The following is a 456086-nucleotide window of genomic DNA, read 5'->3' on the forward strand; positions in this document are numbered from 1 at the left end:
GGGCCGCTGCGCAAGATCGGGTTGGGGTGCTTGGGGCCTTCGCCGCTGCGCAGCCAACGGCGATGCACGCAGAACAAGTCGGCCATTTCATCGAGGCGAGCCAACGGAACACCCCGTCTGAACCAGTTGTTGACGTGCTGGGGTGTGACGCTGCGTTGGGCAGCGAAATCGGAAGGGGTCAAGCCACATTCGTGCAGCAGGGCTTTGAGGCGGTCACCGGATGTGTTCATGGCCGCGAGTGTAGCGGCCGGGTGCCAGCTGGCATATGAACCGGATGTTGATGCGGCTTGTGCGAAATGTGCTTGGTTGTAGGGCGCTGGAGTAGGGCGATGTAGGAATTTTTACTGGAAGGGTGTTCCCTCGCGCATAAAAAACCCCGCCGAGGCGGGGTTTTTCAGCAATCGGTATCAGCCTTTGTAGGCAGCGACCGATTTGGTGATCGCAGCACGGGCGGCATCGGCGCCGTCCCAGCCTTCGATCTTGACCCACTTGCCCTTCTCGAGATCTTTGTAGTTCGCGAAGAAGTGCTCGATCTGCTGGATCAGCAGGGCTGGCAGGTCGGTGTATTCCTTGACGTCGACATACAGCTGCGACAGCTTGTCGTGCGGCACAGCGATGACTTTGGCGTCGCCGCCGCCGTCGTCGGTCATGTTCAGGATGCCAACCGGGCGGGCACGGATGACCGAGCCTGGGGCAACTGGGTATGGGGTCACGACCAGCACGTCGAGCGGATCACCGTCGTCGGCCAGGGTGTTCGGGATGAAGCCATAGTTGGCTGGGTAGAACATCGGGGTAGCCATGAAACGGTCGACGAACAGGGTGTCGCTGTCCTTGTCGATCTCGTATTTGATCGGCGCGTGGTTGGCCGGGATCTCGATGGCGACGTAGATGTCGTTCGGCAGGTCTTTGCCCGCCGGAATCTTGCTGTAGCTCATTGGGCAGTGCCCCCGTAGTTGACCAAAAAGTGGCGGCGATTATAGGCACATTCCGCATGGGCATGCCACGCCTGGCCTGATGTGCGGCCGCGTCAGGCGTGGCCTTCGCGGTAATCGGGGTGTTCGGCCTGCAACTGGCTCAGGCGCGCCAGTGGGTCTTGGCGGTAGAACAGCGACAGTTGCTGGTAAACCTGCGGATACGCCTGCTGCAACAGGTCGGGGGCGCTGAAGAAGTATTCGCTGGTGACGGCGAAGAATTCTGCAGGGTTTTCTGCCGCGTATGGGTCGATGGGCGTTTCGGCGTCGGGGTTCAGGTCCAGCTGGCGGTTGAGGTCGTCATAGGCCTGTTGCATGGCCGTCGCCCACTCATCCACGGGCATGCCACTGTGCAGCGGCGGCAGGCCGTTGGCGTCGCCATTGAGCATGTCGAGCTTGTGTGCCAACTCATGGATGACCAGGTTGTAGGCCTCCCAACCACCACTGGCCAGCACCCCGTTCCAGGCCAGGATCACCGGCCCCTGTTGCCAGGCTTCACCGCTGTGTTCGCCGTCCCACACATGCTCCACACCACTGGCATCGCGGTGGCGCTGAGGGCTTTTGAAGTCGTCGGGGTAGAGGATGATTTCGTGGAAACCCTGGTACCAGTTCAGGTCACCCAGGTGCAGCAGTGGCAGCTGCGCCTGGGCAGCGAGGAACAGGCGCTGCTCATCGTTCAACTCGACACCGGGCAGGGTGGTCAGGTGCTTTTCAAGCAGAAACAGGATGCAGGCTTCGCGCAGCCAGCGATCTTCTTCATCGCTGATACCGTCGAGCAACGGCAGGTGTTGGCGAACTGCCTGCCATTGCTCGGCTGTGATCGGGTAGCGCTTCAGGGTGCGCCGACGCCGCCAGGCGCTGAAAGACCACATGGCTGGGGTCAGTGAGCCTTGGCGGCACGGCCCAGGCGACCGCGCAGCAGGCCGAGCACCATCGGCACCAGCGACAGGAAGATGATACCCACCACCATCAGCGACAGGTGCTGCTTGATGAACGGTACATTGCCAAAGAAGTAGCCCAGCGTCACCAGGCCACCAACCCACAGCAACGAGCCGGCGACGCTGAAGCCCAGGAAGCGCGGGTAGTGCATGTGGGCAATACCGGCGACGAACGGCGCGAAGGTACGCAGAATCGGCAGGAAGCGCGCCAGGGTCACGGTCTTGCCGCCATGGCGTTCATAGAATTCGTGCGTGCGCTGCAAGTAGTCGCGGCGGAAGATCTTCGAATTGGGGTTGTTGAACAACCGCTCGCCGGCCGTTCGGCCAATCACGTAGTTGGTACTGTCGCCCAGGATCGCCGCCGCCATCAGCAGGCCCGCCAGCAGGACTGGGTCCATGCCGCCACCGGCCGCCACGGCGCCAGCGATGAACAGCAGCGAATCACCTGGCAGGAACGGCATCACCACCAGGCCGGTTTCGCAGAAGATCACGGTGAACAGGATGGCGTAGATCCAGGGACCGTAATTGGTGACCAGCAGATCGAGGTAGGCATCGAGATGCAGGATAAGGTCCAGCGGGTTGAAATCCATGTACAGCACCTGTGTTCTGGGGCGTAGGCTCGGTTACCAGGGGATGGGTAAATTTTCACACATGACAAGTGGGGCATTATACGGCGAAGTGAGGATCATGCCCGTGGAGTTTGTAGCGGCGGGTTACGGAAGGGGAAGATTCATACTGCCTGTACCGGCCTCGCTGCCGGCAGGCCCACCCATACCTCTGGCCATGCGCAATCCTTGTAGGAGCAGCCTTGTGCTGCGAAGAGGCCGGCGCCAGCACTGTTAATCTCCACTGCTGGCGCCGGCCTCTTCGCAGCACAAGGCTGCTCCTACAGGTACAGGCGATAAGGCCTGCGCAGGTCAATCCTGATGGATCGGCAGGATGTAGCTCTCGAACTCGGTGTCCTTGCGAAAGCCGATGGACTCGTAGGTCTTTTGCGCTGCCTCATTGTTGGCGCTGGTCGACACCCGCATCCGCACGGCATTGGTCTCTTTCGCCATCTTCTTGGCCTCGCGCATCAGGTGGTCGGCCACCAGCATGCGTCGCGAGTCTTCGGCCACATAGATGTCGTTGAGAATCCACACGCGTTTGAGCGACAGCGACGAAAAGCTTGGATACAGCTGGCAGAAACCGAGCAATTTGTTGGCATCGTCATCCGCCAGTGCCAGGTAAATCACCGACTCGTCCCGCTTCAGGCGCTTTTCCAGAAAGCTGCGTGAGCTGTCCGGGTAGGGCAATTGCCCATAGAACTCGCGGTATTTGACGAACAGGGGGGTCAGCAGGTCGAGGTGTTCCAGGGTTGCCTTGATGATACGCATGTGCGGCCCTCAGGATCCATTTGGGGAAACAGCGGATTGCCAGCCGCTCTCAACAGCATGCTGCCTAATGCGTGCGAGAAGCGCAATCCGCCTTCCGTGACATGATTTTTACCCTTTTCCGAGCAGAAAGTTTCCTTTTTGGCTGGCGGGGGTACCGCTCTCCAGGCTATGGACCTCGGCTTCGTCCTTCAGATTCACCCCAGAAAGCTGCCGGCGACACGCTTCTCGCATCAGGTACAGCAAGCGGTGGGCCGCCATGCCATAGCTCAGGCCCTCAAGGCGCACGTTGGAGATGCAGTTGCGGTAGGCGTCAGTCAGGCCGACCCGCGGCGCGTAGGTGAAATACAGGCCGAGGCTGTCGGGCGAGCTCAAGCCCGGGCGCTCGCCGATCAGCATCACAGTCATCCGTGCGCCGAGCAGTTCGCCAACTTCGTCGGCCACGGCCACGCGGCCCTGTTCCACCAGCACCACCGGGGCGCTGGTCCAGCCGTCGGCGGCGGCCTGTTCCTCGAAACGGGTCAGAAACGGCAGGGTATGGCGGTGCACGGCGAGGGCTGAGAGGCCGTCGGCGACGACGATGGCCAGGTCGACACCGCCCGGGTTGGCCTGGGCATGCTGGCGCAGGGTTTCGATCGAGTCTTCGTTCAGCCGCCGACCCAGGTCCGGGCGCTGCAGGTATTGGTCGCGGTCGTGGGCGGCGCTGTGCAACACCAGGCTGTCGCGCCCGCGGTCACTGAGCTGGGCGGTCAGCCCGGCATGGTCGAAGGGCAGGTGCACGGCATCACGGGCCTGGGCATGCGCGAACTGGAAGTCCAGTTGTGCGCCGGTCGGCAGGCTGGTGCCGGTGCGGCCCAGGGCGATACGCGCCGGGGTCAGGGTACGCAGGGCCAGCCAGGGGTTGTCGGGGGTTACGGTGCGAGGGTCCATGGTCATCCCTATGCAAGCTGTGCCAACGCCTGGCGGAACGCCGGCGGCAGGTTGTCACCAAAGCGCACCCGGCCATCGGCCTGGGTAAAAATGCCGGTGCGCGCCAGCCATGCTTCAAATTCGGGGCCGGGCTTCAGGCCCAGGGTCTGGCGCGCATACAGCGCGTCATGGAACGACGTGGTCTGGTAGTTGAGCATGATGTCGTCGGAGCCGGGGATGCCCATGATGAAGTTGATCCCGGCCACACCCAGCAAGGTCAACAGGGTGTCCATGTCGTCCTGGTCGGCTTCGGCGTGGTTGGTGTAGCAGATGTCGCAACCCATCGGCACGCCCAGCAGCTTGCCGCAAAAGTGGTCCTCGAGGCCGGCACGGATGATCTGCTTGCCGTTGTACAGGTACTCCGGGCCGATGAAACCGACCACGGTGTTGACCAGAAACGGTTTGAAGTGCCGGGCCACGGCGTAGGCACGGGTTTCACAGGTCTGCTGGTCGACGCCGTGGTGGGCGTTGGCCGACAGGGCGCTGCCCTGGCCGGTCTCGAAATACATGAGGTTTTGCCCAAGGGTGCCGCGCTTGAGCGACAGGCCCGCTTCGTAACCCTCCTGCAGCACGTTGAGGTTGATGCCAAAGCCTGCGTTGGCAGCTTCGGTGCCGGCGATCGACTGGAACACCAGATCCAGCGGCACGCCACGGTTGATCGCTTCGATCGAGGTGGTGACGTGGGTCAGCACGCAGGCCTGGGTGGGGATGTCGTAGCGCTGGATGATTGCATCGAGCATTTCCAGCAGCGCACAGATCGAGGCGATGCTGTCGGTGGCCGGGTTGATGCCGATCATGGCGTCGCCGTTGCCGTACAGCAGGCCGTCGAGGATGCTGGCGGCGATGCCAGCGGGTTCGTCGGTCGGGTGGTTGGGTTGCAGGCGGGTCGACAGGCGCCCGCGCAGGCCCATGGTGCCGCGGAAGCGGGTGACCACGCGGATTTTTTGCGCCACCAGGATCAGGTCCTGCACGCGCATGATCTTCGACACCGCCGCCGCCATTTCCGGTGTCAGGCCCGGCGCCAGCGCGCGCAGGCTGTCTTCGTCGGCTTCTTCGCTGAGCAGCCAGTCGCGCAGGCCGCCCACGGTGAGGTGGCTGACCGGTGCGAAGGCCTGGGCGTCGTGAGTGTCGATGATCAGGCGGGTGACCTCGTCCTCTTCATAGGGGATCAGCGCCTCGGTCAAAAAGTGCGTCAGCGGGATGTTGGCCAAGGCCATCTGTGCGGCGACCCGCTCACCGTCGTTGCTGGCGGCGACACCGGCCAGGAAATCCCCAGAACGCGCGGGGCTGGCCTTGGCCATCACGTCCTTGAGGCTGTCGAAGCGGTAGACCAGGTGGCCTACCGTGTGTACGAAACTTGCCATACAGATTCTCCAGAGCGCCGCGGGGCTGGCCCGCGGCGGGTGTCGGCGATCAGTGCAAGGCCTCTTCGGCCTTCTGGATCGCGGCGAATTCCTCTTCCGGTGTGCCCGCTACCAGGTGGTGGCGGCTGTAGAACGCAAAGTAGGCAATTAATACTCCATAGATCACCGCCGCGCCAATCACAACCCGCGGGTCGACCAGGAAGCCCGCCACCACGGCGATGCACGCCAGTACCAGGGCTACGCCCGAGGTGAAGATGCCGCCCGGGGTGCGATACGGGCGTTCCATTTTCGGACGGCGGATGCGCAGGGTGATGTGTGCAGCCATCATCAGCACGTAGGACAGCGTGGCGCCGAACACTGCGACCAGAATCAGCAGGTCGCCCTGGCCGGTCAACGACAGCCCGAAACCGATGAGGCCGGGGATGATCAGGGCCAGGACCGGCGCCTTGCTTTTGTTGGTCTCGGAGAGTTTGCGCGGCAGGTAGCCGGCCCGGGACAGCGCGAAGATCTGCCGCGAGTAGGCATAGATGATCGAGAAGAAGCTGGCAATCAGGCCAGCCAGGCCGACCAGGTTGACGAAGCTGCCCATCCAGGTGGAGCCGCCATAGGCTTTGGACAGTGCCTCGACCAGTGGGTTACCGGAGGCCTTGAGCGCTTCGGAGCCCGCCGCGCCAGGGCCGATCACCAGAATCAGCAGGGCGAAGGCCAGCAGCACCAGCATCGCGCCGATCAGGCCGCGGGGCAGGTCGCGTTTCGGGTTTTTGGTTTCTTCGGCGGCCAGCGGCACGCCTTCGACGGCGAGGAAGAACCAGATGGCGTACGGGATTGCGGCCCACACGCCGACATAGCCGAACGGCAGGAAACTGCTGGCGCCGGCGGCGTCGGTCTTGGCGATGTCGAACAGGTTGGCTGCATCAAAATGGGGCACCATGCTCACCAGGAACACGCCCAAGGCAATGGCGGCAATGGCGGTGATGATGAACATCAGCTTCAGCGCTTCGCCGACGCCGAAGATGTGGATGCCGATGAACACGATGTAGAACGCCAGGTAGATGACCCAGCCGCCGATGCCGAACAGTGACTCACAATAGGCACCGATGAACACGGCGATGGCCGCCGGGGCAATGGCATATTCGATGAGGATGGCCGTGCCGGTAAGAAAACCGCCCCATGGGCCAAAGGCGCTGCGGGCAAAGCCGTAGCCGCCGCCTGCAGTGGGGATCATCGACGACAGCTCGGCCAACGAGAAGCACATGCACAGGTACATGGTGGCCATCAGCAGGGTGGCGAGGAACATGCCGCCCCAGCCGCCTTGGGCCAGGCCGAAGTTCCACCCGGCGTAGTCGCCGGAGATCACATAGGCGACCCCGAGGCCAACCAACAGCACCCAGCCGGCTGCGCCTTTTTTCAGTTCACGTTGCTGGAAATAGTCCGAACCGACTTTTTCGAAGTCGACAGAAGAGCCTGCCGGCACATTACCGGAATGATCGCTTGGCATAGTTTCACCTGTTGTTTTTCTTGGTGGCCGGAGGGACTTCCAGCCCATGGTGATAGGTACTGCAGGAAGCGAGCCAGAGCGGTTCGTGCACGGGAATCGCACTGGCTTGTAGTGGCGATGAACCGCTGCGGTGGGCTGCAAAGCAGCCCCCGCAGTTATCCCAGGTTTAGAAGAAGCCCAACGGATTGATGTCGTAACTCACCAGCAGGTTCTTGGTCTGCTGGTAGTGATCGAGCATCATCTTGTGGGTCTCACGCCCAACGCCGGACTTTTTGTAACCGCCAAACGCGGCATGCGCCGGGTACAGGTGGTAGCAGTTGGTCCACACGCGGCCAGCCTTGATGCCGCGGCCCATGCGATAGGCGCGGTTGATGTCGCGGGTCCACACACCGGCACCCAGGCCGAACTCGGTGTCGTTGGCAATCGCCAGGGCTTCGGCTTCGTCCTTGAAGGTGGTGACGCTGACCACCGGGCCGAAGATTTCTTCCTGGAACACGCGCATCTTGTTGTTGCCCTTGAGCAGGGTCGGCTGGATGTAATAACCGGTCGAAAGCGCGCCTTCGAGTTTTTCCACCTTGCCGCCGGTCAGCAGCTCGGCGCCTTCTTCCTTGGCAATTTCCAGGTACGATAGGATCTTCTCGAACTGCTGTTGCGACGCCTGGGCGCCGACCATGGTGTCGGTGTCCAGCGGATCGCCACGCTTGATCTGCAGGACCTTCTTCATCACCACTTCCATGAACTGCGGGTAGATCGACTCCTGCACCAAGGCACGCGACGGGCAGGTGCACACTTCGCCCTGGTTGAAGAATGCCAGCACCATGCCTTCGGCGGCCTTCTCGATGAAGCTTGGCTCGGCCTGCATGATGTCTTCGAAGTACACGTTAGGCGACTTGCCGCCCAGCTCGACGGTGGACGGGATGATGTTTTCGGCGGCGCATTTCATGATGTGCGAGCCGACCGGGGTCGAACCGGTGAAGGCGATTTTGGCGATACGTTTGCTGGTGGCCAGCGCTTCGCCCGCTTCGCGGCCGTACCCTTGGACGACGTTGAGCACGCCTTTGGGCAGCAGGTCACCGATCAGCTCCAGCAGTACGGTGATGCCCAGCGGGGTCTGCTCGGCGGGTTTGAGGACCACGCAGTTGCCTGCGGCCAGGGCCGGGGCGAGTTTCCACGCGGCCATCAGCAGCGGGAAGTTCCATGGGATGATCTGCCCGACCACGCCCAGAGGCTCGTGAATGTGATAGGCGACGGTGCCTTCGTTGATTTCGGCGGCGCCGCCCTCTTGGGCGCGGATGCAACCGGCGAAGTAACGGAAGTGATCGACCGCCAGCGGGATGTCGGCGTTGAGGGTTTCGCGGATGGGCTTGCCGTTGTCCCAGGTTTCGGTAATGGCCAGGACTTCAAGGTTCTGCTCGATGCGGTCGGCGATTTTCAGCAGCACGTTGGAGCGGTCCTGAACGGACGTGCGGCCCCAGGCATCGGCGGCGGCGTGGGCGGCATCCAGGGCTTTGTCGATGTCTTCGGCAGTGGAGCGGGGAAACTCTGCGATCAGCTTGCCATTCACCGGGGAGGTGTTTTCGAAGTACTGCCCCTTGACCGGAGCTACGAATTCACCACCGATGTAGTTGCCGTAGCGGCTCTTGAAGGTAACCTTCGCGCCTTCGGTACCGGGATGTGCGTAACGCATGGTGTATCTCCTGGCTATTGTGTTTGTTAGGGAGTTGAAAAGCGTAGAGCAAAGGTTGGGCCAGTGTTTTGAGGTTCAGCTAAATCAAGCACTTAGGGTAATTTTCAGGGGCTTTGAAGCGCCGCTGTGCCAGCTGTGGTACGGCCTGTGTGACACTTTGTGCCATTTGCGACACGCTGCCGGCAGGTGCATTGCAAAGGCCTGCCGGGTGGAGGATGCTGGCTGAACGCTCGATCTGCGGAGAACCACAACACATGCAGAGCAATCACTTGAGTCGCCATGCCCAGCAAGTGCATACCGTTGCCCACGGTGAAGCCGGGGCGGGCGGCAGTGACCCGGCGATCGCCCGGTCCTGGCTGCGCTGCCTCGAGGATTACCACCTCGACCCGACGCTGATCGAGGCCCCCGTGGTGCTTGAACACGGGCGCTTGCTGGAAACCCGCGAGCGCCTGCACCAGGTGCTGAAAATTGCCGACGCCGAGATGAACAGCCTGCATCAGCAGCTCTCTGGCGCTGGCCATGCGGTGCTGCTGACCGATGCCCGCGGGGTGATCCTCAACTGTGTCAGCGCCCCCAGCGAGCGGCGCATCTTCGAACGGGCAGGGCTGTGGCTGGGCGCCGACTGGAGCGAAGCGCGCGAAGGCACCAACGGTATCGGCACCTGCCTGGTCGAGCGCCAGGCCCTGACCATTCATCAGCACGAACACTTTCGTGGCCGCCACACCGGCCTGACCTGCTCGGCAAGCCCGGTGTTCGACCCGCATGGCGAACTGCTGGCGGTACTCGACGTGTCGTCGGCGCGGCCCGATGTGTCGCGGCAGAGCCAGTTCCACACCATGGCCTTGGTCAACCTCTCGGCGAAGATGATCGAGAGCTGTTATTTCCTGCGTCATTTTCAGCAGCAGTGGCTGCTGCGCTTTCATTTGCAGGCCGAATCGGTCGGCTTGTTCAGCGAGGGCTTGCTGGCCTTTGGGAGTGACGGGCGGATTTGCGCCGCCAACCAGAGCGCGCTCAACCTGTTGGGCACTGTTCGCGGCGGCGTACTGGGGCAACCGGTGGAGCGGTTTTTTGCCTGCAGCCACGACGAACTGTTCAGCCGCGCCGTGCCGGGCGGCAGTACCGTCTGGCCGTTGCAGACACGCGACGGCCGCCAGGTGTTTGCCAGCCTGCGAGGCCAGGCGCGTACGCCGGTCTGGTCAGTACCGCTCAGCCAGCCCCAGCCCCAGCGTGCTGAAGCGCCAGGCATCTGCCTGCTCGACCCGGCGTTGCAAAACGACTTCCGCCGCTGCGTGCGGGTATTCGAGCGTGATGTGCCGCTGCTGTTGCGTGGCGAGACCGGTTGCGGCAAGGAAGCATTCGCGCAGGCCGTGCACCAGGCCAGCCAGCGTCGCGGCAAGCCGTTCGTGGCGATCAACTGCGCCTCGATCCCAGAGAGCCTGATCGAAAGCGAGCTGTTCGGTTATCGCGGTGGCAGCTTTACCGGCGCGCGCAAGGAAGGCATGCGCGGCAAGCTGCTGCAGGCCGACGGCGGCACGTTGTTGCTGGACGAGATTGGTGACATGCCGCTGGCCTTGCAGACGCGGCTGTTGCGGGTACTGGAAGAGCGCCAGGTGGTGCCGATTGGCGGCGAGCCCCAGGCCGTGGACGTGCGCGTCGTCAGTGCCACCCACCGTGACCTGCTGGAGCGGGTGGCGCAGGGCAGCTTCCGCGAAGACCTGTATTACCGGCTGAACGGGCTGGAGGTGGCCTTGCCCTCGGTGCGTGAGCGCAGTGACAAGGGCCAGTTGCTGGACTTTTTGCTGCGTCAGGAGGCCCAGGGGCTCGTGATCGATATCGAGCCACGCGCACGCCAGGCGCTGCTGGAATTCGCCTGGCCCGGCAACGTGCGGCAGATGCGCAATGTGCTGCGCACTTTGGTGGCGCTATGCGATAACGGCTGCATTGAAGTTTCTGACCTGCCTGCCATGTTCAGTGTAGGGGCGGCCTTGTGTCGCGAAAGTGCCGCAGAGCGGCCCCAAGCTCTCAGCAGTATTAGCGGTACCACCTCACAGCTCGATCTCGACCCCAGGCCGCTCCTGCAAGATGCCGAGCGCCAGGCACTTTTAATGGTACTGGAGGCAAACCGCTGGCACTTGACCCGCGTTGCCGAGCACCTGGGCATCAGCCGAAATACCTTGTATCGAAAACTGCGCAAACACGGCATCGCCCGGGTCGGCTGAGCGAAACAGCGGGTGCGATTTCCCGCGCCCTGGGCTACCCTGCCTCGATGTTTTGCGAGGTCGACCATGCATATTCACATTCTCGGTATTTGCGGCACGTTCATGGGTTCCCTGGCGGTCCTGGCGAAAGAGCTTGGCCACCGCGTCACCGGCTCAGATGCCAATGTCTATCCACCGATGAGCACCCAGCTCGAAGCCCAGGGCATCGAGCTGACCCAGGGCTATGACCCGGCTCAGCTAGACCCGGCACCTGACTTGGTGGTGGTCGGCAACGCCATGTCGCGGGGCAACCCGGCGGTGGAATACGTGTTGAACAAGGGCCTGCCCTATGTCTCTGGCCCACAGTGGCTGGCTGACCATGTGCTGCAGGGCCGCTGGGTATTGGCCGTTGCCGGTACCCATGGCAAGACCACCACCAGCAGCATGCTGGCCTGGGTGCTGGAGCATGCCGGCATGAGCCCTGGGTTCTTGATCGGCGGCGTGCCGCAGAACTTCTCGGTGTCCGCGCGCTTGGGCGACACCCCGTTCTTCGTGGTCGAGGCCGACGAGTACGACAGTGCGTTCTTCGATAAACGCTCTAAGTTCGTCCACTACCACCCGCGCACCGCGATTCTCAACAACCTAGAGTTCGATCACGCGGACATCTTCCCCGATCTGGCCTCCATCGAGCGCCAGTTCCACCACTTGGTGCGCACGATTCCGAGCGAAGGCCTGGTGATCCATCCGACCACAGAACACGCGCTGGAGCGGGTCATCGGCATGGGTTGCTGGACCCCGGTGCAAACCACCGGTGAAGGCGGCCAATGGCAGGCACGCCTGCTCAGCCCCGATGGGTCGCGCTTCGAAGTGCTGTTCGAGGGCGAGGCACAGGGCGTGGTCGATTGGGCGCTGACCGGTCAGCACAACGTCGCCAATGCCTTGGCAACCCTGGCTGCGGCCCGCCATGTCGGTGTAGTGCCGGCCATGGGTATCGCCGGGTTGAGCGCCTTCAAGAGCGTCAAGCGGCGCATGGAGAAGGTCGCTGAAGTGCAGGGCGTGACCATCTACGATGACTTCGCTCACCACCCGACTGCCATCGCCACTACCCTCGACGGCCTGCGCAAGCGCGTAGGTGAAGCGCCGGTGATTGCGGTGATCGAGCCGCGCTCCAACTCGATGAAGCTGGGTGCCCACCGTGATGGCCTGCCGGAAAGCGTCAACGATGCCGACCAGGTCATCTGGTACGCACCGGCTAACCTGGGCTGGGACCTGGCCGCCACGGCAGCCCAGTGCACCGTGCCGAGCGTGGTTGCCGACAGCCTTGAAGCGATCATCGAGCGCATCAAGGGCCAGGCACGGCCGGGCACCCATGTGGTGATCATGAGCAACGGCGGCTTCGGCGGCCTGCACGGCAAATTGGCCGAGGCGCTCAAGTGAGCGGGCCGGAGCGCATCACCCTGGCCATGACGGGCGCCTCTGGCGCTCAATATGGCCTGCGCCTGCTCGATTGCCTGGTGCGTGAGGACCGCGAGGTGCATTTCCTCATTTCCAAGGCCGCGCAGCTGGTGATGTCCACCGAAACCGATGTGCTGCTGCCGCCCAAGCCCCAGGCGATGCAGGCGTTTCTGACCGAATACACCGGCGCTGCCGCCGGCCAGATCCGCGTGTATGGCAAGGAAGACTGGATGTCGCCGGTGGCCTCGGGCTCTGGCGCACCGGCGGCGATGGTGGTGGTGCCGTGTTCCACGGGTACCTTGTCGGCGATTGCCACCGGTGCGTGCAACAACTTGATCGAGCGGGCCGCCGACGTCACGTTGAAGGAGCGCCGCCAGTTGATCCTGGTACCGCGTGAAGCCCCGTTCTCGACGATCCACCTGGAGAACATGCTCAAGCTGTCGCAGATGGGCGCCGTGATCTTGCCAGCAGCGCCGGGCTTCTACCATCAGCCGCAGACCATCGACGACCTGATCGATTTCGTCGTTGCGCGCATTCTCAACCTGCTGGACATCCCTCAGGACATGCTGCCGCGTTGGGGTGAACATCACTTTGGGGCGGATGATTGAAGCGAGCACTGTCGGGGTTGGTGGCGCTGGCGCTGCTCAGTGGCTGCGCCACAGTACGCACGCTGGATGCCAACAAGCCAGGCGCGCCGGTGGTGTATGCCGGTACGCGGCTGGACCTGTATGTGATGAACGGCGGATGCTGCCCTAAAGATCATTTCGGTGCGCTGGCGCCGGCCTACCCAGGTCTGGATCTGCCCGGTAGCCTGTTGCTGGATACGTTGCTGCTGCCGTTGTCGTTGCTGACGGCAGCAGGCGTCGGCTTCCAGGCCACCGGCGGGCTTTGATTACGGTATTAACGCGTAATCCGTGCGGCACGTGCGACGCTAGTTTTTGCCCAGGCGGCGCAGCTCATCCGACTCGATCACCCGCACCCCGTCTTCTTCCTCCAGCGCCAGGCGCCACAGCGCCCGTGCCAGGGTGCACGCCTCGATACCCCGATACTTCCCAGGTATCAGCTTGGAAAGCGGCGAAATCAGTTGTTCGCCAAAGCGCGGCTCAATGCGATCGCCCAGCAGCACCGACGGGCGGACGATGGTCAGTTGTGGCCAGTCCTGGGCCTTCAGCGCTTCCTCCATTTCACCCTTGACGCGGTTGTAGAAGATCGATGATTTAGGGTCGGCGCCGACTGCGCTGACAACCAGCAAATGGCGCGCACCGAGTTCCCGGGCGCGCTTGCTGAAGGCCACGACCATGTCCAGGTCGACGGCGCGGAAAGCCGATTCGGAGCCGGCCTGTTTGAGCGTGGTGCCCAGGCAGCAATAGGCAATATCGACACGCCCGGCCAGCTGCGGGAGAAACACCGCCGGGTCGCCCACTGGGTTTTCCAGGTGCGGGTGTTCGGCCAGCGGCCGGCGCGTAGGGGCCAGCACCCGGCTGATGGTCGGTTCGTTGAGTAGGCGGTCGAGCAGGTGTTCACCCGTCAGACCCGTGGCACCGGCAAGCAGGACATGCTGAGGCGTCAAATACATGATGTCTCTCCCTTGTTACACACAAGCTTAGTGGTTGCCGGGCTTTTTTGCCTGCTGCTCCACCGTTGCTTGTGCAGCATTACGTAGCGCTTCCTCGGCCTGTTGCCGGCGTAGGTGCTTCCAGTGTGCCAGTACTGCTGGCGGCGCCCAAAGCTGCGGTTCAGAGGCTTCGAAACCTTCCTTTCGTTCTCTTTCGGCAACGCTGGCGCGTGCCAGTTCAAACGCCTGTTTCAGGTCGTCGGTCTGGTTCAGCGCCTCGGCGAACAGGGCATCGCCAAAGTAGGTGAAATCGGCTTCTTCCGAGCAACCGAACGACACCCGATCGGCGCGGGCGGCGGTCATGATCACCGTGCGATCGTCTTTGAGCGGCGCGATATAGCCCCCTGAATAGCACGCCGAGATGACGATTACCTTGTCGCGCTCTTTCAGCGGTACCAGGGCACTGGCCAGCTCGTCGGCGGACAGGTCGGCCAGTTGCAGACGGGGTTGGTCGAGCACCAGTTGGTGGTCGTGGCTGCCGTGGCTGGTGAGGTAGATGAACACCAGGTCCTCGGGGCCGCTGCGTTCGGCCAGGGTACGGGCGGCGCGGGTGAGGTTCTCGCGGGTGGCCATGGGGCGGCTGGCCATGTGGTCCCGATGGTTGACCAGGGTGACCTGGCCGCGGGCGCCAAAACGGACCTTGAGCATGTTGCTGACATAGTCGGCTTCGCGCAGGAACACGCTTTGCTGGCCATCGCCGGCCACGACCAGGCTGTATAACTGGATGGCCGGCGCAGTAGGCGGTACCCGAGCCAGCGCGTCCTCTAGCAGGCGGCCCTGGTTGAGCAGGGCCAGGTCCAGCGGGTCGGGCAACAGCGTGCCCTTTTCGTCGCGCACGCGTACGCCATTGACCCAGGTGCCACCCTCGACCTTGCCGTTGCTCAGGGTCAGCCGGCCTTTGCCATGGTAGGCATCGTTTTCGAAGGCGCCGATGTACTGGCTGCCGTCGGCCAGTTGCAGGTTGCCTTGGCCAGAAAAGTGCCAGTCAACGAAACCGCCTTTGTAATGGCTGCCGTCGCTGCCGAGCAGTTCACCTTCGCCCACCAGTGAGCCATCTTTGAATTCGCCGATCCACACGTCACCTTCGGCGCTTTCATAGCGGCCGCGGCCTTCCAGGCGGTTGTCCTTGAACTCCCCGATGTACTGCTCGCCGTCGACGCTGTCGTAGGTGCCGCTGCCTTGCAGCAGGCCATCGACGAAACGGCCGCTGAACTGGTTGCCGCTGGCGTCGCTGCGCACGCCGGCACCGTTCGGTTTGCCTTTGGCGAACAGGCCCTGGTAGCGGCTGCCGTCGGCCAGCTCCAGCTCGCCTGCGCCTTCGTACTGGTCGTCCTTGAACTGGCCGCGGTAGGTCTGGTCGGCTTGCTTGAGGGTGCCTTCACCGTCACGTCGGCCGTGGCTGAAGGTGCCGGCATAGTGGCTGCCCGGTGTAGTCAGGTCACCGAGGCCCTGGAACAGGCCTTCGGCGAACTGGCCCCGGTAGACCTCACCGTTTTGGCCGTGCCACTCGCCCTGACCATGCCATTGGCCGTCTTTGAAACTGCCGGCGTACCAGCTGCCATTGGGGTAGTCGATGCGGCCCTCGCCTTGCAGCAGGCCATTGACCACCTCGCCCCGGTAACGCCCGCCGTCGGGCAGGCGCGCGTCCGGAGGCAGTAGCGATTCGCCATCTCCGCACGCGGCGAGCAACAGGATCAGGGTGACAGGGAGCAGTGGACGCATGGTGGAGACCGGGCAATAGGTCTGCCGAGTATGACGCAGAATGGGGGGCTGAGACAGACACGTGCATGCCTTGTGGGGTGTGTTGCCTGTGAGATCGAGCGCCGCCCGCGCGGCGCTTCGCAGCACAAGGCTGCTCCTACATCAGTTTCGGGCCAATTATTCCTGTGGCATCGGCGCGCGGTCCCTTGGCGCCTGACACGATTTCGAGTCGAACCGACTAGGCGGTCGCGCGCCAATATCACAGGCCTCACTGGCCCGAAACAGATGTAGGAGCAGCCTTGTGCTGCGAAGCGCCGCGCGGGCGGCGCTCAATCTCACCGGCACCCCCCCCCTCAAGGCATGCACCTACCAGCACCACCTATCCCTAAAGCCCATAAAAAAACCCCGGAACAGGTCCGGGGTTTTGGTACATCACACTACACGATCACTCCTGGCTGGCCAGTTTGTGCTCGAGGTAGTGAATGTTGACGCCGCCTTTGCAGAAACCTTCATCTCGCACCAGGTCGCGGTGCAGTGGGATGTTGGTCTTGATACCGTCGACGACGATCTCGTCCAGGGCATTGCGCATGCGCGCCATGGCTTCTTCGCGGTCCTTGCCGTAGGTGATCAGCTTGCCGATCAGCGAGTCGTAGTTCGGCGGAACCGAATAACCGCTGTACAGGTGCGAATCGACGCGAACGCCGTTGCCACCTGGGGCGTGGAAGTGCTTGACCTTGCCTGGGCTCGGGATGAACTTCTTCGGGTCTTCGGCGTTGATCCGGCACTCCAGCGAGTGACCACGAATCACCACGTCTTCCTGACGGAACGACAGCTTGTTGCCAGCGGCGATGCTCAGCATCTCCTTGACGATGTCGATGCCAGTGACCATTTCCGACACCGGATGCTCAACCTGTACGCGGGTGTTCATCTCGATGAAGTAGAAGCTGCCGTTCTCGTACAGGAACTCGAAAGTACCTGCACCGCGGTAGCCGATTTCGATGCACGCATCGACGCAACGCTTGAAGACTTCCTGACGGGCCTTCTCGTCGATGCCCGGTGCTGGCGCTTCTTCCAGAACCTTCTGGTGACGGCGCTGCAGCGAGCAGTCACGGTCGCCCAGGTGGATGGCGTTGCCTTGGCCGTCGGACAGTACCTGAACTTCCACGTGGCGTGGGTTGGTCAGGAACTTCTCCAGGTAGACCATCGGGTTGCCGAACGCAGCACCGGCTTCGGTACGGGTCAGCTTGGCCGAGGAGATCAGGTCCTCTTCCTTGTGCACCACACGCATGCCGCGACCGCCACCGCCACCGGCGGCCTTGATGATCACCGGGTAGCCGACGTCACGGGCGATCGCCAGGGCGACTTCTTCGTCTTCAGGCAGTGGGCCGTCAGAGCCTGGTACAGTCGGTACGCCCGACTTGATCATCGCGTCCTTGGCCGAAACCTTGTCGCCCATCAGGCGAATGGTGTCGGCTTTCGGGCCGATGAAGGCGAAACCGGATTTCTCTACCTGCTCGGCAAAGTCGGCGTTTTCGGCCAGGAAGCCGTAGCCCGGGTGGATCGCGGTGGCGCCAGTCACTTCGGCGGCAGCGATGATCGCCGGGATGTGCAGGTACGAATCCTTGGATGACGCGGGACCGATGCAGACCGACTCGTCTGCCAGGCCCAGGTGCATCAGTTCGCGGTCAGCCGTGGAGTGCACGGCGACGGTCTTGATGCCCAGCTCTTTGCAGGCACGCAGGATCCGCAGGGCAATTTCCCCGCGGTTGGCGATCAGGACTTTTTCGAGCTTCGCAGACATCGTTGGCTCTCCGCGGTTCAAACGATGGTGAACAGCGGCTGGTCGAACTCAACCGGCTGGCCGTCTTCTACCAGGATGGCGTCGATGACACCGCCGATCTCGGCTTCGATGTGGTTCATCATCTTCATCGCTTCGACGATGCACAGGGTGTCGCCTTTTTTCACCGACTGGCCAACTTCAGCGAAGTTAGGCGAGGTCGGCGATGGCTTGCGGTAGAAGGTACCGACCATTGGCGAGCGAACCACGGTGCCTTTCAGCGCCGGGGCAGCAGCTTCGGCGACAGGGGCAGCAGCAGCGGCAGCCGGGGCAGCTACAGGGGCAGCAGCCATTGGGGCCGGTGCGTAGAACTGCTGGGCAGCTGGGGTCTTGCTGTGACGGCTGATACGGACCGACTCTTCGCCTTCCTTGATCTCCAGTTCGTCGATGCCAGACTCTTCCAGCAGTTCGATCAGTTTCTTGACTTTACGGATATCCATTAATCATCAACTCCCAAAGGTTCGGTCAGGGGGCGTAATTGAAAACGTGTCTAAAACGTTTCTCTCAAACCCCGGCCCACTTAGGCCAGGGTCTCTGTCATCAGGGCTGTGCGTTGGCAGCCAGTTGTTCCAGTGCGGACTCCAGGGCCAGGCGATAACCGCTGGCGCCCAGGCCGCAAATCACCCCTACGGCCACATCGGAAAAGTAGGAGTGGTGACGGAACGGTTCGCGTTTGTGCACGTTGGACAGGTGCACTTCGATGAATGGGATGCTCACCGCAAGCAATGCGTCACGTAATGCGACACTTGTGTGGGTGAAAGCAGCCGGATTGATCAGGATGAAGTCCACACCCTCGTTGCGTGCGGCGTGAATACGGTCGATCAGTTCGTATTCGGCATTGCTCTGCAGGTACTGCAGATGGTGGCCCGCGGCGCGGGCACGTTGCTCCAGGTCCTGGTTGATCTGGGCCAGGGTCACGGCGCCGTAGTGGCCCGGCTCGCGGGTACCGAGCAGGTTGAGGTTGGGGCCGTGAAGCACCAGTAGCGTAGCCATCTGCGGATTCCTTGGATTTGTAGGGCAATTCGACACAGCGCGGCGAGTGTGCCGTAAAGCGACGGCAAGTGTCCAGTTCCCGGCAATAGCCAGCACGATGTCCGAGATTCGCGCGAAGTATGTGACCGGATAATTAAATCTGGTCACTGTCTCGAGGATTTTTCGCAGCTCGCCGGAAGTTATAGACCGAGTTTGCCGCGCACGCGCGTCAGAACCTCAGCGAAATCGCCGGCGTTTATCTCGCCTATGACCCGATCAGCGTTCATTTCGCTGCCGTTCGCCGCAAAGAACAGCAGCGCAGGCGGGCCGAACAGCTGGTAGCGGTCGAGCAGCGTGCGTTGCTCGGCGTTGCTCTCGGTGATGTCGAAACGCAGCAATTTGAAGGCGCTCAACTGCGATTGCACCTGCGGCGCATTGAGCACTTCGTGCTCGATCACCTTGCAGCTAATGCACCAGTCGGCGTACCAGTCCAGCAACACCGGCTGGCCAGCGGCCTTGGCTTGGGCCAGGGCCGCGTCGAGCGCGGCGGGGGTGGTGAGGGTCTGCCAGGCATCGGTCTTGACGGCAGGGCTGGCGCTGCCCGTGGCCACGGCGGGGGCAGGCAAGGGGCGCAGGGGGTCGCCCTGACCGTTCAGTGCCCCGTACCAGCAGGCCAGGGCGTAAACCAGCAACGCCAGGCCGAGCAATTGCGCCAGGCGCTGGCGCGGGGTTTTGATGACGAATTCCAGGGCGCCGAGGAACAGCGCTACGCCGGCAGCCAGGAAGCCGACCAGCAGCAACGTCACCTGGCCAGGCAGCACGCGGCTGAGCAAGCCGATGGCCAGCCCCAGCAACAGCACACCGATGGCGTTTTTCACCGTGTTCAGCCAAGGGCCGCTCTTCGGCAACCAGGCTGCGCCACCGGTAGCCACCAACAGCAACGGCGCACCCATGCCCAGGCCGAGGGCGAACAGTTTCAGTGCACCCCCCAGGGCATCGCCGCTGGCGCTGATATAAAGCAGGGCGCCGGCCAGTGGCGCCGACACGCAGGGCGAAACCAGCAAGCTGGAAAGCACGCCCAGCACTGCCGCGCCAACTAGCGAGCCCCCTTTGGTGCGGTGGGCGAGCGAGTCCAGGCGATTGTTCAAGGCCTGTGGCAGCTTCAATTCGAACAGGCCAAACATGGCCAGGGCGAACACCACGAAGAACAACGCGAAAGGCACCAGCACCCAGGCTGACTGCAGCCGTGCCTGCAGGTTCAAGCCCGCGCCGAACAGGCCCATCAGCGCGCCCAGCACGGCGAAGCTGGCGGCCATCGATACCACGTAAGCAAGCGACAGCGCGAGGCCGCGCAAGCCGTTAGCCTGGCCACGCAGCACTACGCCCGAGAGGATGGGCAGCATCGGCAGCACGCAAGGGGTGAAGGTCAGGCCGACGCCGGCGAGGAAGAACAGCAACAGGGATTTCCAGCTCCAGGCCTGTTCACCTGTGGCCGGTGCCGCACTGGGGGTGCCACCTTCGCCGTCGATGCTCAGGCGCGCGGTTTCCGGGGGGTAGCACAGGCCTTTGTCGGCGCAGCCCTGGTAGCCCACCAGCAGGGTGAACGCGCGAGGGTCGGTGCGGGGCAGCTCGATGTCGAGCACGCCGTGGTACACCTCGACGTCACCGAAGAATTCATCGTGCTTGGCTTCGCCTTTAGGGATGTTGGGCGTGCCCACGGCCACGTCGGCCGGCTCTGTGCGGAAATTGAAGCGGTGGCGGTAGAGGTAGTAGCCGTCGGTGGCGACGAAACGCAGCTTGATGCTCTGGGCATCGGCCTGGATCAGGCTGAGCTTGAACGCTTCGTGCACGGGCAGGAAATCGGCAGCGTTGGACAGCGAAGCGGCGCCGAGGGTGGCGCTGGGGCGGTTGTCGAGCAGGCCCGTGGCGAAGGCAGGGCTGGCCAGCAGCAGGAACAGCAGGAGAAACAGGCGGCGCATGGCGGACTCGCGAGGTGGAACGTGCTGGGCATGATAGCGGAGTTGGTAGGGGTTGGGGCCAGTGGTGCTCGTCAGGCAATTTTCTGCGCCTGTGAGATCGAGCGCCGCCCGCGCGGCGCATCGCGAGCAACGCTCGCTCCTACGTTTGTTTTCGGCCAATAACGTCTGTGACAGGCGCGCGCGACCGCCCTGTTTGTTCGACGCGATATCGCGTCATGCGCCAAGGCGGTCGCGCGCGTTTGCCCCAGGAATAATTGGCCCGAAACAAACGTAGGAGCGAGCGTTGCTCGCGATGCGCCGCGCGGGCGGCGCTCGATCTCACAGGCGCAGAAAGTGCACGCTCACACCCTGAACGCCCGCACCGCCGTGCTCAACTCGCTGCCCAGGCTCAGCAATTGCTCCCCTTGCTCACGCCCCTCGCCAATGCGCTGCAAATTGTCCTCGCCCAGCTCATGAATCCGTTCGCTATGGTCACGAATCTCGCTCACCGCACCGCTCTGTTGGGCCGTGACATCGGCAATCCGCACCGCCGTATCGGCAATGGTACGAATGGCGCGGACGATTTCGTCCAGCGCGCCATCTGCGGCCTGGGCTTGGTCGGCGGTGGCTTCAGCATGTTCCAGCTGCGCCCGCATGCCGGCCACCGAGCCTCTGGCGGCTTGTTGCAAGCGGTCGATCAGTGTCTGGATCTCGCCGGTTGCGCCTGTGGTGCGCTGGGCCAGGGAGCGCACTTCGTCAGCCACCACGGCAAAGCCACGGCCCATTTCGCCCGCGCGGGCGGCTTCGATCGCGGCGTTGAGGGCCAACAGGTTGGTCTGCTCGGCAATCGAGCGGATCACCGTCAACACGCCGCCAATGGTGGCGGACTCTTCAGCCAGTTGTTCGATCATGCGGGCGTTACCCTGCACTTCGTCCACCAGTTCGCGTAACCCCGACAAGCTCTGGCCGATCACCGCCTGGCCGTGCTCCACTGCCCGGCCTGCATCGCGGCTGGCGTCGGCGGCGGCGCTGGCATCGCCGGCCACTTGCTGGATGGTCGCTTCCAGTTCACCGAGCGCGTCGCGAATCTGCCCGGTGTCGCCCGCCTGGCGCTCGGCACCGTCGTGCAAGGCGGCGCTCATGCCGGCCAGCGCGTGGCTGCTGCCGGCCACCTGCTCGGCGTTGTGGCGGATGGTGCCGACCAGTTCCACCAGGTAGTGGCGCAGGCGGTTGAGCGATTCCTGAATGTCGTGCAGCTCACGGTTGGTCTTGCCCAGGGCGATCGGCTCGGCGAAGTCGCCCTCGGCCCAGTGCGACAGGGCCGGCGCCAGGCTGGTCAAGGTACGCGCCAAGCGCCGCTGCAGGGTGTCGATGAGCAGCGCGATCAGCAGGATCAGGCCGATCATCAGGCCTTGGCTGATACGCACTTCGGCGGCGATCTTGGCGTGCAGCCCGCGGACTTCCGGCTCCAGGCCGGCGATGGCCTGTTGCACCGCTTCAAGGCGCTGGCCCGTGCTAGCGGCCAGGGCGGCGCGGCGTTCGATTTGCTCGCGGGTACGTTGCAGTTCGGCCGGGTAGCGCGTGAGCAGGCTTTGCAGTTCGCGCTTGAGGGCGACGGCAATGTCTTCCTGCTGCGCGCTGGTTTGGGTTTCCAGGCCCATCAGGGCGGCGAAATCATCGGCATTGGACTCGGCTGCACGGGTAACACCCAGCAACGGCAAACCGTCGAGGGCCTGGGCCTGGGCGCGGATCAGTTGCAGCTCGCGCTCCACTTCGTCGGCCAGTTCAGGGCGGCCGCTGCTGACCAGTTTGTCCCGTGCCAGCGACAGGCGCCCCAGGTGCACGGTGGCGTCGAGCAAAGGCAGCAGATAGCGGTTGGCCTCGGCGCTGCCGCTGTCACGGGCGTAATTGGCCAGTTGTTCGAAGTTGGCCCCCAGTTCGCGCTCGGCTTGCAATAACAGCGCTTGCGGGTCGCCGGCCAGCTTGCCGGCCGCCAGCAGTTCTTCGGCGGTAAAGGCCTGCAGGCTGTCGAGGCTGGGGTGCAGTTTGTCGGCCAGCGCGTCGGGCCATTCGGCCAATGCTGTCTGCAACTGCTGGTTGGCCTCCATGGCGGCGGCATGGCGCAAGGCATCACCACTGGCCAGGTAGGCCTGGATGTTGTGCGCTGCCTGGTTCTGGAACTGTTGGGACAGGCCCAGGTAGCGCTCCATCATCTGATAGGGGCGTTCCAGGGCACGCTGTGACCACCACAAGGTCACGGCCAGTGCGATACAGACGGTCACCAGCAACAGGGTGTTGAAATTGGTCAGCCACTTCAGGCGCATAGCCGCGAACTTCCTGCGGGGAGTGGGAGAGGTAAGCGCCTGAAGTTATTGCGATTTTGTTACGCAGTGATGACGTCTGTGTCCTGATGTAAAAAAAGATGGCACTTTGCCTTGTTAGGGCTCCACCCGAACCACGCAGTTACGCCCCGCGTGCTTGGCCCGGTACAACGCCTCGTCCGCGGCACTGGCCATGGTCAGCGCATCCAGCTCATCGTCCAGTTGCACCACCCCCGCGCTGAACGTGCAGTTCAGGTCCCGTGGCTGCGCCGGATAGAGGATCTCGGCAAAGCGCCGGCGGATTTCGTCCAGGACCTTGTGCGCGGCATCCAGGGCGGTGTTGGGCATGACGATGGCGAACTCTTCGCCGCCGTAACGCCCGATGAAGTCGGTCTTGCGCAGCCGTTGCTTGAGGAACAGCGCCAGGCTCTTGATCACCCGGTCGCCCATGGGATGGCCGTGGCGGTCGTTGATCTTCTTGAAACGGTCGATGTCGAGCATGGCGAAGCTCAAGGGCTGCTGCTCGCGCCGGGCGCGGAAGCTGCAATCTTCAAGTAGTTGCAGGATATGGGTGTGGTTGTACAGCCCGGTGAGGCTGTCGCGCACCATGCGTGCCTTGAGGTGGCGGGCGCGGGCGGCGCGGTTGCGCACGGTGGTGATCAGGTGGCGCGAACGGAATGGCTTAGTCAGGAAGTCATCGCCACCTTCGCTCATGGCATCGAGCTGCTTGTCGAGGTCGTCCTCGGCCGACAGGTAAATGATTGGCACACTGACATAGCGGTCGTTGTGGCGGATTACCTTGGCCAGCTCCGGGCCGGTACAGGCGGGCATGTACAGGTCGAGGATGATCAGGTCCGGCTGGAAGTCGGCCAGTTCCGCCATGGTGCGGATCGGGTCGGTCAGGCTGCGGGTAATCATGCCCGCGCTGCTCAACACCCGTTCGGTGTGCAGGGCCTGGGTGCGCGAATCGTCGATGATCAACACCCGCAGCGGGTCGAGCGGGGTCGTGCTGGTGAGCAGCTCGACCTTCTCCAGCAGGCTGGAGGCTTCCAGGGTGCCGGTCAGAAACTCTTTGCCGCCCGCGCGCACGGCGGCAAGGCGGGTCGGCGTATCGGTTTCGTGGTGGCTGAAGAACAGCAGCGGAATCGTTTGCGGCACACCTTGCTGAGCTTGGGCGGCCAAGCGCAGGCCTTGGCCGCTGCCGGTGAAGTCGACATCCATCACCACCGCCGCAGGCGGGCATTCACTGAGCGAAGCCCGAAACGCATCCGCACTGAACAAGGCCTGCACACCGAGGCCGAAAAACTCCAACTGCTGGGCCAGGCGTTGTGCGCGCTCGTGGTCCTGCAAAAGGATGTACACAGGCTTGCGCAGCGGCGGCAGGGGCACCGGGTTGAGCGGGTCATCCTTGCGCAGGCCGGTACGCGACAGAGGCTGGGCGGGGCACTGGTGGCTCGGATCGACTGCTTGGCTCATGTCCTGGCTACTTTTGGGTGGGTGGTGTGCAGGTGCGATGATGGCTCTATGCTAGCAGCTCTTTTCCATTGGGTGAGTGCCCTCCATCAACAAAGCGTTTAGAACGAATATTCAGTTACTGACCCGCTGGTCGCTTATGCGTACGGCAGTGTCTGCTTTATAGTGCAGCGATGCGGGCTTGCCGTGGCACCCTGGCGAAGGCCTGGGGTCCAAGCCTCTGAACCGTCTTGACTGATTAAGGACAATGCCATGCTGGACTGGAAAAACCGCGAGGCCAAAGCCGAACCCCGCGAGCGTGTTGATGGCCGTGGCGCCGCCGCCCGTAGCTACCTGGGCGGCCTCTGGAGCCGTGCCCTGGGTACCCTGATCGGCCTGTACCTGCTGGTCTGTATCGGCCTGGGCTGGTACTGGAGCCAGGAGCCGGAGCTGTTCCCGGTACAGCAGAACGCCCAGGCTGCGGCCGAGCGTAATGGCCAGCAGATGGTCATCGGCTATACCACCATCGAAACCCTCAAGACCGTCGCCGGTACCTTGCTGAACAAGCCGGGCGGTTACATTTCCAACGACCGCTTCCCGCCGGGGCTGTGGATGGACAACATGCCGAGCTGGGAATACGGCGTGCTGGTCCAGGTCCGCGATTTGTCCCGCGCGTTGCGCAAAGACTTCGCCCGCTCGCAGTCGCAGTCCACTGAAGACGCCGACCTGGCCAAGGCCGAGCCGCGCTTCAACTTCGACAACAAGAGCTGGATTTTGCCGTCGAGCGAGTCTGAGTTCGAAGAAGGCATCAAGTCGCTGAACCGCTACCAGACCCGCCTGGCCGCTGGCGACAAGGGCGCGATCTTCTACACCCGTGCCGACAACCTGAACAACTGGCTGGGCGATGTGGCTACCCGCCTGGGTTCGCTGTCGCAGCGCCTGTCGGCCAGCGTTGGCCGGGTCAAGCTCAACACCACGCTGAAGACTGAGTCGGTACAACCTGGCCAGGCACCGCAGGTTGACGAAGAGCTGGTCGAAACCCCATGGCTGCAGATCGACAACGTGTTCTACGAAGCCCGTGGCCAGGCCTGGGCGCTGTCGCACCTGCTGCGCGCGATTGAGGTCGACTTCGCCGATGTGCTGGCGAAAAAGAATGCCACGGTCAGCGTGCGCCAGATCATCCGTGAGCTGGAAGCCTCGCAGGAAGCGCTGTGGAGCCCGATGGTGCTCAATGGCAGCGGCTTCGGCATGTGGGCCAACCACTCGCTGGTCATGGCCAACTACATCTCCCGGGCCAACGCTGCGGTCATCGACCTGCGTCAGCTGCTGTCGCAGGGTTGATCGTGGCCATCAGCACCCAGGAAGCCGCCCATCGGGCGGCTTCCGACCGTGAGCTGGTTGCCTGGGTCGACGAAGCCGACCAGGTGCTCGGCGCCTTGCCCAGGGCAGAGTTGCGCGAGCGCGGGCTGATTGGCCGTTGCACGTTCATCTTGCTGTTCAATAGCGCCGGGGAGTTGTGCGTGCACCGGCGTACCTTGAGCAAGGCGCTGTACCCAGGCTTTTGGGATGTGGCGGCGGGCGGCATGGTGACGGCGGGCGAGGGCTACGCCGAGTCGGCTGCGCGGGAGTTGGCCGAAGAACTGGGTATCGACGGCGTCGCGTTGCGCTTTCATGAACGGTTCTACTTCGACCAACCCGATAACCGCTTGTGGTGTGCGGTGTATTCGGCGGTGTCCGATGCACCGTTGCGCTTGCAGCCGGAAGAGGTGAGCGAGGCGCGGTTCATCAGCCTGGTGCAGGCGGAAGAAGAAAGCCACACCAAGCCGTATTGCCCGGACTCGTTGGCGGCGTTGCAGCGGTACAAAGCCAGCTTGCCCTAGTTGCATGGCGTTGCGGCCTATTCGCGGGCAAGCCCGCTCCCACAGGTTTACTGGAGCCTTTAAGAACGGTGCAGTACCTGTAGGAGCGGGCTTGCCCGCGAAGGGTCGCAAAACATTCGCAAAATGGCGCATTCCAGTACTTAGCAATCCCCTGATTTATCGTTACACTGCGCGCCCTTTTCGGGCTGTCGCAAGATCTTGCGGCAGTAGCGCCGCCCCTGCCAGAGTGGGGCTTCGCGGTCGGCTCCCGCCGACCAGTTTTTGTCCTCAGCACAGAGGAACAAAAGTGGCCAAGAAAGCTTCTTCCTTTTCCGCCCTTGGCGGTCTCGTGTTCTCCACCGATGCCGGTCGGCACTGCCCTGACTGTAGCCAGCCGGTGGATGCCTGCACCTGCAAGCAGCAAATCATCCCCGAAGGTGACGGCATTGCCCGCGTACGCCGGGAAAGCAAAGGCCGCGGTGGCAAGACCGTCACCACCGTCACCGGTGTGCCGCTGCCCCTCGATCAGCTCAAGGAGCTGGCCACCACGCTCAAGCGCCGCTGCGGTACCGGTGGCGCCTTGAAGGACGGGGTTATCGAGATTCAGGGCGACCATGTCGAGCTGTTGATCGGCGAGCTGACCAAACAGGGTTTCAAGGCGAAAAAGTCGGGCGGCTGAGGCCGTCGCGCGTTTTTTTGCCCAGTGCTTTCTAAACTCGTTCCTGTTGGAAGGGTCTACCCCTGAACCGGACGAATCGTCATTTTCAGCTTCTACACTGCGCCGGCCCTTTTCGTTGGGGCAGTGTTTTCGACTTATCTATAGGGGACTTGAATGTCCGTACGACGCACACGCAAAGACGATGGTAGCCAATGGACCGTGGCCGACAGCCGCAGTGTTTACGGCATCCGCCATTGGGGCGCTGGTTATTTCGCCATCAATGAAGCCGGGCGCGTCGAAGTACGCCCTAATGGCCCCAATAGCGCGCCGATCGACCTGTTCGAGCAGGTCGACGAACTGCGCCAGAGCGGCCTGTCGTTGCCGTTGCTGGTGCGCTTCCCCGACATCCTGCAAGACCGTGTACGCCAGCTGACAGGTGCCTTCGACGCCAACATCGCGCGCCTCGAGTACCAGAGCCAGTACACCGCGCTGTACCCGATCAAGGTCAACCAGCAGGAAGCGGTGGTGGAAAACATCATCGCCACGCAGAACGTCTCGATTGGCCTTGAGGCCGGCTCCAAGCCCGAGCTGCTGGCAGTACTGGCGCTGGCGCCAAAGGGCGGCACCATCGTCTGCAACGGTTACAAGGACCGCGAGTTCATCCGCCTGGCGCTGATGGGCCAGAAGCTGGGCCACAACGTGTTCATCGTCATCGAGAAGGAATCCGAGGTCGCCTTGGTGATCGAGGAGGCCGCCGAGCTCAAGGTCAAGCCGCAGGTCGGCTTGCGCGTGCGCCTGTCGTCGCTGGCGTCGAGCAAGTGGGCCGACACCGGTGGCGAGAAGTCCAAGTTCGGTTTGTCGGCTGCGCAGCTGATTTCGGTGGTGCAGCGCTTCCGCGATGCAGGCCTGGACCAGGGCATCCGCCTGTTGCACTTCCACATGGGTTCGCAGATCGCCAACCTGGCGGACTACCAGCACGGCTTCAAGGAAGCCATCCGCTACTACGGCGAGCTGCGTGCACTGGGCCTGCCGGTCGACCACATCGACGTCGGCGGTGGCCTGGGTGTGGACTACGACGGTACTCACTCGCGCAATGCCAGCTCGATCAACTACGACATGGATGACTATGCCGGCGTGGTGGTGGGCATGCTCAAGGAGTTCTGCGACGCGCAGGGCCTGCCGCACCCGCACATCTTCTCCGAGAGCGGCCGTTCGCTGACCGCGCACCATGCCATGCTGGTGATCCAGGTGACCGACGTCGAAAAACACAACGACGACGTGCCGACCATCGAAAACAAGGAAGCCCTGCCCGAGACCGTGCAGTGGCTGGCCGACCTGCTGGGCCCGACCGACATCGAGATGGTCACCGAGACCTACTGGCGCGCTACCCACTACATGGGTGACGTGGCGGCGCAGTACGCCGATGGCAAGATCAGCCTGGCCGAGAAAGCCCTGGCCGAGCAGTGCTATTTCGCTGTCTGCCGTCGCCTGCACAACTCGCTGAAGGCGCGCCAGCGTTCGCACCGCCAGGTGCTGGACGAGCTCAATGACAAGCTGGCCGACAAGTACATCTGCAATTTCTCGGTGTTCCAGAGCCTGCCGGATACCTGGGCCATCGGCCAGGTACTGCCGATCATCCCGCTGCATCGTCTGAATGAAGAGCCGATGCGCCGCGCGGTGCTGCAAGACCTGACCTGTGACTCCGACGGCAAGATCAACCAGTACGTCGACGAGCAGAGCATCGAGACCAGCATGCCGGTGCATGCGCTCAATGAGGGCGAGGACTACCTGCTGGGCGTGTTCCTGGTTGGCGCCTACCAGGAAATTCTGGGTGACATGCACAACCTGTTCGGTGATACCGACTCGGTGAACATCTACCAGAATGCCGATGGCAGCGTGTACCACGCCGGTATCGAGACCCACGACACCATCGAAGACATGCTGCGTTACGTGCACCTGTCGCCGGAGGAGTTGATGACCCACTACCGCGACAAGGTCGCCAGCGCGAAGATCACTGCTCGTGAGCGGACGCAGTTCCTCGATGCCTTGCGCCTCGGGCTGACCCGCTCTTCGTACTTGTCTTCGTAATCGCCGGGGCCGCTTTGCGGCCCATCGCCGGCAAGCCAGCTCCTACAGGTATTGCACGTGGCTCGGGCCATGCAGTGATTCTGTGGGAACTGGCTTGCCGGCGATGGGCTGCAAAGCAGCCCCAAAATCACTGAACCCACAGCCCCTTTTGCTGCAACCGCCACCCAACCCACCCCAACGTCACCGCCCGCAAGGCCATGAACCCGAGAAACGCCAACCACAAGCCGTGGTTGCCAAACCCATTCATGGCCCACGCCACCGGCAGCGCAATCACCACCGACGCGAGCATCGCATTGCGCATCTCCCGCGCACGCGTCGCGCCGATGAACAATCCGTCGAGCAGGTAGCTCCACACCGCAATCAACGGCAGTACCGCCAAGTACGGCAGGTACGGATAAGCCGCCGCCCGCACACTGTCGATATCGGTCTGCAGGTCGATGAACAGGTGACCACCCAGCAGGAACAGCCCAGCAAAGCCAACGCTGGTGATCAGCGACCAACCGCACGCTACTACCAGCGAGCGGCGGAGCGTATGGCGGTCGCGGGCGCCGATGGCATGGCCGCACAAGGCCTCGACTGCATGGGCGAGCCCGTCGAGCGCGTAGGCGGTCAGCAGCAGGCCATTGAGCAGCAGGGCGTTGGCTGCCACCGTCGCTTCACCCAGCCGGGCGCCCTGCACGGTGATCAGCAGGAACACCAGTTGCAATGCCAGGCTGCGGAGGAAGATGTCGCGGTTGACGGCCAGCAGCGGCCTCCAGGCCTGCCAGCGCTTGAGCGCCGCCCAGGCGATGTGCCCGGGGTAGGCGCGCAAGGCCGGGCGGGTCAGGGCCATGCCCAGCATTGCGGCGCTCCACTCGGCAATCACCGAGGCCCGCGCCGAACCCAGCACCCCCCAGTCCAGGCCGAGCACGAACCACAGGTTGAGGATGATGTTCAGCAGGTTGGTGGTCAGCAGGATGGCCAACGGCGCCCTGGCGTTCTGGGTGCCAAGGAACCAGCCGACCAGCGCGTAGCTGGCCAGTGCCGCAGGCAGCCCGATCAGCCGGGTGTGGAAGAAGTCCTCGGTGGATTGCTGCAACGCCGCGCTGGGCTGCATCGCGTGCAGCGCCAACTGGCTGAAGGGCAACGCCAACAGGCCGATGACCACCGCAAAGCCCAGGGCCAGCAGCAGCCCTTGCACCAACACCTGGCGCAACGCTGCGCCGTCACCGCGCCCAGCAGCCTGGGCCGCGAAGCCGGTCGAGCCCATGCGCAGAAAGCCCATCAGGCCAACCATGAAGGTGAATAGCGTGGCGCCCACGGCAACGGCGCCCAGCTGGTGGGCGTGGGGCAGGTGGCCGATGACGGTGCTGTCGACCAGCGCCACCAGGGGTACGGAGATGTTGGAGAGGATCATCGGTGCGGCCAGGCCCCAGACCTTGCGGTGGGTAGGGCGGTCGCGCCAGTCGGTGGTCAGTTGAGACATTTCAAATCCTGGCATAAGCAGTGCCACAGTGTACCGGCCAGGCAACCAATTCGCGCGAACGCGGTCTCACCTGGCGCTACACGGCGGGTGACGCGCCCGTCGTTGCGCTATAGTTGCTGCCCTCACGTACACGCTGCCTAAGAGTTCCTACTCCATGTTCAACAAAGGATTGTTGCTGGCCTGCGCGCTGGCTTTGCTCAGTGCTTGTGACTCCTCCGCGCCGGACAAACCCGCGCCGGCCGAGAAACCGGCAGCCACCGCGCCCGCCGAGGCCCCAGCGGCCAAGCGCGAAGACCCTGCCGTACTCGCCAAGCGCTACGAGGGCCGGGCGCTCACGGTGCTGGACGTCTCGGAAGTGCAACTGGACGGCGCCAGCGCGCTGTCGATCAGCTTCTCCGCGCCGCTGGATGCCACACAGGACTTCGCCGGCAAATTGCACTTGGTCGACACCGTCAAAGGCAAGGTCGACGGGGCCTGGGAACTCTCCGACAACCAGATGGAGCTGCGCCTGCGCCACCTGGAGCCGCAGCGCAAGCTGGTGCTCACGGTCGACAAAGGCCTGCTGGCGGTCAATGGCAAGGCGCTCGACAGCGAGTCGGTCACCCGCCTGGAAACCCGCGACATGCAGCCGACCATCGGCTTTGCCAGCCGCGGTTCGTTGCTGCCCACGCGCCTGGCCGAAGGCTTGCCGGTGATTGCCCTGAACGTCGACAAGGTCGATGTTGAGTTCTTCCGCGTGAAGCCCGAGATGCTCTCGACCTTCCTGGTCAACTGGGGGCGCAACAGCAGCCTGTACTACTACCAGTCCAAAGAAACCCTGGACATGGCCGAGCTGGTCTACAGCGGCCGCTTCGATCTCAACCCCGCGCGCAACACCCGCGAGACCGTGCTGCTGCCGATCGCCGGGATCAAGCCGCTGCAGGAACCGGGCGTGTACCTGGCAGTGATGCGTGCCTCGGGCACCTACGATTACTCGCAGCCGGCAACCCTGTTCAGCCTCAGTGACATCGGCGTCTCTGCGCACCGCTACCGCGACCGTCTCGACGTGTTCGCCCAAGCCCTGGAAGGCGGCAAGGCGATGAAAGACGTCAACCTCGAGGTGCATGACGAGAAAGGCAAGTTGCTGGCCCAGGCCAAGACCGATGGCGACGGCCACGCCGAACTGCCGATCACGCCCAAGGCCGATACCCTGATTGCCACGCAAGGCGTGCACACCACGTTGCTGCGCCTGAACACTGCGGCCCTGGACCTGGCCGAATTCGATATCACCGGCCCTCAAGCCAACCCTTTGCAGTTGTTCATCTTCGGCCCGCGTGACCTGTATCGCCCGGGTGAGACCGTGCTGCTCAACGGCCTGCTGCGCGACCAGGATGGCAAGCCGGTCAAGGCCCAGCCCGTCAGTGTGGAAGTGCGTCGCCCCGATGAGCAGGTCAGCCGCAAGTTTGTTTGGGAGGCGGATGGCAGTGGCCTCTACCAGTACCAACTGCAACTGGCCAGCGAGGCGCCGACCGGTCGCTGGCAATTGCTGCTCGACCTGGGTGGCGGGCGCAAGCAGGTCTACGAGTTTCTGGTCGAAGACTTCCTCCCCGAACGTTTGGCGTTGGAGCTCAAAGGCAGCAGCGCACCGCTTACGCCTGATCAGGACGCCCAGATCCAGGTCAATGGCCGCTACCTTTACGGCGCGCCGGCTGCGGGTAACCGGCTGAGTGGCCAAGCTTACGTGCGCCCGTTGCGCGAAGCGGTGCCGGCGCTGCCGGGTTACCAGTTCGGTTCGGTCACCGAAACCGAGTTGAACCAGGACCTGGAGCTGGACGAAGTCACCCTCGACCAGGCCGGCAAGGCAGTGGTCGATATCGAAAGCCGCTGGGCCGAAGCCCGTTCGCCACTGCAACTGACCGTGCAGGCCAGCCTGCAGGAGTCTGGTGGCCGGCCGATCACCCGTCGTCTGGAACAGCCGATCTGGCCTGCCGAACGCTTGCCGGGCCTGCGCGGCCTGTTCGAAGGCGAGGAAACCGACAGTGACGGCCCGGTGGAATTCGAGTTCCTGGTGGCCGACCGTGATGGCAAGAAGCTGGCGGCCAACGACCTCAAGGTGCGGTTGATTCGCGAGCGCCGTGACTACTACTGGAACTACTCGCAGAGCGACGGCTGGAGCTACAACTACAACGAGAAATTCCTCACCCAGAGCGAAGAGACCGTCAGCGTCAAGGCCGGCTCGACCGCCAAGTTGTCGTTCCAAGTCGAGTGGGGCCCTTACCGGGTCGAGGTCGAAGACCCAGAGACTGGCCTGGTGTCCAGCGAGCGCTTCTGGGCGGGTTATCGCGCCCAGGACAACGCCGAAGGCGGCGCAGTTCGCCCGGACCAGGTCAAGCTGGCCCTGGACAAACCGTCCTACGCCGATGGCGCCACCGCCAAGGTCACGGTGACCCCGCCTGCCGCTGGCAGCGGCTACCTGATGATCGAGTCCAGCGACGGCCCTTTGTGGTGGCAGGAGATCGAGGTGCCAGCCGAAGGCAAGACCTTCGACGTGCAACTGGACAAGAAGTGGGCACGCCACGACCTGTATATCAGCGCCCTGGTGATTCGCCCCGGCGAGCGCAAGGCCAATGCCACACCGAAACGCGCGGTGGGCGTGCTGCACCTGCCACTCGACCGGGCCGAGCGTAAGCTGGCGGTCAGCTTGCAGGCGCCGGAGAAGATGCGGCCCAAGCAGCCGTTGACAGTCAAGTTCAAGGTGGCCAATGCCGATGGCAGCCCAGCGGCTGCGGGGCAGCAGGTGCATGTACTGCTGTCGGCAGTTGATGTCGGCATCCTCAACATCACCGACTTCAAGACCCCCGACCCGTTCACCAGCCTGTTCGGCCGCAAAGCGTATGGCGCCGACCAGTTGGACATCTACGGCCAGTTGATCGAGGCCGGCCAGGGCCGCCTTGCCAGCCTGGCCTTTGGCGGTGACGCGGCCATGGCCAAGGGTGGCAAGCGCCCCAACACCACGGTGACCATCGTCGCGCAGCAGAGCCAGCCGGCGACCCTGGACGAGAAGGGCGAGGGCCAGGCCTCCGTCGACATCCCCGACTTCAATGGCGAACTGCGGCTGATGGCGCAGGCCTGGACCGATGATCACTTCGGCGTGGCCGAGGGCAAGACCGTGGTGGCTGCGCCGCTGATCGCCGAGCTGTCGGCACCGCGCTTCCTGGCCGGTGGCGACCGCACCAGCCTGGCGCTGGACCTGGCCAACTTGTCGGGCCGCGCCCAGCAACTGAATGTCGAGATCAGCACCGAAGGCCAGTTGAGCCTGGCGGCGAGCGCGGTGCAAAGCGTCGCGCTGGACGAAGGCCAACGCCGCACGCTGATGATTCCGGTGCAGGCCCAAGGCGGCCTGGGGCAGGGCAAGGTGCGCGTGCGGGTTAATGGCCTGCAACTGCCAAACGAGCCGGCCACGGCCTTCGAGCGTGAATGGACCTTGGGTGTGCGCCCGGCTTATCCGGCGATGCTCAAGCACTACCGGGTTGCCTTGAAGGACCAGCCATGGGCGTTGCCCGAGGCGGACCTGGCTGCCTTCGAACCGGCGGGCCTTGAAGCCAGCCTGGTCTTGTCGAGCCGACCGCCGCTGAACCTGGCCGAACAGATTCGTGCCCTCGAAGCCTACCCCTATGGGTGCCTGGAGCAGACCACCAGTGGCCTTTATCCGTCGCTCTACGCCGATGCCGAAAGCCTCAAACGCTTGGGGATCAAGGGCGAACCGGCCGACGTGCGCAAGCGCAAGATCGAAATGGGCATCGAGCACCTGCTGGGCATGCAGCGTTACAACGGCAGCTTCGGCCTGTGGAGTTCGGACAGCGAAGAAGAGTACTGGCTGACCGCCTACGTCACCGACTTCTTGCTGCGCGCCCGTGACCAGGGCTACGGCGTGCCCGCCGAGGCGCTGAAGAAGGCCAACGAGCGCTTGCTGCGCTACCTGCAGGAACGCAACCTGATCGAGGTCGACTACAGCGAGAACGCCGACCATACCCGCTTTGCCGTACAGGCTTATGCTGCCCTGGTTCTGTCGCGTAGCCAGCAGGCGCCGTTGGGTGCCTTGCGCGGGCTGTTCGAGCGCCGTGCCGATGCCCGCTCCGGCTTGCCGCTGGTGCAACTGGCGGTAGCGCTGGAGAAGATGGGCGACAAGCCGCGTTCCGAGCAGGCCCTGCAAGCCGGCCTGGGTATTGGCCGCAGCAAAGGCTGGATGGCTGACTACGGCAGCAGCCTGCGTGACCAGGCGCTGATTCTGGCGCTGTTGCAGGAGAGCAACCTGGCCAGCAAGCAGGTCGACCAACGCCTGTTCGCACTGTCGGACGAGTTGGCGGCCAACCGCTGGCTGTCTACCCAGGAACGTAACGCGCTGTTCCTCGCTGGCCGTGGTTTGCTCGGCAAGCCGGAAGGCAAGTGGCAGGCGCGTCTGGACAGCGCGGGCGAGATCCGCGAGTTCAACAATGCCGAAACCGGCCTCAAGCTCGAAGGCCCGCTGCTGGCGTCGCCGCTGACGGTGCAAAACGAAGGCAGCGAGACGCTTTACCAGCAGCTGACGCTGTCTGGCTACCCGCGCCAAGCGCCAGCAGCCGGTGGCAATGGTCTGCAGATTCGCCGTGAGTACCTGGGCATGAATGGCCAGGCGTTGGACCTGCACAACCTGCGCAGCGGCGACTTGGTGCTGGTGCACCTGGCCCTCAAGGCCGAAGACCGTGTGCCGGATGCGCTGGTGGTGGACTTACTGCCAGCCGGGCTTGAGCTGGAAAACCAGAACCTGGCACAGAGTGCGGCCAGCCTGGAGAATGCCAGCAGTGCCGTGAAGGCGTGGCGTGAGTCGATGCAGAACGCCAGCGTGCTGCACCAGGAGTACCGCGATGACCGTTACGTCGCAGCGCTCAAGCTGGACAGCTATGGCACCACGCACCTGCTGTACCTGGCGCGGGCAGTAACCCCGGGCACCTACCGTGTGCCGCCGCCGCAGGTCGAGTCGATGTACCGCCCGAACCTGCAGGCAGTGGGCGATGGGCAAGGCGAGATGACCGTCAAAGCCCGTTAAAAGCCTGCCTCTTGTAGGAGCAGCCTTGTGCTGCGAAGAGGCCGGTACAGGCAACAGGATTTTCGTTGCTCATACCGGCCTCTTCGCAGCACAAGGCTGCTCCTACACACACACACACCGCGAGGTGCGGCGATGGCCTTTAGTGAATCACCCAGCTCATCACCCACAACCCCAGCACCAACCAGATGATCCCGAGGATGATCGAAGCGCGCATGAAGGCGCGGATTGCCGAGTACAGCAGCATCAGGCCGACGACCAGGGCAAGGATGCTGACCAGCGAGGTGTCCATGCCCAGGGTGCGTGCCAGGCCATCGATGAAATTGCCGCCGGCATTGGCCAGCAGGTTGAACAGCCCGCTCAATGCGTCGACGATAAAGCGGATCAACGACCCGAGTGCGTGGCCCAGCCACCCGAAAAAATCTTCTACATGCATAGTTGCTTCCTGATCAACACACCGGCGAGGTTGCCGTTCCCAAGCCTTGGGCCATCAGTTGGCCAAGTCGGTTCCCGATGCCAAGCTTAGCGCGGCCGCGCACGTGTGCGGGCAGGATTGTGCGTGGTAGCGCCATCACCCTGGTCCTGGCCGTGGGCCTGGTGTGGCTGGCCGACCGTATCTGGCCGTTGCCCATGCCCGGCGACGACCTGGCGCGGGTGGTGCTGGCCGAAGACGGCACGCCGTTGTGGCGCTTTGCCGACGCCGATGGCGTGTGGCGCTACCCGGTCAGCCCGGAAGAGGTCTCGCCGTTGTACCTGCAGGCGCTGCTGACCTACGAGGACCGCTGGTTCTATCGCCACCCTGGGGTCAACCCGCTGGCCCTGGCCCGTGCGGCCTGGCTGAACCTGCGCGGAGGGCGCGTGGTGTCGGGGGGCAGTACGCTGTCGATGCAGGTGGCGCGCCTGCTCGATCCGCATGACCGGACGTTGGCCGGCAAGCTGCGCCAGTTATGGCGTACAGCGCAGCTGGAGTGGCACCTGTCGAAGCGCGAAATCCTGCAGATCTACCTCGACCGTGCACCTTTCGGCGGCACCCTGCAGGGCGTGGCAGCCGCCAGCTGGGCGTACTTGGGCAAATCGCCCAAACACCTGACACCTGCCGAGGCGGCGCTGCTTGCGGTGCTGCCCCAGGCACCCAGCCGCTTGCGCCCGGACCGCCACCCCGAGCGTGCCCAGCGTGCACGCGACAAAGTGCTGCAGCGCCTGGAGGAATACCAAGTATGGCCAGCCCAGCAGCTCAAGGAAGCTGCCGAGGAGCCCTTGCTGCTGGCGCCACGTCAGGAGCCGGCCCTGGCACCGTTGCTGGCGCGGCGGCTGAACACGGCGAATAGCCCACCGCTGATTCGCACCACCCTAGACGCAGCCTTGCAAAGGCGCCTCGAAGACCTGCTGCTGGGCTGGCGCGCACGCCTGCCGGAGCGCACATCGGCGGCGATCCTGGTGGTGGAGGCGCAGACCATGGCAGTGCGCGCTTACCTGGGTTCGATCGACCTTAGCGACGCACGCCGCTTCGGCCACGTCGACATGGTGCGCTCATTGCGCTCGCCCGGTTCCACGCTTAAACCCTTCCTCTATGGCATGGCATTGGATGACGGCCTGATCCACTCCGAATCGCTGCTGCAGGATGTGCCCAGGCGCTACGGCGACTATCGGCCCGGCAACTTCTCGATGGGGTTCAGCGGGCCGGTGTCGGCCAGCTCGGCACTGGCGCTGTCGCTCAACCTGCCGGCCGTTCAGTTGCTGGAAGCGTATGGCCCGAAACGCTTCGCCGCGCAATTGCGCATGGCCGGCATGCCGCTGATGCTGCCACCTTTGGCCGAGCCCAACTTGTCGTTGATCCTCGGGGGGGCGGGCAGCCGCCTGGAAGACCTGGTCGGCGGTTATGCGGCGCTGGCCCGGGCCGGCAACAGTGCGCGCATCCGCCTGCAGCCGCAGGACCCGTTGGTAGAGCGACGCTTGCTGTCGCCAGGGGCGGCGTGGATTATCCGGCGTATTCTGAGCGGCCAGGCACGCCCCGACCGGGACCCGCACGCCGAATTGGTGCAGCGCCCGCAACTGGCCTGGAAGACCGGTACCAGCTATGGCTTTCGTGACGCCTGGTCGATTGGGGTCGGCCCGCGCTACTTGATTGGTGTATGGATCGGCCGCCCCGACGGCACACCGGTACCCGGGCAGTTCGGCCTGGCCTCGGCGGCGCCGTTGATGCTTCAGGTGCATGACCTGCTAAGCAACCGCGATGCCCAGCGCGGTATCAGCGTGCCGGTCGAGCAGGTGCCCCCTACCATCGGCGTGGCAGCCATCTGCTGGCCGCTGGGCCAGCCGATGAATCGGCAAGACCCCAACTGCCGCCGCCAGCGCTTTGCCTGGACCCTCGACGGCACCACACCGCCGACCTTGCAGGCGGCCGATCAGCCGCTCGGGCTGGGCCTGCGTGAGCGCGTCTGGGTCAATGCGCAAGGGCTGCGGGTCGACGGCAGTTGCCCGGGGGCCAAGGTACGCGACATTGCGCTCTGGCCCGCCCCGCTGGAGCCTTGGCTGCCCAGGGTCGAACGGCGTGCAGCGCGCCTGCCGGCAGTAGACCCGGCCTGCCCACCGCAGGCGCCCGCCAGCGCACCCCCGCTGTCGATTGTCGGCGTGCGCCCGGGGGACAACCTGCGCCGCCCGGCAACCAGCAGCGAACCGTTGCAATTGCACGTTTCCGCCTTGGGCGGCGGCGGGCGGCGCTGGTGGTTCCTCAACGGTCAGCCGTTGGGCGAGACCCAAGGCCAGGACAGCCTGCTGGTACGTTTCGAACGGCCCGGGCAGATCGAGCTCAGCGCGCTGGATGAAAGTGGCGAGACCGCGCGGGTGGCGTTTCAGGTCAGCGAGTAGCCGTTCGACGATTGCCGGGCCAGCACCTACGCTTTGCACAAGACGGGTGTGACCGGCTGGCGCCCCGGTGCACGAGGGATCATGGAGCGTCCTATGCGTCCTCTGGTCATACCTCTTTTGTTGCTGCCCTGGGCCTTGATGGCCCGCGCGGAGCCGTTGCCGGGCTTTCTCGACAGCCACGAAAACGAGCGTCGCCTGCCCGCCACCAACCTGCCGCTGGATACCTACCGCCCACTTGCCCCACGCCTGCGGCTGGCGCTGCCGAACGCCAGCGCGGCAGGCTGGGCGCCGCTGGAGACCCGGCTGGTGTTGCACAAGGTGCGCTTCGAAGGGGGGACGGTGTTCCCCTTGAGTGACCTGCGTGACCACTACCAGCCGTTGATCGGGCGTGAAACCACGCTGGGCGAGTTGCAGCAGTTCACCGCGCGCCTTACTCAACGTTACCGGCAGGAAGGCTACCTGCTGTCGTACGCTTACCTCCCGCCGCAGGATGTCGCTGACGGCCGTGTTGAGGTGGTGTTGGTCGAGGGCTATGTCCACGGGTACCGGCTGGAAGGTGATATCGGCTCGGCCCGCACCTACCTGCAACAGTTGCTGCAGCGCTTGCAGGCGGAACGCCCGCTGACGCGGGAAACACTCGATCACTACCTGGGCCTCGCCGAGCGCCTCCCCGGCGTGGTGGTGGACGCTGAATTGGCTGCGGCGCAGTCGCCCGAGGGCGCCGCTCAGCTGACGGTCCACGCGCGGCGTACGCCGTTCGCCGCTGGCGTTACCGTAAGCGATGGCAGCCGAGAGGACGCCCAGGCGCTGTTCACCGTCACCAGCAACGCCCAGACCCGCTATGCCGAGCAGTTTCAGGCAAGCGTGTTGTTGCCGCCCGGCGATGACCAGGCGCATTACCAGCGGTTGGACTACAGCCAGTACCTGGATGCTGAAGGCAGCCAGTTGCTGGTGTCTGCTTCGCGCTATCGCAGCACGCCGGGCACCCGAATTAGGCTGGAGGACGGCCGCGATTTGACTCAGCAGCGTGAAAGCGAGCGTTATTCGGTTGGCCTTGGCCAGCCGCTGATCGTCAAAGCCGATGAGTGGATGACGGTGGCGGGGCGTTTCTACGCGATCAGTGAGCACCTCGAAGATCGGCCTGCGGGGCTATTGCCGTCTCACCAGTACGACAGCTACGTACGCGCGGTGTCATTTGAAGGCAATTGGCGCAAGGTCGACGGTCGTCGCTTGCGTATTGTCAGTGCCGGTGTCTATCAAGGCCTGGATTACCTGGGGGCGCGCAGCGACGCCGACTATGACCTGGACTTTCTGCGTTTTCGCCTCTCGGGTTTGCAGCGCGACGCGTTGTTCAATGATTGGCAGGGGGTGGCTTCTGGTGCCCTGTACTGGAGCGACGACACGCTGCCCGACAGCGAGCGGGCGGTGTTTGGCGGGCAAACTTTCGGCCGCGGTTATCCACGCGACCAGGCAGCGGGGGACAAGGGTTGGGGTGTGGCGTACGAGCTTGGCTACAGTGTTCGGCCCAACGGCAACTGGCTGAAGGTGCTGCAACCCTATGCGGTACTCGATGCTGCCCAGGCCTGGTACAACCGCAGCAATGTCGAGGACGCCCACATGGCGTCCGCTGCGCTGGGGCTGCGGTTGGGGGATGGGCGCTACTTCAATTTGGCGGTGGAAGTCGCGAGACCCTTGGCCGATGTTGCCCTGGATAGCCTGAGCCGCGGGCCACGCGTGACGCTAAGCCTTACCTACCAAGTGGAATGAGCCCTGGGGCTAATGGCCTATCAACGGCAACTCGGATGCCGCTGACAGGCCAGTCTTTCAATGAGCGGTAAAGCGCTGATGCACCGGTGAAGAACTCGGCGTCAGCGCGAGCGCCAGCTGTGTGCGGTTGTGCATGTGGGTCAGGCGCAGCACCTGGGAAACGTAGAGTTTCACGGTGTTCTCGGTAATGCCCAGTTCACAGGCAATTTGGTAGTTGGTCTTGCCTTTGCTCACCAGGCGGGCCACTTCCAGTTGACGCGGCGACAGCTTCTCGAAGACGGCGGGCAGCTCGTTTTCGCTTTCCTCGACATCGCTGGCACGGCGGTGCACGCCTTGGCCGCGGGCCTTTTCAAGGTCGTGGTAGAGCTCGTCGACCGACTCTGCCAGGTCCTGCAGGCGCTGGTTGAGGCCGCCGAGGTCTTTCATGTTGCGCTGACGCTCCAGCAGAGCCTCTTCCTGACGGCGCAGACCTTCGAGCAGCTCGTTAAAATCTACCGGTTTTTGGTAATAGTCGACAAAGCCCGCGCGCAAGGCGCGGATCACGTCCTGCTTGTCGGCACGACCGGTAAGCATGATGGCTTCGAACATACGCTTGTTGCCGGCCAGTTCCTTCAAGGCGTGGACCAAGTCGATGCCATCACGCTCGGGCATGTGCAGGTCGCACAGCACCAGGCCAATCTTCTGGTCAGCCGAGTAGCGTTCGATGGCTTGGGCGGTGGAATGGGCTGGGACACACACGTGGCCCTGGCTTTCGAGGTACTCACACAGTTGTTCGACGATCAATGGCTGGTCATCGACCACCAGCACCTTCACTTCACTGGACGGCTTGTTCACGATCAACTCCCTGTTCGTAATCGGCCCTGCTCCCGGGCTAGACACTCCGGCAGCTTAAAAGTAGTCGCACTTGGCGATTCTGTACAAGGTCCGTACAAGTTATAGGACAACAGGGATGATTATTGGATCCATACCGCTGTCAGCATAAAGCCCGCCAGGACGTACGGTACGAAGGCTTGTTTGTCGCCCATTTGCTCCGTCAGGGCCTGCAAGCGCTTCTTGACCTTAGGGTTGAGCAAGGTCCACAGGCGGCGACGCGACAGCAGCCAGAGCACGACGGTGATACCCGCGCCAATGAACGTGCCGAGCACATATTGAGGACTGGTGGCGAGCGCCAGGGCGCCCATCAACTTGACGTCATCGGCGCCGAAACGCCCGAGCATGTAGCCGGGCAGCGTCAGCAGCATGACGATGGCCAACGCCCAACCGGCGTCGCTGGCGTCGGCACCGATCCAGCTGTGGCCGGTGGCGAATAGCCAGGCCAGGGCGCAGGCAGCGACGCCCAGGGTCAGCGCGTTGGAGATCTGCCGTTGACGCACATCCTGTTCGGAGCACAAGGCAAGCCACATCAGAAGAACAATGCTTTGCATTGGCAGGTCGCCTTCCCTAATTGTTGAACACTTCTACCCGGTCAGTCAGGTTTCCTTGAATTCAGGGTAGACGCGAAGTTGCAAGCGGGCGCGGCGGGAAGGGAAAAAGGCGTGACGGGCTCAGAAGATGTCGCAACTGACGGGGCCTGTGTTGGCCCATCGCCGGCATGCCGACGATGGGCCTCGACGCATTACTTCTTGCTGCCGGGTGGGTAGTTGCTCAGCACATTGGTCACCGTATTCTGGATCGCGCTGTTACGTTCTTCCGGGCTTGGCGGGTAATTGTTCATGATCTGCTCAGCGCTGCCACGCCAGACCAGCTTGTCGTCCCGCCCATCGAACATGTCGACCTGGATGGTGGCGACCTTGTAGTCGACGCTGCGGGTTTCGTTGTACATCGGCCCGCCCCAGTAGCCTCCCCAGTAGCCACCCCAGCCACCGCCATAGTTGGTGGTGATCTGCTGCTGACGCTGCTCGACGATGAGGTAGGCGCGCACTTTCAGGTCAGGCCGCGCATTGCCCGGTGCCGGGCGCAGGCCGCGTTGGTCGAGCTGATCGGCCACGGCCTGGCGAATGCGCTGCTCGGTCAGGTCGCTTTTGATGCGAGGGTCGTCCGGGCGGTATTGCAAGCCGGGCTCCTGCCATGCCCAGCTGCGATAGGCGGCAAAATCGCGGCTGGCGTCGAAATCCTGCTGGACGTTGTTGCTCGAGCAGGCCGTGAGCACCAGCGCGAATGACAGTAGAACGAGACGGCGCAACATGATGGTTCTCCGTTAAACGTTAACTGGGAGGATAGCCGCTGAGCGCCTTGTGCACCGAATCACGCAAGGCGCTTTCGCGATCACGCGGCGAGTCCTTGTCGCTGTTGCTTTCAGCACTGGCGCTCCACACCGGCTGGCCGCTGCGAGCGTCGTACAGGTCGATGCGGACCACCATCACCTCCACCTCGTAGGTGCGCACGATCGGTGTGCTGGCATAGGCACCGTAGCCATTGCGGTAGCCGCCGTAACCCACACTGCCGTAGGGGTAGGGGCCGTAGTAGGGGTCGTAGGTGTCGTAGTCACGTACTTGGCGCAGGCGTTTTTCCAGGCGCATGTCGGCGCTTACCAGCAAATCGCCGGCGCTGCCCCGGGCAGGGCGCAGGCCATGCTGGTCGAGTGCGCCGCTGATGGCATCGGCCAGTTGTGCCGGGTCGGCATTGGCTGAGCCGCTGGGCAGCTGGCCGTCACGCCAGCTCCAGCTGCGATAGTGCCCGTAGTCGCGGGCGGGTGCCGGGTAGGCGCTGGCATCGAAGGTGGTGGCCGCCTGCGCAGGGGCGGGCGGTAAGGGGCGGCTACTGGCGACATACGGGTTGCTGCCCTGGCAGGCAGCCAGGGCAAGGGGCAGCAGGGCCAGGCACAACAGACGGTACGGCATGTATTCCTCCCGGCGGGCGGGGTCAGCGGGGGCGGCAGATCCAGTGCAGGTAGCGACCGAGCCCGGCAAAGCTTGGGTGTCGGCGGTGGGCCAGTTCCATTTCCAGCAGGTCGAGCATTTCGGCCTTGGCTTGGAATTCCTTGGGCATGTAGTCGTGGAACACCCTGACGCCACTCTCGCTTTCGACCTGCCACATAGGTTCAAGTTGCGCCTTGAGCTCACGCGGATCAAGGGGTTTCTGCGGGGTCAGGCTCTGCTTTTCACCTTCCAGGCGGTTGCTGCGCAGTTTGCGGAAATGGCCCTTGAGCAGGTTGCGGTAGACCAGTGCGTCGCGGTTGTAGAACGCCAGCGAAAGCCACCCGGTGGGCGCTGTGAGCTGGTGCAGCACGGGCAGGATGCTTTCGGGTTCGGCCAGCCATTCGAGCACGGCGTGGCACAGCACCAGGTCGTAGGGTTCGGTCAGCTGGCCAAGCAGGTCCTGCCATGGCGCCTGGATGAAGGTGGCCGTCTGGCCTGCCTCGGCAAAGCGCGCGCGGGCACCGTCGAGCATGGGCGCGGCGGGCTCGGCGAGGGTCAGGTGATGGCCGCGTTGTGCCAGCCACAGGGCCATGTGGCCCAGGCCTGCACCGATGTCAAGTATGCGCAGCGGGCGATCGGGCAAGGTTTCTGCCAGGTCGGCCTGCAGCACGGCCAGGCGAATGGCACCCTTGGCACCGCCGTAGATTTTCTCGGCGAAGCGGGTGGCCAGTTCATCGAAGTGACGGTCGTTCATCGGGCGAAGCGCCTTTCACTGTCAGCCAGCTTGGCCCTGACCACCTGGTCCATGTCCAGGCCCAGCTCGCTGCACAGCAGCAACAGGTAGAGCACCACATCGCCCACCTCTTGGCCGGCGTGGGCGAGTGTGTCAGCAGGCAGCTGGCGGGATTGGTCCTCGCTCAGCCACTGGAAGATTTCGACCAGTTCGGCCATTTCAACGCTGGCGGCCATGGCCAGGTTCTTCGGGCTGTGGAAGCCGCGCCAATCGTTGTTGTCGCGGATCCGGTGCAGGCGTTCGGTGAGTTCTTGCAGGTTCATCGGGGGTCTCCTAATGCCGCATAGCTTCGGCGCAGGCCCGATGCAAAGCAAGAGGCGTGCGCCTACAGGCCACCCCAACGGCCAACCATGTGCAGCAACTCACCCTGCCCATCCAGCCGTAATTCACCTTCTGGCCCGGCTTCGCTGGCACTGAGCACCACCTCTGAAGGCAATCGCACCGGTTTGCGGAACTCCACCTCGAAGCTGTAGCCGCTGTTCGGCAGGTGCCCGCGCAGGGCCGCCAGTGCCATGGCTTTGCTCCACATGCCATGGGCAATGGCCTTGGGGAACCCGAACAGTCGCGCACTGGCGGCGCTCAGGTGAATCGGGTTGTAGTCGCCGCAAACCTTGGCGTAACGCCGGCCGATATCGCTGTCGGCATACCAGCGGCTTGCCTCTGCCAGCGATTCAGGCGCGCTGTCTGCTTGCTCACTCGCCTGGCCCTCCAAGCGTAACCCGCGTACCAGCGTGCGGCTGCATTCGCGCCAGAGCAGGCCCAGGCCATCTTCGGCTTCCGTAATGAGGTCGAAGGTGGCGCCCTTGGCATGGGGTTGCAGGTTGTCGGCGTAGACGGCGAAACGTAATGCATCGATGCCGCCCAGTGGCCGCAACACCTCGATGCGGTTCTGCAGATGTACCAGCCCGAGCAAGGGGAAGGGGAAGCTGTGCGCCGTCAGCAGCTGCAATTGCAGGGGGAAGGCCATCACATGGGGATATGTAGCGGGCAGGCGGCCATCGTCGGTGAAGTGGCAGAGTCGGCGGTAGGCTGCCAGGTTGTCGGGCTGAACCCGCATCACGCAGCGCAGGCCTTCGTCGGGCAGCTTGTCGCCGCTGATCTTGCGCTTGCTGGCCGCACGCAGGTAAAGGCTGGCGCGTGAGTCTGGGGCGTGCAGGTCGTGCCAGTGTCGGGTCATGGTCAGGCCCCCATCAGCGCTTGGCCACAGACCCGCAGCACCTGGCCATTGACCGCGCCAGAGCCTGGCTGGCTGAGCCAGGCAATGGCCTCGGCGACGTCTTGTGGCCGCCCGCCTTGGCCGAGTGAACTCAAGCGGCGCCCGGCCTCGCGCAGCCCCATAGGCATGGCGGCAGTCATGTGCGTTTCGATGAAGCCGGGGGCCACGGCATTGATGCTGGCACCCTGCGCTGCGAGTTTTGCCGCCCAGGCCTGGGCGAAGCCAATCAAGCCGGCCTTGCTCGCCGCATAGTTGGCCTGCCCGCGGTTACCGGCAATGCCGCTGACCGACGCCAGCAGCGTGATGCGCGCGTTCTCGCCGAGCGCGCCTGCGTCATACAGTGCCTGGGTGAGTACCTGCGGTGCCTTGAGGTTCACGGCCATCACCGCATCCCAATATTCGGGGGTCATGTTGGCCAGGGTTTTGTCGCGGGTGATGCCGGCGTTGTGCACCACGATGTCGATACCCCCGGGCAGCGCTTCGAGCAACTGCGTTGCGGCGTCATTGGCGCAGATGTCCAGCGCCAGTGCTTTGCCGCCCAGCCGCGCAGCGAGGGCTTCGAGGTCTTGCCGGGCTTGTGGCACATCCAGCAGCAGCACCTCGGCGCCGTCTCGCGCCAGGGTTTCGGCAATCGCCGCGCCGATACCGCGTGCAGCGCCGGTCACCAGGGCGCGTCGTCCGCCAAGCGGGCGGGTCCAGTCCTCGACCTGGCTGGCGCAGGCTTCCAGACGCAGCACCTGGCCAGAAATGAACGCGCTCTTGGGCGAAAGGAAGAAGCGCAGGGCACCTTCCAACTGGTCTTCGGCGCCTTGGCCGATATACAGCAACTGTGCGGTCGCGCCGTTGCGCAGCTCTTTGCCCAGCGAGCGGTTGAACCCTTCGAGCGCCCGTTGCGTGACACTGGCCAGTGGGTCGTCGAGGCCTTCGGGCGCGCGCCCGAGGATCACCACGTGGGCGCAGGGTGCGAGGCTGCGCAGCAACGGCTGGAAAAATTCGCGCAACTGCTTCAATTCATCGCTGTCGGACAGGTGAGTGGCATCGAACACCACGGCTTTAAGCTTCGGCCCAAGCCCTGCAACCCAGGCCGGCGCCTGTAACCCTTCGGCATTGAAGCTGTAGAGTTCGTCGGTGAGGCGTGGGGCGATGGCCTCGACCTGGCGCGTCAGTGGCCCGCCACCCAGTACCAGGGCACCCTCTACCGGGCGCAGGCGGCCTGCCTGCCAGCGCTCCAGCGGGGCCGGGTGTGGCAGGCCAAGGGCATCCACAAGGCGGCGGCCGAGGTTGGAGTTGGCAAAGCCGAGGTAGCGATCGCTCATGAGTGGGTCTCCCTGAAGGCAAGCTTGAAAGTGTGGACCAACTTTGTGGCAAGGTCGTTCGAATGCGGTAAAAACACCTAGGCTGTACGGTTTAAATTGTTTCAGGAGGAACATGCGCATGCGTTCACCTCGCCGGGTCGCGATCATTGGCGGCAACCGAATCCCGTTCGCCCGTTCCAATGGTGCCTACGCCACCGCCAGCAACCAGGCGATGCTGACCGTCACCCTGGAGGGCCTGATCGAGCGTTACCGCTTGCATGGGCTGCAGCTGGGCGAAGTGGTGGCGGGCGCGGTGCTGAAGCACTCCCGTGACATGAACCTGACCCGCGAATGCGTGCTCGGTTCGCGTTTGTCGCCGCGCACGCCGGCCTACGACATCCAGCAGGCCTGCGGCACGGGGCTGGAGGCGGCCTTGCTGGTGGCCAACAAGATTGCCCTTGGGCAGATCGAAAGCGGCATCGCGGGCGGTGTCGACACCACCTCCGATGCGCCGATTGCCGTTAACGAAGGGTTGCGCCACATACTGCTGGAGGCCAACCGCGGCAAAAACCTGGGTGAACGGCTGAAGCCGTTCCTGAAGTTGCGCCCCGGCCACCTGAAGCCTGAGTTGCCGCGAAATGGGGAGCCGCGCACAGGCCTGTCGATGGGCGAGCATTGCGAGCGCATGGCGCAGGCCTGGCGGATCGACCGCGCCGAGCAGGATGCACTGACCTTGCTTAGCCATCAGCGGCTGGCGGCCTCCTATGCCGAAGGCTGGCAGGATGATCTGCTCACGCCCTTCCTGGCACTTAGCCGTGACAACAACCTGCGGCCGGACCTGACCTTGGAGCAACTGGCCAAGCTCAAACCGGCATTCGACCGCAGCGGACAGGGCACCCTCACCGCAGGCAATTCCACTCCGTTGACCGATGGCGCATCGCTGGTGCTGTTGGGCACGGAGGAGTGGGCGCAGGCACAGGGGCTTGCGGTGTTGGCCTACCTGGTTGACGGCGAGACCGCAGCGGTTGATTTCGTCACGGGCCGTGAGGGGCTGTTGATGGCGCCGGTGTATGCAGTGCCGCGCCTGTTGGCGCGCAATGGGTTGAGCCTGCAGGATTTTGACTACTACGAGATTCACGAAGCCTTCGCCGCCCAGGTGTTGTGCACACTCAAGGCTTGGGAGGACGCGGACTACTGCCGTGATCGCCTGGGGCTGGACGCACCGCTTGGGGCAATCGACCGCAGCAAGCTCAACGTCAAAGGCAGCTCTCTGGCGGCGGGGCATCCGTTTGCCGCGACCGGGGGACGAATATTGGCCCACCTGGCGAAGCTGCTGGCCACGGCGGGGAAGGGCCGCGGTTTGATTTCGATTTGCGCGGCAGGTGGGCAAGGGGTGACGGTCATCGTCGAACGGTGATCAGTCGGGGCAGATGTCACAGTCATGTCGCGCAACTGGTAGGCTTGTCCGATCAGAACTATAAGAAACCGCCATGCCGATCATCGGACATCCCCGGGCCATCCCGGCGCTCGACCACCTGCCCAGGCCCCTTTATGCCCGTGCCGAAAGCCTCGGCGCCGGCTCCTGGACCACTCGCCATCAGCACGATTGGGTGCAGTTTTCCTACGCCATCAGCGGCGTTCTTGGCGTTTACACCCGCGATGGCAGCTATTTCGCGCCCCCTCAGTGGGGCGTGTGGATCCCGGCGGACGCCGAACATGAGGTGGTGACGTCGATGCAGGCCGAAATGCGCAGCCTGTACGTGCGCCGCGATGCCTGCCCATGGGCGCCGGAGCACTGCCGGGTGCTGGAGGTGACGCCGCTGGCGCGGGAGTTGATCAAGCAGTTCTGCCTGTTCCCGGCGGATTACCCGGAAGCCGACAGCGCCGAATCGCGATTGGTCGCGGTGCTGCTCGACCAGTTGCGCACGTTGCCGGAAGTCGGGTTCTCGTTGCCACTCCCGCGTCATCCGAGGTTGCTGGCGTTGTGTAATGGCCTGATCGCCGCGCCGGATACACCCCAGACCTTGCAGCAATGGGCGCTGCAACTGGAGTGTTCGGAGAAGACGCTGATGCGGCTGTTTCAGCGTGAGACTGGGTTGAGCTTTCGCAATTGGCGTCAGCGCATGCGGCTGCTGTCATCGCTGGCGTTGCTGGAGGCGGGGGAGAATGTAACGGAAGCCGCGTTGGGGTGTGGGTATGACTCGACCTCGGCTTACATCGCGGCGTTCAAGCAGTTGTTTGGGGCGACCCCTGGGGAGCTGAAACTGTAGGAGCAGCCTTGTGCTGCGAAGAGGCCAGTAATAACAGCGAAAAACTATGCTGTTGTCACCGGCCGCTTCGCAGCGCAAGGCTGCTCCTACACGTCGCTTGCTTTAGCCGTGAAGTGGCTGTCAGGTGCGGAAGCGTCGGACCAGCGAATCCAGCTCGTTGGACAACCCTGCCAGGCTTTCCGAGTCCTGGCGCGCAGCCTGGGCCAGTTCGGCCACCAGTTGCGCATCGCCATGGATCTGGCTGATGTGCCGGTTGATGTCCTCGGCCACCTGATGCTGCTCTTCCGCTGCCGTGGCGATCTGCGTGTTCATGTCGCGAATCACGTCCACCGACTCACGGATCTGGCCAAAGCTGTCGCGGGCTAGGCCAATGCGGCTGACCGACTGCTGCGACACTTCCAGGCTGGCGTGCATCTGTTCGGCAACCTCGGCGGTGCGGCTGGCCAGGTTGCCCAGCAGGCCATCGATCTCGGCGGTGGAGTCGGCGGTACGCTTGGCCAGCGCCCGCACTTCATCGGCGACGACGGCGAAGCCACGGCCCTGTTCACCGGCGCGGGCGGCCTCGATCGCGGCATTGAGGGCCAGCAGGTTGGTCTGCTCGGCAATCGAGCGAATGGTGCCGAGGATCGACTGGATGGCGTTGCTGTCGCGTTCCAGCTGCTGAATCGACTGGGCCGATTGCTCGATCTCCTGGCTCAGGCGGTCGACGCTGTTCACGGCTGCATCGATCTGCTGCTGGCCTTCACGGGCTTGCTGCTGGCCGCTGTCGGCCGACTGCGCCGCCTGGCTGCAAGAGCGGGCGACTTCGTTGGCGGTGGCGACCATTTCGTGGAAGGCGGTAGAGACCATGTCCACGGCTTCGCGCTGGCGCCCGGCCGCCTCGGCCATGTCACTGGACACCCGGGTCGAGCTGGTGGAGGTGCTGAGGATCTTGCTGGCGGCAGAGCCGATGTGCTGGATCAGGCTGCGGATCGCGCCGAGGAACTGGTTGAACCAGCTGGCCAGTTGGGCGGTTTCGTCGCGCCCGCGCACTTCCAGGTTGCGGGTCAGGTCGCCTTCGCCCTGGGCGATGTCTTCCAGGCCGCTGGTGACGCTGTTGATCGGGCGCACGATCAGCTTGGCGAACGCCGCACCGACCACGGCGAACAGCGCGGCCAGCACCAGTGCGATGGTGCCGATCAACCACGTCAGGCGGGTGGTGGTCTGCATCACTTCGCTTTGCTCGATCAGGCCGATGAAGGTCCAGCCCAGTTGCTCGTCGGGGTAGATGTTGGCCATGTAGCGCACGCCATTGAGTTCGACTTCGACCAGCCCTTTACCAGCCTTGGCCAGGTCGGCATAGCCGTTACCGAAGCTGCCCAGCTGCTTGAAGTTGTGGCTGGCGTCTCGCGGGTCGACCATCACGTTGCCGTTACTTTCCACCAGCATCAGGTAGCCGCTTTCGCCCAGCTTGATCTGCTGGACGATCTGGGTCAGGCCCTTGAGCGACACATCGATGTTGACCACGCCACCCGGGTTACCCAGCTGGTTGGCCACGGCGCGCACGGTGCTGACCAGCACGGCGTCGTCGGCGGCCCAGTAATAGGCGCCGGTACGCAGGGTTTTGCCAGGGTTGGCCATGGCCAACTGGTACCACGGGCGAGGGCGGGGGTCGTAGTTGACGAACTTCTGCCCTGCGGGCCAGCCGACATAGCCGCCGTCGCTGACACCGTAGGAAAGGTAGGCATAGCCTGGGTGGGAATCGGCCAGGCGGGTGAAGAACTCGAGCACCTGCTTGTCCTGCTCGCCCAGCTCATACGATGGGTTGGCACTCATGAACTTGTTCAGGTTGTTGCCCGTGGCCGCAATCATGGGTTGCGAGGCCAGGTATTCGACGTTCTGGTTGATGCCCTGGAAGAAGATGTTCATCGCGTTGCTGACCTGGCGAATTTCCCGGCTGCTACTGTCGAGGAATCCGTCGCGGGCTTCGCCGCGCAGGTTGAGGACCACCAAGGTGGCCACGAGGACGATGGGCAAGCCGGCGATGACCGCGAATGCCCAGGTCAGTTTCTGTTTGATGCTCATCGACGCTCCCGGAATTTTTTTGTTGTCGACACACGAGGCAGGTAGTTACTGCATCGGCAGCGTCCGGGATTAGATGAAGGCAAATGCCCGTATTTATTAGGGAATGTCGCACTAGGCGATGATTCGGTCGTGTTTAGGCGAATATGGCATACCAAAGCGTCGTGGCGAGCCTCAGCGGCAACATCCGCCAACGTTTCCGTTTGCCAAATCCTTCAGGATCGGACAATCCGGCCGCTCGTCTCCCTGGCAGTGGGAGACCAGGTCGCTGAGGGTGTCGCGCAGGCTCACCAGCTCTTCGATACGCCGGTTCAGCTCATCGATATGTTGCATGGCCAGCGCCTTGACGTCGGCACTGGCCCGTTGCCGGTCTTGCCAGAGGGTCAGCAACTTGCCGACCTCTTCCAGAGAAAAGCCCAGGTCGCGGGAGCGCTTGATGAAGGCCAGGCTGTGCAGGTCGTCCGGCTGGTAAAGGCGGTAGCCGCTGTCACTGCGGGTGGCTGGCCTGAGCAGGCCGATGGACTCGTAGTAGCGGATCATCTTGGTGCTGAGCCCGCTGCGGCGGGCGGCCTGGCCGATGTTCATGGGGCCTCCTGGGAGCTGCTGGTGGGTTTCCAGGTCTTGAGCCACAGCGCATTGCTGACCACGCTGACGCTGGACAGGGCCATGGCGGCGCCGGCGAGTACCGGGTTGAGGTAACCCAGCGCGGCCAGGGGGATACCGACCAGGTTATAGATGAACGCCCAAAACAGGTTCTGGCGGATTTTCGCGTAGGTCTTGCGGCTGATCTCCAGGGCTGCGGGTACCAGGCGTGGGTCGCCGCGCATCAGGGTGATGCCGGCGGCCTGCATGGCCACGTCGGTGCCACCGCCCATGGCGATGCCGATGTCGGCAGCGGCCAGGGCCGGGGCATCGTTGATGCCGTCGCCAACCATCGCCACCACGCCGTCCTGTTTCAGTGCCGTCACGGTGGCGGCCTTGTCGGCAGGCAGCACTTCGGCATGCACGTCGTCGATCCCGAGGGCGTCGGCAACCACCTTGGCGCTGCCGCGGTTGTCGCCGGTCAGCAGGTGGCTGCTGATGTGTTGTGCGTGCAGGCTATCGATAGCCTGCTTTGCGCCCGGCTTGAGGCTGTCGCCGAAGGCGAACAGGCCCAGCACGCGAGGTTGAACGCCGCGCTCGATCAGCCAGGACAGCGTACGCCCTTCAGTCTCCCAGGCGTGGGCCTTGGCGGCCAGGCCGCCGGGTTGCAGCGTGCTCTCGTCGAGCAGGCGCCGATTGCCCAGGGCCAGGTCACGGCCATCAACCCGCCCGGCGATGCCACGCCCGGTCAGCGACTGGCTGTCGACGACACTTGGCACATCCAGTTGCTGCTCAGCGCACGCCTCCAGCACGGCCTTGGCCAATGGGTGCTCACTGCCGCGCTGCAGGGCGCCGGCCAAGCGGTGCAGCTCGGCGGTGGTGCCGACCAGTGCCTGGCTGTGGACCACGCGTGGGCTGCCGGACGTCAGGGTGCCGGTCTTGTCGAACACGACCCGGTTTACCGCATGGGCACGCTCCAGGGCTTCGGCGTCCTTGATCAGGATGCCGTGGCGGGCGGCGACACCCGTGCCGGCCATGATCGCCGCTGGCGTTGCCAGGCCGAGTGCACAGGGGCAGGCAATCACCAGCACGGCGACCGCATTGATCAGCGCTGTTTCCAGCGGAGCACCGGCCAGCCACCAGCCGATCAGTGTGATCAGCGCGATCACCAGTACGGCGGGGACGAATACCTGGCTGACCCGGTCCACCAGCTTCTGGATGGGCGCCTTTGCCGCCTGGGCATCTTCGACCAGGCGGATGATCCGGGCCAGCACGGTTTCGGTACCCAATGCCTGGGTGCGCACCAGCAGCCGTCCTTCACCATTGATGGCGCCCCCGGTGACGGCATCGCCAGGCTGCTTGGGCACTGGCAGGCTCTCGCCGCTGATCAAGGCCTCGTCGGCATGGCTGCTGCCTTCCTCGATTTCGCCATCGACTGGGAAGCGTTTGCCGGGTTTGACCACGACCAGGTCACCCACACGCAGTTGGGCGATGGCCACGTCTTCTTCGCGGCCATCGACCACGCGCATCGCGCGTTCGGGGCGTAGTGCTTCAAGGGCCCGAATGGCGCTGGCGGTCTGGCGCTTGGCGCGGCTCTCCAGGTACTTGCCCAGCAAGACCAAGGCAATGACCACGGCCGAGGCTTCGAAATACAGGTGCGGGGCCATGCCGGCTGGGGCTTGTGCCCATTGGTACAGGCTCAGGCCGTAACCGGCGCTGGTGCCAAGGGCCACCAGAAGGTCCATGTTGCCGGCGCCGGCACGCACGGCCTTATAGGCGGCCACGTAAAAGCGTGCACCGAGAATGAACTGTACGGGCGTAGCCAGCAGGAACTGCGCCCAGGCGGGCAGCATCCAGTGCAGGCCGAAGGGTTGCACCAACATGGGCAAGACGAGTGGCAGGGCCAGCAGCAAGGCGGCACCGACCGCCAGGCGTTCGTTGCGCAGGCGGCGCTGGGCATCGCGCTGATCATCGTGGCCTGCGTGCGGCAGGCTGGCGCTGTAGCCGGCCTTTTGCACGGCGTCGATCAGCAGGCTGTCGTCGAGGGCCGCGAGCACCTCGAGGTGCGCGCGTTCGCTGGCCAGGTTAACGCTGACCTGCTCGACCCCAGGCAGTTTGCCGAGTGCGCGTTCGACGCGGCCGACGCAACTGGCGCAGGTCATGCCGCCAATCTGCAACTCGACAGTACGGGTGGGCACGCCATAGCCGGCTTCACGCACGGCGTCGAGCAAGGCCGGCAGGCTGCTGGCCGGGGCCTGGACCCGGGCCTGTTCGGTGGCGAGGTTGACGCTGACCTGTTCAGCGCCGTCGACCTTGCGCAGGGCGCGCTCGACCCGGCCAGCACAGCTGGCGCAGGTCATGCCGGAAATCGGCAGGTCGAAGGTGGTGGATGCGGGCATGGCTGTCCTCCTTGGATTGGCCTCCAGCATCAACCTTGCCACGTAGGCAAGGTCAATAGCCTAGGCCGGCGCGCTTCAATTCCAGCCCATTTTGGCCCATGGCAATCCGGTATTTGTTGATCTGGCCCGCCTGCAGGTTCAAACGTGTGCTGCGCTGGTCTTCGATACCGGGGCGCAACCGGGGGTCTGCCCTGGCAGTAGGCGCAGGCGTATATCCACAGGGCCTGGTGGCAGGTTGAAGGCGGTCGATTGCTCCTGGAATACGCGCCCGGAGAGCTGATCGTTGAGGTACACGCCGATTTCGCAACTGGTGGCCACTTCCAGGCGTTCCCGCGAAATGATCAGTACGCTGTAGTCCGAGTTGCCCTCGGCGCTGGCCGGTGGCACCGCAGCCAGCGCGCTCAAAAGCCCGACGACGCCCAATGCTGCCCTGAACATGAAGTATCTCCTGCTTGCCTGATCGTCAAAGGCGCAGCTTGGCCGACGTGAGCGCGGATTTCCAGCCCAGACGCGTGCCGGGGCTTGACCTTGCCCCGATGGCAAGCTTGAAACTGCGTGAAAACCTGAAGGAGGCAACCCTATGCAAGTGTTCAATGTACAAGGCATGACCTGTGGCCATTGCGTCAAAGCGGTGACCCGTGCGGTGCAGGGGCAGGACGCCGACGCCAAGGTCGAAGTCGACCTGGCGGGCAAGCAGGTGCGGGTGCAGAGTGCCATGGCGGTGGAGCAGATCCTCACCGCGATTCGTGACGAGGGCTACCAGGCCGAGGTGGCGTGAAGCCCTGCGCCGGGGGCATATGACGCCCCCGGTTTGTTGCAAATCTTTTCATGCTGGTCGAGTCCTTAGCAGGTAGACTTACACACTTGCTTAGCCTGCTATGGATTCCTGATGAACCTGCGAATGGTGCTCATCCTGGGCGCATTGAGTGCGTTCGGGCCTTTGGCGATCGACTTTTACCTGCCCGCCTTCCCGGCCATGGCGCAGGCCTTCGCCACCGATGAAAAACACGTCCAGGCCACCTTGGCCGCCTACTTCCTTGGCCTGTCCATCGGCCAGTTGGCCTATGGACCGGTAGCCGACCGATTCGGGCGGCGCAAGCCGCTGTTGTTCGGTGTGGCGCTGTTTACCCTGGCGTCGCTGGCCTGTGCCTATGCCCCCAACCTCGACACCCTGGTCCTGGCGCGGTTCGTCCAGGCCTTGGGCGGATGTGCCGGGATGGTGCTGTCGCGGGCGATTGTCAGTGACAAGTGCGACCCGGTGGTTTCGGCCAAGGTGTTCTCGCAGTTGATGCTGGTGATGGGCCTGGCGCCGATCCTGGCGCCAATGCTTGGCGGGGTGTTGGTGAACCTGGCAGGTTGGCAGTCGATCTTCCTCGCCCTGAGCCTGTTCAGCGCGGCCTGCCTGCTGGCGGTCAGCCTGGGCCTGCCGGAAAGCCTGCCGGCGGACATGCCGCGCCAGCCGCTGTCCGGGGCGCTGCGCCAGTACCTGCGTTTGTTCAATGACCGGGTGTTTCTTGGCCATGCCTTGACCGGTGGTATTGCCATTGCCGGTATGTTTGCTTACATCGCGGGGTCGCCATTCGTCTTCATCAAGTTATATGGCGTACCTGCCGAGCACTATGGCTGGTTGTTCGGCACCAACGCGGCGGGCTTTATCCTCGTGGCGCAGGTCAATGCCCGTTTGCTGGCCAAGCGCGGCCCAGCCTTCCTGCTGGTGCGTGCTGTGTGGATGTACCTGGCTGCAGGTTTGGTATTGCTGGGCGTCGCCGCACTGCGGCCGAGCCAGTTGTGGCCGCTGTTGGTGCCATTGTTCGTGTGTATCGCCAGCCTGGGTTGCATCATCCCGAATGCGTCGGCCTACGCCATGAGCGGGCAGGGCGCACGCGCAGGCAGCGCCTCGGCGCTGATGGGCTGCCTGCAGTTCAGCGTCGCCGCAGGCGCGGCGGCGTTGGTCGGGCTGTTGCACGATGGCAGTGCGGTGCCGATGACACTGGTGATCAGCCTGTGCGGGGCGTTGGTGGTCAGTGTCGCGCTGCTGACCCGGCGTTTGCAGGCCAGGCGTCCCGCATAAGCGGGTGAGGCGCCTGCAGGCGGGTTTCCAATGTGGCGACGAAGGCACGCGCCTCGGCCTCGCTGCGGAAACTCACCATGTGTTGGTCGAGCTGAACCTGCCAAGGGCAGACGGGGTTGCGGCTCGACGCACTGACGACAATTTTCATCGCGGCATACCTCCAATGGGGTGTGAGCGGAAGAAGTGTAGCGCTGTGCCCTGTGCCTGCCATGACCGGCATCTGCGTTCTGACTGACGGTCATGTTCCCCTGTTCGTCCCTCCTGACCCTCATGCGCCGGGTGTAATGCCTGGAAGCATGTAGAAGCTTCGCTTTTGTTTGCGCTATTTATGGAAGCTGCTTGTCGGTCGTGTCCGAACCTGCGCAGGGCGAATAGTGCTCATGACCTGCCTCTGTCCCGCTGAGTTATGGGGCACTGCTCAACTGCGCGGTATTGGGCGGGCTCATTGCTCAGAGACATCATCTCTCATGGGTAGGTGTACCCAGTGGACTTCTGACAGGCGGGCTGAATCGGCTAGCGCCCTGAGAGGGGTTTTGTGCGGCTTATACTGGCGACCAGCGCCGATGCCAGCGAGCAGGGTTTCCCCCTCGGGGCCGGCGACTGTCAGGCAGGCGATCCCAGTGCCAGGGTTGGCCATTGCATCCACATAAAAACGTGCAGGGAGTTACAGGGACATGAACGCAGTCAGCAGTATCAGCCAGATCGCCAGCCTGATGGCCGACCCCAAGCGCAGCGCCATGTTGTGGGCGCTGATCGACGGCACGCCGCGGCTGGCGAACGAGCTCGCGATGATGACCGGCCTGACCTCATCTTCCGCCTGTGCCCACCTCTCGTTGCTGTCTTCGGCGGGTTTGCTGCGGCACGAGGCACGGGGCCGCAAACGCTACTTCCGCCTGGCCACGCCTCAGGTAGGGGCAGCGGTGGAAGCACTGGCCAGCGTGCAGTTGGGCAGCGCCAGAGATGATCAGCCCGAGGCGGCAGCCTTGCAGTTGCCGATGTCGATACGCAGGGCGCGGCGCTGCGGTGACCACCTCGGCGGTGAGCTGGCCGGGGAGTTGTATCACCGTCTGGTGGTGGCGGGCTGGTTGGAGGGCACGGACCGGCAACTGGTGGTCAGTGAGCAAGGGCGGGCAGAGCTGGCGCTGGTCGGCGTCTATATAGATGCCTTGGCGCCGCACCAGCAGCGGGGGTGTGTGATCTGCCGTTGCACTGACTGGAACAATCAGGGGCCACACTTGGGTGGCGTTCTGGGGCAGGCCTTGTTCAGGCTGTTTCTGCAGTCGGGTTGGATGCGCGAATCGGAGGACACGCGGGCTTTGCATATCTCGGCGCTGGGCATCCAGCAGATCAATCGCATTGCCCGCGTGCAGACGTTGCAGGTTGGGTAACCGCAACGCCAACCGCTGATCAGACCAGTCGCGCGTCCAGGCTGTTTTGCGCCAGGCGGCGAGCTTGGTCTTCGGTCATGCCCAGGTGGGTATGCAAGGCATGGAAGTTTTCGGTGACGTAGCCGCCGAAGTAGGCCGGGTCGTCAGAGTTGACGGTGACCTTCACCCCGCGCTCGAGCATGTCCAGGATGTTGTGCTGGCTCATGTGGTCGAACACGCAGAGCTTGGTGTTCGACAGCGGGCAGACAGTCAGTGGGATCTGCTCGTCGATGATGCGTTGCATCAGGCGCTCGTCTTCGATGGCGCGTACGCCGTGGTCGATACGCTTGATGTGCAACAGGTCGAGGGCTTCCCAGATGTATTCGGGCGGGCCTTCCTCACCGGCGTGAGCAACGGCGACGAAGCCTTCGCTGCGGGCGCGGTCGAACACGCGCTGGAACTTGCTCGGCGGGTGGCCCATTTCGGAGCTGTCCAGGCCTACGGCAATGAAGGCATCGCGGAACGGCAGTGCCTGGTCCAAGGTCTTGTGCGCTTCGTCTTCGCTGAGGTGGCGCAGGAAGCTCAGGATCAAGCCACTGCTGATGCCCAGTTGGTCCCGGCCATCCTTGAGCGCCTGGTTGATGCCGTTGAGCACCACCTCGAAGGGGATACCGCGGTCTGTGTGGGTTTGCGGGTCGAAGAAGGGTTCGGTGTGGATGACGTTCTGCGCCTTGCACCGTTGCAGGTAAGCCCAGGTCAGGTCGTAGAAGTCTTGCTCGGTACGCAAGACATCCGCGCCTTGGTAATAAAGGTCGAGGAATTCCTGCAGGTTGTTGAAGGCGTAGGCGCTTCGCAAGGTTTCGACATCGTCCCAGGGCAGGGCGATCTTGTTGCGCGCAGCCAGGGCAAACAGCAGCTCGGGCTCCAGCGAACCCTCCAGGTGCAGGTGCAGTTCGGCCTTGGGCAGGGCGTTCAACCAGTCATACATAGTTGGTTATCTCGATCAGGTACGGTTGCCGCCATTCTACAGGGCCTGGCCAGGCATTGCGCCCGGCCAGGCCCTGTGTTGCCTCAACCGGCGATGAGCTGCGCGGCCGCTTGGCGGTGATCGGCGATCAGGCCCTGGATATCCAGGCCTTCGATTTGCCCATCAATGACCCGCCACTGGCCACCGACCATGACTCGGTCGGCTCGGTCGGCGCCGCACAGCAGCAATGCCGACAGCGGGTCATGGCTGCCAGAGAAGCGCAGTTCGTCGAGTTTGAACAACGCCAAGTCGGCTTGCATGCCGACGGCCAGTTCGCCGATGTCTTGGCGCCCCAGCAGGCGCGCCGAGCCGCGCGTGGCCCAACCCAGGGCACGCTCCGGGGTGATCTGCTCGGCGCCATAGCGCAAGCGCTGCAGGTACAACGCCTGGCGGGCTTCGAGGATCATGTTGGAGGCATCGTTGGAGGCCGAGCCGTCTACGCCCAGGCCCACGGGGGCACCGGCGGCTTCAAGGTCGACGGTTGGGCAGATACCCGAGGCCAGGCGCATGTTCGAGCTCGGGCAGTGGCAAATACCGGTGCCCGCCGCGCCCAGACGGGCGATTTCGTCGCCATTGAAGTGGATGCCGTGAGCCAGCCAGGTGCGTGGGCCGAGCCAGCCGACGCTGTCCAGGTAGTCCACGGTGCGCAGGCCGAAACGCTGCAGGCAGAAGTCTTCCTCATCAAGGGTCTCTGCCAAGTGGGTGTGCAGCCGCACGTCCAATTCTTCGGCCAGCGCGGCACTGGCCCGCATGATTTCGGGCGTGACCGAGAAGGGCGAGCAGGGTGCCAGGGCAATCTGGATCTGCGCACCTTCGCCGCGCTCGTGGTAGCTGTGGATAAGCCGCTGGCTGTCGGCCAGGATCACTTCACCCTGTTGCACCGTTTGCTGGGGTGGCAGACCGCCGTCGTCTTCGCCAAGGCTCATAGAGCCGCGGGTCAGCATCGCGCGCATGCCCAGCTTGCGCACCACTTCGACTTGCACGTCGATGGCGTTGTCCAGGCCTTGCGGGAACAGGTAATGGTGATCGGCTGCGGTCGTGCAACCCGACAGCAGCAGTTCAGCCAGTGCCACCTGGCTGGCCAGCGCCAGCTTCGCGGGGGTGAGGCGTGCCCATACCGGGTACAGCGTCTTCAGCCAGGGGAACAGTGGTTGGTTGACCACCGGTGCCCAGGCGCGGGTCAGCGTCTGGTAGAAGTGGTGATGGGTGTTGATCAGGCCGGGGGTTACCACATGTTCGCGGGCATCGAACACTTGGTCGCACGGTTGGCTGGGGGTTTCGCCAAGGGCCAGGAGTTGTGTGATACGGCCGTCTTCGATGACCAGCCCGCCACGGGCGTCGGCGCCGTTGGCAGTGAAGATGGCAAGGGGGGATTTCAACCAGATACGGGTCGCAGGCATGGTGCCGGCTCCTCTGAAAGTGGGTTCAGGTTAGCCAGCTCAGTGTTGCCCTGTCTGCTGATCCAGGTCCGCCAGGGGGCGAGGCATCGAGTCTACTGCCTCGCCACGCGGCTTTCAATTCACCAGATCAGCGGCTCACCTTTGTAGTTGATGAAGCGCAGGCCGCCTTTACCGCTTTGCGCCTTGATCTGCTCGAGCATGCCGCGGGTGCTGGTCAGCACGTCGATTTCGGCATTTTCGCCGCCCATGTCGGTCTTCACCCAGCCGGGGTGCATGGCCAGCACGCAGAGGCCGGGGCGCTGTTGTTCGACGACGAAGCTGTTGATCATCGAGTTCAGGGCCGCCTTGCTGGCTTTGTACAGGCAGACTTCACCGCCGTCCGGGATCGTCACGCTGCCCAGGATTGAGCTCATGAAGGCCAGCACGCCGCTGCCTTCGCGTACCTGGCCGACCAGGCGGCGGGCGACGCGGATGGGGGCCACGGCGTTGGTCATGAACAGGTCGCCGATGTCCTGGTTGCGGACGGTTTCCAGGTCTTGTGGCAGGGGCCCCATGACGCCCGCGTTGACGAACACCAAGTCGAACACTTCGCCTTGCAGGCGTTGCTTCAAACCATCGAGCTGAGCGGTGTCGTTCATCTCCAGCTGTTCGATGCGCACACCGGGAACGTTGGCCAGGGCGCCGGCCTTGTGCGGGTCACGCACAGTGGCGATGACGTTCCAGCCATCTTCTTGCAGGCGTTGCACCAGCCCCAGGCCAAGGCCGCGTGAGGCGCCGATGATGAGGGCAGTTCTTGAGTTAGCCATAGGAACATTCCTTTATCGGTGTAGGAAAAAGGATTTGAGCATACTGCAGAGTGGCTAACTGTGCCTGCGCTGCAGCTGGTCAAAAAATGATCGATGGCGCCAGGCCGCTTGTAGACGGGCGCTTCGCCTGTTGGCTAACGGGTTATCCACAGGCTGTTCCACAGTTATTGTGTGCAAGCCAAGCGGAATGGCCAGTGCGTAACCCCTCCAGGGTTTGGGGATAACTCTCGAGCTTTCAGTAATTTGCGACTGTCATCAAATAGTGATCAAAATATGATCAAGGCTCTGCGGGCCTTGAAACCAATGGGCTGCAAGAGAGTGCCCCAAGCTTATCCACAGGCAGGCCCACAGTTCTTGTGAGCAATGTTCAGCGCGTGTGAACAGTTATTCAGCGCGCTTCCAGCAGAATGCGCCCACGGCTCAGGTCGGCCAGTTGCTGGCGCAAGGCGGCCAGGTGGGCTTCACCGACCGCGATGTGCAGGTCAACGCCATTGGCGGTGAACTGTTCATCCAGCACCAGGCCATCGACGTCCGCCAGGCGCAGCTTCACCAGGGCCAGTTCGCTGAAGCTGCAACTGCAGGTGTATTCGCTGCGCTGCACCAGCACCCGCTTGGGCGCCTGTTGCAGGCATTTGTTGGCGCCACCGCCATAGGCCCTGGCCAGGCCACCGGTACCCAGCTGGATGCCGCCATACCAGCGGATCACCAGCACTACCACCTGATCGCAGTCTTGCGCTTCGATGGCGGCCAGAATAGGGCGCCCGGCGGTGCCGCCCGGTTCGCCGTCATCATTGCTGCGGTATTGCCCGCCAAGCTTCCACGCCCAGCAGTTGTGGGTGGCCGCCAGGTCGCTGTGGCGTTCGATGAAGCTCATCGCCTCGGCAGCACTGGTGATTGGGCCGGCGAGGGTGATGAAGCGGCTTTTGCGGATTTCTTCACGAAACTCGCAGAGGTCGAGCAGGGTAGAAGGCATAAATGGCTGTCAGGCACTCGGCTTGATGCCGCACCCCTTGAGAATGATGTGGATAAGGTTGCTGCTCGCGTCTTCCATGTCTTGCTTGGTCAGGCGGCTGCGGCCGGTGACCTGGCAGATCTGCGTGGCGAAGTCGGCATAGTGCTGGGTGCTGCCCCAGAGCAGAAAAATCAGGTGCACCGGGTCGACCGGGTCCATCTTGCCTGCTTCGATCCAGGCCTGGAACACTGCGGCCCGGCCACGGAACCACTCGCGGTAGTCAGCGCTGAAGTATTCGTTCAGGCAATTGCCGCCGCTGATCACTTCCATGGCAAAAATGCGCGAGGCTTGCGGGTTGCGCCGCGAGAACTCCATCTTGGTCCGAATGTACTGGCTCAGTGCCTCGCCCGGGTCGTCCTCGACGCTCAAGGCGTTGAAGGTGCTGTCCCACAACTCGATGATGTTGCTGAGCACGGCAATGTACAGGCCCAACTTGTTGGTGAAGTAATAATGCAGGTTGGCCTTGGGCAACCCTGCCTTCAGCGCGATGGTGTTCATGCTGGTGCCCTTGAAACCATGGCGGGCGAATTCGTCTTCGGCGGCCTGGATGATGGCCTGTTCGTTTTTCTGGCGGATGCGGCCGGCGGGCTTGCCCGAGGCGGAGAGGCGATGCGCTGGGACTTCAAGGGTCATGGACGATTCCGTACGGGTCAGTGGCAGCGGCTGTCGGACAAGATTACCTGCCTACGCCGAAGTGACAAGCGTTTGCGTCAGAGACAGGCATCAGCGTGTCGCAGCCAGGCTATCCAGGAAGCTCTCGAGCACCAGGTTCGGCCGCCGCCCTTTGCGCGTCACCCAGCTCAGGCTCAGGTCATAGAAGCGCTGCCGAGGCTTGAGGGCACGCAGCCGGCCTTGCTGCACCCAGAAGCTTGCGTAGTGGTCGGGCAGGTAGCCGATGTAGCGCCCCGTCAGGATGAGGAATGCCATGCCTTCGCGGTCCGACGCGCTGGCCGTGCAATAAAGCGCCTGGTAATGGGCCTGGATATCGGCGGGCAAGCGGAAGGTGGGGGTGATGGCCTCTTGGCTGTTGAGCCGGTCGTCGTCTATCTGTTGGTCGTCGGCATAGAACAGCGGGTGGCCTACTGCGCAATAGAGCAGCGAACGCTCGCTATACAGCGGTTGGTATTCAAGGCCTGAAAGGGCGATGGTCTGCGGCACAACGCCGACATGCAGGCTGCCGTCGAGAACACCGTGCTCGACTTGGCTGGGCGCGATCATGCGGATGTTGATACGCACATCAGGGCCGCGGTCCTTGAGCTCGGCAAGCGCGTGGGTGATGCGCATGTGCGGCAAGGTCACCAGGTTGTCGGTCAGGCCGATGTTCAACTCGCCACGCAAGTGCTGGTGCAGCCCGTTGACCTCAGTGCGGAAGCTTTCCAGGGCACTGAGCAACTGCAAGGCCGAATGGTAGACCTCGCGGCCTTCCTCGGTCAGTGAGAAACCGGCTCGGCCACGCTGGCACAGGCGCAGGCCGAGGCGTTGCTCCAGGTCGTTCATCTGTTGGCTGATGGCCGAGCGGCCGATCCCGAGCACATTTTCGGCTGCCGAGAAGCCGCCGCACTCGACGACGCTGCGGTAGATCTTCAACAGGCGAATGTCAAAATCGCTGACTTGGGCGAGTGGGTCGGGGCGTCGGCTCATTAGTTTAGTGTTGCCCTATCTGAAGATTAGAAAAGCAGGCTTTTTCAGACTTTATCGCCGTGCCAATTTAGCCGCAACAAGATCCATCGTTGCCTAATCGTCTTTCGAGGAACCGCCGATGAACATGCCGGAAACCGCTCCCACCGATATCGCCAGCCAGCTTAAGCTGGATGCCCACTGGATGCCTTACACCGCCAACCGCAATTTCCATCGCGACCCACGCCTGATCGTGGCGGCGGAAGGTAACTACCTTGTGGATGACAAGGGGCGCAGGATCTTCGACGCCCTGTCTGGCTTGTGGACCTGCGGCGCCGGGCATACCCGTAAGGAAATCACCGAGGCGGTAGCCCGTCAGGTTGGTACCCTGGATTACTCCCCGGCCTTCCAGTTCGGCCACCCGCTGTCGTTCCAGCTGGCCGAAAAGATCACCGCGCTGACGCCGGGCGATCTGAACCACGTCTTCTATACCAACTCCGGTTCTGAGTGCGCCGATACCGCGCTGAAGATGGTCCGTGCTTACTGGCGCTTGAAAGGCCAGGCGACCAAGACCAAGATCATCGGCCGTGCCCGTGGCTACCATGGCGTGAACATCGCCGGCACCAGCCTGGGTGGCGTGAACGGTAACCGCAAGATGTTCGGCCAGCTGCTGGACGTCGACCACCTGCCTCACACCGTGCTGCCGGTGAACGCGTTCTCCAAGGGCATGCCAGAGGAGGGCGGCATTGCCCTGGCCGACGAAATGCTCAAGCTGATCGAGCTGCACGACGCCTCGAACATCGCCGCAGTGATTGTCGAACCGCTGGCGGGCTCGGCGGGTGTTCTTCCGCCACCGAAGGGCTACCTCAAGCGCCTGCGCGAGATCTGCACCCAGCACAACATCCTGCTGATCTTCGACGAAGTGATCACCGGCTTCGGCCGTATGGGCGCGATGACCGGGGCTGAGGCCTTCGGCGTGACGCCAGACCTGATGTGCATCGCCAAGCAGGTCACCAACGGCGCCATCCCGATGGGTGCGGTCATTGCCAGTACCGAGATCTATCAAACCTTCATGAATCAGCCGACGCCGGAATACGCGGTGGAGTTCCCCCACGGCTACACCTACTCGGCCCACCCAGTGGCCTGTGCCGCCGGCATCGCCGCACTGGACCTGCTGCAGAAGGAAAGCCTGGTGCAGGCTGCGGCCGAACTGTCGCCGCACTTCGAGAAACTGCTGCACGGGGTTAAAGGCACGAAGAACGTCGTCGATATCCGCAACTATGGCCTGGCCGGCGCGATCCAGATTGCTGCCCGCGACGGCGATGCGATCGTGCGCCCTTATGAAGTGGCGATGAAGTTGTGGAAGGCCGGCTTCTATGTGCGCTTCGGTGGCGACACCTTGCAGTTTGGCCCTACCTTCAATACCCAACCGCAGGAACTGGACCGCCTGTTCGACGCGGTGGGCGAGACCCTGAACCAGATCGATTGATCGTTGCGATTTTGATGGCAAGCGCGTGAAGTGATCACGCGCTTGTGTCACCCCTCTTTATCTGGAGTTTTGCATGAGCATTGTTCAACACCTGATCAACGGCGAGCTGGTTACCAAGGGTGAGCGCACCGCCGATGTCTTCAATCCGTCCACTGGCCAGGCCGTACGCAAGGTCGAACTGGCCAGCCGTGCGACCGTTCAGGAAGCCATCGATTCGGCCAAGGCTGCCTTCCCAGCCTGGCGCAACACGCCGCCGGCCAAACGTGCCCAGGTGATGTTCCGCTTCAAGCAACTGCTGGAGCAGAACGAGGCCCGCATCTCGCAGATGATCAGCGAAGAGCATGGCAAGACCCTGGAAGACGCTGCAGGCGAGCTGAAGCGTGGTATCGAGAACGTCGAGTTCGCCTGTGCGGCACCTGAAGTGCTCAAGGGCGAGTACAGCCGTAATGTTGGCCCGAACATCGACGCCTGGTCCGATTTCCAGCCGCTGGGTGTGGTCGCCGGTATTACCCCATTCAACTTCCCGGCCATGGTCCCGCTGTGGATGTACCCACTGGCCATTGCCTGCGGTAACGCCTTTATCCTGAAACCCTCCGAGCGTGACCCGAGTTCGACCTTGTACATTGCCCAGCTGCTGCTGGAAGCCGGCCTGCCTAAAGGCATCCTCAACGTGGTGCATGGCGACAAGGAAGCTGTGGACGCGCTGATCGAAGCTCCGGAAGTGAAAGCGCTGAGCTTCGTCGGCTCGACCCCGATTGCTGAGTACATCTACGCCGAGGGCACTAAGCGCGGCAAACGCGTACAGGCGCTGGGTGGTGCGAAGAACCATGCCGTGCTGATGCCCGATGCCGACCTTGACAACGCTGTCAGCGCGCTGATGGGTGCAGCTTATGGTTCGTGCGGTGAGCGCTGCATGGCGATTTCGGTGGCGGTGTGCGTGGGTGACCAGGTTGCCGATGCACTGATCGCCAAGCTGGAGCCGCAGATCAAGGCGCTGAAGATTGGTGCCGGTACCTCGTGTGGCCTGGACATGGGCCCGCTGGTCACCGCTGCTGCCCGCGACAAGGTGGTTGGCTACATTGACGACGGTGTGGCTGCTGGCGCCAAGCTGGTGGTAGATGGCCGTGGCTTGCGCGTTGCAGGTAATGAAGATGGTTACTTCGTGGGTGGCACCCTGTTCGACAAGGTGACCCCGCAGATGCGCATCTATAAAGAAGAGATCTTCGGCCCCGTGCTGTGCGTGGTCCGGGTTAACAGCCTGGAGCAGGCCATGCAGCTGATCAACGATCACGAATATGGCAACGGCACCTGCATCTTTACCCGTGATGGCGAGGCGGCGCGCCTGTTCTGTGACGAGATCGAAGTGGGCATGGTCGGTGTTAACGTGCCGCTGCCGGTACCGGTGGCGTATCACAGCTTCGGCGGTTGGAAGCGTTCGCTGTTCGGTGACCTGCATGCTTATGGCCCGGATGGGGTGCGTTTCTATACCCGTCGCAAGGCGATCACTCAGCGTTGGCCGCAGCGGGCCAGCCATGAGGCATCGCAATTTGCGTTCCCTAGCCTATAAAGCATGAACAAAAGCGGGGAGGCCGGAAGGCCTCCCCGCTTTGTTTTTCAGCTTTATTAAGGTTTCTTGGAATTAAAGGTTGACGGGGTTTCGAATCCCCTTATAATGCGCCCCACTTCCAGCGTGATTGGAACGAGAAACTCCTTGAATATCAACGAGTTAATCGATTCAGGTAGTGTTGAAAGGGCTCCGATCGAAAGATCGTCAGCGGTTGAAAAGGTGGTTGACAGCGCTTCTAAACGCTGTATGATTCGCCTCCCGCTACGAGAGATCGCAGCGAGCCAAGTGTTTGAAGCTAAACGAGTTTCTCGCGAAAAACTTCAAAATAAACGCTTGACAGGCTCTGAGGAAAGCGTAGAATGCGCGCCTCGGTTGAGACGAAAAGCTCTTAACCAAACGCTCTTTAACAAATTGAATCAAGCAATTCGTGTGGGAGCTTGTGAGTATGGACTGATAGTCACAAAGATTATCAGCATCACAAGTGACCATGCGAGAAATCACATAGTCATTTGAGATTGCTGAGCCAAGTTTAGGGTTTCTTAAAAACCCAAGCAGTATTGAACTGAAGAGTTTGATCATGGCTCAGATTGAACGCTGGCGGCAGGCCTAACACATGCAAGTCGAGCGGATGAGAAGAGCTTGCTCTTCGATTCAGCGGCGGACGGGTGAGTAATGCCTAGGAATCTGCCTGGTAGTGGGGGACAACGTTTCGAAAGGAACGCTAATACCGCATACGTCCTACGGGAGAAAGCAGGGGACCTTCGGGCCTTGCGCTATCAGATGAGCCTAGGTCGGATTAGCTAGTTGGTGGGGTAATGGCTCACCAAGGCGACGATCCGTAACTGGTCTGAGAGGATGATCAGTCACACTGGAACTGAGACACGGTCCAGACTCCTACGGGAGGCAGCAGTGGGGAATATTGGACAATGGGCGAAAGCCTGATCCAGCCATGCCGCGTGTGTGAAGAAGGTCTTCGGATTGTAAAGCACTTTAAGTTGGGAGGAAGGGCAGTAAGCGAATACCTTGCTGTTTTGACGTTACCGACAGAATAAGCACCGGCTAACTCTGTGCCAGCAGCCGCGGTAATACAGAGGGTGCAAGCGTTAATCGGAATTACTGGGCGTAAAGCGCGCGTAGGTGGTTTGTTAAGTTGGATGTGAAAGCCCCGGGCTCAACCTGGGAACTGCATCCAAAACTGGCAAGCTAGAGTACGGTAGAGGGTGGTGGAATTTCCTGTGTAGCGGTGAAATGCGTAGATATAGGAAGGAACACCAGTGGCGAAGGCGACCACCTGGACTGATACTGACACTGAGGTGCGAAAGCGTGGGGAGCAAACAGGATTAGATACCCTGGTAGTCCACGCCGTAAACGATGTCAACTAGCCGTTGGAATCCTTGAGATTTTAGTGGCGCAGCTAACGCATTAAGTTGACCGCCTGGGGAGTACGGCCGCAAGGTTAAAACTCAAATGAATTGACGGGGGCCCGCACAAGCGGTGGAGCATGTGGTTTAATTCGAAGCAACGCGAAGAACCTTACCAGGCCTTGACATGCAGAGAACTTTCCAGAGATGGATTGGTGCCTTCGGGAACTCTGACACAGGTGCTGCATGGCTGTCGTCAGCTCGTGTCGTGAGATGTTGGGTTAAGTCCCGTAACGAGCGCAACCCTTGTCCTTAGTTACCAGCACGTTATGGTGGGCACTCTAAGGAGACTGCCGGTGACAAACCGGAGGAAGGTGGGGATGACGTCAAGTCATCATGGCCCTTACGGCCTGGGCTACACACGTGCTACAATGGTCGGTACAGAGGGTTGCCAAGCCGCGAGGTGGAGCTAATCTCACAAAACCGATCGTAGTCCGGATCGCAGTCTGCAACTCGACTGCGTGAAGTCGGAATCGCTAGTAATCGCGAATCAGAATGTCGCGGTGAATACGTTCCCGGGCCTTGTACACACCGCCCGTCACACCATGGGAGTGGGTTGCACCAGAAGTAGCTAGTCTAACCTTCGGGAGGACGGTTACCACGGTGTGATTCATGACTGGGGTGAAGTCGTAACAAGGTAGCCGTAGGGGAACCTGCGGCTGGATCACCTCCTTAATCGACGACATCAGCCTGCTGATGAGCTCCCACACGAATTGCTTGATTCACTTGTATAAAGACGATGCTGTAACGCGACCCTGTTATAGGTCTGTAGCTCAGTTGGTTAGAGCGCACCCCTGATAAGGGTGAGGTCGGCAGTTCAAATCTGCCCAGACCTACCATTACATGGTTCAGCCGTAGAATACGGGGCCATAGCTCAGCTGGGAGAGCGCCTGCCTTGCACGCAGGAGGTCAGCGGTTCGATCCCGCTTGGCTCCACCAATTTTCGCAGTACGCAGTAACGTGTCAGAACTTAGAAATGAACATTCGTTGATGAATGTTGATTTCTGACTTTTGTCAGATCGTTCTTTAAAAATTCGGATATGTGATAGAAATAGACTGAACACTACTTTCACTGGTAGTGGATCAGGCTAAGGTAAAATTTGTGGGCTCGAAAGAGCAAAACGAATTTTCGGCGAATGTCGTCTTCACAGTATAACCAGATTGCTTGGGGTTATATGGTCAAGTGAAGAAGCGCATACGGTGGATGCCTTGGCAGTCAGAGGCGATGAAAGACGTGGTAGCCTGCGATAAGCTTTGGGGAGTCGGCAAACAGACTGTGATCCAGAGATCTCTGAATGGGGGAACCCACTCAGCATAAGCTGAGTATCTTGTACTGAATACATAGGTGCAAGAGGCGAACCAGGGGAACTGAAACATCTAAGTACCCTGAGGAAAAGAAATCAACCGAGATTCCCTTAGTAGTGGCGAGCGAAAGGGGACCAGCCCTTAAGTTGGTTTGAGATTAGTGGAACGCTCTGGAAAGTGCGGCCATAGTGGGTGATAGCCCCGTACACGAAAATCTCTTATCAATGAAATCGAGTAGGACGGAGCACGAGAAACTTTGTCTGAATATGGGGGGACCATCCTCCAAGGCTAAATACTACTGACTGACCGATAGTGAACTAGTACCGTGAGGGAAAGGCGAAAAGAACCCCGGAGAGGGGAGTGAAATAGATCCTGAAACCGTATGCGTACAAGCAGTGGGAGCCTACTTTGTTAGGTGACTGCGTACCTTTTGTATAATGGGTCAGCGACTTATATTCAGTGGCGAGCTTAACCGAATAGGGGAGGCGTAGCGAAAGCGAGTCTTAATAGGGCGTTTAGTCGCTGGGTATAGACCCGAAACCGGGCGATCTATCCATGGGCAGGTTGAAGGTTAGGTAACACTGACTGGAGGACCGAACCGACTACCGTTGAAAAGTTAGCGGATGACCTGTGGATCGGAGTGAAAGGCTAATCAAGCTCGGAGATAGCTGGTTCTCCTCGAAAGCTATTTAGGTAGCGCCTCATGTATCACTGTAGGGGGTAGAGCACTGTTTCGGCTAGGGGGTCATCCCGACTTACCAAACCGATGCAAACTCCGAATACCTACAAGTGCCGAGCATGGGAGACACACGGCGGGTGCTAACGTCCGTCGTGAAAAGGGAAACAACCCAGACCGTCAGCTAAGGTCCCAAAGTCATGGTTAAGTGGGAAACGATGTGGGAAGGCTTAGACAGCTAGGAGGTTGGCTTAGAAGCAGCCACCCTTTAAAGAAAGCGTAATAGCTCACTAGTCGAGTCGGCCTGCGCGGAAGATGTAACGGGGCTCAAACCATGCACCGAAGCTACGGGTATCACCTTTTGGTGATGCGGTAGAGGAGCGTTCTGTAAGCCTGTGAAGGTGAGTTGAGAAGCTTGCTGGAGGTATCAGAAGTGCGAATGCTGACATGAGTAACGACAATGGGAGTGAAAAACTCCCACGCCGAAAGACCAAGGTTTCCTGCGCAACGTTAATCGACGCAGGGTTAGTCGGTCCCTAAGGCGAGGCTGAAAAGCGTAGTCGATGGAAAACAGGTTAATATTCCTGTACTTCCAGTTATTGCGATGGAGGGACGGAGAAGGCTAGGCCAGCTTGGCGTTGGTTGTCCAAGTTTAAGGTGGTAGGCTGAGATCTTAGGCAAATCCGGGATCTCAAGGCCGAGAGCTGATGACGAGTTGCCTTTAGGCGACGAAGTGGTTGATGCCATGCTTCCAAGAAAAGCTCCTAAGCTTCAGATAACTGGGAACCGTACCCCAAACCGACACAGGTGGTTAGGTAGAGAATACCAAGGCGCTTGAGAGAACTCGGGTGAAGGAACTAGGCAAAATGGCACCGTAACTTCGGGAGAAGGTGCGCCGGCGAGGGTTAAGGACTTGCTCCGTAAGCCCATGCCGGTCGAAGATACCAGGCCGCTGCGACTGTTTATTAAAAACACAGCACTCTGCAAACACGAAAGTGGACGTATAGGGTGTGACGCCTGCCCGGTGCCGGAAGGTTAATTGATGGGGTTAGCGCAAGCGAAGCTCTTGATCGAAGCCCCGGTAAACGGCGGCCGTAACTATAACGGTCCTAAGGTAGCGAAATTCCTTGTCGGGTAAGTTCCGACCTGCACGAATGGCGTAACGATGGCGGCGCTGTCTCCACCCGAGACTCAGTGAAATTGAAATCGCTGTGAAGATGCAGTGTATCCGCGGCTAGACGGAAAGACCCCGTGAACCTTTACTATAGCTTTGCACTGGACTTTGAATTTGCTTGTGTAGGATAGGTGGGAGGCTTTGAAGTGGGGACGCCAGTTCTCATGGAGCCATCCTTGAAATACCACCCTGGCAACTTTGAGGTTCTAACTCAGGTCCGTTATCCGGATCGAGGACAGTGTATGGTGGGTAGTTTGACTGGGGCGGTCTCCTCCCAAAGAGTAACGGAGGAGTACGAAGGTGCGCTCAGACCGGTCGGAAATCGGTCGTAGAGTATAAAGGCAAAAGCGCGCTTGACTGCGAGACAAACACGTCGAGCAGGTACGAAAGTAGGTCTTAGTGATCCGGTGGTTCTGTATGGAAGGGCCATCGCTCAACGGATAAAAGGTACTCCGGGGATAACAGGCTGATACCGCCCAAGAGTTCATATCGACGGCGGTGTTTGGCACCTCGATGTCGGCTCATCACATCCTGGGGCTGAAGCCGGTCCCAAGGGTATGGCTGTTCGCCATTTAAAGTGGTACGCGAGCTGGGTTTAGAACGTCGTGAGACAGTTCGGTCCCTATCTGCCGTGGACGTTTGAGATTTGAGAGGGGCTGCTCCTAGTACGAGAGGACCGGAGTGGACGAACCTCTGGTGTTCCGGTTGTCACGCCAGTGGCATTGCCGGGTAGCTATGTTCGGAAGAGATAACCGCTGAAAGCATCTAAGCGGGAAACTTGCCTCAAGATGAGATCTCACTGGGATCTTGAATCCCCTAAAGGGCCGTCGAAGACTACGACGTTGATAGGTTGGGTGTGTAAGCGCTGTGAGGCGTTGAGCTAACCAATACTAATTGCCCGTGAGGCTTGACCATATAACACCCAAGCAATTTGCTAGCGCGAATTGCGGTGGTGAAGACGAAAGACCCGAAAGTTCGTAACCACAAAATCGCATATCCGAATTCGCTGGGCTGTCCATCTGGACATTCTGGCTACAGAATTTCTTGACGACCATAGAGCATTGGAACCACCTGATCCCATCCCGAACTCAGTAGTGAAACGATGCATCGCCGATGGTAGTGTGGGGTTTCCCCATGTGAGAGTAGGTCATCGTCAAGATTCATTTCGCAAAACCCCTATCTGCGCAAGCAGGTAGGGGTTTTGTCTTTTCCGGGCCTCAACACCGGCGGGAACCTGCTGTTGCACACCGGTCAATAGTCGCCTCCCACATTTTGAGCCAGATCACTAGAATAGAGCCCACGCATCCATTCAGAAGCTCGATATGCCCAACCCTGTCGAACCCGAAGCACTGGCCCAATTGCCGCTGGAAGAACTCGTTGCTTGCCACGAATGCGACCTGTTGATGCGCAAACCTGTGCTGCAGCATGACGAAAAGGCCCAGTGCCCGCGCTGCGGCTATGAGCTTTACGCCCACCGGCACAACGTGGTCAACCGTAGCCTAGCCCTGGTCCTCACAGCCCTCTTGCTGTTCGTGCCGGCGAATTTCCTGCCGATCATGCAACTGCACCTGCTTGGCCAGACGTCCGACGATACGGTATGGAGTGGCGTCTTAGGCCTGTACAACTCCGAAATGCGTGGCGTTGCCGTCGTGGTTTTCCTGTGCAGCATGGCCATTCCCCTGGCAAAACTGCTGTGCCAGCTGGCGGTGCTGCTAAGCATTCGCCTGGATGTAGGGCGCAGCTATGGCTTGTTGTGCTATCGCATCTATCACCATCTGCGCGACTGGGGCATGCTCGAGGTCTACTTCATGGGCGTGCTGGTTGCGATCGTCAAATTGGTGGACCTGGCTGAGTTGACCATCGGGTTGGGCCTATTCTGCTTCATCAGTTTGTTATTGATTCAGGTGTGGCTTGAAGTGGTGATGTCACCGCATCAGATCTGGAGTGCGCTTTCCGGGGAGGATCTCCATGCGGGCGATTGATGCAGGCATCCTTGTCTGCAATGAGTGTCACGAACTGAACAGGCAGGAGGCCGACAGCGCCTCGCAGACATGCACGCGCTGTGGCGCCATCGTGCATGGCCGTCGACCCAACAGTATTGTGCGTACCTGGGCGTTGTTGATTGCGGCTTCCATTCTGTACATCCCTGCCAATCTGTTGCCGATCATGACCGTCAGCACGCTCGGCCAAGGCAGCCCCGATACCATCATGTCGGGCGTCATCACCCTGCTCAAGCACGGCATGGTGCCCATTGCGGCGGTGGTTTTCATTGCCAGTATTCTGGTGCCCACCTTCAAGCTGGTAGGCATCGGCTTGCTGTTGTACTCCGTTCAACGCCGACAGCCGCTTTCTGCGCGCCAGCGGATCCTGATGTACCGCTTCATCGAATTCATTGGACGCTGGTCCATGCTCGATATTTTCGTCATCGCCATTCTGGTGGCGGTAGTGAATTTCGGCCGAATAGCCAGTGTCGAAGCAAACCTGGGTGCTGTCGCCTTTGCCACTGTGGTGATCCTGACGATGCTCGCTGCTTTAACTTTTGATCCCCGACTGATTTGGGATAACACGGAGTCGGATGACGACCATGAGTGACCTGCCTACGGCAAAAACCCGCCCAGCCTCGAACTGGTCGGCCATCTGGATTCTGCCGCTGATTGCGTTGATGATCGGCGGCTGGTTGGCATGGCAGGCTTATCGGGATGCGGGTGTAGAAATCGAAGTACGTTTCACCACCGGTGAAGGGATCGTCGCCAACAAGACCGAAGTTATCTACAAAGGCATGCCGGTCGGTAAGGTGACGTCCCTGGTGCTGGACGCCAAAGGCGACAACCAGGGGGTGATCGCCACCATTGAGATGAACAAGGCGGCAGAACCACACCTGACAACCGGTACGCGCTTCTGGCTGGTCAAGCCAAGTGTCAGCCTGGCGGGTATCTCCGGCCTGGAAACCCTGGTCTCGGGTAACTACATCGCCGTCAGCCCTGGCGAAGGGGAGAAGGCCAAGCGCTTTACCGCCTTGTCCACGGCGCCGCCCTTGTCCGACAGTGAGCCCGGCTTGCACCTGACGCTCAAGGCCGATCGATTGGGGTCGCTCAACCGTGACAGCCCGGTGTTCTACAAGCAGATTCAGGTCGGCAGGGTCAAGAGCTACCGGCTTTCCGATGATCAGGATACGGTCGAGGTCAAGGTATTCATCCAGCCGGCCTACGCCAGCCTGGTGCGCAAGCACACGCGTTTCTGGAACGCCAGCGGCATCAGTATCGATGCCAGCCTGTCGGGCGTGAAAGTGCGCAGCGAGTCGCTCTCGAGCATCGTCGCCGGCGGTATTGCTTTTGCGACCCCGGAATACCGCAAGGACAGCCCACCAACCGACCCCAGCCTGCCGTTTCGCCTGTACGAAGACTTCGATGCTGCCCAGGCCGGCATCCGCATCAAGGTCAAGCTGAGTGACTACGAAGGCCTGCAGGCCGGTCGTACGCCGGTGATGTACAAGGGGATTCAGGTCGGCTCGCTGAAAGCGCTGAAGATGGAGGATAACCTCGGCAGCGCCATGGCCGAGCTCACCCTCGATCCGCTGACCGAGGACTACCTGGTCGAAGGGACACAGTTCTGGGTGGTCAAGCCGTCCATCTCGCTGGCGGGCATCACTGGCCTGGAGGCCCTGGTAAAAGGTAACTACATTGCCATTCGCCCCGGCGAGAAGGGTGCCAAGCCGCTGCGTGAGTTCGAGGCTCGGCCCAAGGCGCCGCCGCTGGACCTCAAGGCGCCGGGTCTGCACATGGTGCTGTTCGCCGACACCTTGGGTTCGTTGGAAGTCGGTAGCCCGGTGATGTATCGCCAGGTGAAAGTGGGTAGCGTGCAGAGCTACCAGTTCGCCCGCAACAGCAACCGCATCCTGATCGGTGTGCATATCGAGAAGGAGTACGAGAAACTGGTAAACGGCTCGTCGCGCTTCTGGAATGTCAGTGGTATTACCCTCACCGGTGGGTTGTCGGGCATCAAGATCAAAAGTGAATCACTGCAAACGCTGATGGCGGGCGGTATCGCCTTCGACACGCCAAGGCCTGATGTGGCGCTCAAGCGTCATATTCCACGCTTCCGCCTGCATGACAGCGAGGAGGCAGTCAATCGTGCGGGTACCTTGATCACTATTCGTGTCGACCGCGCCGATGGCTTGAAGCCAGGTACACCGATCCGCTTCCGTGGTCTAGACGTTGGCAGTATCGAAAGCGTCGACCTGACCGCAGACTTGCAGGCGGTGCTGTTGCGTGCACGTATTACCGAGGCGGCGGAGCGTATTGCTCGGGTCGGTACCCAGTTCTGGGTGGTCAAGCCTGCGTTGGGCCTGGTGCGCACTGAAAACCTCGACACCTTGATTGGTGGGCAATACCTGGAAGTGCAGCCGGCTGCCAAGGACAGAGGCACGCAGCGTGATTTCATTGCCTTGGCAGACGCCCCAGAGGTAGCTGGCCCTGAGGTCGGTTTGCCGTTGACGCTCAGTGCACCGCGGCGTGGCTCGATCAAGCCAGGTGTGCCGGTGACCTACCGTGAAGTCGCAGTCGGCAAAGTGACAGGCTTCGAGCTGGGCCAGAGCGCCGACCGCGTGCTGATCCATATCCTGATCGAGCCGCGCTATGCCGCATTGGTGCGCAGCGGCAGCCGCTTTTGGAACAGCAGTGGCTTTGGCTTCGATTGGGGGCTGTTGAAGGGGGCTACGGTGCGTACCGAGTCGCTGGAGACGCTGATCGATGGCGGTATTGCCTTTGCCACGCCGGATGGCGAGCAGATGGGCAACCCGGCGCGGCCGCAACAAACCTTTGCCCTGTTCGACAAGGCAGAGGATCAATGGCTGCAGTGGGCGCCGAAGATCCAGATAGCCAAGTGATGGATGCCAGGGCCGCCTAATGCGGCCCTGGCTTTGTGTAGGAGCAGCCTTGTGCTGCGAAGAGGCCGGTGCAGGCACCCTTAATGTCAGGTGCTTGCATCGGCCTCTTCGCAGCACAAGGCTGCTCCTACACAAAGCCCATGTAATTAAAAATCGCAGGCAACAAAAAACCGACCCTAGGGTCGGTTTTTTGACAAGCATGTCGCTTAGGCAGCTGCAGCTTCTTTCAGCGCCTTGATGTGGCCATTCAGACGGCCTTTGTGGCGAGCAGCTTTGTTCTTGTGGATGATGCCTTTATCGGCCATACGGTCGATTACAGGCACAGCCAGAACGTAAGCGGCTTGCGCTTTTTCAGCGTCTTTTGCGTCGATGGCTTTAACTACATTCTTGATGTAGGTGCGGACCATGGAACGCAGGCTGGCGTTGTGGCTGCGACGCTTCTCAGCCTGTTTTGCACGTTTCTTGGCGGAAGGTGTGTTGGCCACCGTCGAGCTCCTCGAAAGACTTTAGGTAAATAGCAAACAAAATAGGCCGCGAATCATGCCGATCAGTCGAACGGATGTCAAGGCCACCTGCAAGGTTCCGCCGAGCGGTGCGCCAACAAGAGGGAAAGATTCCTTTCTGCTGCGCGACCTGTAAACTCGGGAATTTTTGGCTCCCCTGCGAAGGCGCGGGAGTATCGCACATTCGAACGCTGTCTGCAGCGTCCTCTGTCTCTGACGTGAATCTTTTCGATGAATCTGCTCAAATCCCTGGCCGCAGTCAGCTCAATCACCATGATTTCCAGGGTGTTGGGCTTTGTACGCGACACCATCCTGGCGCGTGTATTTGGTGCCGGCATCGCCACTGATGCCTTTTTCATCGCGTTCAAGCTGCCCAACCTGCTGCGGCGGATTTTTGCCGAGGGGGCGTTTTCGCAAGCGTTCGTGCCGATTCTGGCCGAATACAAGACCCAGCAGGGCGAGGAAGCGACCCGTACCTTTATTGCCTATGTCAGCGGCCTGCTGACCCTGGTCCTGGCCCTGGTCACGGCCGTTGGCATCCTCGCGGCGCCCTGGGTGGTGTGGGCGACAGCGCCTGGGTTTGTCGACAGCGCTGAAAAATACGCGCTCACCACCGACCTGTTGCGGGTGACCTTTCCTTATATATTGCTGATTTCGCTGTCGTCGCTGGCGGGGGCGATCCTCAATACCTGGAACCGATTCTCGGTCCCGGCATTTACCCCGACCCTGCTGAACGTGGCGATGATCTTCTTCGCCGTGGTGCTCACGCCGTATTTCGACCCGCCAATCATGGCGTTGGCCTGGGGTGTACTGGCCGGCGGCCTGGCGCAACTGCTGTATCAGCTGCCCGCACTGAAGAAGATCGGCATGCTCGTGCTGCCACGCCTGAACCTGCGCGACACCGGCGTATGGCGCGTGCTCAAGCAGATGCTGCCGGCGATCCTCGGCGTTTCGGTCAGCCAGATATCGCTGATCATCAACACCATCTTCGCCTCGTTCCTGGTGGCCGGCTCGGTGTCGTGGATGTATTACGCCGATCGCCTGATGGAGCTGCCGTCCGGCGTGCTCGGCGTGGCCCTGGGCACCATCCTGCTGCCGACGTTAGCCAAGACCTACGCCAACAAGGACCGCGAAGAATACTCGCGCATCCTCGACTGGGGCCTGCGCCTGTGCTTCCTGCTGGTGTTGCCTTGCACACTGGCCATGGCCATTCTCGCCGAGCCGCTGACTGTGGCGCTGTTTCAGTACGGCAAGTTCAGCGCGTTCGATGCGGCCATGACCCAGCGTGCGTTGATGGCCTATTCTGTGGGCCTGTTGGCGATCATTCTGGTCAAGGTACTGGCACCAGGCTTCTATGCGCAGCAGAATATCCGGACACCCGTGAAGATCGCGGTGTTCACGCTGGTCTGCACTCAGCTGTTGAACCTGGTCCTGGTTGGCCCGCTTGCGCATGCTGGCCTGGCCCTGGCGATCAGCCTGGGTGCCTGCCTCAATGCTGGCTTGCTGTTCTGGAAGCTGCGCAGCCAAGGGCTGTTCGAGCCGCAAGCGGGCTGGGTACGCTTCCTGTTCAAGCTGGTATTGGCAGTTACATTGATGTCGGCGGTTTTGCTGGCGGGCATGCACGTCATGCCAGCCTGGGAGCAGGGCGGCATGCTCGAGCGCTTCGTGCGTCTCGGGGCGCTGATCCTGGCGGGCATCGTGACGTATTTCGGCTGCCTTTACCTGTGCGGCTTCCGGCCTCGGCATTTTGCCCGCAAGGCCCTGCACTGAGGCCTAGCGCACGTCAGGCGTCGGTTTTTCGCATTCCACGCCACCCCTGGGCGCTGCTGCCTGTCACCGGCGCCCGGGTGTGGTTATAATCGGCCACTTTATGAGCAAGAAGCGCGTTATGCAGCTGGTTCGAGGTCTTCACAACCTGCGCCCCGAGCACCGGGGCTGTGTCGCCACCATTGGCAACTTCGACGGGGTTCACCGCGGCCACCAGGCAATCCTGGCGCGTCTGCGCGAGCGCGGCCAAGCACTTGGCCTGCCGACCTGCGTGGTGATCTTCGAGCCACAGCCGCGCGAATACTTTGCCCCCGATACTGCCCCGGCGCGTCTGGCTCGGCTGCGCGACAAGGTCGAGCTGCTGGCCGCCGAAGGCATCGACCGCGTGCTGTGCCTGGCATTCAACCAGCGCCTGAGCAAGCTCAGCGCCGATGAGTTCGTCAAGGCCATCCTGGTCGACGGCCTGGGCGTGCGTCACCTTGAAGTGGGCGACGACTTCCGCTTTGGCTGCGACCGCGCAGGCGATTTTGCCTTCTTGGTCGAGGCCGGCGACAAGTACGGGTTCACCGTCGAAGCCGCCAACACGGTTATCCAGGATGGTTTGCGGGTCAGCAGCACCGAAGTGCGCAAGGCGTTGTCCGAAGGCGACTTCGAACTGGCCGAGCACCTGCTGGGCCGCCCGTACCGCATCACTGGCCGGGTCTTGCACGGCCAAAAACTCGCGCGCCAACTTGGCACGCCCACCGCCAACATCCAGCTCAAGCGCCGCCGCGTGCCGTTGTCCGGGGTTTACCTGGCCAGCATCGAAATCGACGGCAAGGCCTGGCCGGGTGTCGGCAATATCGGCGTGCGCCCCACCGTTGCCGGTGATGGGCGCCCGCACCTGGAGATTCATCTTCTGGATTATGCCGGCGACCTGTATGGCCGGCGTCTGACGGTGGAGTTCCACCACAAGCTGCGTGAAGAGCAGCGATTCGCCTCCCTTGAGGCGCTGAAGTCGGCGATCGACGCGGACATCGCCGCCGCACGTGCACATTGGCACGCTCAACCGCTAACGAAGAGCCTGAAATGACCGACTACAAAGCCACGCTAAACCTTCCGGACACCGCCTTCCCGATGAAGGCCGGCCTGCCTCAGCGCGAACCGCAGATTCTGCAGCGCTGGGACAGCATTGGCCTGTACCAGAAGCTGCGCGAAATTGGCAAGGATCGTCCGAAGTTCGTCCTGCACGACGGCCCGCCCTATGCCAACGGCAAGATCCACATCGGTCATGCGCTGAACAAGATCCTCAAGGACATGATCGTCCGTTCCAAGACCCTGGCGGGCTTTGACGCGCCCTACGTGCCGGGCTGGGACTGCCATGGCCTGCCGATCGAACACAAGGTCGAAGTCACCCACGGTAAGCACCTGTCCGCCGACCGCACCCGCGAGCTGTGCCGCGAGTACGCCGCCGAGCAGATCGAAGGGCAGAAGACCGAGTTCATCCGCCTGGGTGTGCTGGGCGACTGGGACAACCCTTACAAGACCATGAACTTCGCCAACGAGGCCGGTGAAATCCGTGCCCTGGCCGAGATGGTCAAGCAAGGTTTCGTGTTCAAGGGCCTCAAGCCTGTGAACTGGTGTTTTGATTGCGGTTCAGCACTGGCTGAAGCCGAAGTCGAATACGCCGACAAGAAGTCGCAGACCATCGACGTGGCCTTCCCGGTCGCCGACGCCGACAAGCTGGCCGCCGCCTTTGGCCTGGCCTCGCTGGCCAAGCCTGCCGCCATCGTGATCTGGACCACCACCCCGTGGACCATCCCTGCCAACCAGGCGCTGAACATCCACCCGGAGTTCAAGTACGCCCTGGTCGACACTGGCGAGCGCTTGCTGGTGCTGGCTGAAGAGCTGGTCGAGTCGTGCCTCAAGCGTTACAACCTAGAAGGCTCGGTGGTTGCGACCGCCCAAGGCTCGGCGCTGGAACTGATCAACTTCCGCCACCCGTTCTACGACCGCCTGTCGCCACTCTACCTGGCCGACTACGTCGAGCTGGGCGCCGGTACTGGTGTGGTCCACTCCGCACCTGCCTACGGTGAAGACGACTTCGTCACCTGCAAGCGCTATGGCATGGTCAACGATGACATCCTCACGCCGGTGCAAAGCAACGGCGTGTATGTCGAGTCGCTGGAGTTCTTTGGCGGCCAGTTCATCTGGAAGGCCAACCCGGCCATCGTCGAGAAGCTGGGCGAAGTCGGCGCGCTGATGCACTCCGAAACCATCAGCCATAGCTACATGCACTGCTGGCGCCACAAAACCCCGCTGATCTACCGCGCCACCGCGCAGTGGTTCGTCGGCATGGACAAGCAGCCAACCACCGGCGAGCCGCTGCGTGAGCGCGCCCTCAAGGCCATCGAAGAAACCAAGTTCGTCCCGGCCTGGGGCCAGGCGCGCTTGCACTCGATGATCGCCAACCGCCCAGACTGGTGCATCTCGCGTCAGCGCAACTGGGGTGTGCCGATCCCGTTCTTCCTGCACAAGCAGACCGGCGAGCTGCACCCGCGTACCGTCGAGCTGATGGAAGCCGTGGCCAAGCGCGTCGAGCAAGAAGGCATCGAGGCCTGGTTCAAGCTGGACGCCGCCGAGCTGCTCGGTGACGAAGCTGGCCAGTACGACAAGATCACCGACACCCTGGACGTGTGGTTCGACTCCGGCACCACCCACTGGCACGTGCTGCGTGGCTCGCACGACATCGGCCACGCTACCGGCCCGGTCGCCGACCTGTACCTGGAAGGCTCCGACCAGCACCGCGGCTGGTTCCACTCGTCCTTGCTGACCGGTTGCGCCATCGACAACCATGCGCCGTACCGCGAGTTGCTGACCCACGGCTTCACCGTGGACGAGAACGGCCGCAAGATGTCCAAGTCGCTAGGCAACACCATCGAGCCGGAAAAGGTCAACAACACCCTGGGTGCCGACATCCTGCGCCTGTGGGTCTCGGCCACCGACTACTCCGGTGAGATGGCGGTTTCCGAGCAGATCCTGCAGCGTAGCGCCGACGCCTACCGGCGTATCCGCAACACCGCACGCTTCCTGCTGTCCAATCTGTCGGGCTTCGACCCGTCCCGCGACCTGCTGGCCCCAGAGGACATGCTGGCCCTGGACCGTTGGGCAGTGGACCGCACGCTGCTGCTGCAGCGCGAGCTGGAAGAGCACTACAGCGAGTACCGCTTCTGGAACGTCTACTCGAAGATCCACAACTTCTGCGTGCAGGAGCTGGGTGGCTTCTACCTCGACATCATCAAGGACCGCCAGTACACCACCGGCGCCAACAGTGTCGCGCGCCGTTCGTGCCAGTCTGCGCTGTACCACATCAGCGAAGCACTGGTGCGCTGGATCGCGCCGATCCTGGCCTTCACCGCCGACGAAATCTGGCAATACCTGCCGGGCGAGCGCAACGAGTCGGTGATGCTCAACGGCTGGTACCAGGGCCTGAGCGAGCTGCCGGAAGGCACCGAGCTGGACCGTGCTTACTGGGACCGCGTCATGGCGGTCAAGGCATCGGTAAACAAGGAGCTGGAAAACCAGCGTACCGCCAAGGTCATCGGTGGCAACCTGCAAGCCGAAGTTACCCTGTACGCCGATGATGGCCTGAGCGGCGACCTGAGCAAGCTGGGCGACGAGCTGCGCTTCGTGCTGATCACCTCGGCTGCCAGCGTGGTGCCGTTCGTGCAGGCACCGGCGGATGCCGTGGCGACCGAAGTCGAAGGCCTCAAGTTGAAAGTAGTCAAGTCCGGCCACGCCAAGTGCGGCCGCTGCTGGCACTTCCGCGCCGACGTTGGCAGCCACCCGGAACACCCGGAAATCTGCAGCCGTTGCGTCGACAACCTGAGCGGTTCGGGTGAGGTGCGCCACTATGCCTAACCCTGTTGCGGGGCGCTTCGGGCGCCTTGCCTGGCTCTGGCTGAGCCTGGTGGTCCTGGTCCTTGACCAGGTCACCAAGGTCTACTTTGAAGGCAAGTTGAGCCTGTACCAGCAGATCGTGGTCATTCCTGACTACTTCAGCTGGACCTTGGCCTACAACACCGGGGCGGCGTTCAGCTTCCTGGCCGACAGCTCCGGCTGGCAGCGTTGGCTGTTCGCCCTGATCGCCCTGGTGGTCAGTGCGGTGCTGGTGGTTTGGCTCAAGCGCCTGGGGCGCAGCGAGACCTGGCTGGCCGTCGCCTTGGCATTGGTGCTGGGTGGTGCGCTGGGTAACCTGTATGACCGCATCGTGCTTGGCCATGTGGTCGACTTCATCCTGGTGCACTGGCAGAACCGCCATTATTTCCCGGCCTTCAACCTGGCCGACAGTGCCATCACCGTTGGTGCGGTGATGCTGGCGCTGGATATGTTCAAGAGCAAGAAGTCCGAGGAGCCTGTCCATGACTGACACCCGTATTGGCCAGAACACCGAAGTCACCTTGCACTTCGCCCTGCACCTTGAAAACGGCGACACGGTCGACAGCACGTTCGACAAGTCGCCCGCCATGTTCAAGGTCGGTGACGGTAACCTGCTGCCCGGTTTCGAAGCCGCGCTGTTCGGCTTCAAGGCCGGCGACAAGCGCACCGTCACTGTGGCCCCGGAGAACGCCTTCGGCCAACCGAACCCGCAGAATGTGCAAGTGATGCCGCGTTCGCAGTTCACCGACATGGAGTTGTCCGAAGGCCTGCTGGTGATCTTCAACGACGCCGCCAACGCCGAGCTGCCGGGCGTGGTCAAAGCCTTCGATGACGCGCAGGTGACCATCGACTTCAATCACCCACTGGCTGGCAAGACCCTGAGCTTCGAGGTGGAGATCCTCGATGTGAAGGCCTTGTAAGCCTGGAGCCGAGCATGCAAATCAAACTCGCCAACCCTCGCGGCTTTTGCGCGGGGGTCGACCGGGCGATCGAGATCGTCAACCGTGCCCTGGAAGTCTTCGGCCCGCCGATTTACGTACGCCACGAAGTGGTGCACAACAAGTTCGTGGTCGAAGACCTGCGCAACCGCGGTGCCATCTTCGTCGAAGAGCTGGAGCAGGTGCCTGACGACGTCATCGTCATCTTCAGCGCCCATGGCGTTTCCCAGGCCGTGCGCCAGGAAGCGGCCGGGCGTGGCCTGAAGGTGTTCGATGCCACGTGCCCGCTGGTCACCAAGGTGCACATCGAAGTGGCCAAGTACAGCCGCGACGGCCGTGAGTGCATTCTCATCGGCCACGCCGGGCACCCGGAAGTGGAAGGCACCATGGGGCAATACGACGCCAGCAACGGCGGCGCCATCTACCTCGTCGAAGACGAGCAGGATGTTGCCAAGCTGCAGGTGCGCGACCCGGACCACCTGGCCTTCGTGACCCAGACCACGCTGTCGATGGATGACACCAGCCGTGTCATCGATGCCCTGCGTGCGCGCTTCCCGAACATCGGTGGCCCGCGCAAGGATGACATCTGCTACGCCACCCAAAACCGCCAGGATGCAGTCAAGCAACTGGCCGGCGAATGTGACGTGGTGCTGGTGGTCGGCAGCCCGAACAGCTCCAACTCCAACCGCCTGCGTGAGCTGGCCGAGCGCATGGGCACCCCGGCCTACCTGATCGATGGTGCCGAGGACCTGCAGCGTGGCTGGTTTGGCGACGCCGCCCGCATCGGCATCACGGCGGGTGCTTCTGCCCCAGAGGTGCTGGTCCGTGGTGTGATCGAGCAGCTCAAGGCGTGGGGCGCTTCTGGCGCCGAAGAGCTCGATGGGCGTGAAGAGAACATCACGTTCTCGATGCCCAAAGAGCTGCGGGTTCGTTCGCTGATCTGATCAAGAGCGTGCGCACAGTGAGCCCCTCTCGGGCTCACCTGTGCGCACGCTGATTCTGCCGCTGGTTGACAGCACGACGTGATGCTGGCCGGTGGGGGAGGCACGCTCGCAGATCTCCAGTGTTGAATTGCTACGCCCCAGCGGAATACCTACTGCACTGAACCTCACCTGCCCCGTGGTGTTGTGGGCAATTCTCAGCGGCCGCGACAAGCGGTGTTCACGCAGCACTTGCTGATTGTGTTCAAGCAGCACACGCCAACCCTTACCCCAATCGCCTTCCATCGGCTGCACCCGCACTGTCTGGCCTTGCAGCAAGGCGTGGCTGCGCGCGCTGCGCAGTGCCTGCGCCAGGTCCCGCGCTGCGGCTGCGCTATGTAAGTCATCAGAAAGCCGGGTGTAGGCCGGCATCCCCAGCTGTGTCAGAACGGCCGCCATGGCCAGCGCCAACATCATTTGTATCAGTGTTGCACCCTGTTGCCGCACCGTGCATTTCTCCCTGGACGTGCTTCGCTTCAGCTTCAACGTCGCAGGGCAATTGATCCAGTCGCCCAGCGAGTAAACAGCTGCAGGAAAAGTCGCAGGGGGCGCAGGGATGCGATCAATGGAAGGGGGCATGACGCTCCTCGAGGTACTGCTGGCCATGGTGGTCGTGGCAGTGGGCCTGTTTGCCGCTGCTGCGCTGCAGGTGCGCGCACTGCAGGCAACCGACGGCGCACGGCATGACGCGCAGGCCGCCTTGTTGAAACACACGCAGCTAGAGCGGAGCAGGGCAGCAGACGCGCGGAAGGTGCAGCGGTGAAGCGCGCACAAGGCGGCTTCAGCCTGCTTGAAGGGGTGCTGGCGCTCGCCATCGGTTTGGGGCTGCTGGCGGCGGCTAGCCAGCTGCTCGTGTCTGCCCATGAAACCTGGCGGCTGCAAGGTGTGGCCGCACGCCTGCAGGATGATGCCCGGCTGGCCTTGCAGCGCATGGCCCAGGATATTCGCATGGCCGGCATGTTCGGTTGCCTGCGCTTGCAGCCCGGCGATTTCAAAGACCCGGAAACATCTCAGGCCTTCGCCCGACCGCTGCACGTGAGCCCCACCAGCCTGAGCCTGGTGGTCGCCGAGCTGCCAGGGCATAGCGGTGCTCCAGGCTGGACGCTGCTGACCAACTGCACCGACGAGGCCCATGTGTACAAGGGGCGAGCTGAAAGCAGCGGTCAGCTGTTGGCGTTCCCTATCAGCCGGCACGTGTATGCGCTGGAGGACGGTACGTTGAAGTTCCGGCGACGAGGTACTCCGCAACCGTTGGTCGACCATGTGCGCGAGATGCGCGTGGCGTTCGTCGAAACACCGCAGGGCGGGCGGGTAGATGTGCACCTGTCCCTTTACGAGCCCACCTTGCGCATCGAACAGCAGCATGCGCTGAGTGTGGCGTTGCGTAACCCGGTGCCCGGGCCATGAAGCGCCAACGCGGCGTGGTGTTGCTGTTGGCGCTGGTGCTGAGCTTGCTGCTTGGCCTGATCGCGGCCTCGGCGCTGCGTGATGCGCTGGTTGAAACACGCATGACCGGCTACTGGCGTGATGGGCTCACGGCACTTGAGCAAGCCGAACAGACATTGCTGCTGGCGGCTGACCCGCTACGGCTGGTTGCGCCCCCGGTGTGCCAGCCCTGCCAGCCCCCACAACGCCCGCACGACTTGCAAGGCAGCTGGCAGGGCATCGAAAGCGGCTTCTTCCAGGTGCAAAACCTTGGCACAAGCGACCGCGTCGCACATTTGCCCGAGGGCCAACAGGCCACCTTGTTCAGGGTGACTGCCGTCAGCCGACAGGCCGAGTCGCGCCATGTACTTGAAGCGGTGTATGCCCTGTCAGGCGATGAGGTGCGGCGCATCCTCTGGCGACAACGATTGAGGGAACCCTGACATGCAGCAAGGCCTGACCCTGATCGAATTGTTGATTGTCGTGGCCGTGACCGGCATTCTGGCAGCCATTGCCTACCCCAGTTACAGCGACCAGCTTCGGCGAGCCGCACGCAGCGAAGTGGTTGGCCTGCTGCATGACGCTGCCTTGCGCCTGGAGCGCCACCGCGTGCGCACGGGCCAATACGCCGAAGGCGAGCTGGCCTTGCCCACTGCCAACCGTCATTACAGCCTGCAGGCCCAACGCAGCAGCGATACCTTTACGCTGAGCGCAAGGCGGCTGCCGAATGGCCTGATGGCCGATGACCGCTGTGGTGATTTTCAGCTCGACCAAAGCGGCGTGCAGAGCAACCCGGGCAGCCTGGAAGGCCGCGAGCGATGCTGGGGAAGCTGAAGAATGAATGATGCCCGGCGCATCGCGGTTTTACTTCAGGTGTTTGGATCGACAGATGAGCAAGCAAGTAGTGGTGGTCGGCGGCGGGGTAATCGGCCTGCTGACGGCATTCAACCTGGCGGCGAGCGTCGGGCAGGTCGTGGTCTGCGATCAGGGGGAGGTCGGCCGCGAGTCGTCCTGGGCCGGCGGCGGTATCGTCTCGCCGTTGTACCCATGGCGCTACAGCCCGGCGGTTACCGCTTTGGCGCATTGGTCCCAGGATTTTTATCCACAGCTGGGCGAGCACCTGTTCGCTACCACGGGCATTGATCCTCAGGTGCATACCACCGGGTTGTATTGGTTGGACCTGGATGATGAAGCCGAGGCATTGGCCTGGGCCGAGCGCGAGCGACGCCCGCTCAGTGCTGTGGATATCTCGGCGGCCTATGACGCCGTACCGGTGCTGGGCCCTGGCTTCAAGCGCGCCATCTACATGGCGGGTGTGGCCAACGTGCGTAATCCACGCTTGGTGAAGTCGCTCAAGGCGGCATTGCTGGCGCTACCAAACGTGAGCTTGCGTGAGCACTGTCAGGTGACAGGCTTCCGGCATGAAGGGGAGCGCGTTACCGGTGTGCAGACGGCGGACGGCGTGATCGATGCCGATGAAGTGGTACTGAGCGCAGGCGCCTGGAGTGGCGACTTGCTGAGCACGCTGGGCCTGGAACTGCCGGTGGAGCCGGTGAAGGGCCAGATGATTCTGTTCAAGTGTGCCGAGGACTTCTTGCCGAGCATGGTGCTGGCCAAGGGGCGTTACGCCATTCCGCGCCGTGACGGGCATATTCTGGTGGGCAGTACGCTGGAGCATGCTGGATACGACAAGACCCCGACCGAGCAGGCGCTGGAAAGCCTCAAGGCTTCGGCGGTCGAGTTGCTGCCGGAACTGGCAGAGGCCACGGTGGTGGGGCATTGGGCAGGGCTGCGGCCGGGGTCGCCGGAAGGTATCCCGTATATTGGGCCGGTGCCTGGGCATGATGGGTTGTGGCTCAATTGCGGGCATTACCGCAATGGGCTGGTGCTGGCGCCCGCGTCTTGCCAGCTGTTCGTCGATTTGCTGAGCGGGGCTGAGCCGATCATCGACCCGGCGCCGTATGCGCCGGCAGGGCGCTTGGGCTGAGACTGCCGGGCCCGCTTTGCGGGCCTATCGCTGGCAAGCCAGCTCCCACAGGTACCGCGCTGGCCTTGAGCGCTGCGCAGTCCCTGTGGGAGCCGGCTTGCCGGCGATGGGGCCTATGGGGTTTGAGGCTTATCCCTGCCGCCCAGGCCCCTGCTCAAGGTGCGCCTGGCTGCAATACCACTCCTTGCCCAACAGCAGCGCCCGGTCATTAGGCAGGTGCACGCCGCAATGGGCGCAGCGCACCATCTTCAGCGGGTCGTCGAGCTTCGGCTCAGGGTGGGATTGCTGGCTGATCTTGAACTTGCGCCACAGCCAGAACGCGGCGGCGATCAGGGCGATCCAGAAAAGTAGGCGAACCATGGTGTCCAGCTTGTCGAATGAAGAAGCCGACAGTCTAGGACGCAGCCAATAAAAAAGGGAGGCCCAAGGCCTCCCTTTCTTGTGTTGCGATCAATCAGTCGAACAGACCAAAGGTCATGTAGCTGAACCACGAACGGTCCTGTTCGGCTTCTTTCGGGCCTGGCGGCAGAATCACGTCGCCATTTTCGTCTTTAGGCAGCAGCTCTTGCGGCATCTCGGAGCGCGCGTCCTGGAACTGCTTGACCACGTCCTGGTTGGCGCGGGTTTCGCCCGGCGGCAGCGGGGCGTCGGTTTCGATCAGGCCCAGGGTTGCCTTGGACAGCCAGCCACGGCCGTCAGACTCGGTCTGCTTGGGCTGGAACTCGCCGTCGACCAGGCTCGGGTGGTCAGGGTAGTTGAGCTTGAGGGTTTCCAGGCTGGTGGCAGCCAGTTCGTCCAGGTGCATCTTCTGGTACGCCTCGACCATGATTGCCAGGCCGTCACCGACCGATGGCGTTTCCTGGAAGTTCTCGACCACGTAGCGGCCACGGTTGGCGGCAGCCACATAAGCCTGGCGGCCCAGGTAGTAGTCGGCCACGTGGATCTCGTATGAGGCCAGCAGGTTGCGCAGGTAGATCATGCGCTGCTTGGCGTCCGGCGCGTAGCGGCTGTTCGGGAAGCGGCTGGTCAGCTGGGCGAACTCGTTGTACGAGTCGCGGGCGGCACCCGGGTCACGCTTGGTCATGTCCAGCGGCAGGAAGCGCGCCAGCAGGCCACGGTCCTGGTCGAACGACGTCAGGCCCTTGAGGTAGTAGGCGTAGTCGACGTTCGGGTGCTGCGGGTGCAGGCGGATGAAACGCTCGGCGGCAGACTTGGCGGCCTCCGGCTCGGTGTTCTTGTAGTTGGCGTAGATCAGTTCGAGCTGCGCCTGGTCGGCATAACGGCCGAACGGGTAACGCGACTCCAGGGCCTTGAGCTTGTTCACAGCGCTGGTGTAGCTGGAATTGTCCAGGTCAGCCTGGGCCTGCTGGTACAGCTCGGCTTCGCTGAGGTTCTCGTCAATGACTTCCTTGTTAGAGGAACAGGCCGCGGTAAGCCCGAGGATGGCGATCAGCAGCAGGTGTTTCACTTGCATGGCGGCTTGCGTCCCTTTGACGGCCGCTGTCTTGGGCGGTGCCGTCCTGTTATGATGAGCGCCCCGGCCAACCCCGGGACAAAAGAAGCCGTATTTAACCACAAGCTCGCAGCCGAAACCAAAGGCTGTGCGCCCGCCGAATCGAGCATGTCCGAGATCATTCAACTTAGCGCAGAGGTACCGTCCGATCTGGGCGGTCAACGCCTCGACCAGGTCGCCGCCCAATTGTTCGCCGAGTACTCGCGTTCGCGGCTTACTACGTGGATCAAAGAGGGCCGCCTGACGGTCGATGGTGCCGTCGTGCGCCCTCGAGACACCGTCTATGGTGGCTCTGTGCTTGTCCTGGAGGCCGAACAAGAGGCCCAGGGCGAGTGGATCGCAGAAGACATCGAGCTGGATATCGTCTACGAAGACGACCATATCATGGTGATCAACAAGCCTGCCGGGCTGGTTGTGCACCCGGCCGCCGGCCATGCCAGCGGTACCCTGCTCAATGCCTTGCTGCACCACGTGCCAGACATCATCAACGTGCCGCGCGCCGGTATCGTCCACCGTCTGGACAAGGACACCACCGGTCTGATGGTGGTGGCCAAGACCCTGCAGGCGCAGACCCGGCTGGTCGAGCAAATGCAAAGCCGCAAGGTCAGCCGCATCTATGAGTGCATCGTGATTGGTGTGGTGACCTCCGGCGGCAAGATCGACGCCCCGATCGGTCGCCACGGCGGCATGCGCCAGCGCATGGCGGTAACCGACGGCGGCAAGCCGGCGGTCAGCCACTACCGTGTGCTCAAGCGCTTCCGCTCCCACACACACGTGCGGGTCAAGCTGGAAACCGGCCGGACCCACCAGATCCGTGTGCACATGGCCCATGTGGGCTTCCCACTGGTCGGCGACCAGACGTACGGTGGGCGCTTCCGCATTCCGCCGGCTGCCAGCCCAACCATGGTCGAGGCGGTCAAGACCTTCCCGCGTCAGGCGCTGCATGCGCGTTTCCTCGCGTTGGCCCACCCGATTACCGGTGAAGTCATGAAGTGGGAATCGCCGTTGCCGGATGATTTCCTCTGGTTGCTGACACTGCTGAACGAAGACCGCGAGAGCTTTATCGGATGAACGGTCTGACGCAGGCGCTGCTATTTCCTGACTGGCCGGCCCCGGCCTCGGTCCGCGCTTGTGTCACTACGCGTCAGGGCGGCGTCAGCCTGCCGCCCTATGAAGCCTTCAACCTGGGTGATCACGTGGGTGATGACCCTGCCGCAGTCGCCGAAAACCGCCGCCGTCTGAGCGATGAATTTGCTATCCAGCCTGCCTGGCTCAAGCAAGTGCATGGCTTGATGGTGGCGGATGCCGACCCGGCCGTGGTGGCCGAGGCCGACGCCAGCTGGACTGATCAACCCGGTATCGCCTGCACCGTAATGACTGCCGATTGCCTGCCCGCACTGTTCTGTGACCGTGCGGGTACCCGCGTGGCTGCAGCCCATGCTGGCTGGCGCGGGTTGGCGGGCGGGGTACTGGAAGCGACCCTCGACCGTTTGGCCCTGCCGCCTGAGGACGTGCTGGTGTGGCTGGGCCCGGCCATTGGCCCGCAGGCGTTCGAAGTGGGGCTGGAAGTGCGTGATGCCTTTACTGCTGTGCACCCAGAGGCCGCCAAGGCCTTTGTCGACGGTGAGCGGCCGGGCAAGCTGATGGCCGACATTTATGCGCTGGCGCGTATTCGCCTGGCGGCGCGTGGCGTGACGGCGGTGTATGGCGGTGGTTTCTGCACGGTCAGCGACTCACGGTTCTTCTCGTATCGCCGCACGCCTCAAGGTGGGCGGTTTGCCTCGTTGGTCTGGCTAGCCCCTCGCTGAGTTATCAAGCCTCTACGCGGGCAAGCCCGCAACGCAGCCACCACTAATCCATCAGGTTGACCTCGGTCAACCCCGCTACGCTTGAATCTTCCAGAATCACCCATATCTATTGGTCATCTCTGGCAGGTTTCTTCATTAAAGGCGCTGTCCATCGCTCCGACCTGCCCTAACAGGAAGGTACTCCCATGCGAATAGACCGATTGACCAGCAAGCTTCAATTAGCAATATCCGACGCTCAGTCCCTCGCCGTAGGCATGGACCACCCTGCCATCGAGCCCCTGCACCTGGTGCAGGCCCTGATCGAACAGCAGGGCGGGTCGATCAAGCCGCTGCTGATGCAAGTCGGCTTCGACATCAACAGCCTGCGTCAGGCACTGGTGAAAGAACTCGACCAACTGCCGAAAATCCAGAACCCCACGGGCGACGTGAACATGTCCCAGGACCTGGCGCGCCTGCTCAACCAGGCCGACCGCCTGGCCCAGCAGAAGGGCGACCAGTTCATCTCCAGCGAGCTGGTGTTGTTGGCCGCCATGGACGAGAACAGCAAGCTCGGCAAGCTGCTGTTGAGCCAGGGCGTGACCAAGAAGGCCCTGGAGAACGCCATCAATAACCTGCGCGGCGGCGCGGCAGTCAACGACGCCAACGCCGAAGAGTCGCGCCAGGCTCTGGACAAGTACACGGTCGACCTGACCAAGCGTGCCGAAGAGGGCAAGCTGGACCCGGTGATCGGCCGCGACGACGAAATCCGCCGCACCGTGCAGGTGCTGCAACGGCGTACCAAGAACAACCCGGTGCTGATTGGTGAGCCTGGCGTGGGTAAAACCGCTATTGCCGAAGGCCTGGCCCAGCGCATCATCAACGGCGAAGTGCCCGATGGCCTCAAAGGCAAGCGCCTGCTGGCGCTGGACATGGGGGCGCTGATCGCCGGTGCCAAGTACCGCGGCGAGTTCGAAGAGCGCCTGAAGTCGCTGCTTAACGAGCTGTCCAAACAGGAAGGCCAGATCATCCTGTTCATCGACGAACTGCACACCATGGTCGGCGCCGGTAAGGGCGAGGGCGCCATGGACGCGGGCAACATGCTCAAACCGGCCCTGGCCCGTGGCGAGCTGCACTGCGTTGGCGCCACCACGCTAAACGAGTACCGCCAGTTCATCGAAAAGGATGCCGCCCTGGAGCGTCGCTTCCAGAAGGTACTGGTAGAAGAGCCGAGCGAGGAAGACACCATTGCCATCCTGCGCGGCCTGAAAGAACGCTACGAAGTGCACCACAAGGTGGCCATCACCGACGGCGCGATCATTGCGGCGGCCAAGCTCAGCCATCGCTACATCACTGACCGCCAGCTGCCGGACAAAGCCATCGACCTGATCGACGAAGCGGCCAGCCGCATTCGCATGGAGATCGACTCCAAGCCTGAAGTGCTCGACCGTCTGGACCGTCGTCTGATTCAGCTGAAGGTGGAATCCCAGGCGCTGAAGAAAGAAGAAGACGAAGCCGCGAAAAAACGCCTGGAAAAACTGCACGAGGAAATCGAGCGGCTGGAGCGTGAGTATTCCGACCTCGAAGAGATCTGGGCCTCCGAGAAAGCTGAGGTGCAGGGCTCGGCGCAGATCCAGCAAAAGATCGAGCAGGCCCGCCAAGAGCTCGAAAGCGCACGCCGTAAAGGCGATCTTAGCCGCATGGCCGAGCTGCAGTACGGGGTGATCCCAGACCTGGAGCGCAGCCTGCAGATGGTCGACCAGCACGGCAAGTCGGAAAACCAGCTGCTGCGCAACAAGGTCACCGAGGAAGAGATTGCCGAAGTGGTGTCCAAGTGGACCGGCATTCCGGTTGCCAAGATGCTCGAAGGCGAGCGCGAAAAGCTGCTGAAGATGGAAGAACTGCTGCACCAGCGCGTGATCGGTCAGCACGAAGCCGTTACCGCCGTGGCCAACGCAGTACGCCGCTCCCGCGCCGGGTTGTCCGACCCGAACCGGCCAAGTGGGTCGTTCATGTTCCTTGGCCCGACCGGTGTGGGTAAGACCGAGCTGTGCAAGGCCCTGGCCGAGTTCCTGTTCGACACGGAAGAGGCGATGGTGCGTATCGACATGTCCGAGTTCATGGAGAAACATTCCGTGGCTCGCCTGATCGGCGCTCCACCAGGCTATGTAGGGTACGAGGAGGGCGGTTACCTGACCGAAGCGGTACGGCGCAAGCCTTATTCGGTGGTGCTGCTCGACGAGGTGGAGAAGGCGCACCCGGACGTGTTCAACGTGTTGCTGCAGGTGCTGGAGGATGGCCGACTGACGGACAGCCACGGCCGTACTGTGGACTTCCGCAACACCGTGATCGTGATGACCTCCAACCTGGGCTCTGCGCAGATCCAGGAACTGGTCGGTGACCGTGAGGCGCAGCGTGCTGCGGTGATGGATGCGGTGGGTTCGCACTTCCGTCCGGAGTTCATCAACCGGATCGACGAAGTGGTGGTATTCGAGCCCCTGGGTCGCGACCAGATCGCCGGCATTACCGAAATTCAGCTCGGCCGCCTGCGCAGCCGTCTGTTGGAACGTGAACTGTCGCTCAGCCTGAGCCCTGAGGCGTTGGACAAGCTGATCGCAGTGGGTTACGACCCGGTGTATGGCGCACGGCCACTGAAGCGTGCGATCCAGCGCTGGATCGAAAACCCGCTGGCGCAGTTGATCCTCTCTGGCAAATTCCTGCCAGGGTCGGCGATTACCGCCAAGGTGGAAGGCGACGAAATCGTCTTTGCCTGATCCAGCTGAAAAAAAAGCCCCGCACCTGCGGGGCTTTTTTATGCCCCTGATGCCACTGCAGGAGCGGGCTTACCCGCGAATAGGCCTGGCAAACACCGTAAAATCGGGGCCTCGCAGCTTTTTTTGATAACTTGCTGAAAATTTTGAAATTTCTGCTTGCATCTAAAATCGAGTGCCCCTAATATACGCCGCGTTGTCAGGCACTAAGCGAATCACCAGGAACATCGGTGTTAGCAAAACAACTTAGAAATCAGTAAGTTGAATGAAAAAAAGTGGTTGACAAGCAAAACGAAGAATGTAGAATAGCCGGCCTCAGCAGCGACAAAGCGAAAGCAGAGAAGCTGAAGAGATCGAAGCTAACACAGACTTCGAAGTAGTAAAGATGTACCGAAGTTCAGTTCCGCGATAGCTCAGTCGGTAGAGCAAATGACTGTTAATCATTGGGTCCCTGGTTCGAGTCCAGGTCGCGGAGCCAATCTCGGGGTGTAGCGCAGTCCGGTAGCGCGCCTGCTTTGGGAGCAGGATGTCAGGAGTTCGAATCCCCTCACCCCGACCATTTTCAGGGTCGTTAGCTCAGTTGGTAGAGCAGTTGGCTTTTAACCAATTGGTCGTAGGTTCGAATCCTACACGACCCACCATGTAAAAAGGGCATCTCGACTGAGATGCCCTTTTTCTTTTGCCTCGAATTTAACCCACGAAAAAAGCACCCGTTAAGGTTTCTGTTTAAGCGGAGCCCTTTGGGAGCAACTGTCTTGCGCAATTTCTAAACATTGACGCATTGTGGGAGCGGGCTTGCCCCGCGAACACCGGCGAAGCCGGTGCCATGCACCGCGGCGCCTGCATCGCCGGCAAGCCGGCTCCCACAGGTTTTGGTACCGCTTGCCGCAGCCCAAAGGGCTGGGTGATCTGCCACAAAAAAGCCCAGCCTGAGGGGCTGGGCTTAGCTGTCAGTGCAGCTTCAACCGCGGCTCTGTCCCACGCCCAATCTTGCTACCCAACATCATCATCGCTGTACGGAAGAACCCGTACAGCGCCATCTGGTGCATGCGGTACAGCGACACATAGAACATCCGCGCCAGCCAGCCCTCCAGCTTCACGCTGCCCATCAGGTTGCCCATCAGGTTACCCACCGCCGAGAAGCGCGACAGCGATACCAACGAACCGTAGTCCTTGTACGCATAAGTCGGCAGCGGCTTGTTCTCCAACCGTGCCTTCAGGCTTTGCGCCAGCATCGAAGCCTGCTGGTGTGCGGCCTGGGCTCGTGGCGGCACATTGCGGTCGCTACCCGGTTGCGGGCACGCGGCGCAGTCACCGAAGGCGAAGATGTTGTCATCGCGCGTGGTCTGCAGGGTAGGGCGTACCACCAGCTGGTTGATGCGGTTGGTTTCCAGCCCATCGATGTCCTTGAGGAACCCCGGCGCACGGATACCTGCCGCCCACACCTTGAGGCTGGCCTGGATCACTTCGCCGTCCTTGGTTTTCAGGCCATCCGCGGTCACTTCGCTGACCGCGGCATTGGTCATCACCTTCACCCCCAGTTTTTCCAGGGTCTTGTGCACCGGCACGCTGATGCGCTCAGGCAACGCAGGCAAAACCCGTGGGCCAGCCTCGATCAAAGTGATGTGCATGTCCTTGGGCTGGATGCGGTCCAGGCCATAGGCTGCCAGCTCGTGCGCCGCGTGGTGCAGCTCGGCCGCCAGCTCTACGCCAGTGGCACCGGCGCCGACGATGGCCACGCTGATTTGTTCGCTGGCCACATCACCGGCGTGGGCGCGCAGGTAGTGGTTGAGCAGTTGCTGGTGGAAACGCTCGGCCTGCTTGCGGGTGTCCAGGAACAGGCAGTGCTGCGCCGCGCCCAAGGTGCCGAAGTCGTTGGTGTTGCTGCCCACGGCGATGACCAACGTGTCGTAGCTCAGCGTGCGCGCAGGCACCAGCTCGCGGCCCTCTTCATCGAGCGTGGCGGCCAGTTGGATCTGCTTGCCTTCACGGTCCAGGCCGCTCATGCGCCCCAGCTGGAAGTTGAAGTGGTTCCACTTGGCCTGGGCCACGTAGTTCAGTTCATCTTCCGAGGAGTTCAGCGAGCCGGCTGCCACTTCGTGCAGCAGCGGCTTCCAGATGTGCGTCAGGTTGGCGTCGACCAGGGTGATGTCGGCTTGCTTGCGCTTGCCCAGGCTTTTACCCAGGCGGGTCGCCAGTTCCAGGCCGCCGGCGCCGCCGCCGACAATCACGATGCGATGAGTCATGGGGATATCTCATAAGGTTTACGGAATTCGTGGCCCGGGGGCCGGCCGCAAACTGCACGAGGGGAGGGCGAGCGCGAGGCAGCTCATAGCACCAGTCCACTCAACAGGCGGCTTATGAGGCCCAGACCAATGGTCACGGCCACCACCAGTACAAGGAGCAACCACGGCCGGAAGGGCCTGCGCTCGACTTGGTGCTGGGGGCGCATAGATACTCATCGACACGACGCTGATCTTCTGGATTCAGGCGGCTGGTCATGGTGGGCCTCGTCAGATAGACGTTTGTGACTGCGCAAACGCTACAGCGTTCAGGCAAGCGCTTGAAACAAATGATAATGCTTTCTATCTCTGGCGCCGAGTGTACGCCATCGCAAAGACTCTCGGCACTGGATCAAAGACTGATGCCCACATCGAACACAATGCTGCGCCCCAGGTTGCCGCGCAAAAAGTCTGGCGCATCCGGGTGGGCGAACAGCACACGGGCGAACGTCGGCCCGACCAGTGACAACGAGCGCCAACCCTGGCGCAGGTATTCGGTGGGCGGCGGGAAGTGAGTGTTGAGGTCGAGCACTTCGCGCTTGAGGCTGGCGAAGGCGATGATGTCCAGCTCGTTCAGCTCCAGCCCACGTTCACGGTAGTTGTGCGCCTTCTTGCGCAAGGTCGGGGCCAGCCGCCCCAGCAGCTCGGTGGCGCTGATACGCCGCGGACGTGCTTCACGGCGCACCAATTGCGCCAGGGAAAACGCACTGCGCCGGCGTTGCAGTTCTTCGCGCCACTCATCGTTGAGGCGGCGGCCTTCGTCCAGCACGAAAAACACCTCGAATGCCGCATCGCGGAACAGCACATCTGGCGGCTCCTGGCCGGCCGGGGTGAAGTCCTCGCTGCGGTAGGGAATGTTCAACCCTTGCAGCAGGCGTTGGCATACCCAACGCTCACGCTCCCATTTGCGTGCATTGGAGAGAAAAGCATTGGCTTGTTCGGCCTGGATGGTAAGCAGGCGCAGGTAGTCTGAGTCATCCATGCAGACAAGCTTAGACGCTAATCGATGACGGTAAGATGCTGTTTGTGCGTAGAAATCAGCTCAGCACCGGCCACTGCTGCACGATACCCAGAAGATGCACCAAGCCAAACCCCAGGCAGATCAGCGAGCTGACCACGATAAACCGCCGCGTGCGCCCGGTCCCGGCCAACAGCCACGGGCCAAGCAGCCCCCGCGCCAAGTAGACCAGGGTGATCAGGCACATGGCTGGAAGCAGCAAGGGCAGGCGCCCAATCAAGCCGGCTGCGGACAACGCATAAGCCGACCAGATCAGCAGTACCCCCGCGATGGCCGCTGTAATCAGCGCCGGATACCAACGCCCTTTCTCCGCCGCCACCGCCATGCGCTCACCCGCGCCGAACAACCGGTACCCGCGTGGGCCGACCCCGATAATGGCCAAGTGCAAAAGGCCGATCACAGCATTGAGCACCGCTGCCAACAGCAGCGCGAGATTGATTCCTTCCAGCATTTTGAATGCGTCCTGCATTGCGTGGAGGCGCCAGCCTACAGCAGCCGGAGGAAACGGAGAATGGGTGTAGACTCACCTTTATCCACAAGGGAGAGAGGGGTATTCGTCCAGTGATCAGTGCACAGGTGTTGTCGGGCACCAGCCTCACGTTGGGCTGGCTGGGTTACGTGCCACTGTTGCTCTGGGCCGCCAGCCGCGCCCGCTGGGTGGAGCTGTTCACCGACAGGCGTCGCCAACACCTGTTGTTTGGCACGGTGTTCAGCCTGTTTGCCCTGTGGCTGGTCAGGCGCGATTTCGATACGGGCGTGTCGTATCACTTCATTGGCATGACGGCTGTGACCCTGCTGCTGGACTGGCCATTGGCTGTGCTGGGAGGCTTTTTAGCGCAGTTGGGGTTGCTGGCGTTGGGGCGTCAGGACCTGGCGGCACTAGGTGTGAACGGCCTGCTGTTGATTGGCTTGCCGGTGCTGATTACCGAGCTATGCGCCATCGCGGTCGAACGCGCGCAACCGCGCAACTTGTTTGTGTATATCTTTTGTTCAGGGTTCTTTCCGGCGGCGCTGACGGTGCTGGTGTGCCTGTTGGCCGGGCTGGGCATCTTGTGGCTGGACGGGCGTTTTGCCATGCCGGAGTGGCTGAGTGACTTTGTGGGCTACCTGTGGCTGATGATGTTCCCCGAGGCGTTCATCAACGGCATGGTGATCAGTGCGCTGGTGGTGTTTTGCCCGGAGTGGCTGGAAACGTTCAACCGCACGCGGTACCTGCAGGCGCCGTGGAAGGATGACCAGTGAGTGGTGGTGAGGCCCCTGTGGCAGTAACTGGCTTCTGTTGCTTGTTCCGGCCTCATCGCCGGCAAGCCAGCTCCCACTGGTGTGGCGCTAACTTTTGAGTCTGCGCAAATCATGTGGGAGCGGGCTTGCCCGCGAAAGGGCCTCACAGCAACCCAGGGATCAGCTTAGTGCCGCGGTTCCAGGTCCCCGGAATACAGCTCATCTTCGGACTCTTCCGAACCCGCGATCTTGTGCTCCTCAGCCGCCCAAGCCCCCAGGTCGATCAGCTTGCAACGGTCAGAGCAAAACGGCCGGAACGCGCTTTTCTCGCTCCATTCCACAGGTGCGCCACAGGTCGGGCAATCGACGGTCAATGGCTGGCTCATGGCTGGCCTCCTCGTAAAGTCAGGTAAAAGTGGTGCAGACGGTCGATCTGCTCGTGCAGCGCCGCGAGGTCGCGGTCATTGACCACCACATCGTCGGCATGGCGCAGGCGCTCTTCGCGGGCCAGCTGGGCCTGCAAAATGGCCTGCACCTGCTCGGGGCTAGTGTTGTCCCGCTGCAGGGTGCGTTGCACCTGCAACGCCTGCGGGGCATCGATCACCAACACGCGTTGGGTCTTGCGATGCTGGCCAGATTCGATCAGCAAGGGGGACACATACACCGCATACGGCGATTGCGCCTTGGCCAGGTAGCTGAAAATCTCCTGCCCAATCAGCGGATGCAGCAGGGCCTCCAGCCATTGGCGCTGGGCCGGGTCGGCGAAAATCAGCTGGCGCAAGGCGCCGCGGTCGAGCTGGCCGTCGTCCAGCAGCACGCCTGGGCCGAAGCGCTCGACGATACTGGCCAGCGCCGGGCGACCAGGCTCAACCACCCAGCGCGCGGCCTGGTCGGCATCGACCAGGTGCACGCCAAGCTCGATGAAGCGCTCGGCGGCGGCACTCTTGCCGCTGCCGATACCACCGGTCAGGCCGAGAATCCAGGGGGTGAAAGCTGCAGTGGTCATCAGAATCCAAGCAGTTGCAGGTAAGAGGCGTATATTTCATCACCCCAGAGCACAGCAATCCACCCCGCAATTGCCAGATAGGGGCCAAACGGCATGGCCATGCCGATGGAATGCTTGCGCATCCGCAGCAGGAACACGCCCACCAACGCCCCCACCACCGACGACAGCAGCAAGGTCAGCGGCAGCACCTGCCACCCACCCCAGGCACCGATCAGTGCCAGCAGCTTGAAGTCGCCATAGCCCATGCCTTCCTTGCCGGTCACCAGTTTGAACAGCCAGTACACCGTCCACAGGGTGAGGTACCCGACCACGGCGCCGCACACCGCATCGGGCAAGGGCACCAATACGCCGAAGTAATTGACGATCAACCCAAGCCACAGCCCCGGCAGCACGATGGCGTCAGGCAGCAATTGTTGGTCATGGTCGATCAAGCTCAGGGCCAGCAAACCCCACGTCAGCGGCAAAAGCGCCATTGCCTCGACACTGGCCCCGCACCGCCAGGCCACCGCCATCGACAGCAGCGCACAGCTCAGCTCCACCAACGGATAACGCACGCTGATGCGCTGCTTGCAGGCAGAGCAACGCCCACGCAACGCCAGGTAACTGAAGATGGGGACGTTTTCCCACGCCCGAATCCGATGCCCACACTGGGTGCACTGCGAGGCCGGCAGGCACAGGTCGAAACGCGCATGCTCGGCCACCGGCAACCCCAGCACCTCCTGTGCCTCACGCTGCCATTGGCGGTCCAGCATGATCGGCAAGCGGTACACCACCACATTGATAAAACTGCCCACCAACAACCCCAGCACGGTCGCCAAGGTGATGAAGTAAGCCGGCTGCATCGCCAGGAAGGTCCATAAAGTCATGTTCAGATCAAGCTACCCAGCTGGAAGATCGGCAAGTACATCGCCACCACCAGGCCGCCAACCAGCAGGCCCAGGACCAGCACGATGGCGGGCTCCAGCAGGCTGGTCAACTGCTCCAGCGCCTGGCTGACCTGTTCCTCGTAGTGGCTGGCGGCTTTTTCCAGCATCGTGTCCAGCGTGCCACTGGATTCACCAATGGCCACCAGCTGCACCAGCAGGGGCGGGAACAGCGGCTCGGTGGCCATTGCCTGGTTCAGCCCCTGGCCATTGGCCATGCCCTGGCGTAACCGCAAAATCGCGTGTTCATGCAACTCACCACCACTCACCTTGGCCACCGTCCCCATGGCATCCAGCAGCGGCACCCCAGCGGCGTACGACGTTGCCAGGCTACGCGCAAAACGGGCCATCGCCGCCTGCCTTAACAGCGCACCGAACACCGGCAGGCCCAGCACCCGCTGAGATATCCACAGGCGAGCTGGCGCATGCTGCCGGTAAAGCTGGCGCCCAGCCAAACCCAACATCGCCACACCGACCAGCAACAGCGGCGCATAACGCCCCAGCCCTGTGGACAAGTCGATCACCCACTGCGTAAAAGCCGGCAGCGCAGTATCAAAACCCGCAAACAGGCTCTGAAACTGCGGGATCACTTCCAGCAACAAAACCGCCGACACCCCCAACCCCGTCAGCAGCAGCAACAGCGGGTAAATCATCGCCTTGCGCACCTTCTTGTGCAGGGCCAGGCGCTGTTCCAGCATGCCCGCCAGTTGCTCAAGCTGCCGGTCCAGCGTGCCCGACTGCTCACCCACCCGCACCAGGTTGCAGTACAACGTATCGAACCACCCCGGGTGGCGCTGCAGCGCATCCGCCAGGCCTAGCCCCGACGCCACATCCTGTTTCAATCGCACCAGCAACGCCGCCTGCGCCGCATCACACCCACTGCGCCCCATCACCTCGAACGCCTGCAGCAGCGGCACCCCGGCTTTCAGCAAGGTCGCCAACTGCCGGCTGAAGCCCGCTGGGTCGGTCTTCTCCGGCCGCTTCGGCCACCGCCACGCCAGCCCACCGGCCGGCCGCAAACTGGCCACCAAAATGCCCTGGCGCAGCAACCCCGCGCGCACATAAGCCGGGCTGCGCCCAGGTGTTTGCCCGCTAACAGCCAGGCCATTGGCGTCGGTGCCCTGCCAAGCGTAGAGGCGTATCGAATGGTTCATGCAAAGGTCCTTTTTTGCCCGAGCGACAAGCTTGGAAACAGCTTGCCGTGTCCATGAGAGGGCGTGCTCCCCTGATGCTCACTAGAGTAGTTCAGCGAAGGTGACGCCCAGGCGGGCAGGGGTGACAAAAGGTGTCTGTTCAGGCCTACTGCGCCGCTGCCAGCCTGGGGTCGAGAGTGACCCCAAATGTGTATGCGTATAAACAAGGAAAACGTTCATGAAAGGGCAACGCGGTATCACCCTGATCGAACTGATGATCGTCGTCGCGATCATCGGCATTCTGGCGACCATCGCCATCCCGATGTACACCAACTACCAGTCCCGCGCCAAGGCGGCGGTCGGGCTGTTGGAAATCACGTCACTCAAGCCCCCCATGGACCTGCGCTTGAACGAAGGCAAGGACGTGCTGGATGTAGGGTCGCTAGGCGGCCAGCCAGCGACGGCGCATTGCGCGATCAAAGCTGAAGGCAAGGCTGCTGACGGCACCGGGATCATCGAATGCACCCTGGTCGATGCCCCGGCCACAGTGGTTGGCAAGGCCATCACCCTGACCCGCTCCGCGACCGGATGGACCTGCACCACCAATATCGAGGCAGACCTGGCGCCGAAGGGTTGCAAAGGGGCGTGAGGGTAGTGCAATAAACGAAGGGAAACAGGGGTTTGCGTAACGGCTGCGGCAGTGGTACGTTGCGCTACACGCCGGTGTAGCTCAGTCGGTAGAGCAGCGCACTCGTAACGCGAAGGTCGCAGGTTCGATTCCTGTCTCCGGCACCAGAGACCAGTTTCCAGCAGTCTATGACTGTCTACGAACACCCAACAAAGCCCGCCTAGTGCGGGCTTTGTTGTTTCTGCCTGTCTCGTTTTGTCTCTGGGCATCTACGCCGTTTAGGGATATGGTTAGGGATATCTCGGTTCGACAAGGAAACGTATCCCTATGGCGCGCACAGTGGTGCCTCTCACCGATCCCAAATGTGATGCGGCCAAGCCTCGGGAGAAGGATTACAAGCTGTTCGATGGCAAAGGCCTCTACCTGCTGGTGAAGCCGTCAGGGGTCAAGACTTGGCGTATGAAATACACCAAACCTGATGGCCGTGATGGTTTAGCTACGTTTGGCAACTATCCGGCGCTCGGCTTGAAAGCGGCCAGGGAGCGACGCGCTCATGCGCTTGAGCTTCTTGCTGCTGGGAAAGACCCAATCGAGCAGGCGCGCTTGGACAAACAGGAAGCGGTAAACGCCCGGTCGAATACTTTCCGTTTGCTTGCACAGGAATGGCATGCGGCGTGCGCTCGTAAGTGGACAACTGGTCATGCCTCCACCGTATGGCGACGCATTGAATCTCACCTGTTGCCCACTCTCGGTGATCGTCCGGTCGCGGAACTGAAAACTCGGGATCTGCTTGTTCCGCTGAAAGCGGCAGAAAAGCGGGATACCTTGGATACGGCTGCACGCCTACGGCAGTACATGACGGGCATCCTCCGCATGGCGGTTCAGCATGGCCATCTGGAGTTCAACCCTGCGATTGATCTGCAAGGCGCTACGGCTACCCGCAAAACATCGCACCGGCCTGCTTTGCCATTCGAGCGCTTACCTGAGCTTCTCCAGCGGATAGATGCCGACAGCGGGCGCGGCCTGACCAAGCTCGCGGTGCAACTGACCTTGCTGGTGTTTATCCGCTCCAGTGAGCTCCGGTTCGCTCGCTGGGGGGAGATCGACATGGGAAGGTTGATGTGGGAAATCCCTGGTGAGCGAGCTCCTATCGAGGGAGTAAAGAACTCCCATCGCGGTTCGAAGATGAGCACGCCACACTTGGTACCGCTCAGCCGCCAATCAGTTGGTGTCTTGGAGCGAATCCGCGATCTCACCGGCCGATTCGACTTGGTATTTGCAGGTGATCACCATCACTGGAAACCCATGAGCGAAAACACCGTCAACAAGGCCCTTCGACGCATGGGGTATGACACGAAGTCAGAGGTTTGCGGCCACGGTTTCAGGACAATGGCTTGTTCAGCACTCGTTGAGTCGGGGCTGTGGAGTAGAGACGCCGTCGAACGACAGATGAGCCATCAGGAGCGAAACACGGTGCGCGCAGCGTATATCCACAAAGCAGAACACATTCAGGAGCGAAGGCTCATGGTGCAGTGGTGGGCAGATTATTTGGACGCCAATCGAGTGGAAGCGATCACCCCGTACGACTTTGCCCACCGAGATGCTGTAGCGAGCGACGTTTGAGACTTCAAGAAACGTACGAGGCATCGGGACCCGGCGATGCGTTACGGTCGTCAGTGCTCGTGGATCACAGCCATCATCGGGGTGTTTCATGTGTAACTCGTGTTTCGGGGGCAGTGGAACCGTTGAAAATCCTAGCCTCCGGACTGGAAACACGTTGCTGGTCCACGCGGACAAGCGGGTGTATCAACGCTATATGGTGTTTCGCACCATTGTTGCCTCTCGGCCCTGTCGGCAACTTTGCGATCATCTATCGCGCAGGCTCAGTTTTCGATCAAGGGGGCGTGGGGTGTGATCTGGTCCGAGAATGAGGTGGAGCAATTCACGTTCGAGCTTGCGAATACTGATATCAGTAGCCTGGTCGATGAGATCCATTTGATGGAGGCTGCTGTCGCGGAGGCTACACTTTTCCCTGCGTTTCGTGAGCACTTTCGCCAGGCATTCGATGTGATAAACGAGGCAGCTTCATATTGGCTCGAAGAAGACTCGGGGTATTCCAGTCAAGCAAGGTGGGTAATCCATGAGACGTTCAGGCAGCGAGACCTCATTTACGAGCGTTTGTGCTATGCCCAGTCTTTTTCGCTGCCGGATGTTGTGCGTGAGGTGCTAGGTCAAGTTGAAGTTATTCTTGGCTCTCGGATGGCCGCGAGCTATGCCTTCGCGCAAGCGCTGGACGCGGTTCAGAGGTTGGCTGATTGGATGGTGAACGTTGAGTCCGATGTGTACGACATCAACCCTGACTTAGCCGAATGCCTAAGGCTGAATGATCCCGAGTTTTTCCAGACCTTGGTTGAGCGCCAACGTCATACTCAACCGGGCAGGGAAGCTGAGGTGAGAGAGACTTTTGCACAGTGGGTGGCTGAGTCGGAAAAGGTGTTGATGCTTGCTGACCTTTATCGCCAGTCTGAAGTCGCGTTGAGCTCTGGGATGCTTCAACCAGGTAGTGTTTTTCCAGCGATGATCGATAAAATCTACACCGTGAAAAGTTCCGAAAGGGCTCGCTTGGCAGGCAAGGGGAACAGTCGGCCAGGTACTGCTACTCAAGATGGTAAGGCGAAGAAGCGGGAGCTCACCCAAGCCGCCGTTGAGAGGATTAAGAAGTCCTATCCTGAAATTGAACCTAAGGCACTGCTGTCCAGGTTGGTCGGCATAGAGGGAATCGGAACGCGGGACACGATTAGGGAAAATCTCAGAGAGCTGGGAGAGTACGGTCCTAGAAAAAAAAGAAAAAAGAGCGGACCGTGTTGATTCGTTTTTGAGTTTTTAGTCTGTGCCTGTCTCTGTAGATATAGGCACGACTATGACCACTTTCTCAGCAGCAACACCCCTCCATTCTGGGCGCGACCCACAGACCACTCTGATACGCATCACTGAAGTGATGGCCATAGTAGGGTTGGCCCGTCCCACAATCTACAAACTGATGCAGCAGGCCGAGAGTGGCTTCCCGCTGCCCGTGAAGCTGAGCAACAGCACCGCCCGGGGCGCCCCGGTAGCCTGGGTTCTTTCCGAGGTTCAAGCATGGACGCGTAGCCGCATTCAGGCTCGTGATCGGGTGGTTGCATGAGCGTGCGCCGCTATCACTTCACTGGCCCATTCCATGATCCATACGGCGCTGCGTTCTGCCTCTACAAGCATGGGGATATCAACTGGCGCCACAGGATCATTGCTGGCCTGAGTTGGAACGGCCGAACGCAGGAGGCGTTTTTCTTCAACCCTGATGGGCTGACCATCCCGCTACGTGCGAATCCATGGGAAATGCCCGCCTTCATGCGAAAGCACGGGATCCGTCGTGAGTTCTCCGCCATTGTTGGAGAAGGGCCGTTCGCAATGGATAAACAGCGCCGCTCTGGCCTCACAGCAAGTCAGCTGGCCGAATGGGTTACCTACTGGTTCACCGATGAGAGCTATCCCTATTCGAATGATTCAAAGGTTTGGGACGTCTGGGTAGCGAACGACCTGGAGCAAGAGCAAGCCACCAGCGAACAAAGCCATGCGTTCGGACGAGATCAGACAGACCTGGATACCTTCGTGGCTGAATGCGTTGCAAAACGTGAAGAGTGGCTTACTGAGGAGTACCGCCGCCGGTGCAAGGAAGACGCGAGGATCTTCGCCTGGCTGAAAGGCGAAGCGCACCCACTGATATCCGGCAACTGACAGCACCGGCTCGCACTGCTCAAACGAAAACGCCCCCGGCGGCTACCGAGGGCGTTGAGGTAATTCTTCATGCCTGCTCAATTTAATCTTCCATTCACGCTTGTGCAAGTAAGCGCACCTGTTGCGCTTCTGCTCGCTCGCGATTACTCTGTGACCGTCGCTGCAAATTCAGCGACCGACCTTGGCCGGTCGAACAACTCAAGGCGCACAAGCGCCCACCATACGATTGCAGGCGCTTTTTTTGTGCCCGCAGTTTCGTGTTATGGCGGCTGTGCGTGGGACACCTTCGGGTGTGCCGGGTGCCTTGAGTCCCGGTCGGCCAACCCGCGTACAGCCGTCACCATTCCTTGCTTGGCCGCAAGCGGTGATGGCTCCTCAACTCAAGGAGCAACACCCGATGCATGCCCTCAATCCGTCCAAAATTCGCGCCGCTGCTCACAGAGCAATGGCTCTCGCCGCTCTGCACGCCGACTCCAGCCTTCGTACCCGCCTCGCTCGCTACAACGACCATATTGCCAAGGCTCGCGCCCTGGAGAATACCGGGGGTGCGCAATGAGCGCTTCGCTGAGCATGGCCCTTCCTGAAGACCTCCTCTGTGTTCCAACTCAAGCCGATGCGGGCATTCCCATCGACGCCATCACCTGTGCAGTTGAACGCGCCAACGCCGTTCTGTTGTTGCTAGAGGACCAGTTTGAATGTGACACACCCCGCTTGGCGAACCACGTCATTGCCGCTGCCCTGTGGGACGTCCGCGGGACCCTGGGCCTGATCCGCACCCTCGCGATCCATGGTGACCAATCGACCCGACATTCGATGTCCGGAGGTGCGCAATGAAGACAACCTTTCAGATCAATACTGCCGGTGGCGCCACCTTCGCTCAGTGTAATTCGCAGAATGCGCCACTGTTTCGTGTGAATGCCGGCATTTCCTGCGAGGAGGCGTTGGAACAGGCCTCGTTGCTGATGGATTGCATCAACAAGCTCACATTTCGGGGTGGCATGGAAGATGACAATGAAAGCGTGGTGTGGGCTGCTCACTACCTCGGTGAGATGACGAAGGCAATAATTGATGACGTCGCCACCGGGCTGCAACTTGCCCAAGGCGGTGGCGCATGAGTGGAGTCAAGAGCAATACCCGTCGCCCCACCTTCGCCCAAGTAAAAGCTGAAGCGCTGCGACAGATCGATAAGGTGCTCTCGCATTGGCTACCCAGCGGCAAGCGCGTGGACGGTGGGAAGGAATACACCGCACCCAACCCAACGCGAAATGACAAGCACGCCGGCTCGTTGAAAATCAGCCTGAACAAAGGTACTTGGGCGGACTTTGCCACGGGCGATAAAGGTGGCGATCTAATCGACTTGGTGCGCTACCTCGACGGTGGCACCGATGTGGATGCTTGCCAGAAGCTCGTGGACTTTCTGCGCGTTGATGCCGGCGTGACCATGCCACCTCAGCCAGCCCAAAAAACAGCTGCTGCTGAATGGCAGGCCGTGCTGCCGATTCCTGCCGATGCTATGACGAAGTGCCCCAGCAGGCATCGACAACATGGTGCGCCGTCCAAGGTCTGGTGTTACCGCAACGCCGAGGGCGAGCCGTTGATGGTGCTCTATCGCTTCGATGAAGAGCGCGTTGAAGGTGAACCCAGCAAGAAGGTCTTTGCGCCATTGACCTGGTGCAGGCGTGGCGATCGTGGGCCGGGCCAATGGCGCTGGCAGGGGCTCGCGGAGCCTCGTCCTTTGCTACGGCTGGAAGAGCTGAGTGAGCGTCCTGATGCGCCGGTAGTGGTGTGTGAGGGCGAAAAGGCCGCCGATGCGGCAGCCTTACTTCTGCCCAGGCATGTGGCCACCTGCTGGCCGAACGGCTCCAATTCCTGGCACAAGGCGGACTTCACGCCGCTGCAAGGGCGTGGGGTTCTGCTGTGGCCGGACAACGATAACAGTGGCGCGAAATGCATGCAGGCCGTGGCGGCCAGGCTGGCTGATTTGGGGTGCACGGTGCAGACCGTCGACCTTGCAGCTTTCAAGCGCAAACCCGTTCTCAAAGGTGGCGCTCCCCACTTCGCTAAAGGTGGACGCTGGCTCGATGGTGATGACGCTGCCGATGCACTGGAAAAGGGGTGGACTGCCGAACACCTGGTATTGCTGGCTGAGAGCGGTGAACTGTTCTCAGCTGTAATTCAGAGCGATCAGCCTACGGTCGAGCCAGCCGATACGAAGTCCGGCAAGTCAGCCAAACCTAAGTCTCGCCCCAACCGTGACCTGCTTCCGACCGGTTTCCGCCTCACAGAAGACGGTGTGTTCTATGCGACCGAGGATGGTGAGGCACGCCCGGTGTGCTCGCCGTTGGAAATCCTTGCACGGACCCGTGACGAGAAGGGTCACAACTGGGGGCTGCTCGTTGAATTCGATGACCCCGATGGCGAGAAGAAGCGCTGGAACATTCCGGCACGCACCATGACGGGCGACTTCGGCAAAGATGTGTTGGGCCCATTGGTCGACATGGGTTTGCGCTTGGCAGGTTCGAGGTCGGGCCGGCATGCGCGCAATGATCTGCAGAGTTACCTGCAGGGCTTCGACAGTACCCAGCGGGCGCGACTAGTCACCCGTCTGGGCTGGCATAACAACGCCTTTCTACTGCCGGATCGTCAGGTTGGCCAGCACGGTGAACACCTGCACTTTTATGACGCTGGCGCTCAGCTTCCTCCGATCAACGAGTCGGGCACGCTGGCGCAGTGGCAAAGCCAGATCGGTGCCTTGTGCATCGGCAATCATCGATTGGCGTTTGTGGTCAGTACGGCCTTTGCTGGTCCATTGCTTCACCTACTGGGGCACGAATCAGGAGGTTTTCACCTCTACGGCGACAGCTCTGGTGGTAAGACCACGCACCTGCAGGTGGCCGCGTCGGTATACGGCGGGCCGCGATTGGTACGTTCCTGGCGATCGACCGATAACGCCCTGGAGTCGATCGCGGCAGCGCACTCCGATGGACTGCTGATCCTCGACGAGATCGGTATGTGCGACGCCCGCATCATCGGCGAGACGGTCTATATGCTTGGCAACGGCACCGGCAAAGCCCGGGCGAATGATCGCGGGCAAGCAGGCCGGTCGGTACAGGAATGGCGCCTGCTGTTTCTTTCGACTGGAGAGAAAACCCTGGCGCAGCACATGGCCGAGGCCAACAAGGAGCTCAAGGCCGGTATGGAAGTGCGCATGCTGGCGGTGCCGGCGAACGCCAGCAAAGGGTTAGGCATGTTCGACACGCTGTGCGGATTTGAGGATGCAGCAGCACTCTCCGACGCACTTAAGCTGCGAGTGAGCAAGTTTTACGGGACGCCGCTCACGGCCTTCCTGGAGGCCTTGTGCGCTCCTGGCAAGCTTCCCGGTTGGGTCAGCATCATGCGCCGCAGCGTCGAACAATTCATCGCACAGAACCTCCCCGCTTCGGCGAGTGGACAGGTGCAGCGTGCAGCGTTGCGTTTCGGCCTGGCTGGTGCCGCTGGCGAGCTGGCCACCGCCCTGGGCGTAACAGGCTGGCCGGATGGCGTGGCACTCACTGCGGCACGCGTTTGTCTGCATGCCTGGCTGGCTGAACGCGGCGGTGCAGGAAACATGGAAGGCGAAGCCATCATGGCGCGCTTGCGCCAAGTCATCGAGCGCTTTGGTGAAAGCCGATTCACGCGGTGGGAGTCCACCGCCGCGAAGATCGATGAACACGGTCCACGCACAATTGACCGCTTGGGCTTCCGCAAAACCATGGAGCACGGCATGGGCGACACCATGCACACCACCATCACCTACTACGTACTCCCAGAAGCGTGGCGATCGGAGGTGTTCCGTGGAATGAACATCACCGCCGTGAACCGCGAGTTGATAGAGCGAGGCGTTCTTCAGAGCGGCAAGGACGGAAAAGCGTCCTGCACCGTACGCCTTCCCGGTATGGGCATGCAGCGCTGTTATGTAGTGCTGAGCGAACCCAACACCGAGGCCCCGCTGGCAGAGGCTGTGGCGGCCTGACGGCTGCCAGCCCACATGAGGCACGCGCCGGCGCGTCCGGCCTCGCCAGCCGCTCAACTCACACCTCACTTCTATGGATGACTAAGCAATGCAGAGCCTTGAAAAACTGAACACCGAACGCACCCAATACCAAGCAGAACTTGAGGAACTCAATGGGCAAATCGCCCAATACGAAGACCACCTCAGTGACGAAAACTATGCTGAAACGCCAGCAGGTAAGGAGCTTCAGATCCGCCTGCGGGAAGTGAAATCGAAGGTCGGAACCATCGAGCACTGAATCGCCCCTGATTTCCTAGACACTCTCCAAGCTCAGAAAATAGCGTTTCTCATACTCTACTGGAGACAGCTGCATAGCACTGCTGTGTCGACGCTTTGGGTTATAGAACATCTCGATGTAATCGAAAATATCACTTCGGGCTTCGTCACGCGTTGCGTAGATTTTTCGTCGGATTCGCTCCCGCTTCAAAAGCTGGAAAAAGCTCTCGGCTACGGCATTGTCGTGGCAGTTTCCCCGTCGGCTCATGCTGCTGATCACATTATTGGCCTTAAGGAAGCTTTGCCAATCTGAGCTACTGAACTGACTGCCTTGGTCTGAGTGAATCATCACTTGCTGCTGTGGCTTACGTCGCCAAACGGCCATCAGCATCGCGTCGATAGCAAGGTCGCTGCACATCCTTGGCTTCATTGACCAACCAATTACTTGGCGTGAGAAGAGATCCAGCACTACCGCCAGATAAAGCCATCCTTCATAGGTGCGGATGTAAGTGATATCTGTCACCCAGACCTTGTTCGGCTCGCTGACCTTGAACTGCCGGGCAAGGTGGTTAGGCGAGGCCACTGTTGGTTTTCCGCCATAAAACGCAGGACGACGGCGATAGCCCGTTTGCGAACGCAACCCCTCTACCTGCATCAAACGACCGACTCGATTTCGCCCGCATGTCTCTCCCAGCTCACGCAGGTCATCATGAATTTTGCGATAGCCGTACACACCTCCGCTTTCGAGCCAAGCATGTTTGATCAAGCCAAGAAGACGGTTATCTTCTTTTGCTCGGGCAGATTGAGGCTCGGCCAGCCAGGCGTAGTAGCCGCTGGGATGCACCTTGAGGGTTTGGCAAAGGCGCCGCACCGGGTAATCCGTCGAGTGCTTCTTGATGAAGGCGTACTTCAGTTGCACTCCTTGGCAAAGTACGCGGCGGCCTTTTTTAAGATGTCTCGCTCTTCAGTCACGCGCTTGAGTTCTGCGCGAAGCTTGCGCAGTTCGGCTTGCTGCTCATCGTCTTGCTGACGCTGCTCTTGGGGTTTGCTGTAGAGCTTGATCCAGGCGTAGAGGCTGTGAACAGACATGCCCAGGCGCTGGGCAACATCGGCGACAGGATTGCCTTTCTCGGTCACTTGCTTGACCGCTTCGATCTTGAATTCTTCAGGGTAACGCTGACGGCTCATGGCTCCTCCTATTTGGGCCTCATTATGAGGCTTGGAGGTGTCTACGAAACCAGGGGCGATTCACACAAAGCCTCCATTATTGATCGAGACATTGCATGGTGGGACCGAAAAGCCAATAGCTCCGAGCTGATGGCAGAGTACAAAGTAACCATGAATAACTGGGCAACTGACAAAGTAGACCTAGAGGGCAAGCGCAGGGTGCTGAGTGCGAGGTTGGCGGAAACTAGAAGCCAGTCCGAAAAGGTGATTGCTGATGCTCGACAGGCTGAGGAGGAGGCCGCGCGGGCCTACGCCCAGGCGGTTGCCTGGAGCGACGTAGAGGGCGAGAAAAAAGCTGCCGATGATGCGCAAAAAGCGGCGAAGGCTTTGAGCTCAGCGATGGAGCATCAGCGCCGCCAGGGCTTGATGATCGCTGCCATGGAGCAGGAAATTGAAACGATCGACGCGCATATCGATGAGGCTGCTAAGGAGATTCTCAAGGCCGAACGCTCCGCTGTAATAGTAGCCCTTGAGCGCCTAGAGGAGCAGTGGGATACGTCGGTAAAAGCACTTCTTGATCTGGGGGCTAAGCTGTATGCAGCTAAGCGCTACATGGGGCGCGAAGGGATGGCTTTTCACCGCTTCCACGTGAGTAGTCAAACGGAGAGTTACACCAATTGGAATGATGGAGATTTAGCTCAGATGAGTCACAAATACTCCCCGTCGCAGATTATCGATATCGAGATTCCTGCGTAACATCAGGAAAATAAATCAGTCGGACTAATCGTCGAGTGCATTACTTTTACTTTGAAAGGTGATGCACTCGCTGTAAGGTTGTCCTTCAGAGTATATGTGGAGTCAATGCTTAAGATTTTGAGTTTAAACTATAATGTCCGTCGTCTAGTTTTTGATTCAGTATGCATAGATATGTATCGTGAAGTAGCAAAAAAAGCGTAGATCTCTTCGTTGAAAAATAAAATATAGAATAGAGATAGGTAATGTGTGAATACAATCTATGTGAATGTGAGTTCCGCAAACAGACCCGCGGTGTTGATAGTGAGGGATTCTGAAAAATTCTTGTTGAGATTCGAGATCGACTTATGGCAGATACTATTACCCAACTGAACGCTGGAGCAGCCATATTTCATGGGCATCACGCGTATGCTTGGCCAATGCGTAGAGGACAGCCATCCTATGATGCCCTTCTAAAAGGTCGTAAGGGGTTGAGTAGTGAAGCCCCCAAGGCGAAACAAATCCACCTTTTGGATTGTCAAACAGAATTGGTGGCGCTGGCCATGTTCCGTGTGCCTTTATGTATAGAGCCAAGCGCTTCATACGAGGACTCTCGGTGCCCTCTAAAAAATAATCTCGATACTGCACAACCGTTTCATTCTCGCATAGGCATGGCAGGTTTAGAGTATCGGGTCCTACCGTCGCGAGCTTGAAAGTTAGCGAGTGATACTCAAGCCATGAGTATTCTTCGACGCAATGGTGATGATCGTAAAATAGCTGTGTGATTACCGACTCAGGGAAGTTCGGTAGTTCTCTTTTAACTCTCTGTGCGTAGTCAGAAGCTAGCTCGGTCGGTTCGTCCAATTCGTTAAGTATTGGCAGTAGCTGGGAGGTTTCAAATTTAGAAATGGTCATTTGGTTATCTGCCAAGCTTGAGATGAATTTAGCAATTCAGGGGCGTGTCGACGATAAGAGTAAGCCATGACCCCACGAAATATGATGGATGCTTAGTTGTGGTGGTGGATGTTTCTGTGAGTATTTGTTTGTGGTCTCATAATTGATTCTAGGTATTTTGGTTGTGAAATGGTTGTTGACTGATAGATTTTTCGCAAATGTGTTGGTGGAGCTCATATCGCTGATAGGGCCGTTAGGCCCCACCAGTCTCTGTGAAATTTACTGCTGACGTAAATCTAGAAAAATCGTGAAACAATAGCTGTATTAAGTAAAGCGGGTCAGAAAACTATCGTACGATCCTTGTGCTGAAGCGAGGTGCATGCTTAGCGTCTGCAGCGGCTTGTTTAATCGGAATCGTCTTTGATTTCCTGAGCCACGATTATCGATTTCTTCTAAAATTTCGCTATGAATTAAATCTGGAAGCACGTAGTCGATAAAGTACTGGCCTCGGTCGCCGAGTTTGATCTTAATCACGGATTCGCTGATGTGCGTGCTGCGCATAAAATAACGCAAGAGTTTTTCTACGAGTCCAAGATTTTCATCAAGCGTAAGTGTTTTTTCGTCTGCGGTTTGATCAGATTCGTGCTCGAATTTGCAGCCGGCTTTTATTAATTGGATTTCGATTTGAGACGGCTCCCAGACTTCAACCCCGGCTTGCTCAAGGCGTAATGAATCAAAGGAGCAGTTTTTGAAGTGTACTCCGTCGAACTCGGTCGTGTCGTGAATTACAATTTTCCCAAAATTACAGTTTTCAAAGCTGCATTCGAAGAGCTTCGTGTTTTCGTAACTTCCGGGGGCGAAGTAGCAATCTTTGAATCGGATATTGTGGAGTTTGCAGTCGCGAAGACAATCGATGCCGAAAGAAATTTCCTCAAGTAAAAGCTCGTTCGCCAAGATTCCACTTAGCAGGCGGGAAATAAGGTTGCCACAGTTCTCTCTCGTATATGATGCTTGGCCATCCATCTTGCTGATTCTTGAAAGGAGGGCTGCAGCGGAGAGTCTCGACTCCGCTCCTTGGCGAGTAATAGACCGCACAAGCGCGATTTGAGTGTGCTCTGGCAAAATTCCGCGGCGAAGAATATTCAACGTTTCTGATACTGATGTTTTGTTGTCTGGGCTCATTATTGATCCCAAACCATCACCCAAGAAGAATTGTCTGAACTCGTCATGGTCGAATTCTACTGAGCGGTTGTTATCGGGTGAGGAAACTAGGAGCGCGTGCCCCTTTATCCGGTCTCGAATTTGCTGGAATTGAAGTGATGACTTTTTCTTAGATTCGCAGAAGTATTCTGCGACCATGTCCAGGTGGTCCTGCTTTAGGTAATCAGTTCGCGCTTCCCACATGCTAACGGCAATTAATGAAAGAAGTTCGCAGTGTTCTTCTACGGTTAGCAAGTTAGAGCCGATGTCTCCTGAGCGATCAATCCACTTCTCCATGGCTTCGCGCTCGATTATACTTTTTACAAAGACTGAGAAGAAGTCGGATCCCGATGAGTGAATTTTGTCGAGGAACTCTTCTAGCGGATGTGCTTCAGCAATATCTACTAGTCGGCGTACAAGTACTGGTCTCGTGATTAAAGAATGATCCTCACCCAAGCGCTCAGATACTTTTTCATAAATGTTTTCACTGTTTCTGATGGAGCGGTTCTCACAATATTGTAGGAACTGCTTCTTGCTCCATCTGTTTATTTCCAGTTTTGAAAAGCCGACAGAATAGCTGGAAATTGTGTCGTAAAGCTTTTCCTGTGATTTTAAATTTTCAAACTCGAAGTATGCCTTTCGTGCTGCAACTACTACTGATCCAGTTGAGTTCAAAGCCCCTACCAGTATACCCATTGCAGAAAGAGCCTCACCTGAGCTGTTCTCTACAAACATCTCCTCGAAGCCGTCAAATGCCGGTACAATTACCCCCATTCTAACCAGGGCGAGAAAAGAGTTATAGTATAGGAAGGGGAACCTGTACTTATTCTGTAAGGCACCTACAGTGATGTCATCAAACCGGAGGAAGTGTCTGCCACCTAGCATAATAGGTACTAGAAGCCAGTCTGACTTGCCGGAGGAGAAATTCCTCGCTTGTTCACGAGCTGCGCGGTTAATAAGGGACGTTTTACCCTCGCCCGCATCGCTCGTAATATAGAGAACGTTCGTCTCAAAGGGTGAACGTTCGTTTAGCGCGTTGAGAGTTGCTCTCAACGCATCATCTACTTTGGTCGTAGCCTCATCTGGCTGGGACTCAAGGGATGGTAGAAAATCAGCAGCGGGTGATACAAAGTTTTTGTGTTCCTGAATTTGCTCTAAAATTCGATTGCAAAGAAGTGGAAGATTAGCAAGCCTTTGTACGATCCATCTGCTCGCAGGTAAGCGGAGACCTGACTCTTCGATATAAATATCTCCTGAATCAGATACAATAATTGCGTCAATCAAGTTTCCGTTTATCGAAAACATAATTCTTTGCTTGTCGTAGAGAATTTCTTCTCCCGGGTCGGCAAAAGTCTTAATAATTGATTTGAAAGTATCGATCTGCATTTTTAGAGTACCATTTCTAGAAGTGTCTTGCCCGCCGCGATGATCGGCTGATTGGCTGCACTCTGCTTTGGATGCATACGGATTACTTTAGATCCGCGTAAAAGTAGTGTTCTCAAAGGAGGTAAAAAGTCGTCGTCTGCACTTATAAGCATCACATGGTGATAATCCTGAGTGCCTAGATACATCAAATCGCATGTTAACATTGTGTCGACAATTTTCTGCTCGTGTCGATAGATTAGAGAGTTGTCTTCAGTGCTACACCCTACCGCAGGACAGCTACCTTTCTGCAAAAGTTTTCGAGCTAACGGAAGTAAACATGTTTCCGATTTACATCCTGCGTCATCTTTGGAAGTGACCCGTATATTGCTGGGTTTGCCTTTCTTTCTATACGTGTTGAATAGATAGTGCGCTGGTTCTTCCAGTAGCGAGAAGGCAAGTTCCGCTGTGGTGACGATTTTAGATACCTCGCCGTTTCTCAGTTGAGCTCTGATTACAGCGGGGAAATCATTAAGAAGGTTGGCTGCCAAATCTTCAGAAAGCTTACTTCGAGCCTCTCCTTCATACCATCCACCATAGAGGCGAATCTCACAGTTACGAATGGGGGAGTCGATTATTTCTGATAGCTTTATCAGGCTTTTAGTGGCAACGGACAGTATCCCTTCCATTTTGTGTATTTTTTCAAGATTGTCGTAATCGATGCAGATTGCAACCTTCATGGTTCTGATGCCCTAAGTTTTTCTAGCCGAAAGCTTAAAGTTTTGGTTTGTTATGATTGTTTTTTTTGTGTATAGAGTAGTTGTTGATACTTGTATCGAAAGTTTACTTCTTCAATACCAGCCTTCAGAGTATTTACTAGGGTCATAGTCTCTCCTGAAGGTCTTGATTTGAAGCCAAAAGGCTGTTGGTTAGGGCACGATGCTACTGTCCATCCAACGATCAGTCTAGGCTCTCTTTCCTCACCCTGAAGCTCGATGGGCTTTGGGGCCTGAACGGAGCTTGCAACTACATGTGACGCCATCGACTGAAACCCTGCTCAACAGACGATTCGGCCATCTCGACAGGTGCTGGCTTAGCTCCGTCAATACTGCCAGACCTGTGATACTCGATGGCTCTACAAGAGACGGCTTCAGGGCATCCTGAGGTCGGTGTCAGAGTGTCCCTTGTCTCCAGTCGAGGTCAACCTGCGTAGCCGCATAGCCCATTCAATGAGTAAAAGCGGATTTTCCCCCCGACTAATATGATCTTACTGGTGGTGTGCATGGCGCTGGCATAAGAAGGAGTTGCAACACACAGTTACACCTAAAAACGCCGGCGTTACACGAGGATGAGTTCATCCGCCTGCATGTATTTTTCCAATGAATTCAATAGGTTGCTGTTAATGCTACACCCGAAACACATGAAACACATTGAATTCGCTCATACCCTCGCCCCATTGCCTACTGAACCTTCAGCGATGAAGATCGCTCAGGATTTTTTTGAGTGATGTATGCGGGAAACGGGCGGGGGACCCTAGAGAAAATCATGAGATACGGGGACGGGAACCCGCGGCTCTTCGTTAGCGAATGTCCTCCCAGCTTAGTGAACCGGTGAACGCGGTGAACTCCAGTGAATTGTGCAAATTTTCGAACGTCAACCGCGATCCTTACGGTGCTGGTAAGGATCGCGGTCGTGGCCGGCTTGCCTGGTAAGCCTTGGCAAGGGGAGATCTGCTGTCAGTCTCTACCCAAGTCAAAGGCGAGCAAGGAGATAGTCACTTTACGTCCACTGTCTTGGGGGAGGGAAAATACATAGCGGTCGCTCGTTTCATCTAAGCTGACCGGTCCGCTGAGATAGAGGGGATGACTTTTCACTAGGTCCCGCATTTTCTGGACCACTGCTGTGAAGTCGGCATTTCGGTTAAACATGACGATGGCCGTCTTTGTATCACGCCAGGTTAAGTAACTGAGTAATTGGTCAATGGTGGCTAAAAAGCGTTTATCTCCACCCCATATCTTGAACTCAGCTACAAAGAGGTTGCCCTCTTCATGGCGTATGAGGACGTCCGTTTTACCTTGATAGTTGAACGCCTCCCCTGTCGCTGTGCCGAAATGGGCGTTAAGCGGTACCAGGAATAGGTCCCGGAGCGATTCTTCGTCAAGCTTCCTCGTTCGCGATGAGCTTTGCTCAATGCTCCGACCAGCTCCACGAACCAGGCCAAGAATTGTTTCATACTGCTTCATATCAAGCGTGGGTTCGGGTGGACTCGCTGGAGTCATCGGCGGTAGCTGGGGCACGACTTTTTGTTTGACCGTTGGCGGGATATAGCTGCGTGCATCCCCAACCTTTTCTTTCAAACGAATGCCCAGCCCAGAGAGCTTTGAAGCATTTTCCTTTTGGGCGAGTAGCTTAGTGCGGCGGGCGTCTATCTCTGCTCTTACGGCATTCTCGATTTGCTGCTTGAATCCAGACCACTGGCGGCGATGCGATTCTAAGTATTTTTCAATGGACGCAAGCGTCGAATCGAGCTGTGCCTTGATGGTCTCAGGGGTTAGCGAGCGATCGGCTATGGTGAAGGCCAAATGTTGCTTGCGAACCTGGGCGCGAGGAGGATTGAAATCGAACGAGCTGGGACGCAGCTTAAAGATATCTGCCTCTCCTTGAAAAGGGACTTCGAAGTCGTACGCTTCACCAGGAACAGTTCTCATCTGCCTGTCCCAGTGATCCCAGACCTCCACCTGCCGCTCATGCTGGGATGCAACGATCTCATCTCGAAGGAGAGTGGGAATCTCAACGTCGTATTTTTCCACAAAATACTGGACTAAAGACTCGACATCAGTCTCCAAGAGCCTGCGTTCCGGCAGCTGGCTAACCTCAGTGGATGCGGCGTTTATCTGGGCTGAGATTGAGTGCGAACCATCACCGTCGCTAAAAAGGTAATCCCTCACTTCCCTACGGTTCATCAGCGTACCTACTGGTGTTGTCAAAGTGCCATCGAAGGTAGTCGCGATTCTGACGCGAATCAACGGTGGATCGGGAAGGGGGGAGCAAAGCTTCTGAATCCAATTTTGAGTCGCCACATCTCAAGGTGAATTTTCTTTTAGGGATACGTTTAGGGATACATTGCGATTGTTAAACTAGGCTTGTCCATGTTTCACAAGTTGAAATGGTCACATTTCGATTCCTGTCTCCGCACCATTAAAGCATTTGGTATCAGTCCATGACTGTTACGAAATACCCTCAGCAAAGCCCGCCTATCGCGGGCTTTGCTGTTTCTGCTTGTCTCATTCTGTCCCAGCACTTAGAGCGTAGGTACTGGGGTTGAGGCAATAGGAAGCGGATGATTCACTCATCCCTTTCAAGAAAAGGAAAACACCATGGCCAAACCACACGACTGGAACGACTGGGCTGGCGGACTGACACTGGTCCTTCAGACAATCGTTTACGTTCCACTGTTTTACGTCATCCTCATGCCATGGCTTTGCCTTGTGCTCGTGAAGCTTGGTAAGACGCCACTCTTCCCTGGTTTTTTCCACGCGATGGCCTCGACGGGCTGGTTGGTGACCTCTGGAGTTGTGGGCTTGGTAGTGCTGTTTGTTGTGATTCGTAGCTTGCTCCGCTGAAAAGCGCCTGGACGTACGGGGGTGTCAGAAATTTTGTGTTCGGGCATAACATGAGTAAGAGGTGCATGTATGCCAACCAAAAAGAAACCCCTTCGTGACCTACCAAAAATCCCCAAGGAGCTGCTCGAACAGTTCGGTGAGGGGCTGATGACCGCAGAGGCTATCGAAGACGCTTCTGCGGCCTTCAAGAAGGCCTTGATCGAGCGAGCATTGAGTGCCGAGCTCGGTCACCACCTGGGGTATCCGCCGGGCGCGCAGCGCCCAGAGGATGAAACCAACCAGCGCAATGGTAAAACGGGCAAGACGGTTTTGACGGGGGATGGCCCGCTGCGGCTGGAGATTCCCCGTGATCGGGATGGCAGTTTTGCCCCCATTCTGATCCCCAAGCATGAGCGGCGTTACACCGGTTTTGATGACAAGATCATCGCCATGTATGCCCGAGGCATGACCGTTCGAGAAATCCGCGCTTTCCTCTCTGAGCAATACGGGACGGATGTTTCCCATGACTTCATCAGCTCAGTCACAGACGAGGTGATGGAGGAAATTGGTGCGTGGCAACAGCGACCGCTTGAGCCGATGTACCCAGTCATTTTCTTCGATGCGCTGCGGGTCAAGATCCGAGAAGAAGGCCTTGTCCGCAACAAGGCGATTTACTTGGCGCTGGGTGTTTTACCCGATGGAACGCGCGATATTCTTGGTATCTGGATCGAAAACACCGAGGGTGCGAAGTTTTGGATGAAGGTCTTCAACGACCTCAAGACCCGCGGCGTAGAGGACGTGCTGATCGCCGTGACCGACGGTCTCAAAGGCATGCCAGAGGCGCTAAGCGCAGTATTTCCGGCAACAACGCTGCAAACATGCATCGTCCACTTGATCCGCAACAGCCTCGATTACGCGGCGTGGGACAAGCGCCGTGAGCTGGCCAAGGCGCTAAAACCGATCTATCAGGCCATCAACGCAGAAGCGGCTGAGCAAGCACTGGATGCCTTTGAAAATGGCCCTTGGGGTAAGCAATACCCAACGGTGGTGGCGGCCTGGAGACGAGCCTGGGATCGAGTGATTCCATTCTTTGTCTTCCCGCCTGCGATTCGAAAAGTGATGTATACGACCAACGCTATCGAAAGCATCAACGCTCAGCTACGCAAGATCATCAAGACCCGAGGCCACTTCCCGACGGATGACGCAGCGACCAAGCTGATCTGGCTTGGGCTGCGTAACATCACGGCAAACTGGGGCTCGGCGGCTCATGACTGGAAGAGTGCGATGAATCAATTTGCGATTCTGTACGGAGATCGATTTATCAGGCCGACCTGGTAAAAGCATGGCCTGCCTGACGGCAGGCCGTTATCGGCCCGCACACAAAAAAACTGACACTCTCGGACGTACTGGAAACTAGATGCGCCACGCTGCCCAGAATTGATCGTTCAGCCTCGACAGTAGAGTCCTTGGCCAGCGCCGAGAAACCTACGCTTCTCGGCGAATATTCACACACCCCCGAACCTTGCAATACAAAGCCCACCCAGATAACTTGCTCAAGTCGCGGACCATTCCGCGACCGGGTTTGGCGACCCGTACGAAAAGGCGCAACGGCGCCCCGATCACGATTGCAGGCGCTTTTTTTGCGTCCGCAGTTTCGTGTAATGGCGGCTGTGCGTGGGAGACCTTCGGGTCTGCCGGGTTCCTTTTCCTCGGTTCGCCAACCCGCGTACAGCTGCCACCCTAATCGTTTGGCGACGGTCAGCGTGGTGCTTCAACCGAAAAGGACCTCATGCATGCTCACTTTAAGTCCGTTAAGGATCCTCGCATCCGCTCTCCGCCGCCCTTCGCCGGCCGCCACCCCCCACCGTTTCTACCCCCTCAACACCCAATCCCACCCCACCTCCAAACCCCAGGAGGCCCCCCATGACTGACCACGAACGCCTCTCCACCATTCAAAGCTACGCCTGGACCCTAGAACTGCTCGGCGAAGCCTTGGTCCAGCACGACGAAATGCTGGAATGCGAACACAACCCGCGCCTGAGCTTCCGCAACACGGCTGGCATCCATCAAGCGATCCAGATCATCAGCCGCCTGGCCAGTGAGCAGTGCGGGAAGGTGATGTCACAGCGCGAGCAGAGCCCGGCCGATTAACCGGCGTGGTGCCTGGAAGCCAACGCTCCCCCCTCTAAAACGACCACTGGCCACCTCAGGGTGGCCTTTGGGCATTAGCAGGCAATACTTCTCTCTATACGCAGGCGTGTTCCTGGTGGCACGCGCCGCTGGGAGGTGTCAGGTGAACAAACTATCAATCGTGGGTGCCGGGATGGTGGGCGAGGCGGCGGCTCAGATCATCGCCCGGGATGAATTCTGCCGTGAGCTGGCGTTGATCGATGTGCAGGGTGAGTTGGCGCAGGGTAAGGCGCTGGATGTGTGGCAGGCGGCGGTCGAGGCTGGGTCCGATACGCGGGTTTACGGCGGGGCCAAGGCCGACATGCTGGAGGGGTCTGAACTGGTGGTGATCACGGCAGGCGTGCCGCGCAAGCCGGGGCAGTCGCGGCAGGATGTGCTGAGTATCAACCTGCCGATTCTCGATGGCGTCATGCGGGATATCAAACGCCATGCGCCAGCGGCGACGGTGCTGGTGGTGTCGAACCCTGTCGACGTGCTGACCTATCGTGCCTGGTCGCTCAGCGGGCAGGGCCGTAACAAGGTGTTCGGGCAGGCGGGGGTGCTGGATACCGCGCGCATGAAGTGCTTCATTGCCGAGGAGACGGGGTTTTCTGCTCGGGATATCACGGCGCTGGTGCTGGGCGGGCATGGCGATAGCATGGTGCCGCTGATGCGCTACTGCCAGGTGGGATCTGTGCCGTTGTCGCACTTCCTGTCCAGCGAGCAGATAGAGCGGATTGTGGAACGCACGCGCAAGGGGGGCGGTGAGATTTTGGGGTTGAAGAGAATGGGCAGTGCCTGTGATGCGCCGGGTGTAGCGATTGCGCAGATGGTGGATGCGATCGCCAATGGGCGAAACCGCATTTTGCCGGCGGTGGTGGTGCTGGAGGGCGAATACGGGCGAACCGATATCGCCATGGGGGTGCCCTGTGTGCTGGCGGAAGAGGGGATTGTGCGAGTGATCGAATTGCCGCTGGATGGGCAGGAGCAGGCGATGTTTGACCACTCTGCGGATCAGGTGGCGCGGGATATTGCTGAGATGAATGCGTTGTAATCAGTGGGTTATGAGGGGCCGGGAGGGGAGTGTAGTGCCGGCCCTCACTCATCGTGAGAACGACAGATACATCGTGTGTCAACATGAATTTGACCACCCCTCTTGACTTGTGCAGAATCGCCCCTCAGTTTTGATAAACACCCACCCAGATTCAGGAGGCCGAATGGAGTACCGCACTGCAAACGACGTCCTGCAAGCGCATTGGGATGGTCGACTGCCGGTAAACCCGCTCGCCATCGCTCAGGCCATGGGTATTGAGGTCAAGCCGCTCACCCCATTCGATCAGGAGTGCTGGCGTCCGAACGAGAGCGGCCACTATTCCTATCGGAATGGCAAACCGTTGATTACCTACAACGTCACGGATGCGCCTGTACGTCAGCGCTTCACCATCGCTCACGAAATTGGCCACCATGTGCATGGTGATCTGGATGCTCCGCGGGATACCTTCGAGCAATTCAGTGCAAGAGCACGAGACCCCAAAGAAGTTGCTGCCAATAGGTTCGCTGCGGCTTTGTTGATGCCTGCGGCCTTGGTCAAACATATGGTTATGGAGCAGAGGGTCACTGACCTTGCTCGGTTGGCGAGAGCCTTCGGCGTATCGACGGCAGCCATGGAGTTCAGGCTGAAAGCGATTGGGTTCTTATGACAGACACGAGTGATGATCTGTCTCTTGGAGAAGCGGAAAATACCGGCTTGGTCAGCGACTATCTGAGGCGTGAATCCTGGCGTTTCAGATGGGAAAAGCGGTTGACCACTGTCACCGTGGCGTTGGTCATCATTTTTTACCTCGCACTGCTAGGTTGCGTGTTCCTCGGCAATATTCGTATTTCCGCAGGCGCTTGGTACTTTTTCACTTCCGTCAAACCTCATTCGACGGGTGATATTCCCATCATCGTGGCTTTATCGACTGTCCCAACCTTGCTACTGATTGCGTTGCTACGTTACTTCCATCATCGGCCAAAGCCTGAGCAGGATGATTCACAGGCTCCCTTGCCGATCAGCGTTGAAGCAGCGAAAGAGATTATCAAGGCAACGACTGATGCGATGAAGGCGCCTTAGCGTCGCCGCTCAAACCACACCCAACACGCGCGGCCAAAGGGCCCGCAATGCGTGGGCCCTTTTTATAACGACTAGAAGCTATACCGCGCAGTCAGTTTCACGTTCCGTGGGTCGCCATAAATGTCATACGGGCTCCACCCACCATTGGCCACGCTGCTGTAGTAGGTGCGGTCGAACAGGTTGTTGACGTTGACCTGCAGGTCCAGCTGTTCGCTGGCTTGGTAGCCTGCCACCAACCCCACCACGGTGTATGAGCCTTGCTGGTTTTCCCATGCTGTAGAACCGGCGCCCCCCGAAGTGCGGATGCGGCTTTGTTGGTAGATATCACCACCCACGCGCCAGCGCTGCAGTTCACCGGGCAGGGTGTAGATCGTCGACAGCTTGAACAGCTGGCGCGGTTTGGCGCGGTCGAAGTCTTCGCCTTCGCGGGCTTTGTTGGCGTCGCTGACATACTTGGTCTGGGTGTAGGTGTAGCCGGCAGCCAGTTGCCAGTTGTCGGTGAGGGCACCCTGGATTTCGAGGTCGATGCCTTTGCTGCGCACCAGGCCGGCCGCCTCGTAGCAGGCACTGGCGGCGCCTGAACCGCACCCTTTGACATCAGGCAGCTCTTGGGCGCGGTTCTTTTGGTCGATCTGGAAAACCGCCAGGCTGGCGTTCAGCGCGCCACCCAAGTACTCGCCCTTGATGCCCACTTCGTAGTTTTCGCCCACCACAGGGTCGAGCACTTTGCTGTCCAGGCCTTTGCTGGTCTGCGGCTTGAAGATATCGGTGTAGCTGACGTAGACCGAGTGGTTGGTGTCCAGGTCGTAGACCAGGCCGGCATAGCGGGTCAGGTTGCGCGTGATCTTGTAGTTGTTTTCGCTGCTTTCGCTGTCGTCGAATTCGTACCAGTCGAGACGGCCACCCAGAATCAGCGACAGCGGGTCGGTCAAACGCAGGCGGCTGCTGGCATAGACGCTGTCCTGGGTGGTGGTTTCGGGGAGGCCGTTGGGGCCCGTGACGTAATCCGGCTTGGCATGGCCGCGGGGGTTCCACTCGAAGAGGTTGCTGCCGGCGTCGATGAAATCGCTCCAGGCCTTGCCAGACCGATAATCCAGCTGGCGCTTGCTGACGCCAACGGTCAGGTCATGGGTTTGACCGAGCAACTGGAAGGGGCCGCTGACGGCCAGGTCGTAGCCTTTTTCCTTCTGCTCCATGGCTTCGGTCCAGAGATAGTGGCGGTCGTATTCCCATATCGAAGAGGCCAGCACGTCGGTGTCGGTCTTGGTCTGCATGGCCGCCAGGCGCAGTGTCCAGTCGTTGGCGAAGCCTTGCTCGAGGGTGGCGAAATAGCCGGTGGTGCGGTTGTCGGAATATTCCCAGTCATGGCCGAGGAAGGTGTCGCGTGGCAGCCCGAGGTGGCCGCCGCCACGGGCCATCGGCAAACCGCCCCAAATGTAGTTGGTGTGGTTTTTCTGTCGGTAGGCGCCGAGGGTGAGGGTGGTGCTTTCGCTCAAATCGGCGTCGACCACGCCGTAGAACAGGTCATGGTCACTTTCCACAGAGTCGCGGAAGCTTTTGGCGTCTTGCTTGGAGACCACGGTACGGGCGCGCAGGGTGCCTGTTTCATTCAGTGGGCCGCCGATGTCCAGCGTGCCGGTGTAATCGTCCCAACTGCCGGCACTGCCGGTGAGGGTGCCCTGGAATTCATGGGTCGGGCGCTTGCGCACCAGGTTGATGGCACCCCCGGGGTTGCCGGCGCCCTGGGCCAGCCCGGTGGCGCCGCGCACGATCTCGACCCGGTCGTACATGGCCAGGTTGGCTTCGCCGCTGGGCAGGTAAGTCAGGAAGCTGGTGGGGAAGCCGTCGTACATGATGTTGTCGACGTCAAAACCGCGGGCACTGAAAGAGGGCCGACCGGCACCGCCGGAGTTGCTGAGGAAGATACCTGGCGCACTTTTGACCACATCGCTGATGGTGGTCATGGCCTTGTCGTCCATCCGCTTGCGCGTGACCACGCTGACGGCCTGCGGGGTTTCGCGCAGGCTCAAGGGCAGCTTGGTGGCCGTCTGCATCGTGCCGGTGGTGTACGACCCGCTGTTTTCGGTGGTCGCCGCTAGGCCTTGGCCGGTAATGCTGGTAGCGCCCAGCTCCAGGCCAGTGCCCGCGGCCTGTGGTGTCAGCAGGTAAAGGCCATTGCCCTGCGGTGACGCTTGCAGGCCGGTGCCTTGCAGCAGTTGCTGCAGGCCGCCTTCCACACTGGTGGCGGCGTTCAGGCCTGGGCTGCGCAAACCTTCGACCAGGCCTGGTTCGATGGGCAGGGTGATACCGGCTTGGCTGGCGAAATCGGAAAGGGCGCTGCTCAGGTTGCCGGCGGGCACCTGAAAGGTCCGGCCCTGCTGCGCGCTGTGCTCGGCGGCTTGCGACACGGTTGCAGTCAGGCCGCCACCGGTGATGATCAGGCCCAATGCAGCAGCGTGTACTGCGCGCGCCAATGGTTGCATGCCCTGCGTCGTCGCCATGTGTTCGTCCCGCCCTGTAAAAGTGATGTGCTTACGGAAGGGACACGCAACCTGAGCAAAACACGACAATGATTCTTGTTACGTATTTACGCGCGCCGTGACGGTGACCCAGTAGGGCGTGCGGAAGTGGATGTCCACCGGCAGCGTCTGGCTCAAGGCGCGCAGAATCTGATCGGTGTCGCGCAGCTGGAAGGTGCCAGAGATCAACAGCCGGGCCACGGCGGGGTCGCAACGCAGCAAGCCAGGCCGATAGCGCCCCAGCTCGCTGATGAAGTCATCCAGGCGCGTCTTTTCGACCCGCAGCACATGGTTGAGCCAGTCGAGGCGCTGCTCGGCCAGCGGCATGGGGGGCTGTACAGCCTGGAGGCTGACCTGGGTTTGCTGGCCGGCCGCCAGGCGCACCAGGCCGTCGTCACCCCGTGCCAGGCGCGGGCGCACTTCGACAGCGCCCTCTAGCGCGGCGAGGAACGTGCTGCCTGGGTACTGACGCACCAGCAAGCGGCTGCCGAGCGGGCTGAGGTGCGCTTCGGCGGTATCGACGATAAACGGGCGCCTGGCAGGCTCAAGGGGCACCTCGACCAGCATCTCACCGGCGATCAGGCGCACGCGGCGAACGCTGTCGTCGTAGGCGATATCGACGGCGCTGCCGGTGTTCAGGCGTAGTTGCCCGCCATCCGGCAAGGGCACGCTGCGCTGCTCCCCGGTGGCCGTGCGCACGTCCGCCTGCCACTCGCGCCACGGCAGCCCCCGGTAGGCTGCGAGACCAAGCGGGGCGGTGGCAATCAGCAATGCAAGGGTCTTGAGTGCCTGCCTGCGCTCCAGGCTGCGCGGGCGCTCCAGCGCCGCGCGGGTGGGTTCCCCGCTAAGTTGCTGGGCACGGCTGCTGAAGCGCTCGGCCAGTTGCCAGGCGCGTTCGTGGTCAGCGTGCCGCGCTCGCCATTCGGCGCCGGCGGCATGTTCGGCGGCGCCGGCGCTGCTGTTCTGCAAACGCACGAACCAGCTGGCGGCTTCGCGGGCAATGCGCCGGTCGATGGGGGTATTACTCATCGTGCGTACTGGCGAGCACGATGCATTCTTCAAACGCCCGCGCCAGGTGGCGTTGCACGGTACGGACGCTGAGCTTGAGCCGGCTGGCGATTTCTTCTTGGGTATAGCCTTCCAGTTGCGCCATCAGAAACGCCTGTCGGCTTTGGGCGGGCAGGAGGGCGAGTACCTGGTCGATCTCATCGAGGGCTTCGAGCACCAGCGCCTGATGTTCCAGCGACGGTGCCAACTCTTCTGGCGTTTCCGCCAGCGCAGCCAGGTAGGCTTGCTCCAGCGAGCGGCGGCGATAGAAGTTGAGGGCCAGGCGATTGGCAATGGTGGCCAGATAGGCGCGCGGGGCCGTGTAATTCAGCGCCTCGCCGGTTGCACTGCTGAGCAGCCGCACGAAGGTGTCCTGGGCCAGGTCCGCAGCATCGGCGGCACTGCCCAAGCGCTTGCGCAGCCAGTTCTGCAGCCAGCCGTGGTGGTGGCTGTAGAGCTGATCGATGGCCTGATGCGGGTGATGATTTGCCGATGAGGTGGAGTGCACGGGATACGATAGATGTTAATGAGAATTCATCGCATTCTATCAGCATCCGTTCGGTCAGGTGCAAGCAAAAGGTTCAGCGCTTGCTGAACCCTCATAGCCTCATCTGTCTCGCACCCATGCGGGCACGACGCGCACATAAATTAACTCGCTCACCAACTCCATCAGCGTTTGGGTAATCACCGCCGCCGCCGCCAACCCGCGCAGGTCTTCCGGCAACGCCAACGCCAACGGCAACACCACTAGCGAATTGCGCGTCGAAGCGCTGAACGTCACCGACCTCACCTCGGCCACCGGCAAACGCATCAGCCGCGCGGTGGCAAAGCCGATCACCGGCGCCAGCAGCATGAAGCCGAGGTACACCGGGATCACTGGCAGCAAGCGCTCGAAATCGCGCAGCACGGCGGCGATCTGCGAGCCGATCACCACCACCAGCACGCATGCCATCGCCGGCACCGGCATCCACGCCCAGGCGTCGTTCCACTTCGATGCCACGAGGGAGCGGCGGGCGCTGGCGCTGGTCAGCACGGCCAGAATCATCGGCAACACGATCAACAGGGCAAAGGCTTCCACGAAGGGTGCGATGGAAATTGCCACGGCGTTGTCGTCACCCAGCATCAACGCCAGGTACACCGGCAGCAGGACCAATTGCACCAACAGCAGCAGCGGCGTGGCAGCGAGGGTCTGGCGTGAGTCGCCTTTGCCGATGTGGGTGAACACCACCACGTAGTCGATGCAGGGGGTTAGCAACACCAGCAGGGCGCCGATCAGGATGGCCGGGTGCGCGACCAAGCCGCGGGTGATGGCCCAGACCAGCAGTGGGATGAGGACGAAGTTGGCCAGTAGCAGTGCACTGATGAAGCGGCGGTTGCCCAGGCCTTGGCGCAGGTCGAGGAAGGGGATCTGCAGGAACATCGCGTACATCAGCACGGCAATGGCGGGTGTGATCAGGGCTTGCAGGTGGTGTGCGGTGTCGGTGGCCAGCAGGCCGAAGGCAAGGGCTGCGAGCACGGCCGCGAAGTAGACCGGGATTTGATGGGTTTCGAGTTGCTCTCTGGTCAAGGCCGGGTCCTGTGCGCGCTCGGGTTTTGAAGCGGCACAGGGTAATACGTGAAGGCCCATGCAGGCGACATCAGCTGTTCAGCCAATCCACCCCGCGTTGCGTGATCAACAGGCTTAGGGTGCACTGCTGGGCGGCGGGGTAGCACGCCAGAAAGCCGCCCACCGGGTAGAGGTTGTGGATCTCCATGGGGTGGCCGTTGCTGGCGATCATCTGGATTTCTCGCCGGTCATCTTCAAGTTCTGCCAGGGCGAACGGGGCGCCGGTTTGCGCATCGACCAAGTTCCACAGGCTGGGGTCTTGCGCCTCAATGGCCTGGGCGGCCACCAGCCCTTCAGCAGTGGTGAAAATGCCTTTGCCGAAATGAGGCCCACTGCGCACATACAGTCGATAACCCGCGTCGCTGTAGCGAAAATACAGCAGCATCGCGCACTGATCGCCTTTGTCGAACGGGACCAGCCCAAAGTCCTGGCCGTGCTGCCAATCTTCGTCCGTGCCGCTGAGCATGCCGAGTGCGTGGGCGCCTTCAATGGCGTACCCCGGCACTTCAGTGGGTGTGACCAGGCTCACGGGGCCTGTGCACAGGCAGTCCAGGCTGTTCACCGGTGATTCGGCGATCTGCAGGGTGGCTGTAAAGGAACGTGTTTTGTTATCTGCCATGGGTGCCTCCGGTTTGGCGTGGGGGAGGCTGCAGGCTAGGGTGTCTTGCGCAGGGGGCCCATTTGGAACAGGTTCCGCGAAGCGGGCAAACACAAAAAAGCCCGGCGCAAGGCCGGGCTTTTTCACATCAGGCTGGCGCTAATCAGTTGCCGTAAACCGGCAGCTTTTTGCAGATGGCCTTGACCTTCTCACGCACGGCATCGATCACCGCTTCGTTGTTCAGGTCAGCCAGGATGTCGCAGATCCAGCCGGCCAGTTCCTTGCACTCTGCTTCTTTGAAGCCACGGGTGGTCACGGCTGGGGTGCCGAAACGCAGGCCCGAGGTGACGAACGGGGAACGTGGGTCGTTCGGTACCGAGTTCTTGTTGACGGTGATGAAGGCTTTGCCCAGTGCGGCGTCAGCGTCCTTACCGGAGATTTCCTGCTTGATCAGCGACAGCAGGAACAGGTGGTTTTGGGTGCCGCCGGAAACGACGTCGAAACCACGCTCGATGAACACGCTGGCCATGGCCTGGGCGTTCTTCACCACTTGCTGCTGGTAAGCCTTGAACTCAGGCTGCAGGGCTTCTTTGAAGCAGATCGCCTTGGCCGCGATGACGTGCTCCAGCGGGCCGCCTTGGGCGCCTGGGAAGACAGCGGAGTTCAGCTTCTTCTCGATGTCGGCGTTGGCACGGGCCAGGATCAGGCCGCCACGTGGACCGCGCAGGGTTTTGTGGGTGGTGGTGGTGACCACGTCGGCGAACGGCACAGGGTTCGGGTAGACGCCCGCGGCAACCAGGCCAGCAACGTGGGCCATGTCGACGAACAGGTAGGCACCGACCTTGTCGGCAATGGCGCGGAAGCGTGGGAAGTCCAGCACCTGCGAGTAAGCCGAGAAGCCGGCAACGATCATCTTCGGCTTGTGCTCTACAGCCAGGCGCTCGACTTCGTCGTAGTCGATCAGGCCGTTGCCGTCGATGCCGTACTGGATGGCGTTGTACAGCTTGCCCGAAGAGCTGACGCTGGCGCCGTGGGTCAGGTGACCACCGTGGGCCAGGCTCATGCCCAGGATGGTGTCACCGGCCGACAGCAGCGCCAGGTAAACGGCGGCGTTGGCCTGGGAGCCAGCGTGCGGCTGGACGTTGGCGTAGTCGGCGCCGAACAGCTCTTTGGCGCGGTCGATGGCCAGTTGCTCGACCACGTCGACGTATTCGCAACCACCGTAGTAACGCTTGCCTGGGTAGCCTTCAGCGTACTTGTTGGTCAGAACCGAACCCTGGGCTTCCATGACAGCCGGGCTGGTGTAGTTTTCCGAAGCGATCAGCTCGATATGCTCTTCCTGGCGCAGAGCTTCTTGCTGCATGGCTTCGAAGAGCTCGGCGTCGTACTTGGCAATGGTCAAATCACGGCTGAACATGGCGGTCCTCAAGGATCGGGCTGAATTGGGGGGGCATTCTAACCGATTGCTTCGGGCCTGGCATATGAAGTGACGTCAAGTCGCGGACCAAAGGCCTTCATGTTGCATCCCGCGGCCTGTCTGGGCTGGAGTTGACTTCAAGGTCCGTTTTTTGCGACGCGAATTCCAGCGTTGGCGCTGTGCCTGTAGGAGCAGCCTTGTGCTGCGAAGAGGCCGGTGACAGCAGCAAAGATTCAGGGCGCGGGCGCCGGCCTCTTCGCAGCACAAGGCTGCTCCTACAAAAAGACGGCAGTGGCATTCTACTGGAACATGAACAGCGTCTCGTTGGCGAACTGCGCCTCGAACTGATGCGCCGGCATCGGCCGCCCGAACAGGTAACCCTGCACCTCGTCGCAACCATGTTCACGCAAGAACTCCAACTGCTCATGGGTTTCCACGCCCTCGGCGATCACCGCCAGGTTCAGGCTGTGGGCCATGGCAATGATCGCCCGGGCAATCTGCGCGTCCTGCTCGCCCTCGGGCAAGCCGTCGACGAAGGTGCGGTCGATCTTCAGCACGTCGATGGGGAACTGCTTGAGGTAGTTGAGCGAGGAGTACCCGGTGCCAAAGTCGTCCACCGCAATGCTCAGCCCGAGATTCTTCAGGCTGGCGAGAATCTGCAAGGCCTCATTCACCTCGCGCATCAGGATGCTTTCGGTCAGCTCCAGTTCCAGGCACGCCGGCGGCAGCCCGATGTCCTCCAGGATGGTGGCAATGCGCGTGCCCAGCTGGCCGTCGGAGAACTGCCGCGCCGAGATGTTTACCGACACCTTCGGCACCCGCACCTTCGCTTTGTGCCAGGCCTTGAGTTGGCGGCTGGCCTCACGCAGTACCCAGTCGCCGACATCCACCACCAGGCCCAGCTCTTCGATCACCGGGATGAAGTCGCCCGGCGGCACCAGGCCGCGGGTGGGGTGGCGCCAGCGCAGCAAGGCTTCGGCGCCGGTCAGACGTTTGCCATCGCCACTGAACTGCGGCTGGTAGTAGAGGATGAACTCGTTCTGCTCCATGGCATGGCGCAGGTCGCTTTCCAGCTCCAGGCGTTCCAGGGCACTGGCGTTCATCTCGGCCTGGTAGAACTGGAAGTTGTTCTTGCCGCGCTCCTTGGCGTGGTACATCGCGGTGTCGGCGTTTTTCATCAGCTGGCTCAGCTCGCTGCCATCTTGCGGGCTGAGGGCGATGCCGATACTGGCCGTAACGAAAAACTCGCGGTTCTCCAGCACGAAGGGCCGTACCAGGCTGGCGAGGATGTTTTCGGCCACATGGATGGCGCGGTTCAGCGCCATCTCGCGGGTCGCACGCGGTTGCAGCAGCAAAGTGAACTCGTCGCCGCCCATGCGCGCCACGGTGTCGTCGTCATCCACACAGGCCAGCAGGCGGAGGGCCATGTCTTTGAGCATGCGATCGCCTGCGGCATGGCCGAGGGAGTCGTTGATCGGCTTGAAACGGTCCAGGTCGAGGAACATCAGCACCACCCAGGCCTTTTGCCGTTCGGCTTGTTGCAGGGCCGTGTGCAGGCGGTCCTGGAACAGCGTGCGGTTGGGCAGGTGGGTGAGGGCGTCGTAGTAGGCCAGGCGGTGGATGCGCTGTTCGCTGGCCTTGCGCTCGCTGATGTCGGTGAAGAAGCACACGTAGCTGGCCAGGTCGCCTTCGTCGTCCAGCACTGCGGTGATGCCGACCCAGGCCGGGTAGTGGTCGCCGTCGCGGCGCTTTAGCCACACTTCGCCTTCCCAACTGCCGCGCTGGTGCAACTGCTTGACCACATAGCGCAGGTGGCCTTCCTGCTGTTGCTCGACCGTGAGCATGCCAGGCAGTTGGTCGAGCACGTCGCTGACGGCATAGCCGCTGACCCGGCTGAACGCCTCGTTGGCCTGGACGATATAGCCGGCCGGGTCGGTGATGAGGATGGCCGAGGTCGAGTGCTCGAATACCGTGGCGGCCATGCGCAGGTCTTTTTCGGCGCGCCGTTGCTGGCTGATGTCGCGGCCAACCCCAAGCACGCCTTCGAAGCGCTCCTGGTCGTCCCACACTAACACCAGGCGCAGCTCGATTGGGATCTTGCGGCCATCGGCGCGCAGGCAGTCGAACAGGAACAGTTGGGTGGGCAACTGGCCACGCAACTGGGCCAGTTGCTCGCCGTCGCCCATGGCATTGCTGACGCGCTCCATCAGGCTGTAGATGCCAGTCAGCTGGGCGGGGTTGGCAATGATCGATTGCCAGCCGTTGTCGAAGATCCACTCAGCCTGATAACCCAGTACTGCTTTGACCGAGGGGCTGACGTAGTTGAGCTGCAGTTGGCTGTCGGTGGAGAAAATCACGTCGCTGATGCTTTCGGCCAGCATGCGGTAGCGCTGTTCGCTGTCGCGCAGCGACTGGCTGGCCTCGATCTGTACGGTAACGTCCTTGCCCACGCCGATAATGCGCATCACCTGGCCGTCGTGGTCGCGGGTCAGCACCTGTTCGCGAATGTCGTAGCAGCGCCAGCCACCGTCGTGGTGACGGAAGCGCAGTTGGCAGTGCAGTGGCTGGCTGTGGCCGGTAGCGCGTTGATGCTGGCGCAGGGCCTGGAAGTGCGTGGCGTCTTCGGGGTGCAGCAGCAGCTCCCAGAAGCGGTCGCCCATCTGCGCCAGCTCGGTGCGGTCGTAGCCCAGGGTTTGGCCGAGGTGGCGGTTGCTGAAGATCATGCGCTGGCTGGGCACGTCCTGTACGTAGAGTTGGTCGGGCACGGTACGGACCACGTCCGACCAGAAACTCTCGCGTTCGAGCAGGGACAGCTCCACTTGTTTGCGGCTGGTGATGTCGCTGATGCTGAGGATCACCGCCTGGTAGTCGCGGCGTTGCAGCGGCAGGCGGGCCATCAGCCACAGGTGCAGTTCGCCGCCCAGTGGCGCCGGCAGGCGCACTTCCAGTTCCAGCAGCGAGCGCTGTTCGATCAGTGCATCGATCAATTGCATGCCGATGCTGTCACGGCCATCGCCGCTGCCGTCGATCAGGCGCTGCCAGGCACCTTCGTGGCATTCGACGTTGAGCAACTGGCGCGCCACCTGGTTGATCTCGGTGATCTTCAACTCCTGCAACAGCGAGCGGCGCAGGTTAGGGTCCAGGGCCAGACTGTGCTTGAGTGCAGCATGGTTGCGCAGGTGGTAGCGGTCGAGCTGGCCGGGCAGGCTGGAAAGGTCGAGCACGCACAAGGCGACGCCAGTGCCTTCGAATATTTCCTGATAGCGCCGGCGGTCTTCCTGCAGCGCGCGCTGGCGGCGGCGCATGTTGATCAACGCCAGCACTGGCAGCAGGGCACAGAACAGCACCAGCAGGCACTTGCCGATCAGTGCCGGCAGCAGCTTCTGCTGGGCCCGCTGGGCGTCAAACAGGCCGCGCAGTTGCCAGGTACTGTTGTCGATGAACGCCAGCATCACGCTCTGCAGCGGCGCTGGGCTGGTCTGCGCGATGGCGTGGAGGTCCAGCACCGCGCCGTTGCGGCTGTTTTCCAGCAGCCACAAGGGGTGGCCTGGGCTGTCCAGGTGCACGGTGAGGGTGCGGTAATACGCGTCGGACAGGCGCAGCAGCCAGTAGCCGCGGTCCTGCTCGGTGGACTGGCGCAGCAACAGGTAAATGGTGCGGTTGTCCGCCGAGTTGGCAAAGAAATACGGGCGACCCTGGTTCAGCGTCAGCAGCTCGCCAATCAATTGGCGGTCAGGGCTGCCGGCCAGGCTGTCGGCGCGGACCTGGCCGCTGGTGTCTAGCCAGGCCAGCTCACGCAGGGCGGGCAGGCGCGTGCGCAGGGTGTCGAGCAGGCTGGGCAGGGCTGCCGGCGTCGGTGCATTGACGTAGGGCTGTACCACATTCACGGCCTGCTGGGCCTTCAACGCCATGTTCAGGCTGAGGTGGTCGGCAAGCTCCGCGGTGGCCTCCAGGCTTTGCTTGCGCAGGTCGGCTTGGGTGTGGCGGAACTGGGCGAACAGCTGCCACAGCAACAGGCCCAGCAGAATCAGGGCCAACAGGGCCAGCGCACCCTTGATTGACCCGCGCAGGGAAGCGACGGGGGCCATTGGCGCGGGACGCAGCGACGACGGTTGAGAGAGATTGGTCAAGCGTTGGTCCTGCGATTGGGCTGGCGATGGCAGGGATTGATCATGCACGGTTGGTGCCGGTGTCTGGTTGCCAGACCGCGGTGGCGCACTATAAGGCCGGACACCCTAAACGGGCTAGCATGCCTAGGATTGTGGCAAAGTGCCAGCCCCGTTGTCCGCTGGCGGTCGCCCTGCCGACGGTCGTGGTGGCGCCCTGTGGTTCGGCAAGCCCCTGCAACCTGTGCGAGAATGCCGCCCGCTTCAATGACAACGCTTCGGAGATGTTCGGTTTTGGTTACTCACTTTTCCTCCAATGGCCTCGATTCCGCCTGTGGGCGCAGCAGTCAGACCCTTGTCAGCACTGCCGTGACCGCGGACGTATCCTGCAAGTCGTGCCAGCGTTCGCTGGTCAAACCGGAGGCGGCCGCCGCCTCGAAAAGCAAGGCCCCGTCGCTGGCCGAACTGCGCAAGACCGCCAAGGCGGCAGCAGCACCGGCAGCCGTGGCAGCACCGGCAGTGCCGGCGGTCGCGGCCAAGCCTGCGGCCAAGCCTGCGGCCAAGCCTGCGGCCAAGGTCGTTAGCGTGCCTGCTGCGCAGCCGGCCAAGGCCGTTGAGCAGCCTGCCCGCAGTGGCGGGTTCAGCGTCAAGTCTGCCTGGGCCGCGCGCCTGGCCGAGCAGGGCGACCGTTGCCGGTTGCCGCGGGGCAAGGTCAAGCAGCGTCACGTCTGAGCTTTTCAAGGTCAGCTCTGGCCTCTTCGCGGGCAAGCCCGCTCCCACAGGTATTGCCAAACTTACGGACCTGTGGGAGCGGGCTTGCCCGCGAATGGGCCGCACAGCGGCCCCTGTTCATCCCCCATCCGACCCTCCTATGCAACGCCGCGCGTTGGCGTAGAATGGTCGACTTTGTTCAATGACACCCCGTAAACACATCCCCCTGGCCCACTGCCGGGGCGTTGGTCGATGTCTTTACCTATTTAGAGGGCTTGGTTTTGGCTCAATACGTCTACACCATGCATCGGCTGAGCAAGGTCGTGCCGCCGAAGCGCGAAATTCTCAAGAACATCTCCCTGTCGTTCTTCCCAGGCGCCAAGATCGGCGTACTCGGCCTGAACGGCGCGGGTAAATCGACCCTGCTGCGCATCATGGCGGGCGTCGACAAGGAATTCGACGGCGAAGCCCGTCCGATGCCCGACATCAACGTCGGCTACCTGCCGCAGGAACCACAACTCGACCCCGCCAAGACCGTGCGTGAAGTGGTCGAGGAAGCGGTCAGCGTGATCAAGGACGCCCAGGCTCGCCTGGACGAGGTCTACGCCGCCTACGCCGAACCCGACGCCGACTTTGACAAACTGGCCGCCGAACAGGCCAAGCTCGAGTCGATCCTGCAGGCAGCCGACGGCCACAACCTCGAGCGCCAGCTGGACGTCGCCGCCGACGCCCTGCGCCTGCCGGCCTGGGACGCGAAAATCGAACACCTGTCCGGTGGTGAAAAGCGCCGTGTGGCCCTGTGCCGCCTGCTGCTGTCGGCCCCCGACATGCTGCTGCTCGACGAACCAACCAACCACCTGGACGCCGACTCGGTGGCCTGGCTGGAGCGCTTCCTGCACGACTTCCCGGGCACCGTGGTAGCGATTACCCACGACCGTTACTTCCTCGACAACGTCGCCGGCTGGATCCTCGAACTGGACCGCGGTGCCGGCATCCCGTACGAAGGTAACTACTCGGGCTGGCTGGAAGCCAAGTCGGACCGTCTGGCGCAGGAATCCAAGCAGCAGAGCGCCCACGAAAAGGCCATGAAAGAGGAACTGGAGTGGGTGCGTAAAGGCGCCAAGGCCCGCCAGTCCAAATCCAAGGCACGTCTGCAGCGCTTTGAAGAAATGCAGTCGCAAGAGTTCCAGAAGCGCAGCGAGACCAACGAGATCTACATCCCGGCCGGCCCGCGCCTGGGTGACAAGGTCATCGAGTTCAAGAACGTTTCCAAAGGCTATGGCGATCGCGTGCTGATCGACAACCTGTCGTTTGCCATGCCGAAGGGCGCGATTGTCGGCGTGATCGGCGGTAACGGCGCCGGTAAGTCGACCCTGTTCCGCATGCTGATGGGCAAGGAGCAGCCGGACTCGGGCAGCATCGAAATCGGCGAAACCGTGCAACTGGCCTGCGTCGACCAAAGCCGCGAAGACCTGGACGGTTCCAAGACCGTGTTCCAGCAGATCTCCGACGGTTCCGACCAGATCCGCATCGGTAACTACGAGATCCCGTCGCGCACCTACGTGGGCCGCTTCAACTTCAAGGGTGGCGACCAGCAGAAGTTCGTCAAGGACCTGTCCGGTGGTGAGCGTGGCCGTCTGCACCTGGCCCTGACCCTGAAGGAGGGCGGTAACGTCCTGCTGCTCGACGAACCGTCCAACGACCTCGACGTCGAAACCCTGCGTTCCCTGGAAGAAGCCCTGCTGGACTTCCCGGGCGCCGCCATTGTGATTTCCCACGACCGTTGGTTCCTGGACCGCGTGGCGACTCACATCCTGGCGTACGAAGACGACTCGAACGTGATGTTCTTCGAAGGCAACTACACCGAGTACGAAGCCGACCGCAAGAAGCGCCTGGGCGATGCTGCTGCCCAGCCGCACCGTGTACGGCACAAGAAGCTGGCCCAGTAAGCCGGTTTTAGCTGCACTAGAATGGGGCCCTTCGGGGCCCCATTTTTGTGCCTGGCAGGCATCGGCGTTGGCCCCTTCGCGGGGCAAGCCCGCTCCCACACAATCACCCGCAATCTCAGTCTTGCACAGGCCTCTGTGGGAGCGGGCTTGCCCGCGACGAGGCCGATCCTGCTAACAATACTTATACTGATTTGTATACATTTATATAAAACGCACCAAATAATTTCAAAAAAACGACATTACGCCCTGTTCTCGTGCGATTGCTTCTTGGTACATTCGAAAAAAAACCAATAAGTCCAATCCCTCTTGGTGAGATGTCTACCATGATCGAATCTGTCGACAATTTCCTCGCGCGCCTCAAGCAACGCGATCCTGCCCAGCCTGAATTCCACCAGGCGGTGGAAGAAGTCTTGCGTACCCTGTGGCCGTTCCTCGAAGCCAACCCTCATTACCTGCAGGCCGGTATTCTGGAGCGCATGGTCGAACCCGAGCGTGCCGTGCTGTTCCGTGTTTCGTGGGTCGATGACCAGGGCAAGGTCCAGGTCAACCGCGGCTACCGCATCCAAATGAGCAGCGCCATCGGCCCGTACAAGGGCGGCCTGCGCTTCCACCCGTCGGTGAACCTGAGCGTGCTCAAGTTCCTGGCCTTTGAGCAGGTGTTCAAGAACTCCCTGACCTCGCTGCCCATGGGTGGCGGTAAAGGCGGCTCGGACTTCGACCCCAAAGGCAAGAGCGATGCGGAAGTGATGCGCTTCTGCCAGGCGTTCATGAGCGAGCTGTACCGCCACATCGGCGCCGACCTCGACGTACCAGCCGGTGACATCGGTGTGGGCGCGCGCGAGATCGGCTTCATGTTCGGCCAGTACAAGCGCCTGGCCAACCAGTTCACCTCGGTGCTGACCGGCAAGGGCATGACCTATGGCGGCAGCCTGATTCGCCCGGAAGCCACCGGCTACGGCTGCGTTTACTTCGCTGAAGAAATGCTCAAGCGCCGTGACCTGCGCATCGATGGCCGTCGCGTGGCCATTTCTGGGTCCGGCAACGTGGCCCAGTATGCTGCGCGCAAGGTCATGGACCTGGGCGGCAAGGTCATCTCGCTGTCTGATTCCGAAGGCACCCTGTACGCCGAAGCCGGCCTCAGCGACGCCCAGTGGGACGCCGTGATGGAGCTGAAAAACGTCAAGCGTGGCCGCCTCAGCACATTGGCCGGTGAATTTGGCCTTGAGTTCCGCAAGGGCCAGACCCCGTGGAGCTTGCCGTGCGACATCGCCCTGCCGTGCGCCACGCAAAACGAGCTGGACACCGAAGACGCCCGCACCCTGCTGCGCAATGGCTGCTTCTGCGTCGCCGAAGGCGCCAACATGCCGACCACCCTTGAGGCGGTGGATATCTTCCTCGAGGCAGGCATCCTGTACGCCCCGGGCAAGGCATCCAACGCCGGTGGTGTGGCCGTGTCGGGCCTGGAGATGTCGCAGAACGCCATGCGCCTGCTGTGGACGGCCGGTGAAGTGGACAGCAAGCTGCACAACATCATGCAGTCGATCCACCATGCCTGTGTTCACTATGGTGAAGAGGCGGATGGCACGATCAACTACGTCAAGGGCGCGAACATCGCCGGCTTTGTGAAAGTGGCTGATGCCATGCTGGCGCAGGGCGTGGTCTGATCAGTCAGTAAGGGGCCGCTTTGCGGCCCAATCGCTGGCAAGCCAGCTCCCACAGGTCAAGTACAAGCCTCAAGGCAGCGCTGTACCTGTGGGAGCAACTGTCTTGTGGTGCTTGTTCTGGCCTCATCGCTGGCAAGCCAGCTCCCACAGGTCGGCGCTCGCCTTGGAGGCTACACGGTTCGGGTGGGAGCCGGCTTGCCGGCGATTGGCCCTCAAGCCTCACCCGCGATAGCGACCACCTCGATCATCTGATCCCCCACCGGCCGCCGCCACATCACTTCATCCCCAGGCCCAGCGCCCAGCAACGCCCGCCCCAACGGCGAGCCCCAGTTGATCAACCCGCGGCCCGCATCGGCCTGATCTTCCCCCACCAGCTGCACCTCATGCGCCTGGCCCTGCTCATCCACAAAGCTTACCCGGCTACCGATCTGCACCTTGTCCCGCGAGGTAGCGGCTGGCACCACCTGGGCACTCTGCACCCGTGCGCTGAAGTAGCGCAGGTCGCGCTCGGCATCGGCCAGGCGCTGCTTGTCGGCACGCTCGCCCTGGGCCTGCAACTCGCTGCGCAATGTGTTGAGTTCGGCTACCCGCTGCTGCAATTGCGCCAGGCCACTGGCCGTGACGTAGTTGGGCTGCTCGCTCACCCGTCGCTCAACCGGCTGGTCGGCCTGGGCGGCAGCTTGGTCTTCGTTGACGAACGCTCGGCTCATGCTGGCCTCCTTGTGCAGGAGACCATGATGGCAGGCCGCCGGTTTCAAGGGATGTCAGTTTGCGACCTAGTCGTGGCGATAAGCCCGTGCGGCGTCGCGGTCCTTCTCGTGCTCCCAGTCACGGTCGCGTTGGTCCCAGTAGCGGTCACGGTATTGACGCTGCTCTTCGCTGTTCTGCAGGGCGTGGCATTGGCGAAAGCCATCGTCCCAACCGCTTTCGTACTGGCGATTGTGCAGGTAGCGCGGCACGTCCTTGCGGAAGTCGCCGGCCATCACCCCGGCCGCCTGCCGGCCGCTGCTGCAGCCATCCTGGAAGCCATCGGCGTAGGCGGGGGGGTATCCGTGGTCGAGCATCTGTTCGTGGGTGGTTTCGCACCCTGACAGCAAAAAGGCAACGCACAGGCCTAACCAGTACCGCGACATGAACACTAGACCCTCCAATTGATGCTGGAGAGTCTAGGGGGCGATTTGTCGGCGAGCTGTCAAAACAGTGTCAAAGAGTCAGTAGTGGTACCACTTCAGCTCCAGCATCACTTCGTTCTGCGCCGTCGCCAGGTGGCTGAATTCGCGCGAGGCACTTAACCGCAGGCCCAGGTTGCGGCTGATTTCCCATTGCTGATTCAGGCTCACGCTGCGCCGCACTTCGCCGTTGGTGAAGAAGTCACCCTTCGCCTCCAGCGTCATGTTGCCCAGCCCGTTGCGCCAGAGCAGGCCGCCGTTGAACCCGGCTGCCGGGGAGATGAACTCGGCAAAATCATTGTGGTGTTCAACGCGCACCGTGCCCAGGGCGAAGCCCAGCAGTTCGTCGGCCAGTTGCCAGGTGCCGCCAGCGCCGCCATTCACATGGCTGACCAGCACTTCGTCGTCATGCTTGCCCGGCACCCGTTCCAGGCCACCGGTCACCTGCCATGACCACGGTTTGAGCAGCGCATTGCGGGGTGTCAGCGAGCGGATGGTGGCAAGGTCCAGGCGCTGCACCTGCCAGTCGTTGCCTTCGTACTGGCGGACTTTCAGCTGCAGAATCTCGATTTGCGCGCCCAGTGGGAAGCCGTAGGCGTTGTCGTTGAGGTCGTGATACGCCATGCGCAGGCCGTACTCGGCGTAGGCGCGGTCTTCTCGCGTGCCGACACCCAGCTGCCAGGTGCGTGAATCATGGCCATCCTCAGGCAACCCCGGGCGCTCGATTTGCAGCGCCGGCGGCGGGTTGCGGTTGATTGCGCGCAGCAGCTCGAAGCTGCGCGTGGCCTGGCCTGGGTCGCGTTGCTGGCCATTGGCGCGGTAACGCTCCAGGCGGTAGGCGGCGTCCTGTACCAGCGCCTGGCGCTCGCGGGGCAGGGCAGTGAACTCAGGGCTTTGCAGCTGTGCGGTATCGGCGCTGACAGCCAGCACTTGCTGCTTTTCGTGAGGGTCAAGCGGCTCGGCGCGGGCCAGCAGTTCGCGCTCGCGCGAAGGCCGGTAGTTGACGCTGGACACCAGGCCAGACTGGCGCACTGCCTTGACCGTGTCGGTAGGGATGGCGGTCAGCGGGAACTGCGACGTCAAATCCAGGCCTGGCCGCGCCACCTGCAGCAGTTCGAGCAGGCGGTACGAGCAGTTCTCGTCGAAGAAGAAATAGTCGAACTGGATCTGCTTCAGCTCCCACACATGCTCGACCATACGCCCGGTCTCTTGCGGGGTGAGGTCCAGCTGGTACTCCCACAGGTCGCGGTTTTCCAGGCTGCGGTACTCGGACAGCTTCTCTTGGTAGGGCATCAGCGCGAACAGGCCTGGGTAGCCGCCCATCAGGCCTTTCCAGGCATACAGGATGCTGTTGTCGCTGCCTTCGATGTAGGCGCCGAAGTTGATCGCGTAGCTCAGCAGCGTGGTGTCGTCGCTGTGGGTGTTGGACTGGTCGATGCGCAGCAAGGTGTGGCCGAACATCGACGAAGGGCTGTTCAGGTAGGCCGCCGGGAAGATCAGGGCGGCGCTGTGCGGGTCGATCGAGGTGTACCAGTTCTTGAATTCCTGGCAGTCGGGCTGTGGCAGGTCGGTCAGCCCCAGTTGCTCCTTGAGCCAGCGGGTACGCGCTGGGAAAACGCACTGGGCATGCTTGTCGCCCAAGCTGGCGGGCGCATACAGGGACTGCACCGTGGCCCGCAGCTCTTGGTCCGGGTGGTGCGCGCCATCGTCGGCGAGAAAGAACTGGGTATCGTCCACATAGCTGCGCCAACCCCCCAGCTTGGCGGTTTCGTAATGGCCCAGGGCGATCCAGTAGGGGTTATTGGCCAATTGCTGAAGACGGCCTTCATCCAGCGCAGGGGCAGCATGAACAGGGGCGCAGGCACACAGCGCCAGGTAAGCGAGGCGTTTGAGCATATCGGGCAACTACTTCTTCACGATGCCGAAAGAAAGGGCGAAACCCGCCCCGACACGGGGCGGGGATGCTGCGCTTAAGCCTCGGTGGCGTATTTGGCCAGGCGTGGGTCGTTCTTCAGAACAGCCAGGGTATTGCTGTGCACGGTTTCGGCCGTCACGTCGGCGCTGCTGAAGATCTGGCTGAAGTGCTGGTGGGTGACCGACTCGAAGTAGCTACGGTCTTCCGGCGCTACGCCCAGAACCACGGCATAGGTGGTCAGCGCCTCGCCTTTGCCCATGGCCATGTCTTCGGACAGTTCGTTCATCATGCCATTCATGGCAAACCACGACTTGCCGCCATAGGTCAGCGAAGCCTTGGTGGAGCAGCCATTGGTGCCGGAGGTCATGCCGAAGGTGGCGTTACCGGAGGTGCCGTTGGTGGTGGAAGCCAGGAAGTGAGCCGGCGTACCGCGTTGGCCTTCGAACAGCATGTTGCCCCAGCCGCAGTTCGGGCCGCCTGGCGCTTCAGCCATGGCATTGAGGGAGACCACGGTGAACAGAGTACCCAGAAGAATCCGTTTCATAGCATTTGTTCTCTATTTGTCTTAAACCAAGGGTCAGGGTTTCTGGCAACTCGGTTGCCAGGTCGGGAAAGCTTTTCACCCACCCGCGCAGCTTGGAGTTTAGGCACGATCTAAAGGTTGCGTTGTTGATTGCGAAAAATTTGCCTGGAGGCCTGCGTTATCGCGACTGCGACATAAAGTCCCGGTGAGCCTTGCAAGGCGCGCGCGGGCAGCGCCAGAATGCTCCGTATCCGCCCCGCCGAAGTAAGGAAACCCAATGCCCGATCCTGTCGCTGCGCGCCTGCGTCTTGCGCCTGAAGCCCTGACCCGGCGTTTTTCCCCCGAGCAGTTTGCTTTTACCCATACCGACGATCTGGAGCCGTTTCGAGGCGTTCTGGGCCAGGAGCGAGCAGTCGAGGCCCTGCAATTCGGCGTGGCCATGCCTCGCCCTGGTTACAACGTGTATGTGATGGGCGAGCCCGGCACGGGCCGCTTCTCGTTCGTCAAGCGCTACCTCAAGGCCGAGGGCAAGCGCCAGCACACCCCAGCCGACTGGGTTTACGTCAACCACTTCGAGGAAACCCGCGAGCCGCGTGCCCTGGAGCTGCCCTCGGGCAGTGCCGGTGAATTCATCGCCGACATGGGTGGGCTGATCGACAACCTGTTGTCGACCTTCCCGGCAGTGTTCGAGCACCCGTCGTACCAGCAGAAGAAGGGCGCCATCGACCGTGCCTTCAACCAGCGCTACGACCGCGCCCTGGATGTGATCGAGCGGGCCTCGCTAGAAAAAGACGTGGCCCTGTACCGCGACGCCAGCAACGTTGCCTTCACCCCGATGGCCGACGGCAAGGCGCTGGACGAAGCCGAGTTCGCACAGCTGCCTGAAGCGGTGCGCGAGCAGTTCCACGAGGACATCGCCCTGCTCGAAGAGCGCCTCAACGAAGAACTGGCCAGCCTGCCGCAGTGGAAGCGTGAGTCGAACAACCAGCTGCGTCAGCTCAACGAAGAAACCATCACCCTGTCCCTGCAGCCGCTGCTGGCGCCGCTGTCGGAAAAGTACGCCGAAAACGCTGCGGTGTGCGCCTACCTACAGTCGGTGCAACTGAACCTGTTGCGCACCGTGGTCGAGCAGTTGGTCGATGACAGCAAGACCGACGCCGTGGCGCGCAAGATGCTCGAAGAGCAATACGCCCCCAGCCTGGTGGTCGGCCATCACCACGATGGCGGCGCGCCGGTGGTGTTCGAGCCGCACCCGACCTACGACAACCTGTTCGGCCGGATCGAATACAGCACCGACCAAGGCGCGCTGTACACCTCCTATCGCCAATTGCGCCCAGGCGCCTTGCACCGGGCCAACGGCGGCTTCCTGATTCTTGAAGCCGAGAAGATGCTTGGCGAGCCCTTCGTCTGGGATGCGCTCAAGCGTGCGCTGCAGTCGCGCAAGCTGAAGATGGAGTCGCCGCTGGGTGAACTGGGCCGGGTGGCGAGCGTCAGCCTGACGCCGCAGATGATCCCGCTCAACGTCAAGCTGGTGATCATTGGCTCGCGCCAGCTTTACTACGCGCTGCAAGACCATGATCCGGACTTCCAGGAAATGTTCCGGGTGCTGGTGGACTTCGACGAAGACATGCCCATGGTCGACGAGAACCTGGAGCAGTTCGCCCAGCTCTTGCGGACCCGCACCAACGAAGAAGGCATGGCGCCGCTGACCAGCGACGCCGTGGCGCGCCTGGCCACCTACAGTGCCCGGCTGGCAGAGAACCAGTCGCGCCTGTCGGCGCGCATCGGTGACCTGTTCCAGCTGGTCAGCGAGGCGGACTTCATTCGCCAACTGGCCAGCGACGAGATGACCGATGCCGGCCACATCGAACGCGCACTCAAGGCCAAGGCCACCCGTACCGGGCGTGTGTCGCAGCGGGTGCTGGACGACATGCTCGCCGGCATCATCCTGATCGACACCGAAGGCGCGGCCATCGGCAAGTGCAACGGCCTGACGGTGCTGGAAGTGGGCGATTCGGCGTTCGGCATGCCGGCGCGTATCTCTGCCAGCGTTTACCCCGGTGGCAGCGGCATTGTCGACATCGAGCGTGAGGTCAACCTGGGCCAGCCGATCCACTCCAAGGGGGTGATGATTCTGACCGGCTACCTGGGCAGTCGCTACGCCCAGGAGTTCCCGCTGGCCATCTCGGCGAGCATCGCCCTGGAGCAGTCCTACGGCTACGTCGACGGTGACAGCGCCTCGCTGGGTGAGGTCTGCACACTGATCTCGGCCTTGTCGCGCACGCCGCTCAAGCAATGCTTTGCCATCACCGGCTCGATCAACCAGTTCGGTGAAGTGCAGGCGGTGGGCGGGGTCAACGAGAAGATCGAGGGCTTCTTCCGGCTCTGCGATGCACGTGGCCTGACCGGCGACCAAGGGGTGATCATTCCACGGGCCAACGTGGCCACCTTGATGCTCGACGAGCGCGTGCTGCAGGCGGTCGAAGCCGGGCAGTTCCACGTTTACGCGGTCAGCCAGGCCGACGAGGCGCTGAGCCTGCTGGTAGGCGAGGAGGCCGGTGTGGCGGATGACAAGGGCGAGTTCACCGAGGGCAGCGTCAATGCCCGCGTGGTGGAGCGCCTGCGTGAAATCGCCGAAATGATCAGCGAAGAAGACATCAAAGAGGCGGAAAAGGAACGCCTGGAAGAGGTGATTGCGCAGGCTAAACCCGCCTGAGTCAATAAATCGGCGCTGGCGGCGATGTGCTACCGTTCAGCGCCGGTTTTCCAACTTTCTGTGTTGTTCTTCTATGCTGGAACTTAGGGAGCAATCAGGGTTCAGGATGGAAACAGCCTGAGGGTTTCAGGCTGAACAGGGCTCATTGGAGGGGACGCGGCCATGCGCAACCTCAGCCTTACTCGCCAGTGCCTGGGCCTGGTGACCCGCATTGAATGCAGCATTCGCCCACTCGCCGGTGACAATGGCATGTGGACGCTGCTGTTCGCCGCCGGCATGGCCGGTGAGCAACCCTCGGCCATCAAGGCTCAGGGGCCGTTCCACGGGCCATTGGTTGCCGAATCGGTGCTCAATGCCATCGTCGACAGCCTCACGCTGCATGGCTATCAAGTGACCGAAGACCCGCAGATCTGGTGCCTGCACCTGCAAGCGCAGTTGCGTCGCATCAACGGTGAGCGTTGCCGCAACCTGGGGGATTATCAGTTTCATCCTGAAAGCTGAGTGAGCTGGGGCCGCTTTGCGGCCATTCGCAGCACAAGGCTGCTCCTACCGGTAGGGGCAGCCTTGTGCTGCGAATGGGCCAACTCGATTCAGCTTTTGCTGTAACAGGTGGCTGGCTATACTCGCCGTCGCTTTTTTAGTCACCTGACGAGTCCCTTACCCTCCATGGAACGTATTCTCGAAAACGCGATGTATGCCTCGCGCTGGCTACTCGCCCCTATCTACTTCGGCCTGTCGCTCGGCCTATTGGCCCTGGCGCTGAAATTCTTCCAGGAAGTCGTCCACGTCCTGCCCAACGTATTTGCCCTGAGCGAAGCTGACCTCATCCTGGTGATCCTGTCGTTGATCGACATGTCGCTGGTGGGTGGCCTGCTGGTGATGGTGATGATTTCCGGCTACGAGAACTTCGTCTCGCAACTGGACATCGACGACAGCAAAGAAAAGCTCAACTGGCTCGGCAAAATGGACTCTTCGTCGCTGAAGATGAAGGTTGCTGCGTCGATCGTGGCCATTTCCTCCATTCACCTGCTGCGGGTGTTCATGGATGCGCAGAACATCTCCACCGACTACCTGATGTGGTACGTGATCATCCACATGACCTTTGTGGTGTCGGCCTTCTGCATGGGCTACCTGGACAAGCTCACCAAGCACTGAGCCCACGCGGCTTGAGGGTAAAACTGACCAGTGGCGTCAGTTTTACCTTGTGTATTCGCAAACCTTGTACAAAAAATGAGCACTCACGCGGTTCCCGCTGCGAGGTGCTCTCATGAACCTGCATCAGCTCAATACCGAAGCCAGGGTCGGCCATGTCGACGAACTCAACCTGATTGCCATCGAAGGTGGCGATTATCTGCTTGAGGCCCGGATCAAGGGCCGTGCGCATCCGCTTTCCGACAGCCGTGGGCAACGCTTGCGCGTGCACTCCGTGGAAGAGGCACGGGGCCTGCTCAAGGACCTTCCATTGCTCTCGCTGAACCTGTTGCACTGGTCTGTGCAGGACGAAATGTGTGGCATGGGCACGCACCCGGAAGAAGACCTGAAAGTGCCGATTTCCCAGCGTTCGGCCTGGTAGCTGCTCGCAGCGCCCCAGTGTGCTAGGCTGCTCGCCCTTTTCATCAAGGGCGCGGCTGCACTGCGCCCTGCAGTGGAGCACGACAATGTCCGAACTCAACCTGTCTACCGACGAAACCCGCGTCAGCTACGGCATCGGCCGTCAGCTGGGTGGTCAACTGCGTGACAACCCGCCACCAGGCGTCAGCCTGGACGCCATCCTGGCTGGCCTGACCGACGCCTTCAACGGCGCCGACAGCCGCGTCAGCGAAGCCGACCTGTCGGCCAGCTTCAAAGTCATCCGCGACATCATGCAAGCCGAAGCTGCAGCCAAGGCTGAAGCCGCTGCTGGCGCTGGCAAGGCATTCCTCGCCGAAAACGCCAAGCGCGAAGGCATCACCACCCTGGCTTCGGGCCTGCAGTTCGAAGTGCTGACCGCAGGTGAAGGCGCCAAGCCGACCCGCGAAAGCAACGTGCGTACTCACTACCACGGCACCCTGATCGACGGCACCGTGTTCGACAGCTCGTACGACCGTGGTCAGCCGGCTGAATTCCCGGTTGGCGGCGTGATCGCTGGCTGGACCGAAGCCCTGCAGCTGATGAACGCTGGCAGCAAATGGCGCCTGTACGTGCCGAGCGAGCTGGCCTACGGCGCCCAAGGCGTTGGCAGCATCCCGCCGCACAGCGTCCTGGTGTTCGACGTCGAGCTGCTCGACGTACTGTAAGACCGCTGGGGCCGCTTTGCGGCCCATTCGCGGGGCAAGCCCGCTCCCACAGAGATACTCAAGATGAGCAGAGGGGTCTTTGTGGGAGCGGGCTTGCCCCGCGAAGAGGCCGGGCCTGCAAACATCAATTCCAGTCTGTCCCCCCAGGGCGCAACGCCCGCGCATAGCAGAACAGAAACAAATTCCGCACCAGCTCCTTGAGCACCCCAGGCTCACTCGAATTCAGCCCACTCATGTCCAGGTCACCCTGGTCTCGCAGTTCATCGAGCGCTTCTTCTTCGAGCACGGCACAGACTTCGCCAGTCTCACGATGCAGGATGCGCAGGTAAGGGTGGGGGCGTTCGAGCCAGGCGTCGATCAGATAAGTCATGGCTATTCTCCTTGGACAGCAATTCCAATGAGAATAATTCTTATTATCAAAATAGCAAGGGGCTATTGGCGTATTTTTGCCGGACGGTGCAGTGACCCTGTTGCAGGATCTGTCAGGGCCGCCTGAAAGGCAGCCCCGTCGCACAGCGTTATCAGACCTTGCGTACGAACTCGGACTTCAGCTTCATGGCGCCGATGCCGTCGATCTTGCAGTCGATGTCATGGTCGCCGTCGCACAGGCGGATGTTCTTGACCTTGGTGCCTACTTTGACCACCAGGGACGAGCCCTTGACCTTGAGGTCCTTGATCACGGTGACGGTATCGCCGTCCTGCAGGACGTTGCCGACCGAATCTTTCTTCACCACGTCATCGCTGGCGGCTTCGGCTTCGCCGTTGGCCGACCACTCGTGGGCGCATTCGGGGCAGATCAGCTGGCTGCCATCCTCATAGGTGTATTCGGAATTGCATTTGGGGCAGGGCGGCAGAGTGCTCACTTCGGTTCCTTAAACAGACAGGCGGTTAAAGGCCCATATTGTATAAGGTTTTAAGCGGGAAGTGTTTTTGTCCGTACAAAAGCATTCGCGGGACAAGGCCGCTCCCACAGGTTCTCCACCCAGCTCAAGGGCAGTGATGTACCTGTGGGAGCGGGCTTGTCCCGCGAAGAGGGCGACGCTGTCTTAGTGCGTACGCGCTACCGCAAACTCGCTCAGCTCGATCAATGCATCGCGATATTCGCTGGCCGGCAGCACTTCCAGGCACTCGATGGCCTTGGCCACATAGTCGCGTGCCATCTGCGCGGTGTAGTCCAACGCGCCCGAGGCTTCGACCGCTACGCGGATCTGCTCGAGGTCTTCCAGGCCGCCCTTCTGGATGGCTTTGCGCACCAATGCAGCCTGTTCAGGCGTGCCTTCGCGCATGGTGTAGATCAGCGGCAGGGTCGGCTTGCCTTCGGCGAGGTCATCACCGACGTTTTTGCCGAGGGTCTGCGAATCGCCCTTGTAGTCCAGTAGGTCGTCGACCAGCTGGAAGGCCACGCCCAGGTGGTCACCGAAGGTGCGCAGGGCCTCGCGCTGTGCTTCGCTGGCGCCGGCCAGCGCGGCGGCGCTGTGGGTCGAGGCTTCGAACAGCATGGCGGTCTTGCCGCGGATGACCTCCATGTACACCGCTTCCGTGGTGCTGGCATCGCGAACACGCGACAGCTGCAGCACTTCACCCTCGGCGATGACGCGGGTGGCCTTGGAGAGGATCTGCATGACCGGCATCGAACCCAGTTCGACCATCATTTCGAACGAGCGCGAATAAAGGAAGTCACCTACCAGCACGCTTGGCGCGTTGCCCCACAGCGCATTGGCGGTGGAACGGCCACGGCGCATGCCCGACATGTCGACGACGTCGTCGTGCAGCAGGGTAGCGGTGTGCAGGAATTCGATGGTCGCTGCCAGCAGGCGCAGGTCGTCGCCTTCGCGGCCCAGGGCCTTGCCGCAGAGCAGGACCAGCAGGGGACGCAGGCGCTTGCCACCGGCCGACGTGATATAGTCGCCGATCTTCGATACCAGCGGCACGCGCGAGGTCAGCTGCTTCTTGATGATCTCGTCGACGGCGCTGAAATCATCAGCCACCGCGCGGTAGAAGGTTTGGGGTTGCATCGGCTGCTCCATTGACGTTGCGCGGCATGCTAGGTCGCGGGTCCCGGTGTGTCAAGGCGCGGTGCCAGCGCCACCGGGGCGGTACTTGCAAGCAAAACCGGGGTTGCGTACAATCGCGCACCCTAACTTCCTGGGCAGCACCTGCCTTACGCAATTGCACCGGGCCGTTCCAGCCCCATGCAGCCATGCCAGCCAATACTCAATATATAAAGCGCTGGGTGAGCAGGATTATCGGAGAAATACCATGTCTTACGCAGTAATCGTTACCGGCGGCAAGCAGTACAAAGTCGCTGAAGGTGAATTCCTCAAGATCGAAAAACTGGAAGTCGCCACTGGCGAATCCGTGACTTTCGATCGCGTTCTGCTGGTTGCCAACGGTGAAGAAGTCACCATCGGCGCACCAGTCGTCGCTGGCGCTAAAGTTGTTGCAGAAGTCGTTTCGCAAGGCCGTCACGATAAAGTCCGCATCATCAAGTTCCGTCGCCGTAAGCACCACATGAAGCGTATGGGCCACCGCCAGTGGTTCACCGAGATCAAAATCACCGGCATCCAGGCTTAATCCCCTAGATCCCCTGAATTTATTTGGAGAATTGAACCATGGCTCACAAGAAGGCTGGTGGTAGTACCCGTAACGGTCGCGACTCAGAATCGAAACGCCTTGGCGTGAAGATGTATGGCAGCCAGGTCGTCAAGGCCGGCAACATCATCGTCCGTCAGCGCGGCACCCAGTTCCACGCCGGTTACGGCGTTGGCATGGGCAAGGATCACACCCTGTTCGCCAAGATCGAAGGCGTGATCAAGTTCGAGAAGAAAGGCGAGTTCAACCGCCGTTACGTGAGCATCGTCGCCGCTTAATCGCGACGTCGCTCCAGAAGCCCCGTCATGCGACGGGGCTTTTTCGTTTGTGGTGAGCCTCTTGCAAAGCTGTTTGTATGGGCTGCCGGCGTGGGTTTCTACGGTCGTACGGGGCCGCCGCGCTCATTTTTGCAAGAGCCTCAGGTTTTTTAAGTATTCAGCTCGTCTGCCGACGAGAGGCGGTTTTAATGAAGTTTGTTGACGAAGTATCGATTCGAGTCAAAGCCGGTGACGGCGGTAACGGTTGCATGAGCTTCCGTCGCGAAAAATTCATCGAAAACGGTGGCCCTAACGGGGGTGACGGCGGTGACGGCGGTTCGGTCTACATGGTCGCCGACGAAAACCTCAACACCCTGGTCGACTACCGCTACACCCGTCACCACGAGGCCCAGCGTGGCGCCAACGGTGGCAGCACCGACTGCACCGGCAAGAAGGGTGAAGACCTGTTCTTGCGCGTGCCCGTCGGCACTACGGTGATCGACGCCACCACCCAGGAAGTGATCGGTGACCTGATCACCCCTGGCCAGAAACTGATGGTCGCCCAAGGCGGCTGGCACGGCCTGGGCAACACCCGTTTCAAGTCCAGCACCAACCGTGCGCCGCGCCAGACCACCCCAGGCAAGCCGGGTGATCAGCGCGACCTGAAAATGGAAATGAAGGTACTGGCCGACGTCGGCCTGCTCGGCCTGCCGAACGCTGGCAAGAGCACCTTCATCCGTTCGGTGTCGGCCGCCAAGCCGAAAGTCGCCGACTACCCGTTCACCACCCTGGTGCCGAACCTGGGTGTGGTCAGCGTCGACCGCTGGAAGAGCTTCGTCATCGCCGACATCCCTGGCCTGATCGAAGGTGCTTCCGACGGTGCAGGCCTGGGTATCCGCTTCCTCAAGCACCTGGCACGTACCCGTGTGCTGCTGCACCTGGTCGACATGGCGCCGCTGGACGAAAGCAGCCCGGCCGATGCCGCCGAAGTGATCGTCAACGAGCTGACCCGCTTCAGCCCGTCGCTGGCCGAGCGTGAGCGCTGGCTGGTGCTGAACAAGGCCGACATGGTCATGGAAAACGAGCGCGACGAGCGGGTCAAGGAAGTGGTCGAGCGTCTGCAGTGGGAAGGCCCGGTCTACGTGATCTCGGCGATCTCCAAGCAGGGCACCGACAAGCTCAGCCACGACCTGATGCGCTACCTCGAAGACCGCGCCGATCGCCTGGCCAACGACCCGGCCTACGCCGAAGAGCTGGCCGACCTCGATCAGCGCATCGAAGACGAAGCCCGTGCTCAGCTGCAGGCCCTGGACGACGCCCGCACCCTGCGTCGCACTGGCGTCAAGAGCGTCCACGACATCGGCGACGATGACGGTTGGGACGATGATTTCGAGGACGACGAAGACGGCCCAGAAATCATTTACGTGCGCGACTGACCGCTTGCAGTACACTAAACGCCGCTCTCTGGAGCGGCGTTTTTGTATCTACGGTCTCTACAGATTCGACATAGGTTGGAAGAAGATGCGAAGCAAGGTGACGGGCGCCAAGCGCTGGGTCGTGAAGATTGGCAGTGCGCTGCTGACCGCCGATGGCAAGGGCCTCGACCGCGGCGCAATGGCCGTTTGGGTCGAGCAGATGGTCGCGCTGCGTGAAGCAGGCGTGGAGTTGGTGCTGGTCTCTTCGGGGGCCGTGGCAGCTGGCATGAGCCAGTTGGGCTGGACCTCGCGACCGAGCGCGATGAACGAGCTGCAGGCGGCCGCGTCGATCGGCCAGATGCGCCTGGTGCAGGCCTGGGAGTCGAGCTTCGGCGAGCACGGCAAGCACACCGCGCAAATTCTGCTGACCCATGACGACCTGTCTGACCGCAAGCGTTACCTCAACGCCCGCAGCACCCTGCGCACGCTGGTCGACCTGGGCGTGGTGCCGGTGATCAACGAGAACGACACTGTGGTCACCGACGAGATCCGCTTCGGTGACAACGACACCCTGGCTGCGCTGGTGGCCAACCTGGTGGAAGCCGACCTGCTGGTGATTCTCACCGACCGCGACGGCATGTTCGACGCCGACCCGCGCAACAACCCTGAAGCCCAGCTGATCTACGAAGCCCGCGCCGACGACCCGTCGCTCGACGCAGTGGCCGGTGGCACCGGCGGTGCCCTGGGCCGTGGCGGCATGCAAACCAAGCTGCGCGCGGCACGCCTGGCGGCACGTTCCGGTGCCCACACCATCATCATCGGTGGCCGTATCGAGCGCGTGCTCGACCGCCTCAAGACGGGTGAGCGCCTGGGGACTTTGCTGTCGCCTGAGCGCGGCATGCTTGCAGCGCGCAAACAGTGGCTGGCCGGGCACCTGCAAACCCGCGGCACGCTGGTGCTGGACGCCGGTGCCGTGCAGGCGCTGCGCCAGGCCAACAAGAGCCTGTTGCCGGTGGGCGTGAAGACCGTGCAGGGCAGTTTCCGTCGTGGCGAGATGGTGGTGTGCGTCGGCCCTGATGGCCTGGAAGTGGCCCGCGGTTTGGCCAACTACAGCGCCCTTGAGGCGCAAAAAATCATTGGCCAGCCGTCCGATGCCATCGAAAGCATCTTGGGCTACAGCGCGGAGCCCGAGCTGGTGCACCGTGACAACCTGGTTCTGGTCTGAGGGCGTGGGCATGTTGAAAAGGATGATCGCCGTGGCAGCGTTGGCGTTGCCGATGCTGGCCGGTGCCGAGGAGGTCGGCCAGGTGTCGACCGTGTTCAAGTTCGTCGGGCCAAACGACCGCATCGTGGTCGAGGCATTCGATGACCCCAAGGTCGAGGGCGTGACCTGTTACCTGTCGCGGGCTAAGACCGGCGGCGTGAAGGGTGGCTTGGGCCTGGCCGAGGACCGGGCAGAGGCGTCGATCGCCTGCCGTCAGGTGGGGCCGATCAACTTCAAGGGCGAATTGAAAGATGGCGAGGAAGTGTTCAAGGAACGCACCTCGTTGGTGTTCAAAACCATGCAGGTGGTGCGTTTTCTCGACAAGAAGCGCAATACCCTGGTGTACCTGGTGTACAGCGACCGCATGATCGAAGGCAGCCCGCAGAATGCGGTGACGGCGATTCCGATCTTGCCTTGGGCTCACTGATAGCCCAGTAAAAGCAGGGAGGCCTTTGGCCTCCATTCGCAGCACAAGGCTGCTCCTACAGAGATCTGAGCTGCGTCCCCTTGTAGGAGCAGCCTTGTGCTGCGAAAGGGCCGCAAAGCGGCCCCCGTTCACAACAATCAGGCCAACGCCTCAGCCTGATCCTCGTGCACGTCCGCCTTCACCTCATCCAGCCGGCTGATGAACTTCCAGTCCGCCTCGTCGATGTAGATGCCATTCGGCCCGCTGCCACCTTCCAGGTCGATCGCCACCTTGGCCGACACCTGCGGCTTCACGCTCGCCAGAATCGGCACGAAGCCCAGCTGCAAGCTGGTCTCCAGCAGTGCCGCCTGGTTGCGTTCGTCGATGTCTGCCGCCTCGTCGAGGTAGTACGGCAGGCGAATGCGCCCGGCCAGGTCGCGGTCCATCAGGTGCAGCAACAAGTACATGTTGGTCAGCGCCTTAATGGTCATGGTGGTGCCGTTGGACGCGGCGCCGTCAATGTCGGCGTGGATCACCGGCTGGCCATTGACCTTGGTGATCTCGAACGCCAGCTCGAACAGGTCCTTGAGGCCAAGCTGGTTGTGGTTGGCCGCCACCAGCCGTGCCAGGTACTCCTTGGCTTCTTCGTTCTTGTGGTCCTGGTCCGAGCTTTGGGTCAGGTCGAACACCGACAGGGTCTCGCCTTCCTCGTACTGCCCGGCGCTGTGGATGATCTGATCGATGTGCTTGAGCGCCTCTTTGTTCGGCGCCAGCACCACGCGGAAGCTCTCCAGGTTGGACACCTGGCGCTTGTTGATCTCGCGGTTGAACAGGGCCAGCTGGTGCTCAAGGCTGTCGTAGTCGCTGCGGATGTTGCGCAGGGTCCGGGCGATGTCGGTGACGGCCGCGCGGCGTGCCTTGGCCAGGGTCAGGGCCTCGTCGGTGCGGTGCGCATAGGCGTTGACCAGCAGTTGTAGACGGCGCTCCATGTCGTCTTCGCTGTCGAACTTGGCCACGCCCTTGAGGCGCACCTGGGCGTACAGCGCCTCGATCTGGTTATCCACCCGCTGCAGGCTCTGCCAGCTGTCTTGGTAGTCATTGAGCATCGGCAGCAGGTTGTCCATGGAGTCGTCGATCGCTTCCATGAACGGCGTGCCGTAGGGCAGGTCGGCCGGCAACAGCTGGCGGCGACGCAGGGCGTCTTCCAGGGTGCGTTGCTTGGACTCGAGGTCGCCGATCTGCCGGCCGACCAGTTGCAGCTTGGCCGACAGTTGCTGGACACGTTCGGTGAAGGCGTCGCTGGAGCGCTTGAGCTCGTCCTGGGCGGCTTCCAGTTGCGACAGCTGTTCCAGTTTCTCGGGCTCTTCGGCGGCCAGGGTTTCGCTGCGGCGGAAGTCTTCCAGGGCTTTTTGCGCGTCCAGTACCGCTTGGTACAGGGTTTCGGTCTGCGCCTTGGAGGCGGAGCGGTCGGCGGCTACGGCCTGCTGGGTCTTGAGCTGCTTGAGTTCTTTTTCCAGGCGCTCTTTTTGGTCGCGAAGGGCGGCACGGTCGGCCAGGGCCTGAAGGGCCGGTGGGTCGATGTGCGACAGGTCGATGGACAGGCCGGGCGCTTCGAAACGCTCGCCCTTGAACCCGTCGAGCACGGCTTCCAGCGACTTTACCCACAGGTCGCTGTCGTCCAGTTCGATGCCACGCTCGCCCAGCGGCAGGCTGAACAGGGCGCCGTTGAACAGGCGCATGAGGCGGTCGACATCCTGCTGCGAGAACTCTTCGCGCAGGCGGGCGTAGCTGTTGTTGTCGGCGTGGTCGAGCTGCTGGCGAACCTGCTTGAGGCGTTTTTCCAGGTCGCGTACGCGCTCATCCAGGTCTTCGGCCGAGAACTGCCGCGATTGGGCCAGCGCGCCGGCCAGTTCGTCGTGGGCGTCTTTGGCGGCCAGCAACTGCTGCTCCAGCACCTTGACGTCATCGACCAGGGCGAAGCGGTGCTTGAGCACCGACAGCTCGCCAAGCCAGCGCTGGATGCCGGTGATTTCACGCTCCAGGCGCATCAGCTCCTGGGTGCCGCCACGTTGGTCGTTCTGCAACCGGTCCTGTTCGCCGCGATAATGCTCGGACTGGATGACCAGCTCTTCCTTGCGCGCCATGGCGTATTCCTGCCAGGTGCCCAGCAGGTTGTCGAGCAGTGGCGAAAGGCGGTGCAGCTTGCCGCGCAGGATGTCGCGTTGGGCCACGCCACCGGCCAGGGCTTCGACCAGTGGGCCGGCGGCGACCAGGGCGTTGTAGTCCTGCTCCATGCGGCGCACGTCGCGGAAGGCTTCTTCACAGGCTGCGATGTAATCGACGCTGCCCGAGCGCAGGCTGTGCTCGAAGGCGTCGAGGAACAGCTGCTTGAGCTTGGCGGCGGTGATTTCGCGCATGTGCAGCAGGTTGATGAACAGCGCGCGGAAGGTTTTCAGGCTTTGCTCGCTGGTCGAGCGCAGCGGGATCATGGTCAGGTCCAGCGGCACCGAGGTGTGGCCGCCGACCAGCAGCCGGCGCAGTTCGTCGGGCTTGAGCTCGTAGGCCTTCAGGCCCAGGCGCTCCAGGTTGGTGAACAGCTCCTTCTGGCGCAGGCAGGTGTCGTTCTTCTGGTAGTGGGCCAGGTCCAGTTCGCCTTTGTAGGCGAAGAACTGGTGGCCGAAACCGCCACCCGGGCCGCGACCGACCACACCGATCACGTGCGGGCCGTGGGGCAGGTTCAGTTCGCAGAGAATGTACGAGGTATCGCTGGCGAAGTAGAAACGACGCGACTGCTCCAGGCTGTACTTGCCGAAGCTCATGTCGGACATGCGCGCCAAAATCGGGAACTGCAGGGCGTTGATCGACGCCGATTTACCCAGGTTGTTGGCGCCGTACACCGACAGCGGGTGTTCCAGCGGGAACAGGCCGAGGCTGTAACCGGCGGTGTTGAGCAATGCAAAGCGGCGGATGCCGTAGCGTTCCTGGCTCATGCGTCAATCTCCTGTTGCTCTTCGCGGATGGCCCGGGCCAGGGCGTCCTCTTCGCTCTCGTCGCCTTCGAACGGCGACAGGTCGAGTGGGTCGTCGGTGCGGTTGAGTTGTTCCGGGCTTTCTTCCTCGACCAGTACCGGTGTCGGCAAGGGCAGGTCGCTGTGCAGGGTGGCAGCCAGGTCGCGGTCCTGCTGGACCGACAGGCACACATCGAGGAAGCGGTGCATCGGCGGCAGAAAGCGGTAGATGCCGCCTTCCTCGTGGGCGAAGCCGAGCTGGGTCATGCGCCGGAGGATTTTCTCTTCGAGCTCTTCAACGGTTTGCACCTCGGCCTGCAGGAACAGGTCGCGGTACTTGTCCAGCAGCGAGGGCAGCTCGTCGCGGCCGATGCTGCCGCCGTCGAGCACGGCCATCGGGTCGCGGCCCTGGTCGGCGAGGTGCTCGACCAGGATGAAGGTGAACAACGACAGGCGCTGTGCGGTCTTGTTGACCTGGGCGGCGGCAAGCTCGGGCACGAAGTAATAGAAGCCACGGGTGTCGCACACCAGCTCGAAGCCCAGGGCCTTGAACAGGGTGCGGTACTGGTCCTGGAAGTTCGACAGCTGAGCGTACAGCTCCGGGTCACGGCGGCTCACGTGGAAACCTTTGAACAGCTCGCGGAAGATCGGCGCGAGCTGGGACAGTTCGGAAAGATCAAGATGCATTGGCTGGGCTCGCGTTGGATTCGGCAGTCGTTCGGGCGACGTCTTCACGGCTGGACGTCAGGGCGAACGAGCGCAGGCTGACCAGGTGTTCGTGGGTGGTGTAGTCGCGGCGCTCGAGGCGCTCGCGCTTGAAGCGCTTTTCTCGGGACAGGCGCGAGAACCAGTACAGCAGTTCGTCGGTCGCGCCTTCGGGCTCCTGGTCCAGCAGCCAGACCATCAGGTCGGGCAGCGGCAGGGCCTGCTCGCAGCGTTCGAGCATTTCCTTGACCGTACGTGGCGCGCGCGGCAGCGGGTCTTTGTCGGTCTTGTGCGCCTTGGGGAAGCGCGCAGGCTTGGGCTCGAAACGGGCCAGAGCGTAAACATAGGCCTCGACCTGGCTGGCACTGCCGAGGAAGGTGCTCTGCGGCCGGGTGAACATCGGCATGGCCGCTTGCGGCACGGCATCGATGCCCTTGCGGCGGATCACCGACAGGGCCAACGCAGCGCCACGGGTTACGGCGTTGTGCCGGCGCGCTTCTTCGCGCAGGGGCAGCAGCAGTTCACGGGCGTGGCGCAGGGTCAGCTGGGCGCTGGTCTGCATTTCCAGAATGCGCGCGTGGGTGCGCAGCAGCATGTCGTCGTCGACCAGGTGGCCGAGGCGCGCCTGTTCGCCCAGCAGGCGCAGCAGCACGGTCTCGACCTTGCGCACGCCTTGTTCGAAGGCGCCGTCGGCGTTGACCAGCTGGATCATCGGCTCGACGTATTCGTCCCAGGTCGCGAGGACTTCGGCGTAGCGCTGGCGCAGCGGAATCTGCCGGTTGCTGGTCTTGGCCCGTTCGGCCACGGCCACCAGCGCCTGCTCGTCGTTGTCGAGCTTTTTGAGCACATCGCGCACGCGCATGTCGAGCAGGCGCAGCTGGCGCGCCAGGTCGTCGCTGTCGCGGTTGTCGAAGGCGTCCTGGATATGCCCGGCGAGGCGCTCCAGGTGGCGCAGGTAGGCTTCGATCTCCAGGCACAGGCCCAAGCGGTGTTCGCGGCGCAGGTAGGCGAGGAAGTCGTGGATCTGGGCGTTGAGCTCGAAGCGGTTCGGGCTCTTGGCCACCGGGACCAGGATATCCAGGCGGATCCACACGTCGAGCAGCTGGGTGATGTCCTGCGGGGTGCTTTCGACCTGCTGGCGGGCCACATGCTGGCGCAGTTCGACCAGGCTCAGGGTGCCCTGGTCGAAACGTTCGCACAGCGGCTCGATCAGGGCCCAGTGTTCGGCTAGGGCGCGCAGGACGCGCTTGGGTTCGATCATTGGCTTCGACTCGTTGCCAAGAAAAAGGGGGCGATTGTACTGCATCCAAGGGGGAGGATTTCACCCCTTGGTCTGTAATGAGAGATGTCCCTTTGCTTTGCGTGTGTATGGCGTTGCTTTTGTGGCGGTGTTGAGACCGAGCGCCGCGCGGGCGGCGCTCGGTCTCAACAACACTGCAAAACCCAAGGCGTACGCGTTAGAATGCCCGATTGATTCAACCCTCCGGATACCCGCCCCGTGCTGACCGAACCCCGTCGCCGCGCCTACCTCTCCGCCATGCAAGTGGTGCACTGGCTGCCGCGCGCCGAACTGCCGTTCGCCGCACCGTCGCGCCCCGAACTGTTATTGCCGGTGGCGCCGGTCGAAGACATCGACTTCGAGGTCAGGCCTGCACCAGCGGCCAACCAGCCGGCGCCAGCCGCCCCTCAGGCGCGATCTGGCGAACGCCCGAAAATCGAAATTCCGCGCCCTGGCAGCACCGCAAAGCCCGCCGCCAAGCCAGCCGAAGCGGAACCAGAAGCACCCGCACCGCGCCCGGCTCCGGTGCCGCCGCCACGCTTCTCGCTGCAGTTGCTGCGCGCCGGCAGTTGCTTGCTGTTGGTGGAACTGGCCACCGGCCAGCCGTTCCAAAGCCGCGACCCGTCCTACCTGCTGCTCAAGGACATGCTGCGCGCCGCCGGCCTGCCCGACGCCCCGCAGATCATCGGCGAGCCGGTACGCTGGCCGTTGCTGGTGCGCGGCAACATGGACCAGGGCCCGGACGCAGCACGCGATTTTGTCCAGGGGTTCATTCAGGCACGCCTGGAAGAAGCCCCATGCAACTGCTTGTGGCTGATCGGCCTGCCCGCGCTGCGCTTCGCCGGCAATGCCGACGCGCACACCTACTACCAAGTACTGAAGCTCGAGGGCCTGGGCGACGCCTGGGCCTTGCCGGGCCTTGAACTGTTGATGGACGAGCCGCAGCGCAAGGCGGACGTCTGGAAAGCCATGCGCCAGCTGATGGCGCGCTGGAAGAGCGTTGAATGAGTGAATCGATCAGTTTCCGCCCGATGACCGAGGCGGATCTGGATGCCGTGCTTAAGATCGAATATGCCGCGTTCAGTCATCCCTGGACCCGCGGAATCTTTCAGGATGCGCTCAAGTCCTACGAAGTGTGGCTGATGTTCGATGGCCAGCAGCAGGTCGGCCACGGCGTGATCAACGTGATCATCGACGAGGCGCACCTGCTGAACATCACCGTCAAACCCGAGAACCAGGGGTGTGGCCTGGGCCTGCGGCTGCTCGAGCACCTGATGGCGCGAGCTTACCAGCTCAATGGGCGCGAGTGTTTCCTGGAGGTGCGCGCCAGCAACCAGTCGGCCTATCGGTTGTACGAGCGCTACGGGTTCAACGAAATCGGCCGCCGCCGTGACTACTACCCGGTCGCAGGTGGCCGTGAAGATGCCCTGGTGATGGCCTGCACCCTGTTCGAGGAGTGACCCCTCAGGCGCAGGTCCAGTCACACAGGTACAACCTGATGAGGCAAGACCATGCACGACCTGCAGGAACTGATCGATAACAATGCGCGCTGGGCCGATGCCATCACCCAGCGTGACCCCGATTTCTTTGCCAAACTGGCCCGTCAGCAAACCCCGGAATTCCTCTGGATCGGCTGCTCCGATGCGCGTGTGCCGGCCAACGAGATCGTCGGCATGTTGCCCGGCGACCTGTTCGTCCACCGCAATGTCGCCAACGTCGTGCTGCACACCGACCTTAACTGCCTGTCGGTGATCCAGTACGCCGTCGAAGTGCTCAAGGTCAAACACATTCTGGTCACCGGCCACTACGGCTGCGGCGGCGTGCGCGCCGCCATGCAGGACCGCCAGTTAGGCTTGATCGACGGCTGGCTGCGTTCGATTCGCGACTTGTACTACGAAAAGCGCGGTGAGCTGGCCAAGCTTGAAACCGAAGAGGCGCAGGTCGATCGCCTGTGTGAGCTGAACGTGATCCAGCAGGTCGCCAATGTGGCCCACACCAGCATCGTGCAGAACGCCTGGCACCGTGGGCAGGAGCTGTCGGTGCATGGCTGCATCTACGGCATCAAGGACGGGCGTTGGAAGAGCCTGGACACCACCATCAGCGGGTTCGCCCAACTGCCGCCGCAGTATCGATTGCGGGCGTTGGACTAACGGCAAAAACCATAGGAGCTCCCACAGGTGTGGGAGCCTCTCTATAACTGCGCTATACCTGAGGTATTGTCGTGGTGACCAGTCGCGGCGATGGGCTGCCAAGCGGCCCCAATTACAGGCCATGAGGCTTGAGCCGGGAGTAGGGATGACAGGGACGAAGTGGCTACTGCTGGTGGCGGGGATGTGGGCGGTCAATGCGGCGCAGGCCGATGACCGCGACGTGTGGATGTTCGCCCAATGGGCTGGCGATCATCAGACTCGCCCGTTCCGCGAGATGCTGGTAGACGCCCGCTTGTACGGGGTGGTGCCTATTCACCAACTGCTTCGCTCGGCCTCGGACTGGAAGCTGTGCCGGGCGTCGCCGTTTGCGGTGCCGCCGGCCAGCCAATGGCCGGCGGTGCGCTCGACGCTGTCGCTGCTCAGAACCCTCGGCGATCAAGGCATCCTGCGCCAGTTCGAGGTGGTTTCGGCCTACCGTGACCCGCGCCTGAACGTCTGCGCCGGTGGCGCCGCCAACAGCGCCCACACCCGCGCCTTCGCCGTCGATATGTTGTTGCCGGCTTGGGCCGACCCCAACCCGTTGTGCCGTTTCTGGCAACAGCATGGCCAAGCCTGGAACATGGGCCTGGGCCGCTACCCGTCAGGTCGTATTCATGTCGACACGGCCGGCTACCGCACTTGGGGTGGCGATGGCAGCGCCGGGTCGTCGTTCTGTATCAAACCCAAGTGAGCCAGGCAGGCCTGGCATTCGTCGATCACCCATTCGGCGAAGCGCTGGCGCTTGCCTCCCTCGTCCAGCGGCTGCGGGCTGAGCAGGTGGTAGGCCGAGCCGTCGCGCAGGAAGCCGAAAGGGGCCTGCAGTTGGCCGCTGTCGAGCTCGTCGCGCACCATCAAGGCTGACCCCATGGCCAGGCCCAGGCCCGCACTGGCGGCCTGGATCGACAAGTAGAAATGCTCATAGTCGCTGCGCTCGGTGTGCGCGGCCCTTTGTTCGCTCAGGCGTAGCCAGGTGGGCCAGGCGCTGGGCCGTGTGCGGCTGTGCAACAGGCGCTGGCCGTCCAGGCCGGTGGTGGCGCCGGGGCGGCAGACTGGGCCGATCCATTCGTCGCAGATCTTGCGGTGATGCAGTTGACGGTCCCAGTGGAAGTCATCGCGGCGCAGCGCCAGGTCGACGCCGCTGCGCGCGAAGTCCAGCGGCCCACCGGCGGCTACCAGATGCAGTTGCAGGTCGGGGTGGGCGCTGTGGAAGCGGGGCAGGCGCGGGATCAGCCAGCGCATGGCGATGGTGGGCTCGCAGGAGAGCACCAGCACGTTGTCGCGCTCCTGCTGTTGCAGGCGCTGCACGGCGCCTTCGAGCTGTTCGAACATGGCCTGGGTGGTGCCATGCAGCGCTCGGCCGGCGGCGGTGAGGAAGATGGCCCGGTTGCGGCGCTCGAACAGTTCGATGCCGAGGCTTTCCTCAAGTAGCCGTACCTGCCGGCTGACCGCGCCGTGGGTGACATGCAAGCGCTCGGCGGCGCGCACGAAGCTTTCGGTTTCGGCGGCAATGTCGAAGTAGCGGAAGGCGTTGAGAGGGGGCAGTTTCATGGTTTTGTGGTGCCTGTTCCGGCCTCTTCGCGGGCAAGCCCGCTCCCACAAGGATCGCGCACTCATGAAGTGTGCACAGCACCTGTAGGAGCGGGCTTGCCCGCGAAGAGGCCAGTACAAGCACTTCACCTCTGTGAGAAAAACTATCGAATATCCGCCACTATAAATCGATTTTTAGCGGCCCATAAGCCCAGGATAATCGGCGCGTCTGTGCATTTTCATCGCCAATCGAGACCTGCCAATGACCGAACTCATCGCTGTAGCCCTGTTCACCATCCTTGCCGTCATCAGCCCGGGGGCCGACTTCGCCATGGTCACCCGCAGCAGTTATGCGCAGGGCCGTAAAGCCGGACTGGCGGCTGCCGTGGGGATCGCCTTGGGTGTGCAGGTGCATGTGCTGTATACGGTGCTGGGCATCGCTGTGATCATCAGTCAGAGCCCATCCCTGTTCCTGTTCATGAAGGTCGTGGGGGCGGGGTATCTGATCTACCTAGGCTACAAATCGCTGACCAACACCACGCGTATCCGCCTCGACGGCATTGGCCAAGACACCGGCGCCAGCCTGTGGGCGGCACTGCGCACGGGGTTTTTAACCAATGCCCTGAACCCCAAGACCATGCTCTTCGTCATCAGCGCCTACACCCAGGTGGTGCAGCCGGGCAGCCCGCTGGCGCTGGACTTCGCTTACGGCGCGTTCATGTCGTTTGCCCATTGGGTGTGGTTCAGTTTGGTGGCGGTGTTCTTCTCCAGCACGGCGTTGCGCAAGGCGATGATCGAGCGGCAAGTCATGATGGACCGAGTGATTGGCCTGGCGCTGATCGGCCTTGGTCTGGCAGTTGTAATGGCGAGTGTGCGCTGACAGGGCAGGGTGGGCACCTGGTATTTCTATCAGTTGTAGCGATGTGATCGCATCAGGCAGGATCCTTCGGACAGGCAAGTGAAAACCTGCGTCAAGCCGGTGATTGCATGTCGGGTAGTGGCAATTTAGAATAGAATCATTCCCATTTGCGAAGCCTCGCGATGAAAATACCTCCATTTCCCGCCGCAGACTGCCTGGATGACTGGTTCAGGGGCTGTCACCAGTGGCTGCTGGTGTGGTTGCGCCAATGCCTCAATGGGGTGCAGCCATGAGCCCAGAAATCCTACACGAAGCCGTCGAATGGCTGGCGCGCCTCGACGGCCAGCCCAGTGGCCGCGAGCGCAAGGCTTTTCGTGTCTGGCTGGCACAAGATGAAGAGCACATCGAAGCCTTTAAGCGCATGCAGGAAACCCTGACCTCTTCGCACGAGCATGCGCCTGCCGCGCGCACGGCTCTGACAATTAAAGTGCTGGCCCTGGTGGTAGTGCTAGCACTGCTTACAGCTGTGTGGGTTTAGCACATCGCACTGGGTCAGTTGCCGGAGAGGCCGTAACTTTTTCGCAGGCAAAGAAAAAGGGCCTACCTTTCGGTAAGCCCTTTATCATGTTTGGTGGCTACACAGGGACTTGAACCCCGGACCCCAGCATTATGAATGCTATGCTCTAACCAACTGAGCTATGTAGCCAATGGCGCGCATTATTCCCTTGTGATGCCCCTCTGTCAACACTCATTTCAAAAAAAATTTGCACGCTTTCAAAAACTTAGCCGCCAGGCCCGCCTTCAGCGAACGATCAGCCAGTGCCCGAGCATGCTGTGCAGCTGCAATTGCTGGGCGCTGGCCAGTGCGGCGAGGCTTTCGGCAGGGCGGTCGAGGTTGAAATCGCCGCTCACGCGCCGATGGGCGGTGTGTGCGTCGACTATCCATAGACGTTCGCCCTGGTAGCCCGCCAGGCGTTCCAGCACCTGCCCAAGCGGCATATCGGTGGCGCGCAGGCGGCCGTTGCGCCAGCTGTCGGCGGTCTTCGGATCGGCCTTTTGCACAGTATCCATCCGTGTGCCATCAAAGCTCACCCGTTCACCCGCCGAGACCAGGCGCTGCTCGCCGCCCTGCACAACCATGGCCTTGCCACTGAGCACCACCAGTTCGTCGTGGTGCGCATAGCGCGCGATTTGCAGGCGGGTACCAAATACCTGGATGCGCGCATCGCCCACTTCTACCTCCATGGCCCGGCCGTCAAGCAGGACCTCCAGGTACACCTGGCCTTGCACCAGGTGCAGCTGGCGGGTACGGCCACGCAGGTCGACGTTCATCGCGCTGGCGCTGTCCAGGTGCAGGGTCGAGCCGTCGGGCAGGCGCAAGCTGCGGCGTTCGCCCACGTCGGTGTGCAGTTCGCTGCCCAGGCGTTGCATCAGTGGCCAATACACGTAGGCCAAAGCGCCCAGCACCAGCAAAAACAGCAGCGCCAGCCATTTGCCCAAGTGACTGCGGCGCGTGTTTATCTGCCGCGGTCGGGGGCGTGCCGGTGGCGGTTGCAGCTGTTGCCAGAAGGCTTCCAGTTCAGCGTAGGCTTGGGCGTTCTGCGGCGCCTGGCACCAGGCAGCAAACACCTGGCGTTCGCCTTCGTCACAGCCGGGCTGACGCAAACGGGAAAACCACTCCAGGGCTTCCTGCTGAGGGTCGGGCTGCGGTTGCTTGGCGGGCATCGGGCTCATGGGATCGGTCTGCTCACGATAGGGGCCGTTTCGCCCAACGATGACAGGGGAATGAGTCGAGGATGCTAATTATATTGAGAACCATTTACAAGTACGTTTCGACGGAGGGATAAAAAAGGTAGCTATGTATCTATTTGTTTCCCGATAATCGGATCCCAAACCTGCGGACGGAGATTCAGGCACATGGCCATCAGTAGCACCTCCACGGCGTCCACCAGCGCAGCGGCGAACCCTGCCAACCCGTTGGTGATGCGCATCATCGGCTTCTGCGCCCTGGCGCACTTGATCAATGACCTGATCCAGTCGGTGCTGCCGGCGATCTACCCGATGCTCAAGGCCAACTACGACCTGAGCTTCGCCCAGATCGGCATGATCACCCTGACATTCCAGATAACCGCCTCGCTGCTGCAGCCTTGGGTTGGCTTCTTTACCGACCGCCGGCCCGCACCCAACCTGCTGCCGATGGGCACCCTGTGCACGCTGGTGGGGATCGTCATGCTGGCCTTTGTCGGCAGCTTCCCGATGATTCTGCTGGCCTCGGCGCTGGTGGGCATTGGTTCATCCACCTTCCACCCCGAAACCTCGCGCATCGCACGGCTGGCCTCGGGCGGGCGATTTGGCCTGGCCCAATCGACCTTCCAGGTAGGCGGCAACACCGGCTCGGCGTTGGGGCCACTGCTGGCGGCGGCAATCGTCATCCCGTTCGGGCAGACGCACGTGGCCTGGTTTGGCCTGGCGGGGCTGTTCTTCTTCGCCGTGACCCTGATGCTGCGCAGCTGGTACAAGGAGCACCTCAACCAGGCCAAGGCCCGCAAGGCGGTGCAGGCCACCCATGGCATCTCGCGCAAGCGGGTGATCGCGGCGCTGATCGTGCTGGGCCTGTTGGTGTTCTCGAAGTACTTCTACATGGCCAGCTTCACCAGTTACTTCACCTTCTACCTGATCGAAAAGTTCGACGTTTCGGTGGCCAGCTCGCAGCTGCACCTGTTCCTGTTCCTGGGCGCGGTGGCGGCCGGTACCTTCTTTGGCGGGCCGATCGGTGACCGTATCGGGCGCAAGGCGGTGATCTGGTTCTCCATTCTGGGCGTGACGCCGTTCACCCTGGCGCTGCCGTATGCCGACCTGTTCTGGACCTCCGTGCTGAGCGTGGTGATCGGCTTCATCCTGGCCTCGGCGTTTTCGGCCATCGTGGTGTATGCGCAGGAGCTGGTGCCGGGCAGCGTGGGCATGATTGCCGGGATCTTCTTCGGGCTGATGTTCGGCTTCGGCGGTATTGGCGCGGCGCTGCTGGGTTATGTCGCGGACTTGCGCGGTATTGAGTACGTGTATGGCGTGTGCTCGTTCCTGCCGTTGTTCGGGTTGTTGGCGGTGTTCCTGCCGTCTACCGGCAAGCGTTGAGCCTGTAAGGGGCTGCTGCGCAGCCCAATCGCCGGCAAGCCCGCTCCCACGTCAATTTTTAGAAATTGCGCAAGGACAGTTGCTCCCACAAGGAGCAGCCCTGCCGAGCACAGGACTGGCCGGAATAGGTCGTGCGGCGGCCCCCTGACGATTGACGGCCCGACCACCGTTAGCCTAGAGTGCCGCCTCTTTTCTCCAACCTGCGTAGCCAAAGCAATGCGCCGTAACCCGTCCCTCCCACCTGCTCGCCAGCCTGCACTCCAGGCCCTGCGTCGTGCGTGGCCGAGCGACACGGTGCTCAAGCGTCGGCGCAGCGTGCTGTTTGCCTTCACCTTCTCGCCTCACCTTGCCCTGAACTGATCCGCGCTTTTGCGTCGTCCGCCGTCTCGGCGTGCGCGCTCGTGTTTGCTCGTCTTTTCGGTTTGCAAGGAGTGGTAAATGAACATGCGTTTGCTGGCGGGCCTGTTGTTCGCCGTGTCGGTGGTGGGCTTTAGCCTCGGGGCCAGCCTGCCGTTGGTGTCGTTGCGCCTGCATGAGGCCGGCGCAGGCACGCTGGAAATCGGCATTATTTCGGCCATCCCGGCAGCAGGGATGATGCTTTCGGCATTCATGGTCGACGCCTGCTGCCGGCGCCTGACCCGGCGCACCATCTACTTGCTCTGCTTCAGCCTGTGCACCGTCAGCATCGCCTTGCTGGAGTCGGCTTTCGACTCGATCTGGCTGCTGGCGTTGCTGCGCTTGGGCCTGGGCATCGGCATGGGTATCGCCATCATTCTGGGCGAGTCCTGGGTCAACGAGCTGTGCCCCGAGCACAATCGCGGCAAAATCATGGCCCTGTACGCCACCAGCTTTACCGGCTTCCAAGTACTCGGCCCGGCAATGCTGGCCGTGCTGGGCGCCGACAGCCCATGGATCACCGGCGTGGTCACCGCCTGCTATGGCCTGGCGCTGCTGTGCATCGTGCTGACCGTGCCCAATGATTACGTCGAGCATGAAGAAGGCGAAAAAAGCTTCGGCCTGGCCGGGTTCTTCCGCGTGGCGCCGGCCTTGTGCGTCGCGGTGCTGTTCTTCTCCTTCTTCGACGCCGTGGTGCTGTCGCTGCTGCCGGTGTACGCCACCAGTCACGGCTTTGCCGTGGGGGTGGCGGCGCTGATGGTGACCGTGGTGTTTGCTGGCGACATGCTGTTCCAGCTGCCTTTGGGCTGGTTGGCCGACCGGGTCGAGCGCACCGGGCTGCACCTGGTGTGCGGCCTGGTGGCGATGCTGATCGGCATCGGCCTGCCGTGGCTGCTGCAGATGACCTGGTTGCTGTGGCCGCTGCTGGTGGTGCTGGGCGCAGTGGCGGGGGGCATCTACACCTTGGCGCTGGTGCTGATTGGGCAGCGCTTCAAAGGGCAGGACCTGGTCACGGCCAATGCCAGCGTCGGCTTGCTGTGGGGGGTGGGCAGCCTGATCGGGCCGCTGGTCAGTGGCGCGGCGATGGATGTGGCACCGCACGGGTTGCCGATGGCGCTGGCGATCATGGCAGGGTTGTTCGTCTGTTTTGCCCGGCAGTCGTACCGGCGGGCAGGGCGCTTGCGCGCGGTGGCGGACTGACCACGCGGGGTTCAGGCGGCGTCGATGCTCACCCAGTAGCGTGTGCGGTACTCGACCCGCACCGGCAGGCTGCGCGTGAGCAATTGCAGAATCTGCCCGGTATCGGCCAGCTGGTAGGTGCCGGACACTTTGAGGTGTGCCACTTCGTCGGCGCAGCGCAGCAGGCCCGGGCGGTAGCGGGCCAGCTCCGCCGCGAATTCGCCGAGAGGCATCTGCTGCACGCTGAGCACGCCGTCGGTCCAGCCCCAAGGGTCGCTGCGCAGGTTCACGGCCTGCAAGCTGCCGTTGGCCTGCACCTGCAAGGTTTCGCCAGCCTGTACCAACCGCGCTGAAGGCGACGCGGGGAACAGCGTGACTTCGCCACGGCGTACGGCCACCAACAAGCCATTGTCGTTTTCGCGCAGCAGCAGTTGCCCGTCGAGTGTGCCCAAGGTGCCGACAAGGGTATCGATGCGGAAAGGGCGGCTGTCGTTGGCGTTGGCGTCCAAGCTGACCTCGCCCCGTATCAGTTCGAGCAGTCGTTGTTCGCTGCTGTAGTGCAGGTCGATGGCACTGGCGGTGTTGAGCTGGATACGGCTGCCATCACTGCCTTGCAATTGCCGACGTTCACCCGCCGCGGTGCTGCTGTCGGCCAGTAGCTGCGGCAGGCCCAAGGGCGCGCGTGCGGCCCAGCCCAGGCTGCCGCCAACGGCCAACAGCGCCAGCAGCTTGAGGTGGTCCCGGCGGCTGCTGTGCTGGCGCTGGCTGGCGTCGAGGGTGCGTCGGCTCAGTGCCTTGGGCAACCCGGCCAGCTCGTCGCTGAGGCTGCTGACACGCTGCCAGGCCTGAGGGTTTTGTGGGTGGCTGGCCAGCCATTGCTGGAATTGCCGCTCGGTACGCGGGCTGGGGGTGTCGAAGCGCAGTTTCACCAGCCAGTCGATGGCCTGGTCGACCTGGGATTGTGCGGGGGCGTTCTCAGCGTTCGACATAACGCAACCGGTAGCAGACACCCAGGGCCTTGGCCAAGTCGCGCTCGATGGTCGCGCGGGACACATCCAGCTGCTGGGCGATCTGCGCGATGCTCAGCCCGTCGATCTGGGCCAGCAGAAAGGCCTGCCGCACCCGCGGCTTCAGCGCCTGCAGGGCGCGGTCGAGGCGTTCCAGCGTATCGAGGATGACCAGCCGGTGTTCCTCGCTGGGCACTTCGGCTTCAGGCAGGTGGGCCAGGCTTTCCTGATAGGCCCGCTCCAGGGCGCGGCGGCGGAACTGGTCGATCATCAGCCCACGGGCGATGGCGCTGAGGTAGGCGCGGGGCTCCTTGAGCGGTGAGGCCTGACGGGCACGCAAGACCCGGACGAAGGTATCCTGGGCCAGGTCGGCAGCATGCTCATGGCACCCGACCCGGCTGCGCAGCCAGCTACTTAGCCAGGCGTGATGGGACTGATAGAGCAGAGCGACCTCGGTGGGCTTGAGCGTGTCGTTGATCTGCATCGTATCGAAGGCCTGATCCCGTGAGCGTGCGCGATTGTGAATAGTTCTCAATTCTATGCGGGTAACGCGCCGCAGAGCAATGGTATGCCAGGAATTAGCCGCGCAAGATCCGGCGTTTCGCCGATGAACGGTTGGGCTAAGCTTGGCCTCTAGTCGACGTGTTGGAGCCGCTATGATCCTGGCTGACCTTTCGCCCGAAGCCTACCGGGAAGCTGCCCGCTACCTGGCCGAGTCGGACCCGGACTGGGCGCGGCATATCGCAGCGATTGGGCCGTGCCTGCACCAGGCGACGCCGGGACGCGAGCCTTATGAGGCGCTGGTACGGGCGATTGCCTACCAGCAATTGCATGCACGCGCTGCCGAGTCGATTTTGCGCCGGCTGTTGGCGCTGTTCCCCGCAGGCGGCTTTCCCGCACCGCAGCAATTGCTGGCTGTAACGCCAGAGGCGATGCGTGCGTGCGGCTTTTCGGCGAGCAAGGCAGCCACGGTTCAGGGCATTGCCCAGGCCCGCCTGGCGGGTGTGGTGCCCAGCCGTGAGGAGGCGCTGGCCATGCCCGATGAAGCGTTGATCGAACGCCTGGTGGCCCTGCGCGGGGTAGGGCGCTGGACGGTGGAGATGTTGCTGATCTACTGCCTTGAGCGTTCGGACATTCTGCCGGTCGACGACTTCGCGGTGCGTGAGGGGTATCGTCGGCTCAAGGGGCTGGAGAAGGCACCGACGCCGGCGCAGATGCGCTCGCTGGGCGGTGGCTGGCGCCCGTTCCGGACCGTGGCAGCCTGGTACCTGTGGCGGGCCTGAGGTGTTTGCTGTGCCTGCACCGGCTTGCCCGCGAAGAGGCCGGTACAGGCGATAAAGATAAGAGGTATCCCGCGATGAAACCCTACACAACCTCCGAACAACGCTGGCAGGCCGTGCAGGCTCGCGACGGCAACGCCGCCGGTCACTTCGTCTACGCCGTGCGCACCACCGGTATCTACTGCCGCCCTGGTTGCAAAGCGCGCATGGCCAAGCGCGAGAACGTCGAGTTCTACAGTGACGCCGCCGCTGCCGAGGCTGCGGGTTACCGGCCCTGCAAGCGTTGCACGAGCGCGAGCCGTGCCACTGCAACCCGGCGTAGCGAACTGGTCACCCGCGCCTGCCGCCTGATCGAGGGCGAAGAGATTTCGCCGAATCTCGACCAACTCAGTGCACAACTGGCCGTCAGCCCCTTTCACCTGCACCGCCTGTTCAAGGCCGAAACCGGCTTGACCCCCAAGGCCTACGCTTCGGCATTTCGCGCCAGGCGCCTGCGCGAGCACCTGGAGAATGGCCAGCGCTCAGTCACCGATGCCATTTACGACGCCGGCTACAACTCCAACAGCCGCTTCTACGAAAGTGCCGAGCAACGCCTGGGCATGCGCCCCAAGGCCTACCGTGCCGGCGGGCAGGGGGCGACCATTCGCTTTGCGCTGGGCCAGTGTTCGCTGGGGGCGATATTGGTGGCGCAGAGCGAGAAGGGCATTTGCGCGATCCTGCTGGGTGATGACCCCGAGCCACTGCTGCACGCGTTGCAGGACCAGTTCCCAAACGCCCGGCTGATAGGCGGCGACAACGAATATGAACGCGTGGTCGCCGAGGTGGTGGGCTTTGTCGAAGCGCCAGCACTGGGCCTGGCGCTGCCTTTGGATGTGCAAGGCACGGCTTTTCAGGAGCGGGTCTGGCAGGCCCTGCGCGAGGTGCCGGCCGGCTGTCGGGTCAGTTACACCGACATCGCCGAGCGTATCGGCGCACCCAAGGCGGTGCGTGCGGTGGCCATGGCCTGCGCCGCCAACCGCATTGCCGTGGCTATCCCGTGCCACCGGGTGGTACGCCGCGATGGCGATATCAGCGGCTATCGCTGGGGCGTCGAGCGCAAGCAGCAACTGCTCAAGCGAGAAACGGCACTCTCCTGATCGCCTCAAGCCGCGTAGAATCCCCCGCCAAATCGAAATGTATAGAGGAATGTTCGATGAGGCGTGTCAGCCTTGCCCGTTATTGCCTAGGCGTATTGGCCCTGATGGTGGCGTTGGCCACCCCGGCCTGGTCCGCCCCGGCCACGCCAGTCTCCAGCCTGGCCGCTGCCGAACTGCCGGTGCTCGAAGAAAACGCGAGCCTTGAGCAACTGAATGACCGACTCGACGAGATCCGCCAGGGCGTCACCAGCAACGCCAATGACGACGTGCTCTCGCAGTTGCGCCAGGCCGCCATGCAGGTTCAGCGTCAGGCCGATGCACTCAGTGCGCTGCGGACCACCGACGTCGAGGGCCTGGACGACAAACTCAAAGTGCTTGGCCCGCCCCAGCCGGACGAGACCGCGACCATCACGCTTCAGCGCAAGGACCTCGAGGCGCAGAAAAAGTCCTTACTGGCCGAGCAGGAACAGGCGACCAAGCTGACCCAGTCGGCCCGCGACCTGTCCACGCAGATCGTCAACCTGCGCCGCAGCCAGTTCAACTCGCAGGTCACCAGCCGCGCGACCAGCCCGCTGACCCCGGCGTTCTGGCAATCGCTGATCCGCCCTACCGCTGAAGACCTGAGTCGCCTGCGAGACCTGCGCGGCGAGGCGGCCGATGCCGTGGCCAGCGCGTTCAGTGCCGAGCATCGCTGGTTGTTCTTGACCAGCCTGGTGGCGGCAATCCTGGTCTGGACCTTGGTCCGTCGCCTGCTCGAACGCCTGCTGGCAGACGCCATGATCCGCTGGCTACCGGAAGGCCGCCTGCGCCGCAGCGCCTTGGCCCTGAGCGTCAGCCTGGCGACGCTGGGTACCATCGCTGGCTCCGTGTCACTGCTGCGCTGGGGCCTGGAAAGCAGCGCAGAGCTGGGTTCGGACATCGCCAGCCTGACCAACCATATCCTCACCCTGGTGGTGTTCAGCGCCTTCATTTCGGGCCTGGGCCGCGCCATGTTGATGCTGCAGCGCCCGTCCTGGCGCCTGCCACCCATCCACGATGAAGTGGCCAGCGCCCTGGGCTGGTTCCCCAAACTGCTGGCCCTGGCATTGATGGTGCTGCTGACCCAGGAGCGCATCAACAGCGTGATCGGCACCAGCCTGGCGCTGACCGTGGCCACCAACGGCCTGACCGCGCTGGTGGTGGCGGTGATCTTCTCGGTGGCCTTGCTGCGCTACCGCCGCACCTTGCGCAAGCATGACCTGGAGCGCCCGACCGGCCTGGCGGGGCTGATCCCCTTCGTCATCGTGGTGTGGGTGGGGTTGATCGTGCTGGCACTGCTGGCCGGCTTCCTGACCCTGGCCTACTTCCTGACCGCCAAGTTGCTGTGGATCAGCGTGGTGGCCACCTGCGCCTACCTGTTGACCACCTTCCTCGGTGACCTGTGCGAGACCCTGCTGTCGCCTCGTCAGCCCGGTGGCCTGGCCTTGGCGTCGACGCTGGGCCTGGCGCCGCGTCATCAGGCTCAGGCCAGCACGATTCTCGCCGGCATTGGTCGCACTGTGTTGCTGTTCCTTGCGGTACTGCTGGCCTTGACGCCGTCGGGCACCAGCCCCGGCGAATTGCTGCTCAGCCTCGGGGATTGGGACGACACCGGCGGCAAGATGCTCGGCAACATGAACATCGTGCCGCAGGACATCCTGTTGGCGGTGGTGATGTTCTTCGGCGGCATGTTCGGCATTCGTGTGCTCAAGCGCTGGTTGAGCGAGCGCCTGCTGCCAGAAACCGACATGGACGCCGGCATGCGCGCCTCGCTGGTGACGCTGGTGGGTTACCTGGGCTTCCTGTTCCTGGCCATGCTGGTGATGTCGACCCTGCGCATCAACCTGACCAGCCTGACCTGGGTGGTGAGTGCGCTGTCGGTCGGTATCGGTTTTGGTCTGCAGCAGATCGTGCAGAACTTCATCTCTGGCCTGATCCTGCTTACCGAGCGCCCGGTGAAGGTGGGCGACTGGGTCAGCCTGGCCGGTGTCGAGGGTGATATCCGCCGCATCAACGTGCGCGCCACCGAGATTCAGATGTCTGACCGCTCGACGGTGATCGTGCCCAACTCGCAGTTTATCTCGCAAAACGTGCGCAACGTGACCATGGGCAACGCCCTTGGGGTGGTCAGCATTACCCTGACCTTGCCGCTGGAAACCGATGCCAACCGTGTGCGGGAGTTGCTGCTGGCGGCGTATCAGGAGCACGAAGCGATTCTGGATGCCCCCGCGTGTTCGGTGTCGTTCAAGGACCTGACCACCAGCGGCATGGTCATTGGCGTCAGTGGTTACGTGGCGGGGCCGCGGCAGGTGTCGGGCACGCGCAGTGACCTACTGTTCACCATTCTTGGCCGGTTGCGCGATGAGGGCATCCCGCTGTCGTCGCCGCAAAGCATGGTGTTGGTGCAAGAGGGCGCGCGCCCGGCTGACGAGCCGGCGTGAAGCCGGGGCCGCACAGCGGCCCCGGCTTCAATGCTGCTTGGCCTGCCTGATCCTGACCAGGATCACCAGCAGCACTAACAGCACTGGCGGCGCCATCGCCAACAAGCCATCCCGCGCCGTCAGCCCCACCCCCAGCACATTCAGCCCGCCATACAGCAGCTTGAACAGGTTCAACAGGTAATAGGTGATGGCGATGATCGACAGCCCCTCCACCGCCCGCTGAATCTTCACCTGGGCGTCGGCCCGGGCATTGAGGCTGCGCAGGATCTCTGCGTTCTGCTCTTCCATCTCCACCTGCACCCGCGCCTGCAGCAGGTCCCCCAGGTTGGCGACATTCTTCGCCAACTGCTCCAGCCGTTGCTCGGTAGCTGCGCAGTAACGCACCGTGGGCTTGAAGCGGCGTTCGATGAACACGCCCAACCGCTGGCAATCGCCCACGTGGCTTTCGCGCAGTTCAGCCAACCGCTCGAACACCAGTTGCGCATACGCCTGGGTAGCGCCGAAGCGGTGGCGGGTCTTCACCGTGTGGCTGACCACCTGGCGCGACAGCAGGGCGATGGCATCGAGCAGCCCCTTGGAGTCGTGGCCATCGCCCCCGGCGCTGCGTTCGGACAGGCTCACCAGGGTCTTGTCGAAGGCGTCCAGCTCCTGGCTCAGGGCCTTGGCCGTGGTCAGGGTCAGCGAGGCCATCATGCGGTAGGTTTCAATCTCCAGCAGACGCCGGATCATGCGGCCCTGGCGATAGGCATTGAGGCGGCGATTGATGAACAGGAAGCGGTTGGTACCGTCCTCGGTCAGGCGAAAATCGCTCCACACCGACGCATCGCCACCGCCCACACAGGAGCCGCAGGGGTCTTTGAAACCGTAGTGGGTCAGGTCGAGGTCCTGTTCGTCGCGGACCAGCACCTGCACCGCATTGATCACCTGCGCCGTTTGCGGGGCGATGGCTTCGGCCAGCACCTGTGGCAGGGCTTGCCACTCGGTGTTGGCGGTGGAGCAGGGCACCACCAGGGTCAGGGTGAAGAACTCGGTGTGCCGTTCCCATTTGAACGGGTGCCCATCCAGCCGGGTGATGCCCTGCGCTGCGTTGATGTCCTGCGCCTCTGGGCAGCAGCGTTGCAGCAGCGCCGCGCACGCTGCATCGCCGCCGAGCAAGGCGAGGTGGAAGACATGGGCCGGGCCGTCGAAATACAGCGACGGGCGAGCGTGCAGTTCGTTGTGCAAGGCGGTGCGTTGAGGGTGCATGGTGGTCCGGCCTGGTGTTGTGATTGTGGGGGTACCAGGAAGTGGGACTTTGCGCGATGACTGAAAAGTCACGTGGCCATGAGGGCCTTTGTGAAACAGAATCAAGCGCAAAGCAAAAGCCCCTTGTGACATCCGTCAGCAAGGGGCTTCTTGACCAGCCGCTGGGGTTAACCCAGGCAGCGCGTCACATGCTTCACCGAGAGGTACCCCGACAACCCCCAGGGCCCGAGCTCGCGCCCGATCCCGCTGCCTTTGGTTCCGCCCCACGAGGTCTCGACGAATACTGCCTGCACCGAGTTGATCCACACGTGGCCAACCTCCAGCGCATCGGCAACGCGTTCGGCGCGTTCCAGGTCAGCAGAGCAGACCGTGGCCACCAGGCCGAAGCGGCTGTCGTTGGCTTCGGCGATCGCCTGCGCTTCAGTGGTGAAGCGCCGTGCACACAGCACCGGGCCGAAGATCTCTTCGGTCCACAGGCGGCTGTGGGCCGGGACGTCCACATACAGCGTGGGGCTGACGAACCAGCCGTCACGGTCCAGCGCTTTGCCACCGGCCAAGCATTGCAGGCCCTCTTCGCGTGCGGTGGCGAAGTAGCTGGCAACCTTCAGCCACTGCGCCTGGCTGGTCAGCGGGCCCATGTCCACTTCTTCGCTCAACGGGTTGCCCACCCGCAGGTTCTCCAGTGCCGCCTGCAAGCGCGGCAGCAGCGCATCGGCGATGCCGTCCTGCACCAGCAGGCGTGAGGTGGCCGAGCACATCTGCCCGGCGTTCCAGCTGATGCCGGCGACAATCCATTCCACGGCCTGGTCGACATCGCAATCATCGAACACCACGATCGCCGACTTGCCGCCCAGCTCCAGCGTCACGGGCCGGCATTGGGCAGAAGCGCTGCGCATCACCTGGCTGCCAACACTGTTGCTGCCGGTGAACGACAGCTTGTCCAGGCCTGCGTGGTTGCTCAGCGCCGCGCCGGTTTCGGCCTTGCCGTTGACGATGTTCAGCACGCCGGCGGGCAGGCCGAGGGCCTCGGCGATCTGGCCGTAAGCCTGCTCGATCAGCGGGGTGATTTCCGAAGGCTTGAGCACCACGGTGCAGCCTGCGGCCAAGGCGGGGGCGAGCTTCCAGGCGCTGGTCACCAGCGGGAAGTTCCACGGCACGATCAAGCCGACCACGCCGACCGGTTCCAGGCGGGTGCGGGCGGTGAAGCCGGGCGCAGCCAGGGGCACGTCGCGGTTCTTTTGCGGCAACTGCTCCGCCAGTTCGGCGTAGTAGTTGAAGGTGGCAATCGCGTCGTCCAGGTCGATTTCGGCCTCGTGGCGCGGCTTGCCGTTGTTGCGCATCTGCAGGGTGATCAACGCTTCACGGCGCTGCCCGAGCTGCTCGGCGAAACCGCGCAGGTACGCTGCACGTTCGCTGGCGCTGGTCTGTTTCCAGGTCGGCAGGGCTTCGCGCGCGGCGGCCACGGCTTGGTCGACCTGGGCAACGCTGGCGGCCATCAATTCGGCGAAAGGCTGGCCCAGTGCAGGGTCATTGACGCTGATGCAGTCGCTGCCTTGGCCTTCGACCCAGCGGCCGGCGATGTAGTGAGAAGTGGTCATGGGCAAATTCCAGTCAGGCCATTTCGGCAGTGATTACCGGCGCATGCGAGGTGCTTTTGCAGCGCACCCAGCGCGGGCCATTGGGCCCATACACGCCAGCAGGTTCAGGGAACAGGTTGAGCAGGGCGAGGTACAGTACTCCCGCCAGCCCCAGGGTTACCGGCAGGCTCAGGTCGATGCCGCCGGCCAGGTCGCCCAGCGGGCCGACGAACTGACCCGGCAGGTTGACGAAGCACAGGCCGACTGCCGCGCTGGGGATCCACGCCCCCATGCCGCGCCAGTTCCAGCCGTGCGTGAACCAGTAGTGGCCGCCGCGCTGGCCACGGGTGAACACCTGCAGGTCATCGGCATGATAGAAGCCGCGACGGGTGATCAGGCCGAGGATCATGATCACCATCCATGGGCTGGTGCAGGTGATGATCAGCACGGCGAAGGTCGACACGCTCTGCACCAGGTTGAAGGTGAAGCGGCCGATGAAGATGAAGCCGATCGCCAGCACGCCGATCAGCAAGGTGGCGGCGGCGCGGCTGAGCAAGCGCGGGAACACGCTGGACATGTCCAGGCCCGTGCCATACAGCGCGGTGGTACCGGTGGACATGCCGCCGATCACCGCAATCAGACACACCGGCAGGAAGAACCAGCTCGGCGAGATCGCCAGCAGGCCGCCGACATAGTTGTTGGCCGCGATGTAGTCAGGCGCCTGGCTGGCGACCAAGGTGGCGGTGCACAGGCCGAACAGGAACGGGATCAAGGTCGCGGCCTGGGCGCCGATCACCGCCAGCATGATGCGCGACTTGGGCGTGGTCCGCGGAATGTAGCGCGACCAGTCGCCCAGGAACGCACCGAACGACACCGGGTTGCTCATGGCCAGGATCGCCGCACCGACGAAGGCTGCCCAGAAACCCGCTTGGCCAAGGTTGACGCTGCCGGCGTAGCCCGCATCGAACGGCCCGGCGAAGGCCGCGATGCCCAGCAAGAACAGCAGGCTCGACGCCCACACGGCAATCTTGTTGACCCACAGCATGAAGCGGAAGCCGAAGATGCACACCACCAGGACCAACACCGCGAACAGGCCATAGGCCAGGCCCAGGGTGAGGTCGGTTTCCGGTAGGCCGGCCAGGCGTTTGGCGCCACCCACCAGGGCATCGCCCGAGCTCCACACCGACAGCGAGAAGAACGCCACGGCGGTGAGCAGCGACAGGAACGAGCCGACGATACGCCCGTGCACGCCGAAGTGCGCGCCCGACGACACCGCGTTGTTGGTGCCGTTGAGCGCACCGAACAGGCCCATGGGGGCGAGGATGATGGCGCCGACGCCGACCCCGAGCACAATTGCCCAGACCCCAGCCTGGAACGACAACCCGAACAGCACTGGGAAGCTGCCCAGCACGGCCGTGGCAAAGGTGTTGGCACCGCCGAAAATCAGGCGGAACAGGTCAAGCGGGGAGGCGTGGCGTTGGTCGTCGGGAATCTGTTCGACGCCGTTGGTCTCGATACCGGTCGAGTGGCTCATGGTGATACTCCAGCGCGGTTGTTGTCGCCCGGCGCAGTGCGCGGGCCTTATTGTGGGTGCGATGGCAGAGCGGCAAGGCCGCGTAAAAGAGGGTCAGGCGGTGGTGACGACCGACAGGTGTTCATGGCAGGCCAACCAGCGCTCGCCCTGGCGGCGAAAGACGATGGTTTCACGCTCGGCCAGCTGGTGCTCTTCACCGGCGATGCGGATGTGCGTGGCCACATCGTGCATGAAGATCGCCACGTTCCCTTGCAGGCTCACTTGCGCATTGCCCGACTCACACGCCAGCACGGCAAAACCGTCGGCCTGCCACTGGGCCCACACGGCTTCATAAGCGCCACGCGACAACAGCGGCTGCGCCAAGGTATGGAAGAGGAAGGTGGCGTCTTCGCTGAAGCAGGCGAAGTAGCGGGCGGTGTCGTTGCTGGCAAAGGCATCGATGAGGTCGGCGGCGGCTTGCCGTACCTGGAGTGTCTGGTCCACGGGAGTGGCCTCACGCTTTTTGTGATTGTGGTGAGCGATTCTGGTGGCGCTTGGCGGGTGGAAAAATCGCTGGGGGCAAATAATCAGTTCAGGAAAGTGTGAACTTTTTGACTAAATGTCGGCTTCATGCCGGTGCGTAAGGAAACCGGGGTTTGTCAGCTCTTGGGTCGGTGCCAGGAAGACTGATCCTTGGGGAGATCGCCACGGGGGTCATTCACAGTGATGGAGCCGTGCGCGGGAAGTTGGTCCGTGTAGAGCACAAGATCCAGCGTGAGTGAGTAGCTCACCAGAAGGCCCGGAGGTAGAAACGGGCTACCTTGCTGGAACTCAGCCACCGCAGTTGCCGGCTCCAGGGACAGGTAGAGCGCCTCCAGACCCTTGCGGTTGGCTCGGCCGCCCTGAGTGGCTGCACCCGCTCCGGACATTGGCGCAATCGCCCACTTCGGTGTGTGCAGGCGGTAACAGGCCAAGTTCCGATAAGCGATGATCTTCATCCTTGGGCGCCGGCTTCCCACGACTGGAGGAAGGCGATCAATTGTTCAGTTCGGCCTTCGCTGACAACCTCTTCTGCGGTCTTGTAATCGAAAGTGGACAGCGGCTCGTTCTTGAACCAGAAAATGGCCTTGGTCATTTCGGTACCCATGTCGGTCAAAGCGCGCAGGACCCGTACTGCATCCCGAATGTATGCCTGGATCTTTTCCGACTCCGGGGCGTTACGCACCGTATTGCGATGGACATGGGCGCGGGCCGCGAATGTCTGCTGGTCCATCGAGAACACTTTCAAGAACCGCTCAGGGGAAAACATGACCCGGTTAACTTCGCGAAGCGCTTCCATCAATCCTTCGAAAGTGGTGGGGTGAAGTTCCAATACTGCATTGCTGGCCATGGTTGACCTCCTGACGATTTTTGCTGCTCTCATGCACAATATTTGCACAAATTCAGCATAAATCAAGCTTGCTCGATAGATGGGCGTGCTGTCATCGAACTGCAACATACATCCCGCAACCTTTCTGCCATCAACCTCAATGCCTCATTGCGAGTTCGAATGGGTCATCCCGCGCTGCATCCGCAACAGGACCATGACCTGTTCGGCCTGCTCTATGCTTTTGCCTTCCGCCCAGGCCAGCCCGGTCGCGAGATCGATTCGGCGCAGCTGCTGCGCAAGCTCGGCGAACCGCTTGAGCCCGACGAATTTTTATGGCTGCACCTGAACCTGGCCCATGCCGCTTGCGAGCGCTGGCTGCGCGCCCACCTGACGCTGCCCGAGGCGTTTTTCGAAACCTTGCGCGAGGGCTCCCGTTCGACCCGTATCGAACATGCCGATTCGGCACTGTTGGCGGTGGTCAACGATGTGGTGTTCAACTTCGGTCTGGTGTCGTCGGACATTTCTACGCTGTGGGCCTGCGCCAGCAGCCAGCTGCTGGTGAGCGCGCGTTTGCAGCCGTTGCATTCGGTGGACAAGCTGCGCTCGTCGGTCAAGCGTGGCGAGCGCTTTCATTCGTCCATCGAACTGCTGGTACATCTGCTGCGCGATCAGGGCGATGTGTTGACCCAGATCGTGCGCGAAACCACCACCAGCGTCGATCGCATCGAAGACCAGTTGCTGTCCCAGCGCCTGAGTGACAACCGCGCCGAACTCAGCAGCATGCGTCGCGTACTGGTGCGCTTGCAGCGCTTGCTGGCGCTCGAGCCTGGGGCCCTGCTGCGCCTGCTCAACCGCCCACCGGACTGGCTGCAGGAACAGGACATGCGCCAGCTGCGCGCGGCGACCGAAGAGTTCACCCTGGTGATCAGCGACCTCACAGCCCTGGGTGAGCGGATCAAGCTGCTGCAGGAGGAGATCGCCGCCAAGCTCAACGAACAGACCAACCGTACCCTGTTCACCCTGACGGTGGTGACCGTGCTGGCGCTGCCCATCAACATCATCGCCGGCTTCTTCGGCATGAATGTCGGTGGCGTGCCGCTGTCGGACGACCCACATGGCTTCTGGGTGCTGGTGGCACTGGTGGCGACTTTCACCGTGCTGGTGGGGCGCTGGGCGTTTCGCAAGCGGCGTGAATACTGACGGCGGCATGCGCCCCGACTGACGGTCCCCGCCATCCCTGATCCTTGCCTACGCTGATACTCCCCATCTGCAGATGCAAGGAGCTTCATCATGGCCTTCCAATACAAGCGTTTGGACAAGAACAACGCCGCAGTCCTGCTGGTCGATCACCAGGCGGGTTTGCTTTCGCTGGTGCGTGACATCGACCCGGACCGCTTCAAGAACAACGTCCTGGCCCTGGCAGACCTGGCCCAGTACTTCAAGCTGCCGACCATTCTCACCACCAGCTTCGAAACCGGCCCCAACGGCCCGTTGGTCCCCGAGCTCAAGGCGCAGTTCCCCGATGCCCCCTACATCGCTCGCCCCGGCAACATCAACGCCTGGGACAACGAAGACTTCGTCAAGGCCGTCAAGGCCACGGGCAAGAAGCAACTGTTGATCGCCGGTGTAGTGACTGAAGTCTGCGTTGCGTTCCCGGCACTGTCGGCACTGGAGGAGGGCTTCGAGGTGTTCGTCGTCACCGACGCCTCTGGCACCTTCAACGAATTGACCCGCGACTCGGCCTGGCGGCGCATGGAGGCTGCCGGGGCACAACTGATGACCTGGTTCGGCGTGGCCTGTGAGCTGCACCGCGACTGGCGTAATGACGTCGAAGGGCTGGGGACGTTGTTCTCCAACCACCTTCCCGATTACCGCAACCTGATGACCAGTTACGACAAGCTGGCCAAGTAGCGCACTGCCCCGCACGCGGGGCGGTTCTGTGTAGGAGCAGCCTTGCGCTGCGAAGAGGCCGGTGTAGCACAGAGAATCTTTCAGGCAGTCACCGGCCTCTTCGCAGCGCAAGGCTGCTCCTACACACAGAGACCGAGCAAGCCATGCCCGAGCAGGGGCGGCGCGGGAGTAATAAGCGAAGCGGCAAACCGCCATGGATCGACCATACTGAGTCTTCATTCGCCAGCGGGAGCGAGCCATGTCGAAGTCAGCCAGGAAGAAGGACCCTCAGGCACAGCCCGAAAAATTGGGCGGCAAGGCCTACGAGAAGACGCTCAAGCACCTTCACGTCGAGTTGGTAAAGTTGCAGGAATGGGTCGTGGCCAAGGGCCTGAAGGTGTGCATCGTCTTTGAAGGCCGCGATGGCGCGGGCAAGGGTGGGACCATCAAGGCCCTCACCGAGCGGGTCAGTCCGCGGGTGTTCCGCGTGGTGGCGCTGCCGGCGCCGACCGAGCGGGAAAAAACCCAGATGTACGTGCAGCGCTACCTGGGCCATCTACCAGCAGCAGGTGAGGTGGTGATCTTCGACCGCAGTTGGTACAACCGCGCCGGTGTCGAGCGGGTGATGGGGTTTTGCAGCGATGAACAGGCCAACAAGTTTCTCACTGTGGTGCCGTTGTTCGAGAAGATGATGGTCGAGTCGGGGATCATCCTCATCAAATACTGGCTGGAGGTCAGCGCCGAAGAGCAGACCCGCCGCCTGCAGGACCGCATCAATGACGGCCGCAAGCTGTGGAAGCTGTCCCCGATGGACTTGAAGTCGTATACCCGCTGGGATGACTACACCAGAGCCCGCGATGACATGTTCGCCGCGTCGGATTCCTCTTGGGCGCCATGGTTCATGGCCCACTCCAACGACAAGCGGCGCGCACGGCTGAACATCATCAGCCACCTGCTCGGCCGCATTCCCTACAAGGACATCACCCGCGACCAAGTCGTGAAATTGCCCAAGCGCGGCAAGGTCGGCAAGTACAAGGCGGTGAACTACCCGTTCAAGGTTATCGAAGCGCGTTACTGACCCCATCCCCGCGGGGAGCCTACAGGGTGTAGACCTATGCCACATGACGGCAGCTTGCTCCAGGCAACGGTGGTGTTCCTCTTGGCCGTGGTACTGCTGGTGCCACTGGCGCAGCGTTTGAAACTGGGGGCCGTGCCGGGGTATTTGCTGGCCGGCATCCTCATTGGCCCCTCGGTGCTCGGTTTACTGGGTAACCCGGATAACGTCGCACGCCTGTCAGAGATGGGCGTGGTGATGCTGCTGTTCGTCATTGGCCTCGAGCTTTCGCCACGCCGCCTGTGGACCATGCGCCGGGCGCTGTTCGGCGTTGGCTCGTTGCAGGTCGGGCTGACCGCCGCGGTGCTGGGCCTGCTCGCCTTTTGGCTGTTCGGCCAATCGAAGGCGGCGGCCGTCGTGCTGGGGCTGGGACTGGCCCTGTCGTCCACGGCGTTTGGCTTGCAGGTGCTGGCCGAGCGCAAGGACCTGGGCAAGCCGCACGGGCGCCTGGCGGTGGCGATTCTGCTGTTTCAGGACATTGCCGCCATCCCCCTGATTGCCGTGGTGCCCTTGCTGGGCGGGGATGTCAGCCGCGCCGATGAAGGGACGTGGCCGCTGGTGGGCGTGGCGGTTGGCATCGGCGTGATCATTGTGGGTGGCCGCTACCTGATGACCCCGGTCTTCAAATGGACGGTCGGCTCCGGGTTGCCGGAGCTGTCCACCGCTACCGCGTTGCTGGTGGTACTGGGCACCGCTTGGGTGATGGAGCATGTCGGCATCTCGATGGCGCTTGGTGCGTTTCTCGCCGGCGTGTTGATGGCCGAGTCGCCGTTCCGTCACGAGCTCGAAACCCAGATCGAACCCCTCAAAGGCCTGTTGCTTGGGCTGTTCTTCGTCGGCGTGGGCATGAGCGCCGACTTGCGCCTGCTGTTCGGCATGCCCTTGGCAGTGCTGGGGCTTACGTTGTTGCTGGTGGGCGTCAAGCTGCCGCTGTTGGTGGCTTTGGGCCGTACGGCCGGTGGGCTGAACCGGCCCCAGGCGTTGTGCCTGGGTGTGGTGCTCGCATCTGGCGGTGAGTTTGCGTTCGTGGTGTTCAAGCTGGCACTTGAGCACCGGGTGCTCGAGCAGCAGGTGCATGACCTGTTGGTGCTGGCCATCACCCTGTCGATGGCAGTGGTGCCGTTGGTGATGATGGCCCTGAGCCGACAGCTGCGCGACCCCGACGCCACCCGCCCCACGCCTGAAACTGACCACTGACTCGCGCCACGACGGCGTACTGACTGTTCGGAGGTGAAGCATGCAGCCGAGTTTCAAGCTGGACAGCGCCCTGTCGCAGGGCTTGCTCGATGTCTTGATCAAGGCAGGCTTGGTGGCTGCCCTGGTGATCTTCTCCTTCCAGGTGTTCCAACCTTTCCTCGAACTGATGCTGTGGGCGGTGATCCTGGCCGTCACGCTGTACCCGCTGCACTGCCGCATCACGCGGCGCTGGGGGCTCAAGGACGGCTATGCGGCGACAGTAGTGGTGCTGCTGGTACTGGTGGTGTTGCTGGTGCCGATCTACCTGGTGGTGGTGTCGATCACCGAGTCGGTGGACAGCATGCTGACGCTGCTCAAGAGCGGCGCCTGGAGCGTGCCGACACCCCCCGAGTCGGTGGCTTCCTGGCCGTTGATCGGGCCGCGCCTGTATGCCTTGTGGCTGGCAGCATCCGAGAGCCTGAGCGAGGTGCTCAACAGCATGATGCCGCAGCTAAAGGACGCCGGGCGTGTGCTGCTGGGGGCCGCGGCCAGTGCCGGGGGGGCGTTTCTGATGTTCATCGCGGCGATCATCATCTCGGGGGTGATCATGGCCTTCGGCGCGCGTGGCGAGCTGGCGGCGCAGCGCATTGCCATGCGCGTATCCGGCGAGCAGCGCGGCAGGTCGATTGCCAGGCTGTGTACCGCCACCATTCGCGCCGTCGCCCAGGGCGTAATCGGCATCGCCTTCATCCAGATGCTGCTGATCGGCGTAGGCTTTGTCATCAAGGGCGTGCCGGGGGCGGGAATGTTGGCGATTGCCATCCTCATGCTGGGTATTGCCCAGGCGCCGGCCACGCTGATCACGCTACCGGTGATCGCCTACGTGTTCCATGCCGAGGGCTTCACCCTGGCGACCATCGTGTTTGCCGTCTACACCTTCGTTGCCGGCCTCGCTGACAATGTGCTCAAGCCCCTGCTGCTGGGGCGCGGGGTCGATGTGCCGATGCCTGTGGTGCTGATCGGCGCACTGGGCGGCATGGTGGTCAAAGGCATTATCGGCTTGTTCATCGGCCCGGTGATTCTTGGCGTGACCTACGTGTTGTTCTGGCAATGGGTCGCGCTGCAGGTACCCGAAAACCCTGTCGAACCGTCGGCCTGAGCCGGGGCCTGGCATGCCTGCACCTACCTGGCGTCGCGCCTTGGGCCTGGTTGCCTTGCTGTCAGGCTGCACCCAGGTCGGGCCAGACTTTCACCCCCAGCAAACGGCCTGGCTGGACCCGTGGAGCACACCCTTGCTGGAGCAGGCCGGGCGGCGCGATGCAACGGTAGACTTTCGCCAGTGGTGGCAGGTGTTCGCCGACCCGACACTGGATGCGCTGATTGCCGAAGCCGACGCCCACAACAGCAACCTGCGCGTGGCCGGCCTGCGCATCGCCGAGGCACGTGCACAGCTGGCCATCGTGCAGACTGGGCGTTACCCGCAGTTGCAGCAGGTGCGGGCGCAAAGCCTCTACCTCAAGCAAGACCAGTCCGGCACCGACACTGCCCGCGATTCGGTGTTCTGGCAGTCCAGCGCAGGGTTCGACATCGCCTGGGAAATTGACTTCTGGGGGCGCTTCAGCCGTGCCATCGAGTCTGCCGATGCCCTGTATTTCGCCTCGCAGGCGAACTACGCCGATGCCATGTTGTTATTGCGTGCCCAGGTAGCTGACACCTACTTTGCATTGCGTACCGCCGAGGCGCGTCTTGCCATTGCCGAAGAAAACGCCAAGCGCCAGGCGCGCAGCCTGGAGATCACCGAGCGGTTGTTCCGCCATGGCGAGCATGACGAACTCGATTGGCAGCAGGCCCGCACGCAGTACTTGGCGACCCAGGCGACCATCCCCGAGTTCGAGAACCAGCTCAACGCCCTGCGCAACGTGCTCTGCTCGCTGCTTGGGCGCCCCCCCGGCCCACTGCCGGAGCTGCAGTCGCAATACGGCCAGTTGCCACTGCCGGACCGCGCACTGTTGCAGGACGTGCCTGCTCGCCTGCTGCAACGTCGCCCGGACATCCGCGCTGCCGAACAGGCCGTGGCGGCGCAATCGGCACTGGTCGGGGTGGCCGAAGCCGATCTTTATCCGCAACTGAGCCTGTTGGGCAGCCTCGGCTGGACGTTCGTCTCGGCCAGCCACCTGCCCAACACGCTCGACCTCGCCGCCGGGCCCAGCCTGATCTGGAACCCGTTCGACTACGGCCGGCGCAAGAACGCCGTGCGTGTCGAAGATGCGCGCTTGCAGCAATTGATCGAGTTGTATCAGCAAAGTGTGCGCGAAGCCGCCCGTGAGGCTGACGATGCCGCCAGTGGCCTGGTGCGCTCGCTGCAAAGTGCAGGCATTCGCGATCAAGCCTCGCAAGCCGCGCAGCGCTCGTTGAGCCTGGCCATGTCGCAATACCGCGAAGGGTTCGCCGATTTCCAGCGGGTGCTCGATGCCCAACAGTTGCTGCTGCAACAACAGGACGGCTACCTGGTCAGCCGCGGCAATGCCGTCAGCAGCCTGGTGACCTTGTACAAGGCCCTGGGCGGCGGTTGGGACCCAGGCCGTACGCCGATCGACCCGGCCACCCGTCGCCAGATGCAGCAACGCACCGATTGGGGAGACTTGCTGGATGAGCCTGCCCCCAGCGCACAGCCACCAGGTGAGCAAAAATGACCGACACCCCGCAAACACCGCCTGCGCAAGCGCCCGACCGTGGCCTGCGCTGGGTATTGCTGCTGATTGCCGTGAGCCTGCTCTGGTACCTGCTGGCCGACCGTTTTACACCGTACACCCAGCAGGCTCGCCTACAAGCCTACGTGGTACCGGTGAGCGCCGAGGTGGCCGGCCAGGTAAAGCGCGTGGCCGTGGGTAATAACCAGGAAGTGCGCAAGGGCGAAGTGTTGTTTGAACTGGACCAGGAGCAATACCGCATTGCCCTGGCCCGTGCCGAAGCCGACTTCGACACGGTGGGCCGGCAGATCGGCGCCCACACGGCCGGCATCGACTCGGCCCAGGCGGCATTGATGGCGGCCCAAGCCAACGAGCGCAAGGCCCGGCAGGACGCCGAGCGGCTGAAGCGGCTGATCGAGGAAGACCCCGGCACGGTTTCGCAGCGCCGCCTGGAAGGCGCGCAGGCCACGCGCGACCAGGCCATCAGCCAAGTCGCGGCTGCCCGTGCCGAAGTAGTGCGGGCACGTGAGCAGCAGGGTGGGGCGCAGGCGGACAATGCGCAGGTGCGCAGCGCGGCGGCGAATGTGCAAAAGGCCCGCCTGGACCTGGAGCGAACGGTGGTGCGCGCCGATACCAACGGGTTGATCACCGACCTGCGCACCGACGTGGGCCACTACGTGGGCGCCGGCAGCCCGATGATGACCCTGATCGCGATCCATGACGTGTGGATCAGCGCCGACCTGACCGAGAACAACCTCGGCCGCCTGCGCCCCGGCACACCGGTGCTGGTGGTGCTCGATGCGCTGCCTGGGACGGTGCTGAAGGGGCGCATACGCAGCATCGGTTATGGCGTCAGCGTGGGCCAGAGCAACCCGCCGGGCACGCTGCCGAGCGTGCAGAACAGCCGTGAATGGCTGCGCTCGGCCCAACGCTTTCCGGTCATTGTCGAGCTTGAGCGGGACCAACTGGAAGACAAGTCCGGCTTGCGGGTGGGTGGCCAAGCCGAGGTGATGGCGCTGCCCAGCGAGGGCAACCCGCTGAACGTGCTTGGCCGGGTGTTCATGTGGCTGATGAGCTGGCTCTCGTATGCCTATTGAGCTGCGGCGCCAGCGTGCGCTTCGCCTGGCCTGGGGCGTGGCGCTGTGCCTGGCGGTCAGCTTCGGTTTTGGCCTGCCGGTGCCGATTTTGGCACCGGTGTTCGCGGTGCTGCTGTTGGCCATGCGTAGCCAGCCTCTGCCGTTGCGCGCGGCACCGGCGTTGGCCGTGCTGGTGCTGCTGAGTTGTGGCAGTGGCCTGTTGCTGATTCCCTTGCTGCGTCATGCCCCGGTAAGTGGTGTGCTGCTGGTCGGCGTTGGCGTGTTTCTGGTGCTGCGTTATGCCCTGAAGGGCGGCAACGGCCTGTTGGCCAACTTGCTGGTGATCGGCTTGACCATGATCGCCGCAGCCGGCACCAGCGATTTCACCTTGGCGCTGTCGGTGGTCGAGGCCTTGTCCAAAGGCATGCTCCTGGCAACCTTGGGCACGGCGCTGGCGCATGTGATGTTCCCCGAACCGGCTGACGCACCTGTGCAACCGACACCGCCGCCGCTCGCCGCTGAACGGGCCAGTTGGGTCGCACTGCGCGCCACGCTGATCGTCATGCCGGCCTTCTTGCTGGCGCTGATCGCACCGGACGCGTTCATGCCGCTGATCATGAAGTCAGTAAGCCTCGGTCAGCAGGCCAGCGAGACCCATGCCCGCAACGCAAGCCGAGAGCTGATTGGCTCGACCTTGCTGGCCGGGCTGCTGGCGATCCTGCTGTGGGGGGCATTGAGCCTGTTCGTGCACCTGTGGATGTTTTTTCTGTGGGTGCTGCTGTTCACGCTTTGGCAGGCCCGGCGGCTGTACCGCGCGGTGGCGACGCGGCACAGCCCGGCCTATTGGGTCAGTTGCCTGACTACGATGTTGATACTGCTGGGGCAGTCGGTGCAGGACAGCGCGGCCGGGCAGGATGTCTACCGCGCGTTCGCGGTGCGCATGGCGCTGTTCTTGGCGGTGTCGGTGTATGCCAGTGGCCTGCTGATCTGGATCGACCGGCGCAGGGCACGGCAGTGGGTGCATTAGGGCTGCCAGTCGACCCCGGTGTCTTCCAGGTAGGCATCCACCGCAGCGCCGACGGTGGGGTGAAAGGCCTTTTCCCCCATGTGCTGGAACAACTCAAAGCGCTTCATCTTGTCTTTCACCGGGTCTTTCATTTCGGCGAACTGCAACTCCACGCCGCGCGCCTCCAGCGCCCGGTCCAGCTCGGCGAGCATGTCCGCAGAGGTCACGTCGATGCTGGTCACAGGCTCTGCGGCGATCACCAACCGTTGCACGGGGGTAGGGGACTGTTCCACAGCCGCCAGCACGGTGCTCTGGAACTGCTCGGCATTGGCAAAAAACAGCGGCGCATCCCACCGCAGCAGCACCAGGCCGGGGATGCGCCGGGCTTGTGGGTAGCGCTGCACATCATGGTAGCCGCGGGTGCCATCCACCCGGCCGAGCACTGCAAAATGCGGCCGCCAGCCATCCCAGAGAAATTCGATGACCGAAATCGCCACGGCAATGCAGATACCCGCAATGGCACCAAAGACTGCTACGCCGACAAAACAGGTAAACGACAGCCAGAACTCCCATTGCTGCATGTGGAAGATGCGTTTGAGGTCAGCGAACTCGAACAGTCCCAGTGCGGCGGCAATCACCACGGCGGCGAGGGCACTGTTGGGCAGGTAATGCATCAGGTTGGGCGCCACCAGCAGCAGAACGGTCACGGCCAGCGCCCCGATGATGCCGGTGAGTTGGGTCTTGGCCCCAGCAGCTTCAGCGACAGGGGTGCGTGACGAACTGCTGCTGATCGGGATGCCCTGGAACAGCCCGCTGGCCAGGTTGGCTACCCCCAGGCCAAACATTTCCTGGTTCGGGTTGACCGGCATCTTCAGGCGGGCCGCGTAGGAGCGCGACAGCACACTGGTGTCGGCGAATGACACCAGCGCCACTGCGATGCCGCCGAGCAGCACTTCCACCAGGTCGATATCGCTCAACCAGGGGAAAACCAGGTCCGGCAGGCCCTGGGGTAACTGGCCGAGGACTTTAACGCCGCTCTGGTCGAGGTCGAGCAGGCTCACCGCCAGTGTCGCCAGCACCACAGCGATCAGGATGCCGGGCAAGCGCTTGAAGGGTTTGAGCAGCAAGATCAGCGCCAGGCTACCGGCACCGATGACGAAGCTTGGCCAATGGCCCTGGCCTGCAAGCAGGGCCTGGATCAGGCCCCAGATGTCCCGCAGCGGGCCTTGGCTGTCGATGGATAAGCCGAACAGTTTGGGCAGTTGGCTGATCAGCACGGTCAAGGCGATACCGTTCATGTAGCCATAGCGGATCGGCTTGGACAGCAATTCGGTGATGAAGCCCAGGCGCAGCAGGCCGGCGACCATGCAGAACACCCCGGCGACCAAGGCCATCATGCTGGCGATGGTGATGGCGCGCTGCGGGTCGCTGGCGGCGTATTGCACCACTACCGCCAGGATGGGCGCAGCCAGTGCCGAATCTGGGCCCAATACCAGGATGCGGCTGGGGCCGAACAGGGCATAGGCCAGCAGCGGAATAATGGTGGCGTAGAGGCCGTAGATGCCGGGTACGCCCGAGGCTTCGGCGTAGGCGATGCCCACGGGCACCAGCATGCTGGTGAGTACCAGCCCGGCAGCGATGTCCCTGGGCAGCCAGGCACGCTGATAGTGAAGCAGGGTGACTACGCCAGGCAGCCAGCGTTGCCAGTCGAAGCGTGGGGGAGGGGGCGTATCGGGCATGGTGCAGGCTCCAGGGGGCATGTACTGCATGAGGTGCCGTTGGAGACAGCTTAGTTGGTGGTCGCGAACGCGGGCCCTGTGGGAGCGGGTTTACCCGCGAACACCGGCGAAGCCGGTGCCATAAACCACGTTGCATGCTTCGCGGGCAAGCCCGCGCCCACAGCGTCCGTAACACTGCAGAAACACAAAAGCCCCCGTTCGGAGGCTTTTGTCGGCGGGCAAACGCTGAACGTCAGACGTTGAAGCGGAAGTGCATCACGTCACCGTCTTTGACGATGTAGTCTTTACCTTCCAGGCGCCATTTACCGGCTTCCTTGGCGCCGCTTTCACCCTTGAACTGGATGAAGTCGTCATACGCTACCACTTCGGCGCGGATGAAGCCTTTTTCGAAGTCGGTGTGGATAACACCGGCCGCCTGTGGCGCGGTGGCGCCGACGCGGACGGTCCAGGCGCGGACTTCCTGCACACCGGCAGTGAAGTAGGTCTGCAGGTTCAGCAGCTCGTAACCGGCACGGATCACGCGGTTCAGGCCAGGCTCTTCCAGGCCCAGGGCCTCGAGGAACATGTCTTTCTCTTCACCGTCGTCCAGCTCGGCGATTTCGGCCTCGATCTTGTTGCAGACCGGCACCACGACCGCGCCTTCTTCTTCGGCGATGGCACGGACTACGTCCAGGTGCGGGTTGTTGTCGAAGCCGTCTTCAGCGACGTTGGCAATGTACATCACCGGCTTGCTGGTCAGCAGGTGGAAGCCACGGATGACGGCCTTTTCGTCGTCAGCCATGTGCTTCATCAGGCTGCGCGCTGGCTTGCCTTCGGTGAAGTGCGGGATCAGCTTTTCCAGGATGGCCTTTTGCGCCAGGGCTTCCTTGTCGCCGCCCTTGGCGTTGCGGGCAACCTTCTGCAGTTGCTTCTCGCAGCTGTCGAGGTCGGCGAAGATCAGTTCGAGGTCGATGATCTCGATGTCACGCTTGGGGTCGACGCTGTTGGAAACGTGAATCACGTTCTCGTCTTCGAAGCAGCGCACCACGTGGGCGATGGCATCGGTCTCGCGGATGTTGGCGAGGAACTTGTTGCCCAGGCCTTCACCCTTCGAAGCGCCCGCCACCAGGCCTGCGATGTCGACGAATTCCATGGTGGTCGGCAGGATGCGGTTAGGCTTGACGATTTCCGCCAGTGCAGCCAGGCGCGCGTCGGGCATCGGCACGATGCCGCTGTTCGGCTCGATGGTGCAGAAAGGGAAGTTCTCCGCCGCGATGCCAGACTTGGTCAGGGCGTTGAACAGGGTGGACTTGCCGACGTTGGGCAGGCCGACGATGCCGCAATTGAAACCCATGGGTATTCCCTCTCTAGGAAATCAGGCCTTCTGGCTGTGCAGTTCGCGCATCGCCTTGGCGAAATCGCCAGCGAGGACATCTGGCAGCACGCCGAGGGCAAAATCGATGCTGGCATCGAGCTTCTCCTGCTCGGCGCGCGGCGCGCGGCCCAGGACGAAGTTGGAGACCAGTTTGGCGTCGCCCGGGTGGCCAATGCCAAGCCGCAGGCGGTGGAAGTCGTTCTGGTTGCCGAGCTGCGCGATGATGTCGCGCAGGCCGTTGTGCCCACCATGGCCGCCGCCGCGTTTAAGCTTGGCGACGCCTGGAGGCAGGTCGAGTTCGTCATGCGCCACCAGGATCGCTTCCGGCTTGATGCGGAAGAAATTGGCCAAGGCCGCCACGGACTGGCCGCTACGGTTCATGTAGGTGGTGGGAATGAGCAGACGAACGTCGTTGCCCTGATGGCTGAATTTAGCCGTCAGGCCGAAATACTTGCGGTCAACGGTCAAGGAGACGCGCTGGGCGCTGGCAATGCGTTCAACGAAAAGAGCCCCTGCGTTATGCCGGGTCTGTTCGTATTCGGGGCCGGGGTTACCCAGGCCAACGATCAACTGGATGGCGGTCACGTCAGGGGCTCTTCCTTGGAGTTGGTGGGTTACAGGGCGCGGGGCACTGTAACCCGATCAACACCGGCGTGCGAGTGGATTACTCGGCAGCGCCTTCAGCTTCTGGAGCAACGCGTGGCGCGTGAACGTTGGCAACAGCTTTGTCATCACCGTGGGCCAGAGCGACGAACTCTACGCCTTTCGGAGCTTTCAGGTCCGACAGGTGGATGATGCTGCCGACTTCGGCGTTGGCCAGGTCAACTTCGATGAACTCAGGCAGGTCTTTGGCTTCGCAAGAAACTTCGATCTCGGAAACAACGTGCGAGATCTCGCCGCCTTTCTTGATCGGGGCTTCTTCGCCGATGAAGTGAACCGGAACCTTGGCGGTCAGCTTCTGGCCAGCAACGACGCGAACGAAGTCAGCGTGCATGATGAATTGCTTGGCTGGGTGGCGCTGCATGGCCTTGACGATGACGTTTTGCTTGACGCCGTCAACGTTCAGCTCGATCACGTGGCTGTAGGCAGCTTCGTTTTCGAACAGTTTGGCGATTTCCTTCGACACGATGGTCAGGGACTCGGCGTCTTTACCGCCACCGTAGACAACGGCAGGGATGCTCAGCGAGTGACGCAGGCGGCGGCTCGCACCTTTCCCCAGGTCAGTACGCTTTTGGGCGTTCAGGATGAAATCAGTCATTTTGCTTCTCCAAAATAGCCATCTCCCGCAGGCGTTTGCGACCAGCGCCAAACGGGGTGGGCAAAAAAGCCCCGCCCCAACACATGCTGGGGCGGGGCGCTTCACATCAACACGTGTTCCGCTTAGCGGAACATCGCACTGATCGATTCTTCATTGCTGATGCGGCGAACCGCTTCAGCGACAACCGGTGCGATATCCAACTGGCGGATACGGTCACAGGCTTGAGCAGCGGCGGACAGCGGAACGGTGTTGGTCACCACCAGCTCGTCCAGTACCGACTTCTCGATGTTCTCGATCGCGCGGCCCGACAGGACAGGGTGCGTGCAGTAGGCGTAAACCTTGGCAGCGCCGTGTTCTTTCAGGGCTTTGGCCGCGTGGCACAGGGTGCCGGCGGTGTCGACCATGTCGTCTACCAGGATGCAAGTGCGCCCTTCGACGTCGCCGATGATGTGCATAACCTCGGAGTGGTTAGCCTTTTCGCGGCGTTTATCGATGATACCCAGATCGACACCCAGGGACTTGGCGACGGCGCGTGCGCGCACGACACCACCGATGTCCGGGGAGACGATCATCAGGTTCTCGAAACGCTGGTCTTCGATATCGTCGACCAATACGGGCGAGCCGTAGATGTTGTCGACAGGAATATCGAAGAAACCCTGGATCTGGTCAGCGTGCAGGTCGACGGTGAGTACACGGTCGATACCTACGACAGTGAGCATGTCAGCGACGACTTTGGCGCTGATAGCAACACGTGCCGAACGCGGACGGCGGTCCTGGCGGGCGTATCCGAAGTAAGGAATCACGGCGGTGATTCGGGATGCTGAGGAGCGGCGGAAGGCGTCGGCCATCACTACCAGTTCCATCAGGTTATCGTTGGTCGGGGCACAGGTCGGCTGAATAATGAAGACGTCTTTACCGCGGACATTTTCATTGATCTCAGTGCTGATCTCGCCGTCGGAGAATTTACCGACAGAGACGTCACCGAGAGGGATATGCAGCTGACGTACGACACGCCGAGCCAGATCGGGGTTAGCGTTCCCCGTAAAGACCATCATCTTGGACACGCGCAGTACCTGAAGGCTGAGGGTATACCTGGATGAGTATAAGGAAAATGGCAGGGGCGGCTGGATTCGAACCAACGCATGGCAGGATCAAAACCTGCTGCCTTACCGCTTGGCGACGCCCCTGTATCTGTTGCTGCGAGCGCTATGCACTCGACTTCTTGACCAGACTTTGTAGCTTGCGATGCAACATCGAAATATTGCTTCCTTTCGCCACAAACCCTGTTTGGGTCGCTGAAAGAAGGGCCAGAACTTTATCAGCTTCGGCTTTGCTTGGGAAGGCCCCAAACACACAACTTCCAGTTCCGGTTAGCCGAGCTTCGGTGAATTTACCCAGAGAATTCAATGCGTTTCGAACTTCTGGATACCGCTGCTCAACCACCCGTTGGCAGTCATTTCGACTGTTTCCCTCGGGAACGGGGCGCATCTTAAGGGGGAGGGAATCACGTGTCAACTGCGGATGTGAAAAAATTTCTACAGTACTGACAGACACTTGCGGCACCAGCACGACATACCAGGGTTCGTCAGGGTCTACCGGGGTCAGTTGTTCGCCGACACCCTGGGCGAATGCCGCGTGGCCGCGAACGAATACCGGCACGTCGGCGCCCAGGCTCAGGCCCAGGGCCGCCAGGCGGTCTTCATCCCAGCCCAGTTGCCATAAGTGCGCCAGCGCCAGCAGGGTGGTCGCGGCATCCGAGCTGCCGCCACCGATACCACCGCCCATGGGCAAGACCTTGGTCAGCCAGATGTCGGCGCCAAGCGTTGTGCCGGATTGCGCTTGCAGTTTGCGTGCGGCACGTACGATCAGGTTGCTGTCGTGGGGCACCGCCTCGATGTCGGTGTGCAGGCGGATCACGCCGTCTTCACGCAGGGCGAAGGTCAATTCGTCGGCGTGGTCAAGGAACTGGAAGACGGTTTCCAGCTCGTGGTAACCATCCGGGCGGCGGCCGATGATGTGCAGCCACAGGTTGAGCTTGGCCGGGGCCGGCAGGGTAAGCGTGTTCATCGATCAGTGCCCCAGCTGGCGTGGCTGCCAATCCTTGACCACCAGGGTCACGTCGAGGTCCTTGCCGTGCAGCTTCAAGCGCTCGGGCAGCCAGTAGCCATTCTGCTCGGTGTAGCTCAGGTACTGGACCTGCCAGCCATCCTGGTCGAGGCTGGCCAGGCGGCTGTCGCCGTCCAGGGTCAGCTTGCTCTTGCTGTCGGGCGCGGGCAGGCCACGCACCCACCAGACCAGGTGCGAAACCGGCAGTTGCCAGCCCAGTTGTTCTTCCAGCAGGGCCTCGGGGCTGGTCGCTTCGTAGCGGCCCTGGTTGGCCACTTCCAGCACCACGCCACCGGGGCGGCCGGTCAGGCGGGCGGCGCCACGGCCCAATGGGCCTGCCAGGCGGATGTCGTAGTAGTCCTGGCGTTGCAGCCAGAACAACGTGCCGCTGCCGGAATCGCGCGGGGCGCGGATGCCGACCTTGCCGTTGATCTGCCAGCCATCCAGGGTGCTTAGTTGCGCCTTGTGCTGGCGCCACTGCTGCGGGTCGCCTTGGCCCTGCAAGGCTTCGCGGCTACCGAAGCCGGCACAGCCCGCGAGCAGGGCGATCAGGGTGAAGGTGATGAAATGGCGCAGGAACATGGCGTTAAAGGGTCTCTGATCCGGTCAGGCGCAGTACGGTCTTGCGCAGGATAGGGCTGTCGGGCTGGGCTTCGAAGGCCTTGGCCCAGACCTGGCGGGCTTCACGGCGCTTGCCGTTGGCCCACAGGACTTCGCCCAGGTGAGCGGCCACTTCATGGTCGGGGAAGCGCGCCAGGGCCTGGCGCAGGTAGCCTTCGGCTTCGTCGAGTTTGCCCTGGCGGTAGGCGACCCAGCCCAGGCTGTCGAGCACGGCCGGGTCGTCCGGCGTCAGCTGGTGGGCTTTGTCGATCAGCGCCTTGGCTTCGGCGTAGCGGGTGGTGCGGTCGGCCAGGGTGTAACCCAGGGCGTTCAGCGCCATGGCGTTTTCCGGCTCGCGGGCGATGATGGCGCGCAGGTCTTTTTCCATCTGCGGCAGGTCATCACGCTTTTCGGCCAGCATAGCGCGGGTGTACAGCAGGTTGAGGTCGTCCGGGTAGCGCTGGATGGCCTGCTGCAGCACCTGGTTGGCCTGGGCATCCTTGTTGTTGTTGCTGTAGCTTTCCGATTCGATCAGGTACAGCTGTACAGCGACGTCCGGCTGCGCCTCGCGGGCTTCGGCGAGCAGGCGTGAGGCCTCGCTGCCGCGGCCGTTGGCAATCAGGATATCGGCCTGGCGCAGTTGCGCCGGCAGGTAGTCGGGGCCGGGGCCGACCAGGGCGTATTCGCGCAAGGCGGCTTCGGGGTCGTGGCGCTCTTCGCGGATGCGGCCCAGGTTCAGATGGGCCGCATCGACGTTGCTGTCACGCTCGACCAGCTCCTGCAGGTAGCCTTCGGCTTCATCCCAGTCTTTGTTTTCCAGGCAGACCAGGGCCAGCGAGTAACGCAGCTCATCGTCTTCGGGGTACTGCTGGACCAGGCTGATGAACTCGCTTTTGGCATCGGCCATGCGGTCCTGCTCGACCAGGGTGCGGGCGTAGGTCAGGCGCAGGCGTTTGTCATCCGGGTTGTCGCGGATCGCACCGCGCAGCAGGGGCAGGGCCTCTTTGCCGCGGTCGAGGGCTTGCAGCAGGCGGGCGCGCAGCAGGACCGGGGCGATCTCGCCGTCTTGCGGCGGGTGCGCCTCGAGCAGTTCAAGTGCTTCTTCGGTCTTGCCGTCCTGGTTCAGCAGCAGCGCCTTGCCGAACACCAGTTGGCCGTTGTCCGGGTATTTGACCAGTAGGCGTTCGAAGCTCTGCAGCAAGCCGTCGCGGGTGCTCTGGTCGGTCTCGGCGGCAGACAGGGCAAGGAAGTCGAAATGAGTATCGCCCTGGCCCTGCAGGACTTTTTCCATGTAGACCATGGCATCGTCGTAGCGCCCGGCACGGGCCAGCTGGATGGCGGCGGCGCGTTGGGCATCGAGGTTGTCTGGGTCGTTGCGGGCCCAGACCAGGGCGTTGTCCAAGGCCGGCTCGTCGGCGCCGAGGTATTCGGCGATACGGTAGGCACGCTCGGAGACGCCAGGGTCCTGGGTCTTTTCGGCCTGGTCGGTGTAGTTGGCCAGGGCGATGTCGAAGCGGTTGCGCTGGCCGGCCAGCTCCGCGACCAGCAGGCTATAAAGGGTGTCTTGCTTGAACGAACCGTACACCACGGGTTTTTCGGCCTCGCCTGTGCCGGCCTCGGCAACGGGAGGCTCGGCTTTTTGCGGGGCCAGGCTCTGGCAACCCTGGAGCAGGGCGAAGGCAAGCAGCAGTGCGTAGGGTCTGTTCATAAAAAGGCTTAAAAGGACTCACCGGCGGTCGGAGCATGATGACACAAGCGCGGTGGCAAACCCACCTGCGAAGCATTTGGTTAACTGCGACCATGGCAGGGGCAAGCAGGTTCCGGGTGAGCGCTGGCAGGGGATATTCCGGCGCCATCACGACAATAGCGAACGGTGGTTGTTCTGGAACCTGCGAAAGAGGACAATTATCGGCTTCTCGTCACAACCAGCGACCTTGCATGGCCTTTCTTGCACTTGGTATCAACCATAAGACTGCCTCGGTAGACGTACGCGAGCGCGTGGCGTTTACCCCAGAGCAGCTGGTGGACGCCCTGCAGCAGCTCTGCCGACTGACCGCCAGCCGTGAAGCGGCGATCCTGTCGACCTGCAACCGTAGCGAGCTTTATATAGAGCAGGACCACTTGTCTGCCGACGCGGTGCTGCATTGGCTAGCCGATTATCACCGCCTGAGCCTGGATGAACTGCGCGCCAGCGCCTACATCCATGAAGAGCACGACGCTGTGCGGCACATGATGCGCGTGGCCTCGGGCCTCGACTCGCTGGTGCTTGGCGAGCCACAGATTCTCGGCCAGATGAAGTCAGCCTACGCCGTGGCGCGTGAGGCCGGCACTGTCGGCCCGCTGCTCGGGCGCCTGTTCCAGGCCACCTTCAGTGCCGCCAAGCAGGTGCGCACCGACACTGCGATCGGCGAGAACCCGGTCTCGGTGGCGTTCGCCGCAGTGAGCCTGGCGCGGCAGATCTTCAGTGACCTGGGCCGCAGCCAGGCGCTGCTGATTGGCGCCGGCGAGACCATCACCCTGGTCGCCCGCCACCTTCACGAGCAAGGCGTGCGCCGTATCGTCGTGGCCAACCGGACCCTGGAGCGTGCCAGTATCCTGGCCGAGCAGTTCGGCGCCCATGCCGTGCTGCTGGCCGACATCCCGCAAGAGCTGGCCAACAGCGACATCGTCATTAGCTCCACCGCCAGCCAGTTGCCGATTCTCGGCAAGGGCGCGGTCGAGAGCGCGCTGAAACAACGCCGGCACAAGCCGATCTTCATGGTCGACATCGCCGTCCCCCGTGACATCGAGCCCGAAGTCGGCGAACTCGACGACGTTTACCTTTACACCGTCGATGACCTGCACGATGTGGTCGCAGAAAACCTCAAGAGCCGCCAGGGCGCTGCCCAGGCCGCCGAAGAGCTGGTGTCGGTGGGCGCCGAAGACTTCATGGTGCGCCTGCGTGAGCTGGCTGCGGTGGACGTGCTCAAGGCCTACCGCCAGCAAAGCGAGCGGCTGCGTGATGAAGAACTGCAAAAAGCCCAGCGTCTGCTGGCCAACGGCGGCAACCCCGAAGACGTGCTGGCCCAACTGGCCCGGGGCCTGACCAACAAACTCCTGCACGCCCCCAGCGTGCAGCTGAAAAAGCTCTCGGCCGAGGGCCGCCTCGATGCGCTGGCCATGGCCCAGGAACTCTTTGCCCTCAACGAGGGCTCGACGGACAAATCCTCGCAATGAAAGCGTCGCTGCTGAACAAACTGGATATCATCCAGGACCGCTTCGAAGAACTGACCGCACTGCTCGGTGACGCTGAAGTCATCTCCGACCAGACGCGTTTCCGCGCCTATTCCCGCGAATACGCCGAAGTCGAGCCGGTCTACGCTGCCTATCAAGCGTGGCGCAAAGTCCAGGACGACCTCGAAGGCGCCCAGGCGCTGCTCAAGGACAGCGACCCGGACATGCGCGAAATGGCCGTGGAAGAAGTGCGCGAAGCCAAGGAGCAATTGCTGACGCTGGAAGCCCAGCTGCAACGCATGCTGCTGCCCAAGGACCCTAACGATGGGCGCAACGTGTTCCTCGAAATCCGCGCCGGTACCGGTGGCGACGAGGCGGCGATCTTCTCGGGCGATTTGTTCCGCATGTATTCACGCTATGCCGAGAAACGTGGCTGGCGCCTGGAGATTCTTTCCGAGAACGAAGGCGAACACGGCGGCTACAAGGAAATCATTGCCCGCGTCGAAGGCGAAAGCGTGTACGGCAAGCTCAAGTTCGAATCGGGCGCACACCGCGTGCAGCGCGTGCCGGAAACCGAGTCCCAGGGCCGTATCCACACCTCGGCGTGCACCGTGGCGGTGCTGCCCGAGCCCGACGAGCAGGCCGCGATCGAAATCAACCCGGCCGACTTGCGCGTGGACACCTACCGCGCCTCCGGCGCCGGCGGCCAGCACATCAACAAGACCGACTCGGCGGTGCGCATCACCCACTTGCCCACCGGTATGGTGGTCGAGTGCCAGGAAGAACGCTCGCAGCACAAAAACCGCGCCCGCGCCATGTCCTGGCTGTCGGCCAAGCTCAACGACATGCAGACCAGCGCCGCGCAGAACGCCATTGCCAGTGAGCGCAAGCTACTGGTGGGCTCCGGCGACCGCTCCGAGCGTATCCGCACCTACAATTATCCACAGGGCCGGGTCACCGATCACCGCATCAACCTGACCTTGTATTCGCTGGACGACATCCTCGCCGGTGGCGTAGACGCCGTGATCGAACCGCTGTTGGCCGAATACCAGGCCGATCAACTGGCCGCCCTGGGGGACTGATGACCATCATCGCCAGCTTGCTGCGCAATGCGCAGTTGCCCGAATCGCCCACCGAGCGGCTGGATGCCGAACTGTTGCTGGCTGCGGCCATCGGCAAGTCGCGCAGCTACCTGCATACCTGGCCCGAGCGCATCGTCAGCAGCGAAGCGGCCGACACCTACGCCGGTTACCTGCAGCGCCGCCGTAGTGGCGAGCCGGTCGCCTATATCCTCGGGCAGCAAGGGTTCTGGAACATCGACCTGGAAGTGGCGCCACATACGCTGATCCCGCGTCCGGACACCGAGCTGCTGGTCGAGACTGCCCTTGAGCTTCAGCCAGCAACCCCGGCCAAGGTGCTCGACCTGGGCACCGGGACCGGGGCCATTGCCCTGGCGTTGGCCGGCGATCGCCCGGCCTGGCAGGTGACAGCGGTAGACCGGGTGGAGGAGGCGGTCGCGTTGGCCGAGCGTAATCGACAGCGCCTGGGGCTGGCTAACGTCCAGGTGCGTGTCAGCCACTGGTTCGATGGCCTGGGCGATGCGCGCTTTGACCTGATTGTCAGCAACCCGCCGTACATCGCCAGTGAAGACCCGCACCTGGTCGCCGGCGACGTGCGCTTCGAACCCAGCAGCGCGCTGGTGGCGGGCACCGATGGCCTGGACGACCTGCGCGTGATTGCCGCCCAGGCGCCACATCACCTGCTGCCAGGTGGCTGGTTGTTGTTGGAGCACGGCTACGACCAGGCCGCAGCGGTGCGCGCCTTGCTGGCTGAACACGGCTTTAGCGAGGTGGCCAGCCGCACGGACCTGGGCCGCCATGAACGCATTACCCTGGGGCGCCTGCCATGCTGAGTGATCAGGAACTGTTGCGCTACAGCCGGCAGGTGTTGCTGGCGCAGATCGATATCGACGGCCAACTGCGGCTCAAGCAGAGCAAGGCCTTGATCGTCGGCCTCGGTGGCTTGGGCTCGCCTGTCGCGCTGTACCTGGCAGCGGCGGGTGTGGGTGAGCTGCACCTGGCGGACTTCGACACCGTTGACCTGACCAACCTGCAACGCCAGGTGATTCACGACAGCGCCAGTGTCGGCATGAGCAAGGTTGACTCGGCGCTGCAGCGCCTGGAGGCGATCAACCCAGAGATCAGCCTGGTCGCTCATCGCCAGGCATTGGATGAGGACTCGCTGGCCGCTGCGGTGGCGGCGGTCGACCTGGTGCTGGACTGCTCCGACAACTTTTCTACCCGCGAGGCGGTCAACGCTGCGTGCGTTGCTGCCGGTAAACCGCTGGTCAGTGGCGCGGCGATCCGCCTCGAAGGCCAGCTTTCGGTGTTCGACCCGCGGCGTGACTACAGCCCTTGCTACCACTGCTTGTATGGCCATGGCAGCGAGGCTGAACTGACCTGCAGCGAAGCCGGTGTGATCGGCCCGCTGGTGGGGCTGGTAGGTAGCCTGCAGGCCCTGGAAGCCATGAAACTCTTGGCTGGGTTCGGCGAGCCGCTGGTGGGCCGTCTGCTGCTGATCGATGCCCTCGGCACGCGCATTCGTGAGCTGCGGGTCAAGCGCGACCCGGCTTGCGCGGTCTGTGGCAAGCGCGATGGCTGAGCGTTCGGCGCCGATTGGCGTAATGGATTCGGGGGTCGGCGGTTTGTCGGTACTGGCCGAGATCCAGCGCCTGCTGCCTAACGAATCGCTGCTGTATGTGGCTGATTGCGGGCACGTGCCTTACGGTGAAAAGTCGGCGGATTACATCCGCCAGCGCTGCCGGCGTATTGCCGAGTTCTTCCAGCAGCAGGGCGCCAAGGCCTTTGTCCTGGCCTGTAATACCGCGACAGTGGCGGCCGTTGCCGACCTGCGCGAGCTGTACCCGCAATGGCCGCTGGTGGGCATGGAGCCAGCGGTAAAGCCGGCTGCTGCAGCCACCCGCTCCGGTGTGGTCGGCGTGCTGGCCACGACCGGCACTTTGCAGAGCGCCAAGTTCGCGGCGTTGCTCGACCGCTTCGCCAGCGATGTGCGCGTGGTCACCCAGCCTTGCCCCGGCCTGGTCGAGCGGATCGAAACCGGCGACCTGAGTAGCCCGGCCTTGCGCCAGTTGTTGCTCGGCTACGTGCAGCCGCTGTTGGCGGCTGGCTGCGACACGCTGATCCTGGGTTGCACGCATTACCCCTTCCTGCGCACGCTGCTGGCCGACATGGTGCCGGCGGACGTAGCCATCATCGATACTGGCGCCGCCGTGGCACGTCAACTGCAGCGTCTGCTGGGCGTCAGCGACCTGCTGGCTGAGGGCCCGGCAGTGGATACCCGCTTCTGGACCAGTGCCGACCCACAATCCCTGAGAAAAATCCTACCGTTGCTGTGGCAGAAGTCCGACAGTGTGCAACGCTTTACGTTGTGAAAAAAACGTGAAAATCAGCTGAACTATCGTACCACTGCCGATTTCTACCGATTTGCCTGACACGAGGCGAACACTAACAACAGCATTAGGAAGAAGGATGTTTCTTATGAGGAAACTGCTCGGCTTGGCGGCGGCTGCCGTCTTTACCTTGGGGCAAGCAGTGTCGGCGCAGGCGGCCGATGTTTCATTTTCGGTGGGGCAGACGGGTGACTCGACCATGGTTTACCGGCTGGGTCTGCAGTCGAACTGGGACGCGAGCTGGTGGCAGACTAGCGTTGGCCGTCTGACCGGGTATTGGGATGGGGCTTACACCTACTGGGATGCCGACAAGACGGCGAGCAACCACAGCCTGTCGTTCGCACCGGTATTCGTTTATGAGTTTGCGGGGGATTCGGTAAAGCCCTATATCGAGGCTGGGATTGGCGTCGCGGCCTTTTCCAGCACCGAGCTTGAAAGCAATGAGCTGGGCTCGGCGTTCCAGTTCGAAGACCGAATCGGTTTTGGTCTGCGCTTTGCGGGCGGGCATGAAATTGGTGTACGGGCCATTCACTATTCCAATGCTGGCATCAAGCAACCTAACGACGGAGTAGAGAGCTACAGCCTGCATTACCGCATGGCGCTCTAAGCTACCCCGCACCCTTGTAGGAGCAGCCTTGCGCTGCGAAGAGGCCGGTGATAACAGCCGAGATTCTTTGTGATTTCACCGGCCTCTTCGCAGCACAAGGCTGCTCCTACAGGTCCAGCGTTTCCGGTACCTGGCGTCTTCCAATGCTGGCATCAAGCAGCCCAATGATGGTGTAGAGCGCTACAGCCTGCATTACCGCATGGCGCTCTAAGCTACCCCGCACCCTTGTAGGAGCAGCCTTGCGCTGCGAAGAGGCCGGTGATAACAGCCGAGATTCTTTGTGATTTCACTGGCCTCTTCGCAGCACAAGGCTGCTCCTACAGGTCCAGCGTTTCTGGTACCTGGCGTCTTCCAATGCTGGCATCAAGCAGCCCAATGATGGTGTAGAGCGCTACAGCCTGCATTACCGCATGGCGCTCTAAGCTAACCCGCACCCTTGTAGGAGCAGCGTTTCCGGTACCTGGCGTCTTCCAATGCTGGCATCAAGCAGCCCAATGACGGTGTAGAGCGCTACAGCCTGCATTACCGCATGGCGCTCTAAGCTACCCCGCCCCCGTGTAGGAGCAGCCTTGCGCTGCGAAGAGGCCGGTGATAACAGCCGAGATTCTTTGTGATTTTACCGGCCTCTTCGCAGCACAAGGCTGCTCCTACAGGTCCAGCGTTTCCGGTACCTGGCGTCTTCCAATGCTGGCATCAAGCAACCTAACGACGGTGTAGAGCGCTACAGCCTGCATTACCGCATGGCGCTCTAAGCTACCCCGCACCCGTGTAGGAGCAGCCTTGCGCTGCGAAGAGGCCGGTGAGACCACAAAGAATCTCGGCTACTATCACCGGCCTCTTCGCAGCACAAGGCTGCTCCTACAAGATCAGGGCCGTAGTGGCCACAAGCTGCTCAGGTCCAGCGTCTCCAGTACCAATTCCGGCTCGCGTTGCGGCAACCGTCGCAACAGTTCCTCGGCAGCGCTTTCAGGCGTCCAGGCCTCGGGTATCGCTTGCGCCGTTGTCACGGGTGTTTTCAACGATTGCGACCCCACTACCGTCAAGCTGATCTGCAGCTTATCCAATACCTGGCGTTGCTCGCGAAACCACTGGGCAGTGCTGTTGAAGCCGCTGGCAACCTGGGTGGGTGCAAACAGCTGCGAAGCCGAGTAGCGATTGAGAATGGCCATTACCTGAGGTGCATCACCCTTCGTCAGCAGCGGCAAGGCACTGGTCAGGCAATGTTCGCTGGCCACCAAGTTGCTGCTGGCGATCGCCTCGAACAGCTCGTCATCGGGCACGTCGTCGGCCAGGTAGTCACTGGTGCCGGCATTGATGATCAGGCAATCCACCGAACCCCAAGTATTCAACAACACTGTGCTGGCTGCATCGACCTGTTCCAGCACCTGCAACTGGCCCGGCAGGTGCAACAACTGCTGGGCGAACCGCTCGCCTAGCGTATCCAGCGCTTCACATTCCCTGCCACTGGCGGCCACCCGATGCCCTTGCTCGAGCAGCCGCTCTACCAAAGCCAGCCCTAATCCGTTACTGGCCCCTGTTACCCAGAAACTGCGAGCGCTGTTCACGATACTGCCCCCTGATCCTGCCGGCGCGGAAGGCCTTTGAAGGCTTCTAATGCACGCTGGCGACTGCTGCCGAGATCGACTATTGGATTGTGATACGAATTAGTAGCAAAAAGATCCGCAACCTTCACGGGCTGATGAATGGCTTTCTCATCCAAGCCCTGCAATTCCGGTACCCAGTGGCGAATGAATCGCCCTTGCGGGTCGAAGCGCTGAGACTGCGAAACCGGATTGAAGATGCGGAAGTAGGGCACTGCATCGGTCCCGGTAGACGCGCTCCATTGCCAGCCACCGTTGTTGGCCGCCAGGTCACCGTCTATCAGGTGGCGCATGAAATGCCGTTCGCCTTTGCGCCAGTCGATCAGCAGATTCTTGCTGAGAAACATGGCAACGATCATGCGCAGGCGGTTGTGCATCCATCCGGTGTCCAGCAACTGGCGCATGGCGGCATCAATGATCGGGAAGCCGGTGCGCCCCTGTTCCCAGGCCGCGAGGTCTTCAGGCGCATCGCGCCATGGCAAGGCTTCGGTCTGGGTGCGGAAGGCGCGGTGCCGCGAGACCTGTGGATAACCCGTCAGGATGTGCTTGTAAAACTCTCGCCAGAGCAACTCGTTGATCCAGGTCTGGATGCCTGTGCTGCCGCTGTCGAACTCGCCGCGGTTGCAGGCCAGGGCGCCGTGCAGGCATTGCCGGGGCGAGATCACCCCAGCGGCCAGATAAGCCGAGAGCTGGCTGGTGCCCGGCTTGGCGGGGAGGTCGCGCAGGTGATGGTAGTCGTCAATCGCCTCATCAAGAAAGCGCGTCAGGCGGCTCTGCGCCTCGGCTTCCCCCGCTGGCCAGTGGTCGCTCAAGGTGCGTGGCGGTTTGTCGAAGCCCTCTATTTGCTCGGGTATGGGGTCGCTGGCGATGTTCAGAGGCGACTGCGGTTTGACCCGAGGGGCTAACGCCGGGAGGCTGCGGTGCAAGTGTTCGAGGCAGTTTCTCTTGAACTGGCTGAAGACCTGGAAGTAGTCACCGCTGCGGGTGAGGACCGTGCCTGGGCGGAAGAACAACTGGTCGAGGTAGCTGTGCGCCTGGATGGCTGACTGTTCCAGCAGTGCCCGCGTTGCCTGGTCGCGGCGCTCTTCGTTGATGCCGTACTCCTCGTTCCAGTGCACGCCCTCGACCCGGTGCTGACGGCAGGCGTCCAATACGGCCTGTGGCGCTTGATCCCACTTGTCGATGGTGCGAATCAGCAATGGGATGTTGAGGGCCTCCAGCGACTGACGCAGCGTGCGCAGGTTGCGCAGCCAGAAGTCGACTTTGCAGGCAGCGTCGTCATGCGCCTGCCACTGGCCGGGGCTGACCAGCCACAGGGCAAGGGTCGGGCCGCGTTCGCAGGCAGCGCTCAAGGCGGTGTTGTCGTCGATGCGCAGGTCGCTGCGCAGCCAGATCAGTTGCATGGCGCATTCATCTCTACAGGCCGGCGGCCATTGCCTTGAAGCACACGCAATGCCGACTGCGGGGTATCGAACAGGAAGAGCTCGGGAAGGTCGAGGGCGTTCAAGTGGGCCTCATGCAAGGCGAGCGTGGCGCCGCCCAGCAGTTTTGGCCCAGGTATGCCTTGCAGCAGGCGCTGTAAGGCTTTGCTGTCGATGCGTGGCCCTAGGTGCAGCAGCAGAGCGCGTGGCTGCAGTGCGGCGATCGCCCGTTGCAGCTGCGGGCCGCCAACCGGCTGTTCCAGCACTTCGACAGGGATGCCATTGCTGCTCAGCAGCCAGGCGCATAGCCACAAGGCGGGGTCGAAGGCCTGCTCGCTGTCTTCGGCCAGCAGCACCGCTGGGCCTTGCAGCAGCTGGTTGTCGTGGTACACCCGGGCGCCGAGCTTGCTGCGCAGCCAGGTATGGAAAAACACCTGTTCAAGCCGGGCATTGAAATAGTTGCGCCAGCGCAGCTCCAGGCTGTCGAGCAAGGGCAGCAGCAGTTGCTCGCACAGGGTGATGGCGGGGTACAGCGCCATGGCCTGGTTGAGTTGCTGGTCGAGTGCGCGTTGCGAGAGGTTGGCGATGGCCTCGATCAGCTGCGCCTGCCGGGCCTGCCAGTCGCTTTGCGGGGCGCTGCTGGTGGGTTTGTCGAGCAGCTCGCGCACCTGGCCCACCGACGCGCCGCGCTGCAGCCAGGCCAGGATCGCTTCGACCCGTTCGACCTGCTCGATGGAATACAAACGGTGCCCCTTGGCAGTGCGTTGCGGCTTGAGCAGGCCGTATCGACGCTCCCAGGCGCGCAGGGTGACAGGGTTGACGCCGGTGCGTCGGGCGAGTTCACCGATAGGCAGCAGGCTTTCAGACGGCATTACGAAGCCCCAGGCTTTCGGGGTGCGGCTGCAGGTACGCCTGCTGCATCAGGTAAGGGTCGGGGTGTTTGCGCAGGTGATGCTTGAGCAAGGTCAGTGGCACGACCAGCGGCACCACGCCTTGTTGGTACTGGCTGATGAGGGTTTGCAGTTCGGCTTTGTCCTGTGTGGTCAGGGCATCTTTGAAGTAGCCACTCAGGTGCTGCAGCACGTTGCAGTGCGTGCCACGGCTGGCACAGCGACGCAGCGCTTGCATCAGCTCGCTGAAGTAACGTGGCCCGATCTCCTGTGGGTCGTCATCGCGGCTCATGGTGCCGAGCAGCCGCCCCAGCGTGCGGTAGGCTTGGGGGTTGTTGGCCATCAACAGGTACTTGTAGCGCGCATGAAAGCGCACCAGCGCGCCGCGGCTCAGGCCTTCGGCCAACAGGCGCTGCCAGTCGGCATAGGCGTACACGCGGCTGATGAAGTTTTCGCGCAGCACGGCATCGTGCAGGCGGCCTTCCTCTTCTACCGGCAGGTCCGGGCGCAGGCTGCAGAAGGCCTGGGCGTACACGCCGCGGCCGCCATGGAAGGCGGGGTGGCCGTTGTCCTGATAGACCTTGACCCGCTCCAGGCCGCAGGAGGGCGATTTCTGCATGAAGATGTAGCCGCAGATATCATCGAGCTCGCCGGCCATCTGTTCGCCATAGGTGCGCAGCGGGCCGGTCAGGTCCATGCCGGGGTTGCGGGTGCCGACCACTTCGGGTTGCTCAGGGTTGCCAACCAGGCGGATGGGATCGCGCGGTACGCCGAGGCCGATAGCCACTTCTGGGCAAACGGGCAGCCATTCGAAATGCGCTTCGAGTTGCGTGCGGCACAGGTCGGAGGCCTTGTGCCCGCCGTTATAGCGCACACTGTGGCCGGTCAGGCAGGCGCTGATCGCGATGCGAGGCTTGCTGTGGGCGGTTGCGGCTTGCATGGCTGTCTCCGGAAAAACCTGTACGTGAAATCAAATTTGTACAAGTTTATTCCAGCACAGCTACGGAGTTATGCAAACAAGTTTTTTTGTACAGGTCCAGCGCCCGCTCAGTCGAGGTGTTCCAGCAGCCGTCGAGCCGCTTCCTGGCCGCTCAGCCACGCACCTTCGACACGCCCGGACAAGCACCAGTCGCCACAGGCATACAGGCCTTGATCGGCATCGGCCAAGGCGCCCCACTCGTGATTGCTGGTGGGGCGTGCATACAACCAGCGGTGGGCGAGGGCGAAGGTGGGCGCGGGTACCACGCAGCCGACCAGTTCGGCGAACTCGCCCCATAACTGCTCGATCACCTCTTCCTTCGACAGGTCGATGTGCTGCCGGCTCCAGTGCGACGTGGCATGCAGCACCCAGGTATCGAGGTGCTCGTCACGCCCTGGCTTGCTGCGGTTGCGGGCCAGCCAGTCGAGCGGGTTGTCCTGCACGAAGCAGCCTTGCATCGGCGTGTCCAATGGCGTCTGAAAGCCTAGGGCAACCGCCCAGGTGGGCTCCATCTGCACGCCTGCGGCCACCGCGGCGAGTTTCGGGGTCGAGGCCAGCAGCGGCGTGGCCTGTGGCGCCGGTACGGCGATTACCACGCGGCTGAATGGGCCGTGGCTGCAGCCTTCGGTGTCTTGCAGGTGCCAGTACTGTTTGCCGCGGAACACTTCAGCGATGCGGCAGCCAAAGTTGACGGTCACATCCTTGAGCAGGCCACGGGTGATGGCGCTCATGCGGGGCACGCCGACCCAGCGCGTCTGCTCGTCGGGGGAGGGGGTCAGTTCGCCATCGCGGTAGTTGTACAGCTGCGGCTTCCACTGCTCGGCCCAACCCGAAGCTACCCATTGCTGGACCTGATCGACGAAGCGCCGATCACGGGCCGTGAAGTACTGGGCGCCCAGGTCCAGCGCGCCAGCCTCGCTGCGCTTGCTGGCCATGCGCCCGCCACTGCCGTGGCCTTTGTCGAACAGGTGCACGGATTGCCCGGCCTTTTGCAGCGCCTGGGCGGCGGACAGACCGGCGATACCGGCACCGATGATGGCAATAGGTACTGTCATGATGGCCTCTTCAAACCTTGCTGTGAGCAGACTACGCTGTCAGGCAAACCTGTACAATGCACAACTTTTGTATAAGGTTATTCCGCTTTATAGAGCAGGTTGGCCTATGTTTATCCGAGAGCGTCGGGTCAAAAAAGTGCCTTGATCTTAAAAATAGACCACAGCCGCATTCTGCGAGGACACAGCCATGCATATATTGCTGACAGGCGGCACTGGCTTGATTGGCCAGCACCTGTGCCAGTTCTGGCTCGGCCAGGGCCATCGCCTCACGGTCTGGAGCCGCCGACCGGAGCAGGTGCCCAAACTGTGCGGTAGCGGGGTGCGCGGTATCGCCCAGCTGGACGAACTGCAAGCGGATGATCACCTCGATGCGGTCATCAACCTGGCGGGGGCGCCGATCGCCGACCGGCCCTGGACCGGGGCCCGGCGCAACCTGTTGTGGGCCAGCCGCATCACCCTCACCGAGCAACTGCTGGCGTGGCTGGGTGCGCGTGAGCAGCGCCCTGAGGTGCTGATTTCTGGTTCTGCGGTGGGCTGGTATGGGGATGGCGGCGAGCGCGAACTCACCGAGGCGTCCCAGCCGGTGCGCGAAGATTTTGCCAGCCAGTTGTGTATCGCCTGGGAAGAAACAGCCCAGCGTTCGCAAGCTCAAGGCATCCGCGTGGTGTTGGTGCGCACCGGGTTGGTACTGGCCAGCGATGGCGGCTTTTTGTCGCGCCTACGGTTGCCTTTCAAGCTCGGGCTGGGCGGGCCGTTGGGCGATGGTCGGCAGTGGATGCCGTGGATCCATATAGACGACCAGGTCGCCCTGATTGATTTTCTCTTGCAGCATAAGGACACCAGCGGTCCTTATAATGCCTGCGCCCCAGAGCCTGTGCGCAACCGTGAGTTCGCCAGGCGGCTGGGCCGTGCGATGCACCGGCCAGCGCTGCTGCCTGTGCCAGCGCTTTTGCTGAAGGCAGGGCTCGGCGAGCTGTCGACGCTGCTGCTCGGCGGCCAGCGGGCGCGCCCGGTGCGCTTGCTGGCGGCAGGTTTCACTTTCCGTTTCAACGATCTGCAATCGGCCCTGGACGACTTGTCCAGCCGCCTCTGACATAGGACGCTGCATGACCGATCACGCCCTGCTGCTGGTTAACCTGGGGTCCCCGGCCTCCACTTCGGTGGCCGATGTGCGCCGTTACCTCAACCAGTTCCTGATGGACCCGTATGTGATCGACCTGCCTTGGCCGGTGCGGCGCTTGCTGGTGTCGTTGATTCTGATCAAGCGCCCGGAACAGTCTGCGCACGCCTACGCGTCGATCTGGTGGGACGAAGGCTCGCCACTGGTGGTGCTGACCCGCCGCCTGCAGGCGGCGATGGTCGAGCACTGGCCCCATGGCCCGGTGGAAATCGCCATGCGCTACGGCCAGCCGGCGTTGCCCGAAGTGCTGGAGCGCCTGGCAGCTCAGGGCGTGCGCAAGGTCACCTTGGCACCGCTTTATCCACAGTTCGCCGACAGTACGGTGACCACTGTGGTGGCGTTGGCCAAACAGACGGTCAGCGAGCGCCAGTTGCCGTTGCAGATGCGCGTGCTGCAGCCGTTCTACGACCATCCCGAGTACATCGAGGCGCTGGTGGCCAGCGCCAAGCCTTACCTGCAGCAGGATTACGACCACCTGTTGCTGAGTTTTCATGGGCTGCCGGAGCGGCACCTGAAAAAGCTCGATCCCACCGGTAAGCATGATTTTCAGGCGGCCGATTGCTGCAAGGACGCCAGTGCCGAAATGCGCGCCGTGTGTTATCGCGGGCAGTGTTTGGCCACGGCCAAGGCCTTTGCGCAGAAAATGGGCATACCGGATGGCAAGTGGTCGGTGTCGTTCCAGTCGCGCCTGGGGCGCGCCAAGTGGATCGAACCTTACACCGAGACGCGGCTGGACGAGTTGGCCCAGGCGGGGGTGAAGAAGCTGCTGGTGATGTGCCCGGCGTTCGTTGCCGATTGCATCGAGACGCTGGAAGAGATCGGCGATCGCGGCAAAGAACAATTCATCGAGGCAGGGGGCGAGGAACTGCTGTTGGTGCCGTGCCTGAATGATCACCCAGAGTGGGTGAAGGTGCTGGCGGGGATGTGCGAAAAAGCCTGAATGAGTCCGCCCTTGTGGGCGGCCTTGTGCTGCGAAGAGGCCGGGGATGACACAGAAGATTGATGTGTTGTCACCGGCCTCTTCGCAGCACAAGGCTGCTCCTACAGGAGAGGCGTTTTGCGGCAGGAGCCCGTGTCACTCAAGGCAGCTGATCATCCAGCTTCTTGTTCTTCCAGCCATCATTGCCCGGCAGGATCAGGTTAAGGGCAATGGCCACCACGGCGCACAGGGCGATACCCTTCAGGCCCCAGTCGTCCGGGCCGTCACCGCTGCCGATCAACACGCCGCCAATACCGAACACCAGGGTCACCGAAACGATCACCAGGTTGCGCGCCTCGGCCAGGTCGATCTTGTGGCGGATCATGGTGTTCATGCCCACCGCCGCAATCGAGCCGAACAGCAGGCACAGAATGCCGCCCATGACCGGTACCGGAATGCTCTGCAGCAGCGCGCCGAACTTGCCGATGAAGGCCAGGGTGATGGCAAACACCGCCGCCCAGGTCATGATCTTCGGGTTGTAGTTCTTGGTCAGCATCACCGCGCCGGTCACTTCGGCATAGGTGGTGTTGGGCGGGCCACCGAACAGGCCGGCAGCCGTGGTCGCCAGGCCGTCACCCAGCAGGGTGCGGTGCAAGCCAGGCTTTTTCAGGTAGTCGCGCCCGGTGACGCTGCCCACCGCAATCACCCCACCGATGTGCTCGATCGCCGGTGCCAGGGCTACCGGCACGATGAACAGGATGGCCTGCCAGTTGAACGCCGGCGCGGTGAAGTTGGGGATCTCCAACCATGGTGCAGCGGCAATCTTGGCCGTGTCGACCACGCCAAAGGCAAACGCCAGGGCAAAGCCCACCAGCACGCCGGAGATGATCGGCACCAGGCGGAAGATACCCTTGCCGAAGACCGCGACGATCAAGGTAGTCAGCAGTGCCGGCATCGAGATCAACATGGCGGTCTTGTAAGGCATCAGCGCAGCACCGTCACCGCCCTTGCCCATGGCCATGTTGGCAGCGATGGGCGCCATGGCCAGGCCAATCGAGATGATCACTGGGCCAATCACCACAGGCGGCAGCATGCGGTCGATGAAACCGGTGCCTTTGATTTTTACCATCAACCCCATGAAGGTGTAGACGAAGCCCGCGGCCATTACGCCGCCCATGGTTTCGGCCAGGCCGAACTGGCCCTTGGCAAGGATGATCGGGGTGATGAAGGCAAAGCTGGATGCCAGGAACACCGGGACCTGACGGCCGGTGACCAGCTGGAACAGCAGCGTGCCGATACCGGCGGTGAACAGCGCGACGTTCGGGTCGAGGCCGGTGATCAGTGGCATCAGCACCAGCGCGCCAAATGCCACGAAGAGCATCTGCGCGCCCGAAACGACCTGGCGCCAAAGCGGGTCGTTGAAGCCCTCCTGCATGGTCAGGCGTCCTTTTGCTTGGTGCCGAAGATCTTGTCGCCGGCATCACCCAAGCCCGGCACGATGTAGCCGTGCTCGTTCAGGCGCTGGTCGATCGAAGCGGTGTAGATCTGTACATCCGGGTGGGCTTTTTCCACCACATTGATGCCTTCGGGGGCGGCGACCAGCACCATGGCGCGAATCTCTTTGCAGCCAGCTTTTTTCAGCAGGTCGATGGTGGCGACCATCGAGGCGCCGGTGGCCAGCATCGGGTCGATGATCAGGGCCAGGCGCTGGTTGATGTCCGGCGCGAGCTTTTCCAGGTAGGTATGGGCTTCGAGGGTTTCTTCGTTGCGCGCGACGCCAACGGCACTGACCTTGGCACCCGGAATCAGGCTGAGCACGCCGTCGAGCATGCCGATGCCGGCGCGCAGGATCGGGACGACGGTAATCTTCTTGCCGGCGATTTTTTCGACCTGCACCTTGCCACACCACCCGTCGATCTCGTAGGTTTCCAGTGGCAGGTCCTGGGTGGCTTCATAGGTCAGAAGCGCGCCGACTTCCTGGGCAAGTTCGCGAAAATTCTTGGTGCTGATGTCGGCACGGCGCATGAGGCCGAGCTTGTGGCGGATCAGCGGATGGCGGATCTCACGAGTGGGCATAGGGGGGGCTCCGAAAGGCGGGCAAAAAAACCGCGCTAGATTAATCTATTCAGCCTGTGCTGTCGTGTAGTCCTTTTGGACGTTAGTCCATAAATGCTTGATCTGTGGCGAGCGGATGCGTACCTTTGCCCGCTTTTCCAAAATACCCCCCCTGGAGAGCGCAATGCCCGCCGATCTCGAGCACATCCGTCAAGTCATGCGCGAAGCAGACTGTCTGTACACCGAAGCCGAAGTCGAAGCGGCCATCGCCAAGGTTGGCGAGCAGATCTGCAAAGACCTGCACGACAAGAACCCGGTGGTCTTCTGCGTGATGAACGGCGGCCTTATCTTCTCCGGCAAGCTGCTGACCCACCTGCAGTTCCCGCTGGAAGCGTCGTACCTGCACGCCACCCGCTATCGCAACCAGACCAGCGGCGGCGAGTTGTTCTGGAAAGCCAAGCCAGAAGTCTCGTTCATCGACCGTGACGTGCTGATCGTCGATGACATCCTCGACGAAGGCCACACCCTCAGCGCCATCATCGAGTTCTGCAAGCACGCCGGTGCGCGCTCGGTGCACACCGCGGTGCTGATCGATAAGGACCACGACCGCAAAGCCAGCCCGGACCTTAAAGCCAACTACGTCGGCCTGCCGTGCGTCGATCGCTACATCTTCGGCTATGGCATGGACTACAAAGGCTACTGGCGTAACGCCAACGGCATCTTCGCCGTCAAGGGGCTGTAACCATGCGCCAGCCCGCGTTCATCGACCAATCGCTGTTCGCCGAGCTGGCGCAGAAGGCTGCCGCCAACCCTCGCGGGCGGCAGCACCATAACTTCCATGAGATGGAAGAGCCTTGCCACCGCATGGCAGTCGGGCTGCAGCCGACGACCTACATCCCACCCCATCGGCACCTGAGCGACGACAAGGCCGAAGCACTGATCGTGCTCAAGGGGCGCCTTGGCCTGCTGATCTTCGATGAGCACGGTGCGCTGACTGAAAAGCGGGTGCTGCAGGCCGGCGGCGACTGCCTGGGTGTAGACCTGGCGCCCGGTACCTACCACGGGTTGGTGGTACTGGAACCGGACAGCATCCTCTTCGAGTGCAAGGCCGGGCCGTACCGGCCAGTGGGCGAGGGCGAGCATGCCCACTGGGCGCCGCGTGAAGGCGAGGCCGGCGTGGCCGAGTACCAGGCCTGGATGCGCGCCCAGTTCGATTGATCGCGGGCTCCCGGTACAGGCTGAACACAGCATGCTAGAGTGCCTGTTCAAGCCAAGGAGCCTCACATGCGTGCGATTCTTCCCCTCCTGCTGGCGGTCAGCCTGCCGATCTGTGCCGCACCGCTGCACAGCCAGTTTCTGCCGCCTGATGACCTGTCCCTGCGCCAGGAAGCGCCGACCGGTCAGCAACTGCTGCAAGTGACCGATTATGCGGTGGTGGTCGGTGCCCAGCGTCAGTCCGACCAGCAACCAATCCCCATCACCGCATCGTTGCAGATGCGCCTCAAGGGCAAGCCGCTGAGCAAGGGCGCCACCATCGCCCAGGTGCTGCTGACCTTCGATGGTGAAGCCGGCAAAAGCTTGAAAAAGCCCGTTTATGATGAGAAAACCCGCACCTTGAGCCTCAACTACCCGGTCAGTGATTACCGCGTGATCATGGACCTGCTGCGCAACGAAACGCTCTACGTGCAATTTCTGACTTACGGCAACGGCCACATCTGGGCCGACCTGCACACCGGCACCGTACGTACGCGTTGAGGCGCGCGCCCTGCGGGGGGTAAACTGCCGGCCTTCGAAATTCCGTGATGGTCCAGTTGGAGTCGGCAATGCGTAAAGACAAGAAACAGGTAATCGGTGACGAAATCAGCGACGACTACATCAAGTCGTTCCTTCAGTTCGAGCCAGCCGATGGCGTGACTTCGCCGTCGCTGCACAAGCTGGTCAAGGCTTACCGTGGCCTGCGTGTCGACGACTTCGAGCGTTTCGTCGGTTTCTTCGTCGAAGCGGGCCTGAACCTGGATGGCAAGGACGAGCACGGCAAGACCTTCGTCGAACAGATCGCCGACCAGCGCAATGCTCCTGAGTACATCGAGATCATCGATAAAGCCCGCGGCTGATTGTCAGGCCGGTACTGGCCTCTTCGCGGGCAAGTCGGACCGCCGCACCGCCGCTCCCACCCGAACTGCGTAGCCTCAAAGGCTAGCGCCGCACCTGTGGGAGCTGGCTTGCCAGCGATGAGGCCGGCACAGGCCAAAACGCAGGCACAAAAAAACGCCCCGAGGGGCGTTTTTTCGTTTCAGCCAGCTCAGGCGTAATGCTTGGCCGGGCTGTCTTCCACCAGTTCCAGCGCGGCATCGTTGTCGGCACTGATCTTGTTGTACAGCGCGGCATCGGTTGCCAGGACCTTCTCGCGAGCGGGGAAGATTTCCTTGAGCTTGGCAGCCCAGGCACCTTTGGCCTGCTCGGGGAAGCAACGCTCGATCAGTTCCAGCATGATCGAAACGGTTACCGACGCGCCCGGCGATGCGCCGAGCAGTGCGGCCAGGCTGCCGTCCTGGGCCGAGACCAGCTCGGTACCAAACTGCAGAATGCCGCCCTTTTTCGGGTCTTTCTTGATGATTTGCACGCGTTGGCCGGCCACTTCCAGGCGCCAGTCTTCGGCTTTGGCTTGCGGGTAGAAGCGGCGCAGCGATTCCAGGCGCTGTTCCATCGACTGCATCACTTCGCTGACCAGGTACTTGGTCAGGTCCATGTTGTCGCGGGCCACGGCCAGCATCGGGCCGATGTTGCCCATGCGCACCGACAGCGGCAGGTCCATCAGCGAACCATGCTTGAGGAACTTGGTGGTAAAGCCTGCGTACGGGCCGAACAGCAGCGAGGTCTTGCCGTCTACCACGCGGGTGTCCAGGTGCGGCACCGACATCGGTGGCGCGCCGACCGCCGCCTGGCTGTAAACCTTGGCCTGGTGCTGTTTGACGATTTCCGGGTTGTCGCAACGCAGCCATTGGCCGCTCACCGGGAAGCCGCCGAAGCCTTTGCTCTCAGGAATGCCCGACAGCTGCAGCAGCGGCAGGGCCGCGCCACCGGCGCCGAGGAACACGAAGCGCGCGTCGACTTCACGGCTGCCGCCGCTGTTGACGTCCTTGATGCTCACAGTCCAGCCGCTGCCGTTACGGCGCAGGCCGACGACTTTCTTGCTGTACTTGACCTGCGCGTCGGGCGAGTCGCCCAGCAGCTTGAGCAGCTTGTTGGTCAGCGCGCCGAAGTTGACGTCGGTGCCTTTCGCCACGCGGGTGGCGGCGATGTGCTGGTCGGCCGGGCGGCCGGGCATCATCAACGGCATCCAGTCGCTCATCACAGCCTTGTCTTCGGTGTATTCCATCTCGGAGAAGGCGTGATGCTGCTTGAGCAGCTCGAAGCGCTTCTTGAGGAAGGAAACACCCTTGTCACCTTCGACGTAGCTCAGGTGCGGGACAGGGTTGATGAAGGCACGCGCCGAGCCGAAGTTACCCTTCTTGCTCAGGTAAGCCCAGAACTGGCGCGAGACCTCGAACTGGGTATTGATGTGCACGGCCTTCTTGATGTCGATGCTGCCATCGGCGGCCTGGGGCGTGTAGTTAAGCTCGCACAGGCCAGCGTGGCCGGTACCTGCGTTGTTCCAGGGGTTGGAGCTTTCCGCGGCCCCGGAGTCCATCGCCTCGACGACCTCCAGCTTGAGGGTCGGGTCGAGCTCCTTGAGCAGTACGGCCAGGGTGGCACTCATGATGCCCGCGCCTACCAGTACTACATCAACCGATTCGTTCTGCGCCATTTAACGCGTCTCCACAATCTACAGCTACCTAATTGACAGCATAGGATCCCTGGGTTCGCCAGGATCGCCATGTCCGACTTTTCGCAGTTCTTGCAACTTCCGCGGACACCGCCAATCAGTCTTCGGGTTCGGGTATTGAACCCCGATTGCCACGGGTGCGGCAATTCGACTTATGGTCAAGGTGTCGTGCGTGCGTTATGGAACGGCCTCAGACACTCATCCGGGATGAGCGCAGTTGCCGCCTGTTCAGGGCTGTTCGGGACACATCTGCCGCTTTTGCACATGCCAGACTGTTCATTTGCTCGCCACACTCTCGTGAAGTTGTGAAAAACCGTTTTTTTCACGCTCTTTTGGAGACGTGAACCTCAAAAGGGGACTGCGCGATGGCAACCCACAGGTTCATGCAGTGCGAAGGGCCGGAAAAGCAGGCACGACAGCCGATGCAAGACCTGAGTGGAAGGCTCTCTGTGGGCGAAGCGGTGAAGGTGCCGGGGTCAAGCGGCAAATGCGGGGCCCGATCAGGAGACGTCCTTATAATCGGGGGGAGATTATAGCGATGTCGCGGGCAGAAAGGTCGTTATTCGTGGTTTTTATTGCAGCGTTTGTCAGGCCGGCAGGCTGCGCTGATGCCAACGGGTGTTTGCGAGGGCGCAAACCCGGGCGCTGTCGGGCAGTTGGCGGCTGGCTGCAACCGGCAATATAAAGCCGGCGACCGCTGCGTACTGCTTTTTCTTGTGGCTTGCCGCTTGTAGGTTGCCGCTAGGTATACTGTGCGCCTTAGCCGCATTTTCTGGAGAAACGCGCATGTTGCAACGTCTGTTGTTCGGTTTGATCGCGGTGGCCAGCCTCAGCCTGGTCGGATGTGCCCACAGCCCGCAACAACTCAGCCCGCAGCCCAAGCTCACCGCCCAGCTCGCACCTGTCGGCCACGGTCAGCCGGTGGTGGTCAAGGTGGTTGATGGCCGGGCTTCGCAGTCCCTGGGCACGCGCGGTGGCATGTACCCCGAGACCAGCACCATCAGTGTCAGTGGCAATGATGTGCTGCCCAAGCTGCAGGCGCAGGCCGAAGCCGCTGTGCGCCTGCTCGGTTTCACCCCGACGGCGAATGCCTACAATGCCCCGCAGTTGACCGTGACCCTTGCCGAGCTCAAGTACCAGTCGCCCAAGGACAACCTGTACGTGACCGAGGCCACCATTGGTGCCACCTTCCGTGCCGACGTGGCCAACGCCAACCGCCGTTACAGCGGCCGTTACGGTGCTTCGCTGGACCAGCGTTTCGGCATGGCGCCGAACCAGGAAACCAACACCAAGCTGGTCAGCGACGTACTGAGCGACGCCCTGACCCGCCTGTTCAAAGACCCGACCATCGGGCAAGTACTGGGCGAATAAGCGTTCAGTCCTGCTAAAACAAACCCGCTGCCTGGCTGACAGGCAGCGGGTTTGTTTTTTTGCGGGGGCTTCAGGCCGCCTGGATATGGAAGTCCAGCAGGCTGAAACCGGTGGCCACATCCACCTCCGGCAAGTCCTCATGCGCGTGCCCACCCAGCGCGCAATAGACCAGCCACTGGCGGTCCTGCACATTGATGGCGAAACCGTCGATCAACGCCTGCTGTTCGTCGCTCTGGGCTACGAGATAGAGGCGGTCCTGGTTTTCGGCGTGCAGCATGAACAAACTCCGGATCGGGAAAAGGCCGACAGGGTGGCCTGTTCTGATGACGATCCTGTGACAGATGAAATTTAGTGACACTTTGTCGCCGCAACCGAGCGTCAACGCCGGACTTGGGTAGAATGCCGGCCTTTGCCGTCCTTCAATCCGAGGTTGTGTAATGTCGTTGCAAGTGCTCTGGGGGTTTCTGGCCGCCCATCCGACCAAGCTGATCAACCTGCTGGCGTTGCTGATGACGTGCCCCGGCGGGATGCTGCTGCACAGCGCACGGCGGCGCGAGGCTGTCACGCGGGAAAGCCTGGCGGTGGATGAGGGGGTGGTGGATGCGTTTGACCTGAGGGTGCCGCGTTACTTCTATATTCTCGGTTTTTCGTGCCTGGCCATGGCGCTGCTGCTGTCCTGGTTCAGTACCTGGGTGTGACCCTTGGGGCTGCAAAGCAGCCCCGGGTTGATCAGGCAACTGGCGTTTGCTGCTTGACCTGGTACTGGTTGCGCACCGGCGTCGCGTATTGCAACACCAGGTACGGCCGCTGTTCTTCAGGGCAAGCTTCCAAGCGACGCTGCCATTCTTCCTTGGCCCGCGCCAGCTCTTCGCCTGGGAATACCTTCTCGGCGCTCGGCACTTGCAGTGCCTCATCTTTCTCGTCCCACATCGCGTAGGCCAGGTAGTGCACCGGGAACAACCGGTAGCCACCGAGGACCTGCCGGTCGATTTCGGCTGCCAGCTGCTTGGTGTCCTCGAAGTACTCGGTCACCGGCGCGGCAAAGTTGATGTGCACCCGGCCCTTGTAGCCGGTGATGCCCTTGGCGATGCTGTTGTCGTCCTCGCCCGGCGCCTTCTTGTAGGTGCCGGTGGTGGCGCGGATGTACAGCTCGCGGGCCTTGGCCTGGTCGCAGGGGTCGTACTCGTAGCTGATCGAAACCGGCGTCAGGTTCAGGCTCTGGATGACCGCGCCGAACGGCTCGTCCTTGCGGCTCATGTGGAACATCTTGAGGATCGCCGAGTCGGTGCGGTCATCACCGTCCTTGGCGCGGCCTTCGGCCTGGGCGATCCAGATCGATGCGCCATCATTGCGGATCGAGTGGTTGATGTAGGCCGAGAGCAGTTGGTAAGCCGCCAGCTTCTCGCGGCGACCGCTCAGCGAGCGGTGCACGATGAAGCTCTTGTTCAGGCGCATCATGTCGCTGACGAAGGGTTTTTGCAGCAGGTTGTCACCGATGGCAATGCGCGGGGTCGGCAGGCCGGCGTGGTACACGGCGTAGTTGACGAAGGCCGGGTCCATGACGATGTCGCGGTGGTTGGCCAGGAACAGGTACGCGGTGCCGGCCTTGAGTTGCTCGACGCCCGAATAGGTAACGCCATCGGTGGCGCGCTCGATGGTCTGGTCGACGTAGTACTCGACTTTGTCCTGCAAGGTCGACACGCAGGTGACGCCGGCGAATTCCTTGCGCAGGCGGCGGGCGATCAGTGGCTTGAGCAGCCAGCCGAGTGGGGCGGCAGCACGCGGGAAGCGGAAGTGGGTGAGGATATCGAGGAATGCCGGGTCGCTGAGCAGGCGTGCCAGCACGGCAGGGACCTCAGCGTCGTCGTACGGTCGGATGGCATCGAATTCGCCCATCATGCTCTCTTGTTGGAAACGGCTAGGGTAATAGGTAGGGACGGGGTTCGAAAAACGGCTCGAACACGCACAGGCCCTGTAATCAGACCGGCAATTATACGCATAAGTCACCGTGGAGGCCGCGATGCTGGAAACCGACTTCTATGATTGCCCGTATTGTGGCGAACGGGTGGAAACCACTGTCGATATCTCCAGTGGCGACCAGGTCTATACCGAGGATTGCCAGGTCTGTTGCCAGCCTGTGGTGTTCATCCTGCAGGTGCACGGTGACGAATGGATGCTCGAAGTCAGACGCGAGGACGATGCCTGATGCAACGGATCTACGAACCGGAAAGCCTGCTGGAGGCTGAAATGCTGGTGGGCATGCTGGCCAGTGAGGGCATCTCGGTGCACCTGGTCGGCCGCGACCTGGTGGGTGCTGCCGGTGAGCTGCCGATGCAGGGTTTGCTGGGGCTTGCGGTGCCCGACGAGCAGGCCGAGTACGCACGGCAGCTGATCGATGCGTACAATGATGCCCAGCCACTGGTTGGTGACGAACCGGAGAGCTATCCCGGTACCTTGATCTGCTAGGTAAAAAATTCGCCCATGTGTGGACGTTATGCCCTGTTTCGCTGGCCCCAGGCCCTTGCCACTCTGCCGGGCTTCCCCGTCGGCCAGCCGGCACAATGGAATATCTCGCCCGGTGCGTCAGTGTTGATCCAGCGCCAGGTCGACGGCCAGCAAGGCTTGGCCAAGGCACGCTGGGGCCTGACGCCAGCCTGGCTCACTGACCTTTCCCGCACGCCTGCTCATGCCCGAGCCGAAACCCTTGCCGAACAACCGATGTTCCGCGAAGCGTTCCGCCAGCGCCGCTGCCTGATGCCGGCCAATGGCTTTTATGAATGGCGCGGTACGGTACGCAAACGCCCCTACTGGCTGACCCCGGGGGAGGGGTCGTCACTGTATTTTGCGGCGGTGTGGGAGGCCTATCCGGTGCAGGACCAGGTTTGGCTGAGCTGCGCAGTGGTGACCCAGGCCGCCATGAACCAGCGCCGGCCGTTGATTCTGGACGAGGCGGGGCAGGCGGCCTGGTTGGCCCCTGATACGCCGATCACGCGCTTGCACGAGCTGCTGGCCAGCCCCCCGGCTACGCTGCGTGAGCGGGCATTGGCAAACTTCGTCAATGACCCGAAACTGGATGCACCGGAGTGCCTGACGCCGGCCTGACGCCGGCCAGACAGCGTGGCCGTGCAGCCGGTAAAATTCTTCCCTGCGGCTATGGCGGGTCCAGGCGACTAGGCCTAGGATACGCCGCATGTAAAAGGGAGTGTTTTCATGCGTAAGTCATTTGTTGTCAGTGTGTTGAGTGCCGGTATCCTGCTGGCAGGCTGCCAGGCGGTGAATACCACCAGCGGCGGAGCCGTCGGTGTCGAGCGCAAGCAGTACATGTTCAGCATGCTCTCGACCGATGAGGTCAACCAGATGTACGCCCAGTCCTACCAGCAGACCCTCGGTGAGGCGTCGAACAAGGGCGTGCTGGACAAGTCCAGTGCCGATGCCAAGCGCGTGCAGGTCATCGCTGACCGGTTGATCGCCCAGGCGCCGAAGTTTCGCCCGGATGCCGCCCAGTGGAACTGGGAAGTCAACGTGATCAAGAGCGACGAGCTCAACGCCAACTGTGGCCCTGGCGGCAAGATCATCGTTTATACCGGCCTGATCGACCAACTCAAGCTGACCGATGCCGAGATTGCGGCGGTGGTCGGTCACGAGATCGCCCACGCCCTGCGTGAGCATAGCCGCGAAGCCATGTCCAAGGCCTATGGCGTGGAAATGGCCCGTCAGGGTGCGGGTGCCATCTTCGGCCTGGGCCAAAGCAGCATGGCCATGGCCGACACCGTGGTGAACTACGCCATGACCTTGCCCAACAGCCGTGCCAATGAGAACGAGGCGGACCTGATCGGCCTGGAGCTGTCGGCACGTGCCGGTTACGACCCGAATGCCGCGATCACCTTGTGGAACAAGATGAGCAAGGCTTCTGAAGGCGCGCCACCTGAGTTCATGAGCACTCACCCGGCGTCCGAAAGCCGTATTGCCTCGTTGCAGGCAGCGATTCCGAAGGTGATGCCGCTGTATCAGGCTGCCAAGAAGTAATCTGCGTCACCTGTAGGAGCAGCCTTGTGCTGCGAAGAGGCCGGTGACAGCGCCGAAGATCTACTGTGCTGTCACTGGCCTCTTCGCAGCGCAAGGCTGCTCCTACAGGTCAGCCTGCCCAGCGACTATCAGCCTACCCAGCCACTGGCCTTCATCGCCGAATACACCGCCACCACCGCCAGCACGAAGAACGCGGTAGCCGCCAGTCGGCGAATCAGGGTCAACGGCAGTTTGTCTGCCGCAAAGTTACCCGCCAATACCACCGGCACGTTGGCAATCAGCATGCCCAGTGTGGTGCCGATGATGACCATGATCAGGTGCGGGTATTGCGCGGCAAGCATGACTGTCGCCACCTGGGTCTTGTCGCCGATCTCGGCCAGGAAAAACGCAATCAGCGTGGTGAGGAACGGGCCGAAGCGGCGCGCAGGGTTTTCATCGTCATCCATCTTGTCCGGCACCAGCGTCCACAGCGCCGTGGCAGTGAAGCTGGCGGCCAGGATCCAGTGCAGCGCCGAGTCGCTGAAGAACCCGCCGACCCACGCACCCACGGCGCCCGCGGCGGCATGGTTGGCCAGGGTAGCGGCGATGATGCCGGCGATGATCGGCCAAGGCTTGCGGAAGCGAGCGGCGAGAATGAGCGCGAGCAGTTGCGTCTTGTCGCCGATTTCGGCGAGGGCAACGATGGCGGTGGGGACCAGCAGAGATTCCAGCATCAGGTTTCCTACGGGGGCGGGTCGACACGGCTATGACACGTACAGCCTTCCCGCCCCGGGTAAGGTGTGCGTGTCATAGGTCTTGTCAAACCGCGGATCCGTCTGTGCGGATCTCTCTATGCAGGCTCTGCATAGTGGGTCGCACGCGCCATGGCCTGTGGGCCAAGTATGTTGACGCGTGCCGGGCGAGCTGGGGGCTCGCGGGAGACTACTCCCCTAGGACGGTGCGGATTCTGCCTAGCCGAAGCGGTTTCGGCAAGCGCTGTTTTTAACCGCGTGTTGCCCGGTAGATCCGGAAACCGTCCGCCTCGGCGCGGACCTGGCAGTTACCCAAGGCCCCTTCGATCAGTGGCTGGTAACGCAGGAAGCTATTGGCAACAAGGCGCATTTCGCCACCTTTTCGCAGATGAACGCCGGATTTTTTCAGCAAGTTCTCCGAGGCCTGGTAATTGGTGTGCACCCCGGTATGAAACGGCGGGTTGCTCAGAATCACGCTCAGGTCGGCAGGGGCTGCGTCGATGCCATCACCGCTGATCACTTCACCTTCCAGGCCGTTGGCGGCCAACGTCAGGCGGCTGGCTGCCACGGCAAACGCGTCTACATCAAGCAGGGTCAGCCGGCTTTGCGGGTAGCGGCGTTTGACCGTGGCGCCCAGCACCCCAGCACCGCAACCGAAGTCCAGCACATGTCCGCTTGGCAGGCCATCCAGGTGTTTGAGCAGCAGGGCGCTGCCGCGATCGAGGCGACCGTGGCTGAACACGCCCGGCAGGCTGACCACCTGCAGTGGGCCATCCTCGAGGTCGAGTTCGAAGCGCTCGGCCAGGCTTTCCAGCGGCGTGGCCGCAGGCGCGTGGTCAACGGTCACCTGCCACAACTGGCAATGCCGGGCGCTGTCGAGCTTGCGCGGTTTGCCAAAGGCCTGCAGTTGCTTGGCCGCGCCTTCGATACCGCCGCGTTTCTCGCCGACCAGGTACAGCTCGCGCCCGGCCAGGCGCGAGGCCAGGGCGTTGAGCAGGTAGGCGGCCAGCTCGCGGGACTTGGGCAGGAACAGCACGGCGCTGTCGAAGGCCACCGGGGGGGCTTCGACACCGTAATGGCTACGGCCAGCGAAGCGGCCTTCGAGCATGGCCTGGTCACCGGCATGCCAAGTCCAGCCATGGGCCATGGGCAGGTGGCCGAGCAGGTCGTCGGCAGGCGCGCCGGCGAGCAGCAGCGGGCCTTGGAACAGGTCCGCCTGGCGGAGCAACACTTCACTGCGCGGGTCCATGGACTACGCCTCCTGTAAAAAAGTCGCGCAGTGTAGCAGAGGCTAACGCTGCGCTCAGCTGACCACGCGGCGTGGCTGACCGGCGAAATAGGCCTGGGCATTCTCGCTGAGCTGGCCGACGATGCGCTGGCGCGACTCCACCGCACCCCAGGCACTGTGCGGGGTGATGATCAGCCGCGGGATATCGCCTGCCAGCAGCGGGTTGCCGTTGACCGGTGGCTCGACGCTCAGCACGTCAGTAGCTGCGCCACCCAGGTGGCCTTGGCGCAGGGCGTCGGCCAAGGCCTGTTCGTCGATCAAGCCACCCCGTGCAGTATTCACCACCAGGGCGCCGGGCTTGAGCAGGGCCAGCTCACGGGGCCCGATCATGTGCCGGGTATGCTCGTTCAGCGGGCAATGCAAGGTCAGTGCGTCCACTTGCGGCAGCAGGTCTTCCAGGGGCATACGGTCGGCGCGCTCCGGGCGGCCAGGGATCTGCCCGCTCAGGACGCGCATGCCGAAGGCTTCGGCCAGGCGCGCCACTGCGCCGCCCAGTTCGCCATGGCCGAGCAGGCCGAGGGTTTTGCCCTCCAGCTCGACGATGGGGAAGTCCAGCAGGCAGAACTGGCTGGCCTTGGCCCATTGGCCGTCGGCCACTGCCTGGTTGTAGTCGCACAGCCGCGTGGCCAAGGCCAGCAGCAAGGCGAGGGTATGCTGGGCCACCGACGGCGTGCCATAGCCCTGGCAGTTGCACACGGTGATGCCTTGGGCGCGGGCCGCCGCGAGGTCGACATTGTTGGTGCCGGTGGCGGCCACCAGGATCAGCTTGAGCTGCGGGTTGGCCGTAAGGGTCGCGGCATCCAGCATGACCTTGTTGCTGATTACCGCGACGGCGCCCTGCAGGCGTTCGGCGACCTGCTCTGGACGGGTGGCGGCAAACAGCTCGAATGCGTCGAACTGGTCCTGCAAGGGGGACAGGTCGAGGTCACCTAAGTCCAGTGACTGGTGATCGAGAAACACGGCGCGACGCGAGCTGAGCATGGGGTTCTCCGGTGGCAGGACGGGAAATGGGCCATCAACTTCGGGGGCACTGTCCGAAGCGGTTGAGCGCAGTGTCTAGCCCGCGGTTACCGCGCGTCAACGCCTGCCACTCATACCTCGTCGGTCCAAATCATTCCTTCGGCTGATTTGACCGTCACATTCAGCTACTACAGTAGATCCAGACTTGTCCGGCCCGTTTTTCAGAAAAGGGATACCCATGTTGCAGACCCGCATCATCAAACCCGCCGAAGGCGCCTACGCCTACCCCCTGCTGATCAAACGCCTGCTGATGTCCGGCAGCCGCTACGAGAAAACCCGCGAGATCGTCTATCGCGATCAGTTGCGCCTGACTTATCCACAGCTCAACGAGCGTATTGCGCGCCTGGCCAATGTCCTGACTGAAGCCGGGGTCAAGGCCGGTGACACGGTGGCGGTGATGGACTGGGACAGCCATCGCTACCTGGAATGCATGTTCGCCATCCCGATGATCGGCGCGGTGGTGCACACCATCAACGTGCGCCTGTCGCCAGAACAAATCCTCTACACCATGAACCACGCCGAAGACCGCGTGGTGTTGGTCAACAGCGACTTCGTCGGCCTTTACCAGGCGATCGCCGGGCAGTTGACCACCGTCGACAAGACCTTGCTGCTGACCGACGGCCCGGACAAGACCGCCGAGCTGCCCAACCTGGTTGGCGAGTACGAGCAACTGCTTGCCGCCGCCAGCCCGCGCTATGACTTCCCGGATTTCGACGAAAACTCGGTGGCCACCACCTTCTATACCACCGGCACCACCGGCAACCCCAAAGGGGTGTACTTCACCCATCGCCAGCTGGTGTTGCATACCCTGGCCGAAACGTCGGTCACCGGCAGTATCGACAGTGTGCGCCTGCTTGGCAGCGACGACGTGTACATGCCCATTACCCCGATGTTCCACGTGCATGCCTGGGGCATCCCATACGCCGCCACCATGCTGGGCATGAAGCAGGTGTACCCGGGGCGTTACGAGCCGGACATGCTGGTCAAGCTGTGGCGTGAAGAGCAGGTCACCTTCTCCCATTGCGTGCCGACCATCCTGCAGATGTTGCTCAATTGCCCGACCGCCCAGGGCCAAGACTTCGCAGGCTGGAAGATCATCATCGGCGGCAGCGCGCTCAACCGCTCGCTGTATCAGGCGGCCCTGGCGCGCGGCATCCAGCTGACTGCCGCGTACGGCATGTCCGAGACCTGCCCGCTGATCTCGGCAGCGCACCTGAACGATGAACTGCAGGCGGGCAGCGAGGACGAGCGTGTCACCTACCGAATCAAGGCCGGTGTGCCGGTGCCGTTGGTCGAGGCGGCGATCGTCGACGGCGAGGGCAATTTCCTCCCGGCCGATGGCGAGACCCAGGGCGAGCTGGTGCTGCGCGCGCCCTGGCTGACCATGGGTTACTTCAAGGAGGCGCAAAAGAGCGAAGAGCTTTGGCAGGGCGGCTGGCTGCACACCGGTGATGTCGCGACCCTCGACGGTATGGGCTACATCGATATCCGCGATCGCATCAAAGATGTGATCAAGACCGGCGGGGAGTGGATATCTTCGCTCGATCTCGAAGACTTGATCAGCCGTCATTCGGCCGTGCGCGAAGTGGCGGTGGTGGGGGTCGCCGACCCGCAGTGGGGCGAGCGGCCGTTTGCCCTGTTGGTGGTACGTGATGGGCAGGCCATCGATGCCAAGTCACTCAAGGACCACCTCAAGCCTTTTGTCGAAGAAGGGCACATCAATAAATGGGCGATTCCAAGCCAGATCGCCGTTGTTACTGAAATTCCCAAGACCAGTGTCGGCAAACTCGACAAGAAACGCATCCGCCAGGACATCGTCCAGTGGCAGGCCAGTAACAGCGCGTTCCTTTCTACCCTGTAAACCCCGTGCGGGTCGTGGACGACAGAACACGACCCGCAGGCTAGAGAGCTCGGCGCCTTGCCAAACAGGAAAAATGCGCCATGCTTCAGCACGGCCAGCACGTAACCCGAAAAACCTCGTAGCGAGTTGGCGGCACGGAGCGCAAATCACACTTTAGAGGGATCAAGCGCCTGTGCCTTGCTGGCTATAGTCGAGGCCAGGAGATTTTCAGGAATGGGGGAGGGCGACACGCGCAAGCCGTGTTGCCGCAGGTGCAAACCTGCACACCGGTCCCACGGACCGTTTCTGAAAGGACTCACTGCCATAACAAAAAAGTACATGGAGTAGCGTCGATGAAATCTGCAAACCTGTTCTGGCGCCGGGCCAAGTTGCCCTTGGCCGTCAGCCTTGCTTCCACGCTCGCAAGTCCTGCTTTCGCTGTCAGTTTCAACATAGGTGAAATCGAAGGGCAGTTCGACTCGTCGCTCTCCGTTGGCGCCAGCTGGTCGACCGCCAGCCCGAACAAGAACCTGATCGGGGTCAACAATGGCGGCAAGGGGCTGTCGCAGACCTCCGATGACGGCCACCTCAACTTCAAGCGTGGCGAGACCTTCTCCAAGATCTTCAAGGGCATCCACGACCTGGAGCTCAAGTACGGCGACACCGGGGTGTTCGTGCGTGGCAAGTACTGGTACGACTTCGAACTCAAGGACGAAAGCCGCCAGTTCAAGGACATCAGCGACTCCAACCGCAAGGAAGGCGCCAAGTCGTCCGGCGCCGAACTGCTCGATGCGTTCGTCTACCACAACTATTCGATTGGCGACATGCCAGGCTCGGTGCGCTTGGGCAAGCAGGTTGTCAGCTGGGGTGAGAGTACCTTCATCGGCGGCGGTATCAACTCGATCAACCCGATCGATGTGTCCGCGTTCCGCCGCCCAGGGGCCGAGATCAAGGAAGGCCTGATCCCGGTCAACATGTTCTACATCTCCCAGAGCCTGACCGACAACCTGTCGGCCGAGGCCTTCTACCAGATCGAATGGGACCAGACCGTCGTCGACAACTGCGGCACGTTCTTCTCGCAGCCGGACATCATTGCCGACGGCTGTACCGACAACCTGCGCGTGCTAAACAGCAGCCGCACAGTACCGGGCGCGGCCCAGCAGTTCCTCGCCACCCAGGGCGTGAACATCAATGAGGAAGGCGTGATGGTGCGCCGCGGGGCCGACCGTGATGCCCGTGACAGCGGCCAGTTCGGTGTGGCGCTGCGCTACATGTTCGACCCGCTGGACACCGAGTTCGGTGCCTACTTCATGAACTACCACAGCCGTGCGCCGATCTTCAGCGCCACGGGTGCCCCGCCCTCCGTGTTCGCTGGCCTGAGTGCCCTGCCAGCACAGTTGCGCGCGCTGGCACCGCTGATCGTGGCTGGTAACTCCGAGTACTTCGTCGAGTACCCTGAGGACATCCGCCTCTACGGCCTGAGCTTCTCCACCACGCTGCCTACCGGTACCGCCTGGAGTGGTGAAGTCAGCTACCGCCCCAACGCGCCTGTGCAGCTCAATACCACCGACATCCTGTTCTCGGGTGTACGCCCAATTGGTGGCGCCCTGAGCAATGCTTCGCTGCTCTCCGGGACCCCAGGTCAGGACCTGCACGGCTACCGCCGCAAGGAAATCACCCAGTTCCAGACCACCCTGACGCACTTCTTCGACCAGGTGATGGGCGCCAGCCGCATGACCGTGGTAGGTGAGGTGGGGGTCACCCATGTCGGCGGCCTGGAAAACGCCCACGAAACCCGCTACGGCCGCGACCCGGTATTCGGCCCAGGCCCACTGCCGGCCACAGGTGGCGCAGATACCTGCCAGGCGCTCAACGCCAGCACCATCGCAGGCGCGGGTGCCGGTGCGTCGACCACCAACCTGAATCGCAGGTGCGAGAACGACGGCTACACCACCAGCACCTCTTGGGGTTACCGCGGCCGGGTCATCTGGGACTACAACGACGTCTTCGCCGGGGTCAACCTCAAGCCGAGCGTGGCCTGGTCGCATGACGTTTCCGGCTACTCGCCCGGCCCTGGCGCCAACTTCGAAGAAGGCCGCAAGGCCGTCAGCCTGGGCCTGGACGCCGAGTACCAGAACACCTACACGGCGAGCCTGTCGTACACCAACTTCTTCGACGGCAAGTACAGCACCGTGGATGACCGCGACTTCGTCGCCCTCAGCTTCGGCGTGAACTTCTAAGAATACTGATCCAGGACGACACGACATGAACAAGACCAGAAGTCTGCTGCAAGCCGGTGTGCTGGGCCTGTCCCTGCTGGCGACCAGTGTCATGGCAGCGGTGTCTGCCGATGAGGCGGCCAAGCTGGGCAGCACCCTGACCCCGATGGGCGCCGAAAAGGCCGGTAACGCCGATGGCTCGATCAGTGCTTGGCAACCGCTGTCGAAAACAGCGGGCAGCGCCGATGCCAAGGGGTTCCTTTCCGACCCGTATGGCAGCGAAAAGCCGCTGTTCACCATCACCGCGCAGAACGTTGACCAGTACAAGGACAAGCTCTCGCCGGGCCAGGTAGCAATGTTCAAGCGCTACCCGGACACCTTCAAGATCCCGGTATTCAAGACCCACCGCGGCGCCACCGTGCCTGACGATGTATTCGCCGCCATCAAGGAAAACGCCACCAAGACCACCCTGGTCGAAGGCGGCAATGGCCTGAACAACTTCCGCACCGCCGTGCCATTCCCGATCCCCCACAGTGGCCTCGAGGTGATCTGGAACCACATCACCCGCTACCGTGGTGGCAGCGTCAGCCGGTTGGTCACCCAGGCTACGCCACAGCAGAACGGCTCCTACAGCCTGGTGTACTTCTCGGACCAGTTCGTCTTCCGCGACAAGATGAAGGACTACGACCCGAACAACCCAGGCAACATCCTGTTCTACTTCAAGCAGGAAGTGACCGCCCCGGCGCGCCTGGCCGGTACGGTACTGCTGGTACACGAGACCCTGGACCAGGTGAAGGAGCCGCGCAAGGCGTGGATCTACAACGCCGGCCAGCGCCGCGTGCGCCAGGCGCCGCAAGTGTCGTACGACGGCCCAGGCACCGCTGCCGACGGCCTGCGTACCTCGGATAACCTGGACATGTACAACGGCGCGCCAGACCGCTACGACTGGAAGCTTGAGGGCAAGAAGGAGCTGTACATCGCGTCCAACAGCTACAAGCTCGACTCGCCGAGCCTGAAGTACGCCGACATCCTCAAAGCCGGGCACATCAACCAGGACCTGACCCGCTACGAGCTGCGCCGGGTATGGCATGTGGTCGCGACGCTCAAACCAGGCCAGCGCCACATCTACGCCAAGCGTGACTTCTACATCGACGAAGACACCTGGCAGGCTGCGGTGATCGACCAATATGACGGGCGTGGCCAGCTGTGGCGGGTGTCCGAAGCGCACTCCCAGGATTACTACAACGTGCAGGTACCGTGGTACACCCTGGAAACCATCTACGACCTGCAGTCGGGTCGTTATTTGGCGCTGGGCATGAAGAACGAAGAGAAGCGTGCCTACGACTTCGGCTTCAGTGCCAGCAAGGCTGATTTCCAGCCTGCGGCCCTGCGCCAGTCAGGTGTACGTTAATCTGAAAGCCTTTCACTCCTGTGATCCCCAGAACGCCCCGGCTTGCCCGGGGCGTTTTTTTATCCTGCTCCGGCGATGGTTTCAGGGCAAACACAAGCCCTGTAGGAGCAGCCTTGTGCTGCGAAGAGGCCGGTAAGGCTAGAGATTATCTTCGGCTGCAATGGCCACTTCGCAGCACAAGGCTGCTCCTACAGGTATTGCACTGGCTTTGAACGCAGAGAAATACCTGTGGGAGAGGGCAATAAATCTGCTGAATACCCAACCAAACCCCCGCTCCAGCCTCTGTCCATCAGGGTTGTTGCTTTTTGTCGTAGTCTTTTACAGCCCTATTGTGCCCATCATCTTCAAATGCGCTGCATTACCCGCTAGTCTCGCAAACATCCGTACCGCCGTTGTCTTCCCATCAGAACGAGCCGGCCATGACAGATCTGTCCCGTACGCATGGATTCGCCAGCCAGGCCCTAGGCCTGCTGGACGGGCGTTTCTTCCGGCCGCCGCTGCCGGACGGCCATGTGCCGCGTGCGCGGTTGTGTCAGCGTTTGCACGCCGGCCTCAATGGCCGGTTGCTGCTGGTCAACGCACCGGCAGGCTTTGGCAAAAGCTCGCTGGCCATCGAATTTTGCGAATCCCTGCCGGAGCATTGGCGCAGCCTCTGGCTTGGCCTGAGCCAGCGCGATGCCGACCCCGGCCGCTTTCTCGAACGGCTGCTCGAAGGCCTGCAGCAGTACTGCCCTGCATTGGGTGGCCAAGCCATGGGCCTGCTGAAAATGCGCCAGCGCCACCAGCCCTTCGCGTTCGAGGAGTGGATCGACGGCCTGCTCGACGAACTTGCCCAATACCTGCAAGCCGATACACCCTTGCTGTTGGTGCTGGACGACTACCATTTGGCCCAAGGGCCCGTGCTCGACCGCTGCCTGCAGTTTTTCCTCAATCACTTGCCCAGTGGCCTGGTGCTGTTGATCACCAGCCGCCAGCGCCCGGACTGGCACCTGGCGCGCCTACGCCTGTCGCGGCAACTGGTTGAACTCAACGAGCAGGAGCTGCGGCTGACACCCGACGAGTCACTGGCGGTAATCGGCCGCCAGCCCACCGGCTTGCGCGGCCAGGCGCTGGATAACCTGATCCAGCGCAGTGACGGCTGGGTGGCGGGGCTGCGCTTCTGGCAGTTGGCCGCCAGCGAGTCCGGTGATGAGCAGGCCTTGCCCCACGCACTGCACGGTGGCGAGGGGTTGATACGCGACTACTTGCTGGAAGAAGTCATCGAGATCCTGCCGGCCGACATGCAGGCCTTTCTCTACGACACGGCGTGCCAGGAGCGCTTCTGTGCCCAGCTTTGCGATGCCCTGCGCGACCGCCAGGACAGCGCCGATATCCTGCGCTTCCTGCAGGCCCATCAAGTATTTCTGGTGCCCCTGGACGAGCACGGCCACTGGTTTCGTTACCATCACCTCTTCTCCGACCTGCTGCGAAGCCGCCAGGCCAGTGAATCGCCAGCGCGCCTGCACCTGCGTGCGTGCCGCTGGTTCGAAGCCCAGGGTTTGCTGGACGAGGCGGTTGAGCAGGCGCTACGGGCCGGCCACCTCGACGTGGCGGCCGGCCTGGTGCAGAGCCTCTCCGAGGAGCAACTGCTGGCCGAGCAGAACGTCGGCATGTTGCTGCGCTGGAAGATGGACTTGCCCGACAGCTTGCTGATCAGCACGCCGCGCCTGATCGTGCTGTACAGCTGGGCGTTGGGGCTGGCGTGCCAGCTGGATGCGGCCGAAGAGCTGGCAAGCTACCTCAGCCGTTTTCTGCCTGCGCCCTCGGCGACCGCGCAGAAGTCCATGCTGGCCCAGTGGCTGGCCCTGAGTGGGGTGATCGCGCGCGGGCGGGGGGATCGCGCGCTTACCCTGGCCTACTGTGGCGAAGCCTTGCAAAGCTTGCCGTGCAAGCGCTACGGCCAGCGCCTGGTGTGCCTGTCGACACTCTCCAACCTGGCCATCACCGATGCCGACTTCTGGCATGCACGCGGCTGGAACCGCGAAGCCCTGGAGCTGGCCCAGCGCGTCGGCAACCCGCTGTTCGAAGCCCTGGCTCATTACGATCGAGCACGCGTGCTGCATGCCCGCGGTGAAGTGCTGCGGGCGCTGGACGAAGTGCGCCAAGGCCTGCAGCGCCTGCAGGGGCTGTCGGGGCAGCGGTTGTACGCGGTACGGGCCAGGCTGACGCTCTACGAGGGTTACCTGCTGGTGTCGCGCCTGCAATCAGCCCAAGGCCGTGCGCGCTTGCGCGCGGGGCTTGGCGAAGCGCGTGCCTGCCGAGACATCAGCGTGCTGATCGGCCACTGCGTCATTGCCACGCTCGATGGCCGCGAGGGCCACTTCGCCGGAGCGTTCGCCGAGCTGGCCGAGGCGGAGCGGCTGATGCACATCTGGGATGTTCCACCGATCTACTACCTGGCCATGATTACCCTGGTGAAGTGCGAACTGTGGTTGGCACAGGGGCGCACCGATCTTGCCGAATCCTGGTTGCTGCGGCTGGGGCAGACCTACGGTGGCGAGCAACCGGCGGCAGCGCCGGAGTTCCACCCGCTATTACCCCTGCATATTGAACTGCAGCAGGCATTGCTCGAGCGTATCCAGTTGCGTACCGAGGCGTCGGTTCAGCGCCTGTCAGGGCTGGTCGAACGTGGCGTGGCCAGTGGCGGCATGCTGCTGGCCGTCAGTGCACTGTGCCAGTGGCTCGCTCTGCTGCTCGCTGAAGGCCGAGACGCGCAGGCTGCCGGGCTGCTGCCAAAGGCACTCGAGGCCGCCCAAGGCGGTGTCCTGCAACCGTTCCAACCCTTGCTCGAAAAACACCCGCAGTGGCTGCACGAGCAGCTTGCAGCGCGCTCGGCTTGCCCGGTCCAGGTCGAACTGCTCAAGCGCCTGCCTCCGTTACCTGCCGTCAGCAGTGGCAGTGGCGAGGCATTGAGTGGGCGGGAGCGGGCTGTGCTTGAGCTGATCGCCCAAGGCTGTTCCAACCAGCAGATCAGCGAACGGCTATTTATCTCGCTGCACACGGTGAAGACCCATGCCAGCCATATCAACAGCAAACTGGGGGTCGAGCGCCGCACCCAGGCGGTAGCCAAAGCCAAGGCGCTGGGCCTGCTGGCCTGAGAGTAGCCGCACCAAGGGTTTGCCCGCTAAAGTAATGGCTTGAGGCTATTACTTGGCCGTTGTTTAGCGCGCTGTGTGCTCTATCCTCATCTTTCCCGACCGGCTGCCGATACAGCATTCGGTGGTATGCATCGCCTTGCGCGATTTTTCAATCATCCCAATACAGGTCGTGTTGATGCTGCAGTACGGGCAAAAGAGCTTTCTGATCGTCGACGACTTTACCGACTTTCGTACGTCGACCCGTTCCATGTTGCGCGAACTGGGTGTGCGCGACGTGGACACGGCCGACAGCGGCGAGCAGGCGCTGCGCATGTGTGCGCAGAAGCGTTATGACTTCATCCTGCAGGATTTCCACCTGGGCGACGGCAAGAAGAACGGCCAGCAGGTGCTCGAGGACCTGATCCTCGACAAGCACATCAGCCATGAATGCGTGTTCATCATGGTGACCGCCGAGAGCAGCCAGGCCATCGTTCTCAGTGCCATCGAGCATGAGCCTGATGCCTACCTGACCAAGCCGTTCAACCGGGTGGGCCTGGCCCAGCGCGTCGAGAAGCTGTTCCAGCGCAAGACCTTGCTCAAGCCGATCCTCCAGGCGCTGGACCGCGGCCGCCCGGCCGAAGTGCTGGCAGCGTGTGCCGAGCTGTGCAAGAAGGACCCGCGTTTCGCCCCCCTGTGCCTGCGCTACCGCGCCGATGCCCTGCGCGGGCTCAATCGCTTCGACGAGCTGGAAAAGTTTCTCAAGGCCATTCTCGCTAGCCGCCCGCAGCCGTGGGTGTATTCGGCGCTGGGCAGCCTGATGCACAAGCGTGGCCAGAATGCCCAGGCCCAGGGTGTGTACGAACAGGCCCTGAAGGCCTTCCCGATCATGCCGGGCCTGTACGACGGCATGGCTGAAGTGCTGGTGGCGCAGGGCGAGACCAAGCGCGCGCAGAACATGCTGGAAGAAGCCGTGCGCCTGTCGCCGCTGTCGGTACGCCGGCAGTCCACGCTGGGCAAGCTGGCGCTGGGCAACGAAGATTTCGAAAGTGCCTCCAAGGCGTTCCGCCACGCCGTGAACCAGGGGCAGAGCTCGCGCTACAAGGATGCCGAGAACAACCTTGGTCTGGTTCAGGCGCTGATGAACAAGAACGCAGGTTTTGGCCTCGACGCCCGTACCCGCGTCGAGATCAACACCGTGCTCAGTGAAGTGGCCAAGGAATACCCTGAAGATCAGGGCCTGCAGGTACGCGCCCGTATGATGAAGGCCGCCAGCCTGCAGCAGGCCGGCGATGCCGAGACGGCCGCCAAGCTCACCGAGCAGGCCATGCAGCGTCTGGACAAGATGGAGCAGTTTTTCTCGGTCGATGCCGCGTTGACGGTGGCTGCTCAGCTGCAGGCGTCAGGGCAGGAAGCGGCCGCGCTCGGCGTGCTCAAAAGCTGCGTTGAAAGTTACGGCGATGACCCCAAAGTGATGCAGAGGGTGGCCAAGCTGACGGATGATCCGGCGGTGCTCAATGCGATCACCGAGGCCGTCACCCTCAACCGCCAGGGAGTGCGTAGTTACCAGGGAGGTCAGCTCGACGAAGCGCTGCAGTTGTTCCGCAAGGCCTTGGCCTTGCAACCCAAGAACATCAGCATCGCCCTCAACACCGCCCAGGCGCTGCTGCGCATCGGGGGGGATGACCCACAGCCTGCGATCATGCAGGAATGCCGCGACGCCTTGACCAGCGTGGCCGGCATCCCTGCCAGCGACAACCGCTATGACCGCTATGGCAAACTGCACATCCGAGTGTTCGGCGCATGAATCAAGACAATCAGGGGCTGGATTTTTCCACGGTGATCGCCTCCACCGTGCACGACCTCAAGAACTCCCTGTCCGCGCTGATCCAGTCCCATGACCAGTGGCTGGCGCGCTTGCCTGAAGAGTTGCGCGGCGGTACCGAGCAAGGGGTGATGGAACATGAGTTCCGGCACCTCAACGGTATGCTGGTGCAACTGCTGGGGTTGTACAAACTGGGCGTAAACCAGCTGCCGGTGTGCCCGGACTACCATGAGCTGGATGACTTCATCGAAGCCCAACTGGCCGCCCACCAAGAAGTGCTCAAGCACAACGACATCCTCGCCACCTGGCGCATCGACACCGACAACCCGCTGGGCTTTTTCGACCGCGAGCTGGTGGCATCGGTGATCGCCAACGTGATCACCAACGCCACCCGGTTTGCCGGGCATGCGTTGTTGATCAGCATTGAGGAAGAGGCGAATCAACTGGTCATCTGCGTCAACGATGACGGCCCGGGTTATCCACAGCGCATGCTTGAGCGCCAGGAAGAGTTCATCCAGGGCATCGATTCACACAGTGGCAGTACGGGCCTGGGCCTGTATTTCGCTGCGCGGATCGCGGCGCTGCATGAGAGCGATGGGGTGAGGGGGCGGATTGAAATTTCCAATGGCGGGGCGCTGGGGGGCGGGTTGTTCAGGTTGTTCTTGCCGTAAAACAGCATGGCAAGTGGGTGCAGGACACAATTCTGAGGCGCCTATGAGAACGAGCGCTGCCCGCGCGGCGCTTCGCAGCACAAGGCTGCTCCTACACTTGTTTCGGGCCAATTATTCCTGAGCCATTGGCGCCTGGCCCCTGACCGCCCATCTCAATATCGTGTCGAATCAACAAAGGCGGTCGCGCGCCAACATTACAGGCCTCACTGGCCCGAAACAGGTGTAGGAGCAGCCTTGTGCTGCGAAGCGCCGCGCGGGCGGCGCTCGATTTCGAAAACATCCAATACCGCCAGTCTTGCACCTGGCAGGCACAGCGCAATATCTTGTAAACCACCAGGAGCCACCTCGACTTGAAGCCGAGTGAGATCCTCAATGTTATTAAGATACACAATGAACCAAGCCCTACCCACCCTCATCCGCGAAACCTTCCCCGTAGGCCCCCTGCAGTGCAACTGCACCCTGATCGGCGACCCATTGACCAAAAAGGCCATCGTCGTCGACCCAGGCGGTGACCCGGACAAGATCCTCGCGCGCCTGCAGGCCCATGGCTTGACCCTGGTGAGCATCATCCACACCCACGCGCACTTCGATCACTTCCTCGCCTCGGGCAAGCTCAAGGAGCTGACCGGCGCGACGCTGCACCTGCACAAGGACGACCAGTCGCTGTGGGACAACCTGGAGATGCAATGCCAGATGTTCGGCGTGCCCTACACCCCGGTGCCGCCGCCAGATCGCTGGTTGAGTGATGACGAGGCGCTGGCCTGTGGTTGTGGCGTGGCCTTGCACACCCCAGGGCACACGCCGGGTTCGATGAGTTTCTGGTTTGCCGATGCCAAGCTGCTGATTGCCGGCGACACCCTGTTCCGTCGCGGTATTGGCCGCACCGATTTGTGGGGTGGCGATCAGCGGGCTATCGTTCGTTCGATCAAGGAGCGGCTGTACCGGCTGGATGAAGAGGCCATCGTGGTCACCGGCCACGGGCCAGATACCCGCCTGGGTGACGAGATGCGCGAGAACCCGTTCGTGCGGGCATGAACCTGCATGAAAAGGTGTTCATGGAATTTTTTGCCGTCTGGGCAATCCAAGGCTGGCATAGATCCATTCGCGGTCTGCCGCATTTATGAATTTCAGTAGGAGCTTGTCCATGTTCACCATGCGTCGTCTGATTATCGTCGCAACCGCCGCCGCCCTGATGACGGGCTGCGCCAGCCAGAACCCGTACGACAACCAGGGTCAGGCGCAGGGCTCCACGGGGATGAGCAAAACCGCCAAGTACGGCGGCCTGGGTGCGCTGGCTGGTGCCATCGCCGGCGCAGCCATCGACCACAACAACCGTGGTAAAGGCGCACTGATCGGCGCTGCCGCAGTGGGTGCCGCCGCCGCAGGTTACGGCTACTACGCCGACAAGCAGGAAGCCGAACTGCGCGCGCAAATGGCCAATACTGGCGTCGAAGTGCAGCGTCAGGGTGACCAGATCAAGCTGATCATGCCCGGCAACATCACCTTCGCCACCGACTCGGCCAACATCGCGCCTAGCTTCTACTCGCCGCTGAACAACCTGGCCGGCTCGTTCAAGCAGTTCAACCAGAACACCATCGAAGTGGTTGGCTTCACCGACAGCACCGGCAGCCGCCAGCACAACATGGACCTGTCCCAGCGCCGTGCGCAAGCGGTCAGCACCTACCTGACTTCGCAGGGTGTCGACGCTTCGCGTATTTCGGCGCGTGGCATGGGCCCGGACCAGCCGATCGCCAGCAATGCCGATGCTAACGGCCGTGCGCAGAACCGTCGTGTCGAGGTCAACCTGAAGCCGATTCCTGGCCAGCAGTATGACCAGGGCCAAGTTCAGCAGTAAAGCCACAACACAGGGGCCGCTGTGCGGCCCAATCGCCGGCAAGCCGACTCCCACATGACCGTGTGGGTCTCAAGTGCTGTGGGAGCCGGCTTGCCGGCGATTGGGCTGCACAGCAGCCCCTGGATTCAGCGTACGACGCTGGCCTGGATCGCCGTCAGGGCGATGGTATGCACGATGTCGTCCACCTGAGCCCCTCGCGGCAAATCGTTCACCGGCTTACGCAACCCCTGCAGCATCGGCCCCAGGCTGACCCCATCGGCGCTGCGCTGCACCGCTTTGTGCGTGGTGTTGCCGGTATTCAGATCAGGGAACACGAACACCGTGGCACGCCCGGCAACCGGGCTGTTCGGTGCCAGCTCGCGGGCAATGGCCGGGTTGGCCGCCGCGTCATACTGCAAGGGCCCATCGATCAACAGATCGTGCGCGGCGCCCTGCGCCAAGCGGGTCGCTTCACGCACCTTGTCGACTTCTTCATCGCTCGCCGAATCGCTTGAATAACTGATCATCGCCACCCGCGGCGCGATGCCGAAGGTGTGTGCCGATTCGGCGCTCTGCTGGGCAATTTCTGCTAGTTCTGCGGCACTTGGGTGCGGGTTCATCACGCAGTCGCCGTACACCAGCACCTGCTCGGGGAACAGCATGAAGAATACCGAGGACACCAGGCTGGCACCTGGCGCGGTCTTGATCAGCTGCAGGGCAGGGCGGATGGTGTTGGCGGTGGAGTGCACCAGGCCCGACACCAGGCCGTCGACTTCATCCAGGGCCAACATCATGGTGCCGATCACCACCGGGTCTTCCAGCTGCTGCTCGGCCATCGGGGCGTTGAGGTTCTTGCTCTTGCGCAGGTTGACCATCGGTTCGACATAGCGCCCGCGAATCAACTCAGGGTCGAGTATCTCCAGGTCCGCAGGCAAGGTAATGCCCTGCGCACGGGCGACCGCTTCGACTTCTTCCGGCTTGGCCAGCAGCACGCAACGCGCAATGCCACGGGCCTGGCAGATCGCTGCCGCCTGTACCAGCAGCGGTTCGGCGCCTTCTGGTAGGACGATGCGTTTGTTGGCCTGTTGCGCGCGCTGGATCAGTTGGTAGCGGAATACTGCAGGCGACAGGCGCAACTCGCGTGGCGTGCCGCAGCGCTGGTGCAACCAGGCAGCGTCGAGGTGGCTGGCGACAAAGTCGGTGATAAATTCGGCACGCTCGCGGTCATCCACCGGGATCTCGCGGTTCAGCGAATTGAGCTGGTTCGCCGTGTCGTACGAACCCGTACTCACCGACAGAATCGGCAGGCCGGCTTGCAAGGCGCCGCGGCACAAGCCGAGGATGCGTGCGTCGGGCTTGCTGTCGCTGGTCAGCAGCAGACCGGCCAGGGGCACGCCATTGATCGCCGCGAGGCTTACGGCAAGGATGATGTCGTCGCGGTCACCCGGGGTCACCACCAAGGTGCCAGGGGTGAGCAGCGGCACGGTGTTGGCCACCGTGCGCGCACAAATGATGATCTTGCTCATGCGCCGCTGCTCGTAATCGCCCGCGTTGAGCACTTGAGCCCCCAGCAGGTCGGCCACGTCGCGGGTGCGTGGGGCATTCAGCTCGGGCTGGTAAGGGATGCAGCCGAGCAGGCGGAAGTCGTTGCCGCGCAGGAGTGGTGAATGTTCGCGCAGGCGTGTGGCGAAGTCCGCCATGCTTTCGTCGGTGCGCACCTTGTTGAGGATCACCCCGAGCACTTTCGGGTCGCGAGGGCCGCCGAACAGCTGGGCCTGCAGCTCGACGCGGCCTGACAGCTCGCTGAGTACCTCGTTTTCGGGCGCCGAAACCAGTATTACCTCGGCATCCAGGCTCTTGGCCAGGTGCAGGTTGACCCGCGCCGCGTAACTGGCGTGGCGGGTAGGCACCATGCCTTCGACTACGACCACGTCATTGCCGATGCAGGCTTGCTGGTAGAGGCGGATGATTTCCTCCAGCAGCTCGTCCAGCTGGCCATCGCCGAGCATGCGCTCGACGTGGGCCAGGCTCAGCGGCATGGGCGGTTTGATGCCGTGGGTGCGTGCGACCAGTTCGGTGGAACGTTCCGGGCCGGTGTCACCCGGGTGGGGCTGGGCGATCGGCTTGAAAAAGCCGACCTTCAGACCTGCGCGCTCAAGGGTGCGCACCAGGCCCAGACTGATCGACGTCAGGCCGACACCAAAGTCGGTCGGCGCTATGAAAAAAGTTTGCATGCGTGCTTCTCGAATTAAAGCGGTGCAAGGAATCAACGGCCAAGGGTAGCGCTATCGGCTGCCTGTGCACACCAGCCACACGCGAAAGCCTCGCCGATGCGCTGTTGGCGCTGCTCGGCATCGAGCACCCAAGGGCGCGCTTGCCAGGGGGGTTGGTGACGAAGGTGCTGGGTGTGGCCGCACGACAACTCGACCACCCAGTGGCCTTCTTCGTCCTGATGGAAGCCAGTGATCCGACTGATGGGCTGTTCCTCGGCCGAGGCGCGTTCGCAATCGGGCGATGGCTTGGTTACACTTGTCCGCTCTACATACTTTTGCAAAAGGTCTTGCCCCATGCTGATCGCCGCCAACAAGGCTGTCTCCATCGACTATACCCTGACCAACGACGCCGGGGAGACCATCGACAGCTCCGCCGGTGGCGCGCCGCTGGTTTACCTGCACGGTGCCGGCAACATCATCCCGGGCCTGGAAAAGGCCCTGGAAGGCAAGCAGGCCGGTGACGAGCTGAACGTCTCCATCGAGCCAGAAGACGCCTACGGTGAATACCTGGCCGAGCTGGTCAGCACCCTGAACCGCAGCCTGTTCGAAGGCGTCGACGAGCTGGAAGTCGGCATGCAGTTCCACGCGTCGGCGCCGGATGGCCAGATGCAGATCGTCACCATTCGCGACATCGACGGCGACGACGTCACCGTTGACGGCAACCACCCGCTGGCCGGCCAGCGCCTGACCTTCCAGGTCAAGGTTGTCGACGTGCGTGACGCCAGCGAAGAAGAAATCGCGCACCGTCACATCCACGGTGAAGGTGGCCATCACCACTGATTTTCTGCGCTAAGCTCAGAGAGTCGCCAGGCGCTCGGGCAAGCCGATTTGCCTTCCCTACGGGAGGTGGACGGCTTGGACGAGCGCCTTTTTATTGGGCGCATTTCGCCCTGCGGCCATCGGGAACCTGAGAGGGGATTACATCATGAGTGCTTTTCACGACCTGAAATTGGAGGCGCTGAACGGCGGGGAACTGCCCCTCGCACCGTTCAAGGGCCAAGTGGTGCTGGTGGTCAATGTTGCCTCCAAGTGTGGCCTGACGCCGCAATACGCTTCGCTGGAGACGCTGCATCAGCAGTTCAAGGGCAAAGGCTTCAGCGTTTTGGGGCTGCCGTGCAACCAGTTTGCCGGCCAGGAGCCCGGCAGCGAGAAAGAGATCCAGGAGTTCTGCAGCCTCAACTATGGTGTCAGCTTCCCGCTGGGCGCCAAGCTTGAGGTCAACGGGCCGCACCGCCATTCGCTGTATCGCCTGCTGGCGGGGGAAGGCGCTGAGTTCCCAGGCGACATCACCTGGAACTTCGAAAAGTTTCTGGTGGGCAAGGATGGGCGCGTGCTGGCGCGTTTCTCACCGCGCACTGCGCCGGATGATCCGGCCGTGGTTCAGGCCATCGAGAAGGCGCTGGGCTGAAGCATGGGCGCGCGCGGCGGCTGAAGGTCAGCCGCGATGCGCTGTCGAACCTGGCTTGATCGCCAGTGCAGCACCTGAAGCTTTTTGCGTGTCGCCTGTGCGTTGTTTGCAAGCACTGCACAGGTAGGTTTCGAACTGCTCGACAATCGCCGGCCAGCCCTGTCGGCTGGCGTGCTGCCGTGCGTTCAGGCGCACCCGGCGCAGGGTTTCTTCCTCTTCCACTAGCCAGCAAGCGGCATCGATGAAGGCCGCCTGGTCGCCAGGCATCGCCAACGCACCGCTATGGCCATGCCGAATGTGCTGGGCAGCCGCTGCCTCATCATAGGCGACCACCGCCAAGCCTGAGGCCATGCCTTCGAGCACCACATTGCCAAAGGTTTCGGTCAGGCTTGGGAACAGGAACAGGTCACCGCTGGCATAGTGCTCGGCCAGGACTTCACCCCGCTGGGCACCACAGAACACGGCATCAGGCACCTGCTGCTGCAAGGTGGCGCGCTGTGGGCCGTCACCGACCACGATCAGGCGCAAGCGCTTGTGTGGATAAGTCTTCTGCAGGGCGTCCAGGCACGGGCGCAGCACCCCAAGGTTTTTTTCCGCCGCCAACCGGCCGACATGCAGCACGGCGATATCGTCCGGGCCGACCCCCCAGCTTTCGCGCAGTGCCTGGCTGCGCCGGGCCGGGTTGAACAGGCAAGCGTCGACCCCGCGGGCCAACAGGTCCAGGCGCTCGAAACCACGGCGCTCCAGCTCCAGGCGCTGGCTGACGCTGGGCACCAGGGTGATCGCCGTGCGGCGATGGAACCAGCGCAGGTAATGGGTGAGCAGGCGTGCGAGCAAGCCCAAGCCGTACTGGCCGGAATACTGCGGGAAGTTGGTATGGAACCCGCTGACCACTGGTACTCCCAGGCGCCGTGCCGCACGCAATGCGCTCAACCCCAAAGGCCCCTCGGTGGCGATGTACAGCACGTCCGGTCGCTGCCTGCGCCAACGCCGCAACAGCCGGTGCATCGACACTTCGCCCCATTGCAGGCCGGGGTAGCCGGGCAAGGCCCAACCGCGGCACAGCATCAGTTGCGGATCGTTGTGCACAGGCTCCTCGCCGGCTTGGCGGGGGCGGACGATCTCGATGTCATGCCCGCGTTGGCGCAACCCTTCGCTGAGGCGGCCAAGGGTGTTGGCGACACCATTGATCTCGGGGGGGAAGGTTTCGCTGACGAGGGTGATGCGTAGGGCGGGTGTATTCATGACAAAAAGTTTCCGCTCGCATCATTGCGCCGATGTGACGGCCTTGTGACGTGCAAATGACGCCTGATTGCCGGCTGTTTCAATTGTGTGAATATTTGCGTGGGCGGCGCTCAAGAACCTGGCAGTGGCAGCCGATGAAGATGCATTCGATTACGTGCTGCGCTCCAGGAGAGCGGTGATGTTCAACAACAAGCTCAAGCAAGAAATCCAGCAATTGCGCGAAGACCTGCTGTCGGTCGAACAGGTCAAGTGCAGCCTCGACAGCGAGATGCTGGTGCTCCAACTCGACCCCCAGGGACGGATCGAGATGGTCAACGGCAACTTCGAGAGCGAGATGCTCTACCGTGCCGACCAATTGCTTGGACGCAAACTCGAGGACATTGTCCCGCCCCACGTGAAGTCGCTCGACTTCTACCAACGCATGAAAAGCGCGATCAGCCGGGGCGAGCACCTCAACGGGGCGTTCCGCCTGCTGCGCGGCAATGGTCAGGAAGCCTGGTTGCGCTCGATTCTGCAGCCGGTCAAGAACAGCGAAGGGCGCATCAAGTATTTCACCCTGCACTCGAGCGACCTAACCCGCACCATCGAGACCTCCCGTGAGCACGAAAGCCTGATCAAGGCCCTGATGCGCTCTACTGCAGTCATCGAATTTGGCCTTGATGGCACCATCCTGACCGCCAATGAACGGTTTCTGACGTCGGTCGGTTATCGCCTAGAACAGATCCGCGGCAAGCATCACCGCATCTTCTGCGAACCGGAAGAGGCCAATTCGGCGGGCTATCAGGCGTTCTGGGACAAGCTGCGCCGTGGCGAATACGTGGCTGAGCGCTTCAAGCGTATCGATGCCCATGGCCGGGTAATCTGGCTGGAAGCGTCCTACAACCCGATCTTCGACGCCCATGATGTGCTGTACAAAGTGGTCAAGTTCGCCACCGTGATCACCGACCAGGTCAACCAGGAGCAGGCGGTTGCCGAGGCGGCGGACATCGCCTTCAACACCTCGCTGAGCACTGACGCCAGTGCGCGCAAGGCCACCGACGTAGTCACGCAGACGGTAAACGTCATGCGTGGCCTGGAGTCGTCGATGCAAGAGGCCGCCGAGGGCATTCAGGCCCTGGACACCCAGTCGCGGGTGATCGGTTCGATCATCAAGACCATCAGTGACATTGCCGGGCAGACTAACTTGCTAGCGCTCAACGCTGCCATCGAGGCGGCCCGGGCGGGCGAGCAGGGGCGTGGTTTTGCCGTGGTCGCCGACGAAGTGCGCCAGCTGGCCTCGCGTACCAGCACAGCCACCGAAGAGATTGCCCGGGTGGTGCAGCAGAACGAGCAATTGGCCCAGGCTGCGGTGGCGATCATCGACACCAGCAAGCGTCAGGCCGAGCAGGGGCTGTCGTTGGCCGATGAAACCGGCAACGTGATCGTCGAAATCCAGGAGGGAGCGAAGCGGGTGGTGGATGTGGTGGGGCAGTTTTCCAGCCGGCTCGGTCAATGACGGTAGGAGCAGCCTTGTGTTACGAAGAGGCCAGTACTAGCAACAGATAGGCATTGTCAGTACTGGCCTCTTCGCAGCGCAAGGCTGCTGCTACACAGGGCCGCGGCTGGATTTAGTCGCGTTCACGCACCCAGAACAACGTAGCCCCCGCCACCGCGGCCGGCATCATCAGTACGTTTACCACCGGCACCATCAGCGCCAGGTAGGTGATGCCGCCAAAGCCCAGCGATTGCCAGCGCTTCTGGCGCAGCCAGGCGAGCATGTCCTGCCAGCTCATCTTGTTGTTGTCCGCCGGGTAGTCGATGTACTGGATAGCCATCATCCACACACCAAAGATCAGCCACAGCGGCGCAGCGACCACGTTGACCACCGGGATCAACGACAGGATGAACAGGCCGATGGCCCGTGGCAGGAAGTAGCCCAGCTTGCGCATCTCGCGACCCAAGGTGCGCGGCACCATGGCCACCAGTTCGGCCCAGCTGAAGGCAGGGAAGTTGTCTTGGCCGCGCACCACCACTTCGACCTTCTCCGCCAAAAAGCCGTTGAACGGCGCTGCAATGACGTTGGCCACCAGGGTGAAGGTGAAGAACACCATCAGGACTACCAAGGCGACGAACAGTGGCCACAGAATGTAGGTGAGGAAGCTCAACCAGCTGGGCAGGGTTGGCATCAGGGCGTCGACCCAGACACTGAACTGATGGCCGGCAAAGTAGATCAGGCCACCAAACAGCAGCAGGTTGACCGCCAGGGGCAACAGCACGAACAACCGCAGGTTCGGGCTCAGCACCAGTTTCAGGCCTTCGCGCAGATACTGGGGGCCAGAGAGGACAGGGGCTTGCATCGAGACACTCCGAACAGAAGGAAAACGCGCTGACCTTACCGAGTTTGTCACGCCGACGAAAGGTGGGCGATGTTGGCGAAACCGGCTGTAACAAAAGCGCCAGGGCGTTTTTTGTGAATGAAATTGCTGGATAGACGATGCCTATGAGGTGGATTGTCGAAGGATATTTCCTTAATCTTTGCGACCTCGCTACAGTGCGCTCAACTTTTAGGTTTTGGATCGACGCGTTGTAGCCTTCCCCAAGGTTGCGTGGGTCCTTTTTAAATTCCAGCTGGCACCGCCGGCACACCGATGCTGGCCCCGTGCGGCCGGCTCGACAGGAGTTCGACATGTCTGAAGTACGTCATTCGCGCGTCATCATCCTCGGTTCCGGCCCTGCCGGTTACAGCGCCGCAGTCTATGCCGCCCGTGCCAACCTCAAGCCGCTGCTGATCACCGGCATGCAGGCCGGTGGCCAGCTGACCACCACCACCGAAGTCGACAACTGGCCGGGCGACCCCCATGGCCTGACCGGCCCAGCCCTGATGCAGCGCATGCAAGAGCACGCCGAGCGCTTCGAGACCGAGATCGTCTTCGACCACATCAACGCTGTCGACCTGGCCAACAAGCCGTTCACCCTGCAGGGTGACAGTGGCACCTACACCTGCGACGCACTGATCGTCGCCACCGGCGCCAGCGCTCGTTACCTGGGCCTGCCGTCGGAAGAAACCTTCATGGGCAAGGGCGTTTCGGCCTGCGCTACCTGTGACGGCTTCTTCTACCGCAACAAGCCGGTAGCGGTCGTCGGCGGCGGCAACACTGCCGTTGAAGAGGCCCTGTACCTGGCCAACATCGCCAGCAAAGTGACCCTGGTTCACCGCCGCGAAACCTTCCGCGCCGAGAAGATCCTGGTCGACAAGCTGAACGCCCGTGTGGCGGAAGGCAAGATCGAGCTCAAGCTCAATGCCACCCTGGACGAAGTACTGGGTGACAACATGGGCGTGACCGGTGCGCGCCTGAAGAACAACGATGGCAGCAGCGATGAAATCAAGGTCGACGGCGTGTTCATCGCCATTGGCCACACCCCGAACACCTCGCTGTTCGAAGGCCAGCTGACCCTCAAGGACGGCTACCTGGTGGTCAACGGCGGCCGCGAAGGCAACGCCACTGCCACCAACGTCGAAGGTGTGTTCGCTGCGGGCGACGTGGCCGACCACGTTTACCGTCAGGCGATTACCTCGGCCGGCGCAGGCTGCATGGCCGCACTGGACGTCGAGCGCTACCTGGACGGCCTGGCCAACGCCGCGTTCTGATCCACGCCCGAAAAAAACCGGCCATCTGGCCGGTTTTTTTATGCCTGAGATCTGCTGCGCCTGTTCGGGCCTCTCAGAGGCTCAAACGCATCGACAGGTCTACGGCCTTCACATCCTTGGTCATGGCACCAATGGAGATGTAGTCGACGCCGGTCTCGGCAATCACCCGCAAGGTGCTCTCGTTGACGCCGCCGCTGGCCTCGAGTTTGGCCTTGCCCGCAGTGATGTGCACCGCTTCGCGCATTTCGTCCAGGGTCAGCTCGTCGAGCATGACGATATCCGCACCCGCATTCAGGGCCTGGCGCAGTTCATCCAGGCTTTCCACCTCGATTTCCACCGGCTTGCCAGGGGCAATTCGGTGCGCTGCCGCCACTGCCTCGGCCACGCCACCGCTGGCGGCGATGTGGTTTTCCTTGATCAGGAAGGCATCGTAAAGGCCGATGCGGTGGTTGTCGCAACCGCCACAGGTGACCGCGTATTTCTGCGCCAGGCGCAGGCCGGGAAGGGTCTTGCGGGTGTCTAGCAGGCGCACTTGGGTACCTGCGACCAGGTCGGCCAGAAAGCGTGCGCGCGTGGCGACGCCCGACAGCATCTGCAGGAAGTTGAGTGCGCTGCGCTCACCGCTGAGCAGCGAGCGTGCCGGGCCTTCCAGGTGGAACAGCGGCTGGTTGGCCAGCGCGCGGTCGCCATCGGCCACTTGCCAGTGCACCGCCACCCGTGGGTCGAGCTGGCGGAACACGGCGTCGACCCAGGCGGTGCCAGCGATCACGCAGTCCTCGCGGGTAATGATGGTCGCCTTGGCCAGGCGTTCGGCCGGGATCAACTGCGCGGTGATATCGCCACTGCCGATGTCCTCCAACAGTGCACGGCGCACGTTGGCTTCGATTTCAGCGGTCAGGTCGGCGAGGCGTAGGTTCGGCATGGTCGGCTCCACAAGCTAGATGCCCGCGATTATAGGGCAGGGGAGCGGTGTGTACAGGGCCATGGCCGGTGACCTTTGGTCGGCCCGTCTGAGCATCTGGCCGAATACAGGGTCATTTCCCAGCAAGCGAAACGGCGCTGGCAGCTGTCCGTTTTTTTGCCGATAATAGTGACCAGTATTTGGCGTCATAGCTTTGACGATTCGTTGCCCGTGGGGCAAGCAAGCCTGCAAGGAGTTAGGGATGCATAAAGAAGGCAAGGTGGTGCCCCTGGCGGCAGCCATCGACCGAGGGGCGCGCACGCCTCTGCCTTGCCTTCCGGTATTGCTCCTGCAAGTGCGCGACAAAGCCGCGCTGCAATTGCGCCAAGGCCTGCAGGCCTTGTTCGACAACACCGACGTCACCCTCTTCGAGATGGCCGACAAGGCCGCTGAGCGCTGCGACCAGAACCTGTATTTCGAAGCGATGCGCGACGTGCGCCTGAAGCGCAAGAGCATCGAGCGCGGTTTTCTCGACACCTTCCATCACACCTTCGCCAGCCTCGGCCGGGCAGACCCTCTGGGCGGCCTGGGTGAAGCGCAGGGTTCAGGCAACAAGGCGCAGCGCGAGCGTGCATCCGCCATCGACGGCATGGTCGCGCGGGTGCTCTCGCGTGACGGCCTTGCCCTGCAGCAACTGGGCTTGCGCTTGCAGGCATTGCTCGATCGCCCGGTGGGCGAGCAGCAAAACCCTGTGGGCCCCGCTGCGCTGTGCGGCTATTTCCTCGAAGCGGGTCGCAACCTGGGGGTCGGGCTGCGGGTCAAGCTGATCCTCTTGAAGCTGTTTGAACGCTATGTGTTGCGTGATGTGGAGGTGCTCTATGCAGAGGCTAACCAGCTGCTGGCCGCAGCCGGTGTGCTGCCCGAACTGCAGCCTGCGCCGCGTCGGCGCGCCGAGGATCGGTGCCTGAGCGCCGGGCGCCGGCCGTCCAGCCTGGAGGCGCAAGGGGCGCTGGGCGCGGACAGTGCCGGGCAAGCGTACTTTGCTTCCTTGCAAACACTTCTGGCTCCCGCGCGCGGGCAGATCGCGCCGCGCTTGCAGCGGGCAGCCGCTGCCCAGCCAATCAGCACCGCCGACCTGCTGCGCCTGCTTTCGCACCTGCAACACTATGTGCCCGCCACGCAGGCTGCGGATGACTTCGCGCTTGGCCAACAGCTGGAACAACTGTTGTTGCGCGTCAGTGTGCGCAGTGGCACGCGTCGGCGCATCGCCACGGCCGATGAAGACATGATCAACCTGATCGGCCTGCTGTTCGATTTCATCCACAACGACGACAACTTGCCCGCCAGCCTACGGGCATTGATCGCGCGTTTGCACATCCCGCTGCTCAAGGTCGCGCTGCTCGACAAGGGGCTGTTCAGCCGCGCCAACCACCCGGCCCGGCGTTTGCTCAACGAGATCGCAGGTGCCGCGATCGGTTGGCAGAGCAGCGCCGAAGGCCTGCGCGACAGTTTGCATGTACGGGTGGAGCGTATCGTTCAGCGTCTGCTCAACGACTTCACCGATGACGCCTGCCTGTTCGCCGAGCTGCTCGACGAGTTTCTCGCCTTCAGCCAGGACGAGCGGCGCCGCCACGAGTTGCTCGAACAGCGTACCCGCGACGCCGAAGAGGGCCGGGCGCGAACCCTGCAGGCCCGGCAGCAGGTGCAGCAGGTGCTCAACCAGCGTCTGCGCGGGCGGGTGCTGCCGCACGTGGTGGTGCAGATGCTGGTGCAGGCCTGGAGCCAGGTGCTGCTGCTGGCGTGGCTCAAGCAGGGCGAAGGGTCCGAGGCATGGCGCAACGGCCTGGCCACCCTGGACACGCTGCTCGCCAGTATCGCCCCGCACCATGACCCGCAGGCCTGTCAGCAACTGCTGCAACAGGTGCCCGGCCTGCTCAAGGCCTTGCGCGAAGGCCTGGCAGGCGTGGCGCTGGACTCCACCGCTACCCGTGATTTCTTCCAGCAGCTTGAGCAATTGCACCTGCGCGCTTGCTCGGCGTCCGACGGGTACAGGGCCGATGGCCCGCCCGTGCTGGACGAGGTGCTGGTGGACGAGGACATCGTGCTGGCCCTTGCCGAAGAGCCCGCCTGCGCCCCCCTGCACCTTGTTGACGGCAATGCCTCGGCATTGCGCCAAGTGCAGCGCCTGCGCATCGGCAGCTGGGTCGAAGTGTTCGATGAAGACGACCCATTGCGCTGCAAGCTGGTGGCGCGCATCGACAGCAACGATCGGCTGGTGTTCGCCAATCGCACGGGCATGAAAGTGCGTGAGTGGAACACCGGCAGCCTCGCCCAGGCGCTGCACCGGGGAGAGGTGCGGGTGCTCGATGACGGCGCGCTGTTCGAGCGGGCGCTGGAGTCGGTGCTCGAAGGGCTGCGGCAACAGCAGGTCCATTGAGTCATCATTACAATGATTCACATGCAAACGGCCGCGGACGCAGGGCATACTGCTGCTCTGTACCCGGCGTTTTTTCAGGATCTGCCCCATGCAATTGGACCGTGCCACCGGCTGGTTCCACGGAATCACCCACTGCCCGTCGCCGAACTTCAACGCGCGCCCCGAGGGCGAGTCGATCTCCCTGCTGGTCATTCACAACATCAGCTTGCCGCCGGCGTGTTTCGGCACCGGCAAGGTTCAGGCATTCTTCCAGAACCGCCTGGACGCCCATGAACATCCCTATTTCCAGAGCATCTGCCACCTGACGGTTTCGGCGCACCTGTTCGTCGAGCGCGATGGCGCCGTGACCCAGTTCGTGTCGTTGCTCGACCGCGCCTGGCATGCCGGTGTCTCGTGCTTCGACGGGCGCGAGGGCTGCAACGACTTCTCCATCGGCATCGAACTTGAAGGCACTGACGACCTGCCATACACCGATGCCCAGTACGCCACGCTGGCGCAGCTGACCCGACAGATCCGCGACGCCTGGCCGGTCATCAGCCTTGAACGCATCCAGGGCCACAGCGACATCGCACCGGTGCGCAAAACCGACCCAGGCCCGGCTTTCGACTGGGGCCGTTATCGCCAAACCGTGAAGGATAACGAGGACAACTCATGAGTTTTCTGGTTTTGCTGCTGGCGCTGTGGGTCGAGAAGTTCTCGGCACTGCGCCATCGAATACAGCGCGATGGTTTTTTCCTCGGTGAACTGGTGCGCCTGGAGCGCAGCGGCAAAGTACAGCCGTGGTGGACGTTGGCCATCCTGGTGCTGGCGCCGGTAGCGGTGCTGGCCCTGCTGCTGCATGTGCTGGAGCCCGTCGCCTATGGCCTGCTGGCATTGCCGGTGCACCTGCTGGTGTTGATCTACAGCCTGGGCCGCGGCGATGCGAAGGCGGCGCTTGGGCCGTTTCGCGATGCCTGGCGGCGGGGTGACGATCAGGCCGCCCTGCACGTGGCCGAGCGCGACCTGGGCCTGGTGGCCGACGAGCCTCACAGCCTGCTGGTGCGCGTGCAGGGTTACCTGCTGTGGCAGGCGTATCAGAGCTTCTTCGCCGTGATCTTCTGGTATTTCGTGCTCGGCCCAGGCGCTGCCTTGGCCTATCGCCTGCTGGCGCTGTGCGGCGAGCACAGCAAGCAGCCCGCGCTCAAGGCACGTGCCGAGCAACTGCGGCACATCATGGACTGGCTGCCGGTGCGGGTGATGGCCTTGAGCTTCGCGCTGGTCGGCAACTTCGTCGCGGTGACCCGCGTGATGCTGCACGAGCTCCTGAACTGGCACATCAGCGCCGGCCACCTGGTGGCCAGGGTCGGGCGCATTGCCGACGATATCCCCGAGGAAGAAGACAGCCAGCGCGGCCTAAGCCGGCTCGACAGCCTTTGGGAATTGCTGCTGCGCTGCGCGGTGCTGTGGTATGCCGGGTTTGCGTTATGGACGGTGCTGGTCTGACCTCACCGCCGTAACACGCGCCCTGTAGGAGCAGCCTTGTGCTGCGAAGAGGCCAGTTGCATCCCGAAAATTCAGGGGTGGTGCTACTGGCCTCTTCGCAGCACAAGGCTGCTCCTACCGGGGCTTAACCATAAGTTACAAACCTCCGATTCGATCTGCGGTATACACAGTGGCACTGTGCTACCCCGTAGAACAATAAGAATCCAAGGAGGTGCCCCGTGAAGCGTCTGCTTTATCCGGCCATCGCACTGATGAACCGGCTGAGCTTCGGTCAGAAGTTCAGCCTTGTCAGCGTCCTGTTTTTCCTGCCTATGCTGGTCATCAGCGGCTACCTGGTACGCGATGCATACCAGCAGTTTCAGGCCACCCGCGCCGAGCTGCAGGGCATCGACCCCCTGCGCGAAAGCCTGGCCCTGCGCGCAGGCTTCGAAGCCTTGGGCAGCCTCCTGCAGATCAATGCCGTGCTCGGCCAGTCGGGCCAGGCCGGTGATGTCGAATCGCGTATTGCTGCGTTGCAGGACGAAGTGCAGGAGCGTCTCCAGGCACTGCGTAGCGACGATCCGCAGCTGGAAGCCAAGCGCGAGGACTTGGCCGATGCGTTTGTCCGCGCCCGCGCAGAGTCCTCGCTGCAGAATAAAACGGCGTTGTTCGACGCCTTGCTCGCCCAGGCCCACGTGCTGACCCGCCTGGTGGCCAGCCAATCTGGCCTGAGCCAGGACAGCCAGGCCTCGGTGCGGCAACTGAGCGATCTGCTTGGCGTGGCGACGGCGCAGGTGACCCAGGCCCTGGCGGACGGGCAGGCGATGGGGGCCATTGCTCTGGGGCGTGGCTTCATGGATTCGTCCGGCAGCGCGCGCTTCGAAGATTTGCTGCAGCGCCTCGAGCGCCTGGCCACTGACTACGCACTGCGCTTGGAGGACGCCCTGGGCAGTGACCCTGCGGCCAAAGCGGCCCTGGCCAGCAGCGCCCAAGCCAGCCAGGCAACGGTCAGGCAGGCCGCCGCGTTATTCGAAGCGCAGGTGGTGGTGGCCGAGACCTTGGACGCGCCCTGGCCTGCGTTCTATCAGCAAACCCGTGAGCTGATGGGGCACACCTACCGCCTCAACGAGGCCATTCTCATGCACCTGCAGGGGCAACTGCAGGACCGGCTGGGCGAGCAACAATGGCGCATGATCGGCCTGGTGGCGGTGCTGGCGGGTGTGTTCGCGCTGATTGTGTACCTGTACAGCGGTTTCTACGTCTCGACCCGGGCGACCCTGCGCCAGCTCGGCAAGGCGATGGGCAAGGTCGCCGACGGCGACATGACGGTCAGCTTCCAGGCCCGCAGCCGCGACGAGTTGGGCGAGCTGGGGCAAGGCTTCAGCGACACCGTGCAGCGTATCCGTGGCCTGATCGACCAGGTTGGCCGCACCGTGGTGGCCGTCGAAGAACAGGCCAGCCAAGTGTTGGCGGTGTCAGTGCGGAGCAACCAGGCAGTCAGCGGCCAGCGTGAGCAAATCGAGCAAGTGGCCACGGCCATGAACCAGATGAGCGCCACTGCTCAGGAGGTCGCACGCAGCGCGGCGCTGGCAGCCGATGGTGCGCAGCAGGTCAACCATGAAAGCGCCAGTGGCCGCGGCCTGGTGCAACGCCAGCAAGGCAGCATCGACCGGCTGGCTGCCGAGATCGACCAGAGCGTGGTGGCCATCAATCAGCTAGCCAGTGACAGCCAGGCAATCGGGCGGGTGCTTGAAGTGATCCGCAGCATTGCCGAGCAGACCAACCTGCTGGCACTTAACGCCGCGATCGAGGCAGCGCGTGCCGGGGAGCAAGGCCGAGGCTTCGCGGTGGTCGCCGATGAGGTGCGCACCTTGGCTAGGCGCACCCAGGACTCGACTGCAGAGATCGCCCAGATGATTCAGCGCTTGCAGGAGGGGGTCGCAGCGGCGGTCAGCGCCATGGGCAGCAGCCACCAGATGGCCGCTGGCACCGTCGATGAAACGCGCCGGGTGCAGCAGGCGTTGGGCAATATTCTGGGTGCGGTGGGCAGTATCGTCGAGCAGAACCAGCAGATTGCCGCTGCCGTGGAGCAGCAGACCGCCGTGGCGCATGACATCGACCAGAACATCGTGGCGATCAACAGCGCCGCGCAGGACACCACCCAAGGAGCCTGCCAGACCGAGGAGGCTAGCCGGGCATTGTCTGCTCAGGTGGTGGAGTTGAAACGGTTGATCGGGGCGTTCAGGGTTTAATCAAGCTATCGCTGTAGGAGCAGCCTTGTGCTGCGAAGAGGCCGCTTTGGCTGTAGAGAGGCTGTGCCGGTAATGGCCTCTTCGCAGCTCAAGGCTGCTCCTACAGCGCTAGTGCCGGGGCAGGCAGCTACCAGCCGAATAACTCACAGGCATTCTTGCTACTGGCGTCAGCCAACAGTTCCACCTCTATGCCGATCACCTCAGCCAGCGCTGCGGCAATCTCCGGCAGGTGCTCCGGGCTATTACGCTGCCCGGGGTACATCACCGGGGCCATGTCTGGCGCGTCGGTCTCCAGCACTACGCTGTCCAGCGGCAGCCGGGCAAGGGTCTTGCGCAAGCGCACTGCCTGCGGCCAGGTAGCCGCCCCGCCAAGCCCCAGGCGGAAACCAAGCTTGATGTACTCGCGCGCTTCTTCATAGCTGCCTGCAAAGGCATGGATGACCCCAGCCCGGGCTGGCTTGTAGCGCTTGAGCGTGGCGATCACCTGGGCATGGCTGCGGCGCACATGCAGCAAGGCCGGCAGCTCGAACTCGCAGGCCATCTGCAGTTGTGCTTCGAACAGCGCCTGTTGGCGATCCTTGTCCAATGCTTCCAGGTAGTAATCCAACCCGAACTCACCCACGGCGCACAGGCGCGGGTCGCCGCGCAGGCGCTCCAGCCAGTCGCGTAGCTGGGTAAGGTGCTCTGGGCGATGCTGGTCCAGGTAAACCGGATGCAAGCCCAGGGCCGCAACTACACGCGTGTCGGCGCAGGCCAGGTCCCACACCCGCTGGAAATTCGCCTGATACACCCCCAGCACTACCATGCGTTCCACCCCGCGCGCCGCCGCATTGGCCAGCAGGCGCGAGCGGTCGGCGTCGAAGTCGGGGAAGTCCAGGTGGGTGTGGGTGTCGATCAGGCGCATGTTCAGGCCGCTGGGATGCGTTGCTTGAAGGTTCGGCCGATGGCGTGCACGCCGGGCTCGTAACGCTCTTCCTCGATGGCTGCCAAGGCCAGCTCCAGCGCAGTGGCGGCGATCAGCCCGTGCTGTTGGGCCATAGCGTTGACCGGAAGCGGCAGGAAGTCGAGCAACTGGTTGTCACCGAAGGTGCCCAACTGCAGCTGGCGCGAGTCGGCAGGGCGTGCCTGCAAGGTGTCGAATACGCCCTGCAGCAGCACGTAGGAGGTGGTTACCAGGGCATCCGGCAGGCCACCCTGTTCTTCGATCAGTTGCTGCATCAGGCGCTGCCCGCATTCACGGCTGAACGCCTCACCCTGATAACGGCGCACTTCACCTGCATAGCCTTGCAGGGCTTCCTCGAAGCCGCCGGCACGGGCCTGGCTGACCGAAAGCTCCGGGCGGGCGCCGATCAGGGCGATGCTGCGCGGGGCTGCGCTGAGCAGGCTGGCGGCCAGCTGACGGCTGGCGTCGCGATCATCGCTGATCACCGAGCAGAAATGTGCAGGGTCAAGGCGACGGTCGATGGCGATCACCGGCAGGCCCTTGTCTTGCAGCTCACGGTAGCTGTCGTCTTCCACAGGCAAGCAGCTGGCGACGAACAGGGCATCGCAACGACGGGCGCGGAACAGTTGCTGCAGCTGGCGCTCGCTGTTCGGCTGGTCATCGCTGCTGGCAATCAGCAACTGATAGCCACGGGCCCGGGCGCCTTGCTCGAGCTGCTTGGCGATGCGGGCGTAGCTGGGGTTCTCCAGATCCGGGAGAATGAAGCCCAATGTGCGGGTATGTCGGCTGCGCAGGCCGGCGGCTTGCGGGTTGGGCGTGAAGCCATGGGCCTCGACCACTGCACGCACGCGCTCGACAGTGCTGCTGCTGATGCGCTGCTGTTCGGCCTTGCCATTGATGACGTAGCTGGCAGTGGTCACGGACACACCGGCCAGACGGGCGATATCGCTGAGTTTCACCGAATTTTCCTTGTTATTACCGGGGCTGGCTGCGAGGCCAGACCGGATAGTTTGACCCGGAGCTGCGCTCGCGCGCAGACGACCATTGTCGCAATTGTCCGACAGGATGGGGCTTTTTCCTCGGGAGATTATCGAGTAACGTGGCCGCCTGGTCAGATTAATCGTTTCAGCTGCCAAATTTTCTGCCTCGGCTGCCATCTGCGCAAGGCTGATCAACTGGCCATTTTCGACAACAATACCTCAGTACCCCACCTGGGCACTGCAAAAGGAGAAGGGCATGCTCGAGCTCGCCACAGGGCAAATAGCCATGGGCCAGAAGGCCGCGGACAAGGCCGAGGCCTTGCGCCTGCTGGCAGATCAGCTGGTGGCCGATGGCCTGGTCGCCGAGGGCTACCTCGCAGGGCTGCAGGCCCGCGAGGCGCAAGGCTCGACCTTCCTTGGGCAGGGCATTGCCATCCCGCATGGCACGCCGCAGACCCGCGACCTGGTCCACACCACCGGTGTGCGCTTGCTGCAGTTCCCCGAAGGCGTGGACTGGGGCGATGGCCAAATGGTCTACCTGGCCATCGGCATCGCCGCCCGTTCCGATGAACACCTGCGTCTGCTGCAATTGCTGACCCGTGCCCTGGGCGAGACCGACCTGGCCGAGGCGCTGCGCCGGGCCAGCTCTGCCGAGGCCTTGCTCAAACTGTTGCAAGGCGCGCCACAGGCGTTGGCGTTGGATGCGCAACTGGTCGGCTTGAACCTGCCGGCCGAAGATTTCGACGAGCTGGCCTGGCGCGGTGCGCGCCTGCTGCAGCGCGCCGGTTGCGTCGACAGTGGTTTTGCCGCCGTGCTGCAGCAGGCCGAGCCTCTGCCATTGGGCGAGGGCCTGTGGTGGCTGCACAGCGAGCGCCAGGTGCGTCAGCCGGGCCTGGCGTTCATCACCCCGCAGCAACCGCTGCGCTATCGCGATCAGCCGCTCAACGGCCTGTTCTGCCTGGCCAGCCTCGGCGCCGCTCATCAGGCCTTGCTCGAGCGCTTGTGCGAAGTGCTGATCGAAGGGCGCGGGCAGATGCTCTACCAGGCCACCAGCAGCCGTGCGGTGCTGCAGGTGCTGGGCGGTGAGGCACCGGCGGATTGGCCCAGCGCGCGCATCGCGTTGGCCAACCCCCATGGTTTGCATGCCCGCCCGGCCAAGGTGCTGGCGCAACTGGCCAAAGGCTTCGAGGGCGAAATCCGTGTGCGGCTGACCGACAGCGCGCAGCCAGCGGTGTCGGTCAAGAGCCTTAGCAAGCTGCTGAGCCTCGGCGCCCGCCGTGGCCAGGAACTGGAACTGATTGCCGAACCGGCCATCGCCGCCGATGCCTTGCCAGCGCTGCTGGCGGCCATCGAAGCAGGCTTGGGAGAGGACGTCGAGCCGCTGCCACAAAGCCCCGCACCGCTAGCCAGCCTGCCGCTCGAAGTGCTTCAGGCACCCGCCGCAGGCAGCCGGATCCAGGGGGTGGGCGCGGCGCCTGGGATTGCCAGTGGCCCGGCACACGTCTGCGTCGAGCGCGACATCGATTACCCCTTGCGCGGTGAATCCCTCGCCGAGGAACGGGCCAAGCTGCGCGAGGCCCTGGCAACGGTGAACAGCGAGTTGCACAACTTGGTGCAGCGCAGCGACAAGGCCATCGGCGAGATCTTCGTCACCCACCAAGAGATGCTCGCCGACCCGGCGTTGGCCGACGATGTCGAGCAGCGCCTGGCCCAGGGCGAAAGCGCCCCGGCGGCATGGATGGCCGTGATCGAGGCAGCTGCCCGGCAGCAAGAGTCGCTGCATGACGCCTTGCTCGCCGAACGGGCCGCTGACCTGCGCGACATCGGCCGTCGCGTGCTGGCCCAGTTGTGCGGCGTGCAGGCGCAGGTCGAGCCCGAACAGCCCTATGTGCTGGTCATGACCGAGGTCGGCCCTTCCGATGTGGCCAGGCTGGACCCGAGCCGGGTCGCCGGTATCGTCACCGCCCAAGGCGGCGCGACGGCCCACAGCGCCATTGTCGCCCGTGCCCTGGGCATTCCGGCAGTGGTCGGCGCCGGTGCGGCGATTCTGCTGCTCGAGGCCGGTACGCCATTGCTGCTCGATGGGCAACGCGGTGTGGTCAGTGTTGCGCCAGCGGCCGCCGAGCTGCAGCGCGCCCTGGCCGAGCGCGACCAGCGCGAACAGCGCTTGCAGGCAGCCTGGGCCCATCGCCATGAACCGGCAGTCACCCGCGATGGCCATGCGGTCGAGGTTTTCGCCAACATCGGTGAGAGCAGCGGTATCGACAAGGTGGTGGAGCAGGGCGCGGAAGGCGTCGGGCTGTTGCGCACCGAACTGATCTTCATGGCCCACCCCCAGGCACCTGACGTTGCCACCCAAGAGGCCGAGTACCGGCGCGTGCTCGATGGCCTGGGTGGGCGGCCCCTGGTGGTGCGCACCCTGGATGTCGGCGGCGACAAACCGCTGCCGTACTGGCCGATCGCTGCCGAAGACAACCCTTTCCTCGGCGTGCGCGGCGTGCGTTTGACGTTGCAGCGCCCGCAGGTCATGGAAGACCAGTTGCGCGCCTTGCTGCGCGCCGCTGACCAGCGCCCGCTGCGGATCATGTTCCCGATGGTCGGCCAGGTGCACGAATGGCGTGAAGCGCGGGCCATGGTCGAGCGCCTGCGTGAGGAAATCCCCGTGGCCGACCTGCAACTGGGGATCATGGTCGAAGTGCCCTCGGCAGCCCTGCTGGCGCCGCAGTTGGCCCGCGAAGTGGACTTTTTCAGCATCGGCACCAACGACCTGACCCAATACACCCTGGCCATCGACCGTGGCCACCCGAGCCTGTCGGCCCAGGCCGACGGCCTGCACCCGGCCGTATTGAGCCTGATCGACATGACCGTGCGCGCTGCCCATGCCGAAGGCAAGTGGGTGGGCGTGTGCGGGGAGCTGGCCGCCGACCCGCAGGCGGTGGCCGTGCTGCTTGGCCTGGATGTTGACGAGTTGAGCGTCGCCGCCCGCAGCATTGCCGAAGTCAAAGCCCTGGTTCGCCAGGCCGATCACCAGACGGCCCGCGCCCTGGCGCGCGAAGCCTTGCAACAAGACAGCGCCGCGGCGGTTCGCGCGCTGGTGGAGCGTTACTGATGGCCAAGATCCTCACCCTTACCCTGAACCCGGCGCTGGACATCACCATCAGCCTCGCTACCTTGCGCCCGGGGCACGTCAACCGCAGCCAGGCCCAGCACAGCGATGCGGCGGGCAAAGGGCTGAACGTAGCCCAGGTCTTGGCCGACCTTGGCCACAGCGTCACCGTGGGCGGCTTTCTTGGGCAGGACAACCTGCAGCCGTTCGAGGCCTTGATCGCCTGGCGTGGTTTTGCCGACTGTTTTGTCCGCGTGCCAGGCGAAACGCGCAGCAACATCAAGCTGGTCGAAGCTGACGGCCGCGTGACCGATATCAACGGCCAGGGGCCAGAAGTCGATGAAGCCGCCCGTACCGCATTGCTGCGGCAGCTGGAACAGATCGCCCCAGGGCATGACGCGGTAGTGGTGGCCGGCAGCCTGCCACGGGGTATCAGCCCCGAATGGTTCCGCCAGTTGCTCGAGCAACTGAAAGCCCAAGGCCTCAAGGTCGCCCTCGACAGCAGCGGCGAAGCCTTGCGTGTCGGCCTGCAAAGTGCGCCTTGGCTGGTCAAGCCCAACACCGAGGAATTGGGCGAGGTGCTGGGCCTGGCCGTACAAACCCCAGCGCAGCAACGCGCGGCTGCCGAGCGACTGCTGGCCAGCGGTATCGAGCATGTGGTGGTGTCGGCCGGCGAGCACGGCGTCAGCTGGTTCGCCCGCGACCTTGCCCTGCATGCCCAGCCGCCCGCGGTGCGGGTGGCCAGCACCGTGGGCGCGGGGGATTCGCTGGTGGCTGGCATGGTCGATGGCCTGTTGCGTGGCCAGGCGCCCGCGCAGACCTTGAGCCGCGCTACCGCCATCGCAGCCCAGGCCGTGACCCAGGTCGGCTTTGGCATACGTGACCGCGAGCAACTGGCACGCCTTGAAGCCGGCGTGCAACTGACAGAACAACAAGAGGGTTGCCGATGAACATTGCCATTGTCACCGCTTGCCCCAACGGCCAGGTGTCCAGTGTGCTGAGCGCGCGCTTGCTGGCGGCAGCTGCGCAGCGCCGTGGCTGGAGCACCCGTGTCGAGGTGCAGGACGCCGAGCACCCCGAGCGGCAACTGACGGCAGCCCAGCTCGCCGAGGCCGATTGGGTACTGGTAGTAAGCACTGGGCCGATCGACCTGGCCCGCTTCGTCGGCAAGCGCGTGTACCAGAGCACGCCTTCCCAGGCCCTGGCCGACCGTGAGGGTTTCCTCGACGAGGCGGCGGCCAACGCCCAACTGTTGGCGGATACGCCCGACAGCCCGGCAGCGTTGAGTGGCGCTGGCGTGCGGATTGTCGCGGTCACGGCGTGCCCGACCGGCGTCGCGCACACGTTCATGGCTGCCGAAGCCTTGCAGCAGGCAGCGCAGCAGCAGGGCTATCAACTCACCGTGGAGACCCAGGGCTCGGTGGGGGCACGCAACCCGCTGTCCGCCCAAGCCATCGCCGAAGCCGACGTGGTGCTGCTGGCCGCCGACATCGAAGTGCCCACCGCACGGTTTGCCGGCAAGCGCATTTACCGCTGCGGTACCGGCATCGCCCTCAAGCAGGCACGCGCCACCCTGGACAAGGCCCTGGCTGAAGGCAAGGTCGAGAACGCTGCAGATGCCGCGGCGGCCTCCGCTTCCGGCAAGGGTGAAAAGACCGGCGTGTACAAGCACCTGCTCACCGGGGTGTCGTTCATGTTGCCAATGGTGGTGGCGGGTGGCCTGCTGATCGCCTTGTCGTTCGTGTTCGGCATCGAGGCCTACAAAGAGCCGGGCACCTTGCCGGCAGCGTTGATGCAGATTGGCGGCGAGGCGGCGTTCAAACTGATGGTGCCGCTGTTGGCCGGCTACATCGCCTGGTCGATCGCCGACCGCCCGGGCCTGGCGCCCGGCATGATCGGTGGGTTGCTGGCCAGCACCCTGGGCGCGGGCTTCATCGGCGGCATCATCGCCGGTTTTCTCGCCGGCTACAGCGCCAAGGCCATCGCCCGCTGGGCACGCTTGCCGAGCAGCCTCGAGGCGCTCAAGCCGATCCTGATCATTCCGCTGTTGGCCAGCTTGTTCACGGGCCTGGTGATGATCTACGTGGTTGGCCAGCCGGTGGCGGCCATGCTCGAAGGGCTGACACAGTTCCTCGACAGTATGGGCACCACCAATGCCATCCTGCTGGGGTTGGTACTCGGCGGCATGATGTGTGTCGACCTGGGCGGCCCGATCAACAAGGCCGCCTACGCCTTCTCGGTGGGCCTGCTGGCCTCATCGAGCTATGCCCCCATGGCGGCGACCATGGCCGCCGGCATGGTGCCGCCCATCGGCCTGGGCATTGCCAGCTTCCTCGCCCGGCGCAAGTTCGCCCAGAGTGAGCGCGAGGCGGGCAAGGCCGCGTTGGCACTGGGGCTGTGCTTTATCTCTGAAGGTGCCATCCCGTTTGCCGCCAAGGACCCGCTACGGGTGATCCCGGCGAGTGTCGCCGGGGGTGCCTTGACCGGTGCACTGTCGATGTACTTCGGCTGCAAGCTGATGGCGCCGCACGGTGGCCTGTTCGTGCTGCTGATCCCCAATGCGATCAACCATGCGTTGCTGTACCTGCTGGCGATCGTCGCCGGCAGTTTGCTGACGGCCGTGGTGTATGCGGTGATCAAGAAGAGCGAGCAGGTGGAACTGGCCGTCGCGCCGGTGAAAGGTTAGCCCCACCCCATCGCGAACTGCGTAGGAGCAGCCTTGTGCTGCGAAGAGGCCGGTTTGGCTGTAGAGAGGCTGTGGCGGTAATGGCCTCTTCGCAGCACAAGGCTGCTCCTACAGTAATGAGGCGCTATCAGCGCCGATGTTTTTGCCGCAACGGCTCTAGCAAGTCCATCAGCCCGTTGTGATCGACTTCATGCATCAACGCTAATAACCCGCCCAGTTCCCCGGCCGGGAAGCCTTTGCGCGCGAACCAGGCCAGGTAGTCACCCGGCAGGTCGGCGATGATCCGGCCTTGGTATTTGCCAAAGGGCATGGTCCGGGTGACCAGCAGTTCGAGGGTTTCCGGTTTCATCGACGCACCTGGCAGTCTAAAAGCGCCGACCATACTGCAATCTGCACGAAGGCCCAAGCGGCAATCATGCAGAACGCCGCTTCGAGTACATTCGCATCATTAATTAACTTGTTGATTTATAAGAATTTATTTTTATGCCCAGGGTTGGCACGAACGCTGCTCCATTACAGATGACTATCACCTGCCAAGGAGTTCGTGAAATGAGCAACCCCAACAAAGACGTAATTGATGTGCTCAACGACCTGATCGAATACAGCAAGGATGGCGAAAAAGGCTTCAAGTCGTCGGCCGATGACGTCAAGAACCCAGAGCTGAAAGCCTTCTTCGTGCAGCGCGCCGGTGAGTGCGCCAATGCCGCCGGTGAACTGCAAAGCGAAGTGCGCCGCCTGGGTGGCGACCCTGAGACTTCCACCAGCATCAGCGGCGACCTGCACCGTGGTTGGGTCAACCTCAAGGCGATGGTCACCGGCAAGGATGAAGAGGCCGTGCTGAATGAAGTCGAGCGGGGCGAGGACCATGCCCTGAAAGCCTACAAGGAAGCCCGCGAGAAACTGGTCAAACTCGGCCGTACCGCCAGCGATCAGAGCTACACCCTGGTGGAAAAACAACTGCAAGGTGTGCAACGTAACCACGACCAAGTGAAAGCGCTGCGTAACGCCGCCCGCGCTCGCTCCTAGTCGCTAGGCCCTTCTACCCGGTTACGGCCATTGGCCTTGGCCCGGTAGAGCGCCTCATCCGCAGCCCCCAGCACGCTCGTCAGATCGTGCTGGGGGTTTGCTTCGTACAGGCCGATGCCGATGCTGACCGTGACGGCACGGGTGTCATTGGCAAAGGGCGCCAAGGCCGCGACGCTGGCCCGAATGCGCTCGGCCAGCAGGGTGGCGCCGGCCAGATCGGTTTCTGGCAATATCACCTGAAATTCCTCCCCGCCATAGCGTGCCGCCAGGTCCGCCGGACGCCTGATGCACCCCTCGATGCACTTCGCCACCTCCCGTAAGGCATGGTCACCACCCGCGTGGCCGTGGCGCTGGTTGAACGCCTTGAAATGGTCCACATCCACCATCAGCACGGCCAACGGCTTGTGGTTGCGCTGCGCGCGTGCCCACTCCTGGCGCAGCACCTGGTCGAGCCGGCGGCGGTTGGCCAGGCCGGTCAGGCTGTCGGTGGCGGCCAGGGTGGCCAGGCCTTGTTCGGCCTCGTGGCGGCGGCGCAGCTCGCGGCCCAGCAGCAAGGTTAGCCAGAGGATGCCGATGCACAGCACGCCGGTGGCCACGCTGACCAGAATCGCGGTGCGCCGCCACGACTGGAACACCTCGTCGGCCGAGTGCACCACCAACACGATCAGCGGCAGGTCGGCGACTCGGGCGAAGGTGTACATGCGCGAGGTGCCGTGGGTGGCAGAGGGGGCAGTGAAGCTGCCACTGCGTTCGCCAAGGATGCGCTTGAAATTGGGCCGCTCGGCATAATTGGTGCCGATCAGCGGGTCTTGCGGACGGGTCGGCTGGCGGGCCAGCAACTGGCCGTCGGTATTGAACAGGTTGATGCTGCTGTCATCGCCGATGTCCAGGCGCTTGAACAGTTCGCTGAAGTACGAGAGGCGCAGGGCCCCCGCTGCCAGGCCGGCGAATTCGCCGTCAGGGCCAGGAATGCGTCGGCTGAAACTGATGCACCAGTCCAGGTCGCCCAGCTTGGCCTTGAACGGCGGGCCGACCAGCAGGCCGAGGTTGGCGTTGTGTTGATGGGCCTTGAACACACCGGTGTCGGCGAAGTTGGCCTGGCGCGGTATGGCGCTGGTGGAATCGCCCACCACGTTACCTTGCTTGTCGAGCCAGAGTACGTCACCGCGTTTGCGGTCGACGAAGGCTTCATTGAACAACAGGCGTTGGCGCAACACGCCAGGCACTTCAGGCAGCTCCTTGCGCCCGACTGCCCAGATCAGCCCTTGCAACGACTGATCGTAGAGTTCGGCATTGCGCAGGATATCGCTTTCGATCAACTGGACGATGTTGTTGGAAGAACGGATGGCCGACAGCTCGACGCTGTCGCGCTCACGGGCCAGCAGGTAGCTGACGATGGCCACGATGGCGAGCACGGCGAGGCAACTGCCCAGGTTGAGGATCAGCTCGGGGTGCGACCTGTAGAGTGCGAAACGCGGTGATCGGGTGAGCATGCTCGCTACTGCTGAGGCAGGGCCATTCGCGGCGGCGACATTCTAGGGAAGAGGGGATTGTCGGACAAGATTTGTCCGACGGAATCGCGGGCTTTCGTTTTGGGATGTGCATTGTCAGTGAGATCGAGCGCCGCCCGCGCGGCGCTCGATCTCGTAGGCACTGCGACTGTCAAACCATGCCCAGCGCGACTACGGCGACCTCAGGTCAGAACACGTTCAGCGGATAATCAACGATCACGCGCAGTTCATCGTTGTCACTGCTGCTGTCGATCGATGCATAACCCTGACTGCCACGGTGTGCGGCATAACGCACCAGCACCGAAAGGTCCTTGAAGTCGCCTTCCTGGAATACGTATTTCACGTCCAGGTCACGCTCCCAGTGCATGGCATTCTTGCCATCGGCGCGGTAGTAGTCGTAGTGCGTGTTGCCTTGGTCAGCCTTGGTCAGGTCTGCCTCGCCACGCGAATACGACAGCGTCGTGCTCAGGCCGGGGACGCCCAGGCCGGCGAAGTCATAGCCGTACTGCAGCTTCCACGAACGCTCGTTGGGGGCGTTGAAGTCCGAGTACATGCGCGAGTTGTCGAGGTACACGCTGTCGCCCAGGTTGATGTAGTCGAACGGCGTATCGCCATTGACCCGCTGGTAGGCGGCCGTGACGCTGTGGAAGCCGGCGTTGACGGTGAAATGCACGCTGTAGGTGTTGTTGTCGATCTTGCCCAGCAGGGCCTGGCCGGTGTCCTGGGTGTGATAGAAGTGCACGCCCGGGTTGAGGCTGACCAGGTCGTTGACCACGTAGGTGTAGTCAAAATCAGCGTAGTACTGGTTCCAGATGTCCTTCAGCTCGGCGGCGTAAAGGTTGGCGGTGATGTTTTCCGTGCCGCTCCACGAAGCGCCCGCCCAGTTCAGGTGCTTGCTCTTGTCGTGTTCGTCCAGCGACCCATAGTAGGTGTCGATGCGGCGGTGGCCGCTCTGGTTGTACGGCTTGGTGAAGCTGACTTGGCCGCCTTCGAGCAGCAGGCCGTCGACGCTGGTGTTGGTCAGGCTTACACCGCGGAAGGTCTGCGGCAGCATGCGGGTTTCGCCGCCAGCGATCACTGGGTTGGTGAGGAACAGGTCACCGGCTTTGAGTTCAGTGTCAAACGCTTTGAGCTTGAGCGCTGCGCCTGCGGTAGAGAACGAATGCGGGGCCGCGCCCAGTTCGCCGTCGTCCTTCACATGCGTCGGCAGAATGCTGGTGCCGGCATGGCCGCCACCGCCGTCGAGCTTGAGGCCCAGCATGGCATGGGCGTCCACGCCAACGCCGATCACGCCCGGGGTATAGCCGGACTCGAAGCGTGCAACCGCGCCCTGGCCCCACTCGCGGGTGTCGCGCACGCCGGCGTTGTGGTTGTCGCGGTTGAAATAGGCATTACGAAAATGCAGGTTGAACGAAGAACCTTCGATGAAGCCATCAGCCTTGTCTTCATCTGCCTGGGCGGCGGTGGGAATCGTTGCAGTCAATGCAATGAACAGCGGGGTAAAACGAAACGCGGAAGGCACCGGTACTAGCTCCTTTGGTCTGACGGTGGGGCAGTTTTTATTTTTGAATGTGCAACTTTTTTATTAGGGACGTTACAGCGGGGCTGATAGTTAAAGCACATAAAAAAAGCCGCTGATTGGCAGCGGCTTTAAAAGGCTAACATATCGGCACCAGCGGTGCCCATGGCGTAGCCAAGGGAAATCGGGAGCAGGTACAGCGGTCGATCAGCTATCGGCATTAACGTCGCTGGAAACTTTGGAAGCTGTCTGGTTTGCGTCTTTTACGGCATCGGTCTGCTGTGCGGCTACGGCTTCGCGGGCTTCTTGATGGACCGCGGCGAGCTCGGCATTACGGGCGACGAAAGCGGGGGATTCTTCGGCCATGGCCAGGGGCGACAACAACAGGGAAGACAGGACGAAGACGCTGGCAATACCCATACTGTTGGACATTTGAAACTACCTTCTTGCGATGCAAGTGCTAATGAGGACAGGGCTAAAGTTAGTCCCTCAATGGCCTTGGAAACAGAGCGAAGTACGATAAGCACTGTTGCGCAAAAGGTAACGATCGTGCAGCGAACACTCAGGCTTTTGCTGGAAACCCGCGTCGTTGAGCGCTTGGCAGGCGAATGCCAAAGGTGTTGGCGCCGGCCTCGCTGTGCACAAAAACCTCGCCCCCATGCATCAGGGCGATCGCTTTGACGATCGCGAGCCCCAAACCGTGGTTGCCGCCACCACTGTTACTGCGCGCGGCATCCACCCGATAGAAGCGCTCGAACAGCAGCGGCAGGTGCGCGTCATCGATTGCAGGCCCCGGGTTGCTCACGGCGATGGTGACCTGTTCCGGCCCGTTTTCGATTCGCACCTCGATCACTTGGTCGGGCGCGGTGTGCTGCACCGCGTTGTTCAGCAGGTTGATCAGCGCGCGGCGCAGTTGGGCTTTTTCGATGGGTGCCTGAGCATCGCCACTGACCTCCACGCGGACCTGCGCGTCTTCGAGGATGTAGTCCAGGTAGTCCAGCGTGGTCGCCACTTCCTCAGCCAGCGACGCCTGGGTCAGTGCGGTGGCCTTGCTGCCCTGGTCGGCGCTGGCCAGGAATAGCATGTCGTTGATGATGCTGCGCAGGCGCTCCAGTTCTTCAAGGTTGGATTGCAGCACTTCGAAGTAGTGCTCGGCACTGCGACCGCGGGTCAGGGCCACTTGGGTCTGGCCGATCAGGTTGGTCAGCGGCGAGCGCAGTTCGTGGGCCACGTCGGCGTTGAACGCCTCCAGGCGCGAGTAGGCCTGGCTGACCCGGTCGAGCGCGGCGTTGAAGGCCCCGGCGAATTGCGCCAGTTCCGGGGCCAGATCGTGAGTCTGCAGGCGCCCGTCCAGGCGCGGTGGGGCCAGCGCCTGGGCTTCGTTGGACAACGCCAGCAATGGGCGCAGGCCGATGCGGGCCACCCAATAGCCGAGCACCGACGCCAGCAGCACACCGAACACCGCCAGGCCGACGATGGCCACCAGCAGGCTGTGTTGCGCCTGCCAGAAGGTCTCGGTGTCGATGCCGATCAGAAAACGTAGCGGCGGGCGGTCGGCCAGGGCCGGCAACTCGCTGACCAGCACCTTGTAGGGGTAGGGCTGGTCTGGCAGGCGCAGGTCGCGCATGCCTGGCGGGCCTTCGGCAAACGCGCGGACCCGTTCGCTGGGGTGGCCATAGTCGTATGCCGGATCGCTGCTGACCACCCAGAAGCGGATGCGCTTGTCCTCCTCGCTGAGCAAGTTGAGCTTGTTGCTGACCTTGGCCCAGTGCTCGGCGGTGCCGAAGCGGTTGAGGGTGGACTCGAGCACGCTGAACCGTGCATCCAGCTCGGCGGCCGGCAGCAGGTCGAGGCTGTGGTCAACCTGGCGATACAACGCCGACCCGATCAGCAGAAACACCCCCACCGCCACCAGGATGAACAGCGCCGATAGGCGCAGGGCGATGGAATTAGCTCGCACGGTTTTCCAGGACATAGCCCATGCCTCGGATGGTGTGCAGCAGCTTGTTGTCGAAAGGCCCATCGAGCTTGGCGCGCAGGCGCTTGATCGCCACCTCGACGACATTCGCATCACTGTCGAAGTTGATGTCCCAGACCAGCTCGGCGATGGCGGTCTTGGACAGGATTTCGCCTTGGCGGCGGGCCAGCACGCTGAGCAGCGAGAATTCCTTGGCGGTCAGGTCCAGGCGCTGGCCGGCGCGGCTGGCCTTGCGCGCCATCAGGTCGATCCACAGGTCGGCGACCTGGATCTGCAGCGGTTCATGGCTGCTGCTGCGACGGGTCAGGGCCTGCAGGCGAGCGACCAGCTCGAGGAACGAAAAAGGCTTGCCCAGGTAATCGTCGGCGCCTTCGCGCAGGCCATGGATGCGGTCTTCGACCCGCTCGCGGGCGGTCAGCATGATCACCGGCGTCTGCTTGCGCGCGCGCAAGGCGCGCAGCACGCCATAGCCGTCCAGGCCGGGCAGCATCACATCGAGCACGATCACGGCGTAGTCGCCTTCCAGGGCCATGTGCAGGCCATCGATACCGTCACGCGCCAGGTCCACGGTAAAGCCTTGCTCGCTCAACCCGCGGTGCAGGTAGTCGGCGGTTTTTTCTTCGTCTTCGATGATCAGCACACGCATGGTCTTGTCTCAACTGGCACTTGGCGCGGCCGCATGGGCGGCCCGGCGGCGGTGGAACAGGCGCTCCAGGGCCAAGTATATGACCGGGGTGGTGAACAGCGTCAGGGCCTGGCTCACCAACAACCCACCTACCACCGCGATGCCCAGTGGCTGGCGCAGCTCGGCGCCGGTGCCAAAACCGAACATCAGCGGCACTGCGCCGAGCAGGGCGGCGAGGGTGGTCATGATGATCGGCCGGAAGCGCGTCAGGCAGGCCTGGTGGATTGCCTGCTCGGGTGTGAGGCCGTGGTGGCGCTGGGCCTCGAGGGCAAAGTCGATCAGCAGGATGCCGTTTTTCTTGACGATGCCGATCAGCAGCACCACGCCGATCAGCCCCATGATGCTGAAGTCCTGGCCCATGGCCCAGAGCAGAATCAGCGCGCCCAGGCCCGCAGAGGGCAGGGTGGAGATGATCGTCAGTGGGTGGACGAAGCTCTCGTAGAGCACCCCCAGAATGATGTACACCGCCACCAGCGCAGCCAGGATCAGCCACGGCTGGCTCGACAGCGAACTCTGGAAGGCCTGCGCCGCACCCTGGAAGTTGCCGCTGATGGAGTCGGGCATGCCCAGTTCGCGCTGGGTGCGCTCAAGGATGCTTACCGCATCGCCCAGGGCCACCCCCGGGGCAAGGTTGAACGACAGGTTGGCGGCCGGGAACAGGCCATCATGGCTGATCGACAACGGCCCGGTGCTCGGCGGCGCGACGTGGGCCACCGCCGACAACGGCACCATCTCGTTGCTCAGGGGCGAGCGCAGGTAGAAGTAGTTGAGGCTCTCGGCCTTGCCGCGCTGGCGGGCGTCCAGTTCGAGGATGACCTTGTACTGGTTGGTCTCGGTCTGGAACTCGCTGATCTGCCGCTGGCCGAAGGCGTCGTACAGCGCCTGGTCGACGTCGGTGGTGGTCAGGCCGAAGCGTGCGGCGGCCTGGCGATCGATGTCGATGCGGGTGACGCTGGCCCCCAGTTGCAGGTCGTTGGACAGGTCACGCAACGCCGGGTTTTCGCGCAGGCGGTCGGTCAGGCGCTGGGTCCACAGGTTCAGCGCCACGCCGTCGTTGCTCTTGAGCACGTACTGGTACTGGGTGCGTGATGGGCCGGAGCTGAGGTTGATGTCCTGGCCGGCGCGCATGTACAGCACAATGCCCGGCACCTGGGCGAGTTTGGGCCGCAGCCGGTCGATCAGCTCGCTGGCCGATACATCGCGTTCGCCGCGGGGCTTGAGGGCGATCCAGAAGCGGCCGTTGGCGATGGTCTGGTTGCTGCCGGTGACGCCGACGGAATGCGAGAACGCCCGCACGGCCGGGTCGGCCTCGATGATCTTGGCCAGGGCCTGGTGCTTCTCGATCATGGCCGGGTACGACACGTCCGCTGCCGCTTCGCTGGTGCCGAGGATGAAACCGGTGTCCTGCAACGGGAAGAAGCCCTTGGGGATGGCCACATAACCCACCACCGCCAGGGCCAGGGTCACGCCGAACACACCGAGGGTCAGGCGCTGGTGGGCCAGGGCGCGGTTCAGGCCTTTTTCGTACCACTTGACCAGGCGTTCACCGAAGCCGCCGTGCTGCGCGCCGGTCGGACGGCGCATGAACAGCGCACACAGGGTGGGTGCCAGGGTCAGCGAAACCACCACCGAAATCAGAATGGTGGCCGTGGCGGTCAGGGCGAACTCCTTGAACAGCCGCCCAACCACCCCGCCCATGAACAACAGTGGGATGAAGGCGGCGATCAGCGAGAAACTGATCGAGACCACGGTAAAGCCGATTTCGCCTGCCCCCTTGAGCGCGGCCGTGCGGCTGTCGTCACCCGCCTCCAGGTGGCGATGGATGTTTTCCACCACGACGATGGCATCGTCGACCACGAACCCCACCGAAATGACGATGGCCACCAGGGTCAGGTTGTTCAGGCTGAAACCGAGTACGTACATCAAGGCGCAACTGGCAATCAGCGACACGTCGAGCACGCTGGACACCACCAGGGTCGCCGACCACTGGCGCAGGAACAGCGCCATCACCCCGATCACCAGGGCCACGGCGATCATCAAGGTCAGCTCCACCTCGTGCAGCGAGGCGCGGATGGTTTGGGTACGGTCCTGCAACACCGACACCTCGATCGACGCCGGAAGCATTTCCTGCAGCTTGGGCAGCGCGGCCAGCACCCGGTCGACGGTGTCGACGATGTTCGCGCCGGGCTGGCGGAAGATCACCAGGTTCAACCCCGGCTGGTCACCGGACCAAGCCTTGACGTAGGCGTTTTCGGCGCCGTTGATGACCTTGGCCACGTCCTGCAGGTGCACCGGCGCACCGTCGCGGTACGAGACGATCAATTGGGCATAGTCTTCGGGGTGGAACAGCTGGTCGTTGGCGGCGATGGTCGACACGCTGTGCTCGCCGTACAGCGCGCCTTTGGCCAGGTTGAGGCTGGTTTGCTGGATGGCCTGGCGCAGGTCGGCGAGGGTCAGGCCGATGGCGGCCAGCTTCTCCGGTTGCGCTTGCACGCGGATGGCCGGGCGCAGTTGCCCGGTGATGTTGATCAGGCCGACCCCATCGATTTGGCTCAGTTGCCGGGCCAGCAGGGTTTCGGCGTAGTCGCTCAGGTCATTGCCGGGCATTTGATTCGAGCTGACGGTCATCACCAGCACCGGGCTGTCGGCCGGGTTGACCTTGCGCCAGGTCGGCGGGTTGGGCAGGTCTTGTGGCAGCCGTGCGGTGGCGGTGTTGATGGCGGCCTGCACTTCCTGGGCTGCGGTGTCGATGTTCTTGTCGAGGGTGAACTGCAGGATCAGCGTGGTCGACCCCAGCGCGCTGCTGCTGGTCATTTGGGTCATGCCGGGGATGGCGCTGAACTGCACTTCAAGCGGCGTGGCGACCGACGAGGCCATGGTTTCCGGGCTGGCCCCAGGCAGTTGAGCGGTGACCTGGATGGTCGGGAAGTCGGCCTCTGGCAGCGGTGCCACCGGCAGCCGAGGGAAGGCGATGGCGCCCAGCAGGACCAGGGCGAAGGTCAGCAGCAGGGTGGCGATCGGGTGGTCGATGCACCAGGCCGAAACCCCGTTGCGGGCATTCATGGCTGGCTCCGGCGGTCGGCCATTTCCGAGGGTGCGGGCGCATCGGTGGTGATCTCGACCCGCGAGCCCGGCTTGAGCCGCGACTGGCCGTCGAGCACCAGCTGATCACCCGCCTTGACCCCGGCGATGATGTTCAGCCCGCTGTCCTGATACAGCACCTTGACCGGCACGCTGGTGACCTTGTCCCCGTCCAGGCGGTAGACGAAATGGCCGTCGATACCGCGCTGCACCACCGGCGGCGGCACGACCAGGGCATCTTCCTGCATGGCCGTGCGCAAGCGAATGGTGACCAGTTGGCCGGGCCACAGGCGCCCGTCCTTGTTGTCGAACTCGGCTTTGACCCGCACCGTGCCGGTGGTCGCCGAGATCTGGTTGTCGATCAGCGCCAGGTGGCCTTCACCCAGCAGGCTGCGTTCGCCGTCGGCGTCCATGTAGGCCTGCACCAGCGCCGGGGCGGGCGCCTTTAGCAAGCTTTGCAGGGTAGGCAGCATCTGTTGCGGCAGGGCGAACTCGACGGCGATCGGGTCGATCTGAGTCACGCTGAACAGGCCCTGGGTGTCGCTGCTGCGCACCAGGTTGCCGGGGTCGACGTTGCGGATGCCGACCCGGCCGGTCACCGGTGAGCGGATTTGGGTATAGGACAGTTGCACCTCGGCATTGGCGATGGCCGCCTGGTTGCCCTTGACTGTGGCCTGCAGCTGGTTGACCAGCGCTTGTTGCTGGTCGAGGGTCTGCTTTGACACCCCGTCATCGGTGCTCAGCAGGCGGTAGCGCTTGAGGTCGACACCGGCTACCTGGATCTGCGCCTGGCTCTGGCCGAGCTGCGCGCGGGCCTGGTCGAGGCTGGCGCGGATGGCACGGTCGTCGAGGGTTGCGAGCAGGTCACCTTCCTTTACCCACTGGCCTTCCTTGACCAATACCTGAGTCAGCACCCCTTCTACCTGTGCGCGGATTTCGACGCTGTGCAGCGACAGCACCGAGCCGATCGCGCTGGCATAGCGCGGCACATCCTGCTGGCTGACGCTGACCACGCGCACCGGCACTGCGGCCTGCGCGCGGGGGGCGGGGGCCTCCTGACGCTGGCCGAACCAGACACCCAGCGCTACCAGGATTAGCAGCGCCAAGGCGGCGAGGATGACAGAACGGGAAGGACGTCGCATCGGCGCGGGCACCTTGGCCAGAAGGGTGGGGACGGTTGTCTGTATTCAAGCTTATAGCCCCCGGACCGGGTCGGCAGCATGACGCCTGGCTGACAGCGCTGACAGTTTCAGTATTCAAGGCCAATGGGGCCGCTTTGCGGCCCATCGCAGGCAAGCCAGCTCCTACAGGTACAGCGTAAATCTCCAGGGCGGCGCAGTACCTGTAGGAGCTGGCTTGCCTGCGATGGGCTGCGAAGCGGCCCCGAGGGTTGTCTCAGGCTACCTAAAAACCAATAAAGGCGTAATAAACCGGTGCTTCGCAGGTGGTCTGCAAGCCATGGCCCTGCAAACTGGCTGTCAGTTCGTCATCCTGCACATGCAGCGTCCACCGCGCACCGTTGTCCGCCGGCACCTGCGCCAGCGCTGCGGCAAACGCGCCCATCTCCGGCAGATATGCGGTAAACCCGTTACCTTTCAGCGCACTCGTGGTCATGCCCAACGCCTGGCACACGGCAACCTTCGCCGCGATGTCATCTCGGTCTGCCTGGCGCGATGCCTGCACCAGCGCCGCCAGCTGCGGGTCGGCCAGTTGCGTGCCGTGAATCAGCTCAGGGCCCTGTTGCCAAGCCTCGGGCGGGCAGTCCTTGTTCTCTGGGCGCAGCGGGATATGCGGGTTGATCTCGACCGGGTAGATACGGCAGACCAGCGGGCGCTGGTCATAGATGGTGCACAGGTCGTTATCGTCGAGGTTGCGGCAGCGCCCCGGGTTGAACGCCGCGAACGTTACCGAAACGCGGGCTTCAGTGTCGCCGCAGGCCACCGGGTGGGAGCGGCGCAGCACATGCTCGCGCTGCTCGACCGGCATGCCTGGGCCGTCGACCACGAACGCCTCGATCAGCACCACCACCTGGCCAGCGGAGGCCGCCCACTGGCGGGCTTCGTCGAGGGTCAAGGGCACATGGTGGCCAGTGCAGCACTTGCCGCAGCCGGTGCAGGCGAATTGCACGCTGTCGGTCACTTGGCTTCCGGGCTCCATTCGCTGACGAACGCGCGCTGGTGCTGGCGGTCGTACAGGCACAGTTCGGTGCCGGTGCGCTGCTGCATGTGTTTTTGCGGGTAGACGCCTTCGATCAGCAGGGCGCTCATGCCGACCTGGTCGTCGAATTCGGCGGGCTTGCCACGCGCGTGAGCGTCCTTGAACTGGCTGGCGGCAAGGCACGCCTTGAGCATCTGCTGGCGCTGCTCGTTCCAGGCCTGGCTGCTGGAGGCCTGGGCGACACCGCTGAAGAGCGCGCAGGCGACAAGGAGGGAGCTGAAAAACTTCATACGCGATTCCGGCAAAAATCTTCCGAGGGGAGCGAATTATGCCCGACTCACCCCCGACGGCAAGCCGGGGAGTTTGTCGCTTGATGTATCAATGCTCGGCAAACACCACCGTCCGCGCCGCCACCACCAGGCAATCGGTCAGCTCGGGCGAGGAGAACTTGGTGAGGATGGCATTGGCCCCCGCGAGCCTGGCTTTTTCGCTGCTCATGGCACTGTCGAGCGAGGTGTGCAGCAACACATACAGGTGCTGGAAGTCCGGCGTCTCGCGCAGCGTGCGGGTGAAGGCGTAGCCGTCCATCTCGGACATCTCGATGTCGGAGACGATGATGTTGATCGCCTGCTCGGTGCCCTGCATTTCCAGCAACACGTTGATCGCATCCTTGGCGCTGCGCGCGGTGTGGCATTCGATGCCGAGGTTGCGCAGGGTGTGCACCGACTGCTGCAAGGCCACTTGGCTGTCGTCCACCACCAGGATGTTGGCGGCGGCCAGCAGGCTTGCGTCTTCTTCGCTCAGAGCACCGTGCTGTGGCTCGGCGGCGGGTGGGGCGATGGCGTGAATGACCTTCTCGATATCCAGCACCTGCACCAGCGCGTTGTCGACCCGGGTCACGCCGGTGATGAACGAGCGGTTGCCCGAGCCAAAGGGTGGCGGTTTGATGTCGGTGCTCAGGCAGTGAACGATGCGGCTCACGGCCTGCACATGCAGGCCTTGGCGCGAGCGGCTGATTTCGGTGACTATCAGGCAGCCACCTTCAGGGTCCGCCAACGGGCGCTCACCGATGGCACGGGACAGGTCGATGACCGACAGCGAATTGCCGCGCAAGGTCGCCACGCCTTTCACGTGGGGGTGCGATTCGGGCAGCTTGGTCAGTGAAGGGCAGGGGATGATCTCGCTGACCTTGAGCAGGTTGATTGCCATCAGCTTGCCGCTGCGCAGGGTGAACAGCAGCAGCGACAGCGAATCCGCGCGGGCTTTTTGCGTGGCCATGGTGACCTTCGTGGGAATAGAGGATAGAAGGATATCGGCCCGCCGAGCCGGCTCTTTAGCCTGTCAGCCGAATCCGTGTAGGAGCAGCCTTGTGCTGCGAAGAGGCCGGTGACAGCAACGCATAACTGCTGGGTATTCACCGGCCTCTTCGCAGCACAAGGCTGCTCCTACAGGGCATTGGATAACCGGGTCATCAGCGTTCGCGCAGGGCTTCCCTCGCCCGGTTCAACGGTTTGATCAGGTAATCCAGGATGGTCTTTTCACCCGTGCGGATATCCACCGTGGCGATCATCCCGGGCACGATCGCAAAGTGTTTGCCGGCCTTGTTCTGCAGGCTGTCCTGCTCGGTGCGGATGAACACCCGGTAGTAGTAGATCTCCGGCTTCACCTCGTCCTGCAGGGTATCCGGCGAGATGCCGACCACCTTGCCCTCCAGCCCGCCATACACCGAGTAGTCATAGGCACTGATCTTCACCTTGGCGGCCTGGTCGGGGTGGATGAAGGCGATGTCTCGGGGCGCGATGCGGGTTTCGATCAGCAGGCGTTCATCCATCGGCACGATCTTCATCACTTGCCCACCGGGCTGGACCACACCCCCCAAGGTATTGACCTCGATGTCCTTGACGATACCGCGCACCGGCGAGCGCAGGGTCAGGCGGGTCAGCGAGTCGCTACGCCCGCGGATCACTTCGGACAGGCTGTCGGCCTCGGCGCTGGCCTTGGCCAGCTCTTCGCGGGCCCGTACCAGGTAATCGGAGCGCGCTTCGTTGGCCTTGAGCTCGAGTTCCGAACGCTGTCGGTTCAGGCGAATCACCTCGACCCGGCTTGAAGCGCCCATCTTCGCCAGGTTCTCGGTGATCTTGAGTTCGCTGCGCACCAGTTGCAGCGAATCGTCGATACCGGCCAGGGTCTGTTCCAGGCCGCGGCGGCGGGTCTGGTACAGCGCGGTTTCGGCGTCGACCAGGTCGGGGGAGTCGCGCAGGCTGTCGGGGAACACCAGCGGCTTGCCGGTGACCTCTGCACGCAAGCGCGCCTGGCTGGCCTTGGCCGCGCGGTACTTGGCTTCACTCTCGCCCACACTGGAGGCGGTCTTGGTCGGGTCGAGCTGGGCCAGCACCTGCCCGCGGTCGACCAGGTCACCTTCGGCCACGCTCATCTGGGCGACGATGCCACCCTCGAATGACTGGATCACCTGCTCGCGCGAACTGGGGATCACCTTGCCGGTACCGGTGGAGACCTCGGTCACCTCGAACCAGGCCGCCCAGGCCAGAAACGCTGCCAGCATCAGCGCACAGATTGTGATGATACGGCCGGCGCGGAATACCGCCTGGTCGTCCTGCCCGTCCAGGTAGGACGCCGGGAGTTCATGGTTGCTCATGCCTGGGCTCCTTGCAGTTTGGCCAGCGCGGCATCGCGGCTGTCGTCGATGACGATGCGGCCGCCATCCAGCACGATGATCCGGTCGACCCGCTGCAGCACGCTCAGGCGGTGGGTGGCGATTACCAGGGTGCGGCCCTGGCAGAAGCGGTCGAGGTTATCCAGCAACTTGCGTTCGGTCATGTCGTCGAGGGACGCGGTCGGCTCGTCCAGCAACAGCACCTGCGGCTGGCGCACCAACAGGCGTGACAGCACCAAGGCCTGGCGTTGGCCGCCGGACAAGCCGACACCGCCTTCCAGAATCAGGTGGTCCATACCTTTGGGTAGCCTGCGGACGAACTCCAGGGCCCCAGTGGCGGCCAGCGCCGCGACCAACTCCTGGTCACTGGCCTGGCCGGCACCCAGGGTGAGGTTTTCCCGCAGGGTGCCGTGGAACAGCCGCGAGTATTGGGGCAGCAAGCCGACATCGCGGCGCAGGTCAGCGGGGTCGAGATGGGCCAGGGCGATGCCGTCCAGGTTGATTTCGCCCTGGACCAGGTCCATGGCGCCGCCCAGAGCCTGCAGCAAGGTGGATTTACCGGCACCGTTGCGGCCGAGCACGGCGATGCGTTCACCTGGCTGGATGTCCAGCTGGCCGATGGTGAGGACGGGAGGCGCCTCCGCGCTGTAGCGGAAGTTGGCCTGGCGTAGCTGGTACTCGCCGCGGATGGCTGGCAGGTGCACGCGGGCTTCGTTTTCAGGGTGGTCGACCGGTGACTGCATCAACTTGTCCAAGCCCTGCAGGGCCACCTTGGCCTGTTGCCAGCGGGTCAGTACATGGGTCAGCTGTGCCAGCGGCGCCATCATGCGCGACGACAGCATCGATGCCGCCACCAGGCTACCGGTGGTGAGGTCGCCGGCGATCACCATCGGTGCGCCGATGACGATGACCACGGCGAACACCGCGCCCTGCACGTTCTGCGTCCAGGTCACCAAGCCATTGGTCAAGGTGCGCAGGCGCAGGTTGGTGTGGGCGCAGGCGGCGTTGTACTGGTTCCATTGCCGCTCGAAACGGGCTTCGGCTTGCAGCGCCTTGATCTCGTCCAGGCCCTGGATGCTTTCCACCAGCATGGCGTTACGCAGCGCCGACTCACGCATCGAGGCATTGGCCAGGCGTGCCAGGCGCCGTTGCGCCAGCAGCCCGGGCAGCACCATGGCCAGCAACGCCACCAAGGGGATGAACACCAGCACGCCGCCGATCAGCCAGAACACGAACAGGAACAGCAGGAAGAACGGCAGGTCGGCCAGGGCGGTGGCGGTGCTCGAGGTGATCAGGTCACGGATCGACTCCAGCTCGCGCAACTGCGAGATGAACGAGCCGGTGGACTTGGGCCGTACCGAGTTGCGCAAGCGCAGCGCATGGCCATAGACCAGGTCAGAGACGCGCAAGTCGGCGCGTTTGCCCAGCAGGTCGGTGACCTTCAGACGCAGCAGGCGCATGCTGAAGTCGAACACCAACGCCAGCACCACGCCACCAAACAGCACGTACAGCGTCGGCAGGGATTCGGCGGGGATCACCCGGTCGTAGACCTGCATGGAAAACAGCACCCCGGCCAGGGCCAACACGTTGGCCACCAGCGAGGCGACCATCACCTGCCCATAGGGCCGCAGGTCGCGCAGGACGATACGCGCGAACCAGTGGCGGTCGTAGGGGGCGGTGTAGTCGTCGGTGCGCACATCACGCAACGGCCGCGCCGGGCGCAGCAGGGCGACCCGGGTGATGCGCCCCTTGAGCGTGTCGCGGGGCAGGCGCGAAGTCAGGCCCTGGTCGCCCGCGAAGACCACCGCCAGGTCGTCTTCTTCGGTCACCGATTCGACCACTGCCAGCTGGCCATCGTCCAGCTCCAGCACCAGCGGCGTGCGCCACTGCCGCAGGCCTTTGGCATCGAAGCGCACGAAGCGCAGCGCCAGGCCGGCCTGGCGTGCCATGTGGCGGAGAATCTCATCCAGCGGGCGGGCATCTTCGACGGCCGCCAGGCGAATGCGCTGGGGCGAGACGTCCAGGCGATAGTGGTGCGCGACCTGAAGCATGACCTCAAGCCAAGGCCCCAGGTCGGGGCGAGCGTTGGCCGTTTGCTCCGGGGCCTGTGTCGGCAGGGTCACATTGACGGTTTCGTTCATGGCTGGATCTCCACACCTTGCAGGTTACGCCCCTCTAGGCCAAAGGCCGTGCGCAGGGCGCCGGTGTTGTAAAGGCAGTCGACATCCAGGCGCAGCAAGTCGGAGCGGGTGCCGGCGAGTTCGAAACGAGACTGGTAGATTTCCTGCTCGGCGTTGAGCAGGTCGAGCAGGGGCCGGGTGCCCAGGTCCAGGTACTGCCGGCCATAAAGCATGCGCGCCTCCTGAATACTGACCTGGCGGGCTTCGAGCGAACTCAGCCGACGGCCCAGCCCCGAGGTCTGCGCCATGGCCTCGGCCAGGCCACGGCGTGCCTGCAGGCGTGCAGCATCTTCGGCCGAGTCGGCGGCTGTCAGCGAATGGCCCGCAGCGCGAGTGCGGGCGCTGATGGCACCGCCTTGGTAGATGGGCACCTCAACGTTCAGGTAGATGCCCGCCTGGGTGCGGTCCATGCGTGAGTTGTCGCGGTTGTAGTCGTTGTCCAGGTAGTGGTTGACCTGCGGCTGCAGCGACAGGGTCGGGTAGGCCTCGGCCTTGGCCTGGGCCAGTTCGGCCTGGCCTTGGGCGCGCTGGGCCAAGGCCATCAATACGGCGGGCAGGCGATCATCACCTTGCCCTGGGCGCGTGCAGGCCTGGTTCAGCTCGGGGGGCGATTCTTCGGCGAGCATGGGCGGGGTGACCCGGCCGAGCAATGCCGCCAGGGTCGAGCGCCAGCGTTCGTACTGAGACTGGTATTCCTCCAGTGTGGCGCGGGCGCTCTCGACCCGGGATTCGGCCTGGACCACGTCGGAGCGGGTGCTGGCGCCCATGTCGCTGCGTTGACGGGCCATACCGGCGATGTCGCCGACCCCGCGGATCTGGTCGCGGGCAATCGTGATCAGTTGCTCGTAGCGGCGGGTCTCGACCCAGGCATAGGCGGTGTCGCGGGCCAGTTCGTCGACCACCAGAAGGATATTGGCCTGGGCGCGGGCGGCGGCGGCCTGGGCAGCGCTGACGGCGCTGTCGACCTTGCCGAAGTCGTAGAGCATCTGCTTGAGCGACAGGTTGAGCGCCTGGCTGTTGCGGTCGCCGCCGTAGCCAGTGTCATAGCCCGTGCGGATACCGCCGGAAATTTGCGGGTAGTAACCGGCGCGGGCAACGTTGATGCCTTCGCCTTGTTTGTAAAGGTTGCCGATGGCCTCGGCGATGCTGGGGTGCCACTGCGCGGCTTGCAGCACCGCTTCGGTCAGCCCGAGGCGGTCGCCATTGCTGACGGGGGCCATGCCGATAGGTGGGCGGGCGGGCACCGCGTCGGGCGCATCACGTAGCAGTGAAGGCCCGATCTGGCGCAGTTGTGGGTCGATGTCGTCGGCTGCCTGGGCAGCCGTGTTGAAGTTCAGGGCCAGGAGCCCGAAGGCCCCCAGCAACAGCGGTGACAGCGGACTGCTTCGCTTCACATAGTTCCCTTACTGCTGTTCGTCCTTGCCGCCGGGCGATTGCCCGGCGGGATTGCAGCGGCCTCAGACGACATGGATACCGTTCTGCACCCACAGGTGATGGCTCGGATCCTCCTGGGCCGTGTATTGGTTATAGTCGATGCCGTCGGCAGTTTGGTTCCCGACCAGCGCCCAGTTGTCCGTCATGTGAACCGAGTCCTTTTCATCCCCCTTGATGACCAGTGTGTCGTTGCCGGTTTCGGTGATCGCGACCACGTCCGCCAGGTTCAGGGTCAACGCCACCGAGCTGGTGTCGTTGAGGTCGATCACTTCGATGTCGTGGACCCGCCCGACCAGGTTGCCCAGGTCGATGCTGGCATCGCCACCGCCCCACAGCAGGGTGTCGTTACCGCTGCCACCCTCGACGCTGGCGAAGTTCTGGTCGACCACCACCAGGGTGTCATCGCCCGCGCCACCCAGCAGGGTGATGTGGCCGCCCTGGCTGCCATTGAGGTGGTCATTGCCATCGGTGCCGGCAATCACTTCGCTGGAGGCCACGGCCGCGAGACTGGCCAGTGCCACGCCTTCGTCACCGCTGTCGGCCAGCAGCGAGCTGGTGGCCGTGAAGTTGGCAGCGTTATCCAGGCTGATGGTCAGGTTGGCGGTGTCGGTGGTGCCGTTGGGGTGGGTCAGCTCGTAGGTGAAGGTTTCATGCTGGCCAATCACCGCATTGGTCAGCCCGGCGTTGAGGGTGTAGGTGTAGCTGCCGTCTGCTTGCACCAGCAGGGTGCCGTAGCTGCCCGCCACACTGACCCCGTTGTAGCCCGGGATGGTGTAGGTGTTGGCCGCCGTCATCACACTCAGCACGGTCAATGGCGAGCCAAGGTTGTCATCGGCCAACAGATTGCCGGTGACTGCCGTGGCGCCGCTGACCACGAACTCGGTCAGGTGCGTGGTGGTGGCGTTGACGCTGGTGGTGATCGAACTGGCCAGGCCGATGCCGCCCGCGGTGACGCGCACGTGGTAGGTGCCTGCCCCCTGGTTCTGGAACGTGTAGCCCGCACCACCGCCGAGCAGGCTGATCAGCGAGCCACCACCGACCGTCTGCACCAGCACGTACTGGCCGGTTGCCGGGTTGAGTTTGAGCAGGTCGATGGTGGTGCCATTGAGCAGGCTCAGCAGGTTGGTCGAGTTGACCACCACTTGCAGGTTGGCCGTGGTGTCGGCGGCAACGCTGGTGGTGTAGGTGGCCTGGCGTGAGCCGATCAAAGGCAGGGTCAGTACGCCCAGCGAAGCGGTACTGGTGTCCACCCGGTTGGCCAGGGTGAGGTGGCTGGTGCCGGCGTCGTTGACCGCGTCGAGCACCGTGGCCGGTGCACTGTAGTTGGTGTCGCTCCAGATCTCCGTGGCTTGTGGGCTGTCGATGCGCACATACAGGTTGGCCGCATCAGATGCGCCGTTGGCATGCAGCAATTGGTAACTGAACACATCGACCTTGCCGACGCTCGATGGGCTGCCGTTAGGCGTGTAGGTGTAGCTGCCGTCACCGCGGATCACCAGGGTGCCGTACAGGCCCTGCACCGTGGTGGCGCTGCCCGCCGAGACATAGCTGCCGTTCTTCATCACCTGCAGCACGGCGGCGCTGTCCGGGCCAAGGGCGTCGACGCTGCCGTCGGTGCCGACGTCGGTAATGACGTTGCCGGTTTTTGCCGTGCCGGTACCGGTGAACTGCGTGAGGCTGGTGGTCTCGATGTCCAGCGTGGTGGTCACGTTGGTGACCAGGCCGATGCCGCCACTGCCGACCGTCAGGCGATAGTCACCGGCCTGCAGCTCGCCGATGTCGACACGAAGGCCCTGGCCCAGCGGCAGCAGGATGAGGTCGAGCAGGCCTTGGCTGGTGCCCGTGGCCAAGGTCACCCAGTTGCCGGCAGCGTTCTTCACTTGCAGGGTGAAGGTGGCGTTGTCGAGCAGCGACAGTGCGCTGCTGGTGTTCAGGGTTAGCGTTGGGTCCACGGTGGTGCCGGCACCGACCGTCCAGGTGTAGGTCTTGGTGAAGCCTGCCAGCAAGGTGGTGAAGCTGTCCTGATAGCTGCGCGAGCTGACCACCGGTGCCAGGTTGACCTCGGCGGTCACCAGGTTGTCGCTGGCGATTACCGGGGCGTTGGCATCGACGTCTGGTGCGGTGATGTTGACGTTACCGGACACGTTGCCGCGCCCGTCGCTGAGGGTCACCGACAGCAACTGGCCGTTGTCTTGAGGCGGGCTCAGGGTCACGGTGAAGTTGCCGTCCGGTTGCACCACCGCCGTTTGCAGCACGGTGCCGTTGGCACTGCGCACGGTGACGGTGGCGCCCACTTCGCCGCTACCGGTGAGGGTGCTGCCGTCGGCGCTGATCGCCAGGTTGCCGGCGACTGCAGGCGGGGTCAGGTCCGGTGCAGTGAGCGCAGTGCCGGTCGAGACATTGCCTGCACCGTCGGTGAGGGTGACGCTCAAGGCCTGGTTGTCGATCTGCGCCGCAGTCAGGCTGACCACGAACAGGCCGTTGCTGCCCACCGTGGCCGTGCCGATGACAGTGCCTGCGCCGTTGCGCACCGTCACGGTGCTGCCGACCTGGCCAGAGCCGCTGACGGCCGTACCGTTGGCGTTGATGGTGGCCAGCGGCGCGGCTGGCGGTGTGGTGTCCGGCGCCGTCACGTTGACGCTGCTGGACAGGTTGCCGGTAGGGTCGGACTGGCGCACCACCAGCAGTTGCCCATCGTTTTGCTGGGTGGTCAGGGTGATGGTGAACGTGCCGTCGGCTTGAACCACGGCCGAGCCCAGCGGACCGTTGGGGCCTTGCACGGTCACAGTTGCACCCGCCTCGCCACGGCCTGTGAGCTCGGTGCCAGCGCCATTGATGACCAGGTTGGTCGGCGCGGCCGGTGGCTGCACGTCGATGGCGGTGACGCTGGTGCTGCCAGACACGTTGCCTGCCGCGTCAGCCTGGCTCACGCCCAGTACCTGGCCGTTGAGCTGCGGGGTATTGAGGTTGATGCTGAACGCGCCACCGGCATTCACCTGCCCAGTGCCGAGCACGTTGTTGCTGGCGTCGCGCACGGTTACCGTGGCCCCGGCCTCACCGGTACCGCTCAGCACCAGGCCGTTGGCAGACAGGCCGGTCACCACCGGGTTGGCCGGTGGCGTGATGTCGGCGGCCTGCACGAAGGTCGGTTGCGATTCGCCGCCCACCAGTGCCACAGCCGTCACGGTCAGGTGCTGGCCGTTGAGCTGCGCCGCGTTCAGTTGCAGGGTGAAGGTGCCATTGAGGGTGGCCCCGCCGGTGCCGATCAGGTTGCCGGCGGCATCGTAGACGCGGATACCAACGCCACTCGGCGCATTGCCTTGCAAGGTCAGGCCATCGCTGCCCAGGGTCACGTTGGTTGGCGGCACGGGCGGTGCTACCAATGGCGTGACATAGGTCGCGACCGCCGAGGTGTTGAAGCCGTCAGATTGCGTCACCCCCAGCGTAGCCAGAATACCCGCAGGCGGTACCAGCGTGATCTGGAAGTTGCCGGCCGCATCCACTTGGCCGGTACCCAGCACAGTGCCGCCGCGGCTGACGGTAACGATCGCATTCGGCTCGCCTTTACCGGTCAGCACGTCGAAGGTGTTGTTGATGGCCATGTCCGTGACCACGGCAGGTGGCGAGGTGTCGTTGGTCTGGTAGCTGGCAGGCAACGAGCTGTTGCCGGCATCGTCAGTGGACACCACGGTCAGCAGTTGGCCGTTGTTTTGGGCTGGGTTGAGGGTGACGGTGAACTGGCCGTTTGCAGGGACTTCCACCTCGCCGACCACATTGTTGTTCGGCCCGCGAACGGTGACGGTGGTGCCTGCTTCGGCGGTACCTGTCATCGAGGTGCCGGCCGGGTTGAGCAACAGGTCGCTCGGCTGTACCGGTGGCGTCAGGTCTGGCGCGGTCACTTGCAGTGGCGCAGACGGGTTGCCGGTGGCGTCCTGGGCGATGAGGGTCAGCACTTCGCCATTGATTTGCGCCGCGTTCAGGTCGAGCACGAAGGTGCCGTCCGGGTCGACCGAGACCTGGCCAAGCAGGTCGCCCTGGTTGTTGACCACGGTGACCCGTGAACCGGGCTCGCCGGTGCCGATCAGCTGGGTGCCGCTGTCGTTGATCGTGGCGATCACCGAGGCGGGCGGTGTGATGTCTAATGCCGTGGTCGTACTGATCGGCGAGACGTTGCCCCGGCCATCGGTCAGGGTCACTTGCAGCACCTGCCCGTTGAGCTGCGCCGAGCCCAGGTTGACCTGGAACGTACCGTCCGCGTCTACCTGGACCGTGCCGATTTGCGTGATGCCGACATAGACCCTAACGGTCGCACCCGCTTCGCCAACACCGCTGAGCAGATCGCCCGCTGCGTTGAGCCGCAGTTCGGTCGCTGCCTCCGGTGGCGTGTGGTCCGGCGCCCGGACGTTGACCGGCGCACTGATGTTGCCGGGTGGGTCGGCCTGCTGTACCGACAGGATTTCGTAGTTGATCTGCGGCGGTGTCAGTTCGACACGGAAGCTGCCGTCGGCCAGTACGATGCCAGAGCCCAGCACCGCGCCTGCGGCGTTGCTGACGGTGACAGTTGCACCGGCTTCGCCCAGGCCGATGACGACGCTGCCGTCGAGCGAGATGTCGACATCGGTGAGCGCGGCGGGTGGGGTGAAGTCTGGCGTCAGCAGGGTAGCCGCTGGCGACACGTTGCCGGCAGTGTCGGTCTGGGTGAAGCTGAGCAGCTCGCTGTTACCTAGAGCCGGGCTGAGGGTCACGGTGAAATGGCCGCTGGCATCGACAGTGGCCCTGCCAACTTCGCTGCCATCTGGCCCGGTGACGATCAACAGCGCGCCGACCTCGCCGCGGCCGGTGAGGGTGATGCCATCGCTGGAAATGGCCAGCTCGGTTGGCGCGGTGGGTGGTGTGGTATCCGGCGCGGTGATTGGGCTGGCAGCCGACTGGTTGCCAGCGGCATCGGTCAGCACGACTTGCACTTGCTGGCCGTTGGCCTGAGGCGCGTTGAGGTCGACCTGGAAGCTGCCGTCGCCACGCACCACCGCAGTGCCCAGCACGCTGCCATCGGCGGCCAGCACGCGCACAGTGCTGCCCGCTTCGCCGGTACCGTTGAGCAGGCTGCCGCCACCGGCAAAGGCCAGGTTCTCGGCAGCATCGGGCGCCACGTGGTCCGGCGCGATAAGGCTGATACTGTTGGATTCGTTGCCGGCGGCATCGGACTGGCTGGCGCTGAGCTGTTCGCCATTGATCTGCGCGCTGCCCAGGTTGATGCTGAAGTTGCCATTGGCATCGACCACACCGGTGCCGAGATCGACGCCACCTTCACCGATCACGGTGACGGTGGCACCCGGCTCGCCGCGGCCACTGAGTACCAGCCCATCGCTGGACAGCACGACGTTGGCCAGTGGCAGCGGCGCCGTGGTGTCCGGTGCCTGCAGGGTGGCTGGCAGCGACGTGCTGCCATCGGTGCCTACCGCACTCACATGCAGCACTTCGCCGTTGGCCTGGACGCTGCCGAGGTTGACCGTGAAGGTGCCGTCGTTGGCGACCGGGGCTGTGCCCAGCAATACGCCGTTGGGGCCGTAGACAGTGACCGTGCTGCCTGGCGTTGCCGTGCCGGTTACTACCAGGCCATCAGCGGCCAGTACCAGGTTGTCGGGCGTCTCTGGCGCCAGGATGCCCGGTGCGGTGACGGTTTGTGCAGGTGAGACGTTCTGCGCGGCATCGGCCTGCACCACGCTGAGGCTTTCGCCGGTGATGGCGGCAGGTGACAGGTTGACCGTGAAGCTGCCATCGGCGCCCACCGTGGCCGTGCCCAGTGCGGTACCGTCCGGTGCGCGAACGGTGACCGTGGCGTTGGCTTCACCGGTACCGGTGAGGGTCGCGCCATTGGCGGAGACCGCCAGGTTGGCGACTGCGGCAGGTGGCGTGGTATCGGCTGCGGTATAAGGCGCGGCCGGCGACACGTTGCCTGCGGCATCGGTGGCGGTTACCTGCAAGGTCTGGCCATTGGTCTGGGCACTGCTCAGGGTGACCTGGAAGGTGCCGTTGCTGCCAGCCACCGCAGTGCCCAGCACGTTGCCAGAGGCATCGCGCACGGTCACGGTACTGCCGGCTTCCGCACTGCCGGTCAACTGCAGGCCAGTGGCGGCCAAGGCGAGCGCGGTTGGGGCAGGCGGTGGGGTGAAGTCCGGCGCGGTGACCGCCACGGCGGTGGAGGTGTTATTGCCTGCGTCGGTCTGGGTCACGCTCAAGTGCTGGGCGTTGAGCTGAGCGTTGTCCAGGGTCAGGGTGAAGCTGCCGTTGGCGCTTACCAGGCCGGTACCGATGATGGTGCCATCCGGGCCGCGCACGGTGACGGTGGCGCCGGCTTCGCCGAGGCCGGTCAGGGTCAGGCCGTTGTTGTTCAGCACCACATTGGTCAGCGGCGCTGGCGGGGTCAGGTCAGGGGTGGTGACATTGACCGCTGGCGAGGTATTGCCAGCCGCATCCACTTGCGTGACGCCGATCGCCTGGCCGGTGGCTTGCGGGGTGTCGAAGACCACCGTGAAGCGGCCATCGGCCCCGACCACGGCCGTGCCGAGCACGGTCCCGGCGGCATTGCGCACCTGCACGGTGGCGCCTGCCTCACCGCTGCCCGACAGCTGCTTGCCGTCCTGGCTCAGTACGGGGTTGCTGATGGCTGCAGGCGGTGTGCGGTCTGGTGTCGCCAGGCTGGCCGGGCCAGAAATGTTGCCGGCGGCGTCGCTGAGCGTGACCTGCAGCGGGCTGCCGCTGGTTTGCGCACTCGGCAGGGTGATCTGGAATTGGCCGAGTTGGTTGACGGTGCCGGTGGCCAGAATGGCGCCGCTGGCATCGCGCACGGTGACGGTGGCACCGGCCTCACCTTCGCCGCTGAGCACGGTGGCCGCGCTGTTGAGGCTGAGGTTGCTGGCCGCCAGCGGCGCCTGCAGGTCAGGGGCCTGCAAGGTGGCTGCGAGCGACACGTTACCGGCCGCATCGGCCTGGGTGACGATCAGGTTCTGGGCATTGGTCAGCGGTGGCGCGAAGCTGATGCTGAACAAGCCATTGCTGCCGACGGTGGCAGTGCCAAGCACGTCGCCTTGGGCATTGACCACCCGTACGGTCGCACCCACTTCGCCATGGCCGGTCAGCGTGCTGCCGGTGCGGTCGATGCCATCCACGATCGGGGCGGCTGGCGCGGTGGTGTCGTTGGCCACGAGGGTGGCGGGTACCGATGGGTCGCCATCGACCGTGGTGCGCGCGGTGACCACCAAGGTCTCGCCATTGAGCTGGGCATTCTGGAAGAACACCCGGAAGGTGCCATCGCTACCCACCGTTGCCGTGCCCAAGGTAATGCCGCCCGAGGTCACGGTGATCAGTGACCCGACGGTGCCTTGGCCGGTGAGCAGGAAGCCGTCGGCGCTGATGGCAAGGCCGCTTGGGGTAACGGCTTCGGTGCCATCCGGGCCGTCCAGCGAAATGGGGGTGGACTCGTTGCCGGCAGGGTCGATCACCACCACGTCGACGGTTTCGCCCTCCGCCAGTGGCGGCGTGACGGGTACCACGAAGGTGCCGTCCGGCCCGACGGTTTCGCTGCCGCGTTCACTGCCATCCGGGTTGCGGATGACGACTGTACTGCCAGGTTCGGCGCCGCCGCCGACCACGCTGCCATCCGGGCTGACGGTGACCCCCGTGGCCGGGAGCGGGTCGGTGGTATCGGGTGCCGTGACTGTGATGGGCGCAGCGCTGTTGGCCCCGTCGCTGACTACCACGGTCACAGGTTCACCGTTGGTCTGCGGAGTCGGCAGCGTGACGCTGAAGCTGCCGTCAGGGTTCACCGGCTCGGTGGTCTCGTTGCCGGCTGCATCCCGCACCGTCACCGTCGTTGCGCCCGGCGCGTTGCCGGTCACGGTGGTGCCATCCGGGCTGACCTCCACCTCGGTGGGCAGTGCCGGCGGGGTGATGTCCGGTGCAATGATCTGGGTAGGCAGGGACTCGTTGCCCGCGGCGTCGGTCAAGGTGACCTCCAGCGCCTGGCCATCGAGTTGCGCAGGGGACAACGGCACCGTGAAGTTACCGCCTGCTGGCACAACCACAGAGCCCAAGAGGCTGCCGTCAGGGGCACGTACTTCGACGGTCGAACCTGCCTCACCGGTACCCTGGATGGCGCTGCCGCCTGGGGTAATGGTAAGCCCGGCCGGCGCAGTGGGTGCGGTGCTGTCGTCGGCCGTGAAGGTGGCCGATGGCGAGGCATTGCCGTCGTTATCGATCAATACCACCGACAGCACTTCGCCGTTGGTCTGGGCGGGTGTGAGGGTGACGGTGAAGGTGCCGTCGCCATTCACCGGGATGGTGCCCAGCAAGTCCCCGGCAGCGTTGCGTACTTCCACGGTGCTGCCGGGTTCGCCCTGGCCGCTGAGCTCCGTGCCTGTCGGGTCCAGGCCCAGGCCTTGCGCTGCTTCCGGTGCCTCGAGGTCAGGTGCGGTCACGAGGGCGGCAGGGGAGTCATTGCCGGCGCTGTCGGCTTGGGTGACGGACAGGGTCTGGCCATTGAGCTGTGGCGGGTCGATGGTCACGCGGAAGCTGCCATCGGCCTCGACCACGGCGCTGCCCACGACTGCGCCAGCCGTGCCGGTCACGGTTACCGTCGCACCGGGTTCACCGGTGCCGGTGAGGGTTCGGCCATCAGCGGACAACGTGGTGCCTGTCGGGGTATCCGGTGCCTCGCTGTCGGGTGCCGGCAGGGTGACGGCGGTGGACAGGTTGCCGGTTGGGTCGCGTTGTTCCACGGTCAGTGCCTGGCCGTTGGTCTGCGGCGGGTCCAGGGTGATTTCGAACGCACCGTTCGCGCCGACCACGACCGTGCCCAGCACGCTGCCATCCGGCGCGCGTACGGTCACAGTTGCATCGGGTTCGCCGGTGCCGGTCACGGTCAGGCCCGCGCCATCGATGGCTACCTCGCCAACCGCTTGCGGTGGCGTGGTATCAGGCGCGGTGAAGTTGACCGGGCCTGCGCTGTTGCCGAGGCTGTCGGTGGCGTCAACGGTCAGGCTTTCGCCATTGCGCTGAGGCTGGTTGAGGGTGACGTCGAACCGGCCGTCGCCACCTACCGTGGTGGTGCCCAGAATGGTGCCATCTTCTGCACGCACGGTGATGGTCGAGCCGCTCTGGCCCTGCCCGGTGAGGTGGAGGCCGTTGGTGTCGATGGCCAGGCCCGAAGGCTGCAGCGGGCCATCCAGGTCGGGCGCGTTGACGGTTGCGGTAGAGGTGTTGCCTGCAGCGTCGCGCAGGGTCACGTCCAGTTCCTGGCCGTCGGTTTGCGGCGGTGTCAGGACCACGCTGATGACGCCATTGGCACCGACCTGGGCGTTGCCCAGCACATCGCCCTGGGCATTGGTGACCTGCACGGTGGTGCCAGGCTCACCGCGACCGGTGAGGGTGCTGCCATCGGCACTGAGTTGCAGGTCGCTGGCCTGGTTCGGCGGGGTGATATCAGGGGCAATGATCTGGGTCGGCAGCGAGTTGTTGCCATCGGCATCGATGGCGACTACATCCAGTGTTTCGCCGTTGGACTGCGCTGGAGTGAGGCTGATGGTGAAGGCGCCGCCAGGGCCGGCCTGGGCACTGCCCAGCACATTACCCTGTGCGTCGCGCACCTCGACCTGCGTGCCTGCAGGGGCACTGCCGCTGATGGACGAACCGTCGGCTGCCAGCACCAGCCCGCTCGGGCTTTCGGGCAGCGGTGCATCAGCAACGATGACGGCGATGCCCACCGACTCATTACCCGCAGCATCGGTTTGCACCAGGACGATGGCCTGGCCTGCCGCCAGCGGCGTTTCGAGGTCAACCACGAAGGTGCCGTTCGGGGCGACGGTGCCGGTGCCGATGACCGTGCCATCGGCATCTTTCACCTCCACTTTGGCGCCGGCTTCGCCGCGGCCGGAGACCGCCAGGCTGCCGGCACCCGCCACGACGTCAGTGATGATCGCCGGTGCGGTGATGTCCGCTGCCACGTAACTCAGTGGCACCGAGGTGTTACCCGCGGCATCGACCACGGTGATGGCCAAGGTTTCGCCATTGGCCTGGATCGGGTCCAGGGTGAGGGCGAAGGTGCCGTCGGGCTCGGCGATGGCGCTGCCGATCAAGTTGCCTGACGCGTCGTGGACGTTCACTCGGGCGCCAGGTTCGGCGCTACCGGTCAGGCTGATGCCCTCGCTGAGAACAAGGTCGGTAGGTTGCAGCGGCGCGGCGAGGTCTGGTGTGAGCACCGAGCTCGGTTGCGAGGTATTGCCAGCGGCATCGGTCAAGGTCACCTGCAGGGACGAGCCGTCTGCAACCGAGGAGGGCAGCTGCACGGTGAAGTCGCCACCGGGTTGTACCGTTCCCGTGACCACCACCTGGCCCTGATCGTTGCGAACCTCCACGGTCGCGCCAGGTTCGCCGCGGCCAGAGAGGGTCAGCCCATCATTGCTGACCACCAGGTTGGTGGCCGGCGCCGGTGGCGTGGTGTCGCCATTGTCGATATCCGGTGCGGTAACGCTGCCGGCTGTCGAGGTATTGCCTGCGGTATCGGTGGCCGTGACTTGCAGCTGTTCGCCATCGACCTGTGCCGGGGTAAGGGTGATGCTGAAGGCTCCGCTCGGGCCGACCAGAACGCTGCCCAGCTCGGTGCCATCGGCCGCCAGGACCCGCACCGTGCTGCCCACTTCGGCACGCCCGGTGACCACGCTGCCATCGGTGCTGACGGCCAGTTCGGTAGGTGTGATAGGCGCAGTGATGTCCGGTGCGTTGACTTGTACCGGCAGGGACGATGCGCCGGTGCTGTCGATTGCCACTACATCCAGCAGTTCGCCGTTGGCTTGTGCTGGTGTGAGCACGACGGTGAAGGTGCCTTCGGCGCCGACCACCACGCTGCCGACCACGTTGCCGTCAGCATCGTGGACTTCCACGCGGCTGCCGACCGGGGCGGAGCCGCTGATGCTGGTGCCGTCTTCGGCGACCACCAGCTCGCTCGGGCTGGCCGGCGCGGTGGTCACAGGGACATCGAATTGCAGGGCTTCGGAGGCGTTGCCGCTCGCGTCGGTCTGCACCAGGCTCAGGCGCTCGCCTGGCAGTGCCGCCGGGTCGAGGTCGATCAGGAAGGTGCCGTTGGCCAAGACAGTGCCGTTGCCAATGACCGTGCCGAGGGCGTCACGCACTTCGACGCTGGCCCCCGCTTCGCCACGGCCGCTCAGGGCCAGGCCACCCGTGCCGACCACGATGTCGCTGACGGCAGCCGGTGCGGTGATGTCCGGTGCATCGAATGGCAGCGGGGTCGAGGTGTTGCCGGCGGCATCTACCAGGCGGATATCCAGCACTTCGCCATTGGCCTGGGCAGGCGTAAGGGTGAGGCTGAAGCTGCCGTTCTCGTTGACCAGGCCGGTAGCGATGATGTCGCCCGCAGCGTCGCGCACCTGCACGCTGGCGCCCGGTTCGCCGCTACCCGTGAGGGTGACGCCGTCGACCAGTTCCAGGCCGGTAGGTTGCTCTGGCGCTTGCAGATCTGGCGAGGTCACCGAACCAGGTTCAGAGGCGTTGCCTGCCGCGTCGGTCAGCACCACCTGCAGGGTGCTGCCGTCTTTCACGGCCGGGTCCAATGTGATCTGGAAGGTACCCTCCGGGTTGACCAAGCCGCTGGCGACAAGGTTGCCCTCGGCATCACGGACTTGCACGGTTGCCCCGGCTTCGCCACGACCATTGAGCTGGCTGCCGGCGAGGGCGATGACCAGGTTAGTGGGTGCGTCTGGTGGCGTGGTGTCGCCGCCGTCGATGTCCGGCGCGGTAACCGTGCTGGCGGTTGAGGCGTTGCCTGCGGCATCGGTCGCAGTAACCTGCAGCACCTCGCCATCGACTTGAGGCGGATCGAGGGTAATGTTGAAGGTGCCGGTCGGGCCGACCAAGGCGCTGCCCAGTTCGGTGCCGTCAGCTGCCAGCACCCGCACGGTGCTGCCCGCTTCGGCACGGCCGGTGACGACGCTGCCGTCGGCGCTGACCGCCAGTTCACTCGGCGCAGTCGGCGCGGTGATGTCGGGGGCGTTGATTTGTACCGGCAGGGACGACGTGCCGGTGCCATCGATTGCCACCAGGTCGAGCAGTTCGCCGTTGGCTTGTGCCGGGTTGAGGATGACGGTGAAGGTACCTTCGGCACCCACCACCACGCTGCCGACCAGCGTGCCATCGGCATCGCGCACTTCCACACGGCTGCCGACCGGGGCGGACCCGCTGATGCTGGTGCCGTCTTCGGCGACCACCAGGTCGCTCGGGCTGGCCGGTGTGGTGGTCGAGGGTACGTCGTACTCGAAGGCAACGGACGCGTTGCCGCTCGGGTCGGTCTGCACCAGGCTCAGGTGCTCGCCTGGTTGTACGGCCGGGTCGAGGTCGATCAGGAAGGTGCCATTGGCCAAGACGGTGCCGGTGCCGATCACATTCCCCTCGGCGTCGCGCACCTCCACGCTGGCACCCGCTTCACCACGGCCGCTCAGGGCCAGGCCATCGCTGCCGACGACAATATTGCTCACCGCAGCAGGCGGCGTGATGTCCGGTGCATCGAATGGCAGCGGAGTCGAGGTGTTACCGGCGGCATCCACCAGGCGGATGTCCAGCACTTCACCATTGGCCTGAGCTGGGAACAAGGTGAGGCTGAAGCTGCCATTTTCGTTGACCAGGCCGGTACCGATGATGTCGCCCGCAGCGTCGCGCACCTGCACGGTGGCGCCCGGTTCGCCGCTACCCGTGAGGGTGACGCCGTCGACCAGTTCCAGGCCGGTAGGTTGCTCTGGCGCTTGCAGATCTGGCGAGGTCACCGAACCAGGTTCAGAGGCGTTGCCTGCCGCGTCGGTCAGCACCACCTGCAGGGTGCTGCCGTCTTTCACGGCCGGGTCCAATGTGATCTGGAAGGTACCCTCCGGGTTGACCAAGCCGCTGGCGACAAGGTTGCCCTCGGCATCACGGACTTGCACGGTTGCCCCGGCTTCGCCACGACCGTTGAGCTGGCTGCCGGCGAGGGCGATGACCAGGTTAGTGGGTGCGTCTGGTGGCGTGGTGTCGCCGCCGTCGATGTCCGGCGCGGTAACCGTGCTGGCGGTTGAGGCGTTGCCTGCGGCATCGGTCGCAGTAACCTGCAGCACCTCGCCATCGACTTGAGGCGGATCGAGGGTAATGTTGAAGGTGCCGGTCGGGCCGACCAAGGCGCTGCCCAGTTCGGTGCCGTCAGCTGCCAGCACCCGCACGGTGCTGCCCGCTTCGGCACGGCCGGTGACGACGCTGCCGTCGGCGCTGACCGCCAGTTCACTCGGCGCAGTCGGCGCGGTGATGTCGGGGGCGTTGATTTGTACCGGCAGGGACGACGTGCCGGTGCCATCGATTGCCACCAGGTCGAGCAGTTCGCCGTTGGCTTGTGCCGGGTTGAGGATGACGGTGAAGGTACCTTCGGCACCCACCACCACGCTGCCGACCAGCGTGCCATCGGCATCGCGCACTTCCACACGGCTGCCGACCGGGGCGGACCCGCTGATGCTGGTGCCGTCTTCGGCGACCACCAGGTCGCTCGGGCTGGCCGGTGTGGTGGTCGAGGGTACGTCGTACTCGAAGGCAACGGACGCGTTGCCGCTCGGGTCGGTCTGCACCAGGCTCAGGTGCTCGCCTGGTTGTACGGCCGGGTCGAGGTCGATCAGGAAGGTGCCATTGGCCAAGACGGTGCCGGTGCCGATCACCGTGCCCTCGGCGTCACGCACTTGCACAGTGGCGCCGGCTTCGCCGCGGCCGCTCAGGGCCAGGCCATCGCTGCCGACGACAATATTGCTCACCGCAGCAGGCGGCGTGATGTCCGGTGCATCGAATGGCAGCGGGGTCGAGGTGTTACCGGCGGCATCCACCAGGCGGATGTCCAGCACTTCACCATTGGCCTGAGCTGGGAGCAAGGTGAGGCTGAAGCTGCCATTTTCGTTGACCAGGCCGGTACCGATGATGTCGCCCGCAGCGTCGCGCACCTGCACGGTGGCGCCCGGTTCGCCGCTACCCGTGAGGGTGACGCCGTCGACCAGTTCCAGGCCGGTAGGTTGCTCTGGCGCTTGCAGATCTGGCGAGGTCACCGAACCAGGTTCAGAGGCGTTGCCTGCCGCGTCGGTCAGCACCACCTGCAGGGTGCTGCCGTCTTTCACGGCCGGGTCCAATGTGATCTGGAAGGTACCCTCCGGGTTGACCAAGCCGCTGGCGACAAGGTTGCCCTCGGCATCACGGACTTGCACGGTTGCCCCGGCTTCGCCACGACCGTTCAGCTGGCTGCCGGCGAGGGCGATGACAAGGTTGGTGGGTGCATCCGGTGGTGTGGTGTCGCCGCCGTCGATATCCGGCGCGGTGACCGTGCCGGCGGTTGAAGCGTTGCCTGCGGCATCTGTGGCGGTGACCTGCAGCACCTCGCCATCGACTTGAGGCGGATCGAGGGTGATGTTGAAGGTGCCGGTCGGGCCGACCAGGGCGCTGCCCAGTTCGGTGCCATCAGCTGCCAGCACCCGCACAGTGCTGCCCGGTTCGGCCCGGCCAGTCACGACGCTGCCGTCGGCGTTTATCGCCAGTTCACTCGGCGCAGTCGGCGCCGTAATGTCCGGCGCAAAGATTTGCGTAGGCACGGACGACAGACCGTTGTCATCGATGGCGACGACATCAAGCAGTTCGCCGTTGGCTTGGGCCGGGTCGAGCACGATAGTGAAGGTGCCATCGGCACCTGCCACGACACTGCCGATCAGCGTGCCATTGGCATCGTGCACTTCGACACGGGTTCCCGCTGGCGCGTTACCGGTCAGGCTGGTGCCATCGGCATTGATCGCCAGCTCGCTTGGGCTGGCCGGGGCGGTGGTCAGGGGTACGTCGTATTCAAAGGCGACGGAGGTGTTGCCGCTCGGGTCGGTCTGCACCAGGCTCAGGCGCTCGCCGGGTTGCGCTGCCGGGTCGAGGTCGATCAGGAAGGTGCCGTTGGCCAAGACAGTACCGGTGCCGATCACCGTGCCCTCGGCGTCACGCACTTGCACAGTGGCGCCGGCTTCGCCGCGGCCGCTGAGGACCAGGCCGTCGGAGCCGACGGCAATATTGCTCACGGCAGCAGGCGGCGTGATGTCCGGTGCATCGAATTGCAGTGGGTCAGAGCTGTTGCCGGCGGCATCCACCAGGCGGATATCCAGCACTTCGCCATTGGCCTGGGCAGGCGTAAGGGTGAGGCTGAAGCTGCCGTTCTCGTTGATCAGGCCTGTACCGATGATGTCGCCCGCAGCATTGCGCACCTGCACGGTGGCGCCAGGTTCGCCGCTACCCGTGAGGGTGACGCCATTGGCCAGTTCCAGGCCTGTAGGTTGCTCTGGCGCTTGCAGGTCTGGCGAGGTGACTGAGCCAGGTTCAGAGGCGTTGCCTGCCGCGTCGGTCAGCACCACTTGCAGGGTGCTGCCGTCTTTCACGGCCGGGTCCAGGGTGATCTGGAAGGTGCCATCTGGGTTGACCGAGCCGCTTGCCACGAGGTTGCCCTCGGCATCACGGACCTGCACGGTGGCCCCTGCTTCGCCACGACCGTTGAGTTGGCTGCCGGCGAGGGCGATGACCAGATTGGTGGGTGCGTCTGGTGGCGTGGTGTCGCCGCCGTCGATGTCCGGCGCGGTGACCGTGCCGGCGGTTGAGGCGTTACCTGCAGCATCGGTCGCAGTAACTTGCAGCACCTCGCCATCGACTTGAGGCGGATCGAGGGTGATGTTGAAGGTGCCGGTCGGGCCGACCAAGGCGCTGCCCAGTTCGGTGCCGTCAGCTGCCAGCACCCGCACGGTGCTGCCCGCTTCGGCACGGCCGGTGACGACGCTGCCGTCGGCGCTGACTGCCAGTTCACTCGGCGCAGTCGGCGCGGTGATGTCTGGCGCAAAGATTTGCGTAGGCACGGACGACAGACCGTTGTCATCAATGGCCACAACATCGAGCAGTTCGCCGTTGGCTTGGGCCGGGTCGAGCACGATAGTAAAGGTGCCATCGGCACCTGCCACGACACTGCCGATCAGCGTGCCATTAGCATCGTGCACTTCGACACGGGTTCCCGCTGGCGCGTTACCGGTCAGGCTGGTGCCATCGGCATTGATCGCCAGCTCGCTTGGGCTGGCTGGGGCGGTGGTCAGGGGTACGTCGTATTCAAAGGCGACGGACGTGTTGCCGCTCGGGTCGGTCTGCACCAGGCTCAGGCGCTCGCCGGGTTGCGCTGCCGGGTCGAGGTCGATCAGGAAGGTGCCGTTGGCCAAGACAGTACCGGTGCCGATCACCGTGCCCTCGGCGTCACGCACTTGCACAGTGGCGCCGGCTTCGCCGCGGCCGCTGAGGACCAGGCCGTCGGAGCCGACGGCAATATTGCTCACGGCAGCAGGCGGCGTGATGTCCGGTGCATCGAATTGCAGTGGGGGCGAGCTGTTGCCAGCGCCGTCCACCAGGCGAACATCCAGCGCTTCGCCATTCGCTTGAGCAGGGCTCAGCGTCAGGCTGAAGCTGCCATCTGCGCCTACGAGTCCGGTACCAATCACAGTGCCCGCAGCGTCGCGGACTTGAACAGTGGCACCCGGTTCACCGCGACCGGTAAGGGTGACGCCTTCGGCCAAGGCCAGGCCTGTGGGTTGTTCTGGGGCTTGCAGGTCTGGCGAGGTGACCGAGCCTGGTTCAGACGCGTTGCCTGCCGCGTCGGTCAGCACCACTTGCAGCGTGCTGCCATCGCTAACGGCTGGATCAAGGGCGATTACAAAATTGCCGTCCGCGCCTACGGTGCCAGTCGCCAGCACATTGCCAGCGGCGTCACGTACCTGCACGGTGGCTCCGGCTTCGCCGCGGCCGCTGAGCTGGCTGCCGGCGAGGCCGATCACCAAGTTGGTGGGTGCGTTGGGTGGGGTGGTGTCCACGCCGTCGATATCCGGCGCGGTGACGGAGCTGGTAAGCGACGTGTTACCAGCGTCATCGGTCGCGGTGGCCTGCAACACTTCGCCATCGACCTGAGGCGGGTCGAGGGTGATGTTGAACACGCCGGTTGGGCCGACCAGGGCGCTGCCCAGTTCAGTGCCATCGGCGGCGAGAATACGCACGGTGCTACCCGGTTCGGCACGGCCGGTGACGACAGTGCCGTTGGCGCTGACGGCCAGTTCACTGGGTGCGGCTGGCGCGGTGATGTCCGGCGCGGTGATCTGCGCAGGCACGGACGACAAGCCGGTGTCATCAATGGCCACTACATCGAGCAGTTCGCCGTTGGCTTGGGCCGGGTCGAGCACGATAGTAAAGGTGCCATCGGCACCTGCCACGACATTGCCGATCAACGTGCCATTGGCATCGTGCACCTCCACACGGGTTCCCGCTGGCGCGTTACCGGTCAGGCTGGTGCCATCGGCATTGATCGCCAGGTCGCTCGGGCTGGCCGGGGCGGTGGTCAGGGGTACGTCGTATTCAAAGGCGACGGACGCGTTGCCGCTTGGGTCGACCTGCACCAGGCTCAGGTGTTCGCCAGGTTGCGCAGCCGGGTCGAGGTTGATCAGGAAGGTACCATTGGCAGTGACGACGCCGCGGCCAAGCAGGTTGCCATCCGCGTCGCGCACCTCAACGGTGGCACCCGCTTCCCCGCGACCGCCCAAGACCAAGCCGCCAGGGGCGACCTGGATGTTACTGACCGCATCCGGTGGGGTGATGTCCGGGGCATTGAATTGCAGGGCAGCGGAGCTATTACCAGCGGCATCTACCAGGCGAACGTCCAATGCTTCGCCATTGGCCTGAGCAGGGCTCAGCGTCAGGCTGAACGTGCCCTCTGCATTGACCAGCCCAGTACCGATCACAGTGCCGGCAGCGTCGCGTACTTGTACGGTGGCGCCAGGTTCGCCTCGGCCGGTGAAGGTGATGCCATTGGCCAGGGCAAGGTCGGTGGGTTGCGCAGGTGGCAGTAGGTCTTGCGAGGTGACCGAGCCCGGTTGCGAAGTATTGCCCGCCGCATCTGTCAGGGTCACTTGCAGGGTGCTGCCGTCGATGACGGCAGGGTCCAGCGTCAGCAGGAAGGTGCCATCTGCACCCACGGTGCCAGTGGCCAGGACATTGCCGGCGGCGTCGCGCACCTGCACGGAGGTGCCTGCTTCGCCACGGCCAGTCAGTTGGTGGCCAGCGAGGCCGATTACCAAATCAACAGGCGCGTCAGGCGGTGTGGTATCGCCGCCGTCGATATCCGGTGCGGTGACGGAGCTGGCGGTGGAGATATTGCCAGCGGCATCGGTAGCCGTGGCTTGTAGAACCTCCCCATCAACTTGAGGCGGGTCGAGGTTGATGCTGAACACGCCAGTCGGGCCGACCAGAGCGCTGCCCAGTTCAGTGCCATCGGCGGCGAGAATACGAACAGTGCTACCCGGTTCGGCACGGCCGGTGACGACGGTGCCGTTGGCGCTGACGGCCAGCTCACTCGGCGCGGCTGGCGCGGTGATGTCCGGCGCGGTGATCTGTGCGGGCAGAGAAGACAGGCCGGTGTCATCGATGGCGACGACATCGAGCAGCTCGCCGTTGGCTTGTGGTGGCGTGAGTTCAAGGGTGAATGTGCCATCGGCACCGGCAATGGCGCTGCCGATCAGGGTGCCATTGGCATCGTGCACTTCTATGCGGCTACCGGCCGGCGCGGAACCGGTCAGAGTGGTGCCATCGGCATCGATCGCCAGGTCGCTTGGGCTGGCCGGGGCGGTGGTTTGAGGTACGTCGTATTCAAGGGCAACGGAAGTGTTGCCGCTTGGGTCGGTCTGCACCAGGCTCAGGTGTTCGCCTGGTTGGGCAGCTGGGTCAAGGTCGATGAGGAACGTGCCGTTGGCCAAGACGGTGCCGGTACCAATGATATTGCCGTTGGCATCGCGCACTTCCACAGTGGCACCGGCTTCGCCGCGACCGCTTAGGACCAGGCCACCAGCGTCGACCACGATGTTGCTGACGGCATCAGGCGGAGTGATGTCCGGTGCATCGAATTGCAGTGGGGTCGAGCTGTTGCCAGCGGCGTCCACCAGTCGAATGTCCAGTGCTTCGCCATTGGCCTGAGCGGGTGAAAGGGTCAGGCTGAAGTTGCCATCTGCACCTACTAGCCCGGTACCAATCACATTGCCCGCAGCGTCCCGCACTTGAACGGTGGCGCCAGGCTCACCGCGACCGGTGAGGGTCAAGCCTTCAGCCAAGGCCAGGTCAGTCGGCTGCGCAGGTGGCAGCAGGTCTTGCGAAGTCACCGAGCCTGGCTGCGAAACGTTGCCCGCGGCATCGGTCAGGGTCACCTGCAGGGTGCTGCCGTCGATTACGGCAGGATCAAGGGCGATTACAAAAGTACCATCCGCGCCTACAGTGCCAGTCGCCAACACATTGCCGGCGGCATCACGCACCTGAACCGTAGTGCCCGCTTCGCCGCGGCCAGTCAGTTGGTGGCCAGCAAGGCCGATCACCAGGTTGGTCGGTGCGTTGGGGGGCGTGGTGTCCACGCCGTCGATATCCGGCGCGGTGACGGAGCTGGCAAGCGACGTGTTACCAGCAACATCGGTCGCGGTGGCCTGCAGCACTTCGCCATCGACCTGAGGCGGGTCGAGGGTGATGCTAAACACGCCAGTGGGTCCGACCAGTGCGCTGCCCAGTTCAGTGCCATCGGCGGCGAGAATACGAACGGTGCTTCCCGGTTCGGCACGGCCAGTTACTACAGTGCCGTTGGCGCTGACGGCCAACTCACTCGGCGCGGCTGGTGCAGTGATGTCCGGCGCGGTGATCTGCGCAGGCAGGGACGACAGGCCCGTGTCATCGATGGCGACGACATCGAGCAATTCACCGTTGGCTTGTGGTGGCGTGAGTTCAAGGGTGAATGTGCCATCGGCACCGGCAATGGCGCTGCCGATCAGGGTGCCATTGGCATCGTGCACTTCCACGCGGCTGCCCGCTGGTGCGGTACCGGTGAGGGTGGTGCCATCGGCATCGATGGCCAAGTCGCTCGGACTTGCAGGGGCGGTGGTCTGAGGTACGTCGTATTCGAGGGCAACGGAAGCGTTGCCGCTTGCGTCGGTCTGCACCAGGCTCAGTTGCTCGCCTGGTTGGGCAGCCGGGTCAAGGTCAATCAGGAAGGTGCCGTTGGCCAAGACAGTGCCGGTACCAATCACATTGCCGTTGGCATCGCGGACTTCCACGGTGGCCCCGGCTTCGCCGCGCCCGCTGAGGGCCAGGCCACCAGCGCCGACTACGATGTTGCTGACGGCATCAGGCGGAGTGATATCCGGCGCATTGAATTGCAGTGGAGTCGAGCTGTTACCAGCGGCGTCCACCAGACGAATGTCCAGCGCTTCGCCGTTCGCTTGAGCGGGTGAAAGGGTCAGGCTGAAGCTGCCATCTGCACCTACTAGCCCGGTACCAATCACATTGCCCGCAGCGTCCCGCACTTGAACGGTGGCGCCAGGCTCACCGCGACCGGTGAGGGTCAAGCCTTCAGCCAAGGCCAGGTCAGTCGGCTGCGCAGGTGGCAGCAGGTCTTGCGAAGTCACCGAGCCTGGCTGCGAAACGTTGCCCGCGGCATCGGTCAGGGTCACCTGCAGGGTGCTGCCATCGATCACGGCAGGGTCCAGGGCAATTACAAAACTACCGTCCGCGCCTACGGTGCCAGTGGCTAGGACATTGCCGGCGGCATCACGCACCTGCACGGTGGTACCCGCTTCGCCACGGCCAGTCAGCTGGTGGCCAGCGAGGCCGATTACCAAGTCAACAGGTGCGTCTGGCGGTGTGGTATCGCCGCCGTCGATATCCGGTGCGGTAACGGAGCTGGCAACCGAAGTATTGCCGGCGGCGTCAGTTGCGGTGGCTTGCAGTACTTCGCCATCGATCTGAGGCGGGTCGAGGTTGATGCTAAACACGCCGGTCGGGCCGACCAGTGCGCTGCCCAGTTCGGTGCCATCGGCGGCGAGGATACGAACGGTGCTACCCGGTTCGGCACGGCCGGTGACAACGGTGCCGTTTGCGCTGACGGCCAGTTCACTCGGTGCGGCTGGTGCAGTGATGTCCGGTGCGGTGATCTGTGCGGGCAGGGACGACAGGCCGGTGTCATCGATGGCGACGACATCGAGCAACTCGCCGTTGGCTTGTGGTGGATTGAGTTCAATGGTGAAGGTGCCGTCGGCACCGGCAATGGCGCTGCCGATCAGGGTGCCATTGGCATCGTGCACTTCCACGCGGCTGCCCGCTGGTGCGGTACCGGTCAGGGTGGTGCCATCGGCATCGATGGCCAAGTCGCTCGGACTTGCAGGGGCGGTGGTCTGAGGTACGTCGTATTCGAGGGCAACGGAAGCGTTGCCGCTTGCGTCGGTCTGCACCAGGCTCAGTTGCTCGCCTGGTTGGGCAGCCGGGTCAAGGTCAATCAGGAAGGTGCCGTTGGCCAAGACAGTGCCGGTACCAATCACATTGCCGTTGGCATCGCGGACTTCCACGGTGGCCCCGGCTTCGCCGCGACCGCTTAGGACCAGGCCACCAGCGCCGACCACGATGTTGCTGACGGCATCAGGCGGAGTGATATCCGGCGCATCGAATTGCAGTGGGGTCGAGCTGTTGCCAGCGGCATCCACCAGACGGATGTCCAGCGCTTCGCCATTTGCTTGAGCCGGGCTGAGCGTCAGGCTGAAAGTGCCATCCGCGTTGACCAGCCCGGTACCAATCACATTGCCCGCAGCATCGCGGACTTGCACAGTGGCGCCTGCCTCACCGCGGCCGGTAAGGGTCACGCCTTCAGCCAAGGCCAAATCAGTCGGTTGCGCAGGCGGCAGCAAGTCTTGCGAGGTGACCGAGCCTGGCTGCGAAACGTTGCCCGCGGCATCGGTCAAGGTCACCTGCAGGGTGCTGCCATCGATCACGGCAGGATCAAGGGCGATTACAAAACTACCGTCCGCGCCTACGGTGCCAGTGGCTAGGACATTGCCGGCGGCATCACGCACCTGAATCGTAGTACCCGCTTCGCCACGGCCAGTCAGCTGGTGGCCAGCGAGACCGATCACCAAATCAACAGGCGCGTCAGGCGGTGTGGTGTCGCCGCCGTCGATATCCGGTGCGGTAACGGAGCTGGCGGTGGAGGTATTGCCAGCGCTATCGGTAGCCGTGGCTTGTAGAACCTCTCCATCAACCTGAGGCGGATCGAGATTAATGCTGAACACGCCAGTCGGGCCGACCAGTGCGCTGCCCAGTTCGGTGCCATCGGCGGCGAGGATACGAACGGTGCTACCCGGTTCGGCACGGCCGGTGACAACGGTGCCGTTTGCGCTGACGGCCAGTTCACTCGGTGCGGCTGGTGCAGTGATGTCCGGTGCGGTGATTTGTGCGGGCAGGGACGACAGGCCCGTGTCATCGATGGCGACGACATCGAGCAATTCACCGTTGGCTTGTGCTGGATTGAGCTCAATGGTGAAGGTGCCGTCGGCACCGGCAATGGCGCTGCCGACCAGCGTGCCGTTGGCATCGTGCACTTCCACGCGGCTGCCTGCTGGCGCGGTACCGGTCAGGGTGGTGCCATCGGCATCGATGGCCAAGTCGCTCGGACTTGCAGGGGCGGTGGTCTGAGGTACGTCGTATTCGAGGGCAACGGAAGCGTTGCCGCTTGCGTCGGTCTGCACCAAGCTCAGGTGTTCGCCTGGTTGGGCAGCTGGGTCAAGGTCGATCAGGAAGGTGCCGTTGGCCAAGACGGTGCCGGTACCAATGACATTGCCGTTGGCATCGCGCACTTCCACTGTGGCACCGGCTTCGCCGCGACCGCTTAGGACCAGGCCACCAGCGCCGACCACGATGTTGCTGACAGCATCAGGCGGAGTGATGTCCGGTGCATCGAATTGCAGTGGTGCAGAGCTGTTGCCAGCGGCGTCCACCAGTCGAATATCCAGTGCTTCGCCATTGGCCTGAGCGGGTGAAAGGGTCAGGCTGAAGCTGCCATCTGCGCCCACAAGCCCGGTGCCAATCACGTTGCCCGCAGCATCGCGAACTTGCACAGTGGCACCTGGCTCACCGCGACCGGTAAGGGTCACGCCTTCAGCCAAGGCGAGGTCAGTCGGTTGCGCAGGCGGTAGCAGGTCTTGCGAAGTCACCGAGCCCGGCTGCGAAACATTGCCCGCCGCATCGGTCAGTGTCACCTGCAGGGTACTGCCATCGATCACGGCAGGGTCGAGGGTCAGCAGGAAGGTGCCATCTGCACCCACGGTGCCAGTGGCCAGGACATTGCCGTCGGCATCCCGCACCTGAACCGTAGTGCCCGCCTCGCCACGGCCAGTCAGTTGGTGGCCAGCGAGACCGATCGCCAAATCAACAGGGGCGTCCGGTGGCGTGGTATCGCCGCCGTCGATATCCGGTGCGGTAACGGAGCTGGCAACCGAAGTATTGCCGGCAGCGTCAGTTGCGGTGGCTTGCAGTACTTCGCCATCAATCTGGGGCGGATCTAGGTTGATACTGAATACGCCGGTCGGGCCGACCAAAGCACTGCCCAGTTCGGTGCCATCGGCGGCGAGAATACGAACAGTGCTACCCGGTTCGGCGCGGCCGGTGACAACGGTGCCGTTTGCGCTGACGGCCAACTCGGTAGGCGCGGCTGGCGCGGTGATGTCCGGCGCGGTGATTTGTGCCGGCAGGGACGACAGGCCGGTGTCATCGATGGCGACGACATCGAGCAGCTCGCCGTTGGCTTGTGGTGGATTGAGTTCAATGGTGAAGGTGCCATCGGCACCGGCAATGGCGCTGCCGATCAGGGTGCCATTGGCATCGTGCACTTCCACACGGCTGCCCGCTGGTGCGGTACCGGTCAGGGTGGTGCCATCGGCATCGATGGCCAAGTCGCTCGGACTTGCAGGGGCGGTGGTCTGAGGTACGTCGTATTCGAGGGCAACGGAAGCGTTGCCGCTTGCGTCGGTCTGCACCAGGCTCAGGTGCTCGCCGGGTTGCGCTGCCGGGTCGAGGTCGATCAAGAACGTGCCATTGGCCAATACAGTGCCTGTGCCAATCACATTGCCGTTGGCATCGCGCACTTCAACGGTGGCCCCGGCTTCGCCGCGACCGCTCAATACCAGACCTCCAGCGCCGACCACGATATTGCTGACAGCATCAGGCGGAGTGATATCCGGCGCATCGAATTGCAGTGGGGTCGAGCTGTTACCAGCGGCGTCCACCAGACGAATATCCAGTGCTTCGCCATTCGCTTGAGCCGGGGAGAGCGTCAGGCTGAAGCTGCCATCTGCGCCCACAAGCCCGGTGCCAATCACGTTGCCCGCAGCATCGCGAACTTGCACAGTGGCACCTGGCTCACCGCGGCCGGTGAGGTTCACGCCTTCAGCCAGCGCAAGATCAGTTGGCTGTTCAGGTGGCAGCAAATCTTGCGAGGTGACCGAGCCTGGCTGCGAAACGTTGCCCGCGGCATCGGTCAAGGTCACCTGCAGGGTGCTGCCATCGATCACGGCAGGGTCGAGGGTCAGCAGGAAGGTACCATCTGCACCCACGGTGCCAGTCGCCAGCACATTGCCGGCGGCATCCCGCACCTGCACGGTGGTGCCCGCTTCGCCACGACCCGTCAGTTGATGGCCAGCAAGGCCGACTACCAGATCCACGGGTGCATCCGGCGCCGTGGTATCCGGAGGCGTTTCAACATCCGGGGCCGTAATGCCAGCAGCCGGCGATGTATTGCCGGCTGCGTCCTGTGCGGTCACTTCCAATGCCTGGCCATCGGTCTGCGGTGGCTGCAAATTGATGCTGAACTGCCCGTCAGCCCCCGCCACCGCGCTGCCCAACAACACGCCACCCGCACCTCGCACCGCCACCGTCGAGCCGGGTTCGGCGCGGCCGGTGAGGGTGGTGCCCTGTTCGTTGATGGTAAGATCGGTCGGTGGCAGCGGTGCCGTTGCATCCGGGGCGGTGACGCTGCCGGGGGCCGAGACATTGCCCGCACCATCGGTCAGGGTGACTTCAAGGTTTTCGCTGTTGATCTGCGGGGGATTCAACGCAACGTTGAAGCTGCCATCGGCACCGACCGTGCCACTGCCGATCAGGTTGCCCGCGCCGTCGCGAATATTCACCGTGCTGCCGGCTTCGCCGCGACCCGTCAGGCGCAGGCCATCAGGGGACACCAGCAGGTCGATCGGCGTGGCCGGCGCCGTGGTGTCGCCTGGGTCCGAGCCACCACTGCTGCCACCGCTGCTGTTGTCCGCTGCCGCCGCCGCGCCGCCAATACCCAGCAGGCTGAGCCCGGCAATGGCCCAGGTTGGCATCGCGCTGCCCGCTACACCGATACCCGCGACCAGTTCATCCAGCGAGGCCACTTCGTCGAAAGTAAAGCCCGTGAAAGCCACCGCATCGTAGTTCGCATGCCACAGGGTGCCGTCCTCACCGACGAAGACGATGTCGCTGCCGACGCCGGCCTGATCCACGGCGAAGAAGTTGCCGATAGTGACCTTCTCGCCCGACTTCAGGGTGACGATCAGGTCTTGTCCGCGCTGGGTGACGGTTGCCACTTTATCGGGGGAAACCGGCATCTGCACGACGCCTGGCCCGTTGAGACTGATATTGCCCCAGGCACTCTGGGTGGCGACTGCGGATTGCTTATCGGCGACGACGATGTTGTCCATGGATGCTCCCTGCTGGTGTGCGGCTACACTGGCTCGACTTCAGCGAACCAGGGCCGGCGCAACGTCAATGCAACGTGTTGCGCGCAGCCTCGACCATGACGGCCGTGATACCGGTGGTTAGGGAGATATAGCAGCCCAGCGAGAAGCAACCAGATGGCTTTCTGGGTTAATCCTTTTGTAGGTAAGCCTCAGCGAAGCCCCAGCCGACGCGCCAGCCGACTGAGGTTGGCGCGGTCCAGGCCGAGTTCGCGCGCGGCGGCGGCCCAGTTTTCCGCATGCCTTTGCAGGCAGTTTTCGATCACTTGGCGTTGATAAACGTCGACGGCTTCACGCAATCCGCCATCGGGCAGAGGCGCCTCCAGCAGCGGCGAGGGGGAGGGCAGCTGGCCCGATGGGGGCGCGGCGCGCAGGTCCAGGTCGATGGCCTCAAGGGTGAGGATGCGCGGCCGTTCCGGGTGCTGGCCAAGCGCCTTGAGCGCCGAGCGGCCGATCAGGTGTTCGAGCTCGCGCACGTTGCCCGGCCAGTCATAGGCGAGCAGTGCAGCTTGGGCGTCGCCGCTCAGGCGCAGGCTGTTCAGGCCCAGGCGCGAACGGTTCTGTTCGAGGAAGTACCCCGCCAATAGCAGCACATCGCGCCCACGTTCACGCAGCGGCGGAACGTGCAACGGGTACACGCTCAGGCGATGGTAGAAGTCGGCGCGGAAGTTGCCATTGCGCACTTCTGCAGCCAGGTCGCGGTTGGTGGCTGCGATGAGGCGGACGTCGACCCGGTGTTCGCGGTCCGACCCCAGGCGTTGCAGCTGGCCACTTTGCAGCACACGCAGCAGCTTGGCCTGTACGGTCAATGGCAACTCGCCGACTTCATCAAGAAACAGCGTGCCACCATTGGCCAGCTCGAACTTGCCGAGGCGTTCGCCGTGGGCGCCGGTAAAGGCACCGCGCACGTGGCCGAACAGCTCGCTTTCCACCAGGGTATCGGGCAAGGCCGCGCAGTTGAGGCTGACCAGCGGTTTGTCGGCACGGTTGTTGGCCTGGTGCAGGGCTTGGGCGACCAGCTCTTTGCCAACGCCGGTCTCGCCGGTGATCAGCACGGTCAACTCGCTGCCGCCGACCAGGCGTATCTCTTCCACCAGGCGCTTGTGTGCCGCACTCTGGCCAATCAGCTCCTTGTCCTGGGCACTGGCCTGGCGGTAGAGCTCGGCGCGATGGTGTTCGTCCTCTGCACGCAGGGCCAGGTGCTCGATGCGCTCGGCCACGGTCACCGTGGCGGCAGCCAGGCTGGCGAAAGCCTGTAGCGCATCCAGCTCAAGGCTCTGGAACTGCCCGGGGGTCAGCGCGTCCAGGGTCAGCAGGCCCCAAGGGCGCTCATCGACCATCAACGGGCAGCCCATGCAGTCATGCACTTCAAGCGTGGCATCCGGGGCGTTGACCAGGCCGTCGTAGGGGTCAGGCAGGTCCGAGTCGCTGGCAAAGCGGGTGGGTTGTGGGCGGCTGAGGAGGATCTGGAAGCGCGGGTGCTCGCTGACCCGAAAGCGTCGGCCCAAGGTATCGGCACTCAGGCCGTCCACTGCCAGCGGTACCAGCCACTCACCGTCCAGGCGCAGCAATGCGGCGGCGTCGCACGGCAACAGCCCGCGCATGGTCTGCAGCAAGCGGCGGTAGCGTTCCTGGTCGCTCAGGTCGCGGGACAAGTCGCTGACCAGGGGGAGGAGGGCGGTGAGCAGTGGCTTTGCAGTCATAGGGACTCCTTTTGGTCATTATGACTATACGCCCGAGCGAGTCGTTTTGACATGACACGCGTCAACGCCCTGATTTTGCTAGGTATAAAAGTTGGCACGAATGGTGAAATACCCAACGCAATCATTCGAAGCCATAGGCTCAGGAGTCGTTGCAATGCTCACTGCCGAACAACGTGCAATCGTCAAAGCCACTGTCCCCCTGCTGGAAAGCGGCGGCGAAGCGCTGACCACTCACTTCTACAAGATGATGCTCAACGAGTACCCGCAAGTGCGTCCGCTGTTCAACCAGGCCCACCAGGCCAGCGGCGACCAGCCACGTGCGTTGGCCAACGGCGTCTTGATGTATGCCCGCCATATCGACCAGCTCGAACAACTCGGCGGCCTGGTCGGCCAGATCATCAACAAACACGTTGCCTTGCAGATTCTGCCGGAGCACTACCCGATCGTGGGCAGCTGCCTGCTGCGCGCCATTGAAGAAGTGCTCGGCAAGGCCATCGCCACCCCAGAGGTGATCGCGGCCTGGGGCGCCGCGTATGGCCAGCTGGCCGACATCCTCATCGGCGCTGAAGAAAGCCTCTATAAAGAGAAGGAGCAAGCCGCCGGCGGATGGCGTGGTACCCGCGAGTTCCGCCTGGTACGCCGCGAGCAGGAAAGCAGCGAGATCGTCTCGTTCTACTTCGCCCCGGTGGACGGCAAGCCAGTGCTCAAGGCCGAGCCTGGGCAGTATATCGGCCTGCAGTTGTTCATCGACGGTGCCGAGCAGCGTCGCAACTACTCGCTGTCGGCCCTGTGCGACGGCACTGAATACCGCATCAGCGTCAAGCGCGAAGCCGGTGGCAAGGTGTCCAACTACCTGCACGATGAACTGGTGGTGGGTAAGACCCTGCAGCTGTTCCCACCTGCAGGCAACTTCACCCTGGCCGCCAGCGACAAGCCGCTGGTGCTGATCAGTGGCGGTGTGGGGATCACCCCAACCCTGGCGATGTTGCAGGCGGCACTGCAGACCCCGCGTGAAGTGCATTTCATCCACTGTGCGCGTAACGGCGCCGTGCATGCCTTCCGTGAGTGGGTCGACGGCCTGGCCGAGCGTCATCCACAGCTCAAGCGCTTCTACTGCTATGCCGAGCCGCAAGGCGGCGCTGCGGCTGATGCCGTGGGCCTGCTGAGCGAAGACCTGCTGGCCGAGTGGCTGCCACGTGAACGTGACGTCGACGCCTACTTCCTGGGGCCTAAAGCCTTCATGGCGGCGGTCAAGCGCCAGCTGAAAGGCCTGGGTGTGCCGGAGCAGCAGAGCCGCTACGAGTTCTTCGGGCCAGCGGCAGCGTTGGAGTAAACACCCAGCAGTCCTAGCTGTTGTAGGAGCAGCCTTGTGCTGCGAAGAGGCCGGTGATCTCAGAAGATGCTCTGAGCCATCACCGGCCTCTTCGCAGCACAAGGCTGCTCCTACCTGCTTTTATATCGGCCTCTTCGCAGCACAAGGCTGCGCCTACCTGCTTATATAAAGGAGAGATGAAACAGCCCGCCAAGCTTTCATCTTTAATCCTCCTTTAATCACGGTATCCTTCACTCCCAGGTGTCGAGGGGCTTGCCCCTGCGCGGCACCCGGGTAGCCGCTTTTTTGCCGTGTGACGTTGAACCGACGTCACAATGGCCGGTCTCAGCCATCTCGGATAGCCCTGCGCAGTGCTATCACGTTGCCCCCTCGGCACGCTAAAGGCCCTGCTCAGCGTGTAGAATCGCGCACAGGCAGGCGGACCACGCGGCCACTCTCCATCGAAGGAACCGGCAATGAACGAACAAACATCGCGCCTGAATCGGGAACGGCGCTTTCTGGTGCTGCTGGGGCTGATCTGCCTGTCGCTGATCGGTGGCGCCCTTTATATGCAGGTAGTATTGGGCGAGGCGCCTTGCCCGCTGTGCATCCTGCAGCGCTATGCCTTGCTGTTTATCGCCGTGTTCGCCTTCATCGCCGCCGCGATGCCCGGGCGGCGCAGCCTGACGGTCTTCGAAGGCCTGGTGGTACTCAGCGCCATCGGGGGAATCGTTGCGGCCGGCAACCATGTGTATATACTCGCCAACCCCATGGTCAGTTGCGGCATCGATACCCTGCAGCCGATCGTCGACGACCTGCCCCTGGCCAAGCTGTGGCCGCTGGCATTCCAGGTCGATGGCTTCTGCAGCACGCCGTACCCACCGATCCTCGGTCTGTCGCTGGCGCAGTGGGCGCTGGTCGCATTTGTCCTGACGGCCATTCTGGTTCCGCTGGGCATCTACCGCAACCGACGTCAGGCTTAGACAAAAGTCCCGAATTGCATGAGGTCTTTTGCACGGCGTGAGATGCGCAGAAAGTTGCTCCCCGCTTGATCCAGATCAATCACAAAGCCTTGTAGAATGCGGCTTTGAGGGCTACCCGGCGGGGTGCGACAAACTGTCGCGAAGTTGATTCTTCGGGTCGCATTGTTACGTATTCTGTAAAAGACTGTTGCTCAATAAGTCATAGTCAAGGGTTGGCGACCTATCTACAATCGCCCCCAATTTCCGTTCGGCACTGCTTGCGAGTCGCAGGATTGAAGGAAGCCCCAGCGCTCCCTTTTGCTGACTTCGTCAAGTTTCGCCCAGCGGCGATACCGAGCGGACACCCCTCCGCGTTTTCCCGCACCAAATGGACTTGGTCTGAAGTACAGGCCTGTTGCCTACGAAACCATAAGCACCGCTAACACGCTTGAGCCAAGGTCCTGCAGTCGGACCCCAGGCAGGAGCGAGTACGGGCGCGAAATGCCGCACTTGGCAGGACGAAGTGTTGGCTACCAAAACACAAATTGCATTGAAGCAAGCTGATCTAGAGGTCGTGAGATGAGTAAAAAGCGTTACCCCAGACTGTTTGGCATATTGCCCTTTTTAGGCATGCTTTTACTCAGTGGGTGCAACTGGACCCTGCTCGACCCGAAAGGTCAGGTCGGCATTGAGCAAAAGAACCTCATCCTCATCGCTACCGGCCTGATGCTGCTGGTGGTGATCCCGGTCATCATCATGACCGTGGCGTTCGCCTGGAAGTACCGTGCTTCCAACAAGGCGGCCACCTACACCCCCGACTGGTCGCACTCGACCAAGATCGAGGCCGCGGTGTGGATCATCCCGATCATCATCATCATCGCCCTGGGTTATGTCACCTACAAGTCCACCCACAAGCTGGACCCGTATCGTCCGCTGGATTCCGACGTCAAGCCGATCCAGATCGACGTGGTCGCACTGGACTGGAAGTGGCTGTTCATCTACCCGGAGCAGGGCATCGCGACGGTCAACAAGATCAACTTCCCGGCTAACACCCCGGTCAACTTCCGCGTCACCTCCGACGCCGTGATGAACTCGTTCTTCATCCCGGGCCTGGGCGGCCAGATCTACGCCATGGCCGGCATGACCACCAAGCTGCACCTGATCGCCAACGAAAACGGCGAATTCGACGGTATCAGCGCCAACTACAGCGGCGCTGGCTTCACCGGCATGAAATTCAAGGCTACTGCAACTTCCCAGGAAGACTTCGACAAGTGGGTCGCCGAAGTGAAGCAGTCGCCGCTGAAACTGGGCAAAGCCGAGTACGAAGCTCTGGCCAAACCTAGCGAATACAACCCAGTCGCGCTGTACAGCGAGGCCCCGGCAGAGCTGTTCCAGTCCATCGTCGACAAGTACGAAGGCATGAACCGCGGCAAGCCGGTCCACGAAGAAGCAGGCAGCAAAGATCTGGCCACTACCAAGGGTGTGGAATCGAGTATGCAACCAGCTGCCGGTGCAGAGGAGTAAGAGATGTTCGGTAAACTAAGCCTGGAGGCGATACCCTATCACGAGCCGATAGTCATGGTGACGCTTGCCATGATCGCGCTCGGCGGTATCGCTGTCGTCGGTCTTATCACCTATTTCCGCAAGTGGACCTACTTGTGGAGCGAGTGGTTGACGACTGTCGACCACAAGAAAATCGGGGTGATGTACATCATCGTCGCGATGATCATGCTGCTGCGCGGCTTTGCCGACGCCATCATGATGCGTACCCAGCTGGCTGCGGCCACTGGCGGATCCGAAGGCTACCTGCCGCCTGAACACTATGACCAGATCTTCACCGCTCACGGTGTGATCATGATCATCTTCATGGCGATGCCGTTCTTCACCGGCCTGATGAACCTGGCCCTGCCTCTGCAGATCGGTGCACGTGACGTTGCCTTCCCGTTCCTGAACTCCCTGAGCTTCTACCTGCTGCTGGCAGGCGTGCTGCTGGTCAACATCTCCCTGGGCGTCGGCGAATTCGCCAAGACCGGTTGGGTTGCCTATCCGCCACTCGCGGGTATTCAGTACAGCCCTGGCGTGGGTGTCGACTACTACATCTGGGCGCTACAGCTATCGGGCCTAGGTACGACGCTTACCGGTGTGAACTTCCTCGTCACCGTGATGAAGATGCGCGCACCTGGCATGAAACTGATGGACATGCCGATCTTCACCTGGACCTGCACCTGGGCCAACGTGCTGATCGTCGCTTCGTTCCCGATCCTGACTGCTGCACTCGCACTGCTGACTGTTGACCGTTATCTGGACTTCCACATTTTCACCAACGAGCTTGGTGGGAACCCGATGATGTACGTCAACCTGTTCTGGGCGTGGGGTCACCCTGAGGTTTACATCCTGATCCTGCCGGCCTTCGGCGTGTTCTCGGAAGTGACTTCGACGTTCTCTGGCAAGCGTCTGTTTGGCCACCACTCGATGATCTACGCATCGGGCGCAATCGCCATCCTGGGCTTTGCCGTATGGCTGCACCACTTCTTCACCATGGGTGCCGGCGCGAGCGTCAACACCTTCTTCGGCCTGGCGACGATGCTGATCTCCATTCCGACCGGTGTGAAACTGTTCAACTGGCTGTTCACCATGTACCAGGGCCGTGTGCGTTTCACCGCACCGATGCTGTGGACCCTGGGCTTCATGATCACCTTCTCTATCGGTGGCATGACTGGCGTACTGCTGGCCGTTCCAGGTGCTGACTTCGTTCTGCACAACAGCCTGTTCGTAATTGCTCACTTCCACAACGTGATCATCGGTGGCGCGGTATTCGGCTACATCGCCGGTTTCGCCTTCTGGTTCCCGAAAGCCTTTGGTTTCACCCTGAACGAGAAGTGGGGCAAAGCTGCCTTCTGGTTCTGGATCTCGGGCTTCTACGTTGCGTTCATGCCGCTGTACGCCCTGGGCTTCATGGGCATGACCCGTCGTCTGAACCACTCCGACAACCCACTGTGGGAACCCTACCTGTACGTTGCCGTAGTCGGCGCCGTGCTGATCCTGTTCGGTATCGCTTGCCAGCTGATCCAGCTCTACGTTTCGGTCCGCGACCGCAACCAGAACCTGGACGTGACCGGCGACCCATGGGGCGGTCGTACTCTGGAATGGTCGACTTCGTCGCCACCTCCGTTCTACAACTTCGCCCACATGCCTGAGCAGGTTGGCCTGGATGCATGGCACGAAACCAAGGAAATCGGCGCTGCTTACAAGCCGGCAACCAAGTTCGACGCCATCCACATGCCGAGCAACACCGCTACCGGTTTGTTCATGGGCCTGTTCCTGACCGTCTTCGGCTTTGCCTTCATCTGGCACATCTGGTGGCTGGTAGGCGCGAGCCTGGTTGCAACCATCGCTGTCTTCGTTCGCCACGCTGCGCGTGACGACCAGGGCTACATGGTTCCGGCCGAAGAAGTGGCGCGCATCGAAGGCGAGCGTATGAAAGCGCTGGCCAAAGCAGGTGCTCTGCCTGCCGGCGCACGTGTCGAATCGTTTGAGCGGGTGTAATCAATGTCCAGTCAAGTAATCCACGGCGCTGCTCATGGTCACGACCATGGGCACGACGATCACCACCACGACTCGGGCCAGATGACCGTACTCGGTTTCTGGCTGTACCTGATGACCGACTGCATCCTGTTTGCGTCGCTCTTCGCTACCTACGCGGTGCTGTCCGGCAGTTTTGCCGGCGGCCCGTCGGGTCATGACATTTTCCAGCTCGACTTCGTAGCTGTTGAAACTGCCTTCCTGCTGCTGTCCTCGATCACCTTCGGCTTCGCCATGCTGAAGCTGTTCGATGGCAAGAAAGCAGGTGTACTGGGCTGGTTGGCTGTGACCTTCCTGTTCGGTGCCGGCTTCATCGCGATGGAAATCTACGAATTCCATCACCTGATCGCTGAGGGCTTCGGCCCGCAGCGCAGTGGCTTCCTGTCGGCGTTCTTCGCGCTGGTCGGTACCCACGGTCTGCACGTGACTGCAGGTCTGATCTGGATGGCAATCCTGATGTATCAGATCAGCACTAAGGGCATTACCCCGACTGCCAAGACCCGCATGAGCTGCCTGAGCCTGTTCTGGCACTTCCTGGACGTGGTCTGGATCTGCGTATTCACCGTCGTCTACCTGCTGGGGGTTCTGTAATGGCTAACGCACACGACACTCATCACGAAGGTAATCACGGCAGCGTGAAGTCCTACATGATCGGCTTTGTACTGTCGATCATCCTGACCGCTATCCCGTTCGGCCTGGTGATGTACCCAAGCCTGCCGAAGAACCTGACCGTTCTGATCGTGGTCGCCATGGCTGTCATTCAGGTTGTAGTGCACCTCGTGTACTTCCTGCACATGGACCGCTCGAAAGAGCAGCGTTCCAACGTGTCGACGTTCCTGTTTACCACCATGGTAATTGCACTGCTGGTCGGCCTGTCGCTGTGGATCATGTTCAACATCCACATCGAAATGATGGCCAAGTGAGGTAAGACTGCATGTCCGTTAAGCACTTTATCCAAATCACCAAACCGGGGATCATTTTCGGTAACGTGCTTTCCGTGGCAGGCGGATTCTTCCTTGCCGCGAAGGGCCATGTGGACTTCGCCCTGTTCCTGGCGGTGGTGGTAGGTACTTCCCTGGTGGTGGCGTCCGGTTGCGTGTTCAACAACTGCATCGACCGCGACATCGACATCAAGATGGAACGTACAAAGAACCGCGTCATGGTCCAGGGCGGCATGTCGCTGCCCCTCGCGCTGATTTACGCCACCCTGCTTGGGGTGGCGGGTTTCAGCCTGCTGTATGTCCAGGCCAACCCACTGTCGGCGTTCTGTGCGCTGATCGGCTTCGTCGTCTACGTCGGTTTCTACAGCCTCTGGCTGAAGCGTAAATCGGTGCACGGCACCTTGGTCGGCAGCCTTTCGGGTGCCATGCCTCCGGTGATCGGCTACTGCGCCGTCAGCAACAGCTTCGACCTGGCTGCAGTGACCCTGCTGGTGATGTTCAGCCTGTGGCAGATGCCGCACAGCTTCGCGATCGCCATCTTCCGCTTCAAGGATTACAGCGCTGCCAACATTCCGGTCCTGCCGGTGGCTCGCGGTATCCTTGCTGCCAAGAAGCAGATCGTGCTGTACGTGCTGGCCTTCGTGCTCGCCACCCTGATGCTCACCCTCGGCGGTTACGCCGGCCTCAGCTACCTGGCCGTGGCAGCTGCCATGGGCCTGTACTGGCTGTACATGGCCTGGGGTGGCTACAAGGCCGAGGACGACAGCAAGTGGGCCCGCAAGGTGTTTGGCTTCTCTATCCTGACTGTCACTGCCCTGAGCGTGATGATGTCGGTGGACAGCCAGACCGCTGCGGACGTGCTGATGACCTACGCACGCTGATACCGCTGCCTGTTACACGAAAACCCCGGCCATGTGCCGGGGTTTTTTTATGGGTGTTCTGGGCAAGTCCCAATGCCGTGTATAACCCGGTGGGAGCGCGCTTGCCCCGCGAAGAGGCCGGCCCTGAAAACATAAAATTCGAATTTTCAAAAAATACATCTGAAAAGTTCTAATAAAACAGGAAATTGACCTTTACAGATATCCTGTTTCGGCACTATCTTCTGATCCAGGCCGCCACATCGGCCAACGTCGCTCGGACGGTTCCGGGCGCTTACGTACTCAGAGGAAGCCATGGCCAACCCAGGTTCGCCGCGCCGCTTTGCGCGCATCGATCGTCTCCCCCCTTACGTCTTCAACATCACCGCCGAGCTCAAGATGGCCGCCCGCCGTCGTGGCGAAGACATCATCGACCTGAGCATGGGCAACCCCGATGGCGCGACCCCGCCGCACATCGTCGAGAAGCTGGTGCAGGTCGCCCAGCGTGAAGACACGCACGGCTACTCCACCTCCCGCGGCATCCCACGCCTGCGCCGGGCCATTTCCAACTGGTACAAGGAACGCTACGAGGTCGACATCGACCCGGAAAGCGAAGCCATCGTCACCATCGGTTCCAAAGAAGGCCTGGCTCACCTGATGCTCGCCACCCTCGACCAGGGCGACACGGTGCTGGTGCCCAACCCCAGCTACCCGATCCACATCTACGGTGCGGTGATCGCCGGCGCCCAGGTGCGTTCGGTGCCGCTGGTGCCGGGTGTGGACTTCTTCAATGAGCTCGAGCGGGCGATCCGCGAATCGATCCCCAAGCCGAAGATGATGATTCTCGGCTTCCCGTCCAACCCTACCGCGCAGTGCGTGGAGCTGGACTTCTTCGAGCGCGTGGTGGCCCTGGCCAAGCAGTATGACGTGCTGGTGGTGCATGACCTGGCGTACGCCGACATCGTCTACGACGGCTGGAAAGCCCCGTCGATCATGCAGGTGCCGGGGGCCAAGGACATCGCAGTAGAGTTCTTCACGCTGTCCAAGAGCTACAACATGGCCGGCTGGCGTATTGGCTTCATGGTCGGCAACCCCGAACTGGTCAACGCCCTGGCGCGCATCAAGAGCTACCACGACTACGGCACCTTCACGCCGTTGCAGGTGGCAGCCATTGCTGCGCTGGAAGGCGACCAACAGTGCGTGCGCGATATCGCCGAGCAGTACCGCCAGCGCCGTAACCTGTTGGTGAAGGGGTTGCACGAGCTGGGCTGGATGGTCGAGAACCCCAAGGCATCGATGTACGTGTGGGCGAAGATTCCGCCGGAGTATGCGCACCTCGGGTCGCTGGAGTTTTCCAAGAAGCTGTTGGCCGAGGCCAAGGTGTGTGTGTCGCCAGGCATCGGCTTTGGTGACTACGGTGATGATCACGTGCGCTTTGCCCTGATCGAGAACCAGGACCGTATTCGCCAGGCGATTCGCGGTATCCGCCAGATGTTCAGGGCGGACGGTTTGACCCGCAAGTAAACCGCGAGGGGCCGCGCGGCGGCCCCCGTTGTATCAGTAGGGCTGGCCTTCCGACTGCCTGCCGAATATTCGCACTACTACCTTCAGCACTCATTTTCCTGTTCAGGTATCCAAATGAGTGTATTCACAGCGTATTTCTGCGGCACCGGTTCCCACCGCTTCGATGCTGCCAACCCCAATTTCTGGAACGGCGAGCTGGTCTCGACATTGGCCGGCAACGATCAGGGGCGCGAGTTCGCCCACTGGATTGCGGTTGACGGGCCGGGCAGCGGCAACCTTCAGGATGACGAATTGTTCGTTGAGCCAGGTGGCTACTTCAACTGGAGTGGTCAGTTGTTTGGCCGTGGTTGGGAAGAAAACGTGAGCCATGTGCTGAATGTGATCAAGGGTGAGAGCAGTTGGCAGCGCAACAAACTCACTGAGGAAGCGTACACAAGGCTCAAAGACGCAGGCGTGCCGATCCCGGACGCGTCCGCCACGGCTTCCTGGTTCTGGCGGACCTACGACTACGGCGATCGCCACCCGACCCCGCAAGCGTTGCAGGAACAGATCATCAAGATATTCCGCAAACCGCGCTTGCCCACCCAGGTCAACCTGGTGGGCTGGAGCCGCGGCGGCATCAGTTGCCATATGCTGGCCAATGTGATGGCTGAAGATCCGGACTTGAAGGATATTCCCGTCAACATCTTTGCCATCGACCCCGTGCCCGGTGTCGGCAACGTGCAAGCAGAGCGGGTGAGCCTGGCGGGCAACGTCCGCGAATATGTCGGTTTTTATTCGCGTGACGAACGCTCCAAGGGCTTCGCCTGCGTGATTCCCGCCGTCGAACCCGGCACGCGCATGTGTATTTACCCAATGCCAGGCCGCCATGCCACCTTGGTGGGTAATGCATCGGCTGACGGGGCGAGCGACGGCAAGGTGCTGGTCGAACCCGGGCTGATCGTGCGACATTTCGCCGAAGTCTGCCTGACCCGCTGGGGTGTCGAACTGGACAAGTGCCTGGCGCTGGATGACAACCAGCTGATGCAGCATCACTTGGCCATGGCGGCTGCCGATGAGGACTATCAGGCCATGCGCAGCCAGTCGTATACCGTCATCACCGAAGGCGAAAAAGACGACCGGTTGGTACACTGGGGCGAAACCCGCACGCGCTTCAGCCAAGTGCGCAGTGACAGTTATGACCCTCGCGAAGGCCTTGGCCTGCAGCTCTGGGATGCCAACACTTACAAGGCCCTGCGTTAGGCCGGGCAGGCGGGCAGCCGCTGTGCTGTTCGCCCGTTTTTCGGGCCGTGGGGTTTGCCGGATCAGCGGCAATTTTTTTTGCATTCCCCCTCTATCCAGCCGGCCCCGGTTGGAATGAAAATGGCGCCGCGGGCCCAGCCCCGATAACAACAACCTTCCCTCCGTGGCCTCATGTCCGAATATAACCCTTGCCTTGACTGCGGCGCCTGCTGCGGGTACTTCCGTGTGTCCTTCTTCTGGGGCGAATGCCAGTCTGCCGGGGGCGTTGTGCCTGACGACCTGGTGGTGCAAATCAACCCTACACGGGTCGCGATGATCGGCACCGATGCCAAGCCTTGCCGCTGCGTCAGCCTTGCAGGCGAGATCGGCAAAGAGGTGGCGTGCACCATCTACGCTAACCGTTCGAGCCCTTGCCGGGAGTTCAATGCGTCGTGGGAGGGCGGGGTGCACAACCCGAGCTGTGACGATGCACGCGCGGCCTATGGCCTGCCGCCTTTGACCCCGCCTGGGGCCAACGAGCCGCATTGGCCGGATGATGATGGGGCTGAGGTGGCCTGACCTTTTTGGGTCGCCTGTGCCGGCCCTTTCGCGGGGCAAGCCCGCGAAAGGGCCATCAGCTGTAAGAAGATTCTGAACTTGAAACCAAATGCTTCAGAAAGGCAGGCTTGTCGAATTATCCTACGATGCCTGTCGGATGCCGCCTGATAGGCGGGGAAGTACTTCAGCGATAACTTCATGGTTCGCCCATATGGCGAGCGGGTGTGAGAACTCGTTGTTGGTAGTCGGCCTTTTTTATGGCAGCTGTGCGCGTGCAGGCTTCGGTCTGACCGTGGTGACTCCAACACGGGCTTCTCACCTCGCGCACGGCTGCCACCCAAATCTGTGAGAAGGACCAAGGTGGTTGCTCCTTGAAATGTCATTGGAGTTCACCATGAAAAAACTTGTACCTCACCCACCCACTTTCCCAATCCCTTATATCTCGATAATCGCCGACCTCTCCCATGCAGAGGCAAGGTCCCGGGCAGCCAAACTCATGGGCAGCCTTTCCCAAGCCATCGAGCTTTACCTCAAAGCCGAAGACAGCCTGCAACGCAGCGCCCTCCTCGAAAACATGTCCGCCCTGACCGAATTGCTTCATGCGCTGTTCGCCCACATAAAGGCGCAGGAGGCAGTGGAATGAGCAATCACCTGAAAGCCCACACCACCGCTGGCGTGGAGACGTTTCTCGAATTGTTCCGCATCGAACCGGGCATCCCCCTTGATCACGCGTTCGACGAATTGTCCGTGTTGCTAGGGTGCATACGCCACCTCAGCGAAGAGGCCGAGATGGAAGGCAACAAGGTTGCAGGCAGCGCTGCACCGATTCTCAGTGCCATGGCCAAGGCGCTGATCAACGACATGGAAATGGGGTTGAACCGGGGCGGTTGAGTGGTCGCGCAGATCGAGCGCCGCACGCGCGGCGCTTCGCAGCACAAGGCTGCTCCTACACCTGTTGCGGGCCAATTATTCCTGAGCCATTGGCGCGCGCTCAATGTCGGGTCGGACTAACAAGGCGGTCCTGTGCCTATGGGACATGCCTCACTGGCCTGAAAAAATGTAGGAGCAGCCTTGTGCTGCGAAGCGCCGCGCGGGCGGCGCTCGATTTCCGCCCCAGCGCGAAACCCCCGCCAGACAACCGCCCACGCTCAAACACACGATAAAACCCAACGCATCCCCCAGCCGCCTCGCTTGACGTTAAACTGTCATTTCCCCAGCAATGGACAGGAGATCCGGCGTGACCCCACCCCGCAGTTTCCCCAGTGACCTCTGCCTCGACAGCCCCCGCCTGCAATTGCGCCCGATGCGCCATGGCGATGCCGCGCAATGGCTGGCGATCATGGCCGACCCCGAGGTCATGCGTTATTGGCACCATGCACCCTGGCAAGACCTCGCCGAGGCCGAAAGCGCACTGGCCGCCGACCGTGAAGCCTATGCCAATGGCGACCAGCTCAAGCTCGGCATGTACCGCCGTGACAACGGCGAACTCATCGGCATGGTCCAACTGTTCAACATCGATGACGTATCCCGCCGTGGCGAGATCGGCTATTGCCTGGCCAGCGCCGTACAGGGCAGGGGGTACATGGACGAGGCATTGACCTGCTTCATCGACTACCTCGCCCACACCCTGCACATGCGCCGCCTGGAGGGCGAGATCGACCCGCGCAACCAAGGCTCGGCACGCACGCTCGAACGCCAGGGCTTCGTGCTCGAAGGCACCCTGCGGGCACGCTGGTGCGTGGCCGGTGAGCTGTCCGACTCGGGCATCTATGGCCTGCTGCTAGAACCACCGGTTGCATAGTGTTATGGCTAACCTCGACTTTCATCGTCTGCTGTACATCACGCTACCGGTGGTGACCCTGCGCGGCACTTACTAAACGCCTGGAAGCGGGGCAGGGCCTGGGTTATGGTCGCAGCCTGTCCCGTTTTCCCCAGGTGTGCCCCTTTGCCCGTTTTCTACCTGAGCATCAGCCTGTTCCTGTACCTGCTCGCGCTGTTTTTCGATGGCGTGCTGATGAGTGGCGACCGCCACATGCCCGCCCTGCAGATGTTGCTGTACGGGCCATGGGGCATGCCCTTCGGGTTGTATCAATGGTTTGCCAATCCGCTGCTGGCCGTGGCGATTCTTGCCCATCGACGTTTCCGTCGGTTGGCGTTGGCGTGCGGTGTGGCGGCGTTGTATCTGGCGGCCAGCAGTTTCGGAATCGACCGCCTGCCAGACAGCCAAAGCTACGCGTTTCATGACCGCACCGGTTTTGGTGCGGGCTTTTATCTGTGGCTCATTGCGATGGTGGTGTTTTGCGCGGGCCAGGCTTGGCATTGCTGGAAGGCCCGCAGCGCCGACGACATGCCCGGATGGCGCTGGCTCGATGTGGCCTTGATAGCAGCATTGGGTGTGGCGTTGTATGCCGCGACGCAGATGCCGTCGTTGCGTTTCGAGCCGAACAAGGTGCTGATGCCGCCGGAACAGCCACAGACATTTTGATATCCACAGGGGGAATAGTCATGAACAGGTATCACCTGACGGGCCTGGCGCTGGCGTGTGTGCTGCCGCTGGCCATGGCCGAAGAAAATTCGCCGAGCTACGGCCAATGCATGGACAAGGCGTCCAGCACAGTGGCCATGAGCAGTTGCATCCAGGCCGAGACCCAGTTGCAGGACCAGCGCTTGAACCGGGTGTACAAACAGTTGATGGGCAAGCTGGAGGCAGGGCAGCAGAAACGCCTGCGCGAAGTACAGCGCAAGTGGATCGCCTACCGTGATGAAAACTGCACGTTCCACGTACAGGCCAGTGGCGGGACCATGGCGCAGTTGGAAGGCGGCGTGTGCGTGATGGACACGACCCGGGACCGGGCGGCCGAGCTTGAGCGAGTACTCAGCCCGGGGCAGTGAGGTTGCCTGTTCCGGCCCTATCGCCGGCAAGCCGGCTCCCACAGAAACAGCACAGTACTATCGGGCGATGCGTTACCGGTAGGAGCTGGCTTGCCGGCGATGGGGCGCGAAGCGGCCCTGGCTTTATTTGCGCGGTTCGCGCCGCGCGCGGGCCTTGAGGTATTCGCGCACCTCCACGGCATCCCCCGCAAACTCGATACGCTCAGCCTTGGCATCGCGCTGATAGGCATACATCGGGTCGTAATACTCCTTCAGCAACCCTTCGATCCAGCCCCGGTGCAGCTCCACCGCGCCGCTGCGCTGTTGCTCATCCAGGGCTTGTTGCAAGATGGCGGATAAGCGTTGGCAGCGTTCACCACCCAGGCGCTTGTGGATATTGGCCATGCTCGACAGCATGCGTTCGGCAAACCGTCGGCGGCCCTCTTCGTCGCCGTGCACATCGACGAACTCTGCGCTCAGGTTGACCACGTAATCGCGCAGGATACGTTCAACACGCTGCTCGAAACTGTCCTCCAGCCATACCAACGGGTACTGCTGCATGCCTTGGTACAAGGCCAGCGGCACGGTGCAGCTGCCGACGATACGGCCTTCATCTTCGAGCACGAACTGCTCGATGCCACGCGCGCGCTTTTTCAGCACATCGATGGCCAGCTTGTTTTCGAAGCCGATTTGCGCGGGCTGCGCGGTGGCACGCTTGCCGAAGCTGGAGCCACGGTGGTTGGCATGGCCTTCAAGGTCCAGCCCATTGCTCAACTGGTGCAGTACCTCCGTCTTGCCGGTGCCGGTGAGGCCACCAATCAAAACGAAATCGCAGTGCGCCACGGCCTGCTCAGTGGTGTCCAGCAGGAAAGTGCGCATCGCTTTGTAGCCACCCTTGACCCGCGGGTAGTCGATGCCCGCTTCATCGCGCAGCCACTGTTGAACGATCAATGAACGCAGACCACCGCGAAAACAGTACAGGTAGCCCTCAGGATGCGCCCTGGCGAAGCTGGCCCAGGCGTGCAGGCGGTCGCGCTTGATCGCGCCGCTGACCAGTTGGTGGCCAAGCGTGATGGCGGCGGCCTGGCCTTGCTGTTTGTAGCAGGTGCCGACCTTCTGCCGCTCTTGGTCGTTCATCAGCGGCAGGTTGACGACGCCCGGGAAGGCACCTTTGGCGAATTCGATGGGCGCGCGCATGTCCATCATCGGCACGTCGTTCAAAAATAGCGGGCGAAAATCGGTGCAGTCGGGACGCATCAGATCACCTCGACCGCGTTGCTCTGTCGCTCGCCCAGCGTACCGATGGGTGACAGTTGCAGGCCCAGTTCGGCCGCCACGGCCAGAAACTGCGCTTCACCCTCAGGGCTGACCGCCACCAGCAGGCCGCCGCTGGTCTGTGGGTCGCACAGCAGGTGCTTCTGGTCATCGCTCAGGGCGCCGATCTTGTGGCCGTAGCTTTCGTAATTGCGCAACGTGCCGCCCGGGATGCAGCCCTCGGCCAGGTAGTGCTCGACACTTGGCAGGCGCGGTACTGCGGCGTAGTCCAGGTGCGCAGTGAGGCCGCTGCCGTCGGCCAGCTCCACCAGGTGGCCCAACAGGCCGAAGCCGGTGACGTCGGTCATCGCCCTAACACCTTCGAGCTTGCCGAAGCGGCTGCCGGGGGTGTTGAGTGTGCACATCCAATCGCGCGCCAGGCCTTGGTCCTGCTGGCGCAGCTTGGCCTTTTTCTCGGCGGTGGTGAGGATGCCGATGCCCAGCGGTTTGGTCAGGTACAGGCGGCAACCGGCGGTGGCGGTGTCGTTGCGCTTGAGATGGCGCTTGCTGACCACGCCAGTGACGGCCAGGCCGAAGATCGGCTCCGGGGCGTCGATGGAGTGGCCGCCAGCCAGCGGGATGCCGGCTTCGGCGCAGACCGCGCGCCCGCCGCGGATCACTTCGCGGGCGACTTCCGGCGGCAGCACGTTGACCGGCCAGCCGAGGATGGCGATGGCCATCAACGGGTCGCCGCCCATGGCGTAGATGTCGCTGATGGCGTTGGTGGCGGCGATGCGCCCGAAGTCATACGGGTCATCGACGATCGGCATGAAGAAGTCGGTGGTCGAGACCACGCCGCGCTCTTCGTCCAGGGCGTACACGGCAGCGTCGTCGCGCGAAGCATTGCCGACCCAGAGGTTCGGGTCCAGGGCCTGGACGCCGCTTTCGGCAAGGATCACGTCCAGTACCTTGGGGGAGATCTTGCAGCCACAACCGGCACCATGGCTGTACTGGGTCAGGCGGATTGGCTCGCTCATACGTACCTCAGCAGATCAAATTGTTGCGCGATTGTAGCAAAGCTGGCCATTGCGCCATGGACACTTATACTTTTCACGGTCGGCACGGCTGCCGACCCTTTAGCTGCCAATGACCCGGAGATTGCCCATGCTCAAACGCCCTCTGGCGCTCGCCGCCGGCCTCGTGCTGTCCTGCTGTGCCGTTGTCGCCCAGGCTGCTGAAACCCTTCGGGTCAGTGCCATCCCTGACGAAGCGCCCACCGAGCTGCAGCGTAAATTCAAGCCGTTGGGGGAGTACCTGGCCAAGCAGCTGGGCATGGAGGTGAAGTTCGTGCCGGTTGCCGACTACCCGGCGGTGGTCGAATCGCTGGCCTCCGACCGCCTCGACCTGGCGTGGCTGGGGGGCTTCACCTTTGTTCAGGTGCACTTGAAAGACCCGAATGCCACGCCGCTGGTGCAGCGTGAGCAGGACGCGCAATTCACGTCCAAGTTCATCACCGCCAACCCCAATGTAAAGAGCCTGGACGACCTCAAGGGCAAGTCGTTCGCCTTCGGCTCCATTTCGTCCACCTCGGGCAGCCTGATGCCGCGTTACTTCATGCTCAAAGAGAACAACATCAAGCCTGAGGACTACTTCAGCCGTGTGGCCTACTCCGGCGCCCACGACGCCACCGCAGCCTGGGTGCAGGCCGGCAAGGTCGATGGCGGGGTGCTCAATGCCAGCGTCTGGCAAAAGCTGGTGGACGCCGGCAAGGTCGATACCAGCAAGGTGAAGGTGTTCGCCACTACCCCGACCTACTACGACTACAACTGGACGGTGCGCGGCAACATGGCGCCGGCACTCAAGGCGAAGATCAAACAGGCGTTCCTCGACCTGGACCCAGCCAACCCCGAGCACAAGGCGATCCTCGACCTGCAGGCTGCCAGCCGCTTTATCGAGACCAAGCCTGAGAATTACCAAGGCACCGAACAAGCCGCGCGTGAGGCCGGCCTGCTCAAGTGACGTCCGCTCCGGTGGCAATTCATCTGCACAATGCCAGCCTGCAGCATGGCCAGGTCCGCGCGCTCGACGCGATAAACCTGCGCGTGGAGCAGGGCGAGCGGGTCGCGATCATCGGCCCCTCTGGCGCAGGCAAGTCCAGCCTGCTGCACCTGATGGCCACTGCTATCCAGCCCAGTGCCGGGCGCCTGGCGCTGTTCGGTGAACTGCCCTGGCAGTTGTCCGGCAGGGCGCGTCAGCGCTTGCGGGCACGGGTTGGCCTGGTGCATCAGGCACCGCCCTTGCCGCCGCGCCAGCGGGTTGTGACCGCAGTGCTGGCGGGGCGACTGGGGCAGTGGGGTATCGTGCGTGGCTTGCTCAACCTGCTGTACCCGACCGATGTGCCAGGCGTGCGCCAGGCATTGGCCGAGCTGGGGCTGGCTGACAAACTGTTCGTCCAGTGCGGGCAACTGTCTGGCGGCCAACTGCAACGGGTGGGCATTGCACGGGTGCTGTATCAACGGCCGGAATTGCTGCTGACCGATGAGCCTGTTTCGGCGATGGACCCGGTGCTGGCCGACCACAGCCTGGCATTGCTCAACCGCCACGCCCAGGCCAACGGTGTAACGTTGGTGGCCAGCCTGCATGCGGTCGAGCTGGCGCTGGCGCACTTTCCACGGGTGATCGGCATTCGTGAAGGGCAGGTGGTGTTCGACAGCCCGGCCGAGGCGGTCAGCCCGCAAATGCTCGATGCACTCTATGCCAACGAACACTTGGCTTCGCCTCCCTTGCAGGGGCCTGCAGCAGTGCTGACGGTACAGATCCCGCGATGCTGAAGGCCCATGCCCGCGACCCGGCTGCCCTGCCACGGTTGCTACTGACTCTGCTTGCTGTGGCGGTGTTATGGCCAGGCCTGCAGTTGAGCGAGCTGAACCCTGGCGTGCTGTGGCAGGCCGAGAACCGTCAGCAGATCGCCAGCTTCACCCAGGCATTCTGGCCGCCGGCGCACGATGCCGCCTTTTTGCAGTTGCTGTACGAAGCCACCTTGCAGACCCTCGCGGTGGCCACGGCCGGCATGACCCTGGCGCTGGTGCTGGCGGTACCTGCCAGCCTGCTGGCCAGCCGTGCCTTGTCGTTGCGCGCGGCCTCCCGAGGCGGGCGGGCCGGGTGGTGGTCGCGGGTGCTGCGGCTGCCGGTACGCGGGCTGCTGATCTTTCTGCGCAGCGTGCCAGAAATCGTCTGGGCCTTGCTGTTCGTGCGTGCCGTGGGGCTTGGGCCAACGGCGGGGGTGCTGGCCATCGCCATTACCTACAGCGGCATGCTCGGCAAGGTCTACGCCGAAATCTTCGAGTCGGTCGACCAACGCCCGGCCCATGCCCTATTGCAGGCCGGCAGTGGTCGGCTGATGGCCTTTTTCTACGGCATCCTGCCCAATGTGGTGTCGGAAGTGGTGTCGTACACCGTGTACCGCTGGGAATGCGCGGTGCGTGCTTCGGTGGTGATGGGGTTTGTCGGCGCTGGCGGGTTGGGGCAGCAGATCGACTTGTCGATGCGCATGTTTGCCGGCGCGGAAGTGGCGAGCATGCTGCTGACGTTTCTGCTGCTGGTATCGCTGGCTGACCTGCTCAGCCGCTTTCTGCGAGGAAGGCTGGCATGAACCGGGCGATCAACCTGCTGGTGCTCGGCGTGATCATCGCGGCGGTGGTGGCCTCGTTCGCCTACCTGGAGCTGGACCTGCACGCGCTGGTCGGTGATGGCGGGCTAGGGCAGATGGGCGAGTACGCGGGGCGCTTCCTGCACCCGGACGTGTCCGTCGAGCATTTGCGCGCGGTCTGGCATGGCGCCTTGGAGACCTTGGCGATGTCGGGCCTGGGGACTTTGCTGGCGGTGGTGCTGGGGATGCTGCTGGCGTTACCGGCGGCGGGCCGCTTCGGCTGGCCGCTACAGGCTGCGGCGCGTGTACTGCTCAATGCCTTACGGGCCATCCCGGAATTAGTCTGGGCGGCGCTCACCGTGCTGGCCGCAGGGCTTGGCCCGAATGCTGGGACCCTGGCCTTGGCGTTACACACCGCCGGCGTGCTCGGCCGCTTGTTTGCCGAGGCACTGGAAAACGCCCCGGCAGAGCCTGCAGCAGCCATTCGCTTGCAGGGTGGCAGCCAGGTGGCGGCATTCTGCTTTGGTACCTTGCCTAACCTGTGGCCGCAGTTGCTGGCTTACAGCCTGTACCGCTGGGAGAACAACATCCGCATGGCCAGCGTGTTGGGGTTTGTTGGGGCCGGTGGGTTGGGGCAGATGCTCTACACCACCTTGAGCCTGTTCCAAGAGGCGCAAGCCAGCACGGTGATCATCGCCATGCTGGTGCTGGTGTTGCTGGTGGATGCCTTGAGCGATGTGCTGCGCCAGCGCTATGTGCGCGCCTGACTGGGGCTGCAGAGCAGCCCGCGCACGCATCAGGTGGTCAGTTCGCCATGCTGCGCTTCCCGTTGCATCGACTCTAAGTTGCGCTCGATCGTCTCGCAGATGGTGTCCATCTGGATCTGGTGCTCGCTGAAGCGGAAGGGGCTTTGCAGGTCGGTGCCGATCCGCTCGATGGCCAGCAACATGAACCCCACCACTGTCGACGCCAGCGGTGTGAACCACTCCAGCGACTCGACCAGCCCCACCGGCACGATCAGGCAGAACAGCGTGATGAACAGCCGCGGAAAATACACATAAGGGTAGGGCAGCGGCGTATTGGCGATCCGTTCCATGCCGCCCTGGGCATTGGACAGGTCCACCAAGGTCGACTCCAGCCGCGCCAGGCGAATGCTGTCCAGGCGCCCGGCCTGGTATTCCCGCGCCAGCAGGGCTGCCGAGCCACTGAGGATGTCGTTGGCGAAGTTGTTCGAGCGGTTGCGCCGCTCGAACTCCGCCTGCGGGATGAACGCTATCAGTTCATCCGGGCAGCGGTCGCCCTTCAGGTGCGCAGCCAGGCAGTTCACATAGGCGATATGCCGGCGCAGCAACGTGGCCTTGATCGGGTTCAGCCCGTCATCCGGGTCATCGATCAGCGTCAACGTCTGCCGGGCAAAACTGCGCGAACTGTTGACCAGCGCACCCCACAACGTGCGCGCCTCCCACCAGCGGTTGTAAGCGCTGCTGTTGCGAAAGCTCACCAGCACCACCAGCGCCGAACCCAGCAAGGTCAACGGAATCAACGGCAGGGTGAACTTGCTGTTGAAGAACAGCATGAAATCGATGGTGACCAGCACATCCCAGATCAGCAGCCAAAACAGCGACCAGCCGATGTAACCAATGGTCTTCACCACCAAGCGGTACTTGCGGGCGATGATCTCTTTCACACGGGGTACCTCGAAACGCGGGGGATGCAGGATCGGACGTCGAGGGATGGGTATGGTTCGGCAGCTGATGTTGCAAGACATTTTTTTGGACGTGTTCGAAAGAAAAACTGACTGAGGTATCGGACGCTCCTGAATTCTCTTCCAAAGGAGAAACGGCAAAGTAGACCGCTTCCATAGGGTGGGCGGAGACAAATCCTCCCAGACCGCCGATATCCTCAAAGCGAGAAAGCTGGTGGATGAGATGAAATGAGCGAAAAATTGATCCCTTTTGATATCGCCGACTTGCTTGACAGTGATGCAGCAATCAGCGAATACCTCAGCCAGGTGCTATCCGATGGCGATACAGATGAGATTATCCGAGCCATCGGTCATATCGCTCGGGCACGGGGAATGACACAAATCGCTGCACAGAGTGGGTTAGGTCGAGAAAGTCTCTATAAAGCACTTAGCCCAGGCGCTAAGCCCCGCTTTGATACAGTGCTTAAAGTCATACGTGCCCTAGGCGTGGAGCTTTTTGTTCAGCCCCATACGTCGTCGCATTAGATTTCGCAGGCTAGGCCAGTACCTGCCTCATCTGCACCAACGCCACCCGCTTCCCATCCGGCGCCTGGCGTTCTTCGATGCCGAACGGCACAAAACCGAGCTGTGGATAAAGCAGCAACCCCGCCGTGTTGTGATTGAAGCACGACACCCAAATCTCTCGCGCCGCGAACTGTTCGCGGGCCAGCTCGATCATGGCGGTTACCAGGTAGCTCGCCACCCCATGGCCCCGCGCAGCTGGCGCCACCACCACGTTGCCCAGGGCGCACACGCCGCCGTGCTCGGCTTTGTAGAAGTTGGCAAAGCCCAGCACCATGCCACCGCCTTGCACCACCGTAGAGCCGTTGCGCTGGGCGATGGCGTCGGTCAATTGCACGGGGGTTAGGGGGTAGGTGGCTTTGGGGAACATGTAGAACAGTTCGTCCGGGCCCTGGGGGAAGCAGCAGATGGCGGGGATGTCGCTGGGTTGAACAGGGCGGTGGCTGAGGTGCATGGCAGGTCCTTTTGCAGTGCGTTGGCTGGCCGTTTGCGGCCAAGCCCCGCTCACAGGCTAGCACTGCCTCAGTAGGAGATCACCGCCGACTGCTCACGGCTTGGCCGCCACCGCCACAATCCCCTTGATCGCCGCAGGCGCATGAGGCTTGGCCTTGCGTGCCAGCAGGTACTGGAAGCGCCGCCATTCCTTGTCGATCTCGCTGTACGACATGAACACGCTGACACGCTCTTTATCGGCGAGGTCCGGGCGAGTGCGCGCATCGATCTCGTTCTTGGGGATGAACGCAATGTTGATACCCACCACCTGGCCATCATCGGCGAACACTGGCCCGCCAGACATGCCCTTGACCATCGGGCCGTCGTGCAGCGAATAGAAGACACTGCCCGGCGTACCTTCAAGGCGCACCAGCGACGGTAATGCATGGCCCTTGCCCTGCACGGGAATCATCAGGCTGTTGAAGCCGACCGCCGTCACCGACTCACCCGGTACGTATTGCCGCCAATGCGGCACCTCGCTGGCCTTGTGCTTGAAGAACACCACATCGCCGAGGCCCTCATGGACCACGTTACGCAAGAAGGGGGTGTGTTTGGCGGTCACTGCGTAGTCTTCGTTCCACTGGATGGCGCTGGCCATCAGCAACAGCGGCAGCGGCGCACCTGAGGTGACCACGAAAGCCTGGCTGTAGACGGGATCGGAGACGTAGGACGTTGGCACTCCATTGCACCCACTCAGCAGCATCATTGCTGCCAGACAGGGCACGGTTGTTTTCATGTGTCACACAGTCGTGGAGAAATGGGGGCGCAAATATGGCTAAGAGCCATCATGCTGGCAATACTTTGTGCATATATCCGACGAGTGACATCTTAAGTAGGGGGGAGGGTAATGGCCAATAGATTCCCGGCATGGCTGCAGGGCTGACAGTCAGGCGTGCGGCGTCAATTTGCGGCGGCAGTCAGCTGATGCTGGAGCAGGACTGGCACAGTGAATCGCCATGGCGGGTAGGCCCACTTGAGCCGCCCTATGGGCGAGGTATTAACCTGTCTATCGAATGCCCAGACGCTTCAGCGCTGGTTACGGCACTGGAGGCGGGCGGGTAACCTGTGAGCGAGACGTGGAGAACGGCGCGTGCTTGCCGCGACTTTGAGTAGTGGATTTGAGATCGAGCGCCGCCCGCGCGGCGCTTCGCAGCACAAGGCTGCTCCTACAGTGGTTGCGGGCCAATTATTCCTGGGGCATGGGCGCGCGACCCTCTTGGCGCCTGCCTCAACATTGAGTTGCACGCACAAGGCAATCGCGCGTCGGCCTCACAGACGTGACTGGCCCGAAACAACTGTAGGAGCAGCCTTGTGCTGCGAAGCGCCGCGCGGGCGGCGCTCGTTCTGGAGAGCGCTGCAGATCTGAAGGCATGCACCTGTTAGCCACAGTGCAATGCCATGGCGCGTACCTGATGCCGACCCAGCCAAAATCCAGGCGAAAAAAAACCGACCATAAGGTCGGTTTTTTCCGGATTTTGGTGCCCCGAGGGAGACTCGAACTCCCACTCCTTTCGAAAACGGATTTTGAATCCGCCGCGTCTACCAATTCCGCCATCAGGGCAGTGGCGCGCAGTATAGAGAGGTGCTTCTGGTCGGTCAATCGGGTTTCATGGTCAATTTTCACACATTGGGCTAAACTTCCCGGCCCTGCCGAACCGAACATCATCATGCGCGTCGCCGATTTTTCCTTCGAACTCCCCGATTCCCTGATCGCCCGCCACCCTTTGGCCGAGCGCCATGGCAGCCGTCTGCTGGTCCTCGATGGGCCGAGCGGCGCCTTGGTACATCAGCAATTCACCGACCTGCTCGACTATCTGCGCCCCGGCGACCTGATGGTGTTCAACAACACCCGGGTGATCCCGGCGCGGTTGTTTGGGCAGAAAGCCTCCGGCGGCAAGCTGGAAGTGCTGGTCGAGCGTGTGCTCGACAGCCACCGGGTGCTGGCGCACGTACGCTCCAGCAAGGCACCCAAGGTCGGTGCGCAGATTCTCATCGATGGCGGTGGCGAGGCCGAAATGGTCGCGCGCCACGACACGCTGTTCGAGCTGCGCTTCACCGAAGAGGTATTGCCCCTGCTTGAGCGCGTCGGGCACATGCCGCTGCCACCCTACATCGACCGCCCCGACGAAGGCGCCGACCGTGAGCGTTACCAGACCGTCTACGCCGAGCGTGCCGGTGCTGTAGCCGCACCCACGGCCGGCCTGCACTTCGACGAAGCGCTGCTGGAAAAGATCGCCGCCAAGGGCGTGGAGCGGGCCTTCGTGACCCTGCACGTCGGCGCGGGCACCTTCCAGCCGGTGCGGGTCGACAAGATCGAAGACCACCACATGCATAAAGAGTGGCTCGAAGTGAGCCAGGATGTGGTGGATGCTGTCCAAGCCTGCCGTGCCCGTGGCGGGCGCGTGGTTGCCGTGGGCACCACCAGCGTGCGTTCGCTGGAAAGCGCTGCGCGCGATGGCGTGCTCAAGGCCTTCAGCGGCGATACCGATATTTTCATCTACCCAGGCCGCCCGTTCCATGTGGTCGACGCCCTGGTCACCAATTTCCACCTGCCGGAGTCCACGCTGCTGATGCTGGTCTCGGCCTTCGCCGGCTACCCCGAAACCATGGCCGCCTATGCGGCGGCGGTTCAAGAAGGGTACCGCTTCTTCAGTTACGGTGATGCCATGTTCATCACCCGCAATCCGGCGCCACGCGGGCCCGAGGATCAAGCATGAGTCGCACCTGTCGAATGTCCTTCGAACTGCTGGCCACCGACGGCAAGGCCCGTCGTGGTCGCATCACCTTCCCCCGCGGCACCGTGGAAACCCCGGCGTTCATGCCGGTCGGCACCTATGGCACGGTCAAAGGCATGCTGCCGCGCGACATCGAGGCCATTGGCGCCGAGATGATCCTCGGCAACACCTTCCACCTGTGGCTGCGCCCGGGTACCGAGGTGATCAAGAAGCACAACGGCCTGCACGATTTCATGCAATGGAAAGGCCCGATCCTCACCGACTCCGGTGGCTTCCAGGTATTCAGCCTGGGCGCGATGCGCAAGATCAAAGAGGAAGGCGTGACCTTCGCCTCGCCCGTCGACGGCTCCAAGGTGTTCATGGGCCCTGAAGAGTCCATGCAGGTTCAGCGTGACCTGGGCTCGGACGTGGTGATGATCTTCGACGAGTGCACGCCATACCCGGCCGAGCACGATGTGGCGCGCACCTCCATGGAGCTGTCGCTGCGTTGGGCCCAGCGCTCGAAAAACGCCCACGCCGACAACACCGCGGCACTGTTCGGCATCGTCCAGGGCGGCATGTATCAGGACCTGCGCATGCGCTCGCTGGAAGGCCTGGAAAACATCGGTTTCGACGGCCTGGCCATCGGTGGCCTGTCGGTGGGTGAGCCCAAGCACGAGATGATCAAGGTGCTGGATTACCTGCCAGATCAGATGCCCGCTGACAAACCTCGTTACCTTATGGGGGTAGGCAAACCGGAAGATCTCGTTGAGGGTGTGCGCCGCGGCGTCGACATGTTCGACTGCGTGATGCCGACGCGTAACGCGCGCAACGGCCATCTGTTCGTCGATACAGGGGTGATCAAGATCCGCAACGCGTTCCATCGCCACGATGAATCGCCTCTGGATCCGACCTGTGATTGCTACACCTGCACCAACTTCTCCCGCGCGTATCTCCACCACTTGGACAAATGCGGCGAAATGTTGAGCAGCATGCTGAATACCATCCACAACTTGCGCCATTACCAGCGCTTGATGGCCGGTTTACGCGAGGCTATTCAACAGGGTAAATTGGCCGCCTTTGTCGACGCCTTCTACGCCAAACGCGGGCTGCCTGTGCCGCCTTTGGGCTGACTGTCAGCACTAAAATATTAAAATTCAGTAATGGAGTGCCTCATGAGCTTTCTGATTCCCGCCGCTTACGCGGACGCAGCTGCACCAGCCGCCGGCCCAGCCGGTACCGGTTTTGAATGGATCTTCCTGGTCGGCTTCCTGGTCATCTTCTACCTGATGATCTGGCGTCCACAGGCCAAGCGCGCCAAAGAGCAGAAAAACCTGCTGGGCAACTTGCAGAAAGGTGACGAAGTTGTCACCAACGGCGGCATCGCCGGCAAAATCGTCAAAGTTACCGATGACTTCGTGGTGCTGGAAGTGTCCGACACCGTCGAGCTGAAGTTCCAGAAGGGCGCCATCGCCGCGACCCTGCCAAAAGGTACGCTCAAGGCTATCTGAGTTACCGGTTTTATTTTTCCAGTCGGGGCGCGCAACGCGCCCCGCGTCTTGAACGGGCGGCGTGATGCTGAACAAATACCCTCTGTGGAAATACGCACTGATCTTGCTGGTACTGGCGATCGGTTTTATTTATTCCGCTCCCAACCTCTACCCGGATGACCCGGCGGTGCAAGTCAGTGGTGCCAGTTCGGCGCTGCAGGTAAGCCAGGCCGACCTCGATCGCGTCACCAAGGCGCTGACCGATGCCGGTATTACCGTCAAGGGCGGCAGCCTGGGTGAGAAGGGCAGTGCGCTGATTCGCCTGACCAACCAGGAAGACCAGCTTCCAGCCAAGGATGTAGTGCGCAAGGCACTGGGCGATGATTACGTCGTGGCCCTGAACCTGGCACAAACCACTCCGCAATGGCTGCGCAACCTGGGTGCAAGCCCGATGAAACTGGGCCTGGATCTGTCCGGTGGTGTGCACTTCCTGTTGGAAGTGGACATGGACAAGGCCATGAGCGCCCGCATGAAGGTCTATGAAGGCGAGGTCAAAACCCTCCTGCGCAAAGAGCGCATCCGCTACCGCAGCCTGCCTCAGCAGGATGGCGGCATCATGCTGGGCTTCTCTGACGATGCAACCCGCGAGCAGGCACGTGCCCTGATCCGCAAGAATTTCAGTGATTTCGACCTGACCGCCACCGAGCGTAATGACCTCGCTGTGCTGCGTCTGGCGCTGACTCAGGCGAAAGTCGCCGAGATCCGCGAATACTCGATCAAGCAGAACCTGACCACCGTCCGCAACCGTGTCAACGAGCTGGGCGTGGCCGAGCCGCTGGTTCAGCGCCAAGGTGCCAACCGTATCGTGGTCGAGCTGCCAGGCGTGCAGGACACTGCCGAAGCCAAGCGTATCCTCGGCAAGACGGCCAACCTGGAGTTCCGCTTCGGTGCCGAGCCGGGTGCGTCCAAGGCGACCACCGAGGTCTTCGAGTTCCGTGAGGGCGGCCGTTCCGCCCCGGTCGAGCGTGGCCTGATCATCACCGGTGACCAGGTCACCGACGCCCAGGCCAGCTTCGACGAGCATGGCCGTCCGCAAGTGAACATCCGCCTGGATGGCCACGGCGGCGAGCTGATGAGCCGCGCCACGCGCAGCAACGTCGGCCGCAGCATGGCGGTGATCTTCATCGAGCAGAAGCCTGTCACTCGCTACGTCAAGCAGACGGTCGACGGCGTCGAGAAGGAAGTGCCGGTACAGAGCTTCCAGGAAGAGAAAAAGATCATCAGCCTGGCGACCATCCAGTCGCCACTGGGCAGCCAGTTCCGTATCACCGGCCTGAATGGCCAGGGCGAATCCTCCGAGCTGGCACTGCTGCTGCGTGCCGGTGGTCTGGCCGCGCCGATGTACTTCGCTGAAGAACGTACCATTGGCCCAAGCCTGGGTGCGGACAACATCACCAAGGGTATCGATGCGTCGCTGTGGGGCATGCTGTTCGTCTCGCTGTTCATCATCGCCATCTACCGCGGCTTCGGCGTGATCGCTACCGTCGCCCTGGCGGGCAACATGGTGCTGCTGCTGGCGCTGATGTCGCTGCTGGGTGCAACCCTGACCCTGCCGGGTATTGCCGGTATCGTGTTGACCATGGGTATGGCGGTAGACGCCAACGTGCTGATCTTCTCGCGTATCCGTGAGGAGCTCAAAGCCGGCATGTCGGTGCAGCGCGCCATTCACGAAGGTTTCAACCGCGCCTATACCGCGATCATCGACGCCAACCTGACCAGCCTGCTGGTCGGCGGCATCCTGTTCGCCATGGGTACCGGCCCGGTCAAGGGCTTTGCGGTCACCATGTCCCTCGGGATTTTCACCTCGATGTTCACCGCCGTCATGGTGACCCGCGCTATGGTCAACCTGACCTGTGGCGGGCGTGACATCAAGAAGCTGTGGGTTTGAGGGAGCTGCGATGAAAACCATCAACTTCATGGGCGTGCGCAATGTCGCGTTCGCCATCACTGTGCTCCTCACCGTCCTGGCGTTGTTCAGCTGGTGGCAGAAGGGCCTGAACTTCGGCTTGGACTTCACCGGCGGTACGCTGATCGAGCTGACCTACGAGCGCCCGGCCGACCTCAAGGCGGTACGTGCCGAGCTGGTCGAGTCCGGTTTCCACGAGGCTGTGGTGCAGAGCTTCGGCGCTACCACCGACCTGCTGGTGCGTATGCCGGGCGATGACCCGCAGCTGGGCAGCAAGGTTGCCGAGGCGCTGCAGAAGGCCGGCGGTGACAACCCGGCTACGCTCAAGCGCGTCGAGTTCGTTGGCCCGCAGGTGGGTGAAGAGCTGCGTGACCAGGGTGGCATGGGCATGCTCCTGGCCCTGGGCGGCATCCTTATCTACCTGGCCTTCCGCTTCCAGTGGAAGTTCGCCGTGGGCGCGATCATCTCGCTGATCCACGACGTGGTGGTGACGCTGGGTATTCTGTCGTTCTTCCAGATCACCTTCGACCTGACGGTATTGGCGGCGGTGCTGGCGATCATCGGTTACTCGCTCAACGACACCATCGTCGTATTCGACCGGGTGCGTGAGAACTTCCGCGTGATGCGCAAGGCGTCGCTGATCGAGAACATCAACGTCTCGACCACCCAGACCCTGCTGCGTACCATCGCCACCTCGGTGTCGACCTTGCTGGCCATTGCTGCGCTGCTGTTCTTTGGTGGTGACAACCTGTTCGGCTTCTCGCTGGCGCTGTTCATCGGTGTCATGGCCGGTACCTACTCGTCGATCTACATCGCCAACGTGGTACTGATCTGGCTGAACCTGAACAGTGAAGACCTGATTCCGCCAGCCAAGGCTGAGGGTGTGGACGAGCGTCCGTAAGGGTTTTTCCTACGCCGTTTGGCGAATCAAGAGGCGCGAGTATTGAACTCGCGCCTTTTTTTTTGCTCCAAGGCAGGGAGAAGGCGGGCCAAGTCCCGCGGGTATGATCAGGAGGTTCACGTGAATAAATCAATGCTGGTGGGTGCGGTGCTGGGTGCTGTCGGTGTAACTGCCGGAGGTGCTGTGGCGACCTACAGCTTGGTGAACAAAGGGCCTGAGTACGCCCAGGTCACCGACGTGCAGCCAATCAAGCAGCAGGTGAAGACGCCGCGAGAGGTCTGCAAGGATGTCACTGTGACGCGTCAGGCGCCGGTCAAGGACCAGCACCAGATCGCAGGTACGGTGGTGGGTGCGCTGGCCGGCGGCCTGCTGGGTAACCAGATCGGTGGCGGTACCGGCAAGAAGATCGCTACCGTGGCCGGTGCGGTCGGTGGTGGTTATGCCGGTAACAAAGTGCAGGAAGGCATGCAAGAGCGTGATACCTACACCACGACGCAAACCCGCTGCAATACAGTCCACGACATCAGCGACAAGGTCGTTGGGTATAACGTGAAGTACACCATTGGTGATCAGGTGGGGCAGGTGAAGATGGACCACGAGCCTGGTTCGACCATTCCCGTGGACAAGAATGGCAAGCTGATCCTCAGCGAGAATCAGGCCGGGCAGTGATCGCCCTCTGCTGAAATCCGTTGTACCTGTTGAAAGATCTTGTATCTGCTGAAATTCCTTGTAGGAGCAGCCTTGTGCTGCGAAGAGGCCAGTGAAAACACCACAGATCTACTGTGTATTCACCGGCCTCTTCGCAGCACAAGGCTGCTCCTACAGTTGACCTTTTCTTCGCAGCGCAAGGCTGCTCCTACATCACTGGGTGAGCGGCTAGCAGCTTGCGAAGCCTGACGCGGTCCGGCTTGCCGGTGGGGGTCAAGGGTATTCGCTCGAGCACTGTGACGCTGGCATTGATCCCCAGCCGGTCCAGCCCGCCGCTCAGCTCATTCAACCGCTCCTGGGCATCAGCAATGTTGGCCTGCACCACCACCTGGGCGCGTCGACGATCCTGCTCGTCGACCAGCATCACCACCCGTTCGAACTTCATGGCCTGTGCAATCTGCGCTTCGAGGGCTGGTGCGAACTGGGTACCTTGTTTCGTCAGCAGGGCATCGGTCGCACGCCCCATGGGCATCAGGCTGCCGTCGGCCAGGCGCCGGGCGATATCGCCGGTGGCGTAGGCCTGGTCCTCGCAGGGAATGGGGGGAGGTGGGAAGTAGCCCGAGCCGCGGTGTGCGGAGCGCGCGATGATTTCGCCGACCTCCGGTTGTGCAGGGTCCAAGGCTTTCAGTGTGACCTCGACATCACCCACCGGGCGCATGCCGCAACCCACCTGCAGCCCAGGCGCGAAGTTGGCCAAGACCATGCCAAATTCCGTCGAACCATAGATCCGCTTCAGGTGCACGCCCAAGTGGCGTTCGCACTCCAGCACCACATGATCATCCAGGTAGGCCCCACCACAAAACGGTTTGCTCAGTGCCGGCAGGCGAATGCCGCGGCTTTGCGCGGCCTGGGCCAGCTCCAGGTACTGTGACGGCAACGCGCTCATCACGCTGATGCGTTGTTCGTGCAGGGTTTGCAGGGTGTTCTCGACCTGGGTGGCATCGCCCAGGTACAGCGTGGCGCCGGTCAGCAAGGCCGGGAACACATGCAGGTCCACCGCATGTCCGCCATCGAGGGTGTGGATGCTCAAGTAGCGCGCGCTGGCATCGAGGCCAGCGCTATCGACCCAGTGCATGATTTCTCGGTACAGCCTGTCCTGGCGCCACAGTGCAAGTTTGGGAGCCCCGGTGCTGCCGGATGTTTCCTGCATGCGCATCAAGCCGGCGCAGTCACGCCAGGCGGGTGTCTTGAGGTTGACAGGTGTCGGCGAGTGCAAGGTAAAGCCAGGGATGCCCAGGCCCGCCGGCACGATGCCGGCTTCGGTCACCAGCAGGGCGGCACCGACCTGGCCCAGGCGCATAGCGCGCTGGTGGATGCTGCTGGCCACGCTTACAGGGCAATGAATCAGCCCCAGGCTGGCCATGGCGAACAACAGTGCAACATAACCGCTACTGTTGCCCAGTTGGGTGGCAACCACGTCGCCTTCGCGCAGGCCTGCGGCGTGCAGCCTGGCGCGCAATTGATCGATGTCATGCAGCAGTTCGCCGTAGCTGCGGGTCTTGCCATGGCTGTCGACGATCGCCGGGTGGTCGCGATGGCGTGCAACCATGCTAAAGAACTGTTGCTGGAACATGCAGGGGTCTCCTTGAGGGGCAGCCGAACTACAGCTTCAGGTGTCTTCCCTTGCCGTCCATGTGCAAAGCGGTGCAGCCTGCCGGATGCAGGCTGGTGCCACGCTAGTTAATAGGCTGCGCGCGCCGCCTGGTACCTCCCAGAACAGGGAGGTTGTGGTGCGCCTGGCTGTTTTATTACTGTCTTCGACCGCCTGCGTCGGATGGGTATCTCGTCGGCGGGCACTATTCGCACGTTGATTTCAAAGTGCCACGTAACTATCTTATCGACCCACCTGAATGAGGGAGTCGATATTCCCTCGCGTGTCGTCTCGCCATGAGACCACCGTCAAACGGTGCCTACGAGGAAGGGAATGGCCCTACTGGTAATGGATGAGCTGCTGAAACTCGGCGAAATGGAGCGCTTTGAGGACTGGCTGGCTCACCTGAAACTCCTGACCCGCAAGCTGGGTTACTCGAACTTTCTGATCGGCCTCAAACCTGCCCCCACGGACGCTTGTCAGCAGGTGCTGATCTACAGTGATTACCCCGATGCCTGGCGTACGCGTTACGACGCCGAGTCTTACGCGGCAGTCGATCCGGTCGTTCAGCATTGCCTGAACGCCAACCGGCCACTGCTGTGGAACCGCGAGAACTATCGGGGCCCCTCAGAATCGGAATTCTTCGAAGAAGCCGCAGCGCACGGGTTGCAGCAAGGGCTGGCGCTGCCCCTGCATGGCCCGCGGGGCGAGGCGGGCATGCTGTGCCTCAAGCCGGATGAGAGCGGCGAGCAGGCGACTGCTGCAATGATCCAGTCCTTGCCCATGGCAACCCTGCTGCGCGATTACGCGATGGAAGGGATGCTCAGGGCGCGCATTGAATGCTCGGAACCTGTGCACCTGACCACCCGGGAGAAAGAGGTGCTGCAGTGGAGCGCGGCGGGCAAGACCACCTGGGAAATCTCGATGATCCTGTCGTGCACGACCTCGGCCATCGACTTCCACTTCAAGAACATCCGCCGCAAGTTCCAGGTCAGCTCACGCCAGATGGCCGTGCTCAAGGCCATCCAGCAGAAGTCGATCACGCCCTGAGTATCACTGTGGGCGTTGGGCCAGGTCGCTCTCCTCGAGACGGCCGCTGAGGTACAGGCGCAGCAGAATGTACACCGGCGCAGGCACTTGGCTGGTGCATTCGATGCGGCTGGCACAGGCCTGGCTGATGCCAAAGCGCGACCAGAACTCGGTCTGGCTCTGCTTGAGGCCCAGGCGCAGGCTGATGGCTTGATGGGCGACCTCGCGTACGGCGGAGGTATTGAGTAGCTTCATCCGGAATCCATCCTGCAAAAGCCGAAAAATTAACAAGCCCGAGTAACTTCGGCCACCTCCCAAATTAGGTAGGATTTTATTTATTCAGCGTGAATATACCGTGGGCGGCAACTCCAACCCCTGCCGGTATTTGCCTCTATGCTTATCTCCATTGATCGCCGCACTAACATCGACCCGCAAGCGCTGAATGCCATGCACAAACTTCGGGCGCGTATTTTCAAGGTTAAGAAGATGTGGGACATCCCACTGATCAATGACATGGAAATCGACGGGTATGATGCGCTCGACCCCTATTACATGATTATCAACCGCGATGACGAGGCGGGTTATGTGTGTGGCTGCTGGCGCATACTGCCGACGACCGGCCCTAACATGCTGGCGCACACCTTCCCAGAGCTGCTGCATGGGCACCCAGCGCCGTGCTCCGACGCGATCTGGGAGCTGAGCCGCTTCGCCATCGAGCTACCGGACGGCAACCGGTTCGGCTTCTCCCAGGGCACCACGCAAGCGATTCATGCCATCGTCAACTACGCCATCAGTTGTGAGGTGAAGCAGTTCGTCACGGTGACCACGGTGGGCGTCGAGAAGATGTTGATTCGCCTGGGCCTGGATATCAGTCGTTTCGGGCCGGCATTGCAAATTGGCGTTGAACGCGCGGTGGCACTGCGCATTGAATTGAATGATAAAACCACGGCGGCCTTGGAAGCGGCAATCAATAGCAACTGCCATTGAATAGATGCCGGGTGTATTCACGCTGACTTGCCATCAAGTTGTATGCCCTCGCCATGCACAGCACACTTATAGTGCCCATAAAAAAAGCACCCCGAGGGGTGCTTTTCTAATACAGCCAGCGCTTAGCGCTTCATGCTCTCTGGCAGGTGCGGCTGAATAGCCGTCAATACTGCTTTGAAGCACTTGATGTTGCCGGCGACGATGTGGCCTTTGTCGAGGAAGTCGTGGCCACCGTTGAAGTCGCTTACCAGGCCGCCTGCTTCTTGAATCAGCAGTACGCCTGCAGCCATGTCCCACTCGGCCAGGCCCGACTCCCAGAAGGCATCGAAGCGGCCGGCGGCGACGTAGGCCAGGTCCAGGCTGGCGGAACCTGCGCGGCGGATGCCGGCGGTCTGGCCAGTCAGGGCGCGGAACATGCCCAGGTAGTTGTCCAGGTCGGCCATCTGGTTGTCACGGAACGGGAAGCCGGTACCCAGCAGCGCGCCTTCCAGGCTGGTGCGCGAGCTGACGCGCAGGCGACGGCCATTGAGCTGGGCGCCACGGCCACGGCTGGCGGTGAATTCTTCCTGGCGAACCGGGTCGAGTACCACGGCGTGCTCGAGGCGACCACGGTATTTGCAGGCGATGCTGACGGCGAAGTGAGGGATACCGCGCAGGAAGTTGGTGGTGCCGTCCAGCGGATCGATGATCCACAGGTAGTCCTTGCCTTCTTCGCCGGTGCCTGCGTGCATGCCGGTCTCTTCACCCTGGATGGAGTGGTTAGGGTAGGCTTTGCGCAGGGCGTCGACGATTTTCTGCTCGGCGGCGCGATCGACTTCGGAAACGTAGTCCTTGGCCTCTTTCTCATCGACCTTGATGCTATCCAGGCGTTCGATGGAGCGGAAAATCAGTTCACTGGCGCTGCGAGCGGCGCGCAGGGCGATATTCAGCATAGGCTGCATGGGCGGGTCACCTGGAGATGTTAAAGAAGAAAGCCGATCATTCTAGCAGAAATCTTTGACGGCAGAAGTGTCACATTTGCTTTCATGGCGTTACGTCCGTCGGTTCTGTAAGATCGAAGGCCCTGATATCAGCCTCTGAGAGCACAACACCGTGCTGCAAAATATTCGTGTTGTTCTGGTCAATACCAGCCACCCCGGCAACATCGGCGGCGCTGCACGTGCCATGAAAAACATGGGCTTGTCGCGCCTGGTGCTGGTACAGCCGAAAGAGTTCCCTGCGGCCGAAGCCAGTGCGCGTGCCTCCGGTGCCGACGATGTGCTGAGCAATGCCCAGGTCGTCGACAGCCTTGAGCAGGCGCTGGTCGGCTGTAACCTGGTCATGGGCACCAGTGCCCGCGAGCGCAGTATCCCTTGGCCGCTGATCGGCCCTCGCGAATGCGGGGCCAAGGCCGTGGAGCATGCGCTGGGCGGCGAGGAAATCGCCTTGGTGTTCGGGCGTGAGCACGCCGGCCTGACCAACGAAGAACTGCAGCGATGTCACTTCCACGTGCACATTCCCTCGAACCCCGACTTCAGCTCGCTGAATCTGGCCGCCGCTGTCCAGGTGCTCTCTTATGAGGTGCGCATGGCTTGGCTGGCGGCCGAGGATGCGCCGGCCAAAGTCGAGAAGGTCGACGCCAGCGAGCTGGCGACCATGGATGAAATGGAGCTGTTCTATGACCACCTGGAAAAGACCCTGGTGGACATCGGCTTCCTTGACCCCGAGAAGCCCAAGCACCTGATGGCGCGCCTGCGCCGGTTGTATGGGCGAAGCTCGGTCGAGCGTCCGGAAATGAGCATTTTGCGCGGCATCCTCACCGAGACCCAGAAAGTGGCTCGGGGTGAACCGCATAAAAGGAAGGGCTGACAGATGTTCGAACGTCTGCGAGAAGATATTCAAAGCGTATTCCACCGTGACCCCGCCGCGCGCAATGCCTTCGAGGTGCTGACCTGCTACCCGGGCATGCACGCCATCTGGCTGCACCGCTTGGGTAATGCCTTGTGGAAACGTGATTTCAAATGGCTGGCCCGGCTGGTGTCCAACTTCGGCCGCTGGATGACCGGGATCGAGATCCACCCCGGCGCCACCATTGGCCGCCGCTTCTTCATTGACCACGGCATGGGCATCGTCATCGGCGAGACTGCTGAGATTGGCGATGATGTCACCCTTTACCAGGGCGTCACCCTGGGCGGCACCAGTTGGAACAAAGGCAAGCGTCACCCAACTCTGGAAAACGGCGTGGTAGTAGGGGCGGGGGCCAAGGTACTGGGCCCGTTCACTGTCGGCGCCGGGGCCAAGATCGGCTCCAATGCGGTGGTGACCAAGGCCGTGCCGGCGGGGGCGACTGCCGTCGGCATCCCGGGGCGTATTATCATCAAGAGCGAAGAGACTGAAGTCGAAGCCCGGCGCAAGGCCATGGCCGAGAAGATCGGCTTCGATGCCTACGGCGTCAGTGGCGATATGCCTGACCCCGTCGCGCGTGCCATCGGGCAGATGCTCGACCACCTGCAAGCGGTCGATGAGCGCCTGGAGGGCATGTGCGGTGCGCTGACCAAGATGGGTAGCGACTACTGCGCCAAGGAGTTGCCGGCGCTGCCGGAAGATGACTTCACCGAAGTTGCCCAGGTCGCCCAGCGCGACACTCAGTCGCATTGATCGCGCCGCGCTGAAATCATAGTGACATACGGGGCGTGTGCGCACGCCCCTCGTCTGCTACAATCGCGGCCGCCTCCCGATGCAAAACCCGACTAAAGCAGTAGGTCTTATAGTTGACTTAAATGCTCGGGAATCGCATACTCGCTCACATCCTGTAACTCCCGTGGTACCCAATAGCCATGCGACTGACTACCAAAGGCCGATACGCCGTGACAGCCATGCTTGACCTGGCGTTGCACGCGCAGCATGGGCCGGTGTCTTTGGCCGACATTTCCGAGCGCCAGGGCATTTCCCTCTCTTATCTGGAGCAGCTGTTCGCCAAGCTGCGCCGCAGCAGCCTGGTATCCAGTGTGCGCGGCCCAGGCGGTGGCTATCAGCTGTCGCGGGGCATGGAAACCATCCAGGTGGCCCAGGTCATCGACGCGGTCAACGAATCGGTCGATGCCACCCGTTGCCAGGGCCTTGGGGATTGCCATGCCGGTGACACCTGCCTGACCCACCACTTGTGGTGCGATCTCAGCCAGCAGATCCATGAATTCCTCAGCGGCATCAGCCTGGCCGACCTCGTCAAGCGCCGCGAGGTGCAGGAAGTCGCCCAGCGCCAGGACCTGCGTCGTGTCGCAGGCCGATCCGCCCAGTTGGACAAGATTGAGACGTCCGCCGTCGACTGACCGTTATAACAGTGACGAGCGACGCCACCGCCTGATAGGAGATATCCATGAAGTTGCCGATCTACCTTGATTACTCCGCGACCACCCCGGTCGATCCCCGCGTTGCCCAGAAGATGGCTGACTGCCTGCTGGTCGACGGGAACTTCGGTAACCCGGCTTCGCGCTCCCACGTATTCGGCTGGAAAGCCGAAGAAGCGGTCGAGAACGGTCGTCGCCAGGTCGCCGAGCTGATCAACGCCGATCCGCGCGAAATCGTCTGGACCAGCGGTGCCACCGAGTCCGACAACCTCGCACTCAAAGGTGTCGCGCACTTCTATCAGACCAAGGGCAAGCACATCATCACCTCCAAGATCGAGCACAAGGCGGTCCTGGATACCGCTCGCCAGCTCGAGCGTGAAGGTTTCGAAGTCACCTACCTCGAGCCAGGCGAAGACGGCATCGTCACCCCGGCCATGGTCGAAGCCGTGCTGCGCGACGACACCATTCTGGTCTCGCTGATGCACGTCAACAACGAAGTCGGCTCGATCAACGACATCGCCGCCATCGGTGAGCTGACCCGCGCCCGCGGTGTGCTGTTCCACGTCGATGCCGCCCAGTCGGCCGGCAAGGTCGAAATCGACCTGCAAAAGCTGAAAGTCGACCTGATGTCGTTCTCGGCGCACAAGGTCTACGGCCCTAAAGGTATCGGCGCGCTGTACGTCAGCCGCAAGCCGCGTGTGCGTCTGGAAGCGATCATCCACGGTGGTGGCCATGAGCGCGGCATGCGTTCGGGCACCTTGCCGACTCACCAGATCGTCGGCATGGGCGAAGCCTTCGCCATTGCCAAGCAGGAAATGGCCAGCGAGAACGCTCGCATCAAGGCCCTGAGCGACCGCTTCTTCAAGCAGGTCTCGGACCTTGAAGAGCTGTACGTCAACGGCAGCCAGACTGCCCGCGTACCGCACAACCTGAACCTGAGCTTCAACTACGTCGAAGGCGAGTCGCTGCTGATGTCCCTGAAAGACATCGCCGTATCGTCCGGTTCGGCCTGTACCTCCGCTTCGCTCGAGCCGTCGTATGTACTGCGTGCTCTGGGCCGTAACGACGAGCTGGCGCACAGCTCGATCCGCTTCTCCTTCGGCCGCTTCACCACCGAAGAAGAAGTCGACTACGCCGCGCAGAAAGTCTGCGAGGCCGTTAACAAACTGCGTGAGCTGTCGCCGCTGTGGGACATGTACAAAGACGGCGTTGACATCTCCAAGATCGAGTGGGCCGCCCACTAAGCAGTCGCCGGCAAGAGCGGCTCCCTGATGAGGAAGGAATTGCACCATGGCATACAGTGAAAAGGTCATCGACCACTACGAAAACCCGCGCAACGTCGGCAAGATGAATGCCGAAGACCCGGACGTCGGTACCGGCATGGTCGGCGCGCCGGCCTGCGGTGACGTGATGCGTCTGCAGATCAAGGTCAACGAGCAGGGCGTCATCGAAGACGCCAAGTTCAAGACCTACGGCTGCGGTTCGGCTATCGCTTCCAGCTCCCTCGCCACCGAGTGGATGAAGGGCAAGACCCTGGACGAAGCCGAAACCATCAAGAACACCCAGCTGGCTGAAGAACTGGCGTTGCCGCCGGTCAAGATCCACTGCTCGGTACTCGCCGAAGATGCCATCAAGGCAGCCGTTCGCGATTACAAGCAGAAGAAAGGCTTGATCTAAGTCGCCTGTTGCGAGGTAAGGAGTTCTGATGGCTATCAGCATGACAGAAGCCGCCGCCAACCATGTGCGGCGTTCCCTGGAAGGGCGCGGCAAGGGTGAAGGCATTCGCCTGGCCGTACGCACCACTGGCTGTTCGGGCCTGGCCTATGTGCTGGAGTTCGTCGACGAAGTGGCGGGCGAAGACCAGGTATTCGAGAACCACGGCGTGAAGGTCATCATCGACCCGAAAAGCCTGGTGTACCTCGATGGCACCGAGCTCGACTTCGTCAAGGAAGGGTTGAACGAAGGCTTCAAGTTCAACAACCCCAACGTGCGCGGTGAGTGTGGCTGCGGCGAAAGCTTCAACGTCTGAGGCTGGCTGTGGGTACTCCTTGTCATTACGCTCTGTTTGATCTCCAGCCGTGCTTCCGGCTGGACCTCGACAAGCTGGCCACTCGCTACCGCGAGCTGGCCCGCGAGGTCCATCCTGACCGTTTTGCCGACGCTTCCGAGCGCGAGCAGCGGGTAGCCCTGGAGAAGTCCGCGGCCCTCAACGATGCCTACCAGACGCTGCGCAGTGCGCCGCGCCGAGCCCGCTACTTGCTGGCAATCGGTGGCCACGAAGTGCCCCAGGAAGTCACGGTCCATGACCCCGACTTCCTGCTGCAGCAGATGCAGTGGCGCGAAGAGCTCGAAGAGCTGCAGGACGAAGCCGACCTCGATGGTGTTGCCGTGTTCAAGAAGCGCCTCAAGGGTGCGCAGGACACGCTGAACGAGGATTTCGCCGCCTGCTGGGATGTGCCTGACGAGCGCGAGAAGGCTGAACGCCTGATGCGCCGCATGCAGTTCCTCGACAAGCTCGCCCAAGAAGTGCGCCAACTGGAAGAGCGCCTCGACGATTAACCCGGCGTTGCCCGTGATGACGCCTAAGGTATTCAGATAAGCATGGCCCTACTGCAGATCGCCGAACCCGGTCAAAGCCCTCAGCCGCACCAGCGCCGCCTGGCGGTGGGTATCGACCTGGGTACCACCAATTCTCTGGTCGCTGCCGTTCGCAGCGGTCGCAGCGAGCCCCTGCCTGATGTGCAGGGTAATGTCATTTTGCCGTCTGCGGTGCGCTACCTCGAAGGGCGCAGCGAAGTCGGGCAGGCTGCGCGCGATGCCGCTTCCAGCGACCCTTTGAACACCGTGCTGTCGGTAAAGCGCCTGATGGGGCGCGGCCTGGCCGACGTCAAGCAGCTGGGCGAGCAGCTGCCGTACCGCTTTATTGGCGGTGAGTCGCACATGCCGTTCATCGACACCGTCCAAGGGCCGAAAAGCCCGGTGGAAGTGTCCGCCGACATCCTCAAGGTGCTGCGCGAACGCGCCGAGCAAACCCTCGGTGGCGACCTGGTGGGGGCGGTGATCACCGTGCCAGCCTATTTCGACGATGCCCAGCGCCAAGCGACCAAGGATGCCGCGCGTCTTGCTGGCCTCAATGTCTTGCGCCTGCTCAACGAGCCGACCGCAGCGGCCGTGGCTTATGGCCTGGACCAAAACGCCGAAGGCGTGGTGGCCATTTATGACCTGGGTGGGGGGACTTTCGATATCTCCATCCTGCGCCTGACGGCCGGCGTCTTCGAAGTCCTGGCCACCGGTGGCGATACCGCTCTGGGTGGCGATGACTTCGACCACGCCATTGCCGGTTGGATCATTGAACAGGCTGGGCTGTCTTCCGACCTCGACCCGGGTACCCAGCGCCAGCTGCTGCAGGCCGCCTGCGCCGCCAAGGAAGCCCTGACCGACGCCGACGTGGTCAGCGTCAGCCACGGTGCCTGGCAGGGCGAGCTCAGCCGGGCCGCCTTTGATGCCATGATCGAGCCGCTGGTCGCTCGCAGCCTCAAAGCCTGCCGCCGCGCCGTGCGTGACAGCGGTGTCGAGCTGGAAGAGGTAGGTGCAGTGGTCATGGTCGGTGGTTCGACCCGCGTTCCACGCGTGCGTGACGCTGTTGGCACACTGTTCGGCCGTACCCCGTTGACTTCGATCGACCCTGACCAGGTGGTGGCCATCGGTGCTGCCATTCAGGCCGACACCCTGGCTGGCAACCGCCGCGAAGGTGGCGAGCTGCTGCTGCTCGACGTCATCCCACTGTCCCTGGGCCTTGAGACCATGGGCGGGTTGATGGAGAAGGTGATCCCGCGCAACACCACCATTCCGGTGGCGCGTGCGCAAGAGTTCACCACCTATAAAGATGGCCAGTCGGCCATGATGATTCATGTTCTGCAGGGTGAGCGCGAGCTGATCAGCGATTGCCGCTCGCTGGCACGCTTCGAGCTGCGCGGCATCCCGGCCATGGTCGCCGGTGCGGCGAAAATCCGCGTGACCTTCCAGGTCGATGCCGATGGCCTGCTCAGCGTCGCTGCCCGCGAGCTGGGCTCGGGCGTCGAAGCCAGCATTCAGGTCAAGCCGTCCTACGGCCTGACCGACGGCGAGATCGCCCGCATGCTCAAAGATTCGTTCGAGCACGCAGGCAGCGACAAGCAGGCCCGTCAGCTGCGTGAACACCAGGTTGACGGTGAGCGCCTGCTCGAAGCGGTACAGGGCGCCCTGGACGCCGATGGCGAGCGCCTGCTCAGCAGCGAAGAACGCGAAGCCATCGAATTCCAGATGCAAGAACTACGTGATTTGCTGACCGGCACCGATGGCCCCGCCATCGAGCAACAGACCAAGCGTCTGTCGCAGGTGACCGATGCATTTGCCGCCCGTCGCCTTGATTCGACGGTCAAAGCCGCACTGGCCGGGCGCAACCTGAATGAGATCGAGGAGTAACCGATGCCGCTGGTGACATTCCTGCCGCACGAGAAGTTTTGCCCGGAAGGGCTGACCGTGGAGGTCGAGCCTGGGACCAACATCCTGGAGCTGGCCCACGAGCATCACATCGAAATGGAAAGCGCTTGCGGTGGGGTCAAGGCCTGCACCACCTGTCACTGTATTGTTCGCAAAGGTTTCGACTCGCTGGAAGAAGCGGACGAGCTAGAAGAGGACATGCTGGACAAGGCCTGGGGCCTGGAGGCCCAGTCGCGCCTCGGCTGCCAGGTGGTCGTCGCCGACCAGGACCTGACCATCGAGATCCCCAAGTATTCGCTTAACCACGCTGCTGAAGCGCCCCACTGAGGATTTTTGCATGAGTCTGAAATGGGTTGATGTACTTGAGATCGCCATCCAGCTTGCAGAAAGCAAGCCGGACGTCGATCCTCGTTATGTGAATTTCGTCGATCTGCACCGCTGGGTGCTGGCATTGCCAGAGTTCAGCGACGATCCGTCACGCGGCGGTGAGAAAGTGCTCGAGGCCATCCAGGCGGCCTGGATTGATGAAGCCGACTAAGCGCGTCGCTGCAGGTTAGGCAATCCCCTGAAACCCGCGTATAATTCGCGGGTTTAATTTTTCGCAACACTCATATTTCTGGAGTTTTCCATGGCTGTTCAACGTACTTTCTCGATCATCAAGCCTGACGCAGTTGCCAAAAACGTCATCGGCAAGATCACCACTCGCTTCGAAGAAGCTGGCCTGAAAATCGTTGCCTCGAAAATCAAGCAACTGTCCAAAGCCGAAGCCGAAGGCTTCTACGCTGAGCACAGCGAGCGCGGCTTCTTCGGCGACCTGGTTGCCTTCATGACTTCCGGCCCGGTTGTTGTTCAGGTTCTGGAAGGCGAAAACGCCATCGCTCTGAACCGTGAGCTGATGGGCGCTACCAACCCTAAAGAAGCTGCTGCCGGCACCATCCGTGCTGACTTCGCCGAGTCGATCGACGCCAACGCCGTTCACGGTTCGGACTCCGAAGCTGCTGCTGCTCGCGAAATCGCTTACTTCTTCGCTGCTACCGAGGTAACCACTCGCTAAGCGAAAGCTTACGGGTGAGGGTGAATCCATGACGACATCTACTGGCAAAATCAACCTGTTGGGCCTGACCCAGCCGGAAATGGAACAATTCTTCGACTCTATTGGGGAGAAGCGCTTCCGTGCCGGCCAGGTGATGAAATGGATTCACCATTTTGGCGTCGATGATTTCGCCGCCATGACGAACGTCGGCAAGGCCTTGCGCGAAAAGCTCGAGGCTGTTGCCGAAATTCGCCCACCGGAAGTGGTCAGTGAAGACATTTCCGCCGACGGCACCCGTAAATGGGTGATCCGCGTTGCCTCTGGCAGCTGCGTCGAGACCGTCTACATTCCTACCGACGATCGCGGCACGCTGTGCGTATCGTCGCAAGCCGGCTGCGCCCTGGACTGCAGTTTCTGCTCCACCGGCAAGCAAGGCTTCAACAGCAACCTCACCGCCGCCGAAGTGATTGGCCAGGTGTGGCTTGCCAACAAATCTTTCGGGACCGTCCCGGCCAAAGTCGACCGCGCGATTACCAACGTGGTCATGATGGGCATGGGCGAGCCTCTGCTGAATTTCGACAATGTCATCGCCGCCATGAAGATCATGATGGATGATCTGGGTTATGGCATTTCCAAGCGTCGCGTCACCTTGTCCACCTCGGGCGTGGTGCCGATGATCGACGAACTGGCCAAGCACATCGACGTGTCGCTGGCCCTGTCGCTGCACGCGCCGAACGACGAGCTGCGTAACCAGCTGGTGCCGATCAACAAGAAGTACCCGCTGAAGGTGCTGCTGGAGTCGTGCATGGGCTACATGGCCACCCTGGGTGGCAAGCGCGTACTGACGGTTGAGTACACCCTGCTCAAGGACGTCAACGACCAGCCTGAGCATGCCGCGCAGATGATCGAACTGCTGCGCGACGTGCCCTGCAAGATCAACCTGATCCCGTTCAACCCGTTCCCGCATTCCGGTTACGAGCGGCCGAGCAACAACGCCATCCGCCGCTTCCAGGACCTGCTCCATCACGGTGGTTTCAACGTCACCACCCGTACCACCCGTGGCGAAGACATTGACGCCGCCTGTGGTCAGCTGGTCGGCCAGGTCAACGACCGCACCCGCCGCAGTGAGCGCTACATCGCTGTGCGCCAGCTCTCTGCCGACGCCGAGCTGCAAGACAGCGCCGCGCGCCACTGACCGAGAACTCGCCATGAGCCTGCGCGCCGCGCTGTCGATCCTTGCGCTTTTGCTGCTGGCCGGCTGCGTGTCGGGCGGCGCGGGTGACCCGCTGGCCAGCCGCCAAGGGCGGCAAGAGGCGGGCAGGGCGTATGTGCAGTTGGGGCTTGGCTATTTGCAACAAGGCTTGACTGAACAGGCGAAGGCCCCGCTGGGCAAGGCGCTTGCCCTGGACGCCAGCGATGCCGGCGCGCATGCCGCGCTGGCGCTGGTGTTTCAGGCTGAAGGTGAGCCGGCCCTGGCCGAGCAGCACTTTCAAAAAGCCCTGCAGGCACGCCCTGGCGATACGCGAATTCGCAACAATTACGGCAGTTTCCTTTATGCTCAGGGGCGATTTGCCGAGGCCAAGCAGATGTTTCGCCTGGCCAGTGCCGATACCCTGTATCCTGAACGCTCACGCGTGTACGAGAACCTTGGCTTGACCGCCCTGAAGCTCGAGCGTCGAGACCAGGCGCACGCCTATCTGCTCAAAGCGTTGCAACTCAACCCACGGCAACCCAAGGCGTTGCTGGAAATGGCTGAGTTGTCCTACGAAAACAGGCATTATGTGCCGTCCCTGGACTACTACGATCGTTTCAGCCAGTTGAGCGACCACGACGCCCGTAGCCTCCTGCTGGGCAGCCGCCTTGCCCGGGTGTTCGACGAGCAGGGCACATTGGCCAATTTGGGCCAGCAATTACAACGACTTTATCCCGGTACGCCGGAATATCAGCAATACCTGTCGGAGCAACGATGAACGCCGCGCATCCCGAAGTAGCCGTAGCGCCTGGCCAGAACCCCGGTGAGCTTTTGCGTCAGGCCCGTGAGAAGCGGGACTGGTCACAAGCCGAGGTGGCCCGCAAGCTCAACCTCACTGTCAGTTCGTTGAACCACGTTGAAACCGGCGCCTTCGACAAGTTGCCCGGGCACACGTTCGCCCGTGGCTATATCCGCGCCTACGCCAAACTGATGGACCTGGACCAAGCCACGCTGGTCGAGGCCTTCGACCGTTACACTGGCACCCACGCCAAAGGCAGCGAAGTGCATTCGCTGGGCCGCATCGAAGAGCCTGTACGCCTCTCGCACAACATCCTGCGCGGCGTCAGCCTGTTGCTGCTGGTGGCGGTAGTCGGTGGCGGCTTCGTCTGGTGGCAGGACCAAGGCAGCCTGCGTGGTAAGGACCTGGCCAAGATCGCCTTGGAGCACGTCGAAGTCGAGAGCGCCGACGGCACCACGCAGATTCACCCGCTGGACGAGCCTGAAGACCAGGCCGTGAGCGCAGGCCAGCAACCCGAGAGCGCCCCGTTGCCGCTGGAGCAGCCTGCGGGTGAACAGTCGGCCGCCGCTGCCGAGCAAGCCCCCGCCAGCGCTGCGCAGACCCTTGCCGCAACCGTAACACCAGCCCCCGCTCAGCAGCCCCAAGCGGCAACCGCAGCCACTGCGCCAACACCCGCGCCTGCTCCGGCAGCGCCGGCTGCCACCGCGCCCGTGACTGCCGCGCCCGCTGCCACTGTGCCCGCCGCGCCTGTCGCAGTGCCGGCCGGTAGCGCCAGTGTCTCGATTCAGTTCAGCGCCAATTGCTGGACCCAAGTCAACGACGGCAATGGCAAGGTGCTGTTCAGCGGCGTCAAGCGCAAGGGCGACAACCTCGAGCTGACCGGCAAGCCGCCGTTCGCGGTACGCCTGGGCTTTGCCCGTGGCGCGCAGGTCAGCTACAACGGCCAGGCCGTCGATGTTGCTCCGTTTACAAGTGGCGAGACTGCTCGCCTGAAGTTGGGACAGTAAGTCATGCACGGCGAATCTCCGATCAAACGTCGCGAATCCCGCAAAATCTGGGTCGGCAATGTGCCGGTGGGTGGTGATGCGCCCATCGCGGTACAAAGCATGACCAACACCGACACCAACGATGTCGATGCCACCGTCGGGCAGATCCAGCGCCTGGTGGATGCCGGTGTCGACATTGTGCGTGTCTCGGTGCCAGACATGGACGCCGCCGAGGCCTTCGGCCGCATCAAGCAACGAGTCAGCGTGCCGCTGGTTGCCGACATTCACTTCGACTACAAGATCGCCTTGCGTGTGGCCGAACTGGGCGTCGACTGCCTGCGCATCAACCCGGGCAATATCGGCCGTGAAGACCGTGTGCGTGCCGTGGTCGATGCAGCCCGCGACCGCGGTATCCCGATCCGTATCGGCGTTAACGCAGGCTCCCTGGAAAAGGACCTGCAGAAGAAGTACGGCGAACCGACCCCAGCCGCGCTGGTCGAGTCGGCGCTGCGCCATGTCGAGCACCTGGACCGCCTGGACTTCCAGGACTTCAAAGTCAGCGTCAAGGCCTCCGACGTGTTCATGGCCGTCGAAGCCTACCGCTTGTTGGCCAAGCAGATCATCCAGCCCCTGCACCTGGGCATCACCGAAGCCGGTGGCCTGCGCTCGGGGACAGTGAAATCCGCCGTCGGCCTCGGTATGCTGCTGGCCGAAGGCATCGGCGATACCATTCGTATCTCGCTGGCTGCTGACCCGGTCGAGGAAGTGAAAGTCGGTTACGACATCCTCAAGTCGCTGCACCTGCGTTCGCGTGGCATTAACTTCATCGCCTGCCCAAGCTGCTCGCGGCAGAACTTCGATGTGGTCAAGACCATGAACGAGCTGGAAGGGCGCCTGGAAGACCTGTTGGTGCCGCTGGACGTCGCGGTGATCGGTTGCGTGGTCAACGGCCCCGGCGAAGCCAAGGAAGCCCACGTAGGGCTGACCGGCGGCACGCCGAACCTGATCTACATCGACGGCAAGCCGGCGCAGAAGCTGACCAATGACAACCTGGTCGATGAGCTCGAAAAACTCATCCGCCAGAAAGCGGCCGAAAAGGTCGAAGCCGACGCGGCGCTGATCGCCCGTGGCTGACACACAGAATTCGTAAGGACTTTTCGTGAGCAAATCGCTGCAAGCCATCCGTGGCATGAACGACATCCTGCCTGAACAGTCGCCACTGTGGCGCTACTTCGAGGGCACCGTGGCCGGGCTGCTGGACACCTACGGGTACAGCCAGATCCGCACGCCGATCGTCGAGTTCACCGAGCTGTTCAAGCGCTCCATCGGTGAAGTGACCGACATCGTCGAAAAAGAGATGTACACCTTCGAGGACCGCAACGGCGATTCGCTCACCCTGCGCCCTGAAGGCACCGCCGCCTGTGTGCGTGCCGTGCTGGAACATGGCATCACCGGCAACGGCCAGGTGCAGAAACTCTGGTACATCGGCCAGATGTTCCGCCACGAGCGCCCGCAAAAGGGTCGCTACCGCCAGTTCCACCAGATCGGCGTAGAAGTGTTCAACCTTGACGGGCCGGACATCGACGCCGAACTGATCATGCTGACCTGGCGCCTGTGGGGCCTGCTGGGTATCCAGGACGCGGTCAAGCTCGAGCTCAACAGCCTGGGTACCAGCGAAGCCCGTGCCCGCTACCGTGATGCGCTGGTCGAGTTCCTCTCGGCCCGCCTCGAGCAGTTGGACGAAGACAGCCAGCGTCGCCTGAAGAGCAACCCGCTGCGCATCCTCGACAGCAAGGACCAGAACACCCAGGCGGTGCTGGTTGGCGCGCCGAAGCTCGAAGATTACCTGGACGAAGAATCCCGCGTGCACTTCGAGGGCCTCAAGGCCCGTCTGGAGGCTGCCGGTATCCCGTTCGTGATCAACACCAAGCTGGTGCGTGGCCTGGACTACTACAGCAAGACCGTGTTCGAGTGGGTCACCGACAAGCTCGGCGCCCAGGGCACTGTCTGCGCCGGTGGCCGCTACGACGGCCTGGTCGAGCAGATGGGCGGCAAGCCGACTACCGGCGTTGGTTTCGCCATGGGTATCGAGCGCCTGATTCTGCTGCTGGAGACTCTGGGCAAGGTGCCCGAGTCGATCAGCCGTCAGGTCGATGTCTACCTCTGCGCCTTCGGCGAGCAGGCCGAGCTGGCTGGCCTGCGCTTGTCCGAACGCCTGCGTGATCGTCTGCCGGGCCTGCGCCTGGTGGTCAACGCCGGCGGTGGCAGCTTCAAGAGCCAGTTCAAGAAAGCCGACAAGAGCGGCGCGCTGTTCGCCCTGATTCTTGGCGACGACGAGCTGGCCCAGCAAGCGATCGGCTTCAAGCCCCTGCGTGGTCAGGGCGAACAACAGAACATTGCCTGGGATGCTCTGGCTGAGCACCTGGAAACCGCGGTCGCACAGGCGTAACGCGGTCCAACAAGCGAATAGGCGAAAAGGAGTATTGGGGTGTCGAGTACCGATGATGATGACCTGGCAGGGGTCAAGGACTGGTGGAACCGCAACGGCAAGCCGCTGCTGACGGGCGCGTTGCTGGCCGGTGTGGTGGTACTGGGCTGGAATACCTGGCACAAGTACCAGAACAACCAGTCGCAAGGTGCCTCGCAGCTGTACCAGGCCCTGCTTGAGACCAGCCTGACGCCGAGTGGCCAGCCAGACGCAACCAAGGTCGCGGAACTGGCCGGCAAGCTCAAGAGCGAGTTCGGTGGTACCGCCTACGCCCAGTACGGCAGCCTGTTCGTGGCCAAGGTCGCGGTCGAGAGCGGCAAGCTCGACGACGCTGCTGCCGAGCTCAAAGCTGTGTTGGACAAGCCAGCCGATGCCACCCTGGGCGAGATCTCGCGCCAGCGCCTGGCCCGTGTACTGGCTGCCCAGGGCAAGGCCGAAGAGGCACTCAAGCTGCTCGACGGCGACGCCGACAAGGCGTTCCTGGCCAGCCGCGAAGAATTGAAGGGTGACCTGCTGGTGCAGTTGGGTCGCGCCGACGATGCTCACAGCGCTTATGAGAAAGCCAAGGCCTCGCTGTCGGATGAAGCAGCGGTCGGTGGCCTGCAACTGAAGCTGGATGACTTGGCCAAAGGGGACGCGTGACGTGATCGGTTGGAAACAAGCAGCAGTGCTGACCCTGGCCGTACTGGCCGCGGGTTGCAGCAGCAACAGCAAGAAGGAACTGCCCCCGGCCGAGCTGACCAAGTTCACCGAGGAAGTGGTACTGAAGAAGCAGTGGAGCCGTTCGATCGGTGACGGCCAGGGCGAGACGTACAACACCCTGGTACCGGCCATCGAAAACGACCGTATCTACGCCTCCGACGTCAACGGCGAAGTCTTCGCCCTCGACCGTATCACCGGCGACGTGGTGTGGAAGAAAGACCTGGACCTGCAGGTGTCGGGCGCTGTCGGCGTGGGTTACGGGCTGGTCATGCTCGGTACCCTCAAAGGCGAGGTCATCGCGCTGGACTCCAGCACCGGTGAAGAGCGCTGGCGTTCGCGCGTGACCAGTGAAGTGCTGGCACCGCCCGCCAACAACGGCGACGTGGTGGTAGTGCAGACCCAGGACGACCGCCTGATCGGCCTCGATGCCGCGACCGGCGACCGCCGCTGGATCTACGAAAACACCCCGGCCGTACTGACCTTGCGGGGCACCGGTGCACCGATCGCGACCAACCGCCTGGCGGTTGCCGGCCTGTCCACCGGTAAAGTGATCGCGGTGGATATCAACAACGGCGTGCCGGTGTGGGAGAGCCGTGTGGCCATCCCGCAGGGGCGTTCCGAGTTGGACCGCGTGGTAGATATCGACGGCGGCCTGCTGCTGTCCGGTGGTACCCTGTACGTCAGCACCTACCAGGGCCGCGTAGCGGGCCTGGACCTGGAAAGCGGCCGCGTGCTGTGGCAGCGTGATGCGTCCAGCTACGTGGGTGTCGCCCAGGGTTACGGTAACGTCTATGTCAGCGAAGCCTCGGGTACCGTTGAAAGCGTCGACGAGCGCTCTTCCAGCGCCCTGTGGACCAACGATTCCATGGCTCGCCGTCAGCTGTCGGCACCGGAAGTCTTCTCCAGCTACGTGGCTGTCGGGGACTTCGAGGGTTACCTGCACCTGCTCAGCCAGGTCGATGGTCGCTTCGTCGGCCGTGAACGAATCGACAGCGATGGCCTGCGCGCCCGGCCCCTGGTGGTCGGCGACACCATCTACGTCTTCGGCAACAGCGGCAAGCTCGAGGCACTGACCGTCCGCTGAAGCTAAGCTCAAGACCGCCAACGGTCTTGAGCCGCGGTGTAGGAAACGCCGCACAAACTCCGGCCGCTGCCTTGCAGCGGCCTTTGCATTTTCAAGAATTCAAGAGTGGAGAGCCGCATGGTTCCCGTAATCGCCCTGGTGGGACGGCCGAACGTCGGCAAATCCACCATGTTCAACCGCCTGACCAAGACCCGCGATGCCATCGTCGGTGACCTGTCGGGCCTGACCCGTGACCGCCAGTATGGTGATGCCTCCTGGCAGGGTCGTTCTTTCATCCTGATCGACACCGGCGGTATCACCGGTGACGAAGTGGGCATGGACGAGAAAATGGCCGAGCAGTCGCTCATGGCCATCGAAGAAGCCGACTATGTGCTGTTCTTGGTCGATGCCCGTGCGGGCATGACCGCAGCCGACCAGATGATTGCCGAGCACCTGCGCAAGCGCAACAAGTCGGCGATTCTGGTTGCCAACAAGATCGACAACATCGACCCCGACGTTGCGCGCGCCGAGTTCTCGCCGATGGGCATGGGCAACGCCATTCCGGTGGCGGGCTCCCAGGGCCGTGGTATCAACGCCCTGATGGAAGCCGTGCTCGGCCACCTGCCGCGTGATGCCGAGGACGAAGCCCTCGACCAGGACGTCGCCGAAGGCGAGGAAGCCGCGCGCATTCCTGGCCCAAGCGAAAAAGATGGCATCAAGATCGCCATCATCGGCCGCCCGAACGTCGGCAAGTCGACCCTGGTCAACCGCATGCTCGGCGAAGAGCGCGTGGTGGTCTACGACGAGCCGGGCACCACCCGAGACAGTATCTACATCCCGTTCGAGCGCGATGGCGACAAGTACACCTTCATCGACACCGCCGGGGTGCGCAAGCGCGGCAAGATCCACGAGGAAGTCGAGAAGTTCTCGGTGGTCAAGACGCTGCAGGCGATCAAAGACGCCAACGTGGTCATCTTCGTCATGGATGCCCGCGAAGGTGTGGTTGACCACGATCTGAACCTGCTGGGCTTTGCCCTCGAAGCCGGCCGCGCCATCGTCATCGCCCTGAACAAGTGGGATGGCATGGAGCCGGGTGAGCGCGCCTACGTGAAGACCGAGCTGGAACGCCGGCTGTTCTTCGTCGATTTCGCCGACATCCACTTCATTTCCGCGCTGCACGGCACGGGCGTGGGCAACCTGTACAAGTCGGTACAGGCCGCGTTCACGTCGGCGGTCACCCGTTGGCCAACCAGCCGCCTGACGCAGATCCTCGAAGATGCGGTCAGCGAGCACCAGCCGCCGTTGGTCAATGGCCGCCGCATCAAGCTGCGTTATGCCCACCTGGGCGGCGCCAACCCGCCGCTGATCGTGATCCACGGCAACCAGACCGAGAGCATTCCCAAGTCGTACTCGCGTTACCTGGAAAACACCTACCGCCGCGTGCTGAAACTGGTCGGTACGCCGATCCGCATCGAGTACAAGGGCGGTGAGAACCCGTACGAGGGCAAGAAAAACACCCTCACCGATCGCCAGGTCAACAAGAAGCGCCGCTTGATGTCGCACCACAAGAAGGCCGAGAAGAAGCGCCGCGACAAGCGCTGATTTCGCGTCAGCTTATTCGCGGGCAAGCCCGCTCCCACAGAGACCGCACAATCCTTAAGGACAGTGCTGCACCTGTGGGAGCGGGCTTGCCCGCGAATAGGCCCTTTGATCCAACGCAATCCCCCTATTGTTTCAACCTTTTTCCTGACTGCTCGATCCGCTATGCTCGGACTCCACCCCGTGCCGGATAAACCCCAGGAAAGAGGGCTCCATGATCCGCAGCAAACTGCCGAATGTCGGCACGACCATCTTCACCACCATGTCCCAGCTCGCCGTGCAGACCGGTGCGCTCAACCTTTCCCAAGGCTTCCCCGACTTCAACGGCCCGCAGGCGTTGCTCGATGCAGTGGGCCGGCATGTGGCCGCCGGGCATAACCAGTACGCGCCAATGACTGGCCTGCCGGCTCTGCGCCAGCAGGTAGCGGCCAAGGTCGCACGGTTGTATGGCGCACAGGTGGATGCCGATCACGAAGTGACCATCACCCCAGGTGCCACCGAGGCAATCTTTTGCGCCATTCAGGCGGTGATCCAGGCCGGTGACGAAGTCATCGTCTTCGACCCCTGCTACGACAGCTACGAGCCGTCCGTGGAGCTGGCCGGTGGCCGTTGTGTGCATGTGCAACTGAGCGACGGCGACTTCCGCATCGACTGGCAGCGGTTCAGCGATGCCCTCAGCCCGCGTACCCGCATGGTCATCCTCAACTCGCCGCACAACCCCAGCGGCGCGCTGATTACCCGTGAAGACCTGGACCAGTTGGCGCAGCTGATCGCTGATCGCGATATCTACTTGGTCAGCGACGAAGTCTACGAGCACCTGGTGTATGACGGCGTACGCCACGCCAGCGTGCTGGCCCATGCCGAGCTCTATAACCGTGCCTTCGTGGTCAGTTCGTTCGGCAAGACCTACCATGTGACCGGTTGGAAAACCGGCTACGTGATCGCCCCACCGGCCCTGAGCGCCGAGCTGCGCAAGGTGCACCAGTACGTCAATTTCTGCGGCGTCACGCCGTTGCAGTGCGCGCTGGCCGACTTCATGGCCGAGCACCCCGAGCACCTCGATGAACTGCCAGGCTTCTACCAGGCCAAGCGCGACCTGTTCTGCGACTTGCTCGAAGGTTCGCGCTTCAGTTTCCGCCGCACGGCGGGCACCTATTTCCAGCTGGTGGACTACTCGCAGATCCGCCCGGACCTGAACGATGTCGAGATGTCGTTGTGGCTGACCCGCGAGCACGGCGTGGCGACCATTCCGGTGTCGGTGTTCTACCAGCAACCCATCCCCGAGCAACGCCTGGTGCGCCTGTGCTTTGCCAAACGTGAGGAGACGCTGCGTCAGGCGGCGGAAAAACTATGCGCGATCTGAGTACACTGCCCGACCTGAAAATCGCCTTGGTGCAGACCACCCTGGCCTGGCACGACCGCGAGGCCAATTATGCGCACTTCGAGGAACTGCTGAAGCAAGTGGGTGAGGTGGACCTGGTGATCCTGCCAGAGATGTTCACCACCGGCTTCTCGATGCAGTCCGAAAGCCTGGCCGAGCCCGAGAACGGCCCAACCTACAAATGGCTCAAGGCCCAGGCGAAGAAGTACTGCGCGGTGATTACCGGCAGCGTGATCATCCAGGCCGCCGATGGCAGCCACCGCAATCGCCTGCTGTGGGCGCGCCCGGACGGCGAAATCCTGCACTACGACAAGCGTCACCTGTTCCGCATGGCGGGCGAGCACAAGCATTACACCCCCGGCGAGCGTCAGGTGCAGTTCGAGATCAAGGGCTGGCGGGTGCGCCCCTTGATCTGCTACGACCTGCGCTTCCCGGTGTGGAGCCGTGATGCCCAGGACACCGACCTGCTGCTGTACACCGCCAATTGGCCGGCGGCGCGCCGCCAGCACTGGAACCGACTGCTGCCGGCGCGGGGCATCGAGAACCTGTGCTTTGTCGCGGCGGTGAACCGCGTGGGCACCGATGGCAAAGGCTTCGCCTATTCCGGTGACAGCCAGGTGCTGGACTTCCAGGGTGAGAGCCTGCTCAGTGCTGGCGAGGCGGACGGGGTGTTCACGGTGGTGTTGAGAGCGGCGGAGCTGGCGGCGTACCGGGCCAAGTTCCCGGCGAACCTGGATGCCGATACCTTCGAGCTGCACTAACAGCCTGCACTGGCCCTTTCGCAGCACAAGGCTGCTCCTACACGTTATGCGCTTCACCTGTAGGAGCAGCCTTGTGCTGCGAAAGGGCCAGATGCCTTTACATCAATATCTGATCAGTACACATCCCGCCGATACCGCCCATCCTCGATCAGTTGCTGTACAACGGCTTCTCCAAGCATGCCCTTGAGTGCCGCATCAACGCCGGCCGCCATGCCCTGCAAGCTGCCGCAGACATACACACAGGCGCCATCCGCCACCCAGCGTTTGAACGCTTCAGCCTGCTGCAGCAACACATCCTGTACATACACCTTCTCGGCCTGATCCCGCGAAAACGCCAGGTCCAGGCGTGCCAGGTCGCCGTTGTCGAGCCAGCCTTGCAGTTCGTTGCCGCACAGCAGGTCATGCGCGCGGTTACGTTCACCGAACAGCAGCCAATTGCGTTGTTCGCCCGCGTTGACCCGCGCGCGCAGCAGGCTGCGCAGGCCAGCCAGGCCAGTACCGTTGCCGATCAGAATCATCGGCACCGGTGACTCGGGCAGGTGGAAACCACTGTTGCGGCGCAGGCGCACGCTCAGCAGGCCATTCACCGGCAGGTACTCAGTCAGCCAACCAGAACCCAGCCCGAAATTGCCATCCGGGTGACGTTCCTGGCGCACGATCAATTCCAATACCCCGTCACTGGCGATCGAAGCGATGGAGTATTCACGCGTGCCGATCGGTACCAGCGCATCGACCAGCGCCTGTGCGTGCAAGCCCACCAACTGATCGCGCCGGCTGGGCAACTGACGGCTGGCCAGCGCCTGGCCCAAGGTTTCGTTCAGGCCGTCGAGCTGTACGGTTGCGTTGGCATCCAGGCCCAGGCCGTCGAGGAAGGCGTCGACCCGCGGCTGACCATTGCGCGGCAGGATTTCCACCAGGTCGCCGGCCTGCCAGCTGGCAGGCTCCTCAGGGCGCAGGCCGATCAGGTAGACCGGCAAGCCCTGGCTGCCCGGGTTCATCAACTCACGTTGCACCAGCGTCCAGTTGCCGAAACTCGGCGGCTGCCAGGCCGTGACCGGCTGGGCCCCCGTCAGCTGCGCCAGTGCCTGTTGCCATTGCTGCAGCGCTGCCTGGTCGGCGTTGTCCACCTCCACCGGGCTGAACGCTGTGCTGGCACCCCGTTCAGCCAACCAGGCCTGCAGGCGACGGGCAAAGCCGCAGAAGTGCGGGTACTGGCGGTCGCCCAGGGCGAGCACGGCATAGTGCAGGTTGTTCAGCGCCCAGGGTTGGCCAAGCACCTTGCGCTCGAACGCGCGGGCGCTATCTGGCGCTTCGCCATCGCCGAAGGTACTGACCACGAACAAGGCACGACGGGCCTGGCGCAGGTCATCCTCGCCCAGCTCGGCCAAGGCGCGGACTTGCACCGGCAGGCCAGCCGCCTGCAATTGCCCGGCACTTTGCCAGGCCAGCTGTTCGGCGAAGCCGCTCTGGCTGGCAAAGCCGATCAGCCAGCTGCCGCTGCCAGCCTGGGTGCTGTCGACGCCGCCTCGGGCAGCGCGAACCTGGCGTTTCTTGCGGCGCCGGTCAAGGTACAGCAGCCAGCCGGTGACGAAGAACAGCGGCATGGTCAGGCTGGCGAGGGTGACGATGATCCGGCCCGGCAAGCCGAAGTATTCGCCTACGTGCAAGGCGTAAACGCTCTGCAGCAACTGCGCCTTGAAGGATTTGTCGTTGTAGCGGTCGTGGCTTTTCACCTGGCCGGTGGCCGGGTCGAGGACCAGCGTGTTGAACGCGCGCGGGTGCGCGGCATCGTCCAGCAGGTAGAACAGGTTGGCCGGCTGGCCACCTGCCGGTGGCAGGCGAAGGTTGTACATGGCCAGGCCCGGCCCTGCGGCCTCCTTGAGGTTGGCCCAGATGGCGTCATAGTCGACCACCAGTGGCGGTGCGTTCTTGTCGACCTTCTGTGGCCCGTGGCGGCCACGGCCTTCCCCGCGTTTTTGCTGCTGGCCCGCTGCCGGCGCATCGGCCAGCAGCCTGTTCAGGCCTTCGCGATACCATTCATAGGACCAGAACAGGCCGGTGAGGGCGAACAGCAGGTAGAACAGCAGGCACCAGGTACCGGCCACGGCGTGCAGGTCCCAGTTGAAGGCGCGGCCTTTCTTGGCCCACTCGAAGGTCAGCCAGACCCGCCAGTTGAGCGCCTTGCGCGGCCAGCGCAGGTACAGGCCGGAGAGGCAGAAGAAGATCAGCATCAGGGTGCAGGCACCGGTGATCTGCCGGCCACTGTCGCCCATGGCCAGGAACCGGTGCAGGTTGAGCATCAGGTTGAAGAAGTCCTGCCCGGCCACTTCACCCTTGAGCTCGCCGGTGTACGGATCGGCATAGCGCAGCTCGCCACGGCGCTGCCCGGGCGGCGGGGTGAAGAAGATCCGCGCAGCATTGCCTTCGTGCAGGTCCACCCACAGCATCGCGACCTTGTCGCCTTGCGCGGCCTCGGCCCGCTGTACCAGTTCGGCGGGCGGCAACACGCCCTCGGGTCGTACTTCGACCTTCAGCACATCGGCATTGACGGCTCGCAGCAGTTCTTCCTGAAACGACCAGATCGCCCCGGTAATACCCATCAAGGCCAGCACCAGGCCAGCGGTGATGCCAAAGAACCAGTGCAATTGGAACAGCGTCTTCTTCACCACATCGATCACCTTGTGTAGCTGCCGCAGCCTGCGCGGTGTGCATTATGCCTTGGTACGCAAAAGCCCCGCTCACTGGAATGAACGGGGCTCCGGGGTGTTGCTTTAGAAGTGAACGCTGGTGGTCAGCAACGCCGTCCGCCCAGCCGCCTGGTTGGCGAAGTGGGTGGAGAACGCCTTGTCGTAGTACACCTCGTTGGTCAGGTTCTGCACGTTGAGCTGCAGGTCGACGTTCTTGGTCAGCTTGTAGGCGGCCATGGCGTCGTAGCGCACGTAGCTGTCGACCATGGTGGTGTTGGCCACACTGCCGTACACGTCATCCACATAGAACGCGCCACCACCGACGGTCAGCTTCGGCGTGATCGAGTACGTGGTCCACAGGCTGGCGCTGTTGTTCGGCGTGTTCGGCAGCTGGTTGCCATCGTTGGCTTTGCCCAGCGGGCCGCCATCGATCTGGCGCGCCTGCATGTAGGTGTAGCCGGCAAAGACCTGCCACTTGTCAGTGAGCTTGCCGCTGGCCGACAGCTCGATACCCTGCACGCGGGTTTCGCCGACGTTTTCGTAGGTGGTGGTGTCCACCTGAACGCGGGCGTTTTCCTTCTCGGTGCGGAACAGCGCGGCGGCCAGGGACAGGCGCTGGTCGAGCAGGTCCCACTTGGTGCCGATCTCGTAGTTGGTGGTTTCTTCCGGCTCCATGTCGCTGCTCAGCAGGTTGCCGGCGCGGTCGCTGGTGTTGCCCAGTGGGTTGCCTTCGGTGCCCTCGCCGAGCATCGCGCCGGGTGGCGTCGCGGAGGTGGCGTAGGAGACATAGATGCTGCCGTTTTCGGCCGGCTTCCAGACCAAGCCCAGTTGGCCGGTGATGAACTCGCTGGTATCACGGCCCTTGGAGGCCACGCCCTTGGCGTTGACCACGGTGGCGCCAGCGGCATCGTAGGTGCGGTAATGGGTGTCGAAGTGGTCGTAGCGCAGGCCCATGTTCAGCAGCCAGTCAGGTGTCAGCTCCAAGGTGTCGAAGACGTACAGGGCACGGGTGTTGCTCTTGGTGTCGGTGCCGGCGTAGTTGCGCGAGATCGCGCCATTCCACGGATCATCCGGGTTCGGATTGCTCAACGAGGTGCAGTTGTAGCCGCTGTTGGCGCCGATCAGGCTTGGGTTACACGCCGTGGCAGACGAGCCGCCAGTAGCGGTATCAACGGTGTACGACGAACGCTTGCTCTCTTCCCGGCTCAGCTCGATGCCGGTGGAGAAGCTGTTCTTCATCCCACCCACATAGAACTCGCCAAACAGGTCGGTCTGGTTGGTGGTGGTGGCGGTGTTGCCAACGCGGCTGTTGGCGCGGCGCCAGACGCTGCCGTTGTTGACGTTGCCCTTGCTATCGTCAGGCTGGGTCAGGATGTAGTCCTGCATGCTGTTGCCGTGACGCAGGGTGTTCTTGATGGTCAGCGCGTCGGTCAGGTCATGCTCGATCGCGAAGGTGGCGATGTCGACGCGGCTCTTGCGGAAGTCGCGGCCGGTGAGGCCATAGAAGTTGTCGCTGTCACCGCCATCGTACGGCTTGCTCGGGTGCGCCGAAGTACGCGCGCCGCTACCACCGGTAGGAATCGTGTATGGGATGCCGGAATCCGGCAGGTCGTCGCTTTCCAGGTGGTAGTAGTCGAGGTTGACGCGGGTCGGGGTGCCCAGGCCGAAAGCCAGGGACGGGGCGATGCCCCAGCGGTCGTAGTTGACCTTGTCGCGGCCGGCGACGTTGCTCTCGTGGGTCATCAGGTTGAGACGACCGGCCACCGTGTCGCTGAACTGGTAGTTGCCATCGAAGGTGTAGCGTTGGGTTTGGTCACTGCCCCAGGTCCAGGCGCCATCCAGCGAATTGCCCAGGTGCGCACGCTTGCTCACCAGGTTGATGGTGCCGCCTGCGGCGCCACGGCCGCCGATGGCCGAGTTAGGGCCTTTGGCCACTTCCACCGACTCGATGGCGAAGATCTCGCGGGTTTGCGCGCCGGTATCGCGTACGCCGTCCAGGTAGGTGTCGCCCTGGGCGTCGAAGCCGCGGATGAATGGCCGATCACCTTGCGGGTTGCCGCCTTCACCAGCACCAAAGGTGATGCCAGGTACCGTGCGCAGGGCATCCTGCAGGCTGAGGGCGTTGGTGTCCTTGATGACCTGCTGCGGGATCACCGTGACCGAGCGTGGGGTGTCTACCAGCGGCGCGGTGTACTTCTGCGATGAGGCCTTCTCGACCTTGTAGTCGGTGCTGGCCTGCTCGGCCTTGCCATTGACGCTGGTGGCGTCAAGGGTGACGGCGTTGTTGGCGGCAGGCTCGGCAGCGTAGGCGGTCGAAGCAGTGAGGGCGACGCCGATGGCGGTCACGATCAGGCGTGGTGAACTCACAGCAGATGGCACGTAGTGACGCATTGGTAAGGACCTTCCCCAAGGTGATAAGGCGGCGGATCTTAATGTAAGCAATTGTGACTAACAATTGAGAGTCGTTACCATTCGTGAAGAATTTACAATCTTTACAGTTTGCCCTTACGGTTTTCAGTGGCTGAAACGTCTTAAGCGGCGAATGGGGCTTGTGGTCTGTAAAAGGGAATCAATATCATTGACGCCTTTACATTTGCCCAGGTGCCGCCGCCATGCTGCTTCACATACCCGGCCTGTTCGATGCCGACGAACTCACGCGTATCCGCGAGGCGCTGGAGCAGGCTGATTGGGCCGATGGCAAGGTCACTGCCGGGTATCAATCGGCCAAGGCCAAGCACAACCTGCAGTTGCCTGAAGGCCATCCGCTGGCCAAGGAACTGGGCAGCGCGCTGATTGACCGGCTGTGGAACACGCCGCGCTTCATGTCGGCAGCGCTGCCGCACAAAGTGTTTCCACCGCTGATCAACTGCTACCGCGAAGGCGGCAACTTCGGCTTCCACATCGACAATGCGCTGCGCCAGCCCAAGGGCAGCCCGGAGCGCGTGCGTACCGACCTGTCCTCGACGCTGTTCCTCAGCGACCCGGACAGCTACGACGGCGGCGAACTGGTGATCCAGGACACTTACGGCGTGCAGCAGGTCAAGTTGGCAGCTGGCGACCTGGTGCTGTACCCCGGCACCAGCCTGCACAAGGTCAACCCGGTGACCCGCGGCCAGCGTTATGCGGCGTTTTTCTGGACGCAGAGCCTGGTGCGCGAGGACAGCCAGCGTGCGCTGCTGTTCGAGATGGACAATGCCATCCAGCAACTCACCGCCGATGTGCCCGATCACCCATCGCTGCTGCAGTTGACCGGGACTTACCACAACCTGCTGCGCCGCTGGGCTGAGGTCTGAACCGTGTCATACCCGTTGCGTCGTGAAGAAGTGGTGGATGTTGCAGGCCTCAAGGCCATGCTCGAAGACAGCCCCGGCAAGGCGGCCCAGGCGATCCTGGCGGCAGCGGGGGAGGGGGTGGTTGAGGCGCAGTTGCTGCTGGGGCAGATTCTGCTCGATGGGCGCGGTATCGAGCAGGATGTAGACCTGGCCCGACGCTGGTTCGCCATTGCCACGGAGGGAGGCAGTGTCATGGCCTGCAACATGCTGGGGCGTTGCCTGGAGCATGGTTGGGGCGGTGAAATCAGCCTGACGCAGGCGGCCATTCACTATGCCCGGGCGGCAGACGCGGGGCTGGACTGGGGCCTTTACAATTTGGGCAACCTGCTGGCCACCGGGCGCGGGGTGCCGGCCAATCAAGCCCAGGCCTTAGTCTGTTACGAGAAGGCCGCGCAGTTGGGGCATGCCAAGTCGATGAACCTGTATGGGCGTTACCTGGAGCAGGGCATTGCCACGGCGGCAAGCCCGGCACGGGCGGTGCGCTGGTATCGGCGTTCGGCTGAGGCGGGGGACTTTCGCGGGATGTTCAGTTTGGCGATGGTGCTGGTCGAGCGGGGGCAACTGGCTGAGGCCGGGCCTTGGCTGGAGCAGGCGCGGGTTGAGGGGAATGTGAATTTCTTGCGCAGTGCGGTAGCCACATTGCGCGGGGCTGGGCCGTTGCTGGCGGGGTATGCAGCAGGATATGCCGAGGAACTCGAACAGCGCGGGGAATGATGTCTAGACTGCTGGCCCCGCGAAGAGGCCAGCACTGACGCACACATGAAAACGGGGCCTTTCGGCCCCGTTGTTCATTACAGGTAGTAGGCCTTCAGCGGCGGGAAGCCGTTGAATTCCACCGCGCTGTAGCTGGTGGTGTAGGCACCGGTCGACAGCCAGTACAGGCGGTCACCGATCGCCAGGTTCAGCGGCAGGCCGTACTTGTAGTGCTCGTACATGATGTCGGCGCTGTCGCACGTCGGGCCGGCGATGACCACTTCTTCCATCTCGCCTTTCTTCTCGGTCCAGATCGGGAACTTGATGGACTCGTCCATGGTTTCGATCAGGCCCGAGAACTTGCCCACGTCGGTGTACACCCAGCGCTCGACCGCGGTGCGCGACTTACGCGCCACCAGCACCACTTCGCTGACCAGAATACCGGCGTTGGCGATCAGCGAACGGCCTGGCTCGAGGATGATTTCCGGCAAGTCGTCACCGAAGTCTTCCTTCAGGAAGCGGATGATTTCTTCGGCGTAGGTTTCGAGGCTGTTGGTACGGGTGATGTAGTTGGCCGGGAAGCCGCCACCCATGTTGATCAGCTTCAGTTCGATGCCGTCTTCTTCTTTCAGGCGCTCGAAGATCACCTTGACCTTGGCGATGGCGGCGTCCCAGACGCTGATGTCGCGCTGCTGCGAGCCCACGTGGAAGGAAATGCCGTAGGGCACCAGGCCCAGGTCGCGGGCGAGGATCAGCAGGTCCATGGCCATGTCGGTTTGGCAGCCGAATTTGCGCGACAGCGGCCAGTCGGCAGTGGTCGAGCCTTCGGTGAGGATACGCACGTAAACCTTGGAGCCCGGTGCGGCCTTGGCGATGTTGCGCAGGTCGGCTTCCGAGTCGGTGGCATACAGGCGCACGCCCTTCTCGTAGAAGTAGCGGATGTCCTTGGACTTCTTGATGGTGTTGCCGTAGCTGATGCGGTCGGCGCTGACGCCACGGTCCATCACTTTGTCCAGCTCGTAGATCGAGGCGATGTCGAAGCTCGAGCCTTTTTCTTTGAGCAGGTCGATGATCTCGACCGCCGGGTTGGCCTTGACCGCGTAGTAGACCTTGGCGAATTCGAAACCGGCGCGCAGGTCGTCATAGGCCTGGCTGATCATCTGGGTATCGATGAGTACGAACGGGGTTTCCTGCTTGTCGGCGAACGCCTTCATTTTCTGGAAGGTGTCACGCGCGAAATAGTCTTCGACCTGGATCGACATGCTCAGGGACTCCATGGGCAAACTGAAAAGATAAGTGGCTGCAAACTGAACGTCCTCCGTATCCCCACTTTGGTTCGCCTACTCAGTACTTGAGCCGGATGGATCGTTTCCAGCATGGACGTTCGGCGCGCACTTTAGGGCGTGAAGAATGCAAGATCAACAGGCAATCCGGGCGTGTTCGTCGCGGATCGACGACCTGCCATTTGAATAACCGACTCATGTGACCGGCAGATGTTCCCCTGGTGTTCGCAAGCGTAAAAAATTGTGGAATAGACCGCGTTGTCCCTTTCGCGGGTAAACCCGCTCCCACAGGGATTACGCTATTCCTGTGGGAGCGGGTTTACCCGCGAAAGGGCCGGTGGTGTTCATATTTATGGCCACGATTTACTGGCACACCCGTCCATGAAATCCGCAAAAATTTTTTGTTACCGACTGGCGGATTTGCCGGTTTTGATGAGAAACATTACTATTCGCACCCTTGTCTGCCTCCCTGACGACCCCCACCGTGTCCGCACACAAAGGCTTCCTCGACCACTACCATGAGCTGATCGGCACCTGGACGCGCAAGCTGCGCAGTCGCCAGCAGGCCGAGGACCTCACGCACGATGCCTTCGTCAGGGTTCTGGAGAACCCCCGCGAGCAGGTCGAGCAGCCACGCGCCTACTTGCACCAGACGGCCCGCAACATTGCCGTGGATGGTTTTCGCCGCGAGGACCGGCGTCAGGCGCTGGAAGTGTTCGATGAAACCAGCACAAGCAGCAGCGGCGACCCCGAAGCCTACGTGCACGCCCTGGAGCTGGCCGACAGCGTCGAACGGGCGTTGGCCGAATTGCCCCTCAACTGTCGCCGGGTGTTCATCTGGCAGAAGCTTGAAGGCCTGACCCAGGCCGAGATCGCCCAGTGCATGGGCTTGAGCAAGAACATGGTCGAAAAGTATATGATCCGCACGCTCCGACACCTGCGTGAACACCTGGATGTGTCGGGATGATGAGTCAGGAGACCTTTTCGATGAAACAGCACGGCACCGACACCGTCCGCGAGCAGGCAGCCGAATGGTTCGCCCGCGTGCAGGATGCGCCGCGGGATGCCGAGCTGCAGGCGCGCTTGCACACCTGGCTGGCAGCGGACCCGCGCCATCGCGATGAATTCGAGCAGCTTGCCAGCCTGTGGCGCGCCGCCGACTTCATTCCGCGCCAGCGTCTCGAGGCGCTGTGCCAACCAGAATCGGTGCATCAACTGCCGCGCCGGCGCCTGGTACGCCAGGCATTGGCGGCCGGGGTGGCGGTGGTTGCCCTGGGCTTGGGCTGGAGTGGCTGGCAGTACCAGCGCCTCAACCACCAAGGCCAGTTGCAGACCGCCTTTGCAGAACGGCGGCAGGTCGCGTTGCCGGATGGGTCGCAACTGACGCTGAACGGCGGCACGCAACTGCAGGTCGATTTCAGCGCGGGGCGTCGGCACATCCAGCTGAATGCCGGCGAAGCCATGTTCATCGTGGCCCACGACAGCAGCCGTCCATTTGTGGTCGATACCGCCCAAGGCCGCGTGACCGTCACCGGCACCCGCTTCGATGTGCGCCTGGACCCGGCCGCCACCCGGGTGGCGGTGGAGCAGGGCTCGGTACGTGTGCAGGGCAAGGATGCCTCTCAGGCACAACTGACGGCCGGCCTAGGCGCGCATATAGATGCACAAGGCCAGGTGACGCCTCCCTACGCGGTCAATGCCGCCGCGCTCACCGCCTGGCGCCAGGGCAAGCTGGTGTTCGACAACGCCACCCTGGCCGAGGTGGTGGCCGAAGTGTCGCGCTACCGCACCGAGCCGCTGCGCGTAGCCCCCGGCAAGGTAGCGCAGTTGCGCCTGTCCAGCACCTTCAGCAGCGACGACACCGATGCCTTGTTGCGCGCCTTGCCGAGCATCCTGCCGGTGGCCATCAAAGCCCATGAAGACGGTTCTCGCGAAATAATCGCGAAATAGATTCAGGTTTTTTTCAGCCCGTTCGTCTTCCTCGCCAGCTGCAACTGCCAAGCATTTCCATTTGCATGCGGTTGGCGTTTATCCCGAACTTCAGGATGTCTTGACGACGTGAACAACAACAAGCCTTTCCCACGCGTGCGCGCCCTGGCGCTGGCCCTTGCGGTCAGTGCGGTGGCCGTCAACAGCCAGGCCGAGCAGGCCGGCACTGCGATTCAGATCCAGGCGCAACCGCTGGCTTCGGCGCTGAGCCAGCTGGGCCAGCAAACCAACCTGCAGCTGTTCTACAGCCCGGAGCTTGTGGCCGGTAAGCAGGCCCCGGCAGTGTCCGGCAACCTGGCGCCGGTGCAGGCGCTGCAACAGTTGCTGCAAGGCAGCGGGCTGACGTTCGAGGTGTCGCAGGACACCGTGGTGGTCAAGCCACTGCCCACCACGCTCGACCTGGGCAGCAGCCTGGAGCTGGCGCCCACCGACATCAAAGTCGTCGGCGACTGGCTGGGCGATGCCGACCAGGCCGTGGTCCAGAACCACCCTGGCGCGCGCACTGTGGTGCGGCGTGAGGCCATGGTGGAGAAGGGCGCGATGAACGTGCGCGACGTGCTGCGCGGTATCCCCGGCGTGCAGGTGCAGGATTCCAACGGCACCGGTGGCAGCGACCTGTCCCTGAACGTTGGCGTGCGCGGCCTGACCTCGCGTTTGTCGCCACGCTCGACCGTGTTGATCGATGGCATCCCGGCTGCCTTCGCCCCCTATGGCCAGCCGCAGTTGTCGATGGCGCCGATTTCTTCGGGCAACCTCGACAGCATCGACGTGGTGCGCGGTGCCGGCTCTGTGCGCTATGGCCCGCAGAATGTCGGCGGGGTGATCAACTTCGTCACCCGGGCAATACCGGAGCAGGCCTCGGCACAACTTTCCACCACCCTGGAAACCTCGCAGCACGGCGGCTGGAAGCACACCGAATCGGCCTTCGTCGGCGGCACCGCCGACAACGGCATGGGCGTTGCGCTGTTGTACACCGGGGTGAACGGCAACGGCTACCGCGAGAGCAACAACGGCAATGACATCGACGACGTCATCCTCAAGACCCACTGGGCGCCGACCGACGTCGACGAGTTCTGGCTCAACTTCCACTACTACGATGGCCGTGCCGACATGCCCGGTGGCCTGACCCAGGCTCAGTACGACAGCAACCCGTACAAGTCGCTGCGTGACTACGACTACTTTGCCGGCCGGCGCAAAGACGTGTCGTTCAAGTGGCAGCGCCAGCTCGACGACGCCACCCAGTTCGAAGTGCTGACCTACTACACCGACAGTTTTCGCGGCAGTGCCATCGCCTCGCGTGACATGAAGACCTTGTCCTCGTACCCGCGCAACTACCACACCTTCGCCATCGAGCCGCGGGTGTCGCGGATCTTCTTCGCCGGCCCGACCACCCAGGAAGTCAGTGTTGGCTATCGCTACCTGAAAGAAGCCATGCGCGAGCAGTCGACCCGCTTGGCGCTGATCGACAACGTACCGACGTCGACCCCGACCTCCGACGGCCACGTGTTCCAGGACCGCAGCGGCGGCACCGAAGCCAGCGCCTACTACATCGATGACAAGATCGACGTCGGCAACTGGACCATCACCCCGGGTGTGCGTTTTGAGCACATCAACACCGACTGGCGCGACCGCCCGGTGCTGGACGCCAACAACCGCCCGGTGGCGGAGAAAAAGCGCAGCATCACCAGCAACGAGCCGCTGCCGGCGCTGAGTGTGATGTACCACCTCTCCGATGCCTGGAAGGTGTTCGCCAACTACGAGACCTCGTTCGGCAGCCTGCAGTACTTCCAGCTGGGCCAGGGCGGCACCGGCAACAGCACGGCCAATGGCCTGGAGCCGGAAAAGGCCAAGACCTACGAGGTCGGTACGCGTTATGACAATGGCGGCTTCGCCGGTGAGCTGACAGCGTTCTATATCGACTTCGATGACGAGCTGCAGTACATCAGCAACGATGTCGGCTGGACCAACTTGGGTGCCACCAAGCACCAAGGGATCGAGGCGTCGGTGCGTTATGACCTGGCCGGGCTGGATGCGCGGCTGGAGGGGCTGTCGGTCAATGGCGGCTATACCTATACCCGCGCGACTTACGAGGGGGAGATTCCTGGCTTCAAGGGCCGTGATCTGCCGTTCTATTCACGCCAGGTGGCCACTGCCGGCGTGCGTTACGCGGTCAACCACTGGACCTGGAACCTGGACGCCTACGCGCAATCCAAGCAGCGCGCGCCGGGTACCGGTATCAATGCCGATGGCAGCTTCAATGGCGACTACATCACCGAGCCGAGCGCCGATGGGCAGTATGGCGACATTCCGGGCTACGTGACCTGGCATGCCCGCGGTGGGTACGACTTCGGGCCGAAGCTGTCCAACCTGACGCTGGCGGCGGGGGTGAAGAACCTGTTCGACAAGCAGTACTTCACCCGCTCCAGCGATAACAATGCGGGCATTTATGTGGGTGAGCCGCGGACGTTCTATGTGCAGGCCAGTGTAGGGTTCTGATACCTGCTGTGCCCCAATCGCCGGCAAGCCGGCTCCCACAGGATACGCGCCAATCCTCAGGCTGGCGCAGTACCTGTGGGAGCCGGCTTGCCGGCGATTGGAGCGCAAGGCGCTCCCTGCTATCAGGAAACCACCGCCTCAGCCGGCGACACGATCGAAGTCTTCGCCCCCCGCGAACGCCCCGAGCTCAGGTAAGCCGCAATCGACTCCTGCGTCACCTCGCCCAAAAACACCTGCTCGGCATCCAGCACCGGCAACCACGCCCGATTGAACTCGTACATCCGTGACAGCAGGATGCGCAAATGCTCATCGTGCGAGGCCGTGGCGTTGAATTGGCGCAGGAAGTCGCCGCAGGTCCCTTGCTGGCGGTGCATGTCGCGCCGGCGCACATAGCCCATCGCCTTGTTCTGCGCATCGGTCACTACCACATAGCGGCGGTCGTGCTCGTCCAGCAGCTCCAGCGCATCGCTCACCGGCGTCTCCGGGCTTACCGACGGTGCGTTGTCTGCCGCATCCTCGGCGCGCACCAGCAGCAGGCGTTTCAATGTGCTGTCCTGGCCGACGAAGTTGCTGACGAAATCATCCACCGGGTGCGCCAGCAGGGTGTCCGGGTGGTCCAGCTGCAACAGCTTGCCGGCACGGAAGATGGCGATCTTGTCGCCCAGCTTGATTGCTTCGTCGATGTCATGGCTGACCATGATCACGGTCTTGTTCAGCGCCCGCTGCATCTCGAAGAACTCGTTCTGGATCATCTCGCGGTTGATCGGGTCGACCGCGCCGAACGGCTCGTCCATCAACAGCACCGGGGCCTCGGCCGCCAGTGCACGGATTACGCCAATACGCTGCTGCTGGCCACCGGACAGTTCCCGTGGGTAGCGCTGCAGGTACTGCTTGGGTTCAAGCTTGATCATGTGCATCAGCTCGCGGGCGCGGTCGTGGCACTTCTGCTTGTCCCAACCCAGCAGGCGCGGGACCACGGTGATGTTCTCTTCGATGGTCATGTTGGGGAACAGGCCGATCTGCTGGATCACGTAGCCGATGCGCCGGCGCAGGGTCACTTCGTCCAGCGCGCTGGTGTCTTCGCCATTGATGAACACCTGGCCGGAGGTGGGCGTGATCAGGCGGTTGATCATCTTCAGCGTGGTGCTCTTGCCGCAGCCCGAGGGGCCGAGGAACACGCAGATTTCGCCCTCGTTGACGGTGAGGTTGACCGCGTCGACGGCTTTGACGTCCTTGCCGTTGACGTTGAAGGTTTTGCTGAGGTTCTTGAGTTCGATCATGAGCGCAGTCCTTCTGGAGTCAGGGCACGTTGCAGGGTTTGCAGCAGCAGGTCGGCGATGATCGCCAGCAGGCTGACCAATACGGCGCCGACCAGCAGCATCGACATGTCGCTGCGGCTGATGGAGGTCAGGATGAGGACACCCAGGCCGCCGGCACCGATGGTCGCGGCAATGGTCATCACGCCGATGTTCATCACCACGGCGGTGCGCACGCCGGCCAGGATCACCGGCACCGCGATGGGCAGCTCGACCATGCGCAGGCGCTGGCCGAAGGTCATGCCGATGCCGCGTGCGGCTTCACGGATGCCGGGCTCGACGTTGGTCAGCGCCAGGTAGGTGTTGCGCAGAATCGGCAGCAGTGAATAAAGGAACACGGCGGTGATCGCCGGCAGCGGGCCGAGGCCCTGGCCGAACTTGGAATAGAACGGCAGCAGCAGGCCGAACAGGGCGATCGAGGGGATGGTCAGCAGCACCGTGGCACTGGCTTGCAGGGGGCCGGCGACGGCCGGGAAGCGAGTCATCAGGATGCCCAGTGGCACGCCGACGAGGATGGCCAGGCTGACGGCAATGCCGACCAACATGATGTGCTGCCAGGTCAATTGCAGGACCTGGGCCCAATCGAGGTGGGCGAAGGTGTCGAGCAGGCTCATGGCTGTACCTCCTTCAAGGGGTGTTCACGCAGGAAGGCTGCGGCCACGGCGGTCGGGTTCTGGTGTTCGACGTCGACCTTGGCGTTGAGCTGGCGCATGGTCTCGTCGTCGAGCTGCTCGGCCAGCGGTTTGAGCAGGGTGGCCAGTTGCGGGTTGGCGTCGAGCACGGCTTTGCGCACGACAGGCGCGGCGGTGTAGTCAGGGAAGTAGTGCTTGTCGTCTTCGAGCAACTTGAGGTCGAACGCGTTCAGGCGCCCGTCGGTGGTGTAGACCAGCCCGGCGAACACTTGGTTGTTGTGCATGGCGGTGTAAACCAGCCCCGCGTCCATCTGGCGGATGTTGGCCCTGCCGACTTGCAGGTCGTACATGGCTTTGAGGCCGACCAGGCCGTCCGGGCGATTGGCGAACTCGGTGTCCAGGGCTACCAGGTGGTTGCGTTTGCTTTCGTCACGTAGCACCTGGTTGAGGTCGCTGATCGTATTCACCTGCGGGTAGGCCTCGGCGACCTGTTTTGGCAGGCCAAGGGCATAGGTGTTGCTGAATTTCGACGGGGTCAGCCAGATCAGGTCTTTTTTCGCATCAAGCGCTTTGACCTTGGCGTAGGTGGCTTCGGCGTTTGGCATGCGTTCATCGATGTGGTTGTACGACACCAACGACACACCGGTGTACTCCCACATCAGGTCGAGCTGGCCGGTTTCCTGGGCCTGGCGTGCAATGCTGCTGCCAAGGCCGGTGGTCACGCGCACATCGAAGCCGTTGGCGCGCAGGTATTGGGCGGTGATTTCGGCAAGCACGGTCTGTTCGGTGAACACCCGCGCGCCGATACGGACCAGCGGTTTGTCCGCTGCCTGGGCAACACCTGCAAACAGCAGGGCTGCGCCGAGCAGCAAGGCGATTCTCTTCTTCATACGTTCCCTCGTCTTATTGGGCCAGGCCACGTTCCAGCCAGCGCTTACTGGAGAAGCTCACCAGGGCGTCGAGCAGCAATGCCAGCAGCGCCGTACACGCGGCGCCCAGCAGCAGCTGCGGCTGGTTGTTCAGGGCAATGCCAGGGAAAATCAGGCTGCCCAGGCTGTTGGCGCCAATCAGGAATGCCAGGGGCGCGGTGCCCACGTTCAGCGCCAGGGCCACACGCACACCGCCGACGATGATCGGCACGGCGTTGGGCAGTTCCACCTGCCACAGTTGCTGGCGCGGGGTCATGCCGATGCCGGTGGCGGCTTCCTTGAGCGAGGCGGGGACGTTTTTCAGGCCTTCGTAGGTGTTGCGCACGATGGGCAGGAGGGAGGCGAGGAACAGCGCGAAGATCGCGGGCCCGGCGCCGATGCCCAGGATACTGAGCGCGATGGCCAGAACGGCCAGCGGGGGGATGGTGTTGCCAACGTTGAAGAACTGCATGAAGCGCTCGGCTTTGTCGACCCGGTGCGGCCGACTTAGCGCAATGCCAGCGGGGATGCCCACGGCCAACGCCGCCGCCATCGAAGCCAGCACCAGTATCAGGTGCGCTTGCAGGTAGAACCCAAGATCGTCGCGGTAACGCGCGATCGTGTCGATGCCGATCCAGTGGATCAGCAGGGCCAGGATGACGAGCACGGTGGCGCATCCCAACAGCCCTTTTCCGTAGCGTGTAGCCACAGGCGGACTCCTTGTGTTGTCGGCGAGCACACTCTTTTTTTGGCCGGCCATACCTGGCAGCGAGTGGTGTGTTCGCGAGTAGCAGCGTGAAGCAACCGAAGGCTGCGATCAGGCCATGAGCCGAACCCCGTCGGGCCCGAAAAAGCTGATGAAACCAGTCCCCAACCGAAGCGGGTTGCAGGGGAGTGGACGTCTCCGAGGGCGTAAAGGTTCCCATCTGAGGCGGCATTTGGCCAGTGTTAATCACTGGTGGATATGAAATATGGCGAGAAAAAACAGCGACTTAACGCGCTGGAGGCGTTGAAATAACTGGCCTGTGGCCTTTTGTCGTGATAAAGCGTTTGCCTTCTGAATTTGTATTGACTGTGCCGGCCTATTCGCGGGCACAGGCACCACTCATTCCTCCAGTTTTGGTCCCCGCCCAACTTCAGGTATGATATCGCCCCTTTTTGAATCCCCCAGTCAGGCGATTTCCCATGACCAACCAGGCCGCCGAAGTCGCGAAGCGCCGCACTTTCGCCATTATTTCCCACCCCGACGCCGGTAAGACCACCATCACCGAGAAGCTCCTGCTGATGGGCAAGGCCATTGCCGTCGCCGGTACCGTGAAGTCGCGCAAGTCCGACCGCCACGCCACCTCCGACTGGATGGAAATGGAGAAGCAGCGCGGCATCTCGATCACCACCTCGGTGATGCAGTTCCCGTACCGCGAGCACATGATCAACCTGCTCGACACCCCCGGCCACGAAGACTTCTCGGAAGACACCTACCGCACCCTGACCGCAGTGGACTCGGCGCTGATGGTGCTCGACGGCGGTAAAGGTGTAGAGCCGCGCACCATCGCCCTGATGGATGTCTGCCGCCTGCGCGACACGCCCATCGTCAGCTTCATCAACAAACTCGACCGTGACATCCGCGACCCGATCGAACTGCTCGACGAGATCGAAGCCGTTCTGAAGATCAAGGCCGCGCCGATCACCTGGCCGATCGGTTGCTACCGCGATTTCAAGGGCGTGTACCACCTGGCCGGCGACTACATCATCGTCTACACCCCGGGCCACGGCCATGAGCGTACTGAGGTCAAGATCATCGAGAAGCTCGATTCCGATGAAGCCCGTGCGCACCTGGGTGACGAGTATGATCGCTTCCTCGAACAGCTTGAGCTGGTTCAGGGCGCTTGCCATGAATTCGATCAGGACGAGTTCATCAACGGCCAGTTGACGCCGGTGTTCTTCGGTACCGCACTGGGCAACTTCGGTGTCGACCATGTGCTCGACGCTGTTGTCGACTGGGCGCCGCGCCCGCTGGCCCGTGTGGCCCACGAGCGTACCGTGGAGCCGGTGGAAGAGAAGTTCACAGGCTTCGTGTTCAAGATCCAGGCGAACATGGACCCGAAACACCGCGACCGTATCGCTTTCATGCGCATCTGCTCGGGCAAGTACGAGAAGGGCATGAAAATGCGTCACGTGCGTACCGGTAAGGACCTGCGCATCGGTGACGCGCTGACCTTCTTCTCTTCCGAGCGCGAGCAGTTGGAAGAAGCCTTTGCTGGCGACATCATCGGCCTGCACAACCACGGCACCATCCAGATCGGCGACACCTTCACCGAAGGCGAGGCGCTGGGCTTCACCGGTATTCCGCACTTCGCTCCAGAGCTGTTCCGCCGCGTGCGCCTGAAAGACCCGCTCAAGTCCAAGCAGTTGCGTCAGGGCCTGCAGCAGCTGGCCGAAGAGGGCGCGACCCAGGTGTTCTTCCCCGAGCGCAGCAACGACATCATCCTCGGTGCGGTCGGTGTGCTGCAGTTCGACGTGGTCGCCAGCCGCCTGAAGGAAGAGTACAAGGTCGAATGCGCCTACGAGCCGATCACTGTGTGGTCCGCGCGCTGGATCAGCTGTGACGACAAGAAGAAGCTTGAGGAATTCCAGACCAAGGCCATGGAGAACCTGGCCATCGACGGTGGCGGTCACCTGACCTACCTGGCGCCGACCCGGGTCAACCTGTCGCTGATGGAAGAGCGCTGGCCGGACGTCAAGTTCCGCGCTACCCGCGAACACCACTGATCGATCAGGCCAGGGCAGAACCTTGAGGTGACTGACCTGGCCTCATCGCCGGCAAGCCGGCTCCCACAGGTATTGCACAAGCCGTTGAGCCTGCGCAGGCCTTGTGGGAGCCGGCTTGCCGGCGATGAGGCCAGTGAAGGTTGTAACTACCTCAATTGCCTGCCTTGATGCTGGTCCAGATCCGCGTCCGGATGCGGTCGATCTTGGCCGGCATCGCTTCCAGCGCATACAGCTTGCCCATCACCTCGTCACTGGGGTAGATCATCGTATTGCCCTTCATGGCCGGGTCCACCTGCCCGTCTGCCTTGAGGTTGCCGTTGGCGTACTGCACATGGTTGCTGATGTTGGCCATCACCTCCGGCTGCAGCAGGTAGTTCATGTAGGCATAGCCCGCCTTCTCATCCGGCGCATCGGCCGGCATGGCGACCATGTCGAACCACATCGGCGCGCCTTCCTTCGGGATCGAATACCCCACCTTCACCCCGTTCTTCGCTTCATCGGCGCGGTTCTTTGCCTGCAGTACGTCACCCGAGAAGCCGACCACCACGCAGATATCGCCATTGGCCAGGTCGCCCGTGTACTTGGATGAATGGAAGTAGCTGATGTACGGCCGCACCTTCATCAGCAAGTCCTTGGCTTTCTCGTAATCCTTCGGGTCCTGGCTGTGATGCGGCAAGCCCAGGTAGTGCAAGGCGATCGGCAGCAGTTCCGGGCCGTTGTCCAGCACCGCGACCCCGCAGCTTTTCAACTTGCTCATGTACTCGGGCTTGAAGATCAGGTCCCACGAGTCCACCGGCGCGTTGTCGCCAAGCACCGCCTTGACCTTGTCGATGTTGTAGCCGATGCCGGTGCTGCCCCACAGGTACGGGAAGCCGTACTGGTTACCCGGGTCGTTCACTTCCAACGCCTTGAGCAGCACCGGGTTGAGGTTGTGCCAGTTGGGCAGCTGCGACTTGTCGAGGCGCTTCAGCGCCTTGCCCTGGACCTGCCGGGCCATGAAGTGGTTGGAGGGGAACACCACGTCGTAGCCGGAATTGCCGGTCATCAGCTTGCCGTCGAGGGTTTCGTTGCTGTCGTACACGTCGTAGGTAGGCACGATGCCGGTGGCTTGCTGGAAGTTCTTCAGGGTGTCGGGGGCGACGTAGCTGGACCAGTTGTAGATCTTCACCGTGTCGGCGGCGCTGGCCACGCTGGCGGCCAGCATCAGGGGTGCGAGAAGGAGGGTGCGCATGTCGGGTTTACCTTGCTTTGTCTGTTGTTATCGAAGGCAGGCGATTAGCGGATCAGAAAATCAGTACGTAGGTCTTGCGCACGGTCTCCTGGATGTCCCAGATACCCATGCTGTTGGCCGGTAGCATCAGTGCGTCTCCGGCTTCTATGTAGAGGGGCTCGCCGCCGTCGGGGGTGAAGGTGCAGCGGCCCTTGATGATGTGGCAGAACTCCTGCTGCACGATCTGCCGTCGCCAGCGCCCGGGTGTGCACTCCCAGATGCCGGTTTCGACGCCATCATCGCGCTCCACGCAGGTGACCGAAGCCACTGCAACAGGCTCGCCGAGCGGGACTGCGACCGGGTTGGAGCTGTCCAGCACGGCGCTGTCGGTGTCTTTGAACTGGGTGATGCTCATGACCGGTGGATCCTGTGTAGGTGAAAGGGAAGTCAGTGCATGAAGCCTTCCATGAAGTCTGCAAGGGAGCTGGCCAGACGCCGCCTCCACGGCGCGCTGGCGGGGTTGGCGAGGGTGCGGTCCTCGTGGACGAAACTCTGGATGATCGCGTTGTAGCCCAGCCAGCGGCAGGGTTCGGGGGGCCAGGCGGCGAGGCTCGACACGGGGCGGTTGTCGAGCACCCAGGGTTGAGCGGTCAGTTCGTTGTGCTGGCCCAGAATCAGCGCAGCCAGGGTGCGCCCGCCGAGGTTGGTGGCGCCGACCCCTTCGCCGCCGTAGCCGCCAGCCAGGGCAATGCCGCGCTGTCGGTCACACAGCATGTGTGGGCGGAAACGCCGCGCCATGCCCAGGTTGCCGCCCCAGGAATGGGTGATGCGCACGTGCTTGAGCTGCGGAAACAGCTCGCCGAACAGGTAGCGGCGCAGTTCCACTTCGGCCTCGTTCAGGGTGAAGTCTTCGCGCAGGCGGCCACCGAAGCGGTAGCCGCCGCGGGCGCCGAACACCAGGCGGTTGTCGGCAGTGCGCTGGCCGTAGGTGACCTGGCGGCTGCTTTCGCTGAAGGCCTGGCCCTGGGCAAGGCCAATCTGCTCCCAGGTCGATTCGGGTAGCGGTTCGGTCGCCACCAGCAAGCTCTGCACCGGCAGTTGATGCTTGCCCAGCGGTGGCAGGCTGGCGGCGTAGCCCTCGACGGCAGGCACTGTCCACTGGCAGCGCACGCGCGCCAGCGGTGCGCGTACTTCACCGGGCTGCCAGTCGACGGCGGGTGTGTTCTCGTAGATCGGTACGCCCAGCGCCTCCACCGCACGCGCCAGGCCACGCACCAGCTTGGCCGGCTGGATGGTTGCGGTGTGCGGGCTGTAGATCGCGCCGTAGGCGTTGCTCACCCGCAACTGCGCGTCCAGCTGTTCGGGGCGCAGCCAGCGGTAGTCATCCTCGGTCATGCCCTGGCGGTACAGGTCGTCGAGGTAGGCACGCAGGCTGCGCTCCTGTTCCGGGTAGCGGGCTGCGCAATACAGCACGCCGCCTTTGCGGTAGTCGCAGTCGATGGCCTCGCGTTGCAGCACGGTGTGCACTTCATCGGGGATGCCGTGCAGCAGGTCGATGCTGGCGCGGCGTTGCTGCGGCGACAGGGTGGCGAGCAGGCGGTCTTCGCCGAGCAGGTTGCCCATCAGCCAGCCGCCGTTGCGCCCGGAGGCACCGAAGCCTGCGATGTTGGCCTCGATCACCGCGATGTTCAGGTGAGGGGCCTGGCGCTTGAGGTAGTACGCGGTCCACAGGCCGGTGTAGCCGGCGCCAATGATGCAGACGTCGACCTCGAGGTCTTCGCGCAGCGCCGGGCGGGCACACAGCGGCTCGTCGAGCTGGTCCATCCACAGGCTGAGCGTGCGCAGGGGTTGCATCAGGTTCGGCTCCACAATCCGTCAAGGTCTGCGGGCGATGCTAGTGGCGTTGGGGGAGGGCTGTCCTACGTGCGTGCACGCAGGGAAATTTGCTTGAGGTAGGCCTTGGGCGTGAGCCCCGTGTGTTCGCGGAAGCACTTGTAGAACGCCGACAGCGAATTGAAGCCCGCGCTGAACGCCAGGTCGTCGATCGGAGCCTGGGCAGTATTGTCGTCCAGGCTGGCCATCAGGTGCTGCAGGCGCGCTTGGTTGACGTAGCGGTAGAAGCTTTGGCCCAGCACCTGGTTGAGCAGGTAGGAGATCTGGTTGCGGCTGTAGCCGCTGGCATCGGCGACCTGTTGCAGGTCCAGTTCCGGGTCGAGGTAGGGGCGTTGACGCTGGAAGTAGTGCTCCAGGTCCTGGGCCATGGTCGACAGCTGGCGCGGCGAAAGCCCGAGGCGGCTGGTGGCCGGTCGCGGGCTGGCGTTGGTCAGGCCCTTGCCCTGCTGTCGCACCAGCGTGGCGTACTCGTTGACCCGCCAGATCAGGCCATCCTTGACGGTGATGGCCTCGCTGGACTGGAACGCGACCAGGCCTTCGCCGCCTTGCACGGTGACTTGGTACTGGATGAAGGCAGTGCAGCCATCGATGCGGATGCGGTCGCTATGGACGATATCTTCACCCGCTTCCTGCGGCAGGCTGGCGCGCACGTAGTCGCGCAGTTCGTTGAAACCGAGCTCGCGGTTCTGGAAGAAGTCGTGGTACCGCACGTCTGGGTGATACAGCGCAATGACGCCGTCGAGGTCGCGGTGCTTCCAGCACAGGTGATAGCGCATCACGGTCTCGGCGGTGATGGGCGTCTGTTCGGGGCCGTCGGCGGGGGTGTTCGAACGCATTGGCAAATAGTGCCGGGGGCAGGGGCGGTAGGCAAGCCAGTGGGCGCGGCCAGAGGACATTGCATAAACCCTGAGCCTGTTCGAGCAATCCGGGTGTTTTGCACGACTCTAGGAAACACGTTTGAGCTAACCCGTTGATTCGGTTGAAAGTCATTTTTTGTCACATGTGGCACGGGCTCTGCACCGATCATCACGCGACTGGTCCCGATGCTCACAATAAAGGCGAAAAACCATGATCCCCTCTGCCGAATATCCGTATGTCGATTCCCAGAATCGTTCAGGCGTGTCCTGGGCGGCCATCTTCGCGGGTGCCGCTGCTGCTGCCGCGCTGTCTTTGATCCTAGTGGTGCTCGGTGCGGGGCTTGGCTTTGCTGCCACTTCGCCCTGGGCAGATGAAGGTGCCAGCGCCCAGACCTTGGGCGTGTCGGCGATCATCTGGTTGTTGTTGACGCAGATTCTCGCTTCAGGCCTGGGCGGCTATATCGCCGGCCGGCTGCGGGTGAAGTGGGCCAATCTGCATGGCGATGAAGTGTATTTCCGCGACACGGCCCATGGCTTCCTCGCCTGGGCAGTGGCCACGCTGGTTGCGGCCATGCTGATCGTTGGCACCGTCGGTGGTTTGGCCGGTGCGGGCGTGCAGGCCGGGGCGACGGCGGTTGGGGCGGCTGCGAGCATGGCGCCCAAGCCTGATGCCAATGGTTACTTCGTCGACAGCCTGTTCCGTAGCGATGGCCCGGCAGCGGTCAGCGACGATGCTGCCAACGGCGTAGCGGCGCGCATCCTGGCCAAGTCCATCGCGCAGGGTGGCACGCTGGCTGAAGGTGACCGCGCGTATCTCGCGCAATTGGTGGCCCAGCGTACCCGCTTGAGCCAGGCGGAAGCCGAAGCACGGGTAGATGAAGTGTACGCCCAAGTGCAGCAGGCCAAGGTGCAGGCAAAACAGGCGGCTGATACGGCGGCAAAAGTGGCGGCCTGGACCGCGCTGTGGACCTTCGTTGCGCTGCTCTGCGGTGCGTTCTTTGCCAGCCTGGCTGCGTTGTTCGGTGGCCGTCAGCGTGATCGCGTGCTGTGGCTGGAAGGGGAAGGCGTGGCCTACACGACCCATCGAAGCATTCAACGTTAAGGAAGGAGAAACAACATGCGCTCATTACTGCTGTGGATGCTTGGGGTACCGATTCCGGTGATCATCCTGATCGCGATATTCATGCATTGAGAATGTGGGGCCGCTTTGCGGCCCATCGCCGGCAAGCCGGCTCCCACCGGTGCGGCGCAGGTTTAAAGCCTTCGCCGTACTTGTGGGAGCCGGCTTGCCGGCGATTGAATGTCACACCGAACTAGAGAAATTGCTCGGCATAGTGACAGGCGACTTGTCTGCTTCCCACCTGCCGAAACGCCGGCACTTCAACACCACACCGCTCCGTCGCATACGGGCAACGCTTGTGAAACGCGCAGCCATCCGGCGGGTTCAACGGGTTGGGCAATTCCCCCGCAATGCGAATCTTAGGCTTCAACGGGTCCGGATGAATCGCCGGTGTTGCCGACAGCAATGCCTGGGTATAAGGGTGCAGCGGCTTCTCGTAGATATCCGCTTTCGGCCCCATCTCCGCCGGCCGCCCCAGGTACATCACCAACACCTGATCCGCCACATGCCGCACCACCGCCAGGTTGTGCGAGATGAATACGTAAGCGGTGTTGAATTCCTTCTGCAGGTCCATGAACAGGTTCAGCACCTGCGCCTGGATCGACACGTCGAGTGCAGAGGTCGGCTCGTCCGCCACCAGCACCTTGGGCTGCAGCATCATGGCCCGGGCCAGGGCGATGCGCTGGCGCTGCCCCCCCGAGAACATGTGCGGGTAGCGCTGGTAGTGCTCGGGTCGCAAGCCGACCTGCTCCATCATCTTCTGCACTTTTTCGCGCCGCTCGGCCTTGCTCAGCGAGGTATTGATCAGCAGTGGCTCGGCCAATTGGTCGCCGATCTTCTGGCGCGGGTTCAGCGAGGCATACGGGCTCTGGAAGACCATCTGCACATCGCGGCGCAATTGCTTGCGCTCGGCCTTGCTGGCGCCTGTGACCTCGGTGCCGGCGATCTGCAACGAGCCGGAGGAGGGCTCTTCGATCAAGGTCAGGGCGCGGGCCAGGGTCGATTTGCCACAGCCGGATTCACCGACCACAGCCAGGGTCTTGCCGGCCTCCAGTTCGAACGATACGCCATTGAGCGCACGCACCAGGGCGTGGCCCTTGAACAGGCCGCGGGACACTTCGTAATGGCGAGTCAGCTCGCGGGCAGTAAGTACGACGGCCATCACGCCACCTCCTGGTTCAGCGGGTAGAAGCAACGCACCAGGCTATGAGCCTGCTTGGCGAGGGGCGGGCGCTGTTGCCGGCAGTTGTCCTGCACGTACGGGCAGCGCGGCGACAGCAGGCAACCTTGCGGCCGGTCGTAACGGCCAGGGACGATGCCGGGCAGGGTGGCCAGGCGCTCGGCGCCCAGGCTGTGCTCGGGGATCGCCGCCAGCAGGGCTTCGCTGTAGGGGTGGGCGGGGACGTCGAACAGCTCGGGCACCTGGCCCACTTCTACCGCTTGCCCGGCGTACATCACACACACGCGCCGGGCGGTTTCAGCCACTACGGCCAGGTCATGGGTAATGAGAATGAGCGCCATGTTGCGCTCTTTCTGCAGGTTGACCAGCAGCTCCATGATCTGCGCCTGAATGGTCACATCAAGGGCGGTGGTAGGTTCGTCGGCGATCAGCAGCTTGGGTTCGCCGGCAATCGCCATGGCGATCGCCACGCGCTGGCTCATGCCGCCAGACAGCTGGTGCGGATACGCGTCCAGGCGGCTTTCCGCGGCGGGGATTTCGACCTTTTTCAACAGTTCCAGGGCCCGCTGGCGCGCAGCCTTGCCCTTCAGGCCCAGGTGCTGGCGCAGCACTTCTTCGATCTGGTAGCCCACGGTGAAGCTCGGGTTGAGCGCGGTCATCGGGTCCTGGAAGACCATGGCGATGTCCTTGCCCACCACCTTGCGCCGCTGGCGGCCGCTGAGCCTGAGCATGTCGGTGCCATTGAACGTCATGGCATCGGCGGTGATGCGCCCGGGGGCGTCGATCAGGCCCATCAGGGCCATCATGGTCACGGATTTGCCCGAGCCGGACTCGCCGACAATGGCCAGGATCTCACCGGCATCCACGGCCAGGTCCAGGCCGTCCACCACCGGTACTGCATGGGCGTCGCCGAAGCGCACATTGAGGTTGTTGATCTGCAACAGTGACATGGCGTTCTCCTCAGGCGGCGTTCTTGAGTTTCGGGTCCAGCGCATCGCGCAGTCCGTCGCCCATCAGGTTGATTGCCAGCACGCTGAGCAGAATGGTCACACCCGGCAGGCTCACCACCCACCAGGCCCGCTCGATGTAGTCGCGGGCCGAGGCCAGCATGGTGCCCCACTCGGGGGTGGGCGGTTGTACGCCCAGGCCGAGGAAGCCCAGAGCCGCGGCGTCGAGGATCGCCGAGGAGAAACTCAAGGTGGCCTGCACGATCAACGGCGCCATGCAGTTGGGCAGCACGGTGACGAACATCAGCCGTGGCAAGCTGGCACCGGCCAGGCGGGCGGCGGTGACGTAGTCACGGTTGAGTTCGCCCATCACTGCGGCGCGGGTCAGGCGCACATAGGCAGGCAGCGAGACGATGGCGATGGCGATCACGGTGTTGATCAGGCCAGGGCCGAGGATGGCGACGATGGCCACGGCCAGCAGCAGCGAGGGCAGGGCCAGCATCACGTCCATCAGGCGCATGATCGAGGGGCCGAGGAAGTTCGGGAAGAAGCCGGCCAGCAGGCCCAGCAGAATCCCCGGGATCAGCGACATCACCACCGACGACAGGCCGATCAGCAATGACAGCCGGGCGCCCTGGATCAAGCGCGACAGCAGGTCGCGGCCCAGTTCGTCGGTGCCGAGGATGAACTGCCAGGTACCGCCTTCGAGCCACACCGGCGGGGTCAGCAGGAAGTCGCGGTACTGCTCGCTCGGGTCATGCGGTGCGACCCAAGGGGCGAACAAGGCGCAGAACACCACCAGGCACATGAAGGCCAGGCCCATCACAGCGCCTTTGTTGCGCGAGAAGGCGTGCCAGAATTCCTTGTACGGCGAGGGGTAGAGCAGGCTTTGGTCCACCGGGCTGGCCGGTGCGACGGATTTTGCAATCGGGCTAGTCATGGCGAAGGCCTCAGCGCTGATGACGGATGCGTGGGTTGGCCAGGCCGTAGAGGATGTCCACGACGAAGTTGACCAGAATCACCAGGCAGGCGATCAACAGGATGCCGTTCTGGACCACGGGGTAGTCACGGGCACCGATGGCTTCGATCAGCCATTTACCGATGCCCGGCCAGGAAAAGATGGTTTCGGTCAGCACGGCGCCGGCCAGCAGCGTGCCGACTTGCAGGCCAAACACGGTGAGCACCGGGATCAGCGCGTTACGCAGGCCGTGCACGAATACCACGCGGGCGGGCGACAGGCCCTTGGCGCGGGCGGTGCGAATGTAGTCTTCGCGCAGTACTTCGAGCATCGACGAGCGGGTCATGCGAGCGATCACCGCCAGCGGAATGGTGCCCAGCACGATGGCCGGCAGGATCAGGTGCATTACTGCATCCTTGAACGCGCCTTCTTCGTCGCTGAGCAGGGTGTCGATCAGCATGAAGCCGGTTTTCGGCTCGATGTCGTAGAGCAGGTCGATGCGCCCGGACACCGGCGTCCAGCCCAGGCTGACCGAGAAGAACATGATCAGGATCAGGCCCCACCAGAAAATCGGCATGGAGTAGCCAGCGAGCGAGATGCCCATCACCCCATGATCGAACAGCGAGCCTCGCTTCAGTGCCGCGATCACCCCGGCCAGCAGGCCGACGATGCCGGCGAACAGCAGGGCGGCGAAGGCCAGCTCCAAGGTGGCGGGGAACAGGGTGAGGAATTCGGTCCACACGCTCTCGCGGGTACGCAGCGATTCGCCCAAGTCACCCTGGGCGAGCTTGCCCACATAGTCCAGGTACTGGACCGGCAGCGGCTTGTTCAGGCCCAGGCGCTCCATGGCCTGGGCGTGCATTTCGGGGTCGACCCTGCGCTCGCCCATCATCACTTCCACCGGGTCGCCGGGGATCAGGCGTATGAGCGCGAAGGTGAGCAAGGTGATACCGAAGAAGGTCGGGATCAGCAGGCCCAGGCGCCGGGCAATAAAACTCAACATTGTCGGGGTTACCTCTTCAGGCCTGGCGGCAGTCAGCACGCCACGGCAGTGCCGCCGGTCCCCGTGTGGGCTGCCGGCGGTCGTTGTTTTTCTACTTCACCCGGGTGGTGGCGAAGTTGTTGTTGGTCAGAGGGTTGATCACGTAACCCTCCACGTTGTCACGCATGGCGGTAAACACCTTCGGGTGGGCCATGCTGATCCAGGGTTGGTCGTCATCGTACACCTTCAATGCCTCGCTATAGAGCCTTGCACGCGCGTCGTTATCGATCACCTCGCGGGCTTGGGTGATCAACGCCTGGAATTTCGAGTTGCACCAGCGCGCGTAGTTCTCGCCATTTTTCGCCGCCTCGCAGCTGAGCAGCGGGGTGAGGAAATTGTCTGGGTCGCCGTTGTCGCTGGCCCAGCCGGTGGACACCAGGTCGGCTTCGCCTTTTTTTGCCCGGCGCAGCATCTCGGCCCACTCCATGACGCGGATGTCGAGCTTGATGCCGACCTTGGCCAGGTCTGATTGCAACATCTCGGCGGACAGCCGCGGGTTGGGGTTGGTCGGGCCGCCGCCGTTGCGGGTGAACAGGGTAATGACCGTACCCTCCGGTACACCGGCCTCCTTGAGCAACGCACGTGCCTTGTCCAGGTCGCGGGGCGGGTTTTTGTTGTCGCGGTTGAAGCCGATCATTGACGGCGGGTAGGGGTTGATAGCGACCAGGGCGTTGCCTTTGCCGAACAGCTGATCGACGTGGGACTGGCGGTCGAAGGCCATGTCGATGGCTTTGCGCACCCGCACATCGCTGAGGTATTTGTGCTCGGTGTTCATGGCGATGTAGCCGGTAACCAGTGCTTCGGTGTTGGCGATCTTGAGCTTAGGGTCTGCCTTGATCGACGGCACGTCCTCGGGCTTGGGGTACAGCGCTACCTGGCATTCATTGGCGCGTAGCTTCTGCAGGCGGACGTTGCTGTCGCTGGCGATGGCAAAGATCAGGGCATCGGCCGGTGGCTTGCCACGGAAGTAGTCTGGGTTGGCCTTATAGCGGACCTGTGCGTCCTTGCTGTAGCGCTGGAAGATGAACGGGCCGGTGCCGATCGGCTTGCTGTTGAGGTCGCCTGTCTTACCTGCCTTCAGCAACTGGTCGCCGTATTCGGCTGAGTAGATCGAGGTGAAACCCATGGCCATGTCACGTAGAAACGGTGCTTCCGGGCGGGTGAGGGTGATCACCACGGTGTGGTCGTCAGTCTTGTCCACCGACTTGAGCAATTTGCCAAAGGCCATGCTTTCGAAATACGGGTAGCCGACGCTGGTCTTGTCGTGCCAGGGGTGTTGTGGGTCCAGTTGGCGGCGCAGGCTCCACAGCACGTCGTCGGCATTGAAGTCGCGGGTGGGCGTGAAGTAGTCGGTGGTGTGGAACTTCACCCCCTGGCGCAGGTGGAAGGTGTACGTCAGGCCATCAGCGGAGATGTCCCAGCGTTCCGCCAGGGCCGGCCGGATGTCGGTCGTCCCGGGGGTGAAATCGACCAGGCGGTTGAACAGGGTTTCGGACGAGGCATCGAACGTCACGCCCGTGGTGTACTGGACGACATCGAAGCCCTCGGGGCTGGCTTCGGTACACACCACCAGCGGCTTGGCCGCAAGCGGCGCGGCGCTGCCCAGGATGAGCGCTGCCAGGGCAGCGCGGAGCGGTAGCGATTTCATGAATACTCCCTGCTAGCTTTGATTCCAGCGTAGCCGCCACGGCCTGTTTTTTTCAGTGGGCGAAGCAGGCCGTGGCGTCATGGGTCAGAGGATGTTGAACGGAATGGTGGTCACCACGCGGAACTCGTCCAGGCTGCCATCGGCCTGGGCCTTGCTGGCGCGGTGTGCGGTGTAGGTGGCGCGGATGCTGGTGTCCTTCAGCGGGCCGCTCTGCACCGCGTAGCTGGTGCCGATGCCCCACTCGTAGTGGGTCTCGCCGTCCATCCCCTTCACGTCATAGGCGGTGCCGCGGTAGTGCGTGCCGTCGATGCCCCAGCCGCGGGCGTTGTACAGGTTGAACTTCAGGCCCGGCACGCCGTAGGGCGCCATGTTCAGCACATAGGAAATCTGCAGGGATTTCTCGTTGGGGCCGTTGAAGTCCGAGAGCAGCGAGTTGGCCAGGTAGATGCCGTTGGTTTCGTGCAGGTAGTCGAAGTACTCGTTGCCGTTGACCTGCTGCCAGTTGGCCGAGAGTGTGTGGGCCTGGTGCGTCAGGCCAAGCGAAAGGCTGTAGGTGTCGTTGTCGATCTCCCCCATCTTCTTGCTGCCTTCGTCCACGGTCTTGTAGTAGTTCAGACCGGTGTTCAGGCTAAGTACTGCGCTGTCGCCCAGCACGTGGTTGGCGCCGAAGTAGTACTGGTTCCAGAAGTCGTCGACCTTGGTGGCGTACAGGCTGGTGGTCAGGCTCTTGAACGGCTGGTAGTTGACCCCGGTGGTGCTGGCGTGGTCGGTTTCCACGCCCGTGGCGCTGTACTCGGTGCGGAACTTGCTGAGGCTTTGCTCGGTGCGCGGGGAAACGCGGTCGAAGGTCGCAAAGTCAAACGACAGGTTGTCGAACTCGGCGCTGTGCAAGAGCGCGCCTTCGAAACTCGAGGGCAGGGCTCGGTTGCCAATGTAGGCCATCATCGGCGTATCCATCGACAGGCGGCCGATGGTCAGGGTGGTGTTGGACACGCGGGCCTTGATGTTGGCCAGGCCCAGTTTGCTCCACTGGTCGATAGGGTCGCCGTCGCTGTGGGTCAATGTGCGGTTGTTGGGGCCAGCAATCGCCTTACGGTTCTGTAGCAGGGCAACGGCGTTGTAGCCGGCCGCTTCGACGGCAAAGCCCACGGTGCCTTGGGTAAAGCCCGAGCTGTAGTTGAGGATGGTGCCTTGCAGCCAGTTCTCGCGGCTGTGGGTGTCGTGGCGGGTGCCGTCGCTTTTGTAGTACTTCCACAACGGGCCGCGGGCGGCGCGCTCGCGGGCGTACCAGTTGCGGGTCGAGCCGGACAGGCGCTGGCCGTCGATGAAGCCAGTAGCTTGTTCCTGTTCGCTGCCGGTCTTGAGGGTGAGCGGGACATAGTCCTGGCGCTGAGGGTCGGCTTCGACCACGGAGCAAAAGCTGCCGATGGTTAAGGCCAGTGCGGTTGAGGTGAATATTCTCAAGGTGAAAGCTCCCTTTCCTTTTTCTAGTTATTACCGGCCTTGTGAGCCGGGTTTATTGCTGCGGTGTTGCCAGGTTTGCCTGGGGTTGCCGGGCTAATCAGGGGGAGGTGTGTTGCCAGTGCCGGCCTCTTCGCGGGTCAAGCCCGCTCCCACAGGTAACTGCTGGTAGTGGGGAACCTGTGGGAGCGGGCTTGACCCGCGAAGAGGCCGGTACTGGTTAATGCCTAATCAACACTCACACCGGAAAAATCATTGCGGCCAAAGGGGCTGACCTTGAAATCGGAAACCTTGACACTGATCGGCTGGTTCACCGTGGAATGCGCCACCGGGGTAATCGGCACCTGTTGCTTGAGCCGTTGCTGGGCCTGGCGGTAGAGGGCGGTGCGCTGTTCGCGGTCGGTCACCTGCTTGGCCTGCTTGACCAGGCTGTCGTACTGCGGGTCGCACCACAGGGAGTAGTTGTTGCTGCCGATGGCGTCGCAGTTGTAGAGGGTGCCGAGCCAGTTGTCGGGGTCGCCGTTGTCGCCGGTCCAGCCAATCAGGGCGATGTCGTGCTCGCCGCTTTTCATGCGCTTGAGGTACTCGCCCCATTCGTAGCTGACGATGCGCACCTTGAAGCCCAGCTTGTTCCAGTCGGCCTGGAGCATCTCGGCCATGAGCTTGGCGTTGGGGTTGTACGGGCGCTGTACCGGCATGGCCCATAGGGTGACTTCGGTGCCGTCCTTGACCCCGGCCTGCTTGAGCAGTTGCTTGGCTTTTGCTGGGTCGAAGGGGGCGTCCTTGAGACTGTCGTCGTAGGACCATTGGGTGGGCGGCATGGCGTTCACCGCCCGTTGCCCGGAGTCCTGATACACCGCCTGCAGGATCGCCTGCTTGTTGACCGCCATGTCCATGGCCTGGCGCACTTCCAGGCGGTCGAAGGGCGGGTGCTGGGTGTTGTAGGCGATGTAGCCGAGGTTGAAGCCGGGCCGTTGCAGCACGTCGAGTGTCTTGTCGGCCTTGAGCGCCGGCAGGTCGGCCGGCCGAGGGTGCAAGGTGACCTGGCATTCGTTGCGGCGCAGCTTCTGGATGCGCACCGAAGGGTCGGTGTTGATCGAGAACACCAGGTTGTCGATCTTCACCTCGTCCGGTGCCCAATAGTCCTTGTTGCCCTTGAAGCGGATCTGCGCGTCCTTCTGGTAGCGCTGGAACACGAACGGCCCGGTGCCGATGGGTTGCTGGTTGATGTCGCTGGGGCGCCCGCGGGTCATCAGCTGCTCGGCGTATTCGGCAGACAGGATGGACGCGAAGCTCATGGCAAGGTTCTGGATGAACGCGGCGTCGACCTTGTTCAGGGTGAACACCACGGTCAGCGGGCCGGCCTTCTCGATGCGGGCGATGTTCTTGTCCAGGCCCATGCTGACGAAGTAGGGGAACTCGGTGGGGTAGGCCAGCCGGAACGGGTGGCCCTTGTCGAGCATGCGGTTGAAGGTGAACAACACGTCGTCGGCATTGAAGTCGCGGCCTGGGGTAAACGCCCTGTTGGCGTGGAACTTCACGCCCTCGCGCAGGTGGAAGGTGTAGCGCAGGCCATCCTCGGAGATGTCCCATTTGGTTGCCAGGGCCGGGTGCACGGCAGTGCCGCCGCGTTCGAATTCGACCAGGCGGTTATAGATCGGCTCGGCGGCGTCGTTGTCGGTGGCGCTGGTGTACTGGGCGGTGTCGAAACCAGCCGGGCTGCCTTCGGAACAGAACACCAGGTTTTTCGCGAGCAGGGCCGGGGATTGGCTCATCAGGCCCAGCGCGAGTAGGGTCGAAAGGGCGGTGGCATGGCGCATGGCGTGTCCTTGTTCGTCTGTTTCGCCGCCTCGGGGTACGAATGACGGCAACAGGTTGCCTATCCCGCTGCGGGTAGCAGCAGGCAGGCGTGATGGGGGTTTGGCTGTGGTCGGGCAGGCACCCGCCGCGCGGCGGGTGCCGGGGGCTACCCTATTATTTGTCCACGCTGACGCCGTAGAAGGCATTCAGCGAGAACGGGCTGATCTTGAAGTCCTTCACCTTGACACTCATGGGCTGGTACACGGTGGAGTGGGCGATCGGGGTGATCGGCACCTGCTGCTTGAGGATGTGCTGCGCCTGTTGGTACAGCTCAGTGCGTTTGGCGGGGTCGGAGGTGGCTTTGGCCTGTTTGATCAGGTCGTCGTAGGGCTTGTAGCACCACTTGGAGAAGTTGTTGCCGTCGATCGCATCACAGCCGTACAGGGTACCTAGCCAGTTGTCCGGGTCACCGTTGTCGCCGCTCCAGCCGATCAGCATGGCGCCCTGTTCGCCGCCTTTGGAGCGCTTGATATATTCGCCCCATTCATAGCTGACGATCTTCGCCTTGATGCCGATCTTGGCCCAGTCCGATTGCAGCATTTCGGCCATCAGCTTGGCATTGGGGTTGTACGGGCGTTGCACGGGCATGGCCCACAGGGTGATCTCGGTGCCCTCCGGGATGCCGGCTTGCTTGAGCAGCTGCTTGGCCTTTTCCGGGTCGTAGGGGGCGTCCTTGATGCTGTCGTCATAGGACCACTGGGTGGGCGGCATGCCGTTTACCGCCAGCTGGCCGGCACCCTGGTAAACCGATTCGATGATCTTCTTCTTGTCCACCGCCATGTCCAGTGCCTGACGCACTTCGAGCTTGGCCATAGGGTTGGGCACGCTGCTGCCCTTGATCTTGTCCATCACGTTGTAGGCGATGTAGCCGAGGTTGAAGCCGGCCTGTTGCGGCATCTGCAGGCTCTTGTCGGCCTTGAGTGGCTCGATGTCGGCCGGGCGCGGGAACAGCGTGACCTGGCACTCACCTTTCTTGAGCTTCTGCATGCGCACCGAGGCATCGGTGGTGATGGCGAAGATCAGGTTGTCGAGCTTCACGTCCTCGGGTTTCCAGTAGTCCTTGTTGCCCTTGAAGCGGATTTGCGCGTCTTTTTGGTACTTGCTGAACACGAATGGGCCGGTGCCGATCGGTTTCTGGTTGAGGTCGGCGGGCTTGCCTTCTTTCAGCAGCTGGTCGGCGTACTCGGCTGACTGGATGGAGGCGAAGCTCATCGCCAGGTTCTGGATGAACGCGGCGTCCACGTCGTTGAGGGTGAAGCGCACGGTGTGCTCGTCGACCTTCTCGAGCTTGGCGATGTTCTTGTCCATGCCCATGTCGGTGAAGTAGGGGAACTCGGTGGGGTAGGCCTTACGGAACGGGTGGTTCTTGTCGAGCATGCGGTTGAACGTGAACAGCACGTCATCGGCATTGAATGTGCGGGTCGGCTTGAAGTAGTCGGTGGTGTGGAACTTGACCCCTTCGCGCAGGTGGAAGGTGTAGGTCTTGCCGTCGTCGGACACTTCCCATTTAGTCGCCAGGCCCGGGATCACGGCGGTACCGCCGCGTTCGAACTGGGTCAGGCGGTTGAACACGGTCTCGGCCGAGGCGTCGAAGTCGGTTCCCGTTGTGTATTGCCCTGGGTCGAAGCCGGCCGGGCTGCCTTCGGAGCAGAACACTAGGTTGGACGCTGCGTGGGCGAGCGGGGCGCCGGCCAGCAAACCTGCGCCTAGCAGGAACGGAATGACTGCGTGTTTGAGCATGGTGGCCTCATTGTTGTCATTTTTGATTGAGGTGGCCTCGTGAGCCGACCTGAGGATACTTATGCAGGGGCTGTTCCCAATGCAACACTCAGAAGGATAGTTGGCGCCAGAAAGGTGGTACGAGCGTACATGGATGTCGCATCGGTATAACTTTCGCCGAAGTTGAACGTTTGCGCGGGCAAAATAATGGCAATTGCAGGATGTTTCGAGGGGGAGGGATATGTAAGTCGCACCTTAAAAGTGCGTAGGAAATGTCTTAAATTGCAGAATTAGGGCTGCTTTGCAGCCCATCGCGACGCAAGGCCGCTCCTACAGGTGCAGCACAAGCCTTAGGATCTGCGCTGCCCCTGTGGGAGTCGGCTTGCCGGCGATTGGGCCGCATGGCGGCCCCATTCAGATCAGGGCATCTGAACTTCGATCAAACCATCGGCATTCATGCTCACTTCGCTGGTACCCGCTTCGATATCCGGCGCCGGCGCTGCTTCGTCAGCGCCCATGGCTTTCATGGCCATCGGTGCGCTGCGCAGGTACGGGCGTGGGTAGCCGCTGCTGTTGAGGTTCAGGTTGACCACTTTGTAGCCCTTGCCACCCAGCGCCTCGGTGGCGAGCTGTGCGCGTGCCTTGAAGGCATTGACCGCGTCCTTGAGCAAATCATCTTCGCTGGCCTTGCGCGTGGCTGGGGCGATGGAGAAGTCCATGCCGCCCATTTTCAGGTCTTGCAGCAGGTCGGCGGTCAATTGCGACAGGGCTGGGAAGTTGGCGCTTTCCAGGCGCAGCTCGGCGCGTTCACGCCAGCCGGTGATCTTCTGCCCTTTGCTGTCATAGACCGGGTAGCTGTTGCGGCTGCCCTGGCTGATCTTCACATCCTTGACCTGGCGAGACTGCTGCACAGCCTTGTTCATGGTCTCGGTGATCTCTTTGGCAAGTTTGCCTGGGTCGGTGTTCTGCGCTTCGCTGTAGAGGGTCACGACCATCAGGTCGCGTGGTACTTCCTTGCTGACTTCGGCACGCAGCGACACCTGGTTGAAGCGCGGCTCATCGGCCGCCAGCGCAGGCAGGCTGGCGAGCAGGCCGCAAGACAGGATCAAGGCAGTGCCGCGACGAGGGATTTGCATGTAAGACTCCTTGGCAATAAAAGGGCGTGGGTGCTGGCTCTCCATTCCACGCATGGCCCATCAGACCGGCAACAGTGTAGTGGGTTCAAAAGTGCCATCATGAACCTGTGACAAAGTGTGGCGCTTTGCCGCATCGCTGCAGCGACGCGCCCGGCTTCGGTATACTCCAGCCGATTTTCTGGAGCACTCATCAGGAGAGCTCATGCTCGCCGACGTACAACCGTTGTCCGCTACACGTCAGAACCTCTGGCGCCTGACTGTTATTCGCGTGCTGGTCCTGGCTGCCCAGGCAGGCTCCGTGGGCGTCGCCTACTGGACCGACCTGCTGCCCTTGCCGTGGTTTTCGTTGGCGGCGACGCTGGCTCTTTCGTCCATCCTGTGCGCCTTCACCGCGTTGCGCCTGCGCCTGTCGCTGCCGGTCACCGAAATGGAATATGCACTGCAGCTTGCCTGTGACCTGCTGATCCACAGTGCCTTGCTGTATTACTCCGGCGGCTCCACCAACCCGTTCGTTTCGTATTACCTGGTGCCGCTGGCGATTGCTGCGGTGACCTTGCCCTGGCTCTATTCGCTGATTCTTTCGGGCATTGCCCTGACGGCCTACAGCCTGCTGCTGGTGCAGTTCTACCCGCTGGAAGGGCTGCCGCTGGCGCGTGACAAGATGCAGGTCTACGGCATGTGGCTGAGCATCGCCCTGGCGGCAGCGGTTATCACCTTCTTTGCTGCGCGCATGGCCGAAGAACTCCGCCGCCAGGAACAACTGCGTTCCGAGCGCCGTGAGGAGAGCCTGCGCGATGAGCAGTTGCTGGCCGTGGCCACCCAGGCCGCTGGCGCTGCCCACGAACTGGGCACCCCGCTGGCGACGATGAGCGTGCTGCTCAACGAAATGCGCCAGGACCACCCCGACCCGTTGTTGCAGGAAGACCTGCAGATCCTTCAGGACCAGGTCAAACTGTGCAAGGAGACCTTGCAGCAACTGGTGCGTGCCGCCGAGGCCAACCGCCGCCTGGCGATGGTCGAGCAGGACGTTACCGCCTGGCTCGACGAGGCGCTCAACCGTTGGCACCTGATGCGGCCCGAGGCCAGCTACCGCTTCCAGCGCCTCAGGGATGGCCAGGTACCGCGCCTGACCCCGCCACCGGACCTGACCCAGGCGCTGCTGAACCTGCTGAACAATGCAGCCGACGCGTGCCCGGACGATCTCGAGGTGCGCCTTGACTGGGACGCCCAGGACATTGTCATCAGTATCCGTGACCATGGCCCCGGTGTGCCCCCAGCGATCGCCGAGGCGATTGGCAAACCGTTTATTACCACCAAGGGCAAAGGCTTCGGCCTGGGCCTGTTCTTGAGCAAGGCCAGCGTGACGCGTGCGGGCGGTTCGGTGAAACTCTATAGTCATGAGCAGGGTGGCACCCTGACCGAATTGCGCCTGCCCCATGGCAAGCGAGGAGATGAATGATGAGTGACGAAACCCAGCTTGAAAGCGAAGAGCTGCCGCACCTGCTGCTGGTGGATGACGATGCCACCTTCACTCGGGTCATGGCGCGTGCCATGAGCCGTCGCGGGTTCCGCGTGAGCACTGCAGGCTCCGCCGAAGAAGGGCTGATCCTGGCCCAGCAGGACCTGCCAGACTACGCCACCCTGGACCTGAAGATGGAAGGCGACTCGGGGCTTGTGCTGCTGCCCAAGCTGCTGGAGCTGGACCCGGAAATGCGCGTGGTGATCCTGACGGGCTATTCCAGCATTGCCACCGCGGTCGAGGCGGTCAAGCGCGGCGCCTGCAACTACCTGTGCAAGCCGGCCGATGCCGACGATGTACTGGCTGCGTTGCTTTCCGAGCATGCCGACCTGGATGCCCTGGTGCCAGAAAACCCGATGTCGGTCGACCGCCTGCAGTGGGAGCACATCCAGCGCGTGCTGAACGAGCACGAGGGCAATATCTCGGCCACGGCGCGGGCGCTGGGCATGCACCGGCGGACCTTGCAGCGCAAATTGCAGAAGCGGCCAGTTCGGCGCTGAGTCTGTGCTGTCAGTGCCGGCCCCTTCGCGGGCACTGACAGAAATTGCCCTGTATCACATCCCGATCCCCGCAACTCGCAGCCGTTGACGTATCATTAGCCCCCTAACGGCAACTCCCTGCAGGATCGCTTGCGCATGCTCGCCCTTCTTATCCAGACGCTGAACATCACGGCACCGGTCTTCGCCATGCTGTTCATGGGCGTGCTGCTCAAACGCATCCACCTGATCGACGACAACTTCAACCGCGTCGCCTCACAGTTGGTGTTCAACGTCTGCATGCCGGCGCTGCTGTTCCTCGGCATCTACCACGCCGACCTGGCAACGGCGGTCAAACCTGGCGTGCTGCTGTACTTCGTCGCGGCCACCCTGGTTGGCTTTGGCGTGGCCTGGGGGCTGGCCATCTGGCGTTGCCCGCCAGCGGACCGCGGCATCTACACCCAAGGCGCGTTTCGCGGCAATAACGGCGTAATCGGCCTGGCCCTGGCCGCCAGCTTGTATGGCGACTACGGCATCTCGCTGGGCGCGGTGCTGGCAGGCCTGGTGATCCTCCTGTACAACTCGCTGTCGGCGGTGGTGCTGGCGGTGTACAGCCCGGACCTCAAGTCCGACCCGTGGAGCATCTGCAAGAACATCTTCAGCAACCCATTGATCATCAGTGTGCTGGTGGCAACGCCCATGGCCTATGGCCAGGTGCCGTTGCCCAACTGGTTGCTCACTTCAGGCGACTACCTGGCGCAAATGACCTTGCCGCTGGCATTGATGTGCATCGGTGGCACCTTGTCGCTGGCGGCGCTGCGTGACAGTGGCAGGCTGGCCATCGATGCCAGCTTGGTGAAGATGGTCTGGTTACCGCTGATCGGCACACTGGGTGCGTGGCTGTGCGGGTTCCGCGGTGCCGAGCTGGGCATTTTGTTCCTGTACATCGGCAGCCCGACGGCGGCAGCCAGCTATGTCATGGCGCGGGCGGCCAACGGCAACCATGAGTTGGCGGCTTCGATCATCGTGATCACTACGCTAATGGCGGCGATCACCACCAATATCGGTATTTTCATCTTGCAGTGGGGCGGATGGATCTAGATCCTTGACTGCAAATAACAGCAATAACACTGCCTCACTGAGCTAAAGGACACTTCATGCAAGACCAGAGCACGCCCGAGCGCTTGCAGCGCGGGCTGAAGAATCGCCATATCCAGCTGATCGCGCTGGGTGGGGCCATCGGCACCGGGCTGTTCCTGGGGATCGCCCAGACCATTCAACTGGCCGGCCCTTCCGTATTGCTGGGCTACGCCATCGCCGGCCTGATGGCCTTCTTCATCATGCGCCAGCTGGGTGAAATGGTGGTCGAAGAGCCGGTCGCCGGCAGCTTCAGCCACTTCGCCCACCAGTACTGGAGCGAGTTCGCAGGCTTTGTCTCGGGCTGGAACTACTGGGTGGTGTACGTGCTGGTGGGCATGGCCGAACTGACCGCCGTGGGCATCTATGTGCAGTACTGGTGGCCAGATTTCCCCACCTGGGCAACGGCGGCGATCTTCTTCGTGGCGATCAATCTCATCAACCTGACCCAAGTGAAGGTCTACGGGGAGATGGAGTTCTGGTTCGCCCTGGTCAAGGTAGTGGCCATCGTCAGCATGATCGGCTTTGGTGCCTGGCTGTTGAGCAGTGGCCACGGCGGCCCGGACGCCAGCGTGGCCAACCTGTGGCAATACGGCGGGTTCTTCCCGAATGGCGTTACTGGCCTGATCATGGCCTTGGCTGTGATCATGTTCTCTTTCGGTGGGCTGGAGCTGGTAGGTATCACCGCCGCCGAGGCAGATAACCCGCGTCAGAGCATCCCTAAGGCCACCAACCAGGTGGTCTACCGCATCCTGATTTTCTACATCGGCGCCCTGGCGGTGCTGTTGTCGCTGTACCCGTGGCAGAAGGTGGTGCAGGGGGGCAGCCCGTTCGTGATGATTTTCCATGAGCTGGACAGCGACCTGGTGGCGACCATCCTCAATGTCGTGGTGCTGACGGCGGCGCTGTCGGTCTACAACAGCTGCGTGTACGCCAACAGCCGCATGCTGTTCGGCCTGGCCAGCCAGGGTGATGCGCCGCGCCAGTTGCTCAAGGTCAGCCGCAGTGGTGTACCGCTGACAGCGCTGGGTGTTTCGGCATTTGCCACGGGCATGTGCGTACTGATCAACTACCTGATGCCGGGTGAAGCCTTTGGCTTGCTGATGGCCCTGGCGGTGTCGGCGCTGGTGATCAACTGGGCGAGCATCAGCATCACCCACCTCAAATTCCGCAAGGCCAAGCTGGCGTCGGGTATTACCCCGTTCTACCAGAGCTGGGGGCACCCGATTACCAATTACCTGTGCCTGGCGTTCATCGTGCTGATTCTGGTGGTGATGTACCTGACGCCGCCGATTCGCATCTCGGTGATGCTGATTCCGGGTTGGATTGCGGTGCTTTGGGTCGCGTTCCGGTTGAAGAAGGCCCGGCAGGGCTGAGGGCTTGTGGCGCCCTCCGCTGGCCTCAGTGCTGCCGCCGCCACGCACGTACGGTGGTGTACAGCAGCACCAAGGCCAGCACTGGCAGGACATAGAACAGCATGAGCCGCTCCAGGCGGCCGGCCAATGGCATGCCGGTGGTAAAGGCCACCACGTGCAGCCCATAGGCCAGGTACAGGCAGAGAAACACCAGGCCTTCAGCGCGGGTGATCCGGTAGCCCGAATAGAACACCGGCAGGCTCAAGACGGCGACGCCCAGCATCACGGGGAGGTCGAAGGCCAGTGCGTTGGGTGAGATCGACAGCGGTTCAGGGGTGATCAGCGCGGTCAGGCCCAGCACACCCAGCAGGTTGAACAGGTTGCTGCCGATCACCGTGCCAACGGCGATTTCCCGTTCGCCGCGCAGGGCGGCAATCATCGCGGCGGCCAGCTCTGGCAATGACGTGCAGACCGCGACCACGGTGAGGCCGATGATGCGTTCGGAAAGACCAAGGTCAGTCGCCACCTCAACGGCGGCTTCCAGCAGCAAGTGGCCGGCCAGGCTCAGCAGGCCAAGGCCAAGGGCAATCTGCAGCAGCGTGCTTGACCAAAAGCGTGCACCACTGACCTTGATGTTGCTGGGCGCGGGGTAGGTGCGAGCGTAATGGCGTGATTGATGCCAGAGCATGGCCAGGTAGCCCACCAGCGCCAGCAACAGCAGCAAGCCCTCCCCGCGGCCCAGGTAGCCATTGGCGGCCAGCGCATACACCAGCGCGCTGGCTGCGATCATCAGGGGAATATCCAGGCGAACCAGTTGACGTGAAACGCGCAGCGGGATGATCAGCGCGGCCAGGCCGAGAATCACCAGTACGTTGAAGATGTTGCTGCCAATCACGCTGCCGACGGCGACATCCGGTGCGCCCTGGAAGGCGGCCTGTAGGCTTACCGTGAGCTGCGGTGCGGTGCTGCCGAAGGCCACCAGGCTCAGCCCGATGATCAGTGGGCGCACGTGCAGGCGCAAGGCCAGGCGCAGGGCCATGCGTACCAGCAGCTCGGCACCGCAGGCCAGCAGCAACAAGGCGACGCCCAGTTGCAGGAGGCTGAAGGTGGGAAGGGTGGCCAGGTCGAAAATGGTCAGGGCTCCAGTGGGGTCAGTCGCTCAGACCTTGTACCCGGACGCGCGCCGTTCCGCTACGGAGCATGCCGATTTTTTGTGCTGCAGCGCGTGACAGGTCGATCAGCCGGCCGCGTGTATGCGGGCCGCGGTCATTGATGCGCACCACCACGCTGCGTTGGTTGGCGAGGTTGGTGACCAGCACGCGGCTGCCGAACGGCAGGCTGCGGTGAGCGGCGGTAAGGCCGTGCTGGTTGAAAGGTTCGCCACTGGCCGTGCGTTTGCCATGGTGGCGCGAGCCGTAATAAGAGGCGGTGCCGGTCTTGTCGTAGCCGCGGGGGTCGATATCGTGGCTGGCACAGCCGGCCAGCAGGGAGAACAGGGCGAGGGTGCCGAGGGATCGTTTTAGCAAGTCAAAGGCTCTCCAGTGCGACCATTCGCGGGCAAGCCAGCTCCCACAGGTATGTCAGCGTCTGTGAGAGCGGCGCTGTACCTGTGGGAGCGGGCTTGCCCGCGAACGAGGGCGAAGCCCTCGTAGGATTACAGGGTCAAAACAATCAACCTTCGAGCTTGGCTTTGAGCAATTGGTTCACTTGCCCCGGGTTGGCCTTGCCCTTCGACGCCTTCATCGCCTGGCCGACGAAGAAGCCGAACATCTTGCCGCGCTTGGCCTCGTCGGCGGCGCGGTACTGTTCGACCTGTTCGGCATTGGCAGCCAGCATTTCGTCGAGCATCTTGTCGATCGCACCGGTGTCGGTGACCTGCTTCAGGCCACGGCTCTCGATGATGCTGTCGGCATCGCCTTCACCGGCGGCCATGGCCTCGAACACGGTCTTGGCGATCTTGCCGCTGATGGTGTTGTCGCTGATACGCAGTAGCATGCCACCCAACTGCTCGGCGCTGACCGGCGCCTGGTCAATCTCGACACCCAGCTTGTTCAGCAGGCTGCCCAGCTCGACCATGACCCAGTTGGCTGCCAGCTTGGCGTCGCCACCAATCTTCACCACTTGCTCGAAGTAGTCTGCCTGTTCGCGGCTCGATGCCAGCACGTTCGCGTCGTAGGCCGACAGGCCGTACTGGCTCTGGAAGCGCTCGACCTTCTGCGGCGGCAGCTCTGGCAGGCCGGCGCGGATGGTGTCGAGGAAGCTGTCCTCGATGACCACCGGCAGCAGGTCTGGGTCGGGGAAGTAACGGTAGTCGTTGGCTTCCTCCTTGCTGCGCATGGAGCGGGTCTCGTCCTTGTTCGGGTCGTACAGGCGGGTTTCCTGGATGACCTTGCCACCGTCTTCGATCAAGTCGATCTGGCGCTGGATCTCGCTGTTGATCGCGCGTTCGATGAAGCGGAACGAGTTGACGTTCTTGATCTCGCAGCGGGTACCGAACTCGGCCTGGCCTTTTGGTCGGATCGACACGTTGCAGTCGCAGCGCAGCGAGCCTTCGGCCATGTTGCCGTCGCAGATGCCCAGGTAGCGCACCAGGGCGTGGATCGCCTTGACGTAGGCCACGGCTTCTTTGGCGCTGCGCATGTCCGGCTCGGACACGATTTCCAGCAGCGGCGTGCCGGCGCGGTTCAGGTCGATGCCGGTGGAGCCGCTGAAGTCTTCGTGCAGGCTCTTGCCGGCGTCTTCCTCCAGGTGCGCACGGGTCACGCCGATGCGCTTGATGGTGCCGTCTTCCAGGGCGATGTCCAGGTGGCCCTTGCCGACGATTGGCAGGTCCATCTGGCTGATCTGGTAGCCCTTGGGCAGGTCGGGGTAGAAGTAGTTCTTGCGCGCGAACACGTTGCGCTTGCCGATCTCGGCATCGATCGCCAGGCCGAACATGCACGCCATGCGCACGGCTTCCTGGTTCAGCACCGGCAGTACACCAGGCATGCCTAAGTCAACCAGGCTGGCCTGGGTGTTTGGCTCGGAGCCGAAGGTGGTGGCGCTGCCGGAGAAGATCTTCGACTGGGTGGCGAGCTGAGTATGAATCTCCAGCCCGATCACAACTTCCCATTGCATGTGTGAACTCCTCAGAAGCCGTTAGGGGCGCGGGTGTGCCAGTCGGTCACTTGCTGGTAGCGGTGCGCGACGTTGAGCAGGCGGCCTTCCTGGAAGTAGGGCGCCAGCAGTTGCACGCCGACCGGCAGGCCATCGACGAAGCCCGCCGGCATCGACAGGCCCGGCAGGCCCGCCAGGTTGGCGGTGATGGTGTAGACGTCTTCCAGGTAGGCGGCGACGGGGTCGCTGCTCTTGGCGCCGAGCTTCCAGGCCGGGTTCGGCGTGGTTGGGCCGAGGATCAGGTCAACCCCTTCGAACGCGGCCATGAAGTCGTTCTTGATCAGGCGACGAATCTGCTGGGCTTTGACGTAGTAGGCGTCGTAGTAACCGGCCGACAGGGCGTAGGTGCCAACCATGATGCGGCGCTGCACTTCGGCGCCGAAGCCTTCGCCCCGGGAACGCTTGTACAGGTCGGTCAGGTCTTTTGGCTCTTCGCAGCGATAGCCGAAGCGCACGCCGTCGAAGCGCGACAGGTTGGAAGACGCCTCAGCAGGCGCGATCACGTAGTACGCCGGGATGGCGTGCTGCATGTTCGGCAGGCTGATTTCCTTGACCACGGCGCCGAGCTTTTCCAGCTCTTTGACGCTGGCTTGCACCAGGTCGGCGATGCGCGGGTCAAGGCCTGCGCCGAAGTATTCCTTCGGCAGGCCGATGCGCAGGCCTTGCAGCGAAGCGTTGAGGTTGGCGCTGTAGTCCGGCACCGGCTCTTCGATGCTGGTGGAGTCCTTGGCATCGAAACCGGCCATGCCTTGCAGCAGCAGCGCGCAGTCTTCGGCCGTGCGGGCCAGCGGGCCGCCTTGGTCGAGGCTGGAGGCGTAAGCGATCATGCCCCAGCGCGAAACACGACCGTACGTCGGTTTTAGGCCGGTCAGGTTAGTCAGCGCTGCCGGCTGTCGGATCGAACCGCCAGTGTCGGTGCCGGTGGTGGCTGGCAGCAGGCGCGCGGCGACTGCCGCAGCCGAACCACCCGACGAGCCGCCTGGGACGTGCTCGAGGTTCCACGGGTTTTTCACCGGGCCGTAGTGGCTGGATTCGTTGGCCGAACCCATGGCGAATTCGTCCATGTTGGTCTTGCCCAGGGTGACCATGCCGGCTTCAGCCAGCTTGGCGACCACGGTGGCGTCGTACGGCGCCTTGAAGTTGTCGAGCATCTTCGAGCCGCAGCTGGTGCGTACGCCGTTGGTGCAGAACAGGTCCTTGTGGGCAATCGGCGCACCCAGCAGGGCGCCAGCTTCGCCAGCGGCGCGACGGGCGTCAGCGGCACGGGCCTGGCCCAGGGCCAGTTCCTCGGTGACGCTGATGAAGCTGTTGATTTGCGGGTCGAGCTGTTTGATGCGCGCCAGCAGGGCGCCCGTCAGCTCTTCGGAGGAAAACGACTTGTCGGCGAGTCCGCGGGCGATCTCGGCCAGGGTCAATTGGTGCATGGCAGGCTCTATCCCTTACTCGATGACTTTGGGAACCAGGTACAGACCGCTTTCGGTCGACGGTGCGATGGCCTGGTAGGCCTCGCGCTGGTTGCTTTCGGTGACCTGGTCGGGACGCAGTCGCTGGCTGGCCTCCAGGGGGTGGGCGAGGGGCTCGATGCCAGTGGTGTCGACCGCTTGCATCTGGTCGACCAGCCCGAGAATGCTGTTCAGTGCATCGGTAATGCGTGGCAGTTCGCCATCATTCAGCCCCAGACGGGCCAGATGGGCGATCTTTTCCACGTCGCAGCGTTCAAGCGCCATGGGGATCTCCAGGGGAAACAAAGAACGGAATTAGGGTCCGTGATGAGGAACATGTCGGCATTCTGGCGGTCATACGGCCGCGATCATCTGCTGGCGTGCTCGGAAAAACGACCAATTTAACATATTGGCTCCTTGCCCAAAATCCCTGCCATTGTTAGAGTTTGCCGCACTTTTTTACCCACGCTTTCCCCAGGGTCACTTTCCCATGTTCAAGAAACTGCGTGGCATGTTTTCCAGCGATCTTTCCATCGACCTGGGTACTGCCAACACCCTTATTTACGTGCGTGAGCGCGGTATCGTCCTGAATGAGCCCTCGGTTGTTGCCATCCGTACCCATGGCAATCAGAAAAGCGTCGTCGCCGTCGGTACCGAAGCCAAACGCATGCTGGGCCGTACGCCCGGCAACATTGCTGCCATTCGTCCGATGAAGGACGGCGTCATTGCCGACTTCAGCGTTTGTGAAAAAATGTTGCAGTATTTCATCAACAAGGTTCACGAGAACAGCTTCCTGCAGCCCAGCCCTCGTGTGCTGATCTGCGTGCCGTGCAAGTCGACCCAGGTAGAGCGCCGCGCGATTCGCGAGTCGGCCCTGGGTGCCGGTGCCCGTGAAGTGTTCCTGATCGAAGAACCAATGGCCGCCGCCATCGGTGCCGGCCTGCCGGTCGAAGAAGCCCGTGGTTCGATGGTCGTCGATATCGGTGGTGGTACCACTGAAATCGCCCTGATTTCGTTGAACGGCGTGGTTTACGCCGAATCCGTCCGCGTCGGCGGCGACCGCTTCGACGAAGCCATCGTGACCTACGTGCGCCGCAACTACGGCAGCCTGATCGGCGAGTCCACCGCTGAGCGCATCAAGCAGGAAATCGGCACCGCCTACCCAGGTGGCGAAGTGCGCGAAGTCGATGTCCGCGGCCGTAACCTGGCCGAAGGCGTACCGCGTGCCTTCACCCTGAATTCCAACGAAGTGCTGGAAGCGCTGCAAGAATCCCTGGCGACCATCGTCCAAGCGGTCAAAAGCGCCCTGGAGCAATCGCCGCCGGAGCTGGCCTCCGACATCGCCGAGCGTGGCCTGGTGCTGACCGGTGGTGGCGCACTGCTGCGCGACCTCGACAAACTGCTGGCTCAGGAAACTGGCCTGCCGGTGATCGTCGCCGAGGACCCGCTGACCTGTGTCGCCCGTGGCGGCGGTCGCGCCCTGGAGATGATGGACAAGCACGCGATGGACCTGCTCTCCAGCGAGTGATGCTGCTCGCTGTTCCTGAGCGCCCGGTTTACAGGTAGCACGCACAGTGCTACCTGTATGCGCTGGGCTGGCGTCCGTCCGGGCGTCGTTTCCGTCAACCCGCAACCAGGCTGGTGCGTTGTCCCATGTCCAATGACCTCCTGAGTCGTCCACGAGGAACGGCCCATTAAACCGCTTTTCTCCAAGGGCCCTTCGCTGGGCGTTCGTCTGCTCGTATTGGTGGTGCTGTCGGTCGCGCTGATGGTGGTCGATGCGCGCTTTGCCGTGCTTAAACCCGTGCGCAGCCAGATGGGCCTGGTATTGATGGAGTCGTACTGGATCACCGATTTGCCGCAGCGTTTGTGGCAAGGCGTGGCAGGCCAGTTCGGCAGCCGTACCGAACTCATCGCGGAAAACGAAAAACTCAAGACCGAGGCTCTGCTGTTGCAGGGGCGCCTGCAGAAGCTGGCGGCCCTGACCGAGCAGAACGTGCGCTTGCGTGAACTGCTCAACTCGTCCGCCCTGGTCAACGAAAAGGTTGAAGTGGCCGAGTTGATCGGCGTCGACCCCAACCCGTTCACGCACCGCATCCTGATCAACAAGGGCGAGCGCGATGGCGTGTTCCTCGGCCAGCCGGTGCTCGATGCCCGCGGCCTGATGGGCCAAGTGGTCGAGTTGATGCCCTACACCTCGCGGGTACTGTTGCTGACCGATACCACCCACAGCATTCCGGTGCAGGTCAACCGCAACGGCCTGCGCGCCATCGCCAGTGGCACCGGCAACCCGGAGCGCCTGGAGCTACGCCATGTGGCCGATACCGCCGACATCAAGGAAGGCGACCTGCTGGTCAGTTCCGGCATGGGCCAGCGCTTCCCGGCCGGTTACCCGGTGGCCACGGTCAACGAAGTGATTCACGACTCCGGCCAGCCGTTCGCCATCGTTCGTGCCATCCCTACCGCCGCGCTCAACCGCAGCCGCTACATGCTGCTAGTGTTCAGCGACCGACGCAGCCCAGAGCAACGCGCCACTGACGCTGCGATCGCGCAGGAAGAGGCCGACCGCAAAGGCACGTCGGTCGGCGTCCAGCCTGGCGCCAATGGCGAGCAGGGTGCACCTGCCACTCCGGCTGCTACACCTGCTACACCTGCAGCACCTGCAGCCGCTGCCCCGCAGCCCACCGCGGCGCCTGCAGCGCCGGCCACGCCTGCGGCAGCGCCCGCCCAACCTCGGAGGCAATGATGGCTGCATCACGCCGTAATAATGGCTGGGTCATCTGGCTGACGTTCGCCATCGGCCTGCTGCTCAGCGTTTCGCCGATGCCGCAGTTCATGGAAGTGTTCCGGCCTATGTGGCTGGCGCTGCTGGTGTCGTTCTGGACACTCGCGGTCCCGAGCAAGGTCGGCATGACCACGGCCTTCGTGCTGGGGCTGGCCGAGGATGTGCTGTATGGCACGTTGCTGGGGCAGAACGCGCTGATCCTGACCTTGATCACCTTCCTGGTGCTGTCATTGCAACAGCGCCTGCGCATGTTCCCGATGTGGCAGCAGAGCCTGGTGATTCTGGTGATTTTCGGTATTGCCCAGTTGATCCAGCTGTGGCTCAGTGCCTTGACCGGTAACCGCCTGCCGACCTTGGCGCTGGTGTGGTCAGCAGTCATCAGTGCCTTGCTCTGGCCATGGATCAGCTTTGCCCTGCGCGACCTGCGCCGACGCTTGCGTATAAATTGACGGCGTTGCCGCGACTGACAGGGAGATGTCTACATGAACCCGCTTTACCTGGCCTCTGGCTCGCCACGTCGTCGTGAATTGCTGACCCAGATCGGCGTACCGTTCACCACGGTGAGCGCCCCCATCGATGAAACCCCGCTTGCCGACGAAGGCGCTGCAGCCTATGTCGAGCGCCTTGCCCGGGCCAAGGCAGAGGCTGGCCTGGCCTGCCTGCAGGGCCCGGCTGTCGTCCTGGGCGCAGATACGGCGGTGGTCCTCGAAGGCCGTATTCTCGGCAAACCCGAAAACCGCGAACATGCCCTGGCCATGCTGGCCGACCTGTCTGGCCGCGAGCATCAGGTGCTGACGGCTGTCGCCCTGAGCGATGGCCACCGCAGGCAAAGCCTGTGCGTCACCAGCAACGTCCGTTTTCGTACCATCAGCGCCGATGAAGCTGCCCGTTATTGGGCCAGCGGCGAGCCTGCCGACAAAGCCGGTGGCTATGCCATCCAGGGGCTGGCGGCGGTCTTCGTCACCGCCCTGACGGGCAGCTACTCCGCCGTGGTCGGCTTGCCATTGAGCGAGACCGCCGATTTGCTGGCCCAGTTCGGCATTGCCTGCTGGCAATTGCCCGCGCTTTCTTCAGAGGTAACAAACCCGCGGTAGCCAGTACCGCGTACGCGATCCATCATTATCCAAGACCTTTGACGAGAGCCTGCCATGAGTGAAGAGATCCTGATCAACATCACCCCGATGGAGTCGCGTGTGGCGGTGGTGGAAAACGGGGTGCTGCAGGAAGTGCACGTCGAGCGCACCCTGCGTCGCGGCATCGTCGGCAATATCTACAAGGGCAAGGTGGTGCGCGTGCTACCCGGCATGCAGGCGGCGTTCGTCGACATCGGCCTGGAGCGGGCGGCGTTCATCCACGCCTCGGAGATCTCGCAGCGCGAAGGCTCGGCGGTAGAGAACATTACCGCGCTGGTGCATGAAGGCCAGGCCCTGGTGGTACAGGTGACCAAAGACCCGATCGGCACCAAGGGCGCACGCCTGACCACGCAGTTGTCGATCCCTTCGCGTTACCTGGTGTACATGCCGCGCAGCAGCCATGTCGGTATTTCCCTGAAGATCGAAGACGAAGCTGAGCGTGATCGCCTCAAGCAGGTAGTCAGCAGCTGCATGGACAGCGAGAACATCAAGGATGCCGGTGGTTTCATCTTGCGTACTGCCGCCGAAGGCGCGCGCGCGGAAGAAATCCTCCAGGACATTCGCTACCTGCGCCGCCTGTGGGAGCAGATCGGCAGCCAGATCCAGAGCTGCGGCGCACCCACGGTAATCTACGAAGACCTCGGCCTGGCCCTGCGTACCCTGCGCGACCTGGTCAACCCGAAGATCGAAAAAATCCGCATCGATTCGCGCGAAACGTTCCAGAAAACCACGCAGTTCGTCGGCGAGCTGATGCCGGAAATCGCCGATCGCCTCGAGCATTACCCTGGCGAACGGCCGATCTTTGACCTGTACGGCGTCGAAGACGAGATTCAGCGTGCCCTGGAGCGCAAGGTGCCGCTCAAATCCGGCGGTTACCTGGTGGTCGACCCGGCTGAAGCGATGACCACCATCGACGTCAACACCGGCGCCTTTGTCGGCCATCGCAACCTCGAAGAGACCATCTTCAAGACCAACCTCGAAGCCGCCACCGCCATTGCCCGGCAACTGCGCCTGCGCAACATCGGCGGCATCATCATCATCGACTTCATCGACATGGAAGATGAAGAGCATCAGCGCCAGGTGCTGCGCACCCTGGAAAAACAGCTCGAGCGTGATCACGCCAAGACCAACATCATTGGCATTACCGAGCTGGGCCTGGTGCAGATGACCCGCAAGCGCACCCGCGAGAGCCTCGAGCAGGTGCTGTGCGAGCCGTGCCTGGCGTGCCAGGGGCGCGGCAAGCTGAAAACCCCCGAGACCATCTGCTACGAAATCTTCCGTGAAATCCTCCGCGAGGCACGTGCCTATCAGGCCGAGGGTTACCGCGTGCTGGCCAATCAGAAGGTGGTCGACCGGCTGCTGGACGAGGAGTCCGGCAACGTTGCGGAGCTTGAAACCTTCATCGGCCGAACTATCCGCTTCCAGGTCGAGTCGATGTACTCGCAGGAACAATACGATGTGGTGCTGCTCTGAGGCTTCGCGAAACGCGCCACAGGATGGCCGGGCTGGCAAAACCGGCACTTAGGGCCATCATGGATAAACGACCTGGAGGGCCATGGCCATGGGACGTCTGAACCGCGTTCTTGTCGCCTCGACCCGCTGGGGGCTGGGCATTTGCGCGCTGCTGGCGGTGTTGGTGGCGCTGTACGTTAGCGTTGGCCGGCAACTGGTGCCGCTGGTGGCCGAATACCGGGCCGATGTCGAGCACAAGGCCGAGCAAGCGTTGGGCTTGCCGGTGCACGTTGGTGCCCTGGAGGGCCGCTGGAGCGGGCTTGCGCCTGTACTGCGCGTTCGCGACCTGCAATTGGGCGAAGGTGCTGGCGCGTTGCGCCTGGACGAGGTCAAGCTGGTGCCAGACCTCTGGGCCAGCCTGACCTCCCGTGAGGTACGCCTGGCACGTATCCAGCTGGGTGGCTTGCAACTGATCCTGCGCGAAGACGCGCAAGGCGCCTGGAACCTCGAAGGGCTGCCGAAGAAGGACGATGCCCCGCTCGACCCCGCCGAGTTGCTGCAGCGCCTGCGTCAACTGGGTCGCATCGATGTGTTCGACAGCCAGGTAACCCTGCATCCCTGGCAGCGCGACCCCCTGACCTTGACCTACGTAAGCGTGGGCTTGCAGGCCGGTGCCTCGCGCCAGGCCCTGGACTTACGCGCCACACTGCCTGACGGCCAGCCCCTGGCGCTGAACCTGCGCAGCCGCGCGTCGGCCGAGGCCTGGCACGATGGCCAGGTTGCCGCCTACCTGAGCCTGCCGCAAAGCGACTGGGCACACTGGTTGCCGCCGAGCCTGCTGGGCAAGTGGCACGCCAGCGCATTGCGCGCGGGTGGCGAGTTCTGGGTCGATTGGGGCAAAGGCCAGTTGCAGCAAGCCGTGGTCCGCCTCAATGCGCCCCAGCTACAAGGCGCTTATGCCGAGCGCAAAGCCGCGACCTTGGAGAACCTGGCGCTGTCTGCGTGGTTCCAGCGCAACGAGCAAGGTTTTGATGTAATGATCGATTCCCTGGCCATGAATATCGGCAAGAACCGTTGGGAATCCCACCTTCAATTACGTCAGCGCCCAGGGCAGGCCCCCGCTGATGAGCGCTGGCAAGTGCAGGCCGATCGCCTCGACCTCACCCCTTTGACCCCGTTGATCAATGCCCTGGCACCGCTGCCGGACAACCTCATGGCTGTGGTTGATGGCCTGAAAGTCACCGGCGCGCTGCGCAACGTGCGCCTGGAGGCGCGGCCCAAAGCCGAAGGCGACCAGCGCCTGCAGTTTGCCGCCAACCTGGAGAAGGTCGGTTTCAACGCTTACCACGGTGCCCCGGCGGCCGGCAATGTCAGCGGCAGCGTCAGTGGTGACCTGGGCCACGGCGAGCTGCGGCTGGATACCGATGCGTTCATGCTGCACCTGTACCCGATCTTCGCCAAACCCTGGCATTACCAGCAGGCCAATGCACGCCTGACCTGGGCCCTCGACAAAGAAGGCTTCACCCTCGTCGCGCCGTACCTGAAGGTGCTGGGCGAGGAGGGCAAGATCGCCGGTGACTTCCTCATTCGCCTGCTGTTCGAAGAGGGCCGCGAAGACTACATGGACCTGCGCGTCGGCTTGACCGAGGGCGATGGCCGCTACACGGCCAAGTACCTGCCCGAAGTGCTGAGCCCGGCCCTCGACGAATGGCTGCGCAGTGCGATCGTCAAAGGCACCGTGGACGAGGGTTACTTCCAATACCAAGGCTCGCTGAACCATGGCGCCGCACCGGAGGCACGCAGTATCAGCCTGTTCTTCAAGGTGCACGACGCGGTGTTGGACTTCCAGCCCGGCTGGCCACAGGTGCAGCAGGTGGACGGTGATGTGCTGATCGAGGACAGCGGTGTGCGCATCAAGGCCCACCATGGCCTGTTGCTCGACACCAAGGTCAGTGACGTCAGTGTCGACATCCCCCACGTCGAGGGTGACCAGCACAGCCACCTGTACCTCGATGGCGATTTCGACGGCGGCCTGGACGACGGCCTGAAAATTCTCAAAGAGGCGCCGATCGGCACGGGCGAGATCTTCGCCGGCTGGGAAGGCGAGGGCCCGCTCAAGGGCAAGGTCAAGCTTGATATCCCCCTGGCCCACGGGGAACGGCCCAAGGTTCAGGTGGACTTCGCCACCGCTGATGCTCGCCTCAAGGTGGCCCCGCCCAGCCTGGAGTTGAACCGCCTGAAAGGCGACTTCAGCTTCGATTTAGACAAAGGGCTCAGTGGCAAGAACATTAGCTTGCAGGCGTTCGGCAAGCCGGTCACCGCGCAGATCGTTGCCGAGGGCGCGCCAGGGCAGATGCAGACCCGCATCAACGCCAATGGCCAGGTCGCGCTAAAGGCGTTGACCGAGTGGCTGCAATTCAACCAGGCCTTGCCGGCCTCGGGCGACTTGCCGTATCAGTTGCAGCTCAACCTGGGCAGCCGGGACAACAGCCTCAGCGTCAACTCCTCACTCAAGGGCCTTGCCATCGACTTGCCTGCGCCCTTCGGCAAGGCCGCTGCGGACACCCGCGACAGCCGTTTCAGCATGAACCTGCAAGGCTCGGAGCGGCGCATTGACGCCGGTTATGCCGACCTCGCGCGCTTCGCCTATGCCGCACCTTCCGACAAGCTGGCCCAGGGCCGCGGCGAATTGCTGCTGGGCACGGGCCAGGCACAAGTACCGGCCGGCCAGGGCTTGCGCGTACGTGGGCGCCTGGAAACACTCGACCTGGCCCCCTGGCAGGCCAAGGTGGCCAGCCTGGGCGGTGATGACCCCGGTGGCAGTGCGCGGCAGATCCTGCAGAGCGTCGACCTGAGCATTGGCCAACTTAAGGCCTTCGGCATGGACCTCAACCAGGCGGTGGTGCGCCTGGCCCGGGGGGGGCCGGCGTGGGACTTGCGGCTGGACAGCAAGGAAGTCATCGGCAACGCGCGCGTGCCCGATGCCAAGGGCGCGCCCATGTCGATTCGCTTGCAGACCTTGCGCCTGCCGGCGGCCGACCCGGCTCAGGCCCAGGCTGAGGAAGGGCCTGACCCGTTGGCCTCGTTCGACCCGCGCAAGGTACCTGCGCTGGACCTGAGCATCGACAAGCTCTACCGCGGCGACGACCTGTTCGGCAGCGCCTCGATCAAGCTGCGCCCAACCGCGCGTGGCGTGTCGGCAGACGATATCGACCTGGACTTCAAAGGCCTGCGCATCGACGGCGGCGGTGGCTGGGAAGGCCAGCCGGGCAGCACCAGCAGCTGGTACAAAGGGCGCCTGGATGGCAAGAACCTGGCCGATGTGCTCAAGGCGTGGGGGTTCGCGCCTACCGTGACCAGCCGCGATTTCCGCCTGGATGTCGATGGCCGTTGGCCCGGTTCGCCTGCCTGGGTGGGCCTGAACCGCTTCTCCGGGAGCATGGACGCGGCGTTGCGTACCGGCCAGTTCGTCGAAGTCGAGGGCAGTGCCCAGGCCTTGCGCGTGTTCGGCCTGCTCAATTTCAACTCCATCGGCCGTCGCCTGCGCCTGGACTTCTCCGACCTGTTCGAAAAAGGGCTGGCCTATGACCGGGTCAAAGGCCTGCTGGTGGCCAGTAATGGCGTGTACGTGACCCGTGAACCGATTACGGTGACCGGCCCTTCGAGCAATTTCGAGCTCGAGGGCACCCTGGACATGGTCCGTGACCGGGTGGATGCCAACCTGCAGGTAACCCTGCCAGTCACCAACAACCTGCCGCTGGCTGCCTTGATCGTCGGTGCGCCGGCAGTCGGGGGCGCGCTGTTCCTTGTGGATCGGTTGATCGGCGACCGGGTCTCACGCTTTGCCAGCGTGCATTACCGCGTCGAGGGGCCGTGGAAAGAGCCTAGAATCACATTTGTGAAACCTTTCGAGAAATAGCGCCAGGAGTAGTCATGAAGGCAGCGGTGATCCAGATGGTCAGCCAGGACGACGTGCTGGCCAACCTGCAGCGGGCCGGCGCCCTGCTTGAGCAGGCCGCGCTCGGTGGCGCACGCCTGGCCGTACTGCCAGAGAACTTCGCTGCAATGGGGCGCAAGGATGCTGCGGCGATCGGGCGTGCCGAAGCCTTGGGGGAAGGGCCGATCCTGCCCTGGTTGAAACGCACGGCGCGCGAGCTCAAGTTATGGATTGTCGCCGGCACGTTGCCGTTGCCACCGGTCGGCCAACCTGATGCCAAGGCCCATGCCTGCTCGTTGTTGATCGATGAACACGGTGAAGTGGCAGCGCGCTATGACAAGTTGCACCTGTTTGACGTGGACGTCGCCGACAACCGCGGCCGTTATCGCGAGTCTGATGACTATGCCCATGGCGCACAGGTGGTGGTGGCCGATACCCCGGTGGGGCGCCTGGGCTTGAGCGTATGCTATGACCTGCGCTTCCCCGAGTTGTACAGCGCACTGCGCGCAGCCGGGGCAGAACTGATCACCGCACCTGCCGCCTTCACGGCGGTGACAGGGGCGGCGCACTGGGATGTGCTGATTCGCGCGCGTGCCATCGAGACCCAGTGCTACCTGTTGGCCGCAGCGCAGGGCGGCACCCATCCAGGGCCACGGGAAACCCATGGCCATGCAGCGATCATCGACCCTTGGGGGCGGATCGTTGCACAGCAGGCGCAGGGCGAAGCGGTATTGCTCGCCGAGCGCGACATTGACGAACAAGCGTCCATTCGGGCGCGCATGCCGGTGGTATCGCACCGGCGCTTTTTCTCGCAGGACGCCTTGCGGCCTGCGCACACCTCGGAGTGACTATGAGCCAGATGTTATCCACCGTCAGCGAGCAGCTCCTGGCCCCAGGCGGATTGACCCTGGACAGCCTGCAGGCTGTGCTGGGTGAGTTGGCCGGCCCGGGCATCGATGCCGCCGACTTGTATTTCCAGGGCCAGATCTCGGAAACCTGGGCGCTCGAGGACGGCATCGTCAAAGAGGGCAGCTTCAACCTGGATCAGGGCGTGGGCGTACGTGCCCAATCCGGTGAAAAGACCGGCTTCGCCTACAGCAATGCCATCAACCTAGAAGCCTTGACCTCGGCGGCCCGCGCCGCGCGTTCGATTTCCCGCGCTGGGCAGAATGGCACGGTGCAAGCGTTCCGTAGCCAGGATGTGACCGCCCTGTATGCACCGGACAACCCGTTGGATGTGCTGACGCGCGCCGAAAAGGTCGACCTGCTCAAGCGTGTCGATGCGGCGACCCGTGCGCTGGACCCGCGTATCCAGCAGGTCAGCGTGAGCATGGCCGGGGTTTGGGAGCGCATTCTCATCGCCGCGGCGGACGGCAGCCTGGCCGCCGACGTGCGCCCGCTGGTGCGTTTCAACGTCAGCGTCATCGTCGAACAGAATGGCCGCCGCGAGCGCGGTGGCCAGGGCGGTGGCGGGCGTACCGACTACCGTTTCTTCACCGAAGAGAAGGTCATGGGCTATGCCCGTGAGGCCTTGCGCCAGGCGCTGGTGAACTTGGAAGCGATTCCAGCGCCGGCTGGCACCTTGCCGGTGGTGCTGGGCTCGGGTTGGTCGGGCGTGTTGTTGCATGAGGCGGTGGGCCATGGCCTGGAAGGCGACTTCAACCGCAAGGGCAGCTCGGCGTTCAGCGGCCGTATCGGTGAGCAGGTGGCGTCGAAGCTGTGCACCATCGTCGACGACGGCACCCTTGAAGGCCGCCGTGGCTCTCTGAGCGTGGATGACGAAGGCACCCCGACCGAGTGCACCACGCTGATCGAAAACGGTGTGCTCAAAGGCTACATGCAGGACAAACTGAATGCCCGCCTGATGGGCATGGCCGTGACAGGCAACGGCCGCCGCGAGTCCTACGCGCATCTGCCGATGCCACGTATGACCAACACCTACATGCGTGCCGGCGAGAGCGACCCGCAAGAAATCATCGCCTCGGTAAAAAAAGGCATCTACTGCGCCAACCTTGGTGGTGGCCAGGTGGATATCACCAGCGGCAAGTTCGTGTTCTCCACCAGTGAGGCGTATTTGATCGAGGACGGCAAGATTACTGCGCCGGTCAAAGGGGCAACGCTGATTGGTAACGGACCGGAGGCGATGAGCCGCGTGTCGATGGTCGGCAATGACCTGGCCCTGGACAGTGGTGTCGGGACCTGCGGCAAGGATGGGCAATCGGTGCCAGTAGGGGTAGGGCAGCCGACGCTGAAGCTGGATGCGATCACAGTTGGCGGTACTGGCGCGTGATGGCGTTGGGGACCGCATTGCGGTCCTTTCGCAGCGCAAGGCTGCTTCTACAGGTATCGCATGCCCCTGTAGGAGCAGCCTTGCGCTGCGAATGGGCCGCAACGCGGCCCCAGGGCATCAACGCAAACCGCGCTGCAGCTCGTCGAGGTCGCGGATGTACTTGAACACCTTGCGCGCAGCAGCAGGCGGCTTGTTCCGCGCTTTTTCGTGCTGGGCATGGCGGATCAGCGAGCGCAGTTGCTGGCGATCGGTGTCGGGGTATTCGTTGACGAAGCGTTCGAGGTCTTCGTCATTACCGTCGATGAGCCGGTCACGCCAGCGCTCCAGGCCGTGGAAGCGCTCGTTGTACTGGCGGGTCGAGCTGTCCATCTGTTCGAGCAAGGCATGGATGGCATCCAGGTCCTGGACGCGCATCAGCTTGCCGACGAACGACATGTGCCGTTTGCGGGCTCCGTGAGCTGTGTGCTTGCTGGCCTCGGCCAACGCTTTGCGTAGCTCGTCGGTCAACGGCAGGCGTGCCAGGGTGTCGGCCTTGAGCGTAGTGAGGCGCTCGCCGAGTTCAACCAGCTCATGCAGTTCGCGCTTGATCTGGGTTTTGCTTTTTTCGCCGTCGTAGGCGTCGTTTGAATCAACCATGGTGGCAGTCCGCTAGAAATCGCCGCCATGATAACCAGTCGGGGGCCGCTTGTCCGGCCCGGTCGTAGAATGACCCTCGCCGAACGCAGAATTTGAGTGGAGAGAACCATGAGTGCAGTCCAGAGCGTAGGTCCGAAAGACCTGCCAGCGTTGCAGGAACAGGTCGAAGCGATCATCGCCGAAGCGCGTCGCCAGGGTGCCAGTGCCTGCGAAGTCGCGGTGTCGCTGGAGCAGGGCCTGTCCACCACGGTGCGCCAGCGTGAGGTCGAAACGGTCGAGTTCAACCGTGACCAGGGCTTTGGCATCACCCTCTATGTCGGCCAGCGCAAAGGCTCGGCCAGCACTTCCGCGAGTGGCCCAGACGCGATCCGCGAGACCGTTGCCGCAGCCTTCGCCATTGCCAAACACACCTCTGAAGACGAATGCTCGGGACTGGCCGATGCCGCGTTGATGGCGCGCAAAATCCCGGACCTGGACCTTTACCACGACTGGGATATCGAACCTGAGAAGGCGATCGAGATGGCCCTGGCCTGCGAGGCCGCGGCGTTCGACGCCGATGCCCGCATTCTCAACGCCGATGGCACCACCCTCAACACCCATCAAGGGTGCCGGGTATATGGCAACAGCCACGGATTCATCGGGGGCTATGCGTCGACCCGGCACAGCCTGAGCTGTGTGATGATCGCCGAGGGCGACGGGCAGATGCAGCGCGACTACTGGTATGACGTGAACCGCCAAGGCACCTTGCTGGCTGACCCGCGCAGCATCGGCCAGCGCGCGGCCCAGCGTGCGGCCAGCCGCCTCGGCGCGCGCCCGGTACCAACGTGCGAAGTGCCGGTGCTGTTCTCGGCGGAGCTGGCCGGCGGCCTGTTCGGCAGCTTCCTCTCGGCGATTTCCGGCGGCAACCTGTACCGCAAGTCATCGTTCCTTGAAGGCACACTCGGCCAGCGCCTGTTCCCAAGCTGGCTGACCCTCGATGAGCGCCCGCATATTCCTCGGGCCTTGGGCAGTGCCGCGTTCGATGGTGACGGCTTGGCGACCTACGCCAAACCGTTCGTCGACAAAGGTGAGTTGGTGTCGTACCTGCTGGGCACCTATTCCGGGCGCAAGCTCGGGCTGCCGAGCACGGCCAACTCGGGTGGTGTGCACAACTTGTACGTGACACATGGCGTCGAAGACCAGGCTGCCCTGATCCGCCGCATGGGGCGTGGCTTGTTGGTGACCGAGCTGATGGGGCATGGCCTGAACATGGTGACCGGCGATTATTCGCGTGGGGCTGCGGGTTTCTGGGTCGAGAACGGCGAGATTCAGCATGCGGTGCAGGAAGTGACCATCGCCGGGAACATGAAGGATATGTTCCAGCAAATTGTCGCGATCGGTAACGATCTAGAAACACGAAGCAACATCCACACGGGCTCGGTGCTGATCGAGCGAATGACGGTTGCAGGCAGCTGACAGCAACAGAAAATATAATCTGATTCGCTAAACCCGGCCCTGGCGCCGGGTTTTTTTATGCATCCTACCTCACGGCTTTAGTCGATCCGCACTTGAAGTGATTCTATTTATCACTTAATAATGAATATCATTACCCAGTTGCTTGGCGATGGTGTTCATGAAATCCGTCCTCCACGAATTGCCCTACTTGGAAAACTGGCGCTGGCTCAGCCGGCGCATTCGCTGCGCGCTCGAGCCCGATGAGCCGCGTCTTATCGAGCACTACCTGGCCGAAGGCCGTTACCTGGTGTGCTGCACCGAAACCTCGTCCTGGACGGTGGCTTTGACCTCCTTCCGCCTGCTGCTGGATACCGCCTGCGATCGCATGCTGCCGTGGCATTGGCGCTGCCTGTGCCTGGACCAGGCCTGGCGCCCGTTGCTGGACCTGCGCAACCTCGACCGCCGCGATCAGAACCAGCGATGGCAGCCCTACGCCCTGCAATTGGCCAACTGCGTATTGCTGCCTTCGATTTCTCCCGATGAACTGATGCAAGGATTAGACGATGAGTAATACCCGTATCGAGCGTGACAGCATGGGTGAGCTGCAGGTGCCTGCCCAGGCCCTGTATGGCGCCCAGACACAGCGCGCGGTCGACAACTTCCCGATCAGCGGCCAGCGCATGCCGGCCCAGTTCATTCGCGCATTGCTGCTGGCCAAGGCCGCAGCGGCCAAGGCCAACATCGAGCTGGAGCAAGTGACCGCCGACCAGGGCCAGGCCATCGTCAAGGCGGTTGAGCAACTGCTTGCGGAAGATTTCATCCAGCATTTCCCGGTGGACGTGTTCCAGACCGGTTCCGGCACCAGTTCGAACATGAACGCCAACGAAGTGATCGCCACCCTGGCCAGCCGTGTGCTGGGTGATGCGGTCAATGCCAACGACCATGTGAACTGCGGCCAGAGCAGCAACGACATCATCCCGACCACCATCCATGTCAGTGCCGCCTTGGCGCTGCACGAGCAGCTACTGCCGGCGTTGCGGCACCTGGTGCAGGTGATCGAGGCCAAGTCGGTGCAGGTATACCCCTTTGTAAAAACCGGCCGCACTCACTTGATGGACGCCATGCCCGTGCGCATGAGCCAGGTGCTCGACGGTTGGGCGGCGCAAATCAACGGCGCGCTGGCACACATTGAGGCGACCCTGCCGAACTTGCAGGCCCTGGCCCAGGGCGGCACCGCCGTCGGGACCGGGATCAACGCCCATCCACAGTTCGCTGCCGGCTTCGCGCGTCAGCTGAGTGCCCTGACCCAGGTCGAGTTCACCCCCGGCCAGAATCTGTTTGCGCTGATCGGCTCGCAAGACACGGCGGTGGCCCTGTCGGGTCAACTCAAGACCACCGCCGTGGCACTGATGAAAATCGCCAACGACCTGCGCTGGATGAACTCCGGCCCCTTGGCCGGCCTCGGCGAGATCGAGCTGCAAGGCTTGCAGCCGGGCTCTTCGATCATGCCGGGCAAGGTCAACCCGGTGATCCCGGAGGCTACCGCCATGGTTGCCGCGCAGGTGATCGGCAATGACGCGACCATCGCCATCGCCGGGCAGTCGGGCAACTTCGAACTGAACGTCATGCTGCCGGTGATCGCCCGCAACCTGCTGGAAAGCATCGAACTGATGGCCAGCGTCAGCCGCCTGCTGGCCGACAAGGCCATCGCCACCTTCAAGGTCAATGAAAGCAAGCTCAAGGAAGCGCTGGCGCGCAACCCGATCCTGGTCACTGCGCTGAACCCGATCATTGGCTACCTCAAGGCCGCCGAAATCGCCAAGACCGCCTACAAGCAGGGCCGCCCGATCATCGACGTGGCGCTGGAGCACACCGACTTGTCGCGTGACCAGCTCGAGGCCCTGCTGGACCCGGAAAAACTCACGGCCGGCGGTATCTGACTCAGGGTCACCGCCGAGCGTACGAGCCATCGCGCTCAGGAGAAACGTCATGCAGCACTGGAAACGCACCACTGAAACCGCCAACCGCCTGTTCGAGCAAGGTGAATGGGTCGATGCCCGGGAACACTACCTGCAAGCCTTGGCCTTGGCCCAGGTGCTGTTCGAGCGCTGGCATGACGTCGACGAAGCGGTGGCGGTGTTCGTCATCGCTCACCACAACCTGGCCGACCTGCACCTGCGCCTGAACCAGCCGCACGAGAGCGCCGACTACCTGTGCTCTGCGCACCAGCGCTTGCTCCAGGCCAGCCAGGAAGCGCGCTTGCCCCAGGCGCTGCGGGATGCAGCGCTGCGCCACAGCTCACGCACCTACACCGAATTGCTGAGTTTCATTGCCGAGTACGGACAGTACCCGCGCACCGAGCGCCTGCTCAACCGTCACGCCCCCGCAGCTAGCGAGCTGGCCGCGCAAACAGGCGTGACACCCAGAACCCACGCTTACGGAATCCATTGATATGCCACATACCTTGCCTGCATTACCTTATGCCTACGATGCGCTGGAACCGCACATCGATGCCCAGACCATGGAAATTCACCACAGCAAGCACCACCAGACCTACATCAACAACCTCAACGCTGCCATCGAAGGCACCGAATGGGCCGAATGGCCGGTGGAGCAGCTGGTAGGTGCGGTCAAGCAGTTGCCAGAAAAGCTGCAGGCTGCCGTGATCAACCAAGGCGGCGGCCACGCCAACCACACGCTGTTCTGGACGGTGATGGCGCCACACGGCGGCGGCCAGCCACACGGTCAGGTGGCCAAGGCCATCGAGGCCGAGCTGGGTGGGTTCGACGCGTTCAAGGACGCCTTCACCAAAGCAGCGCTGACCCGCTTTGGCAGTGGCTGGGCCTGGCTCAGCGTCACCCCGGGCAACACGCTGGTGGTCGAAAGCAGCGGTAACCAGGACAGCCCGCTGATGCACGGCAATACGCCGATTCTCGGGTTGGATGTGTGGGAGCACGCCTACTACCTGAAATACCAGAACCGTCGCCCTGAATACATCGGTGCCTTCTACAACGTCGTCGACTGGGCGGAAGTGGAACGTCGTTATCTCGAAGCCTTGAAGTGAGTCGATCCGGTATGCGTTCACAGGTGTTGTCCGTCAGCAGCGTACGTCTGTTTCGTCTGGCGATAGGAACCTTGCTGTTGCTGGTGGGCACAGCATTGCTGCTGGCGCAGGGCATTGCCTGGCTGGGCCTGGAACCGCGCATGCTACGCGCCCTCGAAGGGGGTGCATTGTGCGCGTTGGGGACAGCGCTGGGCGCGGTACCGGTGTTGGTGATTCGTAACATGCCGGTGGCGCTGGCCGACACACTGCTGGGCTTCGGTGCGGGGGTGATGCTGGCGGCCACCGCGTTTTCCCTGATCATCCCGGGGCTGGAGGCGGCGCAAGGCATCGGCTTCAGCCCTTGGGGCGCGGGCGGCCTGATCAGCTTTGGCCTGATGTTTGGCGCCTTGTGCCTGTTCCTGGTCGACCTCAAGGTCTCCGGTGCCTCGCCAGAAGCCTTGGTCGGCACGGACAACCAGCCGGTGATCGCCGCGCGAATCTGGTTGTTCGTGATCGCCATCATTGCCCACAACATTCCTGAAGGCATGGCCATCGGTGTGTCTGCGGGCGGCGGCATGGCCGATGCCGACAGCCTGGCGATGGGCATCGCTTTGCAGGATGTGCCGGAAGGGCTGGTGATTGCGTTGGTGCTGGCGGGGGCGGGCATGCCGCGTTTCAAGGCATTCCTGATTGGTGCCGCTTCAGGCCTGGTCGAACCGGTGGCAGCGGTTATCTGTGCCTGGCTGGTGAATGTTGCCGAACTGCTGTTGCCGTTGGGCCTGGCATGTGCCGCAGGGGCGATGCTGCTGGTGGTGACCCAGGAGATCATCCCCGAGTCACGTAGCAATGGGCATCACCGCCTGGCCAGTTTGGGATTGTGTATCGGTTTTTGCCTGATGATGGTGATGGACACGGCGATGTCTTGAATTGATTGCGCCATGATGATTGTGTCGTGGATGCGACCGTTCGGCGGGAGATTGTCTGGGCCTGTAAGGCCGAGCGCCGCCCGCGCGGCGCTTCGCAGCACAAGGCTGCTCCTACATTTGTTTCGGGCCAATTACCCCAGCGTCATAGGCGCACGCCCCTTGGCATATGGCACGATATCGTGTTGTGAAAACAAGACGGTATCGCGCTGGCACAGGCGTTACTGGCCCGAAACAGATGTAGGAGCAGCCTTGTGCTGCGAAGCGCCGCGCGGGCGGCGCTCGCTCTCACAGGCGCTGAAGGTGTTGTGACAAGCCCAGCGTTCCCTACTCGCCTTCGTCGAAGTAGTTGTTGATCAACTCGACCAGCGCGTCCAGCGCGTCGTTGTCCTGTTCGCCTTCGGTCAGCAAGTGCACTTGGGTGCCTTTGCCTGCCGCGAGCATCATCACCGCCATGATGCTCTTGCCGTCCACCAGCTTGTCTGGCGCGCGGCCTACCTTGACCTGGCAGGGAAAGCGCCCGGCCACGCCGACGAACTTGGCCGCCGCCCGGGCATGCAGGCCCAGCTTGTTGATGATGGTGATTTCGCGGGCGGGCATCGTGGGGTGGATCCTGTGGGCTAGAGGTCGCGGTGGCGGACCTGGACGTTTTTCAGGGATTGCTGCAGCAACGTGCCGAGGCGTTCGGTCAGGTACACCGACCGGTGATGGCCACCGGTGCAGCCAATGGCGATGGTGACATAGGCGCGGTTACTGGCGGCGAAGCGGGGCAGCCATTTAAGCAGGTAGCTGGAAATGTCGTTGAACATCTCTTCGACGTCCGGCTGGGCGGCGAGGTAGTCGATTACCGGTTGTTCGAGACCAGAATGCTCACGCAATTCGGGCTTCCAGTAGGGGTTGGGCAGGCAGCGCACGTCGAACACCAGGTCGGCATCGACCGGCATACCCCGTTTGAAGCCAAAGGATTCGACCAGGAACGCGGTGCCAGGCTCTGGCTGGTTGAGCAGGCGCAGCTTGATCGAGTCGCGCAACTGGTAAAGGTTGAGGCTGGTGGTGTCGATCTTGAGGTCGGCAAGGTCGGCGATCGGCCCCAGCATGTCGCTTTCCACGCGTATCGCCTCTGCCAGGGAACGGTTGGCATTGGTCAGCGGGTGACGCCGACGAGTCTCCGAAAAGCGCTTGAGCAGGGTGTCTTCGTCGGCATCCAGGTACAGCACATCACACTTGATATGCCGGGCGCGGGCCTCTTCAAGCAGCTCGGGGAAACGCGTCAGGTGGCTGGGCAGGTTGCGCGCGTCAATCGACACGGCGACCTTGGGTTGCAGCAACTCGGTATTGATCAAGGCATCTTCCGCAAGCTGCGGTAGCAGCCCGGCGGGAAGGTTGTCGATGCAATAGAAACCGTTGTCTTCCAGGACATCGAGGGCGGTGCTCTTGCCGGAGCCGGACCGGCCGCTGACGATGATCAGGTGCATGTTCAGTGCTCGTTCTGTACGTCCAGGACAACCTGGTACAGGGCCTCGTCACTGCTGGCGGCACGCAGGCGATCACGAACCTCTTTGCGATCGAGCATGCTGGCGATCTGGCGCAGCAGTTCCAGGTGCGCATCGGTGGCAGCTTCGGGCACCAGCAGGACGAACAGCAGGTCCACGGGTGCGCCATCGATGGCGTCGTAGTCGATCGGTGCCTCCAGGTGCAGCAATGCGCTGACCGGGGCGGTGCATCCTTCGAGTCGGCAGTGGGGGATGGCGATGCCGTTGCCGAACCCGGTCGAACCGAGCTTTTCACGGGCGACCAGTTTTTCGAAGACGTCTTGCATCTCCAGTTCTGGCACTTGGTTGGCGATGAGATTGGCGACCTTTTCGAGGGCGCGCTTCTTACTGCCTCCCGGCACGTTCACGAGGGAACGGCCGGGGGTCAGGATGGTTTCAAGTCGGATCATGGATGAGGGGGATCAGCGGGCAGCTGCACCTTGCAGCAGGCTTTGCTGTTTTTCCTTGTGTTTTTTCAGTTGGCGGTCGAGCTTGTCGGCCAAGGCGTCGATCGCTGCATACATGTCTTCGTGTTCCGCGTTGGCTACCACTTCACCGCCCGGAATCTGCAGGGTCGCTTCGACCTTCTGCTGCAGCTTCTCGACCTTCATGATGACCTGCACGTTAGTGATCTTGTCGAAGTGACTTTCCACGCGGGCGAGCTTTTCAAGCACATAATCGCGCAGCGGCTGGGTGACTTCTACATGCTGTCCACTGATATTGACTTGCATACAGCTTCTCCTTTATTGCCCGTGCATAAAGAGGCAAGTCTTGCACCTGCCCCAAAAACGCTGTGGCACATACCAGGTGCTACATCAGTCGCTTGCGCTCGCTCGACGGTGCGATGCCGAGAGACTCGCGGTACTTGGCGACGGTGCGACGGGCTACCTGGATGCCTTGTGCCTCCAGTAAACCAGCGATCTTGCTGTCACTCAATGGCTTTTTCTGATTTTCCGCCGCAACCAGTTTCTTGATGATCGCGCGGATCGCTGTGGACGAGCATTCTCCGCCTTCAGCGGTGCTGACGTGGCTTGAGAAAAAGTATTTCAGTTCGTAGATGCCGCGGGGCGTGTGCATGTATTTTTGCGTGGTGACCCGCGAAATGGTCGACTCGTGCATGCCGACGGCTTCGGCGATGTCATGCAGGACCAACGGCTTCATCGCTTCGTCGCCATGGTCGAGGAAGCCGCGCTGATGCTCGACGATCTGCGTGGCCACTTTCATCAGGGTTTCGTTGCGGCTTTGCAGGCTCTTGATGAACCAGCGCGCTTCTTGCAGCTGATTGCGCATGAAGGTGTTGTCGGCGCTGGTGTCGGCGCGGCGGACAAAGCCTGCGTATTGCGGGTTGACGCGCAGGCGCGGGATGGCTTCCTGGTTCAACTCCACCAGCCAGCGGTCGCTGTCTTTGCGCACGATGACGTCGGGCACGACGTACTCGGGCTCGCTCGATTCGATCTGCGAGCCAGGGCGCGGGTTGAGGCTTTGCACCAGTTCGATGACCTGGCGCAGCTCGTCTTCCTTGATCTTCATGCGCCGCATCAGCTGGCTGTAGTCGCGGCTGCCGAGCAGGTCGATGAAGTCGGTGACCAGGCGTTTGGCCTCGGCCATCCACGGCGTGCTGGCCGGTAGCTGGCGCAGTTGCAGCAGCAGGCATTCGCCCAGGTTGCGTGCGGCGATGCCGGCAGGCTCGAACTGCTGAATGCGGTGCAAGACCGCTTCGACCTCGTCCAGCTCGATATCCAGTTCGGGGTCGAAACCGGCGCAGATCTCTTCGAGGGTGTCTTCGAGGTAGCCCTGGCCATTGATGCTGTCGATCAGGGTGACGGCGATCAGGCGATCGGTGTCGGACATCGGCGCCAGGTTCAACTGCCACAGCAGGTGGCTTTGCAGGCTTTCGCCGGCCGATGTGCGGGTGGTGAAGTCCCACTCGTCGTCATCGTTGCTCGGCAGGCTGCTGGCGCTGGTCTGGTAGATGTCTTCCCAGGCGGTATCGACGGGCAGCTCGTTGGGGATTCGCTCGCCCCACTCGCCGTCTTCCAGGTTTTCGGCACTGTTGGTGCTTTCCTGGAAGCTGTTGTCCTGGACTTCGGCGACCGGTTTGTTCTCGGCGTTATCGGCCATCGGGTCGCTGTTGTCGAAGTCCTCGCCGTCTTCCTGACGTTCGAGCATCGGGTTCGATTCCAGCGCTTCCTGGATTTCCTGTTGGAGGTCCAGGGTAGAGAGCTGGAGGAGGCGGATGGCCTGTTGCAACTGAGGAGTCATCGTCAGTTGCTGGCCCATTTTTAGGACGAGCGATGGTTTCATGGCAGGGGCTTAATACCTTGTTCGCCGGCGCGCATGCGCCATCCACTACACGAGGGCGCCGCAGCGCCAAATTCAAGCAAGTTTTATGCCTTAAATTGTAGCGTTTGCCTAGAGCACCGTAACAACTTAAACCCCGACAGGGTCGATTTGCCAGTGCTCCAGGTGCGTCCCGGGGTCAGAGCCGGAACTCGTGACCCAGGTAAACCTCTTTGACCAGTTCGTTGGCCAGGATGGTCTCGGCGTCGCCTTCGGCGATCAGTCGGCCATCATTGACGATATAGGCGGTTTCGCAGATATCCAAGGTCTCGCGCACGTTGTGGTCGGTGATCAGTACGCCGATGCCCTTGGCCTTGAGGTGGTGGATGATCTGCTTGATGTCACCGACGGAAATCGGGTCGACGCCCGCGAAGGGTTCGTCGAGCAGGATGAACTTCGGTGCGGTCGCCAGGGCGCGTGCGATCTCGACACGGCGGCGTTCGCCACCCGAGAGGCTCATGCCGAGGTTGTCGCGGATGTGGCTGATGTGGAACTCCTGCAGCAGGCTTTCCAGCTCCTTGCGGCGGCCGTCGCGGTCGAGCTCCTTGCGGGTCTCGAGGATCGCCATGATGTTGTCGGCCACCGACAGCTTGCGGAAGATCGAAGCTTCCTGCGGCAGGTAGCCGATGCCGGCACGCGCGCGACCGTGCATGGGCTGGTGGCTGACATCGAGGTTGTCGATCAGCACGCGCCCTTGCTCAGCCTGGACCAGGCCGACGATCATGTAGAAGCAGGTGGTCTTGCCGGCGCCGTTGGGGCCAAGCAGGCCGACGATCTGGCCGCTGTCGATCGACAGGCTGACGTCGCGCACGACTTGCCGACCCTTGTAGCTCTTGGCCAGGTGCTGGGCTTTGAGGGTTGCCATTTACTCGGCCTTCTTCTTCGGCTGGATCACCATGTCGATGCGCTGACGTGGTTGAGTCACGTTGCCACCACGACCGGCGGTCGCAACCTGGGTCTTGGAGTTGTAGACGATCTTCTCGCCTTCAGTGGTGTTGCCTTCATTCTCGACCTTGGCGCGGTCGGTGAGGATCACCAAGTCTTTCTGCGCCTGGTACTGAATGGTTACCGCCCAGCCTTTCATTTTGTCCGGTTTGGCGGCGCTCTGCTGCTGCTCGAAGTAAGCCAGGTTGCCCACTGAGGTGACCACGTCGACGTCGCCGCTGGTGGTACGGGTCATGGTCACGGTGTTGCCTTTGATCATCATCGAGCCTTGGGTGATGATCACGTCACCGGTGTAGGTGGCCACGCCTTGCTTGTCGTCCAGGTGCGCGTTGTCGGCCTGGATGCGGATAGGCTGGTCACGGTCGGTCGGCAGTGCGAAGGCGCTCGCGCTTCCCAGTGCTGCGCTCAGGCTGAGCAAAAGGGGGAGGGTTTTAACGAGCCTCATACTGTCCTCTTACGTTAGAGAGCAGGTCCATCCTGCCTTCTTTCAAATACGCTTTCATTCCTTTGCCCGTGGTCGTGCCACCGGCGCCGTCGATTCTAACGGCTTGCTCGGTCTGCGCATATTGCTTCTGCGGGAATACGGTCATGCGTGAGCTGGTGATAATCGTTTCACGCTTCTTTTCGTCGGTGCGGGCAATGCGCACCTGGTCGATCAGCTCGACCTCGGTGCCGTCCGGGTTAACCTCGGCACGGACGCTTTGCACGTGCCACGGGTACTCGGTGCCGCGGTACATGTGCAGGTCTGGCGTGGTCACCAGTGTGACTTCGGTGGCCGTCAGGTGTTCGACCTTGTCGGCGGTCATTTCGTACTGCAACTTGCCGTCGGGCAGGAACTGCACGCTGTGGGCATTGATCGCGTAGTAGTCGATGGCGCTCTCGTCGACCTGGGCCGTGGGCTGGTCGAGGAAGCTCTCGGGGCTGACATTCCAGTAGCCGATCGCCGCCAGCAGGGCGCCGATGGCCACGAGCAGCACAATATTGCGGGCTTTCTTGCTGAACATGAGCAGCCTTAAAGGTAATGTGCGTTGGCAGCGTCCAGGGTGCCCTGGGCCTGCATGATCAGTTCACAAAATTCACGCGCCGCGCCTTCACCGCCGCGGGCCTGGGTCACCCCGTGCGCATGTTGGCGAACGAAGGGGGCGGCGTTGGCCACCGCCATGCCCAGGCCGACCCGGCGGATCACCGGCAGGTCGGGCAGGTCGTCGCCCAGGTAGGCGACTTGTTCATAGCTTAGGCCGAGTTCGGCGAGCAAGCCGTCGAGTACCACCAATTTGTCCTCGCGGCCCTGGTACAGGTGCGGGATGCCGAGGTTTTTCGCACGGCGCTCGACCACCGGGGTTTTGCGCCCGCTGATGATTGCGGTGGTCACGCCCGATGCCATGAGCATCTTGATGCCCTGGCCGTCGAGGGTGTTGAAGGTCTTGAACTCGCTGCCGTCTTCGAGGAAGTACAGGCGGCCGTCGGTGAGCACGCCGTCAACGTCGAACACGGCAAGCTTGATGGCCTGGCCACGTTGAATCAAATCCTGGGTCATTTACATTACTCCGGCGCGCAACAAGTCGTGCATGTTCAGGGCGCCGGTCGGGCGGTCGTCCTGGTCGACCACCACCAGCGCGTTGATCTTGTGGTCTTCCATGATTTTCAGGGCCTCGGCGGCCAGCATTTCGGCGCGGGCGGTCTTGCCATGCACGGTCATCACCTGGTCGATCAAGGTGGTGTGCATGTCGATATTGCGGTCCAGGCTGCGGCGCAGGTCGCCGTCGGTGAAGATCCCGGCCAGTTTGCCGTCCGGTTCGAGGATCACGGTCATGCCCAGGCCTTTGCGTGACATTTCCAGCAGCGCGTCCTTGAGCAGGGTGCCGCGTGGCACCTGGGGCAGTTCGGCGCCTGCGTGCATCACGTTCTCGACCTTGAGCAGCAGGCGGCGGCCAAGGGCGCCTCCGGGGTGCGAAAAGGCGAAGTCTTCGGCAGTGAAGCCACGGGCTTCGAGCAGGGCGATGGCCAGGGCGTCGCCCAGCACCAGCGCTGCGGTGGTCGAAGAGGTGGGGGCCAGGTTCAGCGGGCAGGCCTCCTGGGTGACGCGAGCGTCGAGGTTGACCTCGGCAGCCTGGGCCAGGGGCGAATCGGCATTGCCGGTCAGGCTGATCAGCTGGATGCCGAGGCGCTTGATCAGCGGCAGCAAGGTGATGATTTCTGCAGTGCTGCCAGAATTGGACAGGGCCAGGATGACATCGTCCCGGGTGATCATGCCCATGTCGCCATGGCTGGCTTCGGCGGGGTGTACGAAGAACGCAGGCGTGCCGGTGCTGGCCAGGGTGGCGGCGATCTTGTTGCCGATATGCCCCGACTTGCCCATGCCGACCACCACGACCCGGCCTTTGCTGGCCAGAATCAGCTCGCAGGCCTTGACGAAGTTGGCGTCGATACGCGGCGCCAGGCTTTCCACGGCCTCGACTTCGAGGCGCAAGGTGCGCAGGGCGGACTGGATCAGCTCACTGGATTGGCTCATGTCGTCAAACAATGCCTGATGAAAAGGCGGCGATTATAGCCGCAATGGAAGAAAGCCTCATCCTTTCGATTGCCCGGCAAATGCCATGGAAGTCTGTCGTTGTGCTGAACGACACGTTCCATGGCCTTGGGGCCGCCCTGTCAGCGGTGCTATAGTTCGCCGCTATTCGGCCTGTCAGGGGCGCGTGTGCCTTCACGATGAGGGCAAGCGTCCACTAGGACGAGGCTGCACTAGCAAGGAGTCTAGATGAGTGTGGATAGCGCCTACGCGGTCGAGTTGAAGGGAGTGACCTTCAAGCGCGGTTCGCGCAGCATTTTCAGCAATGTCGACATACGCATCCCCCGCGGCAAGGTCACCGGCATCATGGGGCCATCGGGTTGCGGCAAGACCACATTGCTACGCCTGATGGGGGCGCAACTGCGTCCGTCCAGCGGCGAGGTATGGGTAGCCGGGCAGAACCTGCCGACGCTGTCGCGCAGCGACCTGTTCGACGCGCGCAAGCAGATGGGCGTGCTGTTCCAGAGTGGCGCGCTGTTCACTGACCTCGATGTGTTCGAGAACGTGGCCTTCCCGCTGCGCGTGCATACCCAGCTGTCGGAAGAGATGATTCGCGACATCGTGTTGATGAAGCTGCAGGCTGTCGGCCTGCGCGGTGCCATCGACCTGATGCCTGACGAACTGTCCGGTGGCATGAAGCGCCGGGTGGCGTTGGCGCGTGCGATCGCCCTGGACCCGCAGATCCTCATGTACGACGAACCGTTCGTCGGCCAGGACCCGATCGCCATGGGGGTACTGGTGCGCCTGATCCGCCTGCTCAACGATGCCCTGGGCATCACCAGCATCGTGGTTTCCCACGACCTGGCCGAAACCGCCAGCATTGCCGACTACATCTACGTGGTAGGGGATGGCCAGGTGCTGGGGCAGGGCACGCCTGACGAGCTGATGGGGTCGGACAACCCGCGTATTCGCCAGTTCATGAAAGGCGACCCGGATGGCCCGGTACCCTTCCACTTTCCCGCGCCTGATTACCGCGCCGACCTGCTGGGGGCGCGTTGATGCGCAGAAAATCCTTACTCGAACGTGTTCGCCTGTTCGGTCGCTCGGCGATCGACGTGCTGGCCGTGCTCGGGCGTTCCTGTCTGTTCCTGTTCCATGCGCTGATCGGGCGTGGCGGCATTGGCGGTGGCTTCCAACTGCTGACCAAGCAGCTGTACTCGGTGGGCGTGCTGTCGCTGGCGATCATCGTCGTGTCCGGTGTGTTCATCGGCATGGTGCTGGCGCTGCAGGGCTACAGCATCCTGACCAAGTACGGCTCTGAACAGGCTGTTGGGCAGATGGTGGCCTTGACCCTGTTGCGTGAGCTCGGACCGGTGGTGACCGCACTGTTGTTCGCCGGCCGCGCAGGTTCTGCGCTGACCGCCGAAATCGGCAACATGAAGTCCACCGAGCAGCTGTCGAGCCTGGAAATGATCGGCGTCGACCCGCTCAAGTACATCGTTGCGCCACGCCTGTGGGCCGGCTTCATCTCGCTGCCGCTGCTGGCGCTGATCTTCAGCGTGGTTGGCATCTGGGGTGGGTCGTGGGTCGCCGTGGATTGGCTGGGCGTCTACGAGGGCTCGTTCTGGGCCAACATGCAGAACAGTGTTTCCTTCACCGACGACGTGCTGAACGGCTTGATCAAGAGCCTGGTGTTCGCCTTCGTCACCACCTGGATCGCCGTATTCCAGGGGTACGACTGTGAGCCCACCTCAGAAGGGATCAGCCGTGCCACCACCAAGACCGTGGTCTATGCCTCGTTGGCTGTCCTGGGTCTGGACTTTATTCTGACCGCCTTGATGTTTGGAGATTTCTGATGCAAAACCGCACCCTGGAAATCGGTGTCGGCCTGTTCCTCCTGGCCGGGATCCTGGCGCTGCTGCTGCTGGCCCTGCGAGTCAGCGGGCTGTCGGCCAGCCCGAGCAGCGATACCTATAAAGTTTATGCGTACTTCGACAATATCGCCGGTTTGACGGTCAGAGCTAAAGTGACCATGGCCGGTGTGACGATCGGCAAGGTCACCGCCATCGATCTGGACCGTGATTCCTACACCGGTCGGGTGACGTTGCAACTGGACAAGACCGTCGACAACCTGCCGACCGACTCCACTGCTTCGATCCTGACCGCCGGGTTGCTGGGCGAGAAGTACATCGGCATCAGCGTGGGCGGCGAAGACGACGTGCTCAAGGATGGCGCGACCATCCATGACACCCAGTCGGCACTGGTGCTGGAAGATCTGATTGGCAAGTTCCTGCTCAACTCCGTTGGCAAGGAACCGAAAGAAGCGCAACCGGCTAATTAAGGAGTTTCCATGATTTCGATCCTGCGACGTGGCCTGCTGGTCCTGCTGGCGGCCTTCCCTTTGCTGACCGTGGCGGCGCAGACGCCTCACGATGTGGTGCAAGGCACGACCAACGAATTGCTTGGCGACCTCAAGGCCAACAAGGATCAGTACAAGTCCAACCCCAACGCCTTCTACGATGCGCTCAACCGCATCCTGGGCCCGGTGGTGGACGCTGACGGCATTTCCCGCAGCATCATGACCGTGAAGTATTCACGCAAGGCCACGCCTGAGCAGATGCAGCGCTTCCAGGAGAACTTCAAGCGCAGCCTGATGCAGTTCTATGGCAACGCCCTGCTGGAATACAACAACCAGGGCATCGTCGTTGACCCGGCCAAGGCTGATGACGGCAAGCGTGCCAGCGTCGGCATGAAGGTGACCGGTAACAACGGCGCCGTGTACCCGGTGCAGTACACCCTGGAGAACATTGCCGGCGAGTGGAAGGTGCGTAACGTCATCGTCAACGGTATCAACATCGGCAAACTGTTCCGCGACCAGTTCGCCGATGCCATGCAGCGCAACGGCAACAACCTGGACAAGACCATCGATGGTTGGGCCGGTGAAGTGGCCAAGGCCAAGCAGGCTGCCGACAGCTCGCCTGACAAGGAAGTGAAATGAGCGAGGCCGGGGTAAGCATGGCCGAGCCAGGCGTGTTGCGCCTGGCAGGCGTGCTGGACTATCGCAGTGGCCCGGCCTTGCGCAAGCAAGGCAAGGCATTGATCGACGCCTCGCGCGAGCCGCACATGGTGCTGGATTGCTCGGCCGTGGCGAAATCGTCCAGCGTCGGCCTGTCGCTGCTGCTGGCGTTTATCCGCGATGCCCAGGCGGCCGGCAAGGCCTTCGAGGTACGCGGTATGCCCGAAGACATGCGGGAAATTGCCGGGGTCTATGACCTCGATGAAGTGCTGGCTACTTGATGGCAGTGCATTGAAGGATGGCCCCTCGGTCAGCGCACGCCCTCAGTGGGCTTCGCAGGCGAGGGGCTTTTTTGTATGATGGCCGACCCGTGCGCATCGGGCGCCGATTGAGGTTGAGCATGCAGGCCGTAGAAGTTAAAAGCTTCCTTGAAGAAAAATTGCCGGGATCCCGGGTCGAAGTTGAAGGCGAAGGCTGCAACTTCCAGTTGAACGTGATCAGCGACGAGTTGGCTGGCCTGAGCCCGGTCAAGCGTCAGCAGGCGATCTATGCTCACCTTAATCCCTGGATCGCCAATGGCAGCATCCATGCGGTAACCATGAAATTTTTCAGCAGCGCAGCCTGGGCTGAGCGCACCTGAGCCAACTTGGCGGCGAGACTCCAATGGACAAACTGATTATTACTGGCGGCGCTCGCCTTGACGGCGAGATCCGCATTTCGGGCGCGAAGAACGCGGCATTGCCGATTCTGGCGGCGACCCTGCTGGCTGACGGCCCGGTCACCGTGGCCAACCTGCCGCACCTGCACGACATCACCACCATGATCGAGCTGTTCGGGCGTATGGGCATCGAGCCTGTGATCGACGAAAAGCTGGCCGTGGAAATCGACCCACGCACCATCAAGACCCTGGTCGCGCCGTACGAGCTGGTCAAGACCATGCGCGCCTCGATCCTGGTGCTGGGCCCGATGGTGGCGCGTTTCGGCGAGGCTGAAGTAGCCCTGCCTGGCGGTTGCGCCATCGGTTCGCGTCCTGTCGACCTGCACATCCGTGGCCTTGAGGCCATGGGCGCGAAGATCGAAGTCGAAGCCGGCTACATCAAGGCCAAGGCGCCTGAGGGTGGCCTGCGCGGTGCGCACTTCTTCTTCGACACCGTCAGCGTGACCGGTACCGAGAACATCATGATGGCCGCTGCCCTGGCCAAAGGCCGCAGCGTGCTGCAAAACGCTGCCCGTGAACCTGAAGTGGTCGACCTGGCCAACTTCATCAACGCCATGGGCGGCAATGTTCAGGGCGCTGGTACTGACACCATCACCATCGAAGGCGTCGAGCGCTTGCACTCGGCCACTTACCGCGTCATGCCCGACCGTATCGAAACCGGTACCTACCTGGTCGCCGCAGCCGTCACCGGCGGCCGCGTCAAGGTCAAGGACACCGACCCGACCATCCTTGAAGCGGTACTGGAAAAACTCAAGGAAGCGGGCGCCGACATCACCACCGGCGAAGACTGGATCGAGCTGGACATGCACGGCAAGCGGCCTAAGGCCGTCAACCTGCGTACCGCGCCGTACCCAGCGTTCCCGACCGACATGCAGGCGCAGTTCATCTCGCTCAACGCCATCGCCGAAGGCACTGGCGCGGTGATCGAGACGATCTTCGAAAACCGCTTCATGCACGTCTACGAAATGCACCGCATGGGCGCGCAGATCCAGGTCGAAGGCAACACCGCCATCGTCACTGGCGTCAAGACGCTGAAGGGCGCGCCAGTCATGGCCACCGACCTGCGTGCTTCCGCCAGCCTGGTACTGTCGGCGCTGGTGGCCGATGGCGATACGCTGATCGATCGCATCTACCACATCGACCGTGGTTACGAGTGCATCGAGGAAAAACTGCAGATGCTGGGCGCCAAGATCCGCCGCGTACCGGGTTAATAGCCCACAGGCGCACGATGTGGGAGCGGGCTTGTCCCGCGAAGGAGGCACTGCGGTGTATGGCACCGGCGTTGCCGGTGTTCGCGGGGCTAGCCCGCTCCCACACACGAATTGAATGAGGTCGGGCCTAGGCCCGGCCGGCAGTAGCCGCTTAAGGACCGACGTTTCCCATGTTGACCATCGCGCTATCCAAAGGCCGAATTCTCGACGATACCCTGCCATTGCTGGCCGAGGCCGGTATCGTGCCGACCGAGAACCCGGACAAGAGCCGTAAACTGATCATCCCCACCACGCAGGACGACGTGCGCCTGCTGATCGTGCGTGCCACTGACGTGCCGACCTACGTCGAGCATGGCGCCGCCGACCTCGGTGTGGCTGGCAAGGACGTGCTGATGGAGTACGGCGGCCAGGGCCTGTACGAGCCGCTGGACCTGCAGATTGCCCGCTGCAAGCTGATGACCGCTGGCGTGGTCGGCGCACCTGAGCCCAAGGGCCGTCTGCGCGTGGCCACCAAGTTCGTCAACGTCGCCAAGCGTTATTACGCCGAGCAAGGCCGTCAGGTCGACATCATCAAGCTGTATGGCTCGATGGAGCTGGCACCCCTGATCAACCTCGCCGACAAGATCATCGACGTGGTCGACACTGGCAACACCCTGCGCGCCAATGGCCTGGAACCCCAGGAAATGATCGCCACGATCAGCTCCCGCCTGGTGGTCAACAAAGCATCGATGAAGATGCAGCACGCCCGTATCCAGAGCTTGATCGACACCCTGCGCAAGGCCGTCGAATCGCGACACCGCGGCTGACTCCTGCGCGCGACCTCCGCTGTCGCGCCCGTCTATCCGCGTCATAGCCACTTTTCTCGGGTGCCCGCGCGGATGGACTGGTAGCCTAGGGCGCCTGAGCATTCGCTAATAATCGAGGCCCTCGCCATGACCGTGTCCACTGCAATTGCCCGTCTCAACGCCGCTGATCCGGATTTCGCCCGACATCTGGATCATCTGCTGAGCTGGGAAAGTGTGTCCGATGACGCGGTCAACCAGCGCGTGCTCGACATCATCAAGGCCGTGCGTGAGCGCGGCGACGCGGCGCTGGTGGAGTTCACCCAGCGCTTCGATGGTGTCGATGCTAAGTCCATTGATGACCTGATTCTCGGCCGTGAGCGCCTTGAGCTTGCCCTGACGCGCATTACCGACACCCAGCGTGCAGCCCTGGAAAAGGCCGCCGAGCGCGTGCGCATCTACCACGAGCGGCAAAAGCAGGATTCCTGGCAGTACACCGAAGCCGACGGCACCGTGCTGGGCCAGAAGGTCACGCCGCTGGACCGCGCAGGCCTGTACGTACCAGGTGGCAAGGCGTCGTACCCGTCCTCGGTACTGATGAACGCCATTCCGGCCAAGGTTGCAGGGGTGACCGAAGTGGTCATGGTGGTGCCGACCCCGCGTGGCGAGGTCAACGAACTGGTACTGGCCGCTGCCTGCATCGCCGGTGTCGACCGTGTGTTCACCGTGGGTGGCGCACAGGCCGTCGCCGCGCTGGCCTATGGCACCGAGAGCGTGCCGCAGGTAGACAAGATCGTCGGCCCGGGCAACATCTACGTCGCCACCGCCAAGCGCCATGTATTTGGCCAGGTCGGCATCGACATGATCGCCGGCCCGTCGGAAATTCTCGTGGTGTGTGATGGCCAGACCGACCCGGACTGGATCGCCATGGACCTGTTCTCCCAGGCCGAGCACGACGAAGACGCCCAGGCCATCCTGGTCAGCCCGGACGCTGAGTTCCTCGACCGCGTTGCCGCCAGCATCGACAAGCTGCTGCCGACCATGGAACGCGCCGAGATCATCGAGAAATCGGTCAATGGCCGCGGCGCGCTGATCCAGGTGCGTGACATGCAGCAGGCCATCGAAGTGGCCAACCGCATCGCCCCCGAGCACCTTGAGCTGTCGGTCGCCGACCCACAGGCCTGGTTGCCGCAGATTCGCCACGCCGGCGCGATCTTCATGGGCCGCCACACCAGTGAAGCTCTGGGTGACTACTGCGCAGGCCCCAACCACGTGTTGCCTACCTCCGGCACCGCGCGTTTTTCGTCGCCGCTGGGGGTGTATGACTTCCAGAAGCGTTCGTCGATCATCTTCTGCTCCGAGCAGGGCGCGTCCGAGCTGGGCCACACCGCGTCGGTCCTGGCCCGTGGCGAGTCGCTGACCGCCCACGCCCGCAGCGCCGAATACCGTATCCTGACCCAAGAGAAGGGGAACTGAGCATGAGTCGATTCTGGAGCCCCTTCGTCAAGGACCTGGTGCCTTACGTGCCGGGCGAGCAACCCAAGCTGGCCCGCCTGGTCAAGCTCAACACCAACGAGAACCCCTATGGCCCGTCGCCCAAGGCGCTAGAAGCCATGCGCGGCGAGCTGAACGACAACCTGCGCCTGTACCCGGACCCGAACGGTGACCGGCTCAAGCAGGCGGTGGCCGAGTACTACGGCGTCACCCCGGGGCAGGTGTTTGTCGGCAACGGTTCGGACGAGGTGCTGGCGCACATCTTCCACGGCCTGTTCCAGCACGATGCACCGCTGCTGTTCCCGGACATCAGCTACAGCTTCTATCCGGTGTACTGCGGCCTGTACGGCATTGCCTACGAGCAAGTCGCGCTGGACGAGCAGTTCCAGATCCGCGTCGAGGACTACAAAAAGCCGAATGCCGGGATCATCTTCCCCAACCCCAATGCGCCGACCGGCTGCCTGATGCCGCTGCAAGCGGTCGAGCAGCTGCTGCAGGGCAACCCGGATTCGGTGGTAGTGGTGGATGAGGCCTACATCGACTTTGGTGGCGAGACGGCCATCAGCCTGGTAGGCCGCTACGACAACCTGCTGGTGACCCAGACCCTGTCCAAGTCCCGTTCGCTGGCTGGCCTGCGCGTCGGCCTGGCAGTGGGCCACCCGGACCTGATCGAAGCGCTGGAGCGGATCAAGAACAGCTTCAACTCCTACCCGCTGGACCGTGCGGCGATCGTCGGTGCAGCCGTGGCGTTCGAAGACCGTGCCTACTTCGAAGAAACCTGCCGCAAGGTGATCGACAGCCGTGAAGTGCTGGTCGAGCAACTGACGGCCAAGGGCTTCGAGGTGCTGCCGTCGGCGGCCAACTTCATCTTCGCCCGCCACCCGCAGCAGGATGCCGCCGAGTTGGCGGCTCGCTTGCGTGAGCAAGGCGTGATCGTGCGGCACTTCAAGCAGGCGCGGATTGCCCAGTTCCTGCGGATTACCATCGGTACGCCGGAAATGAACCAGGCGTTGCTCGATGCACTGAACTGATCAAGGCGGGCTCACGTAGCCGCCTGCTTCGATCTGACCCCGCCTGGCATCGGCTGCCAGGCGGGGTTTTTGCTTTCAGGGCTGAACCTGGCTCTCAATAGGCTATTTCCTCGATGCTGTACGGCATGCTGGCAGGCCTGTTGCGTACGGCTGCCGGCGTGCCATCGAGTAGCAGCACATAGTCGTTGACGTCGTCCATGCCGTCCGGGTCGGTCCACTGTTCGGCGGCAGCCGGAACTTGTGCAACCACATGCCCGTTCTTGAGGATGGTCAGGTAGCCTTTGGCGGTACTGTGCCAGCGCAGGCGGGCATTGGCTTCATCGGCCCTTGCTTTGCGAGCGCCCGCGTCACCGAGCAGGGGTGTGCCGTCGAGTAGCCATTGCGGCTGCAGTGTCAGGCCCATGTGCCGCAGCACGGTTGGCGCTACTGAGGTCTGCGCAGGCAGGCGGTACAGGTTGTTCGGTCCAGGGTTTTCTTGCGGGACACTAGGCTGAGTCAGTTCTTCGTTCAGCGGTTTATTGCTGGCGATAAAAATGGTCTTTTCCTGTTCCGTGACGCCGCCATGGCCTTTGCCCCAATAGTCGCGGCCATGGTCCGTGCTGACAATCACCAGCCAGTCTTCACGCGGATGGCGGCGGCTGCGTAGCTCGACCGCGTCCAGCAGTTCCCCCACTTGGTTGTCGGCCTTTCGCAGTGCCTGCTGGTAGCGGTTGTCGAAACCACCGTTGTGGCCGGCTGCGTCAGGTCCGCCCAACTGGATGAAGGTGAAGTCGGCGGGCGTGGTGTCGAGTATCTGCAGCGCCCGCGCGATGACGTTATCGTCGGATAGGCCACTCTCGCGTACGTCGTTGCCGTGGGCGTCCTCGAGCAGGAACGCGGTGTTGATCGGCGACCAGTTCACCACACTGGACAGGTAGGCGGTGGGCAGCGCCTGGCGCAGCCGTTTGAACAGGCTGGGAAAGGCCGGGGCGACGCGCAGCGACTCGGCATTCGAGTCAACGCCATGCTTGTTGCTCCAGACCCCGGTGAGCAGGGTGACCCAGCCAGGGCCGCTGAGCGTTGGCTGTTCGCTGGCCTTGCCGGTGATGCCGCCGGTGTAGGCGCTGCCGTAATACAGGCGTTTCTGCAGATTGCTGGCGTCGCCCAATGCTTCGTAACGTTCGAGTTGCACGCCTTCGATACCGATGATCAGGGTTTTCGGTTGGCGCGCGTGCTGCGCCGGGTCGCACGCTGCCAGCAGCACCAGTGTCATCAGAAGCAGGGCTGATAATCGCATGAAGGGGCATCCGGGAACGGTATAGCGAGCGTTGCAATAAAGCGTGCCGCTCACAACTGGCAGAAATACCAGGTGGTTTGCTGTTCAGAGGGCTTTCCATTAGGCTGCAGCAATTCATCGGATGATTGGTTGAATGTAATGAGCGTAGAGTTGACCAAGCGTTCCCTGGTCGAACTTGCCGTGGAGCGCATGCGCGAGCGCATCCTCAACGGCGACTGGCAGGTAGGGCAGCGCCTGCCGACTGAGCCGGAGCTGGCCCAGGAACTGGGCATCAGCCGCAATACTGTGCGTGAGGCCATGCGCGTGCTGGCGTTCAGCGGCCTGGTGGAAATCCGGCAGGGCGATGGCAGTTACCTGCGCACGGCCCAGGACCCGCTGATGGCGGTGCAGGCGATGTCCCGCTGCACGCCCGAGCAGGCGCGGGAGACCCGCCATATTCTCGAAGCCGAGGCCATCGGCCTGGCGGCGCTGCGCCGCACCGACACCGACCTGCAAGGGTTGCGTGAAGCCCTTGCGGGCAGCGCTGGGCATTTTCACGGTGACATCGATGCGTATGTGAGCTGCGACCTGGTGTTTCACCAGCGCTTGGTGGATGCCGCCCACAACCCGGCATTGAGTGAGTTGTACCGGTACTTTTCCGGCGTGGTGGCCGCTGCGCTGCAGCACAACATGACCACCGTTCCGCGCTGCCAGTCCACGTTCGATCTGCACGGGGAAATCCTCGACGCCATCGAGCATCGTGATTCGGAGCGGGCCAAGCGCCTGAGCCGGACCCTTATCGAATCCTGACCACGAGAAGCCCATGGCTGAATCAATGACCCGTAGCAACCCGCCCGGCGAGCGGGAACTCGACGAACTGCTGATCGACGCCGAAGCCGATGACGAGCAGGTGCAGCAACAGCCTGTGCTGCTGCGCCGGCCCTGGCTGTTGCTGCTGGGCCTGGTACTGGTGGCGCTGAACCTGCGGCCGGCCTTGTCGAGCATGGCGCCGGTGCTGGGCCTGGTGTCCGATGGCCTGGGCTTGAGTGCCTCGCAGGCCGGTTTGCTGACCACCTTGCCGGTGCTGTGCCTGGGCCTGTTTGCGCCACTGGCGCCGGTGCTGGCGCGGCGTTTTGGCAGTGAGCGGGTGATCCTCGGCATTCTCCTGACCTTGGCCTTGGGCATTGCAGTGCGCAGTGCCTTTGGGGTGGCCGGGGTATTCTTGGGCAGCCTCATGGCCGGCGCCAGCATTGGCATTATCGGCGTGCTCTTGCCGGGCATCGTCAAGCGCGACTTCCCACAGCGTGCCGGCACCTTGACCGGGGTCTACACCATGGCGCTGTGCCTGGGGGCGGCCATGGCGGCCGGTGCCACGGTACCCCTGGCCCAGCACTACGAAGGCAACTGGGCGCTGGGGCTGGGCTTCTGGGCCGTGCCGGCACTGTTGGCCATGTTGGTCTGGCTGCCGCAGGCGCGCCAAGGGCACGGCCTGCACAAGGTTGCCTATCGGGTGCGTGGCCTGTGGCGTGACCCATTGGCCTGGCAGGTGACCTTGTACATGGGCCTGCAATCGTCGCTGGCCTATATCGTTTTCGGTTGGTTGCCTTCGATTCTGATTGGTCGTGGTCTGAGCCCAACCGAGGCGGGGCTGGTGCTGTCGGGCTCGGTGATCGTGCAATTGATCAGCTCGCTCAGTGCGCCCTGGCTGGCCACGCGCGGCAAGGACCAGCGCTTGGCCATCGTGATTGTCATGCTGGTGACCCTGGCTGGGCTGTTTGGCTGCCTGTATGCGCCTATTTCCGGGCTCTGGGGGTGGGCGGTGCTGCTGGGCCTAGGGCAGGGCGGGACGTTTGCCCTGGCGTTGACGTTGATCGTGCTGCGCTCCAAAGACGCCCATGTGGCGGCGAACCTGTCGAGCATGGCGCAAGGGGTGGGTTACACACTGGCGTCGATGGGGCCGTTTGCGGTGGGGTTGGTGCATGACCTGACCGGTGGCTGGGCGGCACTGGGGTGGATCTTTGCCGTGCTAGGCCTGGGTGCCATTGTTTTCGGGCTTGGGGCTGGGCGGGCGTTGCATGTGCAGGTGACCAGCGAAAAAGTCTGAGACTGATTGTGCCAGTGCCGGCCCATTCGCGGGACAAGCCCGCTCCCACAGGAGCCCGCAGTCCTGAAAGCACTCCCATCCTGTGGGAACGGGCTTGTCCCACGAATGGGCCGGCACTGGCGTAAGCGCATCGAGCAGATTATCGTGCACCTTTCGATCCCAGGATGGACCTGCCCCATGAGCGACGCCAACCGCGACCTGATCACCCGCTTTTACCAGGCCTTCCAGCGGCTGGATGCCGAGGCCATGGTGGCCTGTTACAGCGACGATATCGTCTTCAGCGACCCGGTCTTCGGTACCCTGCGCGGCAAGGATGCAGGCGACATGTGGCGGATGCTCACCACCCGCGCCAAGGACTTCACCCTGACCTTCGACAACGTCCGTGCGGACGAACGCGGTGGCAGCGCGCACTGGGTCGCGACCTACCTGTTCAGCCAGACCGGCCGTACCGTGGTCAACGCTATCCAGGCACGTTTCGTCATTCGCGATGGCTTGATCTGCCAGCATGACGACAGCTTTGACCTGTGGCGCTGGTCGCGCCAGGCCCTCGGCGCGCCCGGGGTGCTCCTGGGCTGGTCGCCGTTGATTCAGAACAAGGTACGCCAGCAGGCATTCAAGGGCCTGCGGGCGTACCAGCACAGTCAAGGCAATGCCACGGCCTGATCGCTGTCGTGGTAGCTGAACGTTGCACGTTCTTCGAGGGTGCGCGGTAGGCGGACACGGATCACGGGTATGAAGGTGCCGTTAGTCGTGTGCCAGTCTTGCTGGTCGGCCTGCGCCTGCTGCAAGGCGCCGTATTCGCCTTCGATATGGAAGAACGACTGGATCGGCAGGCTAGCCGCGTCTGCCTCGCTCCATGCGCCGATCACCACTTCGTTCCAAGGGAATGGCAGTTCGGCGGCGTACAGCTGCTTTGCCCGCACGCTCTGGTGGAACGCCTCGGCGCGTTCGGGAACGCGCGCGCGGCGGATATCAAAGGCGCATTGGCGTTTGTAATCACCGCTTTGCCTGTATTGCTCCATCCATTGCTCGGCTGTCTGAATACCTTGCGCATGGCAAGCAGCTTCGGTTTCGGCAGTCTGCCGATTATCGCCACAACCTCGGGTATCGCGCTCCCAGGTATCGCCGTCGGTGGGCCAGGCGCACAGCATCTCGTAACGCAGCGAATCTTTGGGCCGTTGCAGCAGGGGGAACAGCGTGAAGCCACTGCGGGCATCGGCTGCCAGGCGGGTCGTGGGAATGTCGGCGCGCAGGTAGGAGAACGATACGCCGCCCTTGTCCTTGCTGTTCTGGCTATGATGCCAGGTATGATAATGCGGTGAAGGCTTGGTTGACCTGATCAGCACGCCCGAGCAGGCGTGGGCAGGTACCGCATTGCTTTTGCAGTACGCGGGGGTGGCATCGTAGTTCCTCTGCATTTGATCGGCGGTTTGTGCGCCAATCGAACCGTGGGCGTTGAATGCGGTTGTCAGTAGCGTTGCATAGAGCAGGGTACCGCTCAGTTTATTGAACATGATGAAGCCCTCAATGAGTGGGCTCACCAACTTAATGATGGAAAGAGCAGGCGTCGTGAGTGAAGCAGTGCCGGATCAGGCAGTGAAACCCTGGTATGTCTACCTGGTACGGGCGGCCAACGGGTCGCTCTACTGCGGGATCAGTGATGACCCGCAGCGGCGTTTTCTGGTGCATCAGAAGGGGCAGGGCGCGCGCTATTTCAAGACTAGTCCGGCGCAGGCGCTGGTGTATGTCGAGCAATGGCCCGACAAAGGCGAAGCGCTGCGCCAGGAGCGGCTGGTAAAGCGGCTGCGGAAATCGGCCAAGGAGGCGCTGGTGGCCTCGTTCAGCAACCCCTAGGGCGCACTGGCGGTATCAGTCCTTGCGCCGCTTCAGCTGATCGATCAATTGCGTCGGCAGCCCTTTGATGATCAAGGTGCCCGCCACCTCGTCATACTCCACCTTGTCGCCCAGCAGGTGCGCCTCGAAGCTGATCGACAGCCCCTCGGCACGGCCAGTGAAGCGGCGGAACTGGTTGAGGGTGCGTTTGTCTGCAGGGATCTCCGGCGACAGGCCGTAGTCTTTGTTGCGGATGTGGTCGTAGAACGCCTTCGGGCGGTCTTCATCGATCAGGCTGGACAGTTCTTCAAGGGTCACCGGCTCGCCCAGCTTGGTTTGGGTGGTGGCGTAGTCGACCAGGGTCTGGGTCTTCTCGCGGGCCGACGCCTCGGGCAAGTCTTCGCTCTCGACGAAGTCGCTGAAGGCCTTGAGCAGGGTACGGGTTTCACCGGGGCCGTCGACGCCTTCCTGGCAGCCGATGAAATCACGGAAGTAGTCGGAGACCTTCTTGCCGTTCTTGCCCTTGATGAACGAGATGTACTGCTTGGAATTCTGGTTGTTTTTCCACTCGGACAGGTTGATGCGCGCCGCCAGGTGCAGTTGGCCGAGGTCCAGGTGGCGCGATGGCGTCACGTCGAGGTCCGCGTTCACGGCCACGCCTTCGCTGTGGTGCAGCAGGGCGATCGCCAGGTAATCGGTCATGCCTTGCTGGTAGTGGGCGAACAGGATGTGCCCGCCGGTGGACAGGTTGGACTCTTCCATCAGCTTTTGCAGGTGTTCGACGGCGATGCGGCTGAACGCCGCGAAGTCCTTTTCTGCTTCCAGGTACTGCTTCAACCAGCCACTGAGCGGGTAGGCACCCGATTCGCCGTGGAAGAAGCCCCACGCCTTGCCTTGCTTGGCGTTGTAGCTGTCGTTGAGGTCGGCCAGCAGGTTTTCGATGGCATCGGAGGCGCCCAGTTCGGTATCGCGTGCGTGCAGCACGGCGGGGCTGCCATCGGGCTTCTTGTCGATCAGGTGAACGATACAATGACGGATTGGCATGAAGTCCTCGGCGAGTCTGGGGGCGGTGCACGGCCGCGCTGCAAAAGTCGTCCAGTTTACCCCAGAGACAAGGTGATGCAGTGGCCGGATGTTGGCAGAAATGCCGGTTGTTCGTTTTTTGTTCAGTTTTGTGCGTTTTAAGCTAAAACCCCCGAAAAACCTGCATTAAATCGAAGTGCGCAGCGGATATTTATCCATTCCTGTGGTAGCTTTGCGCGGTCTTGCGCCCCTCGCGTGGCGCATTGCTGGCAGCACGCTAGCGTCGTGTCGAACCAAACGCCGATTTACGTATCTACATACGCGATTGGCGCGGCCCTCCAGAATTCAGGGGCTGGCCCGATAACGTCGTAGCTCGCTGCTTAACTACTGAATTTGATAGGGAAGGAACATCACCATGGCATTGACCAAAGACCAACTGATTGCCGACATCGCCGAATCGATCGCCGCGCCAAAAGCCACCGCCAAAAACGCACTGGAGCAACTGGGCCAGATCGTTGCTGACCAACTGGAAAACGGCGCTGAAATCACCCTGCCAGGCATCGGCAAGCTGAAAGTCTCCGAGCGTCCTGCCCGTACCGGCCGCAACCCTTCGACTGGCGCTGCCATCGAAATCGCTGCCAAGAAAGTCGTCAAGTTCGTGCCAGCCAAAGTGCTGACCGACGCCATCAACAAGTAATTGTTGACGCTGTGACGAAACCGCGCCCGGCTTGCCCGGGCGCGGTTTTTTTCAGCCTTGTGTTTTACGCCGTGCGTGCCAGGCCTGGCGCGCGTTGTCGTCCTGGAAGCTCCAGGCGACCATGCGGCTCTGCTTCTGCCCTTGGCCCATCTCGATGATGCGCACGGCCTTGGCGCCCGCTTTTTTCAGCGCAGCCTCAATGCCTGGCAGGTTGCTGGCCTTGGACACCAGGCTGGTGAACCACAGCACGCTTTCGGCGTACTGCGCGCTTTCCCCGACCAGTTGCGTCACGAAGCGGATCTCGCCGCCCTCACACCACAGTTCGTTGTTCTGGCCGCCGAAATTGAGCACGGGCAGTTTGCGCTTGGGGTCCTGCTTGCCCAGGTTTTTCCACTTGCGCTGGCTGCCGCGGGTGGCTTCCTCGCGTGAGGCATGGAAGGGCGGGTTGCACAGCGTCAGGTCGAAGCGCTCATCGGCCTGCAGCAGGCCGCTGAGAATGTGCGTGCGGTCGGCCTGCTGGCGCAGAGTGATGGCCTTGCTCAGGCCATTGGCCTGGACGATGGCCTTGGCCGAAGCCAGTGCCACAGGGTCGATATCCGAGCCCAGGAAGCGCCAGCGGTAGTCGCTGTGGCCGATCAGCGGGTAGATGCAGTTGGCACCCACGCCGATGTCCAGCGCGCGCACCTGGGCGCCCTTGGGGATCTCGCCGGCATTGTCTTCGCCCAGCAGATCGGCGAGCACATGGATGTAGTCGGCGCGACCGGGGATGGGCGGGCACAGGTAGTCGGCGGGGATGTCCCAGTGCTGGATGCCGTATTGGGCCTTGAGCAAGGCGCGGTTGAACACCCGAACCGCCTCGGGGTTGGCGAAGTCGATGCTGGGTTTGCCGTGCGGGTTGGTGATGGTGAAGCGGGCCAGGTCAGGGTGGGCCTTGATCAGGCTGGGGAAGTCGTAGCGACCCTGATGGCGGTTGCGCGGGTGCAGGGTGGGTTTCTGGGTCATGGTCAGGTCCGGTGCTGCAGGTGCTGGCCAGGGGGCCGCTGTGCGGCCCCTTCGCGGCACAAGGCCGCTCCCACGGGATAGTGGGGCTCCTTGAAGGCAGCGCAATTCCTGTGGGAGCGGCCTTGTGCCGCGAACGAGGGCGAAGCCCTCGCTGGTCAGGTCAGCATTGTCAGGTTACAGCGCTGCAATCCGCGCATGCTGCTCGGTGAAGTTGGCCAGGGCCTGTTCGGACTCGGCCAGCTTGGCGCGTTCCTTCTCGATCACCGCAGGCGGTGCCTTGTCGACGAAGGCAGCGTTGGACAGCTTGCCGCCCACGCGCTGGACTTCACCCTGCAGACGCTGGATCTCCTTGTTCAGGCGAGCCAGTTCGGCGTCCTTGTCGATCAGGCCGGCCATCGGCACCAGCACCTGCAGATCGCCCACCAGTGCGGTGGCCGACAGTGGCGCTTCGTCGGCGTCGCCGAGCACGGTGAACGACTCGACCTTGGCCAGTTTCTTCAGCAGGGCTTCGTTTTCCTGCAGGCGGCGTTGGTCGTCGGCATTGGCGTTTTTCAGGAACAGTGGCAGCGGCTTGCCCGGGCCGATGTTCATTTCGGCGCGGATGTTGCGCAGGCCGACCATCAGCTCCTTGAGCCACTCGATGTCACCTTCGGCAGCGGCATCGATGCGGCTTTCATTGGCCACCGGCCACGGCTGCAGCATGATGGTCTTGCCCTGAATGCCAGCCAGCGGCGCGATGCGCTGCCAGATTTCTTCAGTGATGAACGGCATGAACGGATGCGCCAGGCGCAGGGCCACTTCCAGCACGCGTACCAGGGTGCGACGGGTGCCACGGGCGCGCTCGACCGGGGCGTTCTCGTCCCACAGCACAGGCTTGGAGAGTTCCAGGTACCAGTCGCAATACTGGTTCCAGATGAACTCGTACAGGGCCTGGCTGGCCAGGTCGAAGCGGAACTGTTCCAGCTGGCGGGTCACTTCGGCTTCGGTACGCTGCAGCTGCGAGATGATCCAACGGTCGGCCAGCGACAGCTCGTAGGCTTCGCCGTTCTGGCCGCAGTCCTCGCCCTTGTCCAGCACGTAGCGGGCGGCGTTCCAGATCTTGTTGCAGAAGTTGCGGTAGCCTTCGACGCGGCCCATGTCGAACTTGATGTCGCGGCCGGTCGAGGCCAGCGAACAGAACGTGAAGCGCAGGGCGTCAGTGCCGTAGCTGGCGATGCCGTCCGGGAACTCGGCCTTGGTCTGCTTGGCGATCTTCTCGGCAAGCTTGGGCTGCATCATGCCGCTGGTGCGTTTTTCCAGCAGGGCGTCTAGGGTGATGCCGTCGACGATGTCCAGCGGGTCCAGGACGTTGCCCTTGGACTTGGACATCTTCTGGCCCTGGCCATCGCGCACCAGGCCGTGCACGTACACGGTCTTGAACGGAACCTGCGGGGTACCGTCCTCGTTCTTGATCAGGTGCATGGTCAGCATGATCATGCGCGCAACCCAGAAGAAGATGATGTCGAAGCCGGTGACCAGCACATCGGTGGAGTGGAACTTCTTGAGGAACTCGGTCTGTTCTGGCCAGCCCAGCGTCGAGAAGGTCCACAGGCCCGAGCTGAACCAGGTGTCGAGTACGTCGTCGTCCTGGCGCAGGGCAACATCGGCGCCCAGGTTGTGCTTGGCGCGGACTTCAGCCTCGTCACGGCCGACATAGACCTGGCCGGCCTCGTCGTACCATGCCGGGATGCGGTGGCCCCACCACAGCTGGCGGCTGATGCACCAGTCCTGGATGTCGCGCATCCAGGAGAAATACATGTTCTCGTACTGCTTGGGCACGAACTGGATGCGGCCATCTTCCACGGCGGCGATGGCAGGCTCTGCCAGCGGCTTGGTGGAGACGTACCACTGGTCGGTCAGCCAGGGTTCGATGACGGTGCCCGAACGGTCGCCTTTCGGCACTTTCAAGGCGTGGTCGTCGATGCTGACCAGAAGGCCCTGGGCGTCCAGGTCGGCGACGATCTGCTTACGCGCGACAAAGCGGTCGAGGGTGGCGTACTGGGCGGGCAGGGTGGTGTCGATCTGCTCGTTGACGCTGCCGTCGAGGTTGAAGGCCTGGGCATTGGCCAGGACCATCGCGTTCTTGTCGAAGATGTTCAACAGCGGCAGGTTGTGGCGCTTGCCAACTTCGTAGTCGTTGAAGTCGTGTGCCGGGGTGATCTTCACGCAGCCTGTGCCGAATTCCGGGTCGCAGTAGTCGTCGGCGATGATCGGGATGCGGCGCCCGACCAGTGGCAGCTCGACGAACTTGCCGATCAGGGCCTGGTAGCGCTCGTCGTTCGGGTTGACCGCGACGGCAGCGTCACCCAGCAGGGTTTCCGGACGCGTGGTGGCAACCACCAGGTAGTCCTTGCCTTCGGCGGTCTTGGCGCCGTCGGCCAGCGGGTAGCGCAGGTTCCACAGGTGGCCCTTCTCGTCGTGGTTTTCCACTTCGAGGTCGGAGATGGCCGTGTGCAGCTTGGTGTCCCAGTTGACCAGGCGCTTGCCGCGGTAGATCAGGCCGTCTTCGTGCAGGCGCACGAAGGCTTCTTTGACGGCTTCAGACAGGCCGTCGTCCATGGTGAAGCGCTCACGGCTCCAGTCGACCGACGAGCCCAGGCGGCGGATCTGACGGCTGATGTTGCCGCCGGACTGGTCCTTCCACTCCCAGACTTTTTCCAGGAACTGTTCGCGACCCAGGTCATGACGGTTCTGGCCTTTGGCCTCGAGCTGGCGCTCGACCAGCATCTGCGTGGCGATACCGGCGTGGTCGGTGCCCGGCTGCCACAGGGTGTCGCGACCCTGCATGCGGCGGAAACGGATCAGGGCGTCCATGATCGCGTTGTTGAACCCATGGCCCATGTGCAGGCTGCCGGTGACGTTCGGCGGCGGGATCATGATGGTGTAGGACTCACCTGCACCTTGTGGAGCGAAATAGTTCTCGGACTCCCAGGTGTTGTACCAGGAAGTTTCGATGGCGTGCGGCTGGTAGGTCTTATCCATGCGCGGCGGGACCCTGTGCATTTATTCGGGAAAGCCGGGAAGTATAACCAAGGTGGGGTGCTGAGGCGACAGCCGCTGGGGCTGCTTTGCAGCCCATTCGCGGCACAAGGCCGCTCCTACAGGCACCGCGATCCCTGTAGGAGCGGCCTTGTGCCGCGAATGGGCCGCAAAGCGGCCCCGGAATATCACTCAGAACGCTTGATCAAGCGCTCAATACGCGCATCCAGCCGGCGCTTGATTTCGTTCTCGATATGCGGGGTAAAGTCATTGATCACGTCTTGCATGATCGCCTGCGCCGCGGCGCGCAGCTCGCTTTCCAGGTGCAGCAAGGTGTCCTGGCGGCGGGTTTGCGGGTCTTCATCGGGGGTAGCGGCGATCGGCTCGACGGCCGGCACGGCGTTGCCGCCGGGCTCGTCCAGCAACAGAGGAATCTGCTCCACCGTCTCGGTCAGCAGCGGGGGTTGCAGGTCGGCGTCGCCAAGCAACTGGCGGATCGACTCGAGGTCATCGAGCAGATGGGCGGAGTCGGGCAAAGGGGAGGGCTTGTCCATCGTCGTCAAAGTCGCTGTAAGCGGTGGTCTTGCAGAGCATAGCCCTGTTCGCGGTAGAAACGGAACCGCTCACGGGCCGATTGGCGGATGCCGGGCTCCTCGACGACGATCTCGGCCACCCGTTCGAACTGGCCGACGAACGCAGGCACGCCAGCGCCCAGGTTGATCAGCAGGTCGCTGTGTTGCCCGGCATCCTCAGCAATCCCTAAGGCCACCGTGGCATCCGCGTGCAATTCCGCGAGGTCGTGGGGCACGAAGGCTTCGCCCTTGAAGTGCCAGAGGCGTTGGTCCAGTTCGCTGCGCTGTTCGGCATCCTGACAATGCAGGTAGACCCGGTGGCCGAGGCGCCAGGCTTTTTCGCACAGCTTGCAGGCGAAATCGAGCCGCGCCGACAAGGCGTCGGTGGGCAGGATGTAGAAATCGACTTTGCTCATGGTGGTCTCTGCCGGCCGGTGGCGCGCAAGGCGCCACCGGCCTCACGGCATCAGGCGCCAGCGCGGTCCAGCAGGTACTGGGTCAGCAGCGGGACCGGGCGGCCAGTGGCGCCCTTGTCCTTGCCACCGCTGACCCAGGCCGTGCCAGCGATGTCCATGTGCGCCCAGTTGTAGGCCTTGGCGAAGCGCGACAGGAAGCAGCCTGCGGTGATGGTGCCGGCCTTTGGCCCACCGATGTTGCCCATGTCGGCGAACGGGCTGTCCAGTTGTTCCTGGTACTCGTCGAACAGCGGCAGCTGCCAGGCACGGTCGTCGGCGCGCTTGCCGGCGTCCAGCAGTTGGCCGACCAGGTCGTCGTTGTTGCCCATCAGGCCCGAGGTGTGGCTACCCAGGGCAACGATGCAGGCGCCGGTCAGGGTGGCGATGTCGATCACCGCCTGAGGCTTGAAGCGTTCGGCGTAGGTCAGGGCATCGCACAGCACCAGGCGGCCTTCAGCGTCGGTGTTGAGGATTTCGACGGTCTGGCCGCTCATGGTGGTGACGATGTCGCCCGGGCGGGTAGCGCCGCCGCTCGGCATGTTTTCAGCGCAGGCCAGCAGGCACACCAGGTTGATCGGCAGCTGCAGTTCGAGCACCGCACGCAGGGTGCCGAACACGCTGGCGGCGCCACACATGTCGTATTTCATCTCGTCCATGCCGGCGCCTGGCTTGAGGCTGATGCCACCGGTGTCGAAGGTGATGCCCTTGCCCACCAGCACAAACGGCTTGTCTGCTTTCTTGCCGCCCTGGTAATTGAGGACGATCAGGCGTGGCGGCTGGTCGCTGCCCTGGCCCACGGCGTAGAACGCGCCCATGCCCAGGTCCTTGATCTTCTTCTCGTCGAGCACTTCGACCTTGAGCCCTTTGTGCGCTTTACCCAGCTCCTTGGCCTGTTCGGCGAGGAAGCTTGGGTGGCACAGGTTGGGCGGCAGGTTGCCCAGGTCGCGGGTGAAGGCCATGCCGGTGGCAATCGCCGTGGCGTGCTTGACGGCACGCTCGACCTCGGCCAGGCCGGCCTTGTCGGCCAGCAGGGTGACCTTTTTCAGGGCGCGCGGCTCGGCTTTCTGGCTTTTGAAACGGTCGAACACGTATTCGCCGTCTTGCAGGGTCTCGGCCAGTAGGCGGTACTTGCCGTAGTGGGCGTCGCGGTTGCTGACGGCGATATCGTCCAGGGCGAGCACGGCGTCGCCACCGTTAAGGCCTTTCAGAACGCCGGCGACGCTGGCCACCAGTTTGCGCCAGGCGCGGTCGCCCAGGGCTTCGTCCTTGCCGCTGCCAACCAGCAGCACGCGTTCGGCCTTCAGGCCTGGCAGGCTGTGCAGCAGCAGGGTCTGCCCCGGTTTACCGGCCAGGTCGCCACGTTTGAGCACGGCGCTGATGGCACCTTCGCAGGCTTGGTCGACGGCCTTGGCAACAGCGCCGAGCTTGCGGCCTTCACCTACCGGTACAACCAGCGTGGCGGTTTTTACGGATGCAGCAGCTACGCTTTTTACAACCAGTTCCATGTCAGGGTCCCCGAATGATCGATACAGTTGGCGCTTTGCATGCAAGCGCTCTGGGCGGGCCAGGCCGCGTGGTCGCGTACCCGTCGAAAAGCTGCCAGTTTGAGCCTGGGGCCAGCGTGCTGACAACCCTGTTTTGCGGCTTCATGCGCGGCCAAGTGACAGGGGCGGTCAATCACAGGATAATGCGCGCACTTTACATGGAGGTTCGCCTGTGGCGAACCGACATTGGTCTTGGCTGTACTAAGTCATTGTTTGGCGCCAATGTTTGGCAGTCCGCCCTGACAACCCAGGAGTGTCTGGTTTGATCGTCTTTCGTTATCTGTCCCGCGAGGTCCTGGTGACCTTGAGCGCCGTCAGCGCCGTGCTGCTGGTGATCATCATGAGTGGGCGTTTCATCAAGTACCTGGCCCAGGCGGCGCAGGGCGTGCTCGACCCGAGCGTGCTGTTCCTGATCATGGGCTTCCGTCTGCCGGGTTTCTTGCAACTGATCCTGCCTTTGGGGCTGTTCCTCGGCATTTTGCTGGCCTACGGCCGTTTGTACCTGGAAAGCGAGATGACCGTGCTGTCGGCCACGGGCATGAGCCAGCAGCGTCTGTTGGCCCTGACCATGGCGCCCGCCGCCCTGGTGGCCTTGCTGGTGGCCTGGCTGAGCCTGAGCTTGGCCCCCCTGGGCGTGGCCCAGGTGCAGCAGATCATCAGCCAGCAGGATGCCCTGACCGAGTTCGACACCCTGGTGCCTGGGCGTTTCCAGACCCTGCGTGATGGTTCGCGGGTGACCTACACCGAGCAGCTCTCGGACGACCGCATCAACCTCGGTGGCGTCTTCATCTCCGAAAAACGCTTCAACCAGGACAAGACCAAAGACCGCGCCCCGTCGGTACTGGTCGCCGAAAAAGGCCACCAGGAAGTGCAGGCCGATGGTAACCGCTACCTGGTGCTGGAAAACGGCTATCGCTACGACGGCAACCCTGGCCAGGCCGATTACCGTGCCATCAAGTACGACACCTATGGCGTACTGCTGCCCAAGCCTGAAGTCAGCGAGGAAGTGACCGAGCGCGAAGCTATTCCGACTTCGCAATTGTTCGGCCAGGAGGGCTTGCGCGAACGCGCCGAGCTGCAATGGCGGTTGTCGTTGCCAATCCTGGTCTTCGTCGTGACCCTGTTGGCAGTGCCGCTGTCGCGGGTCAACCCACGCCAGGGGCGCTTCCTCAAGTTGCTGCCAGCGATTCTTCTGTACATGGCGTACCTGACAATGCTGATTTCCGTACGCGGCGCCCTCGAGAAGGGCAAATTGCCCATCGCCCTGGGCATGTGGTGGGTGCACGGCCTGTTCCTGCTGATCGGCCTTGGGCTGATGTACTGGGAACCGCTGAGTCTCAAACGCGCTGCCCGTCGTGCGGAGGTGGCCCGTGGTTAAACTCGATCGCTACATCGGCATGAGCGTGCTCATGGCCATTCTGGCCGTGCTGGGGATCATCCTCGGCCTGGCCTCGCTGTTCGCCTTCATCGATGAGATGAGCGACCTGAGCGACACCTACACGGTGATGGATGCTGGCTGGTTCACGCTGCTGACCGCGCCGCGCCGTTTGTATGACATGTTGCCGATGGCGGCATTGATTGGCTGCCTGATCGGCCTGGGCAGCCTGGCCAGCAGCAGCGAACTGACCATCATGCGCGCTGCCGGTGTTTCCATCGGCCGCATCGTCTGGGCGGTCATGAAGCCGATGCTGGTGCTGATGCTGGTGGGCGTGCTGATTGGCGAGTACGTGGCGCCGGTCACCGAAAACAAGGCCCAGGCCGACCGTTCCCTGGCCCAGGGTGGCGGTGAGGCGCAGAGCTCCAAGCGGGGTATGTGGCACCGTCAGGGCGAAGAGTTCGTGCACATCAACGCCGTGCAGCCCAATGGTTTGCTGCTGGGCGTGACCCGCTACCGTTTCGACAGTGAGCGCAAGATCGTCACCTCCAGCTTCGCCCGCCGGGCGCAGTACAACGACGACCACTGGCAGCTCAGCGATGTCAGCACCACGTATTTCCGTGGTGACCACACCGAAGTGGTGAAGACGCCGGAAGAGCGCTGGGACGTTTCGGTCACGCCGCAACTGCTCAATACCGTGATCCTGGCGCCGGAATCGCTGTCCATCACAGGCTTGTGGGATTACATCCACTACCTGTCCGACCAAGGCTTGAACAATGCCCGCTACTGGCTGGCGTTCTGGACCAAGGTGTTGCAGCCGGCCGTGACCGCGGCACTGGTGCTGATGGCGATTTCCTTCATCTTCGGCCCCCTGCGCTCGGTGACCCTCGGCCAGCGGGTATTCACCGGTGTGCTGGTGGGCTTCGTGTTCCGCATCGCCCAGGACCTGCTAGGCCCTTCGAGCCAGGTGTTCGGCTTCCCGCCGTTGCTGGCGGTCGTGATACCGGCCGGGATCTGCGCGCTGGCAGGGTTGTGGTTACTCCGTCGAGCGGGTTGAGGGTTCGATCGATGTACAAAAGCCGACCCTAGGGTCGGCTTTTTTGAGGGTTCAATTCTGGCTTTAGGCGTGTGCTTGACCTTGGCCTGTAGGAGCAGCCTTGTGCTGCGAAGAGGCCGGTGACAGCACAATCAAGCTTGGCTGCTGTCACGGGCCTCTTCGCAGCACAAGGCTGCTCCTACAGGTACGGTGGCCGCATTGAAGATTGTGCGTAATTGAGCGTCATTTTTTCTGCTTCGGCACCCGCACCAGCTGTGTCTCCGAATAGATGTCATGCCACCCCCGTTTGCGCTTGTCGATCAACGCCCAGAAAAACCCCAGCCCCAGGCACAGCCACGACGCGATCGAGACCACGAAGCGCAACAGCGCCTGCCACAGGCTGATGGCACTGCCATCGGCATTCTGCACCCGCACCCCCCACACCTGCATGCCCAGGGTCTGCCCGCCGTGGGTCCAGAACTTGGCAAAGAAACCAAACAGCGCGAACACCAGGATCGTCGACAACAACGGGTCGCCATCCAGCGCCCCGGCATCGGTCAGCTCACGCATGCGGGCCTCGCCGATGATTGCCATCTGGATCATCTTGTAAGCGCCCGCCGTCACGATCAGCAGGGCAGTGCACAGCAAAAAGTCATAGAACATCGCCGCCAGCCGGCGGCCTAGCCCAGCGGGCGGGAAGTCACCCTGAGGCAAGAGGGGAGGCTTGGACATTACGCTGCAGCTCCAGATGGCAAAGGCCCATTTTAGGGAACTGCGGGCAAAAAAAAGCCCCTGCGCGTCAACGCAGGGGCTCTTTTTTATGGATTATCAGGCTTCTGGCTGGACTTCGTCAGCCTGCATGCCTTTTTGGCCTTGAACGGCTACGAAGGTAACCTTCTGGCCTTCTTTCAGGCTTTTGAAGCCGTTGCCTTGAATGGCACGGAAGTGTACGAACAGATCCGGACCGCTCTCTGGAGTGATGAAACCGTAACCTTTCTCGTCATTGAACCACTTGACGGTACCGTTCTGACGCTGTGCCATTTTCTTATTTCCTATGAATCTATTAATTTGATAACAGTTACTTTCACATCGTTATTGAATGAAAGCTTACTGGGCTGGGTTGCTGGAAAGTAAGAGACGTCGAACGGGTTGTAGCAGATTGCGGCTACTGGCCCAGGTCACGAACTGTTGCGACCCATGCAAACACAGTGCAGTGACTCTACGCCAACTCCTGCGCGAAAAACAAGCCCTTGCTCGTCAGGAAAACAGGGCTTTTGCCGATAGCCGAACAATTTGTTGCAAACGGCATGGCGCCTGGGCTGGCGCCATGTTCATTCGTTATTGAACAGGTTCGAAATCGAATAGGAAGAACCTGTTCACCTACCTCATGTTCTGCATTCAGCCACGGTAGTAACGTTGCGGCACGAAAGGCATTTTGCTGACTTTCAAGGCAACCTTCTTGCCCCGTACCAATGCAAACAGTGATGTGTCTAGCGCGCCATGTTCAATATCGACATAACCCATTGCAACCGGTGCGCCACGTGTTGGGCCAAAGCCACCACTGCAGACTTTGCCCACTGGGTTATCGGATGCATCGACAATCTCTGCGCCTTCTCGTACCGGTGTACGTTCTTGCGGCAGCAAGCCGACACGCTTTTGTTTTACACCGTGCTGCTGCTGGCCAAAGATGATGTCAGCACCGGGGAAGCCGCCAGCGCGTTCACCGTCGGCGCGGCGCACTTTCGAGATGGCCCACAGCAGGCTGGCCTGAATCGGCGTGGTCTCGGTGTTCATGTCGTGGCCATACAGGCACAGGCCGGCTTCCAGGCGCAGCGAGTCGCGCGCACCCAGGCCGATTGGTTGCACTTCGGGCTCGGCCAGCAGGCGGCGGGCCAGGGCGTCGGCGGCGTTGGCCGGCACCGAAATTTCGTAACCGTCTTCACCGGTGTAGCCCGAGCGGCTGACGTAGCAGTCTTCGCCGAGCAGGGTGACCGGGCGGAACTGCATGAAGGTCATGCCAGCCACTTCCGGGGCCAGGCGATCCAGCACCTTGACCGCCGCCGGGCCTTGCAGGGCCAGCAGCGCGCGGGCCTCGAACAGCGGCTGAATCTCGCAGCGGCTGCCGATGTGTTTTTGCAGGTGGGCCAGGTCCTGGTCCTTGCAGGCGGCGTTCACCACCAGGAACAGCACGTCATCGCCCAGGTTGGCGACCATCAGGTCGTCGAGGATGCCGCCTTGTTCGTTGGTGAACATGGCATAGCGTTGCATGCCCACTGGCAGGTCGATGATGTCCACGGGCACCAGGCTTTCCAGCGCCTTGGCAGCGTCGCTGCCGCGCAGGATGATCTGGCCCATGTGCGAGACGTCGAACAGGCCTGCCTGCTCGCGGGTGTGCAGGTGCTCCTTGAGCACGCCCAGCGGGTACTGCACCGGCATGTCATAGCCGGCAAACGGCACCATGCGCGCGCCCAGTTCGAGGTGCAGGGCGTGCAGCGGGGTCTTGAGCAGTGTTTCGGACATCAGTGACTCCTTGGTGTTGTTATTGGGTCAACACTCGATGATGTTGACGGCCAGACCGCCGCGGGCGGTCTCCTTGTATTTGCTTTTCATGTCGGCGCCGGTCTGGCGCATGGTGCGGATGACCTTGTCGAGCGAGACGAAGTGCTGCCCGTCACCGCGCAAGGCCATGCGCACGGCGTTGATCGCCTTCACCGAGCCCATGGCGTTGCGCTCGATGCAGGGCACCTGAACCAGCCCACCAATCGGGTCGCAGGTCAGGCCCAGGTTGTGTTCCATGCCGATCTCGGCGGCGTTCTCGACCTGTTGCACGGTACCGCCCATGACTTCGCACAGGGCTCCGGCGGCCATCGAGCAGGCCACGCCCACTTCGCCCTGGCAGCCAACCTCGGCGCCAGAGATGGAGGCATTTTCTTTGTAGAGAATGCCGATGGCCGCCGCCGTGAGCAGAAAGCGCACCACGCCGTCTTCGCTGGCACCCGGTACAAAGCGCATGTAGTAGTGCAATACCGCTGGGACGATGCCCGCGGCGCCGTTGGTGGGTGCGGTGACCACCCGGCCGCCGTAGGCGTTCTCTTCGTTTACCGCCAGCGCGTAGAGGTTGACCCAGTCGAGCACCGACAGCGCATCGCGTAGGCTGGCTTCCGGGTGTTGGCTGAGCTGTCGGTACAACGCCGGTGCCCGGCGCTTGACCTTGAGCCCACCCGGCAGAATGCCTTCATGGCGGTAACCGGCCTCGACGCAATCCTGCATCACTTGCCAGATACGCAGCAGGCCGGCACGGGTCTCGGCCTCCGGGCGCCAGGCCGCCTCGTTGGCCAGCATCACCTGGCTGATCGACAGGTGTTGCGCGGTGCAGTGCCCGAGCAGCGCCTTGGCGGACTTGAACGGGTAGGGGAGCGGCGTGCTGTCCTCGACGATACGGTCGTGGCCGGCAGCGTCCTCGTCGACCACGAAACCGCCGCCTACCGAGTAGTACTCTCGGCTGCGGATCTGCAGGCCGGCTTGGTCGAAGGCGCGAAAGATCATGCCGTTGGGGTGGTAGGCCAGTGGCTTGCGGATCATTGCCAGGTGCTGCTTTTCGACGAACGCGATGTCGTGTTCGCCGAGCAGGCGCAGGTGGCCGCTGTCGCGGATGGCCTGCAGGCGGGCGGGGATGGCTTCGGTATCGACGGTATCGGGGTGCTCACCTTCCAGGCCGAGTAACACCGCCTTGTCGCTGCCGTGGCCTTTACCTGTGGCGCCGAGCGAGCCATACAGCTCGGCCTTGACGCTGACCGTGCTGGCCAGCAGGCCGTCGCGGCGCAGGCCTTCGGCAAAGCGTGCGGCGGCGCGCATCGGGCCGACCGTGTGGGAGCTGGAGGGGCCGATGCCGATCTTGAACAGGTCGAAGACGCTCAGTGACATGCTGCTTCCTCCTTTTAAACCGTTGGGGCTGCTGCGCAGCCCATCGCTGGCAAGCCAGCTCCCACAGGGATGGCGCATGCCTAGAGGTCTGCGCTGACCTGTGGGAGCTGGCTTGCCAGCGATGGGCCGCGAAGCGGCCCCACGCTATCAGGC

General features: G+C 62.5%; 395 protein-coding genes, 9 tRNA genes, 3 rRNA genes, 9 pseudogenes and 1 riboswitch (2 of these 417 only partly in view). Of the genes and pseudogenes, 230 read left to right on the plus strand and 186 right to left on the minus strand.

The genetic code is table 11. From position 1 onward, the window contains the following. The 9 genes from LOY53_RS02885 to LOY53_RS02925 all read right to left on the minus strand — a co-directional run. Window positions 1-230: the beginning of a helix-turn-helix transcriptional regulator gene (locus LOY53_RS02885; RefSeq protein ID WP_258703571.1), read on the minus strand. The gene continues 472 nt to the left of window position 1, outside the view; the window shows 230 of its 702 coding nt (coding positions 1-230); it begins with the start codon at window positions 228-230; the stop codon falls past the left edge of the window. A 177-nt stretch (window positions 231-407) separates the two neighbouring features. Beyond that, entirely contained in the window at window positions 408-935 is a 528-nt protein-coding gene (ppa, locus tag LOY53_RS02890) for an inorganic diphosphatase (protein WP_016497835.1), read from the minus strand. Window positions 936-1027: 92 nt separating this feature from the next. Beyond that, entirely contained in the window at window positions 1028-1843 is an 816-nt protein-coding gene (locus LOY53_RS02895) for a zinc-dependent peptidase (protein WP_252826580.1), read from the minus strand. Window positions 1844-1851: 8 nt separating this feature from the next. Beyond that, window positions 1852-2499, minus strand: a complete 648-nt coding sequence (locus LOY53_RS02900; protein ID WP_027594930.1) for a DedA family protein — start codon at window positions 2497-2499, stop codon at window positions 1852-1854. A gap of 327 nt (window positions 2500-2826) precedes the next feature. After that, window positions 2827-3285: a GNAT family N-acetyltransferase gene (locus tag LOY53_RS02905; protein ID WP_027594931.1), complete on the minus strand. Its 459-nt coding sequence runs from the start codon at window positions 3283-3285 to the stop codon at window positions 2827-2829. Window positions 3286-3393: 108 nt separating this feature from the next. Beyond that, window positions 3394-4212, minus strand: coding sequence for an ethanolamine ammonia-lyase subunit EutC (gene eutC, locus LOY53_RS02910; protein WP_252826581.1), 819 nt, complete (start codon window positions 4210-4212; stop codon window positions 3394-3396). Window positions 4213-4220: 8 nt separating this feature from the next. Continuing rightward, complete coding sequence (locus LOY53_RS02915) at window positions 4221-5615, minus strand: ethanolamine ammonia-lyase subunit EutB (RefSeq protein WP_027594933.1); 1395 nt, start codon at window positions 5613-5615, stop codon at window positions 4221-4223. A 49-nt stretch (window positions 5616-5664) separates the two neighbouring features. After that, the gene (gene eat / locus LOY53_RS02920) at window positions 5665-7113 is read right to left on the minus strand and encodes an ethanolamine permease (protein ID WP_027594934.1); all 1449 of its coding nucleotides are present in this window, start codon (window positions 7111-7113) and stop codon (window positions 5665-5667) included. Window positions 7114-7279: 166 nt separating this feature from the next. Continuing rightward, window positions 7280-8800: an aldehyde dehydrogenase family protein gene (locus LOY53_RS02925; RefSeq protein WP_099452783.1), complete on the minus strand. Its 1521-nt coding sequence runs from the start codon at window positions 8798-8800 to the stop codon at window positions 7280-7282. Window positions 8801-9054: 254 nt separating this feature from the next. Between LOY53_RS02925 and LOY53_RS02930 the strand changes: the two genes are divergently transcribed. The 4 genes from LOY53_RS02930 to LOY53_RS02945 all read left to right on the plus strand — a co-directional run bounded on the left by LOY53_RS02930 (window position 9055) and on the right by LOY53_RS02945 (window position 13345). Then, complete coding sequence (locus LOY53_RS02930; protein WP_258703572.1) at window positions 9055-11019, plus strand: sigma-54-dependent Fis family transcriptional regulator; 1965 nt, start codon at window positions 9055-9057, stop codon at window positions 11017-11019. Window positions 11020-11085: 66 nt separating this feature from the next. Further along, window positions 11086-12435, plus strand: a complete 1350-nt coding sequence (gene mpl, locus LOY53_RS02935) for a UDP-N-acetylmuramate:L-alanyl-gamma-D-glutamyl-meso-diaminopimelate ligase (RefSeq protein WP_252826585.1) — start codon at window positions 11086-11088, stop codon at window positions 12433-12435. After that, window positions 12432-13061, plus strand: a complete 630-nt coding sequence (gene ubiX / locus LOY53_RS02940; RefSeq protein ID WP_085274004.1) for a flavin prenyltransferase UbiX — start codon at window positions 12432-12434, stop codon at window positions 13059-13061. The genes mpl and ubiX overlap by 4 nt, the downstream gene beginning before the upstream one ends. Then, window positions 13058-13345 carry a YceK/YidQ family lipoprotein gene (locus LOY53_RS02945; protein WP_027594939.1) on the plus strand — a complete coding sequence of 96 codons (288 nt, stop codon included), beginning with the start codon at window positions 13058-13060 and terminating at the stop codon, window positions 13343-13345. Before ubiX ends, LOY53_RS02945 begins: the two co-directional genes overlap by 4 nt. Before the next feature lie 39 nt (window positions 13346-13384). On the opposite strand, the gene LOY53_RS02950 is transcribed toward LOY53_RS02945, so the two are convergent. The 8 genes from LOY53_RS02950 to LOY53_RS02985 form a co-directional block, all read right to left on the minus strand. After that, a complete protein-coding gene (locus LOY53_RS02950) occupies window positions 13385-14029 on the minus strand; it encodes an oxidoreductase (RefSeq protein WP_027594940.1) in 645 nt (214 codons plus the stop codon). 27 nt (window positions 14030-14056) lie between these two features. Continuing rightward, window positions 14057-15790 (minus strand): C13 family peptidase, encoded by a 1734-nt coding sequence (locus tag LOY53_RS02955; RefSeq protein WP_258703573.1) that lies wholly within the window; start codon window positions 15788-15790, stop codon window positions 14057-14059. Between the two features lie 424 nt (window positions 15791-16214). Continuing rightward, window positions 16215-17570 carry an acetyl-CoA carboxylase biotin carboxylase subunit gene (accC, locus tag LOY53_RS02960; RefSeq protein ID WP_027594949.1) on the minus strand — a complete coding sequence of 452 codons (1356 nt, stop codon included), beginning with the start codon at window positions 17568-17570 and terminating at the stop codon, window positions 16215-16217. Window positions 17571-17587: 17 nt separating this feature from the next. Further along, window positions 17588-18046 (minus strand): acetyl-CoA carboxylase biotin carboxyl carrier protein, encoded by a 459-nt coding sequence (gene accB, locus LOY53_RS02965; RefSeq protein ID WP_027594950.1) that lies wholly within the window; start codon window positions 18044-18046, stop codon window positions 17588-17590. A 100-nt stretch (window positions 18047-18146) separates the two neighbouring features. Next, window positions 18147-18599: a type II 3-dehydroquinate dehydratase gene (gene aroQ / locus LOY53_RS02970; RefSeq protein WP_008093086.1), complete on the minus strand. Its 453-nt coding sequence runs from the start codon at window positions 18597-18599 to the stop codon at window positions 18147-18149. A 179-nt stretch (window positions 18600-18778) separates the two neighbouring features. Beyond that, on the minus strand, window positions 18779-20557 hold the full coding sequence (locus tag LOY53_RS02975; RefSeq protein ID WP_258703574.1) for a protein-disulfide reductase DsbD: 1779 nt from the start codon (window positions 20555-20557) through the stop codon (window positions 18779-18781). A 341-nt stretch (window positions 20558-20898) separates the two neighbouring features. Next, window positions 20899-22860 carry a methyl-accepting chemotaxis protein gene (locus LOY53_RS02980; RefSeq protein WP_252826588.1) on the minus strand — a complete coding sequence of 654 codons (1962 nt, stop codon included), beginning with the start codon at window positions 22858-22860 and terminating at the stop codon, window positions 20899-20901. A 114-nt stretch (window positions 22861-22974) separates the two neighbouring features. Continuing rightward, window positions 22975-24333: a diguanylate cyclase gene (locus tag LOY53_RS02985; protein ID WP_252826589.1), complete on the minus strand. Its 1359-nt coding sequence runs from the start codon at window positions 24331-24333 to the stop codon at window positions 22975-22977. 249 nt (window positions 24334-24582) lie between these two features. Here LOY53_RS02985 and LOY53_RS02990 point away from each other — a divergent pair, with 249 nt between their 5' ends. The 4 genes from LOY53_RS02990 (at window position 24583) to speA (ending at window position 28914) form a co-directional block, all read left to right on the plus strand. Beyond that, window positions 24583-25650: a DUF2333 family protein gene (locus LOY53_RS02990; RefSeq protein ID WP_027594954.1), complete on the plus strand. Its 1068-nt coding sequence runs from the start codon at window positions 24583-24585 to the stop codon at window positions 25648-25650. 2 nt (window positions 25651-25652) lie between these two features. Continuing rightward, window positions 25653-26189: an NUDIX hydrolase gene (locus tag LOY53_RS02995; protein ID WP_252826591.1), complete on the plus strand. Its 537-nt coding sequence runs from the start codon at window positions 25653-25655 to the stop codon at window positions 26187-26189. A gap of 286 nt (window positions 26190-26475) precedes the next feature. Next, a complete protein-coding gene (locus LOY53_RS03000) occupies window positions 26476-26847 on the plus strand; it encodes a translation initiation factor Sui1 (protein WP_027594956.1) in 372 nt (123 codons plus the stop codon). Window positions 26848-27000: 153 nt separating this feature from the next. Next, a complete protein-coding gene (gene speA, locus LOY53_RS03005) occupies window positions 27001-28914 on the plus strand; it encodes an arginine decarboxylase (protein ID WP_027594957.1) in 1914 nt (637 codons plus the stop codon). Window positions 28915-29041: 127 nt separating this feature from the next. Here speA and LOY53_RS03010 read toward each other — a convergent pair whose 3' ends face one another. After that, on the minus strand, window positions 29042-30379 hold the full coding sequence (locus LOY53_RS03010; RefSeq protein ID WP_252826592.1) for an MATE family efflux transporter: 1338 nt from the start codon (window positions 30377-30379) through the stop codon (window positions 29042-29044). Window positions 30380-30533: 154 nt separating this feature from the next. Here LOY53_RS03010 and LOY53_RS03015 point away from each other — a divergent pair, with 154 nt between their 5' ends. Next, window positions 30534-35444 carry an alpha-2-macroglobulin gene (locus LOY53_RS03015; protein WP_258703575.1) on the plus strand — a complete coding sequence of 1637 codons (4911 nt, stop codon included), beginning with the start codon at window positions 30534-30536 and terminating at the stop codon, window positions 35442-35444. Window positions 35445-35583: 139 nt separating this feature from the next. On the opposite strand, the gene LOY53_RS03020 is transcribed toward LOY53_RS03015, so the two are convergent. After that, window positions 35584-35877 (minus strand): hypothetical protein, encoded by a 294-nt coding sequence (locus LOY53_RS03020; protein ID WP_027594960.1) that lies wholly within the window; start codon window positions 35875-35877, stop codon window positions 35584-35586. 77 nt (window positions 35878-35954) lie between these two features. Between LOY53_RS03020 and pbpC the strand changes: the two genes are divergently transcribed. After that, window positions 35955-38309, plus strand: a complete 2355-nt coding sequence (pbpC, locus tag LOY53_RS03025) for a peptidoglycan glycosyltransferase PbpC (protein WP_252826595.1) — start codon at window positions 35955-35957, stop codon at window positions 38307-38309. Window positions 38310-38402: 93 nt separating this feature from the next. Continuing rightward, the gene (locus tag LOY53_RS03030; RefSeq protein WP_258703576.1) at window positions 38403-40076 is read left to right on the plus strand and encodes a ShlB/FhaC/HecB family hemolysin secretion/activation protein; all 1674 of its coding nucleotides are present in this window, start codon (window positions 38403-38405) and stop codon (window positions 40074-40076) included. A gap of 57 nt (window positions 40077-40133) precedes the next feature. Here LOY53_RS03030 and LOY53_RS03035 read toward each other — a convergent pair whose 3' ends face one another. The 8 genes from LOY53_RS03035 to LOY53_RS03070 all read right to left on the minus strand — a co-directional run bounded on the left by LOY53_RS03035 (window position 40134) and on the right by LOY53_RS03070 (window position 46259). Next, the gene (locus LOY53_RS03035) at window positions 40134-40910 is read right to left on the minus strand and encodes a response regulator transcription factor (protein WP_252826597.1); all 777 of its coding nucleotides are present in this window, start codon (window positions 40908-40910) and stop codon (window positions 40134-40136) included. 119 nt (window positions 40911-41029) lie between these two features. Beyond that, a complete protein-coding gene (locus tag LOY53_RS03040) occupies window positions 41030-41500 on the minus strand; it encodes a prepilin peptidase (protein WP_027594964.1) in 471 nt (156 codons plus the stop codon). A gap of 191 nt (window positions 41501-41691) precedes the next feature. Continuing rightward, complete coding sequence (locus LOY53_RS03045) at window positions 41692-42261, minus strand: DUF4136 domain-containing protein (RefSeq protein ID WP_258703577.1); 570 nt, start codon at window positions 42259-42261, stop codon at window positions 41692-41694. Between the two features lie 19 nt (window positions 42262-42280). Next, window positions 42281-42916 carry a DUF4136 domain-containing protein gene (locus tag LOY53_RS03050; RefSeq protein WP_258703578.1) on the minus strand — a complete coding sequence of 212 codons (636 nt, stop codon included), beginning with the start codon at window positions 42914-42916 and terminating at the stop codon, window positions 42281-42283. Between the two features lie 22 nt (window positions 42917-42938). Beyond that, on the minus strand, window positions 42939-43688 hold the full coding sequence (locus tag LOY53_RS03055; RefSeq protein WP_099452803.1) for a methyltransferase: 750 nt from the start codon (window positions 43686-43688) through the stop codon (window positions 42939-42941). Continuing rightward, a complete protein-coding gene (locus LOY53_RS03060; RefSeq protein WP_027594968.1) occupies window positions 43685-43990 on the minus strand; it encodes a MazG-like family protein in 306 nt (101 codons plus the stop codon). Before LOY53_RS03060 ends, LOY53_RS03055 begins: the two co-directional genes overlap by 4 nt. A 62-nt stretch (window positions 43991-44052) precedes the next feature. Further along, entirely contained in the window at window positions 44053-44904 is an 852-nt protein-coding gene (locus LOY53_RS03065; RefSeq protein WP_252826599.1) for a MaoC/PaaZ C-terminal domain-containing protein, read from the minus strand. Window positions 44905-44906: 2 nt separating this feature from the next. Continuing rightward, complete coding sequence (locus LOY53_RS03070) at window positions 44907-46259, minus strand: 3-oxoacyl-ACP reductase (RefSeq protein ID WP_258703579.1); 1353 nt, start codon at window positions 46257-46259, stop codon at window positions 44907-44909. 118 nt (window positions 46260-46377) lie between these two features. On the opposite strand from LOY53_RS03070, the gene LOY53_RS03075 reads away from it, so the two are divergent. Both LOY53_RS03075 and LOY53_RS03080 read left to right on the plus strand, forming a co-directional pair. Beyond that, on the plus strand, window positions 46378-47655 hold the full coding sequence (locus LOY53_RS03075) for an acetyl-CoA C-acetyltransferase (RefSeq protein ID WP_258703580.1): 1278 nt from the start codon (window positions 46378-46380) through the stop codon (window positions 47653-47655). Window positions 47656-47728: 73 nt separating this feature from the next. After that, the gene (locus LOY53_RS03080; RefSeq protein ID WP_258703581.1) at window positions 47729-48508 is read left to right on the plus strand and encodes a helix-turn-helix transcriptional regulator; all 780 of its coding nucleotides are present in this window, start codon (window positions 47729-47731) and stop codon (window positions 48506-48508) included. Window positions 48509-48628: 120 nt separating this feature from the next. On the opposite strand, the gene LOY53_RS26795 is transcribed toward LOY53_RS03080, so the two are convergent. From LOY53_RS26795 to LOY53_RS03100, 5 genes and pseudogenes are all read right to left on the minus strand, one after another. Beyond that, window positions 48629-49396, minus strand: coding sequence for a methyl-accepting chemotaxis protein (locus tag LOY53_RS26795; protein ID WP_371098032.1), 768 nt, complete (start codon window positions 49394-49396; stop codon window positions 48629-48631). Window positions 49397-49486: 90 nt separating this feature from the next. Beyond that, window positions 49487-50572 (minus strand): annotated as a pseudogene (locus LOY53_RS26800) (cache domain-containing protein); the annotation flags it as partial. Window positions 50573-50743: 171 nt separating this feature from the next. Beyond that, entirely contained in the window at window positions 50744-51154 is a 411-nt protein-coding gene (cueR, locus tag LOY53_RS03090) for a Cu(I)-responsive transcriptional regulator (protein ID WP_252826602.1), read from the minus strand. Next, a complete protein-coding gene (locus tag LOY53_RS03095) occupies window positions 51151-53550 on the minus strand; it encodes a heavy metal translocating P-type ATPase (RefSeq protein WP_258703582.1) in 2400 nt (799 codons plus the stop codon). Before LOY53_RS03095 ends, cueR begins: the two co-directional genes overlap by 4 nt. Before the next feature lie 52 nt (window positions 53551-53602). Then, a pseudogene (locus LOY53_RS03100) lies at window positions 53603-53988 on the minus strand (hypothetical protein). A gap of 142 nt (window positions 53989-54130) precedes the next feature. Between LOY53_RS03100 and LOY53_RS03105 the strand changes: the two are divergent. Continuing rightward, window positions 54131-54328, plus strand: coding sequence for a heavy-metal-associated domain-containing protein (locus LOY53_RS03105; protein WP_099452811.1), 198 nt, complete (start codon window positions 54131-54133; stop codon window positions 54326-54328). A gap of 111 nt (window positions 54329-54439) precedes the next feature. After that, window positions 54440-55621, plus strand: a complete 1182-nt coding sequence (locus LOY53_RS03110; protein WP_258703583.1) for a multidrug effflux MFS transporter — start codon at window positions 54440-54442, stop codon at window positions 55619-55621. Here the strand turns inward: LOY53_RS03110 and LOY53_RS03115 are convergent. Next, window positions 55572-55769: a hypothetical protein gene (locus LOY53_RS03115; RefSeq protein WP_258703584.1), complete on the minus strand. Its 198-nt coding sequence runs from the start codon at window positions 55767-55769 to the stop codon at window positions 55572-55574. The two genes, LOY53_RS03110 and LOY53_RS03115, sit on opposite strands and share 50 nt — an antisense overlap. A gap of 526 nt (window positions 55770-56295) precedes the next feature. Between LOY53_RS03115 and LOY53_RS03120 the strand changes: the two genes are divergently transcribed. Then, entirely contained in the window at window positions 56296-57009 is a 714-nt protein-coding gene (locus LOY53_RS03120; protein ID WP_027594980.1) for a helix-turn-helix transcriptional regulator, read from the plus strand. Between the two features lie 19 nt (window positions 57010-57028). Here LOY53_RS03120 and LOY53_RS03125 read toward each other — a convergent pair whose 3' ends face one another. The 6 genes from LOY53_RS03125 to LOY53_RS03150 form a co-directional block, all read right to left on the minus strand. Then, complete coding sequence (locus tag LOY53_RS03125) at window positions 57029-57976, minus strand: adenosine deaminase (RefSeq protein WP_258703585.1); 948 nt, start codon at window positions 57974-57976, stop codon at window positions 57029-57031. Between the two features lie 83 nt (window positions 57977-58059). Then, entirely contained in the window at window positions 58060-59415 is a 1356-nt protein-coding gene (locus LOY53_RS03130; protein ID WP_252826608.1) for an 8-oxoguanine deaminase, read from the minus strand. 119 nt (window positions 59416-59534) lie between these two features. Further along, window positions 59535-60221 carry an SDR family oxidoreductase gene (locus tag LOY53_RS03135; protein WP_252826609.1) on the minus strand — a complete coding sequence of 229 codons (687 nt, stop codon included), beginning with the start codon at window positions 60219-60221 and terminating at the stop codon, window positions 59535-59537. Window positions 60222-60609: 388 nt separating this feature from the next. Next, a complete protein-coding gene (locus tag LOY53_RS03140) occupies window positions 60610-61194 on the minus strand; it encodes a YigZ family protein (protein WP_252826610.1) in 585 nt (194 codons plus the stop codon). Window positions 61195-61203: 9 nt separating this feature from the next. After that, entirely contained in the window at window positions 61204-61866 is a 663-nt protein-coding gene (locus tag LOY53_RS03145) for a TetR/AcrR family transcriptional regulator (RefSeq protein ID WP_027594985.1), read from the minus strand. Between the two features lie 90 nt (window positions 61867-61956). Then, on the minus strand, window positions 61957-62874 hold the full coding sequence (locus tag LOY53_RS03150) for a LysR family transcriptional regulator (RefSeq protein WP_252826611.1): 918 nt from the start codon (window positions 62872-62874) through the stop codon (window positions 61957-61959). Between the two features lie 118 nt (window positions 62875-62992). On the opposite strand from LOY53_RS03150, the gene LOY53_RS03155 reads away from it, so the two are divergent. From LOY53_RS03155 to LOY53_RS03205, 11 genes are all read left to right on the plus strand, one after another. Beyond that, entirely contained in the window at window positions 62993-64339 is a 1347-nt protein-coding gene (locus LOY53_RS03155) for an aspartate aminotransferase family protein (protein WP_258703586.1), read from the plus strand. A gap of 73 nt (window positions 64340-64412) precedes the next feature. Beyond that, window positions 64413-65906, plus strand: a complete 1494-nt coding sequence (locus tag LOY53_RS03160; protein ID WP_027594988.1) for a CoA-acylating methylmalonate-semialdehyde dehydrogenase — start codon at window positions 64413-64415, stop codon at window positions 65904-65906. A gap of 144 nt (window positions 65907-66050) precedes the next feature. After that, window positions 66051-66419, plus strand: a complete 369-nt coding sequence (locus LOY53_RS03165; protein WP_258703325.1) for a hypothetical protein — start codon at window positions 66051-66053, stop codon at window positions 66417-66419. Window positions 66420-66465: 46 nt separating this feature from the next. Further along, window positions 66466-68002, plus strand: a 16S ribosomal RNA gene (locus tag LOY53_RS03170). A gap of 87 nt (window positions 68003-68089) precedes the next feature. After that, window positions 68090-68166: transfer RNA gene (locus LOY53_RS03175), tRNA-Ile, on the plus strand. 24 nt (window positions 68167-68190) lie between these two features. Further along, window positions 68191-68266 (plus strand) — tRNA-Ala (locus LOY53_RS03180). Between the two features lie 238 nt (window positions 68267-68504). Next, window positions 68505-71397: ribosomal RNA gene (locus LOY53_RS03185) — 23S ribosomal RNA — on the plus strand. 128 nt (window positions 71398-71525) lie between these two features. After that, a 5S ribosomal RNA gene (gene rrf / locus LOY53_RS03190) occupies window positions 71526-71641 on the plus strand. Together the 16S, 23S and 5S rRNA genes with 2 tRNA genes alongside form the textbook arrangement of a ribosomal RNA operon. Before the next feature lie 163 nt (window positions 71642-71804). After that, window positions 71805-72464, plus strand: coding sequence for a paraquat-inducible protein A (locus tag LOY53_RS03195; protein WP_099452817.1), 660 nt, complete (start codon window positions 71805-71807; stop codon window positions 72462-72464). Further along, window positions 72451-73074 carry a paraquat-inducible protein A gene (locus tag LOY53_RS03200; protein WP_099428267.1) on the plus strand — a complete coding sequence of 208 codons (624 nt, stop codon included), beginning with the start codon at window positions 72451-72453 and terminating at the stop codon, window positions 73072-73074. The genes LOY53_RS03195 and LOY53_RS03200 overlap by 14 nt, the downstream gene beginning before the upstream one ends. Beyond that, complete coding sequence (locus LOY53_RS03205) at window positions 73067-75367, plus strand: PqiB family protein (RefSeq protein WP_027594580.1); 2301 nt, start codon at window positions 73067-73069, stop codon at window positions 75365-75367. The genes LOY53_RS03200 and LOY53_RS03205 overlap by 8 nt, the downstream gene beginning before the upstream one ends. A 206-nt stretch (window positions 75368-75573) precedes the next feature. Here LOY53_RS03205 and rpsT read toward each other — a convergent pair whose 3' ends face one another. Continuing rightward, window positions 75574-75852: a 30S ribosomal protein S20 gene (gene rpsT / locus LOY53_RS03210; protein ID WP_003247625.1), complete on the minus strand. Its 279-nt coding sequence runs from the start codon at window positions 75850-75852 to the stop codon at window positions 75574-75576. 249 nt (window positions 75853-76101) lie between these two features. Here rpsT and murJ point away from each other — a divergent pair, with 249 nt between their 5' ends. The 6 genes from murJ (at window position 76102) to ispH (ending at window position 83437) form a co-directional block, all read left to right on the plus strand. After that, entirely contained in the window at window positions 76102-77640 is a 1539-nt protein-coding gene (murJ, locus tag LOY53_RS03215; RefSeq protein WP_252826615.1) for a murein biosynthesis integral membrane protein MurJ, read from the plus strand. 118 nt (window positions 77641-77758) lie between these two features. Beyond that, window positions 77759-78709, plus strand: coding sequence for a bifunctional riboflavin kinase/FAD synthetase (gene ribF / locus LOY53_RS03220; protein WP_027594578.1), 951 nt, complete (start codon window positions 77759-77761; stop codon window positions 78707-78709). Next, window positions 78706-81537 (plus strand): isoleucine--tRNA ligase, encoded by a 2832-nt coding sequence (ileS, locus tag LOY53_RS03225; protein WP_252826616.1) that lies wholly within the window; start codon window positions 78706-78708, stop codon window positions 81535-81537. The genes ribF and ileS overlap by 4 nt, the downstream gene beginning before the upstream one ends. After that, window positions 81530-82045, plus strand: coding sequence for a signal peptidase II (gene lspA, locus LOY53_RS03230; protein WP_027594576.1), 516 nt, complete (start codon window positions 81530-81532; stop codon window positions 82043-82045). Before ileS ends, lspA begins: the two co-directional genes overlap by 8 nt. Continuing rightward, window positions 82038-82475 carry an FKBP-type peptidyl-prolyl cis-trans isomerase gene (gene fkpB, locus LOY53_RS03235; RefSeq protein ID WP_085274283.1) on the plus strand — a complete coding sequence of 146 codons (438 nt, stop codon included), beginning with the start codon at window positions 82038-82040 and terminating at the stop codon, window positions 82473-82475. The genes lspA and fkpB overlap by 8 nt, the downstream gene beginning before the upstream one ends. A gap of 14 nt (window positions 82476-82489) precedes the next feature. Then, window positions 82490-83437, plus strand: a complete 948-nt coding sequence (gene ispH / locus LOY53_RS03240; RefSeq protein ID WP_099452821.1) for a 4-hydroxy-3-methylbut-2-enyl diphosphate reductase — start codon at window positions 82490-82492, stop codon at window positions 83435-83437. Here the strand turns inward: ispH and LOY53_RS03245 are convergent, their stop codons facing one another. After that, entirely contained in the window at window positions 83438-83920 is a 483-nt protein-coding gene (locus tag LOY53_RS03245) for a GspH/FimT family pseudopilin (protein WP_252826617.1), read from the minus strand. A 109-nt stretch (window positions 83921-84029) separates the two neighbouring features. Between LOY53_RS03245 and LOY53_RS03250 the strand changes: the two genes are divergently transcribed. From LOY53_RS03250 to thiO, 5 genes are read left to right on the plus strand one after another with little or no spacing between them, the layout of a single operon-like run. Then, complete coding sequence (locus tag LOY53_RS03250) at window positions 84030-84236, plus strand: prepilin-type N-terminal cleavage/methylation domain-containing protein (protein WP_258703587.1); 207 nt, start codon at window positions 84030-84032, stop codon at window positions 84234-84236. After that, complete coding sequence (locus LOY53_RS03255) at window positions 84233-84880, plus strand: PilW family protein (RefSeq protein ID WP_252826619.1); 648 nt, start codon at window positions 84233-84235, stop codon at window positions 84878-84880. Before LOY53_RS03250 ends, LOY53_RS03255 begins: the two co-directional genes overlap by 4 nt. Next, complete coding sequence (locus LOY53_RS03260; RefSeq protein WP_258703588.1) at window positions 84877-85341, plus strand: hypothetical protein; 465 nt, start codon at window positions 84877-84879, stop codon at window positions 85339-85341. The genes LOY53_RS03255 and LOY53_RS03260 overlap by 4 nt, the downstream gene beginning before the upstream one ends. A 1-nt stretch (window position 85342) precedes the next feature. After that, window positions 85343-85732 (plus strand): type IV pilin protein, encoded by a 390-nt coding sequence (locus tag LOY53_RS03265; protein ID WP_027594569.1) that lies wholly within the window; start codon window positions 85343-85345, stop codon window positions 85730-85732. 55 nt (window positions 85733-85787) lie between these two features. Beyond that, a complete protein-coding gene (gene thiO, locus LOY53_RS03270; RefSeq protein ID WP_258703589.1) occupies window positions 85788-86885 on the plus strand; it encodes a glycine oxidase ThiO in 1098 nt (365 codons plus the stop codon). A gap of 129 nt (window positions 86886-87014) precedes the next feature. On the opposite strand, the gene LOY53_RS03275 is transcribed toward thiO, so the two are convergent. Next, window positions 87015-87245 (minus strand): PP0621 family protein, encoded by a 231-nt coding sequence (locus tag LOY53_RS03275; RefSeq protein ID WP_252826623.1) that lies wholly within the window; start codon window positions 87243-87245, stop codon window positions 87015-87017. 94 nt (window positions 87246-87339) lie between these two features. After that, window positions 87340-88359, minus strand: a complete 1020-nt coding sequence (locus tag LOY53_RS03280; RefSeq protein WP_099428275.1) for an outer membrane protein assembly factor BamD — start codon at window positions 88357-88359, stop codon at window positions 87340-87342. Window positions 88360-88506: 147 nt separating this feature from the next. Between LOY53_RS03280 and rluD the strand changes: the two genes are divergently transcribed. The 6 genes from rluD (at window position 88507) to LOY53_RS03310 (ending at window position 93594) form a co-directional block, all read left to right on the plus strand. After that, window positions 88507-89469, plus strand: coding sequence for a 23S rRNA pseudouridine(1911/1915/1917) synthase RluD (gene rluD / locus LOY53_RS03285; RefSeq protein ID WP_027594565.1), 963 nt, complete (start codon window positions 88507-88509; stop codon window positions 89467-89469). Beyond that, window positions 89466-90206, plus strand: coding sequence for a peptidoglycan editing factor PgeF (gene pgeF / locus LOY53_RS03290; protein ID WP_258703590.1), 741 nt, complete (start codon window positions 89466-89468; stop codon window positions 90204-90206). Before rluD ends, pgeF begins: the two co-directional genes overlap by 4 nt. A gap of 185 nt (window positions 90207-90391) precedes the next feature. Further along, complete coding sequence (clpB, locus tag LOY53_RS03295) at window positions 90392-92956, plus strand: ATP-dependent chaperone ClpB (protein ID WP_027594563.1); 2565 nt, start codon at window positions 90392-90394, stop codon at window positions 92954-92956. A 399-nt stretch (window positions 92957-93355) separates the two neighbouring features. Beyond that, window positions 93356-93431, plus strand: a tRNA-Asn gene (locus tag LOY53_RS03300). A 4-nt stretch (window positions 93432-93435) separates the two neighbouring features. Continuing rightward, window positions 93436-93512 (plus strand) — tRNA-Pro (locus tag LOY53_RS03305). A gap of 6 nt (window positions 93513-93518) precedes the next feature. Further along, window positions 93519-93594 (plus strand) — tRNA-Lys (locus LOY53_RS03310). Between the two features lie 309 nt (window positions 93595-93903). On the opposite strand, the gene LOY53_RS03315 is transcribed toward LOY53_RS03310, so the two are convergent. The 4 genes and pseudogenes from LOY53_RS03315 to LOY53_RS03330 all read right to left on the minus strand — a co-directional run bounded on the left by LOY53_RS03315 (window position 93904) and on the right by LOY53_RS03330 (window position 96704). Continuing rightward, on the minus strand, window positions 93904-95199 hold the full coding sequence (locus LOY53_RS03315) for an NAD(P)/FAD-dependent oxidoreductase (protein ID WP_252826625.1): 1296 nt from the start codon (window positions 95197-95199) through the stop codon (window positions 93904-93906). Between the two features lie 83 nt (window positions 95200-95282). Further along, window positions 95283-95455, minus strand: a pseudogene (locus LOY53_RS03320) (DUF3094 family protein). 132 nt (window positions 95456-95587) lie between these two features. Next, window positions 95588-96217, minus strand: a complete 630-nt coding sequence (locus LOY53_RS03325) for a DUF1780 domain-containing protein (protein WP_013970766.1) — start codon at window positions 96215-96217, stop codon at window positions 95588-95590. Window positions 96218-96272: 55 nt separating this feature from the next. Continuing rightward, the gene (locus tag LOY53_RS03330) at window positions 96273-96704 is read right to left on the minus strand and encodes a hypothetical protein (protein WP_252826626.1); all 432 of its coding nucleotides are present in this window, start codon (window positions 96702-96704) and stop codon (window positions 96273-96275) included. Between the two features lie 110 nt (window positions 96705-96814). On the opposite strand from LOY53_RS03330, the gene LOY53_RS03335 reads away from it, so the two are divergent. Then, window positions 96815-97495 carry an energy-coupling factor ABC transporter permease gene (locus LOY53_RS03335; protein ID WP_252826627.1) on the plus strand — a complete coding sequence of 227 codons (681 nt, stop codon included), beginning with the start codon at window positions 96815-96817 and terminating at the stop codon, window positions 97493-97495. A 164-nt stretch (window positions 97496-97659) separates the two neighbouring features. On the opposite strand, the gene yacG is transcribed toward LOY53_RS03335, so the two are convergent. From yacG to LOY53_RS03355, 4 genes are read right to left on the minus strand one after another with little or no spacing between them, the layout of a single operon-like run. Beyond that, a complete protein-coding gene (gene yacG, locus LOY53_RS03340; protein WP_252826628.1) occupies window positions 97660-97860 on the minus strand; it encodes a DNA gyrase inhibitor YacG in 201 nt (66 codons plus the stop codon). After that, window positions 97857-98480, minus strand: a complete 624-nt coding sequence (coaE, locus tag LOY53_RS03345) for a dephospho-CoA kinase (protein WP_027594559.1) — start codon at window positions 98478-98480, stop codon at window positions 97857-97859. Before coaE ends, yacG begins: the two co-directional genes overlap by 4 nt. Then, on the minus strand, window positions 98480-99346 hold the full coding sequence (locus tag LOY53_RS03350; RefSeq protein WP_258703591.1) for an A24 family peptidase: 867 nt from the start codon (window positions 99344-99346) through the stop codon (window positions 98480-98482). Before LOY53_RS03350 ends, coaE begins: the two co-directional genes overlap by 1 nt. Before the next feature lie 2 nt (window positions 99347-99348). Beyond that, window positions 99349-100557 carry a type II secretion system F family protein gene (locus LOY53_RS03355; RefSeq protein WP_252826630.1) on the minus strand — a complete coding sequence of 403 codons (1209 nt, stop codon included), beginning with the start codon at window positions 100555-100557 and terminating at the stop codon, window positions 99349-99351. A gap of 217 nt (window positions 100558-100774) precedes the next feature. On the opposite strand from LOY53_RS03355, the gene LOY53_RS03360 reads away from it, so the two are divergent. From LOY53_RS03360 to LOY53_RS03405, 10 genes are all read left to right on the plus strand, one after another. Next, entirely contained in the window at window positions 100775-101185 is a 411-nt protein-coding gene (locus tag LOY53_RS03360; RefSeq protein ID WP_252826631.1) for a pilin, read from the plus strand. 70 nt (window positions 101186-101255) lie between these two features. Beyond that, window positions 101256-101331, plus strand: a tRNA-Thr gene (locus LOY53_RS03365). A 160-nt stretch (window positions 101332-101491) separates the two neighbouring features. Next, a complete protein-coding gene (locus tag LOY53_RS03370) occupies window positions 101492-102787 on the plus strand; it encodes a phage integrase central domain-containing protein (RefSeq protein WP_258703592.1) in 1296 nt (431 codons plus the stop codon). 288 nt (window positions 102788-103075) lie between these two features. Continuing rightward, entirely contained in the window at window positions 103076-104032 is a 957-nt protein-coding gene (locus LOY53_RS03375; protein ID WP_258703593.1) for a hypothetical protein, read from the plus strand. Window positions 104033-104084: 52 nt separating this feature from the next. Continuing rightward, window positions 104085-104348 carry an AlpA family transcriptional regulator gene (locus LOY53_RS03380; RefSeq protein ID WP_258703594.1) on the plus strand — a complete coding sequence of 88 codons (264 nt, stop codon included), beginning with the start codon at window positions 104085-104087 and terminating at the stop codon, window positions 104346-104348. Further along, window positions 104345-104938, plus strand: coding sequence for a hypothetical protein (locus LOY53_RS03385; RefSeq protein WP_258703595.1), 594 nt, complete (start codon window positions 104345-104347; stop codon window positions 104936-104938). The genes LOY53_RS03380 and LOY53_RS03385 overlap by 4 nt, the downstream gene beginning before the upstream one ends. A gap of 552 nt (window positions 104939-105490) precedes the next feature. Continuing rightward, window positions 105491-105772 (plus strand): hypothetical protein, encoded by a 282-nt coding sequence (locus LOY53_RS03390; protein ID WP_258703596.1) that lies wholly within the window; start codon window positions 105491-105493, stop codon window positions 105770-105772. Further along, the gene (locus LOY53_RS03395; protein ID WP_258703597.1) at window positions 105769-106053 is read left to right on the plus strand and encodes a DUF3077 domain-containing protein; all 285 of its coding nucleotides are present in this window, start codon (window positions 105769-105771) and stop codon (window positions 106051-106053) included. Before LOY53_RS03390 ends, LOY53_RS03395 begins: the two co-directional genes overlap by 4 nt. After that, window positions 106050-108950 (plus strand): DUF927 domain-containing protein, encoded by a 2901-nt coding sequence (locus LOY53_RS03400; RefSeq protein WP_258703598.1) that lies wholly within the window; start codon window positions 106050-106052, stop codon window positions 108948-108950. Before LOY53_RS03395 ends, LOY53_RS03400 begins: the two co-directional genes overlap by 4 nt. A gap of 88 nt (window positions 108951-109038) precedes the next feature. Further along, entirely contained in the window at window positions 109039-109227 is a 189-nt protein-coding gene (locus LOY53_RS03405) for a hypothetical protein (protein ID WP_258703599.1), read from the plus strand. A gap of 15 nt (window positions 109228-109242) precedes the next feature. On the opposite strand, the gene LOY53_RS03410 is transcribed toward LOY53_RS03405, so the two are convergent. Continuing rightward, a protein-coding gene (locus LOY53_RS03410) for an IS3 family transposase (RefSeq protein ID WP_212624354.1) occupies window positions 109243-110393 on the minus strand; the annotation gives its coding sequence in 2 pieces (ribosomal slippage) (window positions 109243-110159 and window positions 110159-110393; 1152 coding nt in all). Window positions 110394-110522: 129 nt separating this feature from the next. On the opposite strand from LOY53_RS03410, the gene LOY53_RS03415 reads away from it, so the two are divergent. After that, window positions 110523-111128, plus strand: coding sequence for a hypothetical protein (locus tag LOY53_RS03415; protein WP_258703600.1), 606 nt, complete (start codon window positions 110523-110525; stop codon window positions 111126-111128). A gap of 1194 nt (window positions 111129-112322) precedes the next feature. Here the strand turns inward: LOY53_RS03415 and LOY53_RS03420 are convergent. From LOY53_RS03420 to LOY53_RS03430, 3 genes are all read right to left on the minus strand, one after another. Then, window positions 112323-114584 carry a pentapeptide repeat-containing protein gene (locus tag LOY53_RS03420; RefSeq protein ID WP_258703601.1) on the minus strand — a complete coding sequence of 754 codons (2262 nt, stop codon included), beginning with the start codon at window positions 114582-114584 and terminating at the stop codon, window positions 112323-112325. A 2-nt stretch (window positions 114585-114586) separates the two neighbouring features. Beyond that, on the minus strand, window positions 114587-115300 hold the full coding sequence (locus LOY53_RS03425; RefSeq protein WP_258703602.1) for an NYN domain-containing protein: 714 nt from the start codon (window positions 115298-115300) through the stop codon (window positions 114587-114589). 996 nt (window positions 115301-116296) lie between these two features. Next, entirely contained in the window at window positions 116297-117523 is a 1227-nt protein-coding gene (locus LOY53_RS03430; protein ID WP_258703603.1) for a hypothetical protein, read from the minus strand. Window positions 117524-117937: 414 nt separating this feature from the next. Between LOY53_RS03430 and LOY53_RS03435 the strand changes: the two genes are divergently transcribed. The 6 genes from LOY53_RS03435 to LOY53_RS03460 all read left to right on the plus strand — a co-directional run bounded on the left by LOY53_RS03435 (window position 117938) and on the right by LOY53_RS03460 (window position 122444). Then, window positions 117938-118183: a hypothetical protein gene (locus LOY53_RS03435; RefSeq protein WP_252826632.1), complete on the plus strand. Its 246-nt coding sequence runs from the start codon at window positions 117938-117940 to the stop codon at window positions 118181-118183. Window positions 118184-118252: 69 nt separating this feature from the next. After that, complete coding sequence (locus tag LOY53_RS03440) at window positions 118253-119500, plus strand: IS256 family transposase (RefSeq protein ID WP_258702816.1); 1248 nt, start codon at window positions 118253-118255, stop codon at window positions 119498-119500. A 585-nt stretch (window positions 119501-120085) separates the two neighbouring features. Next, window positions 120086-120313 carry a hypothetical protein gene (locus LOY53_RS03445; protein WP_186703597.1) on the plus strand — a complete coding sequence of 76 codons (228 nt, stop codon included), beginning with the start codon at window positions 120086-120088 and terminating at the stop codon, window positions 120311-120313. 142 nt (window positions 120314-120455) lie between these two features. Then, the gene (locus LOY53_RS03450; RefSeq protein ID WP_252826633.1) at window positions 120456-121385 is read left to right on the plus strand and encodes a malate dehydrogenase; all 930 of its coding nucleotides are present in this window, start codon (window positions 120456-120458) and stop codon (window positions 121383-121385) included. Between the two features lie 163 nt (window positions 121386-121548). After that, the gene (locus LOY53_RS03455) at window positions 121549-122031 is read left to right on the plus strand and encodes an ImmA/IrrE family metallo-endopeptidase (RefSeq protein ID WP_027594541.1); all 483 of its coding nucleotides are present in this window, start codon (window positions 121549-121551) and stop codon (window positions 122029-122031) included. Then, entirely contained in the window at window positions 122028-122444 is a 417-nt protein-coding gene (locus LOY53_RS03460; RefSeq protein WP_252826634.1) for a hypothetical protein, read from the plus strand. Before LOY53_RS03455 ends, LOY53_RS03460 begins: the two co-directional genes overlap by 4 nt. A gap of 71 nt (window positions 122445-122515) precedes the next feature. Here the strand turns inward: LOY53_RS03460 and LOY53_RS03465 are convergent, their stop codons facing one another. The 7 genes from LOY53_RS03465 to LOY53_RS03495 all read right to left on the minus strand — a co-directional run bounded on the left by LOY53_RS03465 (window position 122516) and on the right by LOY53_RS03495 (window position 133761). Beyond that, entirely contained in the window at window positions 122516-124945 is a 2430-nt protein-coding gene (locus LOY53_RS03465; protein ID WP_258703604.1) for a TonB-dependent siderophore receptor, read from the minus strand. A 78-nt stretch (window positions 124946-125023) separates the two neighbouring features. Continuing rightward, on the minus strand, window positions 125024-125992 hold the full coding sequence (locus LOY53_RS03470) for a FecR domain-containing protein (RefSeq protein ID WP_252826637.1): 969 nt from the start codon (window positions 125990-125992) through the stop codon (window positions 125024-125026). Next, on the minus strand, window positions 125985-126518 hold the full coding sequence (locus LOY53_RS03475) for a sigma-70 family RNA polymerase sigma factor (RefSeq protein ID WP_252826638.1): 534 nt from the start codon (window positions 126516-126518) through the stop codon (window positions 125985-125987). Before LOY53_RS03475 ends, LOY53_RS03470 begins: the two co-directional genes overlap by 8 nt. A gap of 99 nt (window positions 126519-126617) precedes the next feature. Further along, entirely contained in the window at window positions 126618-127577 is a 960-nt protein-coding gene (locus tag LOY53_RS03480) for an arsenic resistance protein (RefSeq protein WP_258703605.1), read from the minus strand. Between the two features lie 70 nt (window positions 127578-127647). Further along, on the minus strand, window positions 127648-128235 hold the full coding sequence (locus LOY53_RS03485) for a hypothetical protein (RefSeq protein ID WP_258703606.1): 588 nt from the start codon (window positions 128233-128235) through the stop codon (window positions 127648-127650). Window positions 128236-128377: 142 nt separating this feature from the next. Then, a complete protein-coding gene (gene glyA / locus LOY53_RS03490) occupies window positions 128378-129631 on the minus strand; it encodes a serine hydroxymethyltransferase (RefSeq protein WP_027594534.1) in 1254 nt (417 codons plus the stop codon). 299 nt (window positions 129632-129930) lie between these two features. After that, window positions 129931-133761 carry a bifunctional diguanylate cyclase/phosphodiesterase gene (locus LOY53_RS03495; RefSeq protein WP_258703607.1) on the minus strand — a complete coding sequence of 1277 codons (3831 nt, stop codon included), beginning with the start codon at window positions 133759-133761 and terminating at the stop codon, window positions 129931-129933. Window positions 133762-134031: 270 nt separating this feature from the next. Here LOY53_RS03495 and LOY53_RS03500 point away from each other — a divergent pair, with 270 nt between their 5' ends. The 3 genes from LOY53_RS03500 (at window position 134032) to gdhA (ending at window position 138061) form a co-directional block, all read left to right on the plus strand. After that, window positions 134032-134469, plus strand: a complete 438-nt coding sequence (locus LOY53_RS03500; protein ID WP_258703608.1) for a hypothetical protein — start codon at window positions 134032-134034, stop codon at window positions 134467-134469. Window positions 134470-134729: 260 nt separating this feature from the next. Then, entirely contained in the window at window positions 134730-136397 is a 1668-nt protein-coding gene (gene ettA / locus LOY53_RS03505; protein ID WP_027594531.1) for an energy-dependent translational throttle protein EttA, read from the plus strand. Between the two features lie 323 nt (window positions 136398-136720). Continuing rightward, on the plus strand, window positions 136721-138061 hold the full coding sequence (gene gdhA, locus LOY53_RS03510; RefSeq protein WP_099428289.1) for an NADP-specific glutamate dehydrogenase: 1341 nt from the start codon (window positions 136721-136723) through the stop codon (window positions 138059-138061). Window positions 138062-138273: 212 nt separating this feature from the next. Here gdhA and LOY53_RS03515 read toward each other — a convergent pair whose 3' ends face one another. The 4 genes from LOY53_RS03515 to LOY53_RS03530 form a co-directional block, all read right to left on the minus strand. Beyond that, complete coding sequence (locus LOY53_RS03515) at window positions 138274-138771, minus strand: GreA/GreB family elongation factor (protein ID WP_099428290.1); 498 nt, start codon at window positions 138769-138771, stop codon at window positions 138274-138276. 66 nt (window positions 138772-138837) lie between these two features. Further along, window positions 138838-139194: a hypothetical protein gene (locus LOY53_RS03520; RefSeq protein ID WP_099430863.1), complete on the minus strand. Its 357-nt coding sequence runs from the start codon at window positions 139192-139194 to the stop codon at window positions 138838-138840. A gap of 78 nt (window positions 139195-139272) precedes the next feature. Then, on the minus strand, window positions 139273-141126 hold the full coding sequence (locus LOY53_RS03525) for a DUF4105 domain-containing protein (RefSeq protein WP_258703609.1): 1854 nt from the start codon (window positions 141124-141126) through the stop codon (window positions 139273-139275). A 74-nt stretch (window positions 141127-141200) separates the two neighbouring features. Next, window positions 141201-141689, minus strand: a complete 489-nt coding sequence (locus tag LOY53_RS03530; protein WP_099452860.1) for a DUF3015 domain-containing protein — start codon at window positions 141687-141689, stop codon at window positions 141201-141203. Between the two features lie 256 nt (window positions 141690-141945). Between LOY53_RS03530 and LOY53_RS03535 the strand changes: the two genes are divergently transcribed. The 5 genes from LOY53_RS03535 (at window position 141946) to LOY53_RS03555 (ending at window position 146660) form a co-directional block, all read left to right on the plus strand. Further along, a complete protein-coding gene (locus LOY53_RS03535; RefSeq protein ID WP_252826647.1) occupies window positions 141946-144384 on the plus strand; it encodes a Lon protease family protein in 2439 nt (812 codons plus the stop codon). A 162-nt stretch (window positions 144385-144546) separates the two neighbouring features. Further along, on the plus strand, window positions 144547-144885 hold the full coding sequence (locus LOY53_RS03540; protein ID WP_027594524.1) for a hypothetical protein: 339 nt from the start codon (window positions 144547-144549) through the stop codon (window positions 144883-144885). 165 nt (window positions 144886-145050) lie between these two features. Further along, window positions 145051-145539, plus strand: a complete 489-nt coding sequence (locus LOY53_RS03545) for a TIGR00645 family protein (RefSeq protein WP_016501546.1) — start codon at window positions 145051-145053, stop codon at window positions 145537-145539. Between the two features lie 112 nt (window positions 145540-145651). Beyond that, window positions 145652-145957 (plus strand): DUF6482 family protein, encoded by a 306-nt coding sequence (locus tag LOY53_RS03550; RefSeq protein ID WP_099452864.1) that lies wholly within the window; start codon window positions 145652-145654, stop codon window positions 145955-145957. 85 nt (window positions 145958-146042) lie between these two features. Continuing rightward, window positions 146043-146660: an FKBP-type peptidyl-prolyl cis-trans isomerase gene (locus LOY53_RS03555; protein ID WP_027594522.1), complete on the plus strand. Its 618-nt coding sequence runs from the start codon at window positions 146043-146045 to the stop codon at window positions 146658-146660. Window positions 146661-146784: 124 nt separating this feature from the next. On the opposite strand, the gene LOY53_RS03560 is transcribed toward LOY53_RS03555, so the two are convergent. The 3 genes from LOY53_RS03560 to LOY53_RS03570 form a co-directional block, all read right to left on the minus strand. Next, entirely contained in the window at window positions 146785-147030 is a 246-nt protein-coding gene (locus LOY53_RS03560; protein WP_010951938.1) for a hypothetical protein, read from the minus strand. Between the two features lie 151 nt (window positions 147031-147181). Further along, window positions 147182-147523: a zinc ribbon domain-containing protein YjdM gene (locus LOY53_RS03565; protein ID WP_027594521.1), complete on the minus strand. Its 342-nt coding sequence runs from the start codon at window positions 147521-147523 to the stop codon at window positions 147182-147184. Window positions 147524-147706: 183 nt separating this feature from the next. Continuing rightward, window positions 147707-148675, minus strand: coding sequence for a polyprenyl synthetase family protein (locus LOY53_RS03570; RefSeq protein ID WP_099452866.1), 969 nt, complete (start codon window positions 148673-148675; stop codon window positions 147707-147709). A gap of 244 nt (window positions 148676-148919) precedes the next feature. Between LOY53_RS03570 and rplU the strand changes: the two genes are divergently transcribed. From rplU to LOY53_RS03595, 5 genes are all read left to right on the plus strand, one after another. After that, window positions 148920-149234, plus strand: coding sequence for a 50S ribosomal protein L21 (gene rplU, locus LOY53_RS03575; RefSeq protein ID WP_003247466.1), 315 nt, complete (start codon window positions 148920-148922; stop codon window positions 149232-149234). Between the two features lie 38 nt (window positions 149235-149272). After that, complete coding sequence (gene rpmA, locus LOY53_RS03580) at window positions 149273-149530, plus strand: 50S ribosomal protein L27 (RefSeq protein WP_008092023.1); 258 nt, start codon at window positions 149273-149275, stop codon at window positions 149528-149530. A 188-nt stretch (window positions 149531-149718) separates the two neighbouring features. Further along, window positions 149719-150945, plus strand: coding sequence for an Obg family GTPase CgtA (gene cgtA, locus LOY53_RS03585; RefSeq protein WP_258703610.1), 1227 nt, complete (start codon window positions 149719-149721; stop codon window positions 150943-150945). Window positions 150946-151030: 85 nt separating this feature from the next. Then, on the plus strand, window positions 151031-152149 hold the full coding sequence (proB, locus tag LOY53_RS03590; protein ID WP_027594518.1) for a glutamate 5-kinase: 1119 nt from the start codon (window positions 151031-151033) through the stop codon (window positions 152147-152149). Window positions 152150-152159: 10 nt separating this feature from the next. Then, a complete protein-coding gene (locus LOY53_RS03595; protein WP_172960338.1) occupies window positions 152160-152615 on the plus strand; it encodes a CreA family protein in 456 nt (151 codons plus the stop codon). Between the two features lie 137 nt (window positions 152616-152752). On the opposite strand, the gene mksF is transcribed toward LOY53_RS03595, so the two are convergent. Genes mksF through mksB form a run of 3 tightly spaced genes read right to left on the minus strand, consistent with a single transcriptional unit; the run spans window position 152753 to window position 157567 of the window. Beyond that, a complete protein-coding gene (gene mksF, locus LOY53_RS03600) occupies window positions 152753-155584 on the minus strand; it encodes an Mks condensin complex protein MksF (protein ID WP_252826648.1) in 2832 nt (943 codons plus the stop codon). Then, window positions 155581-156288 (minus strand): Mks condensin complex protein MksE, encoded by a 708-nt coding sequence (gene mksE / locus LOY53_RS03605; protein ID WP_099428293.1) that lies wholly within the window; start codon window positions 156286-156288, stop codon window positions 155581-155583. Before mksE ends, mksF begins: the two co-directional genes overlap by 4 nt. After that, entirely contained in the window at window positions 156278-157567 is a 1290-nt protein-coding gene (mksB, locus tag LOY53_RS03610) for an Mks condensin complex protein MksB (protein ID WP_027594514.1), read from the minus strand. Before mksB ends, mksE begins: the two co-directional genes overlap by 11 nt. A gap of 237 nt (window positions 157568-157804) precedes the next feature. Between mksB and LOY53_RS03615 the strand changes: the two genes are divergently transcribed. The 4 genes from LOY53_RS03615 to LOY53_RS03630 all read left to right on the plus strand — a co-directional run bounded on the left by LOY53_RS03615 (window position 157805) and on the right by LOY53_RS03630 (window position 160465). Next, a complete protein-coding gene (locus LOY53_RS03615; protein WP_085274312.1) occupies window positions 157805-158593 on the plus strand; it encodes an energy transducer TonB in 789 nt (262 codons plus the stop codon). Then, the gene (gene rimI, locus LOY53_RS03620; RefSeq protein ID WP_099452868.1) at window positions 158590-159045 is read left to right on the plus strand and encodes a ribosomal protein S18-alanine N-acetyltransferase; all 456 of its coding nucleotides are present in this window, start codon (window positions 158590-158592) and stop codon (window positions 159043-159045) included. The genes LOY53_RS03615 and rimI overlap by 4 nt, the downstream gene beginning before the upstream one ends. Before the next feature lie 51 nt (window positions 159046-159096). Continuing rightward, window positions 159097-159735: a carbonate dehydratase gene (can, locus tag LOY53_RS03625; protein WP_027594511.1), complete on the plus strand. Its 639-nt coding sequence runs from the start codon at window positions 159097-159099 to the stop codon at window positions 159733-159735. Between the two features lie 145 nt (window positions 159736-159880). Then, window positions 159881-160465: a D-Ala-D-Ala carboxypeptidase family metallohydrolase gene (locus tag LOY53_RS03630; protein WP_258703611.1), complete on the plus strand. Its 585-nt coding sequence runs from the start codon at window positions 159881-159883 to the stop codon at window positions 160463-160465. Here the strand turns inward: LOY53_RS03630 and LOY53_RS03635 are convergent. Further along, window positions 160405-161322: a LysR substrate-binding domain-containing protein gene (locus LOY53_RS03635; protein ID WP_258703612.1), complete on the minus strand. Its 918-nt coding sequence runs from the start codon at window positions 161320-161322 to the stop codon at window positions 160405-160407. The two genes, LOY53_RS03630 and LOY53_RS03635, sit on opposite strands and share 61 nt — an antisense overlap. A 241-nt stretch (window positions 161323-161563) precedes the next feature. On the opposite strand from LOY53_RS03635, the gene LOY53_RS03640 reads away from it, so the two are divergent. Next, window positions 161564-162181: a LysE family translocator gene (locus tag LOY53_RS03640; RefSeq protein WP_252826652.1), complete on the plus strand. Its 618-nt coding sequence runs from the start codon at window positions 161564-161566 to the stop codon at window positions 162179-162181. 268 nt (window positions 162182-162449) lie between these two features. After that, complete coding sequence (locus LOY53_RS03645; RefSeq protein ID WP_099452872.1) at window positions 162450-162698, plus strand: DUF4880 domain-containing protein; 249 nt, start codon at window positions 162450-162452, stop codon at window positions 162696-162698. Window positions 162699-162789: 91 nt separating this feature from the next. On the opposite strand, the gene LOY53_RS03650 is transcribed toward LOY53_RS03645, so the two are convergent. Together LOY53_RS03650 and LOY53_RS03655 are read right to left on the minus strand one after the other, a co-directional pair. Further along, a tRNA-Met gene (locus LOY53_RS03650) sits at window positions 162790-162866 on the minus strand. Between the two features lie 95 nt (window positions 162867-162961). Then, window positions 162962-163885, minus strand: a complete 924-nt coding sequence (locus tag LOY53_RS03655; protein WP_258704153.1) for a FecR domain-containing protein — start codon at window positions 163883-163885, stop codon at window positions 162962-162964. A 192-nt stretch (window positions 163886-164077) separates the two neighbouring features. On the opposite strand from LOY53_RS03655, the gene LOY53_RS03660 reads away from it, so the two are divergent. Both LOY53_RS03660 and LOY53_RS03665 read left to right on the plus strand, forming a co-directional pair. Continuing rightward, on the plus strand, window positions 164078-165292 hold the full coding sequence (locus tag LOY53_RS03660; RefSeq protein WP_258703613.1) for an MFS transporter: 1215 nt from the start codon (window positions 164078-164080) through the stop codon (window positions 165290-165292). A 438-nt stretch (window positions 165293-165730) separates the two neighbouring features. Further along, a complete protein-coding gene (locus LOY53_RS03665; protein ID WP_027594504.1) occupies window positions 165731-166888 on the plus strand; it encodes an MFS transporter in 1158 nt (385 codons plus the stop codon). Window positions 166889-166899: 11 nt separating this feature from the next. Here LOY53_RS03665 and LOY53_RS03670 read toward each other — a convergent pair whose 3' ends face one another. Both LOY53_RS03670 and LOY53_RS03675 read right to left on the minus strand, forming a co-directional pair. Then, window positions 166900-167856, minus strand: coding sequence for a FecR domain-containing protein (locus LOY53_RS03670; protein ID WP_258703614.1), 957 nt, complete (start codon window positions 167854-167856; stop codon window positions 166900-166902). Then, entirely contained in the window at window positions 167843-168358 is a 516-nt protein-coding gene (locus LOY53_RS03675) for a sigma-70 family RNA polymerase sigma factor (protein WP_099428301.1), read from the minus strand. The genes LOY53_RS03670 and LOY53_RS03675 overlap by 14 nt, the downstream gene beginning before the upstream one ends. Before the next feature lie 172 nt (window positions 168359-168530). Here LOY53_RS03675 and LOY53_RS03680 point away from each other — a divergent pair, with 172 nt between their 5' ends. From LOY53_RS03680 to LOY53_RS03690, 3 genes are all read left to right on the plus strand, one after another. Then, window positions 168531-169157, plus strand: coding sequence for a DNA-3-methyladenine glycosylase (locus LOY53_RS03680; RefSeq protein WP_252826656.1), 627 nt, complete (start codon window positions 168531-168533; stop codon window positions 169155-169157). Window positions 169158-169231: 74 nt separating this feature from the next. Beyond that, window positions 169232-170290, plus strand: a complete 1059-nt coding sequence (gene ada, locus LOY53_RS03685) for a bifunctional DNA-binding transcriptional regulator/O6-methylguanine-DNA methyltransferase Ada (protein WP_252826658.1) — start codon at window positions 169232-169234, stop codon at window positions 170288-170290. A 56-nt stretch (window positions 170291-170346) separates the two neighbouring features. After that, window positions 170347-172749 (plus strand): DUF3772 domain-containing protein, encoded by a 2403-nt coding sequence (locus LOY53_RS03690; RefSeq protein WP_258703615.1) that lies wholly within the window; start codon window positions 170347-170349, stop codon window positions 172747-172749. 27 nt (window positions 172750-172776) lie between these two features. Here LOY53_RS03690 and LOY53_RS03695 read toward each other — a convergent pair whose 3' ends face one another. From LOY53_RS03695 to LOY53_RS03720, 6 genes are all read right to left on the minus strand, one after another. Next, on the minus strand, window positions 172777-173994 hold the full coding sequence (locus LOY53_RS03695; protein ID WP_252826661.1) for a DUF3422 domain-containing protein: 1218 nt from the start codon (window positions 173992-173994) through the stop codon (window positions 172777-172779). Window positions 173995-174161: 167 nt separating this feature from the next. Further along, window positions 174162-175592: an aldehyde dehydrogenase family protein gene (locus LOY53_RS03700; protein WP_252826662.1), complete on the minus strand. Its 1431-nt coding sequence runs from the start codon at window positions 175590-175592 to the stop codon at window positions 174162-174164. A gap of 13 nt (window positions 175593-175605) precedes the next feature. Continuing rightward, window positions 175606-177105, minus strand: coding sequence for a cytosine permease (locus tag LOY53_RS03705; RefSeq protein ID WP_252826663.1), 1500 nt, complete (start codon window positions 177103-177105; stop codon window positions 175606-175608). Window positions 177106-177198: 93 nt separating this feature from the next. Next, window positions 177199-177588: a nuclear transport factor 2 family protein gene (locus LOY53_RS03710; RefSeq protein WP_252826664.1), complete on the minus strand. Its 390-nt coding sequence runs from the start codon at window positions 177586-177588 to the stop codon at window positions 177199-177201. A gap of 155 nt (window positions 177589-177743) precedes the next feature. Next, a complete protein-coding gene (locus LOY53_RS03715) occupies window positions 177744-178082 on the minus strand; it encodes an RES family NAD+ phosphorylase (protein ID WP_252826665.1) in 339 nt (112 codons plus the stop codon). Then, the gene (locus tag LOY53_RS03720; protein WP_252826666.1) at window positions 178079-178474 is read right to left on the minus strand and encodes a DUF2384 domain-containing protein; all 396 of its coding nucleotides are present in this window, start codon (window positions 178472-178474) and stop codon (window positions 178079-178081) included. The genes LOY53_RS03715 and LOY53_RS03720 overlap by 4 nt, the downstream gene beginning before the upstream one ends. 159 nt (window positions 178475-178633) lie before the next feature. Here LOY53_RS03720 and LOY53_RS03725 point away from each other — a divergent pair, with 159 nt between their 5' ends. From LOY53_RS03725 to LOY53_RS03760, 8 genes are all read left to right on the plus strand, one after another. Continuing rightward, a complete protein-coding gene (locus LOY53_RS03725; protein ID WP_258703616.1) occupies window positions 178634-179653 on the plus strand; it encodes a transporter in 1020 nt (339 codons plus the stop codon). 90 nt (window positions 179654-179743) lie between these two features. Beyond that, entirely contained in the window at window positions 179744-180364 is a 621-nt protein-coding gene (ycaC, locus tag LOY53_RS03730) for an isochorismate family cysteine hydrolase YcaC (RefSeq protein WP_027594492.1), read from the plus strand. A 238-nt stretch (window positions 180365-180602) separates the two neighbouring features. Further along, entirely contained in the window at window positions 180603-181421 is an 819-nt protein-coding gene (gene ppk2, locus LOY53_RS03735) for a polyphosphate kinase 2 (protein ID WP_252826667.1), read from the plus strand. Between the two features lie 36 nt (window positions 181422-181457). Then, window positions 181458-182654 (plus strand): monovalent cation:proton antiporter-2 (CPA2) family protein, encoded by a 1197-nt coding sequence (locus LOY53_RS03740; protein WP_252826668.1) that lies wholly within the window; start codon window positions 181458-181460, stop codon window positions 182652-182654. Window positions 182655-182694: 40 nt separating this feature from the next. Continuing rightward, window positions 182695-183792 (plus strand): AI-2E family transporter, encoded by a 1098-nt coding sequence (locus LOY53_RS03745; protein WP_258703617.1) that lies wholly within the window; start codon window positions 182695-182697, stop codon window positions 183790-183792. Window positions 183793-183805: 13 nt separating this feature from the next. Beyond that, entirely contained in the window at window positions 183806-185326 is a 1521-nt protein-coding gene (locus LOY53_RS03750) for an efflux transporter outer membrane subunit (protein ID WP_252826671.1), read from the plus strand. After that, complete coding sequence (locus LOY53_RS03755; RefSeq protein WP_099452890.1) at window positions 185323-186420, plus strand: HlyD family secretion protein; 1098 nt, start codon at window positions 185323-185325, stop codon at window positions 186418-186420. The genes LOY53_RS03750 and LOY53_RS03755 overlap by 4 nt, the downstream gene beginning before the upstream one ends. After that, window positions 186410-187426, plus strand: coding sequence for a DUF2955 domain-containing protein (locus LOY53_RS03760; RefSeq protein WP_252826672.1), 1017 nt, complete (start codon window positions 186410-186412; stop codon window positions 187424-187426). The genes LOY53_RS03755 and LOY53_RS03760 overlap by 11 nt, the downstream gene beginning before the upstream one ends. Here the strand turns inward: LOY53_RS03760 and LOY53_RS03765 are convergent. The 9 genes from LOY53_RS03765 to LOY53_RS03805 all read right to left on the minus strand — a co-directional run bounded on the left by LOY53_RS03765 (window position 187423) and on the right by LOY53_RS03805 (window position 196170). After that, window positions 187423-189144 carry a SulP family inorganic anion transporter gene (locus tag LOY53_RS03765; protein ID WP_252826673.1) on the minus strand — a complete coding sequence of 574 codons (1722 nt, stop codon included), beginning with the start codon at window positions 189142-189144 and terminating at the stop codon, window positions 187423-187425. The genes LOY53_RS03760 and LOY53_RS03765 overlap by 4 nt on opposite strands. Window positions 189145-189376: 232 nt before the next feature. Beyond that, window positions 189377-190477 (minus strand): redox-regulated ATPase YchF, encoded by a 1101-nt coding sequence (gene ychF / locus LOY53_RS03770; protein ID WP_027594480.1) that lies wholly within the window; start codon window positions 190475-190477, stop codon window positions 189377-189379. A gap of 21 nt (window positions 190478-190498) precedes the next feature. Further along, entirely contained in the window at window positions 190499-191083 is a 585-nt protein-coding gene (pth, locus tag LOY53_RS03775; RefSeq protein WP_252826674.1) for an aminoacyl-tRNA hydrolase, read from the minus strand. A 79-nt stretch (window positions 191084-191162) separates the two neighbouring features. Then, a complete protein-coding gene (locus LOY53_RS03780) occupies window positions 191163-191756 on the minus strand; it encodes a 50S ribosomal protein L25/general stress protein Ctc (RefSeq protein ID WP_027594479.1) in 594 nt (197 codons plus the stop codon). 122 nt (window positions 191757-191878) lie between these two features. Beyond that, window positions 191879-192820, minus strand: coding sequence for a ribose-phosphate pyrophosphokinase (locus LOY53_RS03785; RefSeq protein ID WP_003247410.1), 942 nt, complete (start codon window positions 192818-192820; stop codon window positions 191879-191881). A gap of 48 nt (window positions 192821-192868) precedes the next feature. Then, window positions 192869-192943: transfer RNA gene (locus LOY53_RS03790), tRNA-Gln, on the minus strand. A 19-nt stretch (window positions 192944-192962) separates the two neighbouring features. Next, entirely contained in the window at window positions 192963-193823 is an 861-nt protein-coding gene (ispE, locus tag LOY53_RS03795) for a 4-(cytidine 5'-diphospho)-2-C-methyl-D-erythritol kinase (RefSeq protein ID WP_085274109.1), read from the minus strand. A 3-nt stretch (window positions 193824-193826) separates the two neighbouring features. Beyond that, window positions 193827-194444 (minus strand): lipoprotein insertase outer membrane protein LolB, encoded by a 618-nt coding sequence (lolB, locus tag LOY53_RS03800; protein ID WP_027594477.1) that lies wholly within the window; start codon window positions 194442-194444, stop codon window positions 193827-193829. Window positions 194445-194448: 4 nt separating this feature from the next. Next, the gene (locus LOY53_RS03805; RefSeq protein ID WP_027594476.1) at window positions 194449-196170 is read right to left on the minus strand and encodes a tetratricopeptide repeat protein; all 1722 of its coding nucleotides are present in this window, start codon (window positions 196168-196170) and stop codon (window positions 194449-194451) included. Window positions 196171-196400: 230 nt separating this feature from the next. Between LOY53_RS03805 and hemA the strand changes: the two genes are divergently transcribed. From hemA to LOY53_RS03855, 10 genes and pseudogenes are all read left to right on the plus strand, one after another. Further along, window positions 196401-197678 (plus strand): glutamyl-tRNA reductase, encoded by a 1278-nt coding sequence (gene hemA, locus LOY53_RS03810; protein WP_099452895.1) that lies wholly within the window; start codon window positions 196401-196403, stop codon window positions 197676-197678. Then, the gene (prfA, locus tag LOY53_RS03815) at window positions 197675-198757 is read left to right on the plus strand and encodes a peptide chain release factor 1 (RefSeq protein WP_027594474.1); all 1083 of its coding nucleotides are present in this window, start codon (window positions 197675-197677) and stop codon (window positions 198755-198757) included. Before hemA ends, prfA begins: the two co-directional genes overlap by 4 nt. Beyond that, on the plus strand, window positions 198757-199587 hold the full coding sequence (gene prmC, locus LOY53_RS03820) for a peptide chain release factor N(5)-glutamine methyltransferase (protein ID WP_258703618.1): 831 nt from the start codon (window positions 198757-198759) through the stop codon (window positions 199585-199587). The genes prfA and prmC overlap by 1 nt, the downstream gene beginning before the upstream one ends. Beyond that, window positions 199581-200336, plus strand: a complete 756-nt coding sequence (locus tag LOY53_RS03825) for a molybdopterin-synthase adenylyltransferase MoeB (RefSeq protein ID WP_027594472.1) — start codon at window positions 199581-199583, stop codon at window positions 200334-200336. Before prmC ends, LOY53_RS03825 begins: the two co-directional genes overlap by 7 nt. Further along, the gene (gene murI / locus LOY53_RS03830) at window positions 200329-201126 is read left to right on the plus strand and encodes a glutamate racemase (RefSeq protein ID WP_252826676.1); all 798 of its coding nucleotides are present in this window, start codon (window positions 200329-200331) and stop codon (window positions 201124-201126) included. The genes LOY53_RS03825 and murI overlap by 8 nt, the downstream gene beginning before the upstream one ends. Window positions 201127-201232: 106 nt before the next feature. Then, the gene (locus LOY53_RS03835) at window positions 201233-201751 is read left to right on the plus strand and encodes an acyloxyacyl hydrolase (protein ID WP_258703619.1); all 519 of its coding nucleotides are present in this window, start codon (window positions 201233-201235) and stop codon (window positions 201749-201751) included. Between the two features lie 130 nt (window positions 201752-201881). Beyond that, a complete protein-coding gene (locus LOY53_RS03840) occupies window positions 201882-201962 on the plus strand; it encodes an acyloxyacyl hydrolase (protein ID WP_258704155.1) in 81 nt (26 codons plus the stop codon). A gap of 139 nt (window positions 201963-202101) precedes the next feature. Then, window positions 202102-202173: pseudogene (locus tag LOY53_RS03845) on the plus strand (acyloxyacyl hydrolase); the annotation flags it as partial. A gap of 32 nt (window positions 202174-202205) precedes the next feature. Next, a pseudogene (locus LOY53_RS03850) lies at window positions 202206-202292 on the plus strand (acyloxyacyl hydrolase); the annotation flags it as partial. Between the two features lie 130 nt (window positions 202293-202422). Next, window positions 202423-202503, plus strand: coding sequence for an acyloxyacyl hydrolase (locus LOY53_RS03855; RefSeq protein ID WP_258704155.1), 81 nt, complete (start codon window positions 202423-202425; stop codon window positions 202501-202503). 114 nt (window positions 202504-202617) lie between these two features. Here LOY53_RS03855 and LOY53_RS03860 read toward each other — a convergent pair whose 3' ends face one another. The 5 genes from LOY53_RS03860 to LOY53_RS03880 all read right to left on the minus strand — a co-directional run bounded on the left by LOY53_RS03860 (window position 202618) and on the right by LOY53_RS03880 (window position 207697). Beyond that, a complete protein-coding gene (locus LOY53_RS03860) occupies window positions 202618-203319 on the minus strand; it encodes an SDR family oxidoreductase (RefSeq protein WP_408981366.1) in 702 nt (233 codons plus the stop codon). Next, window positions 203313-204755 carry a deoxyribodipyrimidine photo-lyase gene (phrB, locus tag LOY53_RS03865; RefSeq protein WP_252826678.1) on the minus strand — a complete coding sequence of 481 codons (1443 nt, stop codon included), beginning with the start codon at window positions 204753-204755 and terminating at the stop codon, window positions 203313-203315. The genes LOY53_RS03860 and phrB overlap by 7 nt, the downstream gene beginning before the upstream one ends. Beyond that, window positions 204746-205645 carry a MerR family transcriptional regulator gene (locus tag LOY53_RS03870; protein ID WP_252826680.1) on the minus strand — a complete coding sequence of 300 codons (900 nt, stop codon included), beginning with the start codon at window positions 205643-205645 and terminating at the stop codon, window positions 204746-204748. Before LOY53_RS03870 ends, phrB begins: the two co-directional genes overlap by 10 nt. Next, complete coding sequence (locus LOY53_RS03875; RefSeq protein ID WP_099452902.1) at window positions 205635-206603, minus strand: DUF523 and DUF1722 domain-containing protein; 969 nt, start codon at window positions 206601-206603, stop codon at window positions 205635-205637. Before LOY53_RS03875 ends, LOY53_RS03870 begins: the two co-directional genes overlap by 11 nt. A gap of 107 nt (window positions 206604-206710) precedes the next feature. Beyond that, on the minus strand, window positions 206711-207697 hold the full coding sequence (locus tag LOY53_RS03880) for an NAD(P)/FAD-dependent oxidoreductase (protein WP_258703621.1): 987 nt from the start codon (window positions 207695-207697) through the stop codon (window positions 206711-206713). A gap of 187 nt (window positions 207698-207884) precedes the next feature. Between LOY53_RS03880 and LOY53_RS03885 the strand changes: the two genes are divergently transcribed. Further along, window positions 207885-208790 (plus strand): TIGR01777 family oxidoreductase, encoded by a 906-nt coding sequence (locus tag LOY53_RS03885; protein ID WP_027594464.1) that lies wholly within the window; start codon window positions 207885-207887, stop codon window positions 208788-208790. Between the two features lie 13 nt (window positions 208791-208803). Then, entirely contained in the window at window positions 208804-209817 is a 1014-nt protein-coding gene (gene hemH / locus LOY53_RS03890; protein ID WP_252826682.1) for a ferrochelatase, read from the plus strand. 139 nt (window positions 209818-209956) lie between these two features. Here the strand turns inward: hemH and LOY53_RS03895 are convergent, their stop codons facing one another. Continuing rightward, window positions 209957-211231, minus strand: a complete 1275-nt coding sequence (locus tag LOY53_RS03895; RefSeq protein ID WP_258703622.1) for a uracil-xanthine permease family protein — start codon at window positions 211229-211231, stop codon at window positions 209957-209959. Between the two features lie 2 nt (window positions 211232-211233). After that, the gene (gene upp / locus LOY53_RS03900) at window positions 211234-211872 is read right to left on the minus strand and encodes a uracil phosphoribosyltransferase (protein ID WP_027594461.1); all 639 of its coding nucleotides are present in this window, start codon (window positions 211870-211872) and stop codon (window positions 211234-211236) included. A gap of 163 nt (window positions 211873-212035) precedes the next feature. On the opposite strand from upp, the gene LOY53_RS03905 reads away from it, so the two are divergent. The 4 genes from LOY53_RS03905 to LOY53_RS03920 all read left to right on the plus strand — a co-directional run bounded on the left by LOY53_RS03905 (window position 212036) and on the right by LOY53_RS03920 (window position 213965). Then, window positions 212036-212593 (plus strand): hypoxanthine-guanine phosphoribosyltransferase, encoded by a 558-nt coding sequence (locus LOY53_RS03905; RefSeq protein ID WP_027594460.1) that lies wholly within the window; start codon window positions 212036-212038, stop codon window positions 212591-212593. A gap of 2 nt (window positions 212594-212595) precedes the next feature. Beyond that, entirely contained in the window at window positions 212596-213069 is a 474-nt protein-coding gene (locus tag LOY53_RS03910; RefSeq protein ID WP_099452908.1) for a WbuC family cupin fold metalloprotein, read from the plus strand. 66 nt (window positions 213070-213135) lie between these two features. Next, window positions 213136-213606 carry a hypothetical protein gene (locus LOY53_RS03915; RefSeq protein ID WP_027594458.1) on the plus strand — a complete coding sequence of 157 codons (471 nt, stop codon included), beginning with the start codon at window positions 213136-213138 and terminating at the stop codon, window positions 213604-213606. Between the two features lie 68 nt (window positions 213607-213674). Beyond that, on the plus strand, window positions 213675-213965 hold the full coding sequence (locus tag LOY53_RS03920) for a PA4642 family protein (protein ID WP_252826683.1): 291 nt from the start codon (window positions 213675-213677) through the stop codon (window positions 213963-213965). 188 nt (window positions 213966-214153) lie between these two features. Here the strand turns inward: LOY53_RS03920 and mqo are convergent, their stop codons facing one another. Beyond that, a complete protein-coding gene (gene mqo, locus LOY53_RS03925) occupies window positions 214154-215659 on the minus strand; it encodes a malate dehydrogenase (quinone) (protein ID WP_099452910.1) in 1506 nt (501 codons plus the stop codon). Window positions 215660-216463: 804 nt separating this feature from the next. Between mqo and LOY53_RS03930 the strand changes: the two genes are divergently transcribed. After that, window positions 216464-217048, plus strand: coding sequence for a YajG family lipoprotein (locus LOY53_RS03930; protein WP_085274100.1), 585 nt, complete (start codon window positions 216464-216466; stop codon window positions 217046-217048). Window positions 217049-217118: 70 nt separating this feature from the next. On the opposite strand, the gene LOY53_RS03935 is transcribed toward LOY53_RS03930, so the two are convergent. Beyond that, the gene (locus LOY53_RS03935) at window positions 217119-217325 is read right to left on the minus strand and encodes a hypothetical protein (protein WP_238214496.1); all 207 of its coding nucleotides are present in this window, start codon (window positions 217323-217325) and stop codon (window positions 217119-217121) included. A gap of 160 nt (window positions 217326-217485) precedes the next feature. Between LOY53_RS03935 and LOY53_RS03940 the strand changes: the two genes are divergently transcribed. Then, a complete protein-coding gene (locus LOY53_RS03940) occupies window positions 217486-217746 on the plus strand; it encodes a hypothetical protein (protein WP_027594454.1) in 261 nt (86 codons plus the stop codon). Between the two features lie 31 nt (window positions 217747-217777). Here LOY53_RS03940 and LOY53_RS03945 read toward each other — a convergent pair whose 3' ends face one another. Then, window positions 217778-218947, minus strand: coding sequence for a 1-acyl-sn-glycerol-3-phosphate acyltransferase (locus tag LOY53_RS03945; RefSeq protein ID WP_033694199.1), 1170 nt, complete (start codon window positions 218945-218947; stop codon window positions 217778-217780). A 121-nt stretch (window positions 218948-219068) separates the two neighbouring features. Here LOY53_RS03945 and LOY53_RS03950 point away from each other — a divergent pair, with 121 nt between their 5' ends. The 4 genes from LOY53_RS03950 (at window position 219069) to LOY53_RS03965 (ending at window position 221074) form a co-directional block, all read left to right on the plus strand. Next, on the plus strand, window positions 219069-219254 hold the full coding sequence (locus LOY53_RS03950; protein ID WP_027594452.1) for a CPXCG motif-containing cysteine-rich protein: 186 nt from the start codon (window positions 219069-219071) through the stop codon (window positions 219252-219254). Continuing rightward, window positions 219254-219514, plus strand: coding sequence for a putative signal transducing protein (locus LOY53_RS03955; protein ID WP_027594451.1), 261 nt, complete (start codon window positions 219254-219256; stop codon window positions 219512-219514). Before LOY53_RS03950 ends, LOY53_RS03955 begins: the two co-directional genes overlap by 1 nt. Before the next feature lie 15 nt (window positions 219515-219529). Then, a complete protein-coding gene (locus LOY53_RS03960; RefSeq protein ID WP_252826684.1) occupies window positions 219530-220150 on the plus strand; it encodes an SOS response-associated peptidase in 621 nt (206 codons plus the stop codon). Window positions 220151-220258: 108 nt separating this feature from the next. Beyond that, window positions 220259-221074: a M48 family metallopeptidase gene (locus LOY53_RS03965; protein WP_027594449.1), complete on the plus strand. Its 816-nt coding sequence runs from the start codon at window positions 220259-220261 to the stop codon at window positions 221072-221074. A 128-nt stretch (window positions 221075-221202) separates the two neighbouring features. On the opposite strand, the gene LOY53_RS03970 is transcribed toward LOY53_RS03965, so the two are convergent. The 3 genes from LOY53_RS03970 to LOY53_RS03980 all read right to left on the minus strand — a co-directional run bounded on the left by LOY53_RS03970 (window position 221203) and on the right by LOY53_RS03980 (window position 224074). After that, the gene (locus LOY53_RS03970) at window positions 221203-221787 is read right to left on the minus strand and encodes a TMEM165/GDT1 family protein (protein ID WP_027594448.1); all 585 of its coding nucleotides are present in this window, start codon (window positions 221785-221787) and stop codon (window positions 221203-221205) included. A 96-nt stretch (window positions 221788-221883) separates the two neighbouring features. Continuing rightward, a riboswitch (yybP-ykoY riboswitch) is annotated at window positions 221884-222016 on the minus strand. A 39-nt stretch (window positions 222017-222055) separates the two neighbouring features. Further along, window positions 222056-223054, minus strand: coding sequence for a class I SAM-dependent methyltransferase (locus LOY53_RS03975; protein WP_252826685.1), 999 nt, complete (start codon window positions 223052-223054; stop codon window positions 222056-222058). Window positions 223055-223108: 54 nt separating this feature from the next. Next, on the minus strand, window positions 223109-224074 hold the full coding sequence (locus LOY53_RS03980) for a 2-hydroxyacid dehydrogenase (protein ID WP_252826686.1): 966 nt from the start codon (window positions 224072-224074) through the stop codon (window positions 223109-223111). 217 nt (window positions 224075-224291) lie between these two features. Here LOY53_RS03980 and LOY53_RS03985 point away from each other — a divergent pair, with 217 nt between their 5' ends. From LOY53_RS03985 to LOY53_RS04020, 8 genes are all read left to right on the plus strand, one after another. Next, window positions 224292-225974, plus strand: coding sequence for a fatty acid--CoA ligase (locus tag LOY53_RS03985; protein WP_238214489.1), 1683 nt, complete (start codon window positions 224292-224294; stop codon window positions 225972-225974). 332 nt (window positions 225975-226306) lie between these two features. Further along, the gene (locus tag LOY53_RS03990) at window positions 226307-228193 is read left to right on the plus strand and encodes a DUF1302 domain-containing protein (protein WP_258703623.1); all 1887 of its coding nucleotides are present in this window, start codon (window positions 226307-226309) and stop codon (window positions 228191-228193) included. A 25-nt stretch (window positions 228194-228218) separates the two neighbouring features. Beyond that, on the plus strand, window positions 228219-229583 hold the full coding sequence (locus LOY53_RS03995) for a DUF1329 domain-containing protein (RefSeq protein ID WP_252826687.1): 1365 nt from the start codon (window positions 228219-228221) through the stop codon (window positions 229581-229583). 419 nt (window positions 229584-230002) lie between these two features. Continuing rightward, a complete protein-coding gene (locus LOY53_RS04000) occupies window positions 230003-232720 on the plus strand; it encodes a LuxR C-terminal-related transcriptional regulator (RefSeq protein ID WP_258703624.1) in 2718 nt (905 codons plus the stop codon). Between the two features lie 175 nt (window positions 232721-232895). After that, on the plus strand, window positions 232896-234503 hold the full coding sequence (locus tag LOY53_RS04005) for a tetratricopeptide repeat-containing response regulator (RefSeq protein ID WP_027594441.1): 1608 nt from the start codon (window positions 232896-232898) through the stop codon (window positions 234501-234503). Continuing rightward, window positions 234500-235192 carry a sensor histidine kinase KdpD gene (locus tag LOY53_RS04010; RefSeq protein ID WP_027594440.1) on the plus strand — a complete coding sequence of 231 codons (693 nt, stop codon included), beginning with the start codon at window positions 234500-234502 and terminating at the stop codon, window positions 235190-235192. Before LOY53_RS04005 ends, LOY53_RS04010 begins: the two co-directional genes overlap by 4 nt. 390 nt (window positions 235193-235582) lie before the next feature. Continuing rightward, window positions 235583-236227 (plus strand): MBL fold metallo-hydrolase, encoded by a 645-nt coding sequence (locus tag LOY53_RS04015; protein ID WP_258703625.1) that lies wholly within the window; start codon window positions 235583-235585, stop codon window positions 236225-236227. Between the two features lie 109 nt (window positions 236228-236336). Further along, window positions 236337-237047: an OmpA family protein gene (locus LOY53_RS04020; RefSeq protein ID WP_027594438.1), complete on the plus strand. Its 711-nt coding sequence runs from the start codon at window positions 236337-236339 to the stop codon at window positions 237045-237047. A gap of 125 nt (window positions 237048-237172) precedes the next feature. Here LOY53_RS04020 and pta read toward each other — a convergent pair whose 3' ends face one another. Continuing rightward, complete coding sequence (gene pta / locus LOY53_RS04025; protein ID WP_027594437.1) at window positions 237173-239260, minus strand: phosphate acetyltransferase; 2088 nt, start codon at window positions 239258-239260, stop codon at window positions 237173-237175. A gap of 32 nt (window positions 239261-239292) precedes the next feature. Next, window positions 239293-239595 (minus strand): DUF3565 domain-containing protein, encoded by a 303-nt coding sequence (locus LOY53_RS04030; protein WP_027594436.1) that lies wholly within the window; start codon window positions 239593-239595, stop codon window positions 239293-239295. Between LOY53_RS04030 and LOY53_RS04035 the strand changes: the two genes are divergently transcribed. Together LOY53_RS04035 and LOY53_RS04040 are read left to right on the plus strand one after the other, a co-directional pair. Next, a complete protein-coding gene (locus LOY53_RS04035) occupies window positions 239594-240079 on the plus strand; it encodes a peptidylprolyl isomerase (RefSeq protein WP_085274095.1) in 486 nt (161 codons plus the stop codon). The two genes, LOY53_RS04030 and LOY53_RS04035, sit on opposite strands and share 2 nt — an antisense overlap. Before the next feature lie 145 nt (window positions 240080-240224). Beyond that, on the plus strand, window positions 240225-240707 hold the full coding sequence (locus LOY53_RS04040) for a glutathione peroxidase (RefSeq protein ID WP_099452921.1): 483 nt from the start codon (window positions 240225-240227) through the stop codon (window positions 240705-240707). 27 nt (window positions 240708-240734) lie between these two features. Here LOY53_RS04040 and LOY53_RS04045 read toward each other — a convergent pair whose 3' ends face one another. Then, window positions 240735-241952, minus strand: a complete 1218-nt coding sequence (locus LOY53_RS04045; RefSeq protein ID WP_252826690.1) for a glycosyltransferase family 1 protein — start codon at window positions 241950-241952, stop codon at window positions 240735-240737. A 268-nt stretch (window positions 241953-242220) separates the two neighbouring features. Here LOY53_RS04045 and LOY53_RS26805 point away from each other — a divergent pair. Both LOY53_RS26805 and LOY53_RS26810 read left to right on the plus strand, forming a co-directional pair. Beyond that, window positions 242221-242907, plus strand: a pseudogene (locus tag LOY53_RS26805) (PAS domain-containing protein); the annotation flags it as partial. Between the two features lie 114 nt (window positions 242908-243021). Further along, window positions 243022-243447 (plus strand): annotated as a pseudogene (locus LOY53_RS26810) (methyl-accepting chemotaxis protein); the annotation flags it as partial. Window positions 243448-243559: 112 nt separating this feature from the next. On the opposite strand, the gene cysZ reads toward LOY53_RS26810, so the two are convergent. Next, window positions 243560-244288 carry a sulfate transporter CysZ gene (cysZ, locus tag LOY53_RS04055; protein ID WP_258703627.1) on the minus strand — a complete coding sequence of 243 codons (729 nt, stop codon included), beginning with the start codon at window positions 244286-244288 and terminating at the stop codon, window positions 243560-243562. A 329-nt stretch (window positions 244289-244617) separates the two neighbouring features. On the opposite strand from cysZ, the gene trxB reads away from it, so the two are divergent. Then, entirely contained in the window at window positions 244618-245580 is a 963-nt protein-coding gene (gene trxB / locus LOY53_RS04060) for a thioredoxin-disulfide reductase (RefSeq protein WP_099428332.1), read from the plus strand. A 73-nt stretch (window positions 245581-245653) separates the two neighbouring features. Here trxB and nadC read toward each other — a convergent pair whose 3' ends face one another. After that, window positions 245654-246502, minus strand: coding sequence for a carboxylating nicotinate-nucleotide diphosphorylase (nadC, locus tag LOY53_RS04065; protein ID WP_027594429.1), 849 nt, complete (start codon window positions 246500-246502; stop codon window positions 245654-245656). Between the two features lie 241 nt (window positions 246503-246743). Between nadC and LOY53_RS04070 the strand changes: the two genes are divergently transcribed. The 5 genes and pseudogenes from LOY53_RS04070 (at window position 246744) to LOY53_RS26820 (ending at window position 252631) form a co-directional block, all read left to right on the plus strand. Further along, window positions 246744-248918 carry a DUF1631 domain-containing protein gene (locus LOY53_RS04070; RefSeq protein WP_252826701.1) on the plus strand — a complete coding sequence of 725 codons (2175 nt, stop codon included), beginning with the start codon at window positions 246744-246746 and terminating at the stop codon, window positions 248916-248918. Window positions 248919-249006: 88 nt separating this feature from the next. After that, entirely contained in the window at window positions 249007-249573 is a 567-nt protein-coding gene (gene ampD, locus LOY53_RS04075; RefSeq protein WP_186681763.1) for a 1,6-anhydro-N-acetylmuramyl-L-alanine amidase AmpD, read from the plus strand. Next, window positions 249570-250400 (plus strand): regulatory signaling modulator protein AmpE, encoded by an 831-nt coding sequence (gene ampE, locus LOY53_RS04080; RefSeq protein WP_099428335.1) that lies wholly within the window; start codon window positions 249570-249572, stop codon window positions 250398-250400. The genes ampD and ampE overlap by 4 nt, the downstream gene beginning before the upstream one ends. 1169 nt (window positions 250401-251569) lie before the next feature. Beyond that, a pseudogene (locus LOY53_RS26815) lies at window positions 251570-251773 on the plus strand (HAMP domain-containing protein); the annotation flags it as partial. 153 nt (window positions 251774-251926) lie between these two features. Further along, the gene (locus tag LOY53_RS26820) at window positions 251927-252631 is read left to right on the plus strand and encodes a methyl-accepting chemotaxis protein (RefSeq protein WP_408981367.1); all 705 of its coding nucleotides are present in this window, start codon (window positions 251927-251929) and stop codon (window positions 252629-252631) included. Window positions 252632-252758: 127 nt separating this feature from the next. Here LOY53_RS26820 and LOY53_RS04090 read toward each other — a convergent pair whose 3' ends face one another. Together LOY53_RS04090 and cra are read right to left on the minus strand one after the other, a co-directional pair. After that, window positions 252759-253535 carry a TatD family hydrolase gene (locus LOY53_RS04090; protein WP_252826703.1) on the minus strand — a complete coding sequence of 259 codons (777 nt, stop codon included), beginning with the start codon at window positions 253533-253535 and terminating at the stop codon, window positions 252759-252761. 2 nt (window positions 253536-253537) lie between these two features. Beyond that, window positions 253538-254533: a catabolite repressor/activator gene (cra, locus tag LOY53_RS04095; protein WP_252826704.1), complete on the minus strand. Its 996-nt coding sequence runs from the start codon at window positions 254531-254533 to the stop codon at window positions 253538-253540. Window positions 254534-254810: 277 nt separating this feature from the next. Between cra and ptsP the strand changes: the two genes are divergently transcribed. From ptsP to LOY53_RS04110, 3 genes are read left to right on the plus strand one after another with little or no spacing between them, the layout of a single operon-like run. Beyond that, window positions 254811-257663, plus strand: a complete 2853-nt coding sequence (gene ptsP / locus LOY53_RS04100; protein WP_258703628.1) for a phosphoenolpyruvate--protein phosphotransferase — start codon at window positions 254811-254813, stop codon at window positions 257661-257663. After that, on the plus strand, window positions 257663-258610 hold the full coding sequence (gene pfkB, locus LOY53_RS04105) for a 1-phosphofructokinase (RefSeq protein ID WP_252826706.1): 948 nt from the start codon (window positions 257663-257665) through the stop codon (window positions 258608-258610). Before ptsP ends, pfkB begins: the two co-directional genes overlap by 1 nt. Continuing rightward, window positions 258607-260346 (plus strand): PTS fructose-like transporter subunit IIB, encoded by a 1740-nt coding sequence (locus tag LOY53_RS04110; RefSeq protein ID WP_027594420.1) that lies wholly within the window; start codon window positions 258607-258609, stop codon window positions 260344-260346. Before pfkB ends, LOY53_RS04110 begins: the two co-directional genes overlap by 4 nt. Window positions 260347-260473: 127 nt before the next feature. Here LOY53_RS04110 and LOY53_RS04115 read toward each other — a convergent pair whose 3' ends face one another. Beyond that, a complete protein-coding gene (locus tag LOY53_RS04115; protein WP_027595485.1) occupies window positions 260474-260695 on the minus strand; it encodes a DUF3820 family protein in 222 nt (73 codons plus the stop codon). Window positions 260696-260895: 200 nt separating this feature from the next. On the opposite strand from LOY53_RS04115, the gene LOY53_RS04120 reads away from it, so the two are divergent. Continuing rightward, complete coding sequence (locus LOY53_RS04120) at window positions 260896-261372, plus strand: PA2169 family four-helix-bundle protein (protein ID WP_027595486.1); 477 nt, start codon at window positions 260896-260898, stop codon at window positions 261370-261372. Here the strand turns inward: LOY53_RS04120 and LOY53_RS04125 are convergent. The 15 genes from LOY53_RS04125 to norR all read right to left on the minus strand — a co-directional run bounded on the left by LOY53_RS04125 (window position 261369) and on the right by norR (window position 305976). Next, window positions 261369-262865, minus strand: coding sequence for a sensor domain-containing diguanylate cyclase (locus LOY53_RS04125; protein ID WP_252826707.1), 1497 nt, complete (start codon window positions 262863-262865; stop codon window positions 261369-261371). The genes LOY53_RS04120 and LOY53_RS04125 overlap by 4 nt on opposite strands. A gap of 205 nt (window positions 262866-263070) precedes the next feature. Next, the gene (locus LOY53_RS04130; RefSeq protein WP_027595488.1) at window positions 263071-264405 is read right to left on the minus strand and encodes an OprD family porin; all 1335 of its coding nucleotides are present in this window, start codon (window positions 264403-264405) and stop codon (window positions 263071-263073) included. A 204-nt stretch (window positions 264406-264609) separates the two neighbouring features. After that, window positions 264610-264834 (minus strand): hypothetical protein, encoded by a 225-nt coding sequence (locus LOY53_RS04135; protein ID WP_027595489.1) that lies wholly within the window; start codon window positions 264832-264834, stop codon window positions 264610-264612. A gap of 130 nt (window positions 264835-264964) precedes the next feature. Continuing rightward, window positions 264965-266377 carry a heavy metal sensor histidine kinase gene (locus LOY53_RS04140; protein ID WP_258703629.1) on the minus strand — a complete coding sequence of 471 codons (1413 nt, stop codon included), beginning with the start codon at window positions 266375-266377 and terminating at the stop codon, window positions 264965-264967. Next, window positions 266352-267026, minus strand: coding sequence for a heavy metal response regulator transcription factor (locus LOY53_RS04145; RefSeq protein ID WP_252826710.1), 675 nt, complete (start codon window positions 267024-267026; stop codon window positions 266352-266354). Before LOY53_RS04145 ends, LOY53_RS04140 begins: the two co-directional genes overlap by 26 nt. 9 nt (window positions 267027-267035) lie before the next feature. Then, the gene (locus LOY53_RS04150) at window positions 267036-270128 is read right to left on the minus strand and encodes a multidrug efflux RND transporter permease subunit (protein WP_258703630.1); all 3093 of its coding nucleotides are present in this window, start codon (window positions 270126-270128) and stop codon (window positions 267036-267038) included. Further along, window positions 270125-271288, minus strand: coding sequence for an efflux RND transporter periplasmic adaptor subunit (locus tag LOY53_RS04155; protein WP_258703631.1), 1164 nt, complete (start codon window positions 271286-271288; stop codon window positions 270125-270127). Before LOY53_RS04155 ends, LOY53_RS04150 begins: the two co-directional genes overlap by 4 nt. A 262-nt stretch (window positions 271289-271550) precedes the next feature. Beyond that, entirely contained in the window at window positions 271551-272285 is a 735-nt protein-coding gene (locus LOY53_RS04160) for a YkgJ family cysteine cluster protein (protein WP_027595494.1), read from the minus strand. Continuing rightward, window positions 272282-272593: a hypothetical protein gene (locus LOY53_RS04165; RefSeq protein WP_027595495.1), complete on the minus strand. Its 312-nt coding sequence runs from the start codon at window positions 272591-272593 to the stop codon at window positions 272282-272284. Before LOY53_RS04165 ends, LOY53_RS04160 begins: the two co-directional genes overlap by 4 nt. 88 nt (window positions 272594-272681) lie before the next feature. Then, a complete protein-coding gene (locus tag LOY53_RS04170; RefSeq protein ID WP_258703632.1) occupies window positions 272682-273581 on the minus strand; it encodes a chemotaxis protein in 900 nt (299 codons plus the stop codon). Window positions 273582-273774: 193 nt separating this feature from the next. Further along, window positions 273775-274959: an HlyD family type I secretion periplasmic adaptor subunit gene (locus LOY53_RS04175; RefSeq protein WP_027595497.1), complete on the minus strand. Its 1185-nt coding sequence runs from the start codon at window positions 274957-274959 to the stop codon at window positions 273775-273777. Continuing rightward, window positions 274956-277118 (minus strand): type I secretion system permease/ATPase, encoded by a 2163-nt coding sequence (locus tag LOY53_RS04180; protein WP_252826714.1) that lies wholly within the window; start codon window positions 277116-277118, stop codon window positions 274956-274958. The genes LOY53_RS04175 and LOY53_RS04180 overlap by 4 nt, the downstream gene beginning before the upstream one ends. Beyond that, window positions 277115-278551, minus strand: coding sequence for a TolC family outer membrane protein (locus LOY53_RS04185; RefSeq protein ID WP_252826715.1), 1437 nt, complete (start codon window positions 278549-278551; stop codon window positions 277115-277117). The genes LOY53_RS04180 and LOY53_RS04185 overlap by 4 nt, the downstream gene beginning before the upstream one ends. Window positions 278552-278614: 63 nt before the next feature. Then, the gene (locus LOY53_RS04190) at window positions 278615-304237 is read right to left on the minus strand and encodes a BapA/Bap/LapF family large adhesin (RefSeq protein ID WP_258703633.1); all 25623 of its coding nucleotides are present in this window, start codon (window positions 304235-304237) and stop codon (window positions 278615-278617) included. A gap of 188 nt (window positions 304238-304425) precedes the next feature. Then, complete coding sequence (norR, locus tag LOY53_RS04195; protein ID WP_258703634.1) at window positions 304426-305976, minus strand: nitric oxide reductase transcriptional regulator NorR; 1551 nt, start codon at window positions 305974-305976, stop codon at window positions 304426-304428. Window positions 305977-306130: 154 nt separating this feature from the next. Here norR and hmpA point away from each other — a divergent pair, with 154 nt between their 5' ends. The 15 genes from hmpA to LOY53_RS04270 all read left to right on the plus strand — a co-directional run bounded on the left by hmpA (window position 306131) and on the right by LOY53_RS04270 (window position 319825). After that, entirely contained in the window at window positions 306131-307309 is a 1179-nt protein-coding gene (gene hmpA / locus LOY53_RS04200) for an NO-inducible flavohemoprotein (protein WP_258703635.1), read from the plus strand. A gap of 455 nt (window positions 307310-307764) precedes the next feature. Further along, window positions 307765-308271, plus strand: a complete 507-nt coding sequence (locus LOY53_RS04205) for a disulfide bond formation protein B (protein ID WP_027595503.1) — start codon at window positions 307765-307767, stop codon at window positions 308269-308271. A 558-nt stretch (window positions 308272-308829) separates the two neighbouring features. Continuing rightward, the gene (cyoA, locus tag LOY53_RS04210) at window positions 308830-309774 is read left to right on the plus strand and encodes a ubiquinol oxidase subunit II (protein ID WP_027595504.1); all 945 of its coding nucleotides are present in this window, start codon (window positions 308830-308832) and stop codon (window positions 309772-309774) included. 3 nt (window positions 309775-309777) lie between these two features. Further along, on the plus strand, window positions 309778-311796 hold the full coding sequence (gene cyoB / locus LOY53_RS04215) for a cytochrome o ubiquinol oxidase subunit I (RefSeq protein WP_027595505.1): 2019 nt from the start codon (window positions 309778-309780) through the stop codon (window positions 311794-311796). A gap of 3 nt (window positions 311797-311799) precedes the next feature. Then, the gene (gene cyoC, locus LOY53_RS04220) at window positions 311800-312423 is read left to right on the plus strand and encodes a cytochrome o ubiquinol oxidase subunit III (protein ID WP_027595506.1); all 624 of its coding nucleotides are present in this window, start codon (window positions 311800-311802) and stop codon (window positions 312421-312423) included. Then, window positions 312423-312755 carry a cytochrome o ubiquinol oxidase subunit IV gene (gene cyoD / locus LOY53_RS04225; protein ID WP_027595507.1) on the plus strand — a complete coding sequence of 111 codons (333 nt, stop codon included), beginning with the start codon at window positions 312423-312425 and terminating at the stop codon, window positions 312753-312755. Before cyoC ends, cyoD begins: the two co-directional genes overlap by 1 nt. 11 nt (window positions 312756-312766) lie before the next feature. Then, window positions 312767-313654, plus strand: coding sequence for a heme o synthase (gene cyoE / locus LOY53_RS04230; RefSeq protein WP_027595508.1), 888 nt, complete (start codon window positions 312767-312769; stop codon window positions 313652-313654). A gap of 291 nt (window positions 313655-313945) precedes the next feature. Further along, window positions 313946-315154, plus strand: a complete 1209-nt coding sequence (gene alaC / locus LOY53_RS04235) for an alanine transaminase (protein WP_027595509.1) — start codon at window positions 313946-313948, stop codon at window positions 315152-315154. 114 nt (window positions 315155-315268) lie between these two features. After that, window positions 315269-316396, plus strand: coding sequence for a hypothetical protein (locus tag LOY53_RS04240; protein WP_258703636.1), 1128 nt, complete (start codon window positions 315269-315271; stop codon window positions 316394-316396). Window positions 316397-316567: 171 nt separating this feature from the next. Beyond that, window positions 316568-316954, plus strand: coding sequence for a YkgJ family cysteine cluster protein (locus LOY53_RS04245; protein WP_258703637.1), 387 nt, complete (start codon window positions 316568-316570; stop codon window positions 316952-316954). Between the two features lie 373 nt (window positions 316955-317327). Next, the gene (locus LOY53_RS04250; protein WP_258703638.1) at window positions 317328-317576 is read left to right on the plus strand and encodes a hypothetical protein; all 249 of its coding nucleotides are present in this window, start codon (window positions 317328-317330) and stop codon (window positions 317574-317576) included. Continuing rightward, the gene (locus tag LOY53_RS04255; RefSeq protein ID WP_258703639.1) at window positions 317573-317824 is read left to right on the plus strand and encodes a DUF3077 domain-containing protein; all 252 of its coding nucleotides are present in this window, start codon (window positions 317573-317575) and stop codon (window positions 317822-317824) included. Before LOY53_RS04250 ends, LOY53_RS04255 begins: the two co-directional genes overlap by 4 nt. A 346-nt stretch (window positions 317825-318170) precedes the next feature. Beyond that, window positions 318171-318734: a GNAT family N-acetyltransferase gene (locus LOY53_RS04260; RefSeq protein WP_027595514.1), complete on the plus strand. Its 564-nt coding sequence runs from the start codon at window positions 318171-318173 to the stop codon at window positions 318732-318734. A 144-nt stretch (window positions 318735-318878) separates the two neighbouring features. After that, window positions 318879-319418 carry a hypothetical protein gene (locus LOY53_RS04265; RefSeq protein WP_027595515.1) on the plus strand — a complete coding sequence of 180 codons (540 nt, stop codon included), beginning with the start codon at window positions 318879-318881 and terminating at the stop codon, window positions 319416-319418. A 20-nt stretch (window positions 319419-319438) separates the two neighbouring features. Continuing rightward, complete coding sequence (locus LOY53_RS04270; RefSeq protein WP_258703640.1) at window positions 319439-319825, plus strand: lysozyme inhibitor LprI family protein; 387 nt, start codon at window positions 319439-319441, stop codon at window positions 319823-319825. A 123-nt stretch (window positions 319826-319948) separates the two neighbouring features. Here the strand turns inward: LOY53_RS04270 and mnmH are convergent, their stop codons facing one another. Together mnmH and selD are read right to left on the minus strand one after the other, a co-directional pair. After that, window positions 319949-321061, minus strand: coding sequence for a tRNA 2-selenouridine(34) synthase MnmH (mnmH, locus tag LOY53_RS04275; RefSeq protein WP_252826725.1), 1113 nt, complete (start codon window positions 321059-321061; stop codon window positions 319949-319951). Then, entirely contained in the window at window positions 321061-322095 is a 1035-nt protein-coding gene (selD, locus tag LOY53_RS04280) for a selenide, water dikinase SelD (RefSeq protein ID WP_252826726.1), read from the minus strand. The genes mnmH and selD overlap by 1 nt, the downstream gene beginning before the upstream one ends. A gap of 127 nt (window positions 322096-322222) precedes the next feature. Here selD and LOY53_RS04285 point away from each other — a divergent pair, with 127 nt between their 5' ends. Genes LOY53_RS04285 through phnE form a run of 4 tightly spaced genes read left to right on the plus strand, consistent with a single transcriptional unit; the run spans window position 322223 to window position 325474 of the window. After that, window positions 322223-323077, plus strand: a complete 855-nt coding sequence (locus LOY53_RS04285) for a putative selenate ABC transporter substrate-binding protein (RefSeq protein WP_252826728.1) — start codon at window positions 322223-322225, stop codon at window positions 323075-323077. Between the two features lie 11 nt (window positions 323078-323088). Beyond that, on the plus strand, window positions 323089-323889 hold the full coding sequence (locus tag LOY53_RS04290) for a phosphonate ABC transporter ATP-binding protein (RefSeq protein WP_408981347.1): 801 nt from the start codon (window positions 323089-323091) through the stop codon (window positions 323887-323889). Continuing rightward, window positions 323883-324710, plus strand: a complete 828-nt coding sequence (locus LOY53_RS04295; protein ID WP_258703642.1) for an ABC transporter permease — start codon at window positions 323883-323885, stop codon at window positions 324708-324710. The genes LOY53_RS04290 and LOY53_RS04295 overlap by 7 nt, the downstream gene beginning before the upstream one ends. Beyond that, window positions 324707-325474 (plus strand): phosphonate ABC transporter, permease protein PhnE, encoded by a 768-nt coding sequence (phnE, locus tag LOY53_RS04300; RefSeq protein ID WP_252826733.1) that lies wholly within the window; start codon window positions 324707-324709, stop codon window positions 325472-325474. The genes LOY53_RS04295 and phnE overlap by 4 nt, the downstream gene beginning before the upstream one ends. Window positions 325475-325503: 29 nt before the next feature. On the opposite strand, the gene LOY53_RS04305 is transcribed toward phnE, so the two are convergent. Beyond that, window positions 325504-326394, minus strand: coding sequence for a bestrophin family protein (locus LOY53_RS04305; RefSeq protein WP_027595523.1), 891 nt, complete (start codon window positions 326392-326394; stop codon window positions 325504-325506). 246 nt (window positions 326395-326640) lie between these two features. Between LOY53_RS04305 and LOY53_RS04310 the strand changes: the two genes are divergently transcribed. Next, window positions 326641-326937 carry an addiction module antidote protein gene (locus tag LOY53_RS04310; protein WP_027595525.1) on the plus strand — a complete coding sequence of 99 codons (297 nt, stop codon included), beginning with the start codon at window positions 326641-326643 and terminating at the stop codon, window positions 326935-326937. A gap of 10 nt (window positions 326938-326947) precedes the next feature. On the opposite strand, the gene LOY53_RS04315 is transcribed toward LOY53_RS04310, so the two are convergent. Both LOY53_RS04315 and LOY53_RS04320 read right to left on the minus strand, forming a co-directional pair. Beyond that, on the minus strand, window positions 326948-327427 hold the full coding sequence (locus tag LOY53_RS04315; RefSeq protein WP_085272634.1) for a GNAT family N-acetyltransferase: 480 nt from the start codon (window positions 327425-327427) through the stop codon (window positions 326948-326950). A gap of 93 nt (window positions 327428-327520) precedes the next feature. Continuing rightward, complete coding sequence (locus tag LOY53_RS04320; RefSeq protein WP_027595527.1) at window positions 327521-328168, minus strand: trypsin-like peptidase domain-containing protein; 648 nt, start codon at window positions 328166-328168, stop codon at window positions 327521-327523. A 206-nt stretch (window positions 328169-328374) separates the two neighbouring features. Here LOY53_RS04320 and LOY53_RS04325 point away from each other — a divergent pair. Beyond that, window positions 328375-328524 (plus strand): annotated as a pseudogene (locus LOY53_RS04325) (VOC family protein); the annotation flags it as partial. A gap of 417 nt (window positions 328525-328941) precedes the next feature. Here LOY53_RS04325 and LOY53_RS04330 read toward each other — a convergent pair. Beyond that, a tRNA-Leu gene (locus tag LOY53_RS04330) sits at window positions 328942-329026 on the minus strand. Window positions 329027-329132: 106 nt separating this feature from the next. Here LOY53_RS04330 and queA point away from each other — a divergent pair. The 6 genes from queA (at window position 329133) to LOY53_RS04360 (ending at window position 335205) form a co-directional block, all read left to right on the plus strand. After that, window positions 329133-330182, plus strand: coding sequence for a tRNA preQ1(34) S-adenosylmethionine ribosyltransferase-isomerase QueA (queA, locus tag LOY53_RS04335; protein WP_027595528.1), 1050 nt, complete (start codon window positions 329133-329135; stop codon window positions 330180-330182). 14 nt (window positions 330183-330196) lie between these two features. Continuing rightward, window positions 330197-331312, plus strand: a complete 1116-nt coding sequence (gene tgt, locus LOY53_RS04340; RefSeq protein ID WP_077068621.1) for a tRNA guanosine(34) transglycosylase Tgt — start codon at window positions 330197-330199, stop codon at window positions 331310-331312. 42 nt (window positions 331313-331354) lie between these two features. Further along, window positions 331355-331690 (plus strand): preprotein translocase subunit YajC, encoded by a 336-nt coding sequence (gene yajC, locus LOY53_RS04345; RefSeq protein WP_027595530.1) that lies wholly within the window; start codon window positions 331355-331357, stop codon window positions 331688-331690. A 64-nt stretch (window positions 331691-331754) separates the two neighbouring features. After that, window positions 331755-333617: a protein translocase subunit SecD gene (gene secD / locus LOY53_RS04350; protein WP_027595531.1), complete on the plus strand. Its 1863-nt coding sequence runs from the start codon at window positions 331755-331757 to the stop codon at window positions 333615-333617. Window positions 333618-333627: 10 nt separating this feature from the next. Next, window positions 333628-334536, plus strand: coding sequence for a protein translocase subunit SecF (gene secF, locus LOY53_RS04355; protein ID WP_027595532.1), 909 nt, complete (start codon window positions 333628-333630; stop codon window positions 334534-334536). A 120-nt stretch (window positions 334537-334656) separates the two neighbouring features. Continuing rightward, on the plus strand, window positions 334657-335205 hold the full coding sequence (locus tag LOY53_RS04360; protein ID WP_027595533.1) for a glycine zipper 2TM domain-containing protein: 549 nt from the start codon (window positions 334657-334659) through the stop codon (window positions 335203-335205). A 187-nt stretch (window positions 335206-335392) separates the two neighbouring features. On the opposite strand, the gene LOY53_RS04365 is transcribed toward LOY53_RS04360, so the two are convergent. Beyond that, window positions 335393-336817 (minus strand): class I adenylate-forming enzyme family protein, encoded by a 1425-nt coding sequence (locus tag LOY53_RS04365; protein ID WP_258703643.1) that lies wholly within the window; start codon window positions 336815-336817, stop codon window positions 335393-335395. Window positions 336818-337168: 351 nt separating this feature from the next. Here LOY53_RS04365 and LOY53_RS04370 point away from each other — a divergent pair, with 351 nt between their 5' ends. Further along, entirely contained in the window at window positions 337169-337885 is a 717-nt protein-coding gene (locus LOY53_RS04370; protein ID WP_033694291.1) for a LuxR family transcriptional regulator, read from the plus strand. Window positions 337886-337888: 3 nt separating this feature from the next. Here the strand turns inward: LOY53_RS04370 and LOY53_RS04375 are convergent, their stop codons facing one another. Then, window positions 337889-338119 carry a hypothetical protein gene (locus LOY53_RS04375; protein ID WP_027595536.1) on the minus strand — a complete coding sequence of 77 codons (231 nt, stop codon included), beginning with the start codon at window positions 338117-338119 and terminating at the stop codon, window positions 337889-337891. 138 nt (window positions 338120-338257) lie between these two features. Here LOY53_RS04375 and LOY53_RS04380 point away from each other — a divergent pair, with 138 nt between their 5' ends. Beyond that, the gene (locus LOY53_RS04380) at window positions 338258-338851 is read left to right on the plus strand and encodes an acyl-homoserine-lactone synthase (protein WP_099428370.1); all 594 of its coding nucleotides are present in this window, start codon (window positions 338258-338260) and stop codon (window positions 338849-338851) included. 122 nt (window positions 338852-338973) lie between these two features. Here LOY53_RS04380 and suhB read toward each other — a convergent pair whose 3' ends face one another. Next, the gene (suhB, locus tag LOY53_RS04385) at window positions 338974-339792 is read right to left on the minus strand and encodes an inositol-phosphate phosphatase (protein WP_027595538.1); all 819 of its coding nucleotides are present in this window, start codon (window positions 339790-339792) and stop codon (window positions 338974-338976) included. 151 nt (window positions 339793-339943) lie between these two features. Between suhB and trmJ the strand changes: the two genes are divergently transcribed. From trmJ to LOY53_RS04490, 21 genes are all read left to right on the plus strand, one after another. After that, window positions 339944-340699, plus strand: a complete 756-nt coding sequence (gene trmJ, locus LOY53_RS04390) for a tRNA (cytosine(32)/uridine(32)-2'-O)-methyltransferase TrmJ (protein ID WP_027595539.1) — start codon at window positions 339944-339946, stop codon at window positions 340697-340699. Between the two features lie 3 nt (window positions 340700-340702). Next, on the plus strand, window positions 340703-341488 hold the full coding sequence (gene cysE, locus LOY53_RS04395; protein ID WP_252826740.1) for a serine O-acetyltransferase: 786 nt from the start codon (window positions 340703-340705) through the stop codon (window positions 341486-341488). Between the two features lie 179 nt (window positions 341489-341667). Beyond that, on the plus strand, window positions 341668-342159 hold the full coding sequence (gene iscR, locus LOY53_RS04400) for a Fe-S cluster assembly transcriptional regulator IscR (RefSeq protein WP_027595541.1): 492 nt from the start codon (window positions 341668-341670) through the stop codon (window positions 342157-342159). A 47-nt stretch (window positions 342160-342206) separates the two neighbouring features. Then, window positions 342207-343421 carry an IscS subfamily cysteine desulfurase gene (locus LOY53_RS04405; RefSeq protein WP_027595542.1) on the plus strand — a complete coding sequence of 405 codons (1215 nt, stop codon included), beginning with the start codon at window positions 342207-342209 and terminating at the stop codon, window positions 343419-343421. A gap of 46 nt (window positions 343422-343467) precedes the next feature. Continuing rightward, window positions 343468-343854 carry a Fe-S cluster assembly scaffold IscU gene (iscU, locus tag LOY53_RS04410; protein WP_003248539.1) on the plus strand — a complete coding sequence of 129 codons (387 nt, stop codon included), beginning with the start codon at window positions 343468-343470 and terminating at the stop codon, window positions 343852-343854. A 28-nt stretch (window positions 343855-343882) separates the two neighbouring features. Continuing rightward, window positions 343883-344206 carry an iron-sulfur cluster assembly protein IscA gene (gene iscA, locus LOY53_RS04415; protein WP_027595543.1) on the plus strand — a complete coding sequence of 108 codons (324 nt, stop codon included), beginning with the start codon at window positions 343883-343885 and terminating at the stop codon, window positions 344204-344206. 8 nt (window positions 344207-344214) lie between these two features. Beyond that, on the plus strand, window positions 344215-344736 hold the full coding sequence (hscB, locus tag LOY53_RS04420) for a co-chaperone HscB (RefSeq protein WP_258703644.1): 522 nt from the start codon (window positions 344215-344217) through the stop codon (window positions 344734-344736). Window positions 344737-344778: 42 nt separating this feature from the next. Next, on the plus strand, window positions 344779-346641 hold the full coding sequence (gene hscA / locus LOY53_RS04425) for a Fe-S protein assembly chaperone HscA (protein WP_099452961.1): 1863 nt from the start codon (window positions 344779-344781) through the stop codon (window positions 346639-346641). 3 nt (window positions 346642-346644) lie between these two features. Further along, the gene (gene fdx / locus LOY53_RS04430; protein ID WP_027595546.1) at window positions 346645-346986 is read left to right on the plus strand and encodes an ISC system 2Fe-2S type ferredoxin; all 342 of its coding nucleotides are present in this window, start codon (window positions 346645-346647) and stop codon (window positions 346984-346986) included. A gap of 10 nt (window positions 346987-346996) precedes the next feature. Next, window positions 346997-347197 (plus strand): Fe-S cluster assembly protein IscX, encoded by a 201-nt coding sequence (iscX, locus tag LOY53_RS04435; protein ID WP_024762959.1) that lies wholly within the window; start codon window positions 346997-346999, stop codon window positions 347195-347197. A 90-nt stretch (window positions 347198-347287) separates the two neighbouring features. Next, window positions 347288-347713 carry a nucleoside-diphosphate kinase gene (gene ndk, locus LOY53_RS04440; RefSeq protein ID WP_012316140.1) on the plus strand — a complete coding sequence of 142 codons (426 nt, stop codon included), beginning with the start codon at window positions 347288-347290 and terminating at the stop codon, window positions 347711-347713. Window positions 347714-347741: 28 nt separating this feature from the next. Beyond that, complete coding sequence (gene rlmN, locus LOY53_RS04445; protein WP_027595547.1) at window positions 347742-348887, plus strand: 23S rRNA (adenine(2503)-C(2))-methyltransferase RlmN; 1146 nt, start codon at window positions 347742-347744, stop codon at window positions 348885-348887. A 13-nt stretch (window positions 348888-348900) separates the two neighbouring features. Continuing rightward, window positions 348901-349662, plus strand: a complete 762-nt coding sequence (pilW, locus tag LOY53_RS04450) for a type IV pilus biogenesis/stability protein PilW (RefSeq protein WP_252826741.1) — start codon at window positions 348901-348903, stop codon at window positions 349660-349662. After that, window positions 349659-350690 carry a RodZ domain-containing protein gene (locus LOY53_RS04455; protein ID WP_252826742.1) on the plus strand — a complete coding sequence of 344 codons (1032 nt, stop codon included), beginning with the start codon at window positions 349659-349661 and terminating at the stop codon, window positions 350688-350690. The genes pilW and LOY53_RS04455 overlap by 4 nt, the downstream gene beginning before the upstream one ends. A gap of 3 nt (window positions 350691-350693) precedes the next feature. Further along, window positions 350694-351803, plus strand: coding sequence for a flavodoxin-dependent (E)-4-hydroxy-3-methylbut-2-enyl-diphosphate synthase (gene ispG, locus LOY53_RS04460; protein ID WP_027595550.1), 1110 nt, complete (start codon window positions 350694-350696; stop codon window positions 351801-351803). Window positions 351804-351828: 25 nt separating this feature from the next. Next, window positions 351829-353118 (plus strand): histidine--tRNA ligase, encoded by a 1290-nt coding sequence (gene hisS / locus LOY53_RS04465; RefSeq protein WP_027595551.1) that lies wholly within the window; start codon window positions 351829-351831, stop codon window positions 353116-353118. A gap of 39 nt (window positions 353119-353157) precedes the next feature. Next, a complete protein-coding gene (locus LOY53_RS04470) occupies window positions 353158-353799 on the plus strand; it encodes a tetratricopeptide repeat protein (RefSeq protein WP_252826744.1) in 642 nt (213 codons plus the stop codon). A gap of 1 nt (window position 353800) precedes the next feature. Then, window positions 353801-354943, plus strand: a complete 1143-nt coding sequence (gene bamB, locus LOY53_RS04475) for an outer membrane protein assembly factor BamB (protein ID WP_027595553.1) — start codon at window positions 353801-353803, stop codon at window positions 354941-354943. A gap of 117 nt (window positions 354944-355060) precedes the next feature. Next, the gene (gene der, locus LOY53_RS04480; protein WP_186675552.1) at window positions 355061-356524 is read left to right on the plus strand and encodes a ribosome biogenesis GTPase Der; all 1464 of its coding nucleotides are present in this window, start codon (window positions 355061-355063) and stop codon (window positions 356522-356524) included. Between the two features lie 211 nt (window positions 356525-356735). Then, on the plus strand, window positions 356736-357884 hold the full coding sequence (locus tag LOY53_RS04485; protein ID WP_085272640.1) for a pyridoxal phosphate-dependent aminotransferase: 1149 nt from the start codon (window positions 356736-356738) through the stop codon (window positions 357882-357884). Further along, complete coding sequence (locus tag LOY53_RS04490; protein ID WP_258703645.1) at window positions 357872-358663, plus strand: amidohydrolase; 792 nt, start codon at window positions 357872-357874, stop codon at window positions 358661-358663. The genes LOY53_RS04485 and LOY53_RS04490 overlap by 13 nt, the downstream gene beginning before the upstream one ends. Before the next feature lie 113 nt (window positions 358664-358776). Here LOY53_RS04490 and LOY53_RS04495 read toward each other — a convergent pair whose 3' ends face one another. Both LOY53_RS04495 and LOY53_RS04500 read right to left on the minus strand, forming a co-directional pair. Next, window positions 358777-361332 (minus strand): sulfite reductase flavoprotein subunit alpha, encoded by a 2556-nt coding sequence (locus LOY53_RS04495; RefSeq protein WP_258703646.1) that lies wholly within the window; start codon window positions 361330-361332, stop codon window positions 358777-358779. Window positions 361333-361434: 102 nt separating this feature from the next. Further along, on the minus strand, window positions 361435-363741 hold the full coding sequence (locus LOY53_RS04500; RefSeq protein ID WP_258703647.1) for a TonB-dependent siderophore receptor: 2307 nt from the start codon (window positions 363739-363741) through the stop codon (window positions 361435-361437). A gap of 221 nt (window positions 363742-363962) precedes the next feature. Between LOY53_RS04500 and LOY53_RS04505 the strand changes: the two genes are divergently transcribed. Together LOY53_RS04505 and LOY53_RS04510 are read left to right on the plus strand one after the other, a co-directional pair. After that, window positions 363963-364643 (plus strand): Fe2+-dependent dioxygenase, encoded by a 681-nt coding sequence (locus tag LOY53_RS04505; RefSeq protein ID WP_027595559.1) that lies wholly within the window; start codon window positions 363963-363965, stop codon window positions 364641-364643. Window positions 364644-364646: 3 nt separating this feature from the next. Then, window positions 364647-365396 carry a tetratricopeptide repeat protein gene (locus tag LOY53_RS04510; protein WP_252826752.1) on the plus strand — a complete coding sequence of 250 codons (750 nt, stop codon included), beginning with the start codon at window positions 364647-364649 and terminating at the stop codon, window positions 365394-365396. Window positions 365397-365473: 77 nt separating this feature from the next. On the opposite strand, the gene LOY53_RS04515 is transcribed toward LOY53_RS04510, so the two are convergent. After that, on the minus strand, window positions 365474-366637 hold the full coding sequence (locus tag LOY53_RS04515) for a type III PLP-dependent enzyme (RefSeq protein WP_027595561.1): 1164 nt from the start codon (window positions 366635-366637) through the stop codon (window positions 365474-365476). Between the two features lie 505 nt (window positions 366638-367142). Here LOY53_RS04515 and LOY53_RS04520 point away from each other — a divergent pair. The 3 genes from LOY53_RS04520 to LOY53_RS04530 all read left to right on the plus strand — a co-directional run bounded on the left by LOY53_RS04520 (window position 367143) and on the right by LOY53_RS04530 (window position 371143). Continuing rightward, window positions 367143-367625: a sigma-70 family RNA polymerase sigma factor gene (locus tag LOY53_RS04520; RefSeq protein WP_258703648.1), complete on the plus strand. Its 483-nt coding sequence runs from the start codon at window positions 367143-367145 to the stop codon at window positions 367623-367625. A 20-nt stretch (window positions 367626-367645) separates the two neighbouring features. Further along, complete coding sequence (locus LOY53_RS04525) at window positions 367646-368608, plus strand: FecR family protein (protein ID WP_252826753.1); 963 nt, start codon at window positions 367646-367648, stop codon at window positions 368606-368608. 108 nt (window positions 368609-368716) lie between these two features. Further along, window positions 368717-371143, plus strand: coding sequence for a TonB-dependent receptor (locus LOY53_RS04530; protein ID WP_258703649.1), 2427 nt, complete (start codon window positions 368717-368719; stop codon window positions 371141-371143). A gap of 122 nt (window positions 371144-371265) precedes the next feature. Here LOY53_RS04530 and LOY53_RS04535 read toward each other — a convergent pair whose 3' ends face one another. Genes LOY53_RS04535 through LOY53_RS04550 form a run of 4 tightly spaced genes read right to left on the minus strand, consistent with a single transcriptional unit; the run spans window position 371266 to window position 374708 of the window. Then, entirely contained in the window at window positions 371266-372423 is a 1158-nt protein-coding gene (locus LOY53_RS04535) for a betaine/proline/choline family ABC transporter ATP-binding protein (RefSeq protein WP_027595565.1), read from the minus strand. After that, a complete protein-coding gene (locus LOY53_RS04540) occupies window positions 372420-373073 on the minus strand; it encodes an ABC transporter permease (RefSeq protein ID WP_008090677.1) in 654 nt (217 codons plus the stop codon). Before LOY53_RS04540 ends, LOY53_RS04535 begins: the two co-directional genes overlap by 4 nt. Further along, window positions 373070-373981 (minus strand): glycine betaine ABC transporter substrate-binding protein, encoded by a 912-nt coding sequence (locus tag LOY53_RS04545; protein ID WP_252826755.1) that lies wholly within the window; start codon window positions 373979-373981, stop codon window positions 373070-373072. Before LOY53_RS04545 ends, LOY53_RS04540 begins: the two co-directional genes overlap by 4 nt. A 13-nt stretch (window positions 373982-373994) precedes the next feature. Continuing rightward, entirely contained in the window at window positions 373995-374708 is a 714-nt protein-coding gene (locus LOY53_RS04550) for an ABC transporter permease (RefSeq protein WP_027595567.1), read from the minus strand. Window positions 374709-375184: 476 nt separating this feature from the next. On the opposite strand from LOY53_RS04550, the gene LOY53_RS04555 reads away from it, so the two are divergent. Next, window positions 375185-376768: a peptide chain release factor 3 gene (locus tag LOY53_RS04555; protein ID WP_027595568.1), complete on the plus strand. Its 1584-nt coding sequence runs from the start codon at window positions 375185-375187 to the stop codon at window positions 376766-376768. Between the two features lie 151 nt (window positions 376769-376919). Here LOY53_RS04555 and LOY53_RS04560 read toward each other — a convergent pair whose 3' ends face one another. From LOY53_RS04560 to LOY53_RS04575, 4 genes are all read right to left on the minus strand, one after another. After that, window positions 376920-377999, minus strand: a complete 1080-nt coding sequence (locus LOY53_RS04560) for a polyamine ABC transporter substrate-binding protein (protein ID WP_258703650.1) — start codon at window positions 377997-377999, stop codon at window positions 376920-376922. A 52-nt stretch (window positions 378000-378051) separates the two neighbouring features. Further along, complete coding sequence (locus tag LOY53_RS04565; protein WP_252826757.1) at window positions 378052-378393, minus strand: cupin domain-containing protein; 342 nt, start codon at window positions 378391-378393, stop codon at window positions 378052-378054. 32 nt (window positions 378394-378425) lie between these two features. Then, on the minus strand, window positions 378426-379832 hold the full coding sequence (locus LOY53_RS04570; RefSeq protein ID WP_252826758.1) for an FAD-binding oxidoreductase: 1407 nt from the start codon (window positions 379830-379832) through the stop codon (window positions 378426-378428). Window positions 379833-379897: 65 nt separating this feature from the next. Beyond that, window positions 379898-380707, minus strand: a complete 810-nt coding sequence (locus LOY53_RS04575; RefSeq protein ID WP_258703651.1) for a nuclear transport factor 2 family protein — start codon at window positions 380705-380707, stop codon at window positions 379898-379900. Window positions 380708-380939: 232 nt separating this feature from the next. On the opposite strand from LOY53_RS04575, the gene LOY53_RS04580 reads away from it, so the two are divergent. Next, on the plus strand, window positions 380940-381830 hold the full coding sequence (locus tag LOY53_RS04580) for a hypothetical protein (RefSeq protein WP_252826760.1): 891 nt from the start codon (window positions 380940-380942) through the stop codon (window positions 381828-381830). Window positions 381831-382041: 211 nt separating this feature from the next. Here LOY53_RS04580 and LOY53_RS04585 read toward each other — a convergent pair whose 3' ends face one another. The 9 genes from LOY53_RS04585 to LOY53_RS04625 form a co-directional block, all read right to left on the minus strand. After that, on the minus strand, window positions 382042-383010 hold the full coding sequence (locus LOY53_RS04585) for a peptide ABC transporter ATP-binding protein (RefSeq protein ID WP_252826761.1): 969 nt from the start codon (window positions 383008-383010) through the stop codon (window positions 382042-382044). After that, entirely contained in the window at window positions 383010-383978 is a 969-nt protein-coding gene (locus tag LOY53_RS04590; RefSeq protein WP_258703652.1) for an ABC transporter ATP-binding protein, read from the minus strand. Before LOY53_RS04590 ends, LOY53_RS04585 begins: the two co-directional genes overlap by 1 nt. Before the next feature lie 10 nt (window positions 383979-383988). After that, window positions 383989-384915: an ABC transporter permease subunit gene (locus LOY53_RS04595; protein WP_099428383.1), complete on the minus strand. Its 927-nt coding sequence runs from the start codon at window positions 384913-384915 to the stop codon at window positions 383989-383991. Window positions 384916-384925: 10 nt separating this feature from the next. Continuing rightward, window positions 384926-385936: an ABC transporter permease subunit gene (locus LOY53_RS04600; RefSeq protein ID WP_016485006.1), complete on the minus strand. Its 1011-nt coding sequence runs from the start codon at window positions 385934-385936 to the stop codon at window positions 384926-384928. A 91-nt stretch (window positions 385937-386027) separates the two neighbouring features. Beyond that, window positions 386028-387623, minus strand: a complete 1596-nt coding sequence (locus LOY53_RS04605; protein WP_258703653.1) for an ABC transporter substrate-binding protein — start codon at window positions 387621-387623, stop codon at window positions 386028-386030. An 84-nt stretch (window positions 387624-387707) separates the two neighbouring features. Then, window positions 387708-389087 carry an OprD family porin gene (locus LOY53_RS04610; protein ID WP_258703654.1) on the minus strand — a complete coding sequence of 460 codons (1380 nt, stop codon included), beginning with the start codon at window positions 389085-389087 and terminating at the stop codon, window positions 387708-387710. A gap of 224 nt (window positions 389088-389311) precedes the next feature. After that, a complete protein-coding gene (locus LOY53_RS04615; protein ID WP_258703655.1) occupies window positions 389312-390904 on the minus strand; it encodes an ABC transporter substrate-binding protein in 1593 nt (530 codons plus the stop codon). 154 nt (window positions 390905-391058) lie between these two features. Continuing rightward, entirely contained in the window at window positions 391059-392684 is a 1626-nt protein-coding gene (locus LOY53_RS04620) for an ABC transporter substrate-binding protein (RefSeq protein ID WP_252826768.1), read from the minus strand. Between the two features lie 398 nt (window positions 392685-393082). Further along, window positions 393083-393799 (minus strand): SIMPL domain-containing protein, encoded by a 717-nt coding sequence (locus LOY53_RS04625; RefSeq protein WP_027595579.1) that lies wholly within the window; start codon window positions 393797-393799, stop codon window positions 393083-393085. Between the two features lie 202 nt (window positions 393800-394001). Here LOY53_RS04625 and LOY53_RS04630 point away from each other — a divergent pair, with 202 nt between their 5' ends. The 4 genes from LOY53_RS04630 to LOY53_RS04645 all read left to right on the plus strand — a co-directional run bounded on the left by LOY53_RS04630 (window position 394002) and on the right by LOY53_RS04645 (window position 398307). Further along, entirely contained in the window at window positions 394002-395258 is a 1257-nt protein-coding gene (locus LOY53_RS04630) for an ATP-binding protein (RefSeq protein WP_027595580.1), read from the plus strand. After that, window positions 395258-395818: a response regulator transcription factor gene (locus LOY53_RS04635; RefSeq protein WP_027595581.1), complete on the plus strand. Its 561-nt coding sequence runs from the start codon at window positions 395258-395260 to the stop codon at window positions 395816-395818. Before LOY53_RS04630 ends, LOY53_RS04635 begins: the two co-directional genes overlap by 1 nt. A gap of 135 nt (window positions 395819-395953) precedes the next feature. Beyond that, on the plus strand, window positions 395954-396895 hold the full coding sequence (locus LOY53_RS04640; RefSeq protein WP_085272652.1) for an AEC family transporter: 942 nt from the start codon (window positions 395954-395956) through the stop codon (window positions 396893-396895). Window positions 396896-396951: 56 nt separating this feature from the next. After that, window positions 396952-398307: an amino acid permease gene (locus LOY53_RS04645; protein WP_258703656.1), complete on the plus strand. Its 1356-nt coding sequence runs from the start codon at window positions 396952-396954 to the stop codon at window positions 398305-398307. A 25-nt stretch (window positions 398308-398332) separates the two neighbouring features. On the opposite strand, the gene LOY53_RS04650 is transcribed toward LOY53_RS04645, so the two are convergent. From LOY53_RS04650 to gatC, 5 genes are all read right to left on the minus strand, one after another. After that, on the minus strand, window positions 398333-399376 hold the full coding sequence (locus LOY53_RS04650; RefSeq protein ID WP_252827381.1) for a calcium/sodium antiporter: 1044 nt from the start codon (window positions 399374-399376) through the stop codon (window positions 398333-398335). A 61-nt stretch (window positions 399377-399437) separates the two neighbouring features. Continuing rightward, the gene (locus LOY53_RS04655; RefSeq protein WP_258703657.1) at window positions 399438-399812 is read right to left on the minus strand and encodes a septal ring lytic transglycosylase RlpA family protein; all 375 of its coding nucleotides are present in this window, start codon (window positions 399810-399812) and stop codon (window positions 399438-399440) included. A 145-nt stretch (window positions 399813-399957) separates the two neighbouring features. Next, a complete protein-coding gene (gatB, locus tag LOY53_RS04660; protein WP_085272653.1) occupies window positions 399958-401403 on the minus strand; it encodes an Asp-tRNA(Asn)/Glu-tRNA(Gln) amidotransferase subunit GatB in 1446 nt (481 codons plus the stop codon). Window positions 401404-401414: 11 nt separating this feature from the next. Beyond that, window positions 401415-402866 (minus strand): Asp-tRNA(Asn)/Glu-tRNA(Gln) amidotransferase subunit GatA, encoded by a 1452-nt coding sequence (gene gatA / locus LOY53_RS04665; protein ID WP_258703658.1) that lies wholly within the window; start codon window positions 402864-402866, stop codon window positions 401415-401417. A gap of 15 nt (window positions 402867-402881) precedes the next feature. Continuing rightward, complete coding sequence (gene gatC / locus LOY53_RS04670) at window positions 402882-403169, minus strand: Asp-tRNA(Asn)/Glu-tRNA(Gln) amidotransferase subunit GatC (protein WP_027595588.1); 288 nt, start codon at window positions 403167-403169, stop codon at window positions 402882-402884. A gap of 205 nt (window positions 403170-403374) precedes the next feature. On the opposite strand from gatC, the gene mreB reads away from it, so the two are divergent. From mreB to tldD, 8 genes are all read left to right on the plus strand, one after another. Further along, on the plus strand, window positions 403375-404412 hold the full coding sequence (mreB, locus tag LOY53_RS04675; RefSeq protein WP_003255163.1) for a rod shape-determining protein MreB: 1038 nt from the start codon (window positions 403375-403377) through the stop codon (window positions 404410-404412). 195 nt (window positions 404413-404607) lie between these two features. Continuing rightward, entirely contained in the window at window positions 404608-405630 is a 1023-nt protein-coding gene (gene mreC, locus LOY53_RS04680; RefSeq protein ID WP_252827382.1) for a rod shape-determining protein MreC, read from the plus strand. Further along, window positions 405630-406118, plus strand: a complete 489-nt coding sequence (mreD, locus tag LOY53_RS04685) for a rod shape-determining protein MreD (protein WP_027595590.1) — start codon at window positions 405630-405632, stop codon at window positions 406116-406118. Before mreC ends, mreD begins: the two co-directional genes overlap by 1 nt. A 33-nt stretch (window positions 406119-406151) precedes the next feature. Then, on the plus strand, window positions 406152-406763 hold the full coding sequence (locus LOY53_RS04690; protein WP_252826774.1) for a nucleoside triphosphate pyrophosphatase: 612 nt from the start codon (window positions 406152-406154) through the stop codon (window positions 406761-406763). 54 nt (window positions 406764-406817) lie between these two features. Continuing rightward, entirely contained in the window at window positions 406818-408275 is a 1458-nt protein-coding gene (gene rng, locus LOY53_RS04695) for a ribonuclease G (protein ID WP_027595592.1), read from the plus strand. Window positions 408276-408357: 82 nt separating this feature from the next. Then, window positions 408358-412173, plus strand: coding sequence for a YhdP family protein (locus tag LOY53_RS04700; protein WP_252826775.1), 3816 nt, complete (start codon window positions 408358-408360; stop codon window positions 412171-412173). Between the two features lie 14 nt (window positions 412174-412187). After that, entirely contained in the window at window positions 412188-413039 is an 852-nt protein-coding gene (locus tag LOY53_RS04705; RefSeq protein WP_258703659.1) for a carbon-nitrogen hydrolase family protein, read from the plus strand. 2 nt (window positions 413040-413041) lie between these two features. Continuing rightward, a complete protein-coding gene (tldD, locus tag LOY53_RS04710; RefSeq protein WP_099452990.1) occupies window positions 413042-414481 on the plus strand; it encodes a metalloprotease TldD in 1440 nt (479 codons plus the stop codon). Window positions 414482-414598: 117 nt separating this feature from the next. Here tldD and yjgA read toward each other — a convergent pair whose 3' ends face one another. Beyond that, the gene (gene yjgA / locus LOY53_RS04715; RefSeq protein ID WP_027595596.1) at window positions 414599-415117 is read right to left on the minus strand and encodes a ribosome biogenesis factor YjgA; all 519 of its coding nucleotides are present in this window, start codon (window positions 415115-415117) and stop codon (window positions 414599-414601) included. Between the two features lie 108 nt (window positions 415118-415225). Here yjgA and pmbA point away from each other — a divergent pair, with 108 nt between their 5' ends. From pmbA to LOY53_RS04745, 6 genes are all read left to right on the plus strand, one after another. Further along, a complete protein-coding gene (gene pmbA / locus LOY53_RS04720) occupies window positions 415226-416572 on the plus strand; it encodes a metalloprotease PmbA (RefSeq protein ID WP_252826776.1) in 1347 nt (448 codons plus the stop codon). A 148-nt stretch (window positions 416573-416720) separates the two neighbouring features. Next, a complete protein-coding gene (locus tag LOY53_RS04725) occupies window positions 416721-417122 on the plus strand; it encodes a FagA protein (RefSeq protein ID WP_099452992.1) in 402 nt (133 codons plus the stop codon). Beyond that, entirely contained in the window at window positions 417115-418491 is a 1377-nt protein-coding gene (locus LOY53_RS04730) for a lyase family protein (RefSeq protein ID WP_258703660.1), read from the plus strand. The genes LOY53_RS04725 and LOY53_RS04730 overlap by 8 nt, the downstream gene beginning before the upstream one ends. Before the next feature lie 49 nt (window positions 418492-418540). Continuing rightward, entirely contained in the window at window positions 418541-419002 is a 462-nt protein-coding gene (locus LOY53_RS04735; RefSeq protein ID WP_027595600.1) for a hypothetical protein, read from the plus strand. 1 nt (window position 419003) lies between these two features. Further along, window positions 419004-419615: a superoxide dismutase gene (locus LOY53_RS04740; RefSeq protein ID WP_099452995.1), complete on the plus strand. Its 612-nt coding sequence runs from the start codon at window positions 419004-419006 to the stop codon at window positions 419613-419615. Window positions 419616-419626: 11 nt separating this feature from the next. Further along, window positions 419627-420520: a ZIP family metal transporter gene (locus LOY53_RS04745; protein ID WP_099452996.1), complete on the plus strand. Its 894-nt coding sequence runs from the start codon at window positions 419627-419629 to the stop codon at window positions 420518-420520. 324 nt (window positions 420521-420844) lie between these two features. On the opposite strand, the gene LOY53_RS04750 is transcribed toward LOY53_RS04745, so the two are convergent. The 10 genes from LOY53_RS04750 to LOY53_RS04795 form a co-directional block, all read right to left on the minus strand. Then, the gene (locus LOY53_RS04750; protein ID WP_027595603.1) at window positions 420845-421117 is read right to left on the minus strand and encodes an HPr family phosphocarrier protein; all 273 of its coding nucleotides are present in this window, start codon (window positions 421115-421117) and stop codon (window positions 420845-420847) included. Window positions 421118-421137: 20 nt separating this feature from the next. Further along, window positions 421138-421992 (minus strand): RNase adapter RapZ, encoded by an 855-nt coding sequence (rapZ, locus tag LOY53_RS04755; protein WP_099452999.1) that lies wholly within the window; start codon window positions 421990-421992, stop codon window positions 421138-421140. 2 nt (window positions 421993-421994) lie between these two features. Then, the gene (gene ptsN, locus LOY53_RS04760) at window positions 421995-422459 is read right to left on the minus strand and encodes a PTS IIA-like nitrogen regulatory protein PtsN (RefSeq protein ID WP_099453000.1); all 465 of its coding nucleotides are present in this window, start codon (window positions 422457-422459) and stop codon (window positions 421995-421997) included. Between the two features lie 12 nt (window positions 422460-422471). Continuing rightward, entirely contained in the window at window positions 422472-422780 is a 309-nt protein-coding gene (gene hpf, locus LOY53_RS04765) for a ribosome hibernation-promoting factor, HPF/YfiA family (RefSeq protein ID WP_003255135.1), read from the minus strand. A 79-nt stretch (window positions 422781-422859) separates the two neighbouring features. Beyond that, the gene (locus tag LOY53_RS04770) at window positions 422860-424353 is read right to left on the minus strand and encodes an RNA polymerase factor sigma-54 (protein ID WP_252826779.1); all 1494 of its coding nucleotides are present in this window, start codon (window positions 424351-424353) and stop codon (window positions 422860-422862) included. 175 nt (window positions 424354-424528) lie between these two features. Next, window positions 424529-425254: an LPS export ABC transporter ATP-binding protein gene (lptB, locus tag LOY53_RS04775; RefSeq protein ID WP_027595607.1), complete on the minus strand. Its 726-nt coding sequence runs from the start codon at window positions 425252-425254 to the stop codon at window positions 424529-424531. Continuing rightward, complete coding sequence (gene lptA / locus LOY53_RS04780; RefSeq protein WP_252826780.1) at window positions 425255-425779, minus strand: lipopolysaccharide transport periplasmic protein LptA; 525 nt, start codon at window positions 425777-425779, stop codon at window positions 425255-425257. Further along, the gene (gene lptC / locus LOY53_RS04785) at window positions 425766-426338 is read right to left on the minus strand and encodes an LPS export ABC transporter periplasmic protein LptC (RefSeq protein ID WP_027595609.1); all 573 of its coding nucleotides are present in this window, start codon (window positions 426336-426338) and stop codon (window positions 425766-425768) included. The genes lptA and lptC overlap by 14 nt, the downstream gene beginning before the upstream one ends. An 8-nt stretch (window positions 426339-426346) precedes the next feature. Continuing rightward, window positions 426347-426871 carry an HAD family hydrolase gene (locus LOY53_RS04790; protein ID WP_027595610.1) on the minus strand — a complete coding sequence of 175 codons (525 nt, stop codon included), beginning with the start codon at window positions 426869-426871 and terminating at the stop codon, window positions 426347-426349. Continuing rightward, window positions 426872-427846, minus strand: a complete 975-nt coding sequence (locus LOY53_RS04795) for an SIS domain-containing protein (RefSeq protein ID WP_252826782.1) — start codon at window positions 427844-427846, stop codon at window positions 426872-426874. It abuts the gene before it with no gap. Window positions 427847-428092: 246 nt separating this feature from the next. Between LOY53_RS04795 and LOY53_RS04800 the strand changes: the two genes are divergently transcribed. The 10 genes from LOY53_RS04800 to hisC all read left to right on the plus strand — a co-directional run bounded on the left by LOY53_RS04800 (window position 428093) and on the right by hisC (window position 436095). Next, window positions 428093-428902, plus strand: coding sequence for an ATP-binding cassette domain-containing protein (locus tag LOY53_RS04800; RefSeq protein WP_016501329.1), 810 nt, complete (start codon window positions 428093-428095; stop codon window positions 428900-428902). Then, window positions 428902-429699 carry a lipid asymmetry maintenance ABC transporter permease subunit MlaE gene (gene mlaE / locus LOY53_RS04805; RefSeq protein WP_027595612.1) on the plus strand — a complete coding sequence of 266 codons (798 nt, stop codon included), beginning with the start codon at window positions 428902-428904 and terminating at the stop codon, window positions 429697-429699. Before LOY53_RS04800 ends, mlaE begins: the two co-directional genes overlap by 1 nt. Then, the gene (gene mlaD / locus LOY53_RS04810; protein WP_027595613.1) at window positions 429699-430184 is read left to right on the plus strand and encodes an outer membrane lipid asymmetry maintenance protein MlaD; all 486 of its coding nucleotides are present in this window, start codon (window positions 429699-429701) and stop codon (window positions 430182-430184) included. The genes mlaE and mlaD overlap by 1 nt, the downstream gene beginning before the upstream one ends. A 9-nt stretch (window positions 430185-430193) precedes the next feature. Next, on the plus strand, window positions 430194-430841 hold the full coding sequence (locus LOY53_RS04815) for a phospholipid-binding protein MlaC (RefSeq protein WP_252826783.1): 648 nt from the start codon (window positions 430194-430196) through the stop codon (window positions 430839-430841). Beyond that, window positions 430838-431140, plus strand: a complete 303-nt coding sequence (locus LOY53_RS04820) for a lipid asymmetry maintenance protein MlaB (protein WP_252826784.1) — start codon at window positions 430838-430840, stop codon at window positions 431138-431140. The genes LOY53_RS04815 and LOY53_RS04820 overlap by 4 nt, the downstream gene beginning before the upstream one ends. A gap of 119 nt (window positions 431141-431259) precedes the next feature. Beyond that, a complete protein-coding gene (locus tag LOY53_RS04825) occupies window positions 431260-431499 on the plus strand; it encodes a BolA family protein (RefSeq protein WP_003255121.1) in 240 nt (79 codons plus the stop codon). A 23-nt stretch (window positions 431500-431522) separates the two neighbouring features. After that, complete coding sequence (gene murA, locus LOY53_RS04830) at window positions 431523-432788, plus strand: UDP-N-acetylglucosamine 1-carboxyvinyltransferase (RefSeq protein WP_099453006.1); 1266 nt, start codon at window positions 431523-431525, stop codon at window positions 432786-432788. Window positions 432789-432958: 170 nt separating this feature from the next. Then, window positions 432959-433594, plus strand: coding sequence for an ATP phosphoribosyltransferase (hisG, locus tag LOY53_RS04835; protein ID WP_027595617.1), 636 nt, complete (start codon window positions 432959-432961; stop codon window positions 433592-433594). A gap of 126 nt (window positions 433595-433720) precedes the next feature. Beyond that, entirely contained in the window at window positions 433721-435046 is a 1326-nt protein-coding gene (gene hisD, locus LOY53_RS04840; RefSeq protein WP_099453007.1) for a histidinol dehydrogenase, read from the plus strand. A gap of 2 nt (window positions 435047-435048) precedes the next feature. Next, window positions 435049-436095, plus strand: a complete 1047-nt coding sequence (gene hisC / locus LOY53_RS04845; RefSeq protein WP_252826786.1) for a histidinol-phosphate transaminase — start codon at window positions 435049-435051, stop codon at window positions 436093-436095. 94 nt (window positions 436096-436189) lie between these two features. On the opposite strand, the gene LOY53_RS04850 is transcribed toward hisC, so the two are convergent. Beyond that, a complete protein-coding gene (locus tag LOY53_RS04850) occupies window positions 436190-437371 on the minus strand; it encodes an alkaline phosphatase family protein (protein ID WP_258703661.1) in 1182 nt (393 codons plus the stop codon). Window positions 437372-437509: 138 nt separating this feature from the next. On the opposite strand from LOY53_RS04850, the gene LOY53_RS04855 reads away from it, so the two are divergent. From LOY53_RS04855 to LOY53_RS04865, 3 genes are all read left to right on the plus strand, one after another. Further along, complete coding sequence (locus LOY53_RS04855) at window positions 437510-438160, plus strand: FadR/GntR family transcriptional regulator (protein ID WP_252826788.1); 651 nt, start codon at window positions 437510-437512, stop codon at window positions 438158-438160. Window positions 438161-438173: 13 nt separating this feature from the next. Next, window positions 438174-439454 (plus strand): MFS transporter, encoded by a 1281-nt coding sequence (locus LOY53_RS04860; RefSeq protein ID WP_258703662.1) that lies wholly within the window; start codon window positions 438174-438176, stop codon window positions 439452-439454. Between the two features lie 177 nt (window positions 439455-439631). Beyond that, window positions 439632-440117 (plus strand): nuclear transport factor 2 family protein, encoded by a 486-nt coding sequence (locus tag LOY53_RS04865; RefSeq protein WP_258703663.1) that lies wholly within the window; start codon window positions 439632-439634, stop codon window positions 440115-440117. On the opposite strand, the gene LOY53_RS04870 is transcribed toward LOY53_RS04865, so the two are convergent. Further along, complete coding sequence (locus tag LOY53_RS04870; RefSeq protein WP_252826791.1) at window positions 440096-440968, minus strand: hypothetical protein; 873 nt, start codon at window positions 440966-440968, stop codon at window positions 440096-440098. The two genes, LOY53_RS04865 and LOY53_RS04870, sit on opposite strands and share 22 nt — an antisense overlap. Window positions 440969-441005: 37 nt before the next feature. Here LOY53_RS04870 and LOY53_RS04875 point away from each other — a divergent pair, with 37 nt between their 5' ends. After that, window positions 441006-441308 (plus strand): GIY-YIG nuclease family protein, encoded by a 303-nt coding sequence (locus LOY53_RS04875; protein WP_252827383.1) that lies wholly within the window; start codon window positions 441006-441008, stop codon window positions 441306-441308. A gap of 15 nt (window positions 441309-441323) precedes the next feature. Here LOY53_RS04875 and yejK read toward each other — a convergent pair whose 3' ends face one another. After that, window positions 441324-442331 carry a nucleoid-associated protein YejK gene (gene yejK, locus LOY53_RS04880; protein ID WP_027595625.1) on the minus strand — a complete coding sequence of 336 codons (1008 nt, stop codon included), beginning with the start codon at window positions 442329-442331 and terminating at the stop codon, window positions 441324-441326. A 394-nt stretch (window positions 442332-442725) separates the two neighbouring features. Here yejK and LOY53_RS04885 point away from each other — a divergent pair, with 394 nt between their 5' ends. Continuing rightward, window positions 442726-443007: an HU family DNA-binding protein gene (locus LOY53_RS04885; protein WP_003255106.1), complete on the plus strand. Its 282-nt coding sequence runs from the start codon at window positions 442726-442728 to the stop codon at window positions 443005-443007. Between the two features lie 51 nt (window positions 443008-443058). On the opposite strand, the gene rlmF is transcribed toward LOY53_RS04885, so the two are convergent. The 5 genes from rlmF to LOY53_RS04910 all read right to left on the minus strand — a co-directional run bounded on the left by rlmF (window position 443059) and on the right by LOY53_RS04910 (window position 449559). After that, window positions 443059-444009, minus strand: a complete 951-nt coding sequence (gene rlmF / locus LOY53_RS04890; RefSeq protein WP_252826794.1) for a 23S rRNA (adenine(1618)-N(6))-methyltransferase RlmF — start codon at window positions 444007-444009, stop codon at window positions 443059-443061. A 174-nt stretch (window positions 444010-444183) separates the two neighbouring features. Beyond that, complete coding sequence (locus LOY53_RS04895; protein ID WP_252826796.1) at window positions 444184-447030, minus strand: valine--tRNA ligase; 2847 nt, start codon at window positions 447028-447030, stop codon at window positions 444184-444186. A gap of 185 nt (window positions 447031-447215) precedes the next feature. After that, the gene (locus LOY53_RS04900) at window positions 447216-447581 is read right to left on the minus strand and encodes a DNA polymerase III subunit chi (RefSeq protein ID WP_252826798.1); all 366 of its coding nucleotides are present in this window, start codon (window positions 447579-447581) and stop codon (window positions 447216-447218) included. A 5-nt stretch (window positions 447582-447586) separates the two neighbouring features. Continuing rightward, window positions 447587-448015: a DNA polymerase III subunit chi gene (locus tag LOY53_RS04905; RefSeq protein WP_099428403.1), complete on the minus strand. Its 429-nt coding sequence runs from the start codon at window positions 448013-448015 to the stop codon at window positions 447587-447589. A 50-nt stretch (window positions 448016-448065) separates the two neighbouring features. Next, the gene (locus LOY53_RS04910) at window positions 448066-449559 is read right to left on the minus strand and encodes a leucyl aminopeptidase (RefSeq protein WP_186675666.1); all 1494 of its coding nucleotides are present in this window, start codon (window positions 449557-449559) and stop codon (window positions 448066-448068) included. A 301-nt stretch (window positions 449560-449860) separates the two neighbouring features. Between LOY53_RS04910 and lptF the strand changes: the two genes are divergently transcribed. Further along, the gene (lptF, locus tag LOY53_RS04915; protein WP_258703664.1) at window positions 449861-450976 is read left to right on the plus strand and encodes an LPS export ABC transporter permease LptF; all 1116 of its coding nucleotides are present in this window, start codon (window positions 449861-449863) and stop codon (window positions 450974-450976) included. Further along, a complete protein-coding gene (gene lptG / locus LOY53_RS04920; protein ID WP_027595633.1) occupies window positions 450969-452030 on the plus strand; it encodes an LPS export ABC transporter permease LptG in 1062 nt (353 codons plus the stop codon). The genes lptF and lptG overlap by 8 nt, the downstream gene beginning before the upstream one ends. A gap of 222 nt (window positions 452031-452252) precedes the next feature. On the opposite strand, the gene LOY53_RS04925 is transcribed toward lptG, so the two are convergent. The 5 genes from LOY53_RS04925 to gcvP all read right to left on the minus strand — a co-directional run. Next, window positions 452253-452741: an RDD family protein gene (locus LOY53_RS04925; RefSeq protein WP_027595634.1), complete on the minus strand. Its 489-nt coding sequence runs from the start codon at window positions 452739-452741 to the stop codon at window positions 452253-452255. A 96-nt stretch (window positions 452742-452837) separates the two neighbouring features. After that, a complete protein-coding gene (locus LOY53_RS04930) occupies window positions 452838-453050 on the minus strand; it encodes a cold-shock protein (protein WP_033701061.1) in 213 nt (70 codons plus the stop codon). A 357-nt stretch (window positions 453051-453407) separates the two neighbouring features. Further along, window positions 453408-454532, minus strand: a complete 1125-nt coding sequence (gcvT, locus tag LOY53_RS04935; RefSeq protein WP_252827384.1) for a glycine cleavage system aminomethyltransferase GcvT — start codon at window positions 454530-454532, stop codon at window positions 453408-453410. Window positions 454533-454556: 24 nt separating this feature from the next. Continuing rightward, complete coding sequence (locus LOY53_RS04940) at window positions 454557-455933, minus strand: L-serine ammonia-lyase (protein ID WP_252826799.1); 1377 nt, start codon at window positions 455931-455933, stop codon at window positions 454557-454559. A gap of 147 nt (window positions 455934-456080) precedes the next feature. Next, window positions 456081-456086, minus strand: partial view of an aminomethyl-transferring glycine dehydrogenase gene (gcvP, locus tag LOY53_RS04945; RefSeq protein WP_258703665.1) — the final stretch only. It continues 2850 nt past the right edge of the window; the window shows 6 of its 2856 coding nt (coding positions 2851-2856); its start codon lies off the right edge, out of view — the gene reads right to left on this strand; the stop codon is at window positions 456081-456083.

It is taken from the genome of Pseudomonas sp. B21-031, from assembly GCF_024748985.1.
In the GTDB taxonomy this organism is placed as follows: Bacteria; Pseudomonadota; Gammaproteobacteria; order Pseudomonadales; family Pseudomonadaceae; genus Aquipseudomonas; species Aquipseudomonas kermanshahensis.

What these genes read in the sequence shown, in the direction of transcription:
- ppa (WP_016497835.1), bottom strand. Translation starts at nt 935, where the DNA reads ATGAGCTACAGCAAGATTCCGGCGGGCAAAGACCTGCCGAACGACATC.
- LOY53_RS02895 (WP_252826580.1), bottom strand. Translation starts at nt 1,843, where the DNA reads ATGTGGTCTTTCAGCGCCTGGCGGCGTCGGCGCACCCTGAAGCGCTAC.
- LOY53_RS02900 (WP_027594930.1), bottom strand. Translation starts at nt 2,499, where the DNA reads ATGGATTTCAACCCGCTGGACCTTATCCTGCATCTCGATGCCTACCTC.
- LOY53_RS02905 (WP_027594931.1), bottom strand. Translation starts at nt 3,285, where the DNA reads ATGCGTATCATCAAGGCAACCCTGGAACACCTCGACCTGCTGACCCCC.
- eutC (WP_252826581.1), bottom strand. Translation starts at nt 4,212, where the DNA reads ATGGACCCTCGCACCGTAACCCCCGACAACCCCTGGCTGGCCCTGCGT.
- LOY53_RS02915 (WP_027594933.1), bottom strand. Translation starts at nt 5,615, where the DNA reads ATGGCAAGTTTCGTACACACGGTAGGCCACCTGGTCTACCGCTTCGAC.
- eat (WP_027594934.1), bottom strand. Translation starts at nt 7,113, where the DNA reads ATGCCAAGCGATCATTCCGGTAATGTGCCGGCAGGCTCTTCTGTCGAC.
- LOY53_RS02925 (WP_099452783.1), bottom strand. Translation starts at nt 8,800, where the DNA reads ATGCGTTACGCACATCCCGGTACCGAAGGCGCGAAGGTTACCTTCAAG.
- LOY53_RS02930 (WP_258703572.1), top strand. Translation starts at nt 9,055, where the DNA reads ATGCAGAGCAATCACTTGAGTCGCCATGCCCAGCAAGTGCATACCGTT.
- mpl (WP_252826585.1), top strand. Translation starts at nt 11,086, where the DNA reads ATGCATATTCACATTCTCGGTATTTGCGGCACGTTCATGGGTTCCCTG.
- LOY53_RS02950 (WP_027594940.1), bottom strand. Translation starts at nt 14,029, where the DNA reads ATGTATTTGACGCCTCAGCATGTCCTGCTTGCCGGTGCCACGGGTCTG.
- LOY53_RS02955 (WP_258703573.1), bottom strand. Translation starts at nt 15,790, where the DNA reads ATGCGTCCACTGCTCCCTGTCACCCTGATCCTGTTGCTCGCCGCGTGC.
- accC (WP_027594949.1), bottom strand. Translation starts at nt 17,570, where the DNA reads ATGTCTGCGAAGCTCGAAAAAGTCCTGATCGCCAACCGCGGGGAAATT.
- accB (WP_027594950.1), bottom strand. Translation starts at nt 18,046, where the DNA reads ATGGATATCCGTAAAGTCAAGAAACTGATCGAACTGCTGGAAGAGTCT.
- aroQ (WP_008093086.1), bottom strand. Translation starts at nt 18,599, where the DNA reads ATGGCTACGCTACTGGTGCTTCACGGCCCCAACCTCAACCTGCTCGGT.
- LOY53_RS02975 (WP_258703574.1), bottom strand. Translation starts at nt 20,557, where the DNA reads ATGCGCCGCCTGTTTCTCCTGCTGTTCCTGCTGCTGGCCAGCCCTGCC.
- LOY53_RS02980 (WP_252826588.1), bottom strand. Translation starts at nt 22,860, where the DNA reads ATGCGCCTGAAGTGGCTGACCAATTTCAACACCCTGTTGCTGGTGACC.
- LOY53_RS02985 (WP_252826589.1), bottom strand. Translation starts at nt 24,333, where the DNA reads ATGAGCCAAGCAGTCGATCCGAGCCACCAGTGCCCCGCCCAGCCTCTG.
- LOY53_RS02990 (WP_027594954.1), top strand. Translation starts at nt 24,583, where the DNA reads ATGCTGGACTGGAAAAACCGCGAGGCCAAAGCCGAACCCCGCGAGCGT.
- speA (WP_027594957.1), top strand. Translation starts at nt 27,001, where the DNA reads ATGTCCGTACGACGCACACGCAAAGACGATGGTAGCCAATGGACCGTG.
- LOY53_RS03010 (WP_252826592.1), bottom strand. Translation starts at nt 30,379, where the DNA reads ATGTCTCAACTGACCACCGACTGGCGCGACCGCCCTACCCACCGCAAG.
- LOY53_RS03015 (WP_258703575.1), top strand. Translation starts at nt 30,534, where the DNA reads ATGTTCAACAAAGGATTGTTGCTGGCCTGCGCGCTGGCTTTGCTCAGT.
- LOY53_RS03020 (WP_027594960.1), bottom strand. Translation starts at nt 35,877, where the DNA reads ATGCATGTAGAAGATTTTTTCGGGTGGCTGGGCCACGCACTCGGGTCG.
- pbpC (WP_252826595.1), top strand. Translation starts at nt 35,955, where the DNA reads ATGCCAAGCTTAGCGCGGCCGCGCACGTGTGCGGGCAGGATTGTGCGT.
- LOY53_RS03030 (WP_258703576.1), top strand. Translation starts at nt 38,403, where the DNA reads ATGCGTCCTCTGGTCATACCTCTTTTGTTGCTGCCCTGGGCCTTGATG.
- LOY53_RS03040 (WP_027594964.1), bottom strand. Translation starts at nt 41,500, where the DNA reads ATGCAAAGCATTGTTCTTCTGATGTGGCTTGCCTTGTGCTCCGAACAG.
- LOY53_RS03045 (WP_258703577.1), bottom strand. Translation starts at nt 42,261, where the DNA reads ATGTTGCGCCGTCTCGTTCTACTGTCATTCGCGCTGGTGCTCACGGCC.
- LOY53_RS03050 (WP_258703578.1), bottom strand. Translation starts at nt 42,916, where the DNA reads ATGCCGTACCGTCTGTTGTGCCTGGCCCTGCTGCCCCTTGCCCTGGCT.
- LOY53_RS03055 (WP_099452803.1), bottom strand. Translation starts at nt 43,688, where the DNA reads ATGAACGACCGTCACTTCGATGAACTGGCCACCCGCTTCGCCGAGAAA.
- LOY53_RS03060 (WP_027594968.1), bottom strand. Translation starts at nt 43,990, where the DNA reads ATGAACCTGCAAGAACTCACCGAACGCCTGCACCGGATCCGCGACAAC.
- LOY53_RS03065 (WP_252826599.1), bottom strand. Translation starts at nt 44,904, where the DNA reads ATGACCCGACACTGGCACGACCTGCACGCCCCAGACTCACGCGCCAGC.
- LOY53_RS03070 (WP_258703579.1), bottom strand. Translation starts at nt 46,259, where the DNA reads ATGAGCGATCGCTACCTCGGCTTTGCCAACTCCAACCTCGGCCGCCGC.
- LOY53_RS03075 (WP_258703580.1), top strand. Translation starts at nt 46,378, where the DNA reads ATGCGTTCACCTCGCCGGGTCGCGATCATTGGCGGCAACCGAATCCCG.
- LOY53_RS03080 (WP_258703581.1), top strand. Translation starts at nt 47,729, where the DNA reads ATGCCGATCATCGGACATCCCCGGGCCATCCCGGCGCTCGACCACCTG.
- LOY53_RS26795 (WP_371098032.1), bottom strand. Translation starts at nt 49,396, where the DNA reads ATGGCCGAGGCGGCCGGGCGCCAGCGCGAAGCCGTGGACATGGTCTCT.
- cueR (WP_252826602.1), bottom strand. Translation starts at nt 51,154, where the DNA reads ATGAACATCGGCCAGGCCGCCCGCCGCAGCGGGCTCAGCACCAAGATG.
- LOY53_RS03095 (WP_258703582.1), bottom strand. Translation starts at nt 53,550, where the DNA reads ATGCCCGCATCCACCACCTTCGACCTGCCGATTTCCGGCATGACCTGC.
- LOY53_RS03105 (WP_099452811.1), top strand. Translation starts at nt 54,131, where the DNA reads ATGCAAGTGTTCAATGTACAAGGCATGACCTGTGGCCATTGCGTCAAA.
- LOY53_RS03110 (WP_258703583.1), top strand. Translation starts at nt 54,440, where the DNA reads ATGAACCTGCGAATGGTGCTCATCCTGGGCGCATTGAGTGCGTTCGGG.
- LOY53_RS03115 (WP_258703584.1), bottom strand. Translation starts at nt 55,769, where the DNA reads ATGAAAATTGTCGTCAGTGCGTCGAGCCGCAACCCCGTCTGCCCTTGG.
- LOY53_RS03120 (WP_027594980.1), top strand. Translation starts at nt 56,296, where the DNA reads ATGAACGCAGTCAGCAGTATCAGCCAGATCGCCAGCCTGATGGCCGAC.
- LOY53_RS03125 (WP_258703585.1), bottom strand. Translation starts at nt 57,976, where the DNA reads ATGTATGACTGGTTGAACGCCCTGCCCAAGGCCGAACTGCACCTGCAC.
- LOY53_RS03130 (WP_252826608.1), bottom strand. Translation starts at nt 59,415, where the DNA reads ATGCCTGCGACCCGTATCTGGTTGAAATCCCCCCTTGCCATCTTCACT.
- LOY53_RS03135 (WP_252826609.1), bottom strand. Translation starts at nt 60,221, where the DNA reads ATGGCTAACTCAAGAACTGCCCTCATCATCGGCGCCTCACGCGGCCTT.
- LOY53_RS03140 (WP_252826610.1), bottom strand. Translation starts at nt 61,194, where the DNA reads ATGCCTTCTACCCTGCTCGACCTCTGCGAGTTTCGTGAAGAAATCCGC.
- LOY53_RS03145 (WP_027594985.1), bottom strand. Translation starts at nt 61,866, where the DNA reads ATGACCCTTGAAGTCCCAGCGCATCGCCTCTCCGCCTCGGGCAAGCCC.
- LOY53_RS03150 (WP_252826611.1), bottom strand. Translation starts at nt 62,874, where the DNA reads ATGAGCCGACGCCCCGACCCACTCGCCCAAGTCAGCGATTTTGACATT.
- LOY53_RS03155 (WP_258703586.1), top strand. Translation starts at nt 62,993, where the DNA reads ATGAACATGCCGGAAACCGCTCCCACCGATATCGCCAGCCAGCTTAAG.
- LOY53_RS03160 (WP_027594988.1), top strand. Translation starts at nt 64,413, where the DNA reads ATGAGCATTGTTCAACACCTGATCAACGGCGAGCTGGTTACCAAGGGT.
- LOY53_RS03195 (WP_099452817.1), top strand. Translation starts at nt 71,805, where the DNA reads ATGCCCAACCCTGTCGAACCCGAAGCACTGGCCCAATTGCCGCTGGAA.
- LOY53_RS03200 (WP_099428267.1), top strand. Translation starts at nt 72,451, where the DNA reads ATGCGGGCGATTGATGCAGGCATCCTTGTCTGCAATGAGTGTCACGAA.
- LOY53_RS03205 (WP_027594580.1), top strand. Translation starts at nt 73,067, where the DNA reads ATGAGTGACCTGCCTACGGCAAAAACCCGCCCAGCCTCGAACTGGTCG.
- murJ (WP_252826615.1), top strand. Translation starts at nt 76,102, where the DNA reads ATGAATCTGCTCAAATCCCTGGCCGCAGTCAGCTCAATCACCATGATT.
- ribF (WP_027594578.1), top strand. Translation starts at nt 77,759, where the DNA reads ATGCAGCTGGTTCGAGGTCTTCACAACCTGCGCCCCGAGCACCGGGGC.
- ileS (WP_252826616.1), top strand. Translation starts at nt 78,706, where the DNA reads ATGACCGACTACAAAGCCACGCTAAACCTTCCGGACACCGCCTTCCCG.
- lspA (WP_027594576.1), top strand. Translation starts at nt 81,530, where the DNA reads ATGCCTAACCCTGTTGCGGGGCGCTTCGGGCGCCTTGCCTGGCTCTGG.
- fkpB (WP_085274283.1), top strand. Translation starts at nt 82,038, where the DNA reads ATGACTGACACCCGTATTGGCCAGAACACCGAAGTCACCTTGCACTTC.
- ispH (WP_099452821.1), top strand. Translation starts at nt 82,490, where the DNA reads ATGCAAATCAAACTCGCCAACCCTCGCGGCTTTTGCGCGGGGGTCGAC.
- LOY53_RS03250 (WP_258703587.1), top strand. Translation starts at nt 84,030, where the DNA reads ATGCGATCAATGGAAGGGGGCATGACGCTCCTCGAGGTACTGCTGGCC.
- LOY53_RS03260 (WP_258703588.1), top strand. Translation starts at nt 84,877, where the DNA reads ATGAAGCGCCAACGCGGCGTGGTGTTGCTGTTGGCGCTGGTGCTGAGC.
- LOY53_RS03265 (WP_027594569.1), top strand. Translation starts at nt 85,343, where the DNA reads ATGCAGCAAGGCCTGACCCTGATCGAATTGTTGATTGTCGTGGCCGTG.
- thiO (WP_258703589.1), top strand. Translation starts at nt 85,788, where the DNA reads ATGAGCAAGCAAGTAGTGGTGGTCGGCGGCGGGGTAATCGGCCTGCTG.
- LOY53_RS03275 (WP_252826623.1), bottom strand. Translation starts at nt 87,245, where the DNA reads ATGGTTCGCCTACTTTTCTGGATCGCCCTGATCGCCGCCGCGTTCTGG.
- LOY53_RS03280 (WP_099428275.1), bottom strand. Translation starts at nt 88,359, where the DNA reads ATGCAAGTGAAACACCTGCTGCTGATCGCCATCCTCGGGCTTACCGCG.
- rluD (WP_027594565.1), top strand. Translation starts at nt 88,507, where the DNA reads ATGTCCGAGATCATTCAACTTAGCGCAGAGGTACCGTCCGATCTGGGC.
- pgeF (WP_258703590.1), top strand. Translation starts at nt 89,466, where the DNA reads ATGAACGGTCTGACGCAGGCGCTGCTATTTCCTGACTGGCCGGCCCCG.
- clpB (WP_027594563.1), top strand. Translation starts at nt 90,392, where the DNA reads ATGCGAATAGACCGATTGACCAGCAAGCTTCAATTAGCAATATCCGAC.
- LOY53_RS03315 (WP_252826625.1), bottom strand. Translation starts at nt 95,199, where the DNA reads ATGACTCATCGCATCGTGATTGTCGGCGGCGGCGCCGGCGGCCTGGAA.
- LOY53_RS03325 (WP_013970766.1), bottom strand. Translation starts at nt 96,217, where the DNA reads ATGGATGACTCAGACTACCTGCGCCTGCTTACCATCCAGGCCGAACAA.
- LOY53_RS03330 (WP_252826626.1), bottom strand. Translation starts at nt 96,704, where the DNA reads ATGCTGGAAGGAATCAATCTCGCGCTGCTGTTGGCAGCGGTGCTCAAT.
- yacG (WP_252826628.1), bottom strand. Translation starts at nt 97,860, where the DNA reads ATGAGCCAGCCATTGACCGTCGATTGCCCGACCTGTGGCGCACCTGTG.
- coaE (WP_027594559.1), bottom strand. Translation starts at nt 98,480, where the DNA reads ATGACCACTGCAGCTTTCACCCCCTGGATTCTCGGCCTGACCGGTGGT.
- LOY53_RS03350 (WP_258703591.1), bottom strand. Translation starts at nt 99,346, where the DNA reads ATGACTTTATGGACCTTCCTGGCGATGCAGCCGGCTTACTTCATCACC.
- LOY53_RS03355 (WP_252826630.1), bottom strand. Translation starts at nt 100,557, where the DNA reads ATGAACCATTCGATACGCCTCTACGCTTGGCAGGGCACCGACGCCAAT.
- LOY53_RS03360 (WP_252826631.1), top strand. Translation starts at nt 100,775, where the DNA reads ATGAAAGGGCAACGCGGTATCACCCTGATCGAACTGATGATCGTCGTC.
- LOY53_RS03370 (WP_258703592.1), top strand. Translation starts at nt 101,492, where the DNA reads ATGGCGCGCACAGTGGTGCCTCTCACCGATCCCAAATGTGATGCGGCC.
- LOY53_RS03380 (WP_258703594.1), top strand. Translation starts at nt 104,085, where the DNA reads ATGACCACTTTCTCAGCAGCAACACCCCTCCATTCTGGGCGCGACCCA.
- LOY53_RS03385 (WP_258703595.1), top strand. Translation starts at nt 104,345, where the DNA reads ATGAGCGTGCGCCGCTATCACTTCACTGGCCCATTCCATGATCCATAC.
- LOY53_RS03390 (WP_258703596.1), top strand. Translation starts at nt 105,491, where the DNA reads ATGAGCGCTTCGCTGAGCATGGCCCTTCCTGAAGACCTCCTCTGTGTT.
- LOY53_RS03395 (WP_258703597.1), top strand. Translation starts at nt 105,769, where the DNA reads ATGAAGACAACCTTTCAGATCAATACTGCCGGTGGCGCCACCTTCGCT.
- LOY53_RS03400 (WP_258703598.1), top strand. Translation starts at nt 106,050, where the DNA reads ATGAGTGGAGTCAAGAGCAATACCCGTCGCCCCACCTTCGCCCAAGTA.
- LOY53_RS03405 (WP_258703599.1), top strand. Translation starts at nt 109,039, where the DNA reads ATGCAGAGCCTTGAAAAACTGAACACCGAACGCACCCAATACCAAGCA.
- LOY53_RS03415 (WP_258703600.1), top strand. Translation starts at nt 110,523, where the DNA reads ATGGCAGAGTACAAAGTAACCATGAATAACTGGGCAACTGACAAAGTA.
- LOY53_RS03420 (WP_258703601.1), bottom strand. Translation starts at nt 114,584, where the DNA reads ATGCAGATCGATACTTTCAAATCAATTATTAAGACTTTTGCCGACCCG.
- LOY53_RS03425 (WP_258703602.1), bottom strand. Translation starts at nt 115,300, where the DNA reads ATGAAGGTTGCAATCTGCATCGATTACGACAATCTTGAAAAAATACAC.
- LOY53_RS03430 (WP_258703603.1), bottom strand. Translation starts at nt 117,523, where the DNA reads ATGAACCGTAGGGAAGTGAGGGATTACCTTTTTAGCGACGGTGATGGT.
- LOY53_RS03435 (WP_252826632.1), top strand. Translation starts at nt 117,938, where the DNA reads ATGGCCAAACCACACGACTGGAACGACTGGGCTGGCGGACTGACACTG.
- LOY53_RS03440 (WP_258702816.1), top strand. Translation starts at nt 118,253, where the DNA reads ATGCCAACCAAAAAGAAACCCCTTCGTGACCTACCAAAAATCCCCAAG.
- LOY53_RS03445 (WP_186703597.1), top strand. Translation starts at nt 120,086, where the DNA reads ATGACTGACCACGAACGCCTCTCCACCATTCAAAGCTACGCCTGGACC.
- LOY53_RS03455 (WP_027594541.1), top strand. Translation starts at nt 121,549, where the DNA reads ATGGAGTACCGCACTGCAAACGACGTCCTGCAAGCGCATTGGGATGGT.
- LOY53_RS03460 (WP_252826634.1), top strand. Translation starts at nt 122,028, where the DNA reads ATGACAGACACGAGTGATGATCTGTCTCTTGGAGAAGCGGAAAATACC.
- LOY53_RS03465 (WP_258703604.1), bottom strand. Translation starts at nt 124,945, where the DNA reads ATGGCGACGACGCAGGGCATGCAACCATTGGCGCGCGCAGTACACGCT.
- LOY53_RS03470 (WP_252826637.1), bottom strand. Translation starts at nt 125,992, where the DNA reads ATGAGTAATACCCCCATCGACCGGCGCATTGCCCGCGAAGCCGCCAGC.
- LOY53_RS03485 (WP_258703606.1), bottom strand. Translation starts at nt 128,235, where the DNA reads ATGGCAGATAACAAAACACGTTCCTTTACAGCCACCCTGCAGATCGCC.
- glyA (WP_027594534.1), bottom strand. Translation starts at nt 129,631, where the DNA reads ATGTTCAGCCGTGATTTGACCATTGCCAAGTACGACGCCGAGCTCTTC.
- gdhA (WP_099428289.1), top strand. Translation starts at nt 136,721, where the DNA reads ATGATCGAATCTGTCGACAATTTCCTCGCGCGCCTCAAGCAACGCGAT.
- LOY53_RS03515 (WP_099428290.1), bottom strand. Translation starts at nt 138,771, where the DNA reads ATGAGCCGAGCGTTCGTCAACGAAGACCAAGCTGCCGCCCAGGCCGAC.
- LOY53_RS03520 (WP_099430863.1), bottom strand. Translation starts at nt 139,194, where the DNA reads ATGTCGCGGTACTGGTTAGGCCTGTGCGTTGCCTTTTTGCTGTCAGGG.
- LOY53_RS03525 (WP_258703609.1), bottom strand. Translation starts at nt 141,126, where the DNA reads ATGCTCAAACGCCTCGCTTACCTGGCGCTGTGTGCCTGCGCCCCTGTT.
- LOY53_RS03530 (WP_099452860.1), bottom strand. Translation starts at nt 141,689, where the DNA reads ATGAAACGGATTCTTCTGGGTACTCTGTTCACCGTGGTCTCCCTCAAT.
- LOY53_RS03535 (WP_252826647.1), top strand. Translation starts at nt 141,946, where the DNA reads ATGCCCGATCCTGTCGCTGCGCGCCTGCGTCTTGCGCCTGAAGCCCTG.
- LOY53_RS03540 (WP_027594524.1), top strand. Translation starts at nt 144,547, where the DNA reads ATGCGCAACCTCAGCCTTACTCGCCAGTGCCTGGGCCTGGTGACCCGC.
- LOY53_RS03545 (WP_016501546.1), top strand. Translation starts at nt 145,051, where the DNA reads ATGGAACGTATTCTCGAAAACGCGATGTATGCCTCGCGCTGGCTACTC.
- LOY53_RS03550 (WP_099452864.1), top strand. Translation starts at nt 145,652, where the DNA reads ATGAACCTGCATCAGCTCAATACCGAAGCCAGGGTCGGCCATGTCGAC.
- LOY53_RS03555 (WP_027594522.1), top strand. Translation starts at nt 146,043, where the DNA reads ATGTCCGAACTCAACCTGTCTACCGACGAAACCCGCGTCAGCTACGGC.
- LOY53_RS03560 (WP_010951938.1), bottom strand. Translation starts at nt 147,030, where the DNA reads ATGACTTATCTGATCGACGCCTGGCTCGAACGCCCCCACCCTTACCTG.
- LOY53_RS03570 (WP_099452866.1), bottom strand. Translation starts at nt 148,675, where the DNA reads ATGCAACCCCAAACCTTCTACCGCGCGGTGGCTGATGATTTCAGCGCC.
- rplU (WP_003247466.1), top strand. Translation starts at nt 148,920, where the DNA reads ATGTCTTACGCAGTAATCGTTACCGGCGGCAAGCAGTACAAAGTCGCT.
- rpmA (WP_008092023.1), top strand. Translation starts at nt 149,273, where the DNA reads ATGGCTCACAAGAAGGCTGGTGGTAGTACCCGTAACGGTCGCGACTCA.
- cgtA (WP_258703610.1), top strand. Translation starts at nt 149,719, where the DNA reads ATGAAGTTTGTTGACGAAGTATCGATTCGAGTCAAAGCCGGTGACGGC.
- proB (WP_027594518.1), top strand. Translation starts at nt 151,031, where the DNA reads ATGCGAAGCAAGGTGACGGGCGCCAAGCGCTGGGTCGTGAAGATTGGC.
- LOY53_RS03595 (WP_172960338.1), top strand. Translation starts at nt 152,160, where the DNA reads ATGTTGAAAAGGATGATCGCCGTGGCAGCGTTGGCGTTGCCGATGCTG.
- mksF (WP_252826648.1), bottom strand. Translation starts at nt 155,584, where the DNA reads ATGAGCCAGGAACGCTACGGCATCCGCCGCTTTGCATTGCTCAACACC.
- mksE (WP_099428293.1), bottom strand. Translation starts at nt 156,288, where the DNA reads ATGCATCTTGATCTTTCCGAACTGTCCCAGCTCGCGCCGATCTTCCGC.
- mksB (WP_027594514.1), bottom strand. Translation starts at nt 157,567, where the DNA reads ATGATCGAACCCAAGCGCGTCCTGCGCGCCCTAGCCGAACACTGGGCC.
- rimI (WP_099452868.1), top strand. Translation starts at nt 158,590, where the DNA reads ATGAGTGAATCGATCAGTTTCCGCCCGATGACCGAGGCGGATCTGGAT.
- can (WP_027594511.1), top strand. Translation starts at nt 159,097, where the DNA reads ATGCACGACCTGCAGGAACTGATCGATAACAATGCGCGCTGGGCCGAT.
- LOY53_RS03630 (WP_258703611.1), top strand. Translation starts at nt 159,881, where the DNA reads ATGACAGGGACGAAGTGGCTACTGCTGGTGGCGGGGATGTGGGCGGTC.
- LOY53_RS03635 (WP_258703612.1), bottom strand. Translation starts at nt 161,322, where the DNA reads ATGAAACTGCCCCCTCTCAACGCCTTCCGCTACTTCGACATTGCCGCC.
- LOY53_RS03640 (WP_252826652.1), top strand. Translation starts at nt 161,564, where the DNA reads ATGACCGAACTCATCGCTGTAGCCCTGTTCACCATCCTTGCCGTCATC.
- LOY53_RS03645 (WP_099452872.1), top strand. Translation starts at nt 162,450, where the DNA reads ATGAGCCCAGAAATCCTACACGAAGCCGTCGAATGGCTGGCGCGCCTC.
- LOY53_RS03655 (WP_258704153.1), bottom strand. Translation starts at nt 163,885, where the DNA reads ATGCCCGCCAAGCAACCGCAGCCCGACCCTCAGCAGGAAGCCCTGGAG.
- LOY53_RS03660 (WP_258703613.1), top strand. Translation starts at nt 164,078, where the DNA reads ATGGCCATCAGTAGCACCTCCACGGCGTCCACCAGCGCAGCGGCGAAC.
- LOY53_RS03665 (WP_027594504.1), top strand. Translation starts at nt 165,731, where the DNA reads ATGAACATGCGTTTGCTGGCGGGCCTGTTGTTCGCCGTGTCGGTGGTG.
- LOY53_RS03670 (WP_258703614.1), bottom strand. Translation starts at nt 167,856, where the DNA reads ATGTCGAACGCTGAGAACGCCCCCGCACAATCCCAGGTCGACCAGGCC.
- LOY53_RS03675 (WP_099428301.1), bottom strand. Translation starts at nt 168,358, where the DNA reads ATGCAGATCAACGACACGCTCAAGCCCACCGAGGTCGCTCTGCTCTAT.
- LOY53_RS03680 (WP_252826656.1), top strand. Translation starts at nt 168,531, where the DNA reads ATGATCCTGGCTGACCTTTCGCCCGAAGCCTACCGGGAAGCTGCCCGC.
- ada (WP_252826658.1), top strand. Translation starts at nt 169,232, where the DNA reads ATGAAACCCTACACAACCTCCGAACAACGCTGGCAGGCCGTGCAGGCT.
- LOY53_RS03690 (WP_258703615.1), top strand. Translation starts at nt 170,347, where the DNA reads ATGAGGCGTGTCAGCCTTGCCCGTTATTGCCTAGGCGTATTGGCCCTG.
- LOY53_RS03695 (WP_252826661.1), bottom strand. Translation starts at nt 173,994, where the DNA reads ATGCACCCTCAACGCACCGCCTTGCACAACGAACTGCACGCTCGCCCG.
- LOY53_RS03700 (WP_252826662.1), bottom strand. Translation starts at nt 175,592, where the DNA reads ATGACCACTTCTCACTACATCGCCGGCCGCTGGGTCGAAGGCCAAGGC.
- LOY53_RS03705 (WP_252826663.1), bottom strand. Translation starts at nt 177,105, where the DNA reads ATGAGCCACTCGACCGGTATCGAGACCAACGGCGTCGAACAGATTCCC.
- LOY53_RS03715 (WP_252826665.1), bottom strand. Translation starts at nt 178,082, where the DNA reads ATGAAGATCATCGCTTATCGGAACTTGGCCTGTTACCGCCTGCACACA.
- LOY53_RS03720 (WP_252826666.1), bottom strand. Translation starts at nt 178,474, where the DNA reads ATGGCCAGCAATGCAGTATTGGAACTTCACCCCACCACTTTCGAAGGA.
- LOY53_RS03725 (WP_258703616.1), top strand. Translation starts at nt 178,634, where the DNA reads ATGGGTCATCCCGCGCTGCATCCGCAACAGGACCATGACCTGTTCGGC.
- ycaC (WP_027594492.1), top strand. Translation starts at nt 179,744, where the DNA reads ATGGCCTTCCAATACAAGCGTTTGGACAAGAACAACGCCGCAGTCCTG.
- ppk2 (WP_252826667.1), top strand. Translation starts at nt 180,603, where the DNA reads ATGTCGAAGTCAGCCAGGAAGAAGGACCCTCAGGCACAGCCCGAAAAA.
- LOY53_RS03740 (WP_252826668.1), top strand. Translation starts at nt 181,458, where the DNA reads ATGCCACATGACGGCAGCTTGCTCCAGGCAACGGTGGTGTTCCTCTTG.
- LOY53_RS03745 (WP_258703617.1), top strand. Translation starts at nt 182,695, where the DNA reads ATGCAGCCGAGTTTCAAGCTGGACAGCGCCCTGTCGCAGGGCTTGCTC.
- LOY53_RS03750 (WP_252826671.1), top strand. Translation starts at nt 183,806, where the DNA reads ATGCCTGCACCTACCTGGCGTCGCGCCTTGGGCCTGGTTGCCTTGCTG.
- LOY53_RS03755 (WP_099452890.1), top strand. Translation starts at nt 185,323, where the DNA reads ATGACCGACACCCCGCAAACACCGCCTGCGCAAGCGCCCGACCGTGGC.
- LOY53_RS03760 (WP_252826672.1), top strand. Translation starts at nt 186,410, where the DNA reads ATGCCTATTGAGCTGCGGCGCCAGCGTGCGCTTCGCCTGGCCTGGGGC.
- LOY53_RS03765 (WP_252826673.1), bottom strand. Translation starts at nt 189,144, where the DNA reads ATGCCCGATACGCCCCCTCCCCCACGCTTCGACTGGCAACGCTGGCTG.
- ychF (WP_027594480.1), bottom strand. Translation starts at nt 190,477, where the DNA reads ATGGGTTTCAATTGCGGCATCGTCGGCCTGCCCAACGTCGGCAAGTCC.
- LOY53_RS03780 (WP_027594479.1), bottom strand. Translation starts at nt 191,756, where the DNA reads ATGACTGATTTCATCCTGAACGCCCAAAAGCGTACTGACCTGGGGAAA.
- ispE (WP_085274109.1), bottom strand. Translation starts at nt 193,823, where the DNA reads ATGAACACGCTTACCCTGCCGGCCCCGGCCAAGCTCAACCTGTGGCTG.
- lolB (WP_027594477.1), bottom strand. Translation starts at nt 194,444, where the DNA reads ATGTTCCTGCGCCATTTCATCACCTTCACCCTGATCGCCCTGCTCGCG.
- LOY53_RS03805 (WP_027594476.1), bottom strand. Translation starts at nt 196,170, where the DNA reads ATGAACAGACCCTACGCACTGCTGCTTGCCTTCGCCCTGCTCCAGGGT.
- hemA (WP_099452895.1), top strand. Translation starts at nt 196,401, where the DNA reads ATGGCCTTTCTTGCACTTGGTATCAACCATAAGACTGCCTCGGTAGAC.
- prfA (WP_027594474.1), top strand. Translation starts at nt 197,675, where the DNA reads ATGAAAGCGTCGCTGCTGAACAAACTGGATATCATCCAGGACCGCTTC.
- prmC (WP_258703618.1), top strand. Translation starts at nt 198,757, where the DNA reads ATGACCATCATCGCCAGCTTGCTGCGCAATGCGCAGTTGCCCGAATCG.
- LOY53_RS03825 (WP_027594472.1), top strand. Translation starts at nt 199,581, where the DNA reads ATGCTGAGTGATCAGGAACTGTTGCGCTACAGCCGGCAGGTGTTGCTG.
- murI (WP_252826676.1), top strand. Translation starts at nt 200,329, where the DNA reads ATGGCTGAGCGTTCGGCGCCGATTGGCGTAATGGATTCGGGGGTCGGC.
- LOY53_RS03835 (WP_258703619.1), top strand. Translation starts at nt 201,233, where the DNA reads ATGAGGAAACTGCTCGGCTTGGCGGCGGCTGCCGTCTTTACCTTGGGG.
- phrB (WP_252826678.1), bottom strand. Translation starts at nt 204,755, where the DNA reads ATGCAACTGATCTGGCTGCGCAGCGACCTGCGCATCGACGACAACACC.
- LOY53_RS03870 (WP_252826680.1), bottom strand. Translation starts at nt 205,645, where the DNA reads ATGCCGTCTGAAAGCCTGCTGCCTATCGGTGAACTCGCCCGACGCACC.
- LOY53_RS03875 (WP_099452902.1), bottom strand. Translation starts at nt 206,603, where the DNA reads ATGCAAGCCGCAACCGCCCACAGCAAGCCTCGCATCGCGATCAGCGCC.
- LOY53_RS03880 (WP_258703621.1), bottom strand. Translation starts at nt 207,697, where the DNA reads ATGACAGTACCTATTGCCATCATCGGTGCCGGTATCGCCGGTCTGTCC.
- LOY53_RS03885 (WP_027594464.1), top strand. Translation starts at nt 207,885, where the DNA reads ATGCATATATTGCTGACAGGCGGCACTGGCTTGATTGGCCAGCACCTG.
- hemH (WP_252826682.1), top strand. Translation starts at nt 208,804, where the DNA reads ATGACCGATCACGCCCTGCTGCTGGTTAACCTGGGGTCCCCGGCCTCC.
- LOY53_RS03895 (WP_258703622.1), bottom strand. Translation starts at nt 211,231, where the DNA reads ATGCAGGAGGGCTTCAACGACCCGCTTTGGCGCCAGGTCGTTTCGGGC.
- upp (WP_027594461.1), bottom strand. Translation starts at nt 211,872, where the DNA reads ATGCCCACTCGTGAGATCCGCCATCCGCTGATCCGCCACAAGCTCGGC.
- LOY53_RS03905 (WP_027594460.1), top strand. Translation starts at nt 212,036, where the DNA reads ATGCCCGCCGATCTCGAGCACATCCGTCAAGTCATGCGCGAAGCAGAC.
- LOY53_RS03910 (WP_099452908.1), top strand. Translation starts at nt 212,596, where the DNA reads ATGCGCCAGCCCGCGTTCATCGACCAATCGCTGTTCGCCGAGCTGGCG.
- LOY53_RS03915 (WP_027594458.1), top strand. Translation starts at nt 213,136, where the DNA reads ATGCGTGCGATTCTTCCCCTCCTGCTGGCGGTCAGCCTGCCGATCTGT.
- LOY53_RS03920 (WP_252826683.1), top strand. Translation starts at nt 213,675, where the DNA reads ATGCGTAAAGACAAGAAACAGGTAATCGGTGACGAAATCAGCGACGAC.
- mqo (WP_099452910.1), bottom strand. Translation starts at nt 215,659, where the DNA reads ATGGCGCAGAACGAATCGGTTGATGTAGTACTGGTAGGCGCGGGCATC.
- LOY53_RS03930 (WP_085274100.1), top strand. Translation starts at nt 216,464, where the DNA reads ATGTTGCAACGTCTGTTGTTCGGTTTGATCGCGGTGGCCAGCCTCAGC.
- LOY53_RS03935 (WP_238214496.1), bottom strand. Translation starts at nt 217,325, where the DNA reads ATGCTGCACGCCGAAAACCAGGACCGCCTCTATCTCGTAGCCCAGAGC.
- LOY53_RS03940 (WP_027594454.1), top strand. Translation starts at nt 217,486, where the DNA reads ATGTCGTTGCAAGTGCTCTGGGGGTTTCTGGCCGCCCATCCGACCAAG.
- LOY53_RS03945 (WP_033694199.1), bottom strand. Translation starts at nt 218,947, where the DNA reads ATGATGGGCGAATTCGATGCCATCCGACCGTACGACGACGCTGAGGTC.
- LOY53_RS03950 (WP_027594452.1), top strand. Translation starts at nt 219,069, where the DNA reads ATGCTGGAAACCGACTTCTATGATTGCCCGTATTGTGGCGAACGGGTG.
- LOY53_RS03955 (WP_027594451.1), top strand. Translation starts at nt 219,254, where the DNA reads ATGCAACGGATCTACGAACCGGAAAGCCTGCTGGAGGCTGAAATGCTG.
- LOY53_RS03960 (WP_252826684.1), top strand. Translation starts at nt 219,530, where the DNA reads ATGTGTGGACGTTATGCCCTGTTTCGCTGGCCCCAGGCCCTTGCCACT.
- LOY53_RS03965 (WP_027594449.1), top strand. Translation starts at nt 220,259, where the DNA reads ATGCGTAAGTCATTTGTTGTCAGTGTGTTGAGTGCCGGTATCCTGCTG.
- LOY53_RS03970 (WP_027594448.1), bottom strand. Translation starts at nt 221,787, where the DNA reads ATGCTGGAATCTCTGCTGGTCCCCACCGCCATCGTTGCCCTCGCCGAA.
- LOY53_RS03975 (WP_252826685.1), bottom strand. Translation starts at nt 223,054, where the DNA reads ATGGACCCGCGCAGTGAAGTGTTGCTCCGCCAGGCGGACCTGTTCCAA.
- LOY53_RS03980 (WP_252826686.1), bottom strand. Translation starts at nt 224,074, where the DNA reads ATGCTCAGCTCGCGTCGCGCCGTGTTTCTCGATCACCAGTCACTGGAC.
- LOY53_RS03985 (WP_238214489.1), top strand. Translation starts at nt 224,292, where the DNA reads ATGTTGCAGACCCGCATCATCAAACCCGCCGAAGGCGCCTACGCCTAC.
- LOY53_RS03990 (WP_258703623.1), top strand. Translation starts at nt 226,307, where the DNA reads ATGAAATCTGCAAACCTGTTCTGGCGCCGGGCCAAGTTGCCCTTGGCC.
- LOY53_RS03995 (WP_252826687.1), top strand. Translation starts at nt 228,219, where the DNA reads ATGAACAAGACCAGAAGTCTGCTGCAAGCCGGTGTGCTGGGCCTGTCC.
- LOY53_RS04000 (WP_258703624.1), top strand. Translation starts at nt 230,003, where the DNA reads ATGACAGATCTGTCCCGTACGCATGGATTCGCCAGCCAGGCCCTAGGC.
- LOY53_RS04005 (WP_027594441.1), top strand. Translation starts at nt 232,896, where the DNA reads ATGCTGCAGTACGGGCAAAAGAGCTTTCTGATCGTCGACGACTTTACC.
- LOY53_RS04010 (WP_027594440.1), top strand. Translation starts at nt 234,500, where the DNA reads ATGAATCAAGACAATCAGGGGCTGGATTTTTCCACGGTGATCGCCTCC.
- LOY53_RS04015 (WP_258703625.1), top strand. Translation starts at nt 235,583, where the DNA reads ATGAACCAAGCCCTACCCACCCTCATCCGCGAAACCTTCCCCGTAGGC.
- LOY53_RS04020 (WP_027594438.1), top strand. Translation starts at nt 236,337, where the DNA reads ATGTTCACCATGCGTCGTCTGATTATCGTCGCAACCGCCGCCGCCCTG.
- pta (WP_027594437.1), bottom strand. Translation starts at nt 239,260, where the DNA reads ATGCAAACTTTTTTCATAGCGCCGACCGACTTTGGTGTCGGCCTGACG.
- LOY53_RS04035 (WP_085274095.1), top strand. Translation starts at nt 239,594, where the DNA reads ATGCTGATCGCCGCCAACAAGGCTGTCTCCATCGACTATACCCTGACC.
- LOY53_RS04030 (WP_027594436.1), bottom strand. Translation starts at nt 239,595, where the DNA reads ATGGGGCAAGACCTTTTGCAAAAGTATGTAGAGCGGACAAGTGTAACC.
- LOY53_RS04040 (WP_099452921.1), top strand. Translation starts at nt 240,225, where the DNA reads ATGAGTGCTTTTCACGACCTGAAATTGGAGGCGCTGAACGGCGGGGAA.
- LOY53_RS04045 (WP_252826690.1), bottom strand. Translation starts at nt 241,952, where the DNA reads ATGAATACACCCGCCCTACGCATCACCCTCGTCAGCGAAACCTTCCCC.
- cysZ (WP_258703627.1), bottom strand. Translation starts at nt 244,288, where the DNA reads ATGCAAGCCCCTGTCCTCTCTGGCCCCCAGTATCTGCGCGAAGGCCTG.
- trxB (WP_099428332.1), top strand. Translation starts at nt 244,618, where the DNA reads ATGTCTGAAGTACGTCATTCGCGCGTCATCATCCTCGGTTCCGGCCCT.
- nadC (WP_027594429.1), bottom strand. Translation starts at nt 246,502, where the DNA reads ATGCCGAACCTACGCCTCGCCGACCTGACCGCTGAAATCGAAGCCAAC.
- LOY53_RS04070 (WP_252826701.1), top strand. Translation starts at nt 246,744, where the DNA reads ATGCATAAAGAAGGCAAGGTGGTGCCCCTGGCGGCAGCCATCGACCGA.
- ampD (WP_186681763.1), top strand. Translation starts at nt 249,007, where the DNA reads ATGCAATTGGACCGTGCCACCGGCTGGTTCCACGGAATCACCCACTGC.
- ampE (WP_099428335.1), top strand. Translation starts at nt 249,570, where the DNA reads ATGAGTTTTCTGGTTTTGCTGCTGGCGCTGTGGGTCGAGAAGTTCTCG.
- LOY53_RS26820 (WP_408981367.1), top strand. Translation starts at nt 251,927, where the DNA reads ATGAGCGCCACTGCTCAGGAGGTCGCACGCAGCGCGGCGCTGGCAGCC.
- LOY53_RS04090 (WP_252826703.1), bottom strand. Translation starts at nt 253,535, where the DNA reads ATGCGCCTGATCGACACCCACACCCACCTGGACTTCCCCGACTTCGAC.
- ptsP (WP_258703628.1), top strand. Translation starts at nt 254,811, where the DNA reads ATGCTCGAGCTCGCCACAGGGCAAATAGCCATGGGCCAGAAGGCCGCG.
- pfkB (WP_252826706.1), top strand. Translation starts at nt 257,663, where the DNA reads ATGGCCAAGATCCTCACCCTTACCCTGAACCCGGCGCTGGACATCACC.
- LOY53_RS04110 (WP_027594420.1), top strand. Translation starts at nt 258,607, where the DNA reads ATGAACATTGCCATTGTCACCGCTTGCCCCAACGGCCAGGTGTCCAGT.
- LOY53_RS04115 (WP_027595485.1), bottom strand. Translation starts at nt 260,695, where the DNA reads ATGAAACCGGAAACCCTCGAACTGCTGGTCACCCGGACCATGCCCTTT.
- LOY53_RS04120 (WP_027595486.1), top strand. Translation starts at nt 260,896, where the DNA reads ATGAGCAACCCCAACAAAGACGTAATTGATGTGCTCAACGACCTGATC.
- LOY53_RS04125 (WP_252826707.1), bottom strand. Translation starts at nt 262,865, where the DNA reads ATGCTCACCCGATCACCGCGTTTCGCACTCTACAGGTCGCACCCCGAG.
- LOY53_RS04135 (WP_027595489.1), bottom strand. Translation starts at nt 264,834, where the DNA reads ATGTCCAACAGTATGGGTATTGCCAGCGTCTTCGTCCTGTCTTCCCTG.
- LOY53_RS04140 (WP_258703629.1), bottom strand. Translation starts at nt 266,377, where the DNA reads ATGTCCTGGAAAACCGTGCGAGCTAATTCCATCGCCCTGCGCCTATCG.
- LOY53_RS04145 (WP_252826710.1), bottom strand. Translation starts at nt 267,026, where the DNA reads ATGCGTGTGCTGATCATCGAAGACGAAGAAAAAACCGCCGACTACCTG.
- LOY53_RS04150 (WP_258703630.1), bottom strand. Translation starts at nt 270,128, where the DNA reads ATGAATGCCCGCAACGGGGTTTCGGCCTGGTGCATCGACCACCCGATC.
- LOY53_RS04155 (WP_258703631.1), bottom strand. Translation starts at nt 271,288, where the DNA reads ATGCGACGTCCTTCCCGTTCTGTCATCCTCGCCGCCTTGGCGCTGCTA.
- LOY53_RS04165 (WP_027595495.1), bottom strand. Translation starts at nt 272,593, where the DNA reads ATGAAGTTTTTCAGCTCCCTCCTTGTCGCCTGCGCGCTCTTCAGCGGT.
- LOY53_RS04170 (WP_258703632.1), bottom strand. Translation starts at nt 273,581, where the DNA reads ATGGCCACGCAAAAAGCCCGCGCGGATTCGCTGTCGCTGCTGCTGTTC.
- LOY53_RS04175 (WP_027595497.1), bottom strand. Translation starts at nt 274,959, where the DNA reads ATGAGCAACCATGAACTCCCGGCGTCCTACCTGGACGGGCAGGACGAC.
- LOY53_RS04180 (WP_252826714.1), bottom strand. Translation starts at nt 277,118, where the DNA reads ATGAACGAAACCGTCAATGTGACCCTGCCGACACAGGCCCCGGAGCAA.
- LOY53_RS04190 (WP_258703633.1), bottom strand. Translation starts at nt 304,237, where the DNA reads ATGGACAACATCGTCGTCGCCGATAAGCAATCCGCAGTCGCCACCCAG.
- norR (WP_258703634.1), bottom strand. Translation starts at nt 305,976, where the DNA reads ATGACTGCAAAGCCACTGCTCACCGCCCTCCTCCCCCTGGTCAGCGAC.
- hmpA (WP_258703635.1), top strand. Translation starts at nt 306,131, where the DNA reads ATGCTCACTGCCGAACAACGTGCAATCGTCAAAGCCACTGTCCCCCTG.
- LOY53_RS04205 (WP_027595503.1), top strand. Translation starts at nt 307,765, where the DNA reads ATGAACGAACAAACATCGCGCCTGAATCGGGAACGGCGCTTTCTGGTG.
- cyoA (WP_027595504.1), top strand. Translation starts at nt 308,830, where the DNA reads ATGAGTAAAAAGCGTTACCCCAGACTGTTTGGCATATTGCCCTTTTTA.
- cyoB (WP_027595505.1), top strand. Translation starts at nt 309,778, where the DNA reads ATGTTCGGTAAACTAAGCCTGGAGGCGATACCCTATCACGAGCCGATA.
- cyoC (WP_027595506.1), top strand. Translation starts at nt 311,800, where the DNA reads ATGTCCAGTCAAGTAATCCACGGCGCTGCTCATGGTCACGACCATGGG.
- cyoD (WP_027595507.1), top strand. Translation starts at nt 312,423, where the DNA reads ATGGCTAACGCACACGACACTCATCACGAAGGTAATCACGGCAGCGTG.
- cyoE (WP_027595508.1), top strand. Translation starts at nt 312,767, where the DNA reads ATGTCCGTTAAGCACTTTATCCAAATCACCAAACCGGGGATCATTTTC.
- alaC (WP_027595509.1), top strand. Translation starts at nt 313,946, where the DNA reads ATGGCCAACCCAGGTTCGCCGCGCCGCTTTGCGCGCATCGATCGTCTC.
- LOY53_RS04240 (WP_258703636.1), top strand. Translation starts at nt 315,269, where the DNA reads ATGAGTGTATTCACAGCGTATTTCTGCGGCACCGGTTCCCACCGCTTC.
- LOY53_RS04245 (WP_258703637.1), top strand. Translation starts at nt 316,568, where the DNA reads ATGTCCGAATATAACCCTTGCCTTGACTGCGGCGCCTGCTGCGGGTAC.
- LOY53_RS04250 (WP_258703638.1), top strand. Translation starts at nt 317,328, where the DNA reads ATGAAAAAACTTGTACCTCACCCACCCACTTTCCCAATCCCTTATATC.
- LOY53_RS04255 (WP_258703639.1), top strand. Translation starts at nt 317,573, where the DNA reads ATGAGCAATCACCTGAAAGCCCACACCACCGCTGGCGTGGAGACGTTT.
- LOY53_RS04270 (WP_258703640.1), top strand. Translation starts at nt 319,439, where the DNA reads ATGAACAGGTATCACCTGACGGGCCTGGCGCTGGCGTGTGTGCTGCCG.
- mnmH (WP_252826725.1), bottom strand. Translation starts at nt 321,061, where the DNA reads ATGCGTCCCGACTGCACCGATTTTCGCCCGCTATTTTTGAACGACGTG.
- selD (WP_252826726.1), bottom strand. Translation starts at nt 322,095, where the DNA reads ATGAGCGAGCCAATCCGCCTGACCCAGTACAGCCATGGTGCCGGTTGT.
- LOY53_RS04285 (WP_252826728.1), top strand. Translation starts at nt 322,223, where the DNA reads ATGCTCAAACGCCCTCTGGCGCTCGCCGCCGGCCTCGTGCTGTCCTGC.
- LOY53_RS04295 (WP_258703642.1), top strand. Translation starts at nt 323,883, where the DNA reads ATGCTGAAGGCCCATGCCCGCGACCCGGCTGCCCTGCCACGGTTGCTA.
- phnE (WP_252826733.1), top strand. Translation starts at nt 324,707, where the DNA reads ATGAACCGGGCGATCAACCTGCTGGTGCTCGGCGTGATCATCGCGGCG.
- LOY53_RS04310 (WP_027595525.1), top strand. Translation starts at nt 326,641, where the DNA reads ATGAGCGAAAAATTGATCCCTTTTGATATCGCCGACTTGCTTGACAGT.
- LOY53_RS04315 (WP_085272634.1), bottom strand. Translation starts at nt 327,427, where the DNA reads ATGCACCTCAGCCACCGCCCTGTTCAACCCAGCGACATCCCCGCCATC.
- LOY53_RS04320 (WP_027595527.1), bottom strand. Translation starts at nt 328,168, where the DNA reads ATGCTGCTGAGTGGGTGCAATGGAGTGCCAACGTCCTACGTCTCCGAT.
- queA (WP_027595528.1), top strand. Translation starts at nt 329,133, where the DNA reads ATGCGCGTCGCCGATTTTTCCTTCGAACTCCCCGATTCCCTGATCGCC.
- tgt (WP_077068621.1), top strand. Translation starts at nt 330,197, where the DNA reads ATGTCCTTCGAACTGCTGGCCACCGACGGCAAGGCCCGTCGTGGTCGC.
- yajC (WP_027595530.1), top strand. Translation starts at nt 331,355, where the DNA reads ATGAGCTTTCTGATTCCCGCCGCTTACGCGGACGCAGCTGCACCAGCC.
- secD (WP_027595531.1), top strand. Translation starts at nt 331,755, where the DNA reads ATGCTGAACAAATACCCTCTGTGGAAATACGCACTGATCTTGCTGGTA.
- secF (WP_027595532.1), top strand. Translation starts at nt 333,628, where the DNA reads ATGAAAACCATCAACTTCATGGGCGTGCGCAATGTCGCGTTCGCCATC.
- LOY53_RS04365 (WP_258703643.1), bottom strand. Translation starts at nt 336,817, where the DNA reads ATGTTCCAGCAACAGTTCTTTAGCATGGTTGCACGCCATCGCGACCAC.
- LOY53_RS04370 (WP_033694291.1), top strand. Translation starts at nt 337,169, where the DNA reads ATGGCCCTACTGGTAATGGATGAGCTGCTGAAACTCGGCGAAATGGAG.
- LOY53_RS04375 (WP_027595536.1), bottom strand. Translation starts at nt 338,119, where the DNA reads ATGAAGCTACTCAATACCTCCGCCGTACGCGAGGTCGCCCATCAAGCC.
- LOY53_RS04380 (WP_099428370.1), top strand. Translation starts at nt 338,258, where the DNA reads ATGCTTATCTCCATTGATCGCCGCACTAACATCGACCCGCAAGCGCTG.
- suhB (WP_027595538.1), bottom strand. Translation starts at nt 339,792, where the DNA reads ATGCAGCCTATGCTGAATATCGCCCTGCGCGCCGCTCGCAGCGCCAGT.
- cysE (WP_252826740.1), top strand. Translation starts at nt 340,703, where the DNA reads ATGTTCGAACGTCTGCGAGAAGATATTCAAAGCGTATTCCACCGTGAC.
- iscR (WP_027595541.1), top strand. Translation starts at nt 341,668, where the DNA reads ATGCGACTGACTACCAAAGGCCGATACGCCGTGACAGCCATGCTTGAC.
- LOY53_RS04405 (WP_027595542.1), top strand. Translation starts at nt 342,207, where the DNA reads ATGAAGTTGCCGATCTACCTTGATTACTCCGCGACCACCCCGGTCGAT.
- iscU (WP_003248539.1), top strand. Translation starts at nt 343,468, where the DNA reads ATGGCATACAGTGAAAAGGTCATCGACCACTACGAAAACCCGCGCAAC.
- iscA (WP_027595543.1), top strand. Translation starts at nt 343,883, where the DNA reads ATGGCTATCAGCATGACAGAAGCCGCCGCCAACCATGTGCGGCGTTCC.
- hscA (WP_099452961.1), top strand. Translation starts at nt 344,779, where the DNA reads ATGGCCCTACTGCAGATCGCCGAACCCGGTCAAAGCCCTCAGCCGCAC.
- fdx (WP_027595546.1), top strand. Translation starts at nt 346,645, where the DNA reads ATGCCGCTGGTGACATTCCTGCCGCACGAGAAGTTTTGCCCGGAAGGG.
- iscX (WP_024762959.1), top strand. Translation starts at nt 346,997, where the DNA reads ATGAGTCTGAAATGGGTTGATGTACTTGAGATCGCCATCCAGCTTGCA.
- ndk (WP_012316140.1), top strand. Translation starts at nt 347,288, where the DNA reads ATGGCTGTTCAACGTACTTTCTCGATCATCAAGCCTGACGCAGTTGCC.
- rlmN (WP_027595547.1), top strand. Translation starts at nt 347,742, where the DNA reads ATGACGACATCTACTGGCAAAATCAACCTGTTGGGCCTGACCCAGCCG.
- pilW (WP_252826741.1), top strand. Translation starts at nt 348,901, where the DNA reads ATGAGCCTGCGCGCCGCGCTGTCGATCCTTGCGCTTTTGCTGCTGGCC.
- LOY53_RS04455 (WP_252826742.1), top strand. Translation starts at nt 349,659, where the DNA reads ATGAACGCCGCGCATCCCGAAGTAGCCGTAGCGCCTGGCCAGAACCCC.
- ispG (WP_027595550.1), top strand. Translation starts at nt 350,694, where the DNA reads ATGCACGGCGAATCTCCGATCAAACGTCGCGAATCCCGCAAAATCTGG.
- der (WP_186675552.1), top strand. Translation starts at nt 355,061, where the DNA reads ATGGTTCCCGTAATCGCCCTGGTGGGACGGCCGAACGTCGGCAAATCC.
- LOY53_RS04485 (WP_085272640.1), top strand. Translation starts at nt 356,736, where the DNA reads ATGATCCGCAGCAAACTGCCGAATGTCGGCACGACCATCTTCACCACC.
- LOY53_RS04490 (WP_258703645.1), top strand. Translation starts at nt 357,872, where the DNA reads ATGCGCGATCTGAGTACACTGCCCGACCTGAAAATCGCCTTGGTGCAG.
- LOY53_RS04500 (WP_258703647.1), bottom strand. Translation starts at nt 363,741, where the DNA reads ATGCGTCACTACGTGCCATCTGCTGTGAGTTCACCACGCCTGATCGTG.
- LOY53_RS04505 (WP_027595559.1), top strand. Translation starts at nt 363,963, where the DNA reads ATGCTGCTTCACATACCCGGCCTGTTCGATGCCGACGAACTCACGCGT.
- LOY53_RS04515 (WP_027595561.1), bottom strand. Translation starts at nt 366,637, where the DNA reads ATGTCGATCCAGGTCGAAGACTATTTCGCGCGTGACACCTTCCAGAAA.
- LOY53_RS04525 (WP_252826753.1), top strand. Translation starts at nt 367,646, where the DNA reads ATGAAACAGCACGGCACCGACACCGTCCGCGAGCAGGCAGCCGAATGG.
- LOY53_RS04535 (WP_027595565.1), bottom strand. Translation starts at nt 372,423, where the DNA reads ATGATCGAACTCAAGAACCTCAGCAAAACCTTCAACGTCAACGGCAAG.
- LOY53_RS04540 (WP_008090677.1), bottom strand. Translation starts at nt 373,073, where the DNA reads ATGAGCCTGCTCGACACCTTCGCCCACCTCGATTGGGCCCAGGTCCTG.
- LOY53_RS04545 (WP_252826755.1), bottom strand. Translation starts at nt 373,981, where the DNA reads ATGAAGAAGAGAATCGCCTTGCTGCTCGGCGCAGCCCTGCTGTTTGCA.
- LOY53_RS04555 (WP_027595568.1), top strand. Translation starts at nt 375,185, where the DNA reads ATGACCAACCAGGCCGCCGAAGTCGCGAAGCGCCGCACTTTCGCCATT.
- LOY53_RS04560 (WP_258703650.1), bottom strand. Translation starts at nt 377,999, where the DNA reads ATGCGCACCCTCCTTCTCGCACCCCTGATGCTGGCCGCCAGCGTGGCC.
- LOY53_RS04565 (WP_252826757.1), bottom strand. Translation starts at nt 378,393, where the DNA reads ATGAGCATCACCCAGTTCAAAGACACCGACAGCGCCGTGCTGGACAGC.
- LOY53_RS04570 (WP_252826758.1), bottom strand. Translation starts at nt 379,832, where the DNA reads ATGCAACCCCTGCGCACGCTCAGCCTGTGGATGGACCAGCTCGACGAG.
- LOY53_RS04575 (WP_258703651.1), bottom strand. Translation starts at nt 380,707, where the DNA reads ATGCGTTCGAACACCCCCGCCGACGGCCCCGAACAGACGCCCATCACC.
- LOY53_RS04580 (WP_252826760.1), top strand. Translation starts at nt 380,940, where the DNA reads ATGATCCCCTCTGCCGAATATCCGTATGTCGATTCCCAGAATCGTTCA.
- LOY53_RS04585 (WP_252826761.1), bottom strand. Translation starts at nt 383,010, where the DNA reads ATGGCCGTCGTACTTACTGCCCGCGAGCTGACTCGCCATTACGAAGTG.
- LOY53_RS04590 (WP_258703652.1), bottom strand. Translation starts at nt 383,978, where the DNA reads ATGTCACTGTTGCAGATCAACAACCTCAATGTGCGCTTCGGCGACGCC.
- LOY53_RS04595 (WP_099428383.1), bottom strand. Translation starts at nt 384,915, where the DNA reads ATGACTAGCCCGATTGCAAAATCCGTCGCACCGGCCAGCCCGGTGGAC.
- LOY53_RS04600 (WP_016485006.1), bottom strand. Translation starts at nt 385,936, where the DNA reads ATGTTGAGTTTTATTGCCCGGCGCCTGGGCCTGCTGATCCCGACCTTC.
- LOY53_RS04605 (WP_258703653.1), bottom strand. Translation starts at nt 387,623, where the DNA reads ATGAAATCGCTACCGCTCCGCGCTGCCCTGGCAGCGCTCATCCTGGGC.
- LOY53_RS04615 (WP_258703655.1), bottom strand. Translation starts at nt 390,904, where the DNA reads ATGCGCCATGCCACCGCCCTTTCGACCCTACTCGCGCTGGGCCTGATG.
- LOY53_RS04620 (WP_252826768.1), bottom strand. Translation starts at nt 392,684, where the DNA reads ATGCTCAAACACGCAGTCATTCCGTTCCTGCTAGGCGCAGGTTTGCTG.
- LOY53_RS04625 (WP_027595579.1), bottom strand. Translation starts at nt 393,799, where the DNA reads ATGCAAATCCCTCGTCGCGGCACTGCCTTGATCCTGTCTTGCGGCCTG.
- LOY53_RS04630 (WP_027595580.1), top strand. Translation starts at nt 394,002, where the DNA reads ATGCTCGCCGACGTACAACCGTTGTCCGCTACACGTCAGAACCTCTGG.
- LOY53_RS04635 (WP_027595581.1), top strand. Translation starts at nt 395,258, where the DNA reads ATGAGTGACGAAACCCAGCTTGAAAGCGAAGAGCTGCCGCACCTGCTG.
- LOY53_RS04640 (WP_085272652.1), top strand. Translation starts at nt 395,954, where the DNA reads ATGCTCGCCCTTCTTATCCAGACGCTGAACATCACGGCACCGGTCTTC.
- LOY53_RS04645 (WP_258703656.1), top strand. Translation starts at nt 396,952, where the DNA reads ATGCAAGACCAGAGCACGCCCGAGCGCTTGCAGCGCGGGCTGAAGAAT.
- gatB (WP_085272653.1), bottom strand. Translation starts at nt 401,403, where the DNA reads ATGCAATGGGAAGTTGTGATCGGGCTGGAGATTCATACTCAGCTCGCC.
- gatA (WP_258703658.1), bottom strand. Translation starts at nt 402,866, where the DNA reads ATGCACCAATTGACCCTGGCCGAGATCGCCCGCGGACTCGCCGACAAG.
- gatC (WP_027595588.1), bottom strand. Translation starts at nt 403,169, where the DNA reads ATGGCGCTTGAACGCTGCGACGTGGAAAAGATCGCCCATCTGGCCCGT.
- mreB (WP_003255163.1), top strand. Translation starts at nt 403,375, where the DNA reads ATGTTCAAGAAACTGCGTGGCATGTTTTCCAGCGATCTTTCCATCGAC.
- mreD (WP_027595590.1), top strand. Translation starts at nt 405,630, where the DNA reads ATGGCTGCATCACGCCGTAATAATGGCTGGGTCATCTGGCTGACGTTC.
- LOY53_RS04690 (WP_252826774.1), top strand. Translation starts at nt 406,152, where the DNA reads ATGAACCCGCTTTACCTGGCCTCTGGCTCGCCACGTCGTCGTGAATTG.
- rng (WP_027595592.1), top strand. Translation starts at nt 406,818, where the DNA reads ATGAGTGAAGAGATCCTGATCAACATCACCCCGATGGAGTCGCGTGTG.
- LOY53_RS04700 (WP_252826775.1), top strand. Translation starts at nt 408,358, where the DNA reads ATGGCCATGGGACGTCTGAACCGCGTTCTTGTCGCCTCGACCCGCTGG.
- LOY53_RS04705 (WP_258703659.1), top strand. Translation starts at nt 412,188, where the DNA reads ATGAAGGCAGCGGTGATCCAGATGGTCAGCCAGGACGACGTGCTGGCC.
- tldD (WP_099452990.1), top strand. Translation starts at nt 413,042, where the DNA reads ATGAGCCAGATGTTATCCACCGTCAGCGAGCAGCTCCTGGCCCCAGGC.
- yjgA (WP_027595596.1), bottom strand. Translation starts at nt 415,117, where the DNA reads ATGGTTGATTCAAACGACGCCTACGACGGCGAAAAAAGCAAAACCCAG.
- pmbA (WP_252826776.1), top strand. Translation starts at nt 415,226, where the DNA reads ATGAGTGCAGTCCAGAGCGTAGGTCCGAAAGACCTGCCAGCGTTGCAG.
- LOY53_RS04725 (WP_099452992.1), top strand. Translation starts at nt 416,721, where the DNA reads ATGGTGTTCATGAAATCCGTCCTCCACGAATTGCCCTACTTGGAAAAC.
- LOY53_RS04730 (WP_258703660.1), top strand. Translation starts at nt 417,115, where the DNA reads ATGAGTAATACCCGTATCGAGCGTGACAGCATGGGTGAGCTGCAGGTG.
- LOY53_RS04735 (WP_027595600.1), top strand. Translation starts at nt 418,541, where the DNA reads ATGCAGCACTGGAAACGCACCACTGAAACCGCCAACCGCCTGTTCGAG.
- LOY53_RS04740 (WP_099452995.1), top strand. Translation starts at nt 419,004, where the DNA reads ATGCCACATACCTTGCCTGCATTACCTTATGCCTACGATGCGCTGGAA.
- LOY53_RS04745 (WP_099452996.1), top strand. Translation starts at nt 419,627, where the DNA reads ATGCGTTCACAGGTGTTGTCCGTCAGCAGCGTACGTCTGTTTCGTCTG.
- LOY53_RS04750 (WP_027595603.1), bottom strand. Translation starts at nt 421,117, where the DNA reads ATGCCCGCCCGCGAAATCACCATCATCAACAAGCTGGGCCTGCATGCC.
- rapZ (WP_099452999.1), bottom strand. Translation starts at nt 421,992, where the DNA reads ATGCACCTGATCATCGTCAGCGGCCGGTCCGGCTCCGGCAAGAGCACC.
- ptsN (WP_099453000.1), bottom strand. Translation starts at nt 422,459, where the DNA reads ATGATCCGACTTGAAACCATCCTGACCCCCGGCCGTTCCCTCGTGAAC.
- hpf (WP_003255135.1), bottom strand. Translation starts at nt 422,780, where the DNA reads ATGCAAGTCAATATCAGTGGACAGCATGTAGAAGTCACCCAGCCGCTG.
- LOY53_RS04770 (WP_252826779.1), bottom strand. Translation starts at nt 424,353, where the DNA reads ATGAAACCATCGCTCGTCCTAAAAATGGGCCAGCAACTGACGATGACT.
- lptB (WP_027595607.1), bottom strand. Translation starts at nt 425,254, where the DNA reads ATGGCAACCCTCAAAGCCCAGCACCTGGCCAAGAGCTACAAGGGTCGG.
- lptA (WP_252826780.1), bottom strand. Translation starts at nt 425,779, where the DNA reads ATGAGGCTCGTTAAAACCCTCCCCCTTTTGCTCAGCCTGAGCGCAGCA.
- lptC (WP_027595609.1), bottom strand. Translation starts at nt 426,338, where the DNA reads ATGTTCAGCAAGAAAGCCCGCAATATTGTGCTGCTCGTGGCCATCGGC.
- LOY53_RS04790 (WP_027595610.1), bottom strand. Translation starts at nt 426,871, where the DNA reads ATGACCCAGGATTTGATTCAACGTGGCCAGGCCATCAAGCTTGCCGTG.
- LOY53_RS04795 (WP_252826782.1), bottom strand. Translation starts at nt 427,846, where the DNA reads ATGAGCCAATCCAGTGAGCTGATCCAGTCCGCCCTGCGCACCTTGCGC.
- LOY53_RS04800 (WP_016501329.1), top strand. Translation starts at nt 428,093, where the DNA reads ATGAGTGTGGATAGCGCCTACGCGGTCGAGTTGAAGGGAGTGACCTTC.
- mlaE (WP_027595612.1), top strand. Translation starts at nt 428,902, where the DNA reads ATGCGCAGAAAATCCTTACTCGAACGTGTTCGCCTGTTCGGTCGCTCG.
- mlaD (WP_027595613.1), top strand. Translation starts at nt 429,699, where the DNA reads ATGCAAAACCGCACCCTGGAAATCGGTGTCGGCCTGTTCCTCCTGGCC.
- LOY53_RS04815 (WP_252826783.1), top strand. Translation starts at nt 430,194, where the DNA reads ATGATTTCGATCCTGCGACGTGGCCTGCTGGTCCTGCTGGCGGCCTTC.
- LOY53_RS04820 (WP_252826784.1), top strand. Translation starts at nt 430,838, where the DNA reads ATGAGCGAGGCCGGGGTAAGCATGGCCGAGCCAGGCGTGTTGCGCCTG.
- LOY53_RS04825 (WP_003255121.1), top strand. Translation starts at nt 431,260, where the DNA reads ATGCAGGCCGTAGAAGTTAAAAGCTTCCTTGAAGAAAAATTGCCGGGA.
- murA (WP_099453006.1), top strand. Translation starts at nt 431,523, where the DNA reads ATGGACAAACTGATTATTACTGGCGGCGCTCGCCTTGACGGCGAGATC.
- hisG (WP_027595617.1), top strand. Translation starts at nt 432,959, where the DNA reads ATGTTGACCATCGCGCTATCCAAAGGCCGAATTCTCGACGATACCCTG.
- hisD (WP_099453007.1), top strand. Translation starts at nt 433,721, where the DNA reads ATGACCGTGTCCACTGCAATTGCCCGTCTCAACGCCGCTGATCCGGAT.
- hisC (WP_252826786.1), top strand. Translation starts at nt 435,049, where the DNA reads ATGAGTCGATTCTGGAGCCCCTTCGTCAAGGACCTGGTGCCTTACGTG.
- LOY53_RS04850 (WP_258703661.1), bottom strand. Translation starts at nt 437,371, where the DNA reads ATGCGATTATCAGCCCTGCTTCTGATGACACTGGTGCTGCTGGCAGCG.
- LOY53_RS04855 (WP_252826788.1), top strand. Translation starts at nt 437,510, where the DNA reads ATGAGCGTAGAGTTGACCAAGCGTTCCCTGGTCGAACTTGCCGTGGAG.
- LOY53_RS04860 (WP_258703662.1), top strand. Translation starts at nt 438,174, where the DNA reads ATGGCTGAATCAATGACCCGTAGCAACCCGCCCGGCGAGCGGGAACTC.
- LOY53_RS04865 (WP_258703663.1), top strand. Translation starts at nt 439,632, where the DNA reads ATGAGCGACGCCAACCGCGACCTGATCACCCGCTTTTACCAGGCCTTC.
- LOY53_RS04870 (WP_252826791.1), bottom strand. Translation starts at nt 440,968, where the DNA reads ATGTTCAATAAACTGAGCGGTACCCTGCTCTATGCAACGCTACTGACA.
- LOY53_RS04875 (WP_252827383.1), top strand. Translation starts at nt 441,006, where the DNA reads ATGGAAAGAGCAGGCGTCGTGAGTGAAGCAGTGCCGGATCAGGCAGTG.
- yejK (WP_027595625.1), bottom strand. Translation starts at nt 442,331, where the DNA reads ATGCCAATCCGTCATTGTATCGTTCACCTGATCGACAAGAAGCCCGAT.
- LOY53_RS04885 (WP_003255106.1), top strand. Translation starts at nt 442,726, where the DNA reads ATGGCATTGACCAAAGACCAACTGATTGCCGACATCGCCGAATCGATC.
- rlmF (WP_252826794.1), bottom strand. Translation starts at nt 444,009, where the DNA reads ATGACCCAGAAACCCACCCTGCACCCGCGCAACCGCCATCAGGGTCGC.
- LOY53_RS04895 (WP_252826796.1), bottom strand. Translation starts at nt 447,030, where the DNA reads ATGGATAAGACCTACCAGCCGCACGCCATCGAAACTTCCTGGTACAAC.
- LOY53_RS04900 (WP_252826798.1), bottom strand. Translation starts at nt 447,581, where the DNA reads ATGGACAAGCCCTCCCCTTTGCCCGACTCCGCCCATCTGCTCGATGAC.
- LOY53_RS04905 (WP_099428403.1), bottom strand. Translation starts at nt 448,015, where the DNA reads ATGAGCAAAGTCGATTTCTACATCCTGCCCACCGACGCCTTGTCGGCG.
- LOY53_RS04910 (WP_186675666.1), bottom strand. Translation starts at nt 449,559, where the DNA reads ATGGAACTGGTTGTAAAAAGCGTAGCTGCTGCATCCGTAAAAACCGCC.
- LOY53_RS04925 (WP_027595634.1), bottom strand. Translation starts at nt 452,741, where the DNA reads ATGTCCAAGCCTCCCCTCTTGCCTCAGGGTGACTTCCCGCCCGCTGGG.
- LOY53_RS04930 (WP_033701061.1), bottom strand. Translation starts at nt 453,050, where the DNA reads ATGGCACAGCGTCAGAACGGTACCGTCAAGTGGTTCAATGACGAGAAA.
- LOY53_RS04940 (WP_252826799.1), bottom strand. Translation starts at nt 455,933, where the DNA reads ATGTCACTGAGCGTCTTCGACCTGTTCAAGATCGGCATCGGCCCCTCC.